Source organism: Saccharothrix sp. 6-C (assembly GCF_016695385.1).
In the GTDB taxonomy this organism is placed as follows: Bacteria; Actinomycetota; Actinomycetes; order Mycobacteriales; family Pseudonocardiaceae; genus Actinosynnema; species Actinosynnema texasense.
Genome location: NZ_CP064192.1, coordinates 3090788 through 3552160 on the forward strand (window position 1 = coordinate 3090788; position 461373 = coordinate 3552160).

The following is a 461373-nucleotide window of genomic DNA, read 5'->3' on the forward strand; positions in this document are numbered from 1 at the left end:
TGGCCGCGGACTCGTTTGCCCTGGTTGCGGGCGTGGTTGACGATGCGGTCGCCGTTGCTGTAGCTGAACTGGTTCTGGTTGGGTTCGGTGGCGTCCATCTTCATCTCGTTCTCGGCCGTGACCATGTCGAACTCACGGTTGAGGATGCCGACGTAGGTGGAGTCTCCGAGTTTGTTGGCGGCGACGGCGGTGCCGAAGTAGCGGCCGCTCTGCTGGGCGGCGGCGGCGAGGGTGGAGGCGGCGCCGTTGGCGGGGGAGGCGGCCAGCAGGGCGGCGCCCGCGGTCGCGGCGAGCAGGGTCGACACGAGGGCGGCCCGTGCGACTGACTTCGCTGTCAGCGTCATGTTCGGGGCTTTCTGGGGAGCACCCGCGCCACGCGGGTGGAGGAGGACGGATCGGGTTCGAGCGGCGGTCGGTGGTCCGCTCGGTGGGAGTGGCAGGGTCACTCGTAGCCACACACCGTTCGGATCGAAACGTTAAGCAGTATTAACCGAAACTGTTTGACCGATCAAGGCCTGTCCGAGCTGGGTCGCACCCCGAGGTTTACATGCGTGAACAAATCCCGAATCGGTTAAGCGTGATCTTGTGCGGTCATTGAACGGCCAGGTGGGAGGCATTTCCCACTGGGTGTTCCGGGTCGTGGCCGGCAGGGCTCGGACCGGGGTGGGGCGGAGTATGGCTGCGCAAAAATTCGAAACTACTTTCGCAAATTTCGAGGTGATGATCGCTCTGGCGCGGTCGAAGTGGTCGTCGGTGGCGCGGTCGACGGCGGGATCGCCGCCACAGGAGCAGCGCGAAAATTTCTCTCTTCATCGAGAACGTTGACCGGAACACTCCTGGTGGTTCACCATTCAGCCCGAAGGCGCTCTTCTGGGAGCGCTCCCGGTCCGCAACACTGTCGTTCTGGATCGAGAATCTTTCGGCCAGGGTGGCGGCATGGTCCAAGGAGGATCTGTCCGTGCGCACTCATCATCGATTCCGGCGCGAAGCGGCCTTGGCGGCGGCTCTCGCCCTCACCGCGGCCACCCTGGCGCCGGCCACCGCGACGGCGGCGCCCGACGCCGGTCCCGCGGTCAAGGTCAACCAGGTGGCCTACGTGCCCGGCCTGCCGAAGCAGGCCACGGTGGTCAACGGTTCGGGCTCGCCCGCCGCGTGGTCGCTGCGCGACGCGTCCGGGGTGACCGTGGCCTCGGGGCAGACCAGCGTGCGCGGCGCGGACGCGTTGTCGGGCGACAGCGTGCACACCGTCGACTTCTCGTCGTTCGACACGCCCGGCACGGGTTACGTGCTGTCGGTGGCCGGGGCGACCAGCAACCCGTTCGACATCTCGGCAGACCCGCTCAAGCGCCTGCGGTACGACGCCCTGGCGTTCTTCTACCACCAGCGCAGCGGCACGCCGATCCAGGCGGAGTACGTCGGCTCCCAGTACGCGCGGCCCGCGGGCCACCTCGACGTCGCGCCGAACCGGGGCGACAGCGGGGTGCCGTGCCGGGTGTCGTGCGGCTACACGTCCGACGTGCGCGGCGGCTGGTACGACGCGGGCGACCACGGCAAGTACGGCGTGGACACCGGGATCGCCGCCTGGCAGCTGATCAACGAGTACGAGCGCACCCGGTACGTGACCGGCGCGGACGGGGCGGCCCTCGGCGACGGGAAGCTCGCCATCCCGGAGCGCGGCAACGGCGTGCCCGACATCCTCGACGAGGCCCGGTGGGGCGTCGAGTTCCTGATGAAGATGCAGGTGCCGCAAGGGCGGACCGACGCGGGCATGGTGCGGCACAAGGTCAGCGACGAGAACTGGACGGCCCTGCCGCTGCGCCCGGACCAGGACCCCCAGCCGCGCCTGCTGTCGGCCGTCACGACCGCCGCCACGCTCAACCTCGCCGCCGTGGCCGCGCAGGCCGCACGGGTGTGGCGCGACCTCGACGCGGACTTCGCCTCCCGCGCCCTGGCCGCCGCCGAACGGGCCTACGCCGCGGCCAAGGCCAACCCGACGCGCTACGCCGATCCCGACGACGGCAACGGTGGCGGCACGTACGTCGACAACAACGTGACCGACGAGTTCTTCTGGGCCGCCGCCGAGCTGTTCACCACCACCGGCGCCAGTGGCTACCGGGCCGACGTGACCGGGTCGTCCTTCTTCCGGGGCAAGGGCTTCGACCAGGGCGGGTTCGACTGGTGGTGGACCGCGGGCCTGGGTGACACGACGTTGGCGCTGGTGCCCAACGGCCTGTCGGCGTCGGACGTGTCGGCCACCCGCGCCGCGTTCGCCTCCTACGGCGACCGCCTGCTCGGCCAGGCGTCGACCCAGGGCTACCCGGCGCCGGCGAGCGGCTACTACTGGGGTTCCAACGGCGTGGTGGCCAACGCGGCGAACGTGCTGGCGCTGGCGCACGACTTCACCGGCCAGGCCAAGTACCGCGCCGGGGTCTACCAGGCGTTGGACTACCTGTTCGGGCGCAACCCGTTCAACCACTCCTACGTGACCGGCTACGGCGAGCGCGCCACCCGCAACTCCCACCACCGGTTCTGGGCCGACCAGCTGGACTCGTCGCTGCCGAACCCGCCGGCCGGGTTGCTGGCGGGCGGGCCCAACACCGACCTCCAGGACCCGGTCGCGCAGCAGCAGTTGGCGGGCTGCAAGCCCCAGAAGTGCTACCTGGACGACATCAACGCCTGGTCGGTCAACGAGGTGGCGTTGAACTGGAACGCCGCGCTGGCGTGGTTGTCGGCGTGGGCGGCGGAGAAGGCGGGGTCCGGCTCACCCGCGGACACGACCGCCCCCGGCACGCCGGCGGGCCTGACCGCGTCGGCTTCCGGCGGCTCGGTGTCGCTGTCGTGGGGCGCGTCGACCGACGACGTCGGCGTGACCGGCTACGACGTCCTGCGCGCCACCGGCTCGTCCGGCACGTTCACCCGGGTCGCCACGGCGTCCGGCACGTCCTACACGGACAGCGGCCTGGCTCCGGGCGCCTACCGGTACCAGGTGCGGGCGCGGGACGCGGCGGGCAACACCTCCGCGGCGTCGTCGGCGGTCCAGGTGACCGTGCCGGGCGGCGGCGCCGGCTGCACGGTCGTGGCCACGACCCAGAGCCAGTGGGGCACCGGCTACGTCGTGCAACCCGTGCGGGTGACCAACACCGGGACGTCCACGATCACGTGGGCGGTGACGTTCACGCTGCCGGCCGGTGACGCGGTCGTCGGGTCGTGGAACGCGGCGGTGACGACGGGCGGCCAGGCCGTGACCGCGCGGGCCACCCGCTCGCTCGCGCCGGGGGCGACGGCCGAGTTCGGGTTCCAGGCCTCACGCCCCAACGGCAGCACCGCGCTGCCCTCGGGGTACGCCTGCACGGGCTGACCGGCGTCACGGCGGCGGCGCGGTGCTGCCCCGGACGACGAGCTTCGTCGGCAGCTCGACGCGGTCGTTGTCCGGCTCGCCGCCCGCCGCCAGGGTCAGCAGCATCCCGGCGGCCTCCGCGCCCATCCGCCGCAACGGCTGCCGTACCGTGGTCAGCGGCGGGTCGGACCACTGGGTGAACGCCAGGTCGTCGAAGCCGACCACGCTCAGGTCGTGCGGGACGCGCAGCCCCGCCTCCCGCGCGGCGTCGTACACGCCGAGGGCTTGCAGGTCGTTGGCGGCGAAGACGGCGGTGGGCGGGGTGGGCAGCCGCAGCAGCTCGCGCGCCGCGTCACGGCCGCCGTCGTGGTACAGGGGCGCGGTCCGCACGAGCTTGCGGTCCTGCGGCACGCCGGCCGCGTCGAGGGCCGCGCGGTAGCCGTCGAGCCGGGCGCGGCAGCACAGGAACTCCGAGGGGCCGTTGACCATGGCGATGCGGCGGTGGCCGAGCCCGATCAGGTGGCGGGTGGCGACCAGGCCGCCGTTCCAGTTCGTCGCGCCCACCGACGGGATCGAATGGGTCGGCTCACCGGTGGGGTCCAGCGCGACCAGCGGGATGGCCCGGCTGCCCAGCTGCGCCAGCTGGGCCTCGCTGAACTCGGCGGAGACCGCGATGACGCCGACCGGCCGGCGGGCCAGCATCTGCCGCGCCCAGGCGCTCTCCGGGGTGTGGCCGCCCTGCATCTCGGTCAGCGTCACGGCCAGGCCGTCCGGGCGGACCGCCTCCTCCACCCCGCGGATGATCTCCAGCGCCCACAGGCTGTCCAGGGACTGGAAGACCACCTCGACGATCGGGACCGCCTCGGTCTTCTCGTTCTTCTGGAAGCCGTGCTCGCGGATCAGCTCCTCGATGCGCCTGCGCGTCCCGTCGGACACCCCGGGCCGCCCGTGGATCACCTTCGACACGGTCGAGGCGGACACCCCGGCCAGGTCCGCGATCCGGGAAACCCGCACCTCACCGCCCGCGCGCCCATCCACAGCCACGCAGGGCAGCCTACGCGAGACATCCCGGTCCGCCGATCATGCGCCACCACCCCGGCGGACGCGCGGTCGCCGGTGACGAGGCGGGCGGAGACCTCGGCCGCCGCGAGTCCGACCCGCCGGCCGCCCGTTAGACCACAGAGGACGGTCCGCGTCGACGGTCCGGATGACCGCGCTCGCGGGCGCGGGCGATGATGTGGGGCATGAAGTGGACCACGGCGGTGCGGCATGTCGAGGAGTTGGCGGTCAAGTGCGAGGAGCTGGCGGGCGGGCCGAAGTCGTTCACCCCGTTGCGGGTCGTGCAGCTGTGGGCCGCGGGTGACCTGCTCGGCGCGCCGCGCGATCTCGACCGGGTGACCGTCGCGGTGGTGGTCGACCTGCCCGTCGAGGACGTGCCGTGGTTGAGCGAGCCGCACGGCGCCGAGCACTGGGCCAACGCGACCCGGGTGTCGCGCAACCCGATCAGGGCGTTGTGGCGTTCCGCGCACGCGCCGGTCTGGAACCACCACGTCGACCGGCCGGCCCTGGTGTGGGACGCGGCGGACGGGGTGGCGGGGGAGGCGCTCGCGGCGCTCGCCGAAGGGCGCGGCGAGCAGGTGCGGTTGCCCGCTCCCGGCGAGGACGAGTTCCGGGCACGGCTGCGCGCCGAGCTGGCGGTGGCTCTGCGGGCGCTGCGCCACCACACCCGCGCGTACGAGGAGAAGCGGTGGGCGCCCGGCAAGCTCACCGCGGTGTCGGACGCGCTGTGGCGGGCCGGCGAGGGCTACCTCGACCTGCTGGACGCCGTGGACCGCGACCGCCCCGCGTCCCCGCTTCGATGAGCCGATCGTCCCACGAAGAACGACTGGTGCGCGTCTCAAATACCCGCGCATTCGAGGATTGACGACAAAACGGACGCCCGCTCTTGTGGCCGGCGGCGCGCCGCAGCCATACTTCGAACGCCGAAGATCGGCGTCGTCGAATAAGCGTCGAAATGTCCGTCGAAATGCGCGTCGATCGACCCGAGGGATCCTGGGAATGCATCCGGCCACATCCAGAAGGGAAGTCCGCGCATGTCCCCGAAACACCCGACGTGGCGACGGCCGGCCACACCCGGCGCCCTCGGTGTCGTGACGGCGTCGACGATCGTGCCCGCGGCCGGCCCGGGGGCGGGCGCCTCGGCGGCATCCCCCGTCCACGTCTACGTCGCGGGAGACTCGACCGCGTCCACCTACGTGTCCTCGTCGGCGCCCCGGGCCGGTTGGGGTCAGGCGCTGCCGGTGTTCCTGACCCCGGACGCCGTGGTGGTGAACGTGGCCAAGTCGGGCGCCGGCTCCAAGAGCTTCGTCGACCTGGGACGACTCGACCACATCCTGGCCCGGATCAAGCCCGGCGACCGCCTGCTGATCTCCTTCGGGCACAACGACGAGAAGATCGAGGACCCGGCCCGCTACACCGAGCCGTCGACGACCTACAAGTCGTACCTCTCCCAGTACGTCGACAAGAGCCGCGCCAAGGGCGCCGTCCCGGTTCTCGTCACGTCCGCGGAACGCCGCCGCTTCACCGACGCGGGGGTGATCTCCCCGACCCACGGCGCGTACCCGGCGGCGATGCGCGAACTCGCGGCCGCCAAGCGCGTGCCGCTGGTCGACCTCACCGCGTCCAGCACGGCGCTGTGGAACCGCGCGGGCGTCGAGGGCACGAAGGAGCACTTCCTGCACCTCGCGGCCGGGCAGCACCCCGACTACCCCGACGGCGTCCAGGACAACACGCACTTCCAGGCGTTCGGCGCGATCGAGGTCGCCCGCCTGGTCGCCACCTCCCTGCGCGACCAGGGCGTGCTGCCGGCCGCCGCCTTCCGGCAGGTGACCGCCCCCGTGCCCACCGGCGCGATCACCTGGCCCACGACCCCGCCGTACTGAGCACCATCGCCGCCGCCGACGTCCCCGAGCATCGACGAAAGGCTGCACCATGCCCCTGCACGGCACACGCCGGACGGCGGTGGCCCGCACCGCCGCGGCCCTGGCCGTCCTTCCGCTGACCGTCACGCTGGCCACCCCGGCGAACGCCGCCACGGTCACCGTGGCGGCCGACGGCTCCGGCAACTACACCACCATCCAGGCCGCGCTCGCGGCCTCCGCGCCCGGCACCGTCATCAACATCAAGCCGGGCACCTACCGCGGCCAGGTGTCCATCCCGGCGAGCAAGCCCGGCATCACCCTCCAGGGCACGACCGGCACCTCCGGCGACATCGTGATCACCGGCAGCACCCCGGCGTCCACCGCCGGCACCGCGGGCAGCGCGACCGTGCTCAACCTGGCCAAGGACACCACGGTCAAGGGGCTGACCATCGCCAACACCTACGCCGCGCACGACAGCCAGGCGCTGGCCCTGTACGCGGGCGGCGACCGGCAGGTCTACCGCAACGTGCGCCTGCTCGGCTACCAGGACACGTTCCTGTCCTGGGGCGGCACCGGCGCCTCGCAGGTCCGCCAGTACGTCTACAAGAGCTACATCGAGGGCGCCGTCGACTTCATCTACGGCAACGGCGCGCTGGTCATCGACTCCACGACCATCCGCTCGCTGGACCGCGGCAGCACGAACAACGGCTACATCACCGCCGCGGCCACCCACTCCAGCAACCGCTACGGCATCCTGATCACCAGGTCGACGCTGACGGGCCCGTCGGCGGCGCGGACCGTCGCCCTGGGCCGCTGCTGGCACGCCGGCGGCGCGGCCGACGCGATCGGCCAGGTCCTGGTCCGCGACTCGGCGCTGGGCGGGCACATCCGCCAAGCCGGCGCGTGGCAGGACATGAGCGGCTTCTCCTGGAAGACGTGCCGGTTCACCGAGTACAACAACACCGGCGCGGGCGCGAGCACCGGCACCGCCGACCGCCCGCAGATGAGCGGCACGACCGCCGCGGGCTACACCGCGCAGAACTACCTCGCCGGCAGCGACGGCTGGAACCCGGTGCAGTGATCCGCGGGTCGTCCGCCGGGCCTCGCCGGCCGGCCACGACGTTATCGGGTCGTGGCCGGCCGGCGTCGCTCAATGCGCACTCCGGTCGAATGCATTCGACGGTCACCCCATACGAGATGCGACCGTTGACGGCGGCCCGAATTCATCGCAACTATTTCGCCGGGAAAGTCCTCTCGACCCGTCGGCCCGACCGTCGCGTCGACTCCAGGTGAAAGGCACGTACATGACATTGTCGTCATGCGGTGCGGTCGTGCGGTCGGCGGTGGCGCTGGTGGTCGGTGCGGTCGCGGTCCTCGCGCCGGTCGCGCCGTCGGCCCGGGCCGCGGTCGTGGACACGTCGGCCACGTATGTGGTGGTGGCTCGGCACAGCGGGAAGGTGATGCAGGTGCAGTCGGCGGTGGACGGTGGTGCCGTGGTGCAGGCGTCGCGGTCGGATTCGTCGGCTCAGCAGTTCCAGTTCGTGGATTCGGGTGGTGGGTTCTTCCGGTTGAGGTCGCGGTACAGCGGCAGGGTGGTGGACGTCGCGTCGGCGTCGACGGCGAACGGTGCGGACGTGGTGCAGTGGACCGATCGTGATGCGGCGAACCAGCAGTTCGGTGTGGTGGACACCGACGGCGGTTACGTCCGGTTGGTCAACCGCAACAGCGGCAAGGCGTTGGACGTGTGGGAGCGTTCGACGGCCGAGGGCGCGCGGATCTCGCAGTACGACGTGAACTCCGGCGCGAACCAGCAGTGGCAGCTCGTCCGGCTCGGCGTCGTCCCGGGCGACCCTGTCCCGGCCGGCTGCACCGGCACGGGCCCGATCACGTGCCGCTACGACGTCGCCCCCGGGCACTACGACGTGGCGGTGCGGCTGGGCAGTTCCTCCCGCGCGGCCCACACCGGCGTCACCGCCGAGGCCCGCCGCCGGGTGCTCTCCGCCGTGGACACCGGCGTGGGTCAGTTCGCCGACCGGGTGCTCACCGTCAACGTGCGCGAGCCCGAAGGGCAGCCGACGGGTCAGGGTGGCACGGGCACACCGGGGTTGACGCTGGTGTTCGACGGCCGCTCGCCCGCGGTCGTGGCGGTCACCGTCAAGCCGGTCAGGCCGGCGGCGCTGTTCCTGGTCGGTGACTCGACGGTGTGCGACCAACCGGTCGCCCCCTACACGGGCTGGGGCCAGGCGCTGCCCGCCCGGCTGCGCGAGGGCCTGTCGGTGGCGAACTACGCGGACTCGGGGGAGAGCTCCGGTTCGGTGCTGGCCAACGCCGTGCTGTTCCCGGCGGTGCGGTCGCAGACGCGTGCGGGCGACACGGTGATGATCCAGGTGGGCCACAACGACAAGCAGACCTCGGCCGCCGTGTTCCGCGACAACCTCACCCGCATGGTGCGCGACGTGCGCGCGGCGGGCGGCGCCCCGGTGCTGGTCACGCCGCCGGTCCGCCGGTTGTTCGACTCGGCCGGCCGCCTCACCGGCACCGCTCGGCACGTCAACGAGGTCGGGGTGGACCTGCCCGCGGAGGTGAAGGCCGTCGCCCGGGCGCAGGGCGCGCCGCTGATCGACCTGACCGCGTCGTCCGCGGCCCTGGTCGAGCAGCTCGGCGTCACCCCGTCGCAGGGCCTCTTCCTGACCGCGGAGAAGGGCGACAACACCCACTTCTCCGAGTACGGCGCGACCGCCGTGTCGAACCTGGTGCTGGACGAGGCGGTCCGGTTGGGCGTCCTCCGGTCGACGCAGGTCCGTTGACGCCGTGAAACCTGCCCGAGAACGACCTGGAGGATCGATGAGGACATCTTCGCGCAACCGGTGCACGGCGGTCGTGGCGGCCGTCTTCGCCGCGATGGCGGCCGTGGTGGTGCCGGCGCAGGCCGCACCGGCGCCCGCGCCGTGTGCCGCGCCGCAGGCCGCCGGTCCGGGTGCCGCCGTCGCGCCGTTCAAGGTGTGGTTGGCGGGCGACTCGACGATGGCCAACGGCGGCAGCTCGTGCCCGGTGGGGTGGGGTCGCGAGTTCGACCGGCTGTTCAACGACGACGTCACGGTCGTCAACAACGCCGTCGGCGGGCGGAGCATCCAGATCTGGCTGTACGAGTCGAACGTCAAGAGCACCAAGGACTCGGCGGGCGAGTGCGTGGTGAGCCCACGCACCTACGCCTCGCGCTGGGCGGACATGCTGTCGAGCAACGGGATGCAGGCCGGCGACTGGCTGATCGTCCAGTTCGGCATCAACGACGGCGACGCCAACTGCCCGCGCCACGTCGGCACCACGCGCTATCGCGAGCTGTTGGGCACGATGGGGCGTGAGGCGAAGGCGCGCGGGGTGAAGCCGATCTACGTCACGCCGGTGTCGGCGATCCGCTGCTCCGGCTCCACCGCCGTGGCGACCCGCGGGTTCCTGAACGAGACGGTGGCCCAGGCGCAGGCCGACCAGGTGCCGGTGATCGACCTGCACCAGCGCAGCATCGCGCTCTACAACACGCTGCGCCTGTGCCCCAACAACGGCGACTACACGCAGGGCGCGGTCGGCGCGTTCTTCTGCAACGACCACACCCACTTCGAAGCCGCCGGCGCCGCCCGCATCGCGGAGGTCGTCGCCGCGGCGCTGCGCGAGCAGGGCATCGGCCTCGCCTCCTCCCTGCGCTCGACGTCGGCCGCCTACAGCCTGGTCGCCCAGCACAGCGGCAAAGCGGCCGACGTCAACGAGGCCTCCGTCGCCGCCGGGGCCGGGCTCGTCCAGTGGACCGCCAACGGCCGGCCCAACCAGCAGTTCGAGTTCGTCGACACCGGTGACGGCCACGTCCGCGTCAAGGCCCGGCACAGCGGCCTGGTCCTCCAGGTCTCCGGCACCGGCAACGGCGCCGACATCACGCAGCAGCCCGACACCGGCGCCACGAGCCAGCAGTGGCGCGTCGTCGACCACGGCGGCGACGTGATCAGCCTGGTCAACCGGCAGTCCGGCCTGGCCATGGACGTGTGGGAGAAGTCGACCGCCGACGGCGCGCGGATCTCCCAGTACACCTACAGCGGCAGCCCGAACCAGCGCTTCACCCGCGTGCGCGGCTGACCCCCGGCGGCCGGGGACGCGTGGCGCGTTCCCGGCCGCCGGCGGCCGGGGTCAGGCCGGTCGGCCCGCGTGCAGCCGGGTGTAGACGCCTCCGCCGCGCAGCAGCTCGTCGTGCGAGCCGATCTCCGCGATCTCACCGTCCCGCAGGACGACGATGCGGTCGGCGTCGCGGATGGTGGACAGCCGGTGGGCGACGACGAAGGTGGTCCGGCCCCGCACCAGCCTGGCCAACGCCTCCTGGACCAGGGCCTCGGACCGGGTGTCCAGGGCGGAGGTGGCCTCGTCGAGGATCAGCAGGCGGGGGTCGCGCAGCAGGGCCCGGGCGATGACCAGGCGCTGCCGCTGGCCGCCGGACAGGTGGGCGCCCCGGTCGGCGACGGGGGTGTCGAGCCCGTCGGGCAGCCGGTCGACGAACTCCAGGGCGTTCGCGTCGCGCAACGCCGTCCTGATCGCGGTCTCGTCGGCGTCGGGCATGCCGAAGGCGACGTTCTCGCGGACCGTGCCGTCGAACAGGATCGGCTCCTGCGGCACCACCGAGATGAACCGCCGGTAGGTGCGCAGGTCGAGCTCCGCCATGTCGACGCCGTCGAGCAGGATCCGACCGGCCTGGGGGCGGATGAAGCCGATGAGCAGGTTGAGCACCGTGGACTTGCCCGCACCCGACGGGCCCACCAGCGCGATCGTCTCGCCGGGGGCGACGCGGAGGGTGAAGTCGCGCACCGCCGACCGGTCGGTCCCGTCGTAGGTGTGGCCGACGGCCCGGAAGTCCACGGCCCCGTGGACCCCGGTGACCGCGGCCTTGCCCTTGTTGTCCTCCAACGCGGGGGTGCGCAGCACCTCGCTCGCGGAGCGGACGGACTCCAGCCCCTTGGCGATGACCGGGGCCAGGGTCATCAGGGTGGCCAGGGACGTGGTGGAGGTGGTGAGGAAGGCGCTGAGCATGACCACGTCGCCCGCGCCGATGCCCCAGGCGCCGTGGTAGGCGACCAGCGCGGAGGCGGTCAGGAACAGCACGCCGAGGATGTTGAGGAACACCCACGACAGCGAGGCGACCCGGCCGTTGAGCAGGTCCAGCCGCAGCCCCGAGGTCAGGACCTGCCGCAGGGTGTCGTCCATGCGCCGCAGGGCGTGGCGCTCCAGGCCGTGCGCGCGGGTGACCGGGATCAGCTGCGCCATCTCGTTGACGCGGGCCGCCAGGTGCTCCACGTCGTGGCGGAAGACCTCGTTGTGGTCGCGCAGGCTGGTGCGCAGGCGCATCACCACCAGCGCCGCGAGCGGCACGATCACCAGCAGCAGCGGCAGGAAGTGCGGCGCCCGCACGCCGACGATCGTCAAGCCGCCGATCAGCACGGTGATCGCGCTCATCGCGGTGTCGGTGGTCTGCTGCGCCATCTGCTCGACGGTCTCCACGTCGCGGACGACCTTCGCCTGCAGCACGCCCGCGCTGGTCCGGTTGTGGTAGCCGATCGACAGCTCCTGCAACCGGGTGCACAGGGCCGACCGCAGCTCGGTGCCCGCCCGCCGCACGCTCCCGTGCAGGAGGCGGACGTAGAGCAGGTGCAGCGGGTAGTTGACCACGAGGATCAGCATGATCACGCCGGTGGCGACCCACATCCCGTCCAGGGGCAGGTGCAGCACCACGGTGTCGACGATGGTGGCCGTGACCAGGGGGAGCAGCCACACCGGGCTGTGCTTCACGACGAAGACGGCCAGCGCGCCGCCCAGGCGCCGCCGGTGCGGCCGGAACAGGCGGCCGAGCGCGCGCACGGCTCCTTCGCCCGGGTCGCGATGTTCTCGCGGGGTGTCGGACGAGGTCACCGAGGAGTGCTCCTTCATCGGCCGGAACGGGCGCCACCGGCGGCCGGACGACCGCTGGAAAGCGCTTTCCGCGATTCTCTGGAGTGAGGCGGGCACTGTCAAGGTCGGCCGGGGTGATGTCGGTGACGGGCACGGTGACGTCGTCCCCGGCCCCGGGCCGGGTGGACGTGTTCGTTGCGTGACCGCGGCTGCCCGGAGGGCTGATTCCCCCGACTCGTCCGAGTGCACGTCCCGAGCCGCGCACATGCCGGTTCCGCCGCCGGGTAGGACCGAGGTGGCGGAGCACGCCCGAGACGTGCGCCGGCGGTGTGCCCGTGCGGGGCGGCGCGAGCCGGCCCCGGAACGCGGCCGGATCGAGTAGGAGTCGACAATGGGAAACGCGATCGTGCAGCCGAGGTCGGGAGCGGGCGGCCGGTCCGCCCTCTACGCCGACGGCCCCTTCCCCGGCGACGCGGCGACCGCGACCGAGCTCGCGGAATCGGGCTTCGGCACGGTGATCCTCTGGAGCCTGCACGTCCACGAGAACGGCGACCTCTACTACAACGAGACGCCGATCGTGCAGGACGGGGGTTACTGCGTCGAGGACGACAGGTGGGCCGACTGGGTCAAGTCCTTGAAGACCGCGAAGGGGTCGAAGGTCGGCCGCGTCGAGATCTCGGTCGGTTCCTACGGCGCCGCGGACTGGGAGAACATCAAGAGCCTGATCGCGAAGCGCGGCGCCGACGGCGGGACCGGCCCCGACAGCATCCTGTGCCGCAACTTCAAGGCGCTGTTCGACAAGATCGGCGTCGACGCGCTCAACAGCGACGACGAATCGTGCTACGACGTGGACTCGACCGTGGAGTTCGCCAGGATGGCGAAGAGGATCGGGTACCGGAACTTCACCTTCGTGCCCTACGCGCGCATGGACTACTGGCGGGACGTCAGAGCGGAACTCGGCTCCCTGGTGGACCGGGTCTACTTGCAGTGCTACGCGGGCGGGACGGGCAACGACCCCGGGGAGTGGGCCGACGCCCTGGGCATGGCGGTGGACCCGGGGTTCTGGTGCAAGAACGGCGACGGCTGCGCCCAAGGCGACTCCCCGGCCGCGGTCGAGCAGAAGCTGACGGAGATGGGCCGGAAGACGCCGGTCCACGGCGGGTTCATGTGGTGCTACTCCGACATGCGGAAGTGCTCGACACCGGGGCAGACGGTCGCGGACTACGCGGCGGCGGTCAACTCCGCCACCGGCATCGGGAACATTGCGACCCCCGCCGCCACCGGCAAGCCCGGACGATGAGCGACGGCGGTCGCGCGGCGCCGTGAGCCGGGGGTCGAGCCCGCGGCGCCACGCCGGCCGTCGCAGACCAGGACCGCTGCCCGCCCTCGGCGCGAACGGTCGACCGGTGCCCGCGCGGCCCGCTCCTCGCCGGACACCGCCACCGAGGGCATCCACACCGCGGTCGTGCCGCCGCCCCCGGCCGCCGTCAGCGGCCGGGGGTTGCGGCGGTGAGGACGCGGGCCAGGCGCAGCGGCGCCCAGATCAGCAGGGCGAGGACGGCGACCAGCAGGTACTCGATGGCCGGGATGCGCACGACCTCGTCGAGCCGGTCCAGACCGCGCCACGTGTAGACGGCCGCGACCGCCACCGCGACCGTCCCGGCGGTCCACCAGCGGGCGGCCGCGGACAGCCCCACGCCGTGCACCTGGGTGATCAGGAAGATGCCGACGAAGCCGAACAGGAACATCGGCCAGACCCCGTCCGGTCCGGAGTTCATCACCGCGACCAGCGTGCCGTGCAGCGCCACCATCAGTTCCAGCGTGAGCGTCCACCACCGGTTGGTGTGGGCGGTGGTGAACACCAGGCTGCTCTGGAACAGCAGCAGGAACATGTAGAAGAACCCGATGAGGTGACCGCTGGTCGATTCCATCGGGTGGTACCAGAACGTGTAGATCGCGGCCCAGCTGAACAGGTAGCCGTGGTAGCGCCGCACGAAGTCCACGACGTCGGCCGGGATCGGGGCCCGCCTGCCGAAGAACAGCCCGCGCCGCTTGTTCTCCATCAGCAGCACGGCCACCAGCAGCAGCACGACGGAGCCCTGCGAGCTGAAGATCGACACGTCCTGGGCGGTGCCGTCGTAGAACACCTGGGTCTGGAGGGCGTGCAGGGCGATGAACGCGCCGTTGGCGGCGAGCGCGACGACGTTCACCCGGTGCAGGCCGCCGGTGTAGCGGCGGACCCTGGTCTGCGCGTAGTAGATGAGGCCCCAGGACACGACCTGGTGCGCCGCGTAGCCGGCCCACGCCGACGCGCGCGTCCAGAAGGTGGGCTCGGGCAGTTTCCAGTAGTACCAGGAGGCTCCCTGGTCGGGCAGCAGGGCGATCCCGTGCAGCCGCTGCCCGAGCAGCCACACCAGGCCGGTGAGCACGAGGCTCCCGACCACCCCGAGCACCAGCAGCCGACCACGACCACGCACAACGTTCAGCACGCTGAACATCATGACAAACGCTCAGCAGGCTGAACAACCGACCCCCGGGCTGCTCTGCGAAGATGGTGGCGTGGGCCAAGGGGACGAGCGGGAGGTGTCGCACCGGCCGGACCAGGTCCGCGCCGACGTCGACTCCTGGCCGACCGGGCGCCTGCTGTCGGTGGCCGCGCGCGTCGTGGAGAGCCGGTTCGACGAGGTGCTCAACGGCCTGGGCCTGACGCACGCGGGCCTGATCGCGCTGCACCACCTCGCCGACGGCCCGCTCGCCCAGCGCGAGCTGGCCACCCTGTGCAAGGTGACCGACCAGACGATGAGCCGCACCATCGAGCGCCTGGACCGCTCCGGCCACGTCACCCGCGCCGCCGACCCCCGCGACCGCCGCCGCACCCTGGTCGAGATCACCCCGACCGGCCGCGCCGTCCTGACCACCGCCCGCCGCGAGGAGCAGGAGTCGGAGTCGCTGCTCGGCGCGGTCGACGACTACGACCACTTCCGCCGCCAGCTGATCACCCTCATCACCGCCGCCACCGGACCACGCTGAACCCGCCCGGGACGGGCGGTCGGAGCCCGGCGCGGGGAGCAGTCGTGACCCGGCGGCGCTTCCTCGACGTCGCGGCGCCGGTCCGCGGTCAGTACCGTCGGGCGGTCGGTGTCGACCTCGGAGGGAAGTGCCATGCCGAAGTTCGTGACGATCGGGTACGGGGACCGGGAGGGGTACGACCGCACCGACGCGGCCGTGCGGGACGAGGCGCACGCGCACGACGCCCGCTTGCGCGCGATGGGGGTCGTCACGGGGATCGCGGGTTCGCCGATGCAGGTGCGCAACCCCGACGGCGCGGGCGTGACGGTGCGGAGCGGGGCGTTCCTGTCCTCGGACCTCCCGGTCGCCGGGTTCGCGATCATCGAAGCGGACACGGTGGAGGAGGCCGTCGAGCTCGCCTCGGCGACCCCCTGCGCGGTCGCGCACGGCGTGGTCGAGGTGTGGCCCTTGCAGGAGACGCCGTAGCGACCGGGCCGGCCGAAGGGTCAGGCGCGGCCGAGGAGGTGGCGGGCGGCCGGTAGGTCGCGGTGGCCCGTGAGGAAGTCCTGGACGGCGGTCTCGAACTCGTCGCTGTTCAGCGTGCCGTCACCGTTGTGGTCCAGGTCGCGCAGGGCGGCGATGACCTCGTGGCTGCGGGGGCTGCGGTCGAGCAGTCGGGTGTACTCGGCCGGCCGGACCTCGCCGTTGGCGTCGCGGTCGATCAGGCGCCGGATGGCGGCGGCCACGGCGCCGTAGCCGCGGTCCGGGTCGGGCGGGCCGGGGTAGCGGTCGCCGGCCTGGGCCGAGCGGTAGCCGTCGAGGGTGACGGCGCCGTCGGGTGGCGTGCCGGTGGCGGTGCACAGCTGCGCCCACCACGACCGGAAGGCGTCGTGGACGGCGGTCTCGTCGTCCTCGTCGAGGTCGAGGTGGGTGCTGAGCTCGCGGGCCATGGCCAGCAGGTCGCTCCACCGCAGCACGCCGTCGCCGCTCTGGTCCAGCACGGTGGTGAAGAACGACTCCGGGGTGGGCGCGACCCGGGACCGCGGCCGCACGTCGTCGGCCCTGATCGCCGCGGCGGCCAGCGGCAGGTAGCGCCACGGTTTGGGCAGCAGGTCGGAGGTCAGCCGGGCCGCCCGGTGCAGACCGGCCACGAGCAGGTCCGCGCCGGGCGCCACGGTCAGGCGCAGGCGTTCGCGGTACACCGCGGGCAGCGTGGCGACCGTGGCCTGGACGACGGCGGTGACCACGAGGTGCCGCAGCGGCGCCCAGACCAGCGCGGGGATCGGCAGGCCGGGCGGCGGCGGGACGCGGTGGATGCTGCCCGACAGCAGGTCGCGGACGGTCGCGTTGTCCTCCAGCACGTCGGCGACCATGCGGTCGAAGTAGTCGCGGAAGTCCTCGGGCGTGGCGGGCATGTCGTCCTCCGCCAGCCCGAACACCTGCCCCAGGCGTCGCCACTCGGCGTACAGGCGGGCGGTCTCCTCGGGGGACAGCGGATCGCCGCCCAACTGCTGCGCGGTGAGCACCGCGTCGTACAGGGTCAGGTGCACCCACGCCCGCGCCTGCACGTCAGCGGCGGTGAACGGCCTGCCGTGGTCGTCGGTGCCCTGCATCCGGCGGTGCAGGCGCTCCAGGCGGGCCAGCTCGCGACGCTGCTCCGAAGCGCTGCCGTAGACGTAGGTCTGCAGGCTCTCCAGCGTGCGGAACAGCCGCCGCCACGGGCGGGCGTTGTAGACGGAGAAGCGGCTCACGGCCGCGCCGATCGCCGGGTGGGCGGCCTGCAGCAGCAGCGACCGGTGGATCACCAGCAGCAGCCGCCACTGCCCGAGGCGGTCCCACGTGGCCGAGCCCGGTCCCGGCAGCACCTCGGCCGTCATCCGCCACCTCTCCGAACGGGTCCGCACCGCGGACCGGTCCCACGCTAGCGGCCCGCGCGCACGACGAGGACACGTTGCGTGACGAGTCCACCCGATGTGATGCCCCGCCCGGTCAGCCCGGCCCGGTCAGCCCCGCCCGGTCGGCCCGGCCCGGTCAGCCCAGCTCGGCCAGCCGGCCGGTGACCGGGGCGAGCACGCGTTCGACCCACTCGGCCTGGTCGCCGTCCGGTGACAGCACCATGACGGTGTCGACGCCCAGCTCCGCGTAGCCCGCCAGGGCCTTGGTGCACCCGTCGGCGTCTTCGGGCAGCGCCCCGAGGTGCACGACGGTCTTGCGGATCGCGTCGTAGTCGCGGTCGAGCGCGTCGCAGTGGCGGCGCAGCACGTCGAGCTTGTGGGGCACCTCGGCGGGGGAGGGGAGCAGGAAGTTGCAGGCGTCGGCGTAGCGGGCGACCAGCCGGAGGGTCTTCTGCTCGCCGTTGCCGCCGACCATGACCTCGGGGTGCGGCGCGCTCACCGGCGCGGGCGCGCACAGGGTCTCGGCCAGCCGGTAGTGCCTGCCCTCGAACGGGCCGTCGTCCGCCGGGTCCCACATCTGCAGGCAGATCCGCAGCGCTTCCTCCAGCCGCTCGAAGCGCTCGCCCAGCGGCGGGAACGGCACGCCCAGCCCCCGGTGCTCGCGCTCGTACCAGGCGGCGCCGATGCCCAGCGTGGCGCGACCGCCCGACAGCACGTCCAGCGTGGTGACGTTCTTCGCCAGCAGGCCCGGGTGGCGGTAGGTGACGCCGGTGACGAGCGCGCCGAGCCGGACGGTGGAGGTGTGCGCGGCGAGGAACCCCAGCGTCGTGTAGCTCTCCAGCATCGGGTCCTCGGGAGCGTCGTTCTGCTCCATCTGGAAGAAGTGGTCCATGACCGACAACCACGCCACGCCGGCCGCTTCGACCGCCGCGCCGGCGGCGGCCAGCTCGGGACCGAGCCGCGCCGCACCCTGGTTGAACCGGCTGATGTGCACACCCAGACGCACGTCGTGCTCCGTTCCTCGCCTGCTCCGCCGTCGACGGCCGCGACGCTAGCGGCTGGAGTGCGCTCCAGGTCAACTCGACGTGGCGCGCACGACCGCGTCCCTACGGGTGACCGATGGGCCGTCGCGGTGACGGCCCACCGGTGGTCACGCGCGGCGGCTCGGCGCGGCGCGCCCGCCACCTCGCGCACCGCCTTGGTCGGCTCCTGCACCAACCTGCGCGTCTGGTCGTCCGAATCGGGCCAGGTGGTCACCGACACGACGGGCACGGGTCCTCCCGCCGACCACCCCGCACGCAGTCGATGTCGTGGTGGCTGATCGAGAACTGCGTGGTGGTGATCTTGCACAGGCCGTCGGCGGCGCGGGCCGGGGAGACCGGCGCGATGGCCGGCGCCACGGTGATCCCCCTGGGGGCGATGGGGAATCGACCCGGCACGCCGTCCCGTTGGCCGCGCCGTAAAAACGTCCCCGGATACGTCACTCGATGGAGTATTCACTCGTTCGTGGTAATCCCATGCGGGGATGCCCAAGCTCGGTCCGGAGTTGGACGATGGGGCGGCCGAACGCGGCATTTTCCATTCTCGACCTGAACGCATTTCCGCCAGGGGGTAGATCATGACGGCAGCACACGTCGCCGTTTCCGTCGAGTCGGAGGCCACGGCGCGGTCCGGGGGAGGCCACGTCGCCGCCGGCTGGTTGGTCGAACCGACCCGGGTCGTCGTGCCCGACCCGCCGCCCGGCTTGCTGGACGGCAGCCTCGACGTCTCGGTCGTGCTCGCGGGGGCGGACGAAGGCCCGGTCGAGCGCATCCCGTCGACCGGGGTGAACGCCCTGCGGCTCGCCGGCGCCGAGTTCGCCGTGCTCGACCTCGCCTCCGCGTCCCGGCACGCGCCGAACGCGGTGATGCCCGAGCCGGTGGCGCTGGAGGCCGCGATCGCCGCCCACGGCGGTGACGTGCGCGCGGCGTTCGAAGCGGCCGGTTCCGTCGTGCCGGTGCCGCCGGGGTCCAAGGCGTGCGCGAAGCACAACATCGTCAACTGCGCTCGCTGCTCATGACGTGGAGGCGGTTCGCCCCGGCGGCCGCGGACGTCGCGCTCGCCCTGGGCGCGAGCGCGATGGACGTGGTGCTCTACTCGCACGTCCCGCTGCGGCCGGAGGAACCGGACTTCTGGTTCGCCCTGTGGTACCTGGGTCTGGTGTCCGCCGTGCTCGTGGCGCGGCGCCGGCACCCGATGGCGGTGTTCGTCGTGGTGCTGGCGGTGGCCGCGCTCGCCTCGCCCGTCAGCGGCTTCGCCTTCCGCCCCGAGATCGCGGTGTACCTCGCCCTGTTCACCGTCGCCGAGCGGTGCCGGGTGCGGGTCGCGGGCGTGGCGCTGGCCGGCGCGCTGCTCTACGCGTTCTCCACCTCCACGCCTGACCTGGACCCGGGCGGCCTGGAAGACGTCCTCGTGGACATCGCGGCGGCCGCGTACCTGACCTTGTTGCCGCTGTCGGTGTGGGCGACCGGCCGGTGGGTCCGGACCAGCCGGGAGCACGCGCGGGCGCTGGAGGAGAGGCGGCAGCTGGAGGCACGGCAGGCCGTCGCCGAGGAACGCGGCCGGATCGCGCGAGAGCTGCACGACGTGGTGTCCCACGCGGTCACCGTGATCGTGCTGCAAGCGGCGGGCGGGCGCCGGGTCCTCGACCGCGACCCGACCCGGGCCGCGCGCGCGTTCGACACGATCCAGCACCTGGGCGAGAACGCGATGGGGGAGCTGCGCCGGATGCTGGAGGTGCTGCGCGCCGAGGGCGAGCCGGCCGAGCCGCAGCCGGGAGCCGGCGACATCCCGGCCTTGCTGGACTCGTTCCGGGCGGCGGGCCTGCACGTCGAGTCGCGCGTCACCGGCGACCCGAGGCCGGTCGAGCCCGCGGTGGACCTCGCGGTGTACCGGGTGGTGCAGGAAGCCCTGACCAACGTCACCAAGCACGCGGGTCCGGGCGCGTCCGCCGAGGTGCTGCTGACCTGGACCGCGACCCAGGTCGAGATCCGGGTCGGCGACGCGGGCGGGCCCCGCGCCGCGCACCGCGGCCCGCTGTCCACCGGCCACGGCCTGATCGGCCTGCGCGAGCGGCTGGCCGCCCTCGGCGGCAGCCTGAGCACCGCGCGGACGCCCACCGGCGGGTTCCGGCTCGACGCCGTCCTGCCGCTCGACTCCGCCGGGCCGGCGGTGGACCAGCCGCCACCGGGGCCTGTCCGGCGTCCGGAGCCCGGCGTCCGCCCTCGTCGGGGACGTCTCGCCGAGAGCGGGCGGGTGGCGGTCGCCGGGGTGCGGACCCGTCCGGACGAGGAGGTCGAGACCCGGCGCCCGTGACGACCGGCGGGGCGGGTGACGTCGGCCGCACGCGCCGCCCGTCGGTCACCCGCCCGCCCGACGGGTCACCGACGAGGCCGGAAGTGGCGCTTTGTGATGTGGTTGCCGACGGCCGTGCCGAGCACGGCGCCGTCGACGTCCGCCGAGCGGAAGTGGATGCCCGCCCAGATGCGTGCGTCCACGACCTCGGCGGTCGCCTGCGAGAAGCGGTCGAAGTGCCGGGTGGTGCCGCTGTCGGGGCTGAACGCGCCGAAGGGGACGTCGTCGCGCCCGAAGAAGTGCGCGTACGCCGTCATCTGCGCGGCGGTGCGGCAGGTGTGGCCGGAGGGGTAGTCGGGGTTCGGCGGGGTGACGACCAGCGGCGTCCAGCCGGGGTCGCCCGCGGTGGCGGGGTTCCCGTCGGTGTCGGCGGACCGGATGGCGGTGATGGGCCGCCAGGAGTGCCAGAACTCCTTGTCGTTGGCGCAGGCGATCGCGCCGTCCGCGCCGGTGACGTCGGCCAGCGCGTAGAGGCGCGCGGTCTCCAACGGTCCGAGTCCCCGGGTGAGGGCGAGGTCCCGCTTCATCCCCCAGCTGACGGAACGCCGGTCGTGCCACCAGAGCGCCGCCTCGGTCTGGTCCGCCGTGCGGACGGCGCTCGTCGCCGAGCCCAGCCGCTTGACCTCGTCGACATCGCGGGCGTACGCGGGGCTCGTGACCGCCGGCGGCCCGGGGGTGCGGAACATCGTCGTGTCCGGGATGGCGAACGGCTTCAGGAAACCCACCCAGGCGCCCGTGTTCTCGAAACCCGGCGGGGTGGGGCGGTACCAGCCCGGCTCCGTGCCGACGGTCCACGGTCGGGGGTCGAAGGCGCCGTCGTCCTGCCGCGCCGCGACCATCGCGGTGGCGGCCTGGGCGCCGACCCGGACGCCGCCGTGCTTCGCCGGTCCCTCCGGGATGGCGGCGAGCCACTCGCGGTACTGCGCGCGCAGCCTTTCCCGCTGCGCGGGGAAGAGGGCGTCCAGCACCCGGTAGGCGGCGGTGCCGACCGCGGCGTCGGTCGACTCGCGTCCGTTGGCCCGCGGTGCGCCGAGGTAGGGCTCGTACGGCGTGCCGGCGATGGCGTTCACCGCGTCGTAGACCGCGACGCTGACCATCGCGAAACCGCGTCCGGCGACCTGCGGCGGCGACTGCTGCGCGACGTCCCAGATGGCGGTCTGCGCGTTGAGGTCCCAGACGACGACCGCGTTCGGCGCCGCGTCCGCGGCGGTGGCGACCTGCGGCACGAGTGTGAGCGGCACCGTCAGCGCGAGAGCCGCGAGAACCGTCATGACCATCGCCAACCCCGGTTGTAGGCGTAGCGCGTCGACACCGTCGCGGAAAGTATCGCCCCCCGTCCGGCAGGCGCAACACGAAGGCGCCGGACCCGGCCGGGCGGTCGCCGAGGAGGGGAACGCCCGCTCCGCACCGGCCGGGACGAAGAGCGTCTCGATTCCGCTCAGGTCGGCCGGCAGGGTCAGTCGCTCGGCGAGGGGGGAACCGGCCGGTCTTCTCCGGGTTGGTCAGGACGCACCCGACCAGTTCGCCGACCATGCCCGCCGCTCGCCATGCGGTGTGAAATGCCGAGAATCATCACCGGGCACGTCGAGCGGGCCGGCGGTCGTGGCGTGCTGTTCATGAATGTCCGGAGTGCTGTTCGCGCCGCGACGGCGTCGGGTGGTGAGTGGGGGTCGACGACGTGACCTGGTCGGCCCCGGAGGGCGAGCACCGGCCGGCCGGTCCGGACGGGTTGTCCGGAAGTGCGGCGACCCCGGCCGGGCGTATTTTCTTGGGGTAAATGATCTACCGGGCGGGTGGCGATTCCGTTATTGAGCGTTGAACGAATACCTCACGAAGTGGGATGCGCGGGTCGTGGGCGCGGTCCGGCACCTGCGGCAGGTCGTCCACAGTGGACTTCGGCGCGGCGGTTCCCGTTGGGCGCACGGCATCTGCGCCCGATTCGGCGGTACAGTGCCACCGGGCATGATTATCGGAATATGAACCGGGTCACACTCGGGAACTATTGTCGAGGCTTCGGGTTGGCGAAGTGCTTCGGGGGTTGCGAGCGGCGGAATCGATCTGGAATGTTGTGGGTCGGGGTGGCGTACGGGGGATGGGGCGAAATTAACCACGGTGTTACGTGCGCCGCGGCCACTCCTGGTTGATTAGCGACTCGCATCGGCAAAACGCGCACGGGGGTGCCTGGCTGATGGGCAATGGTGTTCACGCGGAGCCTGTGGCGGTTGTCGGACTGGCCTGCCGGTTACCCGGCGCACCCGATCCGGCCGCGTTCTGGCGACTGCTGCGGGAAGGGCGCAGCGCCATCACCGATGTGCCCGCCGGTCGTTGGCCGGAACACCGCCGCGGCGGCTTCCTGACCGATGTCGACCTGTTCGACGCGGAGTTCTTCGGTATTCCACCCCGCGAGGCGGCGGCGATGGACCCGCAGCAGCGGCTGGCGCTGGAACTGGCCTGGGAGGCGCTGGAGGACGCGCACGTCGTGCCCGCGTCCCTCGCCGGCACGGCCACCGGCGTCTTCGTCGGCGCGATCGCCGACGACTACGCCAAGCTGGGCGCCGACCCCGACCGCTACACCGTGCCGGGCAAGAACCGGGGCATGATCGCCAACCGCGTCTCGCACCTGCTCGACGCCCGCGGCCCGAGCCTGGTCGTGGACACCGGCCAGTCCTCCGCCCTGGTGGCCGTGCACCTGGCGTGCGAGAGCCTGTGGCGGGGCGAGACGACGCTCGCGCTGGCGGGCGGCGTGAACCTGACCCTGCTCTTCAGCGGCACGGTCGGGCTGGAGCGCTTCGGCGCGCTGTCCCCGGACGGCGTCTGCTACACGTTCGACGCCCGCGCCAACGGCTACGTGCGCGGCGAGGGCGGCGGGTTCGTCGTGCTCAAGCCGTTGTCCCGCGCGATGGCCGACGGTGACGACGTCGTCTGCGTCATCCGCGGCGGCGCGGTGAACCACGACGGCGGCGCCGGACCGCTGACCGTGCCGGACGCGGCCGCGCAGGAAGCCGTGCTGCGGCGCGCCTACGAGCAGGCGGGCGTGCCCGTCGAGGACGTGCGGTACGTGGAGCTCCACGGCACCGGCACGCCCGTCGGCGACCCGGTCGAGGCCGCCGCGCTGGGCGCGGCCCTGCGGGCGCCGCGCCCCCTGCTGGTGGGCTCGGCCAAGACGAACGTCGGGCACCTCGAGGGCGCGGCCGGCATCGTCGGCTTCCTCAAGACCGCGCTCGCCATCCGGCACCGCGAGCTGCCCGCCAGCCTGAACTTCGCCACGCCCAACCCGCGCATCCCGCTGGACGAGCTGAACCTGGTGGTGCAGACGGGTTTGACGCCGTGGCCCGACGAGGACCGGCCGCTCGTGGCCGGTGTCTCGTCGTTCGGCATGGGCGGCTCGAACTGCCACCTCGTGCTCGCCGAAGCCCCGGCCCCGGCCCCGGTTCCGGTCCCCGACCCGGTCGAGCCGCAGCGGCGGGACGGCTCGCCGTTGCTGTCGGTGTCGGCGCGCTCGGAGCCGGCCCTGCGTGCCCAGGCGTCGCTGCTGGCCGGAGTGGACGCCGACGAGGCCGACCTCGCGCACTCGCTCGCGTCCGGGCGCACGGCCTTCGAGCACCGCGCCGTCGTGTTCCCGGGCGGCTTGACGGCGCTGGCGGAGGGCCGTCGTTCGCCGGACGTGGTGCGGGACGCGGTCGTGCCGGACCGCCGGCTGGCGCTGATGTTCGCCGGACAGGGCAGCCAGCGACCCGGCATGGGCTTCGAGCTGGCCTCGGCGTTCCCGGTGTACGCGGCGGCCTTCGACGAGGTGCTGTCGCACTTCACCATCCCGTTGCGCGACGCGATGGCGTCGGACTCGGTGCACCGCACGGAGTTCACCCAACCGGCGTTGTTCGCGCTGGAGGTGGCGCTGTTCCGGTTGCTGGAGCACTGGGGCGTGCGGCCGGACTTCCTGGTGGGGCACTCGATCGGCGAGCTGAGCGCCGCGCACGTGGCCGGGGTGCTGTCGCTGGCCGACGCGGCGAAGCTCGTGCAGGCGCGCGGCGCGCTGATGCAGGCGCTGCCCGCCGGTGGCGCCATGGTCGCGGTGCAGGCGGCCGAGGCCGACCTGCTGGCCGCGATGGCGGGGCGTGCGGACCGGGTCGGCGTCGCCGCGGTCAACGGTCCGACCGAGACGGTGATCTCCGGTGACGAGGACGTGGTGCTGGAGATCGCGGCCGAGTTCGAGGCGCGCGGGCACAGCACCGCCCGGCTGAAGGTCGGCCACGCGTTCCACTCGCCGCGCATGGCGCCGGTGCTGGCCCGGTTCACCGAGGTGGCGCGGGGCCTGGCGGTCCACCCGCCGACCATCCCGATCGTCTCCACGGTCACCGGACGTCCGGTCACGGCGGCCGAACTGGCGTCGCCGGAGCACTGGGCGCGCAACGTGCGCGGCTCGGTGCGCTTCCTCGACGCGGTGCGGTCCCTGGCCGCGGCGGGCGTGACGACGTTCCTGGAGGCGGGGCCGGACGGCGTGCTCACCGGCATGGTCGAGGACTGCCTGGACCCGGCGCCGGACACCCGGCTGGTGCCGACGCTGCGCCGCGACCGCCCCGAGGAGCGGTCGGTCCTGGAGGCCGTCGCCCGGCTGCACGTCGCCGGCGTGCCGGTCGACTGGACCTCGATCGTGCCGCGCGGCAGGCGGGTCGCCCTGCCGACCTACGCCTTCCAGCGGTCGCGGCACTGGGTGAGCGAGGCCGTCGAGGCCGTCGCCGCACCGGCCGCCGACCTCCTCGGCCTGGTCGTGGCGCAGACCGCGGCCCTGCTCGGGTACGCCGAGGTCGCGCCGGACCGGACGTTCCAGCAGCTGGGCCTGGAGTCGCAGGGCGCGGTGGAGCTGGTGCAGCGGCTCTCGGCCGCGACCGGGCTGACCGTGCCGCCGTCCTCGGTGTTCGAGCACCCCACGCCGGCCGCGCTGGCCGCCCGGCTCGCGGTCGGGCGGCCCGTCGTGACCGAGCCGCCCGCACCGGACGCCGCGCCGGGACCGGTCCTGTCCGGGCAGGCCTCGTCCGGGCAGGTCTCATCCGGGCAGGTTTCATCTGGGCAGGTCCTGTCCGGACCGGTCCCGTCCGCGTCCGTCGTGGAACGCGTGCCGATGCCGCGGGCCGAACCGGACGAGCCCATCGCCATCGTCGCGATGGGGTGCCGCTACCCCGGCGGCGTGCGGTCGCCGGAAGACCTGTGGCGGCTGGTGGCGGACGGGGTCGACGCGGTCGGCGGCTTCCCGACCGACCGGGGCTGGGACGTCGACCTGCCGTTGGCGGAGGGCGGGTTCCTCTACGACGCGGACCGGTTCGACCCTGCCTTCTTCGGCATCTCGCCGCGCGAGGCGCTGGCCATGGACCCGCAGCAGCGGCTGCTGCTGGAGGTGTCCTGGGAGGTCTTCGAACGCGCGGGCATCCCGCCGGCGTCGCTGCGCGGCGACCGGGTGGGCGTGTTCGTCGGCGCGATGTCGCAGGAGTACGGGCCGCGGCTGCACGAGACCGCGGACGACCTCGCGGGCTACCGGCTCACCGGCAGCACGGCGAGCGTCGCGTCCGGCCGGCTGGCCTACACGTTCGGGTTCGACGGCCCGGCGATCACGGTGGACACGGCGTGCTCGTCGTCGCTGGTCGCGCTGCACCTCGCGGTCCAGTCGCTGCGCCGGGGCGAGTGCACGATCGCCCTGGCGGGCGGTGTGACCGTCATGGCCACACCGGGGCTGTTCACCGAGTTCTCCCGCCAGGACGGGCTCGCGCCGGACGGCCGCTGCAAGTCGTTCTCGGCCGCCGCGGACGGCACCGGGTGGGCCGAGGGCGTCGGCGTGCTGCTGGTGGAGCGGCTGTCCGACGCGCGCCGCAACGGGCACCAGGTGCTGGCGGTCGTGCGGGGCACGGCGGTGAACCAGGACGGCGCGTCCAACGGCCTCACCGCGCCCAACGGCAGGTCCCAGAAGTCGGTGATCCGGCAGGCGCTCGCCGACGCGGGCCTCGCCGCCGCCGACGTCGACGTGGTGGAGGCGCACGGCACCGGCACGCGGCTGGGTGACCCGATCGAGGCGCAGGCGCTGCTGGAGACCTACGGCCAGGACCGCTCGACGCCGTTGCTGCTGGGGTCGCTGAAGTCCAACATCGGGCACGCGCAGGCGGCGGCGGGCGTCGCCGGGGTGATCAAGGTGGTCGAGGCGATGCGCCACGACCTGGTGCCGCGCACCCTGCACGTGGACCGGCCCTCGCCGCACGTCGACTGGACCACCGGGCTGGTGGAGCTGGTGACGTCGCCGACGGCGTGGCCGCGCTCGGCACGGCCGCGGCGGGCGGGCGTGTCGTCGTTCGGCATCTCCGGGACGAACGCGCACGTCGTGCTCGAGGAGTTCGCCGCCGAACCGCCGCCGCCGCCGCCGGGCGGCCCGACCGTGCTGACGCTGTCGGCCCGGACACCGCGGGCCCTGCGCGCCCAAGCCCGTGCGCTGCACGACTACCTGACCTCGCGGGAGGTCGACCTGGCCTCGGTCGCCGCCGGCCTCGGCGGGCGGACGCGGTTCGAGCACCGGGCGGCGGTGCTCGACGCGGCGGCGTTGCCCGCGCTCGTGCGGGGCGAGCCGGCGGCGGGGCTGGTGACCGGGACCGCCGCGCCCGCGCGCACGGCGTTCGTGTTCCCCGGCCAGGGTTCTCAGTGGTCGGGCATGGCCACCGAGCTGCACCGCTCGTCACCGGTGTTCGCGGCGAAGCTGGACGAGTGCGCGCGGGCGCTGCGCGGGTTCGTGGACTGGGACCTGCTCGACGAGCTGTCCGGCCCGCTGGACCGGGTCGACGTCGTGCAGCCCGCGTTGTGGGCCGTGATGGTGTCGTTGGCCGAGCTGTGGCGGTCCCGCGGGGTCGAGCCGGCGGCGGTGGTCGGCCACTCCCAGGGGGAGATCGCGGCGGCGGCGTTCGCCGGTGCGCTGTCCGTCGTGGACGCCGCCCGGGTGGTCGCGTTGCGCAGCAAGGCGTTGGTGGCCTTGGCGGGTCAGGGCGGCATGGCCTCCCTCGCGCTGGGCCCGGACCGGGTGCGGGACCGCCTGGGGCCGTTCGGCGACCGGTTGTCGGTGGCGGCGGTGAACGGCCCGAACGCCGTCGTCGTGTCGGGCGAGGTCGAGGCGCTGGACGAGCTCGTGGCGTCGTGCCAGGCGGACGGCGTGCGGGCGCGGCGCATCCCGGTGGACTACGCGGCCCACTCGGCGCAGGTCGAGGTGATCGAGGCGGAGCTGCTGGCGGCGCTCGACGGCATCGCGCCGGTGTCCGTCGCGGTCCCGTTCTACTCGACCGTGACGGGCGGGCGGATCGACACCGGGACGCTGGACGCCGCCTACTGGTGCCGCAACCTGCGGGAGACGGTGGAGTTCGAGCGCGCCACGCGGACGCTGGTCGCGGACGGCTGCACGGTGTTCGTGGAGGCCAGCCCGCACCCGGTGCTCACGCCCGCCGTCCAGGACACCGTCAACGCGGCCGGTTCGGGTGCGGTCGCGCTCGGGTCGTTGCGGCGCGACGACGGTGGTCTCGCGCGGTTCCACGCTTCGCTCGCCGAGGCGTTCGTGCGCGGCGTCGACGTGGACTGGGGGTTCGGCGGGGGACGTGCCGACGTGCCGACGTACCCGTTCCAGCGGCAGCGGTTCTGGCTGGACGGCGCCCCCGCCGTCCGACCGAGGTCCGCCGTGGACCGGTACCGGGTGAGGTGGGAGCCGATCACGCCGCGCGGGACGGTCGCCGGCACCTGGGTCGTGCTCGCGCCGCCCGGTGAGGACCCGGCCCTGCCCGGCGCGCGGCCCGTCGTGGTCGACGGGCCGGTGGAGCGGGCGGAGCTGGTCGCGCGCATCAGCGAGGCCCTGGCGGGTGACCGGCCTGCGGGGCTGTTGTCGCTGCTGGCCTTCGCCGAGGAGCCGCACCACCGGCACCCGGCGGTGCCGGTGGGGTTGGCGAACACGCTGGCGGCGGCGCAGGCGTGGGGCGACCTCGGGTTCACCGCGCCGATGTGGTTCGGGACGCGGGACACGCCGGTGCAGGCACAGGTGTGGGGATTGGGCCGCGTGCTGGCCGCCGAGCACCCGGAGAGGTGGGGCGGCTTGGTGGAGCTGCCGGCGCCGCTCCACGCCGGCGAGGACGCGCCTGCCGCACCAGAGCCGGGCGGGGCCGGAGAGGGCGGGCCGGCGGCGGCAGAGCTGGGTGAGCGGCTCGCGGCGGTGTTGGCCGGTGGTGAGGACCAGGTGGCCCTGCGCGCCGGCGGCGCCTTCGCCCGCAGGGTGGTTCCCGCGCCGCTCGACGAGCCGGGGCAGTGGCGCGCCAGGGGCACGGCGCTGGTCACCGGCGGCACCGGCGCGTTGGGGTCCCACCTGGCCCGCTGGCTGCTCCGCGCCGGTGCGGAGCACGTCGTCCTGCTCAGCCGCAGCGGACCGGACGCGGCCGGCGCGGGCGGTCTGCGCGCCGAGCTGGGGGACCGGGTCACGATCGTCGCCTGCGACGCCGCCGACCGGGACGCGCTCGCGGACGTCCTCGGCGCCCACCCGGTGAACTCCGTGTTCCACGCGGCCGGCGTGCTGGACGACGCGTTGGTCGACTCGCTCACCCCGGCGCACCTCCAGAACGCTCTGCGCGCCAAGGCGGTGGCGGCGTGGAACCTGCACGAGCTGACCGGCGGGCTGGACGCGTTCGTGCTCTTCTCGTCGGTCGCCGCCACCTGGGGCGCCGCCGGGCAGGGCGGGTACGCGCCGGGCAACGCCTTCCTGGACGCCCTGGCCGGGCACCGCCGGGCCGCCGGGCTGCCCGCGACGTCGATCGCCTGGGGACCCTGGTCGGGCGGGGGCATGGCCGCCGGCGTCCGGTTCGACGACTACCGGCCGATGCCGCCGCACCGGGCGCTGGCCGCGCTGGGCCACGCGCTGGCCAACGGCGACACCTGCGTCACCGTCGCCGACCGCCGGGCCGAGGAGCCGGTGGCCACGACCCGGCCGGCCGACCCGTTGGCGCTCGTCCGCACCCTCGCGGCGGAGGTGCTCGGCCACGACTCGGCCGACGCGATCCCGCCCGACACGGCGTTCCGGGACCTGGGTTTCGACTCCCTGGGCGCGGTCCGGCTCAGGACGAAGCTGAACGCGGCGACGGGTCTCGGGCTGCCGAAGACGGTGGTGTTCGACTACCCGACCGCGCGGGCGCTGGCCGGGCACCTCGGCGGTGAGGCCGCCCCGACCGGGCCCGCCGCCACGACCACGACCGGCGGCGACGAGCCGATCGCCATCGTGGCGATGGCCTGCCGCTACCCGGGCGGCGTGACGACCCCGGAAGACCTGTGGCGGCTCACCCTCGACGGCGTCGACGCGATCACCGGCTTCCCGACCGACCGGGGCTGGGACCTCGACCGGCTGTTCCACCCCGACCCCGACCACCCCGGCGCGACCTACGCCCGCGCGGGCGGGTTCCTGCACGACGTGGCCGACTTCGACCCGGAGTTCTTCGGCATCAGCCCGCGCGAGGCGCTGGCGATGGACCCGCAGCAGCGGCTGCTGCTGGAGACCTCCTGGGAAGCCTTCGAACGGGCGGGCGTCAACCCGGAGTCGTTGCGCGGCAGCCGGACGGGCGTCTTCGTCGGCCTGACCTTCCAGGACTACGCCTCGCGCGTGACGAACCCGCCCCGGGAACTGGAGGGCTACCTGCTCACCGGCAGCACGGCGAGCGTCGCGTCCGGCCGGATCTCCTACACGTTCGGGCTGGAAGGCCCGGCGGTCACGGTCGACACCGCGTGCTCGTCCTCGTTGGTGGCGCTGCACCTCGCGGCCCAGGCGCTGCGCCGCGGCGAGTGCGAGCTGGCCCTGGCCGGCGGTGTCGCGGTGATGGCCGGCCCGCACGTGTTCCTGGAGCTGGGCCGCCAGCGCGGGCTCGCCGCGGACGGCCGCAGCAAGGCCTTCTCGGCCGCCGCGGACGGGTTCGGCGCCGCGGAGGGCGTCGGCGTCCTGCTGGTGGAGCGGTTGTCCGACGCGCGCCGCAACGGCCACCCGGTGCTCGCGATCGTCCGGGGCACCGCCGTGAACCAGGACGGCGCGTCGAACGGGCTCACCGCGCCGAACGGGCCGTCGCAGCAGCGGGTGATCCGCGAGGCGCTGGCCGGCGCGGGACTGTCCCCCTCGGACGTCGACGTGCTGGAGGCGCACGGCACCGGTACCAGGCTGGGCGACCCGATCGAGGTCCAAGCCCTCCAGGCGACCTACGGCCGGGACCGCGCGACGCCGTTGCTGCTGGGTTCGGTCAAGTCCAACATCGGGCACACCCAGGCGGCGGCCGGCGTGGCGAGCGTGGTCAAGCTCGTGCAGGCCATGCGGCACGGCGTGGTGCCGCGCACGCTGCACGCGGCCGAGCCGACCCCGGAGGTCGACTGGGACGCGGGGTCGATCGAGCTGCTGACCGAGCAGGGGGTGTGGCCGGACACCGGGCGACCGCGCCGCGCGGGCGTGTCGTCGTTCGGCATCAGCGGCACCAACGCGCACGTCGTGCTCGAAGAAGCGCCGCCGGCCGGCGACTCGGAAGCGGCGGACGGCCCGGTGAGCTGGGTGCTCTCGGCGAAGACCGCGACCGCCCTGCGGGAATCCGCCCGCAGGCTCGCCCGCCACGTCGAGGAGCACCCCGACCTGCGCCCGCGGGACGTGGCCGCCACCCTCGCCACGCGCGCGGCGTTCGAGCACCGCGCGGTGGTCGAAGGCCGCGACCTGGCCGAGCTCGTCGACGGCCTCGACGCGGTCGCGAGGGGTGGGGTGGCGCCGGATGAGCCGCCCGCGGCCGCGAGTGGCCCGGCGCGGGGCCGGATCGTCGACCTCCCGACGTACCCCTTCGAGCGACGGCGGTACTGGCTGGACCCGACGCCCGACCGGGACGGCGGGTTGGACCACCCGGTGCTCACCCGGGCCGTCCCGCTGGCCGGTTCCGACGAGTGGGTCTTCACCGGGCGGCTGGCGCCGGACACCCACCGCTGGCTGGCCGACCACACCGTGTGGGACGCGGTGGTCGTGCCGGGCACCGCGCTGGTCGACCTCGCCGCGCGGGCCGGCGCCGAACTGGGCCTGCCGGTCGTCGCGGACCTCACCCTGAGCACGCCGCTGGTGGTGTCGGAAGGCGTGGACGTGCAGGTGCGGGTCGACGCGGCGCACCGGATCACCCTCTCCGCCCGGCGCGCGGACGGCTCCTGGACCACGCACGCGACCGGTTCCCTCACCGCGGCGGCCGAGCTGCCGGACATGCCCGACGAGTGGCCGCCGGCCGGCGCGGAACCGGTCGCGGTCGACGAGCTGTACCCGCGGCTGGCCGAGCGCGGGTACCGCTACGGCCCCGCGTTCCGGGGCCTGCGCGCGGCGTGGCGGCGCGTGTCCCCGCAGACCACCGAGGTCTTCGCGGAGGTCGAGAGCGCCGTGTTCCCGGCGTTGCTGGACGCGGCCCTGCACACCGTCTTCCTGGCCCGTGCCGACGAGGGCACCGTGCTGCCGTTCCGGTTCCGGGGCGTGACGCTGAACCCGACGACCGCGACCCGGCTCCGGGTCCGCCTCGCCGGTGACGGCGTCGTGGCGACCGACGAGACCGGTGCGCCGGTGTTCGCGGTGGAGTTCCTCGAAGTCCGGCCGATCCCGCGCGACCGGCTGCGGGAACGCGGCGGCTCGCTGTGCGTGGTGCGCTGGGACCGGGTTCCCACGACCTCCGACGGCCGGCCCGCCGAGGTGTTCGTGGCGCCCCGGGGCGATGTCCGCGCGGTCACCGCCGCCGTGCTCGCGCGGCTCCAGCAGGACGCGGACCGGCTGGTCGTCGTCACGCACGACGCCGTGTTCACCGACGACCCCGACCCGGCCCAGGCCGCGGTGTGGGGCCTGGTGCGGTCGGCGCAGACCGAGCGCCCGGGGCGGTTCGCGCTGGTGGACGTGGACGACGACCGGGCCATCCCGATGGCGGTGGCGTCCGGCGAGCCGCAGGTGGCGGTGCGCGACGGCGTCCTCCACGCGCCCCGCCTGGTGCTCGCGCCACCGGCCGAGGGCACGCGCTGGTCGCCCGGCACGGTCCTGATCACCGGCGGCACGGGCGTGCTCGGCCGGCTCGTCGGCGCGCACCTGCGCGACCGGCACCGCGTGGTCCTGCTCAGCCGGTCCGGCGCCCCGGTCGAGGGGTTCGAGACCGTGGCGTGCGACGTGACCGACCGCGACGCGGTGGCCGCCGTGCTGGCGGGCATCCCCGACCTGACGGCCGTCGTGCACGCGGCGGGCGTGTCGGACGACGGCGTGGTCGACGGGCTCACACCGGAACGGCTCGATTACGTGCTGCGGCCCAAGGTCGACGGCGCGCTCGTCCTGCACGAGCTGACCCGGGTGCCGCTGGTGCTGTTCTCGTCGGCCGCCGGGTCGCTCGGCTCGGCCGGTCAGGCGGCCTACGCGGCGGCCAACGCCTACCTGGACGCGCTGGCCGGGCACCGCCGCGCGCGAGGGCTGCCGGGGGTCTCGCTCGCGTGGGGGCTGTGGGAGCAGCGCAGCGCGATGAGCGAGCACGCGGACGTCGACCGGTTGGCCGGGATCGGCGTCGGCGAGCTGTCCACGCGGGACGGACTCGCGCTGTTCGACGCCGCGATCGGCCGGGACGAGCCGGTGCTCGTGCCGCTGCGACCGGCACGGGACCTCACCAGGGGCCTGCCGCTGGCCCGGGCGGAGGCCAAGCCGGTGGTGGTGAAGGGCTCGCTGCTGGACGTGGTGCGCGGCGCGGCGGCGGCCGTGCTGTCCCAGGCGGTGGACCGCGTGCCCGCCGACCGGGCGTTCGCCGAGCTGGGCTTCGACTCGCTGGCCTCGGTGGAGCTGGGCAACCGGCTGAGCGCGGCGACCGGGCTGCGCCTGCCGTCCAGCCTGGTGTTCGACCACCCGACGCCCGCCGTGCTCGCCGCCCACCTCCAGCAGGAGCTGTCCGGGCGGCGGGCCGCCACCGCCGAGGTGGCGGCGACCCCGGTGGACGAGCCGATCGCGATCGTGGCGATGGCCTGCCGGTTCCCCGGTGGCGTCCGCACGCCGGAGGACCTGTGGGAGCTGCTGGCCGAGGGCCGCGACGCGGTCGGCGACCTGCCGACCGACCGCGGCTGGGACCTCGGCGCGCTGTACGACCCCGACCCGGGGCGGCGCGGCACCTCGTACACCCGGCAGGGAGCGTTCCTTGACGACGCGGCTGACTTCGACGCCGCGTTCTTCGGGATCTCCCCGCGCGAGGCGCTGGCGATGGACCCGCAGCAGCGGCTGCTGCTGGAAACGGCGTGGGAGGCGTTCGAGCGCGGCGGGATCGACCCGGCGACGGTGCGCGGCTCCCGCACCGGCGTGTTCGCGGGCGTCATGTACCACGACTACGGGGGACGCCTGCGGCACGTGCCCGAGGACGTCGAGGGCTACCTGATCAACGGCAGCGCGGGCAGTGTCGCGTCCGGCCGGGTCGCCTACGCGTTCGGGCTGGAGGGCCCGGCCGTCACGGTGGACACGGCGTGCTCGTCGTCGCTGGTGGCCCTGCACCTCGCGGCGCAGGCCCTGCGGCGCGGCGAGTGCTCCCTGGCCCTGGCCGGCGGGGTCACGGTGATGGCGACCCCGGCGCCGTTCGTCGAGTTCAGCAGGCAGCGCGGACTGGCGGTGGACGGGCGGTGCAAGTCGTTCGCCGACGCGGCCGACGGCGCCGGCTGGGGCGAGGGCGTCGGGATGCTGCTGGTCGAGCGGCTGTCCGACGCGCGCCGCAACGGCCACCCGGTGCTGGCGCTGCTGCGCGGCAGCGCGGTGAACTCCGACGGCGCGTCGAACGGGTTGACCGCGCCGAACGGTCCGTCGCAGCAGCGGGTGATCCGGGCCGCGCTGGCCGCGTCCGGTCTGTCCACTTCGGACGTGGACGTGGTGGAGGCGCACGGCACGGGCACCCGCCTCGGAGACCCGATCGAGGCGCAGGCGTTGCTGGCGACCTACGGCCAGGACCGCGCCACGCCGTTGCTGCTGGGTTCGGTGAAGTCGAACCTCGGCCACACCCAGGCCGCGTCCGGCGTCGCGGGCGTGATCAAGGTGGTGCAGGCGATGCGGCACGGCACGGTGCCCAAGACGCTGCACGTGGACGCGCCCTCCACGCACGTCGACTGGACGGCCGGCGCGGTGGAACTGGTGACCGAGCCGATGCCGTGGCCGGTGCTCGGCCGGGCTCGACGGGCCGGCGTGTCGTCATTCGGCATCTCGGGCACGAACGCGCACGTCATCCTCGAAGAGCCGCCGTTCACGCCCACGCCGCCCCCGGCGCCGGTGCCCGCCGTGCCGCTGGTGCTGTCCGCGAAGACGCCGGAAGCGCTGCGCGAGCAGGGTGAGCTCCTGCACCGGCACCTGACCCGCGTCCGGCCGGACCTCGCCGACGTGGGCGCGACGCTGGCGGCCCGGTCGAGGTTCGAGCACCGGGCGGCGGTCGTGGACGTCGACGACCTGCTGCGGCTGCCGGTCGAGCGGGCCGAGGACCGGCGGTTGGCGTTCCTGTTCTCCGGCCAGGGCAGTCAGCGGCCGGGCATGGGCCGCGAGCTGGCCGAGGCGTTCCCGGTGTTCGCCGAGGCGCTGGACGAGGTGTGCGCGCGGTTCGACTTCCCGCTGCGCGAGGCGATGGCGTCCGAGGACGTGCACCGGACGGAGTTCGCCCAGCCCGCGCTGTTCGCCTTCGAGGTCGCCCTGTTCCGGCTGCTGGAGCACTGGGGCGTGCGCCCGGACGTCCTGGTCGGGCACTCGGTCGGCGAGTTGGCCGCCGCGCACGTCGCCGGGGTGCTGTCGTTGGGCGACGCGGCCGCGCTGGTCGCCGCCCGGGGCGCGTTGATGCGCGAGGTGACCGGGCGCGGCGCGATGGTCGCCGTGCGGGCCGGTGCGGACGAGGTGCGCGACCGGCTCCGACCGGGGGTGGAGATCGCCGCGGTCAACGGGCCGAGGTCGGTGGTGCTGACCGGCGACGAGGACGCCGTCCTCGCGGTCGCGGCGGAGTTCGGCTCGGCCAAGCGGCTCCCGGTGAGCCACGCGTTCCACTCCGCGCACCTGGACGGGATGCTCGACCGGTTCCGCGCGGTCGCGTCGACCATGACCTTCCGCCCGCCCTCGATCCCGATCGTGTCCACGCTGACCGGGGAACCGGTCACCGAGGAGCTGTGCTCACCGGACTACTGGGCGCGGCACGTCCGGCACACCGTGCGGTTCGCCGACGCGGTGTCGCGGCTGGCCGGCGCGACCATGCTGGAGATCGGACCGGACGGCGCGCTCAGCGCGATCGTCGACGCCGTGCCCGCCCAGCGCCGCGACCGGCCCGAGCCGGTCGCGCTGGCCGGCGCCCTCGGCCTGCTGGACGCCCGCGGCGCGACCGTGGACTGGGCGGTGTACTTCCGCGGCGCCCGGCACGTCGACCTGCCCACGTACGCGTTCCGGCGGCAGCGGTTCTGGCTGGCGGAGAGCGCGCCGCTGATCGAGAACGCCGTGACGCTGCCCGACTCGGGGGCGGCGGTGCTGACCGGCACGCTGTCGGTGGGCCGGCAGCCGTGGCTGGCCGACCACCGGGTGCACGGCCAGGTCGTCGTGCCCGCCGCCGCGTTCGCCGACCTGGCGTTGCGGGCCGGCGAGCACGTCGGCTGCGCGCACGTGGCCGAGCTGACGGTGGAAGCGCCGCTGGTGCTGACCGAGGCGGTCGAGCTGCTCGTGTCGGTGGACGGGCCCGACGCGGTCGGTCGGCGCCCGCTGCGGGTGCACAGCCGCACCACCGGCGAGTGGACCAGGCACGCGACCGGTGTGCTGGACCACGGCGGCGGCGTCGCCGAGTCGTTCGACTGGCCCGACGGCACGGACGTGGACCCGCGGGAGGTCTACGCGGCGCTGCGCGCGAGCGGCCTGGAGTACGGGCCGGCGTTCCAAGGGCTCCGCGAGGTGCGGCGCGTGGGCGACGAGGTCTACGCCGCCGTGTCCGCGGACGAGTTCCCGGCGTTGCTCGACGCGGCCCTGCAGGGCCTGGGACTGGTGGCCGGCGAGGGCCTGCCGTTCGCCCTGACCGGGATCTCGCGGTTCGGCACGGCCACCTCCGCGCGGGCACGCCTGACCCCGCACGACGGCGGCGCGTCGGTCGTGCTGACCGACGAGCACGGCGGGCCCCTCGCGGTGATCGAGTCGGTGGTCGTCCGGCCGCAGCGGGGACGGCGGCACGCCGACCTGCACGTGCTGACCTGGGAACCGCTCGACGTGTCCGGGGTGGACACCGACCGCACGGTCGTCCGGATCGACGCCGACGACCCGCACACCGCCGCGCTGCGGGCGCTGACCGCGCTCCAGTCGGACGCGGAACGGCTCGTGCTGGTCACCGACGGCTCGCTCGCCACCGCCGCGGTGCGCGGTCTGGTGCGGTCGGCGCAGGTCGAGCAGCCCGGCCGGGTCGTGCTCGTGGAGACCGACGGCCAGGTGGTCGTGCCCGCGGGCGAACCCCACGTGGTCGTGCGAGGCGACCAGGTGCTCCGGCCGAAGCTCAAGCGCGCGCCGGCGTCCGAAGAGGACGTGCGGCTCACCGGGACGGTCCTGGTCACCGGCGGCACCGGGGCGCTCGGCCGGCAGGTCGCCCGGCACCTGCGCGACGCGCACGGCGCCCGGGTGCTGCTCGCCGGCCGGTCCGGCACGCCGGTGCCCGGGTTCGAGGTGGTGGCCTGCGACGTCGCCGACCGCGCGCAGCTGGTCCGGCTGCTCGCCGAGCACCCGGTGGACGCCGTCGTGCACTGCGCCGGCGTGCTGGACGACGGCGTGGTCGAGTCCCTGACCCCGCGCCGGCTGACGGACGTGCTGCGCCCCAAGGTGGACGCGGCCCGGCACCTGGACGAGCTGACCGACGTGCCGCTGGTGCTCTTCTCCTCGACGGCGGGCACGCTCGGCTCGCCCGGCCAGGCCAACTACGCCGCCGCCAACACCTACCTCGACGCGCTGGCCGAGGACCGCCGGGCGCGCGGCCTGCCCGCGGTGTCCATCGCGTGGGGCTGGTGGGACGACCCGGACGGCATGGTCGGCCGGCTGACCGACGTGGACCGGGAGCGGATCGCCAGGTCCGGCCTGCGCCCCCTGAGCCCGGCCGAGGCGATGGTGCTGTTCGACGCGGCACTCGGCCACGGGTCGCCCGCGGTGGTGGCGGCGAGGCTGAGGCGGCCAGAACCCGCGCCGAAACCCGTGGCAGGCCTCGCGGAACGGCTCGCCGCCGCGCCGCCGGAGCGACGGGCGCACCTGCTGCTGGACGTGGTGCGGGCCGAGGTGGCGGGCGTGCTCGGCCACGCGACCGCCGCGGAGATCGCCCCCGACCGGGGCTTCCTCGACCTCGGGTTCGACTCCTTGACGGCCGTCGAGCTGCGCAACCGGCTCGGCGCGCTGTCCGGCGTCCGGCTGCCCGCGACGGTCGTGTTCGACCACCCCACGCCCGCCGACCTGGCGGAGCGGCTGGGGCGGGAACTGCTGCCCGAGGAGCGACCGGCGGACGACCTGGCGTCGGCCACCGCCGAAGAGCTCTTCGCGTTCATCGACAACACGCTCAACGTGAAGCGAGGTCCCGGTGGCCGGTGACGAGAAACTGCTCGACTACCTCAAGCGGGTCACCGCCGAGCTGCAGGAGACCCGGCAGCGGTTGGCGGACGCGCAGGAGCCGATCGCGATCGTGGCGATGGCCTGCCGCTACCCCGGCGGCGTGCGGTCGCCGGAAGACCTGTGGCGGCTGGTGGCCTCGGGCGGCGACGCCATCACGGGGTTCCCGACCGACCGCGACTGGGAGGGCGAGGGACTCGGCGGGTTCCTGCACGACGCCGCGGACTTCGACGCCGGCTTCTTCGGCATCTCCCCGCGCGAGGCGCTGGCCACGGACCCGCAGCAGCGGCTGCTGCTGGAGGTGTCCTGGGAGGCGTTCGAACGCGCCGGCCTGACCGCGGACGCCGTGCGCGGCAGCCGGACCGGCGTGTTCGCGGGCGTCATGTACGACGACTACGCGTCCCGGTTCCGCACGCCGCCCGAGGAGGTCGCCGGCCACCTGGGCACCGGCAGCGCGGGCAGCGTCGCCTCCGGCCGGCTCGCCTACGCGTTCGGGCTGACCGGTCCCGCGGTCACCATCGACACCGCGTGCTCGTCCTCGCTGGTCGCGCTGCACCTGGCGGCGCGGTCGCTGCGCGCGGGCGAGTGCGACCTCGCGCTGGCCGGCGGTGTCGCGGTGATGGCGACCCAGCGGACGTTCACCGAGTTCGCCAAGCAGGGCGGGCTGGCCGCCGACGGCCGGTGCAAGGCGTTCTCGGCCGACGCCGACGGCACCGGCTGGTCGGAGGGCGCGGGGCTCCTGCTGCTGGAGCGCCTGTCCGACGCGCGCCGGCACGGCCACCCGGTGCTGGCGGTCGTCAGCGGCAGCGCGGTCAACCAGGACGGCGCGAGCAGCGGCCTGACCGCGCCCAACGGGCCGGCGCAGGAACGGGTGATCCGCGACGCCCTCACCGCCGCGGGCCTCACCCCGGCCGACGTGGACGTGGTGGAGGCGCACGGCACCGGCACCCGGCTCGGCGACCCGATCGAGGCGCAGGCGCTGCTGGCCACCTACGGGCGCGACCGGGACGCACCGGTGCTGCTCGGCTCGGTGAAGTCGAACCTCGGCCACACCCAGACGGCCGCCGGCGTCGCGGGCGTGATCAAGGTCGTGATGGCCATGCGCCACGGCATCGCGCCGAAGACCCTGCACGTCGGCGAGCCGTCGCCGCACGTGGACTGGTCGTCGGGGGAGCTGCGGCTGCTGACCGAGGCCACGCCGTGGCCGGCCGCCGACCGGCCGCGCCGGGCCGCGGTGTCGTCGTTCGGGATCAGCGGGACGAACGCGCACGTGATCGTGGAGCACGCCGCCGAACCCGCGGAACCCGCCGAGCAGGCCCCCCGGCTCGGCCGGGTGCCGTGGGCGCTGTCCGCGAAGAGCCCGGGAGCGCTGCGGGAGCAGGCGTCGCGGCTGCTGGACCTCGACGCCGACCCGGCCGACGTGGCGTGGTCGCTCGCGCACACCCGCACGCCGTTCCGCCACCGGGCCGTGGTGCTCGGCGACGTGCGCGCCGGCCTGGGCGCGTTGTCGCGCGACGAGCCGGCCGCGGACGTCGTCACCGGCGAGGCGACCGCGTCCGGCGGGGTGGCGTTGATCTTCCCCGGCCAGGGCGCGCAGTGGTCCGGGATGGGGGTGGAGCTGTACCGGTCCTCGCCGGTGTTCGCGGCGAAGCTGGACGAGTGCGCCGCCGCGCTGCGGTCCCACGTGGACTGGGACCTCGTCACCGAGCTGGCCGGCCCGCTGGACCGGCCGGACGTGGTGCAGCCCGCGCAGTGGGCGGTCATGGTGTCGCTGGCCGAGCTGTGGCGGCACCACGGCGTCGTGCCCGCGGCGGTCGTCGGCCACTCGCAGGGCGAGGTCGCGGCGGCGGCGGTCGCGGGCGCGCTGTCGCTCGACGATGCGGCCAGGGTGATCGCGCTGCGCGCCAAGGCGGTGTTGTCACCGGCGTTGCGCGGTGGCGTGGCGTCCGTGCCGCTGCCGGTCGACGAGGTGCGCGCCCTGCTGGAGGACGGGCTCGGCATCGCGGGCGTGAACGGCCCCCGCTCCACCCTCGTCTCCGGCGACACCGCCGCGTTGGACCGGCTGCTCGCGCGCGAGGAGCTGCGGGCCAAGCGAGTGCCCGTCGACTTCGCCGCGCACTCGCCGCGCGTGGACGCGATCCGCGACGAGCTGCTGGCCGCGTTCGCCCCGGTCCGCCCCAGGTCCTCGGCCATCCCGTTCTACTCGTCGGTGACCGGTGCGCTGGTCGACACCTCGACGCTCGACGCCGACTACTGGTACCGCAACGCGCGCGAACCGGTCGAGTTCCACCGCGCCACGCAGGCCGCGCTGGCCGACGGGATCGGCGTGCTGCTGGAGTCGAGCCCGCACCCCGTGCTCACGACCGCCCTGGCGGACGGTCCGGTGGTGCTGTCCACCCTGCGCCGCGACGACGGCGGGCCGGACCGGTTCGCGCACGCGGTGGCGCAGGCCCACGTCCGCGGTGTGGCGGTGGACTGGCGGCTGCCCGAGGCGCGGCGGACCGACCTGCCGACCTACCCGTTCCAGCGGGAGCGGTTCTGGCTGGCGAACGAGCTCGACTACGGCGCCGCGTCCGGCCACCCGCTGCTGACCTCCGCCGTGCGGCTGGCCGACGGCGACGGCGTGCTGCTGGCGGGCCGGTTGTCGCTCGACGCGCACCCGTGGCTGGCCGACCACGCCGTGCTCGGGGAGCCCGTCGTGCCCGGCGCCGCGCTCGTCGAGCTGGCCGTGCACGCGGGCGAGCGGGTCGGGTGCCCGGTGCTGGCCGAGCTGGTGCTGCACGCACCGCTGACGGTGCCGGCCGAGGTGCAGCTTGCGGTGCAGGCGCCGGACGACCGGGGCCACCGCCGCGTCACCGTCCACTCCCGGCTCGGCGACGACTGGACCGCGCACGCCACGGGCGTCCTCGCGCCCGCCGGCGCGCCGCTGCGGGGCTTCGACCGACCCGCCGACGCCGAGCCGGTCGACCTCGCGGGCCGGTACGAGCGGCTGGCCGACCAGGGCTACCACTACGGACCGGTGTTCCGGGGGCTGGCAGCGGCGTGGCGTGCCGGCGACGACCTCTACGCGGACGTGCGGCTGCCCGGCGACCCCGGCCGGTTCGACCCGCACCCGGCCCTGCTCGACGCCGTGCTGCACGTCCTGGACACCCCGGCGCACGAGGTGCGGGTGCCGTTCTCGTGGACCGGCGTGCGAATGCGCCGGTCGGCGACGACGAGGCTGCGCGTCCGGGTCCGCCCGAACGGCGACGGGCACGAGATCACGGCCGTGGACGAGGACGGCGTGCCGGTGTTCGCGGTCGAGTCGCTGATCCTGCGGACGGTGGGCGCCGGGCTCGCGCGGTCGCCGCTCTCCCGGGTCGAGTGGGTGCCGCTGGCCCTGCCGGAGGAGGGCGTCGAGGCGGACGTCCTGCACGTCACCGGCGCCGCCGACCCGGTCTCCGGCGCGCGGGACGCGCTGGCCCGGGTGCTCGGGGCCGTGCGGGAGCACCTGGCGGGCGACCGGCCGCACCTGGTGGTCGTCACCCGGAACGCGGTCGGCGACCACGTGTCGGACCTCGCCGCCGCCCCGGTCTGGGGCCTGGTCCGCTCGGTGATCGCCGAACACCCCGGCCGGGTGTCCATCGTGGACACCGACGAGGCGTCCGCCGACCTGGTCACCCGCGGGGTGGCCGCCGGCGAGCCGCAGGTGGTGCTGCGCGGTCGGGAGGCGTGGACGCCGAAGGTCGTGCCGCTGCACGTGCAGCGCACGCCCGACACCGACTGGCACTGGGACGTCACCGAGCGCGGGACGCTGGAGAACCTCGCGCCGGTGCCGTCGCCCCGCGAGCCGCTGGGGCCCGGCGAGGTGCGGATCGCGGTCCGGGCGGCGGGCCTGAACTTCCGGGACGTGCTGATCGGCCTGGACCTCTACCCCGGCGACGACGCGAAGATCGGCGGCGAGGCCGCGGGCGTGGTGCTGGAGGTCGGCGCGGACGTCACCGACTTCACCGCGGGCGACGAGGTGATGGGCCTGTTCGCGGGCGGCGCGATGGGTCCGGTCGCGGTCACCGACCACCGGATGCTGGCGCCGGTGCCGACCGGGTGGACGTTCGCCCAGGCCGCCTCCACGCCGGTCGTGTTCCTCACCGCGTTCTACGGCCTGGTGGACCTCGCGGGCGCGCGGGCGGGGCAGTCCCTGCTGGTGCACGCGGCCACCGGCGGCGTCGGCATGGCGGCGACCCAGCTCGCCCGCCACTGGGGCCTGGAGCTGCACGGCACGGCCAGCCCGCCGAAGTGGCCCGTGCTGCGGTCACTCGGCTACCCGGACGAGCGGATCGCGTCGTCGCGCACGCTGGAGTTCGAGCAGCGCTTCGCCGACGGCGTGGACATCGTCCTGGACTGCCTGGCCGACGAGTTCGTGGACGCCTCGCTGAGGCTGCTGCCGCGCGGCGGCGTGTTCCTGGAGATGGGCAAGGCCGACATCCGGGACGCGGACGAGGTCGCCCGGCGGCACCCCGGCGTCCTCTACCGGGCCTACGACCTGGTGGAAGCCGGGCCGGACCGCATCCGGGAGATGTTCGCCGAACTGGGTGCGCTGTTCGAGGCGGGCGCGCTGACGCCGTTGCCGGTCACCGCGTGGGACCTGCGGCAGGCGCCGGAGGCGTTCCGGTTCCTGGGGCAGGCCCGGCACACCGGAAAGCTCGTGCTCACCGCCCCCGTCGTCGAGCTGGGCGACACCGTGCTCATCACGGGCGGCACGGGCACCCTGGGCACGCTCCTCGCACGCCACCTGGCGACCGCGCACGGCGTGCGCACCCTCGTGCTCGTCAGCCGCGGCGGCGGCCCGAACCCGCTGCCCGACCTGGACGCGGACGTCCGCGTGGTGGCCTGCGACGTGGGCGACCGCGACGCGCTGGCGGCGCTGCTCGCCGACCTGCCCGGCCTGACCGCCGTCGTGCACGCGGCCGGCGTGCTGGACGACGGCACGGTCGAGTCGCTGACCCCCGAGCGGCTGGCCACCACCCTGCGCCCGAAGGTGGACGCCGCGTGGCACCTGCACGAGCTGACCGACGTGCCCCTGGTGCTCTTCTCGTCGCTGGCGGGGGTGCTCGGCGGCGCGGGGCAGGCGAACTACGCGGCGGGCAACGCGTTCCTCGACGCGCTCGCCCAGCACCGCCGCGCCCGCGGCCTGCCCGCGGTCTCCATCGCGTGGGGCCTGTGGGCCGAGGACAGCGGTCTGACCGGCGGGCTGGGCGAGGCGGACCGCGCCCGGCTGGCCCGCAGCGGGTACGCCCCGCTGTCCACCGCCGAGGCCCTGGCCATGTTCGACAGCGCGGTGACCGCGGACCGGCCGCTGGTCGTCGGCGCCCGCGCCACCGTCGTCACGCCGGCGGCGAAGACCGACCAGGGCACCGTGCTGGACCTGGTGCGCGCGCACGTCGCCACGGTCCTCGGCCACGGCAGCCCCGACTCGGTGGACGTGTCCCGGCCGTTCAAGGACCTCGGGTTCGACTCGCTCACCACCGTGGAGCTGCGCAACCGGCTGGCCGCCGCGACGGGCCGGTCGCTGCCGACGACGCTGGTGTTCGACCACCCGACGCCGGCCGCGCTCGCCGAGCACCTGGCGGGGGAGCGCCGGCCGGTCGTCACCACGCCGGTGGCCGCGCCGAGCCAGGAGCCGATCGCCATCATCGGCATGGCCTGCCGGTTCCCCGGCGGCGTGCGGTCGCCGGAGGACCTGTGGCGGCTGGTCGAGGCCGAGGCCGACGTGGTGGGGCCGTTCCCGACCGACCGCGGCTGGGACCTGGCGGGCATCTTCGACACCGACCCGGACCAGCCGGGCACCACTTACACCCGGGGCGGCGGGTTCCTCGACGTGGCCACCACGTTCGACGCCGCCTTCTTCGGCATCTCGCCGCGCGAGGCGCTGGCCATGGACCCGCAGCAGCGGCTGCTGCTGGAGGTGTCCTGGGAGGCGTTCGAACGCGCCGGCATCCACCCGGCGTCGGTGCGCGGCTCCACGGCGGGCGTCTTCGTGGGCACCAACGGCCAGGACTACTCCGACCTGTGGCGGGGCGACTGGGACGCCGTCGAGGGCTACATCGGCACCGGCAACTCCGCGAGCGTGCTGTCCGGGCGGGTCGCGTACGCCTTCGGGCTGGAGGGCCCGGCGATCACCGTGGACACGGCGTGCTCGGCGTCCCTGGTGTCGCTGCACTGGGCGGCGCAGGCGTTGCGGCGCGGCGAGTGCTCGCTCGCGCTCGCCGGCGGCGCGACGGTGATGGCGACACCGGGCACCTACACGGAGTTCAGCCGGCAGCGCGTGCTGTCCGAGGACGGCCGCTGCAAGTCGTTCTCGGCCGCCGCGGACGGCACCGGGTGGGCCGAGGGCGTCGGCGTGCTGCTGGTGGAGCGGCTGTCCGACGCGCGCCGCAACGGGCACCAGGTGCTGGCGGTCGTGCGCGGCACGGCGGTGAACCAGGACGGGGCGTCCAACGGCCTCACCGCGCCCAACGGTCTCGCGCAGCAGCGCGTCCTGCAACGCGCGCTCGACGACGCGGGACTCTCCCCGGCGGACGTCGACGCCGTCGAGGCGCACGGCACCGGCACCCGCCTGGGCGACCCGATCGAGGCGCGGGCGCTGCTCGCCACCTACGGCCGGGAGCGCACCGAGCCGCTGTGGGTCGGGTCGCTCAAGTCCAACCTCGGCCACTCGCAGGCCGCGTCCGGGGTCGCCGGCGTGATCAAGATGGTGCAGGCCGTGCGCCACGGCGTGCTGCCGCGCACCCTGCACGTCACCGAACCCACCCCGCACGCCGACTGGGGCGCCGACACCGTGCAGGTCCTGGCGCAGGCCAGGCCGTGGCCCGAGGCGGGCCGCCCGCGCCGGTTCGGCGTGTCGTCGTTCGGCATCAGCGGCACGAACGCCCACGTGATCGTCGAACAGGCCGAGGAGGAGACCGCCGACCCGACCGACGACGCCCGGCCGGTCGCGTGGGTGTTGTCCGCCAAGGACGACGCGGCCTTGCGCGAGCAGGCACAACGGCTGCTCGCGCACCTGGGGGCGACGCCGGAGCACCCGCTGGACGTGGCGTGGACGCTCGCCACCACGCGCGCGCACCTGGACCGCCGGATCGGCTTCGCCGGCAGCACGCGCCACGCCCTGATGGAGCGGCTCGCCGAGGTGACCGGCGGGCGTGACGACGCGGGCCGGGTGGCGTTCCTGTTCTCCGGCCAGGGCAGCCAGCACCCCGGCATGGCCGCCGGGCTGCGCGAGGCGTTCCCCGTGTTCGCGCGGGCGTTCGACGAGGTGTGCGCGCACCTGGGGCTGGGCGACGCGCTCGACACCGACGCCGTGCACGAGACCGGGGTCGCGCAGCCCGCGCTGTTCGCGTTCGAGGTGGCGTTGTTCCGGCTGCTGGAGCACTGGGGCGTGCGGCCCGACTTCGTGGCCGGGCACTCCGTCGGCGAGATCGCCGCCGCGCACGTCGCCGGCGTGCTGTCGCTGGCGGACGCGTGCACGCTGGTCACCGCGCGCGGCCGGCTGATGCAGGCGCTGCCCGCCGGCGGGGCGATGGCGGCGGTCGTCGCGTCCGAGCAGGAGGTGCTGCCCCTGCTGACCGACGGGGTGACCGTCGCCGCGGTCAACGGTCCGCGGTCGACGGTCGTCTCCGGTGACGAGGACGCGGTGCTCGCGGTCGCGGCGCGGTTCGAGCGCGGCACCCGGCTCAAGGTCAGCCACGCGTTCCACTCGCACCTGATGGACCCGATGCTGGCCGGGTTCCGCGCCGTGGTCGAGGGGTTGTCCTTCGGTCCGGCCGCCATCCCGGTGGTGTCGACGCTGACCGGCACGCCCGTCGAGTTCACCGCCGAGCACTGGGTCCGGCACGCGCGCGAGGCGGTGCGGTTCCACGACGCCGTGCGCCACCTGGAGTCCCTCGGTGCGCGGACGTTCCTGGAGGTCGGGCCGAGCGGCGCGCTCAGCGGCACGGGCGGGTTCACCCCCGCCCTGCGCCGCGACCGACCCGACGAGGAGGCGCTGCTCGACGCCGTCGCGGAGCTGCACGCGCGCGGCGTCGAGGTCGACTGGACGCGCGTGTACGAGGGGCGTCCGACGCGGCGGGCGCAGCTGCCGACCTACGCGTTCCAGCCCAAGCGCTTCTGGCCCGGCGCCGCGGCTCGGCGGCGGGCCGACGCCGAGCACCCGATGGTCGACGCGGTGGCGGAGCTCGCCGAGCACGGCGGGTTGCTGCTGCACGGGCGGCTGAGCACCGCGACCCACCCGTGGCTGGCCGAGCACCGGGTGTTCGACCAGGTCGTCGTGCCCGGCACGGCGTTGCTGGAACTCGCCGGGCACGCGGCGACGCGCGTCGGCGCCGGCCGGGTGGCGGAGCTGACGCTGCACAACCCGCTCGTGGTGCCCGACGGCACGGCGGTCGAGGTGCAGCTCGTGGTGTCCGACCACGACCTGACCATCCACGCGCGTCCCGAGGGCGGCGAGTGGGCCAAGCACGCCACCGGTGCGCTCGGCGACGACGCGGCGCCCGCCGTGCCGCTCACCGAGTGGCCGCCGCCGGGTGCGCACGAGATCGGGATCGACGAGCTGTACGACGACTTCGCGGCGGCCGGGCTCGACTACGGCCCCGTGTTCCGCGGCCTGCGCGCGGTGTGGCGCCGGGTGGCCCGGGACGCGGGCGGCGCGGAGGTCACCGAGGTCTTCGCGGAGGTGTCCGTCCCCGACGGCGGGGGCTACGGCCTGCACCCGGCGCTGCGGGACGTGGCGCAGCACGTCGTGGTGCCAGGCGACCTGGTGGTCGGCGCCGGGCACGCGTTCCTGCCGTTCGCGTGGACCGACGTGACGGTGCACAGCCGGGGCGCGTCGACGCTGCGGGTGCGCCTCACCCCGACCGGCCCCGACTCCGTCTCGCTCGTCCTCGCCGACGACGTCGGCGCGCCGGTGGCCACCGTGGGCAGCCTGGCCCTGCGCCCCGCCGCCGTGCCCCGACCGCTGCACCGCGTGACGTGGACGCGGGAGCCGGTGCCCGAAGGGGTGGTGCGGCACGTGGTCCCGTCGGTCGAGGGTGATCCGCCCACCGCCGCCCGGGCCGCGACCGCCGACGTGCTGGCGCAGCTGGGCGCCTGGCCGGCCGACCCGAGGTCGGCGGACTCCCGGTTGGCTATCGTCGTGTCGGACGACCTCGCGCACACCGCGGTCCACGGCCTGGTCCGGGCGGCGCAGGCCGAGTACCCGGACCGGTTCCTGCTGGTGCGGGGCGACCAGGTGGTGACACCCCGGTTCGTGCCGGCGCCACCGGCCCCGGACGGCGAGCTGCCCGCCGGCACGGTGCTGGTCACCGGCGGCACGGGCGCGCTGGGCCGGCTGATCGCCCGCCACCTCGGCGACCGGGCGGTGCTGGTCAGCCGGAGCGGCACCCCGGTGCCCGGGTTCCGGACCGTCGCCTGCGACGTGGCGGACCGGGACGCGCTGGCCGCGCTGCTGGCCACGATCCCGGACCTGGCCGCCGTCGTGCACGCGGCGGGCGTGCTGGACGACGGAGTGCTGTCCTCGCTGACGCCGGACCGCTTCGACGCGGTGTTCCGGCCCAAGGTGGACGCCGCGTGGCACCTGCACGAGCTGACCGACGTGCCGCTGGTCCTGTTCTCCTCGGCCGCCGGGCTGCTCGGCGGCGCGGGTCAGGGCAACTACGCGGCGGCCAACGCCTTCCTCGACGGGCTCGCCGAGCACCGGCGCGCCGGGGGTCTGCCCGCGGTCTCGCTCGCCTGGGGCCTGTGGGAGGTGGGCATGGGCGGGTCGCTGTCCGACGCGCACCGCGAGCGGCTGGGCCGGGACGGGGTCGCGCCGCTCACCGAAGCCGAAGGCCTCGCGCTGTTCGACGCCGCGCTCGGCCTCGACGACGCGGTGCTGCTGCCGGCCAGGGTGTCCGCCGCGACCCTGCGGCCACGCGCGGCCAAGGCCGTGGAGGTCTGGAAGGACGTCGACCCGCTGACGCTGGTGCGGTCGACGGTCGCGACCGTGCTCGGCCACGGCTCGGCGGAGGACGTCCCGCCCGGCCGGCCGTTCACCGACCTCGGGCTGGACTCGCTGGCGGCGGTGGAGATCCGGCGGCGGCTCGACGCGGCCACCGGCCTGCGGCTGCCCGCCACGGTCGTGTTCGACCACCCGAACCCGACGGCGCTGGCCGACCACCTGGCCGAGCGGCTGCGTCCCGACCACGCCGCCGCCGCGCTCGCCCAGGTGGACGTGCTCGCCCGGTCGCTGGCGGCGCTCGGCGAGGAGGACGGCGCGCGGGTGCGGCAGCGGTTGGAGGCGCTGCTGGCGGTGCGCCTCCCACAGGAGCCGGCCGACGCGCCGGAGACCGCCGACGACCTCGAACTGGACACCGCCGACCTCGACCAGATGCTCGACATCATCGACCAGGAACTCGGGGCGACGTGATGGCCGACGACCAGAAGGTGCTGGACTACCTCAAGCGGCTGACGGCCGACCTGCGGCAGACCAGGCAACGCCTCCGGGACACCGAGGAGGCGGCGCGCGAGCCGATCGCCGTCGTGGGCATGGCCTGCCGCTACCCCGGCGACGTGCGGTCGCCGGAGGACCTGTGGCGGCTGGTGGCCGAGGGCCGGGACGCGGTGACGCCGTTCCCGGTCGACCGGGGGTGGTCGGCCGCCGACGTCGCGGCCAGCCACACCCGGGAAGGCGGGTTCCTGCACGACGCGGGCCACTTCGACCCGGCCCCGTTCGACATCAGCCCCCGTGAGGCGCTGGTGGTCGACCCGCAGCAGCGGCTGCTGCTGGAGACCGCGTGGGAGGCGTTCGAGCACGGCCGGATCGACCACACGACGTTGCGCGGCAGCCGGACCGGCGTGTTCGTCGGCGTGATGTACCACGACTACGCGTCCCGGCTGCCGGAGATCCCCGAGCAGGCGCACGCGTTCCTCGGCACCGGCACGGCGGGCAGCGTCGCGTCCGGCCGCGTCTCCTACGTCTTCGGCCTGGAGGGGCCGGCGGTCACGATCGACACCGCGTGCTCGTCGTCGCTGGTCTCGGTGCACCTGGCCGCGCAGGCGCTGCGCCGGGGCGACTGCACCCTGGCCCTGGCGGGCGGCGCGACGGTGATGGCCTCACCCGGCCCGTTCCTGGACTTCAGCCGCCAGGACGGGCTGGCCCGCGACGGCCGGTGCAAGTCGTTCTCCGCCGACGCCGACGGCACCGGGTGGGCCGAGGGCGCCGGGATGCTGCTGCTCGAACGGCTCTCCGACGCCCGGCGCAACGGGCACCCCGTGCTGGCCGTGATCCGGGGCAGCGCCGTCAACCAGGACGGCGCGTCGAACGGCCTGACCGCGCCCAACGGCCCGTCGCAGCAACGCGTGATCCGGCAGGCGCTCGCCGACGCCGGGCTGTCCGCCTCGGACGTCGACGCGGTCGAGGCGCACGGCACCGGCACGGTGCTCGGCGACCCGATCGAGGCGCAGGCCGTGCTGGCGACCTACGGCCGGGACCGTGACACGCCGCTGTCGCTGGGCTCGCTGAAGTCCAACCTCGGCCACACCCAGGCCGCGGCGGGCGTCGGCGGCGTGATCAAGATGGTGCTGGCGCTGCGGCACGGGCTCCTGCCGCGCACCCTGCACGCCGAGCGGCCGAGCCCGCACGTCGACTGGTCGGCGGGCGCGGTGGAGCTGCTGACCACCGAGAAGCCCTGGCCCGCCGGGGAACGCCCGCGTCGGGCCGGTGTGTCGTCGTTCGGGTTCAGCGGCACCAACGCGCACGTGATCGTGGAGGAGCCGCCCGCGACGCCCGCCCCGCCGACCGGGCGCGGGCGGTCCGTGCCGTGGGTGCTGACCGCCCGCACCGAACCGGCGCTGCGGGAGCAGGCCCGGCGGCTGTCCGCCCACCTGGCGGCCGATCCCGGGGTCCGGCCGAGCGATGTCGCCTACTCGCTGCTCACCACCCGCGCGCCGCTGGAGCGCCGGGCCGCGTTGACCGACCTGGACGCGTTCACCGGAGTCGTGGACGAGCCCGTCGGCGGGAAGGTGGCGTTCCTGTTCTCCGGGCAGGGCAGCCAGCGGGCGCGGATGGGCGTCGCGCTGCACGCCGAGTTCCCCGTGTTCGCGGCGGCCTACGACGACGTGCTGACGCGGCTGGGCGTGCGCGACGCGGTGTTCGCCGGCGAGTCCCTCGACCGCACCGACCTCGCGCAGCCCGCGCTGTTCGCGCTCGAAGTGGCGCTGTTCCGGCTGGTGGAGTCGTGGGGCGTGCGACCGGACTTCCTGGCCGGGCACTCGGTCGGCGAGATCGCCGCCGCCCACGTGTCCGGCGCGCTGTCGCTGGACGACGCGTGCACGCTGGTGCGCGCCCGCGGCCGGTTGATGCACGCCCTGCCACCCGGTGGCGGGATGGTCGCGGTCGCCCTGTCGGAGGACGAGGTGCGGCCGCTGCTGTCCGACCGGGTGGGCATCGCGGCGGTCAACGGACCGCGCGCGGTGGTGGTGTCCGGCGACGAGACGGCGTTGGCGGCGTTCACCGGGCGGCGGCTGCGGGTCGGCCACGCGTTCCACTCGCCGCTGATGGACCCGGTGCTGGCCGAGTTCCGCGCCGTGGCCGACGGGCTGTCCTTCGGCGAGACCGCCATCCCGGTGGTGTCGACGCTGACCGGCGCGACCGCCGAGTTCTCCGCCGAGCACTGGGTGCGGCACGCCCGCGAAACCGTGCGGTTCCACGACGCCATGACCCGCCTGACCGCCGAAGGCGTGCGGACGTTCCTCGAACTCGGCCCGGACGGCACGCTCGCCGCGCTGGCCGATGACGTGATCCCGCTGCTGCGCGGTCGGCTCGCCGAACCGGAGGCCGTCGGCCAGGCCGCCGCGCGACTGCACCTGCGCGGCGTCGGCCCGGACTGGCACGCGTTCTTCGCCGACAGCGGCGCGCGGGCCGTGGACCTGCCGACGTACGCGTTCCAGCGGCGGCGGTTCTGGCTCGAAGCGCCCCCGACGCCGTGGCTGGACGACGGGATCGAGTCGGCCGGGTCCGACGACGTGCTGCACCTCGGCACGATCTCGACGGCCGACGCGCCGTGGCTGGCCGACCACGTCGTCGGCGACGCCGTGCTGCTGCCCGGCACCGCGTTCGTGGAGCTGGCGCGGCAGGTCGGGGCCGGGCGGCACGTGGCGGAGCTGACGCTGGAGGCGCCGCTCCCGCTCACCGGGCCGGTCCGGGTGCAGGTGGTCGTCGGCGCCGAGGGCCGGTTCACCGTGCACGCGAGGGCGGACGGCCCGTGGACCCGACACGCGTCCGGGACGTTCGGCGGCACGCCGGCCGCCCCCGCGCCGCTGGGCGAGTGGCCGCCGGAGGGCGACCCGATCGACGTCGCCGACGTGTACGAGCGGCTCGCCCACGGCCCGGCGTTCCAAGGGCTCCGGGCCGCCTGGCGGGTCGGCGAGGAGGTGTTCGCCGAGGTCGGGCTGCCGGTCGAGGCCGGGCCGTTCGGCGTGCACCCGGCGCTGCTGGACGCCGTGCTGCACGCGGCGGGCGGCTCCGACGAGCTGTTGGTGCCGTTCGCGTGGCACGGCGTGCGGTGGCACGCGACCGGTGCGACGACGCTGCGGGCACGGCTCACCCCGGTGGGCCGGCACGCCCTGTCGCTGGCCGCGTTCGACGAGTCCGGCGCGCCCGTGGTCACGGTCGACCAGGTGCGGCTCCGGCCGCTGGCCGGGATCCGTGACGCCGCCGCGCCGCTGTACCGGGTGACCTGGCGGGCGGGCCAGGCGGTCGAGCCGGACGCCACCATCGACGAGCCCACCGTGGACGCCGCCGTGCTCAGGGCGCTGGCACTGGCTCAGGCCGCCGGTGACCGCCTGGTCGTGGACACGCGGGACGACCTGGCGGGCGCGGCGGCGCGCGGGCTGCTCCGCTCGGCGCAGTCGGAGGACCCGGGCCGGATCGTCGTGCTCACCGACGGCCGCGAGCACACCCTCGAGCTGACCCGGGTCCGGGCCGCGGACGCGGTGTCGCCGTTCGGACCCGACAGCACGGTGCTCATCACGGGAGGCACGGGCGCGTTGGGCCTGCTGGTGGCCCGCCACCTCGTCACCGCGCACGGGGTGCGCAGGCTGGTGCTGGCCGGCCGGCGTGGCGGTCCGACACCGGACCTGGACGCCGACGTGACCGTGGTGGCCTGCGACGTGGCCGACCGCGACCAGCTCGCGCGCCTGCTCGACACCCACCCGGTGACCGCGGTCGTGCACTGCGCCGCCGTCCTGGACGACGGTGTGATCTCCTCCCTCACGCCCGACCGGGTCCGGGAGGTGCTGCGGCCCAAGGTGGACGCCGCCCGGCACCTGCACGAGCTGACCGACGTGCCCCTGGTGTTCTTCTCCTCGGTGGCGGGCGTCTTCGGCGGACCGGGCCAGGGCAACTACGCGGCGGCCAACGCCTACCTGGACGCGTTGGCCGAGCACCGCCGCGCGCAGGGGCTGCCGGCCGTCTCGCTCGCCTGGGGACCGTGGAGGAGCGGGCTCGCGGGCGAGGTCGACGAGACCGCGTCGCGCCGCATGGCCGCCGCGGGCCTGCGCCCGCTGTCCGACTCGATGGGGCTGGCCTCGTTCGACGCGGCGCTCACCGCGGACGCGCCGGTGCTCGCCCCCGTGCTGATGGACCGGCGGCCCGCACCGGCGACGGCCGCGCCGCGAACGGCCCGCGCTGTCACGGATCTCGCCGACCTCGTGCGGGCGGAGGTCGCGGCCGTGCTCGGGTACGACGAGGTGGAGGACACCAGGGCGTTCGCCGAGCTGGGCTTCGACTCGCTGACCGCCGTCGAGCTGCGCAACCGGCTCGCCGCCGCCACCGGTCGCAGCCTGCCCTCGACCCTGGTGTTCGACCACCCCACGCCGGCGGCGCTCGTCGAGCACCTGCGCGGGACCGGACGCGTCGAGGAGGCGCCGGTCGCCCGGGTGGCCGACGACCCGATCGCCATCGTCGGCATGGCCTGCCGCTACCCCGGCGGCGTCCGGTCGCCGGAGGACCTGTGGCGGCTGCTCGCGGAGGGCGGCGACGCGGTGTCCGCGTTCCCGACCGACCGGGGGTGGCACCTCACCGGCGAGGGCGGGTTCCTGCACGACGCGGCGGCGTTCGACCCGGCGTTCTTCGGCATCTCGCCCCGTGAGGCGCTGGCGATGGACCCCCAGCAGCGGCTGCTGCTGGAGACCACGTGGGAGCTGTTCGAACGGGCCGGGATCGTGCCGGAGTCGTTGCGCGGCAGCCGGACCGGGGTGTTCGCGGGTGTGATGTACCACGACTACGGCTCACGGGTGCGCAACGCGCCCGACGACCTCGCCGGGTACCTGGGCAGCGGCAGTTCGGGCAGCGTCGCGTCGGGCCGGGTGGCCTACGTCTTCGGGCTGGAGGGCCCGGCCGTCACGGTGGACACGGCGTGCTCGTCGTCGCTGGTGGCCCTGCACCTGGCGGCGCAGGCGGTCCGCGGCGGCGAGTGCTCGCTGGCCGTCGCGGGCGGCGTCACGGTGATGTCCACACCGGACACGTTCGTCGAGTTCCGCCGTCAGGGCGGTTTGGCGGCGGACGGGCGGTGCAAGTCGTTCGCCGACACCGCCGACGGCACCGGCTGGGCGGAGGGCGTCGGGTTGCTGCTGGTGGAGCGGCTGTCCGACGCGCGCCGCAACGGGCATCGCGTGCTGGCGCTGGTGCGGGGGAGCGCGGTGAACTCCGACGGCGCGTCGAACGGGTTGACCGCGCCGAACGGTCCGTCGCAGCAGCGGGTGATCCGGGCCGCGCTGGCCGCGTCCGGTCTGTCCACTTCGGACGTGGATGTGGTGGAGGCGCACGGCACGGGCACCCGGTTGGGTGACCCGATCGAGGCGCAGGCGTTGCTGGCGACCTACGGCCAGGACCGCTCGACGCCGTTGTTGCTGGGTTCGGTGAAGTCGAACCTCGGCCACACCCAGGCGGCGGCGGGTGTCGCGGGCGTGATCAAGGTGGTGCAGGCGATGCGGCACGGCACAGCGCCCAAGACGCTGCACCTCGACCGGCCCTCGGCCGAGGTGGACTGGTCGGCGGGCGCGGTGCAGCTGCTGACCGAGGCCAAGCCCTGGCCGGCGCACGGCCGGGCCCGGCGGGCGGCGGTGTCGTCGTTCGGGATCAGCGGCACGAACGCCCACGTGATCCTGGAGCAGTCCCCGGACCAACCGGAGCCGGCGACCCACGAGGCGGGGCGACCGGACCGGCGGCACCGGTCGGACCAGCCGGACCTGCCGGACCAGCCTGAGCCGGTCGGTGGCGGGCCGGTGGTGCCCTGGGTGTTGTCCGGTCGGACGCCGGAGGCGGTGCGCGAGCTGGCGCTGCGGGTGCGCGAGCACGCGGCCGACCTGTCGGCCGCGGCCGTCGGGCGCACGCTCGCCACCGCCCGCCAGGCGTTCCCGTTCCGGGCGGCCGTCGTCGGTGACCGGGCGGCGCTGCTCGAGTCGCTGGACGCGGTGAGCCCCGAACGCGTCGACTCCGGCCGGGTCGGGTTCCTGTTCGCCGGGCAGGGCGCCCAGCGCGTCGACATGGCCCGCGAGCTGCGCGCGGCGTTCCCGGCGTTCGCCGACGCCTTCGCCGCCGTCCGGGCCGAGCTGGACCGCCACCTGGCCCGTCCGCTGGACGACGTGCTCGGCACCGAGGCCGTGCACCGCACCGAGTTCGCCCAGCCCGCCTTGTTCGCGGTCGAGGTGGCGTTGTTCCGCCTCTACGAGTCGTGGGGCGTGCGACCCGACTTCCTGGTGGGCCACTCCGTCGGCGAGTTCGCCGCCGCGCACGTCGCCGGGGTGCTGACCCTGCCCGACGCGGCGAAGCTCGTCGCGGCACGCGGCCGGCTGATGCAGGGCGCGCCCGGCGGCGGGGCGATGGCCGTCCTCGCGGCGGCGGAGGACGAGGTCGTGCCGCTGCTCGCCGACGGCGTCGTCGTCGCCGCGGTCAACGGTCCGCTGGCGACGGTCGTCTCCGGTGACGCCGACGCGGTGCGGCGGCTGATCGCGGCACTGGGCCGCAAGGCCACCGGGCTGGAGGTCAGCCACGCCTTCCACTCACCGCACATGGACCCGGTCCTCGCGCCCTTCCGCGACGTCGTGGCCGGGGTCGACTTCCGGTCGCCCACGATCCCGTTCGTCTCCACCCTCACCGGCAAGCGCGCGAGCGACGAGCTGCGCACGGCCGAGTACTGGACCCGGCAGCTGCGGGAGCCGGTGCGCTTCGCGGACGCCTTGGCGCACCTGGAGAGCGAGGGCGCGACCCGGCTGGTGGACATCGGCCCGACCGACCCGCTGAAGGTCGTCACGGCGCTGGCGAAGCTGCACGTGCGCGGCGTCGAGGTGGACTGGGCGGCGTTCTTCCCGCCGACCCCGCTCGCGGACCTGCCGACCTACCCGTTCCGGCACGAGCGGTACTGGCTGGACGCCGACGAGGTCACCGCGTCCTTCGACGAGCCGTGGTGGGCCGACCACGCGGTGGACGGCACGCCGATCGTGCCCGGCGCCGCGTTCGTCGACCTCGCGCTGCGGGCCGGCCCGATCGGCGAGCTCACCATCGCCCGTCCGCTCGCCCTGCCCGCCGCGGTCCGCCTCGCGGTCCAGGGCGACACCGTCCGGTGCGTGGCGGGCGGACGACCGCACGCGGTCGGCACCCTCGCGGCGGCCGCGCCGAACGCGGCACCCGTCCCGCTGACCGAGTGGCCACCGGACGCCGACGAGGTCTCCCTGACCGGCTTCTACGACCGGCTGGCCGAACTGGGGCTGCGCTACGGCCCGGCGTTCCGCGGGCTCAAGCGCGTCTGGCGGCGCGACGGCGAGGTGTTCGCCGAGGTGGACGTGCCGGTCGACTCGTTCGCGGTCGGGCTCGACGCCGTCCTGCACGCCGGCGCGTTCCTGTTCGAGCCCGACCAGGCGCTGCTGCCGCACGTCTGGCGCGACGTCCGGCGGCACGGCGACGCGCGGATCACCCGCGCCCGCCTCACCCGGCTCGGCGACGCGGAGACGCGCATCGACCTGGCCGACGAGCACGGCCGCCCGGTGGCCGCGGTCGGGTCGCTCGGCTTCGCGCCCCTGCCGGTGGACCTGCCGCTGCACCGCGTCGAGTGGCGGGACGCCGCGCCGAAGGGCGTCGGCCGCGCGGCGATCGTCGAGCTGGACGACACCACGACGGTCGAGGACGTGCTGGTGCTCCTGCAATCCGCCGTGGAACCGCTCGCGGTGGTGATCAAGCCGACGCTCGCGCACGCCCCCGTGCGCGGCCTGGTGCGGTCGGCCGCCCTCGAACACCCCGGCCGGTTCACCCTGGTCGACACGGACGGCAGCGCGCCGCCGGACGAGGCGGCCGGCCTGGGGGAGCGGGAGGTCCGCATCCGGTCCGGTCGGCTGTCCACGCCCCACCTCGTGCCCGCCACCCCGACCGCGCCGGGCCGGCTCACCGGGACGGTCCTGGTCACCGGCGGTTCCGGTGCGCTCGCGGGCGCGCTCGCCGCGCACCTGCTGCGCGCCCACGACGTCACGGAGGTGGTGCTGGCCAGCCGCAGCGGCCACGCGCCCGCGTTGCCGGGAGCCGTCGGCGTCCGCTGCGACATCTCCGACCGCGACCAGGTCGCCGAGCTGCTGGCGTCCCTGCCGGACCTGAGCGCGGTGGTGCACAGCGCCGGGGTCCTGGACGACGGCACCCTGCACTCCCTGACCCCCGAACGACTCCGCCGCGTCCTGGCGCCGAAGGCCGACGGCGCGCGGCACCTGCACGAGCTGACCGACGTGCCGCTCATCCTGTTCTCCTCGGCGGCGGGCACGCTCGGCGCGCCCGGCCAGGCGAACTACGCCGCCGCCAACGCCTACCTCGACGCCCTCGCCGAGCACCGCCGGGCCGCCGGCCTGCCCGGCGTGTCGCTGGCCTGGGGGCCGTGGGACCTGGGCATGGCCGCCGACCGCAACCGGTTGGCCCGCAACGGCATCGCGCCGCTGTCCACCCGCGAAGGCCTGGCGTTGTTCGACCGCGCCCTCACCGCCGGCGAACCGGTGCTGGTGCCGCTGCGCCGGGTGCGCGTCGAGCAGGCCGTGGCGGACGAGGACGAGCTGACCACCGTGCGACGGGTGGTGGCCGAGGTGCTGGGCCACCGCGAGCCCGTGTCGCCCGACGCGTCGTTGGCCGACCTCGGGTTCGACTCCCTCACCTCGGTGGAGCTGCGCAACCGGCTCACCGCGGCCACCGGGGTCGAGCTGTCCGCGACCGTCGCGTTCGAGCACCCCACGGTCGCCGACCTCGCCCGGCGCCTGCGCCCGGAGCCCGTCGCCGACGACGGCCTGGCGGCGTTGTTCGACCAGGCGAAGGCGGCGGGCCGGCTCATGGTCGGCATGGAGCTGGTGCGGGTCGCGGCCCGGCTGCGCCCGACGTTCACCAGCGCCGAGCCGCCGCCGCCGATCCGCCTCGCGCAGGGTCCCCGCGTGCCCGCCCTGCTGTGCTTCCCGGCCGTGGTGGCGCTGTCCGGGGCGCACCAGTACGCCCGGTTCGCCGAGCACCTGCGCGGCCGGCGGGACGTGACCGTGCTGCCGCAGCCGGGTTTCCGCGCCGGGGAACCCCTGCCCGCCACCGTCGAGGCGGTCGTCGAGACGCACCTCAAGTCCGTCCCGGACGGTCCGGTGGCGCTGCTCGGGTACTCGTCCGGCGGCTGGATCGCGCACGAGGTCGCGCGTCGCCTGGAGGAGCTGGGCAGGCCGGCCGAGGCCGTGGTCCTGCTGGACACCTACGTGCAGCAGGAGATGACGCCCGAGCTGACCGACGAGTTCGTGGCGGGCCTGTTCGCCCGCCGCACGGACGCCGACGCCACCTCGCTCACCGCGATGGGCGGCTACTTCGAGGTGTTCCGGACCTGGGCGCCGCGCGCGCTCGCCACCCCGACCCTGTTCCTGCGCGCCGAGCGGGTGCTGGCCGGCCGGCCCGCCGCCTGGGCGCACGCGGACGAGTTCCGCACCGTCCCGGGCGACCACTTCACGATCGTCCAGGACCACGCCGACTCCACCGCCGACACCGTGCACGACTGGCTGTCCACCACCGAGGAGCAACGATGACCACCGTGACGCCCGAACTCGTCGCCGCGGCGTACGCCGCCCTGCTGACCGGCGACCGGGCCGAGATCGCCGAGTACTGGTCCGAGGACCTGCGCTTCCACGCGCCGGGACAGCACAGGTTCGCCGGGTGGCACGAAGGGCTCGACTCCTTCCTCGACTACCTCGCCGGCGTCCACGTGGCGTCGGGCGGCACGTGGCAGACCGACGTCCTGCACTCGGTCATCGGCGGCGACCACTCCGTGGAGCTGGTGCGGGTGCACGCCGTGCGCGCCGGCGCGAAGCCGGACAGCACGTCGCCGTTCGACGTCCTGGAGATCACCGGCGCGCAGATCAGCCGGTGGGAGGACGGGAAGGTCGTCGAGGGCACCGCCGGCTACTTCGGCGACGGCGCGACCAACGCCAACCAGTGGTGGTCGCCGATCGGCCCGAACGGCGAACGCCGCGACGTCTGACCGGCGTGCACCTGCCCGCCCGGGGACGGCGACCGGCCGCCGTCCCCGGGGCGGGCGCGTCGAGGGCCGGTCGAGGGATCGATGACGTCGTCGTCGAACGCGTCGAACGAATGGCCTGGTGAGACGGCCCGTCGGCTCCGGTCGGGTGAATCGCTGTCCGATTGCGGACAGGCGGGATTGACACGGGAATCGTCCCGAGCCGATGGTTCAGCGGGTCCTCTGGGAGCGTTCCCAGAACGCTGGAAGTCGAAGGGAACGAGATGTCCCGCAAACCTGCCCTGCACGCCCTCGTGGCGGCCCTCGTCGCGGCGCTGGCGTTCGCCGCGGCCCAGCCCGCATTCTCCTCCGCCGCGCCGGCCGCCGCGAGCCCGGTGCGGATCATGCCGCTCGGCGACTCGATCACCGCCGGTCCCGGCTGCTGGCGAGCCTACCTGTGGGACCGCCTGCAGAAGACCGGCCACACCGACATCGACTTCGTCGGCACCCAGCCGGGCGGCGGGTGCCCGGTGCCGTTCGACGGCGACCACGAGGGCCACGGCGGCTACGCGGCCACCGGCATCGCGGAGCAGGACCAGCTGCCGCCGTGGCTGGCCGCGGCCCGTCCCGACATCGTGCTCATGCACCTGGGCACCAACGACATGTGGGGCAACTTCCGCCCCATCGAGTCCGTCATCGCCGCGTACTCCAAGCTCGTGGACCAGATGCGGGCGAACAACCCGGACATGAAGATCCTCGTCGCGAAGATCATCCCGATGGCCTGCCCCGAGTGCACGCACGTCGTCGCCCTGAACAACGCCATCCCCGGGTGGGCGGCGGCCAAGACGACCGCGCGGTCGCCGATCACCGTGGTCGACCAGTGGACCGGCTTCGACACGACCACCGACACCGGTGACGGGGTGCACCCGAACGACGCGGGCTTCCGCAAGATGGCCGACCGCTGGTACCCGGCCCTCACCGCCGCTCTCGGCGGCACCTCACCGACCACCACCACGACGACCACGACGACCACGACCACGACGACGACGGTCCCGCCCGTTGGCGCCTGCGCCGCGACCTACCGCGTGGTCAGCCAGTGGAACGGTGGTTTCCAGGGCGAGGTGACCGTGCGCAACAACGCCACGACGACGACCGCGAGCTGGTCGGCCACGCTCACCTTCGCCGCCGGCCAGCAGCTCACCCAGGCGTGGAACGCCACCGTCGTGCAGAGCGGGACGACGGCGACCGCGCGGAACCTGGGCTGGAACGGCGCCCTGCCGCCGGCCGGGTCGGCCACCTTCGGCTTCCTCGCCAGCGGAACCGGCACGGCCGCGACGGTCGGTTGCACGACGGGCTGACCACCGAGGGCAGCCGACCGCGCTTCCGCGGACGACGCGCGCGGCGCAGTGGGCGGGGTCCGCGAACACCTCGATTCACTCGCAGCCAGAATTGTTCGCAGCACGACAGATCAGCTGCGAGCGGAATAGAGGATTCGCGCGCAAATGCCATGGAACTCCGTGCCGCGCAAGCATTTCGCGTGACCGCGTCCACGGTGCGAGACGGATGATCGAGGGAACCGCGTTTCTGTAAGTTCACCACCGGTTCCCCATTTCCGGTTCGGCACGGAGTTCTCCCATGGCGCAGAAAGAACCGCGGCGCGCCGCGTTGTCCGCCACGCACTCGGTCCTGGTGCGCGTGACGGCGGTGCTCGTGCTGCTCGCGACGTGGGAGGCGCTCGTCCTGGCGGGGTTCTGGCCGCCGGCCGTCCTGCCCGGACCGGTCCAGGTGTGGGACCAGTTGCTCGCCGCCTCGGACAGCGGCAACGGCCAGGGCGGGTACGCGGGCTCCACCGTGGTCGAACGGCTCGGCGTCAGCCTGCGGCGGGTCGGATACGGCTCCGCCTACGGCATCCTCGTCGGCGTGGGGCTCGGCCTGCTGATGGGCCTGGTCCCGCTGATCCGCGCGGTGGCCGAGCCGTTCGTGACGTTCCTGCGCGCCCTGCCGCCGCTGGCCTACCTGAGCCTGCTGGTCATCTGGTTCGGCATCGACGAGGAACCCAAGGTCTACCTGCTCGTCGTGGCCGCCTTCCCGCCGGTCGCGGTCGCCACCGCGGCCGCCGTGACCGGCGTGAACAGGCAGTACGTGGAGGCCGCCCACGCGCTCGGAGCCGGCCGGCTCGGCGTGGTCGGCACGGTGGTGCTGCCCGCGTCCGCGCCCGAGATCCTCACCGGCGTCCGGCTGGCCGTGGGCGTGGCCTACAGCTCCGTCGTGGCCGCCGAGACCGTCAACGGCGCGGACGGCATCGGGGGCATGGTCCTCAACGCCCAGCGCTACAACCAGACCGCGGTCGTCCTGCTCGGACTCGTCGTCATCGGCGTGACCGGGCTGCTCATCGACACCGCCATCCTCGCGCTGCAACGCGCCGTCTCGCCGTGGCGCGGACGGGCCTGAGCGCCGACACCGGGAGCACCACCATGTCCGTCACGCGCAGATCGGTCCTGTCCCTGCTCGCCGCCGCCCCGGTGCTGGCCGCGTGCGGGGTCGGCGGCTCGTCCCCGGCGAAGCCCGGTGAGCGGCAGGTCCGCATCGCCTACCAGAACTTCGCCGACAGCACGCTGCTGGTGAAGGACCAGGGCGTGCTGGAGAAGGCGCTGCCCGACCACCGGATCACCTGGACGTCCTTCGACTCCGGCGCGAGCATCAACACCGCGTTCCTGGGCGGCGCCATCGACCTCGCGGTCATCGGCAGCAGCCCCGCCGCGGCCGGGTTGTGCCCGCCGCTGAACATCCCGTACCAGGTGGTCGAGCTGCTCAACGTGATCGGCGACAGCGAAGCCCTGGTGGTGCGCGAGGCCAGTGGGATCACCGACATCAGGGGCCTGGTCGGCCGCAAGGTCGCCGCCCCGTTCGGCTCCACCGCGCACTACAGCCTCCTGGCCGCCTTCCAGCAGGCCGGCGTCGACCCGGCGTCGGTGACCTTGGTCGACCTGGAGCCGCAGAACGTCCAGGCCGCCTGGCAGCGCGGTGACATCGACGGCGCGTACGTGTGGACGCCCGTCCTCAGCGTGCTCCAGCAGGACGGCCTGACCCTCACCGACAGCGCCCGGCTGGCCGCCGCCGGCAAGCCGACGCTGACGTTCACCGTCGCGCGCACGGAGTTCGTCGAGCGCGACGGCGACGTGCTGGACCAGTGGCTGGCCGCCACCGACGCCGCCATCAAGAAGATCAAGGACGAGCCCCGCGTGGTCGCCGAGGCCGTGTCGCGGCAGATCGGCGCGAGCGTGGACGACGCGTTGTCCCAGCTGAAGCAGAACATCTACGTCGACCACGCCGAACAACGCGGTCCCGGGTACTTCGGCGTCGCCGACGCGCCGGGCGCGCTCGCCGAGCAGCTGCGGGCCACCGCCGAGTTCCTGCACGGCCAGCGGAAGGTGGACTCGGTGCCCGACGTGGCGGCGTTCCGCGCGGCCCTGCGGACGCCCCGTGCGTGAGCCGCTGGTGGAACTGGTCGACGTCGAGCACCGGTACCGGGCCGGGGGATCCGACGTCCCGGCGCTCGGGCCGCTGGACCTGTGCGTGGACCCGGGGGAGTTCCTGGTCGTGGTGGGCCCGTCCGGGTCGGGCAAGAGCACCCTGCTGCGACTGGCCGGCGGGTTCGAGCGGCCCACGACGGGCGCGGTCCGGGTGCTCGGCGGGACGCCGGTGGCGGGCCGGGACGTCGGCACGGTGTTCCAGCAGCCCCGGTTGTTCCCGTGGCAGACGGTGGGCCGCAACGTCGCCACCGCGCTGCGCTGGGCGGGCGTGCCGCGCGCCGACCGCCCGCGGCGGACCCGGGAGCTGCTCGACCAGCTCGGCCTGGCCGAGCTGGGACCGCGCCGCACGTGGGAGATCTCCGGCGGGCAGCAGCAGCGGGTGGCGATCGCGCGGGCGCTCGCCGCCCGGCCGCGCCTGCTGCTGATGGACGAGCCGTTCGCCGCGCTGGACGCGCTGACCCGCGAGCGGCTCCAGGAGGACGTCCGCTCCCTGACCGACGGCGATCGGGGCGTGGTGTTCGTGACGCACAGCGTGGACGAGGCCGTGTTCCTGGCCAGCCGCGTGGTCGTGCTGTCCGACCGGCCGGGTCGGGTGGCGCTGGACCTGCCCGTTCCGCTGCCCCGGTCCGGGGTGTCGGCCGACGAGCTGCGCGGGTCGGCGGACTTCGCCGCGCTGCGCGGCGAGGTGGCGGGCGCCGTCCGGGCCTCGGCGGTCTGACCGCGAAGGAGAGATCGTGACGCACATCGAACCGCTCACCCCGACCCTCGGCGCCCGGGTCACCGGCGTCGACCTCAACGACATCACGTCCGCCGAGGCGGCCTCGGCGCTGCGGGCGGCCCTGGTGGAGCACAAGGTGCTGGTGTTCCCGAACCAGTCGCTGACCCCGACGTCGCACCGGGCGTTCGCCGGCGCGCTGGGGGAGCTGACGCCGGCGCACCCCGTCGTGCCCGGTCTGGACGCCGACCACCCCGAGATCTACGTGCTCGACGCGAGCGACGGCGGCAAGGCGCCGGTGTGGCACACGGACGTCACCTTCATGGCCCGTCCGCCGCTGGGTTCGGTGCTGCGGGCGGTGACGCTGCCGCCGACCGGCGGCGACACCTGCTGGACCGACCTGGAGGCGGCGTACTCGTCCCTGTCGGCTCCGGTGCGCGCGCTGGCGGACAAGCTGACCGCGCTGCACGACGGTCGCAAGGACTTCGAGGAGTACCTGCACGAGCGGCTGGGCGGCGAGGGCGGCACGTGGGAGGGTCGGCGCGTCCGGTCGCTGGAACCGGTGGAGCACCCCGTGGTGCGCACGCACCCCGAGTCGGGACGGCGCAGCCTGTTCGTCAACCCGGGGTTCACCACGCGGCTGCTCGGCGTGACGGAAGCGGAGAGCAGGGCGCTGCTGGACGTCTTCTTCGCGGCGGTGGGCCGACCCGAGTTCACCGTGCGGCACCGGTGGGCCGAGGGGGACGTGGTGGTCTGGGACAACCGGAGCACGGCGCACTACGCGGTGGACGACTACGGGGACCGGCGGCGGGTGATGCACCGGATCACCCTGCGCGGCGACGTGCCGGTCGGGGTCTGACCCGGTCCCGGTGCCGGGCTGGTGCTCGGCACCGGGAGGCGCGAGAGTCGCGTCGGGACGGTTGTCAGACGGTCGTGCGCGACCACTGCTGGTTGGTGCCGGTGTTGCAGGTGTACTGCTTGAGGATCGCGCCGTCGGCGGTGGAGGCGGCGGGCACGTCGACGCACTTGCCGCTGTGCCGTGCCTTGAGCTGGAAGTAGCTGCCGTTGGCGACCAGCTGGAACTGCTGGTTGGTGCCGGTGCCGCAGGTGTACTGGACGATCTCGGCCCCGTCGGCGGTGGACGCGCTGACCACGTCGAGGCACTTGCCGCTGTGCCGGCTGACGATGCGCCAGTAGCCGCTGCCCGCGTCCTGGAACTGCCACTGCTGCCAGGCGTTCCCGCCGTAGGCGTACTGGCCGACGCGCGCGCCGTTGTCGGTGTTCGGTTGTTGGACGTCCATGGCCTTGCCGCTGTGGCGCACGTCGATCCGGTAGTACGTCGGCGGCGGGGTCGTGACGCTGTCGCCCCAGGCGTAGCGGAGCCGGTCGGCCCCGGAGGCGTTGCGGACGGTCAGCTGGAGGTTGGTGCCGCTGCCGCTCAGCGAGTACATCGAGTAGTAGTCGTAGCCGATGTCACCGGGCTTGCCGCCGATGGCGGGCCAGTAGGTGCCGCCCATCCGGTTGTCCCGCATGACCTGGGCCATGGCGCGGATGTGGCGCACGAAGTTGTCGGTGCTGTTCGCGTCGGCGTAGTTCAGGCCGGTGGACATGGGCGCGCCGAACTCGGTGGCGACCGCGCGGGAGGCGCAGTTGCCCAGCCGGGTCTGGATGTGGCTGCGGAACTGGTCGTAGGTCATGGCGCCGTAGAAGAACGCGTAGTGGTGGAAGGACAGCAACGTCGAGTTGAAGCGGCTGTCGTTGCACACGTCCCGCAGGTCCTGGCTGTAGCCGGTGCCGCCGATGAGCACTCGGCCGGGCACGGCGGAGGTGTGGTAGCTCAGCCAGTTCGCGGCGACGTTGCGCCAGTCCGCCGAGGAGTAGCCGTGCGGCTCGTTCATCGGCTCGAAGTACACGTTGCCGTTGGCCCCGTAGGTGTTGGTCACGCTGGACCACATCGTGTTCCACGCCGCCAGGTTCGTGATCCGACCACCCGAGGCCGCCCCGTCCTCCCAGTAGGCCAGGATCACCTTGAACCCGCGCTCGGTGGCCGCGTCGATCGCGCCGCGGTAGGCGTTCCACCACGTCGTGTTGGCCACCGTGTGCGTGTTGATCGGCAACCGCACGGTGTTCACGCCCAGCGTCGCGGCCATGTCGTCGTAGAGCGCGTTGGCCTTCGCCCGCACCGTCGCGTTGCTGTCGGACTGGCTCAGGCCCTGCACCACGAGCGTGCCGGTGCTGAAGTTGTCACCCAGCACCGCCCAGTTCACGCCGCGGAACTGGCTGGTGGCCGCACCGGCCGACGGCGCGGTGACCACCAGCCCGACCGCCGCGGTCACCGCGGTCACCGCGAGGGCGATCAGCAGCCGGCGCCACGACCCGCTGCTCCGGGACGGTCCTGGTGGGCGAGCACCGGACGCCATGATCGATGTCATCGGATGTCCAATCGCTAGATCTTCTGCGCACAGCGGTTCGGCGGGCGGGACGCCCCTGCTCCGGGACGTCCCGCCCGTGCCACGGGAGGTGTCACGAGTCGCCGGAGGGACCCGCGATCGACGTGCCGGTCCGGACGGGGACGCCGAGGTCGGGCGAGCCGTCCGGGTTCCAGGCGATCTTCTGCGCCCGCGTGGTGCGGGTGGTGCCGCAGCCTTGGCTGGTGGAGGAGTTCGCGTGGTAGACGACCCAGGTCTCGGCGTTGTCGGGAGACCTGACGAAGGACGCGTGCCCCGGGCCGTAGACGCCGTTGGCGTCACTGCGCTGGAAGATCGGCGTGGACTTCTTCGTCCACGAGCTCGCCGACATCGGGTCGCCGCCGGTCCAGGTCAGCACGCCGAGCTTGTAGTCGGGCGTCTGGCAGGAGCTGGCCGAGTAGGTCAGGAAGGTCTTCCCGGCGTTGTACACGGCGTAAGGGCCCTCGTTGACCGCGCCGCCCTGCCGCTCCCACGACAGCCCCGGCGACGAGATCCGGGCGCCATTGCGCGAGACCTGGGTCGGCGACGACATCGGGGCGATGAACAGCCCTTGTTCACCACCTCGGAACGCGGAGTAGACGAAGTGGTCGGGGTAGCCGTTGAACCGGACCACGCTGCCGTCGATCGCCCACCCGCCGTTGGGCTCCAGGTTCAGGATGCCGCGGTAGGTGTAGGGGCCCAGCGGGTCCGTGCCGTTGCTCTCCAGCACGCCGGTCCGGCGCTGGCCCTGGCCCGGCGACGGCTCCGCCGAGAAGTACAGGTACCACCGGTTGCCGATCCACTGCAGGTCCGGCGCCCACATCGTGCAGCAGCCGGGCCCGGCGGTCAGGGTGAACACCGTCTGCTCGGCCGCGGTCTTCAGCCCGGCCATGGTGGACGACCGGCGCATGACGATCTTCGACGACCACGTCGTGGCCACGTAGTACCAGTTGCCGCCGCTGTACACGATCGACGGGTCCGCGCTGTTCGGCGCGCCGACGAGGGGGTTGGTGAACGACGGGCCGGGCGCCGCGACCGCCGGTGCGGCGGGCACGGCCGCGGCCAGGGCGGACGCGAGCACGGCCGCGGCGGCGAGGGTGAGCGCCCGTCGTGCCGTTCTCAGACCTCTTCGCACTGACATCGGCGTTCCTCTCTGAGGGTCTGCGGGTGGCGGCGGAGGTCTGGTGCGTGCGGCGCTCAGGACTGGGTGCGGCTCCACTGCTGGTTGGCGCCGCTGCCGCAGGCGTACTGCTGGACGTCGGCGCCGTCACCGGTGCCGGAGGCGACGACGTCCAGGCACTTGCCGCTGTGCCGCGCGACGATCCGGTGGTAGCTGCCGGTGGCCTGCCACTGCCACTGCTGGTTGGCGCCGCCGCCGCAGGTGTACTGGATGACGTTGGCCCCGTCGGCGGTGGAGGCGTTCGCCACGTCCAGGCACTTGCCGCTGTTCTGGTTGACGATGCGGAAGTAGCCGCTGCCCGCGTCCTGGAACTGCCACTTCTGGTTGCCGCCGCCGTTCCAGGTCCACTGCTTGACCTCGGCGCTGTCCGCGGTCGAGGCGGACACGACGTCCATCACCTTGCCGCCGTTGCGGTTGGTCACGCGGTAGGCGGGCGCCGCGCCGGGCACGTCGGAGACCGGCAGGATCGTGCCGTGCCGGCAGCCCGGGCAGGTGATCTGGCTCAGGCCCGACCAGGAGCCCAGGTTCGAGCTGGTGGCCGTCCAGATGCCGCCGTTGGTGTACTTGTCGACCCAGATGCGCCAGGAGCCGTCGGCCATCCGCAGCACGGCCGGTCCCTCGTAGCCCGAGCTCCACAGCCGGCCCTGGTTGCTCCACCCGCCGGTGAGGCTGGTGCTGGTCCAGTGCTCGATGTACTTGGAGGTCTCGTCCTTGGTGAAGGCGTGGTAGGTGCTGTCCGACTTCACCACGTAGGTGTCGATGTGGTTGTAGCCGAGGCCGCCCATCTGCGCCGGCCCGCTCCACGAGGTCAGCGCGCTGTTCTGGGCGGTGAAGACGTAGGGGCGGAAGCAGTCGGAGCACGTCGTCTGGGCGATGCTCACGATGACCCGGACGGTGCCGTTCTCGACGTAGAACTCGGGCGCCCACGTGAACCGCGTGTCGGCGACGCCGGAGTCGACGCTGGTCACGTGCGTCCAGTTGACCAGGTCGGGGCTGGAGGCGATGTTGAAGTGTGTTGAGTTCGTCGTCCACGACTGGACGGTGTGGGCGACGTAGTAGAGCCCGTTGTGCTGGATGACGCTGGGGTCGCGCAGCACCCCGGACGAGCCGCGGTAGCCGGTGTCGGCCAGCACGGAGAAGTTCGTGCCGTTGGACGAGGAGTAGACCCAGAGCTCCTGGTCGGCGGCCGCGTCACCCTTGAACGTGGTGTAGACGTAGCCGGGTGCGGCCTGCGCGGGTGACGCGACGGCCACCGCGGTCGCGGCGACGGTGAGCGCCACGAGGCTGAGTCGGGCCGGCAGGCGCCGGGCCTTCGGCGGTCTGTTCACGGGTGGTCTCCTCGCGAGGTGGGCTGCCGGCGGAGGTCGACCCGGGAAGGGCCGACCTCCGGGCAGGGCGCGGTGTGGCGCGGTGGCGCGGAGCCGCCGGCGTCGGGAGTCGCACTGCTGCGGAGCGGCCGGGCGAGCTCGGGGGCACGAGGCTCGCCGCGGGCGCGGCACTGGGCGGTCGACATCGGCGTCTCCACTCGGGTGTCCGCCGACGCTGTCGGCGCAGGCGGCGGCCCGCCCGGCAGGCAGGGGCAGTGACCTGTCGCGAGGGCACTGGTGGGTGGGTGTGACGGGCGCCACCGTTCTGTGTGAACGCTAACAGCAGCCTGCCCAGTCACTCAAGAGTGAACTGGGGGTTGCAGGAATCAACACGCGAATGTGGTGTTCGAAGCGCTTCGTGATCTCTGTTATCGCTAACAGCGCGGAGCGGACGCCCGACCCGTCCAAGCGGATCAGCCGGTGGTGAACAGGTCCGCCGGCACGGCGTCCGCCAAGGCGCGGTAGCCGGCGGGGTTGAGGTGGAGGTGGTCGCCCGTGTCGTAGGCAGCGTTGAGGCGGCGCGGTTGGGCGGGGTCGCGCACGGTCTGGTCGAAGTCGATGACGGCGTCGAAGCGCCCGCTGGTGCGGATCCACGTGTTGACCGCCTGACGGGTCCGCTCCCGGTGACCGGTGGCGTCGTCGTAGCCGTTGCCGCCGAACGGGGTGATCGTGGCGCCGTGGACCCGGATGCCCTGGGCGTGGGCGCGGGTGATGATCTGGTCGTAGGCGTCGATCAGCTCCGTGCCGATCAGCTGTTGGTCGGCCTGGGTGGCCGGTGCGCCGCCGATGTCGTTGACGCCCTCGAACACCACGAGCCACTCGACCCCGCTCTGCGCGAGCACGTCGCGGTCCAGGCGGGACAGGGCGTTGGGGCCGAGGCCGTCGCGCAGCACGCGGTTGCCGCCGGCGGCTTGGTTGACCACGGCGGTGCCGGCGGTGTCCGGTCGGGTCTGGAGCCGGGCCAGGAGCAGGTCGGGCCACCGGTTGTTGGCGTTGGTGGTGGAGCCGCGGCCGTCGGTCAGGGAGTCGCCGAGCACCACGACGGCGGCCGTGTCCGGTTCGGACAGCACTTCGAGGCCGTGCAGGAAGTACCAGTGGTCGGTGGGCGTGGAGCCGTTCATGGTCTCGGTGTTCACGTGGTTGCCGGCCAGCAGGTGCGACGTGGTGCGCGAGCCGGGGTGGGAGGTGATGCTGGTGGATGCCTGGCCCTGGGCCAGGTACGTGGTGACGGTCAGGTTGGCCTGCGCCTGGACGGGGAACGTGATCGGGTCGGACACGACCTCCGCGCCCCGCTGCACGGTGGTGGAGCCGCGACCGCGGAAGGTGACCGGCCGGGAGGTGCCGGGCTCGATCGCGTTGACGCCGGCCGCCCCGCCCCGCGGTCGGGCGATCGTCACGGCGGTGATGGGCAGCGGCGCGCCGCCGAAGGCGTTGGAGAACCGCAACCTCAGCTGGTCGCCGCCCACGGAGACGTGGACGGTCTGGCGCAGGGTCGCGTTGGCCAGGACCACGCCGTTCTGGGTGAACGGCGCGGGCGGCATGTTGGACGACTCGGTCAGCTGGGGCATCGAGGCCCAGCTGTGCACCCAGTGCTCCTCGGCGGTGGAGGACGGGGTCGCGCCGATCGCCTGCGACGCGAGGACGAGGGCCGCCGCGGCGGCCAGGCGGACGAACGATGACGCCTTGCTCATGGTTCTCCTTCGCACAGCCCGATCGGCGGGAACCCGGGTGGGGGTTCCCGCCGATCGGGTGGGGGGATGATCAGCCGGTGGCGCAGGTCGGCGTGAGGCCGGTGCCGACCCCGGTGCCCTGGAAGCCGAACTCGGTGGACTGGCCCGCGGTGACGCGGCCGTTGTAGGTCTCGTTGGTCCACCGGATGGCGCCGGTGTCACCGCTGCGCCGGGCGTTCCAGGCGTTGGTGACGGTCGCGCCGGCCGGCAGCGTGAGCGCCACGGTCCAGCCGTCGATGGCCGACGACCCGGCGGTGACCTTCACGGTGGCGGTGAAACCACCCGTCCACTGGTTGACCGACACCGAGGCGGTGCACCCGGCCGGACCGGGTGTCGTGGTGGTAGTAGTCGTGGTGGTCGTTGTCGTGGTGCTGCCGGTGGTGGTGCTGGTGGTGGTCGTCGTCGGGTCGTCGGGGGAAGCCCGGCGGCTCTCCGGCGGGCCGAGGTGGCTGGGTTTGAGGCCACCGGTGTCGATCAGGAGCTTCTGCAGCACGACGGTGGGGTCGACGACCCAGAACTTCACCGTGTGCACACCGGGGGAGGAGACGGTGAACGTGGTGGAGGTGCGGTTCACCGCGTCGAGGGTGTTCATCTCCCAGCCCTTGTTCATGGCGGTGTCGTCGGAGCCGGTCGCGGCCGTGATGTCGACCGTCTTGGGCGCCTGGTCGTCGAGCGAGACGGCGTACTCGACCCCGCTGCCCGGTCGCACGTTGTTGCGCGGCGACAGGTGTGCCCAGACGGTGACCGGGCCGGTCGTGGTGAGGTTCACCCGGTACTCCAGGTGCGCGCCGGAGCCGCCCGGCGCCTGGTCGGCGGCGGTCACCGGGGAGGGCTGCACGCCGGCTCCGGTGAGGCCGATGCCGGGGAGCCGCTCCCACGTGACGCCGTTGCCGTCGACGGCCTCGGCGTAGTGGTCGGCGTCGACGGAGACGTAGCCGTTCGCCTCCACGAACCCGTCCACCGGGGCGGTGGCCGGGTTGTCCACCACCGCTTGCACGGTCACGGTGCGGCCCGCGCCGGTGACGGTGATCGGCACCGCGGTCCTCCCGGTCGGCGCCTTGGCCCAGTCGACCCGCAGGGTGGCGCGGGTCTGCTTGGTCACGGTGCCGCTCGCGGGAGTGGCGGTCAGCCACGGCGCCGACGGCGTGATCCGGTAGTCGAACGAGCTGCTGCCCCGGTTGAACACCTCGATGTGCTGGGCGGGTTGCGCCTGGTACGGGCTGAACACCGGCAGGACGGGTTGGCTGGTGGCGTCGGGCCACCAGTTCAGCGAACCGTCGATCGCCACGCCCATCGACGCCGCCGACGGCACGGTGATGCGTTGCAGCGCCGGGTAGATCTGGTCCGGGTCCGGTGGCTCCTGCCAACTGGCGTTGTTCCCGTAGCGGGCCTTGTCGCCGTAGCCGATCTTGGTCTGGGTCTGCCAACCGGTCCACTTGCCGCCGGCGAGGGTGTTGTTGTAGTGGTTGGACATCGCCACGTCGTCGGCGAGCCGGGCCTCGGCGGTCGCGGCGAGGTCGTTGGTCGCCGCCCGCCCCTGTGACGCGTACCAGCGGTTGAGGAACTGCGCCTTGCGCAGCGCGTACAGGTTGGCGGTCGCCTTCGCCGGGTAGAGCACGAGCTGGTGGTAGGCGTCCCGGTCGGCCGCCGGCAGACCTCGTCCGACCGCGTCGGCCTTCGCGGCGAGCTCCTGCCACTCGGCGGTCACCCGGTCCAGCTCGCCGTAGTTCTCGATGCTGTACGGGGTCATCGCGTCGTCGGTGGTGATCGCACCGGAGGCGCCGCGGGTGTAGCGCCGGTTGGTCGCCTCGGGCTTGCGGCGCGCCTGGAGCTGCCCGTAGGTGTGCAGCACCTCGGCGATCGCGGGCGCGGCCTGGTCGCCGAAGTTCTGGGCGGCGTACCCCCGGGTCCACTCCTCGACGCCGTCGGCGGGGATGGCGTCGGGGTTCCAGGCGTAGTCGAGGAAGAACTGGGTGGGCGCCTCCTCGTTCTTCAGGTCGCCGACGTTGACCACCCAGAGCCGGTCGATGCCGCTGCGGTAGGACAGGTTGAGCTGTTCGCGGGTGTTGGCCAGGTTGATGGTGTCGACCCACTTGTAGTTCCGGCCGCCGCCCACGTAGTCGAAGTGGTAGTACAGGCCGTAACCGCCCGAGCGGGGCGCCGACGCCGGGTCGGGGACCTTGCGCAGGTTGCCCCAGTTGTCGTCGGCGAAGACGACCGTGACGTCGTCCGGCGGGCGCAGGCCGCGGTCCCAGTAGCGCTGGACCTCCTTGTAGAGCGTGAAGACCTGCGGGATCCGGTCGAGCGGCGCGGTGCTCTCCCGGTCGAGGATCTGGCGTTGACTGGCGATGATGTCCCGCATCAGGTCGATGCCGTCGCCGTCGGGCAGGCTGGTGTCACCGTCACCCCGCATCCCCAGGGTCACGACGCCCTCGAACTTCTCCCGCTCCATGCGCTTGACGCCGTCGGCCCAGTAGTCCTGCACGGCGGTGCGGTTGCGCACGAAGCTCCACTCGCCGTTGCCGCCGTAACGGGTGGGGTTGCGCTTCCACTCCTCGATGCCGCGCATCATGGGCGCCTCGTGGGAGGAGCCCATCACCACGCCGTAGCGGGTGGCGGTGGCGTGGTTCTGCGGGTCGTCCTCGGCGAACGCCCGCCCCCACACCGCCGGCCACAGGTAGTTGGCCTTCAACCGGAGCATGGCCTCGAAGACCTTCTCGTAGTACAGGCGGTTCAACCCGGAGCCGTAGCCGGGCGCCAGGCCCGGTCCGAACGTCGCCCGCGCCCACCGACCGGTCGACGGGTTCTCGTCGTTGATGAACACGCCCCGGTACTTCACCGCCGGGGTGCCCTGCGTGTGGCTGCCCGGACGCACGTAGAGCGCGCTGTGCTTGCGGGCGGGCACGTCGTCGAAGTAGTGCCACGGCGACACCCCGATCCGCCGGGAGACGTCGTAGGCGCCGAAGATCGTGCCGCGCTGGTCGCTGCCCGCGATCACCAACGCCCGGCTGACCCCCGCCACCGGGTTCTCGACCACCTGCTGGAGCGAGGTCTCCCACTTGCCGCGGATGAGGCTGACGTCCAGCTTCCCGGCGGAGACCAGGCCGTCGATCAGCGGACTCCGCCCGAGGGTGCCGACCAGCACCACCTCGCCGGACGTCGGCGTGCCCGTGGAGACGGTCGGCCGTGCGCCGGTGACGCGCTCCACGTCGTCACGCAGGTCGCCCACCACCCGCACCACGCCCGGGAAGTCGCCGCCGCTGACGAACAGCGGGGCCGCCCGGCCGCTCGCGGCCAGCGTGAACCCGCCGTCGACCGGGCTGAACGAGAGGTAGTCGCCCTCGGCGGCGGCTGCGTCGGGCGCGCGGGCGGCCAGCACGAGCGCGGGCAGCAACGCCGCCAGGACGAGCAGGGCGAGGATCGCGGGCAGGCCCCGCCGCGACGCGGGGAACCGCCTTCGCCGGCGCGGCGCGTCGACGCCCGGCCTCGATGTCGTTGTCACTGGGACCTCCGGAGCGGTACGGCTGCGGCCGGCCGTGTGGTGGCGAACGGGCGTGGCGACTGCCGCAGGCGGCGGCGATCGCTGCCCGCGGTCGTTCGTGGCGGTGGTGGCGAACGCGGGTGCGGTGCCGTGCACCCCGTGTCCCGTTGCGGAAGTTAGAAGCCGGAAGCCGGCTCGGGCAAGGTTCGGCGTGGCTCGCGAAGGGCCGGCGCGAAGCGGGACTACGCAGGTAGAAAGCTTTCGAGGCAGCCAAGAAACGCTTCACTGAATCACTCGCTCGGTCTAACCGGTTCCGGCCTGCCGTCTCACTACGCGCGGCAGCACGATGCCGGTCATTGCCTATTCAGGCGTGTCCGGAGCGCCGACCGGTGCTTTCCGTGGAGCGGAAGCGTGCTGGATTCGGCTCCACCAAAAATTTAATTTAGCTCCACTTTTAGCTCCACGGACAGCGTCGTGCGGTCCCGCCGGTCAGCCGGTCAGGCGCTCCTCGGCGGCCCGCCACGCCCGGGCATCACCGCTCGGCTCGTACCGGACCACCCCGGTCGAGGACCGCACCAGCTCCCGCAGCTCCCGCAGCCCGCCGTCGAGCACGCCCAACGCCCGCGCCTGCACGAGCGCGTTGCCGTAGGCGGCGGCCTCGACCGGGCCCGCCACGACCGGCAACCCGCAGGCGTCCGCGGTGAGTTGGCACAGCAGGCGGTTGCGCGCGCCGCCGCCCACCACGTGCACGACCTCGACCCGCCGTCCCGACAGCTCGGCGGCCTGGCGGACCGCGCGGCGGTGCGCCAGCGCCAGGCTGTCCAGCACGCACCGGACGATCGCGGCGGGCGTCGAGGGCGGGGTCTGCCCCGTCCGCGCACAGGCCTGCGCGATGCGGGCGGGCATGTTCCCCGGTGCGATGAACGCCGGATCGCCCGCGTCCACCACCGCGGCCAACCCCGGCTCGGCGTCCGCCGCGTCGAGCAACCCGCCGAGGTCCGGATCGCCCCACTCGCGCGAGCACTCCTGCAACAACCACAGGCCCATCACGTTGCGCAGGTAGCGGACCGTGCCGTCGACGCCGAGCTCGTTGGAGAAGTTCGCCGCGCGACCGGCCTCGCTGAGCACCGGCCGGTCCAGCTCCACCCCGACCAGCGACCACGTCCCCGTGGCCACGTAGGCGAAGTCCCCCGTCCCGGCCGGCACCCCGACGACCGCCGACGCGGTGTCGTGCGACCCGACGGCCACCACCGGCACGGGCCCGGTCAGCCCGGTCTCCGCCAGGACGTGGTCGCGCAGCACGCCGACCTCGGTGCCCGGCTCGACCAACGGCGTGAACAGCCCGGCGGCGAGGTCCAGGCGCGCCACCAGCTCCGCCGACCACGTCCGCGTCCGCACGTCGAGCAGGCCGGTGGTGGAGGCGTTGGTGACCTCCGTGACGCGCGCGCCGGTGAGCCAGTGCGCGAGCAGGTCGGGGATGAGCAGCAACCGCCGCGCCGCCGCCAGCTGCGCCGTGCCGCGGGCCGCCGCCAACTGGTAGACGGTGTTGAACGGCAGCACCTGCAACCCGGTCACCCGGTACAGCTCGGCCGCCGGCACCCGGGCGTGCACGGCCTCGGGCACGCCGTCGGTGCGCCGGTCGCGGTAGTGGACCGGGTTGCCGAGCAGCGCCCCGTCGGCGTCCAGCAGGCCGTAATCCACCGCCCACGAGTCGATGCCGACCGCGTCCAGTCGCGGCCCGGCCGCCCGCAGGCCGTCGAGCACGCCCCGGTACAGGCCCGGCACGTCCCAGTGCAGCGTGTCGCCGAGCCGCACCGGTCCGTTGGGGAACCGGTGCGCCTCGACGAACGTCGCCCGACCGGGCGTGACGTCGAAGGCCATCACGCGTCCGCTGGACGCGCCGAGGTCGACCGCCGCGACCCGGACCGCACCGCCGGCCATCAGCGCAGGAACGCGGCGGCGACGCCGGAGTCGACCGGCACGTGCAGGCCGGTGGTCTGGGACAGGTCGCCTGCGGTGAGCGCGAAGACGGCGGCGGCGACGTGCTCCGGCAGCACCTCCCGGCCCAGCAGCGTGCGCTTGGCGTAGTAAGCGCCCAGGTCCTCCTCCTTGACCCCGTACACGGCGGCCCGCTGCGCACCCCAGCCGCCCGCGAAGATGCCCGACCCGCGCACCACGCCGTCGGGGTTGACGCCGTTGACCCGGATGCCGTGCGGCCCCAGCTCGGCGGCCAGCAGCCGCACCTGGTGCGCCTGGTCGGCCTTGGTCGCGCCGTAGGCGACGTTGTCGGGCCCGGCGAACACCCCGTTCTTGCTGGAGATGTAGACGATGTCGCCGCCGAAGCCCTGCTCGACCATCACCTTCGCGGCGGCCCTCGACACCAGGAACGACCCGCGCGCCATCACGTCGTGCTGGAGGTCCCAGTCGCGCACGGTGGTCTCCAGCAACGGCTTGGAGATCGACAGGCCGGCGTTGTTCACCACCAGGTCCACACCGCCGAACGCGAGCACCGCCTCGGCGAAGGCCCGCTCCACGGCCGCCTCGTCCGACACGTCCGCGGCCACGCCGATCGCCACGTCCGCGTCGCCGATGCCCTCTGCGACCGCCGCCGCGCGCTGCCCGTCGAGGTCGGACACGACGACGCACGCGCCCTCGGCCGCCAACCGCTCGGCGATGGCCTTCCCGATGCCCGACCCCGCGCCGGTCACCAGCGCCACCCGCGTGGCCAGCGGCTTCGGCTCCGGCATCCGGGCGAGCTTGGCCTCCTCCAAGGCCCAGTACTCGATGCGGAACTTCTCCGACTCCGGGATCGGCCGGTAGGTCGACACCGACTCGGCGCCGCGCATCACGTTGATCGCGTTGACGTAGAACTCGCCCGCCACCCGCGCGGTCTGCTTGGTGCGGCCGAACGAGAACATGCCGACACCGGGCACCAGCACGATCGCGGGGTCCGCGCCGCGCATGGCCGGCGAGTCCGGCGTCGCGTGCCGCTCGTAGTAGCCGCGGTAATCCTCCCGGTACGCGGCGTGCAGCTCCGCGAGCCGCGCGACGACCTCCTCCACACCCGCCGTGGCGGGCAGGTCCACCACCAGCGGCTTGACCTTGGTGCGCAGGAAGTGGTCCGGGCACGAGGTGCCGAGCCCGGCCAGCGCCGCGAGCTTCTCCCGGGACAGGAAGTCCAGCACCACGTCGGTGTCGGTGAAGTGCCCCACCTGCGGGTGGTCGGTCGACGCCAGGCCGCGGACCGCGGGGAAGATCGCCGCCGCCCGGGCCCGCCGCTCGGCCTCGGGCAGCGGTTCGCGGCCCGGGACCACCGCGCCGAACGGCTCGGGGGACCCGTGCCGCGCCAGGAACTCCTCCGCCGTCCGGATGATCTCCGAGGAGTGCGCCTCGCACTCCTCGGACGTGTCGCCCCACGCGGTGATCCCGTGCCCGCCCAGCACGCAGCCGATCGCCCGCGGGTTCGCCGCCTTGATCGCCGCGATGTCGAGTCCCAGCTGGAAACCGGGACGGCGCCAGCCCACCCACGCCACCCGGTCGCCGAAGCACCGCCGGGTCAGCTCCTCGCCGTCGGCCGCCGTCGCCAGCGCGATGCCCGAGTCGGGGTGCAGGTGGTCCACGTGCGGCGCGTCGACCAGCCCGTGCATGGCCGTGTCGATCGACGGCGCCGCGCCGCCCTTGCCGTGCAGGCAGTAGTCGAACGCCGCGACCATCTCGTCCTCCCGGTCCACGCCGGGGTAGACGTCCACGAGCGCCCGCAGCCGGTCCAGGCGCAGCACGGCCAGGCCGGCGGGGGTGAGGGTGCCCAGGTCGCCGCCCGAGCCCTTCACCCACAGCAGCTCGACCCGGTCACCGGTCACCGGGTCGGTGTCGCTGCCCTTCGCGGAGGTGTTGCCGCCCGCGTAGTTGGTGTTGCGCGGGTCGGCGCCCAGCCGGTTCGAGCGGGCGACCAGCGCGGCGGCGGTCGTGTTGTCGGTCATGTGCGGGAAGCTCCTCGTGGGGCGAGCGGTGCGAGGGGTGCCGAGGGGGTATCGGGGGGTGCCGAGGGGTCAGAGCCAGCCGGCCTGCGTGCCGCCGACGCGCGCGGCGGCGATCTCGGCGGCGTAACCGGAAGCGCGGTAGGCGGCCATCGGGTCGCGCGGCAGCCCCCTGGCCTCGCGGCGGTCGGCCAGCGGGCCGCGCACGTCGGTGTGGAAGGCGTCCATCAGCACGTCGTGCGCGCCGATCACGTCACCGGCGTCCTGGGCGGCGGTCAGCGCCTCGGTGTCGACGAGCAGCGCCTTGGCCAACGCCTGCTCGACGTTGAGGACCGACCGGACCTGGCCCGCGATCTTGTCCTCGATGTTGTGGCACTGGTCGAGCATGAAGTTCACCCCGGACCCGGGGCGGTGCGCGTCGACCGCGACGATCTCGACCATGATCCGGAACAGCTGGAACGGGTCGGCCGACCCCACGATCAGGTCGTCGTCGGCGTAGAAGCGGGAGTTGAAGTCGAACGCGCCCAGCCGGCCCGCCCGCAGCAGCTGCATCACGATGAACTCGATGTTGGTGCCCGGCGCGTGGTGGCCCGTGTCGAGCACGACCTGCGCGCGTTCGCCTAGCGCCTGGCAGTGCAGCAGCGCCGTGCCCCAGTCGGGGACGTCCATCGCGTAGAAGTACGGCTCGAAGAACTTGTACTCCAGCAGCAGCCGCTGGTCGGGGCCGAGGGCGGCGTAGATCTCGGTCAACGAGGCGGCCAGCCGGTCCTGCCGGGCGCGCAGCGAGTCCTGCCCCGCGTAGTTGGTGCCGTCGGGCAGCCACAGCTTCAGGTCGGTCGAGCCGGTCTCCGCCATCACCGCCACGCAGTCGAGGTGGTGCGCGACGGCCTTGGCCCGCACCGCCGGGTCCGCGTGCGTCAGCGAGCCGAGCTTATAGTCGTCGTCCTGGAAGAGGTTCGAGTTGATCGCGCCGATCCGCACGCCGTGCTCCTCGGCGTGGGCGGACAGCGCGCCGAAGTCCTCGACCCGGTCCCACGGGATGTGCAGCGACACCCGCGGCGCGAGCCCGGTCAGGGCGTGCACCCGCGCGGCGTCGGCGATCTTCTCGAACGGGTCGCGCGGCGTGCCCGGTGTGGTGAACACCTTGAACCTGGTGCCGGAGTTCCCGTACGCCCAGCTCGGCACCTCGACGGTGAACCCGTCGAGCTCCGACAGCACCTCCTGCAGGGACATCACACGCGTTCCTCTCGGCAGCGGGGTCAACCGGTGTGGCGCCGACGGTAGCCGACCTTGGAACGTTTCACAACGGACGGTGGCCGGGTGGAATCGGTCGTCCGGCGCACCTTCTTCTCCCTGCTACGCTTCGCCATGACGCAGTGCTTGGACGTTTCATCTCCGCGCCGCGTCGATCACGAAGGAGGGTGGGCGGTGTCCGCGCCGAGCATGAAGGATGTCGCCGCGCACGCGGGCGTGGCCGTGGGCACGGTGTCGAACGTGCTCAACCACCCCGAGCTCGTCGCGGAGAGCACCCGCAAACGGGTGCAGTCCGCGATCGCGGAGCTGGGCTTCGTGCGCAACGAGTCGGCGCGCCAACTGCGCGGCGGCACCAGCCGCACGCTCGCCTACGTCGTGCTCGACACCCGCAACCCGTTCTTCACCGACGTGGCGGCCGGCGCGCAGCGGGTGGCGGAGGACGCCGGGCTCGCGATGTTCCTGTGCGACGGCGGCGAAGACCCCACCCGCCAGGCGAGGTACCTCGACCTGCTCGAGCAGCAGCGGGTGGAGGGCATCCTCATCACGCCGGTCGACGCGGGCGACCCGCGCCTGGCCGCGCTCGCCCGGCGCGGCACGCCCGTGGTGGTCGTCGACCGCGGCGCGGGGCCGGACCGCTGCTCGGTGTCGGTGGACGACGTGCTCGGCGGGGACCTCGCCGCCTCGCACCTGCTCGACGCCGGGCACCGCCGGATCGCCTTCGTCGGCGGGCCGCGCTCGATCGGCCAGTTGACCGACCGCCTCGCGGGCGCCGAGCAGGCCCTCGCCCGCGCCGGCGCCGAACCGCTCACCGTCCTGGAGACGGCACGCCTCGACGTCGCCGAGGGCAGGCGCGCGGGCGAGCGGCTGGCCGGCCTGCCCGCGTCCCGGCGCCCCACCGCCGCGTTCTGCGCCAACGACATGCTCGCGCTCGGCCTGCTCCAGCAGGCGGTCCGGCTCGGCCTGCGCGTGCCGCACGACCTGGCGATCGTCGGCTACGACGACATCGAGTTCGCGGCCGCGGCGGCGGTGCCGCTGACCTCGGTCGCCCAGCCGCGCCAGCTCCTCGGCCGCACGGCCGCGGAGCTGCTGCTGGCCGAGGCCCGGCACCCGGAGGGGCACGTGCACGAGCAGCGGGTGTTCGAGCCCGAGCTGGTGGTGCGCGAGTCGACCAGCATGCGCCGGCTGGACGGCGTCGCCTGATCGTGTGACGGCACCGTCCGTGTGCCGTCCCGGTCCGTTCCCGGCGGCGTGATTTCCGGGAGCGATCCCAGAAAACAGTGGCTCCCCAGTCGGGCGGATCGACGTCGCGCAGTGTATTGAAACGTACCATCCGCAGTCGTCCGAAATGCGCTGCATGAATGGGCACGATGACGCAACGATGACCACGGCATGGCGAAGAAGCGGCTTGACCGCCGTTGACGATGGGTCTGAACTGCCCCTAGCCTCGCGCATCAGCACCGCATTGAAACATTTCAGTCAAGGAGGTGCCGGATGGGGCGAGAACACGCGACTCCACTGCTGGAGGTGCGCGGTGTCTCCAAGTCGTTCGGCGCCGTGGCGGCGGTCCGCGAGGTGTCGTTCCCGCTGCACGGCGGCGAGGCGCACGCGCTGGTGGGGGAGAACGGCGCGGGCAAGTCGACGATCGTGAAGGTGCTCGCCGGCGTGCACGAGCCCGACTCGGGCGTGCTCCTGCTGGACGGCGAGGAGCTGCGGTTGGCCGGACCCGCCGCCGCGCGGGCCGCCGGCATCGCGGTCATCTACCAGGAGCCGACGCTGTTCCCCGACCTGTCGGTCACGGAGAACATCTTCATGGGCCGCCAACCGTCGAGGCGGTTCGGGCGCATCGACCGGGCGGCGATGAGGTCCGAGGCGACGCGGCTGTTCGCCCGGCTCGGCGTGCGCCTGGACCCGGACCGCCTCGCGCGCGGCCTGTCGATCGCCGACCAGCAGCTGGTCGAGATCGCCAAGGCGCTGTCCCTGCGGGCGCGCGTGCTCGTCATGGACGAGCCGACCGCCGCGCTGTCCGGCGTCGAGGTGGAGCAGTTGTTCGCGGTGACGCGGGCGCTGTGCGAGGAGGGCGCCGCGGTCTTGTTCATCTCGCACCGCTTCGACGAGGTGTTCTCGCTGTGCCGACGGCTCACGGTGATGCGTGACGGCGCGTGGGTGTCCACCGACCCGGTCGCCGACCTGACCGTTGACCAGGTGGTGCGGCGCATGGTCGGGCGCGACGTCTCGACGCTGTTCCCCAAGGAGGACGTCGAACCCGGCGACGTCGTGCTGGAAGTCGAGGGGTTGACCAGGCGGGGCGTGTTCGCCGACATCACGTTCTCGGTGCGGGCGGGTGAGATCGTCGCCCTCGCCGGGCTGGTCGGCGCCGGCCGCAGCGAGGTGGTGCGCGCCGTCTTCGGGATCGACCGCTACGACGCGGGCGTGGTGCGGGTGGCGGGTGAGCGGCTGCCCGCCGGCAGGCCTGCCGCCGCCGTGGCCGCCGGGCTCGCGCTGGTGCCGGAGGACCGCCGCCAGCAGGGCCTGGTCATGGAGATGTCGGTCGAGCGCAACGCGACGCTCACCCGGTTGAAGCCGTTGGCCCGCTTCGGGCTGCTCGGCGGCGGGCGCGAACGCCGCTCGGCGCGCGAGTGGACGAAGCGGTTGCGGGTGAAGTACGGGCGGCTGGCGGACGCGGTCGGCACCCTGTCCGGTGGCAACCAGCAGAAGGTCGTGCTGGCCAAGTGGTTGGCGACGCGGCCGCGGGCGCTGATCGTCGACGAGCCGACGCGCGGCATCGACATCGGCACGAAGGCCGAGGTGCACCGGCTGCTCTCGCGGCTGGCCGCCGACGGCGTCGCGGTGGTCATGGTGTCCTCCGAACTGCCCGAGGTGCTGGGGATGGCCGATCGCGTGCTCGTCCTGCACGAAGGGCGGATCACCGCCGAGCTGGGCCGCGCCGACGCGACGGAGGAAGCGGTCATGTTCGCGGCCACCGGTCAGCGGGGGGTGACCGCGTGAGCGGGCGGCCGACCGCGCCCGCCGGGCCACCGGCGAGGGCCGACGAGAGCAGGACCCGGTTCGCCCACCGGCTGTGGCCGGCCCGGGAGTCCGGCATCGTCGTGGCGCTCGGGTTGCTCGTGCTCGTCACCGCGGTGGACAACCCCGCGTTCCTGTCACCCCAGAGCCTGCGCGACCTGGTGCTCGGCGCGGCGGTCCTGGTGGTCCTCGCGGTCGGGCAGACGGCGGTGATCATCTCCCGCAACATCGACCTGTCGGTCGGCGCGGTCCTGGGCCTGGCCGCGTTCGCGACCGGCAAGCTGCTCAGCTCGGCGCCGGGCACGCCGACCGCGGTCGTGGTGCTGGTCGGCACCGGCCTGGGCGCGGTGTGCGGTGCGGTCAACGGCGCGCTGGTGGCCGCGGCGCGGGTGCCCGCGCTGGTGATCACGCTCGGCACGCTCTACGCGTTCCGCGGCGTCGACCACTCCTGGGCACGCGGTCAGCAGGTCAACGCCTCCGACCTGCCGCGCTCGTTCCTCGCCCTGGGCACGCGGACCGTGCTCGGCGTGCCCGTGCTCGCCGTCATCGCCCTCGTGGTGACCCTCGTCGTGGGCTTCTACCTGCGGTCCTACCGCAGCGGGCGCGAGCTGTACGCGATCGGCTCGGAACCCGACGCCGCGCGGCTGTCCGGCATCGCGGTCGGGCGGCGGGTGTTCACCTCGTTCGTCCTCTGCGGCGCCCTGGCCGGCCTCGCCGGTGTGCTCTACGCGGCGCGCTTCGGCACCGTCGACGCCACCGCCGGCACGGGCATCGAGCTCCAGGTGGTCGCGGCGGCCGTGGTCGGCGGCGTGGCGATCTTCGGCGGCAGCGGCAGCGTCCACGGCGCCGCGCTCGGCGCGCTGCTGCTGACCACCATCGGCAGCTCCCTCGCGGTGCTGCGGATCAACCCGTTCTGGCAGCAGGCCGCGGTCGGCGGCCTCATCCTCGCCGCGATCGGACTGGACCGGCTGCTGGCCGTCCGGGCGGCGAACCGCTTGCGAGGGAGGTCGTCCCATGGCGCGTGACGCGGTGGCGGCGGACGTGCCGGAGGCGCCGGCCGAACCGGCCGCGGGCGTGCTGAGGTCCGCGTTGCTCCGGTGGGACACCGCGCTCCTCGTGGTGCTCGCCGCGGTGGTGGTGCTCGCCGGGGTGCTGGTCGAGGGGTTCGCGAGCGGGCGGAACCTCCAGTTCCTCCTGCTGGACGTGATCGCGATCGCGTTGATCGCGCTGCCGCTGACGCTGATCGTCATCACCGGCGAGATCGACCTGTCGGTGGCCAGCACGCTCGGGCTGTGCAGCGCGGTGATGGGGCAGCTGTGGGTGGCGGGCCTGCCGCTGGAGCTGGTGGTGGTGCTCGTCGTCGGCCTCGGCGCGCTGCTCGGCGCGGTGAACGCGGTGTTCGTGACCAGGTTCGCGCTGCCTTCGCTCGCCGTCACCATCGGCACCCTGGCCGCCTACCGGGGCCTGGCGTTCGTGGTGCTCGGCGACCAGGCCGTCGCCGACTTCCCGTTCCGCTGGACCGACGCCGCGAGCAGCACGGTCGCCGACGGCCCCGTGCCGTGGGCCGCCGTGGTCGCGATCGTCCTCGCGGTGGTGTTCGGCGTGGTGCTGCACGCGACCCCGTTCGGCCGGTCCCTCTACGCGATGGGCAACAACGCCGAGGCGGCGGCGTTCGCTGGCATCCGCGTCGCCCGCGCGAAGTCCTGGCTGTTCGTCGCCTCCGGCGCGGTGGCCGGCCTGGCCGGGGTGTACTGGACGCTGCGCTTCGCCAGCGCCCGGGCGGACAACGCCGCGGGCCTGGAACTGGCCGTGGTCGCCGCGGTGCTGCTCGGCGGTGTCTCGATCTTCGGCGGTCGCGGCACGTTGCCCGGGGTGCTGCTGGGCGTGCTGCTGCTCGGCGCCGTCCGCAACGCCCTCCAACTCGCCGACGTCGCCGCCGACACGCTCAACGTCGTCACCGGCGGACTGCTCATCGCCTCGGTCGTGGTGCCGAACGCGGTCGTCCTGGCCCGCGCCCGGTGGCGACGGCGGGGCCGCGCCGCCTGACCCCGCGCCGCCCGACTCCGCAGACCACTCGCGACAACGAAGTCACCGCCGAGAGAGGGAGAACGATGTCCACCCAGCCCAAGCGCACCCTGCGACTCGGCCTGATCGCCACCACCGTGGCGGTCGTGCTGGTCAGCGCCGCGTGCGGTGGCACCACCCGTGGTTCCGAGGACGGCGCGAACCCCGCGGGCGACCGGGCCACCGGCCAGGCCGACCCGGACGCGCCGCTGGTCGAGGGTCTCGACGTGGCGTTCCTGCCCAAGCAGGTCAACAACCCGTACTTCACCGTGGCCGACGCCGGCGGCAAGAGCGCCACCGAGGAGTTCAAGGGCAGGTACAAGGAGGTCGGCCCGTCCGAGGCCGGCGCCTCCTCCCAGGTCAGCTACATCAACACGTTGTCGCAGCAGCAGACCGACGTGATCGCGACCTCCGCCAACGACCCGAACGCGATCTGCGGCGCGCTCAACAGCGCGCGGCAGGCGGGCGCCAAGGTCGTCACCTTCGACTCCGACACCAAGCCCGAGTGCCGGGACGTGTTCGTCAACCAGGCGACCGCCGAGGGCATCGCGGCGAACCAGGTGGAGCTGATCGCCGGGCAGATCGGCGGTGAGGGCAAGATCGCGATCCTCTCGGCGACGCCGAACGCGACCAACCAGAACGCGTGGATCGAGCTGATGCGCGCGGAGCTGGCGAAGCCCGAGCACAGCAGGATCGAGCTGGTCGCGGTCGCCTACGGCAACGACGAGGACCAGAAGTCGTTCCAGGAGACCCAGGGCCTGCTGCGCTCCTACCCCGACCTGAAGGGCATCGTCTCGCCCACCACGGTCGGCGTCGCGGCGGCGGCGCGCTACCTGTCGGGCTCGGAGTACAAGGGCAAGGTGGCGCTGACCGGCCTCGGCACGCCGAACCAGATGCGCGAGTTCGTCAAGGACGGCACGGTCGAGGCGTTCGCCCTGTGGAACCCCGCCGACCTCGGCTACCTCGCCGCTTACGCCGGCGCCGCGCTCGCGTCCGGCCGGATCACCGGCGCGGAGGGCGAGAAGTTCATGGCGGGCAGGCTCGGCGAGTACACCATCGGCGCGGACGGCGTCATCGTGCTCGGCCCGCCCACCGTGTTCGACCAGGGCAACATCGACCAGTTCGACTTCTGAGCCGGCGGGCGTGCGGACCGGGTGCCCGGTCCGCGCGCCCACCGCGGGTCAGAGGGTCGGCACGATCGGGGCGATGGTGCCGTCGGCGTTGAACGTCATGCGGTCCACGGTGGTCTCGCGGTTGGTGCCGCTGCCGGCGGGCACGGCGAACCGGTGGTAGGCGACGTGCCAGGTGTCGCTGCCGGGATCCTTCACCACCGAGTGGTGGCCGGGTCCCTTGATACCCAGCTCCAAGCGCTTCTGCAGCACCACGCCGCGCTTGGTCCACGGTCCGAGCGGGGACGTGCCGGTGGCGTAGGCGACCCGGTAGTCCTCGCTGCGGGTGTCGTTCTCCGACCACATGAAGTAGTAGGTCCCGTTGCGCTTGAACACGAACGAGGCCTCGCGGTAACCGCTGGGGGTGATGTCGCGGACCTTGGCGGGGTCGAACGAGACCATGTCGGCGTTGAGCGGCACGACGTAGGCGGTGCCGTTGCCCCAGTACAGGTAGGACTGCCCGGTGTCGTCGGTGAACGCCATGGGGTCGATGGCCTGCCCGGAGTACGCGCCCGCGCGGATCAGCGGCCTGCCGAGGGCGTCGCGGAACGGCCCGGTGGGGGAGTCCGACACCGCCACGCCGAGGTGCTTGCCCGTGTCGCCGGACGCCGCTCCGCCGCTGAAGTACAGGTAGTAGCGGCCGTTCTTGGCGATCACGGCGGGCGCCCAGGCGGAGTTGTCGGCCCACGACACGTCCGGCCCGTGGTCGAGGATCACGCCGTGGTCGGTCCAGTTCACCAGGTCCGTCGAGGAGAACGCCTTGTAGTACGGCGAAGCCCAGCCCGCGTACCCGTCCGTGGTCGGGTAGAGGTAGTAGCGGCCGTTGAAGTTCGTGATGTGCGGATCGGCGTAGAGCCCGGGAATCACCGGGCCATTGTTCGTCTTCGGGCTCCACGGCGCGGTGAGGCGGAACGAGCTGTCCGCGCGGAACTGGGCCGTGTCCTGGTAGGTGTCCAGCCACAACTCGTAGGCGCGGTGCCGGATCCTGCGGTCGGGGTGGCTGAACGAGGTCAGCGACACCGACCCGGACGTCGACCCGGCCACCGCGCAGAACGTCGCGTCCTCGCGGAAGCGCGCGTCGCCGGTGTTCGCGTCGAGGCGCACCCGCCAGTCCAGGTGCCGCAGGAACGAGCCGTTCTTGGCCTGGAAGGAGTAGCACGACGGCGAGGCCAGGCCCGAGATCACGGTGAACGTCGCGTCCAGCCTGGTCTGCGCCGTGCTCGCCGACGTCACGGGGTCGACCCGGGCGAGGTAGTCCTGGTGCCGGACGTAGCGGCCGGGGAAGTTCACCGCTTCGAGCGACCGCGCCCCGGTCGGCAGCGCGTCCGCGAACGCCGGCGAGGGCACGGCGACCGTCGCGGCGATGAGACAGGACAGCACCACGCAGGTGCGCGTTCGACGACGCATGGTCGACTCCGAGTTCTGTTCTGCCAGGCGATGGCGTGGAGTGGAGGCCCGGGGCGCGGCGGTCGCTTCGAGGGGCGGACATGCTTGTGAGCGTTAACATGACACCGTGACCGGCCATGAGAATTCGGCACGGCGCAGTCGTGGACCGGGAGGAGCAGGCGGATGTTTGCGCTAACATCGCTGCCTGGTCCTAGTGTGTGAGCAAGACCATGTGGGTGTCAAGGGTGCGCGGAGCGTGAGCGATCGGGAGGCTTTTGGCGGATGGCGTCCAGAAGTCGTGGGGCGTAGGGTGCCCCGCCGGTCGGGCCCGGGGAGCCTCGATCAGTGGTCGCGACGCACGATCGCCCGGGCGAGACCGGCCAGCTCCGCCGCCGCGCGCGGTGCGGACGCGACCGAGTCGAGCAGGCGCAACGCCTGGTCCAGGAGCAGTTCGGCCTGCCGCTCACTCCACGCGCGCCCGCCGGCCGCCTCGACCAGGCGTGCCGCGCGGGCCGGGTCGTCGGCCACCTGCCGCCCGTCCCCCTCGTACAGCGCGGCCAGCTCCCGCCCGGCCGGTGTGCCCGAGGTCAGGGCGGCGACCACCGGCAGGGACTTCTTGCGGGCCCGCAGGTCGCCGTGCACCGGCTTGCCGGTCACGGCCTCGTCGCCCCAGATCCCCAGCAGGTCGTCCACGTGCTGGAACGCCACCCCGAGGCGCAGGCCGAAGTCGCGCAGGCCCGCGACCTCGTCGGGCCCGGCGCCGGCGAACACCGCGCCCAGGGCGCAGGCGCAGGCCAGCAGGCCACCGGTCTTGCGCTCCGCCATCGTCACGCACTCGGCCACCCCGATGTCGTGCCTGCCCTCGAACGCGAGGTCGGCGTGCTCGCCGTCGACGAGGTCGAGCACCGCCGCGTTGAGCACGCGCACGCCGGTCAGCGCGGCCGGGTGGCCGCTGGCGGCGAGCACGTCGAAGGCCAGCGCCAGCATCGCGTCCCCGGCGAGGACGGCGGCCGGCACGCCGAAGACGTGCCACGCGGCCGGCCGGTGCCGCCGGGTCCGGTCACCGTCGAGCACGTCGTCGTGCAGCAGCGTGAAGTCGTGCACCAGCTCGACCGCGGCGGCGGCCGGCACGGCGGTGGCCGCCGAGCCGCCGACCGCCTCGGCCGCCAGCTGGACCAGCACCGGGCGGATCGCCTTGCCCCCGCCGGCGTCGGTCGGGTGACCGTGCTCGTCCCACCACCCCAGGTGGTAGCCGGCGACGTGCCGCACCGAAGCGGGCAGTCCGTCGACGGCGGCGCGCAGGGCCGGCTGCACCATGCCGCGGCTCCACGCCACGACCTCGCGGACCGATCGGGTGGGGGCGGTGGCTTCGGGTGGCACGGGCACCTCCGGGTCGGTCGGGTCGGGGGGAGCCGCCGGGTCAGGCCAGTTGCCGGTCGACCACGTCCGGTGAGAGGACGTGCTGCACGACCATCGCCGCCGCGCCGAGGACGCCGGCGTCGTCACCGGCCTGCGAGGGGACGATCCGGAGGTTCCCGGTGGCCAGCGGCAGGGAGCGCCGGTAGATCGCCTCGCGCACACCGGCCAGCAGCATCTCGCCGGCCAGCGCCACGGTGCCGCCCACGACGATCAGCGACGGGTTGAACATGCTCACGCAGGCGGCGAGGACCTCGCCGATGTTGCGGCCCGCCTGCCGCACGGCCTGGCCGGCTTCGAGGTTGCCCGCCCGGACCAGCGCGACCACGTCGGCGCTCGTGTGCGCCTCGACGCCCTTGGCGCGCAGCGCCGCCGCGATGGCGGACCCGCTGGCGACCGCTTCGAGGCAGCCGGTGTTGCCGCAGCGGCACGGCACGTCGCCGGCGTGCGGGGCGAGGATGTGGCCGAGGTCGCCCGCCGCGCCCACCGCGCCGCGGTGCAGCATGCCGTTGCTGATGAACCCGGAACCTATGCCGGTGGCCACCTTGATCACGATGAGGTGCTCGGCCTCCGGGAAGCACTTCGTGTGCTCGCCCAGCGCCATGAGGTTGACCTCGTTGTCGACCAGCACCGGGACCCCGAACTCGGCGCCGATGCGGCCCGGCACGTCGTAGCCGTCCCACCCGGGCATGATCGGCGGGTTGTTCGGCCGGCCGGTGGAGTGCTCGACGGGGCCGGGCAGGCCGATGCCCACCCCCGCCACGCGCATCGACTCCAGGTCGGCGTCCTCCAGCAACGACCGCCAGGCGGCGACCAGCCGGGGCAGCACCACGTCCGGGCCCTCGGCGATGTCCTGCTCGAACCGGCCCTCCGCCAACGGCGTGCCGGCCAGGTCGGTCACCGCGATGGTGGCGTGGGTGGCGCCCACCTCGGCGGCGAGGACGACCCTCGCGCGGGCGTTGAACACGAACCGGCCGGCCGGGCGCCCGCCGGTCGAGGCCTCGCTGCCACCGTCGCTGACGAGTCCGGCGTCCAGCAGCGCGTCCAACCTGGCTCGCACGGTCGACCGGGCCAGGCCCGTCACCGCGGTGAGTTCGGAGCGGGTGCGGGGCACGCCGTCGCGGAGCAGGCGCAGCAGCTCCCCCGGAGACGCGGCGCCGACGGTGGAAACGTCTTCTTTCACGCCTCAATTGAACCAGAGCTGACGGTCATACGGCGTCAACCGTCGAAACATGTCCGACTTTTGGTTGACATCCGCCATTAGTCATCTTACGGTTCGCCGCATGACTGTGACCCACCTAACTCCTGCGGCCGACAGCGGTCGTGCCGGGCCCCGGACGCCGCGCGTGGCCGTGGTGGGTGCCGGGTTCATGGGCCGCGTGCACGCCGAGGCGGCGCGCCGGGCGGGTGCCGCGGTGGTCGCCGCGGTCGCGAGCACCCCGGGTGGCGCCGACCACGCCGCGGAGACCGTGGGCGCGGAACGCGGCTACCCCGACCTGGCCTCGCTGCTCGCCGAGGCCGGGGCCGACGTGGTGCACGTGTGCACGCCCAACGTCCGGCACGCGGAGGCGGTGGAGGCCGCGCTGGCCGCGGGCGCGCACGTCGTCTGCGAGAAGCCCCTGGCCGTCGGCGCCGCCCAGGCCGAAGGCCTGGTCGACGCGGCGGTGGCCGCCGGCCTGGTGGCCGCGGTGCCGTTCGTCTACCGGTTCCACCCGATGGTGCGCGAGCTGCGGGCCAGGCTGGCGAGCGGTCAGGCGGGCGTGGTGTCCACGGTCAGCGGCGGGTACCTCCAGGACTGGCTGTCCCGGCCGGGCGACGACGACTGGCGGGTGGACCCGGCGGTCGGCGGTCCGTCCCGGGCGTTCGCCGACATCGGCTCGCACTGGTGCGACCTGTTCGAGTTCGTCACCGGCGACCGGATCGACCGGCTGTCCGCCCAAACGGCGACGGTCCAGCCGCGCACCCGGTCGTCGGCCACGCCGACGGAGGACGCGGCGGTCGTCCAGTTCACCACCGGCTCCGGTGTCCTCGGCACGCTGGTGGTCTCGCAGGTCGCGGCCGGCCGGAAGAACCGGCTGCACCTGGAGGTCTCCGGCACCGAGTCCAGCTTCGCGTTCGACCAGGAGGACCCGGAGCGCCTGTGGGTGGGCAGGCGAGAGGGCAACCAGGTGCTGCTCCGCGACCCGGAGACGCTGTCGGCGGCGGCGGCGAAGTACGCGCGCCTGCCCGCCGGGCACGCGCAGGGCTACCAGGACTGCTTCGACGCCTTCGTCGCCGACACCTACCGCGCCGTGCTGGGGGAGGACCAGCCCGACGGCCTGCCGACGTTCGCCGACGGGCTGCGGGCGGCCCGGATCACCGACGCGGTCCTGGCGTCCGCCGCGTCCGCCGGGGCGTGGACTTCCGTGGGCGGAGCCGACGATCGGACCGGGGTGGGCCGGTGACCGCCGCCGGCGAGGTCGTGGTCCGGCTCACCGGGATCACCAAGAGCTTCCTCGGGGTGCCGGTGCTGCGCGGCGTCGACCTCGACCTGCGCGCGGGCGAGGTGCACGCGCTCATGGGCGAGAACGGCGCGGGCAAGTCGACGCTGCTCAAGGTGCTCGCGGGCGTGCACCGGCCGGACTCGGGCCAGGTCGAGGTCGACGGTGAGCCGGTCGTGTTCGGCACGCCGCGCGACGCCCAGGCGAGGGGCATCGCGATCATCCACCAGGAGTTCACCCTGCTGGAGCACCGCACCGTCGCGGAGAACGTGTACCTGGGCCGCGAACCGGTCCGCCGGGGCCAGGTGGACCGCCGGAAGATGGAGGCGGACACCAAGGGGCTGCTCGACTGGCTCGGCGAGGAGGGCATCGACCCGGCCGGGCAGGTCAGCCGGCTGTCGGTGGCCCGGAAGCAGGTCGTCGAGATCGTGAAAGCGCTGTCCACCGACGCCAGGGTGCTGGCGATGGACGAGCCGACCGCCGCGCTGGCCGACCACGAGGTGGAGCTGCTCTACGACCTGGTCGGGCGGCTGCGCGCGCGGGGGATCGCGATCCTCTACGTCTCGCACCGGATGCGCGAGGTGTTCGACCTCAGCCGGCGGATCACCGTGCTCAAGGACGGCGCGTTCGTCACCACCGCCCCGACCGCCGAGCTGACCTCCGACCAGCTCGTCCGGCACATGGTCGGGCGCTCCCTCGACGCGCTCCACCCCGACCGCGCGACCGCGTCCGACATCGGCGACGTCCGGTTGGCGCTGCGCGGCGCGGGCAACGGCCGGGTCCGCGGCGTGACGTTCGAGCTGCGGTCCGGGGAGGTCGTCGGCATCGCCGGGCTCCAGGGCTCCGGCCGGTCGGCCATCGCGCGGGCGATCTGGGGCGTCGAGCCGTTCACCACCGGCACGCTCGAACTCGACGGCGAGCCCCGGCGCGTCACCGACCCGCGCACCGCGGTCCGCCTGGGCATCGGCTACGTCACCGAGGACCGCAAGGGCGAGGGGCTGGCCCTGCGGCAGTCCATCCGGGACAACGCGCTGCTCGTGCGGCGGGCCGCGCTGCCCGGCGCCGGCGGGCGCAAGCGGTCCGACCTGGCCGCGCTGCTGAAGTCGGTGGCGGTCGTCGCGCGGGGCGAGCACCAGGAGGTGCGCTACCTGTCGGGCGGCAACCAGCAGAAGGTCGTGCTGGCCAAGTGGCTGGCCGTGGGGCCGCGCGTGCTCGTCGTGGACGAGCCGACGCGGGGCATCGACGTCGGCGCGAAGCAGGCCGTGCACCGACTGCTGCGCGACCTGGCGCGCACCGGGGTGGCGGTCCTGATGATCTCGTCGGAGCTGCCGGAGCTGATCGGCATGAGCGACCGGATCCTCGTCGTCCACGAAGGCTCGATCGCGGGCGAGCTGCCCGCCGGCGCCAGTGAGGAGGCCGTCATGGGGCTGGCCACCGGGCACGGCATCGGGGAGGTGGCGTGAGCGTCGTGCAGCGGAAGGCCGAGGCCACGCGCGGGGCGGCCCGCACCGCGTCCCGGCGGTTCACCCCCACGCCGACCGTCACCGTCTACCTGGCCCTGGCGGCGCTCCTCGTGGTCGGCAGCATCCTGGTCGGCCTGCAAGGCGGCGTGCTGCTCGACCAGGGCGGCATCCTCAACATCCTGACCCGCAGCACCGTGCTCGGGCTGGTCGCGGTCGGGCAGACCATCGTGATCATCTCCGGCTCGCTGGACCTGTCAGTGGCCTACCTGGTCGGGCTGTGCTCGCTGGTGGCGGCCGAGACGATGGCGGGCAGCGACGGGATGATGCTGCCCGGCGTGCTGCTGGCGCTCGCCGTCGCCGCCGTCGTCGGCCTGGTGAACGGCCTGGTCGTCACCGTCCTCAAGGTCAACGCGTTCATCGCGACCCTCGGCGTGGCGCTGATCCTGCGCGGCTACCTGGAGCAGAACTACACCGGACCGGCGGGCAGCGTGCCGCGCGCGTTCCAGCACCTCGGGTTCGACCGCATCGGGCCGGTCCCGATCGGCGTGCTGCTCATGCTGCTCGTCGCCGCGCTGGCGTGGTGGTACCTCAAGCGCACGCGGGGCGGCTACCACACCTACGCGGTCGGCGGTGACGTGGACGTGGCGCGGCTGTCCGGCGTGCGCACCGGCCGCACGATCGTCACCGCCCACGTGCTGTGCGCCGTGGCCGCCGGTCTCGCCGGGGTGTTCCTGGCCAGCCGGTTGGGGTCCGGCGCCCCCTACGTCGGCACGGACGCCGGGTACGACCTGGAGTCCATCGCGGCCGTCGTGCTCGGCGGCACGGCGCTCGCGGGCGGTCGCGGCGGTGTCGTCGGCACGATCGGCGGCGTCCTCATCCTGGCCACCCTCGACACCGTGTTCGACGACCTCGCGGTCGACCCCTTCTTCAAGGACGTCGTGCGCGGCATCGTCCTCATCGTCGCGGTGGCGCTCTACGCACGCCGCAAGCACTCCAGGAGGTCCGCGTGACCGCGCCGACCACGTGGCGTCCCCGACTGGCGGACGGCACCGCGCCCGTGCTCGCGGTGCTCGCGGTGCTGCTGGTGGCGCTGGCCTTCGCCGGACCCGCCTACTCCGAACCCGCCGGGTACCTGGCGCTGCTCAAGCGCGCCGCCCCCCTGGTGCTCCTCGCGATCGGCCAGTACTTCGTCATCGTCTCCGGCGGGTTCGACCTGTCGGTCGGCTCGCTGGTCACCGCCGAGGTGGTGATCGCGGCCCGGCTGATCGACGGGCAGGAGTCGGCGACCGGCTGGGTGATCGTGCTGCTGCTCGGCTTCGGCCTGCTGGTCGGCCTGGTCAACGGGCTGATCACGACCAAGCTGCTGGTGCCGTCGTTCATCGTGACCCTCGGGATGCTGCTCATCCTCGACGGCGCGGTGTTCCTGTGGACCGGTGGCGCGCCCCGCGGCGCGCTGTCGCCGTCGTTCCGCGTGTTCGGTCGCGGCGGGGTCGACCTGCCGGTCCTGGGCCACCTGCCGTGGTCGGTGGTGATCCTGCTCGCCGTGCTGGTCGCCGCCGTGCTGTTCATGCGCGGCGGCACCGGCCGCACGCTGGTCGCGGTGGGGGACAACGAGAACGCGGTGCGCCTGGCCGGTGGTCGGGTGGACCGGCTGAAGGTGCTGGCGTTCGTCCTGTCGGGGCTGCTCGCGGCGCTGGCCGCGATCCTGCTCGGCGGGTTCGCGGGCGTGTCGGCCCAGGTGGGCGAGGGACTGGAGTTCCGCGCCATCACCGCCGTCGTGCTCGGTGGCGTCGTGCTCGGCGGCGGGCGGGGTTCCGTCGTCGCCGCGGCCGCCGGCGCGCTGACCCTCGAAGCCCTCTTCTCTCTGCTCAACCTGCTCGGCGTCGCCGGCGCGCTGGAGTCCGCCGTCCAAGGCGTGATCATCATCGCCGCCGTCGCCTACGCCGCCCTCGGCGTGAACCCGCGCCTCGCCCTCCGGTCCCGCGCGAGCACGCCCGAGCCCGCCCGCCGCCAGTCACCGCCGCACAAGGAGAACCGATGAACAGGAAGTGGTCCGTCGTGGCCGTCGCGGGCCTGCTGGCCATGGCCGGCTGCAGCAGCGACCTGCCCGCCGACACCGGCACACCCGGCACGACGGGCGCGTCCAAGGACGCCGGCGCGAAGTCGGAGTTCTTCGACCAGGCGCTGTACGAGCGCCAGACGAAGTCCCGCTCGACGGCCGCCGAAGGTCCGGCCGACAAGCCGTGGGAGCAGATGATCTCGCCCGAGCTGGTCGACACGGCGAAGTTCGCCAAGCCCGGCGGCGACTACCACCTGTGCTTCTCCAACGCCGCGGTGAACAACCCGTGGCGGCAGGTCGGCTTCACCACCATGAAGGAGGAGGTGAAGCTGCACCCGGAGATCACCAAGTTCACCGTGCTCGACGCGGAGGCCAAGGACGACAAGCAGATCAGCGACATCCAGTCCTTCGCCTCCCAGGGGTGCAGCGCGCTGATCGTCTCGCCGAACACGACGGCGACCCTGACCCCGGCGATCGAGGCGGCGTGCAAGACGAACGTCCCGGTGATCGTGTTCGACCGCGGCGTCAACTCCACCTGCCCCGTCACGTTCATCCACCCGATCGGCGGGTTCGCGTTCGGGGCGGACGGCGCGGAGTTCCTGAAGGAGAAGGTGAAGGCCGGCGGCAAGGTCCTCGCCCTGCGCATCCTGCCGGGCGTGGACGTGCTGGAGCAGCGGTGGGCGGCGGCCAACGAGATCTTCTCCGGCAGCGAGCTGAAGGTCGTCGGCGTCGAGTTCACCGACGGTGACGCGGCCAAGACCAAGAGCATCGTCAACGACTACATCCAGCGCGAGGGCCAGATCGACGGCGTGTGGATGGACGCGGGCGCGACCGCCGTCGCCGCGGTCGAGGCGTTCCAGGACGCGGGTGTCCCGATCCCGGCGTTCGTCGGCGAGGACCAGCAGGACTTCCTGCGGATGTGGGCCGACCAGAAGATGACCGCGGTCGCCCCGACCTACCCGACCTACCAGTGGCGCACCCCCGTCATCGCCGCGTTGCAGGTCCTCAACGGCCGGCAGGTGCCCAAGGAGTGGGTGCTGCCGCAGCCGAAGGTCACCCAGGACACCCTCCAGAGCTTCCTCCGGCAGGACATGCCGCCGCTGCACTACGCCATGTGCGGGTGCGAGTCGATGGCCGGCTACCCGGCGCCCTGGAAGTAGTCCCGTCACCCGCCCGAACGGAGCAGCAGTGCACGCGATCGGTGTGAGCACCTGGGTCTGGACGTCGCCGCTGCGCGACGCGACGCTCGCCGAACTGGCCACCCGCGCGGCCGGCTGGGGGTTCGACGTGCTCGAACTCCCGGTGGAGGAGGTCGGCGACTGGGACCCGGCGCAGGCCGCGCGGGTGCTGGCGGACCACGGGCTCGCCGCCACCGTGTGCCTGGTGATGCCGCCGGGCCGGGAGCTGGTGGCGGCGGACCCCGCGACCGTCGCCACCACCCAGGACTACCTCCGGCGGGTCGTGGACATCGCGGTGGAGGTCGGTTCGCCGGTCATCGCCGGCCCGGCCTACGCCTCGGTCGGCCGCACGTGGCGCATGTCGCAGCGGCAGCGGCACGACGCGCTGGCCGAGCTGCGCGACAACCTGGCACCGGTGGTCGAGCACGCCCGCGCGGCGGGCGTCCGGGTCGCCGTCGAACCGCTCAACCGCTACGAGACCAGCCTGCTCAACACGATCGGGCAGACCCTCGCGGCGCTGGACGGCCTGCCCGCCGACGGGTGCGGCGTCGCGGTCGACGTCTACCACCAGAACATCGAGGAGAAGCACGTCGGCGACGCGATCCGGTCGGCCCGGGGCCGGATCGCGCACGTCCAGGTGTGCGGCAACGACCGCGGCACGCCCGGCGACGACCACCTCGACTGGCCCGACGTCCTCGCCGCGCTCGCCGAGGCCGGCTACACCGGCCCGCTGTGCATCGAGTCGTTCACCGGCGAGAACGCGAGCATCGCGACCGCCGCGTCCGTCTGGCGCCCGCTCGCGCGGACCCAGGACGCGCTCGCCGTGGACGGGCTGGCGTTCCTCAGGGAGGAGGTGATCGGCACCGGCTGACCGGCGTCACCCACCACTCACCGGCGCCGGCACGCCGGGCGGAACAGAAAGCGTGTGGAGGATCGTGAGAGCCCCTGTTGTCCGCTTGCGCACCGTCTTCGCCCTGGTGCTGGCATCCCTCGTCGTGGTCGGCTTGCTGCCGGCGACCGCGACGGCGCACCCCGGCCACGACGCGCCGGCCGAGTTCCGAGCCCTGCTGTTCACCAAGACCGCCGCGGGCGCCTACCGGCATGACTCGATCCCGGCCGGTGTCGCGATGGTCGAGAAGCTCGCCGCGGAGCACCACTTCGAGGTGGTGCACAGCGAGGACGCCACCCAGTTCACCGACGCGAACCTGGCCGGTTTCGACGTCGTCGTCATGCTCCAGAACGGCGGCATGGTCTGGGACACCGACGCCCAACGCGAGGCCGTGAAGAAGTTCGTCAACGACGGCGGCGGCATCGTCGCCATCCACAACGCGACGGACATGAACATCGAGTCGTCGTTCCCGTGGTGGGACGACTTCGTCAACGGCGGCGCGCACATGACCGCGCACTCCGCCAACGGCCTCACCGCCACCTCCTACCAGGTGGACGAGGTGCACGAGTCGACCAGGCACCTGCCGGACCGCTGGCGCAAGGCCGAGGAGTGGTACAACTTCAAGCCGAGCATGCGCGGCAAGGTGCACCCGCTGGTCGAGGTGGACGAGAAGACCTACGACCCGGGCTCCGAGGCCATGGGCCACGACCACCCGATCAGCTGGTGCCGTGACGCCGAGGGCGGCCGGGTGTGGGCGACCGGCATGGGCCACAACGCCGCCGACTACACCGAGCCGGACTTCGTCGCCCACGTGCTGGGCGGCATCCGCACCGCCGCCGGCGTCGTGTCCTCCGACTGCGGCGCGACCGTCGACGCCAGTTTCGAGAAGGTGACCCTGGACGACGCCACCCGCGCGCCGACCACGCTGGACATCGCGCCGGACGGCCGCGTGTTCTACACCGAGCTGCTCGGTGAGATCCGCGTGCACGACCCGGCCACCGGCGCCACCTCCACGGCGCTGTCCCTGCCCGTCTACAGCGGTGGCGAGGACGGCCTGGTGTCGCTGGCCCTGGCGCCGGACTTCGCCACCAGCAACCACCTGTACGCGTACTACTCGCCGTCGGGCACGGCCGAGGTCAACCGGGTCTCGCGGTTCACCGTCGAGGGCGACGTGATCCGGCCCGACAGCGAGAAGGTCCTGCTGGAGATCCCGGCGTCGCGCCGCGAGGAGCCCGGTCACACCGGCGGGTACCTCGAGTTCGGGCCGAACGGGAACCTGTACATCGGCGTCGGCGACGACACCAACCCGTTCCAGTCCAGCGGGTACGCCCCGGTGGACGAGCGGCCGGGCCGCGACCTGTTCGACGCGCAGAAGACCTCGGCGAACACGAACGACCTGCGCGGCAAGATCCTGCGCGTGCACCCGGAGGCGGACGGCACCTACACCGTCCCGGCGGGCAACCTGTTCGCGCCGGGCACGGCGAAGACCCGGCCCGAGATCTACGCCATGGGCTTCCGCAACCCGTTCCGCTTCAACGTCGCCTCCGACGGCACCCTCCACCTGGCGGACTACGGCCCGGACGCGGGCGGGGACAACCCGTCGCGCGGCCCCGGCGGCATCGTCGAGTGGAACGTGGTCAAGGAGCCCGGCAACTACGGCTGGCCCTACTGCGTGGGCGACAACACCCCGTTCAACGACTTCGACTTCGCCACCAACACGTCCAAGGCGAAGTTCGACTGCGGCAACCCGGTGAACGACTCGCCGAACAACACCGGCCTGACCGCGCTGCCCGCCGCCAAGCCGGCCGTCGTGTGGTACGGCAACGGCGCCGAGGGCGACGAGTTCCCCGAGATGGGCGCCGGCGGCGAGGCCCCGATGGCCGGGCCGCGCTACGAGTTCGACCCGGACCTGGCCTCGGACGTCAAGTTCCCCGAGTACTACGACGGCAAGCCGTTCTTCTACGACTGGGCGCGCAACAAGTTCTGGACGTTCTCGCAGGACGACCAGGGCGGGCTGCTCAAGATCAACGAGTGGTTCAAGGGCGCCGCGCCGCTGGCTCCGATGGATGTGAAGTTCGGTCCGGACGGCGCGATGTACGTGGTGGAGTGGGGCGGCGGCTACGGCCGGGACAACCCGGACTCCGGCATCTACCGGATCGACTACACCCGGGGCAACCGCCGGCCGACCGCGAAGGCGACGGCCACCCCGTCCTCGGGCCGGGCGCCGCTGCCGGTCGGGTTCTCCGGCGCCGGGTCGGCCGACCCCGAAGGCGCCGAGCTGACCTACGCGTGGACCTTCGGCGACGGCGGCTCGTCCACCGAGGCCGAGCCGACCCACACCTACCGGTCGAACGGCGTGTACAACGCGCAGCTCACCGTGACCGACCCCTCGGGCAAGAGCGGCGTGACCAACGTCCAGGTGACGGTGGGCAACACCGCGCCGTCGGTGACCATGGCGTCGCCGGTCGACGGCGGGTTCTTCGACTTCGGCGACGAGGTGGCGTTCGACCTCGACATCACCGACCCGGAGGACGGGCAGCCGGACTGCTCCAAGGCGGTCCTGCAACCCGCGCTCGGCCACGAGGCGCACGCGCACCCGATCGACCAGATCAACGCCTGCGAGGGCGAGTTCGCCACCCTGGTGGACGAGGGCCACGCCGACGCGGACATCTTCTACTCCGTCGACGCCTCCTACACCGACGGCGGCGCCGGCGACCTGCCGCCGCTGGTGGGCCGCGACCTCGCGGTGATCCAGCCCAAGCACAAGCAGGCCGAGTTCCACCAGGAGTCCTCGGGCGTGCTGGTCGCGTCGGACCCGGCCGCCGAGTCGGGCAAGCGGGTCGGCGACCTCGGTGACGGCGACTGGATCGCCTTCCACCCGGTGAACCTGCACCGCATCGACCGCGTCACCGCCCGGGTGGCCTCGACGGGCTCCGGCGGCTCGATCGAGCTGCGCGAGGACTCGCCGACCGGCGAGCTGGTCGCCACCATCGCGGTGCCCGACACCGGGGGGATCGACCGGTACGCGGCCGCACCCGAGGTCGCGGTCGCCGACCCCGGCGGCACGATGAAGCTGGTCGCGGTGTTCCGCGGCCCGGCCAACCGGTTCACGCTCGACTCGTTCACGTTCATCGGCAAGGGCGTGTCGGTCAACGCCGCGCCGCACGTGGTCGTCACGGCCGACCCGGCGACCGGCACCGCGCCGTTCACCACCAGGCTCACCGCGACGGCGACCGACGCGGAGGACGACGCGCCGTTCACCTACTCGTGGGACCTCGGTGACGGCACGTCGGCGTCGGGCGCCACGGTGGAGCACACCTACGCGGCGGACGGCACGTATTACGCCTCCGTGACGGTCACCGACGCGGCCGGTCGGACCAAGAAGGTGTCCACACCGGTGCTCGTGCGCGACCCGCCGATGCCGCCCGTCACCTGCGACACGCCCGACCCGGCCCTCCCGCCGAGCGACGAGTTCGACGGCGACCGGCTCGACGGGTGCCGCTGGAACGCCGTCGTGCGACCGGACCTGGCGTCGATGCGGATGGGTGACGGCGTGCTGAGCATCGACACCCTGCCGGGCGACATCAACGGCTCGGCGAACGACGACCCGCGCAACTTCGTCCTGCAGACCGCGCCCGCGGGTGACTGGACGGTGGAGACGAGGGTGGCCGCGCCGGTGGTCGAGCAGTGGCAGCTCGCCGGGTTCATGGTGTACGGCGGCGACGACGACTACGTGAAGTTCGACGTCGTCGCGCGCAACACGCCGGGGCAGGCCGTGACGCTGGGCGCGGAGCTCGTCTCCGAGAACGACGGCTCGTTCGGCAGCGGCGGCAACCGGGCCCTCGCCATCGGCACCCCCGAGAGCGGGTGGTGGCACCTCCGGCTGAAGAAGGAGGGCAACACCTACCGCGGCGAGATCAGCGACGGCGGCACCACCTGGACGTCGATGGGCGACCCGGTGACGAACGACGTGCCGAACGCGAGGTTCGGCCTGATGGCGATCGGCCCGAGCCAGACCATGGGCCCGGTGACGGTCGACTTCGACTGGTTCCGGGTGACCGGCGTGGACACCACCGCGCCGGAGGTCACGGCGACCGTCGACCCGGCCGGACCCACCGGCGCGGACGGCTGGTGGACCGCGGCGCCGACCGTGGCGCTCGACGCGGTGGACGCCGGCTCCGGTGTGGCGAGCACCGAGTACCGGATCGACGGCGGCGACTGGCGGCCCTACACCGCGCCGTTCCCGGTGACCGGTGACGGCGCCCACGCGGTGCAGTACCGGGCCACCGACGTGCGGGGCAACAGGTCCGAACCCGGCTCGGTGTCGGTCAAGGTCGACGCGAACGCGCCGGCGGTGAAGCTCACCGGGCTGCACGACGGCGTGAGCTACGGCCACGCCGAGGACAAGGCGGTCTCCTGGCAGGGCGAGGACGCCGCGTCCGGGATCGCTTCGGTCACCGCCGCGCTCGACGGCCGGCCGATCACCTCGGGCACGGGCGTCGCCATGCACACCCTCGCGCTCGGCGCCCACACCTTGGCGCTGACCGCGACCGACAAGGCGGGCAACAAGCGCGACCTGGTGGTGTCGTTCACCGTCACGACCTCGCTGCCCGACCTGCAGGCCCTGGTCGACCGGTTCGCGGCGGAACGGCGGATCACGTCGTCCGTCGCCCGCGGACTGGACCGCGACCTGGACGACGCCCGGCGGTTGCTGTTCGATGGCAAGCCCGCCAAGGCGATCGGGGAGTTGGAGGGCTTCCGCGACGCGGTCTCCCGCAAGGTGGGCGACCGGGCCGTGCGGGACCTGCTCGTCGCCGACGCCGGGGTGGTGATCGCGGCGCTGCGGAGCCAGGCGAGCGGTAGCTGAACGCGATGGCCGGAGCCGCCGCGCTCCGGCCACCCGCGCGTGGGGGCGGTTGCCGGACCGCGCCCCCGCCCGACCGGTGCCGGGACGTCCGCGTCCCGGCACCGGTCGGTGACCGGATCTTGAGTGAGCTGGTGAAGGAGGGTGGCCAATGACGGACGAACCCACCGGGCTGTGGCTGATCGGGGCACGCGGGTCGGTCGCGACGACGGCGATGGGCGGGCTGCTCGCGCTGCGCGCGGGCCTGGCGCCGCCGACGGGCTGCGTGACCGAACGACCGGAGCTGGCCGGCGTCCCGATGCCGGGGTGGTCGGACCTGGTCGTCGGCGGTCACGACGTCGTGGACACACCTCTGGTCAAACGCGCCGAGCAGCTCGTGGACAGCGGCGTGCTGCCGCACCGCCTGCTCGGCGCGATCGTGGACGGCCTGCACGCGGCCGACGCCGAGGTCCGGCCCGGCTACCACCCGGTCACGCACCGGGGCAGCCAGGCGGAGGCGGCCCGCCGGCTGGCCGCCGACATCACCGACTTCCGCGAGCGGCACGGCCTGGCGCGGGTCGTCGTGGTCAACGTGTCCTCGACCGAACCGCCCGTGCCCGCCGCGCCCGAGCACGACGACCTGGCCGCGTTGGAGGCGGCGCTGGCCGACCCGGGGCGCGCGGTGCTGCCGCCCAGCTCGGTAGCCGCCTACGCGGCGTTGCGCGCGGGCTGCCCCTTCGTGGACTTCACCCCGTCCACCGGCATCGCGCTGCCCGCGCTGGACGAGCTGGCCCACCGGGAACGGCTGCCCTACGCGGGACGCGACGGCAAGACGGGGGAGACCCTGCTCCGGACGGTGCTCGCGCCGATGTTCACCGCGCGGGCGCTGCGGGTGCGGTCGTGGGCGGGCACGAACCTGCTCGGCGGCGGCGACGGGGCGACCCTGGAGGACCCCGAGCACGCGAACAGCAAGCTGGAGTCGAAGGCGCGCGGGCTGGCGGCGTTGCTGGGCGAGGACGTCACCGCGCCGCTGCACATCGACAACGTGCCCGACCTGGGCGAGCAGAAGACGGCGTGGGACCACGTGTCGTTCGAGGGGTTCCTCGGCGTGCCCATGTCGCTGCAGCTGACCTGGACCGGGCTGGACTCGGCGCTGGCCGCGCCGCTCGTGCTGGACCTGACCCGACTGGTCGCGGCGGCCCACGCGGCCGGCGAGGTGGGCGCGCTGGGCGCGCTCGGGTTCTTCTTCAAGGACCCGCTGGGCAGCGACGAGCACCGGTTCGCCGAGCAGACCCGGGAGCTGCACCGGTGGGCGGGTGGTCTCGCGTGAGGGCCTACGTGGAGTTGGTCCGCGCGCCGGCCGCGTTGACCGTGCTCGGCGACACCCTCGCCGGCGCCGCGGCGGCCGGGGCGCCGTTGCGGGGCAGGCGCTGGTTGCTGCCGCTGTCGTCGGTGGCGCTGTACTGGTCCGGGATGGCGCTCAACGACTGGGCCGACCGCGAGCTGGACGCGGTGGAGCGCCCGGAGCGGCCCATCCCGTCCGGCCGGGTGAGCCCCCGTGCCGCGCTGTCCGTCGCGGTCGCCCTCAGCGCGACGGGGCTCGGCCTCGCCGCGGTGGCCGGCGGGCGTGACGCGCTGGCGGTCGCGGTGCCCGTGGCGGCGGCGGTGTGGTCCTACGACACCTTGCTGAAGGACACGGCCGCCGGACCGCTGGCGATGGCCGTGTGCCGGGGGCTGGACGTGGTCCTCGGCGCGGGCCGCGAACGGGCGGTGAGCGCGCTGCCCGCCGCCGCCGTCATGGCCGGGCACACGCTCGGTGTGACGGCGCTGTCCCGCGGCGAGGTGCGGGGCACGTCCGCCGGCGCGGCGAAGGCGGTGCTCGGCGGCACGGTGGCGACGACGGTGGCGACGATCGCCCGGCCGGGGCGGACCTGGCGGCACCGGCTGGGCGCGCTCGCCGGCGCGACCGCCTACGCGGCCACGGTCGGCCGTGCCCAGTGGGCGGCGGTGCGCGACCCCGGCGCGGGCCCGGTCCGGTCGGCCACGAAGACCGGCATCCACGGCATGGTGCCGCTGCAGTGCGCCCTCGTGGCGCGAGGCGGGTCGCCGGCCGTCGCCGCCGGTCTCGCGCTGCTGCTGCCGCTGGCCCGCCGGCTCGGCCGGAAGGTGGGACCGACATGACGTTCCACCTGGGCTACGGCACCAACGGGTTCGCCAACCACCGGCTGGACGACGCGCTCGCGGTGATCGCCGACCTCGGCTACACCGGGGTGGCGCTCACGCTCGACCACCACCACCTCGACCCGTTCGCCGCGGACCTGCCGCAGCAGGTCAAGAGGGTGGCCGCGCGGCTGGACCGGCTCGGGCTGGGCGTCGTGGTGGAGACCGGCGCCCGGTTCCTGCTCGACCCCCGGCGCAAGCACCACCCGACGCTGGTCAGCGACGACCAGGAGGTCCGGCTGGACTTCCTGCGGCGGGCCGTGGAGATCGCGGCCGACCTCGGCGCCGACTGCGTGTCGTTCTGGTCCGGCATCGTGCCCGCGGGCGTGGACGACGAGGAGGCGTGGCGGCGGATGCGGTCCGGCGTCACGGCGGCGCTGGACGCCGCGGTCCGGCACGGCGTGCCCCTCGCCCTGGAACCCGAACCCGGCATGCTCGTCGAACGGCTCGACCAGGCGCTGCGGCTGCGCGCCGACCTCGGCTCGCCCGAGCTGCTCGGGATCACCCTGGACGTGGGTCACTGCGTCGCGGTCGAACCCGAGGACGCCGCCGCCTGCGTCCGCCGCGCCGGCGACCTCCTGCTCAACGTGCAGCTGGACGACATGCTGCCCGGCGTGCACGAGCACCTGGAGTTCGGCGAGGGCGAGCTGGACCTGGCGGCGACCCTCGCCGCGCTGGACGAGATCGGCTACACCGGGCTGGCCGGGGTCGAGCTGCCCCGCCACAGCCACGCCGCGCCGGACGTGGCGCGCCGGGCGATGAGCGCCCTGCGCGAGGCGACGGCCGGACCGGGACCGGAGGCGGGGAGCGCGCCGCGCGAGGCGTCGCCCGCGCCGGCGGCGGAGCACCCGTGGTTGGCGGAGGCCGAGCGCGCGGTGCGGGCCGACCCCGCGGCGATCCGGTCGCTCTTCCCCGCGGTCGGCCGGGCCGTCGGCAGGCAGGCGCTGCGCGGCGAGGCCGACCCGCTCGGCGTCGTGCACGGGACCGTGGACGACGAGGCCCGCGCCGGGCTGCTCGCCGTGCTCGCGTCGGTGACCGGCCCGCGGGAGCTGGCGGCCGAGCTGACCGGGCTCTACCGCTTCGGTGACGACGCGGAACGCCGCGGCGTCCTGCGCGCGCTCGCCTCCGTCGGGGACAAGGCGGCGGAGGCCGGTGTCGACCTCGTCAAGGACGCGTTGCGCACCAACGACACCAGGCTCGTCGCGGCGGCGCTCGGTCCGTTCGCGGCCGACCACCTCGACGCGCACGCGTGGCGGCACGGCGTGCTCAAGTGCCTGTTCCTGGGCATCCCCCTCACCGCCGTGGCCGGGCTGGACCGGCGCGCGGACGCGGAACTGCGGCGCATGGTCGGCGCGTTCGCCGACGAACGCCGCGCCGCGGGCCGCGCCGTGCCCGACGACGCGCTCGAACTGCTGAGGAGCCAGACCTGATGCGCATCTTCGACCCGCACATCCACATGACCTCACGGACGACGGACGACTACGAGGCGATGCACGCGGCGGGCGTGCGGGCGTTGGTCGAGCCCGCGTTCTGGCTGGGCCAGCCGCGCACGAGCGTCGGCTCGTTCACCGACTACTTCGACGCCCTCATCGGCTGGGAGAGGTTCCGGGCCGCGCAGTTCGGCATCCGGCACCACTGCGCCATCGCGCTCAACCCCAAGGAGGCCAACGACCCGCGCTGCGCCGAGGTGCTCGACGTGCTGCCGCGCTACCTCGCCAAGGACGGCGTGGTCGCGGTCGGGGAGATCGGCTTCGACTCGATGACCCCGGAGGAGGACGAGGCGTTCGCGCGCCAGCTGGAGCTCGCCGTGCGGCACGACCTGCCCGCGCTGGTGCACACACCGCACCGGGACAAGGCCGCCGGCACGGCGCGCACGCTCGACCTCGTCCGCGAATCGGGTCTGCCCCCCGAACGGGTGGTCGTGGACCACCTGAACGAGATGACGGTGCGCGCGGTGGCCGAGTCGGGGTGCTGGATGGGCTTCTCGATCTACCCGGACACGAAGATGGACGAGGTCAGGATGGTCGCGCTGCTGACCGAGTACGGCACGGAGCGGGTCCTGGTGAACTCCGCCGCCGACTGGGGCCGGTCCGACCCGCTCAAGACGCACAAGACGGGGGTGGCGATGCTGGCGGCCGGGTTCGACGAGGACGACGTCGACCGGGTGCTGTGGCGCAACCCGGTCGAGTTCTACGGGCAGAGCGGCCGGCTGGCGCTGGACGAGCCGGAGGCGTCGCCCACGTTCGAGGGCAACTCGATCCTGCGCGGTGGCTCGTGATCCCGGCGTACTGCACCAACGTCCACCCGGCGGAGGACCTGGCCGGCGTCGTCGCCCAACTGGACCGCTACGCCGTCCCGGTGCGGGAGGCCCTCGGCGCCGACACCCTGGCGCTGGGGCTGTGGCTGGCCGAGCCGGTCGCGCGCGGGCTCGCCGAGGACGGCGCGGCCAGGCGTCGGCTGGCGGCGGACCTGCGGGCCAGGGGCCTGGAGGTGAGCACGCTCAACGCGTTCCCGTACGGCGGGTTCCACCACGAGGTCGTCAAGCACTCGGTCTACGAGCCGACGTGGACCGACCCGCGCCGCACCGCGTACACCCTCGCGTGCGCCACCGTGCTCGCGGACCTGCTGCCCGACTCGGCCGCCTACGGCAGCATCTCCACGCTGCCCCTGGCCTGGCGCGAGCCGTGGGACGGGGACGACGACGCGCGGGCGCAGGAGGCGCTGGACACCGTGGCCCGTGCCCTGCGCGAGGATGCGGCGCGGCACGGCAGGCCGATCAGGCTGGCCGTCGAGCCGGAGCCGGGCTGCGTGCTCGACACCGTGGCCGACGCCGTCGCGTGGCTGGCCGACCGCGTGGACCACGACCACGTCGGGATCTGCCTGGACACGTGCCACCTCGCCGTGTCCTTCGCCGACCCGGTCGACGCGGTGAAGGGCATCCGCGCGACCGGGCTCTCGGTGGTCAAGGTCCAGGCTTCGGCGGCGCTGGAGGTCGCCGAGCCGGGCGCCGAGGAGGGCAGGCGGGCCATCGCCGGCTTCGTCGAGCCGCGCTACCTGCACCAGGTCCGGGAGAACACGCCCGCCGGCGTGCTCGCGGCCGACGACCTGCCCGAGGCGTTGACCGACCTGCCCGCCGCGCACCCGTGGCGGGTGCACTTCCACGTGCCCCTGCACGACCGGCCGGCCGCGCCGCTCACGTCCACCACGGACGTGCTGCTGACGGCGGTCGAGGCGGTCCGGTCGACCTCGGACGCCATGCCGCACGTCGAGGTCGAGACCTACACGTGGACCGTCCTGCCCGGCGCGGGCGACGACCTCGCCGCCGGCATCGCCGCCGAACTGCGCTGGGCATCGGAGAACCTCGGAGGAGCGTCATGAAACCGCTGGTGGTCATCGACGTCGTCGGCCTGACGCCGGCGTTGCTGCCGCACATGCCGAACCTCGCCCGCCTCGGCGAGCGGGGCTGGCGGGCCGAGCTGGGCACCGTGCTGCCCGCCGTGACGTGCAGCGCCCAGTCCACGCTGCTGACCGGGCTCACCCCGGCCGAGCACGGCATCGTCGGCAACGGCTGGTACTTCCGCGACCTGGGCGAGGTCCACCTGTGGCGGCAGCACAACCGGCTCGTGCAGGGCGAGAAGGTGTGGGAGACCGCCCGCCGCGCCCACCCCGGCTACACGGCCGCGAACGTCTGCTGGTGGTACGCGATGGGCGCGTCCACCGACGTCACGGTGACCCCGCGGCCGATCTACCACGCCGACGGCCGCAAGTCGCCCGACGCCTACGTCCGGCCGCCCGCGCTGCACGACGAGCTGGTGGGCGAGCTGGGGGAGTTCCCGCTGTTCCAGTACTGGGGACCGACCGCGACCCTGAAGTCCAGCGAGTGGATCGTCGGGGCGGCCCGCCGCGTGCTGGCGTCCCGGCGACCCGACCTGCTGCTGGTCTACGTGCCCCACCTCGACTACGACCTGCAGCGGTTCGGGCCCGACGGTCCGCAGGCCGCACGGGCGGCGGCCGACGTGGACGCCGCGCTCGCACCGCTGCTCGCCGACGCCGAAGCCGCCGGTGCGACCGTCGTGGCGCTGTCGGAGTACGGCATCACGGCGGCGCGCCGGCCCGTCGACGTCAACCGGGCGCTGCGCCGGGCCGGGCTGCTGGAGGTCTACACGCAGGCCGGCATGGAGCTGCTGGACCCGTGGGCGTCCCGCGCGTTCGCGGTGGCCGACCACCAGATCGCCCACGTCTACGTCGCCGACCCGGCCGACGTGCCGCGCGTGCGGGCCGTGCTGGCGGAGCTGCCCGGCGTGGACTCGGTGCTCGACCGCGCGGCGCAGGCCGCCGTCCACCTCGACCACGAGCGGTCGGGCGAGCTGGTCGTCGTGGCCGAACCCGACGCCTGGTTCACCTACTACTACTGGACCGACGACGACCGGGCCCCGGACTTCGCGCGCGGGGTGGAGATCCACCGCAAACCCGGCTACGACCCGGCCGAGCTGTTCTTCGACCCCCGCGACCGGCTGGCCAAGGCCAAGGCCGGGCTGAACCTGGCGCGCAAGAAGCTGGGCCTGCGCTACGCGATGAACGTCGTGCCGCTCGACCCGACGTGCGTGCTCGGCACCCACGGCAGGCTGCCCGACCGCGCCGAGGACGGCCCGGTGCTGCTGTGCTCGGACCCGGTCGTGCCGGACGCGGTCGAGCGCACCGGCCGCCTCGCCGCCACCGACGTGCGCGACCTGCTGCTGACCCTGCAAGGCCTGTCCGCGCCGGTCGCCGGAACCGGCCGATGAGCCGACCCGGGTCAGGGCACCCACTCGTGACCGGAGGCGACGGTGCCGCCGACCCACCCGCTGCCGGTGTCGTACTCGGCGGACGCCACCGTCCGGTAGTAGCCCGGGCCGCACACCGAGCCGCCGTAGTCGAGCAGCTGCTGGGGGCCGTACGGTCCGCCGAACTCGCCGCTCGTCCAGCCGAACGGGCCGTACTTCCAGTCCGAGCCCCGGCAGAAGGCCCACGCGCTGCCGTTCCACACCTGCACGTCCAGCCGGGTGCGCCCGTTGCCGGTCGCGGTCAGCGTGCACGCCCCGGTGATGCCGCGGTTGGCCAGGTAGGCGTTGGCGTAGCCGATGTTCCCGGAGAAACCACCGGAGAAGTGGTCGATCGTGGCCGCGCCCTGCACGCAGTAGGCGACCGTCTGGTACACGGTCACCCGGCCCGTGCCGGTGTACGCGGACGCCGAGTGGCCGGTGACCACCAGCAGCGGCGCCAGCAGCAACCCGATCGCGGTCGATCGCAGTAGTCGTCGAAGTCCTGGCACGGGGGATTCCCTCCGGCTCGGCGCGGATCGCGGACGGCAGCCCGGACCCCGATTCGCCGCCGGCGACCCGAGCACGCGCGGCCCACCCGCCCCGAAGGGCGGGTGGCGCGCTATCCCCCCTGCGCGAGTGGACCGACTCCCCAACCGGCAACCACCCGACACCAGAGAAGAGCGGCGTGCGGGGCGCTGGATACACCAGGCCGGGAAGTCACCCGATCGGCTCTGCGGCACGCGCTCGCCGGCGGCCGGGCGTCCACCAGGTGAGGTCGCCGAGCACGGCCATCGTGGCCGGGACGAGGAGGCAGCGGACGACGGTCGCGTCCACCACGATCGCGACCGCCATGCCGACGCCGAACATCTTGATCGTCGGGTCGTCGTGGGGCACGAACGCGAGGAAGACCCCGACCATGATCGCCGCCGCCGCGGTGATCACCCCGCCGGTGCCGACCAGGCCCTCGCGGACCGACCGCACGGTGTCCCCGGTCCGGCGGAAGCGCCGCCGCACGTCGCTGAGCAGGAACACCTCGTAGTCCATCGACAGGCCGAACAGCAGGGCGAAGAGCATGAGCGGCACGAAGCTCGGGATGGGGGTCGGGCCGGAGAGCCCGATCCACGTCACGCCCCAGCCCCGGGTGAACACCGCGGTCAGGACGCCGTAGGCCGCCCCGATCGAGATCAAGTCCATCAGGGCGGCCTTGAGGGCGAGCAGCGGCGCCCGGAAGGCGAGCAGCAGGACCGCGACCGACATCAGCAGCACGACCCCGATGACGAGCGGCAGCTTGTCGGTGACCCGGTCGGCGAGGTCCGCGCGGGCGGCGGCGCCACCGCCGACGTGCACGGTCATCCCCGGCACGGCCAGGGCCCGCAGGCGGTGCACGAGGTCCGCCGTCGCCGGGTCGCCGCCCGAGGTCGACGGGATCAGCGCCACCGTGACGACCCGCCCGTCGGCGGAGGGCGTGGCCGGCCCGACGGAGGCCACCCCGGGCTGGGCCCGCACCGCGGCCACCAGTCGGGACGGGCGCGGGTCCCCGGTGTCGACGACCGGTGTCGACAACCGGCCCAGCACGGTGAGCGGCGTGCCCGCGCCCGGGCCGAAGGCCGCCGAGACGGCGTCGTTCGCCTGCCGGACGGCGGTGGACGTCGGCGAGGACCCCGCGTCCAGCTGGCCGAGCCGCAGGTCGGTCGCCGGTGCGGCGAGCAGCGCCAGCAGCACGAGCGCGGACCCGCCCGCCAGCCAGGGCCGGCGGGTCACCCGGTCCGCCTGACGCGCCCAGCGGCCACCGGAGCCGACCCGGCGGGTCAGCCGGCCGTGCAGCGTCCCGCCGCGGGCGAGCCGACGTCCGGCCAGCGACGTCAGCGCGGGGAGCAGGGTGAGCGCGGCGAGCACGGCGAACAGGACCGCGATCCCGCACGTCCAGGCGAGCGTCCGCAGCAGCGGCACGTCGGTCAGCACCAGCCCGGCGAGCGCGAGGGCGACCGTCACACCGGCGACGACCACCGCCGTGCCCGAGTCGGCGGCCGCGCGCTCGATGGCCTCCGGCGGCGCGAGGCCCGACCGCGTCAACGCGCGGAAGCGGCTGAGCAGGAACAACGAGTAGTCGATGCCGACGCCGAGGCCGACCATGAGTGCCAGGGTCGCCGCCACCGCCGGCATCGAGGTCAGGTTCCCGGCGAGCCCCACCACCTCCAGCGTCGCGAGCACCGAGAGCGCCGAGGTCAGCAGCGGCAGCACCGCGCCGACCACGCCGCCGAGCGCCAGGAAGAGGACGACGGCGGCCAGCAGCAGGCCGAAGTACTCGTCGCCGGTGCTGCCCGAGCCGTCGACGGCCTGGGCGAACGCCCCGCCGGGCAGCACCCGCAGGCCGGCGTCGGCGGCCGGTCGGGCGGCGTCGACGACGGCGCGCGCCACGTCCCCGGTGAGCTCGGCCCGGCGGACGTCCAGGCCCACCGTGAACCAGCCGGTCCGCCCGTCCTCGGACAACGACCCGTCCCGCGTCGAGGGCGGCTTCACCGCGGTCACGTGCACGGCCTCGCGCAGCGCCGCCTCCGCCTCCGCCAGCGCGCCGGAGCGGACCTCGTCGTCCAGCCGCCCGTCCTCGGCCACCAGGATCACGGTGCCGGAGGTGGGCGGGACCCCCGGCGACGCGGTCAGGTCCCGCACGAGCTGGGCGTCGGTGCCGGGCAGGCTCACGTCGTTGTCCGTCGGCGTGCCGACCACCCCCGCCGCGGTCACCAGCGCCAGCACCAGCACCACCCACGCGCCGATCACGGCGAACCGCCGCCGGACGCACACCCGGCTCACCAGCGCGACGGCTCGAACGGCCCGGCCGTCGGGTAACGCGGCACTCGTCGATCCCCCGGAGCTCACCGGTCCCTTTGTAGACCAGGCTCGCCACCGGGATCATCCGGCCCCGCGCCGCAGCCGGCGAAAAGCGGGTGCGACCGCGGGGCGGCACGGGTGTACTCCGCCCATGGTCGACCACCGCCAACGGCACACCGACGACTGGCTCGCGCACTTCACCCGTCGCGGCCACCGGGCGCCGCGCCCCCTCGCCGCCGGTGTCGAGGGCGCCGTCTACCGCCTCGGGGAGGGCCTCGTCGCCAAGGTGTGGAGCGGTCGGCCGCCGGCCGACCTGGAGCTCTCGCGCCGCGTCCACGCGGACATCGCCCGCCACCCGCTGCCCTTCGCCACGCCGGAGATCCTCGACAGCGAGGTGCACGACGGCGTGCTCGTGACCTACGAGCGCGAGCTGACCGGGTCGCCCTTCCGCGCCGAGCCGGCGACCACCTCCGCCGAACGCGACCTGCCCGCCGCCGAGACCGCAGCGCTCCTCACGGTCCTGCGCGCCCTCGCGACCGTCCCCGGCACCGAGGCCATGCGCGGCCTCACCGTCCAAGGCGACGACCGGCCCCTCTGGCGGGACCGCACGCGCTTCCCCGACGCGCTCGCCGCCCTGGTCCGGCGTGCCACGCGCCGCCACGGCGACGTGCTCGCCGCCCACGTCCCGGGCCTCGCCGAGACGGTGCGACGGGTCGTCGACTCCCTCACGGCCCTGCCCGACTCCCCGGTCACCGCCATCCACGGGGACCTCGTCCCGCCCAACCTCCACGTGGACGACACCGGCCGTCCCACCGCCGTCCTCGACTTCGGCTTCTTCACCACCGCCGGCGATCCCGCGTTCGAGGCCGCCGTCACCGCCGCCGTCTGGGACATGCACGGACCGCACGCCCGGCACCACACCGCCACCCTCACCCGCCTGTTCGCCCGCGAGCTGGGTCACCGGCCGGAGACCCTCGCGCTCTACCAGGCGGCGTACGCCCTCACCACCTACGACCTGTTCTCCTCCGACGGCGACGACGGCCACTTCCACTGGTGTGCCGCCCTGCTGGGCGGACAGCGGGCGACGTCGACCCGATGATCAGGCGTCGGGGTGGCGCTCCTGGTGATGCGGGCGCCACCGCGAGTCGGACGCCGGGTGCGTCGCGGCCCCGTCGGGTACGGTCGCCCAGCGTGACCGGGTAGGCCGGTTCGGGACCGGGTGATCTCCCGATCCGCCGGTCACGGGGTTGACCTTGACACGGTGACAAGGTGTCCACTGGGCGCAGGAGGTGGTCCCGATCCCCACGACAAGCGAAACCCCGCAGCACGCCCGAGTGGCCGACGCCCTCGGCGCCGAGGACTCCTCGGTCCGGCTCAAGGCGGCCCTGGCGGCCGGCACGAACCCGGACCCCGGTCTCCTGGAGGCGCTCGTCGAGCGGTGCGCGGTCGAGCCGGACTTCTTCGTGCGCGACATGCTGTCCTGGGCGCTGACCCGCCTGCCGCCGGAGCTCACCCTGCCCCGCCTCCGCCGTGAGCTCGACTCCGGGCGCGCCCGGAGTCGCAGCCAGGCGTTGCACACGCTCTCCAAGATCGGCGACCGGAGCGCGTGGGCCTGGATCACGCGCGACATGCTGCGCGACGCCGACGACGAGGTCGCGCGGACCGCGTGGCGCGTCGCGGTGGCCTTGGCCCCGGAGGACGGGCAGGCGGGGCTGGTCGACGAGCTGGTCGCGCAGTTCGCCCGCGGCGACCGCGAGGTGCGGCTGAGCCTGAGCCGGGCGCTGGTCGACCTCGGCGACGTGATCACGCCCGCCCTGGCGCGGGCGGCGGCCGACCCGGACCCGGAGGTGGCCGCGCACGCCCGGGCCACCGAGGTGCTCCTGCACGACCCGGACGCGGGCTTCGACCTGGCCATCGCCGAGGCGACGCGAGTCGTCACCCTCGGCCCGGAACGAGCCGCCGCCGTGCCGGGGAGCGCCGAGCCGGCGGTGGCGCCGGAGAGCACGGCTTGCTGATCGGTGACGTGGCCCGGCATTCCGGTGTGAGCACGCGGATGCTCCGGCACTACGACGCGCTCGGTCTGGTGCGACCGAGCGGTCGCACCGTCGGCGGCTACCGCGAGTACTCCGCCGAGGACGTCCGCCGGATCTTCCACGTGGAGGGCCTGCGGTCCCTCGGGCTCTCGCTCAAGCAGGTCGGGCGCGCGCTGGACGACCCGGCGTTCACACCGTCCGCCCTGGTCGGCGACCTCATCAGGTGGACGGAGGACCGGCTGGGGCGGGACCGGGAGCTGCTCGAACGGCTCCGCGCGATCGACGCGTCGGCGCCCACCGGCTGGCAGGGCGTCCTGCGCGTCGTCGAGCTCATGCAGGGGCTCGACTCGGCGAGCGCCGCGCGCAGGCAGCAGGCCGTCCTGTCCCGGCCGGAGGACGCGCCGATCGCCGCCGACCTGCTCGCCGGCGCGGTGCTGGCCGAGGCCGACCCCAACGTGGCGGGGGCGCTGCGCTGGGCGCTGGCCCGGTCAGGCGGCGACGGCATGGCGACGCTGGCCGCCGGCGCGCAATCGGCGGACGCCGAGGTTCGGCGGCGCGCCGTGCTGACGATCGCGGAGATGCCGCGGGCTCCGGGCACGAGCGCGGTGCTCGCTGAAGCGCTCGGCGACCGGGACCCGGCCGTGCGCGGGCCCGCCGCCCTGGCGTTGGGCAGGCGTGGCGTGATCGCGGCCGTGCCGACGCTCGTCGGCATGGTGGTCGAGGGCGTCAACGACGTCGACGCGGCGGAGGTGCTGGGCGCGTTGTCCCGCGACCCCGCGCACGCGGACCGGATCATGGCGGCGCTGGTCGACGAACTGGCCGAGCCCACCGCGGACTCCGCGATCAGGATCCGCCTGACGCAGGCGCTGGTCGAGCTGTCCGGGACCACCGCGCGGGAGGTGCTGCGCCGGCTGGCCCACGACGAGGACCGCTCCGTGGCGCTCGTCGCCACGGCCTTCGTCGGAGTTCTCGAAGAACGCTCCGCCGCAGGCCGCGGCCGACCCCCGGGACGGGACCCCGATCAGCGGAAGTAACCGTCGAACATGATCCGGCTGATCCCGGTCGTGGTTTCCATGCCCACGTCGTACCCGTTCTCGACCACCTGGGTGTTGTTCATGACGGCGAGGGTGTAGCGCTCGTCGGGTCCGACGAAGCCGACGGAGTTCATCAGCCACGAGCCGTCGTCGTTGTCGTCGGACCAGCCGTTCTTGTTGCCCGGACGAGCGGCGGCGCCGGCGCCCCAGACACCCCACTGCTGGTTGGCGTCGACCGAGCGCATCTCGGTGACGATGTAGTCGCGGTGGGCGGCCGGGAGTCGGGTCAGCACGTAGTTGATCAGCCGGTCGAGGTCGTCGGCGGTGGTGAGGATCCAGCCCCAGTGGTGCGGGTGCTCGTCGGTGAACCGCATGTCGGTCATGCCGTAGGACGGGAAGCGGGACGCGAACTCCCGCTCGCCGCCGTAGCGGGTCCACAGCGTGTGCGCCGCGTTGTCGTCGCTGGAGTTCAGCATGCGGTGCATCAGGTCGCGGTCTTCCGCCGTCAGGCTGACGGTGCCGGCGTCGTTGCGCAGCAGCAGGTCGACGACCATGGCGAGCTTGGGCGTGGAACAGGCCCAGACGAGCGCGTCCGAGTGGCCGTTGCGCCAGACCGCGCCGGTCTTCCGGTCCCGCACCACGATGCCGGCGAAACCGGGACGGCTTTCCGCGTAGGCGTTCGCCCGGCGGATCCTGGTCAGCAGCGTCCAGTCGAAGTGCGTCTTGGAGGCCACGGGGTTGGCCTGGTGCGTGCCGGGCGCGGCGGCGGGGGCGACCGGAGCGGCGGGAGCGGCGGGCGCCGCGGGGGCGACCGGAGCGGCGACCGGGGCCGCGGTGCTGACCGCCGGAGCCACCAGCGGGGTGAAGCCGGCGGCCACGACCAGCGCGGTCACGGTCATTCGTTTGTCGAGTGCCCTCATTCGAGGCAACGTAGCAGGGTCGGGGTTCGCCCAGAAGGGCACTCGGGTGACCATGGTCATCATAACGGGACAATCACGAGGGCAACCTGTGGTCGCCCGATCCGGTTATCAGCGGAAATGTCTGCCGGAGGGCGCGGTTATCGCGGGGAGTGGGTGTCGCGGGTCGGTCCCGCCGGCGGGAATTCAACTGATCGGGCACCGGGGGAAAAGGACAAATCCTCCCTGTCGCCGGTCAACGCGAAAGTCGGGCCGGCGCCCGGAATTCGGCGACGGCGGCGGTCAGGAACAGCGCGGTGACGGCGGCCAGCGCGAGCATCAGGCCGTCCGGCGGGAGCAGGTTCGCCGCGGCGCTGCCGATCAGCGGGCCGACGAGGCTGCCCAACGCCCACAGCACGGTGGCCCCGGCGTTGGCGTCGACCAGCTCGTCGTCGGTGAAGTCCTGGCCGATGCGCACCAGCCCGAGCGTGTAGACGCCGCCCGCCGCCGCGCCCAGCACCACCAGGGCGGGCCACGTCAGCACCGACACGCCCAGCAGCAGCGGCATGGCCAGCGCCAGCAGCAGCACGAGCACCGCGCACCCGACGTGCAGCCGACGGCGGTCGACGTGGTCGGCCCACCAACCCAGCGGCACCTGGAGCAGGGCGTCGCCGGCGAACACCGCCCCCACCATGAGGACGGCGACCGCCTCGGCGTGGCCGTGCGCCATGCCGTACAGCGGCAGCAGCGCCAGCACGGCGCTGTCGAAGAACGAGAACATCAGCACCGCGAGCGCGATGGTCGGCGCCGCCCGCGCGAACGTCCACGCCGCGGCGGGCTTGCCGGCCTTGAACGCGTCGATCCGGCACGAGACGGCGGCCAGCAGGGCGATGCCGGGCACGTGGGTGAGCACGGCGACCAGCAGCGACCACTGGGCGGTCGAGCCGAACAGGGCCAGCAGCCCCGGGCCGGACACCTGGCACAGCGTGAACACCGACGTGTAGAGGGCGATCCAACGTCCCCGCGTGGCCTCCGCCGTCACGGCGTTGATCCAGGTCTCGCCCAGCACGAGCAGCAGTCCGGCGAACACGCCGCCGGCGAACCGGAGCACCAGCCACACCGGGACGTCGTCGGTCACCGCGAGCAGCCCCGTGCTCACCGCCGAACCGAGCATCCCGGTGACCAGCAGCGGTTTGACCCGCCACCGCCACGTCAGCGGGCCGAGGCACATCACCGCGGCGAGGATGCCCACCGCGGGCAGCGCGGCGGCCGTCCCGATCAACGCGGACGACGCGCCGCCGCTGCTGAGCCGCAACGACACCAGCGGCACGGTCAGGCCGGTGACGAGCCCGACCACCGCGACGGTGCAGATCGCGGCGACGGGCTCCCAGCGCCCGCTCAGCACGCGCCGCCCCGCCGCGCGACCAGGTGCAGGGCGATGTCGCGCTGCGGCAGGGTCGCGCCCGGCACCCGGACCCCGTCCACGTACAGGCAGGACGCCGCCGGCCCGCGCCCGCCGTAGGGGAGGTAGCCCTTCTCCGCCAGGTGCAGGTCGGTGTCCCACAGGATCGAGTCCGCGTCGTGCGACGGCGAGCCGATCAGCGACTCCACGTACGGGCTGTCGCCGAACACCGAGACGTACATGGCGTTCGCGGCGTACCGCTGGTCCTCGAAGTACCGGCGCAGCTCCGCGTCGTCGTCGTAGGGCTGGAGGAAGAACACCGGGGCGAAGAACTCGCGGAAGTTGCCGCCCAGCGCCAGCTCCTTCTCGAACGCGGTGGGCCTGATCATCCCGCTGACCGGGTTGACCTCGCCGCCGTACACCCAGGACTCCCGCTCGTCGCGGAACCGGCGGCCCGTCCTCAGCGCGTGGTCGGGTTCGGTGTTCGGCCCCACCACGTTGTCCGGGTCCGAGTACGGGCCGACGCGGTGCTCCAGCTCCCGCAGCCGCGCCAACAGGGTCTCGCGGAACGCGGTCAGGCGCTCGCGGTGGACCAGGATCGCGTTCGGCCCGGCGCAGTCCTGCCCCTGGTTGTACAGCACGACCCGCAGCGCGCTGCCGACGGCGAGGTCCACGTCGGCGGTCTCGGTCACCACCAGCGGGTTGTGGCCGGAACCGTTGAGGATGAACAGGGTCCGCCGCGGGAACGAGCGGCGGACCTTCGCCGCGTTCTCCGGTGTGCCGGTGAACACGACCGCGTCCGTGCGGTGCGCCCGCCGCGCGACGAACTCCTCCTTGTCGTCGTAGGACACGTGCAGTTCCGGGAAGTGGGCGGGGAGGTCGAGCACGTCGGCCAACGCCCGGTAGTGCGGGTGCATGGCGGTCGGCGGGCGCAGCGCGGTGTCCTCGGCCATGAACGACGGCACGACGCCGAAGCACACCGTGGCGTAGAGGGGTTGGTTCAACGGCAGGAACGTGGTCACCGCGCCCACTTTCCCACCGAAGTGCTCCCGGTTGAGGTGCAGGTTGTCCAGCAGGTCGACGGACCGCTCGATCTCGTCGAGCGCGACGTTCGCGCACTGGTAGCCGGAGAGGCTGCGCACGACCTCCGCGGCGCGCTCCCGCAGGGACACGGCGAAGGCGCGCGCCCGGTCCTGCACGACGGTGAAGTCCACCGGGGCCGGGCGGACTGCGGATCGGGTCACGGCGAACCACCTTCGGAGCGGTCGGACGGGGGAACGGCGCGGGACAGCGCGTCGCGGACCAGGGCCAGCGAGCGGCGCGTGCCGGTGATCCGCAGCCAGGTGGCCAGTCGCGGGCCGTGCGGCCGGCCGAGCAGGGCCAGGTACAGCGGCCGGTAGGCGCCGGGGTGGCCGTCGAGCGCCTTGTGCAGCAGCACGCCGGGATCGGCGTGCGGCGCCGACGCCAACGCGTCCGCCAGCCGGCGGAGCACGGTGGTGGCGGTGGTGTCGGTGGTGTCGGGGACGGTCGGTCGTGGTGCGGGACGGGCGTGCAGGTGGAAGCGCCACGCCCGCGCCACCAGGTCGGGCTCCGGGCGGCGACCCGGTGGGAAGACCCGCTCGAAGAACGCCACCGCGGCGGCGTGGTCGACCGGCGCGCAAGCGGCCAGGACCCGCACCAGGGCGCCGAACCGCGGGCCGCCCGGCGGCGCCGTCGCGCCGATCCGGCGCAGCCGCAGCCGGGCGCCGGCCCCACGACGCGGGTCGCCCGCGAGCCGCGCTTCGTGGCGCACCGCGTCATCGGCCCGCGGCACGGACGCCAGGTCGAACCGGCGTGGTCGGCGTGGCTCGCGGTAGAGCAGCATCCGCAGGCCCTCGCGGGTGAGGCAGCCGAGCGCGTCGTCGAGGGCGAAGCCGTTGCCGACGGTCTTCGAGATCTTCCGGCCCCGCTCGTCGACGAACAGCCCGTACTCGAAGAGCACCGGCGGCTCGCGCCGCAGCCGCTCGAACACCTGCCGCACCACGCGGGCCGAGTCCGCCAGGTCCTGCCCGTGCATCTCGTAGGCGATGTCGCCGCTGAGCAGGCGCAGCGCCCAGTCGGCCTTCCACTGGAACTTGCCGCCGCCGCCGAGCGCGGACACGGTCACCGGCTCGCCGATCGGCTCGCCCGCGTAGTGCTCGTGCGGTTCGAGGCCGTGGTCCAGGCCGGGGCGCTGGATGACCACGTCCTCCGGGATCTCGTAGGTGATCGTGCCCCGGTGCGGGTCGACGTCGAGCACCCGCGTGTGCTCGACCACCCGGCCGGTGTGCGGGGACACCGGCATCACGATGCTGTACGACCTGCGCCTCAGGGCGCCCACGGAGGCGCCGACCAGGGCGTTGACCTCCGCGAAGTCCGCGAGGAAGGCGCGGATGGCCGAGTCGTGGCGGCCCGACCGGTAGAGGTCGGAGCTGCGGACGACCTCGCAGTCGACCTCCATCACGTCGAGCACCCGGCGCAGCCGGTCCACCATGCCCTCGGCGAGGCTGGGCGCCACGCCCCACGGGTCCGGCACACGGTGCAGCGGCATCCCGAGGTGGGGCGTCAACGCGGCCCGGTCGGGGACGGTGTCCGGCACCTTGCGCAGGGCGTCCATGTCGTCGGCGACCACGACCAACCGGGTGCTGCGCCCGGTCGCCTCCTCGAACGCCCGCCGGACGAAGGACGTGCGGACGACCTCGCTCACCGTGCCGACGTGCGGGAGGCCGGACGGGCCGAAACCGGCGCCGAACACCACCGGCCCGGCGACCTGCCCACGTCGTTCGAGCAGGGCGGCGATCCGGTCCGACTCGACCGCGCACCAGTCGCGTGGGACGTGGTCCAGCCGAGCTGACATGACTCTCCCCGGGGTGGATGACGGGCGGCGGCGAATCCTCCGCGCCCGGCCGGCACTTCTCGACGACGGAAGTCTCGACAACGCCTCTGGACGAGGTCTGGACGGTGAGTGGACGCGCCGCGCACAGGCCCCGGCCCGCCGGCGCTCATCGGGTGCTCATGCCTGGCTGCGGGTGCTGCCCAGGCCGGTCCGGGCGCGGTCCTGCTCGTCCTGGTCGCCGGTCTCGGTGGCGATCCGCAGCGCGTCGGTGTGCGCGGCGAGCGCCTCGTCCAGCCGGCCCCCCGCCCGCAGGTTCTCGCCGAGGCCGTTGAGGGCGCTCGCCTCCCCGTACCGGTGGCCGATGTCCCGGAACGTCTCGAGGGCGGAGGTGTAGCAGCGGTGGGCCCGGGACCGGTCACCGAGCCGGGTGTGCGCGTTGCCCAGGTTGCTCAGGGTCACCGCCACGCCGTAGCTGTGGCCCAGGCGCTGGAACAGCTCGCGGGCCGCGTCGAGGTGCCGGACGGCGTCCGGGTAGCGCCCCAGGCTCACGCACACGTCGCCGAGGTTGGCCAGCGCGCTGGCCTGCCCGCTCGTGTCGTCGAGCAGGCGGAACAGGTCGAGCGCCCGGTCCAGGCACTCGGCGGCGCGCAGGTGGTGACCGGGGCGGTTGTAGGCGTTGCCCAGGTTCAGCAGCGCCGCCGCCTCGCCGTGCCGGCTGCCCAGCCGCCGGTGCGCGGCCAGCGCCTCCCGGTGCAGCGACACGGCCTCCTCGTACTCGCCGAGCCGTTCCAGGACGATGCCGAGGTGCGACAGCGCACGTGGCCCGCCGCGTCGCCCGCCGGTCCGCCGGTGCAGCCCGATCGCTTCCCGCAGGTGCCGTGCCGCTCGGTCGTAGTCGCCGAGGAGCCGGCTCAGCGCGCCCAGGTTGGTCAGCGCGACGGCGAGCAGGCCGTCGTCCCCGGCCCGCCGGGCGGCGCGCGACGCGCACCCGTGGACGGTCGCCGCGTCCGCGTAGTGACCGCTCTCCAGGTACCGGTAGAGCGTGTTCGCCAGGTCGACCGCGTAGCCCGGCCGGTCGTCCCGTTCGGCGGCGCGGCACAGGGCGACGAGCGTGGGCCGCTCCGCGTCCAGCCAGGCGCGAGCGGCGTCGGCGGTGGCGAACGCGTGCGGTGCCACGGGAGCGTCGGGTCGGTGGGGGTGGTCGACCGGGTACAGCAGGGCCGTCGCCGCCGCCGCGGTGGCCAGGTGGTGGGCGAGCAGCCGGTCGACGGCGGCGAGCCGCTCGGGCGCCGGGTCGTGCTCGACCGCCAGCTCCTCGGCGTAGGCGCGCAGGAGGTCGTGGACGACGTACCGGCCACCTGGCACGGGCCGCACGAGGCTGTTGCGCGCCAACACGTCCAGGGACCGGCGTGCCTCGTCCCGGTCGGTCCCGGCGAGGGCGGCGAGGGCGGGCGGCGTCACGTCCGGGCCGGGGTGCAGGCCCAGCCGCCGGAACGCCCGCGCGACCTCGGGCCGCAGCTGCGGGTAGGACCAGGAGAACACGGTCCGCACCGCGGCGCGGGCGTCGTCACCCGTGTCGAGCACGCGCAGCCGGTGCCGTCGGTCGGCCAGCTCCCGGGTCAGCGCGGCCAGCGTGCTGCCCGGCCGGGACGCGACCAGCTCGGCGGCGATGCGCAGCGCGAGCGGCAGCCGGCCGCACCGCTCGGCCAGCTCGGCGGCGGCGTCGGGTTCCCGGCGCACCCGCTCGCCGATCAGCGCGCGCAGCAGGGCCACCGAGTCCGACGTCGGCAGCTGGTCCACGTCGAGCCGGTGCGCGCCGTGCAGCGCGACCAGACCCGCGAGGCTGTTGCGGCTGGTCACCAGGACGAGGCAGCTCGACGTGCCGGGCAGCAGCGCCCGCACCTGGTCGACCGCCGACGCGTTGTCGAGCACGACCAGCACGCGTCGGTCCGCGAGTTCGGCGCGGTACCGCGCGGCCCGCTGGTCGGGGTCGACCGGCACGTCCGCGCCGGTGACGCCGAGGCCGTCCAGCAGCCGGACCAGGGCGTCCTCCGCCGCCACCGGCGACCGCGGGTCGTAGCCGCGCAGGTCGACGTGCAGCTGCCCGTCGGGGAAGTGGGACCGGACCCGGTGGGCCCAGTGCAGCGCGAGCGCCGTCTTGCCCACCCCGGCGGTCCCGCACACGAGGACCACCGGCACCCCGGTCCGCTCGGTGGCGAGCACCCGGCCCAGTTCGGCCAGCTCCGCCTGCCGGCCGGTGAAGCCGGGCACGTCCCCGGGCAACTGGCTCACCCCCGCCGGCGCGGGCGCGGCCCCCGTCGGCGCGTCGTCGTCGGGCGTTTCCTCGAGCGCGTCGAGGTACGCGGCGGTCAGCTCGGGGCCGGGCCCGACGCCGAGCTCTTCCAGCAGACGACGCCGCATCACGTGGTAGGTGTCGAACGCCCGGTCCCGCTGCCCGGCGGCGGTGTACGCCCGGATGAGCAACGCGTGCATCGTCTCGTCGAGCCCGTGCGCCGCGACGTCCTCGACCAGCGCGGGCAGCACGTCGCGCGCCGCGCCGACAGCGGTCATCAGCTCGGCGTGCCGGGCCAGCGCCGCCCGGCGTTCCCCCGCCAGCGTGACCACGCCGGGATGCGCGGCGAGCAGCGGCACGTCGGCCAGCGGACGCCCGTGCCACAACCCCAGCGCCCCGGTGAGGAGGTCGGCGGCCTGCCGGGGCTCGTCGTGGGCCACGGAACCGGCGCGGGCGACCAGCGAGCGGAACCGGGCCGCGTCCACCGCCTCCGGTGGCAGGTCCAGCGCGTACCCGTCGCCCACGGTGGGGATGGTCGTGCTGGGGGAGCGGGGACCGCGGCCGGGTTCGAGCAGCCGTCGCAGGTGCTTGACGTGGGTGTGGATGACGTTGGCCGCGCTGGGCGGCGGGCGTTCGCCCCACAGCGCGTCGACCAGCTCGCCGCGGGTCACCGGTCTGCCGTGCGCGAGGGCCAGCAAGGCGAACACGGCCTTGCGGCCGGCCGGACCGAGGGGCAGCGCGGCGCCGTCGCGCCAGGCCCGGACGGGACCGAGCACCTGGACGGCGAGCACCCGTCGCTCCCCACCTGCCGACCGACACGACCCGTGACCCCATCGTGGCACGGCCCCCGAAGCGGCTCCACCGGCCATCCAGGCGATCCCGGCCGGGCGAGGAAGGCGGCAGCCCGCAGGGAATGGCCGCCCGGAGGCCTGCCGCACCGCAGCGTTCCCGTTGCGGGCACGGGTGTTCCGCGGTAGCCGCCTGTAGTCTGCGACGGTTGCGAACCGGTCCGCCCACTGCCACCGAACGACCGCGTGACCGGTTCAGCACCTGGTGCACGGACGAACAACGCGGCGCATGGGGGAACATTTGCGTGGGGTGACGTTACGGCGGAACGACGCGGTCTCATCGCGGGCCGGGCGGAGGACCGGGGCATGACGACCACGAGGACCGAGACGGAGTGGTCGCTGCTCGACGAGGTGCCCGAGCGGGTCGTGGCCGGGTGCCTGTACGACTCGCCCGGGTGGCTGCGCATGTGGGAGACGACCGGCATCGAGGGCCGGGCGCGGCACGGCTACGTGAGCGCCGAGGGGCAGGTGCTGCCGCTCTACGCGCTGAGCAGCTCGCCCTTCTGGCACGGGTACGTCACCCAGGCCGGTCAGCAGCAGCTCGGGAGCCGCCACGTCTTCGCGGGCTCCACGTACTCCATGTACACCAAGCGCGACGCGTTCCCGGCCGCCCTGGCCCGCGGCGCCCACGCCACGGCGATGGAGTGGATCGACGCCGGCGAGGCGGACCTGCTGATCGCGCCGAACCTCACCGACACCGCCGCCGCCACGTGGGTGGACGCGGTCGGGCCACCGGTCGGCCGGGTCCTGCTCGACCGGACGTACAGCTCGGACCTGTCCGGCGACTTCGACGACCACCTCGGCCGGTTGCCCCGGAAGCTCCGCATGGACGTGCAGAGGCGGCTGCGGCGCGCGGGCGAGCGCGGGCTGCGGATCGACGTGGTCGACGGGCCGGAGGCGCACGGGTTCGTGCCGGCGGCCCTGCCGCTGGTCGTCGGCACCACCGACGAGCACGGCTGGCCCGCGTTGTACGACGAGGACACCCTGCACGCCCTGCTGCGCACGCCGGGCGCGCTGCTCGTCGTCGCACGGGTGGAGGACCGGGTCGCCGGGGTGTTCTTCGGCTTCCGGCAGGACGCCGAGGTCACGTTCCTGTGCGGCGGCGTCGACTACTCGGGCCTCACCGAGCTGAGCACGTACGTGGCGATGATGTACCGCTGCACCGAATGGGCCTACGCCGGCGGGTTCCGGCGGATCGAGTGGGGCCGGGACAACTACCGGTTCAAGGAGCGGCACGGGCTCGTCGGCACCGACCTGTGGGCACTGGTGTACTCGCCGGACCCGACGCCCGCCCTGGCCGAGGCCCTGGCCGGGATGCACCGCGTGATCGCGGCCTACGTCGAGGGCAGTGGATGAGCCCCGGTCGGAGCCGCGCCGCGCTGCTGTTCGGCGCGCTGCTGAGCGTCAACGCCTCCTACACGCTGCTCATCCCGTTCGTACCGGACCTGGAGGAGCGGGCGGGCGCGAACCCGACCGTCGTCGCGTTGACCTTCGCGGTCTTCGCGGGCGCGAAGGCGGCGGCCCAGCCGTTCGGCGGCATGTGGGTGGACCGGTGGCGGCCCGGTGACGTCGGGTGCGTGGCGCTGCTCATCGCGGCGGCGGGCATCGTGGTCACGGCGATCGCCCGCGACCCCGCGACGCTGCTCGCCGGGCGCGCCCTCTGGGGCGTCGGCGAAGGCCTGGTGACACCGGCCCTGTACGCGGGCATGGCCGCGCTGTGCCGCCGTTACGACCTGCCGACCAGCCGGATGATGGGCAACTTCGGGACCTTCGCGGTGGCGGGCTTCCTGCTCGGCCCGCTGGCGGCCGGGATCGCGGCGCCGTTCGGCCTGGACGCGTTGTTCCTGTTCGGCGCGGCGGTGACCGCGGTGACCGCCTTCGGGCTGCGGTGGGCCGTGCCGCGCGACGTGCCGGCGCCGGTCGACGAGGAGCAGGCGGACGACACCGCGGCCGGCACGGCGGCGACCGGCGGCCGGTGGTGGACCTGGGTGCTGGCGCTCGGCGCGCTCGACCTGTTCACCAACCTCACCTACTCGGCGCTGGAACCCGTGCTGCCGCTGTACCTCAGCGCCGACGGCGCGGAGTCGGCGCGTGGCGCGATCTCGCTGGTGTTCGCCATCGGGCTGGCCGCGTTCGGGGTCGTGAGCTGGCTGCTCGGCCGCTACGCGAGCCGGCTCGGACTGGTGGCGATGGCCGTGGTCGGCCTGGCGTTCGCGGCCGTCGGCACGGCCGGGCTGTACGCGAGCGCCGAGGTGTGGCCGGTGGCGGCGTGCTTCGTCGTGCTGATGGTCGGCCAGGCCGCGCTGTACCTGACCGCGCGCCGGGGCGTCGTCGAGCTGCGGTCGGCCATGACCAGGCAGGGCAAGGCGTTCGGGTTGTTCGGCCTGGTGTCCGACATCGGCAACATCCTCGGACCGCTGCTGGGCGTGGCGCTGTACGAGCTGACCGGCCGGGTGTCGTTCCTGGTCATCGGCGCGCTCAGCGGGCTGCTGCTCGCCGCCCTGGTGGTGGGCGCGCGGAGGTCCCGCGCCGTGCCGCGCCCGCCCGTCGAGGACGGCCACGTGCGGACGGTGGTGCTGTTCGACCGGACCGACCCGCTGGAGCTGGAGTCGGGTCGGACGCTCGCACCCGTCACGGTGGCGTACGAGACCTACGGCGAGCTGAACGAGGACCGGTCGAACGCGATCTTCGTCTGCCACGCGCTGACCGGCGACTCGCACCCGGCCGCCCACCACCCGGACGACCGGCCCGGGTGGTGGCGGGACATGGTCGGGCCGGGCTGCCCGGTCGACACCGACCGGCACTTCGTGGTGTGCGCCAACGTGCTCGCCGGCTGCTCCGGCACCACCGGCCCGACCTCGCCGGGGCCGGACGGCGGGCCGTGGGGACCGGACTTCCCGCTGATCGGCATCACCGACATGGTCACGGTGCACCGCGCGCTCGTGGCCGAGCTCGGCCTCGGCCGGCTGCGCGCGGTGATCGGCGGTTCGCTGGGCGGCATGCAGGTCCTCGAATGGCTGCTGCGCGCCCCGGACGACGCCGACGACTTCCTGATCGTCGCCGGCACGGCCAGGCACACCGCGGAGAACCTCGCCTGGAACGCCGTCGCCAGGACCGCCATCCGGTCCGACCCGGAGTTCCGGGAGGGCCGGTACCCGCCGGGCGGCGGACCGGCGGCCGGCCTCGGCACGGCGCGCATGATCGGCCACCTCACGTACGTGTCCGAGGGCATGCTGGCCCGCAAGTTCGGCCGCGAGCCGCGCGCCGCGAACGGCACGAGCCCTTCGGTGACCACCGGGCCGTTCGCCGTCGAGGGCTACCTGGAGCACCAGGCGGCGAGCCTGGTCGGCCGGTTCGACGCGAACAGCTACCTGTGCCTGATGAACGCGATGGACAGCTTCGACGCGTTCGCCGACGACCGGCCGGTCGCGCCGTTCCGCCGCAGGCCCGGGGTGCACCTGTTCAGCTTCGACTCCGACCGCCTCTACGGGCCTGACCACGCCCGCTACATCCAGGCGAACCTCGCCGCCCGCGGCCTGCCCGCCGAGCACCACCAGGACCACACGACCGACCGCGGGCACGACGCGTTCCTGCTGCGCGTGCCGCCGTACCTGCGTCGGGTCGCGGAGGTCCTGGGCCAGGAGTCGGTCGTGCGCAGCGCGGACGACGCGGGCTGACGCGCCGTGGCGGGTTGGTGGGCGACGGCGTTCGACCGCGACCGCGGCCTGCGCCGACTGCACGAGCAGGCGGCGGGCGTCACGGACGGCCAGGTGGCGTTGATCGAGCGGGAGCTGGACCTGGCGGCCGGCTCCCGCGTCCTCGACGTCGCGTGCGGCACCGGGCGGCACGCCGTGTCCCTCGCGGCCCGGGGGCACCGGGTCACGTGCGTCGACCTGAGCGAGGACTACCTGGACGCCACCCGGCGGCGCGCGGCGGAGCGCGGCGTGACCGTGGACGCGGTGCGGGCCGACATGCGCGACCTCACCGACCTGCCGGCCGCGTCGTTCGACGCGGCCGTGAACATGTATACCAGCTTCGGCTACTTCGACCGCGACGAGGACAACGTCCGCTCGGTGGCCGCGGTCGCGCGCGTGCTGCGGCCCGGCGGGCGGCTGCTCGTCGACGTCGTCAACCGGGACTGGTTCGTCCGGAACTTCTTCCCGTCGGAGTTCGCGCCGGGCGACGGGTTCGTCATCCGGGACTACGAGGAGGTCGACGGCGAGGTCGTGCTGCACCAGAACGCGTTCGACCCGCGCACGAGCCGCCTGCGCTGGACGTGCCGGCCGGTCGGCGCGCGGCGGGAGCACGTGGTGGTCGACTACCGGATGTACAGCCTGCACGAACTGCTCGCCGTGCTGCGGGCAGGCGGGCTGACCCCGGTGCGCGCGCTGGGCGGTTACGACGGCACGCCGTACGAGCTGTTCTCACCGCGGCTGCTGTGCGTGGCCGAGGCCGGAGGCGGTCCGCCGGGGGCATGACGTCACCGGCCCCGGAACACGCGGGGCGCCGGCGGCCGTCAGATGACCGCGCGCCGCGCCGCACGGGCCGCGACGGCGGCGCCGAACCCGGTGAACAACGCCACCGACACCAGGTCCGTCGCCGCGTACCACTCGGGATGCCACTGCACGGCGAGGCAGAACGCCGCGCCCTCGGCCGACGCCGCCTCCACCACCCCGTCCGGCGCCACCGCCTCGACCCGCAAGCCGGGCGCGAGCCGGTCGATCGCCTGGTAGTGCAACGAGTTGACCTCGACGCTGGGCTCGCCGAGCAGCCGCCGCAGGACGCCGCCCTCGGTCAGGCGCACCGGGTGCGCGGGCAGGTACTGCTCGTCCCGGGGCAGCGAGAGGTCCTCGGTGTGCCCCGGGACGTTCCGCAGCGTCCCGCCCAGCGCGACGTTGAGCTCCTGCAGGCCCCGGCAGATGCCGAGGACCGGGACGTCGGCGCGCAACGCGGCGGGGATCACGCTCAGCGCCAGCTCGTCCCGGTCGGCGTCGGCCGGCCCCGAGCCCGGCTCGCCGCCGTACCACCGGGGCAGCACGTTGCTCTGGTGGCCGCCGAACACCACGCCGTCGAACCGGTCGACCAGGTGCGCCAGGTCGGGGGCGGGGCCGCCGACCACCACGACGTGGCAGCCGGACACCTGCTCCAGCGCCCGCACGTACACCTCGCGCACCGCCACGTGCGGCACGCCGTCCACCTGCTCCGCGGCCGCCGCGAGGGCGACCAGCGGTTTGCCGGTCACCCGGCCACCGCCAGCGCGCCCGCCAGGTCGGTGATCAGGTCGTCGATGTGCTCCAGGCCGATGGACAGCCGGATCGACCCCGGTGACACGCCGGCGGCGAGCCGGTCCGCCTCGGGCAGCTGGGCGTGCGTGGTGGACGCCGGGTGGGTGGCCATCGACCGCACGTCGCCGATGTTGGTCACGTGCGAGATCATCCGCAGCGCCTCGATGAACCGGGTGCCCGCGGTCAGCCCGCCCGCCAGCTCGAACTGCACCAGCGGACCGCCGTTGCCGCCGGTGTAGCGCCGCAGCCGCTCGACCTCCTCCGCGTCGCCGAGGCCCGGGTGCCGCACCGAGACCACCGACGGCTGGTCGGCCAGGTACCGCGCCACCGCCTCGGCGTTCTCGCCGTGCGCCCGCATCCGCAGCGGCAGCGTCTCGATGCCCTGGATCAGCAGGAACGCGTTGAACGGGCTGAGGCACGGCCCCAGGTCGCGCATCAGCGTCTCGCGGGCCTTGAGCAGGTACGGGCTGCGGCCGAGCGAGCTGTCCAGGTTCGCGCCCGCCTCGGTCCACACCACGTTGCCGTGCGCCGGGTCCGGCGCGGTGAGCAGCGGGTGCCGGTCGGCGTGCCGCGCCCAGTCGAACCGGTCGGAGTCGACGATCAGCCCGCCGAGCGCGCTGCCGTGGCCGCCGATGTACTTCGTCGCCGAGTAGACCAGGATGTGCGCGCCGAACTCCAGCGGGCGGCACACCAGCGGCAGCATGGTGTTGTCCAGCACCAGCGGCACGCCGACGTCCTCGGCGATGGCGGCGACCTCCTCGATCGGGAACAGCCGCAGCTTCGGGTTGGGCAGGGTCTCGCCGAAGTAGCACCGGGTCCGCGAGTCGGTGGCGTCGGCGAAGTTCTCCGGCTTGTCCGGGCTGACGAACCGGGTCTCGATGCCGAACCTGGCGAACGTGTTGGCCAGCAGGTTCCACGTGCCGCCGTACAGCTCGTTGGAGCTGACCAGGTTGTCGCCCGCCTGGCACAGGTTGAGCAGCGCCAGGGTGATCGCCGCCTGGCCGGAGGAGACGGCCAGGGCCGCCGGGGCGTCGTCCACCGCGGCGATCCTGGCCTCCAGCACGTCGCACGTCGGGTTGTTCAGCCGCGTGTAGGCGTGGCCGTCGACGCGCAGGTCGAAGATGTCGGCGGCGGTGGCCGCGTCGGGCAGCTCGTACGCGGCGGTCTGGAAGATGGGCGTCACCACCGGGTCGGTGATGCCCAGGCGCAGCTCGGCGCCGCCGTGCATGACGCCCGACTCCACCCGCCGGTAGACCTTCCCGGCCGACCTCGGCCGCTCAGGCGGCGACATGCGGCTGCTCCGGCTTGTAGGTCATGGACTCCACGATGGCGCTGATGGCGCTCTGCTGCCCTTCCGGTCCCTTGGTGAACAGCCCGCCCAACTGGCGGTCCACCTCCGCGTAGTTCGGGTCGGCCAGCCGCACTTGGCGTGCCTTGCCGAGGTTCCAGAACGGCGTGCGCGGGTCCAGGTGGTGCTCCAGGTGGTAGTTGTCGTTGTGGATGCCGGTGAGGAACTTCTCCCACGTGCGGCTCTTGCGGTTGCGCGTCATGTAGAGGTCCACGTTGGAGTCCCGCACCAGGGGGGTGTGCTCGGACAGCTCGATGTACCAGCCCAGGATCTGGAAGCTGGTCAGGTAGGGCACCACCCAGAACAGCAGCAGTTCGAGCCCCCAGCCCTGCGACACGCACACCGTCACCACGGTCGCCCAGAACGCCCAGAAACCGACGCGGTCGAGCACCCGCTTGCGCTTGCTGATCGGGGTCTGCGGCGCGTCCGCCGACCGCACGCGGCCCTGCTTGAGCAGCCGGTAGCGGTTGCGCACCAAGTACTTCAGGTAGGCCCACGTCTGCGTGCCGAACAACGGCATGATGACCGTGCGGAGCACGTACGCGCGCGGCGAGGACATCTCGTAGGCCCGCTGCTCGATGAAGAACCTCAGGTCCGGGTCGCCCTCGGGGTTGCCCAGCTTCGGGTGGTGCGTGAAGACGTGGGAGATCTTGTACGCGTAGTGCTGCTGGAAGATCGGGTAGGCGGTGAGCACCGTGCCGACGAACATCTGCACCTTGCGGTTCGACGCGCCGATGCCGTGCGCGCAGTCGTGCAGGATGGTCGACAGCCCCCGCTGGCGGGCGCCGATCACGAGCACCGCCAACGGGTAGAACCAGTAGGACACGCCGACGCAGAGCCAGGTGCAGAAGGCCATCCACACGAGGTCTTCCAACCAGGCCAGCATCGCGTGCCAGTTGTCGCTGCGGTTGAGCTCCTTGACGCCGCTCTCGACTTCCTTCGGGAAGCGGTACATCCGGTAGCGCTTCCCGTCGAACGCCCAGGTGTACTCGTCGGACATCAGCGGCTCCTCTCCAACGCGAGGCTCTCGCGGCGCACCGGTCTCAGTGGTCGGTGGCGCCGAAGCAGTGGCTGGGCAACGGCGGGAAGCCGTTGAACCCGACGGACGCGTACGGCGTGGTGTAGGCGCCGGTCGCGAGGATGTCGATGTGGTCGCCTGGTCGCAGGTCGACCGGCAAGGACACCGGTGTGCGCTCGTACAGGACGTCGGTGCTGTCGCACGTCGGCCCCGCGAGCACGGCGGGGGCCGCCTCGTCGGCGAACCCCCCGTCCGCGCGGACGGCGACGACGGGGAAGGCGATGGCCTCGTCGTCGGTCTCGACCAGGCCGTTGTAGCGGCCGACGTCGAGGTAGACCCAGCGCAGTCCGTTCTCCCGCTCGGTCACCAGCACGACCTCGGACCGGATCATCCCGGCGTCACCGGGCAGGTACCTGCCCGGCTCGACGATCAGCGCGGGCCGGGTCGGGAAGGACGCCGTGACGGCGCGGTCGATGGCCGCGAAGTAGGTCTGCAGCGAGGGCACGGTCTCCTCGTAGCGGACCGGCAGCCCGCCGCCGAGGTTGAGCAGGTCCAGCTCGACGCCCTCGGCGGCCAGCTTGGCCGCGACGCGCGCGGCGGTGGCGACACCGGTCGCCCAGCTGTCCGGCTCGCGCTGCTGGGAGCCGACGTGGAAGGTGGTGCCGCGCGGCGTGAGCCCGAGCGACACCGCGTCGCGCAGCAGCGCGACCGCGTCGTCCTCGGTGCAGCCGAACTTCCGGCTGATCGGCCACTGCGCGCCGGTCGTGTGCACGATGAAGCGGCAGCAGACCTCCGCGCCGGGCGCGGCCCGCGCGATCTTCGCCAGCTCCGCCGCCGAGTCGACCGAGAAGAGCCGGATGCCGCGCTCGTGCGCGTAGCGGATCGCCGACTCCTTCTTCACCGTGTTGCCGAACGAGATCGACGCCGGGTCGGCGCCCGCGGCGAGGCAGGCGTCGACCTCGCCGACGCTGGCGACGTCGAAGCCACAGCCGAGTTCCACCAGGTGCCGCAACAGGTCCGGGTCGGCGTTGGCCTTCACGGCGTAGTACACGGCGGCGTCCGGCAGGCCGGCGCGCAGTTCCCGGTACCGGGCGGAGACCACGTCGAGGTCGAGGAGCAGGCACGGCGTCTCGGGCCGGGTGGCGTCGAAGAAGTCGCGGTGCGCCGCGTAGAGCGCATGGTCCACCGGTCGGTCGTCGATCAATGTGAAGCCTTCCACCCCAGGCGGCGACGTGTGGTCCGACCTCGGCAACGTGGCTGCTGACACCGCCGTCGTGACTGGCGGTCATCATGCCGACGCGCCGGACGCGGTGTCAACGAATGCCGACGCCACGACTTCGGAATACCCGCCGGGGTGGAATTCCCCGGTGTCGACAAGGGGTGTCGGCCCGCGAGGCGGCGGGCCCGTGCGGACCGGCGGTCAGCTCCGGGGCAGCACCCCGCGCACGAAGGCGGCCTGGCCGACGTGCTGGAGGTCGTCCTCGATCACGCTGAGCAGCCTGACGGCGAGCGTCACGGGCGGGTCCCACGACTCGTCCACGACCCTGGTCAGGTCCTGGCCGGTCAAGCCCTTCAGGTAGGCCTCGGTGCGCTCGTGCACCGCCCGGTGGTAGTCGCGCAGCAGGTCGGCGGGCGCGTCGACGGCGGCGACCTGCTCGCGGCCGTGGCCGTAGCCGGTGTCACCGGCCGGCAGCGACAGGTCGAAGCGCTCCACCCAGCCCTCGGAGGTCCAGACCTGCTCGGCGCCCGCGACCTCGGCCACGTGGTCGTCCTGCACCCGGGTCAGGTGCCAGACCAGCCAGGCGATCGAGTTGGCGGAGCCGCCCACCCGGTGGGTCAGCTGAGGTCCGGTGAGGCCGTCCAGCACGCGCTCCACGGACTCCCGGACCCGCTCGAACCCGTCCGCCAACACGTCCACCGCGGTGACCTCGGCCATGAGCGCCGCCTCCCGTCCGTCGCTGTCCTGCACCGGAGCACGCTACCGCCCGGCCGCGATCCGCGCGGGCCGGGCGGTGGCGCCGGGGCACGACCGGGGTGCGGTCACTCGAAGAACTTCAAGCCCCAGCCGGTGTCCGAGGTGGCGCCCGGGACGTTGGCCCGCCGGTAGGTCGTGTTGCCCCACCAGGCGAACGTGCCGGTGTACCAGTACCGGTTGTCCCAGTGGTAGGGCGTCCCCTTGGGCACCGCGTGGTACATCAGCGGGAACCTCGGGCCGGCCGGCGGACTGGTCGCGATGTCGCCGTCGAGCAGGACGAACGAGTGGTGGCCGGGACCGTTGACGTACAGGGTGGGGTCCCAGCCGGTCATCATGGTCGCCCGGTTCGAGCCGAACAGGCACCCGTTGGACTTGTACCAGTCCCACACGTGGGTGGGGTCGCCGCCGACGCGCAATCGCAGGTCCGCCAGGCAGTACTGCTCGCTCCAGCTGCCGTTGGCCGAGTACACCACGTGCAACTGGCCGTTGGGGTCCTTGATGACCTCGGGCGCCTCGTTGATGAACGGGTTGCCGACCACCCGCTCCCACGGCTCGCGCGGCTGCGAGATGACGTAGCGGCCGCCGACCGGCGTGAGCGGGTCGGCCATGCGGGTGATGTAGAGGTTCTGCTCGACGTTGGTGGTGCACTCCCAGCCGGACCAGACGAAGTAGCGCAGGCCGTTGAACGTCACCGGCACCCCGTCGATGGCCCACCGGTCATCCGGCAGGGCGAGCCGGACCTCGCCGGTGTAGCCGGTGTCCGGCGAGGTGGAGCTGATCGCGTACATGCGGTGCGCCGCGTCGTTGCCCGCCGTGAAGTAGATGTAGTACCGGCCGCTGTCGCGGACGATCTCGGGCGCCCACACCGAGCCCAGGTTGCGCGCGTCGCGCCAGACGAGGCGTGCGGGCGCGGCGGCCAGCGCGTCCGGTGACGACGCCTGGCGGACCTGGATGCCGCCACCGCCCACCTGCGCCGAGACGTAGGTGCCGCCGACGCGGATCACGCTCGGGTCGGCGGCGCGCAGGCCGGTCCGCCCCAGCGTCGAGAACTGGCAGTCCTCGGCCGCGGCGGGTTCGCCGGCGGAGGCCGGCGGCCCGGCGAGGACGAGCGCGAGGGCGGTGACGAGGGAGGTCGCGGCGGCCGTGAGCCGCCGGGTCCGGGTCGGGGATGGTCCTCGGGTGCTGGAGGAGACGCGCATGGGGCTCCTTGGCGGTGCTTCGGACGCCGACTTCGGGCACGTGCGTGAGAGCGCTCTCGCAGATCGAGGCTAGTACGACGACCGTCCGCCGGGAAGGGACGTCGCGCGGACGGGCCGGGACGTGACGCGGGGGCGGCGCCGTGGCGCCGCCCCCGCTCCGTCGTCCCCGCTACGCCGGCCGTGACTCCAGGGCCTGGATGATCCGCGGCCGGAGCTCGACGGCCGGGACCACGGCGTCGACCGAACCGACCTCGACCGCGCGCCCGATGCTGTGGATGCGGTCGAACTCGCGCGCGATCTCGCCCTGCTTCTCCGTCCGGACCGCGGCCCGCAGCTCGTCCAGCTCGGCCGTCAGCGCGGCCCGGTCGGCGCCGGTCGCGGCCGCGCTGCGGGCCTCCAGGTCGCGGACCCGGGCGTCGGCCGAGGTGCGGGCCGCGACCTCCCGCGTGAACACCACGGCGGCGGCCGGCGCGCCACCGAGCACGGAGGCGAACGAGCCCTCCACCGCGAGCACGGTCATGTTCGGGTTGAGCGCCTTGGAGAACACCACGAACGCGCCGCCGTGGTACCGGGAGATCACGCAGAACACGATCGGACCGCGGAAGTTCACCACCGCCCGGCCGATCTCCGCGCCGTACTCCAGCTGGAGCTTGCGCATCGACTCGGGCGAGCCGTCGAACCCGGACAGGTTCGCCAGCACCACGACCGGCCGGTTGCCGCTGGCCGCGTTGATCGCCCGCGCCACCTTCTTGGACGACCTCGGGAACAACGTGCCCGCGGTGTAGGTGTCCGGGCCGTCGGTGGGCGGGAAACCGCGCCGCTCCACCGGGCGGGACTCGATCCCCACCAGGCTGACCGGGATGCCGCCCAGGTGCACGTCCTGCACGACCGCCGTCTCGGCGTCGGCCATGCCCGCCCACCGCTCCAGCACCGGCCGGTCCTGGTCGGACAGCGCGCGCATGACGACCCGGATGTCGAACGGCTTCTTGCGGTCCGGGTTGTCCTGCGCGGAGAAGATCTGCCCGACCGTGGTGAAGTCGCTGCCCGCCGCCTGGTGCGGGTAGCCGGTCACGTCGCGGTCGTGCGGGTCGGTCGTCGCCACCCGGCGCGGCCCGTCCTCGCCGGGCTCGACGTAGGTGTGGTCGTAGTAGGCCATCAGCAGGTCCCGGGCCGAGGGCAGGTCCGGCGCCCAGTACTGCGCCTGCCCGTTGGGGCCCATGACCCGGTCGTAGCCGCCGATGCCGAAGTTGTCCTCGGCGGACACGCCGCCGGAGTAGTCCAGCGACTGCTTGCCGGTGAGCACCATGGCCGAGTCGGGCGTCATGACCAGGACGCCCTTGGTGTGCATGAGCATGGTGGCCTCGGCGTTCCAGTACGGCTGGGCGCCGACGTTGATGCCCGCGACCACCACGTTGATCTCGCCGCCGCCCTGGGTGAACTCGACGATCCGCTTGAGCGCGGCCGCCACCCAGTCCATGTTCTCGGTGCCGGACTCCATGGAGATCCGGGCGCCGGCGGACAACGCGTACCACTCCACCGGCACCCGCAGCCGCTCGGCCAGGTCCAGCGCGGCGATCACCCGGCGGCACTCCGGCTCGGACAGCGCGCCGAGGGAGTCGGTCGGGTCGCCGAGCAGCACGACGCGCGTGACGCCCTGCGGGTGCCGCTCGGTCGGGGTGCGGACCACGCCCGCGACCATGGCCGCGGTGTTGCGCCCCTTGGGCCGGTCCACCGGCGCCAGCGCGTGGTTCTCGTCCAGGTCGTACTCGGTGAACTCGCCGATCATGCCGGTGATCTCGTACGGGTACGCGGTGTTGCGGCTGCTCGCGCGCAGCACCTTCTGCCGGTAGCCGTCCAGCGGCGGGATCGGCGCGTCGGAGGGCTCGCCGATGGTGAGCGCCGGGGTGCCGGTGGCGTCGAAGGAGATCCGCAGCGCGACCCGCGCCAGCTCGCCGGACTCGCGCCGCTGCCGCAGGATGAACTCGATCTCCTCGAGGCCCGCGCCCGCCGTGGTGGGCAGGATCCGCTTCGCCAGCATCTCCAGCTCGTCGCGGGTGATGTCGCTGGCGGGCCAGACGTAGACCACGATGCGGTTGGTGTTGAACCGCGCGGAGGACGGCCGCAGCGACTGGGCGCGCCGGATCGAGTCCAGGCAGGTGGCCAGCGTGTTCTCCGCGGTCGGCAGCGCCGCGAGGCGGCCGTCGTGGTCGCGCAGGGCCACCAGGTCCCGGATCTGGCTGAACGCCACGATCCGCTCGTCGGCGCGGTTGTCCCGGGCGACGCAGTGGAACAGGTACACGTCCTCGTCGGAGGACGGCTGCCGCGTGAGGTCGAACTCGCGCAGCCGCTCCAGCTGCATCCGCTGGGCGATGTAGGGGTGCAGGCCCCGGATCAGCCGGTCCTCGACCATCCCGGCGTCGGCCACCCCGGACTCGGCCGGGCGGAACGTGACGTGCTGGTGCACGACCGCGCCGCCGCGCCCCGCCACGGTGAGCGTGAGCCTGCGGACCTGCTCGGGCAGCGGGTGCGCGCCGACCACGGCGGCCAGCGCGGCGGCCAGTTCGGCGGCGTCCTCCGGCTGGTCGCGCCACGCCAGGTAGACGTCGGCCTCCGTGGTGCCGGTCCGGGCCGCCAGGGTGCCGAGGCTGCGCAGCGCGTCGCCGAGGTCGTCGTGGCCGGTCGCGGTGGACACCACGGTGAAGTCGGTGCGCTCGGCGATCACGAAGGTGCGGCCCGCGATCGTGTCGGTCCGGATGTCGACCAGGCGGTTGTTGCCGTAGTACCGGCGGGTCAGCACCTCCAGCATCAGCGCGTCGTCGAGCGGGCTGCGCTCCAGGTACTGGCTGAACAGCCGCACGAGCGGCTCGGTGGTCCGCACCATCCGGGCGACCCGCTCGTCGCGGTCCGCCGCGTCCGGGTGCTCGGTCAGGTACCGCACGTGCTTGCGGACCTCGGCGTAGGCGCGGGCCCGGTTGCGGCGCAGCAGCGGCTGGCCGAGCCAGGCGAACACGACGCCGCGCGCGAGGTCGGCGACCGCGGGGAACCGGACCTGGGTGGCCGAGACCACATGCTCCAGGGCGAGCCCGACGGTGTCGCGCAGCGCGTCGTCCGGCGGCGCCTCGTTCAGCCAGGACCGCAGGATCGCCGCCACGACCCCCGCGTCCGCGGTGGCCCGCTGCAAAGCGAGGAAGATCCGGAACACGGCGGCTTCCAGCTCCGGCGTGCGGTCCAGGCTGGTGACGCCGTAGTGGGCGAGGGCCTTGGCGAGCCTGCGCTGGAAGCGCTCCGGCAGGCCGGAGCGGTCCACGTCCAGGCTCTGCAGGTAGGTGTGGAAGAACTCGCGGGCGCTGTGCACGTGACCGCCGCCCGCGTCCTCGCCGGCGGGGCGGTTGCGGCTCAGCTCGGCCAGGTCGGCGAAGGCCGTGAGCAGGGCGACTTCCCCGGTCAACGGTCGCCGGCCCGCCTCGGTGGCCTCCCGTCGCGCGTCGAGGTAGTCCCGCAGCACCTTCGCGTCGTCGTGCGGGTCCACGTCGAAGCCGAGCAGCTGCCCGCGCAGCTCCTGCAGGCCGCGGTCGACGCGGTCGGTCAGGGAGGCGGCCGGGAGCGGGGCCAGGTCGAGCTCGACCGGCTGGTCGGCCGCGGCGTCGGCGACGTCGTCGTCACCGAGGGGTTCCAGCCGCAGCAGCGGGGCGCCACTGGCCACCTGGCTGTTGACGGCCACCGCGCATTCCTTCACGCGGGCGCGGAACGGCGCGCGCAGCACCGTCTCCATCTTCATGCTCTCCAGCACGAGCACCGGCGCGCCGGCCTCCACCTCGTCGCCGACCCCGACCGGGGTGGCCACGACGAGCGCGGGCGCGGGGGAGCGGAGCACGCCGCCCTCGTCCCGGCTGACCCGGTGCGCGACGCCGTCCACCTCGATCAGCACCACCGGCCCCGTGGTGCCGATGAGCAGGCGGTGCCGGGTCCCGTTGACCCGGATCTGCCCGGTGTGCAGGTCGATCCGGTCCAGCTCGACATCGGCGGTGCGGGCCTCGGCGCCGGCCTCGATGCCGACCCGGAACCGCTGCGCGCCGACCCGGGTCACCCGGACCCGGTAGGTGACGCCCCGCAGCTTGAAGTCCAGGCTGCGGCCGTACTCGTGCCGCACCTGCGGCCGGCCGCCGAACGCGGTGGACAGCAGCCGCTGCTGCTCGGCGCCCTCTTCCTCCTCGTAGGCCTGGATGGCCGCGGTGGCGACGGCCACGGCGGCGTGGCGCTGCGCGACGAGCCCGCCCTCGCCGCGGACCCGGTCGATCCAGCCGGTGTCCGCGCTGCCGTCGAGGACCTCGGGCTGGTCGAGCAGGTCGAGCACGAAGCTCTTGTTGGTCGCGCCGCCGTCGATGACCACCGTGGTGTCGGCCATGGCCCGGCGCAGCCTGCCCAGCGCCTCGGTCCGGTCGCGGCCGTGGGCGATGATCTTGGCGATCATGGAGTCGAAGTCGGCCGGGATGGTGTCGCCCTCCCTGACCCCGGTGTCGACCCGGATGCCGGGCCCGGAGGGCAGGGAGAGGCGGGCGATGCGCCCCGGCGACGGCGCGAAGTCCCGGTCGGGGTCCTCGGCGTTGAGCCGGGCCTCGACGGCGTGGCCGCGCTCGACCGGCGCCGCGCCCTCCAGCCGGTTGCCCGCCGCCACCCACAACTGGGCCTTGACCAGGTCGAACCCGGTGGTCGACTCGGTGATCGGGTGCTCGACCTGCAACCGGGTGTTGACCTCCAGGAAGGCGAACGCCCGGTCGCCGGGGTGGTAGAGGAACTCCACGGTGGCCGCGCCCCGGTAACCGACCGCGTTGGCCAGCCGCTCGGCGGAGGCCTTGAGGTCGGCGGCCTGGTCGGCGCCGAGCACCGGTGACGCCGACTCCTCGATGATCTTCTGGTTGCGCCGCTGGACGGAGCAGTCGCGCACACCCAGCGCCCACGCGGTGCCCTGGCCGTCCGCGATGACCTGCACCTCGACGTGCCGGGCGCCGGTGACCAGGCGTTCGAGGAAGACGACACCGCTGCCGAAGGCCCGCGCGGCCTCCTGGCTGGTGCGCTCGTAGGCGTCGGTCAGGTCGGCCCCGCTGGTGACCACCCGGATGCCGCGCCCGCCGCCGCCGGCCGTGGCCTTCAGCATCAGCGGGTAGCCGATCCCCTCGGCGGCGGCGAGGGCCGCGTCCAGCGACTCCACCGGGCCCCGGCTCCACGGCGCGACCGGGACGCCGACCTCCTCGGCGAGCAGCTTGGCGCCGATCTTGTCACCGAGCCTGCGCATGGCGTCGGCGCTCGGGCCGACGAAGGCGACCCCGATCTCGTCGCAGAGCGCGGCGAACGCCGGGTCCTCGGCGACGAAGCCCCAGCCCGGCCAGGCCGCGTCGGCGCCGGTCTCCACCAGGGCTGTCTTGAGCACCTTCAGGTCGAGGTAGGGGCGGTTGGACGCGGGCCCGAGGTCGTAGGCGACGTCGGCCTCGTGGACGAACGCCGCGCCGCGGTCCACGTCGGTGTGCAGGGCGATCGTCTCGATCGCCGTGCCTGTCTCCTCGGCCAATTCCCGGGCCGCGTGGATGAGCCGCATCGCGGCCTCTCCTCGGTTGACGATCGCGATACGGCGGAACATCCGACCGGTCATTCCCTTCTGTGCGTGCCTCGAGCCCGTGGTGCTGGTTCAGGTCGCGTCCATGCTCTCCTGAGCCGACCCGCGCTGTGCCGGGGTCGGCCTCGGAAGACTACGGCCAACAGGCCGGTCCGTCCGCGACGGGGGAAGGTCGCCGTCACGGTCACAGGTGCCTCTAGCAGCGCGTTCACCACGACCGCGGTTCGAATCCGCGCCGCGCCCACCGCGAAAACCATACCCCGGAGAAGATCCGGGGTTTCGCGGTCACCGGATGGTGAGCGGTGCTCGTCGAAGTCGCGGGCCAATGGAATTGGCGCGGGCCGGTGATGATCGCCAGTGTTTCTTTCCGGGAGATCACCCGATCGATTTCCGGCGAGGAACCGCGGCCGTCGACCCGAGGCCGCGCCGGCGCCCGGACTTCACCGCTCGAAGTCGAACCGCATGACGACCCGGCGCAGGGTCGGGTGGCTGACCTGCGTGAACCCGGCCTCCTCGAACACCTGGCGCGCGCCGACGCGCATCTCGCCCCAGATCACGTCCCGGCCCGGCTCGGTGATCATCGGGTAGGCCTCCAGCGCGCGGGCGCCGCGGTCACGGGCGAAGCCGACCGCCGCACGGGCCAGCAGGTAGGTCAGGCCGCGGCCCCGGAAGCCCTTGCGGACCACGAAGCAGGTCACCGCCCACGTCGTGCCGTCGTCCTTGTCCTCCTCGCGCCCCTTCCACGGGATGCGGGACGTGCGCAGCTTCGGGTAGGCCGTGCGCGGCTCCACCGCGACCCAGCCCGCCGGCTCGCCGTCGACGTAGGCCACCAGACCGCTGGTGACCCGCGCGTCCGGGGTGTCGCACCCGGTCTGCTCGCGCAGCATCGCGGTGCGCTCCTCCTGGGTGGTGTCGCGCCAGAACCAGCCGACGACCTTCAACCGCTGGCACCGGCACTGACCGGGTTCGGAGGCGCCGAAGACGTCCCGCAGGTCGTCCCACGACGCCTCGTTGGCGGGGACGACCCGGACCTGCTCCTCGGTGATCGGGCCCGCGGCGCCGGCCGCCGGCGCGCGCGGTGGGGTGTCGTCGGTCATGCGCGGCACGGTAACGGCGGTTGCGGACGTTCGGCTTCCGCAACCGGCCGAACCTGGGACCGGTAGGGCCCGCGACCGCCGCACGCTGTGCTCACCACGTCAGCGGCTCGGGAGGCAGGGCACCGTGTTCAAGAAGATTCGCGACAAGATCGACAACGCCACGCGGCAGGCGACCGCGCGGGCCGAGCAGGACTTCCAGGGCCACGCGGCGCAGTTCCAGCGGGAAGCCGCTGCGCAGGGCCACGACATCCGGCCGCAGCTGCCGACGCTCGGCATGGTGTCGCACGCGTTCGGGACCATGACCGACGACCCGGCGATGGCCGAGTTCATGGGACTGCCGGCCGAGGAGCAGCTGCGCCAGCAGCGCGAGGTCACCACGTACGGCCAGAACCTGCGGTGGCTGCACGAGTCCGGCGAGCCCGCCACCGCCGTCGTCCGCACCCTCGACCCGACCGGGAGGGCCGTCGCCGGCCAGCTCCAGTACACCTCGGCGCTCGACGTCACCCGCGCGGACGGCACGACCTACCGGACCACGATCACGCACCTGGTGCCGACCATGGCGTTCTCGCAGTACACCCCCGGCACCAGGCACGAAGCCCGGATCGACCCCGCCGACCCGGCCAACGTCGGGGTGTTCGGGCTCGTCGACTGACCCACCGGCCGTCCGCCGACCCCGCGCGAGGAGGTTCCGTGTTCCCCTACGGGAAGCTGTGGTGGGCCGTCCTGGGCCTGCCGGACGAGCCCGGGCGGGAGCGCGAGGCCCGCCGCAAGGTGTGGCTGCTCAGCGTGCCCGCCGCGCTGAGCTGGGCGGTCGTCGGGTGGTCCGGCGCGCTCGGCATCCTCGACGGGCTCCGGTCGATGTCGCTCAACCGGTCCGGCGCCTGGGAGCAGGGCCCCTCGGCGATCTCGCTGATCGTGGTCTTCAGCGTCTTCGTCACGATCGCGTCCGCGCTCGGCTTCGCCATGAGGTGGACCGACTGGAGCGCCCCCTGGTGGCCCGGCACGGGCGTCGGCGTCGGCGGTTTCGCCACGTGCCTCGGCCTGGCGATCGGCACGGCCCTCGCGGCGTCGTCCTGGACGGCCCCCGAGGCGGTCGGCGAGCGGCTGCCGTTCGCCGACGGAGGACCGGCGCAGCCGTGGACCTTCGTGGACTGGGTCGTCTACTACGAGCCGTACCTCCTGCCCGGCGTGTTCGCCGAGCTCGCGGTGGTGACCGGCGCGCTGCTGGCGCACCAGGCCCGCAAGGGCGCGAAGCGGCAGGACGCCCCGCCCGACCTCGATCAGGGGAGCTGGCGGGTCACCGGGCGGATCGAGCACGTCGAGTTCACCCACGACTGGGGGATGGGCAACCCGCGGTTCCGGGTGCACGTGTCCTACCAGGGCACCTCCGGTCCGCGCACGGCGGTGGCCACGATGGTCACCTCGATGTTCGCCGCGCCGGTGGTCGGCGCCGCGGTCGACGTCTTCTACGACCCGGACGACGACGAGGCGATCGTCGTGCGCGCCCGGACGGGCCGTCCGACATGATGTCCCGGGGTTCCGGTCGACCGCGGCGCCGCCGGACTGATCGGATCGGTTCGCCGCGGTCGGGCGCGGCCCACCGCCCCTCGGCCAGGGTTGACGTCGAAGGGAGGCCGCCATGATCTCGGCACTCAACCGGCTCGTCGACCTGGTCGAGGAGCACCTCGGCGAGGAAGCGGACGTCGACGCGCTGGCCAGGGCGCTCGGCACGACCGGGTACCACCTGCGCCGGATGTTCTCGTCGCTGGCGGGCATGCCGCTGTCGGAGTACGTGCGCCGGCGCCGCATGACCGTCGCCGCCGCCGACGTCGTCCGGGGCGAGGGCGACCTGCTGGGCATCGCGGTCCGGCACGGGTACGGCTCGACCGAGGCGTTCGGCCGGGCGTTCCGCGCCGTGCACGGCGCGAACCCCGGCGACGTCCGCCGCGACGGAGGCCCCCTTCGCGCACAACCGCAGCTCAGGTTCCGCCTGACCGTCGAAGGGAGCACCCCCATGGACACCCGCATCGTCGAGCGCCCCGCGTTCCGGCTCGTCGGGCACGCCACCCGCGTGCCGCTCATCCACCACGGCGTCAACCCGCACATCCAGGAGCACATCACCGCGTTGCCGCAGGAGGAGCACGCGCGGCTCAAGGCACTCGGCGACACCGAGCCCCGGGGTCTGCTGCAGGTCAGCGACGACCTCGACCCCGACGCCACCGAGGGCAGCGAGCTGACCTACCTGCACGGGGTCGCCGTCACCGGGGACACCCGGACCCCGGACGACCTGGACGGCATCGAGGTGCCGGCGGGCCGGTGGGCGGTCTTCCGCACCACCGGGGCCTACCCGCAGGCCTTGCAGACGACGTGGGCCGCCACCGCGACGGAGTGGTTCCCGTCCAACCCGTGGCGCCTGCGGCCGGGTCCCTCGATCGTCGCGGTCCTCGACCGCGCGGCCGACTTCAGCACCGCGACCTGCGAGCTGTGGCTGCCCGTCGAGCCGAACTGACCGCCGCGACCACCCACGCCGGAGGGCCGGTCGGGCATCCGCCCGGCCGGCCCTCCGGCCTGCGCGTGGACGGCCGGGCGGACCCTGCGGCGTCCGGCTGATCGGATAGCGCTTTCCGGCGGACGCGTCACGCCGGCCGGCGTTATCCGGGATACCGGCCCGACGACGGCCGGCCCGATTTCCGTGAGCGCGGGCGGCGGCGGTGCCGGAAAAGGGCGATGTGCCTCGTCCGTCGAATATTCGACGGGTCATCCCATACGAGATGCGACCATTGACGACGCCGCGAATTCGGCGCGACCATCGGACCGGAGAATGTCCTCCCTCCGGCGGCTCCGCCGCTGTGCCAACTACAGGTGAAAGGCACGTACATGACATTGTCGTCATGCGGTGCGGTCGTGCGGTCGGCGGTGGCGCTGGTGGTCGGTGCGGTCGCGGTCCTCGCGCCGGTCGCGCCGTCGGCCCGGGCCGCGGTCGTGGACACGTCGGCCACGTATGTGGTGGTGGCTCGGCACAGTGGGAAGGTGATGCAGGTGCAGTCGGCGGTGGACGGTGGTGCCGTGGTGCAGGCGTCGCGGTCGGATTCGTCGGCTCAGCAGTTCCAGTTCGTGGATTCGGGTGGTGGGTTCTTCCGGTTGAGGTCGCGGTACAGCGGCAGGGTGGTGGACGTCGCGTCGGCGTCGACGGCGAACGGTGCGGACGTGGTGCAGTGGACCGATCGTGATGCGGCGAACCAGCAGTTCGGTGTGGTGGACACCGACGGCGGTTACGTCCGGTTGGTCAACCGCAACAGCGGCAAGGCGTTGGACGTGTGGGAGCGTTCGACGGCCGAGGGCGCGCGGATCTCGCAGTACGACGTGAACTCCGGCGCGAACCAGCAGTGGCAGCTCGTCCGGCTCGGCACCACCACACCGGGCGGCAACGGCTCGCCGACCGACCCCAACGTCAAGTACTTCGGCCGGTGGAACACCTCCGACCCCACCGCGTACGTCTCCGAGTGGGCGGGCGCCTACGTGACCGTCGGGTTCACCGGGCGGACGGTGCAGCTCAAGCAGCGCAACGCGATCGACTTCTTCGTCAGCGTCGACGGCGGCCCGGACGTCTCCTACGTCAACCGCAGCGGCACGGTGAACCTCACCCCCACTCCGCTGGCGGCGGGCAACCACACGTTGCGCGTGTCCTACCGGCCGATCGCCGGCTCCTACAAGGGCGACGCGGTCTTCCGCGGCATCCAGCTGGAGGCCGGCGCGTCGACGTTCGCGCCGCCCGTGCCCGCGAAGCTGATCGAGTTCGTGGGCGACTCCATCACCGTGGGCCAGCAGTCGTCCAAGCAGGCGCTGACCGCCTACGGCTGGCTGGTCGGCGAGCGCCTCGGCACGGGCCACACCCAGATCGCGGTGGGCGGCGCGTGCCTGGTGTCGGCGGCCGACGGCTGCATCGGCATGAGCGACCGGTTCCTGCGCACCGGTCTGCAGGCCGACGCGGGGAACTGGGACTTCTCCCGCTACCGCGCCGACGCCGTGGTGATCAACCTGGGCACCAACGACGTCGGCCACAGCGTGACCAAGGAGCAGTTCCAGAGCGCCTACGTCACCCTGATCCAGCGGGCCCGGCAGAAGTACCCGAACGCCACGATCCTGGCCATGCAGACCTTCCGGAAGCGCTTCATCCCCGAGACGCAGGCCGCGGTGGCCGTCGTCAACGACCCGAAGGTGCGGTTCGTGGACACCACGGGCTGGATCGTGGAGGCCACCGACACCACGGACAACGTGCACCCGAACGACCAGGGTCACCGCAAGATCGCCGACCGGCTGGCGCCGATCCTGTCCTCGGCCCTCTCCACCGGCTGAGCCGGCACCACCCGGTCACCCCTGCCCGCCCCACGTCCGAGCCTGCCTCCTGGCCCGGACGTGGGGCGGCCACCGTCGCGCCCGCGCCCCCATCGCTCCCAGGGCATCATCGCCTTGTGAAAGCGTTTACTATCATCAAGCTGTTGACAGCAGATGTCCTTCCTCTAAGCTGGGTACCGCCAGTGTAAACGTTTCAACCGACGTCGCCTGGCCGGGACTTCGTGCAGTCGGCCATCGTTGTGCACGTTCACAGCCCCTGCGCTGATGGATAAGCGGAATGCTCCGGTCCGCCTAGTTGAACTGGGGATATTGCCATTACAGCGCTGTGCACGTGCACAGTCACCACTGCCTCGCTTCCGACCTGAACGGCACGGCCGCCACGCACAACTCCTGGATCCCCGGCGCGTTCGAACAGCGACGAACAGCGCCCACGCAGCGAGAGGCACCACCATGACCCGAACACCGCGCACGCGGATGAAGCGGCGGGCGATGCTCGTCGCGGCCCTGCTGTCCGTCTCCACGGTGCTGCCGCAGGCGGCGCAGGCCGCGCCCGGCGACACGGCGGCGGACCCGCACGGTCTCAAGACGACGGTCGCCGACTACCGGACCCGTGTCCCGGCCGAGTACACCGCCGACTCCTGGAAGCCCTTCGCCGAGGCGCTGACCGCGGCGGACGGCGTCGCGAAGAACGCCTCGGCGACCGAGCCGGAGGTCGCGGCGGCGAAGACGGCCCTGGTGACCGCCGCCGCCGACCTGGAGGCCGCGGACGAGGGCACGTTCCAGACCATCACCAACAACACGTTCTGGAACGACACCAGCGGCAACCCGATCTACTCGCAGGGCGGCGGTGTCTTCAAGTTCGGCGACACCTACTACTGGTACGGCGTGCACTACCTCGGCGCCGAGAGCTACCGCGCCAACCCGACGCGCAAGTACGACAACGAGGTCTCCTTCGTCTCGATCCCGGTCTACTCGTCCCGGGACCTGGTCAACTGGAAGTTCGAGAACCGGATCGCCACGCGCTCCACGGCCCTGCCCGACGGCGGCAACCTGGGCCAGGCCGGGTGGGTCGGCCGCCTCGGCGTGTCCTACAACGAGAACACCGGCAAGTACGTGCTGCTCGTGCAGGCGTACCTGCCGTCGCACGGCGGCGACGGCGTCCTGTTCCTGCAGGGCGGCACCCCGACCGGCGCCTTCACCTACGGCCACTTCCAGACCCAGATCACCAACTCGCCCACGACCGGCACCGGTGACCAGACGATCTTCACCGATGACGACGGCAAGGACTACCTGGTCTTCTCCAACCGCTCGGGCCGGGCACGCGCCTTCGTCGGCAAGCTCCGGGAGTCCGACTCGCTGCGGGTGGAACCGGCGGTGCAGATCGGGTACAGCGCCGACGGCCGCGAGGGCAACGCCATGTTCAAGCTCGACGGCAGGTACTACCACGCGGCCTCGGACCTGCACGGCTGGAACACCTCGGTCACGCACGTCCTGGAGTCGACCGGCGGCACGGTCCAGGGCTCCTACTCGGGGGAGTACACGCTGGCGGGCACCGAGCTGGACTACAGCCACGTGACCCAGACGGGGTTCTTCGTGACCGTGAAGGGGACCAAGCAGCACACGGTGGTCTTCGCCGGTGACCGCTGGGCCGACTTCGCCTGGAACGGCCTCGGCTACAACCAGTGGATGCCGGTGACCAAGGACGGCGCGCGGCCCCGGTTCCACTCGGTGAGCCAGTGGCAGCTCAACGCCACGACGGGGGAGTGGCGGGTCGGCCCGGACAACAACTTCGTGCTCAACCCCGATTTCCAGGCCGACCGCGTCACCGTGTCCACGCTGACGGGGTGGACCAACTTCCGCGACTCGGGGCCGAGCTCGCTCGTGACGAACGTCGCCGGCGCGAACGGGTCCCGCTTCGCGCTCCAGATCGGCGCGGGGCAGTCCTTCTCGGGCGGCGTGCGGCAGCAGGTCGCGGTCCCGGCGGGCGACTACAGGATGTTCCTGCACGCCAAGACCTCCGGAGCGCTCAGCGCCACGCAGATGACGGTCACCGACGCGGCCGGCGCCACGCGCACGCTCACCATCCCGGCCTCCGGCGGCTGGACCCGCCGCGAGCTCGCCGGCATCCCGCTGGCCGCCGGCACCGCCACCGTCACCATCCGGGCGGCGGGCGGCAACGGGTACCTCGCCGTCGACGGCCTGGGTCTCGTCAAGACCGGCGGCGGGACACCGGTGGGGCGGCGTTACGAGGCCGAGGCGGCGCCGGCCGTGTGCCGGGGCACGATCGACTCGAACCAGGCCGGCTTCTCCGGCACGGGCTTCTGCAACGGCGACGCGGCCGTCGGGGCGTACGCCGAGTTCACCGTCGACGCGGCGCAGGCGGGTCCGGCGGCACTGGCGTTCCGGTTCGCCAACGGTCAGAGCGGCGGCGCCGCACGACCGGCGAACCTGGTGGTGAACGGGGCGGTGGTCGGCACGGTGTCGTTCGAGTCCACCGGCGCCTGGACGACCTGGTCCGCCAAGTCCGTCACCGCCTCGCTGAACGCCGGCGGCAACACCGTCCGCCTGGACCCGACCACCGCCGTCGGCCTGGCCAACCTCGACCGCCTCGACGTCGCAGCCGCGGCGGCCTGAGGGCCGGCCGCGTCGCCGGTCGGGCAGCCCGTCGTGGTCCGCGACCACGGCCGCCCGCCTCGCTCGTGCGATGCTGGGAGGGGGAACGGATCCGGGGGTGTGCATGGCGTCGAAGCGCAGGGGTGGGATCGCTCCGTACGTGGCGCTGCTGGTGGCCGTGGTCATCTTCGTGCCCGCGGTCCGGGAGGTCGTCGTCGACCTCTTCGGGCCGCTGGTCGACCTGATCGAGGACGTCAACCCGTTCGGCGGGTGACCGGGGCACGCCGGCTGGTGGCGGTGGTGGCTTGCCGGGCCGAGTCAGGGCAGTATGGCTTCTTGACCGATACACCTGGCTTGAGGAGCGACATGACCGCGATTGTGCGCGTCGTCGGACGACAGGTCCTGGACAGCCGCGGCAACCCGACCGTCGAGGTCGACGTGGAGCTGGCGGACGGGTCGATCGGCCGCGCCGCCGTGCCCTCGGGCGCGTCGACCGGCACGAACGAGGCCGTCGAGCTGCGCGACGGCGACCAGTCCAGGTACCACGGCAAGGGCGTGCGCAAGGCCGTCGCCGCGGTGAACGGCGAGATCGCCGACGCGGTCACGGGCCTGGCGGCCGAGGAGCAGTCCGTCGTCGACCGGACGATGATCGAGCTGGACGGCACCCCGAACAAGGCCCGCCTCGGCGCCAACGCCACGCTCGGCGTGTCGCTCGCGGTCGCCAAGGCGGCCGCCGCCGCGCACCGCCAGCCGCTGTACCGCTACGTCGGCGGCACGTTCGCGCACGTGCTGCCGCTGCCGATGATGAACATCATCAACGGTGGCGCGCACGCCGACAACGCCATCGACTTCCAGGAGTTCATGATCGCGCCGGTCGGCGCGGAGAGCTTCGAGGAGGCCATCCGGGTGGGCTCGGAGGTGTTCCACACCCTGCGCGCGAGCCTGCGCAAGGCGGGCCACAACACCAACGTCGGCGACGAGGGCGGGTTCGCGCCGAACCTGGACTCCGCGGACGAGGCGCTGGAGTTCGTGGTCGGCGCGATCGAGAAGGCCGGCTACACCCCCGGCGAGGAGGTCGCGCTGCTGCTCGACCCCGCGGCGTCGGAGTTCTACGCCGACGGCGTGTACGACTACCGGGGCGAGGGTCGCAAGCGGTCGGTCGAGGAGCACGTCGCCTACCTGATCGAGCTGGTCGACAAGTTCCCGATCGTCTCGATCGAGGACGCGATGGCGCAGGACGACTTCGAGGGCTGGAAGCAGCTCACCGACGCCATCGGCGACCGCTGCCAGCTCGTCGGCGACGACCTGTACTGCACCAACGTCGACCTGCTGCGCAAGGGCATCGAGCTGGGCATCACCAACTCGATCCTGGTCAAGGTCAACCAGATCGGCACGCTCACCGAGACGCTGCTGACCTCGAACACGGCGTTGCGCGCCGGCTACTCGGTGGTCATGTCGCACCGCTCCGGCGAGACCGAGGACGCCACCATCGCCGACCTCGCGGTGGCGCTGAACTGCGGTCAGATCAAGACCGGCTCGCTGTCGCGCTCCGACCGCACCGCCAAGTACAACCAGCTGATCCGCATCGAGCAGGAGCTGGGCGCGCAGGCCGAGTACGCGGGCGGTCGCACGCTCAGCGGTCGTCGCTGACGGCCGATCCCGCACCGGCTCCGCAGGCGCGCAAGCCGCAATAATTCGGAAACCCGCGCGATGTGCGCGGCGCTCGCGAATGCGCCGACGGTGTGACCGGGCGATGCCATTCGGCCGGTACCGTACCGGTGGGTGTCCGCCCGGTCAGCCGTCGCTGGGCCGTTCGGTTTCGCCTGTCGGCGGTTCGGAGGCAGCCGGTTCACCTGCGGTTTCGATGCACCTCAAAGGTCGTGGGAACGGTTGGTAAAACACCTTTTGCTTCTATTGGCCGGTGGTGTAAAAATACCGTAAAAATTGACGTGAATGGCTCGACAGAAATATCCGGCGGCTCGACTATTCCGAGGCGGGGCATCGTTTCGAGGAGGCGCGATGGAGGCCAGTCGGATCGTCGTCGGATTGGACAACTCGGCGGCCAGTGCCGCGGCTCTGAGGTGGGCGATACGCCACACCAGGGCCGGCGGGGTGGTGGTCGCGGTGTCGGTGTGCGGCATGCGCACGCCCAAGGGCAGCACGGACCTCTTCCACACCGTCCGGCTGCGCCTGGTGGACGACGCCGTCACGCGGATGGGGCCCAACCCGAGCGTGCGGGTCGAGCAGTCGGTGCTCGACGGCGAACCCGGCCCCACGCTGGTGGAGCTGGCCGGGGAGGCGGACAGCCTGGTGCTCGGCCGCCACGGCTACAGCCGGGGCGGGATGACGATCTTCGGGTCGGTGATCAGGCACTGCCTGGAGCACGCGACGTGCCCGGTCGTCGTGGTGCCCGTCGAGGAGCACCAGGTGGCCTGACCGCGGTCCTCACGGGTGCGGGGACGTCCGGGAGTCCTCGTGCGCGTCCGCCGCCGCGCTCGCCGGGCGCCACCAGGGATGGGGGATGCCCGTCAGCCGGTTCCCGGCGACCGCCGCGGCGACCAGCAGGACCACCCCGACGAGGATCTCCACCAGCTGGAACGGTGTGTGCAGGACACCGAGCGCGATGATGAGGGTCGTGGCGCCGGCCGGCGGGTGCGGCATGCGCGCCCACGCCATGCCGCCGCACGTGAGGGTCAGCGCCAGGGTGGCGGCGCCCACCCGGGCCCAGGAGAGGTGCCCGAGGTCGACCGGGGCCTGCCAGAGGCCGAACGCGGCCAGGCCGCAGGCGCCCGAGGCGATGCCGACGAGGTGGCCCAGGACCGCGTTGCGCGGACTGGCCGCGGGGTGCGTCGGGGTGGCGAAGAGCAGGTAGGCGGTGGGCCCCAGGGAGGGGAACAGCAGCGGTTGGCCGGTGAGCGCGGCCAGCGCCCCGATGATCGCGGTGGTCACCAGGGCGCCGGTGGCGACGCGGAGGGTCACCGCTGCTCCCAGCCCCGGGGCGCACGACGGGCGGCGAGCCGGTCGTCACGGCTGCGGTAGACGATGTACGGGCGCACCAGGTAGCGCAGCGGGGCGCTGAAGGCGTGCACCAGGCGGCTGAACGGCCACAGGGCGAACAGGGCCATCGCGGCGAGCGCGTGCAACCGGTACGGCAGCGGCACGTCGTGCATCAGCGACGGGTCGGGGTGCAGCAGCAGCACACCCCGGACCCACGGCGACACGGTGGCGCGGTAGTCGTAGCCGCCGCCGACCCCGTTGGCCAGCACGGTGGCGGCCATGCCCAGCAGCAGGGTGGTGGCGAGCAGCGGGTAGGTGAGCCGGTCGCCGCGCGACGTCGCCGCCCGCACCGCCGGCGTCCGGAGCCGCCGCCACACCAGCACGGCCAGCCCGGCGACGGCGGCGACGCCCGCCGCCCCTCCCGCCACCAGGGAGACGAGGTGGTACAGCTCGTCGTGCACGCCCAGCCACCGCGTCACCGAGGCGGGCACGAGCAACCCGGCCACGTGCCCGCCCGCCACGAACAGCAGGCCGAGGTGGAACACCGGGCTGCCGACGCGCAGCAGGCGCGACTCGTGGAGCTGGGAGCTGCGGGTGGTCCAGCCGAACCGGTCGTGCCGGTAGCGCCACGCCGTGCCGCCGACGAGGACCACGGCGGTCACGTAGGGCAGCACCGCCCACAGCAGCAGGTCGAGGGTCATCGGGTTCGCTCCGGGAGGGTCGGGTAGCCGAGCAGCACGGGTTCGACGCCGACCTGCTCGACGGGGGCGCCGACGGTGACGGGGCGGACGTCGTCGCGCACCGGCACGGTGGCGAGCACGCTGCCCACCGCCGCGGCGTACGGGGTGCCCGCCGCCAGCAGGTTGCGGTGCAGCAGGCGGAGGGCGGGGCGGAACCCCGCCAGCAGCCGCTGCCCGGGTTCGCCGGTGAGGGCGGCGAACTCCAGCAGCACGGGCAGGTAGTCGGGCAGCTCGCCGTCGTCGAGGCGGAAGCCGTGCCGCCGGTACTCCAGCTTGAGCGCGGCCAGCGAGCCGCCACGTCGTCGGGTGTCCCCGTCGGTGAACCACGTCAGGTGCAGGCACCGGTCGGCTTCGGTGTCGAACACCTCCACGTAGTGCCGCGCCGCCGCCACGGCCGAGGACCGGGCCAAGTGGTCCAGCAGCGCGCTCAACCCGGCGTCGGGCACCTCCTCCAGGGCGCGCCGCAGCAACGGGAGCCGCACGTCGTCGGGGTAGTGCAGGCAGTGCGACGCGACCTGTTGGCGCACCCTGGTGTCGCGGCGGTTCACGGCTTGCCCTTCTCCCGCAGGGTGGGGAACATCCCGGCGGGTCGCTCGCCGTCCCGCCAGACGAACAGGTCGGTGCGTCCGTCGGGCGCCGGCTCGTCGCCCACGCTGCACGTGGTCGCGATGCCCTCCAGGTCGTGCGCCTGGCCCACGGCGGCGGTCGGGATGACGTACCGGTCCTCGTACTTCGCCACGGCCAGCAGCCGGTACATCGCCTCCAGGGAGCCGACGTCCATGCCGACCCCGGTGGACGCCGCCGGGTCGGGCGTCTCGCCCAGGTTGACCGCCCGCATGTGCGAGCGCATCGCGGCCAGGCGGCGCAGGGCCAGGCGGACCGGCTCCGGGTCGCCCGCCGTGAACATCCCGGCGAGGTAGTCCAGCGGGATGCGCAGCGCGTCGATCGCGCCGAACAGGTTGCCCGCCTCCTCGCCGTCGAACCCGGTGCCGGCCAGCGCGTCGACCACCGGCGACAGCGGCGGGATGTACCAGACCATCGGCATGGTGCGGTACTCCGGGTGCAGGGGCAGCGCCACCCGGTAGCGGGTGATCAGCGAGTGCACGGGGGAGCGCTGGGCGGCGGTGATCCAGTCGTGCGGCACGCCCGCCCGTTCGGCCGCGCGCACCACCTCGGGGTCGTGCGGGTCCAGGAAGACGCCCAGCTGGGCCTGGTAGAGCCGCTGCTCGTCCGGTTCGCTCGCCGCCTCGCCGACCCGGTCGGCGTCGTAGAGCAGCACCCCTATGTAGCGCAGCCGCCCGACGCACGTCTCCGCGCACACGGTCGGCAGCCCGACCTCCAGCCGGGGGTAGCAGAACGTGCACTTCTCGGCCTTGCCGGTGCGGTGGTTGAAGTACACCTTCTTGTACGGGCACCCCGACACGCACATCCGCCAGCCCCGGCAGCGGTCCTGGTCCACCAGCACGATGCCGTCCTCGGACCGCTTGTACATCGCGCCGGACGGGCACGAGGCCACGCACGACGGGTTGAGGCAGTGCTCGCAGATGCGCGGCAGGTAGAACATGAACGACTGCTCGAACTCCAGCCGGATCTCCCGGCCCAGGCGCTGCACCATCGGGTCGGCCCGCGCGTGCTCGGGCGCGCCGCCCAGGCTGTCCTCCCAGTTCGGGCCCCACCGCACGGAGGTCGGCTCGCCGGTGATCGCGGACACCGGCCGGGCCACGGGCGTGTCGTCGCCCAGCGGCGCGTCGGTGAGGGTGCGGTAGTCGTAGGTCCACGGCTCGTAGTAGTCCTCCAGCGCCGGCATCTCCGGGTTGGCGAACAGGTTCGCCAACCGCCGCAACCGCCCTCCGGCGGCCGGGACGAGCCTGCCCCGCCGCAGCTCCCACCCGCCGCGCCAGCGCTCCTGGTCCTCGTAGCGGCGGGGGTAGCCCTGGCCGGGCTTGGTCTCCACGTTGTTGAACCACGCGTACTCGACGCCGTCGCGGTTGGTCCACGTCTGCTTGCACGTGACCGAGCAGGTGTGGCACCCGATGCACTTGTCCAGGTTCATCACCATGGCCAGCTGCGCCATCACACGCATCAGTACCGCACCTCCTGCCCGCGTCGGCGCAGCACGGTCACCTCGTCGCGCTGGTTGCCGGTGGGGCCGTAGTAGTTCAGGGCGAAGCTGAGCTGGGCGTACCCGCCGATGAGGTGGGTCGGCTTGATCTGCAGGCGGGTCAGCGAGTTGTGGATGCCGCCGCGCTTGCCGGTGGTCTCGCTCTTGGGCACGTTCACCGTGCGTTCCTGCGCGTGGTAGAGGAAAACGGTGCCGGTGGGCATCCGGTGGGACACGATGGCGCGCCCGACGACCACGCCGTTGCGGTTGACCGCCTCCACCCAGTCGTTGTCCGACACGCCGATGGCGGCGGCGTCGGCGGGGCTGACCCAGAACGCGGGCCCGCCGCGCGAGAGCGTCTGCATGATCGGGTTGTCCTGGTACTCGGAGTGGATCGACCACTTGGAGTGCGGCGTCAGGTACCGGACGGTCACCTCGGGGCCGTTCGGGCCCAGGCGCGGTTCGCCGAAGAGCCGGTGCAGGTCCAGTGGCGGCCGGTAGACGGGCAGTTGCTCGCCGATCTCGGCGACCCAGTCGTGGTCGAGGAAGAAGTGCTGCCTGCCGGTGAGGGTGTGCCACGGCTTGAGCCGCTCGACGTTGATGGTGAACGGCGCGTAGCGGCGTCCACCGGACTCGTCGCCGGACCACTCCGGGCTGGTGACCACCGACGCGGGCCGGGAACGGGTGTCGGCGAACGTGACGCGGTGCGCGCGGTCGTGCTCCACCAGCGGCCGCAGCGGTTTGCCGACCCGTTCCTCCAGCCACCGGAACCCCTCGTCGGCGACGCGCCCGTTGGTGGTGCCCGACAGCGCGAGCACCGCGTCGGCGGCCTTGCGGTCGGTGTCCAGCGAGGGCCGCCCCGCCGCCGGACCGGACGCCACGACGCCGTTGGACTCGGCCAGCCACGCCACTTCCGGGGCCACGCGCGCGGTCCACCCCTTGGCCGTGACGCCGAGCTCGTCCACCAGCGGGCCCAGCGCCGCCAGCTTCGCCGCGATGGCCGTGTAGTCCCGCTCGACCACCGTGAGCACGGGGAAGGTGCGGCCGGGCACCGGGTCGCACTCGCCGTCGCGCCAGTCGCGCACGACACCGCCGGGCTGGGCCGTCTCGCCGGGCGTGTCGTGCTGCATCGCGGTCGCCACCAGGTCGCGGCGCACACCGAGGTGGTTGACCGCCAGCTCGCTCAGCTTGGCCGCGATGGCGTGGAAGGCGTCGAAGTCGGTGCGCGCCTGCCAGGGCGGGTCCACGGCGGCGTTGAACGAGTGCACGAACGGGTGCATGTCCGTGCTGGACAGGTCGTGCTTCTCGTACCAGGTGGCGGCCGGCAGCGTCACGTCGGCGAACAACGTCGTGCTCGTCATCCGGAAGTCCAGCGCCAGCAGCAGGTCCAGCTTCCCCTCCGGCGCGTCCTGCCGCCACCGCACCGCGCGCGGGCGTTCGTGCGCGGGCGTCTCCGCCGCCCGGGGGTTGCCGTCCGCGCCCAGCAGGTGCCGCAGGAAGTACTCGTTGCCCTTGGCCGAGGAACCCAGCAGGTTCGCCCGCCACACGGTCAGCACCCGCGGCCAGTTCCCCGGCGCGTCCGGGTCCTCGCAGGCGAAGCCCACCTCGCCCGACCGCACGCCGGCCACCACGTGCTCGACCGGGTCCGCGCCCGCCGCCTCCGCCTCGTCGACCAGGTCCAGCGGGTTGCGGTCGAACGTCGGGTACGACGGCATCCAGCCCAGCCGCGCCGACTGCGACAGGCAGTCGGCCACCGTGCGGTCCGCGAGCCGGCCCTTCGAGCCCGGCCACGTCAACGCCCCGGCGGTGAGCCGGTCGTAGCGCCACTGGTCGGTGTGCGTGTACCAGTAGGCGGTGCCGATCATCTGGCGCGGCGGGCGGTGCCAGTCCAGCGCGCCCGCCAGCGTCGACCAGCCGGTCAGCGGGCGGACCTTCTCCTGGCCGACGTAGTGCGCCCACCCGCCGCCGTTGCGGCCCTGGCAGCCGGTGAGCAGCAACAGCGTCAGGAACGAGCGGTAGACCAGGTCGGAGTGGAACCAGTGGTTCGTGCCCGCCCCCATCACGATCATGCACCGGCCGCCCGACCGGATGGCGGTGTCGGCGAACTCGCGGGCGATGCGCGCGATCCGGTCCGCCGGCACCCCCGTCAACCGCTGCGCCCACGCCGGGGTGCCCGGCTCGTCCTCGTCGTCGTACCCGGCGGGCCACCGACCGGGCAGGCCGGGCCTCGCCACGCCGTACTGCGCCAGCAGCAGGTCGTGGACCGTGGTGACGGTCCGGCCCGCGACCCGGCGCACCGGCACGCCCCGCACCACGGCGGCGCCGGAGCCGTCCGGCGCGTCGAACCGGGGCAGCAGCACCTCGACCGACTCGTGCGAGCCGGGGTGCAGGGACAGGGTGGGCGTCACGCCGTCCAGGTCCAGGTTCCACCGGCCCGGCTCGTCGGCCCACCGGAAGCCCAGCGAGCCGTTCGGCGTCACCGGCCGCCCCCGGTCGTCCAGCAGCACGGTCTTCCACTCCGCGCCCGGACCCGTCTCGCCCAGGTCCGCCGCCGTGAGGAACTTGCCCGGCGCCCAACCGCCGTCGCGCTCCTCCAGCGCGACCAGGAACGGCAGGTCGGTGAACCGCCGGGCGTAGTCGGCGAAGGACGGCGTCGCGGCGTCCACGAAGAACTCGCGCAGCACCACGTGGCCCATCGCGATCGCCAGCGCCGCGTCCGTGCCGGGGTGCGGCGCCAGCCACTCGTCGGCGAACTTCGTCGCGTCGGAGTAGTCCGGCGAGCACACCACGACCTTCTGCCCCCGGTACCGCGCCTCGGTCATGAAGTGCGCGTCCGGGGTGCGGGTCACCGGGACGTTCGAGCCCCACAGCATCAGGTACGCCGCGTCCCACCAGTCGGCCGACTCGGGCACGTCGGTCTGGTCGCCGAACACCTGCGGCGACGCGGGCGGCAGGTCGGCGTACCAGTCGTAGAACGACAGCATCGGCGCGCCGATGAGCGCCATGAACCGCGAGCCCGCCGCGTGCGAGACCATCGACATGGCCGGGATGGGGGAGAACCCGGCGATCCGGTCGGGGCCGTGGTGCTTGATCGTGTGCACGTGCGCGGCGGCGACCATCTCCACCGCCTCGTCCCAGGAGACCCGCACGAGGCCGCCCTTGCCGCGCGCCCGCTGGTAGGCGCGGCGCTTGAGCGGGTCGTCCACCACCGACCGCCACGCGGCCACCGGGTCGTCGTGCACGCGGCGCGCTTCGCGGTACATCTCCACCAGCACGCCCCGCGCATACGGGTAGCGCACCCGCAGCGGCGAGTAGGTGTACCAGGAGAACGACGCGCCTCGGGGACAGCCGCGCGGCTCGTACTCCGGGCGGTCCGGACCGGTCGACGGGTAGTCCACGTCCTGGGTCTCCCAGGTGATGATCCCGTCCTTGACGTAGACGTTCCACCGGCACGAGCCGGTGCAGTTCACGCCGTGCGTGGAGGGCACGACCTTGTCGTGGCTCCACCGGTCCCGGTAGAACGAATCGCCTTCACGACCGCCCCGGTGGAAAGCGGCCCGGTGGTCGTCGGACACCTCTGCCGAGGTCAGGAAGCGTCCACCGGACAGCAGGAGATCGGCTACGAGGTCGCCCGGCGAAGGCCTTTTCCGAGCGCGATGGAATGCCGCACACACGGCGTTGTTACCTCCGGAAGTGGCAGGTCAAAGGCGGGATTTGCCACTCACTTAACTCTCCGTCACAGGTTGATTACCACTGACTGTGATGTAAGTCACTACAGTTTTGGACGCCTTTACCGTCTCATTTGTCAGGATTTGCTACCACTTTCGCTTGCTTTTACGAAAAAATATCGCCTGATTCACTCAATTCGGTGAAGAATTCGTTCGGGGGCACCCCTATATTGGGTGGGCGCACGACCGCGACCGGGAGGTCCGACCATGACCGTCGACGCACGCCTGCACGTCCGGGCCGCCGTGTGGGGCCACGCGGACAACCGCATCGCGGTCCTGCTCCTGGAGGGCGGCTTCGCGCCCGCCGGCCTCACGTCGAGGGGGTTGACCCTGGTGTCCTCGGTGGACCGCGTGGCGCTGCCCGTCACCGCCGCGTGGCGCGTCCACCTCGACGCCGCCGGCGCCCTCACCGTCCACTGGCCCCACCGCCGGCCACTGCCGGACGCCGTGCCGGTCGAGCAGCCGGACGCGTGGCGGTGGGCGGCCCGCCGCCGGGGAGCGGTGCTGCTGCTGCTCGGCGACCACGTGGGCCTCACCGAACCGGACCCGGCCCACCGGCGAACCCTGCTGGCCGCCGCCGCCTCCCGAGGCGCACTCGCCGCCACCGCCGCGCCGTTCACCACCACACCGTTCACCGCCGCCTGATGAACGCCACCACCGGACTCGAACACCCCGCCACGGCCCACAACCAACCGTCCCCGCGCGGTGCGCCGGTGGCGGCAATGACATGGACGGAGTGGTCGAGCAGTTGTTGAGGGCGCTGGGCGACTGCCTCGCCGTCGGATGCGCGGTGAACGCCACCGTCGCCGGGATCCGGATCGACTCCACCGCCCCACGCGGGGGCATCGAGGCGCTGCACGCCAAGGTCGCCAGCTCCTCCCTGGTCGGCCACACACTCGGCGGCGCTGTCTTGGTGGCCGCCACGCCTGCCCGTCCACCGCGGACCGGACCAGGTGGCGGTGACGCAGCCCGGCCCGGCAGATCCCGCCGACAGGTGCCGCGTCAGGCCATGACCACGCGCCCGCTCGACGAAGACGGAGCAGGCCCGCTGTGTCGTGGGTGCCGAAGTGCCCGTGGGCAGGGCCGGTCGGAAGCCGGCCGGTTCCACGTCCGACCGCCGGCTCTCCGGCCGACCAGGAAGCCGCTTGGCGGACCGATGCGTTCTGGGGCGAGGCACCTACTCGATCCTGGACATGGTCGAGTTCGTGGGCCTCGACGGGCGGCCCGGCCCGGCCCGTGGTCCGACTCCTGGGCGACGACGAGGCACGCTCGATCTTCGGTGCCGACCGCCCGACGAGTGCCGACTTCGACAGGTTCCTCACCATCGACTGGTGGACGGAACGTTGCGAGGACAGCGCAACCGTGCTCTACCGCGACGGGGAATCGCATGGGCCGGCGTTCTGGGGGGGCTGAGGGCCGCGGCTGTCCCATCGCGCGCCGCACTGCGCCCATCGGTGCGCGCGTCCGCCGGCAGCCATGCCGTGTCATGCCGTGGCTTCGGGTGTTCGTCGGCGCAACAGCTCTGGCACCCGGAGGTGCGGTCAGCCCACGCCCGGGTTACTTCGCCGTCTCGTACTTGAACGCGGACAGCACGCCCGAGGGCGGTGTCGTGTTCGCGGTGTGCACGCCGAGGGTTATCGCCTCGCCGGACGGGTAGGCGTCGTCGGTGGCGGACAGCTCGATCGTCCTGCGGTTCGACGTGCTGAAGGCTGTCAGGGACAGGCGGGATCCGTCGACGCGTGCGGTCAGTTGCAGGTATGTGCTCCCGTGTTCGAACGCGTCCGCCGCGAGGATCACCGACGTCTGCTCGAAGCGCGTGATGTAGACGTCGCCGTGGGCGCAGGCGCCGAGGCCGTAGTTCTGCCGGACGCGGACCGACACGCACGTGGTGGGGTTCAGCTCGTCGGCCACGACATCGACCTTGTAGGTGTCGGGGAAGCGATAGCCGGGCCAACTCAGGGACACGGTCGAGTCACCGTCCGCCGATTCGAAGAGGGACCCGTTCGTCGTGCACGTGACCGTCCCCCGGAGAACGGCCCACCGGGCGGATCCGTGGTCGCAGTCGGGTCCGGGGGACTGGGCTAGGTACGAGTACGGCTCTTGGTGGTCGGTCGTGGTCGATGCCGTCGGTTCGGGCCGGGGCGACGGCGTAGTCGTTCGGCTTCGAGCTGCCCCGTCGTCCTGGACGGTGACCACGACGAGCGTCAGGGCGAGCACGGCGGAAATGACACCCGCCAGCCAACCGGCCCGCTCCACCCGGGTCCAGAACCTGTCCGGGCCGTGGCGTCCGGCACGCACTCTCAAGGCGCCGATGATGAGGGCGACGGCGAGGACGGTCGTCAGGACGACCGGTAAGGCGCCATCTTTCATGGGGCATGCTAACAACGGGGGAGCGTGCTCCGCTGCCGGTCCATGCGCGGACACTCCTGCCGGGGGCGGGGGAGTCGGGGACCGCGGCGGCAGTGGCGGCGGGCAGCCGGGACCGCGTCGCCCGTCGAAAGGCCCGCCACCGCAGCCGGTCTTCGTCCCGTTGCCTCCGTTGCCTCACAGGGCCAGCCGTGGCCAAAATTCCGTGTCGCGCAGCAGTTGCCGGTCGTGCGTGGCGATCACCACCGCGGCCGGCGTGGAGCCGAGTGCGGTGGTCAGCTCGTCGACCAGTGCCGCCGACAGGTGGTTGGTCGGCTCGTCCAGCAGCAACACGTGGGGTCGGGACGCCAGCACCAGCGCCAGGTCCAACCGCCTGCGCGCGCCGACCGACAGCTCGGCCACCGGTCGTCGGGAGTCGTAGCCGTCGAGCAGGCCCAGTTCGTCCAGGCCGGGCCCCGGCACGCCCGACCGGGCGAGCTGCTCGTCGTACAGCTCCGTCGCCGTGCGCCGGCCGTGCGGGTCGGACTCCTGGCCCAACCGCCCGACCCGCACCGCCCGACCGCGGGTGATCGTTCCCGCGGTCGGCTCCAGCCCTCCGCCCAGCACGGCGAGCAACGTCGACTTGCCCGCGCCGTTGGGCCCGGTGACCACCAGCCGTCCTCCCGAGCCCAACGCCAGGTCGACCGGGCGGGCGAGCCTGCCGGTCACGGTGACGCGGTCCGCCCGCAGCAGGAACGCGCCGTGGTGCTCGGGCAACTCGGGCATGGTGAACCGGGCCGGTGGCGGCGGAACCTCCACCACGTGCGCGGCCAACTCCTCCTGCCTTCGGTGCACGGCCCGCACGAGGCCGGGCGCGCGGGTCGCGCGGGCGTGTTTGCCGTGCCCCTTGGCGGGCCGCCAGCCGTCCTGCAGCCGGTTCTGCGCCGCGGACAGGTCGTCGGCCAGTCGCTGCCGCTCGGCGACCTGCTCGGCGTGCAGCGACTCCCACCGGGCCCGCTCGGCCCGGCGCGCCTCGAGGTAGGCCGGGTAGCCACCGCCGTACACCCGCGGCCGGCCGTCGCTCGACGGATCGAGGTCGACCACCGCGGTGGCCACGTCGGCGAGCAACGCCCGGTCGTGGCTGACCAGCACGACCGCACCCAGGTGGGCGCGCAGCCGTTCGGTGAGGTGGGCGAGCCCGCCCGCGTCGAGGTGGTTGGTCGGCTCGTCCAACAGCAGCACGGCGTGCCCGGCGCCGAGCAGGCACGCGAGCCGCACGCGGTGGCGCTGACCGACCGACAGCGTGCCGAGCGGTCGGGTCCGGTCGTCCACGGCGTGCAACGCGGCCAGCGAGACCTCGACCCTCCGGTCGGCGTCCCACGCGTCGAGGGCCTCGGCCTCGGCGAGCGCGGTGGCGTAGGCGTCGTCCGCGCCGGGGCGGCTGCCGGCGAGTGCGTCGGTGGCGCGCTCCAAGCGGGCCAGGACATCACGCACCGCGGCCAGTTCCAGGTCGATCAGGTCGCCGACGGTGTCGCCGGAGCCGAGCGGGATCTGCTGGTCGGCGACGCCGATCGAGCCCGCGCGACGCACTTCGCCGCGGTCGGCGGGGAGGTCGCCGGCGAGCACCCGGAGCAGGGAGGTCTTTCCGCGACCGTTCTCGCCGACCACGGCGACCCGATCGCCGGCCGCGGCGACGAGGTCGACCCCCGCGAGCACGGGCCGCCCGCCGAAGGACAGGTGCACGTCGGACGCGCGGACGTGCGCCGCGCGCATCGGCGCAGGCTGAAGCTGGGACCACATGGAAGAACTGCCTCCGGAAGAAGGTGATGAGCAGGAAGGGCGAATACCGGTAACGCGAACGCGGTACCCGGTGGAGGCGTCGCCCCTCAGAGGAAGAACAGGTGCTGCATCACGTCCACCAGGGTAGGACGAGTTCTGAACCTGCCGCACCGGATTTGTCGAAGTTCCGGCGGTTCTTCGGCCGCGCGAAGCCTCGGCCGCCGAGGTCCTCGACTCGGGTGCCGGCCTGCCGCCGGTAGAGCTTCACGTACTTGGTCCGAGCCCGTCGCACGCGTGTGTGGAGCTGGAGCAACTCGTCCTCGTGCAGTTCGGCCATCCGCTGGGGCTCTGTCTCGCGCAACAGATCCAGTTCGTCGTCACGCAGCGAACTCAGGGAAACGGTCATGACCGACCTTCCAGGGATCGGGGTGCGTCTCCGACCACGCCGGCGCCGTGGTGGCTGCCGGCGGCAGAGACGGGCATCGGGCGGAACGAGATCAGGCCACCTCAGCGAACACCTCGCGCACGGCACCCTCCTGGTTTGCACGCCGAGGTCTCGTCCTCTCGTCGTGTGCGGCGGCGCGACGGTTCCGACGGTGCCCTCGACCGAGGCTGGGCGTCCCCGTCCGGGGGAGATGAGAAATGGATTGGCCGCGCAAACGTCACCGGCCGGTCGTCGCACGCCGCCCGCCGGCCGGGGAACGTCGGCTCGACGAGAAGTCCCGGACCCTGGTCCGTACCGCAGGACACGCGTAGGTGCGATGTGGTGAGAGGCAGAGGTTGCGCGCCCCTGGTTGCCGTGTCCGCTTCGCAGGCCGGCGGCTCGCCGTGACAGACGGCAGGGGGTGCTCTGCCCTCGAGTCGTCGGAGCGGGTCGTAGCCGTCCGGATCCCCAGGGCGGGAGGAACTGGTGCGGGTACCGGCTGAAGGGCTGAGCCTGGCCACGTCACCGGATGAGTGCCCTCAGGCGATCGGCGTCCGCGGGCGTCCAGCCCGCCGGCCGCAACAGGAGCGCCCACGCGTCCACCGACTCCTGGCTGTAGCGGTGCCCGTGCCCCTCGGGGACGTCGACGGCGAACGGCATGTCGAGGGTGACCTGCCAGAAGGAGACGAACGGGATCCAGACCATCTCGTCGAGGACGTCACGGCCGGGATCCTCCTCGAGCCAGTCGGGGCGGCTGAGCAACAGAGACGGGCTCCACCAGGTGATCGGGTCCGACGGGTGCTGCAGGATCAGCACCCTCGGACCGGTCCACGGGACGCCGGCCGGGGGAGCGCCGACGCTGACCTCGTTGCTGAACCGCACCGTGCGGCCGTCCCGGTACACCGGTTCCACCTCGCGACTGCCGGGGTGACGGTCCTCGCGGAACTCGGTGTGCAGGGCGTTGAAGTTCGGCGGACCCACGAACAGCGCCCCGGCCACGCGGTTGCGCAGGTCGTGCTCGCCGCTGAACGCGGCCTCCGCACCGAACGAGCCGAGGCTCTCGCCGAAGACGTACAGCTCCGGCCGCCCCTCCGGCGGCAACGTGCTCCACCGCTCGTAGACCGCGTCGAACAGCCCTCGCCCCGCGGCCCGGGCCCGCGTCTGGTCGACGAGGTAGGACAGCCCCGACGGGACGTAGGAGTACTGCATCGCGACGATGGCCGAGTCGCCGCCGGCGATGTACTCGAAGGCGGCCATCGTCCCGGCGTCCAGCCAGCCCCGCCCCGTCGTCGTCGCCACCAGCAGCCGGGCGCGGGAGAAGCCGCCGGCCCGCTCCAGGTCGTCGACGGCGGCCCGGGCCCGGGTCTCGGCGTCGTCGGCCGCCGCCATGCCGGCGTAGGCCCGGATGGGCTCCTCGGCCACTGTGCCGCTGAACGCCCGGATCTCCGTGGCCGTCGGGCCCTCGGCCACGAAGGTCCGTCCCTCGCGGCCCAGGTCGTCCCACGCGACGAGCGAGCCGGGCCCGCCGGAGCGGAGGGCGCTGTCCGGGCGCTGGACGCCGTCGGCCGTCGTGTCGTCCTCCAGGGCGAAGGCACGGTCGGCGGCGGCGAGCAGTCCGTCGACCGCCGTCCCGGTGACCAGGAGCAGCGCCACCGCCGCGACGCCCAGCGCGCCGAGCGCGCGGGCCGCCGACGGCCCCACCCATCGGGACATCAGTCGGGACAGTGCTCGTGCGGCGGCGCGGACGGCGCGGGCGACGGCGAGGAGCGCCGCGAACACCACGACGGCGACCAGCGGCGCGAGCAGCGCGCGCCACAGCGGCTCCGCCGGCATGCCCATCAGCTCGCGGAGCAGCCCCTGCCACTGCCGGCCGAGGACGAAGAAGACCGCGCCGAGGACGGCAGCCGAGACGAGGAGCACGCGCCAGGCCCAGTGCCGGGGCGGGCGGGGCCCACGGTCGGCGAACGCCCGCCACACGGCCGCGAACAGGACACCGATGCCGTACCCGGTCGCGGCGCTGATCCCGCTCACCACCCCCTGGACGACCCCGCCACGCGGCAGCAGGGACGGGGTGAGCGACGCGCAGACGAGCAGCAGCGCGCCCCAGCAGCCCGGCAGCGAGAGGGGTGCCGGGCGACGCCACAACCGTCCCGGTCGCCTGTCGGTCTCCGAGAGGACGCTGCTCGAGGCCTGATCGGCGGTGGCCGGTACAGGCCCGACCGTGGATGCGGCGGGCGCGTCGACAGCCTGCCTCGCCCGGCCCGCGCTCGCCCCGTCGACGTCCACTCGCGCCACCTCCGTCCGGCTGACCTACGCGGCGAACGCCTCGCGCAGCGTGTACTCCTGCTCCTGCGCCAGATTGGTGGACAACAGCTCAGTCCGCGACCCGGCGGAACTTCTGCCGCATCCGGTCGACGACCGCGTCCGAGGAGAGGACGAACCATGCCGAAGCAGGCTTCTCCTGAAGGCGCCGCCCGGCGCTCCCCGCGCCGGTCAGGTCCTGGAGCTGACGGGTCTTCAGCTTCTTCCGGTCGGGGTGCCAGGACACCGCAGTGCCGTATGCGCTCGGCCCGAGCCTCTACCCGACTCTGCGCACCGGCCTCCTCCGCCGGGGTGAGAGGTCGGCGCTCCGGAAGGACGTCCCCGGTCGCACGAGCGACCCACCTTGAGCAGCGACCGGGACCGCGGACGGCACGTCTCACCCGCCGCGAACGAGGCCGGGCAGGCCCCGGTCCGCGCAGCCTGCTTGTTGCACTGACGGACTTCACCGCGAACGCCACGGTGGACCGCATCTGGTCCATCCGGGGCCGTTCCTTCCTGCTCGGATTCGTTCCGAGCACACCATGACTCGAGTCGCAAGGCACCAGAGGGCCATCGGCAGTGGATGAGCACGTGTGGTGCCTCAGCCGTCCGCTCGCTGGAGTTGCACTGCGGGGATCCGGAATGTGTCCTGGTCCGGTGGTCGACGTCTGATCTGCAGATACCGCCGTGAACATGACGAAGTGTCCCCAGTGATGTGCGCCTTACTTCGTTCTGTGGGTGCATTCAAGACGGCGCGCAACGCCCAGGGCGGTGGACTGGGCGGTCAGGTGCAGCTCGGGTCCACGGCGGTCGAGCGTGTGCCGTCGGTGATGACCGCTCCGGTCGCGCACAGCCGGTCGGTGGGATCGCTGCGCACGATCAGATGTGGTGAAGGCGGATTTGACGTCCGGTTCGAGGGCGACTTGGCGCGTGGTTCCGTCGGGATCGGAGCGGCGGTAGATGACCACCTCGACCTGGTTGCCGAGGGCCTTGTCGTCCTTCCGGGTATTGGTGCTGGTGGCCACCTTGGCGTCGGTGAGGCACGGTGTGTCCAGGGGATTGTCGCCGGTCTCCGCTTGGGCTGTGTCCTGTGGTGCCTGGGGGTCAGGTCCGGAGGGGCTGTGCACGACAACTCCGGTCACGACGTTCGTGACAAGTAGTGCGGCCATGACGGCTATCCACCGTCGCCAGCGGGATCGCGCCGGTAGTCGTGCGACTTCCTGGGAACCGGCGTCTTCGACGGGGTCCCCGATGTGGGCCGTCGCTCAAGGGGATCAACCTCCCCATCCGACAGTTCACCCGCCCCGCAACGCCCGTGCCGAACCGTGGATCTGGGCCGCCCGGCACACAACCCTCGCGGCGCCACTACCACCTCGGTCGCTGGTCCGGGATTCCGCGGTGCAGGCGGTTGGCCTCGTCCTTGGACAGGCGGTTGGTGACACCGCAGAACGTGCACTGCGTCGTGTACTTGGTCCTGACCGGGAACAACGGGATGAAGAAGAGCGTGAATTTCGTGGCCGACCTGTGCAGCGGGTGCGCAGCCTGGTTTCCACATCTGGGACACAGCAACGTCAGCACCGTCAGGACGAAGACCTTGGTCCGAAATCCGAAGATCACCACTTGTCCTGGCACTCCCGTCAACTCGTCCGACTCGTACAGCCGCAGGCTTCCCCCGCCGTCCGGTTCCCACACCGGTCCGGTCGGTGGCATAGACGTTCGTGCATGCGCCCAGTAGACGGTCTTGAGCGTGCTGACCGACACGGGCACCGGACAGGTGATCGGATCGTCCGACTCCGCAGCACGCCTCGGAGCCGATGGCCCGTGGATGGGCGAGTGAGGTAGACCATTCACGTGTCGAGTCAGTGCTCATACCTGGGTGAGCGACGGCGACCTTGCAGAAAGTCAACAGGGCCGGGTCAAGGGTCAGCTCGGCGAGCGTCTCGATCGCGCGTGCCTCTGTGGCCACCAGCGATAGATGCGACCGTGTACTCATGATCGTTGGTTCCAACATTACGTGGTATTATCTGACGTGGACGCCGTTGTTGCTCGTACTATTCTCGCATCACCAGGAATTCGGAAGCCTTCTCCGCCGATCGCTTCAGGGTTCCCGTCACCTGTTCCATATGAATACCAGTCCTGTTCTGTGGTCAGCCCTATTCCGGTTTCGGCGGTTATGGACAAGAGCGAATTCCTCGCCGAGTAACGGGCCTCTATCTTGACTTCGATGGATGGCCTGAATTCTCGAAAGCCTTGGCGGTAGGGGTTGGAAGCATGGCGGTCTTCGTGCTGATCTGCAAACTTGCCCCAGGAGGACGTCGCCCTGCCTGAACATGTTCGCTCGACGGGATCAACCGAAACGCGTAGGTAGTCCGTACGTTGCGGATCACCTTCGCCGCCCGCGACTACCGGATGCTCGTCACCCACGACGACGCCGGCGCACGGCAGGGTGGTCAGCCGACAGCGTTCGCTGTGGGAGGTCCGGGGTGACCAGCGCACCACCGGGACCCACCACCTGCGCGCCTACCTGGCGCGACCGCGCCGCGAACTCGGACCCGTGCCCTCACATCCCGGCACTTGCCGCCAGACCCGGCACGGGCTACCGCTTCCCATCCTGACGGGCCGAGGTCATCGGGATCCTCCGCCCCGACCCGTGAGCTCTGGTCTCCATTCGTGGCATCGCGCTTGTGCGCTCGGGTGAAGCCCAATGACCGCAGATGGTGAGGTCATGCCCTTCACGGCGTCGATCGGCATCAAGGACGCGTAAAAGCTTCAGGACTCCGAGCCGATTCGAACCGGGGATGTGTGAGTGTGGCCGGGTGCGTGTCCCGGACCCGGCGTCGCAGACGGAGGGTGGCCCCCGATCGAGGGCGGTGCCGGTGATCGGCCACGGCCGGACCGGTGCGGCGGCCACCGATGCCGCAGTGCTGCGCCGGGCGGGCGTGTCGCAGGCGCGGTGCGTGGTCGTGACCTGCATGGATGACGCGACGACCGCGATGGTCGTGACGCCGGTCCGTCGGGCGGGACCCCAGGCCAGGATCGTGGTGGCGGTGCGTCAACCGCAGCACGTGTCGGCGTTGCGGCAGGCCGGAGCGGACCTGGTGGTGCCCACCGAGCGGATCGGGGCGCACCTGGCGGCCATGACGCTGACCGGGCTGGGCACCGCCCAGGTCATGCCGGTCGGGAGAGTGCGGACGATCCGGCGGCGAACCGCCTGCGGGAAAGCGACGTGCTGATCGGCCGGACGCGGTGACACGCGAGAACACCGACGTGGGATGCGGGAGTGACCAGCGGCCCCGCTGTCGACCACCACATCACGGGTAGCGCCGGCTGTTTCATCCGCTTCGCCCGTCCGTTCGCCGCGGGCCACGGCTGGTCGCCCGCCGTCGTCGCACGCGACATCGGAAACCCCTGCACGCTTTCGCACAGCACGACACGATCACCACAAGGAGAGCTCGCATGACCGGCATGCCCGAACCCGCTGTTCCGGCACGTGTGGACAGTCCAGTCACGCCGCCCGCGCCGTCGACCGGGCTGGGGCGGTGGCTGTTGCGCCACCAGGTCGCGCCCGAGGGGCCGGCCAGCGCCGAGAGCCACGCCGAGCCGCACCCGTGGTGGAAGGTGATGTGCCTGACCGGTGTGGACTACTTCTCCACGCTGTCCTACCTGCCCGGCATCGCGGCGCTGGCGGCCGGGGCGATCTCGCCGTTGGCGACGTTGCTGATCGTGGCGTTGACCCTGTTGGGCATGTTGCCGATGTACCGGCGGGTGGCGAAGGAGAGCCCGCACGGCCAGGGTTCGGTGGCGATGCTGGAGAAGCTGCTGCCGTTCTGGCGGGGCAAGCTGTTCGTGCTGGTCCTGCTCGGGTTCGTGGCCACCTCCTGGATCATCACGATCACCCTGTCCTCGGCGGACGCCACGGTTCACCTGGTCGAGAACCCGGTCACCCCGCACTTCCTGCACGGCCACGAGGTGCTGATCACGGTCGTGCTGCTGCTGGTCCTGGGCGGGGTGTTCCTGCTCGGCTTCAGCGAGGCCGTCAGCGTGGCCATACCGCTCGTGGCGGTGTTCCTGCTGCTCAACGCCGTGGTCGTGGGCGCGGGCGTGGTCGAGCTGGTGGCCCAGCCCACCCTGCTGGGCCGTTGGGTGGACGCGCTGACCTCCGGCGGCGGCGGTTTCGCCGGGGTGGTCGGCCCGGCGGTCCTGGCGTTCCCGCTGCTGGTGCTGGGCCTGTCCGGGTTCGAGACCGGGGTGAGCATGATGCCCCTGGTCGCCGCCGACGGCCGCACCGACCAGGAGCGGCTGGACAGCCGCATCCGCAACACCCGCAAGCTGCTCACCACCGCCGCGCTGATCATGTCGGTCTACCTGATCGCCACCAGCTTCGTCACCACCGTCCTCGTCCCGGCCGAGGCGTTCCAACCCGGTGGTGAGGCCAACGGCCGCGCCTTGGCCTACCTGGCGCACGAGCTGCTCGGCGAGTGGGTCGGCACCGCCTACGACATCAGCAGCATCCTGATCCTCTGGTTCGCGGGCGCCTCCGCGATGGCCGGTCTGATCAACATCGTGCCGCGCTACCTGCCCGCCTACGGCATGGCCCCGGACTGGACCCGCGCGGTGCGGCCGGTGGTGCTCGTCTACACCGCCGTCTGCGTGCTGGTCACGATCGTCTTCAACGCCGACGTCAACGCGCAGGCCGGCGCCTACGCCACCGGCATCCTCGCGATGATGGTCTCCGCCTCCACCGCGGTCACCATCTCCGCGATGCGCCGCCGGCAGCGCCGCCAGGCGATCGGGTTCACCGCGCTGACGCTGCTCCTGCTCTACGCGCTGGTGGAGAACGTGATCGAGAAGCCCGACGGCATCACCATCTCGTTCTTCTTCATCCTCGGCATCGTCGCCGTTTCGTTGGTGTCCCGGGTCACCCGCACCACCGAGCTGCGGGTCGAGCACATCGAGTTCGACGACGCCGCCCGCCGGTTCGTCACCGAGTCCATCGCCCACGACGGCGCCCTGACGCTGATCGCCAACCGCCGCCAGAGCGGGAACGCCGCCGAGTACGCGGTGAAGGAGACCGAGCAGCGCGGCATGAACCCCGTGCCGGGCGCGGCCGACGTGCTGTTCCTGGAGATCGACGTGATCGACCCCTCCGACTTCAGCGACGTGCTGCGCGTGCGGGGCATCGACGTCGACGGCCACCGCGTGCTGCGCGCCGACAGCCCCGCCGCGCCCAACGCCATCGCCGCCATCCTGCTCACCCTGCGCGACACCACCGGCGTGCGCCCGCACTGCCACTTCGAGTGGAGCGAGGGCAACCCCCTCGGCCACCTGTTCCGCTACCTGCTGCTGGGCCGCGGCGACACCGCCCCGGTCGTCCGCGAGATCATCCGCACCAACGAACGCGACCGCGACCGCCGCCCCGGCATCCACGTCGGCGGCTGACCGCACGAACCGGGTGCACGTCCTGGGCACCGACGAGGGACCTGATCGGTCGGCCGGGACCGGCGGCCGGGCGGGGGTCAACGGGTGTCACCCGTCGTGCTGAAGTTGTCCACCCGGGGAGGTGACCCGGACCCGGTTTGCGGATGGTCTGGGCGTCGGCGTTCCTAGCGTCCTCCCGCACACCACCGCGCCGCCCGACGCGGGTCCGAGGAACGGGAGTCAGCGTGACCAGCTCGATGATGGACCGGAAGTTCGATTCGCTGTTCGACTGGTTCGACCAGAACCGGGACGGGCACCTCACCCACGACGACCTCGAGGCGACGGCCACGGTGTTCTCACAGGTCGCGCCACCGGAGGACCACGCCAACATCACGGCCATCCACGACGCCTTCGAACAGTGGTGGCAGCTGCTGCTCCGGCACAGCGACACCGACGGCGACGGCCGGGTGTCCCGCGACGAGTTCATCGCCGTCATGAAGACCGACGTCACCGCGCCCGAGCACTTCGAAAGCGCCGTCATGGCCATCGCCGACGCCATCCTCGACGCCTTCGACACCGACGGCGACGGCGTTCTCAGCCGCGCGGAGTACCTGCGCCTGTACGGCGCGCTCGGCGTCGCCCGACAGCACACGGAAGAAGCGTTCACCAGGCTGGACCGCGACGGCAGCGGAACCATCAGCTACGAGGAGTACCGGCAGGCCATCGTCGACTTCTACCTCAGCACCGACCCCGAGGCACCGGGCAACTACCTCCTGGGCCCCGTCGACCACCCCGCCTGACACCCTCCGAACCGACCGACGCCGACCGGCCCCGACCGGCCCTGGAGACCTCGAAGGCACACCTGCGACCAAACCTGTGCCGCTCACCGCGGCCCCGCCCGGTCACACCCACCCTCGTGGTCTCCGGAGCCGGACCCGAGCTACAACCGACCGTCGAGCAGCAGGCCCGCGCGGCGGTGCTGGTCGGCGACGCCTCGACGATCATCCGGACCCACGTGCCGGACCTGCCCGACCACCACGTCCGAGACGGTGGGCGGGCACTCGCGCCGCCGCGCGGCGCGTTCCCCACCTGGACAGCCTGATCCTTGCCGGACCCGCCACAGATGGCAGAACGCCGGCCCGCTGTGGCAGGTCCGGCGCTTCTCCTCCTCCATCGGCAGCCGTGCGCACCAACTTGAGCGATCCAGCCTCGTCTCACCTGATCGGAGCAGCCAATCGACTACGTCATCGCTTCCTCGGCGTCACTCCGGCACCGGTCACCGACGAGTACGACAACCCCACCCCAGGACTTGGACCACCGATCGAACGCGCCGCGTCACGTGATGTGGGCGTGCTCCAGCCGGACGCCTCGCCCGAACCCGACCTCCGGGAACCCGGATTCGACCACGTCCACCACGAGACACGATTGTGCTGGTCAACGGGTTCCAGTGCAGGTCGCGGCGGACGACATCCCCACTCCGGCATGTGCGCGAGGAGGACGTTGTCCGGTCTGGGATCCGGCTGCCGTGTGCGGTGGTCGTCAGTGGTGCTCCAGCTTGGCGCGCAGGTCGTCGGTGGCCGGGTTGCCCAGCGCCTCGAGGATGTCCAGTGCCTGACGCCACGCCTCGTGTGCCGCCCGCGGGTCGCCGGCCGCCGCGTGGATGTCGCCCAGTTGCGTCAGCGTCCTGGCCCGGTGCGACTCGTTGCCGGACTCCTGCCACAGCTCCAGCGCCCGGCGGTGGTGGGCGACGGCCTCGTCGTGCAGGCCCAGACCGGCTTTGGCGAAACCCATGCTGTTGAGGGTGTCCGCCTCGCCCTGCAGGTCGCCCAGGGCGTGGAGCAGCTCCAGCGCCCGACCGCACTGCTCCAGGGCGTGGTCGTAGTGGCCCAGGCGCGCCTCGAACCAGCCGACGGCGCTGAGCGTCCTCGCCTCCACGGTGCGGTTGCCGGTCCGCCGGTAGAGCCGCAGCGCCTCGTGGGCCCGGTCGATCGCCTCGGCGGGCATCCCGAAGCGGTCCAGGACGACGGCCGTGGAGTAGCGCGCGAAGGCCTCGCCCTCCACATCGTCGATCTCGTGGAACGCGGTCGCGGCCCGCGCCAACTCGGCCAGGGACTCGTCGCGTCGCCCGAGGTCTGAGTAGGCGTTGCCGAGCAGGCGGTGCGTCATCGCCCGCGCGGCCACGTCGCCGAGCCGCCGCGCGGCGGCCATCGCGGTGCCCAGGCACGCGACCAGGTCGTGCCAGTGGCCGTACCAGTACAGGTACGAGGCGAACGTCCACGGCAACTGCCAGGCGTGCACGTCCAGGCCGGTGGCCGCGGCGCGGTCGACCGCCGCCAGGATGCAGGCGTACTCGGCGGTGAACCACGCCGCCGCCCGCGTCCGCGACCCGATCGGGCGCACCACCGCCCCCCGCACCGGCGGCGAGAGCGCGACGGGGTGGCGGAAGGGCTCGATCGCCGCCGACGCGGCGAACCCGGTGTGCAGGTAGTGGTCCAGCACCCGGCGGACGGCGGCGTCCCGGTCGGCGGGATCCTCTTCGGCCAGTTCCGCCGCGTACGCGCGCAGCAGGTCGTGGCACCGGAACCGGCCGGGCGTGTGCTCCTCCAGCAGGTGCGCCCGGGTCAGCTCGGCCGCGGCCCGCCGGGTGGAGGACAGGTCCGCTCCGACCAGCGACGCCGCGGCGTGCAGGCCGGTGTCCGGCCCCGGCGCCCCGCCGAGCAGCCGGAACAGCCGTGCGGCCGGCGCCGGGAGCGTGCGGTAGGACCAGGAGAACACCGCGCGCAGGCTGGTCCGCGGGTCGCCGGCATCCAGCACGTCCAACCGGTCCTGCTCGTCGCCCAGCTCCTCCGCCAGGTCCCGCAGCGGCACGTGCGGCGCGGCGCCCGCCCGCGCCGCCGTCACGGCCAGCGCCAGCGGCAGCCGCGCGCACCGCTGAACCAGCAACCGGACCGCGTCCGGCTCGGCCGCGGCCCGCCGTCCGCCCAGCCGCAGCGCGAGCAGCGCCTCCGCCTCCTCGTCGTCGGGCACCGCCAGCGGCACCGCGTGCGCGCCTTCCTCCGTCACCAGGCTGGTGAGCCGGTCACGGCTGGTCACCACCACCCGACTGGGCGAGTCCCCACCGGGCAGCAGCGGCCGCACGTGCTCGGCGTCGGCCGCGTTGTCCAGCACGATCAGCATCCGCCGGGTCGCCACCCGGCTGCGGTACAGCGCCGCCTGGGCGTGCAGGTCCACCGGGATCGAGTCCGGCGGCACACCGAGGGCGTCGAGGAACCCGCGCACCGCCTCGGCGTTCAGCAGCGGCGCCGAGACCGGGTCGACCCCGCGCAGGTTCACGTAGAGCTGCCCGTCGGGGAAGCGCTCCGTGTTGAGGTGCGCCCAGTGCAGTGCCAGAGCGGTCTTGCCCACGCCCGCCATCCCGTCGATGACGACCGTCGACGTGTCGCCCAGCACCACGTCGAGCGTGTCCAGCTCGACGAGCCGCCCGCTGAACTGCGGGGTGTGCGCGGGCAGTTGGCGCGGCACCTCACCGTCGACCGGCGGGCGCGGCTCGCCCGGCACGCGCACCCAGGCCGTGCCGGTGGTCTCCTTGACCGTGAACCGGACCCGGCGGAACTCGTCCGGCCTGCTGGCCGGGCTGTGCCGCACGACCTCGTCCTGGAACCAGTCCGAGACGACCAGCACCAGCGGCGAAGCCGACCCGGTGAGCGCGGCCTTCACCGGAGGGGCGTCGAGCAACCGGAACGTGTGGTTCACCGCGGCCCCGACCACCCCGTGGTCGTCGAAGTGGACCTCTCCCGCGTGCACCGCGACCCGCAGCCGCATCCGCTCCGCCGCCGGACGCCCGGCGTTGTGCCCGTGCAACCCGGCGAGCAGCGCGTCCGGCAGCACTTCGGTGAACAGGCCCTTCGCCACGTCCGGCGGGGCCAGCAGGAGGACACCGTCGCCCCGGTCCTCGTGGTGGCACACCTCCCATGCGATGCCGCACACCCGGAACGCCGAGACCAGCGCCGCGTACAGCCCGTCGCGCACCGCGACCCGGTCCCGGTTGGAGCGGCCCTGATCGCTGAAGCCGGCGACGTCGACAGCCAGCACGGTGCGGTGGACGGCAGGCTTCACACCTACGCTATCGACCCACACCGGCACGGCGTTCCTTCCAACAGGACACTGTTCGGACGCCTGCCGGTCACGGTGCGGTAGCCGGGACCCGAACCCCTCCGAGCTTCCCCCGATAATCCAAGGCGGTTGTTACCTGGATCGGGTCGGTGATGCCGGGATGGTGGTCGGTTCGGCCTGGGTGGTGTGCCAGGAGGCTTCGGTCTCGGTCTCGGTCTCGGCCTCGGCCTCGTCGCGGGTGCGCCAGGACCGGCGGCAGACCAGCTCGATCTTCAACGTGGAGAAGAAGTTCTCCATCAGGGCGTTGTCACACGAGTCGCCGGTCCAGGTTCGCAACGCCCGTGATGCGCGCCTAGCTGCCCTCAACTCGTCGGGTACTTCTTCGGTGGTGCCACGGACGACTCCCGTCAGGCCCTGACGGACCCGTGCTCGGAAAGACTCCGGGCTGCCCCCTCTTGGTCAGACTGGTGCGAGACACCTCGTGTGATCGAGGTTCGTGATCAAGGGCGGGATCGGAGATTCTTGTGCTCGTGTCCACCCCATCCGACAAGCAGTCCCGGCGTTCCTCCGGCGCGACACCCACCGATCCGGCCGCGCGTCCGTCCCGGCGGACGTTCACCACCGAGTACAAGCTCGCTTTGGTCGCGGAGTACGAGAATGCCCCGAACGGGGAGAAGGGCGCGATCCTGCGCCGCGAGGGCCTGTACTCCTCGCACGTCATCGAGTGGACCCGGGCTCGAGACGCGGGCCGGTTGGGCGGTGCGGCGGCGGAATCGACGGCCTCGGCGACACCGGCGCGCAGGTCGGCCGAGCAGGTCGAGCTGGAGAAGCTGCGCCGGCAGAACGAGAAGTTGGCCTCCGACCTGGCCAGGACCCGGATGGCGCTGGACATCATGGGAAAAGCTCACGCGCTCTTGCGGGAACTCTCCGTGAGCACGGACGAGGGCAGGCCGCCCAGGACGTGACGGCGGCCGCGTTCGCCGAGCTGCGCGCCGCCGACGTCCCGGTAACCACGTCGTGCGCGCTGACCGGCAGGTCCCGGGCCACGCACTACCGCCACGCCGGGATGACGGGCCCGCCGTCCGGCCCCCGGCCGCGACGTCGTCCGCCGCCGCACGCCCTGGACGCAGCCGAACGCACCGAGGTGTTGGAGGTGTTGACCAGCCCTGTCTACCGGGACCTGGCGATCCCGCAGGTGTGGGCACGCGAGTTGGACGAGGGCCGTTACCGGTGCTCGATCTCCACGATGTACCGGATCGCCCGCGCCGCCGGGCAGGTCCGCGAACGCCGCCGCACCGCCACCCACCCGCCCCGGACACGCCCGGAACTGCTCGCCCGTGGTCCGAGCCAGGTGTGGTCGTGGGACATCACCGCGTTGAAAGGGCCGGTGAAAGGCATCTGGTACCGCTGTTACGTCGTGCTGGACATCTTCTCCCGGTACGTCACCGGGTGGCTGGTCGCCGCCGCGGAGGACGCGGTCGTGGCCAGGGACTTCCTCGCCGACGCCGTCGCCCGCAACGGCACCGCGCCACACACGGTCCACGCCGACCGCGGCGGCGCCATGGTCTCCAAACCGGTCTCCGCGCTCCTGGTCGACCTCGGCGTGCTCCGCTCGCATTCCCGTCCCCGCGTCTCGAACGACAACCCCTATTCCGAAGCCCAGTTCAAGACGATGAAGTACGTGCCCGACTTCCCCGAACGGTTCGGCTCCCTGGCCGACGCCCGCGCGTTCTGCGAGGAGTTCTTCCTCGCCTACAACCACGAACACCGTCACTCCGGCATCGGCATGCACACCCCCGCGTCCGTCCACTTCGGAACCGCAGAACAGATCCGCGACCAACGCCAGGCCACTCTCGACCGCGCCCACACCCGACACCCACAACGCTTCGCACACCGACCCCGACCACCCCGACTGCCCGAGACAGCCTGGATCAACCAGCCTGTCGAGCAACCGCAACCGACCCCGTAAACACAACCTGTCTCATCTGAATTGACAACTACCGGCCGGGGAAACCTCTCTGCGTTTCCGGGGACGTGGCGACATACCGCGTACGAGTGAACGGTCCCCGGCTTCCCGGTGGGCCGTGCCGAACTGCTTCGGTTGTGATCGTGGCGGGTCAGCAGGTGGCCGGAGACGGGGTCAGGTCGGAGCTGCGTCCGCTGTCGGCTGTCCCGTTCCTATCCGGCCTGACGGGGCCGACGTCGGTGCTCATCCGGGATCGCAGAATTCACGCGGTCGGGCGGGAGACCCGGCCGCAGCCCTCACCGGACGCGGTCGTCATCGATGGCGGCGGCCGGGTGCTCATGCCCGGGTTGACCGACGCTCACGTCCACCTCTTCGCGACCGGGACCTCCCTCGCGGGTCTGACCACGGGCGCCACGGGCGCGGGCTACTACACCGCGCCGGCCTCGGCCGAGCAGATGCTCATGCGCGGCTTCACCACCGTCCGGGACATGGCGGGCGACGTCGCCTCGCTGCGGCAGGTCCTGAACGCGGGGAACGTTCCCCGGCCCTCGCACCTACCCAGCCAGGCGGCGATCTCCCAGACCTCCGGGCACGGCGACTTCTCCCACGTCTTCGAGGACGTGAACACCTTCTCCTGCGGGCCGATCGAGCACGGCCACCTCGTCGCAGGCCCGCACCCAGCCCTTCCTGGAGAGCGACCACGAGTACCCCCAATGCGGAGACGCCGAGAAGAACAGGCAGGTCTGCGAAGGCGTCGCGAGCTTCTTCACGTGGGCGCGGGAGCGAGGCGCGCGCATCGCCTTCGGCACCGACCTGCTGATCGAGTCGGAGAAGCCCGGGTTGTAGGACGAGATGCTCACCCGGATGTCCATCGAGTTCGGCTTCACGCCCGTCGAGGCGTTGAGGGTGCCTGGGCCGACGTCCTGCTCGTCGAGGACGACCCCACGCAGGACCTGACCGTGCTGGGCGACCCGGACAAGAACTTCGCCGGCATCATCAAGGACGGCCGTGTCCACAAGAACATCCTCTGTCGACCGAGCCCGCGGACGGGCGGCGGCCTCATCTGCGGGCTGAGGCGTCGACCGCGCCGTGCGTGGGGCGGCGGATCGCCCGGCGGGGCGTGCGTCCGGGACCTCTTGCCGTCCTGGATGACAGGGGTGCCGTTCACGAGGACGTGCCGAAAGCGCGGAGCGGGCACCGGGGCGCCGGGTCCCGCCAGGTGTCGACACGACTCAGGTTCCTGCGGGGCCCGGTAGGTCTCCTGAACCGGCGGGGGTCGTTGCACCATCGCGAGGATCCGGGCTTGACGGTCGTCGGCCGGTGAGGTGGCGGTCGAGGACCCGGTCGACGAGTCGGGACGATGCGCCCAGGTAACCGGCCGGGTCGCACAGTGCCCGCCACCGCGCCGGGTCGCTGTCGTGCCCTCGGGCGTGGAGTTGCCGCACCAGGACTTCGGCGGTGTCACCGGTGGTGGCGGTGACTTCCGTCATGACCTTCTTCGCCGCGACCCTGCCGAGCAGCGGGGTCAGCGCGGCGCTGAGGCGTTCCGAGACGATGGCGCCGCCGGTGAGGGCGAGGTTCTCGGTCATCCGGTCGGGGAACACGGTCAGGCCGGAGGCGAGGTCCGAGGCGTTGCGCGCCGCGCCGGCGGCGAGGCGCAGTGCTTCGCGCAGCGGTTGCCACTCGGCGTGCCAGCCGCCCGCGGAGCGTTCGTCGGGCACCACCATGCACTGGTGCAGCACGGAAACCAGCGCCGGCACTTGACGGGCGGCGGTGAGGATGGCGGTGGTGTGGACGGGGTTGCGCTTCTGCGGCATGGTGGAGGAGGCGCCGCGGCCCGGTGCGGCCGGTTCGGCCAGCTCGCCGATCTCGGTGCGGCTGAGGACCTCGACGTCGGCGGCGAGCTTGCCAAGCGTGCCGGTGACCAGGCTGAGCGCGTTGGCCACGTCGACGACCGGCAGTCGGGCGCCGTGCCAGGGGATCAGCGGTGCGGTGAGTCCGAGGTCGGCGGCGAGGTGCTCGACGAGGTCGAGGCTGTCGGTGTCGGTGAACTCCTGGTAGGCGGCCAGGGTGCCGGCGGCGCCGCCCAGCGACACGGGCAGCCCGTGCGAGCGCAGGTGGTCGAGGCGGTCGACGACGTCGAGCACGGCGTTGAGCCAGCCCGCCGCCTTGAGGCCGAAGGTGATCGGGACGGCGTGCTGGGTCAGGGTGCGTCCGGCCATGGGGGTGTCGCGGTGTTCACGGGCCAGACCGGCCAGCGCGTCGGCGGTGCGCCGCAGGTCGTGGAGCACCCGGCCGAGGACAGTGTGGCAGATGAGCATGGTGGCGGTGTCGAGGATGTCCTGGCTCGTGCCGCCGCGGTGGACGAAGTCCGCGGCCCGCGGGTCGATCCCGGCGACGATGCCGGTCAGCTGCGCGACGAAGCCGACGGTCGGGTTGCCGGTCTCGCGGACCCCTTCGACGAGGTCGGGCCAGTCGAACGCGTCGGCGTCGACCTCGGCGAGCACCGAGGCCGTGGCGGGCGGGACCATGCCGATGCGGGCCTGCGCGCGGGCCAGCGCCTCCTCGACCCGGATCATGGCGGTCAGCCAGGCGCGGTCGTCGAGCAGGTCGTCGATCCCGGTGCCGGCCCACGCGGGTGAGAGCAGACCGCTGTCTGCGAACATGTCGGATCCCTTCAGGCGGTGGCTGGTTCGTCGACCGCGTGGGCGGTCAGGTCCAGGCATTCCCGGGCCAGCGCGTCGGCGTCGCCGAGGATGACCGAGTTCACGCCGGGTCGCACTCCCGCGGCGGTGGCCCAGTGCACGGTCTCGGTGGGCACGCCGAACGCGAACCGGCGGGGGTGAGGCCGCCGTTGCGCGTCGAGCAACGCGTAGGGGCGCGCGGTCACGGCGATGCCCCCGGTCTCGTACCACCCGGTCGTGCGGTTCGGTATGCGGTTGAGGGCACAGGCGCCGCGGGCGAGCAGGCGGGCCAGCAGGGGATCGGTGGTGCGGCGGGCGTCGACCTCGGGCAGCCGTGCCTCGACGAGCGTGCGAGCCCGGTACTCGGCCCCCGGCACGAGCGGGCTGCGGGCCAGGAAGCCCTGGCCGTCGTCGACGTGCTCCACGACCATTCCCGGCCCGACGACGGTGAGTAGGCCGGCCTCGATCAACGCCGCGGCCTGCTCTACGCGCTGCACGGGCGGGCCGATGGACAGGAAGGCGTTGAGCGGCGTGTACCAGCCGTCGAGGTCGTCGCGGTAGGAGGCGCCGGTGAGGCCGCCGTGGTCGACCAGGATCCGGATCTCGTTGCGCAGGTCGCGCAGGACGTCCAAGGCGGCCTTGAGCGGGCCGCGGACGTTGCCCAGGCGCGCTTCGCGGACATCGGCGTCGAGGTGGGACAACAACCAGTCGCGGAACGCGCCCGGTCCGGCGAACCGCGTGCGGCAGGGCGTGGCGACGGACTCCCAGTCCCAGCGCTGCGCCGGTCCGAACCCGAACCGGCGCAGCAGTCCGTCCTCCGCGCCCGCCGCGGGAGCCGACTCCGCCAGCTCACGGAACTCGCGCAGGAAGCGCGCTCCTTCGACCTCACCCGACCGGTTGACCACGGTGGTGGCGTAGTAGACGGCACGCACCTCCCGGTCGACCCAGGGCCAGATGTCGGCGCGGAAGTCCACCGGACCGGACGCGCGCAGCGTCGCGATGCGGCGCGGGGTCAGGAACAGCGGGACGTGCCGGCCCGACACGCCCTTCTGGTTCTCGCCTCGCGCGTGGTACGGCACCCCGCGTCGGGAACCGGCGATCAGGTGGGGTTCCCGGCCGGAAGGCTCGTAGCGCAACCGCCCGCCCCGGTTGAGGTGGAACACCCCGCCGCGGCCGGAGGTCAGCAGCGCCAAGTGGTCGAAGAAGTTCAGGCCCAGGCCTCGCAGGATGACCGGTTCACCGGCGCTGACGGCGCTCAGGTCGACGTCGGCCGGGTTGCTCGGGGGAACGTAGCGCAGTCCGTCGCGGGCGGCGAGGTCCCGCAACCGCTGCTGCGCGGGGGTCGGCGCGGTGTCGAGGTGGCCGAGGGCGAGCACGACGCGGTGCAGCCCCGTGAGCTGTTCGCCGTTGGACAGGACCGCAGCTTGCAGGCCGTCGTCCTGGTCGACGAGGTCGACCACTTGCTGAGGGTGCCGTGTGATGACCAGGTTGGCGGGGGCGTGCTCGACCAGGTGCCGCAGCGCCCAGTCCAGGTAGTGGCCGTAGAGGGCCCGGGTCGGGTACGCGTCGGGACCGAGGGTCAGCGCCTCGCGGCGCACCCAGGCCGGAAGGTCCGGGAACGGGTCGAGTCGGACGACGAGGTGTGCCCACTCGTGCAGGCTGGGGCCGGGCACCACGGGACCGGCGCAGTCGACGCTGTCGTCGACGAACACGGTGACCTGGGACGCGACGGTGTTCATCAGCAGGTGCCGGGACTGGTCGAAACGCCACACCTGGCCACCGACGCCCAACCGGGGATCGACCAAGCGCACGCGCACGGTGCGGTGCGCCATCTCGCGGGCGTTGGCGCAGAGCCGTTCGAGCACCGACAGACCGCGCGGGCCGACTCCCACGAGGCAGATGTCACGAGCGTCCCGGGGATCGCCGGGTTCGCTCCGACGCGTGACGGTGAAGTGACCGCTCATCGCAGAAGTGTCCAGGTCCGGTCGGGGACTGCGGAGCACGGAACCACGAAGCGACAGCCGACACTTGCCACGTCGACGGGAACACCCACCGGGTCCATCTGCGCCAGCCGGAAATGTCATCCGTGCGGGGCAGGTGATCGCTGTGCGGCGGTCTTCCGACGCTCGGTGACGGCGGTCGGGTCTGCTATCCGATGTGCGAGTTCTCCGGCTGCTCGTTCGTCCGAGCCTGATCGGCCTGTCGGCCGGGTGGCGGACGTGGACGGATGCGGCTCTCGATGTCGCGTCGACCGCGGCCCGGCGGACTCCGCGTCTGGACCAGCTGCGGTCGATCCTGCAGGTGTGGCGGCGGGTCCCATTGCTGAACCGCGAAAACCCGGAAGCGGCCTGTCGGCTGGTGGACACCACCGTCGAGGCCCGTCAGGGTGTCTCCCGGCCGGACAATGCGTCGTGGGACGAGTTGCCGGCGAAGTCGGGCCTGTAGTCGCCGCTGCCGGGCGGCCGTCGACGACGATCATGGCGTGCACCCTCGACATCGATCCTGGTGCGCAGGAGCAGATCCGTGCGCTTCCACCCGAGGTGTCCGTCGGTGAGGCGTTCGAAGTCCCGACTCTGGTGCCCGAGCGGGGCAGCCCGCTCAACCCGGATAACGGGCTGTTCCACCTCACGTTCGGCCGGGGGCGCGGTTTGATCAACCACCTGCTGTCGACTTCCGAAGACCGAGTGGGCGTGCTGGTGGCGGCGCTGGTGTACGTGCCGGCCGTGTGGACGGCGGCGGGTCAGGCGTTGGAGAACGCGCGTTGCGCGGCGGGACCAGTCGGCTCGGTCGAGGCCGGTGAGGCGTGGCGGGCGATGGACGAGATCGCTGTGTACTCGTCGGCGGTGGCCGTGGTGCTCATCGCGTTGGTGGGCGTGTTGCGGCGGCGGTGGGACCTCGCGGTCGCGGCGGTCGGCCACCCACTGGCTACGGCACACCACCCTCACCTGGGTCGAACGCGACTTCGCCCGCGCCTACGCCGGTCACGGCGCATCCAGCACCCGCCTCGGTGCGACCGCCACCTACGTACGCGCCGGAATCAGCGAAGTCGCCGAAGCCCTCGCCGCCCTGAGGCGGCGTCTAGTGGCGTGTCTCGGAGAGTTGACCCGGTAATCGGTCCTGTGAGCTGATCGGCCAGGCTTGCCCCGCATGTCGAGTGCGGGAGGTGGTTGTGGCTCGTCGTCCGAGCGTGTTCGTGAGGCCGTTATCGATGGAGGAAGGCCGGAAGCTTCAACGGGTCACCAGGACCGCGAAAGATCCGGTGCGGCTGCGGCGGGCGATCGTGGTGCTGATGTCCGGCCAGGGCCAGGCGGTCCGGGACATCACCTCGTTGATGCAGGTGAGCGAGGACTATGTCCGTGACGTGATCCACGCGTTCAACGAGCGGGGGTTCGCGGCGCTGGACCCAAAATGGAGCGGCGGGCGGAGTCGGACGATCGGTGAGGCGATCCGTGAACGGATTTGCCTGATCGCCCGCACTGCGCCCGCCGACTGGGGCATCACCGCGTTCTCGACCTGGTCGTTGTCCAAGCTGCGCGATCATCTGCTCGACCGCGGCACCGTCGCCGCGGTCAGCCGGGAGACGCTGCGGCGCATCCTGCGCGACGGCGGCGTCTCCTGGCAGGCCACCACCACCTGGAAGGCCTCCACCGACCCGGACTTCCTCGTGAAGATGCACCGGATCCTCGACCTCTACGACCACCCGCCCTCCGACGGACGCGTGATCTGCGTGGACGAGTTCGGTCCCCTGAACCTGATGCCGCGCAGGGGGAAAGCCTGGCGGCCCGTCACGTCGCCGCGCCGATTACGGGCCACCTACAACCGCCACCACGGCGTGATGCACATGCTGGCCGCGCTGGACCTGGCCACCGGGAGGATCCACTACCGGATCCGGCGCCGCAAACGGCACCGTGAGTTCCTCGACCTGCTCAAAGCCCTCCGCACACGCTGGCCCGGTCAGCGGCTCTACCTGGTCATGGACAACTTCTCCCCGCACCGACACCCCGACGTCCGGAACTGGGCCGCCGACAACGACGCCGAACTGGTGTTCCTGCCCACCTACTCCAGCTGGCTGAACTGGATCGAGGCCGAGTTCGCCGCCCTGCGCTACTTCGCCCTCAACGGCACCGACCACGTCACCCACGCCGAACAGAACGCCGCCATCGCGGCCTACATCCGCTGGCGCAACGTCCGTGCCCAGCCCAAGACCAGCTTCGCCACCGACTCACCCATCCGCACCTGGACCCATTACCCGGCCAAGGCTGCGTGACAAGCCACTAGGTCAACTGAGACGAACACTGAAGGCTCCGACGACCGCGGCGCGGTGCAGCCGATCGATGACATCCTCGCTGGCCGAGTACAGGAGCGTTATTCAGAAGGTCACCAGCCTTGGCGGTAGTACTCGAGGGTGGTGACGATGCGGATGAGGGTGGGGAGTTCGGTCAGGCGTGCGCGGTAGCCGGTGGCGAGGATCTTCCACTGCTCGATGTGGGCGATGGCGTGTTCGACGGCCCAGCGGATGCGGCTGACGCTGGAGTTCCAGGTCTTGTCGGCGGGTGTGTGGGTTGTGTGGCCTGGGCGTTCGCGGCGTGGTCGGATCGCGGGGGTGCCCTGGTAGCCCAGGTCGCCGACGACCTCGTGGTCGGCCAGAAGGTCGGTCAGGCCGGTGAGGGTGTAGGCGGTCTTGTCGTGGGTGCGGCCCTCGACCGGCTCCGACACGGCGAGCAAGGTGTCGTCCAGGGTGGCCAGGACCTGCACGTTCACGCCTGTGCGGCGGTGTTCGGCGTTGAAGTTGGGTTTGCCGTGGGGGGCGTGGTCGTCGGTGGGGATCAGCGCTCCGTCGACCAGCACCACCCGGCCGGTCGGCGCTTCGGGCAGTGGCGGGGTGTGCGGGCAGGTGACCTGGCCGATCAGCGGGGCGATGCGGCGGAAGATCCGGGAGACGGTGGGTTGGGAGACGCCGAACCAGTCCGCGGCCACGGTCTGGGCCAGGTTCTGGCGTAACAGCACGAGCGTGAGCAGCACCGACCGGTACAGGCCCAGTGCAGGCGGGCGTCCCGCCCGCCTGCTCGAGGATTCCAGGACCTGGTGGATACGGGCGACCAACTCCTGGATCTGACCATGGTCGAGCCCGGTCGTAGACTGGCTACCACCCCAAGATCAACCTTCTGAATAACGCTCCAGCACTCCCGTGACGGGCCGCCACGGCCTGTCACCGGTCGTGCACCGGTGTGCCGTGATCTTTTCCCAGTTGACCGAATAGTCTCTGCCAATAGAGACGAACTATTTCACGCGTGATGTGACGCCGGTTACTTGACCTCTCCGATGTCGAGCGGTTTAACTGCGGTCGCGATTCTCCTACCAGCCGGTAGGCGATCTTCGTGAGACCGATACGAGGGCGGGTGCGCCCATTCCCCGTTGTGTCCGGCATTATTGTCGTGATCGACATCGGGTGACGCCTGCCGCAATCCGGGGAGTTCGGCATGTCCCTGCCCGATCACCGTGACCGCGTCCGCCGCCGCCTTGCGCGCCGCCGCCGAGTCCGCATACTGCTACCGGTCGTGGCCTGCCTCTTGGCGGCGACCGCGATCGCACCGGCCGGCGCGACCAGCGCCGCCGACCGGTCCGCCGTGGACGGAGGTGGCACCGTGCAGTCCTTCTGGCTCCACATGAACAGCACGCCCGTCTCCGACGAGGTGCTGGCCACCGAGGCGCGGCGGCGCGCGTACATCGTGTTGAACGCGTGGGAAGGCGCGTTGGTCCCGAAGCTGAAGGCGGCGAACCCGGCCGTCCAGGTGTTCGTGTACAAGGATTTGTCGTCCACGCGGTCATATGCGTGCCGTGACGGGGTGGACGACGCGCAGTTGCCGACCGGGGTCGGTTACTGCCAGGCGGAAAAGGACCATCCCGAGTGGTTCCTGCTCGACCCGGACGGCCGCAGGTTCGAGTACAGCGGCTATTCCGGGCACTGGCAGATGGACGTCGGCGACACCGGCTACCAACAGGCGTGGGCGGCGAACGTGATCGACCGCAGCACCGAGTCGGGGTTCGACGGCGTGTTCATGGACAACGCCCTGTTCCCGTGCGACGCCTACCACAAGGGCGTGTGCCCGGCGAAGTACCCGACCGACGCGGCGATGCAGGACGCCTACCGGTCGATGCTCGCGAACACCCGTGACGACTTCGTCGCCGCCGGCCTGAAGACCGTCGCCAACCTGTCCAACGCCCGGCTGCACGCCGGCGCCTGGGACGCCTACACCGAGCACCTCGACGGCGGCTTCGACGAGTGGTGGCTGACCTTCGACGACACCGACCTGCTCTCCGAGTACCCCGAGGGCTGGAGCAGGCAGGTCGCCGAGATCACCGCGAACGAGGCCAAGGGCAAGATCACCTGGGTCCAGCCCCACCACACCCAGGGCGCGGACCGCCCCTACCGCTTCGCCCTGGCCAGCTACCTCCTCGCGGCCGGCGACCACGCCGCCATCGCGAGCATCGACCAGACCGACGGCTACGGCGACCCCACCCCCTGGCGCACCGAGTACGACTGGGACCTCGGCACCCCGACCGGCCCCCACAAAACCGTCGGCACCAACATCCACCTCCGCGAGTTCACCTGCGGCACCGTGGTCGTCAACGCCAACCGCACCGACACCAAATCCGTCACCGTCCCCCTGGACGAAGCACACCTCACCGAACGCGGCACCACCGTCGACCAGGTCTCCCTGGCCGGCACCACCGGCGCCATCCTCCGCAAACCCTGCTGACCCGAGACGACAAGACACCGGGCTCGAACACCCCGCAGGGCGACCGATTGCGAACCGCCGCGGAACCTCCGAGCCCGGTGTCCCTCACTCGTCGGGCAACACAGCCACGCCCGGCACCGTCACGAAGAAGACGTGAAATAGTTCGTCTCCATTGGCGGAGACCATTCGGTCAACTGGGAAAAAATCATGGCGCACCCGTGCGCGACCGGTGACGGTAGTGCCGCCCACCGCGGGCGGCCGGTCGACGAGGTGGTCAGAGTTCCGGCCGGCGGAAGGCGAACAGGGCGATGTCGTCCTTCTTGTCGCGGCCGAAGCGCTCCAGCAGGTCGTCGCACAGGGCGTCCATGTCGGCGTCGGGCCGCACGGCGTCCCGCAGCAGGTCCATGCCCTCGTCGAGGTCCGCGCCCGTGTGCTCCACCAGGCCGTCGGTGGTGAGCAGGACCAGCGCCCCCGGCGGCAGGACCAGGTGGGTCGACGGCGGGCGCGGCAGGCCGATGCCGAGCAGGGGGCCGTGGACCGGGAGGTAGTCGGTGCCGGCCCGGTGGGCGACCAGCGGCGGGACGTGGCCCGCGTTGGCCACGGCGGTGGACCCGTCCGCCGGGTCGACCAGCAGCAGGCACATGGTGGTCAAGCCCTTGGTGGAGTGGAAGCGGGACAGCATCGCGTCCAGCTTGCGCAGGATCCGCGCGGGGTCCTCCTCCTCCACGGCGTAGGCGCGCAGGGCGTGGCGGACCTCGCCCATGATGGTCGCCGCGGCGATGGAGTGGCCGCACACGTCACCGATGGCGATGAGCAGCCGGTCACCCAGGCGGGTGACCTCGTAGAAGTCGCCGCCGATCTCGGCGTGGGCGGAGGCGGGCTGGTAGCGGGCGGCCATCGGCAGCGACGGCACGACGGGCAGCTCGCGGGGCAGCAGGCTGCGCTGGAGCACGAGAGCGAGCTTGTGCTCCTCGACGTAGGCCCACAGCCCTTCGGCGGCCAGCGCGGTGGCCTGCGCGAGCTGCACCAGCAGGTTGCGGTCCTCGTCGGTGGCCACGGCCTCCGGGGCGACCGCGAGCAGCACGGCCGGGCGCGTCGGGGCGCCCCGGGCCACGACCACCGAGGCCGGGGTGCCCGGGTTCCACGGCGGGTCGGCCACGGCGGACAGTCCGCCGGGCGGCTCGTCGAACTCGGTGGCCCGCGCGAGGGCCACCGCGCCGTCGACGGTGGCGCGGGCGATCCACCGGCCGCCGTCCGCGGTCGGGCCGATGGCCGTGGCGGAGGCGGCGAGGACGGTGGCGGTGGCCCGGGCCGCCTCGGCCGCGAGGGCGTCGAACTCCGTGGCGGCGTTGATGGCCATCGTCCCGGCGGTGAGCTTCGCGAGCCGGTCGGCCAGGCGTTCGGCGAGCGTGCGTGCCCGGTAGTAGCGCAGGGCGGCCTCGACCGTGGCCATCAGCTCACCGGCGTCCACGGGCTCGGTGAGGTAGGCGTCCGCGCCGCGGTTGAGGCCGGTGATGCGGTCCTCGGCCTCGCGGAACGCCGCGGAGACGTGCACGACCGGGATCGCCGCGGTGCGCGGGTCGCCCTTGATGCGCTCGGCGACGTCGAAGCCGTTGATGTCGGGCAGGTCGACGTCGAGCACCACGATGTCGAACTCCTGCGCCGCCAGCAGGTCCAGCGCCTCGCCGCCGGTGACCGCCTCGGTCACCCGGTGCCCGCCGCGGCGCAGCCAGCTCGTCCGCACGTAGCGGCTGGCCTCGATGTCGTCCACGACCAGCACGTGCGCGCCGTCCGGCGTCATCGGGCCTCCTTGGTCCGCACGAGCCGGACCGCGTCGCGCAACGCCCGGCGCAGGACCGAGGGGGTGATCGTGGCCGCGTTGAGCAGCACCGCGGACAGGCCGGCCACGACGCGCTCCAGGTCCGGGTCGGCGTCGGCGGTCACGACGATCACGGGCACCGCCCGCAACGCCTCGTCGGCCCGCACGAACGACAGGATCTCCCGGCCTCCGACCCGCGGCACGTCCGCCGCCAGCACCAGCACGTCGGGCCGCCCGGCGCGCAGCCGCTCCAGCGCCTCCCGCCCGTCCTTCACCTGCAGCACGGTGTCGGCCAGGCCGTCGAGCGAGATCGCCACCCGCGCCCGCACCGCGTCGTCGGGCTCGACGACGAGCGTGGTGCCGGTGGTGAGGATGTCGGTCTCCGAGCGGGGCAGCCGCAGCGTCACCTCCGTGCCTTCGCCGAGGGCGCTGCGCAGCACGATGTCGCCGCCGAGCAGGCGCGCGAGGCGGCGCGCGTACGGCAGCCCGAGGCCGGTGCCGGCGACGCCGACCTGGAGCCGGCCGGGCACCTGGTAGAACTCCTCGAAGATGCGGTGCTGCTCCTGCGGCGCGATGCCGATGCCGGTGTCGGTCACGGTGAACCGGATCTCGTCGTCGTCAGCGGCGCCCACGGTCAGCCGGACGGCGCCGCGCTCGGTGAACTTCAGCGCGTTGGACAGCAGGTTGCGCAGCACCCGCAGCAGCATCACCTCGTCGGAGACCAGCTCCACCCCCGCCGGCGGCGGGTCGAAGACCAGGTCGACCCGGTCGGTGCGGATCATCGGGCGGGACGCGCCCTGCAGCTGCGCCAGCACCAGCGGCAGGTCGACCGGCGCGAACTTGGGCTTGAGGCTGCCCGACTCGGCTTTCGCGGTGTCCAGCAGCTCGTTGACCAGGGCGAGCAGGGTGGAGCCGGCGGCGCGGATCAGCTCGATCTGGCGGCGCTGCTCCTCGGTGAGCGGATCGCTGTCGGGCGCGGTCAGCAGCCGGGAGAGCCCGATCACCGAGTTCACCGGCGAACGCAGCTCGTGGCTGATGTTGGACCAGAAGCGGGTGCGCGCCTCGGCGGCCTCGCGGAGCTGGTTCGACTTCTCCTCCAGCTCGGTGTAGAACGCGACGACCCCCAGGTTGGTCTGCTCCAGCTCCTCGGACAGCTCCTTGTGCAGCGCCATCACGCCCTGGTTGGTCTCCTCCAGCTCCTCGTTGAGGCGCAGCAGCTCCCGGCGCCGCGCCTCCAGCGACTCCAGGGTCTCCATCAGGTCCTGGTTCTGCGCCCGCAGCTGCTCCAGCACGTCGGCCTCGGGCAGCGCCAACATGCCGCGCAGGTGGGCCAGCTGCTCGGGGTCGGGCCGGGCGCGGCGCGGCAGCGTCTTCACCAGCTCGACCTGCCCGCCGGACTCGGCGACCTCGTCCAGCAGCCGGCGGGCGGTGTCCCAGCCGGGGCCGGTCCCCGCCGCCGCGTCCACGGTGATGACCAGCACGGGCTCCGGGCGGTGCCGCAGCCCGAACACCAGCCGCGTGGACGGCCGGACCGCCAGCAGCTCCCGGCCCACGTCGCTGAGCGCGGTCGCCACCCGGATCTGGTCCTGCGGCTCCAGACCGACGGTCATCGCCACCTCGCGCCCGCACTGGCGCAGCAGGAACACGTCCGACTCGCGGGCCACGGTGAACCGGAGCAGCAGCTCGTCGTACGAGGTCACGGGATCGCCACCAGGACGCCGGCGTCGTCCCTGCGCACACCCGCGTCGCGCACCAGCGTGGCGGCCAGCAGCAGCGGCGAGGCGATGTCGGCGACGTCCTCGGACGACCAGCGCTCGGTCAGGCCGTCGGAGTGCAGGACGACCCGCGCGCCCGGCGGCAGCTCGTAGTCGAACGCCTTGATCGTCCGCGCCTGGAAGCCCGCGATGCCCGGCACCGACACCATCGAGCGCTTGTGGCCCTCCGTCAGCACCGCGCCCGCGATGTTGCCCAGCCCGGCGAAGCGGACCGCGCCGCGCGCCGGGTCGAGCACGGCCGCCGCGACCGCACCGCCGCGGGTGCCGCGCAGCGCGACGTGCAGCTTGGCGACGACCGCCTCGGGCGAGGTCGGCTCGTCCTCGGCGAACGTGCGGACCGCGGTGCGCGACGCCGTCGCGGCCAGCGGGCCGTGACCGGAGCCGTCGCACATCATCAGCCACAGCCGCCCGTCGGCGGTCCGGCGCACGGCGTAGGCGTCGCCGCAGGCCTGTTCGCCGGCGAGCGGTCGCGTCAGGCCGGTGACGGTGGGATCGGCGGCGAACGCGGGCACGCCCCGCGTCCCCGCGTGGAAGCGGGCGGTCAGGACGGTGCCCCGGCCGCGCCGGGACGACAGGTCGAAGTGGTCGGCGCTGCGGGCCACCACGCCGAGCCCGATGCCGAGGGTGCCCGCGGTCGACTGGCCGTCGAGCATCGCGAGCGCGGTGTCGGCGATTCCCGGGCCCGTGTCGAAGGCGACCACCTCGACCGCCGCCCGGTCGCCCGCGCGCAGCGCCCGCACCAGCACGTGGCCCTCGCCGGCGTGCTTGTGCAGGTTGGCGGCGATCTCGGTGACGGCCAGCCCGACCTCGGCGACGCGCGACTCGTCGAACACCAGCTGCTCGGCGAGCCCGGTCGCGGCCCGGCGGGCCCGGCCGACGTGGGCGGGGTCGTCCACGCGCAGCCAGGCGACGTCCTCCGCGACCGCCACGGGTGGTGTCACCCCCGCCACTTGACGACCGTCACCGTCGTGCCGCGGCCGACCTCGGTGTCCAGGTCGAACTCGTCGACCAGCCGCCGGGAGCCGCTCAGCCCCAGCCCCATGCCGCTGCCGCTGCTCCAGCCGTCGGCCAGCGCCAGGGTGAGGTCGGGGATGCCGGGCCCGTCGTCGTGGAAGACCACGCGCACCCCCTCCTTGCGGCCGTCGGTGACGACCTGGACGCGGGCCACGCCGCCACCGCCGTAGACCAGCGTGTTGCGGGCCAGCTCACTGGCCGCGGTGACCAGCTTGGTCTGGTTGACCAGGGACAGCTTCACCCGCTGCGCGTACCCGCGCACGAGCTGGCGCACCCGCACCACGTCGTCGTCGCCCGTGATGGGCAACTCCTCCGGTTCGCCGGCGGCGGTGGTCACCACGCGCCCCGGCGCTGTTCGCCGAGGATCTTCAAGCCGCGTTCCAGGTTCAGCGCCGTGCGAACGTCACCGAGGGTGAGCCCCAGCTCCACCAGCGTGATGGCCACCGCCGGGCGCATCCCGACCACGACCGTGGTCGCGTCGAACAGCCGGGACAGCGAGGCGATCGTGGCGAACATCCGGCCGATGAAGGAGTCGACGATCTCCACCCCGGAGATGTCGATCACCACGCCGTGCGCGCCCGAGTCGGAGATCCGCTGCGCCAGGTCCTCCTGCAGGGCCAGCACGGTCTGGTCCTGCAGGTCGATCTGGATGGAGACCAGCAGCACGCCGCCGATCTCCAGGATGGGAACGCGTTCCATCAGCGGACCCCGCCGGCGCTGACGACGTCGACGCCCTGGCTGTGCAGGGCGTGCCGCAGCGCGTCGGCCAGGGTCGCCTTCGTCGTGATGTCGCCGAACTCGATGCCCAGCGCCACGATGGTCTGGGCGATCTGCGGCCGGATGCCCGAGATCGTGCACTCCGCGCCCATCAGGCGGGCCGCGAACGCGGTCTTGAGCAGGTGCTGCGCCACCTGGGTGTCCACGGCCAGCACGCCGGTGATGTCGATGATCGCGTGCTCGGCGCCGGTGTCGACCAGGCTCTGCAGCAGCTTCTCCATCACCACCTGCGTGCGCTCGGAGTCGAGGGTGCCGATCAGCGGCACCGCGAGCACGCCCTCCCACAGCTTCACCACGGGGGTCGTCAGCTCGAGCAGCTGCTCCGCCTGCTCGGAGATGATCTCCTCGCGGGCGGCGGTGAAGGTCTCGAACGTGATCAGCCCCAGCGCGTCCATCAGCGAGGCGAAGTCCAGGACCTCCCGGAACAGGGCCGGGTCGTCGTCCTGCCCGACCAGCTCGAACACCACCCGCTTGAGCGCGAACACGCTGGAGGCGGTCTCCGACGGCGTGTACCCGCCGCGCGCCCGCGCCCGGGACATGTCGACCAGCAGCGACCGCACCTCGCCGAACCGCCGGTCGGCGAAGGCGGCGCCGCCCGAGCCGATGAGCGGCAGCAGCGCGACGTACAACTCCCGGAACTCCCGCTCCAACTCCGCGGCGGTCATCCTGCCCCGCACGGACTCCGCAACGGCCCGAACCCAGGACTCGACCACGCCGTCCTGCTGCTCGCGCAGCACGGCAGCGAGCCTGCCCTCGTTTTCCCCAACCACCCGCGAACCTCCTCGGAACCGCTGTCGTCCGAGACAGTAACCGCTCGAACCGCCACTTCGGGGTTCGGAGGTGGGGCAGGGGGAGCGTGATCGGCGGGGGTCGGCGGCAACCCCGACCCGGCCGTGGCGTTCGTCACCGATCAGGGGACGCACCCGGCCGGTGGCGCGTCGCCGTCGAAACTCGTCGCCACCGGACGAGGTCACCGCCCCGGGGAATCCTTCTCCGCTTTACGGCGGAATACCTCTATCGGCCCCGCTGCGGGACGACGAGTCCCCCTTCATTCGTTCCTCGGTGCGAATAAAATGGCCGGACTCCGGTCTCGGGGTCGACGGGGTCCGCCGGCGCCGTCGCCGTCCGGCAATTCGCTCGACCGCGCCCTCTCGTGATCCGACCCCCGACGCGGCCCACCCGCGGCCCGCCCCGGTCCGCGTCGAGCCCTGGCCGCGGCGTCGCGTGGCGCGGTCCGGGCCGCCGTACGACGATGGAGCCGGTCGCACCGCACGGTCCGGCCGCGCAGCCGGAACGGGAGGTGTGCAGGACGTGCCCGCGGCAACGCCTTCCTCCGCGCCCCGGCCGTTCGCCGTGATCGTCCGCCGCCACGACGACGCGGTGGTGGCGACGGTGTCCGGCGAGGTCGACCAGAGCACCGCGCCCCGGTTGCGCGAAGCGCTCGCCGACGTGCTGCGGGAGCGGCCCGCGGTGGTCGTGGTGGACCTCCGCGACGTCGACCTGCTGGCGTCGGCGGGGCTGGCGGCGCTGATCGCGGCTCACGACGAGGCCGTTCCCGAGGTTCGGCTGAGCGTCGTCGCGCCCGCCACCGCACCTGCCATGCGGTCGGTCAGGGTCACCGGTCTGGGCGACTTGCTGATGGTTCACTCGACGGTGGACGCCGCGCTGGCGGCCACCTGAGCCACGCGTCGGCCGGCGGTCACGCGCGGCCGGCGGACCGCGGCCCGAGTGCCGCCCGCGCCTCGGGTGCGATTTGTGCGGACAGGCCGTCCGGTGTTCGTCGCACTCCGGTTCGCTGGATGGTCGAACAGCGCTTGTCCGGTGGGTGCGGACTGAATGGCCGTCACTCGGTGGACGCATTTACAGCCGGATTGGCGCGCGGCTAGCTTGAGTGCCCCACGAACTGCTCGTGGATTTCTCCCGAAATCGAGGACCTGCATGAGACACAATGAGTGGCAGGTGCATTCGCGGCTGGGTCGGATCGCCGTCGCCGCGTTCGCGATCGCCGCGCTGGTGGTGGCCGGTCCGGTCGCGCACGCCGGCGCCGAGGCGTCCGGTCTCACCGCGCCGACGTTGTCCGCGACCGTGCCGGACGTCTCCTCGCGGACCACGTCGACCGTCTCCAACGGCGCTTGGTCCTGCACGTTGAGCGCGACGGTCCCCAACCGCTGGTACGGGGGCTCGGGCGGCGGCGAGCAAGCGTTCGGCAGCTTGACCTGCACCCACGTGATGCCCGAGATCTACATCGCGACGGGCCTCTACCGCAACGGCTACCTCGTGGCCTCCACCGACAGCGACCGGTTCTCCACGACGTTCGCCAACGCGCTGCCGTCCAAGTCGCCCCACGCGTCGGGGAGCTACGAGAGCGGCACCCTCGGCGCCGTCCTCTGGCCCGACAACACGGTGACCCAGATCCCGCAGATCTACAGCGCCGCCGTTTCCCTCTGACCGGGGCCCCGCCCGCTGGTGGCGGGTCCCTGGTCCCGGGCCGACCCGGACCACCCTCCGCGCCGGTGTCGGGCGCCGCGGAGGGTGGCTCCGCCGCGGCGGAGGCCGGTCAGGCCGACCGGTCCCCGTCGGCGGCCAGGCGGAACCGGAAGTCGCGGAACAGGGCGGTCTCCGGCGCGTCCGCGCCCCGCAGGCGGAGGGCGTAGCTGATCAGCGCGTGCGGGATCATGTACAGGCGCAGCCCTTCCTCCGTCGCGCCCTCGGACATGTTGTCGACGACCCAGTCGATCGCCGAGCTGCCGCGGTAGTGCTCGCGCGGCTCGAAGATCAGCTCGGGGGCGTCGATCTCGCCGAGCACGTTGAGCACGTAGCTGACCGGGAAGCCGCGGTTGGCGCGGTTGGCCGGGGTGCTGTCGAGGTCGGTGAAGGAGTCGACCATCTTGTGCAGCGCCTCCTCGGGGATGAGGTCCATCCGCCCGGTCTGCATGGCCACCTCGACGATGTAGGGGTAGGCGATGCCGTTGGGGAAGAAGTTGGCGCCCGGGTCGACCTGGTCCAGCACGGCCGCGATCTCCTCCACGTACCCGTCCAGGTCGGGGAGCTGGTCGTCCAGCCGGCCCAGGTTGTGCAGGCCGACGATGTAGTACTGGCTCATGTGGACGCGGTCGCTCCACGGCACCTGCGCCAACAGCTCCTTGGCCTCGGCCAGCCAGTCGACCGGGTCGGTCAGGTACTCGGCGCGGCCGCTCATGGCGATCGCGTTGAGCATGCACAGCAGGGGGTAGACCTTCGACCAGGCGACCGGCAGCTCCTCCGGGAACGACGGGAAGATCCCGATCTCGTCGGCGCGCGCCATGTAGCGCAGGGTCTCCCGCATGTAGTCGCGCTCGCCGTCGAAGATGTACTCGTCGTAGCCCAGCAGCGACAGCACGGACATGAACATCGAGCCGGACCGGCCGCGGAAGTAGGGCGCCGGGATGTTCTCCAGCAGGTCCAGCGCCTCCACGACGCGGTTGCGCTCGGGGGTGACCAGCCGCTCCCGCAAGCCGATCTGCCCGAGCGCGAGGAACACCGCCGAGCTGGCGGACAGCCGCTCGTAGTCGCCGTGCCGGCCGCGGTTCTCGTCGGGGATCTGGTCCGGCGCGATCGCGTCGAGCGTGTCGAGCACCTCGGCCGGGAAGTCACCCCGGTCGTCGACCAGCAAGGACACGTCGAGGCCCAGCTTGGCGAACGAGTCCATGACGAGGCAGCCCGCCAGCGCCCGGTAGTAGGGGTTGCGCTCGGCGCGGGCCGCGTCGAGCAGCGGTTCGACGGCTTGCTCGACCCACGTGCGGTCGCGCGCGGGGTCGTTGACCTTCAGCACGAAGTGGCCCAGGTCCCGGCAGAACAACGCGTAGGCGTTGGACGGCAGGACCTTCCCGGCCAGCCGGTCGAGCGCGTCGCCGATGTGCCCGGCGACCGCGGGGTCGTGGTCGACGGGGTACTGGCCGAGCCCCAGGGCGCGGATCATGCGGCTCCACGGCGCGGTGATCATGCGGGACTCGTTCGACAGGTCCGTCAGCCCGGAGACGGGGAGGGTGCGGGAAGCGGTGGTGGCCATGGTTCTCTCAGTCCTTGGTGGTCGGTCGATGTCGGGTCGCGGGTGGGCGGGGCTACGCGGCGGCGGTGCGGCCGGGCAGCGGCGGGACCGGCAGGCCGAGGAACTCGGTGCGGCGACCCTCCAGCATCTCCAGGGCCCAGTTGAGCCACTTGACGCCCTCGCAGTAGATGGCCACCGGCCGCCGCTGCGACTGGTGGTTGTCGACCAGGGTGCCGCCCAGCTCCGCCTGGAAGTGGAACGGCGGCATCGCGGTGAAGTGGGTGCCCATGACGAAGGCGAACCGGATCAGCCAGTACGGGTCGTCGCGCAGGTGCGGCGAGTCCGGGTCGTCCAGGCCGTACACCTCGGTCATGATCTGGGCGAAGTGGTCCTCCACGCCCCGGGGCGCGTCCGGGTGGACCGGTCCGCCGTCGACCGCCACGTCACGCACGCGGTACGCCCGCCGGTACGGGTTGTCCTCGGTGAACTCGACGTCGACGCGGGGCGTGCGCCCGGGACCGCACCGGACCCGCAGCGTGAAGTGCTCGTGGTGCAGCTCGTCGTAGTGGCCGATGGAGTTGTGCCAGGGCTTGTTGTCGTACATCGGGTCGTCGCTGGTGTCGGCGCCCGTGCTGCGGAAGCCGATCGCCCTCGGGTCGAGGAACCTGATGCCCAGCGACGCGGCGGTGACGCCGGCCAGCGCCGCGTCGACCTCGTCGGCCGGGGCGCCGGACTCGATCAGGCGTTGCGCCCGCAGCAGCGGGCCGGTGTCGGTGATCTTGATGTTCTCGGTGTTCGTGTCGCCCATGACCAGGGAGTGCACCCGCGGCTCCAGGACGTCGAGGAACGCCGGGTCGGCGCGGAAGCGCCTCAGCAGGGCCGAGGAGTTCAGGTAGGACACCCCGTCGACCACGATCCGCTCGGTGTCGAGCAGGTGCTCGTCGAACGTGTTCGGCGCGGTGCGGCGGCACAGGTCCAGCCGGTCCTCGATCTTGCGGAAGTAGGAGACCTCCAGCGTCCGGCCGGGCGCGGCGACGCGGTTGACCGAGTGCACCTCGTCGTTGAGGACCTTCAGGACCACCGTGTACAGGCGGGCGACCACGGCGGGCGGCGGGCAGTGCTCGGCCACGAACCGGCTGACCTCCTGGCCCGGCACGTAGCTCATCTCGTAGATGACCTCCTTGTGCGCGGTCCGCTCGTCCTGCCGGAGGTGCTCCGGGACGCCGATCTCCCGCTCCAGGCTCGCGAAGGCCTGGGGGAAGTACGGGCGCACCGACTCGGGCAGGGCCTTGAGGTACTCCGCCTGGTTGCGCGCCTTGGCGAACGGCGGCAGCATCACGCCTTCGCCGTCGCGGTTCCACCGGGCGGTGGTCAGGGCCTCGCTGAGGATCTTGCGGACGTGGATGCGCTCGTCGCCCTCCTTCCTGACGAAGATGGTCATGGACTCGCTGCCGCCCTTGCCGAAGCCGACGACCTCCTCGCCGCTGTCGACGTAGGCGTAGACCGCGCTGCTGAGCAGGTTGCGGCCACGCGCGTGGCGCAGCACCTCGAGGTACTCGGCGGTCAGCGACAGCGTCGACCGCGTCTCGAAGTCGTCCAGGGCGGGGTTGGCCCGCTTGCGCCAGATGTCGGCCGGCGACCGCACCGCGATGACGTCCGCCCGGAACGGGCCGGTGTCGAAGTGCGCGGCGTCGAGCGTCGAGCCCAGGGACAGGATCTGGCAGTTGCCGTTGAGCTGGATCCGGCGGGCGGGGGAGTCGAGGGTGCTAAGCGAAGACGACACGGGTCGTTGCCTCCAGATCGATCTTGGCCTGAAGTGGGGTGCCCGCCGACGAGAGGACCGGGACCTCGGGGGTCCGCAGCGAGGCCAGCACCCGGTCCAGGGCGGCCTCCGCTTCCTCGGTGCCCGTGCCGGAGCGCAGGTAGGCGGCGTAGAGCCGCACGACGTCCGGCAGCGCCGCCGCGCCGGACGCGGCCAGCGCGACCAGCCAGCCCATCGGGTCGCTGCCCGCGAGGTAGTGGTCGTGCAGGAACGCGGCGGGCCGGTGCAGGCGCAGCAGCCGGAACAGGGTGTACTGGTAGACCAGGTAGCCGAGGGCGAGCTGGTCGACGGTCGGGGTGGTGACGCCGGGCAGGGTCAGGAACCCGTCGTCGGCGACGCCGAGGCTGTCGAACACCTGGTCGTAGATCTGCCGTGCCAGCGGCTGCGTGTCGAGCAGCAGCCGGGTGTTGGCCGCCAGGTCGGCGTAGTCGAGGCCGGGCAGGTGGTCGAAGTGGACCACGACCACCTCGTGCTGCTCGACGCGGGTGAGGCTCCGGTTGCCGACGACCCCGGCCGCGTCGAGCACCTTCAGCTCGGCGTACACCTGGCCGAGGTCCTCGGCCGCGCCGACGATCCGCTTCCTCAGCCGGGCCTGGAGCACGAGCTCGCCCGCCTCGACGTCGACGTGATCGCGGTAGTTGCAGGTGTGCTGGAGCGTCTCCAGCAGCTCGTGGAAGGCGGGCGACGCGGACCGGTCGTGGCGGGCCGCGTCGTCGGTGACGACGCGACCGATGGTGCGGTACAGGTACCGCTCGCAGAACCGGTCCTCCCCGGCGGCGCGGAAGACGTCCCGCAGCGCGTCGTGGTGCCGGTCGGTGATCCGGCCGGCGCCGGTCCTCAGGTCCGCCAACTGCCCCAGCAGGGTGTCGGTCAGCCGCACCGCGCGCAGGAACGGGTCCGCGGCGCCCGCCGTCCCGGTGTAGGAGGTGACCGGCACGTCGAGGTCGTTGTCGACCAGCAGGCGCACCGACTTGCCGCCCAGACCGAGTTCGACGACCGCGTCCGGGCGCAGCGCGTCCAGCGTCTCCGCGGTCGCGCGCGACGCCATGACCTCGTCGACGATCGCCAGGACGCCGTTGCGCACCTCGGCCGCGGTGGTGAGCAAACCGGAGTTGTTGTTCGACACGACCGGTGCGTGCGGCTTGCGGAACACGACGCCCTGGTCGGTCATGAACCGCTCGAACGCGTGGCGCGCGGCGGTCATCCGCTCGGCGTGGGCGAGGAACGTGGTCGGCGGCTTCAGCTCCTCGACCGCGACGGCCGGGAAGCCCCCGGCGAACCGGTCGAAGGCGTCCTTGGCGCCGGCGCGGACGTAGACGTTGGTCTGGCGGTGGGAGTAGAGCTTGTGCACCTCGACGTCGGAGGTCGGGAACGCCCGGGCGACCGCCGCCAGGAGCGCGGCGAGGGCCGCGGGCTCGCCGCGCAGCCCGATCACGTGGTGCGGCTCGGTCACCAGGGGCCGACCGCGCAGCGACTCCGGCAGGTACGCGGCCAGTTCGGCGGCCGGCGAGTCGTCGCCCGCGCCGTCCGCGGCCGTCAGCATCAGCGGGGTGAACGCGTGCGCGAGCCTGGTCCCGTCGGCCACGGACAGTGCGCCGGCGGCCACCGCCGCCGTGATGATGCCGAAGCTCTCACCGGTGTAGCCGGCGATGCGCAACGGCACGCCGGCGTTGGCCGCCGTCACGCGCAGGTGGGTGTCGAGGGCGAGGCCGTGCGCGAGGAAGGCGGCGCCGATGAAGCCCTGCGCGGCGAGCCGGTCGCCCGGCACGTTCCCGGGGACCAGCAGCAGCGCTTCCGGGCCCGGCAGGCCCAGCGCCCGCGCGCCCTGCTCGTAGACGTCGACCACCTCGGGAATGCCCGAGTCGAGCAGGCCCCGGCCGAGGTCCCGGTAGAACGACCGGCTGCCGAGGCCGGGGAAGAAACCGACCACCTGCCGGCCGCGGTCGATTCCGATCAGGCCCTCGCGCGTCGTGCCGATCATCCGGCGGGACTGCTCGCGGGAGAACAGGAACGCGTTGGCCCGCGACAGGGAACGCACCAGGGTCGTGGTTTCGCGGAGGCTGCCCGGGGTGATCAGAATGGCCTCCGGGGCGTGGTCGACGCCGGCCGGCGACCTGGTGGCGCCGCCGTCGGGGGGCGCTATCCGGTCCATCAGGAAAATGGTGAAGAACTCGCATTCCCGGAGTTCGTCCACGAGCGCCAGCAGGTCGGCCGCGCTCGCGTTCGCGACGAAGGCGGGGTCCACCGGGTGGGCCGCCGCGAGCCGGCCGGACACCGCCGGGTCGGCGAAGGTCGCCCGCAGGGAGTCGACGTCGTCGGCGTCGAGCCCGCGCAGGACCGCCTGCCGCGACGTCCGGCGGATCGCCAGCACCGGCTGGACCCCGCGCCGCAGCCGGGTGGCGGTCCGCGCGGCGCCGTCCAGCGCCCGTTGCAGCTCGGGGTCGAGCCCGCTGCGGCGCAGTTCGACGGAGGCGCGGTGGAGGTTCTGCGCGAACTCCGCGCCGCCGGTCCCCGGCTCCCGGCTCATCGCGTCGGCCGCGGCGCGCACCCACGGGTGGATGGCGCGCACGTCCTCCCGACCCAGGACCCCGGCCAGGAGCTCGCCGATCCCGGGCACGCCGGGCAGCAGGGCGCAGCCGGGCTCGGCCGCGCCCTCGACCAGCCAGTAGCCGGGGCGCAGCAGGTCGAACAGGCGCTGCCGCCACGCCGGCGCCGCCACCCCGCGCTCGTCGCGGTCGCTGAACAGGAACACCGCCTGGCGGTCGTGGTCGAGCACGAAGTCGGCCACCCCGCCGTGCGGCGCGGCGCCGCTCACGTCGAACGGGACCTCCGCGACCACATCGCCCCGGTGGCAGCTCAGCCGCACCCGGTCCGCGTGGACCTCGACGTCCGCCACGTTCGGCAGGTCGGCCTCGGCAGACGAGTCGGCGATGGCTTTCTCCAGGCCCGCGTAACCGTGTGGATAAGCACGTCTCAGGGACGAGGCGGCCCATTCCGGAATTCCGGGTCTCGTCGGCGTCGTAATGTTCTGGGCGGCGCCGTCGGAATTGACCGCCGGGTGACCGCCCGTCGCCGCGGTCGTCGCCGTCACGAGAGTCGATGTCATCACAACCACATTCCTCGCCGTTCGAAGTTCCGCCCGTCCCCCAGGCCGGGCGGGTTCGAGTGCTACAGGTAGGAGTGCGGTGAGCGGGGTCGGATACGTGCCGGACCGGCAATCCAATTATCCGACCCATAGGCTTTGCTTTGAACATCAAGCGTTTCTCAAGTCGTCCGGCACGAGTCCGAACAGGGCACGTTGATACGTGCCCTGGGTCACACCGGCTCGGGTGCGGGCCGCCCCGGACGCGGACCGGCGCCCCGGTGGTTCCGGGGCGCCGGCGGGTGGGCCAGGGGTCAGGACCAGAGGGTCAGGGCCTGAGGAGCGGGGTCGGGGTCAGAGGGTCAGCGTCCACGAGTCGACGTAGCCGACGTCGTTGGCGGCGACGTCGCGCACCCGCAGCTTCCAGGTCCCGCTGCGGGCCTCGCCGGAGAGGTTCACGGTGGCGGTGCCGGTGACGTTGTCGGCGCTGTCGGTGCTGCTGGAGTTCTTGAGCCGGTACGCGCTGCCGTCCGGGGCGATCAGGTCGATCACCAGGTCGCCGCGGAAGGTGTGCTTGATGTCGAGCTGGACCGTGCTGGAGGCCGACGCGGCCCCGGAGCAGGACAGGCTGATGGGGCTCTCGACGGTGGTGAGGTCGCTGATCGTGACGTTGCCGGCGTTGGTGTCGGCGCAGTCCGTCGGGTCCGGGCCGGGCCCGGGGTCGCCGGTCATGAACCCGGTGTAGAGCAGGCGGTTCGGGGAGCCCGAGCCGATGCCGGTCAGCTTGTCGGGGGTGGCGTTGGTGACCAGGGCGTCGCGGGCCTGCGCCGGGGTGGCGGTGGGGTTCAGCGACAGGTAGACCGCCATCGCGCCGGCCACGTGGGGCGACGCCATCGAGGTGCCGGTCATCGTCGCGGTCCCGGTGGTGCTGGTGTGCGACGCCGAGACGATGTTCGTGCCGGGAGCCCAGACGTCCAGGCAGGAACCGTAGTTGCTGGTGCCGGACCGGGCGTCGGAGCTGGTGCTGTTGCCGACCGTCACGCCCGCGGTGACGTACTGCGGGCTGTAGCCGCACGCGTCGTCGGTGGAGTTGCCCGCCGCCATGACGAACTGCACGCCGCCGGTGATCAGCGCCTTCACCGCGTTGTCCAGCGACGGGTCCGAGCAGCGCTGGCGGCAGCCGATGCTGTAGTTGACCACGGCGGGCTTGACCGCGTTGTTCCGGACCCAGTTGATGCCCGCGATGATGTCGTCGTTGGCGCCCGAACCCTGGCAGTCCAGCACGCGCACCGCGTGGACCTTCGCCTTCTTGGCCACGCCGTAGCGGGTGCCGACGGCGGTGCCGGAGACGTGCGTGCCGTGACCGTGGCAGTCGGCCGGGTTCGCGTCGCCGTCGACGAAGTCGTAGCCGGCCGAGACGCGGCCGGTGAAGTCGGTGTGACCGGCGTTGATGCCGGTGTCGAGCACGTACACGTGCGCGCCCTGGCCGGCGTCGGCGGGATAGGTGTAGGCGTTGTTCAGCGGCAGGGCGCGTTGGTCGATGCGGTCGTCGCCCCAGTTGGGCGGGTTGCTCTGGGTGTCGGCGGTCGTCATCTGGTGCGCCTGCTGGACGTAGGCGACCTCGGGGTCGGCGGCGAGCCGGCGTGCCCGCTGCTCGGTCATGACGACCGAGAACCCGTTGATGAGGTCGAGGCGGTGGCGCAGCTCGCCGCCGTAGCGGCGGGCCTTGTCGGCCGAGGCCGCCTGCAGGGCGCCGGGGACGTCCTTGAGCTTGACGATGTAGCGGTCCTTGACCGCGCCCTGGGCGTTCGCGCCGAGGATCGCGTTCTCGGCGGACGCCGGGACGGACGCGGTGACGACGCCGGTGGCGGCGACCGCGAGCAGCACGACCGCTCTGACCGCCGCGCGCAGGGGGACGGACTTCGTGTTCCGTTGTCGCATACGAGCTTCTCCATTGTGCGTCACCGGCGGGACCACCAGCCGGAGGAGCGCCCGTCGGGCAGGGTTTGATCGTTGACGGCCGCTCGACGCCCACGATCAAGTGCCACACCGCGGTAAACAATCCGGGTGCCGCAAACTAGGGATACTTAAGATCAACCGCGACGGTCGACGACTGGGACGCGGGCATCGAGGCGGTGCGCCAGTCCTTGGCCGTCTCGCCGTCGCCGGACATCCGGCCGCCGGTCGCGGGTGCGGGACTGCGTCGCGCCCCCGACCGGCAGTGGGGCCCGCCGACCGCCTGACGGCAGCCGTGACGACCGAGCGCACCGGGTTGTGAGGCGCACCACCTCCGTGGGCGGCGAGTTTCCCGGGAAGTCCACTGTGGTGCTCAAATACGCGTGCAGGCACTGGAGCCCTCGCTTTCCCCCGAAGCGACGCGCGTGCCATCGTGCAGGTCACGCCCCCTCCCGGCCTTCGGGAGCCGAAGCCGCGGTCGCCCGGTCAGGCGAGGACGCGGGGCCACGCGGGCAGCGGGACCAGCACGGAGGAGACGGAGCGGGGCATGCGACAACGGGCGCTGCTGGGTCGCGAGGAGGAGCGCCGCGCGCTGGCCGCCCTGGTCGAGCAGGCCGCCTCCGGGTCGGGTGGCGCGGTGGTCGTCCTCGGCGCACCCGGGATCGGCAAGTCGACGCTGGTCGCCGAGGCGGCGGAGCGGGCGGCGTCCGGCGGGACCCGCGTCATCACGGCGGTGGGGGTGCAGTCGGAGGAGCACTTGCCGTACGCCGGCCTGCACCAGCTGGTCCACCAGTTGCGGGACGGCATCGACGACCTGCCCGGACCGCAGCGCGCGGCGCTGCGCGCGGCCGTCGGGCTCGACGACGAGGCCGTGCCCGACCTCTACCTCGTCGGCCTGGCCGCGCTGACCCTGCTGTCGGACGCGGCGGTGAAGGCGCCGCTGCTGGTCGTCGTCGAGGACGCCCACTGGATGGACCGGGCCAGCCTCGACGTGCTCGGGTTCGTCGCGCGGCGGATCGAGTCCGACCCCCTCGCCCTGGTCGCGGTCACGCGCGGCCTCGACGACCGGCTCGGCGGCGGGCTGCCCGTGCTGCGCCTGCACCCGCTGACCGACGAGGTGTCGGGGGAGCTGCTGGACGTGGTGGCGCCCGGCCTGGGGCAGCAGGTCAGGCGGCGGCTGCTGGAGGAGGCGGCCGGGAACCCGCTGGCGTTGACCGAGCTGCCCGTCGCGCTGCAAGCGGTCGGTGGGGCGTACGCGCTCACCCCGGGTCCGCTGCCGCTGACCGAACGGCTGGAGCGGACCTTCACCGCACGGGTGTCCCGTCTCCCGGTCGACACCCGGGCGGTCCTGCTCCTCGCGGCCCTCAACGGCGACGGGACGGTGGACGAGTGCCTCGCCGCCGCCTCCCGGATGCTCGGGACCGCGGTCGACGTCGCCGCCCTGGGGCCGGCGGTCGAGGCGGGCCTGGTGCAGGCGTGGGGGATGGTCTTCCGGCACCCGCTCGTCCGCTCGGCGATGCACCACGCCGCGACCGCCGCGGAACGACAGGCCGGGCACGCCGCGCTCGCCGCCGAGCTCCAGGGGCAGCCCGACCGGCAGGCCTGGCACCGCGCCGCCGCCACCGCCGGCCCCGACGAGCACGCGGCGCGGGACCTCGACTCCACCGCCGACAGGGCGCTGCGGCGCGGTGGCGTCGCCGCGGCCCTGGCCGCGCTGCGGCGAGCGGCGGAGCTGACCGCGGACCCGACCGCCCGCGCGGACCGGCTGTTGCGCGCGGCCGAGCTGGCCCTGGAATCGGGCCAGTGCGACGTCGCGGCGCACCTGCTGGCCCAGGCTCGCTCGCTCGACCTCTCGGCCCGCGACCAGGGCCGTGCGGCGTGGGTCGGCATCGCCCTGGTCGAGGGGGCGGCCCAGGGGGAGGGGGCCGCGACCGCCGAGCTGGCCGAGCTGGCCGTCGGCATCACCGCCGGTGGCGAGCCCGTGCTGGGGCTGCGCATGCTGTGGGGCGCGGTCCTGCACTGCTTCTGGGGCGAGCCGGGGCCGGCCGCCCGCCGACGGGTCGCCGCCGCCGTCGACCGGATGCCCGTGGACGCGGACAACGCCGACCTGGTGGCCTTGCGGGCGTACTGCGCGCCGGTCGAGCGCGGTCGAGCCGTCCTCGACGCCCTGACCGGTCAGCTGGAGCGTTCGTCCGAGGACGCCGAGGGCGATCAGCTCCTGGGCGGTGCCGCGGTGACCGTGGGCGCGCCGGCCCTGGCGGGCCGGCTGACCGCGAGGTCGCTGAACGCCCTGCGCGCCCAGGGCCGCCTGTCGATGCTGGCCCGCGCCCTCTGCGTCCAGGCGGGGAGCGCCGCCCGGCTCGGTGACGTGCGCGCCGGTCACCTCGCCGCCGAAGAGGCCGCCGAGCTGGCCCGTGAGACCGGCCAGCCTCTCGTGCACGCGATGGTGCACGCCATCCGAGCGCAGCTCGCCGCCGTCTGCGGAGACCCCCGGGCGTAGGCGTGGGCAGCGGAGGCGGAGCGCACCGCCCTCCCCAACGGCGCGCGCCCGGCGCTGGCCATCGTGCAGATGGCCCGCGGGCAGGCGGCCCTGTGCCAGGGGCGCTACGGCGACGCCTTCGGGCACCTGCGCCGCGTCTTCGACCCGGCCGACCCCGCGTTCCACCCCTGGCTGCGGTTCTACGGGGTCGCCGAGCTGGTCGAGGCGGCCGTGCGCAGCGAGTCCGCGGAGGCGGCGCGGGCCGTCCTGGAGGAGCTGGCCCCGCTCGAAGAGCCGACCCCGTCGCCCGCCCTGCTCTGCGGGCTGCGCCTGGGCCGCGCCCTGCTCAGCCCGCCGCACGCGGCCGAGCCGCTCTACCGGGCGGCCCTCGACGCCGTTCCCGTCGACTGGCCGTTCGAACGGGCGCGGGTGCACCTCGCCCTGGGCGAGTGGCTGCGGCGTCACCGGCGCCCCGCCGAGTCCCGCGTCGTCCTGCAGGCCGCGCGCGAGGTCTTCGACGCGCTCGGCGCATCGGCCTGGGCGGAACGGGCACGCCAAGAGCTGCGCGCGGCGGGCGCGTCCTCGCCTCGACGGGACCCGGCCGCCGTCGACCGGCTCACGTCGACCGAGCTGCACGTCGCCCAGCTCGCCGCGCAGGGGCTGACGAACCGGGAGATCGGCGAGCGGCTGTACGTCTCGCCCAGGACGGTGAGCACCCACCTCCAGCGGATGTTCCCCAAGCTGGGCGTGACGTCCCGCGGCGAGCTCGCGGCGGTGCTGCGCAGCACGATGACGTACGACGAAGACGTAGTCTGACGGACGCGATCAGCCCTGCTCACTCCCTAGGTTCGTGCCATACCCGGTCCGCGCACCGCGGACGGGAGGGAAGGCACACCATGGGAACCATCACCGTCGGCACCGAAGGCTCGACCGACGTCGAGCTGTACTACGAGGACCACGGCTCCGGTCAGCCGGTCGTCCTGATCCACGGCTACCCGCTGGACGGGCAGTCGTGGGAGAAGCAGACCGCCGCGCTGGTCGAGGCCGGGTACCGCGTCATCACCTACGACCGCCGGGGCTTCGGCCGGTCGAGCAAGACCATGACGGGCTACGACTACGACACCTTCGCCGGCGACCTGGACAAGGTCCTGACCCGTCTCGACCTGCGTGACGTGGTCCTCGTCGGCTTCTCGATGGGCTCGGGCGAGGTCGCCCGCTACCTCGGCTCCTACGGTTCGGAGCGGGTGGCGAAGGCGGCTTTCCTCGGCGCTCTCCAGCCGTTCCTGCTGCAGGCGGAGGACAACCCCGCGGGCGTGCCGCAGTCGGTGTTCGACGGCATCGCCGAGCAGGCCGAAGCCGACCGCTACGCCTGGTACGAGAACTTCTTCGTCGACTTCTTCAACACCGACGAGAACCTCGGGTCGCGGCTCAGCGACGCGGCGCTCCGGGCGAACTGGGCCACCGCCGTCGACTCGGCCCCCGTGGCGGCGTACGCGTGCGTCCCGACGTGGCTGACGGACTTCCGGGCCGACGTGGAGCGCATCGACGTGCCGGCGCTGATCCTGCACGGCACCGCCGACCGCATCCTGCCGATCGACGCCACCGCCCGCGAGTTCCGCCGCCGCCTGCCCGACGCGCGCTACGTCGAGATCGACGGCGCCCCGCACGGCCTGCTGCTCACCCACACGGCCGAGGTCAACGCCGCCCTGCTCGCCTTCCTCACCGACTGAGAAACCGGACATGCACACGCTCACACACCGCGTCACCGCACGCGTCACCGCTCTGCTGGCCGTGCTCGTCGCCGTCGTCGTCGCCGGTCTCGGCGCGTCGACCGCGGTGGCCGCCCACCCGACAGCCGGGCAGAAGCCCACGATCGTCCTCGTCCACGGCGCGTTCGCGGACGGCTCCAGCTGGACCCCCGTCATCGAGCGCCTGCAACGGCAGGGCTTCACCGCCGTCGCCGTCGCCAACCCGCTGCGCGGGGTCCGCGCCGACGCCGACGCCCTCGACGCGCGTCTCGCCGGCATCGACGGCCCCGTGGTGCTCGTCGGCCACTCCTACGGCGGCGCGGTCATCACCAACGTGAAGGCCCGCGCGCCGAAGGTGAAGGCGCTGGTGTACGTGGCCGCCTTCGCCCCCGCCGAAGGTGAAGCCGCGGCACAGCTCGCCGCGAAGTACCCCGGCAGCACCCTGGGCGAGACCCTGGCGCCGGTGCCGCTGCCCGACGGCTCGCAGGACCTCTACATCAAGCCGTCGCTCTTCCGGCAGCAGTTCGCCGCCGACGTCCCGGCGCGCGAGACCGCCGTCATGGCGAGCACCCAGCGCCCCGTCCGGGACGCCGCTCTGGGCGAGGCGTCCGGCGCCCCGTCGTGGACGAGCATCCCCTCGTGGTTCCTGCTGGCCGGCGCCGACAAGAACATCCCGCCGCGGGCCCAGGAGTTCATGGCCGACCGGGCCGGCTCACGCGCCACCGTGACCGTCGAGGGCGCTTCGCACGCCGTGGCGGTCTCCCGCCCGGACGCCGTCGTCAAGCTCATCGCCCGCGCCGCGGGCTGACACCCCCCACCCGGCCCTCCCCGGCCCCGCGACCCGCCGGTCGCGGGGCCGGGGCGGCGTCGTCGACCCCGACCATGACCGGGTCAGGTCCTCCTTCGCCCGAGGACTCCGCTCCGTGCCCGGCCGCGGCTCCGAGCGGCGCGGCCCGGCGGCGATCCGGGCGGAGTTCGCGCCGGCGAGCGCGCTCGGCGCGTGATCCCGCGTCTGCGGTGGTTCGCCCGGCTCCGCTACGGCGGCCGCGTGCAGCGGCACGGCTCGGAAGTCTTCCACTTCAACGACTCAGGGCAGATCACCGGCGAGTTCACCTGCGCGACGTTCCGCCTCCCCCTGTGGGAAGAAGCGCGCTGACACCCGTCGCATCTCGCCGGGAACAAGGACTGCCCTGGCGACGGTCTGCCACGAGGCCCGCCGACCGACGAGTCTCGTCAGCGCGGGCCCACCGCGTCGAGGTAGCCGACCAGCCGCTCGGCCAGCTCCACGGGGTGGCTGGTCGCGGCGCAGTGCGCGCCGTCCACCTCGTCCGGTTCGAGGCCGAGCCGGTCACGCGCCACGCGGCGCTGGAAGTCCGGCGGGAAGAACCGGTCTTCGCGGCACAGCAGCACGCGGGTCGGCACGTCCGGCAGCGCGTCGAGCGGCCACGGTTCGCCGGACTCGGCGCTGACCTGCGGACGACCGCACGACAGCGCGAGGGCCGCCACGTCGGCCGGGACGCCGGTGTAGAACGTCTCGGCGTCGTCGAGGCCCTCGGGCGCCTCGAAGCCGGTGTTGGCCCACCAGTCGCCCGGCTTCTCGCCCGGCGCCGGGATCATCCCGGCGAGGAACACCAACAGCCGCACCGGCAGCCGCGCGCACACCAGGGGAGCGGTGAAGCCGCCGTAGGAGTGGCCGACGACGACCAGGTCCCGCCGGTCGCCCACGGCGTCGACCACGGTCCGGGTGAACTCGGCGAACCCGGCGGCCGGGTCGTCGATCGGCAGGTCCGGCGCGACCACGTCGTGGCCGCGCCGACGCAGTTCCGGTTCGAGGAGGTCGAAGTCCCGGTGACTGCCGCCACCGCCGTGGATCAGGACGAAGGTGCTCATGCGCACAGCGTGCCAAACGGGTCCGACATCGTCCGTCGTGGACAGCCGCCCCGCACCCGCCACGACGGCGGGCGCCGCGATCGGCGACCGGGCACGCCGGGAACACCTGTAACGCCCGGTCTCCTCCTCGCGAAGGGCTCCTTGTCACCAGGCGCCTCCGAGGGGAATCCCATGAAAATCCAGACGGGTTGGTCGCTGTACGCGCAGGACCAGGACCGGCCGGAACTGCTGAGCCTGATCACCACCGGGCACCAGGAGGTCGAGAAGGACACCGGCCGGATGATCGAGCAGTACAAGATGTGGTCGTCCGACCTGACCGACGAAGAGCTGGGCAAGGTCATCACGCTGCTCGCCCGCGGCAACGTCTTCGCCCAGAACATCGCCAAGGACCTGCGACTGGAACTCGCCGAGCGGCCCGCGCGGGCCGAGCAGCGCCGGCTGACCTTACAGCTGCGCCGCGACGAGCTGGCCCGCACCGAGGAGCGCCTGCTCCGGCAAGGGCTGGACCAGCTCGGCGGCGCCGGCGACACCTGGGACGGTCGCCGCGACCGGATCACCGCCTGGTGGCGCGAGGTGAAGGTCGCCGAGCTCGCCGAGACGTGGGCGGCGGCGCTCGCCGGGGACCGGATGACCGCCCGGCAGGTCAACAACGAGAGCGTCCTGGGCGGCGACTTCGACGTCCGCAACAACCACCACCGCCTCGACCGGGCCTGGGACCGGAAGATCACCCTCGACCGCACGTTGAACGGGGTGCGCAAGCGGCTCGACCCGCGGCACTTCGACGACCCGGGCACCGGGCGGAACCGCAAGGGCGAACTGGGCCTGCACGACCTGAGCGGCTCGTTGCTGCACGGCACCCGCGTCCCGCTGTCGATCTACGCCCAGCTCAAGCCGTACGCGAACGCCACCGTGGTGTTCATGCCGGCGCCCACCGAACGCGACGCCCAGATCTTCAACGCCATCCAGTCGCTCAAGACGGTCACCGAGGGCGACGTGAAGCTGATGCGGGAGATGCGCAACCGCTTCACGCGCCTGCGGCTGGCGCAGGCCACCGACATGCACACCTACCTGCTCAACATCAACGAGGTCCGCGACGGCGAACCGGTGGTCCGCTACGGACACTCCGGCCTCATCCGGCGGGCGGGCCAGAAGACCGAGGTGAACGTGGACGACATCGACGTCGCCACCCGGCGGACGAACGCGCTGGAGCACCACGTCGTCCTCGCCCAGGACGGTGGCCAGGCGGTGAACGAGGTCGTCATCGTCTACCGGGAGCACGCGTCGGCGCTGTTCCCGGTGTTCGCCGAGTGGAACAAGGCGAAGTCCCACTTCACCGTGCTGAACCGGGACACCGGCGCGCCCACCAAGGCGCACATCACCGACGACGGGAAATGGGTCGGCTGACCTGCTGCCCCGGGCGGGGTGCCAGCCGCCCGGGTGCCTCCGTCGCGCACTGCGGCCGCCCGCCCGCGCGGCAACCGGAACTGGGCATTCTCGAAGAAGTGTGAAACATCGATCGTCGATCATTCTGTCCTGGTCGGCTGGAATGAACAGCTGTGTCGGGGGGCAGTCGAGTGACGCCGGAGACGTCCGGAGGGAAATGGAGCCGTAAGCACTTCAAGGGAGAGGTACTTGATCGTGCAACCGTTTCGCATCGAGATCCCTCAGGCAGACCTTGACGACCTCGACCGCAGGCTGGAGCACACCCGCTGGCCCGACGAGGGGCCCACGGACGGCTGGGCGCGCGGTGTCCCGCTGTCCTACGTGAAGGAGCTGGCCGAGTACTGGCGCACCGGCTTCGACTGGCGGGCCATGGAGGCCCGGCTGAACGAGCTGGACCAGTTCACCACCGAGATCGACGGCGCCAAGGTCCACTTCGTGCACGTCAGGTCGTCCGAGCCGGACGCCACCCCGTTGCTGATCACCTGCGGGTGGCCCAGTTCGTTCGTGGAGTACCTCGACGTGATCGGCCCGCTCACCGACCCGCGGGCGCACGGCGGCGACCCGGCGGACGCCTTCCACGTCGTCATCCCCGCCATCCCCGGCTTCGGGTTCTCCGGCCCCACCCGCGAGGCGCGCTGGGACCACTTCCGGGTCGCCCAGGCGTGGAAGGAGCTGATGGCCCGGCTGGGCTACGAGCGGTACGTGGCGCAGGGCGGCGACTGGGGCTTCATGGTGTCGCTGGAGCTGGCCGCCGCGGACCCCGAGCACGTGGCGGGTGTGCACCTCAACTCGTTGGTCACCTTCCCGCCGCAGGACACGGCGGAGCTGGCCGACCTCAGCGAGGAGGACACGCGCCGGCTCGGCAAGCTGGCGCACTTCGACCAGGAGCTGTCGGCGCACGTGAAGCTCCTGGCCACCCGCCCGCAGACGGTGAGCTACGCCCTCACCGACTCCCCGGTCGGGCAGCTCGCGTTCATCATGGAGAAGTACAAGGAGTGGACCGACTCCCGATCGGTGCCCGAAGAGGCGATCGACCGCGACCTGATGCTCGCGAACGTCGCGATCTACTGGCTGACCGGAACCGCGGCCTCGTCGGCCCGCCTGTTCTACGAGTCGCTGGACCGGACCGACCGCAACATCGCTTCCCGCTACGGCGGTCCGTGGGAGCTGACCACCCCGGTGGGCGTCGCGGTCTTCCAGCACGACGCCGCGATCCCGTTGCGCCGGTTCGCCGACCGGGTCCTGTCGACCATCCGGCACTGGTCGGAGTTCGAGCACGGCGGTCACTTCCCGGCGATGGAGCAACCGGAGCTCTTCGTGGCGGACATCCGGTCTTTCGTCCGGTCCCTGAACGCCGTCCCGAGCTGATCGCGGTCGGTCTCCGACGAGAAACGGAATCGGACGTGGTGAATCACCGCGGTGCCGGGGCTGCTCACCCCTGCCGAATTCGCTGTGGTTCGGCGTCGAAGTGCTGCCGCCCCGGATCACCACGGCTCGGATCACCACGGCTCGGATTGGTCAGGCATTCTGGGAGAACACCACCTCCATCAGGTCCTCCATTCTGTTTTGGAACCCTCGGTGCGAGGAGCGGCAGATGACTGGACACATACCCGCGCAACGGCGCGGGTCCGGCGACGAAGTCGTCCGAGCGGGAACACCTCTCGGACCACGCGCCAGTCGGGCTTCCGATCCCGGGGATGACGCCGCGCGGCGTTCCCCTCCACCACCGTCCTCGGTGACCGTGGACATCGCCATCCCGGTGCTCAACGAAGAGCACGCATTACCCGGTTGCATAGCCGTGCTGCACGAGTACCTCGCCGACCGGATGCCGTTCGCCTGGACCATCACCATCGTCGACAACGCCAGCACCGACGGCACCCGCCAGGCGGCGGAGAAGCTCGCCGAGCAGTGGCCGCGGGTCCGCCTCATGTCCCTGGGGCAGCGGGGCAAGGGCAACGCGGTGCGAGCCGCCTGGTCCAGCAGCGAGGCCAGCGTGGTCGCCTACATGGACGTCGACCTGTCCACCGGGCTGGACGCGTTGATCCCGTTGGTGGCCTCGGTGGCCGCCGGTCACTCCGACATCGCCATCGGGTCGCGGTTGGCGCCCGGCGCGCGCACGGTCCGGGACCCCAAGCGCGAGGTGATCTCGCGCGGCTACAACGCGCTCGTCCGGCTCACCCACGGCGCCCAGTTCCGGGACGCGCAGTGCGGTTTCAAGGCGGCCAGCGCCGAGGTGATCCGACCGCTGCTGCGACGGGTCGAGGACGACACGTGGTTCTTCGACACCGAACTGCTGCTGTTGGCCGAGCACAACGGGCTTCGGGTGCTCGAAGTCCCCGTGGATTGGGTGGAGGACGTGGACAGCAGGGTGAAGGTCGCCGGTGTGGCGGCGACGAACGTGCGCGGGCTGATCAGGATCGCGAGGGCGAAGCTGTCCGGCGCCGCGGACGTGGCGGAGCTGCCCCAGCGGCCGGAGCCGCAGCCGACCCACCCCGACGCCGTGTTGTCCGGGCGCGACATCTCCGGTCTGCGCCGGCTCGTGTCGTTCGGCCTCATCGGCTTCGTCGCCACGATGATCACGCTCGGCCTCTACACGATCTTCCGGACGTGGTGGCCGCCGCTGGTCGCCAACGTGGCCGCGGTGACCCTGAGCGTCTTGTTCAACACCGAGGCCAACAGACGCGCCACCTTCCGGGACCGCTCCCACCCCGCCGGACGGGTCCACGTGCAGTCGTTCGTGGTCTTCGGCCTGTACTGCGGGTTCACCTCCGGCGCGCTGCTGGCGCTGCACGCCGTCGCCGACCAGCCGTCCCGGTCCGTCGAGCTGCTCGTCCTCCTGGTCGCGTCCGCGATCGGCACCCTCGGCAGGTTCGTCCTGCTGAGCACCTGGGTCTTCCGGTCGCGACCGCGGACCGACGAGCGCGAGGACTCGCTGACCTGACCGGGAAGTCGGGAACCGCCTCTCGATTCGCCCAAGGAGCCCCTGCCCGACGATTGTGAGGATGCTGGCATGCCTGCTGCACAAGTTCCCGCGACACCGGCGACCGGATCGGGTCGCCTGCCGGCCGGCCTGGTGCTGGCCGGTCTCGCCATCGCGGCGGCCCTGGGGGTCGCCGTCGTCGCCAGCCTGCCCCTGCGCGACAAGCTGTGGCTGCTCGAAGTGGATTTCAAGGTCTACCACATGGCGGGTTCGGTGGTGCTGGACGGCATCTCGCCGTTCGACGTCGCCACCGATGACGGCTTCCTGTTCATCTACCCGCCGATCGCCGCGTTGTTCTTCGTCCCGCTCGGACTGCTGAACGTGCACGTCGCGTTCGGCATCTGGACGTTCCTCAACGTCATCGCGCTGGAGATCGCGGTCTGGTTGGGCCTCGGGCTGCTGGCGCCGCAGGCCCGGGTCGAGCGCGCGAAGTTCGCCGTGCTGGTCACCGCGGTCGCGCTGCCCACGGCCACGGTGATCATGAACTTGGGCGCGGGCCAGGTGAACATCGCGCTGCTGCTCCTGGTCCTCGCCGACCTCGCGCGCAAGCCCGGGCGGTTCCAGGGCGTCGCCCTCGGCATCGCGGCGGGGCTCAAGCTGACCCCGCTCATCTTCGTCGCCTACTTCGTCCTCACCGGTCGGATCCGCGCCGCCGTGGTGTCCATGGTGTCCTTCGTCGGGACCGTGGTCGTCGCCTTCATCCTGCTGCCCGGCCCGTCGGCCCGGTGGTGGGGCGAGCTGGTGCTGGCGACCGAGCGGATGACGCCGCCCGGCACGGGGCCCTACATCCAGTCCATGCGCGGTGTGCTCGCCCAGATGCCCGGGGTGCTGAGCGCGCCGTGGCTCTGGTTCGTGCTGGCGGGCATCGTCGGCGTGGCCGGGTTGGCGATCTCGTCGTGGTACAGCCGCCACGGGATGGAGGCGATCGGCATCTTCTCCTGCGCCGTCACCGGCCTGATCATCTCGCCGATCTCCTGGCCGCAGCACTGGGTGTGGCTGATCCCCGCCCTCGCCATGTGGCTGTGGTGGGCGCGGCAGCGGCGCAGCGCGGCGCACACCGCGGCGGTGGCGGTCTCGTGGCTGGTGATGGTCGTGATGACCGTGCTGATCTTCATGCTGGTGGGTGGCGCGCTGAGCATGCCCACGGCCGGCATCGTGGCCATGAGCAGCGTGCCCGTGCTGGCCGGACTCGCGTTCCTCGTCGTGCTCGCCGTCGCGCGACGCCGCCTGGTGAACTCGCCGACGGCGCAGATCTCGCAGGTGTGACGCGGGGAAGAGCCGATCGGCGCTTCCGCGTGCTGTCAGGTCGGGCCCGGCCGCACCGCCGGGCCCGACCTCTGCTTGTGCCGCGCGGACGTCGGGTCGCGTGGGCAGCCTGCCCCCGTCGTCACGTGCCTTCCGGGGCCGGCTCGTCCGCCCGCGCCACGGGCGGCTTCAGGAAGCTGGTGGCCCAGGCGACCGCGATGCCCAGCACCGCGACGACCAGGCCGGTGATCACCGGGGCCGCCGCGCCGCCCCGGCTGATCGCCACGCCGCCGAGGACCGGTCCCAGCGCGATGCCCACGTTGGCCGCCGAGGCGGGCAGCGAGGCCGCGAGCTGACCTCCCGGACCGGCCAGGCCCACCACGCGGACCTGGAGCGAGGGCACCATGCCGAAGGCGAACAGGCCCCAGGCCACCAGGGCCACCGCGACCAGGACCGGGCTCGACCCGACGAGGTAGAGCACGAGCAGCGCGACCGCGGTGCCCGCCGTGGCCACGATCAGCGCACGGCCCGCGTTCCGGTCGGCGAACCGCCCGCCGCCGAACGAGCCGACCGCCGTGGCGACGCCGTAGGCGAACAGGTAGGCGCTGAGCATCGCGCCGGTGATGCCCGTGACGTCTTGGAGGAACGGCACGATGTACGTCAGCGCCGCGTACAGCGAGGTGAACACCACGAAGTTCAGACCCAGCACGGCGAGCACCCGAGGGGCGAAGGCGTACCGGGCCTGGCCCGCCGCGCCGCCCGCGGGACTGGCCACCGGGGGCACCAGCACCAGCGTGGCGACGAGCGCGACCAGGGCGAACACGACGATCGCGACGAACGAGCCCTGCCAGCCGAGCGATTGGCCGACCAGCGTCCCCAGCGGCACGCCCAGCGCCGCCGACACCGCCACACCGGAGACGATCGTGCCGACCGCCCGGCCCGCCCGCTCCGGCGGGACGATCGACATGCCGGTCACGAACCCGACCGCGATGAACAGGCCCTGCAACGCCCCGGTCACCGCGCGCACCGCGAGGAACAGGCCGTACTCGGGTAACAGCACCGGGACGAGGTTGGCCGCGGCGTACAGCACGATCGCGCCGACCAGGATCGCCTTCCGGTTCAGCTTCACCGTCAGCGCGGTCAGCACCGGCCCGCCGACGGCGATGCCCAGCGCGTAGGCCGTCACCAGCCACCCGGCGGCGGGGATGGAGACGCCGAGATCGCCCGCGATCAGGTCCAGCACGCCGACCACGAGCAGTTCGGCGCTGCCCAGCACGAACATCCCGGTGAACAGCGCGGCCAGGGCGAGGTTGGTCCTGCTCCTGCTCAACGCGGCTTGCTGGGTGGTCACGTGCACCGTCCTTGTCGTGTGACGTCGGCGATGACCCGAGAATGGCCGAGACGCCCGGCCGGAAATCACCGCGGGCTTGAACTCGAATCCGATTCTATCGGCGTTTCCGCGCCGGGGGCAATTGTCGTGCGGATTCGCGGAACCCCTTCCCGGCGGCGGAGTGCCCCAGGATCCGGTCGGTGATGCGGAGGGGCCTCGATAGGCTGTCGGCCATGGTGGCGTACTACCGCGACGAGAAGGCGGCTCGCGCGTTGCCCGCCTTGGTCCCGACGCATTCCCAGCACGTCGACGAGGGATATCGGATCGTCGCCCCGGACGCGACCCTGACGGCGGTCGTGGCGCACGTGCAGTGGTTGGACAACCACCCCGGCGGGCCCGACACGCACGTGATGATCTCGTTCGAGGACGGCGCGAACGTCGAGTTCCCCTTCGACGTGCCGCTGACCGCGGTCTGGCACGACGAGCGCCGGGCCATCCCGTCGGCGGACCTGGCCGCCGCGGCGCCGGCCACCTGGGGGACGCCGGCCGGCCGCTGGAAGTGATCACGCGGAACGGGGGCGGTGGTGGCGTGGAGCCGTCAAGGTGAGTCCGCCGACCGAACTGTCCGGTTCCGGACAAGTCTGGTCGAGTTTTTGCGTCTGTGAGTCAAGTTCTTGCGTCAAGTTGTCGACTTTACTTATGGTCGTGTGACCCTCCTTACAACGACGCAAGGATGTGGGCGGACCACCATGCGCACCCTGCTCAGCATCGTGATCACGTTCTGCTCGGCCCTGGCCCTCGCCGTCCCCGCGACCGCAGGCACTCCGGCAGCGGGCGCCCCGACCGCGGGGACACCGACCGCGGGGACACCGACCGTCGCCACCGCGCCGAGCGCCCAGGCGGTGCCCTCGGACGTGCACCTCTTCTACTACCCCTGGTACGGCAGCCCCGACCTGTACGGCTCCTACCGGCACTGGCAGCAGGGCGGCCACACGCCACCCGACGACATCGGCGCCGACTTCTTCCCCACCCTCGGCGCCTACGACTCCGGCGACCTGACCCGCGTGGTCGACCAGCACATGCAGTGGGTCCGCCGCTCCGGCGCCGGGGTGATCGTGACCAGCTGGTGGGGTCAGGGCTCGTACGAGGACCGGCTCATGCCCGGCCTGCTCGACGCCGCCGCCCGGCACGGCGTGCGGGTCGCCTTCCACCTGGAGCCGTACGGCGGCCGCACGGCGCAGAGCACCGTCGCCGACGTCCGCTACCTCGACGACCGCTACGGGTCGAGCCCCGCCTTCTACCGCGACGCCCAGCGCGGCAACCGGGGCGCGTTCTACGTGTTCAACAGCCTGGACGTGGCCGACTGGACGCCGCTCGACGCCGTCCGCGACACCGGCATCGTGCTCGCCCAGACCACCGACATGAGCAAGGTCGCGCACTTCGGCGGCATCTACACCTACGACGTGATCGCGAGCAGCGCCGCGATCGGCTGGAAGGGCGTGGCCGACCACGCCCGCGCCAACGGCCTGGTCTGGGCGCCTTCCGTCGGCCCCGGCTACCTGGACGACCGCGCCGTGCCCGGCAACACCAGCCCCACCCTGGACCGCGCCGACGGGGCGACCTACGACCTGCAGTGGCGCAACGCCCTGAGCCCCGAGACCGGCGGCAAGCCGGACTGGGTGTCGATCACCTCGTTCAACGAGTGGCACGAGGGCTCGACCATCGAGCCCGCCGACTCCACCCCGCCGGCCGGCCACGGCTACCTGACCTACGAGGGCGCCTACGGCCGGACGGGCCAGGCCGCCGAGACCGCCTACCTCGACCGCACCCGGTACTGGGTCGAGCAGTTCACCGGGTCCGCGCCGCCCGTGCCGAACCCGGACCTCGCCGGTGGCCGCGTCTTCACCGCCCGGAGCAACGTCCCCGGCCACGCCGGTCCGAACGCCAACGACGGCGACGCGGGCACCTACTGGGAGAGCGCGCACAACCTGTTCCCCCAGCCGTTGACCGTGGACCTGGGCGCGACCGAGGAGGTGGGCCGCGTCGAGGTGGCCGTGCCGCCCGGGTGGGAGCCCCGCACCCAGCGGATCACCGTGCGCGGCAGCGCGGACGGCCGCACGTGGACGACCCTCGTGGCCAACCGCGGCCACCGGTTCGACCCGGCCACCGGCAACCGCGTGAGCATCACCGTCCCGCAGGCGTTCCAGCGCCACCTGCGCCTGGTCTTCACGGCCAACACCCGGTGGCCCGCCGGGCAGGCGGCCGAGGTCGGCGTGTTCCGGTTCTGACCGCGCCGCCGAGCGGACCGCGCGGGAGCGGTCCGGGCGGTCCCGGGACCGGCTCACCATCCGGATCGTCAACCGCACGCCGTCACCTCGACAACTCCGGCCGACACCGTCGCCACCCCAGGGAGAGCCCTGTCATGAGCACCCGAAGGCCGCACCCGGCGGTCGTCCTCGCCGTGGCGCTCGCCGCGTCCGCCGCGACCGCCGCCACACCCGCGCACGCCCAACCGCCACCGCTGGTCACCGACCCGACCAGCCTCGTCAACCACTTCATCGGCACCGGCAGCGGCGGGGAGCACGTCGGCTCCGTCAACACCTTCCCCGGCGCCGTCGCGCCGTTCGGCATGCTCAGCTGGAGCCCGGAGACCACCTCCCGGCCCGCCGGCGGCGGCTACGACCACCGCGACCAGGCCTCGCTCGGCCTGAGCGTCACGCACCTGTCCGGCGTCGGCTGCCCGGTGCAGGGCGACCTGCCGATCCTGCCGACCGTCGGCGCGGTCACCGGCTCGCCGGCGGGCGCCACGCTCCCGTTCAGCCACGCCGACGAGAAGGCGAGCCCCGGGCTGTTCGAGACGAAGCTGGGTGACGCGGGCACCGGCGGCGCGATCACCGCGCGCGTCGCCGCGACCACCCGCACCGGTGTCGGCCGGTTCACCTTCCCCGCCACCGAGCAGGCCAACCTGCTGTTCAAGGCGGGCTCCTCGCAGGTGGCCAACACGGCCGCGCAGGTCCGCGTCACCGGCCCGGACCAGCTCGCCGGCACCATCGCCGGCGGTCGGTTCTGCGAGCGGCCCAACACCTCCGCGGTGCACTTCGCCGCCGTGTTCGACCGGCCCTTCGCCGCCACCGGGACGTGGCACGACGACGTGCTCACCCCCGGCGGCACGGCCGTCGACCACCCGCGCGGCGGCGCGTGGGTCACCTTCGACACCCGCCGACAGCGCCAGGTCGGCGTGAAGGTCGCGATCAGCTACGTCAGCCCGGCCAACGCCCTGGCGAACCTGCGGGCGGAGGCGCCCGGCTGGGACGTCGACGGCGTGGCCGGGCAGACCCGCGCCGCCTGGCACCGGCTGCTGTCGAAGATCCAGGTCGGCGGCGGCACGCGGGACCGGCAGACCCAGTTCTACACCGCCCTCTACCACTCCCTGCTGCACCCGAACGTGTTCAGCGACGTCAACGGCCAGTACACCGGCTTCGACAACCGCGTGCACACCTCGGACCGGGTGCGGTACGCCAACTTCTCCGGCTGGGACACCTACCGCACCCTGGTGCAGCTGCAGGCCGTGCTGGCGCCGGCCGAGACCAGCGCGATGATGCAGTCGTTGGTGGACATGGCCGCCGAGGGCGGCTGGCTGCCGAAGTGGCCGGTCGCCAACGGCTACACCGGTGTGATGAACGGCGACGCGGCCGCCGGGCTCCTCTCCTCGGCCCACGCGTTCGGCGCCCGCGACTTCGACACCCGCGCCGCGCTGGCCGCGCTGGTGAAGGGCGCGACCCGGGTGCCCACCCCGGCCGAGCTGGGCCAGGGCTGGTACGAGCAGCGGCCCGGCCTGGCCGAGTACCTGCGTGACGGCTACGTGCACAACACCAAGGCCACCGACATCTCCCACGTGCCCAACGGCGCGTCGGCCACGCTCGAGTACGCCATGGCGGACTTCGGCATCTCGCGGTTCGCCGGCGCGCTCGGCGACCAGGCCACCGCCCGCGCGTTCCTGGTCCGCTCGCAGAACTGGACCACCCTGGTCAACCGCGGCTCGGGCTTCCTGCAACCGCGCGACGCGACCGGCGCGTTCCCGGCGGGCAACCCGGTCACCACCGGCATGGGCGTGTTCGGCCAGTCCGGGTTCCAGGAGGGCAACGCCGCCCAGTACCTGTGGCTGGTGCCGCACGACGTCCGCGGCCTGCTGGACGCGGTCGGCGGCGACGCGCGGGCGATCAGCCGGCTCGACCGGTTCTTCACCCGGGACAACGCCGGGCCGAACAACCCGTTCTACTGGGCGGGCAACGAGGTCAACATGCACGTGCCCTACCTCTACAACTACGCGGGCGCGCCGTGGCGCACCCAGGAGGTCGTCCGCCGCACCCTGGACACCCGCTACGCCAACACACCCGGCGGCGAACCCGGCAACGACGACCTCGGCGCGCTGAGCTCCTGGTACGTGTGGTCGGCGATGGGCCTGTACCCGGCGACCCCGGGCACGGACGTGCTGACCGTGACCACGCCGCTGTTCCCGCGCGTCCAGGTGGACCTGCCCGGTCACCGCACCACGATCACGTCCACCGGCAGCGGCGCCTACCTGCGCGGCCTGTCCGTGGACGGCACGGCGACGCAGCGCACCTGGCTGCCGGGGTCGGCGCTGCTCGGCGACGGTCCGGGCGGCCGCGCGGCGACCTCGCTGGCGTTCGGCCTGACCGGGCAGCCGGACCGCACGTGGGGCACGGGCGCCGACGCCCGCCCGCCGTCGTTCCCGGCGGGCGCACCGCGGTTCCCGCCCGGGGTGACGCCGGTGGAGCTGACCACCAGCCCCGCGCGGCCGACGGTCGCGGTCGGCTCTCCGTCCACCGCCGCGCTGTCGTTCGCGGTCGGCGCGGGCGCGGAACCGGCGACCCCGGTGTCCGCGTCGACCGTGTCGTGGCGGGCCACACCGCCCGCCGGCGTGACCGTGACCCCGGCGGAGGGCACGGCGAGGGTGGTCGACGGCGTGGCCACCGCGCAGGTGTCGTTGCAGGCGGCCGAGGGCGTGGTGCAGGGCTTCACGAGCATCCCCGTCGTGCTGACCTCGGAGGTGGCGTTGTCGCCGGTCTCGGTGCCGGTCGCCGTGGTCGGCTCGGGCGCCTCCGCCCGCGTGTGCGGCGTGCTCGGCGCCACGAACCGGGCCAAGGGCATCACGCACATCGAGAGCGGGGGCGACGGCGTCACCACCCCGGTCACGGTCGGCGGGCGTGAGGCGCGTCGGATGGTCGAACGGGTGCCCGGCGGCCTGCACATGTACTTCTCGGTGGACGAGCGGATCGCCGCCGACGGCCGGTTCCCGACCGCGTTCACCGTCGACTACTTCGACGAGGGCGCCCACTCGTGGAGCCTCCAGTACGACTCGCGCGACGGCAGTGCCTACCAGCACGCCGGCAGCGTCACCAACACCGGCACGAACACGTGGAAGACGGCCACGATCACCGTGCCGGACGCGGCCCTGGCGCACCGCCAGAACGAGCGGGCCGACTTCCGCCTCGCCTCGGGCTCACCGGTGGTCGTGCACCGGGTGACGGCCGTGGTCGACGGACCGGGCGTCCTCCCGATGGACCTCTGCGGCTGAGCCACCCCTGAACACCCGGCACGACCGCCACCCGGGCGGCTTCGCGGACGCCCGGCCGAGAAAGGAACCCTGCCATGGCCGAGTCCCCACCGCGGTGGGCGCGGGCGTTCGGCGCCTCCCTGCTGACCGCCTCCCTGCTGCTGCCCCTCACCCAGAGCACCGCCGCCGCGGCCATCCCGCCCGGTGACTACCAGCAGGTGCAGCTGGCCTCCGGCGCGGCCAAGCTCGGCGAGCCGATGTCGCTGACCGTGCTGCCCGACCGGTCCGTCGTGCACACCGCCCGCGACGGCACGGTCCGCGTCACCAACGCCGCGGGCAACACCACCACCGTGGCCGGGAAGCTCGACGTCTACACGCACGACGAGGAAGGGTTGCAGGGCGTCGCGGCCGACCCCGCCTTCGCCACCAACCGCTGGCTGTACCTGTACTACTCGCCTCGCCTGAGCACACCGGACGGCGACGCGCCGACCGAGGGCACCGAGGCGACGTTCGCGCCGTGGCGCGGCGAGCTGCACCTGTCGCGGTTCACCCTGAAGACCGACAACACCCTCGACCTGGCCAGCGAGAAGATCGTGCTGCGGGTGCCCAACGACCGCGGCCAGTGCTGCCACGTCGGCGGCGACCTCGACTTCGACGCCCAGGGCAACCTGTACCTGACCACCGGCGACGACACCAACCCGTTCGTCTCCGACGGGTACACCCCGACCGACCAGCGCGCCGACCGCAACCCGCAGTTCGACGCGCAGCGGTCGTCGGGCAACACCAACGACCTGCGCGGCAAGGTGCTGCGGATCAAGCCGCAGGCCGACGGCACCTACACGGTCCCGGCGGGCAACCTGTTCGCACCCGGCACCGCGCGCACCCGGCCCGAGATCTACGCCATGGGCTTCCGCAACCCGTTCCGGATGAGCGTGGACAAGGCCACCGGCATCGTCTACCTCGGCGACTACGGCCCGGACGCGGGCGTCACCAGCCCGACCCGCGGCCCGAGCGGCCAGGTCGAGTTCAACCGGATCACCCGGCCGGGCAACTTCGGCTGGCCCTACTGCACCGGCACGAACACCACCGACGAGACCTACGTCCGCTACACGTTCCCGAGCGGTCCCTCCGGGGCGCGCTACGAGTGCGGCACCGGCGTGAACAACACCTCGCCCCGCAACACCGGCCTGGCCACCCTGCCCGCCGCGCAGCCCGCCTGGATCAGGTACGCGGGCGACGCGGGCTCGCCGCCGGAGTTCGGCGGCGGCTCCGAGTCGCCCATGGGCGGCCCGGTCTACCGCTACGACCCCGCCCTGGACTCGGCGACGAAGTTCCCCCAGTCGCTGGACGGCCGCTACTTCGCGGGCGAGTACGGCCGCCAGTGGATCAAGGCGATCGGGGTGGGCGCGGACGGCTCGCCGGGCCCGATCGAGGCGTTCCCGTGGAGCGGCACGCAGGTCATGGACATGCAGTTCGGGCCGGACGGCTCGCTGTACGTGCTGGACTACGGCACCGGCGGCGGCAACCAGGCCATCTACCGCATCGACTACAAGGGCAACGCCCCGCGCGAGCCGGTCGCCCGGGCGGCGGCGGACCGCACGTCCGGACCGGTGCCGCTGACCGTGAGGTTCTCCTCGGCGGGCAGCACCGACCCGGAGGGCGGCGCGCTGTCCTACCGGTGGACCTTCGGCGACGGCGGCACCTCCACCGAGGCCAACCCCATGCACACCTACACCGCGGCGGGCAACTACTCGCCGACGTTGACCGTGACCGACCCGCAGGGGCTCACCGGCACGGCCAGCGTCCTGGTCACCGCGGGCAACACCGCGCCGACGGTCACGTTGCGGGCGCCCGGTGACGGCGCGCTGTTCGCGTTCGGCGACACGGTGCCGTTCCAGGTGTCCGTGAGCGACCCGGAGGACGGGGCGATCGACTGCTCCCGGGTCAAGGTGACCTACCTGCTCGGCCACGACAGCCACCGGCACCAGATCACCCAGGCCACCGGGTGCGGCGGGCAGATCACCGTGCCCGTGGACGGCGAGCACGACGCCGCGGCGAACATCTACGGCGTCTTCGACGCGGAGTACACCGACCGGGCGGGCCTGACCTCGCACGCGGTGAGCGTTCTGCAGCCGCGCCACCGCCAGGCCGAGCACCACACCGCCCAGCAGGGCGTCGAACCCGCGAACCACGGCGGCGCGGAAGGCGGCCGCACGATCGGGTTCACCGACAACGGCGACTGGATCTCGTTCCAGCCCTACCGCCTGGGCAACGCCCGGTCGGTGACGGCCCGCGTGTCCTCCGGCGGCCCCGGCGGCACGATCGAGGTGCGCGCCGGGTCCGCGACCGGCACGCTGCTCGGCACGCTCACCGTGCCCAACACGGGCGGCTGGGACACGTTCGCGGACGTCTCGGCGGACCTGGCGAACGCGCCGACCGGCACGACGGCGCTGTTCTTCGTGTTCAAGGGCGTGACGGGGCAGGGCAACCTGCTCGACCTGGACGCGTTCACCTTCACCACCGGCGCCGTCGGGCCGCCCGGACCCGAGGTGCTGGTGTTCAGCAAGACCGCCGGCTTCCGCCACGACGCCATCCCGGCGGGCACGCAGGCGATCCGCGACCTGGGCTCGGCCAACGGGTTCACCGTCACCGCCACCGAGGACGCCGCCGCGTTCACCACCGCGAACCTGGCGAGGTACGCGGTGGTGGTGTTCCTCAACACGACCGGCGACGTGCTCGACGCCGCGCAGCAGACCGCGTTCCAGTCCTACGTGGATGGCGGCGGTGGCTACGTCGGCGTGCACGCGGCGGCGGACACCGAGTACGACTGGCCCTACTACGGCCAGCTGGTGGGCGCGTACTTCCACTCGCACCCGCACATCCAGCAGGCCACCGTGCGGCCGGAGGACCGGTCCCACCCGGCGACCGCGCACCTGCCGGCGACGTGGAGCCGCACCGACGAGTGGTACAACTTCCGCACCAACCCGCGCGCGACGTCGAAGGTCCTGGCCAACGTGGACGAGTCCGGTTACACCGGCGGCACCATGGCGGGCGACCACCCCATCTCGTGGTGCCGCACGCAGGCGTCGGGCCGCTCGTTCTACACCGGGCTCGGCCACACGGTCGAGTCGTACGCGGACCCGGTGTTCCGGAACCACCTGCTCGGCGGCATCCGGTACGCGGCGGGCCTGGTGCAGGCGGACTGCCGCCCGCAGGGCCAGCCGTCGCAGCGGGTCGAGGGTGAGGCGTACACGTCCTCGGCCGGTGTGCAGATCGCCTCGCACGGCACGGCCGGCGGCGGTCAGACCGTCGGTTACATCGACGACGGGGACTGGGCCGGCTACGGCCAGACCACCGCGTCGGGCAAGACCCGCTTCACCGCGCGGGTGTCGTCGGGCAACGCGGGCGGGCGCATCGAGATCCGCGCGGGGTCGCAGACGGGCACGCTGCTCGGCTCGGTCGCGGTCACCGGAACCGGCGGCTTCGACCGGTTCGCGGAGGTGTCGACGACGTTGGCCGGCCCGGCGTCCGGCCCGGTGTTCCTGGTGTTCACCGGCACCGGCGCGGGCGGGTTGTTCGACGTCGACCACTTCACCCTGTCCTGACCGGGTGAGCGGTCCCCGAGCCCGATCAGCGCGGGCTCGGGGACCTCGTCGCGGGTCTCGCACCGTGCCGGGACCCGGGACGGGCGTCACGCCCGGAACCGTTGGGCACCAGGCGTTGGCGGCACTTCGACCGAACCCGCGGCACGCTGCGGCGAGAGGTGTAACCTCCGCAGGTGATCAGGAGGAACGGCGGCCCGAAAAGACGCCCACGCGCGACCCGCCCGTTGGGAATGCCGTTGCTGCTCCTGCAGATCGCGCTGGTCCTCCTGCTCGGGTTGACCATCACGGTCCTCGCCGCGGTCGCCGTGTGGTGGTGGCTCCTCGGTCGTCCGCCGGTGGTGCCCGGCGCCCCGGTCGACTTCACCGTCGAGAACCGCTACCGGCTCCTGACGATCGCGTTGACGGTCGCCGGGGGCGTCGGCGGGGTCACCGCGCTGGTCATCGCCTACCGCAAGCAGCTCCTCGGCGAGGCGGAACACGCGCGCGAGGACACCAAGCTGTTCACCGAGCGCTACGCCCGCGTCGCCGAGCAGCTGGGCTCCGACAAGGCCGCCGTGCGGCTCGCCGGCGTGTACGCGATGGCGGACCTGGCAGACGACTGGCAGAGCCGCCGCCAGGTCTGCATCGACGTGTTCTGCGGGTACCTCCGACTGCCCTACCGGCCGCCGGACGGCGCCGGGTCCGCCGAGGACGAGCGCGCGGCACTGGAGGAGCGGCAGGTGCGCCACACCGTCATCCGGCTGGTCCGCGACCACCTGCGGCCCGGGGCGGAGGTCGGCTGGAACGGGCACGACTTCGACTTCACGGCGGCGGTCTTCGACGGCGGGGACTTCGGCGGCGCGGTGTTCGACGGCGGCGCCGTGTCGTTCCGGTCCGCGCGGTTCGTCGGCGGTGACGTCTCCTTCCGCGACGTGGTGTTCGGCGAGGGCGCCGAGGTCTCCTTCGACGGCGCGGTGTTCGACGGCGCGGAGGTGTCCCTCGACGGGGCCGCGTTCGCCGGTGGGCAGGTGTCGTTGCGCGCGGCGGACTTCCTGTCCGGCACCGTGGACCTCTCGAAGGCGCTCCGGTGGCAGCCCCCGCCGGAGCTGGACCCGGAGCGGGCGGGACCGGTGCTGGTCCTGCCGCCGTTCGGTCGACTGCTGCGCGCGGTCCTCGACCGCCGACCCGTGGTCCGGGCCGGCGGGTCCAAGACGGCGCGGCGGGAGGCGGCCGTGCGCAAGGCGCACGCCCTGCCGGACCGGGAGGACCTGATCGGCTACCTGGAGAACGGGCACGTGCCGATCGCGTTCACCGAGCGGCGCGTCCACGTGACCCCGACGCTCAAGATCCCCTACTCGGAGGTCGCGGAGGTGACGTTCACGTGGCACAGCGAGACGGTGGGCGGCGGCACCGACCAAGGCCCCGCCCACGACACCATCACGTACATCCGGATCCACCACCGGGACGTCGAAGAGCGGCTCTACCAGCACGGCGACACCGTGGTGGAGCTGGTCCGGGCGATCCGCCGGCTCCCTCGGCCGTGAGCGCGCTCCTCCCCGCCGCCTTCCGCGTGGTGGACGGTCCGCCGGTCGGCACCGGGGGTCCGGTCTCAGCGGCGGTGACAGCTCAGTTGCTCCGGTAGAAGGTGGCGTCCGCCCTGGCCGTGGGGTCGCCCGCCGGCTCGAGGTAGAGCTTGAAGTCACGATGCCGCAGGTAGCGGTCGGGGAAGTTCTTCGACCGCAGCGAGACGCCTCCCGCGTCCGCGAGCCCGTCCACGAGGTGGAAGGTGGAGTCGTCGACCCAGGTCCGGTCGCCGGCCCCGGCCGGTCCCTGGAGCTTGATCCGGAAGTCCTGGTGGCGCAGGCACCGGTCCGGGTAGTTGACCGACTGCAGGGCCACCTGGTCGCCTCCGCGGTCGAGCAGGGTGAAGCGGAAGTCGTCCGCCGGCTGGTCCGGTGGGGTGAGCTCGCCCAGCCAGTTCCGGTGGCGGAGGTACCGGTCCCGGAAGTTGGCCGACCGGAACTTCCACGTCACCGGGGCCTGCCAGTGGATCTTGGTCCAGGCGGTGTAGTCGTGCGGGCCCTCGGACTGCAGAGCCTTGACCTGGAACACGTAGGCGTGGCTCGACGTGAGCCCGCCGACGTCGCGCCGGGTGGAGTTCCCGGGGAGGTCGGTCTGGGAGTCGTCCGGCGCGCCGACCCCCCAGCGCAGCAGGACCTTGTCGTACCTGGCGTTGTTGGTCCACGCCAGGGCCGCCGTCTCATTGGCGTACGTCGCCACGTGGAGGCCGGAAGGGGCGCGCGTCGCCGGCGGCGGCCCCAACGGACCGGTGGTCCGCGCCTGGAAGCTCGCTCCGCGGACGTCGCCGTCGGGGTAGACGCAGTCGACGGTGAAGGTGAGCAGCGTGCCGCTCGGCAGGTTGGACCACGTGTAGCCGTTGAGCACCGTGTCGGGGAGCGTCTCCGCGGAGGCACGGGGATTCGGGTGCACGCGGAACGCCGACGGAGTGTCTCCGTTCACGCCCCAACTGTTGAACACCTGGTGGTCGGAGACCACCGCGTTGCCGAACGCAGGTTCGACGTGTCCCATGGCATGTCCTTTCGTCAGGTCGGAGGAAGGCGCGGGCCGCCGCTGCCGCGTCAGGCGATGTCGGGGCGGGGCGGCCCGGGGACGAACCCGTCGGTGATGCGGAACGTCGCGTCGGCGCGGGCCAGGTCGTCGGCCGCGGGCTGCAGGTAGAGCCTGAAGTCGCGGTGGCGCAGGTAGCGGTCCGGGAAGTTCACCGACTGGAACGACGCCCACGACGGGTCGGCCAGGCCGGGGACGATGCGGAAGGACGTGTCGGCGAGGAACAGCTCCGACTCGGGCGTCAGGTAGGTCGGCGGCCGGTCGGGGTCGATGACGAGGTGGTCCTCGTGCAGCTTGATGACGAAGTCCTGGTGCCGCAGGCGGAACCGCGGCCAGTCGGACGCCCGGAACGCGACGCTCTCGCCGACGCCGGGGTTGTGGTCGCCGCGTCCGGAGAGGAACGTGGCGTCCCGCTTGTCGAGGTCGGTCGTGATGTCGGTCAGCTCGCCGAGGAAATCGCGGTGCCGGACGTACTTCGTGGGGTGGTTGAAGGACTGCAACGACATCGTCGGGTAGTTGCCGTGATGCGCCATCGGACTTCTCCCTTCACGCGCATGACGGCAAGAGTCCGCCGCGGTGGTGGGTGGGGGAACAGCGCGGTCCGCTCAGCGGACCGGCCTCAGCGGCTCGTCGACAGGCTCCGGGTGATGTCCAGGGAGGCCCGCCGCACGAGGTCGTCCAGCCCCGCGGGCACCCGCTCGGTCACCGAGATCGCGCCGACCGCGCCGATGAGGGAGCCGTCGTCGCGGCGGACCGGCACGGCGACGCAGCACAGGCCGGCGATCACCTCGTGCCGGTCGATGACCGCCGACCCGGCCCGGCGGAACTCCGCGAGCGCCCGCCGCCACTCGCCGGACGTGAACCCGGCCGGCGGGTCGCCCGCAGCCGGCGCGCCGGCCAGCCGGAGGACCTGCCCGGTGGCGGTGGTGACGGGGAACTCGTCGGCGGGGTGGAACCGCGGCAGTTCCGTCACCGGTCCGCGGGTGCCGAGGACCACCCGCACCCGGTTCTCGTGCAACACGGTCACCACGACGGCGGTCGAGGTGAGGACCGACAGCCGGCGCACCGGCTCGCGAGCGGCGTCCTGCAGGCCGGGGATCGGTTGCCAGGCGTTGCCCAGACGCGACATCAGGTGCCCGATGAAATAGCGCCCCCCGTAGCGCTGCACGGCGGCCAGCTCCACCAGCTGGTCCACCAGCCGGTGCGTGGTCGACTTGGGCAGCCCGGCTTCACGGGCCAGCCCGGACAGCCCCATGCCGCACTCGGCGCGGGAGAGGACGTCGAGCAGCCGGAAGCCGCCTTCGAGCACACCGCGGCCACCCACCGCCTCGTCGACCTCGTGCCGCACCGGATCGCGCACGCCCACCTCCCCCTCCACCTGCAAGCTCGTCACCCGGCCCACGTCCGTTACCGAAGCGCAGCCCTCGTCGACCGGCGCCCTCATGGGCCTCTGCCGGCGGAGGACCAGTGGGGCGAGGTCACCCAAGAGTCGGGGGTCGCGGGGTCGGAGGCACCACAACCCGATCACAAGCCTGCTGCTCTACAACATCGGAGAACCGGAAACCCGGGCACCACACGAGTGGGGGACAGGTATGAGGAGCAGCGCACGAGGAGGCGTGGTCGCCGTGGCGCTTGTCGCGGTCACGGTGGCCGCGGGGGCGATCACCGGTGCGAGTGCGGAGGGCGACGCCTACGGCGGGTGGGTGCGCCGGGAGGGGAACACCATCCACTTCGTCGCTTACGAGGGCTTCCAGAACCACGTGGACGCGCAGAAGGAGGGGGAGATGGTGATCGTGGACAAGAAGAACCCGATCGCCCTGCACGCAGGCAGCGGATGCTGGCAGAGCGGGTTCTCCGAGAACGCCGTGACGTGTGGCGACGGGGTCACGGCGGTCCACATCGACCTGGGCGACGAGAATGACGAGCTCTCCGTCCGAGAGCCGATGTCGACCATCCTGGGCGGCCCCGGGAGCGATGTGATCAAGATCGGGATGTCGGACGACACCGTGTCAGGAGGACCGGGCGACGACACGATCTTCACCTGGCAAGAGGGCAGTGGCAGCGACACGCTCAAGGGCGGCGACGGTGCCGACACGGTCGAGTACGGTTACGGGTCCGGTTCGCCCCCCGGGGACTTCGTCTACAACGACATCGAGAGCATCACCGGCGACCCGGGCCTGTACACGCTGCTCTGGATCGTCGAGGGGGCGGCCCACGTCGACGTCCACGACGCGGAGCTCCGGCACACCGCCGCGCCGGACAGGGCGAACTCCGCCGTGGTCTCGCCGCTGCCCGGCGGACGCCACCTCGTCCGCGACGCGGCGCCGATCGTCGCCGGCGTCGGCTGTCGGCACCTCGAACCGTCCGACCTGACCGCGGTCGCCTGCGACGGGGTCCGGCGCATCACCCTGGTCGGCGACGACGGGGACGATCGGCTCGCCAACGGCACCGACCTGCCCGCCACGCTGCTCGGCGGTTCGGGGGACGACGTCCTCGAAGGCGGTTCGGGCGAGGACGTCCTGGATGGCGGCACGGGCACGGACACGTGCGCCGGCGGCGAGCGCGTGAGGTCCTGCGAACGGTGACCGTTCACGACTCGTGATCGCGGCCGGGTCGCGACCCGGGGCCCGGACCGGGGCCGCCCGAAAGGCGGTGGCGCCCGGTCCGGGCCTCGTGGTCTGCTGGTCGTGAGATGACCGCGAAGGCCGACATCAGGGTGCTGGGCAACCTGGAGTTGATCGGGCCGGCGGGCCCGGTCGGGCTCGGCGGCCCGCGGCCCCGCACCATGTTCGGCCTGCTCGCCCTGCGGGCGCCACGCGTGGTGTCGCAGGAGGCGTTGCTCGACGCGATCTGGGGCGAGGACCCGCCGCCGTCGGGCACTCGGAACCTGCACGCCCACATGGCCCACCTGCGTCGTTCGCTCGCCCGCGCCGGCCTGGGCGACTTGATCGTCACCCGTCCACCCGGCTACGCCCTGGACGTGCGACCGGAGGCGGTCGACAGCAGGCGGTTCGAGGAGTTCGTCCGCCGCGCTCGCAGCGCCGGGACGCCCGGCGAGGTCGCCGCCCACCTGCGTGAGGGGTTGGCGCTGTGGCGCGGGGACGTGCTGGCCGACTGCCCCGTCCACGAATGGGGGCACGCCGAGGTGGCGAGGCTGCGCGAGGTCCGCCTCTCGGCGATGGAGGAGCTGCTGGAGGCCGACATCGCTCTCGGCCGCGGCGCGCACGTCGTCGCCGAGCTCGAAGGGCTGGTCGCCGACCACCCGCTGCGGGAGCGGTTCTGGGAGCTGTTGATGCTCGCGCTCGCCGAGGGCGGGCGTCGGAGCGACGCGCTGAATGCCTACCGACGGGCTCGGGCCACCTTGGTCGACCAGCTCGGCCTGGAACCGGGCGCCGGGCTGCGCCGGCTGGAGGCCACCGTGCTGGCCGCGGGCGTCGAAGAGGCACCGCGACCGGCGGAGCGCGACTTCCCCGCCCCGATGACGCCCCTGGTGGGCCGGGCCGAGGAGGTCGCCGAGCTGACCGCGTTGCTGGAGGACCACCGCCTGGTCACCCTGGTCGGCATGGGCGGGGCCGGCAAGACCAGGCTCGCCCTCGCGGTCTGCGAGAACCGGGCGGAGGCGGTCTTCGTCGACCTCGCGCCGCTGTCCGACCCGCACCGGCTGCCGCAGGTGCTGTGCGACGGGCTCGGCGTCCGCGAGGACCCGGGCGTCGACCCGGTCGACACGGCGGTCCGCCACCTGAGGGCACGGCCCGTCACGCTGGTGCTCGACAACTGCGAGCACGTGCTCGACTCCTGCGCGCCGGTGGTCGACCGCCTGCTGCGCTCCTGCCCCCGCCTGCGCGTGCTGGCGACCAGCAGGGAGGCCATCGGCCTGCTGGGTGAGGCGATCCGGCCCGTGGCGGGCCTGGCGACGCCGCCGGCCGAGGCGACCGGTCTCGACGAGGTGCGCGACTACGCCGCCGTCCGGCTGTTCCTCGCCCGCGCGGCGCAGCCCGCCGCCCGAGCCCTTACCGACGACGACGCCGGCGCGCTGGCCCGCCTCTGCCGGCGGCTGGACGGCTTGCCGTTGGCCCTCGAACTGGCCGCCGCACGCACGAACGTGCTCTCCATCCCCCAGATCGCCGACCGGGTGCACGATCCCGCGCTGCTGCACGCCCCCCAACCCGGCGGGCGGCCCCACCACCAAGCGCTGGACGTGACCATCTCCTGGAGCTACGACCTGCTCGACGACGCCGCCAAGACCAGGTTGCGCCGCTTGGGCGTGTTCCACGGCGGGTTCGACCTCGACGCCGCGCAAGCGGTGTGGGAGGAGGACGGGCCGAGCACCCTGGACGCCCTGGCCGGCCTGGTGGCGAAGTCGCTGGTCGTGGTCGACCACCGCCCGGCGGGCGCGCGGTACCGGCTGCTGGAGGTGATCCGGCACTTCGCGGTCGGCAAGCTGGCCGGTCGGCCCGCCGAGGCGGACCGGGCGCACGAGCTGCACGGCCGGTTCTACCTCGCCTCGGCCGAGGACGCGGACGCGGGCCTGCGCGGACCCCGGCAGGTCGAGTCGATGCGCCGGTTCGGGGCGGAGGCCGAGAACCTCTGGGCGGCCAAGGAGTGGTTCGCCGCTCGTGGCGAGGACGCGGCGGGGCTGCGCCTGGCCGTCGCCACGGCTCGGTACCACCGGCTCAGCGGCCACTACCGGCGCGGCCGGCGCTGGCTCGACGACGCGCTCGCAGGCAGGCGGGACGGTGCGCCGCCGCCCCTGGTGACCGCCGCCCTGATCGCCGCCGCGTTCCTCGCCTACTTCCAGTTGGCCTACGCCGATTCGGCGGCGCACGCGACCAGGGCGCTGGCCGGGTTCCGCGCGCTGGACGACCGGACGGGCGAGGCGAGGGCGCTGCGGCTGCTCGGCTCCATCGCCCGGGAACGGGGTCACTACGAGGAGGCCCGCGAGTACTACGACGAGGCCTTGGTCGCGCAGGCCGACGACCCGGCCGCCGTCGCGGACATCCGCCAGATGGCGGGCTTCACCGCGTGGGCGGCGGGGGAGCTGGACGAAGCCGAGGCGCTGCTGAGCGAGGCGCTGCGCCACTACCGGTTCGCGCGGGACGAAGAAGGCGTCGCGTCCACGCGCATCCAGCTCGCGCTCACCGCCGTCTACAAAGGACAGCTCAGGCGAGCCGGCAGGCTGGCCGAGGAGGCGCTGAGCACCTTCCGCGAGCTGGGGTTCAAGGAGGGGCTCGGCTACGCCTACGACGTGCTGGGGCTGGTGGACCTCCGGACGGGCAACCCCGTGGACGCCGTCGCGCGGCTGCGCGCGGGCCTGGAGGTCCACGGCGCGGTCGGCGACCGCTGGCGGCAGGCGAGCGTGGCCGACACCCTGGCCGCCGCCTACCTGGCCATCGGGCGGCCTTCCACCGGGGCACGGCTGCTCGGCTTCGCCGACTCCTTGCGCGAACCGCACGGCATCCCCGTCCCGGCGCAGGAACGCGACGACCGCGAGCGGACCGCCGCCCGCGCGCGCTCGATGCTCGGCGAGGACGCCTATCACGTGGCGTACGCCGAAGGTGCCGAGACGCCTGTGACGCTGGAGGACGGGCCTCGACCGCTGCGTGCCACCTGACGGCGCCGGCGCCGCTCCCGGGAGCCGACGCGGCGCGGTGGCCGACCGTCGTGGGCCGGCCACCGCGCCGCGCTGTCACAGGTTGACCTGCCAGTGGAGGTTCACCTTGTACTGGCCGTCGTGGCCGATGAAGGTCATCGTCGTGGGCGGCAGCCGGTGGTTGGTCCAGCCGAGGTTCTGCGGGTTGACGTAGAACGGCTGGAGCCGGTGCGGCAGCTTCACGAACGCCGTGCCGGCCTTGAACAGCTCGTCGTCGAGCAGGCCCATCAGCCAGGTCGCGAACTTGTCCGCCAACCAGCCCACGACCTGGCCGATCGCCTCGGCGATGGCGGCCCCGACGTAGGGCGCGGTGGCCGAGGCGACCGCCTTGGCGATCTCCGCCTGCACCTTGGCGGAGACCTTCGCCCAGGCTTGCTGGATCGCGGCGGCGAAATCGCCTTCGTCCTCCTCCGCCAGCATCACCGTGGCCACGAAGCTGCGCGGCCAGGCACCGGCGGCGGTGAGGTCGAACCGCCGGAACAGCTTGCCGGGGTCGGCGTAGTTGACCGAGTCGCCCTGGTCGAAGTCGCCGACGAACCACCGGTTGACCTTCGTGGCCTTGCCCATGTGGTCGACGGCGACGCCGCCCATGGCGATCTCGTCCTCGAACCACCAGTCCGAGGTCTCGTCCACGCACTTGACCTTGTCCACTCGCAGGTCGAGCGACGTCAGCTTGGGCAGGGCGGACCGCGCGGCGGCCTCGTCGTCCACCCAACCCTCGCGCTCCAGCTCCGCGGCACGGGCCAGGATCGTGCGGTTGAGCGACTCGCGGTCGTACCGCACGTCGGCGAAAGCGCCGTCGAAGCCCAGCCTGCGGAACTCCTCCACGGGCAGCCGGCCGTGCCTGCCGAACTGCTCGATCCTGGTCTCCACCGGCGAGGCGACCAGGGTTCGCGCCGTGTCGACGATCGGGCGGAGGCGGTCGGCGGGCAGGGACAGCAGACCGGTCCTCAGGTCCGCCTCGATGCTGCCCTCGGGGTAGGTCGCGGTCGGGTCGGAGGCGACGGCGCTGTAGGTGTAGCGCAGCGCCAGCTCGGCGTCCTGCGTGATGGTGAGGAGCGCCGGGTGGGTGTCGGCCAGCGGGGCGGGGCCGGGCGTCGGCGGGTACTCCGGCTCCTCGACAGCCGTGCGGGGCGGCCCGGCGACTGCCTGCGCGGGCACGGCCAGCACCGCCAGCGACGCCACGAGCAGCGGGATCGCGTAACGGCGCAGACCCGGAAGGCCGGTGCGCGGTGGTGTTCTCATCCGAGGACCTCTCTGTCGTGGACGACCGGGCGATCGTCTCCGGGGAAGGTCTACGGACGGCGGGTTGCGACCGGCCTGTGCTCCGGTTGTGGTAACCCGGGCAGGGGAGCCGGATCACCTCGAGCACCGCGCGGAGGCGTTGGTGTCCGGGCGCAGCCACGGTGACACGCCCACCGCGGGCTCATCTCCCGTAGCAGGCCACTCCACGCACGGTCTGGGCGAGTGGACCAGCGGATGTCGACGTATGGGCGTGCCGGGGTGCTGGGCGGACAGCGCAGCCACGGCGCGCCGGCTGACGCCGAGCTGGGCGCGGATCGGTCGGTCGAGGAGCTGCCTGGCCGTCGACGCCCTGATCACCGCGGTGGTCGTCCGGCGGCGCCGTCGGCGCCGCGTCGAGCGGACGACGCCGCCCTACCCGCCGGGTTCCCACTACCGGTCCTGACACCGCGGGGGCGGTTCCACTGCCGGTGGGACCGCCCCCGCGCACGACCTTCCGCCTCCTGGTCCCGAGGAACGTCGGCTCTCGGGCAACCTCCTGCCCGTCCTGCGCTCTCGTCCAGGTCGCGGCGTGGACGGCGAGCGCCGCGGTTCAGCGGTCCGACGCGGGGTTGCGACGCCCCGCCGGTGTCGCGGAGGCGTCCGCGCGGGCGAGGACTTCGTGGGCCGCGCGGAGGACGGCAGGGTCCACGAAACGGCCGGCGCGGTCCACCGCGGCGTGGTCGGTGAAGTCCCGGACGAGCGCGGCGGCTTCGGCGATCTCCGCCGGCGTGGGGGTGAAGACGGCGTTGATCGTCGCGACCTGGCGGGGGTGCAGGGCCGTGCGAGCGCGGAAACCCTGACGCAGCAGGAGGTTCGTGGTCTCCGCGAGCCGCTGCGTGTCGTGCACGTCGGTCTCGACCGGGCCCACCGGCGCGTTCAGGCCGGCCGCGGCGGAGGCCAGCACCACCTGGAGGCGGATGCCGTGCAGTTCGCTGCGCCGGTCGTCCGGGCGCAGGCGCAGCTCGCCGGCGAGGTCGGCCTCCCCGATGCCCAGCCGCGTGACGCGGGGTGCGGCGCACACCTGCTCGACCCGCAGCACGCCGAGGGCCGTCTCGATCAACGGCACGACCGCGATCGCGCCCGGGGCCAGGTGGTGGCGGCGTTCGACGGCGGTGAGCAGGTCGGCCACGCGGCGCAGCGGTCCGGGTTCCGCCTTCGGGACCCAGATGCCGGTCAGGGCGGGTGACGCGACGGCCGCGACGTCCTCCTCCACGAGGTCGGGCTCGCTGTTGACCCTGACCCAGACGGACCGGCCCGGTGGCAGGTCGGCGAGCAGGGCGCGGACGGCCCGGCGGGCGCGGTCCTTGTCCGCCGCGGGCACCGCGTCCTCCAGGTCGAGGATCACGGCGTCCGTGTCGCCGGCGACCGCTTTGCGCAGCCGGTCCTCGTGGTGCCCGGGGACGTAGAGGAAGCTCCTCGCGGGTGGTGTCACCAGCTACCCCTGAGCATCTCGGAGACCCGGCGGGCCGCGTCGACCACGGCCGGGCCGCAGCTGCGCATGACCTCGTCGCCGAGCCTGGCCGTGGGGCCGCAGACGCTGAAGCACGCGAACGCCCGCGCGTTGGGCCGGGCGGTGATGGGCGCGGCGACCGCGGCGGCGTAGGGGTCGCGCTCGCCCACGCTCTCGGTGTAGCCGCGGGCGCGGTCGGCGTCCAGGAGGTCCCGCAGCTGCCGGTCGTCGTGGACGGTCCGCTCGGTCAGCGGCGTCAGCTCCGTCTGCGACAGGTACCGGTCCAGCTCGGCGGCGCTGAAGGTCATCAGGATCGCCCGGCCCGACGCGCCCGCGTACAGCGGGGCCCGCCGGCCGACCTCGATCGTCATGCGCACGTCCTGGCGGCTCTGCACCTGGGCGACGTAGACGCGGTGGGAGCCGAGGACGAAGCTGAGCGTCACGGTCTCGCCGGTCAGGTCCCGCAGCTCCTCCATCACCGGCAGGGCGAGCGCCCGGACGTCGACCGACCCCAGGGCGGCGAGGCTCAGCTCGGTGGCGCGCGGGCCGAGTTGGTACTTGCCGCGCTCGTGCTCCTTGGCGACGAGGCCCCAGCTCGTCAGCGCCTCCAGCACCCGGTGCACGGCGCTCTTGGGCAGCGCGAGCCGCTCGGCGATGTCCGTGACCCCCAACTCCGCGTCCGCGCCGGTGAAGCTCAGCAGCACGGCGGCCACCCGGTCGACCGACTGCATCCCGCTCGACTGCATCCCACTCGTCCTCTCGACGTCCACGGCTCTCACAACCTCCCCCTCAGCGCGGCTGCCGCGGCGCGCACCCCGACCGCCCGCGCGGCGGCCAGCCCGGCCAAGCGCCCCTCGAACGCGGCTTCCAGGGCGGTGCGGGGCGCGTAGGCGTCGCCGACGGACGTCGTCGACACCCCGCTCGGCACGGGTGGGTGGGCGTTGGCCTCGCGCGGGCGCAGGAACACCACCGACGAGACCTGGTCCACCTGCTCGGCGCGACCCGACAGCGGATCGGTGAGGATCATAGAGTCGCCCGCCATCCCGGTCGGCGCGCGCAGCAGGACGGCGCTGAACCCCCTGCCTCGCAGGCGGTCCAGCAGCGCGGGCTTCGAGTAGACCGGCACGCGCCAGGACAGCGCGGCGCGGTCGGTGACGAGGGTGACGCGGCGGCCGTCGTGCAGCAGGTGGTCGGCCAGCGCGAGGGCCGTGGCGGTGCCGTCCTCGTCCACCAGCACCACGTGCCGACCGGTGCCGCCGGGCTCCTCGACGGCCCGGTCCACCGGGATCTCCGGGTAGGAGGAACCGGACGTCGCCCGGACCGGTTCGGCGGGCGCGGCGGCCCCGGTCGCGAACACCACGTGGTCCCAGCCCTCGGCGAGCAACGCCGCGTCGGCGCGAACGCCCAGCCGGACGTCGACGCCGAGGTGGCGCGTGGTGGCGGCGAGCTGTTCGACGAACAGGCCGAAGCGCCCGCGCATGGGCAGCTTCGCGGCGAGCCGGAGCGCGCCCCCGAGTTCGGGGGCGGCCTCCACCAGGGTGACCCGGTGCCCGGCGGACGCGGCGGCGCTCGCGGCCTCCATCCCGGCGGTGCCACCGCCCACGACGAGGACGCGCAGCTTCGGCGCGTGCCGCGCGGCTTCGCGCAGGGCCGCCCACTCGCGTTCCAGGCCGACCTCGGGGTTGACCACGCAGCTGATGCCCAGGCCCAGTTCGAGCCGGCCCGCGCACCCCTGGTTGCAGGCGATGCACTCGCGGGCCGGGGGCGCGGCCGGATCGGTGCGCGAGGCCACGAGGGTGGGCAGCGCGATGTGCGGTCGCGCCAGGGCGACGAGGTCCGCGCTGCCGTCGGCGACGAGCGCGGCGGCGTTGTCCAGGTCGTCCACGCGGCCGACCGCGAGCACGGCGAGGTCGGGGAACGCCGCCTTGAAGGCGCGGGGCAGGTGCCGGAACGGCAGGGCGGGGAAGCTCATGTCGGCGATCTGCGTCGCCACGCTCCCCGTGCCGACGTACGCGGAGTGGCTGACGTGCAGCACGTCGAAGCGGTAGTCGCGGACGAGCAGTCCGGTGACGACGAGCATCTGCTCCAGGTCGAGGCCGCCGTCGAGGAACTCGTCGGCGCTGACGCGCAGGATCACCGGCATGGTTCCCGGCAGCGCGCCGAGCACCGCTTCGACCACCTCCCGGGCCAGCCGCAGCCGGTTGGCCAGGCTGCCGCCGTAGGCGTCGTCGCGGTGGTTGGTGGCGGGGGAGAGGAACTGCTGCAGCAGGTGGCCGTGCCCGAGGTGGAGCTCGACGGCGTCCACGCCCGCCGCCGCCACCCGCACGGCCGCCGCGGCGAAGGCGTCGACCAGCTCGGCGATCTCGTCGGTGGTCATCGAGTGCGGGATGGCCGCGGTGCTCGACCACGGCAACGCCGACGCGCCCCACGCCGCGGTCAGCACGTTGTGCCCACCGGCCTGCCGCCCCACGTGCAGGAGCTGGGCCGCGAGCTTCGCGCCGCCGCCGTGCACCACGCGGACCAGCTCCGCCAGCGAGCCGACCACCCGGTCGTCGAACGCCGACACGGTGTTGGCCCGGCCCAGGCTCGTCGGGTGCACCCGCATGCCCTCGGTGATGATCAGGCCGACACCGCCCTCGGCCCTGGCCCGGTGGTAGGCGAGGTGGCGGTCGGAGAACAGGCCGTCCACCGCGAAGTTGGTCGTGTGAGCGGGCACGACGACGCGGTTGCGCAGTTCCAGCCTGCCGGCCCGGACCGGGGTGAGCAGCTCGTCGGGTGTCGTCACCGCACCTCCTCTTGACGTGAGCCGTCCAGGGCAGACCTCTGGACCGATCAGGCGACTGTGGTTACGTCCGGTTACGTCCTTGCATCGCCAAGCTAAGAACCTTGACATGATGTGCGCCACTCCTCAGAGTGGAACACAAGCGTACTGCCTTCCCACTGAGCGGAACAAGGTGAGGTTTCGGATGACGAAAAGATCACTGGACCGGGCGAAGCGGACATTCGGCACGTCATCTGGAATCACCCGAATGGGCGTCCTCGTCGCGGCGATTGCGCTCACCGCCACGGCCTGTGGCGGCGGAGGCGGCGGGGCCGCCGGCGGCCAGGCGGCCGGCTCCACGTTCACCTACGCGCTGTCCGGCCTCCCGACGAGCCTCGACCCCGCCGACTACCAGGGCGACCCCTCCCGCAACGTCGGGTTCGAGCTGGGCAGCTCGCTGTTCCGGTGGGGCACGGAGAAGCTGGACAAGGCCGGGTGCGACGTCCTGGCCAACGTCGACCAGCTCGAGGGGGAGCTGGCCGACACCCACGAGCGCTCGGAGGACGGCAAGTCCGTCAAGGTCACCCTCCGCGACGCCACCAGCGCCGCCGGCAACAAGCTCACCTCCGCCGACGTCAAGTGGACGATCGACCGGCTCGTCGCGCTGAAGGTCGGCACGCCCACCACGCTGATGCAGGACGTCGCCGACTACGCCGCCGACCCGATCAAGGTCGTGGACGACAAGACGTTCGAGATCGTCATGGACAACCCGTCCGCGATGGACACCGCGATCCTGACCTGGGCCCAGTTCCGCATCCTCGACAGCACCGAGGTCAAGAAGCACGTCACCGAAGCCGACCCGTGGGGCAAGGAGTACGTCGCCAAGAACAGCGCGACCTTCGGCCCGTGGACCCAGAAGCCGGAGGACTTCGTCGCCGGCGACCGGCTCACCCTGTCCCGCAACCCGAACTACCCGGGTGAGCGCGGCGACGTCGAGAAGCTGGTCTTCCTGTCCGTGCCCGACGCCTCCAGCCGCGCCCAGCTCGTCTCCACCGGCAACGCCAACTACGGCACGGGGCTCCAGTACGAGCAGTACGCCCAGCTGAAGTCCACGCCCGGCGTCGAGGTGCAGACCTGCGTGTCGGCCGACCGCATCCCCCTGGTGCTCAACGCGGCGGACCCGGTGCTCGGCAAGCCCGAGGTGCGGCAGGCGTTCTCGCTGGCCATCGACCGCAAGACGATCGTGGACGCGGTCTACCGCGGCTTCAACAAGCCGAGCCGGTACGGCCTGAGCCAGGCGTACGGCATCGAGCACACCGCCGAGGGCACCTACGCCCACGACGTCGACAAGGCCAAGGAGCTGCTGGCCGACGCGGGGGTCGGCGCCACGTCGATCACCCTGCACATCAGCCCGGCGCGACCGGGCCCGGAGGCCGAGCAGATCGCGATCCTGCTCAAGGACCAGCTGGCCAAGGTCGGCGTCGAGGTCAAGATCCAGACCGTCGCGAGCGCCACCGAGATCAACACCATCTTCCACGACGGCAACTTCCAGGCGCTGCTGTACCTGGAGCCGCCCGCCGTCGCCGACCCCTACTACTCGGTGTTCCTCTACAACTCCTCGTTCAGCAAGCTCAACACCTTCGGCTACGCCAACGCGGAGCTGGACGCCGTCGCGCGGCGGATCGGCGCCCTGAGCCCCGGCCCCGAGCGCGACGAGCTGGCCAAGGAGGCCTCCGAGCTCCAGGTCGCCTACCCCGGCCTCATCTACCTGGTGGACCGCGACTTCGTGCACGCCGTGCGCACCGGGTTCACCAACTACCAGCACGCGCCCAACGGCGAGATGTTCGTCCACACGCTCAAGCGGGGATGACCCAGATGACCGACTACCCGAACCTGTTCAGCCCGATGCGGATCGGCCCGAAGACGGCCAAGAACCGCATCTGGATGACCGCCCACAGCACCCAGCTGGTGAAGGACCACAACTTCAGCGACGCCCACGTGCACTACTACGCGGAGCGCGCCAAGGGCGGGGTCGGCGTCATCACCATGGAGGCGATGGCGGTCCACCCCACCACCCAGCCGTACAAGGGCAAGATCTTCGCCTTCGACAAGGCGGTCGTGCCGAACTACCGCAAGCTCGCCGCGGCCGTGCGCGAGTACGACTGCCTGCTGCTCGCCCAGCCGTGGCACCGCGGCCGGGAGACCAGCGGCCAGGTCAACCGCCTGCCGGTGTGGGCGCCGTCGTCGGTGCCCTGCGCCGTCTACCGCGAGATGCCGCACGTCCTCACCGCCGAGGAGATCGACGAGCTCGTCCAGGGCTACGTCCTGGCGGCGCGCTACGCCGTCGAGGGCGACCTGGACGGCGTGGAGGTGCACGGCCTGGCCCACGGCTACCTGCTGGGGCAGTTCCTCTCGCCCGCCACGAACCACCGCGACGACGAGTACGGCGGCGACTTCGACCGGCGGCTGAGCCTCGTCCTGGAGATCATCGAGAAGACCCGGGCGGAAACCGGCCGGGACAAGATCGTCGGCGTCCGCATCAACGGCAACGACGGCGACGTGCCGGGCGGGCTGACCAACGAGGACTGGACCCGCATCGCGCGGGCCATCGCCGACACCGGCCTCGTCGACTACATCTCGGTCACCCAGGGCACCTACCTGGAGCGGATGAACATCTACGGCGCCACGCCGAAGCCCGCCGGGTTCCAGGTCGAGGACACCGCGCGGATCAAGGCCGCGGTGCCGGAACTGCCGATCGTGGTGGCGGGCCGGATGAACACCCCGGAGCTGGCGGAGCAGGTGCTGGCGTCGGGCGGCGCGGACCTGATCGGCATGGCCCGGACGCTGATCGCCGACCCGGAGTGGCCGAACAAGGCGCGGGACGGCAAGGCGAACTCGATCCGGCCGTGCGTCGGCGCGAACTGGTGCCTGGCCTCGATCGTCAACTCGCCGCTGGCGTGCGTGCACAACCCCGCCGTGGCGCGGGAGGCGGAACTGGGCGTGGGCACGCTGCTCCCGGTCAGCGTCGCCAAGCGGGTGGCGGTGGTCGGCGGCGGCCCGGCCGGGCTGCGGACCGCGCTCACGGCGGCCCAGCGCGGCCACCACGTGACCCTGTTCGAGCAGGAGTCCGAGCTGGGCGGCCAGGTCCGGCTGATCGGCCGGTCCGAGACCTACGCCGAGTGGCAGGGCATCACCGACTGGCTCGTCTCCCAGCTCGGCGAGACCTCGGTCGACGTGAAGCTCGGGCACCGGGTCGAAGCGGCCGAACTGCTCTCCGGCTACGACGAGGTGGTGGTGGCGACCGGCTCCACCCCGCTCAAGCACGGCTGGAGCTCGTTGCGGCCGGCGTCGTGGGGCGACGGCACGACCGTGCCCGGCGTGGACCAGTGGAACGTCCACTCCATCAAGGAGGTCCTGGAGGGCAGGGCGGAGATCGGACCCCGGGTCATGATCTTCGACGACACCGGCGCGCGGCAGCCGCTGGTCGCCGCCGAGTACCTGGCCGACCGCCGGCACGCGGTCACCCTGGTCACCCGGCTGCCGCAGGTCTCGCCCGACCTGGAGGCCAGCCGCGACCTCCAGTCCACCTACCGCCGGGCCCGGAACAAGGGCATCCGGTTCATCACCGACCACGAGCTGGCCGAGGTCGTGGAGGACACCGTCGTCCTGCGCGACGTCTGGACCGGCGAACTCGTGCCGCACGAGGACGTCGACGCGGTCGTGCTCAGCACCGGCAACCGGGCCGACGACGCGCTGTTCCACGCGCTCAAGGGTTCCGTGCCGGTCCGCGCGGTGGGCGACTGCGTGTCGCCGCGCCGCGTCTTCAACGCCATCTGGGAAGGCGAACTCGCCGGAAGGGACATCTGACCGATGACCGACAACACCGCCGCCACCACCGAGATCACCGACGAGGAGGCCCTGGCCCGGGTCAAGGCCCGCCGCGGCTACCTGCTGCCGGTGCACGAGCTGATGGCCGAGGTCGACCCGCAGATCCTGCGCAAGTACGACGACCTGGCCTCGGACCTGCTGTTCTCCGACCAGCCACGCGCCCTGGACCTCAAGACGCGCTACCTGGTCCTGGTCGGCATCACCACCGCGGTCAAGGGCGACCCCGACGGCATCGTCTGGAGCGCCAAGCGGGCCGTGCGCGAGGGCGCCACCAGGCGGGAGGTGCTGGAGGCGATCCTGCTCTCGGCGCTGCCCGGCGGCGTGCCCACCGTCGAGGAGGCGACGCACGTGCTCGCCAAGGTCTTCGACGAGTCCTGATCCACGACGGTCGGCGAGGAGGCCGGAGGATGACCACGTTCACGCTGCGGGTGGCCCGGGCCGGGCAGGACGACGGCGAGCTGACCGCGTTGCCCGAACGCGTCTACAACCTGGGCTCGGCCACGGTGGACCCGGCGTCCGCCCTGGCGCACCAGGAGGAGGTCGCGGACGTCGGGGTGCGCATCGCGTTCGACCGGCCCGCACCGCGCGTCTACCCGATGTCGGTCAACTCGGTGACCACGGACGACACCATCGGCGTGCACAGCGGGCGCACCTCGGGCGAGGTGGAGCTGGTGCTGGTCGTGCAGGACGGCGAGGTGTACGTCGGCGTCGGGTCCGACCACACCGACCGGGAGCTGGAGCGGCACAGCATCATCTGGGCCAAGCAGTACTGCCCCAGCGTGCTGGGCCGCCGGGTCCGGCCCCTGGCCGACGTCGAGGCCGCCTGGGACCGCCTGGTGCTGGAGTCCGAAGTGGACGGCGAGCTGTACCAGCGCTCGCCCGCCTCCGTCTTCCTGCCGCCGAGGGACGTCATCGCGGCCCTCGGCGCGCGGGTCACCGACCTGCCGAAGTCCTACCTGGTGTACTGCGGCACCTACACCAGCCTGGACAAGCGCATCCGCTTCGGCACCAGGTGGACCGCGCGGCTGCGCGATCCCGAGGGCGACAGCCTCGAACTCGACTACGCGGTGGTCGACCTGCTCGCCGAGGTCGAACCGGACCACCGAGTCCCGCTCCGACCGACCGACCAGTAGCCGGGAGAACCCATGTACGGACGCAGGGCCCGTTTGGGCGTCATCGTCCCGTCGACCAACACCACGGTCGAGCCGGAGTTCGCCGCCCACGTCCCCCGGGACGTGGCGGTGCTGGCCACCCGGGTGCCGGTCGCGGAGGTGGCCGCCGAGCAGGACAAGGTCGCCAGCCTGCTGGCGATGCACGACCACGTCGAGCGGGCCGCGGCCGAGCTGGCCGGCGCGGGCGTCGCCGCCATCGCGTTCGCCTGCACCTCGGGCAGCTTCCTCGGGGGCCGCGACCCCGACCAGGTGATGTGCGACGAGCTGACCCGCCGGCACGGCCTTCCCGTGGTGACGACCAGCAGCGCGCTGGTCGCCGCCCTGGCCGCCCTGGCGGCGCGGCGGCTCGCCGTCGCCACCCCCTACGTCACGTCCGTCGCGGACGGTGCGCAGTCCTACCTGGTCCAGGCGGGGTTCGACGTGGTGTCCCGCCACGACCTGCGCATCCTGTCCAACCTGGACAAGGGCAGGCTCGAACCGACCGAGTCCTACCTGGCGGCCCGGGAACTGGACGTGACCGACGCCGACGCGGTCGTCATCAGCTGCACGAACTGGCGCACGCTGGACTCGCTGGCGGCGGTCGAGGCCGACACCGGGCGTCCGGCGGTGAGCAGCAACCTCGCCACCCTGTGGGCGTTGCTGCGGCTGGCGGGCGTCGAGGAGCCGTTCAGCCCCGGCACGGCGCTCACCCGCGCCGGGCTGCCCGACGCCGCCCGCGCGCAGTGGTCGGCGCGCACCGCGGCGGGGGTGGTGACCGGTGGCTGACGACGCGCACGACCCCGGCCGCGCGCTCGTCGCGCTGGTGACCGGGGCGACCGGCGGCATCGGCACGGCGCTGTGCGCCGAACTGGCCGCGCACGGCTACACCGTGGTCGCGGCCGACCTGGACGGCGGGCGACCGCCCGGCGCGCGGCACGCCGTGACCCTCGACCTGCGCTCCGGCGAGTCCTGCCGGGCCGCGGTCGAGGAGACCACCGAGCGGTGCGGCCGGCTGGACCTGCTGGTGAACAACGCCGGCATCAACGCCCGCGGGCGCACCGAGCACATGCCCGAGGACGTCTGGGGCGGCGTGGTGGACGTCAACCTCAACGGCACGTTCCGGATGTCGCAGGCCGCCTACCCGGCCATGGCCCAACGGGGCGGCTCGATCGTCAACCTCGCCTCCACCGGCGGCCTGGTCGCCATCGGCGGCTCGGCGGTGTACGGCGTGACGAAGGCGGCGATCGTCCACCTCACGAAGGTCCTGGCCGTCGAGTGGGCGGCGGTGGACATCCGCGTCAACGCCGTGGCGCCCACCATCGTGCCCTCGCCGATGACCGCCGACGTGCTGGACGACGCCGAGTACATGGCGGCCAAGATGGCGACCATCCCGCTCGGGCGGGTCGTCGCTCCCCACGAGGTCGCGGCGGCCGTGCGCTGGCTGGCGTCGACCGACGCGGCGATGGTCACCGGCCACACGATCGCCGTGGACGGCGGGGTGAGCGTGCTGTGAAGACCTCTCCCGACCCCATCGCCGGCGCCGTCGCGGTGACCGGCGCCGCGGGCCCCGGCGCCACCGGGCCGCGCCGCCCGCGCACCCGCCGCCCCGTGCTGCGCTACGTGCTCAAGCGCGTGGCCATCGTCCCCATCTCGCTGTTCGTCCTGGGCAGCGTGTCGTTCGTGCTGGTGTTCTTCATCCCCGGCGAGCCGGCGATCACCATCCTGGGCGACTTCGCCACCCCCGAGCAGGTGGCCCACGTCAACGCCCAGCTCGGGCTGGACAAGCCGCTGTGGGACCGCTACCTGTCCTTCTGGGGCCACCTGCTGCAGGGCGACCTGGGCCGGTCGTTCTTCACCAACGAGCCGGTGCTCGACGAGATCGGGCGGTTCCTGCCGAACACCGTCGAGCTGGTGGCGATGGCGCTGCTGGTCGCGATCTCGCTCGGCCTGGTGATCGGCGTGCTCGGCGCGTACTTCGCCCGCCGCTGGCCGGACCGCGCGATGAGCGGCGTCACGTCCGTCCTGCAGTCGGTGCCGGACTTCTTCCTGGCCCTGGTCGGGATCTACGTGTTCTTCTTCCTGCTCGGCTGGGCGCCGCCCCCGATCGGCCGGCTGCCGGTGGGCGCGAGCGGCGACCAGCCCTCGTTCCTGATCCTCGGCAGCCTGTTCAGCGGCGACTGGGTCACGCTCGGCACGGCGCTCCAGCACGCGGCGCTGCCCGTGCTGTCACTGGGGCTGGTGTACTCGTCCTACTTCGCCAAGACCGCCCGCGGCAGCATGGGCACGGCGCTGACCACGCCGCAGGTGGAGTTCGCCCGGGCGTGCGGCCTGCGGGAGCGGACGGTGGTCCGCTACGCCTTCCTCGCCTCGCGCACCACCGTGATCACCTACGTCGCGATCCTGTTCGGCTCCCTGCTGGGCGGCGCGGCCATCGTCGAGCGGGTGTTCAACTGGCGCGGCATGGGCCAGTGGGCGCTGGACGGCGTGCTCAAGGTCGACGTCCCGGTGATCCAGGGCTTCGTGGTCACCGCCGGCCTGATGACCCTGACCCTGTTCCTGCTGCTGGACCTCGTCGTCCTGTTCCTCGACCCGCGGGTGAGCTATGAGTGACCGACTCGAGACCCGGGCCGGCTCGACCGCCTGGACCTTCGTCCGCGCCAACCCCGGCATCGTGTTCGGCGGCGGTGTGCTGCTGGTCATGCTGCTGGCCGCGTTCTTCGCGCCGCTGCCGTACGGGCCGACCACCCCCGACCCGTCGAACGTGCTGCGGACGCCCTCGGCCGACCACGTCTTCGGCACCGACGCCAACGGCTTCGACGTGTTCTCCCGGGTCGTGGCCGCCGGCCGCAGCGATCTCCCGCTGGCCTTGTCGGGCACCCTGGCCTCGCTGGTGCTGGGTCTGCTGATCGGCCTACCGCTGAGCACGAAGAGCCGCTACAGCGAGGGGTTCATGCGGGCCCTGGACGCCTTCCAGTCGTTCCCGCTGATCGTGCTGTCGGTGACCATCGTGTCGCTGACCGGCAACAACATCCAGAACATCGTCTACGCCATCGTCATCATCAACGGGCCGCGCTTCATCCGCCTCATCCGCGGCGAGGCGCTGGCCATCCGCGACGGCAGGTTCATCGAGGCCGCCGTCGCGACGGGCGCGCGACCGCGGCGCATCGTGTTCCGGCACATCATGCCCAACGTGGTGGACGTGTGCCTGGTGCAGTGCTCGCTCACCGCGGCCAACGCGGTCATCGTGATCGCGGCGCTCAACTTCCTCGGCATCGGCGTGTCACCGCCCGACCCCACGTGGGGCTCGATGGTGCAGATCGGCGCGCAGGGCATCGCCACCGGCCAGTGGTGGGTGGCCATGTTCCCGGGGATCGCGATCTTCATCGCCATCGGCAGCCTCAACGTGCTGGCCAACGGCATCCAGCGCCGGGTGGAGGGGAGCTGACGTGCTCAAGGTTTCCGGACTCACGACGGAGTTCCGCGGCCGGGGCCGCACGGTCCGCGCCGTGCGGGACATCTCGCTCGAAGTGCCCGGCGGCACCGCGGTCGGTGTGGTCGGCGAGACCGGCTCGGGGAAGTCGGTGACGATCCGCTCGGTCCTGGGCCTGCTGCCCTCCTACGGCCGGGTCGTCGCGGGCCGGGCCGAGTTCGAGGGCCTCGACCTGATCACGGCGACGCGCAAGCAGCTGCGGCAGGTCCGGGGCGGGCGCATCGGGTTCGTCGCGCAGAACCCGTTCGGCTCGCTCAACCCGGTGCTGTCGATCGAGAAGCAGTTCGCCAACGTCGTCCGGGCGCACCGGAAGATGAGCCGCTCGGACATCCGGGACCTGGCCCTGGCGCGGCTGGAGTCGGTCCAGGTCCGCGGTTCCGAGCGGGTGCTGCGCGGCTACGCCCACGAGCTGTCCGGCGGCATGGCGCAGCGCGTGGTCATCGCGCTGGCCATGGTGCACGACCCGCCGCTGGTGATCGCGGACGAGCCGACCACGGCGCTGGACGTCACGGTGCAGCGCCAGATCCTGGACCTCATCCAGGCGCAGGTCTCGGCCGGGAACCGGTCGCTGCTGCTGGTCACGCACGACCTCGGGGTCGTGGCTCAGTACTGCCAGGAGGTCGTGGTGATGAAGTCGGGGCAGGTCGTGGAGAGCGGGCCGGTCGCCAGGGTGTTCGGCGAACCCGCCCACGACTACACGCGGCAGCTGCTGGCGGCGGTGCCGCCGGCCCCCTGGGAGTCGGCGCGGGCGGCGCGCGAGGAGGTGACGGGCGCATGAGCCTCATGGAACTGACCGACATCCGGCACGTGTTCCGCCGTGGCGGCAAGGAGGTGCACGCCGTCAACGGCGTCTCGCTCACCGTCGAGCCGGGCGAGACCGTCGCCGTGATCGGCGAGAGCGGTTCGGGCAAGTCGACGCTGGGCCGCATCGCCCTGGGCCTGATCACGCCGTCCGAGGGGCGGGTGAGCTTCGACGGCCGGGTGCTGAGCTCGCTGCGCAAGCCCGAGATGCGGGCGCTGCGCTCGAAGCTGCAGGTGGTGTTCCAGGAGCCCTACGAGTCGCTCAACCCGCGGATCAAGGTGGGTGACATCGTCGCCGAGCCGCTGATCGTGCACGCCGGCGGGCTGAACCGGAAGCAGCGGCGGGACAAGGTGGTGGCGATGCTGGAGCGGGTCGGCCTGACCGCGGAGCACGCCGAGCGCCTGCCCCGCAACCTCAGCGGCGGCCAGCAGCAGCGCATCGGCATCGCCCGCGCGATCATCACCGAGCCCAGGCTGGTGGTGCTCGACGAGCCGACGTCCTCGTTGGACGTCTCCGTCCGGGCCCGCGTGCTGGACCTGCTGCGCGACCTCCAGCGGGAGAAGGGCATCTCCTACGTGTTCATCTCCCACGACCTGGCCACGGTCGGCCTGATCAGCGACCGCGTCGCGGTGATGTACCTCGGCCAGGTGGTGGAGCAGGGCCGTACGGCCGACGTGCTGGGCAACCCGAAGCACCCCTACACCAAGGCGTTGATGTCGGCGACGCTGAGCACGGTGGTCGGCGAGATCCGCGAGCACGTGCCGCTGCGCGGCGAGATCCCCAACCCGTCGCAGGCGCCGACGACCTGCGTGCTCAGCGGCCGGTGCCCGATCGAGATCGCGGACTGCTCGAAGGGCGTCGTGCTGCCGAGGGCGGTGGCGCCGCTGCACGAGGTGGCGTGCCTGCGCGCCGAGCGCAGCGACGAGCTGATCCCCGCCGAGGGCGTGTGATGGGCGCCGGCTACCTGCGCGCGCCGTGGGGCCTGCTGCACTACCGGTGCGGGGGAGACGAGCCGCTCGCCGGGCAACTGGAGCGCGGCCTGCCGCTGCTGCTGATGTTCCACCAGAGCCCGCTGTCGTCCCGGCGCTACCGGCCCGCGCTCGACGGGCTGGCGCGGTCCTGCGTGCCGGTCGCCGTGGACACGCCCGGCTACGGCTCCTCCGAGGCGGGGCGCGGCGCCTGGGACGTCGACCGGTACGCGGACGTGGCCTGGTTCGTCGCCGACCACCTGGGGGTGCGCCGGCCCTGGCTGTTCGGACGTGCCACCGGCGCGGTGTTCGCCCTGCACGCGGCGGCGCGCCGACCCGGCCGCGCGGCCGGGGTGGTGCTGCACGGCGTCCCGGTCTACACCGAGCGGGAGAAGGCCGACCGGCTGGCGACGTTCGCCCCGCCGTGGGCCCCGGACGAGGACGGGGACCACCTGCGGTGGATCTGGGACCGGGTGCGGGGCGAGTACCCGTGGGCCGACGTCGGGCTGCTGACCGCGCTGGTGCGCGACTACCTCGACGCGGGCGCGGACTTCGCCCGGTCCTACCGGGCCGTCTGGCGGCACGACCTGCACGACTCCGCCCGCCGGGCCGGACCGGTCGACCTGCTGCTCTCGGGTTCCGCCGACCGGATCGCCGCCATGCACGAGCGGTCGGTCGCGGCGATCGGCCACCGGTGCGCGGTGGTCCTGCCCGGGGCCACCGACTTCCTCGCCGAGCAGGAGCCGGACAGGTTCCGCGCGGTGCTCGCCGACACGATCGACCAGAAGAGGGTGACCACCGGATGACCCGCGACCTGCCACCCCCGACACCGCCGTCCGGGCCGCTCACCGGCCTGCGGGTGATCGACGCCTCGACCATCCTGGCCGGCCCGCTGTGCTGCCGGCTGCTGGGCGACCACGGGGCCGACGTGATCAAGGTCGAGCACCCGGTGCGGGGCGACGGGATGCGCGGCCACGGGCCGGCCAAGGACGGCGAACCCCTGTGGTGGAAGGAGATCTCGCGCAACAAGAAGGCCGTCGCGGCATCGCTGTCCACCCGGGAGGGCGCGGAGGTCCTGCTCCGCCTCGTCGAGCGCTCCGACGTGCTGGTGGAGAACTTCCGCCCGGGCACCCTGGAACGCTGGGGCCTCGGCCCGGACGTGCTGTGGGAGCGCAACCCCCGGCTCGTCGTCGTCCGGGTCACCGGGTTCGGGCAGACCGGCCCGTACGCGCACCGGGCCGGGTTCGGCACGCTCGCCGAGGCCATGAGCGGCTTCGCGCACCTGACCGGGCCGGCCGACGCGCCGCCGACGCTGCCCGCGTTCGGCCTGGCCGACTCCATCTGCGGCATCGCCGCGGCGGCGGCCACCGCGATGGCGCTGTACGAGCGGGACGCGGGCGGCGGCGGCGTCGGCCAGGTGATCGACATGAACCTGCTGACCCCGCTGATGACCGCCGTCGGACCCGGTCCGACCGTCTACGACCAGCTCGGCGTCGTCGGCGCCCGGAACGGCAACCGCTCGGTGAACAACGCGCCGCGCAACACCTACCTGACCTCCGACGGCAAGTGGGTCGCGGTCTCCACCAGCGCGCAGAGCATCGCGGAACGGGTCCTGCGGCTCGTCGGCCACCCGGAGGTGATCGACGAGCCCTGGTTCGCCACCGGAGCCGGCCGCGTCCGGCACGTCGACCTGCTCGACGAGCACGTCGGGTCCTGGATCGCCGAGCACACCCGGGACGAGGTCCTGGCCCGGTTCGACGAGGCCGGCGCGGCGGTCGCGCCGATCTACGACGCCGCGGACGTCGTCGCCGACGAGCACGTGAGGAAGACGCGGATGCTGACCACCGTCAAGGACGACGAACTGGGGGACGTCCTCATGCACAACGTGATGTGGGGGATGTCCCGGACACCGGGCGCCATCCGGCACACCGGCCGGGCGAAGGGCGCGGACACCCGTGCCGTGCTGACCGACCTGGGCTACGCCCCCGACGAGATCGACCGGATGACCGAGCGGGGCGTGATCGCGTGACCGCCCTCGGCGCACCCGCCGTCGCCGGCTGGCTGACCGGCGCCCTCGGCGGCGGGGTCGAGGTCTTCGACCTCGGCCGACCCCTGTACCGGGGCATGCCGCAGTCGCCGAACCACCCGCCGTACTGGCACACCCTGCCCCGCAGGCACGGTGACGCGGTGCGCGCGGACGGCGGCTCGGCCGCGGCCGACCACATCTCGCTCGGCACCCACGTCGGCACGCACGTCGACGCGTTCTCCCACGTCTCGCACGACGGGCGGCTCTTCGGGGGCGTCGACGCGGCCGAGGCCCAGCGGGGCGGCTCGATGAGCGCGCACGGCGCGGAGACCATCGAGCCCATGTTCCGGCGGGGCGTGCTGCTCGACGTGCCCGGGGCGCTGGGGCTGCCGACGTGCGAACCCGGCTACGAGATCACCCCGGACGACCTCGACCTGACCGCCCGGCGCCAGGGCGTGGACGTGCGCGAGGGCGATGTGGTGCTGCTGCGCAGCGGCTGGGGCGCGCGCTTCGGCCAGGGCGGCCCGGCCGAGTACATCGGGCACGACTCGGGCGTGCCGGGCATCGGCGAGGCCGGTGCGCGCTGGCTGGCCGAACGCCGCGTGCACGCCGCGGGCGCGGACACCATCGCCTTCGAGTGCCTGCCGCCGGGCCGGGGGCACAGCCTGCTGCCCGCGCACCGCGTGCTGCTGGTGGAGCACGGCACCTACATCATCGAGACCCTCGACCTGGAGCGGATCGCCGCCGCCGCGGTCCACGAGTTCCTGTTCGTCCTGTCCCCGCTCAAGCTCGTGGGCGCCACGGGCTCCCCGGTCCGCCCACTGGCCGTGACCCCGAAGGCGGCGTCGTGACCGATCAGACCCTCAGCGCCGTCCTGGCCGAGTTCGCCGTCCGGCCGGGGCCGCTGCCCTCGGAGGTGACCGCGAGCGTCCGGGACCGGGTGCTCGACGTCCTCGGCCTGTGCGTCGGCGCGCGACAGCTCGACACGAGCGCGGCGGCCATCGCCTACGTCCTCGAACAGGGCGGGACGGGTCAGGCCCACGTCGTCGGAGAGGAGCAGCGGGTGCCGGCCGCGCTGGCGGCGCTGGCCAACGGCGTCCTGGCACACTCGCTGGACTACGACGACACCCACCTGCCCTCGGTGCTGCACCCGAGCGCCTCGGTGGTGCCGGCCGCGCTGGCCGCCGCGGAAGCGGTGCGCGCGGACGGCCCGGCGCTGCTCGCCGCCGTCGCGGTCGGGCTGGAGGTGTGCGTCCGGCTCGGCATGGCCGGCTACGACCACGCCACCAACAACTCGGTGTACTTCGAGCACGGGCAGCACGCCACCTCGATCTGCGGCGCGATCGGCAGCGCGGTGGCAGCCGCGGTCCTGTACGGGCTGGACGCCGCGGGGGTCGCGCACGCGATCGGCGTGTCCGCGTCGATGTCCTCCGGCGTGATCGAGGCCAACCGCACCGGCGGCACGGTCAAGCGGCTGCACTGCGGCTGGGCCGCCCACGCCGGGGTCAGCGCGGCGCAGCTGGTGCGCCACGGGTTCACCGGTCCGCCGACGGTGCTGGAGGGCAGGTTCGGGTTCTTCGAGGCGTTCCTGCACGGCCGGTTCGACGCCGACGCGCTCACCGACGGGCTGGGCGAGAAGTGGGAGGTGCCGAGGATCTTCTTCAAGCCCTACCCCGCCAACCACTTCACCCACACCATCGTGGACGCCGGGCGCGCGCTGCGGGAGCAGGGCGTGGACCCGGACGAGGTCGAGTCGCTGGTGATCGGCGTGCCCGAGCCGGTGGTGCGCACCGTCGGCGAGCCGATCGGCCGCAAGCGCGCGCCGAGCACCCCTTACGAGGCGCAGTTCAGCGGGCCGTACGCGGTGTCCATCGGCCTGCTCGGCGGCTCCGGCCTCGGCGCCTCGCTCGCCGACTACGCGCCCGACCGGCTGGACGAACCCCGCCGCAGGCGGCTGATGGCGTGCGCGGACGTGGTCGCCGACGAGGAGTGCACGGCGATCTTCCCGCACCAGTTCCCGGCCGTGGTGCGGGCGCGCACCCGCGACGGTCGCGAGTGGACGGCGAAGGTGCCGGCCAACCGGGGTGGCCCGGACAACCCGCTGACCGTCGAGGAGCTGCGCGCGAAGTTCCGGGACAACGCGCGGGAGCTGCTCGACGAGGACGCGGTGCGCGCGGTGGAGGAAGGCGTGGCGCGGCTGCCCGACGGCTTCCCGCCGCACGAGCTGCTCGCCCTCACCCGCGTCCGACCGGGCGCTTGATCAATGGTCGACACCGAGAAGGAGCACGCAATGGCGAACTACGACCTCATCCTGCACGACGTCGACCTCGTCCGGCCGGGCGTGGAAGGGGTCCGGCGCACCTCGATCGGCGTGCGGGACGGGAAGGTCGCCGCGATCTCGCCCGACCTGGACACCGCGGACGCCGACGAGGTCGTGGACGGCGGCGGCCGGCTCGCCTTCCCCGGCGTGGTCGACGCCCACCAGCACTGGGGCATCTACAACGAGCTGGGCGCGGACGCCGCGTCGGAGAGCCGCGCCTGCGCGCAGGGCGGGGTGACGACGGCCCTGACCTACATGAGGACCGGCCAGTACTACCTCAACAAGGGCGGCGACTACGCCACCTTCTTCCCCGAGGTGCTGGAGACCACGCGGGGCCGCGCGCACGTCGACTACGGGTTCCACCTGGCGCCGATGATGCGCGGGCACATCGACGAGATCCCCGAGCTGGTCGAGACGTTCGGCGTGTCGTCGTTCAAGGTGTTCATGTTCTACGGCTCGCACGGCCTGCACGGGAAGTCGGACGACCAGAGCTCGTTCCTGATGATCCCGGAAGGGGAGCGCTACGACTACGCGCACTTCGAGTTCGTGATGCGCGGCATCCAGGCCGCCCGCGAGCGGTTCCCGGAGCGCGCGGCCGAGATCTCGCTGTCGCTGCACTGCGAGACCGCGGAGATCATGACCGCCTACACCGAGCTGGTGGAGAAGGAGGGCGTGCTCACCGGGTTGGAGGCCTACTCGGCGTCGCGACCCCCGCACTCCGAGGGCCTGGCCATCTCGATCGCCTCCTACCTCGCGCACGAGACCGGGCTGACCAACATCAACCTGCTGCACCTGACCTCGCGCAAGGCGGTCGACGCCGCGTTGCGGATGGCGCGGGCGTTCCCGCACATCGACTTCCGGCGCGAGGTGACCATCGGGCACCTGCTGACGGACTTCCGCACGGCTCACGGCCTGGGCGGCAAGGTGAACCCGCCGCTGCGCGACCGCGACGACGTGGACGCGTTGTGGGAGTACGTGGCCGACGGCACGATCGACTGGGTGGTCAGCGACCACGCCTGCTGCCGGGACGAGACGAAGTTCGGCGACCCGCGCGACGACGTGTTCGTCGCCAAGTCCGGCTTCGGGGGCACGGAGTACCTGCTGGCGGGCCTGGTCACCGAGGGGTCGCGGCGCGGTCTGCCGCTGCACCGCGTGGCGGAGCTGGCGTCGGCCAACCCGGCCAGGCGCTACGGCCTGCGCGCCAAGGGCGACCTCGACATCGGCTACGACGCCGACATCGCCCTGGTCGACCCCGACCACCACTGGGTGGTGCGGGCGGAGGACTCGGAGTCGACCCAGGAGTACACGCCCTTCGAGGGCTTCGAACTGACCGCGAGGGTGACGGACACCTTCCTGCGCGGCCACCGGGTCCTGGAGGACGGCAAGGTGGTGGGCGACCCCGCGGGCCGCTACCTGTCCCGCCCGACCACCTGACGGCGAGACACCCCCGCATCAGGTGACAACAGCTCGTCGGAACCGGGGCGGCACGGGTTTCCCGGCCGCCCCGGCCACCGTTCTCAGGCGAGGTCGGCGTAGGCGATGACGTTGTCCCGGTAGTCGCCGGTGGCGGGGTCGAACGCCCCGCCGCAGGTGATCAGGCGCAGTTGCGGTGTGGTGGTCTCGCCGTAGACGGCGTCGGTGGGGAAGTGGTCCTTGGCGACGCGGTCGACCCGGCTGATGGTGAAGCTGACCGTGGTCCGGTCGTGGCGGGTGACCTCGACGCGGTCGCCGGGGCTCAGCGTCGCGAGGTCGTGGAAGATGCCGGGTCGGCCGTGGCCGTCGACGTGGCCGAGCAGGACGGCGGGGCCGGGGTCGCCGGGTGCGGGGCCGTGCTTGTACCAGCCGGCCTGGAGGGGCTGCTCCAGCGGCGGGACCTCGGCGGTGCCGTCGGCGTTGAGGCCGAGCGGGATGAGGCTGGAGCGGGTGCCGAGGGCTTGGATGCGCACCTCGACCGGTGCGGCGGCGGACACCTGCGGCGGTGCCGAGGTGGCGGGTTGCCCGGCAGCCTGCCCGGTGGGGCCGCCGTCGCCCGGTGACCGGAGCAGGGCCGTGGCGAGCAGGCCCGCGATCAGCAGCGCGGCCGCGGCCGCGGCGATGATCGCGCGGTTGCGGGCGGTCACGGCGCCACCGTCCCGTCACCGGTGTCCACGCCGCCGCGCGGGATGACGCTGACCTGGCGGTTGCCGGGCAGCGCCGCCGTCGGCGGCGGGCCGCCGGGGCTGGTCGGGGTGGTGCTCGTGGGCGGGCCGGTGGTCGGGGTGGCGCTGGGCGAGGGTTCGAGAATGATCACGTTGGTGCAGTCGGTGACCTTCCCCGCCCCGGCGTAGTCGGTGCCGTGGGCGGTGACGCACAAGGGGTGGTTGCCCACGTCCAGCGGCGGGGTCTCGACGGTGTAGCGGACCTGGCGGGGACCGGGCTGCGGCAGGGCCGGGGTGATGTCGGTGATCGGCAGCTCCGGGCCGCCGTCCACGGTCAGCGTCAGGCGTTGCAGCTCGGAGGGGAACAGCGTCCCCAACGCGGTCGGCAGGTCGCGGATGTCGGGCGCCTGGACGCAGGCGCCGCCGGTGGCGTCCGCCATGCGCTTGAGGCTGCGCGGGCCGCTGCTGCAGGTGGCGTCCGGGCCGAAGGCCACGGTGTGGATGTCGACCCGCTCGGGCACCGCGGCCAGCGCGCCCTCGAAGTTCTCCAGGGCGTGGTTGTCGCGCCCGTCGGACAGGAAGATCATGATCGACCGCGGTTCGGTCGTCGCGTTCGCGACCTCGGTGCCCACCCTGAGCCCTGCGGTGAAGTTGGTGCTGCCGTCCTGCCAGGGCAGGGCCGCCAGCACGTCGTGGAACCGCGGCCCCGCCGCGGGACCGGTCCAGGCGGCCTGCGCCGCGGTGGAGAACGCGACCAGGCCGGTGGCGCCCACCCCCAGGTACGGCTGCTGCGCCACCTGCCGGTGGAACTCGCCGACGGCCTGCTTCTCGGCGTCCCACCCCCTCTGGGTGAGGCTGCCGGAGCTGTCGAGCACGTACACCAGCGACGTCGTCGGCGTCGCCGCCTTCGTGCCGATCGACGCCGTGCCGACCACCGTGGTCGTGCCCTTGGGGATCACCGTGTCGGGTAACGGCGTCTCGATGTCCACCGCGATCCCGATCCCGCCGGGCAGGGTGCCGTCCACGGCACCCGCCGGCACACCGCCGGCCAGCACCAGCGCGGCGGCGACCAACCCGGCTCCGAGCCTTCTCATCCGTCATGTCCTCACGTCGTGGGAGTTGCCCTCCTCCAACGAGCGCTCGGAGTACGCGGATATCGTCCGAACGGGTTCGATCACCGGCGGTCGGCACTGGGCCGCCCGGCCGCGAACCGCGGGCCCGGTCGTCCGGGGCCCGCGGTTCGCGAGCGACGTCAGAGGAAGTCGCCGCCTCGGGTCACGGCGCCGTAGGCGTCCACGATGCCGTGCCCGTAGAAGCCGTTGAACGCGGTGTCGCCCACGCAGGTCGCGGTGAACTCGGCCGACCTGCCCACGTTCTCGTAGGACACGGTCCGCGGCTCGGGGCACGCCCGCGGGATGGCCGTGCCGTACAGCACCGCCTCGACCTGGTCCGGGGACATGGTCAGCGTGCCGGGGTGCGCCCGGTCCCGCTTGCCGAACTGGCTGACCACCAGCGCGGCCACGCCCGAGGCGTGGGGCGCGGCCATCGACGTGCCCTGCGAGTAGCGGTAGAAGCCGCAGGTGGTGGCGTCGCAGTACTTGGCCACCCCGGCCGCTTCGCCCTTGGCGGTGATGGTGCCGTCGGCGTCGATGTCACCCGCGGCCAGCGCCACGTTGCGCGGGTAGGCGGACCGGATCTGGTTCTCGTTCGTCCGGTACCAGTCCGTGCCGAACCCGTCGCGGAAGTAGCCGCCGGGCGCGGACAGGGCGGTCTGCTCGACGCCGTAGTTGGAGTAGTCGGCCTTGCCGGTCGACGGGCCGAGCGCGGAGATCGAGATGACGTGGTCGCCCTCGGTGGGGAGGTTGAGGCACGTGGTGTTGTCGATCGGGCGCGGGTAGGCGGCGCCCGGCGGGTAGTTCGGGCTGGCCGCGTCGGTGCGCGGGTTGCCCTGGTCCTCGTGGTTGTTGCCGCCCGCGCCGATCAGCGTCACGCCCTTGCCGTGGGCGTAGTTCAGCGCGCGTTGGACGGCGGCGATCGTGGTCCGCTGGGCGATCTGCGCCTCGGGGCTGTCGGCCGGGTTGGCCGTGCAGTTCATGTACCAGGGGTCGACGAAGAACGACATGTTGATCACGTCGAGGCCGATGTCGGCGCCGTAGGTCAGCGCGTCCACCACCGGCTGGAGGAAGAAGAAACCGGAGTCCTGGCCGCCGCGGATGTTGACCAGCGACACGTTCGGCGCGACACCGGACACGCCGAAGCCGTTGGCCGCCGCGCCGATGGTGCCCGCGACGTGCGTGCCGTGGCCGCCGTCGTCGTGGTCGGCGGGGTCGACGCAGCCGCGGAACTCGCACGGCCCGTCCAGCTCGTCGCCGTTGGTGTCGTTCGGGATGTCGATGGTGAAGTTGCGGGACAGCGCGCGGTTGAAGTTGGGCGCGATGTCGGGGTGCGTGCCGTCCACGCCGGTGTCCAGCACGCCGACGTAGACCCGCCGGTCACCGGCCTGCCGGACGCGGGCGATGTCGGAGCGCACCAGGCGCAGGCCCCACAGGGCGTCGTCGAGGGGGTCCAGGCCGGCCGCGGTCGTCCTGGGCGCGGTCGGGGCCTTGGGGTTGGCCGCGGCGCCGACGTGCTCGTTCTCGACGTCGTGCCACTCGCGGGTCTGCCTGCCGCCGGTCCCGGGCGCCTGCCCGATCGGCCGCACCGGTGCCGCGCCGAACACCGCGTCGGCGGCGGTGACGCGCTGGACGAACCCGGTGGCCGGCGCCTTCACGGTCAGCGTGCCGACCGCGTCGTTCTCGGCGGTGACCCGTCCGCCGGCGGCGCGGACGGCGGCACGTGCGGCCTGGGTCGACGCGCCGGCCTCCACCAGCACGGTGTAGTCGGTGTCCTGCGGCTGGGCTGTGGCGGGCTGGGTCATGGCCACGACCACGACCAGTGCCCCGGCCACGGAGAGTGCGCGCCGGGTTAATCGTCTAGGTCTCAAGGGGTGTCTCCTCCTACCGGACGGGTTGCGTCGCGACACCCTGTCACAGTGAACCCCCGGTAGACAGGAGTCATTCGTCGGAACCCGTCCGGCGCGGTGAGCACGTCGAGCGGGCACGCGCCCCGCGGAGGGGAGCCCTCGTCCCGCCGGCCGCACGGGAGATCCGGTCGATGCCGGTGGCGGCGACGGACGCCACGCTCCGGACCAGGCGTGACTGCGCGATCGTCGAGACGACCATGCCCGTCCTCGACGACTACGCGGACCTCGTCGACCGGGACCGGCGGCCGCGACCCGGCTGGTCGGTGACGACCTCGCCCTGGTCGGCTTCCTCGCCGCGGTGGACGCACTGGGACCTGTGGTTCAGCGTCGATCCGGCCGGTTCTGGCGCGACGTCCTCGAAACGTGACCGGCCGCTGCTGGAAGGGGTGGTCGACGACCTGCACGCGGCGTGCGTCACCGATCGGCTCGACTGGCCCGCGCGAAGTTCGACGTCGGCCGTCGATCACCCATCACGCGTAGGACGCCGCCTGCATGGAGTACAGCTCGGCGTACAGGCCGTTCGCGGCCATCAGTTCGTCGTGCGAACCCTGTTCCTTCACGCGTCCGTCGGCCACCACCACGATGAGGTCGGCCATGCGGACGGTGGAGAACCGGTGCGAGACGAGCAGGGTGATGGCGCCGGTCCGCCGGCCGACGTCGCGCGCGCCGGCCGCGTACCGCTCGAACAACCGGTGCTCGGCCTGCGCGTCGAGCGCCGCGGTCGGTTCGTCGAGGACGAGCAGCAGCGGCTCGCGGCGCATCATGGCCCGGCCCAGCGCGAGTTTCTGCCACTGCCCGCCGGACAGCTCCACGCCGTCGGCGTAGGTCTTGCCGAGCCGGGTCTCGACACCGTCCTCAAGGCGGTCCAGGACGTCCTCGGCGCGGGCGCGGCGCAGGGCGTCGTGCACCGCGTCGGCCGATTCGATCTCGGCCAGCTCGCCGACGCCGACGTTCTCGCGGGCGAGCAGCTCGAAGCGGGCGAAGTCCTGGAACCCGCCGGCGATGCGGGCGCGCCACCCCGTCACGGGGAAGCGGGTGAAGTCCGTGCCGTCCAGCGACACCGTGCCGGTGGTGACCGGGTAGAACCGGCACAGCAGCTTGATCAGGGTGGTCTTCCCGGCGCCGTTCTCCCCGACGAACGCGACCGTGCCGCCCGCGGGCAGGGTGAGGTCGACGTCGGCGATGACCGGCCGGTCGGTGCCCGGGTAGGCGAAGGACACGCCGCGCAGCTCGATGCCGTCCCGGATGCGTCGGGGCACGTCCCGGTCGGGCGGTGGCGGCGCCTGGCGCGCCACCAGCGCGCGGACCCAGCGCAGGTTGCCCATGACCCGCCCGGTGCGCTGCATCTCCTGCAACGTCGCCACGGACGAGGTCACCTGCTGGTTCACCTGGGACGCCAAGGTCAGCACGAGCAGCACGTCACCCACGCCCCGGCGGCCGGCCACCGCGTCGCGCAGCACCAGCAGCGTGCCCAGCACGTAGGCCGCGGCGAAGAACAGCTCACCGCCGGTGCGCAGCACCACCGCCCGTCGCTCACCGCGCCACAGCTCGGTCGACGCGTCGTCCCAGGCCCGGCGCTGGCGCGAGCGCAGCTCCGACGCCAGCCCGCCGACGCGCAGCTCCTTGGCCGACGCCGCGTTCGCCACGAGCCCGAACAGGTGCTTGGCGTGCCGGGACGGCGGCGCCGAACGCTCGCGCGCGTCGTTGACGATCGACTCGGCCCGGCGCCCGAGCAGCAGCGCCGGCACGGCGGCCAGGGGCAGCAGCAACAGCAGCGGGTTGAGCCGGGCCAGCAGGACCGCGGTGATCGAGATCGCCACCAGCAGGCCCAGGCTGTTCAGCAGGCCCTCCATCGAACCCCAGCCGGCCCGGTGCAGTTCCTGGCGCAGCACTTGGAGCTTGTCGGCGTACTCGGGCCGCTCGTGGTGCTCCAGCCCGGCCGAGCCGTTGGTCATCTCGATCAGCTCGCGCTCCAGGCGCGGCACCGCGCGGTCGCCGAGCTCGAAGTAGAAGATGTGGGCGAAGTGCCCGGCGGTCAGCGCGGCGATCACCGCGACCACGACCAGCACCGCCGCCGCGGTCGCGCCCCGCACGTCCCCGGCCACCGCCGAGTCGGTGAGCGCGCCCAGGGCGGGCGCGGCCAGCGGCATCGCCGACGCCTGGGCGATCATGAGCACGACGGCGAGCACCAAGCGGTACCGGCTCTCCTGCCAGGCGATGACGAGCAGCTCCCAGCCGCCGCGGACGACCTCGATCACCGGCTGACTCCCCCTACCGCCTTGTCCGCCGCGGCCCCGTCCGCCGCCGCGCCGTCGACCGCCGGACGCCCGGCGGCCGTGTCGCCGATCGGCGCGTCACCGTCCACGACGTCACCGTCTTCCACGTCGTCGCCGTCCAGCCCGTGGGCGAATCGCTTGGCCTGCAAGGTGAACAGGCGCGCGTAGTGGCCGCCCGCGACCATCAGCTCGTCGTGCGAGCCCCGTTCCACCACCTGCCCACCGTCCACCACCACGATGTGGTCGGCCCGCCGGACGCTGGAGAACCGGTGCGAGATCAGCAGCGAGGTCACCCCGCGGGTCAGCTCCACGAACCGGTCGAAGAACGCCACCTCGGCGCGGACGTCCAGCGCCGCGGTGGGCTCGTCCAGCACCAGCACCCTGGCGCCCGCCTCCAGCGCGTAGAGCGCCCGGGCGATGGCGATCCGCTGCCACTGCCCGCCGGACAGGTCCGTCCCGCCGGGGTAGGCCCGCGAGAGCGGCGTGTCCAGACCGCCGGGCAGGGCGGACAGCGCTTCGGCGATCCCGGCGCGTTCGGCGGCGCGCAGCACCACCGCGCGGTCGACCGGCACGTGCGCCGCGCCCAGCGCGATGTTCTCCGCCGCGGTCAGCTCGTAGCGCACGAAGTCCTGGAAGATCACGCCGACCTGGCGTCGCCAGAGCACCGGGTCGAACTCCGCGATGTCCACGCCGTCCGCGCGCACGGCGCCCGACGTGGGCTCGTACAGCCGCGCGAGCAGCTTCACCAGCGTGGTCTTGCCCGCGCCGTTGACCCCGACCACGGCCGTGCACCGCCCGGCCGGCAGGTCCAGCTCTATGCCGTCGAGCACGGTGCGGTCCGAACCGGGGTAGTGGAAGCCGACCCGGTCGAACGTGAGCGACGCGGCCGGCGTGCCCGGGGGCACCGCGGCCCGACCCGCCGGGGGCTGGTCCTCGTCCAGCTCGTCGAGCCGGTCGCGCAACCGTTGCAGGGCCGTCAACGACTGCATCGCGTACTGGGTGCTGGTGTCCGCCTCGGGGTAGTAGCCGCCGAGCGAGATCGCCAGCACGACCGCCTGCACGCCGAGCGCCAGCGCGGTCAGGCCCACCCGCCCGGTCGCGGCGAGCTGGGCGGCGTACACCATCGCGCCGCCCGCCAGCAGCAGGCCCAGCGCCGTCAGCAGCAGGTACGGGGTCAGGTAGACGCGGCGGCGCGCCCGTTCGAAGGTGTTGCGCACGGCTTCCCACACGGCCGCGTAGCGGTCCGCGAGCCAGCCGGTGAGGCCGAACACGCGGATCTCCTTCGCCGCGACGTCGGTCATCGTGAGCTCGTGCAGGTAGCCGATCTCGCGCATCCTGCCGATGAGGTCGCGCCCCACCCGCGAGTACTTGCGCAGACCGCCGCGCTGGCCGTAGCGGAACGCCAGCACCGCCGCGCCGACCCCGAGCGCCGCCGGCCACCCGATCGCCAACCCGATGGCCGTCACCAGGGCCACCAGGCGGGTGTAGCGGGCGACCAGCGCCACCAGGCCGAAGCACGCCTGCCCCGGTGTGCCCCAGTCGCGCTCGAAGGCGCGCACCGCCTCGTTCAGCTCGTCCAGCGTGCGCTGGTCCTCCAACGGCCCGATGCCGACCGGGCGCAGCATCAACGCCATCGCGTCGTCCCGCAGCGCGCTGTCCACCCGTCGCCGCAGCTGCTGGCCCAGGGCGTTGCCCACCGGGGTGAGGATCTGGGTGAGCAGGAACGCGGCGGCGGCGAGCAGGAAGATCGAGGTCAGCCGGTCCCAGGCCGCGCTGCCGACCCCGCCGCCGACCGCGGCGGGCACCTCGCCGACCAGCACGCTCGTCGCGAGCACGAAGGCCACCGGCAGCAGGCCGAGCAGGACGTTGAGCACGACCAGGGACACGACCAGGGCCTCACCGCCGGACGGCAGCAGCCGCGCGATCCGCAACCGCGGCCGCACCGCCTCGTCCACCCAGTTCGTCCACGTGGCACGCAACCCGGCCGTCGCGGACCCCGCCGCGGGAGGTGTTCCGGTCGTCATGGCGCTCCCGCGAGTCCTTCGGTGGTGCGGTTCGTCGACGGTCCTCAACCGGCCGGCCAGGCGCCCAGGGCATCCAAGCACGGGGGCGCGAGCACCGACAAGAAGCTGATTTCGTGTATCCGCACGGTTTTCTTGCGCAACTCGTCGACCGCTGCTCCGGTCGGTCCAGCGGCCCTGTGGACGGCGCACGCCGAGTGGAGAGCGCGCGGTACGACGCGCCGACAAGCCGTAGTGCCGGGACGAAGTCCCCTCCCCGGTGGCGTGGCGGAAAGCTAGGGTCGTCGCGCGACGGGCCGACGAGGGATGAGGTGGAGGGCGAATGACCACCGGTGGGTTCTCGTCCACAGGGCTGGCCCGGGTGCGGGAAGTGCTGGAGCGCCACGTCGAGTCCGGCTTCGCGCCCGGTGCGGTGGCCGTGCTCGGCCGCCGCGGCGAGGTGCGCGTCGAAGCATCGGGCACCCTCGCGTTCGAGGGCGCGGGCTCGGGAACGCCGTTCTCGGCCGACACGATCTGCCGCACGGCCTCGATGACGAAGCCGATGGTCGCCGCGTGCGCGATGACGCTCGTCGACGACGGCACCCTGCGCCTCGACGACCCGGTCGACGACCTCCTCCCGGAGCTGGCCGACATGACCGTGCTCGTCGACCCCAACGGGCCGCTGGACGACGTCGTCCCGGCGCAGCGCCCGATCACGGTGCGGCACCTGCTGACCAACACCTGCGGCATGGGCGTGCTCCCGACCAAGCCGGGGAAGGTCCCGATCGTCGACGCGGTGAACGGGCTCGACTACTCGTCGCCGGACGTGTGGGTGCGCGGGCTGGGTGAGCTCCCGCTCGTGTGCCAGCCCGGCGAGCGCTGGATGTACGACACCGCGTCCAACGTGACCGGGGTGCTCATCGCCAGGGCCACCGGGATGTCCTTCGGAGACGCCTTCCGGGAACGGATCTGCGATCCGCTCGGGATGCAGGACACCGCCTTCAGCGTGAGCGGCGAGGACATCGCCCGGTTCGCGACGGCGTACCAGCGCGACAGCACCGCCGGCGACGAGCCGGTCGTGGACGACGGCCCCGACGGCAAGTGGAGCCGGCCGCCGGTGTTCGAGTCGGGTGGGGGCGGGCTCGTCTCGACCGCCCAGGACTACTTCGCCTTCGCCGCGGCTCTGCTGGCCGGCGGCGCCCACCGCGGTCGGCAGGTGTTCCCCCGACCGTCGGTCACCCTGATGACCAGCGACCAGCTGACCCCGGCGCAGCGGGAGGTCTCCGGGTTCTGGCCGGGGTACTTCAACGAGATGGGCTGGGGTTTCGGGATGTCGGTCCTGTCCCGCCCCAGCCGGCTCGGCCTGTCGGTCGGCAGCTACGGGTGGTCCGGCTTCTACGGCACCGCTTGGTACAACGACCCCGTCGAGGACCTGACGGCGATCTTCTTCATGCAGCGGGGGCACTCGGGCGACCAGAGGTTGCCGATCTGGCGCGACTTCTGGACCGCCGTCTACCAGTCGTTCGACGGCTGACCGGGTCGGGTGGCCTCCCGGTCCGGTGGGTCACCCGCGGCAGATCCGCCCCGCCCCCGGCGCGTCGGAGGTCAACGCCCGGTGCCGGTGACGAGGGGCGCGGGCCACGCGGCGGGGTCCGTCGCGTCGGTCGGGGCGGTGGGGCACACCACGTAGTGGCGCGGAGCGAGGGCGTTGAGGCGGCCGGGCAGCGCGGCCAGGCAGCGGGCGTGGGCCTGTTCAGGTGTCCGCACGGCGTCGGTCGCAGTCAGGTAGGCGACCAGGTCGCGGCCGTCGACCGAGCCGAAGACGTGGGCCGCGGCAGGCGCCAGGGCTTCGTCCAGCAGCCGCTGCACCTCGCCGAGGTCGACCCAGCACGAGTCGACCAGCACCCAGTCGGGCGTGCGGGCGACGGGGGCCAGGCCGGTCACCTCGCGGATGCGCGGGGCGTCGAGGTCACCCGCCGCCGCAGCGACCAGCAGGCGCTCGACGGCCAGCAACAACGACTCCATCTCGGCCCGGGGCACCAGCCCGGTGTCCGCGCTCCACAGGTCGAGCCGGACCCGGCCGTCGACCTCCTCCAGGTTGAACCGCACCGGCGTCCCGTCGTGGGGCACCGGACGCCACCGCAGCTCCGTCCGCCGCAGGGCGGCGGTGATCTCTCCCGGCCGGTGCTTGACGCCCGCGGTGACCCCGGACCACGTCTCGGGCACGAGGCTGTTGAACAACGGGTCGTAGAGGAAGTGCGTGCCGCGGTCGTGCTGGATCCGCTCGTCCCACGCGCCGCGCTCGACGCCGTCGTACCTGCCGTGCCTGCTCGCCTCCAGCGCCGCGGCCCACGTGTGCTTGACCAGCGCGTCGAAGCTCCGGTCGCCGACGTCGACGGCGACGAGGGTGCCCTGCGCCAGGGAACCGACGAAGTCGACGAGGTGGCGTTCGAAGCGGTTGCTCGACAGCGACGGGAACACCAGCTCGCGGTAGCCGGTCCGCCGCGCCAGCACCGCGCACGTCGCGGCGAGCACGACGGAGGACCGGCTGGACCGGGTGCGTGCCGCCACCTGTCGCACCGCCATCGCGGCGGCCGGGGACGACAGCTCCACGGCCAGCGACTCGCCGGAGCGGGTGGCGCCCGGCAGCGCGAGCAGGCAGCGGGGTTGCCGCCGCGCCAGCTCCTGGATGTAGTCGTTCGCCGCCCGGGTCCGACGCCGCTCGGCGGGCGTCGCCTCCAGCTCGGCCTGGTCCAGCGGCTGGTGGCGCGGTTCGCCCACCTGTCGGCGCTCCGGGTGCGCGAGCATCTCGGCGAACTCGCGCTTGAGCACGTCGAGGGAGCCGAGGTCGACGCCCAGGTGCGAGAACCCCGCGACGCAGGCGATGACCGCGCCGAACTCGTCGGTGGCCACCGCCAACCGCAGCGCGGTGGCCGCCGTGTCGCGCCGCTCCCGCAACCACACGAGCAGCCTCCCGGCCACTGCCGAGCGGTCGGGAGGCCCCCACGGACCCTCGCCGAGGGCGCACACGTTGAGGGTGAAGGTGCCGGTCGCCGCGACCACCTGACGTGGGTCCCGGCCCCGGACGTAGGTGGTCCGCAGGGATTCGTGCCTCGCCACCAGCACGGCGGCCGCCTCGGCCACGTCGTCCACGGACTTCCCGTCGGGCACGGGCAGCTCCACGCGCAGGACCGCGCCGAGGTGGTCGTCGCTGTCCTGCAACCACTGGAGGGTGTTGAGCTGGCCGAGGGCGACGGGTCCCTCGGCCGCGCGCGCGCCGGTGGAGCTGATCTGGATGGCGTCGACGGGCGTGAGCCGCACGCGCCGCCTGCGCCGCGTGGTGCCGGTCGTGGTGCTCATCCCGGTCAGCCGACCAGCCCGCGCAGCGGACCGGCCACGTCCCCGTCCTGCGGGGTGTGCTCGCGCGTCACCGCCGACGGCCAGTCCGCGAACACCGGCCGGTCGCCCGAAGGGCTGAGGAAGACGTCGACCGGGCCGGGGTACGGCCGGGGTTCCCAGTCGCGGACTGCGTCCTCGTTCGCCTGCCACACGCGCGCCGAGCGCCTGGCGAACTCGGGGGTCGCGTCCGGCGGCACGAGGTCGAGCTCCTTCCACCGGTCCAGGACCGCGTCCAGGTCACCGGGCGGCTGGTCGAACCGGGGGCCGAGGTCCAGCAGCCCGGCGTCGACCAGGGCGAGCAGCCGCACCTCGGCGCCGTCCTCGGTGAGCCGCGCGGCCATCTCGTGGGCGATCGACGCGCCGGTGGCGCAGCCGCCGAGCAGGTAGGGGCCGGTCGGCCACGCCGCGCGGACGGCTTCGACGTAGGTGCGCGCCATGTCCCGCACCGACGCGACCGGGTCGACGTCGGCGTAGAGCCCGACGGCCTGGAGCCCGAACACGGTGAAGTCCTCGCCCAGCTCCTGGGCGAGCCCGGCGTACGGGCCGACCTGCCCGTTGGCCGGGTGGACCAGGAACAGCGGGGGAGCGGCGCCGTCACCGCGCTGGATCAGGACCAGCGGGTCGGACAGCCGGGCGTTGTGCTCGCGCAGCCGGGCGGCGAGGCTCTCCACGGTGGGGTGCTCGGTCATCACGTTCAGGGGCAGCTGGACGCCCAGCTCCTCGAGGACGGCGTTGACGACCCTGGCCGCGTCCAGGGAGTTGCCGCCCAGCTCGAAGAAGTTCTCCCGGATGCCGACGGCGAACCCGATGACCTCCTGCCACTGCCGCGCCAGCCACAGCTCCACCGGGTCGCGGGGGTGCCGGTAGCCGGTGTCGAGCACGTCGTCCACGGTCGGGTTCATGGTGTGGGTGCACCGCCTTCGTGATCGGCGGCGAGCCGCCAGCGTTGGATCTTCCCGGCCGCGGAGCGGGGGAGTCGGTCGACGAACGCGAAGTGCTTCGGGATCTTGTAGCCGGCCAGTCGCCGGCCGCAGTGCGCGGCGAGGTCGGCCTTGCGGACGCTCACCTCGGGCCGCAGCACCACCTGCACGCCGACCACCGACCCGAGGGTCTGGTGCGGCACGGCCAGCGCCACGGCGTCGACCACCGCCGGGTGGGCCAGCAACGCGGCCTCGACCTCGGTCGGGTCGACCTTCTCGCCGCCCACGTTGATCGTGCCGTGGTCGCGGGGTTCGAGGTAGAGGTAGCCGTCGCGGTCGAGCCTGCCGCGGTCGCCCACCGTGGCGAACCCGTCGGGGGTGGTGCGGACGACCTGGTCGTTGAGGTAGTCCGACCGGCCCACCCGCTGGGGAGTGCGCATGAACACGGTGCCGGCCTCGCCCGGCGCGACCGGCGCGCCGTCGTCGTCCAGGACGCGGAGCTGGGTCAGGACGCCTCGCCCGACGGTGCCCGGCCGGGCCAGCCACTCGTCGCCCCGGGCCAGGGTCACGCCGATGCCCTCGGTCGCGCCGTACAGCTCGAAGACCCGCTCGGGGCCGAGGAGGTCGATCCACCCGCGCTTGGTGTCCGCGTCGCAGGAGGCCGCGGTGTGCAGGAGGGCGCGCAGGCTGTCGAAGGCCGCCGGGTCCGCGTCGGCGAGCATCAGGATCTCGCGCATGTGCGTCGGGGTCAGCTGCACCCACTCGATGCGCTGCCGCCGCACCAGGTCGACGGTCCACTGCGCGGCGAAGAACGGTTGCAGCACCACGGTGTTCTGGTCCAGCAGCGCGTCCACGAACGCGGTGAACGGCGCCGCGTGGTACAGCGGACCCACGATGAGCTGCCGCTGGCCGGTCCGCCAACCGGTCTGCCTGATCACCAGCGACGGCGTCCGCGCGGGGTCGTAGCGCAGCGGCCCCGGCCGCGCCGAGACCTTCGGCACGCCCGTGCTGGCGCCGGTCGCCAGCAGGTAGGCCGCCGCGCCGCCCGGGCCCGACGGCGGCGCGGCCGACGCGATCGCGGGCCCCGGCCGGTTCCCGGCGTCCATCAGGCGCACGTGCCCGTACCGGCGGCCGAGCAGTCCGAACAGGACGTCCCGCTCGGCCGCGGGGGTGGCCGGGTTCAGCGGGAAGACGGGCACCTCGGCCGCGAGCGCCGCGGCGATGCCGGTCGCCGCGGCCAGGGTGTTGGTCGCCTCCACGACGACGCACGACGGCACGTCCGGGTCGAGCGCGGCCCGCAGCGCGGCCACCGCGCCGTCCACCGACTCGGCGAGCTCCCCCCACGACAGGGTCTGCTCGGCCAGGTCGGCGTCGAACCCGATCAGGGCGGTCCGACCTGGTTCGGCGCGGGCGATGTCGGCGATGCGCCGGTGCACGGTGAGGGGCATCGCTACCGCAGGATCTCGGCCAGCCGCCGGACGCTGGACGCGCTCATGAACTCGAAGACGTCCAGTGGCCGGTCGAACTCCGCTTCGAGCGCGGCGATGATGCCGAGCGCGGACAGCGAGTCGCCGCCCAGCTCCAGGAAGTCGTCGGTCGCGCCGACCGGCCGGACGTCCATCTGCGCCGACCAGATCTCCGCCACCCGGCGCTCGACGTCGTCGCGCGGGTCCTCGAAGAGGGTGCACCTGCCGTCGGCGACGGCCGCCGCCAGCTGCTCGGCGTCCACCTCGCCGTCCGCCACCGGGAGCCGGTCCACGACGAGCACGCCGTTGAGCCCGCAGTCCTCGCCGAGCTGCTGCCGCACGTGGTTGCGCAGCACCGGCCCGCTCAGGTACTCGGTCAGCTCGACGGCCGCGACGGTGACCTCACGCCCGTCGTGGCGCACGACGGCGGCGCCGGCGCGGCTCACCCCGGGGTGCGCGGACAGGACGGCGGCTATCTCGGCCACGGTCACCATGGACGTTCTCCTCTCAGCAGTTCGGCGACGAGGTCGTGCACCGCGGACTCGCGCAGCAGGTCGGCGTGGTCGAAGTCGAGCACCAGGCGCCGGACGTCGTCCACGGGCGGCTCGTGGTCCTTCGAGGACACGAACAAGGGCGTCCCGGAGCGCGTGTCGAACCGGCCCTGGGCCGCCAGCAGCATGTAGTCCGCGTAGGCGGTGAACCCGGCGGTGAGCTGCTGCCGGAAGAACTGGTTGAGCGACAGCCGGGCGGCGACCTCGCCCATCAGCGCGTCGTACCGGTCGACCAGGGCCGAGGCGATGCGGGGCAGGTCGTCCGGGTGCGCCTCGACCAGCCCGTCGGCCAGGGCGCGCGCGTCGTCGAGCTCCTCGGCGGTCAGGTGGTCCGAGGAGGTCTCGAGGGTGGACGTGAACTGGTGGCCCAGCGAACCGGCCGTGGTCGCCGCGGCGTCGAAGAGCACGGTCACCGGCGCGGGTGCGGACTCGGCGACGGCGTCGGCGACGCACGTGGCGAGCGACGCCCCGGCGCAGTACCCCAGCACCGCGCGCACCGGGCGGCCGGTCGCCGCCGCGTCGGCCACCCACCGGTCGACGCACGCGTCGAGCGGCCCCGGACCCGGTTCGGCCAGGTGCAGGAAGCAGGCGTCCGCCGGGACGCCGGACGCCAGGTCCCCGAACCCCGCCGCGGCCCGCCCACCGGGGAAGTCGAGGCACAACACGAGGTCCGGTCCGCGATCGGACAGCTGCCGCCAGTGCGTCAGTTCCACGGCCGGACCTCCTGGGTGTCCACGGCCGCCGCCAGCGCCCGGTAGTCGACCTTGCCGCCGGGCGTCTGGGGCAGGCGGTCGACGTGGCGGACCGCCACGTGCCGGCTCGGCACCCCCAGCAACTCTGCCACCCGCCGCCGCTGCTGCTCGTGCACGTCCGGGTCGCCCGCCCCGAACAGGTACACCACGTCGTCGTCGCCGCGGACCACGGCGGACGGGTGGTCGGACCGCTCGACCACGCGCTCCAGGTCGTCCAGGCTCGTGCGGACGCCGAGCACCTTCACGATCCGCTTGGTGCGCCCGGTCAGGTAGAGGTAGCCGTCGCGCAGGTAGCCGAGGTCGCCCGTGTCCAGGACGTCCACCTCGGGGCCTCGGGCGAGGTCGTCGCGACCGGTCGCGTAGCCGAGCATCACCCCGGGACCGCGGTAGTGCACGGCGCCCTCGCCGGGTGCGGCCCGGTCGTGCGCCTCGGCCGGCGCGATGGTGATGACGCCGCCGGCCACGGCCTTCCCGACCGAGCCGAGGCGGTCCGGCAGGGCCGCCGGGTCCAGGCACGTGATCCGCGAGGTGGCCTCGGTCTGCCCGTACATGGGGAAGAACCGGCCCTGCCGCCGCTGCATCATCCGCACCAGCCGCATCGTCAGTTCGTCGCCGAGCCGTGCGCCCGACTGGGTCATCGTGCGGATCTCCGAGCGTTCCAACAGGTTCAGGTGCGCTGGGCCGAACGCCGCGTAGGTCGTCGGCACGGCGGCGAACGACGTGGCCCCCGCCCTGGTCAGGTGGTCCCACATGGCCAGCGAGAGCGGCGTCCGGTCGCTCAGCACGATGCCGGCGCCGGACCGCAGGTGGCTGTTGAGCACCGATAAGCCATAGGCATGCGTGATGGGAAGGGTGGTCGGCGCGCGTTCCGCGGCGGTGATGTGCAATGCGCGGGCGATGGCATCGGAGTTGTCGGCCACGCCGTCGTACGACAGCCGCACCGCTTTGGGGCTCCCCGTCGTCCCGGACGTCGACAGCAGCAGTGCGGTGTCCGGGAAGATGTCACCCGCCGGTCCCGTCGAACGCCTGCGGAAGACGTGCGAAGGTCCCACCTGTTCGTCGGGCAGGTAGCCGAGATCGGCCGGCTCCGCTCCGCCGGCCGGCCCCGGCACGACGAACTCCGGTTGGTACGCCGCGAGGATCCCGGCCGAGGCGGGCAGGAACGCGACCGCGTGGCCGAGCCGCAGCGCGGCCAGGTAGGCGAGCAGGGTGGGCAGGTCGCGGTCTCCCGCGCACAGCACCAACGCCTTGGTGTCGTGGCGCAGGGACCGCTCGACCTCGCGGACCAGCTCGGCCAGCTCGCCGTAGGACAACGTCCGCCCGCCGAGGAGGTGGACGGCAGGGGACCGCGGCGGCGCCTCTTCGTGCGTCACGAGGTCGAGCATCGCCGAGGGCATGGCGCACATTCTGCGGCCGTTGCGGACCGCGGTCCATAGTCCGTATTCGGTACGGGATCGCGCTTGACGGCCTCGACCCCGGTGGTGCAGATTCCCGTTGACCTCCCGGAGAGCGGAAGTGCCGTCATGAATTCTGAGATCCGCCAGTTCCTTTTCGACTCGTTGACGGTCATGAAGTACAGCACCGCCGACATGGACGACGACACGGTGCTGGGCCCGGCGGGCGCCGACCTCGAATCGCTCGCCCTGGCCGAGCTCTCCCTGCGAGTGGAGGACCACTTCGGCGTCCGGTTCGACGAGGACGAGGCCGAGCGGTTCGCCGCCATGACGGTCGGCGAGTTCTGCGCCGAGGTGGCCCGACGCGCGCAGACCGCAACGGCGACGTGAGCACGAGCGCTGCCGTGACCGGGATCGGGCTGGTCAGCCCGGTCGGCACCGCGGTCGACGAGGTCTTCGCCGCGGTCTGCGCCGGTCGGTCCGGGATCGTGCGCCCCCCGGAGGACCACCCGCTGCACGGCGTGCTCGACGCGGCCGCGATCGGGCCGTTCATCGACCCGGAAAGCGTTGTTCCACCCAAAGACGCCCGAGTGGTCGACCGCTCGATCGTGATGGCCGTGCGGGCCGCGGGCGACGCCCTGGCCGACGCCGGGATCGAGGTCGGCCGGGACGTCGACCCCTACCGCGTCGCCGTCGTGCTCTCCGGGGTCGGTGGCCTCGGCACGCTCGCGGACCAGGCGGTCGAGCGGTCACGGCGCGGGCGCCTGGGCGTGAGCCCGTTCCTGCTGCCCGGCGTGCTGCCGAACATGGCGGCGGCCCGGGTCTCCATCAAGTTCGGCATCCGCGGCTACACGTCCTCCTCCGGCACGGCGTGCGCCGCCGGCGGCCAGTCCATCGGCGAGGCCATGCGCCTCCTCCGGTCGGGCGAAGCGGACGTGGTGGTGTGCGGGTGCACCGAGGCGCCGCTGTTCCCGACGTTCGCCGACGCGTTCGGCAACGCCCTCGCCCTCGCCCGCGGCCGGTCCGACCCGACCACCGCGAGCCGCCCGTTCGACCGTGGCCGCAACGGTTTCGTGCTCGGCGAGGGCGCCGGCGTGCTCGTGCTGGAGCGACCCGACTTCGCGCGGGCCCGCGGCGCGGCGGTGCGCGCCGAGGTGCTCGGCTGGGGTGCGACGAGCGACGCGCACCACCCGACCACGCCCCGGCCCGACGGCTCCAGCGCGGCGCAGAGCATGCGGATCGCACTTCGGGATGCCGGACTGTCCACAGGCGACATCGACTACCTCAACGCGCACGGCACCGGCACGAAGGCGGGCGACGCGGCCGAGACGGCGGCGATCCGCGGCGTGTACGGCGACGCCATGCCACCGGTCAGCTCGACCAAGGGCGTCACCGGGCACATGCTCGGCGCGTCCGGTGTGGTCGAGGCGGCGATCGGCATCGCGGCCATGCGCGAGGGCCTGATCCCACCGACCCGCAACCTGGACGACCCCGACCCGGCCTGCGACCTCAACCACGTCCTCGGCGAGCCGCTGTCGGCCCGGGTCGACGTGGTCATGTCCAACTCGTTCGGCTTCGGCGGTCACAACGTGAGCGTGATCTTCGGGAGTGCCGATGGGTGAGCGGATCGTCCAAGACCGGGTCACCGTGCCGTTCTCCGGTCCCGGAGCGGGGACCGCACCGCTGAGCTGGGGGCAGAAGACCATCCTCCAGGACATGCGCAACAGCGACTGGAGCTACAACATCAGCGGCGCGCACCACCTGCCGGCCGGCCTCACCGTCGCCGACGTCGCCGAACGCCTGAGCAGGCTCATGGGCAAGCACCCCGCGTTGAGGACGCGGCTGGGCACCGACGACGACGGCAAGCCGTGCCAGGTCGTGCACGGGTCCGGGGAGATCGACCTGGAGGTCATGACCTTCGCCGACCACCTCGACCGAACCGACGCCGTCGACCACGGCAACAGGCTGTGGCTCAAGTGGATGGCGGCTCCGCTGGCGGAGCACACCCCGTGGCCCCTGCGCATGGGCGTGATGCAGTACCGGGGCGAAGCCGTGTACCTGGTGCTCACCCTCGGCCACCTGGTCGTCGACGGTGTGGGCGGGCTGCTGCTCATGACCGACCTCGACCTCGGCGAGCTGGTCGGCCGCCCGGTGGACCCGGACGCGGTGCGGCTCGCCGACCTCGCCCGTCGGGAGGCGACGCCGGAGCTGCGGCGGGTCAGCGACCGGGCCATGCGCTACTGGGAGGGGCACCTCCGCTCCCTGCCGCCGCTGACGTTCGGCGAGTCGGGCGCGCCGGACTACGAAGCGGGACGGCGGTGCCGGAACGTGCGGTTCGAGTCGCGGGCCGCCTACCTGGCCGTGGTCGAGATCGCCCGGCGGACCCGCACGGACACCGGACGGGTGCTGCTCGCGGTGATCGCCGCGGCGATCGCCCGGACCACCGGCGTCAACCCGCTGACCCTGCACGTGGCCGCGGGCAACCGGTACCGCCCCGGGCTGGCCGACGTCATCGGCTCGGTGGTGCAGAACGCCGTGCTCACCCTCGACCTCGACGGCACGGTCGACGACGTGATCGCGCAGGCGCGCCGGGCCACGACCGCGGCCCTGATGAACTCCTACTACGACCCCGACCAGTTGGCGGAGCTGGCCGCGCGCCTGGACGCCGAACGCGGCTACCCGGCCCGGATCACGTGCCGGATCAACGACCGGCGGTTCAGCACCAGGACCCGTGCCGACGCGGTGGCGGACGCCGCGCCCCTCACCGAGGACGAGATCAGGGCCAGGCTGCCCGAGACGTACCTCAAGTGGCACAAGTTCGTCTACCGGTGGACCGACCAGCTGTTCGTCAACATCGAGGACCACTCGGACACCGTGTACCTCCAGGTGGTCAGCGACACCGAGATCTTCCCGGCCGAGCAGGTGGAAGCGATGCTGCGCCTGGTGGAGGAGCTGGCCATCGAGGCCGCGTTCCGCGCGGACGTGCCGACCGGGACGCGGCGCGAGCCGGCCGAGACCACCGCCGGGCCCCGGTGACGCCGGAGCCGGGCCCGCTCCCACCCGTCCACTGAGGACTACCCGGCCGTCACCGCGGCGAAGCAGAGGTAGCGCAGCTCCCGGTCGTAGTCGCCGACCAGCACCGTGCCCCCGCCCGCACCGGCCAGGTGCCACCACACCCCCGTGGTGGGCTGCCCGCCCGGCGCCCGGGTGTGGTCGGGACCGTCCGGCCACACCGCGGCGAGCGAGTCGCTGAGCACGACCCGCGCGCCGGGGTGACCGGCCGACAGCTCGGCCACCCCGCGGCGGGCCAGCTCGGGCACGGCGTCGGGCTCCACGCCGGGGTGCTGGCGGACCTCGGTCACCCGGGTGCCGGGTCCCCGCTCGTAGAGCATGGCCACGCCCTGGTGCGCCGACGGTGTCGCCGCCGCCGACTCGTAGGGCAGCGCGGCCTGTTCGACCACGACCAGCAACGCCCGCCGCACGCCGTAGTCGCCGATGACGCGCAGACCGGTGAACGGCGACGCGCTGCCCTGGTCGCAGACGGCGAACGACATCGGCGTGCCGGGGCAGACGTGGCTGAGGTAGGTCGCGGTCGCCCGGCCCGGCCACACGTCGTGGATCGAGAACGCCAGCACCAGCAGGTCGACCGGCTCCGCCGCGGGCACGACCTCCGCCACCAACGCCTTCGCCATCTCGCCGTAGGACTGGCCGGACAGGCCGGTGACGGGTCCGGCGCCGAAGGGCCGGACCAGGTCCGCGAAGTAGTCGGTCACCTGCGCGCGGTGGTCGTCGTCGGCGAGGACGGCGGCGTCACCGGTGAAGCGCCTGCGCCCGGCGCGGACCAGGCGCATCACCAGGGCCGGCTGTGGCCGGCGATGAACGTGGCCAGCTCGCCGACGGTCAGCAGCTCGTCCGGGCGCATCCGCTCCACGTCGATCTGGATGCCGAGCTGCTCCTCCACCTCCAGCAGCAGCTCCAGCCCCAGCGACGAGCTGACCCCCAGCTCGTCGGCCATGTGCATGTCCTCGGTGATCGGTTCCTCGCGCTCGACCAGCCGCTTGAGCACGGTCGTCATGGCCTGGACCACGCGGTCTCGCAAGGCGACGTCGAGCTGGGCGTCGGGTGCGGTCATGTCGGCCTCCTGGGTGGGACGGGGTGTCAGTGCTGGAACACCATCGCGGAGAACGTCGCCCCGGCTCCGGCGCCGACGGTCGCGACGAGGTAGTGGTCGCCCTCGCGGAGCAGGTCGCGCTCCCGGGCGGTCCGGTAGTTGGCGAACGCGTCGGTGCAGAACAGGTGACCGTTGTCGGGCACGTTCGACAGCAGCACGCGCCGCACCGGGAAGTCCATCAGCGTGCACAGGCGCTGCCAGGTCACGACGTTCACGTTGTGCGGCAGGACCAGCCGGATGTCGTCCAGGACGAGCCCGGCGTCGGCGACCGCCCGGTTGATCACCTCGGCCAGCGACGGGCGGTACTGGCGCTGGAACTCGTCCTCCCGGTCGCCGAACTCGCCGTCGAACTCGCCGCGTTGCGCGCACACGAACGACAGCATCCGGTCGCGCCGCCCGTTGGCGCTCACCAGGCACGCGGACGCGCCCTCGCCGAACAGCGACGTGCCCGGCAGCAGCCGCGCGTGCCGGGTGAACGCCTTCTCACCGGTCAGCACCAGCGCCAGCGCGTCGTCGTCCGGGTCGCCGGCGAGCAGCCGGCCCGCCAGGTCGACCGCGAGCAGCCCGCTCGCGCAACTCTGCTGCGTGACGGTGAAAGCCAGCGCGTGACCGAGCCCCAGCCGGCGGCAGACGTCGTGCAGCGGGTTGTGCGGGTACGGCACGACGACCGGCATCGCCCGGCCGTGGACGACGTACCGGACCCGGTGCTCCTGACCGCGCAGCTCGGCGAGCCCCTCGGCGGCGGCGCGCAACAGCTCGGCGGACGACCGGTCCGGGTCGAACCGGACCTGGTCGAGCCCGTGGAACCGCCGGAAGAGCCTGACCTGGATGTCGGTCAGGCCGAGCGGTTCGGCCAAGTCCTCGATGGGGACGCGAAAAGCCGGTGTGTACACCGACACCGCGTCGAGAGCGGTCACACTTCGGGATCCCACCACGTCGTTCCGGGGAACGTCAATGTGTGCCACGATGTTGCGGTGTCGCGGTTTCTGCTGGTCGTGCTGCCGCTGCAAGGCCACCTCTACCCCATGCTCGCGATCGGGCAGGAACTCGCCCGCGCGGGTCACGAAGTCGTCTGGTGCGGCCCGGAGGACGTGCTGCGCCCGCTGGTCGGTCCGGATGCGACGGTGCACGCCACCGGCGCTCGCGCCTACCGCCGCTACGACGAGACGGGCATGGCCGGTGTGCGGGCGATGTGGGACGGCTACCTGATCCCGTTCACCCGCTTCACCCTCGGCCCCGTCGACGAGGCGGTGCTGGAGCACCGGCCGGACGTCGTGGTCACCGAGCAGTACGCGCTGGCCGGCGCGTTGGTGGCGCACCGGCACGGCGTGCCGTGGGCGACCCTGTGCACCGGCACGCTGGAGCTGACCCCGCCGCCCGACCTCGTCGGGTTCGAGGACTACCTGGCGGACAAGATGGCGCAGGCGGTGGCGATGGCGGGCCTGTCCGACGAACCGATCGACCCCCGGTTCTCGCCGCACCTGGTGATCGCCCTGATGACGCCCGGGCTGGTGGGCGACGCCGCGCTGCCGGACCGCTGCGTGCTCACCGGCGCGGCGCTGGGTGCCAGGCCGAACGCGCCCGACTTCCCCTGGCACCTCTGGGATCCGGACCGCAGGCACGTGCTGGTCACGGTCGGCACGCTGGTCGGCCACATGATCGGCGACTTCTACGACCGGGCGGCGGCGGTGCTCGCACCCATGGCGGACGACGTGCAGGCGATCTTCGTGACCTCCGGCGTGGCCGCGGAGTCCTTCCCGGCCAACGCCATCACCGCCGAGCTGGTGCCGATGCTCGACCTGATGCCGAAGCTGGACGCCGTGGTGTGCCACGCCGGCGGCGCCGTCAACGAAGCGCTCACCTTCGGGGTCCCGATGGTCGTCGCGCCGGTGCGGGCCGAGCAGGTGGCGCTGGCGCGGCAGGTCGCCCGGTCGGGCGCGGGCATCGAGGTGTCGGTCCTCGACGTCACGGTGGCCGAGCTGGACGCCGCGCTGCGGGCGGTGCTCGACGGGCCGGACCACCGGCGCCACGCCCGGCGGATCGGCGCGGAGTTCGCCGCCGCCGGGGGAGCGGCGACGGCCGCCGCCCACCTGGTCGAGTTGGCGTCCGGCACGTGACCACACGCGAGCGGGAGGACGGTCCGGTGGACGGGTCCGGGGTGAAGGCGCTGCCGGCGGCCGAGGAGTTCGCGTGGGCCAGGCAGCGGCGGGCCGACATCCGCCGCGCGGGTGGCGTCCTGGACCTGGTGCTGCCGCTGCGCGAGGGCGGCGCCGGCCCCGCGCTGTTCTGCGCGCCGCCGCTGGTCGGCGCGAGCTGGTGCTACCTGGCGCTGCTGCCGCACCTCGCGCCCGAGCACCCGGTGCACGGCCTCCAGCTGCGCGGGCTGCGCAGGCCCGAACCGCTGCCGGTCGACCTGGCCGAGGCGGCTCGGGACTTCGCCGACCAGATCAGGCTCACCCAGCCGCACGGCCCGTACCACCTGTTCGGCTGGTCGATCGGTGGCAACACGGCGCACGCGATCGCCGAGGAGCTGGAGCGGCGCGGCCACGAAGTGGGCCTGCTCGTCATCGGCGACACGGTGCCCGGCCTGCCGAACAGCCTCAGCGTGGCCGACGACAACCTGTGGCTGGTGTGCGACTTCGTGCTCCGCGAGCTCGGCTACCAGCCGGTGGTCGAGCCGGACGACCCCGACCCGGTGCGCCGGATGCTGGAGGTCGTCCGCGGCCGGCCGGGGTTGGGCCTGCACGAGTGGCCGGACCGGCAACTGCTCGCCCTGCCGCACGTGATCAGGAACAACCTCGCGGCGGCACAACGCCACGTCCCCGGTCGGGTGCGCGGCCCGGTGCTGTTCCTCTCCGCCACCGAGGACGAGCGGAGCACCGAGTCGAAGGTGGCCTCATGGGACGATCACGTGAGCACACCGGTGGACGTGGTGGAGGTGGACTGCCTGCACGAGCACATGTTGCTGCCCGCGCCGGTCGCCCGGATCGGGGCCGCGATCTCCGCCCGCCTGGGCGGCCCGCGCGTGCCCGGGACGAACCCGAAGTCGCCCGAACCGACCGCAGGCGCACTCGAAAGCTTCATTGCCACCGGGGAACCGCGAACCTAGTCTCTGCGTAGGAGTCCGCGTCCGCCCTTCGTCCGGTTCACGAGACCTGCGGTCGGCGTAGCAGTCGACGGGACACCGCACGCCGCCCGAACCCGCACTGCCGCCGATGCGCGAACCCGCCCCGGTGGCGACAGTTCGGCGGTCCACCGTTCTCCGCAACCGGGAGGTCTCATGAGCGGGGCGAACCTGCGCACCGCGTTGGCGCAGGACATGCGGGTCGGCGCGGGCAACGTGCTGCCCATGCTGGTGGAGCACGGCGCGGACCCGGACACGCCGCGGATGACCTTCGACGTCGACGTGGACGGCATCCCCGCGTGGACCCCGCTGTCGCTGCGCGACCTGACCGAACGGGTCGCGGCACGGGCGGACTGGTTCGCCCGCAAGGGGATCGGCCGGCGCGACCCCGTCGCCGTGTTCGTCACCTCGGCGGCCGACGTGTTCCTCAACTTCTTCGCGCTCAACCACCTCGGCGCGATCCCGGCGCTGATGAACGGCGCCATGCCGATCGAGGTCGCCGCGGAGTTCGTCCGCCGGCTGCGCGGCGTCGGCGTGCTGCTCGACGCGGACCACGCGGCGTTGCGGGACCACGAACTCGGCGTGCCCGTCCTCGGTGACGCGGCGGAGACCGGCACCGGCGACGCCGACCAGGCGCCGCCGCCCTACCGCCACCACGACGACGACCCGGTGGCGATCACGCACTCTTCGGGCACGACCCGGATGCCGACGCCGGTCGTCCACTCGCACCACAGCCTGTTCGCCGCCGTGCGCGCGGTGCGGCTCACCGAGGCCAGGCCGCACGGTCGGGTGCGCGAGCTGTCCGTGCTGCCCGCCGCGCACGCGGCCGGGATCATCGTGGTGAACCAGGCGCTGTGCAACGGCTACGAGCTGCTGTGCCTGTCCGCGCAGGGCGGCCCGTTCGAGCGCAGCGGCGAGGTGGTGCTGGACGCCATCGAGCGGTGGCGGCCGACCGGCGTGTTCGGCTTCGCCGTCACGTGGGCCGAGCTGGCCCGGTTCGACCTGTCGAAGCGCGACCTGGGCTCGGTGCGCAACTGGTCGAGCACCGGTGACTGCGCGCACGAGGCGCACATCCGGCGGTTGGTCGCGGTCGGCAGCCACCCGGTCTGGACGCCGGACGGCGTGGTGGACGAGCCGGGCTCGAAGTTCATCGACACGCTCGGCTCGACCGAGATGGGCCACAGCGCGTTCGCCATCAGCCACCGGCCCGGCAGCGACCGCTACGACCGGTGCGTCGGCAAGCCGTACCCGTTCGCCGAGGTGGCGTTGCTGGACGTGACGACGGGCGAGGAGGTGCCGGTCGGCCAGGTCGGGCAGTGCGGGCTCAAGTCGCCGACGCTCGCGCCCGGCTACTGGAACGACTCGACCGCCACCTACCGCAACCGCCTCAACGGCTACTACCTCACCGGCGACCTGATGTACCGGGACGAGGAGGGCTACTACTACCACCTCGACCGGGCCAACGACGCGGTCGACCTCGGCGGCGGCGAGTGGCTCTACACCGCGTTGTCCGAGGAGCGCGTCCTGGCCCGGTGCCCGGACGTGCGCGACTGCACGGTGCTCGCGTCGAAGCAGGACGACGGCGCCCCGGTGACCGACGTGCTGCTGGTGCTGCACGAAGGGGCCGATCCGGGGCTGGACCGGGGCGAGGCGGTGCGGGCCGCGCTCGGCGAGGCGGTGGCGCGCACGGTGCGGCGGGTCGACGTGGTGCCCGACGAGCAGCTGACCGTCGGGCCGACCGGGAAGGTCCGCAAGTTCCTCATGCGGCAACGGGTCCTGGCGGACGCGCCACACGGGAGGTAGCTCGTGCGGTACCCGCTGTCGTTCGAGCAGGAGTGGGCGCTGTCCCGGCCCGCGGTCCTGTCCCACGCGACCTGGCTGGACGGTCCGGTCGACCCCGCCGCGCTGCGGCGGGCGGTGGACGTCGTGGTCGCGCGGCACCCGGTGCTCCGGACGCACGTCACCGCCTCGGGGGAGCAGGTCGTCTCGGAGACGGGTCGTGTGGTGCTGGAGCACGTCGTGCTGCCCGGCGACGTGGCGCGCGCCGAGTCGGTCGCCGCGGAGCTGGCCGAGCGGCCGTTCGACCTGTCGCGCGAGCCCCTGACGAGGGCCGCGGTGATCGAGGTCGGTGCGGGCCGGTGGTTGTTCGCGCTGGTGGCGCACCGGGTCGTGGCCGACGGCTCCACGTTGGCGATGCTGCTCGCCGATCTGTCCACTGTGTACCGCGAAGGCCTGTCCGAGCTTCCGTCGTCGTGGATGGACTACGGGGACTACGCCGTGTGGCAGCGCGAGCGGTTGCGCGGTGAGGAGCTGGCACGTCAGCTGGCGCACTGGCGCGAGGTGCTGCGCGACGCGCCCGCGCCGGTGCGGCTCCCGGCCGGGCGTCGGGCCGCGTCGCTGACCGCGGTGGTCGACCCGACCGCGGTCCGGCGGCTGGCGGCCGTGGCGGAGGGGGCCGGCGCGACCCTGCCCGCGGCGTTCCTCGCCGCGTACGCCGTGGTGCTGTCCCGGTACGCGGGTCGGCCCGATGTCGTGGTCGGGGCGCCGGTGAGCGGCCGCACCCGGGTGGAGCTGGAGCCGATCGCGGGTCCGTTCGCCGACGTGGTCCCGGTCCGGGTTCCGCTGGCGGGCGAGCCGTCCTTCGCCGAGCTGCTCGTCCGGGTGCGGGACGCCGCGGCACAGGCGGTGTCGCACGACGAGGTTCCGCTCGGGGTGCTCGTGGAGGAACTGGGGGTCGGCCTGTCCGACGCGGTGCGGTTCACCTTCCCGCCGCCTGCCGCGCCCGCGCTGGACCTTCCCGGTGTGACCGTGCGGAGCCGGGTCGCCCTGAGCGACGCGGCCACCGCCGATCTCGACTTGCGGGTGGACGAGCACGGCGCCCTGACCCTGGAGCACCGCACCGACCAGGGGTTCGCCGACTGGGTGCTGCGGTCGGTGGTGGCGGTGCTGGAGCACGCGACCGCGGACAGCGCGGTGTCGGAGCTGCCGGTGCCGGTTCCCGAGGACACGTGGTCCGCGGTGGCCGAGCCATCGCCGGCCGAGCCGTCGCCCAACGGCGCGGTGCGGTCCGCTGCCGCGGGGGCCGCGGAGCCCGAGGTGGACGTGAGTCCGGTGCCGGCGCGGGGTGAGATCGAGCAGGCCATGGCCAAGACCTGGGCCGACCTGCTCCGCCGGCCCGGCCGGGTCGGTGTGCGCGACAACCTGTTCGGCCTGGGCGGGGGATCGCTCGCGGCGGTCCGGTTCGCCTCGCTCGTCGCCGACACCTACGGCGTCACCCTGCCCCTCCCGCTCATCTTCGCCTCGCCGACCGTCGCGGCGCTCGCGGAGTTCGTGTCGGCGGAGTTGGAGGCCGCCCGGACGGCCCGGGAGGCCGAAGCCGACCAGGCGGCCCGGTTGGCGACGTTGTCCGACGACGAGCTGGACGACCTGCTGCGCGCCGTCGTGGCCACCCGCGAGCGCCGCCGCTCCACCGGGGGTGACGGAAGGTGAGCACCACGCCCGCCACCGCCGGGGACCTCGCCGACCTGGACACCGGCACGCTGTTCGGCGCGCTGGAGGATCCCGCCCTGAACTCGATGAACTTCCTCAACGAGGTGGCGATCCACTATCCGGACGCGATACCGCTGGCCGCCGGGAGGCCGAGCGAGGAGTTCTTCGAACTGGAGGACGTGCACCGATATCTGCGCATCTTCTCCGAGCACCTCGGCCGGCGCCTGACCGAGGCCCAGGTGCGGCGCACCGTATTGCAGTACGGCCGGACCAAGGGAATCATCCACGAACTGGTCGCGGAAAACCTCCGACTGGACGAGGACATCTCGGTCGACCCGGAATCGGTCGTGGTCACCGCCGGGTGTCAGGAAGCGATGTTCCTCGTCTTGCGCGCGTTGCGCGCCGACGACCGCGACGTGCTGCTCGCGGTGTCGCCGACGTACGTCGGGCTGACCGGCGCGGCCCGGTTGGTCGACCTGCCCGTGCGCCCGGTCCGCACCGGGGAGCACGGGATCGACCTGGCGGACCTGGTCGCGGTGATCCGCCGGGAGCGCGCCGCCGGCCGCCGGCCGCGAGCCTGCTACGTCGTCCCGGACTTCGCCAACCCGTCCGGCCTGAGCCTGGACCTGGCGACCCGGCGGCGGCTGCTGGAGGTCGCGGCGGCCGAGGACGTCCTGCTGATCGAGGACAACCCCTACGGGCTGTTCCACGGCGACGCGGACCGGGTGCCGACGCTCAAGGCCCTGGACGCGGCGCGGCGCGTCGTCTACCTGGGTTCGTTCGCCAAGTCCGTGCTGCCCGGCGCACGCGTCGGCTACGTGGTCGCCGACCAGCGGGTATCCGGCGCCGACGGCACGACCGGCCTGTTCGCCGACCAGCTTTCGAAGATCAAGAGCATGCTGACGGTGAACACGTCGCCGATCGCGCAGGCCGTCGTCGGCGGCAAGCTGCTGGCGCACGGCTGCCGCCTCGCCGGCGCGACCGCACCCGAACGGCGGCTCTACGACCGGAACCTGCGGCGCCTCGTGACCGGGCTGGCGGAGCGCTTCCCACCCGGCTCGGACGTCACCTGGACCGTGCCGACCGGCGGGTTCTTCGTCGTGGTCACGGTCCCGTTCGCGGTCGACGACCGGCTGCTGGAACGCTCCGCCCGCGACTACGGCGTGCTGTGGACGCCGATGGGGCACTTCTACGACGGCGTCACGGCCGTTCGGGCGCTGCGCCTGTCGTGCAGCGCCGTTTCCGTCGACCAGATCGATCGCGGCCTCGACCGGCTGGCCGCATTGATCAATGACCGGTCGGGCCGGTCGGCGGGCACGATCGACCACGGCCACTTGGCCGATAGTGCTCGCGGTGAACCGTGACGTACTATTCCATGCGCTCGTCGGCGGACGTGACGGAAAACTCCTGCGTAAATATTTCGAGAATTGCGCGACCAGGCGGGGAGACCTGATGACAAAAGGCCTGGCGTCGTCCGGGTTCGAACTCGTGACGAGTCCGGAATGGGTGGACGAGATCCTGCTCCGCGGCGCGGACGACGATATCTGCCTGTATTCGGGCGGACCGGTCGACCGGGGTGCGCTGCGCCGGATGGTCGCGGACGCGCAGGCACGTCTCGCGGCGGCCGGACTGGGCCCGGGCGGTTCGCTCGCGCTGCGGCTGCCGCCGTCGACGGCGTACGTGGCGAACCTGCTCGCCGGCTGGCGCCTCGGCGCCCAGGTGAGCCTCCTCGACCACCGCCTCACCGCCTACGAGGTCGAGCTGGCGCTCGGCAGGCTCGCACCGCAGGTGGTGGTCGAGCCGGGACGCGTCACGAGCAGCCCGCTCAGCGCGTTCGCCGAGGTGGAGGAGACCGTCACGGCCCGCTCCGGCCGGCCCGCCGGGACACCGCACGCGGTGATCCAGTTCAGCTCCGGGTCCACCGGTCCGTCCAAGGTGATCGGCCGCACGGCCGCCGACCTGGTCGCCGAGATCGAGCGGTACACCCGGATCGACGGCGTGCCGCTGCCGGGCGAGCGGATCGTGGTGCTGGCCTCCATGGTGCACGTGCTGGGCCTGGTCGGCGCCCTGCTGTACGGCCTGCACGCCGGCGTGCAGATCAGGCCGCCCGACCGGCTCACCGGCGACAGCGTGCTGGACGCGGTCGCGGCCGAACCGACCCCGGCCACGGTGCTGGGCGTCCCGTTCCACATCGGACTGCTCGCGTCCGTGGTGGAGCCGCCGTCGCTGCCGCAGCTGAAGCGGATGACCACCGGCGGCGAACCGGTGCCCGCCGCGACCGCCGCCGCGTTCACCGGGAAGTACGGCGTGCCGCTGGGCAACATGTGGGGCATGACCGAGGTCGGTGTGATCGCCACCGACCTGTTCGGCGAGCACCGGCCCGCTCTCACCCCGGCGCCCGGCCTGTCGGTCGTCGAGCGCGACGGCGAGCTGCTGGTGAGCCGGCCGGAGTCGCCGTACGTCGGCCTGTCCGACCCGGACCGGTGGGCGGACGGCTGGCTGCGCACCAGGGACGCGGGCGCGGTCGACCCGGACACCGGCCTCGTCACCGTCAAGGGACGGCTGGACTCTCAGGTGTCGGTCGGCGGCCTGAAGGTCGACCTGACCGAGGTGGAGGCCACGGTGGCCGGACTGCCGGGCGTGGTGGCGGCCGTCGTGCTGCACGACGACGTCATCACCGCCTACGCGCAGCTCGACGCGCCCGCCACGGCGGCGTCCGTCCAGGCGGGCCTGGCCGAGCGGCTCGCCGCCTACAAGAGACCACGCCGGCTGCACGTGCTCGACGCGATGCCGCGCACCATCACGGGAAAGCTGGTCCGCGACCGGTCGGTGCTCCGCCAGGCCGCGTCCGGAGGGATGTGATCCGATGAGAACACGAACCGTCGCCGCACCCGGGAGCGGGGTGCCGCGGTGAGCCAGGAAGAGACACCCGGCCGGGACGACGTCCTGCGGATGCTGGCGAGCCTCGACGGCAGGCCGTCCGAGGACGTCCCCGAGCTGATCGAATCGATGGAACTGGCCTGGCTGGTGCACCAGGTGGAACAGCGCTACGGCGTGCGCATGGAACTCGACAGCGGCCAGTACAGCCGCATGACCACCGTCTCCGGAGCCGCTGACGTGCTCCGGGAAGTGATCGGGATGCCTGATGAACATATCCGGGATTGACCACATCGAGTTATACGTCGGCGACGCGAAGCAGACGGCGTTCTACCTGTGCAGCGCCTTCGGGTTCGAGGTCTGCGGCCAGGGCGGCCCCGAGACGGGGCTGGCCGGCCAGCGCTCGCTGCTGCTGCGGCAGGGTGACATCCAGGTCGTGCTGACGACCGGCCTGGTGCCCGACCACCCCGCGACCGAGTACGTGCGACGGCACGGCGACGGCGTGGCCGTGGTCGGGATCGGGGTGGACGACGTCGCGGCCGCCTACCGCACCCTCACCGAGCGGGGCGCCGAACCGGTGTCACCGCCCCGTGAGTACGCGTCCGCGGCTGCCGGGGGCGACGACCGGCGGGTCGTCGTCGCCGAGGTCTCCGGCTTCTCCGACGTGACGCACCGGCTGGTCGAGCGGCACGGCTCGCCGCGCGAGTTCCTGCCCGGCGCGATCGAGGTGGCCGAACCCCACCCGGACACCGACGTCAAGCTGCTGCGCGCGATCGACCACCTGGCGATCTGCGTGCCGGCCGGCGGCCTCGCCTCGACCGCGCGCTACTACGTGGACGTCTTCGGGTTCGAGCAGATCTTCGAGGAGTACGTCGAGGTGGGCGGGCAGGGCATGGACTCCAGGGTCGTGCAGAGCCCGTCCGGTCACGTCACCTTCACGCTGATCGAGCCGGACCCGGAACGCCAGCCGGGGCAGATCGACAACTTCCTGACGTGGCACGCCGGCGCGGGCGTGCAGCACGTCGCGTTCGGCACCGACGACATCGTCAAGGCGGTGGGCACCCTCGGCGACAAGGGCGTGCGGTTCCTCGGCACGCCGGGTTCCTACTACGACACGCTCGAGGAGCGGGTCGGTCACCTGGACGCGCCGCTGGACGAGCTGCGCCGCCTCGGCGTCCTGGTCGACCGGGACCACTGGGGCCAGTTGCTGCAGATCTTCACCGAGTCGATGCACGTGCGCCGGACGCTCTTCCTGGAGATCATCGAGCGGCGGGGCGCGTTGACCTTCGGCAGCGGGAACATCAAGGCGCTGTACGAGGCGAAGCAGGGCGAGCTGTCCGGCACGACGGCCCCGTGAAGGGAACCACGGTGAACGAGTTCACGCTGACCGACCACGAACGCGCGCTGCTCCCGTCCGACGACGACGTCCGGTTCTTCGCCGAGCACGGCTGGTACCTGTCGAAGAAGCTGTTCTCCGACGACGAGGTGGACGAGCTGACCGCGGCCGTCGGCCGCTACTACTCCGGTGAGCGGAGCAGGCGGCTGCCGACGCGCCCGCCCCGGCTGGCCTACTGGACGCCCGAGCACGGCGATGTCCAGCGCCACAACGACTACGTGCACTACGAGAGCGACGGCATCGCCAAGGCGCTGCTCAAGCCGCTGATCGGCGCGGTGGCCGCGCGGCTGGCGGAGGCCGACGAGATCCGGGTGTTCCAGTCGACCCTGATCTACAAGCCGCCGATCGCCGAGGAGCCGTCGAACGTCGTGCCCTGGCACTTCGACAAGCACTACTGGTCGTCGTCCTCGTCGGACCGGATGCTCACCGCGTTCATCCCGTTCCACGACTGCGACGAGGAGCTGGGCACGATCACCATGGTCGACGGCAGCCACCTCTGGGAGGAGGTCGGCTCGGACGACAGCGCCACGAAGCACTTCGCCGAGCGCGACGCCGACCACCTGGAGAACCTGCTCACCGCCAACGCCGAGCACAACGGCACCACGGTCCGGAAGATCCCGATGATCATCCCCAAGGGGCACATGAGCTTCCACCACTGCCGGACCTACCACGGCAGCGGGCCCAACCGCTCCACCCGGCCGCGCCAGGCCATCTCGCTGCACCTGCAGGACGGCGACAACGCCTACCGCGAGTTCCCCCTGTCGGACGGCAACCTGGCCTTCTACAACCACGACTCCCTCGTGCGGCGCACCGCGGACGGCAGGCCGGACTACGCCGACCCGGAGTTCTGCCCGCCCGTGTGGCGCTCCTGACCGCCGTGGCGGCACACGCGCCGGACTCCGACGTCGGCCTGTACCGCACGGTGCGGCTGATCCGCCGGTTCGAGGAGCGGGCGGTCGAACTCGTGCGCTCCGGCGACATCATCGGCGGCATCCACCCCTACACGGGCCAGGAGGCCGTCGCCGCCGGCGTGTGCGCGGCGCTGCGCGTGGACGACATGATCACCAGCACCCACCGCGGGCACGGGCACGTGCTCGCCAAGGGCGCCGACCCGGCCCGGACGCTCGCCGAGCTGGCCGGCCGCGCCACCGGGCTGAACCGGGGGCGCGGCGGGTCGATGCACGCGGCGGACTTCGGGTCGGGCATCCTCGGCGCGAACGCGATCGTCGGTGCGAACGGCGCGATCACCGCCGGGGCGGCCTGGGCGGCCCGGCAGGACGGCGGCGACCAGGTCGCGGTGAGCTTCTTCGGCGACGGCGCGGTCAACCAGGGCGTGCTGCTGGAGGCCATGAACCTGGCCGCCCTGTGGCGGCTGCCGACGCTGTTCGTCTGCGAGAACAACGGCTACGCCACCACCCTGACCGTGGCGGACGCCGTCGCGGGCACGATCACCGGGCGTGGCGAGGCGTTCGGGATGCCGTCGGTGACGGTGGACGGGATGGACCCGCGCGCGGTGCTCGACGCGGCGCGCGAAGCGGTGGACCGCGCCCGCGCGGGCGGCGGGCCGTCGCTGGTCGAGTGCCTGACCTACCGGTTCGACGCGCACCACACCTGGGAGCACAAGGCCCGGGTCCGCTACCGCGACGACGACGAGGTCCGGAGTGGACGGGAGAGGGATCCGGTGGAAATCCAGGGCGCGCGGCTGACCGGCGACGAGCGGACGAGCGTCGACGCGGAAGTCGAGGCCGTCGTGGACGCGGCCGTCGCGTTCGCGCTCGACAGCCCCCACCCCGACCCCGTCGGCGCGCTCGACCACCTGTACGCCACCGGGATGCGGGCGCGTCCGGGCGGTGGTGGGTGATGCCGTGGCTGTCCTACCGGAAGGCGCTCAACCGGGCGCTCGTCGACGAGCTGGCCCGTGATCCGGCGGTGTTCGTGCTGGGCGAGGACGTCCGGGTCGCGGTCTCCAACGTGACCGCGGGCCTGCTCAAGCGGTTCGGGCCCGACCGGGTGCTGGACACGCCGCTGTCGGAGCAGGCGTTCACGAGCTTCGCCACCGGGGCGGCGTTGCGCGGGCGGCGACCGGTGATCGAGTTCCAGATCCCGGCGCTGCTGTACCTGGCGTTCGAGCAGATCGTCAACCAGGCGCACAAGTTCTCGCTGATGACCGGTGGCCAGACCCGCGTGCCGGTGACGTACCTGGTGCCCGGCTCCGGGTCGAGGACGGGCTGGGCCGGGCAGCACTCCGACCACCCGTACGCCCTGTTCGCCCACGCCGGGGTGAAGACGGTGGTGCCGGCCACGCCCGAGGACGCCTACGGCCTGCTGGCGACCGCGATCCGGGACGACGACCCGGTGGTGGTGTTCGCACCGGCGGCGGCGCTCGACGTCCGCGTGGACGTCGACCACGACGGGCTGGCCCCGGTGCCGCTCGGTGTCGGCCGGGTCCACCGCGAGGGCGAGGACGTCACGGTCGTCGCGGTCGGCCACCTCGTGCACGACGCGGTGGCGGTCGCCGAGGAGCTGGCCGGTGACGTCTCGGTCGAGGTGTTCGACCCGCGCACGGTGTACCCCTTCGACTGGGACGGGCTGGCCGCTTCGCTGGCCAAGACCGGGCGGCTGGTCGTGGTCGACGACTCCAACCGCATGTGCGGCATCGCGGCCGAGGTCCTCGCCACCGCGGCCGAGGGGTGCGACCTGGTCGTGCCGCCCGTCCGGGTGACCAGGCCGGACGGCGCCGTGGTGCCGTTCGCCCGCGGGCTCGACCTCGCCGTGCAACCCGATCGCGCCCAGCTGACCGCCGCGATCCGGAAGGTGCTCAAGCAGTGACGACGGAGGCCCGCATGCCACTGGACCCGCAGCTCACGACGGCGCCCGGGAACACGGCCTCCCCGCCGCTCTACACCCTTTCGGTCGAGGAGGCGCGGGCGGCCGACCTCGCCGCCATCCGGGCGGCGGCGGGCGCGGGCGAGCCGGTGCGCCACGTCACCGACCGGCGCCTCCCCGGACCGGGCGGCGACCTGCCGATCCGGGTCTACCGCCCGGTGGACGCGGCCGGGCCCCTGCCCACCGTGGTCTACTTCTTCGGCGGCGGGTGGGCGCTGGGCAGCATCGACACCTCCGACGAGATCTGCCGCGCCCTGGCCAACGCGGTGCCGTGCCAGGTGATCACCGTCGGCTACCGGCTCGCGCCCGAGCACAAGTTCCCCGCCGCCGTGGACGACTGCCGCACGGCCGTCGCCTGGATCGCCGCGAACGCGGCCGAGCTCGGCGTCGACCCCGACCGCCTCGCCGTGGCGGGCGACAGCGCCGGCGGCAACCTCGCGGCCGTGGTGACCCTGGACCGCGACGGGCCCCCGTTGGCCGCTCAGGTGCTGGTCTACCCCAACACCGACCACCGCGGCGACACCGGGTCCATGCGCGAGAACGACGATCCCGCCGCGTTCAACCGCCGATCCGTCGCCTGGTACTGGGGCCACTACCTGGCGAACCCGGACGACGGCCGCGACCCGCGGGCCTCGCCCCTGCTCGCCGAGGACCTGACCGGGCTGCCGCCGGCACTGGTCATCACCGCCGAGCACGACCCGCTGCGCGACGAGGGCGAGCAGTACGCCGACCGGCTGCGCGAGGCCGGCGTGCCCGTGGTCGCCACGCGGTACCTCGGGACGGCGCACGGCTTCTTCGCCATGTCGGGCGTGGTGGACGCGGCCCGTGAGGCGCGGGCCGAGGTCGCGGCGTTCCTGCGCGCGCACCTCGGTCCGTGACGCCCACGTCGCCGACACGGCGTCCGGGAATCCCTGCCAGGGCCGGTTCGGCACCGTGCCAAGTGGAATGACTGCCAGCGGGAACGCGCATAGGCGTCGGGTGCGGCGGAGTCTAGGCTCGCCACCGTGAGGATCCTCTTCTCCAGCCTCGGCTTGTACGGGCACACGTTCCCCCTGCTGCCGCTCGCGGTCGCCGCGCGGGAGCTCGGCCACGACGTCGACTACTTCACCGGCAAGGGCTTCGCGGACGTCCTGGCCTCACAAGGAATCGAGCACGTCGAGGGCGGCCTGTCGCCGCGCAAGGCGTTCGAGCAGGCGATGGCGGGGACCAGGCCCGGGACGCCGGGCGACGTCGACGTCGAGCGGGTCGCGTTCACGTTCGCCTCGGTGCTGCCGCGCAGCTTCGCCACCGGGCTGGCGCCGGTCCTCGCCGAGCGCAAGCCCGACCTGGTCGTGCACGAGTTCGGCAACCCCGGCGCGGGCCTGGCCGCGAAGGCCGCGGGCGTGCCCGCGCTGTGCCACTCGTACGGCCGGATGTGGCAGGAGCCCGACTTCGCCGCGCCCGCGCGCGACTACCTCACCGCCCTCGGCGCGGAGCTGGGAGTCGAGGTGCCCCGGACCGACTCGATGGCGCTGGGCCACCCGTACCTCGACATCTGCCCGCCTTCGGTGCAGAACCCGGAGTTCCTGGCCTCGTCGGCCCACCGGATCCCGTTGCGGCCGGTGGCGTTCGCCGCAGCGGGGGAGTTGCCGTCGTGGGTCGAGGAGCACCGGGAGCCCCTGGTGTACCTGACGTTGGGCACGGCGTTCAGCCAGGCGACGTTGTTGCGCACCGCCGTCGACGGCCTGGCGGTGCTGGGCGCGCGGGTGCTGGTGGCCGCCGGCCCGAAGGTCGATCCGGGGACGTTGGGCGAACTGCCCGACAACGTCGTGGTGCTGCCGTGGGTGCCCCAGGCCGACTTGCTGCCCCACGCGGACCTCGTGGTCCACCACGGCGGCGCGGGCACCACCCTGGGCACGTTCGGCGCGGGCGTGCCGCAGCTCGTCCTGCCCCAGGCGGCCGACCAGTTCAACAACGGCGTGGTGGTGACCGAGGCCGGGCTGGGCGACCACCTGCGGCCCGAGGACGCCACCGCCGAGGCGATCACCACCAAGGCCCGCCACCTGCTCACCGACGAGGCCGTACGCGCCGCAGCCCACGCGATGGCCGCCGAGGTGGCCGGCATGCCGTCACCTCACGACGTCGCCCGCACCCTGCCCGACTACGCCTGAGCAGAACCCGCCGGCCGCCGGGTCGGTGGTCGTCGCGGTCCGGGTGGTCATCGACGGCGTCGTCGTCGGGCGGGGCCGGTGCGTCGCGGGCGGCGCGCGGCGCGTCGAGGTGTCGGGCTCGACGTCACCGTGTTCAGGAGCAGCCGGCACAGTCGGATCATCGGGTGGTCCAGGCCCAGCGTCGGCGATCCGAGCATCACGACCTGCCACAGCAGTGCCTCGGCGGACGGTGTGTCGCCGTTGAGCGCCATGAGGGAGGCGAGGTCCAGTCGCGTCTGCAGCGTGGCGGGATGGGCCAGGCCGTGCACGCAACACTGGATCTCCAGCACGTCGCGGAGCTCGGTCTCGGCAGAGGCGGTGTCGCCCAGTTCCGCCCGGAGCGCGGCGAGGTTGGCCCGGCAGGTCAGGATGCCGGGGTGCTCGTCGCCCAACGTCGGCCGCCCGAGGTCGAGCACGGCTTCGTACTCGGCCTTGGCCTCGGTGTTCCGGCCGAGTCGGCGCAGGGAGTGCCCGAGGCCGTGGCGTGCGCTCAGCGCGGGTTCCGAGTGCTCGCCGGACTTGCGCGCCTGGATTCGCAGGATCGACCGGAACTCCGCCGCCGCGGCCGCCGGTTTCTCCAGGTCGGCCAGCACGGTCGCGTAGCCGTGCCAGGTGGCCAGCGTGTTGGCGTGCTCCTCGCCGAAGACGCGGCGATGGGCTTCCAGCGCCGCGTGGAACTCCGTCTCGGCTTCGGCTGACCGCCCCAGCGAGTAGAGGGCCTGGGCGAGGGCGTGCCGGCCGGCCAGCGTGGCCTCGTGATCCGGTCCCAGTTCCCGCTGCGCGATCTCCGTCGTCCGCCGGTGTGCCTGCTCGGCGGCGGGCCAGTCACCCCGCTCGGCCAGCCTGCCGGCGAGCGCGTGCCGGGTGCGCAGCGTGTCGGGGTGGTGGTCGCCGAGCACGCGTCGTTGCACGTCGAGCACTTCCGTCAGCTCCGCCTCGGCCTGGTCCGGCTGCCCCGGCAGTGCGGGCGTGCCGCGGACGACGGCGAGGTCCGTCCTGGTCGCGAGCGTGTCGGGGTGGTGCTCGCCCAAGGTCTGCCGCCGGCAGTCGAGGATCACCTGGAAGTCGACCGCCGCCTGGTCGAGGTCGTGAACGTGCCGGCGGAAGAAGGCCGCCTCGCGAGCGGCGGTGATCGCCTGTTCGACCAGGTCCGGCGGGACGTGGTCGAGGTGTGCCCGGCACAGCTCCAGCGCCGCCTCGGCGTGGGAGGCCAGCGCGTGCCGGCGGGACCACGCCTCCTGCGTGATGAGTGGTGTGCGAGTGGCCGCGTGCACCAGCTTGACGAGAGCGATGGCGTGCTGGTGGACGTCCGGCTCGGCGGCGGCGTGATGGCGGTTGGTGTCGCGGATGAGGCGGTGCAGCGTCAGCGCCTGTCGGTCGGGGAGGTCGGCGCGGTCGACGAGGCCGAGGTCGAGGAGGACGCGCAGCAGCCGGGACACGGTCTCCGGGGTGGTTGCCGCCCACGTCGGCACGGTGGCCAGCAGGGCCGCGTCGAGCACGTCCACCGGGATGGGCGCCTGGCCGAAGAAGGACAGCAACCGCAGCAGCGGCCGGGCCCGGGGGTGACCGCGGCGGGCCAGCAGGTCGAGGGACAGCTCCCAGGTGCGGGAGATCAGCTCCCGTTCGTCGCGTTCCTCGTCGTGATCGGCCGGTGGGGCGTCCAGCACGTCCACGCGGGCGTCGAGCGCCGCCTGGTAGTCGGCGAACGTCCGGGGGAGCTCGGCGCCCGGGACGAGGAGCGCGTCGGCGCCGGCGGCGAGGTAGCTGCCGGCCAGCCGCAACGCCAACGGCAGGCCGCCGAGCCGGTCGCCGAGGCGCTGGGCCTCCGGGAGGCTGCCCGCCCGCGGTCCCGCCAGGTCCGTCAGCACGAGGCCGGCGTCCGCGGCGTCGATACCGGTCAGGAGGCGTTGGTCCGTGTGCCGCGGCCAGGCCCGCGGGTTGCCCTGCCGGCTGGTGACGACCACCAGGCCGTGGCCCGGCTCGGGGGGACGCAGCCAACCCGTGCCCTCCGACAACCGACCTCCGCCCGACAACACGTCGGGGTCGTCGGCGTTGTCGACCACCAGCACCCACCGGCCGTCGACGGCGTCGAGGGCGCGCCACAACAGGTCGGGCGCACTGGCCCGGCCCGACCACGCCAGCTCCACCGAGACGGGATTCGCCCCGGCCTGCAGCGCCACCTCTCGAAGACCGTCGGCCAGCGTCTGCGCGTTGTCGGCCGACACCCACCACACCGGCACCTGTCGATCGGCGGCGTGCCGCGCCAACCACAGTGCGAGCGTGCTCTTCCCGTACCCGCCCGCGCCGTGCAGCACCACCAGGCGGCCCGGCGGATCGGCCACCAGGCCCGCCAAGTCGGCCGAGATGTCGTCCCGGCCGCGCAGGTGCTCGGGCAGGCGTCCCCACGGAGCTTCCACCGAGACCAGACCCGGCCCGTGCCCCGGAGACAGGCGCACGTCGTAGGTGTCGTTGCGGATGTCGCGTCCGGCCTGCTGAACGCTGCTCCCCGACTGCGCCCACGCCCACTGCGACGGCCGCCGAACGTCGTCCACGCACGCCACCCCCTCGGGATCGACATCCGCATCCATCCAACCACCGCCATCCACGCGGCGGACGAGCCGCACGGGCCGGTGCGGGTCCGACATCGATGACGTGCGCAGGGCTCACCGATCAGAAATCCTCCGCCACGTCGTCAGTTCTGACGACCCGTCACACCGGTGGAAGGATCGACGACCATGACCGACGAGAGCCTGCCGAGCGACGACGCCACGGTCGTCGCGGCGGTCCGCTCGGGCGATACGGCGCGGTTCGCGCTGCTCACGGAGCGCTACCGGCGTGAGTTGCAGGTGCACTGCTACCGGATGCTCGCGAACTACGAGGACGCCCAGGACCTCACGCAGGAGACGTTCCTGCGGGCGTGGCACAAGCGGGAGTCTTTCAGGGGCCACGCCGCGCTGCGGACCTGGCTGTACCGGATCGCGACGAACGCCTGCCTGGACTTCCTGGAGAAGCGCGACGACCGGACACCCGTGCCGTCCGAGCTGCCGGACTCCGAGGTGCCGCACCTGCAGCCCTACCCCGACCGGATGCTCCCCGAAGACCCGCAGGAGTCGGTGGTGGCGCGGGAGACGATCGAGCTGGCGTTCATCGTCGCCGTCCAGCACCTGCCGCCGCGGCAGCGGGCGGTGTTCATCCTGCGCGACGTCCTGGGCTGGCCGGCGTCGAACGCCGCCGACGCCCTGGAGCTGACCGTCGCATCGGTGACCAGCGCACTGCAACGGGCGCGCGTGACGATGCGCGCGCAGCTGCCCGACCGCCGCCTCGACTGGCGCGGCACCGCCACCCACGAGCTGTCGAGCGACGAGCGCGACGTGGTGAGGTCCTACATCGACGCCCACGAGCGCAACGACCTCGACGGGCTGATGGGACTGCTGCGCGACGACCTGCGCTTCGCGATGCTGCCCGATCCGGGCACCGTGACCAGGACGGCGAAGGACGCGGTGGACGGCTGGGTCTCCGGTGGGCTCTTCGGGCCCGGCCACGACGACTGGCGCGGTGTCGCCACGGCGGTCAACCGCATGCCCGCCGCCGTGCTGTACCTCCGCACCCCCGACGACCCGCGGCACCGGCTGTTCGCCGTCGCGGTCCTGCACGTCGTGGACGGGAAGATCGCCCGGCTCACCGGGTTCGACGCCGCCGACAAGCCGTGGCTGGACCTGCCCCCGACGCTGTGATCGGACACATCACCACCGGGACGGGTCCAGTGCCCCGGGCGCGGTCGCCGAAGTCACCGCGTGACGCGAACCCCGCTGCCCCGCCGGCACCGCCGGCGGGGCAGCCCGTGCTCATCGCCTCGTCTCGTACCGGGTCAGCACCACACCGCCGGGGAACGTCCGGGTCTGCACCAGGGTGAGGTTCACCCAGTTGTCCAGGGCCGTGAAGAACGGCGTGCCGCCGCCGACCAGGACCGGCGCGGTGACCAGGACGTACTCGTCGATCAGACCGGCCCGCATCGCCGCCGCGGCGAGCGTGGCGCCACCGATGTCCATGGGGCCGCCGTCGTCGGCCTTGAGCCGGGTGATCTCGGCGACCGCGTCGCCGGTGACCAGGCGGGTGTTCCAGTCGACCGTGCTGATCGTGGAGGAGAACACGACCTTCGGCATGTCCCGCCAGCGGCGGGCGAACTCGATCTCCGCCGGCGTGGCCCCCGGCCGCTGGTCGGCGGTCGGCCAGTGGGGACTCATCGCCTCCCACAGCTTGCGCCCGTACAGCGCCAGGCCCGTCGCCCCGACCCGGTCGGACCACCACTGGAACAGCTCGTCGCCCGGTGACGAGTCCGGTCCGTCCCCGCCGCTCCAGCCGATGTCGTCGCCGGTCGCGGCGATGTAGCCGTCCAGGGTCACGTTCATGGCGAAGATCAGTTTCCGCATCGTGCCAACCTCCCGTGAATCGATCTCACCCATACAGACGGGCGGGGCGCGGAAAGCTGATCGGTGCCCGATCCGCGTCCACGGGCAGCCCTCGCGTACCCGACTCGGCACGCGTCGGATTCGGGCCTCACCAGCGGGCACGGTATGTCCCGGAGGTGGGATGTCCCGGGTCGTCACGTGGTCGGGCAACACGTCGTCGGCCGACGCGGCGGCGGCGTTCGAGCGGTGCGTCGAGCACGCCGGCGGCGGGACGTTCGTCATGGGGCACGCTCACCTGCGCGATGACGGCCGGCTGGTGGTCGGGGCGATCTCGGGCGACACCATCATGAAGTGCGGCGTCGACGAGTTCGGCGTCAGGACCAGCACCACGGATCCCGCCCGCCACCCGGTCCGCGAGACGGGGTTCGGCCTTCCCCTGTCCACCGGCTACGACGACCGGCTCGCCGCGACCGTGGTCGGGTACGCGGGCGACGACGTGGTGGCGGTGAACTTCCGCATCCCGGACGGCCGGGTGATCCCGGCGCGGGTGCGGCAAGGCGTCTACCTCCTGGGACTGCCCGCCGAGACGAATCACGACTACGGCGACCTCACCCACGAGGCCTTCGACGCGACCGGAGCGGTGATCCCCGGCCGTTGAGCCGCGCAATTCGGTGAACGTGTCGGTCAGGACTTCGTCGGCGGCCTGCGTCCTCCGCATTCCCGGGCAGTTCCGCCAAGGGCGCGCGTTTCGGTCCGACCAAGAGCGCATTGCGCAAGTGGCGCGGTGTCGAATTGTCGAGTGACCGGGCGGCCGGTCGGATGGCGACTTGCCGCTCGCGATGAGGAAGCGCTACCTGCGGCCCTGTCGTCGTCATCCGATCAGGGAATGGCCGACGCGCTCTCGAGGCGGCAGAATCGGCGCCTGCAAGGCGGTGGTGGGCGCGGCCGTTTTGCTTCGCCTTTGATCCGCCCGGAGGGCCGCAGGGTGATCCGTGCTCCTGGCACACGCGTCGACGCCGGGCATGGCGGCAGCGTTCGACGGCGTCGCCCGGGAGCCTGTCCGCGCGGCCTGCGTCTGCGCTGCGCCTGCGGCCGAGTTCTCCCTCGACGATCCCCTGCGGGAGCGATATCCCGACATCTCGAGGAATTCAGTCGGACGTGATTCGGCGCGGGTGCTCGTCGTGCGGATTCGGCGCCGCGGATTCCCTGTGCGGGGCACGTGACGGCGGTTACCGGGTGCGCTTGTCCTTCGTGTCGAGTCGCTGACGAGTCATACCCGTCCGAGTGGCTGCCGCCCCGCGACCGCACCAGGTCGGTCCTGTCTTGAAAGCCACCGATACATGGAGAACAGCGCATGAGTCCGAACTGTCCGACGGATGCCGTGGCGATCGTCGGCGCGGCGTGCCGGCTACCCGGCGGCATCGCCGACCTCGACCAGTTGTGGACCGCCCTGTCCGAGGGGCGTGACCTGATCGGGGAGGTCCCCGAGGGCAGGTTCGACCCCGACCGGTTCTTCGACCCGGACCCGCTGCGCCCGGGCAAGAGCTACTCGTTCGCCGGCGGCTTCCTGTCCGACGTCAGGGGGTTCGACGCCGAGTACTTCGGCATCTCCCCGCGCGAGGCGGCGGCGATGGACCCGCAGCAGCGGATGCTGCTGGAGATGGGCACCGAGGCCCTGGACGACGCGGGCCTGGACCGGCGGGAGTTGGCGGGGTCCGACACGGCCGTGTTCCTCGGTGTGTCGGGCGCCGGTTACGGTCTCCTCCAGCTGAACGACCTGCGCACCGCCGACGTGCACTCGATGATCGGCGGCACGGCCTCGATCATCCCCAACCGGCTCTCCTACGCCCTCGACCTGCGCGGTCCCAGCATGGTGGTGGACACCGCCTGCTCGTCGGCGATGGTCGCGCTGCACCAGGCGTGCGAGGCGGTGCGCAGCGGGCGCAGCGCGCTCGCGCTCGCCGGCGGCATCAACCTCCTGCTCGACCCCATGACCTTCGTGGGGTTCTCCAAGGCGATGATGCTCTCGCCGACCTTCCGCTGCCGGTCCTTCTCCGCCGACGCCGACGGGTACGTGCGGGCCGAGGGCGGCGGCCTCGTGGTGCTCAAGCGCCTGTCCGACGCCCTGGCCGACGGCGACCGGGTGCACGCCGTCCTGCTGGCGACCGGCACCAACACCGACGGGCGCACCAACGGCCTGGCCATGCCCAGCGCGCACGCCCAGGCCGACCTGCTGCGCGGGATCTACGACGGGCTCGGGGTCGACGCGGACGACCTGGTGTACCTGGAGGCGCACGGCACCGGCACGCCCGTCGGCGACCCGGTCGAGTGCACCGCCCTCGGCGAGGCGCTGGGCCGCCGTCGCCAGGCGGGTCCGCTGCCGATCGGCTCCGTCAAGACCAACCTGGGGCACCTGGAGAGCGCGTCCGGGATGCCGGGCCTGTTCAAGGCGATGCTCGTGCTCCGCCACGGGGTGGTGCCGCCGTCGCTGCACGGCGAACAGCCCAACCCGGAGATCGACTTCGCCGGGCTCGGACTGCACCCGGTGTCACAGCCGCTGCCGGTCGGCCCGGGGGTCGTCGGGGTCAACAGCTTCGGGTTCGGCGGCACCAACGCGCACGCCGTCCTCGCGCCCGCGCCCGTGGCCGGCGACCCGCCCCGGACCCCGGGCGGCGCGCTGCCGGTAATGGTCTCGGCCCGTTCCGGCGAGGCGCTGGTGGCGGCGGTGGGCCGGGTGCGGGACCGGTTCGCCGCGGCTTCGGCGGAGGAGTTCTACGACCTCGCCTACACGACCTGCCTGCGCCGCACCCCCGACGCCCACCGGGTCGTCGTGGTGGCCGCCGATCCGGCGGAGGCGGCCGACCGGCTCGACGCGGCGCTGCGCGGTGACCACGAGGTCGCCGCCGCGCTCGACGTGGCGACCACCCGCGACGGGGTGGCGTTCGCCTTCTCCGGCAACGGCTCGCAGTGGTACGGCATGGGGCGTGACCTGCTGGCGACCGAACCGGCCTTCCGCGCGGCCGTGACGGCGGTGGACGCGGCGCTGGCACCCCACCTGGGGTGGTCGGTGGTCGAGGAGCTGGCCGCGGCCGAGGACCGGCTGCACGACACCGCCGTCGCCCAACCGCTGTTGTTCGCCGTCCAATGGGGACTGGTCGCGCTGCTGCGCGAGCGGGGAGTCGTGCCGTCCGTTGTCCTGGGCCACAGTGTCGGCGAGGTGGCCGCCGCCTGCGTGGCCGGCGCGCTGGACCTGGACACCGCCGCGAAGGTGGTGGCCGAGCGCAGCCTCGCCCAGGCCCGGACCGCCGGCGCCGGTCGCATGGCGGCGGTCGGCCTGTCCCACGAGCGGGCCGAGGAGGTGCTTGCCGAGTTCCCCGGCCAACTGGTGCCGGCGGCGGTCAACAGCGCCCAGGACGTCACGGTCGCCGGCGACGCGGGCGCGGTGACCCGGTTGGTGGAGAAGCTGATCGCGAACGACGTGTTCGCCCGGGAGCTGGACCTGGACTACGCGTTCCACAGCCCCGCGATGGACCCCGTCGAGGACCGGGTGCGCACCGGCCTGGCCGGTGTGCGCTCCGCCGAGCCCGAGATCCCGATGCTGTCCACCGTGACCGGGATGCCGGTGCGGGCGGGGGAGCTGGACGCCGACTACTGGTGGCGCAACGTCCGGCAGCCGGTGCTGTTCCACCAGGCCGCGTCGGCGCTCGCGGAACAGGGCATCGGCGTGGTGGTGGAGATCGGCCCGCACCCGGTGCTCACCGGCTACCTGCGCCGCACCGGCGGTGAACCGCTCAAGACGGTGGCGACCCTCAACCGGGGTGGCACCGGGCGGGCGTTGGCGGAGCGGGTGGTCGCCGGTGTGTCGGCCGCGGGCGGCGCCCTGCGGTGGAGCCGGTACTTCCCCGACCGCGGCCGGGTCTGCGACCTCCCCACCTACCCGTGGCAGCGCGAGGAGCACTGGAAGGGCGTGCCCGAGGCGTGGGTGCGCACCAGCGGCACCGGGCGTCTCGACCACCCGCTGCTGGGGGAGCGGATGCCCGCGTTGGAGCCGATCTGGTTCGCCGCCGTAGAGCCCGCCCGCACGCCGTGGATGGCCGACCACCGCGTCGGCGGGTCGGTCGTGGTGCCCGCGACCGGGTACGTCGAGATGGCGCTGGCCGCCGGCCGCCGGGTGCTGGGCGACCGGGTGGAGGTGACCGGCCTGGACATCACCCGCGCGCTGGCGCTGTCGTGGCTGCCGACCATGGACGTCCGGACCCAGGTGTCGCTGTCCGACGAGGACGGCCTGTTTCGGGTGGCCTCCCGCCAGGGTGACGACGGTGACTGGACTCTGCACGCCCGGGGCCGCGTCCGCCGCCTGGTCGCCGACGCCCCGGTGGCGCCCCGGGAGCCCGCCGAACCCGCCGACCACGTGCCCGCCGCCGAGCACTACACCGCCTGCGACCGGGCCGGCATCAGCTACGGCCCGGCGTTCCGGGGGCTGCGCGAGATCCGCGTCCGACCCGGCGAGGCGTGGGCGGACTACGAGTTCCCGCTCTCCTGCGACGACCACGAGGTCCACCCGGCGCTGCTGGACCTGGCTCTTCAGGCGGGCATCCCGCTGCTGCGGCTCGACACGCCCGACAGCCGGGCATACCTACCGTCCTCTGTGGACCGTGTCCGACGGTGGCGGCAACCCACCGCGCACGGGCGCATCCGGGTCCAGGTCCGCTCCCACACCGCGCGCGAGGCGTGCTGGGACATCAGCGTGCTCGACGCCGACGGCGAGGTGGCCGTCGAGCTGACCGGGTGCCGGCTCCAGTCGTTCGGCGCGGTGCTGCGAGCAGGCGTCCAGCGACTGGAAACCGTGCTGCGCGCCGCCCCGCGCCCGGGCGAGCAGGTCGGGCCGTGGCCGGTGCCGGCACTGCCCCCGGTCACCGTGACCCCTGCCCCCTGCCACGCCGCCGTGCGCGGCATGGCGACCGAGGCCGGGGCCCGGTTCGCGGTGGCGGCCGTCGAGTCGCTGCTGCCCGGCCGGGTCGCCTTCACCACCGACGACCTGCTGGCCGCCGGCGTGCTGCCCGAGTACCGGCGGCTGGTCGACGTGCTGCTGCGCTCGGCTTCGGCACACGGCCGGGTCCGCGCCGACGGTCCGGTCTGGCACCTGATCGGGTCCCCCGACCTGGAGGGGTTCGCCCGCCGGCACGCCGAGTTCCCCGAGGCCGCGGCGCTCCTGGCCCTGCACCTCGGGTGCGGCCTGAACCTCGTGGACGTCCTGTGCGGCCGGGTGGACCTGGAGGACCTCGTGCTCGGCGACACCGAGGCCACCGCCTACTTCCACGACCTCAACCCCGTCGCCGCGAGCTACAACGAAGCGGTCCGGGAGTCGGTGCGCGCCATCGTGCAACGCTGGCCCGCCGACCGTCCGCTGCGCGTCCTGGAGGTCGGCGCGGGCACCGGCGGCACCACGGGGTTCGTGCTCCCGGTGCTGCCCGCCGACCGCACGCGGTACGTGTTCAGCGACGTGTCCGCCGGTTGCCTCACCGGGGCCCGGACCAGGTTCGGCTCCTGGGACTTCGTGGAGTACCGGACGTTCGACCTGGACACGGACCCGGACCCGCGGGAGTTCCCCGACGGCGGGTTCGACCTGGTGATCGCGGCCAACGCGCTGCACGCGGCGACCGACTTGCGCGCCGCCGTGGGCCGTGTCGCGCGGCTGCTGTGCCCCGGCGGACGCCTGATCGCCGTGGAGTCGCACGACGTGGCGATGCTGGCGCTGACCTCGGGGCTTTCGCGCGGTTTCTGGTCCTACAGCGACGTCTCGTCGCGGCCGGACTCGCCGTTGGTCCCTGTGGCCGAGTGGCCGGAGTTGCTGCGCACCGGCGGGTTCGACCGGGTCGACGTGGCCGAGGACGGCGAACGGACCGGGTTCTCCGTCCTGACCGCCGCCGTCGGCGACACCGCCGCCACCCCCACCGTGCCGACGACGACGGCGCGGTGGGTCGTCGTGCTCGACGACCCGGAGGACCGGGAACGCGCGGACGCCGTCGTGGCGGCCCTGCGCGGGGCAGGAGCCGACACCACGGCGGTGACCGCCGACGTCCCCGACTGGGAGGCGGTCCTGGTCGACGCCGACGGTGTCGCCGTCGTGCTCGGGGGCGCGGCCGGTGATGCCGCGGACCGTGCCGTGCGCGCCGCGGCGGTCCTGCGGGGGATCGGCGCCGCCGCCACCCGTCGCGACGACGCCGAGCCGTTGCCGCTGTGGGTGGTGGCGCGGCCCTCGGGAGCCCTGCCCGCCCCCGAGTCGCCCGACGACCCGGTGGACGCCGCCACCTGGGGGACCGCCCGGACCTTGGGCAACGAGAACCGCTCCGTGGCCGTGCGGCGCGTCTCCTGGGACCACGGCGACGACCCCGCCGCCTCCGCCGGGCGGCTCGTCGCCGAACTGCTCGACCCCTCCGACGAGGACGAGGTCGTGCTCACCGCGTCGGGCCGCTTCGTCCCCAGGACGGTGCCCGCCCGCACCCCGACCCGCGCGGACGCGGCGTCCGCGCGCCTGGTCGTCCGCGAACCGAGCCTGTTCTACCGGCTGACGTGGGTCGAGCAGGAGGTCCCGGAACCCGGTGCCGGGCAGGTGGTGGTGCGGGTGGCGGCGGCGGCCCTGAACTACCGCGACATCATGGTGGCCACGGGGCTGCTGCCCCCGGCCGCGGAGGCGGGGGCGGGCATCGACTCGGCGTCGACGCTGGGGTTGGAGTTCGCGGGCGTGGTCACCGCCGTCGGGCCGGACGTGTCCGCCGTGCGGCCCGGCGACCGGGTCTTCGGCATGGCGCCCGGGGCGTTCGCCTCGCACGTGCTCACGCGGGTGGAGCAGCTCGCCCCGGTGCCCGACGGCATGTCCTGCACCGAGGCCGCCACGATGCCGGTCGCCTGGATCACCGTGCACCACGGCCTGCGCGCGCTGGCGCGACTGCGGGCGGGGGAGACGGTGCTGGTGCACGGCGCGGCGGGCGGCGTCGGGATCGCCGCGGTCGGGCTGGCCCGCCGGACCGGGGCCACGGTGATCGCCACCGCCGGCTCGGAGCTCAAGCGCGACTACCTGCGCGCGATCGGGGTCGACCACGTCGTGGACTCCCGCAGCGTGAAGTTCGCCGACGACGTCCTGCGGATTACCGGCGGGCGCGGCGTGGACATCGTGCTCAACTCCCTCAGCGGCGAGGCACTGGTCCGCGGCTTGGAGGTGCTGGCGCCGTGCGGCAGGTTCGTCGAGATCGGCAAGCGGGACATCTACCAGGACTCCCGGCTGGCCATGCGACCGCTGGCCGACAACATCAGCCTGTTCGCCGTCGACATCGCCAACCTGGCCTCCCACGACCGCGACTGGGCCGTGCGGTGCGCCGAGGAGGTGTTCGCCGCCGTCACCGCGGGGGAGTACACGCCCCTGCCGCACCGGGTCTACCCGGTGACGCGCATCGACGAAGCCTTCAAGCTGATGCAGCACTCCCGCCACATCGGCAAGGTCGTCGTGTCGTTCGACGAGGCCGTGCCCGTCGAGCGGACGCCCGGCCGGCTCGCGCTCGACCCTGGGGCGACCTACCTGGTCGTCGGGGGGTTGAGCGGGTTCGGCGCGGCGACCGCGCGCCGGCTGGTCGACCGGGGCGCCCGGCGGCTGGTGCTGGTCGGCCGGCGCGGCCCGGCGACGGAGGAAGCCCGGGACCTGGTCGAGGAGCTCACCGCCCGGGGCGTCCGGGTGGACGCCCACGCGGCCGACGTGACCGACCGCTCGGCCATGGCGGCGGTGCTCGGCTCGATCCCCCCGGACCACCCGTTGCGCGGTGTCGTGCACGCCGCGATGGTGCTGGACGACCGGCCGCTGGAAGACTTGGACGACAACGCGTTCCACACCGCGTTGGACCCCAAGCTGCGCGGCGCGCTCGTCCTGGACGACCTGACCGACGGGCTGGAGCTGGACTTCTTCGTCCTGTACTCCTCCGGCGCCGCGCTGGTCGGCAACTTCAAGCAGGCCAACTACGTCGCCGGCAACCTGTTCCTGGAGGCGCTGACCAGGGCGCGCCGGCGGCGCGGGCGGCCCGCGCTGGCCGTGCAGTGGGGAGCGATCGCCGACACCGGGTACGTGGCGCGCGAGGCGATGGGCGAGCAGTTGGCCAAGCTCGGCCTCGCACCGTGCCACTCCGACCAGGCGTTGGACGTCCTGGAAGACCTGCTGTGCGTGCCGGAAGCCGACGTCGTGGCCGTGGGCGACTTCCGGTTCGAGCAGGCCGCCGCGGTGCTGTCGGCGTCCGCCACGCCGCGGCTGGCGGGGCTGCTGCCCGAGGACGGCGGTGAGAGCGGGCAGGAGCTGCGCGACCTCCTGCGCCGCATCGACGACTTCCCCCGCGCCGAGGCGTTGCAGCTGATCGAGGACGTGCTGGTCACCGAGTTGGCCGCGATCATGCAGACCACGCCCGACCGCGTCGACCGAACCAAGACGCTCAGCGAACTGGGCGTGGACTCGTTGATGGGCATGGAACTGCTGGTGGTGCTGCGCCACCGGTTCCAGTACCAGGTGTCACCCATGGAACTGATGCAGACCGGCGGTCGGATCTCGGCGATGGCCGAGCCGGCCCTGGACCACCTGATCCGGATGGCCGCGGCGGAACGCGCGCTCTGACCCTGACGCGGAAGCGCCCGGCGGTGTGGCCGCCGGGCGCTTCCCGTCTTCGACTTCCCGGTTCCTCAGTCGAGCGCTTCCTCCGGCTCCCGGTCGGTCCCGACGACGTCGAGTTCGTCCAGTTCCTGCACAGCCGGTTCCCACAGCCGGCACAACGCGTCCCCGCCGGGCAGCGCCGGGTCGACGGCGAACCCGATGCAAGCCTGGCCGGAGTACGACACCAGGAACGCCCCGAGGGGGTGCCCGCGCGGGATGAAGCCCAGCGGCACCATCCCCGTCATGGGCGTGCCCTCGTAGGCCAACGCCCGCCGCGACCCGCGCACGTTGCTGGCGAGCAGGTCGATGTGCCACCGCGAGAACGTGAGCCGCAGGATGGCGCTGACCAACCAGACCGGCAGCGCCCGGGACCCGGCCGCCCCCGTGGCGATGTGGCCGCTGCGCTTGCTGATCGCCGTCGCGCGGGCCACCGCCCGCAACCGGCGGCGGGCATCGGGTTCGTGGCACGGCAGCGCCACCCTCAGGTTGACCACCTTGGCCGCCGGCTCGTCGTCGCCGTCGCGCTCGTGCAGGTCGGCGGGGACCAGCGTCCAGACCGGTCGCGGACCGCGGCGCCACGGCGTGTGCGGCCACTCGCGCAGGACGGTGGTCAGCGCGGCCAGGAACACGTCGTTCACCGTGCACCCGTGGCGGTCGGCCACCCCGCGCAACGTCGCCAGGGGGACCGTGGTCCACTCGAAGCGCCGCGCACCGGTGCCCTCGAAGGCGAACGCACCGGTCGCGACCGGCAGGAACCGCAGCACGTAGCGCAGCAGGCCGCGAGCGACGCGGACGAGGTCGCCCGCCCGCCCGCGCCGCCGAGGTCGGTGTCGGCGCTCCTCCGCCGACGTGCCCCCCAGCACCCGGCAGGCGAGCTGGACCAGCGAGGCGCCGTCGAGCAGGGCGTGGTGGGCCTTCACCAGCACGGCCCACTCACCCTCGGCGTACCCCCGGATGAGCCAGCACTGCCACGGCGGGATGTCCGGCGGCGGCTCCTCGGCCATGAGGGAGTCCACCGCGGCCCGCAACCCGCCCGGCGGGGCCTCCCACACCCCGCCCTGCCGATCGGGGTCGAGCTCCGGGCGGACCAGCCACCGCGACCGCCGCCCCTCGAAGTGCGGCACCAGCCCCAACGCGGGCACGGCGTCGGGCCAGGCCAGCACGAAGCGCCGACCTTCGTCGACGCCGGGCGGCGTTCCGGTGAACAGGACCAGCCCCCCGATCTGCAGGTTGATCGGCGTCGGGCGCGAGCCGTAGGCGAAGAAGCCGGCCTCCAGACCGGTGAGCGGCCTGCCCGGGGGCGTCATCGGGCGACCCCGGCAGGCCGGGAGCCGTCGCGCAGACCGGACAACAGGTAGCCGGCGCCGATCGGCGTGGTGCTTGCGGACGTGCCGAGCACCTTGCGCACGTGGGTGTCGTCGTAGCGGCGCCGGTGCGCCAGGTAGGGCAGGAACCCCGACGTCACGGACGGCATGGCCGCGTGCAACTTGGCTTCCAGCTTGGTCATGCGGACGGGTTTCTCCTGGACGAGGGTGAAACGGGTGCGGGAGAGGTCGCGCAGCGCGTGCTGGACGTCGGCCACCGTGACGTCGCGGTGGTGGACCACGTGGTAGGTGTCCACACCGCGGTCGCGTCGGGCCTGAGCCAGCTCGACCATGGCCGCCGCCGCGTCGTCGACCGGGATGAGGTTCAGGTGGGCGGAGGGCGCGCCGGGCAGGCGGATCGGGCCCTTGGCCGAGGCCAGGAGCACCTTGTCGAGCGGGGTGGCCTGCTTCAGGATCGCCTCGATGGCGCGGGTGACCGCCTGGAGCGGGTGGGCGGGCAGCTCCGGTCGGGGCGGACGGTCGTCGACCAGGATGCTGGGCCGCAGCACGACGGCCGGGCGGCGGTGGGCGGTGGCCCAGGAGTGCACGAGCAGCTCGGCTTCGTACTTGGACTGCTCGTAGGCGTTCTCGAAGCCCCAGGAGCCGTCGAGGTCGTCCTCGTACACCACCCCGGTGCGGCGCCCACCGGCCACGAAGGCGGTGCTGATGTAGCAGAACAAGGGGTCGCGGCGGCCGGCGGCGGCCAGGGCGAGCACGTTCCGGGTGCCTTCGACGTTGACCGCGCGAACCCGGGAGAGGTTCGCTTCCAGGTCGATGTCGCCCGCGCAGTGCCACACGGCGTCGAGGCCGTCGGCCAGCTCCCGGAAGGCGGCGGCGGACAGTCCCAGGTCGGGCCGGGAAAGCTCGATCCCGACGACCCGCAGGCGCTCCGCGAGGCGCGGTTCGGGTGTGCCGACGGCGTGCAGCGCACGTGCTATCCGGTCGACCGGGTCGGCGCCCCCCGCGCGGGTGAGGATCGTGATCGCCTCGTGCCGGGACAGCAGCTCGCGCACGAGCCGGGTACCGAGGAAACCCGTGGCACCGGTGAGCGCAACGCGCATGGGACAGCCTCTCGTGACCTTCGGTTGACCGACTGCGGACTTAGAACTCCTAACGCAATGAGTGGTGGCGTTGGAGGCGTCGCCAGCAGATGATCGAGCAGGCGATGCTGAGGAAGGCCTCGTGGATGTCGTCGCGGATCTCCCAGCGGACGCGCAGGCGGCGGAACCAGTGCAGCAGCGCGAGGGTCTGTTCGACCACCCAGCGGTGGACGCCCAGACCCGAGCCGTGTTCGACGCCGCGGCGGGCGATGACCGGCCGGATGCCCTGGGCGCGGAGTTGGCGGCGGTACTTGTCGTGGGCGTAGGCCCGGTCGGCGAACAACCGGCCGGGCCTACGCCGCGGTCGTCCCACCCGTCCACGCACGGGCGGGACGGCGTGGATCAGCGGCATCAACTGGGTGATGTCGTTACGGTTCGCGCCGGTCAACGTCACCGCCAAGGGCACGCCGCCGCCGTCGGTGATCACGTGGTGCTTGGAGCCCGCCCGGGCACGGTCGACCGGGCTCGGCCCGGTTTTGGGCCGCCCTTCACCGCCCTGATCGACGAGGAGTCCACCACCGCCCGAGACCAGTCCAACGCCCCCGCGGCCTGCAACCTCGCCAACAGCAGCTCGTGCAGCCGGGACCACACCCCTGCGGCGTTCCAGTCCCGCAACCGCCGCCAACACGTCATGCCCGACCCGTAGCCCAGCTCCTGGGGCAGGAACTCCCACTGGATGCCCGTGTAGAGCACGAACAGGATGCCGCACAACGCCTTGCGATCGTCCAACCGCCTACGACCGGGATACCGGAACCGCCGCTCGACCTTCGGCAACAGCGGTTCGATCAACTCCCACAGCTCGTCCTCGACCTCCCAAGGCCGACGCCGGGCCACACCAACCTCCCACCGGACCAACACCACATCCGACAAGATCACAGCATACCCAAGATCATTCTGTTAGGAGTTCTAAATCAGGACGATCAAGCACCGGCAAGCTGCGCGCCACCTTCGAGTGACACGCCAAAGGGTTACGGTGCAGTACTCCTCGGGCTCCACGCCCAGTTCCAGCGTGATCGCCGAGCCCGACAGTGGACGCGGATGCCTGTGAGGCAGGGATGTCACGTCACCCCGTGTGTGCACAGTGGACAGCTCCACGACTGGGTGTCCCGCTGACTCGTGCCTGCGCACCGCGGTCACCGCAAGTGGTTGTCCTTCATGCCAACGGGGAATGGCACGTCATCCTCCCCGCCCGTTAGGTTCGGTGCCGGCCCGCGGCACCCGGGGCCGTTGTCCCGTGCTCGATTACCTGAGGGGTCTGATCCGGTGGATCGCGGTCGTAGCCGAGGGCGCACGAGCTGGAAGCGTTTCGTGGCGGTGCTGGTGCCGGCCGGGTTGGTGTCGGGGGCGGTGCTGACCGGTGTCGCCCAGGGAGCGATCGGGGTGTCGCTGGCCACCGCCGGCCAGATCACCCTGACGGTCGACCGGGTCGAGTCGGAAGGCTTCGAGATCATGCCCTCGGTGTCCACCTCCGGGACGGCGGCGTTGGTGGTGCGCCTGCCCTCGGCGGAGGTGTCGGGGTTGTGCCAGACCTCGACGGTCGACCTGCCGGTGATCGGCGCGATGACCACGGAGCTGCGGGCGCGGCAGGTGCACGTGACCGACCTGGTGCTGGAGGTGCACGACCTCGGCGGCGCGCTCAGCCTCGACGAGTTGCTGGTCGGGCGGGGCGCGGATCCGGACGGCGGCCGGGTCGGCCACCGCGCGGGGAAGGCGGTCCTGGGCCGCATGACCATCAAGGCCGAGTCGGTGACGGCACGCTCGTTCGCCGCCGAAGGGTTGCAGCTGGGCCACCGCGACGGCACGCAGGGGTGCTCGGGCTCACCGAGCGGCGACGGGCGGTGAGCCGCTTCGGCCACTGGCGGCGCTCCTGCCCCTTCACCGCCGGGGTGCTCGCCGTCGCGGCGGCGGTGGAACTGGTCGTCGCCGTGGGCCTCTCCGCCGGGGTGGTGGTGCTCTCCGGCTCGGGCGCGGCGATGGCCTGGCTGTTCGCGGCCCTGCTGCTGGTCGCGGGAGTCACGCTGCTGGTCAACCCGGCCCTGCGCCACTTCGCGGGCGTCGTGGCCCTCGTGGTCGGCGTGGCGAGCCTGGTGCACGCCAACCTGGGCGGCTTCCTCCTGGGCTTCGCTGCAGCCGTGGTGAGCGGAGCGCTGGCACTGTCGTGGGTCCCGGTCGACGACCCGACCTGCGAGCCGGAGGAGCCGAGCTCCGCCGTACTTCCGGTCGAGCACTGACACGCCGATCCCTTGGCTCCGGCGCATTTCGGGTGGCGGCTCGTCCGTTGTGGTGATCGCGGCCGGCCTGGACGACGGTGGCGCCCTGGAACAGTCCGTCCACCCACGGGCTGGTCAGGATCAGGACGGTGGTGCCGCCGGTGACCACCTCCGCGCAGCGCACCTGGGCCGCCACCGCCACCGCCACCGATGCCCGGTCCCGGCGGTGCCCGCCGGCCTCGTGCCGCAGCACCGGAAACTCCCATCCCGGGTGCAGCAGTCGTAACCCCCAAGCTTCGCACCACGACGACGAACACCCTCGTCCGCACCGCACCGCACCGCACCGCACCGATCGCGTGGAGCGCTCGGGCGTTGACCGCCGCGCCGGCCACCCTCGTTCACGCACCGGTGGAACTCTCCGCCGTTGAGGGTGTCCTGGCGAGATCGGCGCCGGTGGTGGCGTCGTTGCCGTAGATCGTCTTGCCGGGGTTGGCGCTGGTGCAGTCAATCGTGTCGTTCCCGCAGTGCGCACGGCGAGGTTCGACGGCCTGTGGGGGTGCCCGGACGCTGCGCCGAACCGTCGAACCGCGGTGGTGGTGCGCCGTGCCCGACAGGCATGAACGTGGCGTCTGCGCGCGACCGGCGTCCGGCCGTCGGCTGGACGGCTCTGCTCGGGCGGTCGTCGGGCCGACGACCTCGAACCGCCGGTACTGCGTCGAAGCACTCCACAGCCCGCGATCGGGCCGGGCCGCTGGAGCCGGTCGTGGCCAACGGCTCGGAGGACGGGATCGCGACACCGGGGCGCCGGGGTCAGCCCACCGGCTCGGCCCCGGTTGAACGGCCGACCAGCTCGGCCCACACGGTCTTGCCCGTCGGGTGGACATCGACACCCCATCGGTGCGCCAAGCCCTCGACGAGGGCCAGGCCGAAGCCGCGCCTCCCGCCCCAGCGGGACGATCCTGGGCCGGGCGCCTCGCGGCCCGCGTCCTCGACCTCGATCCGCACCGCCGACGAGGCCGTCGACCCCCAGACCCTGACCACGGCCGGGGACCGCCCGTGGTCGTGGGCGTTGGCCGTCAGCTCCGCGAGGACCAACCAGGCCTTCTCCGCGCAGTCCTCGTCCTCCTGGTACAACGCCGCCCGCACCCACCGTCGCAGCTCTCGTGACGGCGTCCGCGAGACCGGCAGGTCCATGCTCAACACCAGCCGACCCTGTTCGCCCCCGTGTCCGTCACCCTGCGCCTTGGGACCAACCTGCCCGATCGCACTCATTGCCTCGACCTACCCGGGCAGCCCCATCTCCACACCGACCCCGGCGGCTCGTGTCGTCGTGGTGACGACCGGTCCGTCGGAGCGGGTATAGGGTGTCGTATCTGTGCCTTGTGAGGCCACAGGCATCGAGGGCGTGCAGTGAACACTGTCGATCTTCTCCGAAAGAGCGTCGATCTCGACCTGCCCGACAGTCGCCCAGCCACAGCAGCCCTGATGGGTTTGGTCGCCGGCCTGGTGGGCGGGGTCGGTGACGATCGGCTCGTGGACGTCCAGGTCGTCGCCGCGCAGTTGGTCGGCAACGCCTACCGTCATGCCCGAGCACCGCGGCGGTTGCGGATGTACCGGTTGCCCGACCGTGATCTGGTGCGGATCGAGGTGGGCGACGGCAGCTCGAGCCTGCTGCCGGTTCTGGGCCGGCTGGACGCACCCGAGCACGGCCGCGGCCTGCTCATGGTCAACCGGCTGTCGGTCAACTGGGGACATCGGCGTGACGGTGACCGGAAAGCGGTCTGGGCCGAGGTCAGCTTGGTCTGAGCCGTTCGGCCGCCTGTCTTCAGGCCGAGCGCGGTCCGTCGTCGTGGCACGAGGTCGTGGCGGCGTGTGCTTGACGACGTCGACCACCGGTGTCCACGTCGACGGGCATGGGTGGAGCCGGTGGACGGATGGGGAGTGAGTCGACTTCCCCAGGCCGGCTCGCCCGCGCACGGCCGCGATGTGGCCGCCGCTCGCCGGGCGATGTGCACCACGCCCGGCGCGAATCTCGCCGGCTCGGGGCCAAATCGCCGGTCAAGGCGTTGACCAGGCGCTCGCCGAGGTGCCGGAGATGCCCAGGCAGCACGGGCGCTGTTTGCTCAACGTCTCCGTGCTGCCTGGGCCCGGACCACTGGAAGCGGCCCTACCGCCGTGCGATCGCTCGTTCGGCACTACGCCAATTACCCGGCTTGCGCGGACGTACACCGCAGGTGCGGGGGTTTGTCCGGTGACCACGGCGACCGCTCCGCCAGCACTGCCCGCCGTTGCACGGCGGGTGAAGCAGGCAGGGCCGGGACGTCGACCGCCGGTCGAGCAACCTCCGGCAGGGCAACGGGCGAATCTCGCTGGCCGCCCCTCGGCGCGCCGAATCCCTCCGCCGGCACCCAGCCACCGGGGCATCGCGTTCGACTCCGGGCGATCTGCGACGATGCTGGCCCGGACGTCGAGGAATGGGTATTCGCGCAGGTCGCGTGCCTGCACTCGAACACCTGCTCCGTGGTGATCAGCACCTGGTTCGCGAGCAGTGGCCGGTCGGATGGCCGTCCTGGGCGGAGAGGTGGACGTGTCCTGCTCCGCCCCGCGTGCTCCGCGGCCGACCGGTGAGGATGCGCCGGTACGGACAGCGCGTGCGCACCGCCGGCCGGCACGATCGCCGGCCACCTGCGTCGATCCGGTCACATCGGCACGCCGTCAGGTCCGGGGATGCGGTGGCGGGCCAGTACCTCGTCGAAATCGCCGCACTCGTGAGCGGTCACGAGGTCGTGGGCGATGTCGCGCAGCTTGCGGTTGGTGTGCTGCGAAGCCCTCCGCAGCAGCGTGAAGCTCTGCTCGGTGTCGTGGGCGAAGTGCCTCATCAGCAGACCTTGCGCCAGGCCGATGGTGTGGCGGGTGTCGAGCGCCGTGGTCAGGTGCCGCACCATCTGCTTGCTGTGGTGCAGCACCTCGACGTTGTCCAAGGCGACGCCGGCGTGCAGGGCGATCAGCAGGATGATGTCGTAGGAGTGGTCGTTGAACCGGTGGGGTTCGCGCGACACCAGCATCGCGGCGGCGGTGGGGGAGTGCAGGGTGGGCAGGGGCAGCACCAGGCAGCTCCGGTGGCCGTGCACGGCCAGACGTGCGGCGAACAACGGCCAGCGGCGGTCCTGCGTGGTGTCGCCCAGCCGGCGCGGTTCGCGGTAGCGCAGTGCCTCGCGAACCGGGTCACCCTGGTCCGCGGCGAGGTCGAGCGGCGGGTGACCGGTGGCCGCGGCCACGTCGACCTCGCCCCCGCGGTCGACCGCGAGGAGCGCCAGATCACAGTCCGGGACGGCGTGGACCAGGTGTTCGACGAAGCGGCGTGCGACCTCCTCGTGCTCCTCGTCCTCCACCAACCTGCCCATCCGGGCCAGCTCGGAAGCCAATGTGCGGACGGAGACGTCCTGGTCACGTGTCATCGGTGCACCCCTCGACAGGCCGCGCTCCGCGCGACGGCCGCGAGACCGGGCGGAGCTGGTAACCGGGATGCTGCACTGCTGAACACCCTCCAGGCGGTCAAGATAACGCAATGCCCCGGCCACACGTTCCCCCGACCTGCCGCGGCGGATGGGCAGGGCACGCGCCGACCGGGAGCGCGGACGCCGTGCCACCTCGTGTCGTTCTCGTAGCCGTACGTGCGCGGACGTGACTCACGGTGGTCTCGTCGTGTTCGGGCATGTGGGCGGTGTGGTTGGGAGGAGCCCCGAGTGGTCGGAGGTCGCTGCGGAGCGCGTCGACTTGCGGGGCAGCGCTTACGAAGAGGTGCTGCGCACCCAGCGGCCGTGGCAGGAGCAGGACGGTGACGGCGCGCGGGTCGTGCTGCCGGTGACCAACCGCGGCGACCGCGTCGGCGAGCAGCGAGGTGAGGATCACCGACTTCGTGCAACCAGGGGAGGATCGATCCGTAGGCGGTCTGCCATGAGTCGTCACCTCACCTGTTAAACACGCGCCCTGCGACGGTCGTGAAGCTCGTCAACCAGCTTCTCGGCCGCTTCGGGGCCGGGTTCGTCCTCCGATGCGGCCCGGTACCTCGCAGGAGAGACGCGCTGGTGAACGCTTCAGGCTCGTCTCCGAACATCGACGCCACCACGGCGTGACGCGGTCGTGCCAGGTCATCGGCGGCCGCCGGTGTCAGTGGCCTGCGGCCGTTGGTCTCGGGGATGCGGTGGAGTTGCGCACGACGAGTCGGACGTCGAGGACCAGCGGTGCGGTGTGGTGGCCTCCGCCTCGGGCGAGGTCGAGGAGGCGGTCGACGGCGTGGGTCGCCTTCCCGACGATGTCCTGGGCGACGGTGGTGAGCGTGGGGGTGATGTAGGCGCTGATGTCCAGGTCGTCGAACCCGACGACCGAGACCCGTTGCGGCACGGGAACGCCGGTGTCGCGCATGCCCTCGATGATGCCGATCGCGAGGATGTCCGCGGTGGCGAACACCGCGGTCGCCTCGGGGTGGCTCGTGAGCAGGCGCCTGCCCAGTTCCACACCGTCGTCGTGCGTGGTGTCGACGGTCTCGATCGGACAGTTCTCCGGGGAGGCCCCGGCGTCCCGCAGGGCCGCGCGGAAGCCGAGGAAGCGTTCGTGGACGACACCGACTTCGGTGAACGACGGCGCGGCGAACACGATCCGACGATGCCCCAGGGACAGCAGGTGCGAGGTGGCCAGGTGTGCGCCGGTGAAGTCGTCCGTCCGCACCCCGGTGGTCAACGGGTTGTCGGAGTAGCTGTCGATGGCCAGCACCGGTGTCGCTCCGGTGACCCGGCGGTCCAGGCGGTCGACCTCCTCGTCGAGGAAGCCGAGCAGCACGGCTCCGTCCAGGCTCCAGGACCGCAGGGCCTCGCCGATCTCGTCGGTGTCGGACACCCCGCGCAGCAGCAGGTGGTAGCCGCTCTTGCGCAGTCGGCGCTCGATGTGACCGACGATGGCGATGTTGTGCGGGGAGATGGCGAGGCTGGCCTCGCTCGCGGCGGGCACGAGCAGCCCGACGAGGCGCGAGCTGTTGGCGGCCAGGCTGCGTGCGGAACCGTTGGGCACGTAGCCGAGCTCGGCGACGATCCGGCGCACCCGCTCGACGGTGTCGGTCGACACGCGAGCGTGCTTGCCGTTGATCACGTTCGACACCGTCATGATGCTCACGCCCGCCGCCCTGGCGATGTCCTTCAGGGTCACCCGCACCGGTCTGATCTCTCCTCTCGCCTCCGCAGAACACGGACTGGTCGTTGACACCTGCGCTGCGGCGCGGTTAGTGTCCCACACCACTTGATATAGCGCTAAACCGACTCTGACCGGCGACGTTCGGTTCATTTGGGGTGCGCCGTGAGCGGCAATGAGGGGGAGAGATCGTGACGATGGGCAGCCCGGCGGGGCACCGGCAGTGGTGGCGGGACGCGGTGATCTACCAGATCTACCCGCGCAGCTTCGCCGACTCCGACGGCAACGGCACCGGCGACCTCAACGGCGTCCGCGGCAGGCTGGCGTACCTGCGCGACCTGGGTGTGGACGCGATCTGGTTCACCCCGTGGTACGCCTCGCCGCTGGCCGACGGCGGTTACGACGTGGCCGACTACCGGGCCATCGACCCGGCGTTCGGCACGCTGGCCGACGCCGAGGCGCTGATCGCCGAGGCCGCCGGGATGGGCATCCGCACGATCGTCGACGTCGTCCCGAACCACGTTTCCAGTGAGCACGAGTGGTTCAAGGCGGCGCTGGCGGCCGGACCCGGTTCTCCGGAGCGGGAGCGCTTCTGGTTCCGCGAGGGCCGCGGCGCGGACGGCGGGCTGCCGCCGACGGACTGGGTGTCGAGCTTCGCGGGCGGCACGTGGACGCGGGTGCCGGACGGCCAGTGGTACCTGCACCTGTTCGCCCCCGAGCAGCCCGACCTGAACTGGAACCACCCGGACGTGCGGCGCGAGCACGAGGACGTGCTGCGGTTCTGGTTCGACCGAGGCGTGGCGGGCATCCGGGTCGACTCGGCGTCGATGCCGGTCAAGGACCCGGCGCTGCCCGAGGTGCGGCAGACCTACGAACCGGGCGGGCACCCGTTCATCGACCGCGACGAGCTGCACGACATCTACCGGGGCTGGCGCGCGGTGGCCGACTCCTACGACGAGCCGCGCGTCCTGGTGGGGGAGATATGGCTGGACGACCAGCAGCGCTTCGCCCGCTACCTGCGTCCCGACGAGATGCACTCGGCGTTCAACTTCGACTTCATGGGACGCCCGTGGGAGGCCAAGCAGCTGCGCGAGTCGATCCAGTCCACCTTGGACGCCCACGCCCCGGTCGGCGCGCCGCCCACGTGGGTGCTGTCCAACCACGACGTCACCCGCCCGGTCACCCGGTACGGCCGTGAGGACAGCTCGTTCTCCTTCGCCACCAAGCGGTTCGGCACACCGACCGACCTGGAGCTGGGAGAGCGGCGAGCTCGCGCGGCGGCGCTGCTGACCGCGGCGCTGCCCGGCGCGCTGTACGTCTACCAGGGTGACGAGCTGGGTCTGCCCGAGGTGGAGGACCTACCACTGGAGGCGTTGCAGGACCCCATGCACTTCCGCTCCGGAGGCACCGACCCGGGGCGCGACGGGTGCCGCGTGCCGTTGCCGTGGACCCGCTCAGGTCACTCGTTCGGGTTCAGCCCGGACGGGTCGGGCGCCCCTGCCTGGCTGCCGCAGCCGGCCTTCGGGTGGGGCGAGCGCTCGGTGGAGGCGCAGGACCGGGACCCGCGTTCCACGCTGGCGCTCTACCGGGCCGCCCTGGCCCTGCGCCGGTCCGAACCCGGGTTGCGCGGGGAGCGCTTCTCCTGGTCGGACAGCACCGAGGACGTGCTGGCCTTCACCCGCGACGACGTCGTGTGCGTCGTCAACCTCGGCACCGCGCCGGTGCCGCTGCCCGACCACCACGAGGTGCTGCTGACCAGCGTCGACCTCGACGGTGACCACCTGCCCGCTGACGCCGCCGCCTGGCTGCGCGCCTGATCGACACGAAGGAAAGACGATGAAGTCCTCCGCCGCAAGGCCACTGCTGACCAGACTCGCGACCGCGGCGATCGTGCTGCCCTTGGTCCTGACCGCGTGCGGCTCCGATCCCGACGACCAGGTGGGCGCCGACGGCAAGGTCGTCATCACCGTCGCGATGGACTCGGGCCTGGAGAAGGCCGCGATCGACGCGTTCACCAAGCGCGCCGAGCAGTTCGAGGCCGCGAACGCCGATGTCGACGTCCGCACCCAGGAGTACACCTGGACCGCCGCGTCGTTCACCGCCCAGCTCGCCGGCGGCACCATCCCCGACGTGTTCACCGTGCCGTTCACCGATGGCCGCGGCCTGATCGAGCGCAAGCAGATCGCCGATGTCAGCGAGCAGGTCGCCAAGCTGCCCTACTCCTCCTCGCTGAACCCGAACATCGCCAAGGCCGGGCAGGCGGCGGACGGCAGGCAGTGGGCGGTGCCGATCGCCGCCTACGGACAGGCGCTGCACTACAACCGCACGTTGTTCACCCAGGCCGGGCTGGACCCGGACAAGCCGCCCACGACGTGGGCCGAGGTGCGTTCCGCGGCCAAGCAGATCACCGAGCGCACCGGCCAGACCGGCTACGCCCAGATGACCTCGGGCAACACCGGCGGCTGGATCCTGACCACGCTCGACTACGCCTTCGGCGGCCGCATCGAGAAGATCACCGGCGACCAGGCCGAGGCCACCGTGGACACCCCGGAGATGACCGAGGTGCTCGACACCGTGCGAGCCATGCGCTGGGAGGACAACAGCATGGGCGCGAACTTCCTCTACGACTGGGCCGGCATCAACCAGGACTTCGCCGCGGGCCGCATCGGCATGTACGTCTCCGGCGGCGGCAACTACGGCAACCTCGTCACCCAGAACGGCCTCAAGGCCGCCGACTACGGGGTCGCCGCCCTGCCGCTGGCGGACGAGCCGGACGCGGGCGTGCTCGGCGGCGGCACGCTGGCCGTGGTGAGCCCGAAGATCGGCGAGCGCAGCAAGGAAGCCGCCGTCAAGTGGATCGACTTCTACTACATGGGCAAGCTGACCGACCAGGAGGCGGCCGTCGCCGACGCCAAGACGCTGGCCGAGACCAACCAGCCCGTCGGCGTGCCGGCTCTGCCCGTGGTGGACCGTGCGACCTACGACAAGCAACAGGAGTGGACCAAGCAGTACGTCAACGTGCCGTTGGACCAGATGACGCCGTACACGGCGAAGATGTTCGACCAGCCGCTGGTCACCGAGCCGACCCGGTCCACCCAGGACGTCTACAAGATCCTGGACCGGACGGTGCAGGCACTGCTCACCGACCAGGCCGCAGACGTGCCCGCCCTGCTGGCCGAGGCCGACGCCGAGGTGCAGGCCCAGATCGGCCGGGGCTGACGTGGCCGTCCGATCCCACTCCCGCGTGGCGGCGGTCCCCCCGCCGCCACGCGGGCCCCGCCCGCCGCGACGGCGGCGCACGCCCGCCACGTGGGTGCGCCGCGGTGGGTTGAGCACCCTGGTCTTCCTGCTGCCGCTGCTGCTGGTGTTCGGGGTCTTCTCCTGGGCGCCGATCGTGCAGTCGGTGGTGATGAGCTTCCAGCGCACCAACCTCGTGGGGCCCGTCGAGTTCGTCGGCTTGGACAACTTCGCCCAGGTGCTGTCGGACCCGCTGCTGTGGACCGCGTTGCGCAACACGGTGTGGTTCGCGGTGCTGGCGCTGCTGTTCGGCTACCCGCTGCCGCTGCTGGCCGCGGTGCTGATCAGCGAGGTCCGCCACCGCAAGGGGCTGTTCAGCGCGTTGGCCTACCTGCCGGTGGTGATCCCGCCGGTGGTCGCGGTGCTGCTGTGGAAGTTCTTCTACGACGCCGGCCCGACCGGGGTGTTCAACACGGTGCTGGGCTGGGTCGGGCTCGGGCCGTGGCAGTGGCTGCAGAACCCGGGCAGCGCGATGCCCGCGCTGGTGCTGGAGGCCACGTGGGCCGCCGCCGGCGGCACGGTGATCATCTACCTGGCCGCGCTGGCCGGGGTGCCCGCCGACCTGTACGAGGCCGCCGAGATCGACGGCTCGGGGATCTGGCGCAAGGTCTGGCACGTCACGCTGCCGCGGCTGCGGGGCGTGCTGCTGGTGACGTTCATCCTCCAGATCATCGGCACCGCGCAGGTGTTCCTGGAACCGTTCCTGTTCACCGGCGGCGGTCCCGCGAACTCGACCACCACCCTGCTGCTGCTGATCTACGACTACGCGTTCGCGAACAGCCTCGGCGGCGACTACGGCGCGGCCACCGCGCTGAGCATCATGCTCGCGGCCGTCCTGGCGCTGTTCTCCACCGCGTACTTCCGGTTGACGAGATCCTGGAGCGCGTCGTGAACCGAGGTCTGGTCTCGCCCACCGAGTGGGCGACCACCCGCACCCGGCTGGTGCTGCGCACCCTTCAAGGGTTGTTGCTCGGCACTCTGCTGCTCGTCGGACTGGGACCCGTGCTGTGGCTGGCCAAGGCCGCCGTCACGCCCACCCAGGACACACTGCGGGCACCCCTGTCGGTGTTCCCCCACGGCTTCGACCTGTCCAACCTGGTCACCGCGTGGACCCGAGTGGAGATCGACAAGTACTTCCTCAACACCGTCTGGCTCGCCGCCGGCTCGTGGGCCGTGCAGCTGGTGGTGGCCACCACCGCCGGGTACGCGCTGGCCGTGCTGCGGCCCCGCTACGGAGCCCTGATCACCGGCGTGGTGCTGGGCACGCTGTTCGTCCCCTCGATCGTGCTGCTGGTGCCCCTGTACTTGACCGTGGTCGACACCGGCATGATCAACACGTTCTGGGCGGTGTGGCTTCCGGCCGGCGCGAGCGCGTTCAACGTCGTCCTCGTGCAGCGGTTCTTCGCGAGCCTGCCGCGCGAGGTGTTCGAGGCGGCCCGGGTCGACGGCGCCGGGCCGTTCCGGATCTTCTGGTCGGTGGTGCTGCCGCTGTCGCGGCCCGTCATCGGCGTGGTGTCGGTGTTCGCCGTGGTGGCCAGCTGGAAGGACTTCCTCTGGCCCATGCTGGTGCTGCCCGACCCCGCGGTGCAGCCGCTGTCCGTGCGCCTGCCCGCCCTGCAGCGCTACGTGGAGCTCGACGTCTTCCTCGCCGCCCTGGCGATCTCGTCGATCATCCCCATCGCGCTGTTCTTGGTGTTCCAACGACTGTTCCTGAGCGGCGGCGCGCTGGAGGGCGCGGTCAAGGGATGAGCCAGGGCCCGACGTCGGGCCTCTACCCTGCGGAAAGAGACAACAACGATGTTGAGCAACCTCTCCAGGAGAGGACTCGCGGCACTCACCACGACGGTGGTGGTCGCCGGTCTGATCACCCTGTGGAGCACGGCCGCCCCCGCGGCGCCGGCCGTGCTCGAAGCCGAGTCGGCCGCGCTCTCCGGCGGCGCCCGCGTCGAGTCCGAGCACACCGGCTACTCCGGCGCCGGCTACGCCGGCGGGTTCACCGACGCCAACCGCGGCAACGCCAAGGCGACCTTCACCACCAACGCCACGGCCGGGCAGAACACCCTGACCCTGCGCTACGCCAACGGCACCGGCTCGACGCGCACCGTGACCCTGTCGGTCAACGGCAGCGTCCGCCAGGTCTCCCTGCCCGCCACCCCCGGCTGGGCCTCGTGGGGCACCGTGCGCCAGAGCGTGCCGCTCAACGCCGCCGGCAACTCCATCGCCGTGTCCTACGGCGCCGGTGACAACGGCAACGTCAACCTGGACAACATCACCGTCGAGCCGGCCCCCGTCTCCGCCGGTGATCTCGAGGCGGAGTCGGCCCAGCTGTCGGGCGGCGCCCGCGTCGAGTCCGAGCACGCCGGTTACACCGGCAGCGGTTACGTGGGCGGCTTCACCGACGTCAACCGGGGCGCGGCGACGGCGACGTTCACCACTGCCGGCGGCAGCGCCGGGAGCAGCGAGCTGACGCTGCGCTACGCCAACGGCACCGGCTCGACGCGCTCCCTGTCCGTGTCGGTCAACGGCGCCGTCCGGCAGGTGTCGCTTCCCGCCACCTCTTCCTGGGCCGCGTGGGGAACCGCGACCGCCGCGGTGACCCTCAACGCCGGTGCGAACACGATCGCGATCTCCTACGGCGCCGGTGACAGCGGCAACGTCAACCTGGACAACATCAGGCTGTCCACCGCCGTGCCGACCACCACGACCACGACGACGACCAACCCGCCGGGACCCGCCGGCACCTACGAACTGGAGACAGGGTTCCTGTCCGGTGGCGCGGTGGTGGCCACCAGCCCGTCCGGCGCCACGGGAACCGGATCGGTGAACCTGCCCGGCAACGGCGCGCGCGTCATCCGCAGCATCAACCAGACCAGGGCGGGCAACGCCACCGTCACCCTGCGCCACACCAACTCCTCCACGCGCACGGTGACCCTGTACGTCAACGGCGTCAAGGGTGCGCAGCTGACCCTGCCCGGCGGCACCGGCTGGCGCACCACGACCCACAGCGCGGCACTGCGCTCAGGGTTGAACCTCATCGGCTACCACGTCACCAGCGGTGACACCGGCGGCGTCCAGCTCGACAACATCGCGGTCACCAACACCGCGGGCCTGGCCGTGCGCGGCGCGACCGTGCCCTACACCACCTACGAGACCGAGAGCGGCACCGGAACCCGCATCGCCGGCCGCGCCTACACGACCGAGGCCGCCGAGGCGTCGGGGCGCAGCGCCATGAAGCTCACCGGCACCGGTCAGTACGTGCAGGTCACGTTGACCAAGCCCGCCAACGCCATCACCGTGCGCGCCGGCCTGCCCGACGACGCCTCGGGCAACGGCACCACCGCACCGCTGGCGGTGTACGTGGGCGGAACCAAGGTCCGCGACCTCGCGCTGACCTCCAAGTACAGCTGGATGTACGGCGACTACCCCTTCACCGCCGGCCCCGGCGGCGCGCGTCCGCACCGCTACTTCGACGACGCCCGCGTCCTGCTGCCCCAGACCTACCCGGCCGGCACGGTGCTGCGCCTGGCCAAGGACACCAACGCGACCAGCTACATCACCGTGGACCTGGTCGAGGCCGAGGTCGTCGACGGCCCGACCACGGCCCCGGCCGGTTACCTCAGCATCACCGACCACGGAGCACGGGCCGACGACGGCGTCGACGACAGCGCCGCCCTCCGCTCGGCCGTGTCCGCCGCCCGGGGCAACGCGGCCCGCGGCGTCTGGATCCCGGCCGGTCGGTTCACCCTCTCCAGCCTGGTCCAGGTCAACGGCGTCGACGTGCGCGGCGCCGGGATCTGGCACACGGTGCTCCTGGGCGCCAACCGACGCGGCGGGTTCTACGTCAACGGCGCCGACACCACGCTGGCCGACTTCACCTTCGACGGCGACGTCACCACCCGCGACCCCGACGGGGCGCCCAACTCGGACGCCTTCATCGAGGGCGAGTTCGGCACCGGGTCGCTGATCTTCAACGTGGCGGCCAACCACGCCAAGGTCGGTCTGTGGATCAAGCAGGCCGACGGCCTGCTCGCCTCGGGCATGCGCATCCGCAACACGATGGCAGACGGTCTGAACATCAACGGCAACACCGCCAACGTCCGCGTCGAGCAGAGCGACTTCCGCAACACCGGCGACGACGCGCTGACCATGTGGTCCTGGGAGTCCGCGGGCACCGTCAGTCGCAGCGTGTTCGCCTTCAACACGGTCGCGCTGCCCATCCTGGCCAACGGCGTGGCCATCTACGGCGGCACCGACAACCGCGCCGAGGACAACCTGATCACCGACACCGTGTTCAACGGCTCCGGCGTCATGCTCTCCACCTGGCACGCGTCCATGCCGTTCAACGGCACGACGACCGTGCAGCGCAACACCCTCACCCGCACCGGCACCCGCAACTGGGACTGGCACACCCACACCGGCGCGGTCTGGCTGTTCGCCGAACGCTCCGACATCACCGGCGCGGTCGTGCTGCGCGACCTGGAGATCAACGACAGCAACTACCACGGCCTGCTGCTGAGCTGGAACAAGGCCGTGCGCGACCTGACCGTCGCCAACGTCAGGATCAACGGCACCGGCGGCGCCACCGAGTCCTTCGACGACGGCGCCGGGACCGTCACCAACGCCAACTCCCACGGCACCTACTTCTACCTCATGTCCGGCACCGGCCGGTTCGACGGCGTGACCGTCTCCGGGCTCAAGGGCACGGGCAGCCGCGGGATGGTCAACGACGAGAACCGGTACACCGTCCAGCGCGGCAGCGGCAACTCCGGCTGGTGAACCACCGGTGCGACCCCGCGCGTGACTTCAGCGGGGTCGCACCGGTGCCCGGATCGACGCAGGAACACCACCCGGCACAGACCAGGAAGCACCACGAATGACCCCTTGGTGGCAGGACGCCGTGTTCTACCAGGTCTACCCCCGCAGCTTCGCCGACTCCGACGGCGACGGCGTGGGCGACCTGCCCGGAGTCCGATCCCGACTGGCCTACCTGCGTGCGCTCGGCGTGGACGCGGTGTGGCTGTCACCGTTCTACCTCAGCCCGCAGGCCGACGGCGGCTACGACGTCGAGGACTACCGGGCGGTCGACCCGCTGTTCGGGACCACGGACGACGCACGGGCGCTGCTCGCCGACGCCCACGCACTCGGCCTGCGCGTCATCGTGGACGTGGTGCCCAACCACTCCTCGTCGCGCCACCCGTGGTTCCGGGAGGCCCTGGCCGCACCGGGCTCCGACCACCGTGCCCGCTACCACTTCCGCCCCGGACGCGACGGCGGGCCGCCCAACGACTGGCAGTCGCTGTTCGGCGGCCCGGCGTGGACCCGCACCACCAACCCCGACGGCACGCCCGGCGACTGGTACCTGCACCTGTTCTCGCCCGAACAACCCGACTTCGACTGGACCCACCCGGCCGTCGCCGAGGAGTTCCGGTCCGTGCTGCGGCACTGGCTCGACCTGGGCGTGGACGGCTTTCGCGTCGACGTGGCCCACGGCCTGGTCAAAGCACCCGGGCTGCCCGACCACGGCATGCCGACCCACCTGCTGGACCTCACCGCCACCCCGTTCTGGGACCAGGACGGGGTCCACGCCATCTACCGCGAGTGGCGGCGGCTGCTGGACGCCTACCCGGGCGAGCGCGTAGCGGTGGCCGAGGCGTGGGGCCCGACGCTGACGCGCACCGCCCGCTACGTGCGGCCCGACGAGCTGCACCAGGCGTTCAACTTCCACCACCTGACCTGCCCGTGGGACCCGGTCGCACTGCGCGCGGTCATCGACGACTCGCTGAGCGCCATGTCCGCCGTGGGCGCACCCGCGACCTGGGTGCTGTCCAACCACGACGTGGTCCGCCACGCGACCAGGCTCGCACCCGACGCCGACGCGGGGACGGGGCTGCGCCGGGCCCGCGCGGCGACACTGCTGATGTTGGCGCTGCCCGGCTCGGCCTACCTCTACCAGGGCGAGGAGTTGGGCCTGCCCGAAGTGCGCGACCTGCCGCCACACGCACGTCGTGACCCCGCGTTCGCCCGCACCCGCGGCCGTGACGGGTTCCGCGACGGCTGCCGGATCCCGCTGCCCTGGTGGGGAACGCAACCGCCTTACGGCTTCAGCCCGTCCGATACCCGGACGTGGCTGCCCCAACCCTCGCACTGGGGCGACTACACGGTGGCCGCCCAGACCGGCGACCCGGCTTCGACCCTGGAGATGTACCGCGCCGCGCTGACGGCTCGCAAGACCGTGCGCGGCGAACTGGTCTGGCTGCCCACCGCGTCGCACGTGCTCGCGTTCGAACGCGGCACCGCGCGCTGCGCGGTCAACCTGGGCGACCGGACCTGCACCATCGACACCGGCGGCGTCGACCACATCCTCACTGCCAGTGGCCCCGTGCGCCATGACGGCCATCTCACGAGCGTGCCACCCGACACGACGATCTGGTGGCGGACCGGCACCGCGGGTTCCGGGTCGCTCTGACGCCCGGCAGGACCGACCACGAGCAGCCGGGCTCGTGCGGACCGCGGCTGTGCCCGACAACCCGGGGCGGCGCATGACCGCGAAGCCGTGCGCCATGAAGCCGAGCCGATGCCGTGGGAACCCTCCTCACACAAAGGGGCGTCGTGGTCTATTGGACCTGGAGAATGGGGCTGTGCAGCTCCACGTGGTAGCTCGCTTCCCAGACTTGGCCGACGGAGACGTACTCCGCACTTCTGCGCGGGATGGCGCAGGTGGCGGTGGGAGTGGATTTGACGGAGTGCGCAGGGACGAGGAAGTTGCTCCAGACGCCGCCGGCGCAGGTGATCGACGTTCCGCTGCGGGTGTAGTCCACCCAGATCGTGTCGACGGACCAGGCGGCATCGCCGGCGTTGCCGAGGTTGACCGTGAAGTACACCTCGTTGTTGTCGGCCCAGGCGCAGGTCTGCCAGTACCAGTCGGAGTGGCCGGTGATGTAGCTGTAGCCGCTGCAGGCGCTGCCTGCCGCACCCGGCGGCACCACGACTGCCGCCGACGCCGGTGAGGAGAACGCGAGGAGCCCTGCGCTCAGCAGCACCCCGGTCACGATGAGCCTGAACATGTGCCTCGCCCCTGTTCCTCTGCTGTCCGAACCCACTCGATTCGCCGCTGGTCGTGTCATCGACGTGCCGTCTGCCCGGTGTACGCGAGCGAAGCGGTGTCGGCCTGCCGAGTGGTGGTGGAGATGAACACGGTGCGGATCGAGCCGTCCGGCGAGCGCCAGGTGAAGATCGGGCTGCCGGTGGACAGGAGCAGGCCGGTGGGGTCGGTGGCGGCGTCTTCGAAGTAGTGCACGGTCCACGGGCCGAAGCCGCCGGCCGGTGCGACCTGGCTGGACTGGTGGATGAGGTTGTCGGCGCCGCGCACCGCCAGCTCGACCAGGCCTCCGGCGCGCAGCACGGCGGCGGGTGGGCCCGCCGCGGTCAGGTCGCCGAGGGTCTGCCAGGTGCCGGGGAACACGCCGGCGGTCTCGCGTTGGGTGCGCACCGTTCCGTCGGCGGCGCGGGTGAACACCTGGAGGTCGCCGTTGGCGTGTGCGACGGCCGCGGGTTTGCCGGTCGCGTCGGCGCCGATGGTGCGCCACGCGCCGAGTGCGCTGCCCGAGTACCGGGCGGTCCGCAGCACGCCGTCGCCGAAGCGGGCCACGATGTCCAGCGCGGTTCCGTTGCGCACGAGGGTGAAGTCCGGGGTGAGGCCGCTTCCTCCGAGCTTGCGCCAGGCGGTGTAGGTGTCGTTGGGTGCGAGCTGGGCGCGTCGCCACAGTGCGCCCGAGTCGTCGACCGCGTGGATGGTCAACGTTCCGTTGGCTTCGCCGACCACCGTCGGGTCGCCGGCCATCCACCCGTGGTGCGCCGTGATGTCGGTGACCGCGCCCCAGGACCCGTTCGCGGTGGTCTGCACCTTGCCGCGGTAGTCGGCGTCGTCGTGGCTGTTGGCCAGCGCCTCGATCCTGCCGTCCGCGCGGATGCCGACACCCGGTGCGCCGGTGAACTGGTGGTAGTCGGCGATCACCTGGTACTCGATGATCTCGTAGTCGCCGGCGTTGCGCTGCTTGCCGGCGGTGAGGCCGCCGGCGGAGTTGACGTAGAAGAAGGTGACCAGTCCGTCGGTGCCTTGCACCGGTGTCGTGGGCGCGTCGAACCGCTGGGGTACCGCGGGTCGTGACGGCACGGGGTACCCGGAGAGCCGGCAGTTGTCGGTCGCGGCGACGACGTCCAGGTCGCCGTACCAGCCGGAACCGACGATCTTTCCCTTGCCGCTGTTCGCCCAGGTGGCGGTGTCCTCGTGGTATCGGTACCAGAGCAGTTCGCCGCCGTTGTCCGCCCGCGAGCCGTAGAGGATGTCGCCGCCGGGGGAGAAGATCCGGTTGAACGTGTTCCAGCCCCACCCGACCTGGGTCCGGTACTGGGTGAACCGCTCGGACGCGGCGTTCCAGCGGAACCGGAACAACCCGCCGTCCGGTGTGCGCGCGTACAGCACGCCGTCGTCGGTGGCGACGATGAGGTTGTACTGGTTCCAGCCGGTGTCCAGGACCTTCGCGGGAGCGAACGCGCCGGTGGCGTGGTCACCCGTCCAGGCGAGGACCTGGAGCTGCCCTTGCGCGTTGACCGAGTACAGCCTGTCCCGTCCGTCGACGGTGACGTGGTTGCGGTACGCGGCCTGCGAGTAGCGGCTCCACCCGTTGCCGACGTCCCTGGACTGCTGCCCGTTCCAGTGGTCCCAGTCGGTGCCGTTCCAGCGGTACCGGAAGAGGTCGCCGGTCGGGCCGTCCAGCCGGTAGATCACCCCGTTCGGGCCCGCCAGCGTGCGGTCGCCGTTCCAGCCCCCCGCGCCGATGGTGCGCCTCGCCCCCCAGCTGGCGACACCGGTTTCCGGTTCGTTGTGCGAGTAGAGGTACATGGTGCCCGCCTGGGTCACGACGTGCACGTTCACCGCGGAATTGCACACGAGCGTGGCAGCGGCCTGCGCCGCGGTCGGCGGGATGAACGATCCGGCCGATATGGCAGTGCACGACAAAACGATGGCGGACATTCTTTTGCGCAGGCCGGCGCCGAGCACTGCCATCTGATCTCCCCCTGGGTCGTGCTCGTCCCTGTGGACGACCATCGACTGTAACCACACGTGCAGGGGCTGTCAGCGTTTTCGGGTGACGCCCGCCGAGTGGCCCTGCCCGTGGTTGCGCTGAGCACGCGTGATCGGCCATACGGCTGACGCGGGAACGGCTAGTTGCGCCTTTCGGGTTGGTTCCTTGCCTTGTCGGACGGCGTGTGCGAGTTTCGGGCGATGTGGCCACGGGGGTGGACCGCAGGCCGCTCAGGTCGATCCGGGGGGAATTCGGCGATGGTGCTCAGGCGTGTTCCGCGTGCCCGGTTGTTCCCGGCCGTGCCGGTGGGTGCGCGCTTGGTGATCGCGCTCGGCGCGGTGCTGGCGCTGCTCCTCGGCACGGTCCCGCCGGGTGTGGTCGACGTGCTGCCGTGGTTCGGCGCGGCGGGTCGCAGCGGTGACGACGCCGGCGCGTCGGCTCCCGACCAGTCCTGGGGATCCGCCGCGGCGCAGGCCGGGGAGGTCGAGGGCGACACGGTCAACCGGGCGATGCCGGAGTCCGAATCGGCCAAGTACCCGCAGCCGCGGTTCCCCTCCGGGGAGCCGCCGCCCAACGCGGTCCGCGAACTCGGCGCGCCCTCGGGCCTGGCCGGCTTCGACGCCACCACGAGCCACGAGGACGTCGAGCTGCGCCGAGCCGACTCGCGCACGTTCCGCAACGCGGACGGCACGCGGACCACCGAGTTCAGCCAGGCGGCGGTGAACTACCAGCGCGCCGACGGTTCCTGGCACCCGATCGACACCACGCTCGTGGCGGACGGCGCCGGCTGGCGCAACGCCGCCGACCAGGTCGACACCCGGTTCGGCGCGACGGCGTCCGAATCGCCGTTCGTGCGCCTGTCGTTGTCCGACCGGCACGAGCTGTCGTTCGGGCTGGCGGGCGCGTCCGCCGCACCCGCGCGGGTCGAGGGCAGCCGGGTCACCTACCCGGGCGTGGCCACCGGCGTGGACCTGCGCTTGGACGTCTTACCCGGCGGGGTCAAGGAAACGCTCGTGCTGGCCTCGCCGGACACACCGCACGACTGGGTGTTCCCGTTGCGCCTCAAGGACCTCACCGCTCGCATCGTGGAGGGCGAGGTGTCCTTCGTGGACGGCTCCGGTCGGGAGCGGTCGCGGATCCCCGCGGGCTTCATGACCGACAGCCACCCGGAGAACCCGTCGACCTCTCACGGCGTGCGCTACGAACTCGTCGACCACGACGGTGGCCAGGCGTTGAAGATGTCGTTGGACCAGGCGTGGCTGCGAGAGGCCGGCCGCGCCTACCCGGTGCTGGTGGACCCGTCGGTGCAGGCCACGGCGGCCAACGCCGCCGTGGTCACCTCCGGTGGCGCCCGCACCGGCGGGTCGGAGCTGCTGGTCGGTGACGGCGCCGCGATGTACCTGAAGTTCGACGGGGTGAACCCGGTGCTGACCGACCACCGGATCTTCGGCGCCCAGCTCTACCTGACCAGCTTCAGCGCGCCGTCCTGCCGGCCGGAGCCGGTCACCGTGCACCCGGTGACCGGCGCCTGGTCCCCGTCGGGATCGGGCCACCCGCCGACCGGCGGCTCGATCGCCGGGGCGTCGTTCGCGCACGGCTACCTGGCGCTCGGCCAGTCGCACTCGGCCTGCCCGGTGGCGCCGGACATGATCGACCTCGGCGCCGCGGGCCGCGACCTGGTGCAGGGCTGGGTGCGCGGCGGGGCCAACAACGGCCTGGCGGTGAAGGCCACCCGGAGCTGGAAGAAGTTCGCCGGCGCGGGCACCGCGAACCCGCCGCGGCTGTTCGTCACCCACACCCCGTACGACGCCTCCTACCGGATCGAACGCGGTGTGCCGCAACCGCCGGTGCACCGGCAGCAGGACGGCAAGGTGCGCATCGCGGTGACCAACCGCGGCTCGCAGACGTGGACGCCCGCCGCGTACAAGCTGGCCTACCGCGCCTTCACCGCCCAGGGGCGCGCGGTCGACTCACGCGTGTCGGCGGTGCTGCCGCGTGACGTGCCGCCCGGTGACACGGTGACGTTGGACGCGACGGTCTACCGCTTCGCCAACGCCGGCGACTACCTGCTCGACTTCAGCATGGTGCACGGCGGCACCTACTTCACCGACGAGCAGATACCGCCGGCACGGCTGTCGCTGACGATGTTCGAGCTGCCGCCGATCGTGAAGGCCCAGTACCCGCCCGCCGGGCACTCCGCGCCGACGCTGACCCCCCAGTTGTGGGCGGACGCGGTCGACGTCGACGCGCCCGCGGGCACCGGGGTCCGCTACGAGTTCGAGGTGTGCGGCAGCAACGCCGACGGCACCCCGGCGCCGGGCAGCTGCACGCTCGGACCGCGGGTGGCGAGCAAGACGTGGACCGTCCCGAAGGGACGGTTGCAGTGGAGCGAGACCTACCACTGGCGGGCGTTCGCGATCGACCCGAGCGGCGCCCGCAGCGAGGCGCTGCCGTTCAGCGCGCTGCTGACCGCGGTGCCGCAGCCGGAGATCACCTCGCACCTGGGCGGCGCGCCCTACAGCACGGGCGACCTCGACTTCGACCCGCAGGTGGGCAACTACACCACCGCCGCGATCGACGCCGCGCTCGGCGTCACCGGGCCGGAGCTGACCGTCGCGCGGACCTACAACAGCCTGGACCCGCGCAAGGCGAACCTGTTCGGCGCCGGGTGGTCCACCCGCTACGACATGCGCGTGGTGCCCGACCAGGACGGCTCGGGCAACGTCGTGGTCACCTACCCCGACGGCCAGCAGGTCCGGTTCGGCCGCAACACCGACGGCACGTTCGACCCGCCGCCGGGCCGGTTCGCCACCTTCTACCAGGACACCACGACCACCGCGCGGAACTACGTGCTGGTGGACAAGGCCAACACCGCCTACACGTTCCGCGAGTTCGACGGCCGGCTCATCACGATCCACGACAACGCCGGTCGCCTGCTGGAACTGGACTACGGCCTCAACGGTCAGGTCAAGCGCGCCATCAGCCGCACGAGCGCGAACCGGACGTTGTACTTCACGTGGACCGGCAACCACGTCACCGAGGTCCGCACCGACCCCGCGTCGACCGGCGGCACGCCGTTCAAGTGGACCTACAAGTACGTCGGCGACCGGCTGACGGAGGTCTGCGACCCCAAGGGCGGCTGCACCGAGTACGACTACGACAATGGGTCGCACTACCGCACCGCCGTGCTGGACTCGCGCCCTGACTCCTACTGGCGGCTCGGCGAGCCCGCCGGTTCGGCCGACGCGGTCAGCCAGGTCGCCACCAACCTCGCCAAGGACTGGGCCGCGCACCGCGGCACCACCCCCGGCGCGCCCGGCCCGCTGGACGGCAGCCCGGACACCGCGACCACGTTCAACGGCAGCAGCTCCTACGTCGCCCTGCCCGACGGCGCGATCAAGAAGTCCCGTGACCTGTCGGTGGAGCTCTGGTTCAAGACCACCGCCGGCGGACCGCTGATCGGGTTCCAGACCGCGCCGTTCGACCGCGCCCAGACCGGCGCCGTCCCCGCGCTGTACGTCGACCGCGACGGCAAGCTGCGCGGCCAGTTCTGGCACGGCCGCGTCGCCCCGATCACCACCACGGGCACGGTCAACGACGGCCAGTGGCACCACGTCGTGCTGTCCGGCTCGCTGGCCACCCAGACCCTGTACCTGGACGGCGCCAAGGTCGGCACCACCGACGGCGAGATCGACAACAGCATTCTCAACTCCGGGCAGATCGGCGCGGCGCACGCGGTCGGCCCGGCGGCCTGGGAGCCGTACGGCTGGTGGGCCGGCGCGGGCCGGAAGCACTTCGCCGGGGAGATCGACGAGGTCGCGGTCTACCAGCACCCGCTGGGGGAGGAGGCCGCCCGGGCCCACTTCCTCGCCCGGGAGCACTCCGACCAGCTGACGAAGGTCACCATGCCCAGCGGCCGGGTGGCCGCCGAGCTGGCCTACGACACCACCAACGACCGCGTCCGCGACTACACCGACGCCGACGGCGGGCACTGGGGGCTCGGCGTGCCGCAGGTCAGCGGCACCGAGAAGCAGGACGCCCAGGGCCGCGCGGTCCGCAACCTGGTGCGCTCGGTCCAGGTCACCGACCCGGGCGACCGATCGCACTTCTTCGACTACGACCCGGTCAAGGGACGGTTGATCCGCTTCGTCGCGCCGCTGGGCACCGGTGTGCGACTGGAAGACCGACCCGACCCGTCGGTGGTGCCCACCACCCCGTCCACCGCCCCACCCTGCACCGCCACCACGACCAACCCGGACGGCACACCCGCCTACTGCGGCGGCACGGGTGTGAGCAACCCCGACTGGCAGGGCGGTCCGGTGCAGGGCGTCGGCGTGCGCACCTTCGACTACGACGCGGCCGGGTTCCAGCAGACCATCACCGATGAGAACGGCCACCAGGTCGAGCTGCGCAACGACGCCCGCGGCAACGTGATCTCCCGCAAGACGTGCCGCGAGCCGGGCGTGTGCGACACCGAGCACTTCACCTACCACCAGCCCGCGCCGGGCAAGGTCAACGACACCGACCCGCGCATCGACAAGCAGCTCACCGTCCGCGACGGCCGTTCGAGCGGCCCCACCGACAACCGCTACCTGACGTCGATGGAGTACGACGCGCGCGGCGAGCTGGTCAAGCAGACGATGCCCGACGGCACCACCGTCACCCACGGCTACACCGACGGCACCACCGCCGCGGAGGGCGGCGGCAACGAACCCGCCGGCCTGCTGAAGTGGACCAAGGACGCGCGCGGCAAGCAGACCACCTACCGGTACTCCGCCAACGGCGACCTCGCCTCCACCACCGAGCCCGGCCGCACCGACGCCGAGGCCGAGGGCCTGGTCACCAAGTACCGCTACGACCTGCTGGGCCGCAAGGTCGCCGAGGTCGAGCTCTCCGACACCCACCCCCAAGGCCTGGAGACGAAGTACGGCTACGACGAGCTGAACAGGCTCGTGGACGTCACCGACGCCCCGGTCACCGACGCCGTCGACGCGATCCGGCACACCAAGTCCACCAAGACCACCTACAACGCGGACAGCCTGCCGGAGAAGGTCGAGGTCTCCGACCTCGCCGGTGGCGACTCGGCGCGCACCGTCACCTACACCTACGACGACCGCGGCCGCCAGGACTCCGTCACCGACGCCGAGGGCGCGAAGACCAGCTACGCCTACGACGTGTTCGGCAACCGCACCCAGGTGGTCGACCCGCTGGGCACCCGCATCGAGTACGCCTACACCGCCCGCAACATGCTCGCCGAGGTGCGACTGCGCGGCTGGCACGGCAAACCGGTCTCCGGCGGCCGGGGCGCCGGCGAGCAGCCCGACCCCGGCTCGCTGCTCGTGCTGGAGGCCAACACCTACGACCTCGGCGGCAGGCTCGTCCGGCACGTCGACGCCATGGGCCGCGGAACCCTCTACGAGTACACGCCCAACGGCTCGGTGTTCCGCGTGCACGCCGAGGTGCCGGTGCCGGGCGGCACGGCCCGCAAGGTGCTGCTGGAGCAGAACGCCTACGACGGCGCGGGGAACCTGGTCAAGCACACCGGGCCCGGCGGCAGGATCACCCAGTACGCGCACGACGCGGTCGGCCGCATCACCGAAGAGCTCGCCGACCCGACCGGCCTGGCCCGCCGCACCGCCTACCGCTACGACGCCAACGGCAACGTCACCCAGATCGCCCGCTCCGGCAACGGCTCCAACACACCCGGCCTGCAGACCACGGCGAGCTCGGTCGTCGACTACGCCTACGACAACGTCGGCAACCAGACCAGCGAGACCATCCAGCTCGGCACCACGCCGCTGACCACCACCCGCCGTTACGACCAGCGCGGCCTGCTCGTCGCCGAGACCGACCCGCGCGGCAACGTCACCGGCGCCGACCCCGCGGCGTTCACCACCGAGTACCGCTACGACGAGAGCGAACGGCAGGTCGCCGTGACGCTGCCCGCCGTGTCGGTCGAGACCGGCGGCGGCACACCGACCACGGCCCGCCCCCAGACGCTGCTCGGGTTCGACACCTTCGGCGACCAGACCGCCGTGAAGGACGAGAACGGCCAGGTCACCCGGACGTCCTACGACAAGGTCGGCCGCCCGGTCCGCACCGAGAGCCCCGACTACACCCCGCCGGGCGCCTCCCAGGCCATCAAGGGCGCCACCACGACCACGTACGACGCGGCCGGCAACGCCGTCGAGACGACCGACGAACGCGGCGCGATCACCCGGTTGCGCTACGACCAGCTCGGCAGGCTCGTCGAACAGCAGGACCCCAGGGCGGACAACCCGACCGAGGCCGGCGGCGTGTGGCGCTACACCTACACCCACACCGGTGAACAGCTCTCGATCACCGACCCGACCGGAGCGCGCACCGAGGCGACCTACGACGCGCTCGGCCGCCAAGCCACCAGCACGGTGTTGGAGCGCCGACCCACCGCCGCGGCCCACACCACGACACTGGAGCACGACGACGCGGGCGAACTGGTCAAGACCACCTCGCCGGCGGGCGACGTGACCACGTTCGGCTACGACGCGCTGGGGCAGCGCACCAGCGCGACCGACCCGGCGGGCGTGGTCGTGCAGCACGGCTACGACGGCCTGGGACGCCCGGTGTGGCAGCGCGACCCGCTGGGCCGCACCGACTACCTCCGCCTGGACGCCGCGGGACGGCTCACCGGCGCGTTCGACCTGAACGGGCAGAACGCCATCCAGCGCCGCACCACCTTCACCCACGACGCGGCGGGCAACGTGCTCACCGCCACCGACCCGCTCAACCACACCACCCGCTACACCTACGACGCGCTGAGCAGGCTCACCCAGCAGGTGGAACCGGTGACCGACACCGAGTCGATCACCACCTCGTCCGGCTACGACGCCCAAGGCAACCGCACCCGCTACACCGACGGCCGCGGCAACAAGTTCATCACCACCTTCAACACCTGGTCGCTGCCGGAGTCCGTGGTCGAGCCGCCCACCGCGGCACACCCGGACGCCACCGACCGCACCTGGACCGCGGTGTACGACACCGCCGGCAACACCACGAAGCTGACCGCCCCCGGCGGGGTGGTGCGCGACCGCGAGTACGACGCGCTGAACCGGTTGACGAAGGAGACCGGCGCCGGCGCGGAGGCCCCGACCGCCGAACGCCTGCACGTCTACGACGAGGTCGGCCGCGTCAAGGAGATCGACGCGCCGGGAGGGCGCGACGCCTACGAGTACAACGACCGCGGCGGCCTGCTGTCGGCCACCGGCCCGTCCGGCGGAGCTTCCTACTCCTACGACGCGGACGGCCGCGTCACCAGCCGCACCGACGCCGCCGGCACCACCGCGTTCGGCTACGACAAGGGCAGGCTCAAGACCGTCGTCGACGGGATCACCGGGATCGGCCTGACCTACGACTACAACGAAGCCGGTCAACCGCGGAGCCTCCAGTACGGCACCGGCCGGACCCGCACGTTCGACTACGACCCGCTGGGCCGCGAGAAGACCGACGTGATCAAGGACGCCGGTGGGGCGACGCTGTCGTCGCTGGCCTACGAGTACGACAACAACGACCGCCTGACCCGCAAGACCACCACCGGGCTCGCGGGCGCGGGCGACCACACCTACACCTACGACCACGCCAACCGCCTCAAGTCCTGGACGGTCGACGGGCGGACCACCGACTACGCGTGGGACGCCTCCGGCAACCGCACCCGCAACGGCGCGAAGACCGCCACCTACGACGAGCGCAACCGGCTGCTGTCCGACGGCGACTACACCTACAAGCACACGCCACGCGGTTCGATGGCCTCGCGCACCTCGTCGGGGTTCGAGGAGAAGTTCTCCTTCGACGCCTTCGACCGGCTGATCCAAGTCGGAGCCACCACCTACGCGTACGACGGCGCCGACCGACTCGTGTCACGGGGCAAGAGGTCGTTCACCTACGCCGGTTTCGACATCGACCCGACGTCCGACGGCGACAGCACCTACGGCCGTGACGCCTCCGGCGAGCTGATCTCCATCGCCTCCGGCGGCGTCAAGCGGCTGACGGTGTCGGACAAGCACGGCGACGTCGTCGGCGGCCTGGACCCGACGACCACGACCGGCATGGCCGACTCCGCCGCGTTCGACCCGTTCGGCGCCGTCACCGCCACCACCGGGACCAGCCGCCAGGTCGGGTTCCAGGGCGACTGGACCGACCCGGACACCGAACAGGTCAACATGGGCGCCCGCTGGTACCAACCGGGCACCGGCGGCTTCGCCTCGCGCGACACCGTCTCAGCCTCCTCCGGCACCGCCACCCTGTTCAACCGCTACACCTACGGCGCGGGCCGTCCGCTCGACCTCATCGACCCCGACGGCCACTGGCCCAACTGGAAGAAGATCGGCTCGGTCGCGCTGTCGGTCGTCAAGGAGGTCTCCGGCTACAACGACGTCGCCAACTTCGTCCGCAACCCCAGCTGGGGCAACGCGTTGTGGGCCGCGTCCAACTTCATCCCCGGCGGCAAGCTCCTCAAGGGCGCCAAGTACCTCTACAAGGGCGTCAAACGGCTCTCCAAGTACGGCGACGACGTCGCCGGCGCGGCCCGCAAGGCCGGTAGGCGTGGCAGCTCGGCCGCGCGACGCTCCGGTGACGACGTGGCCTCCAGCGGCCGCCGGGGGAGCAGGGCCGGGTCCAGCGCCCGCCGCTACGGCGACGAAGCCGCCTCCGGAGGACGCCGTTACGGCGACGACGCGGCGGGTTGGTCGCGACGCAACGTGAGCGGCTACGCCTCCACCGCGTCCCGTGAAGCCGCCCAGGCCGCCGCGAAACGAGCCGCTGCCGCCGCTGCCGCCGCCGCAGCCGCCGCCCGCCGTGCCGCGATGGAAGCGGTGACCAGACGCGCCCAGGCCGCGATCGCCGACGCCGCCAAGACCAACCCGATGCCGGTGCTGCAGGCGGCGTTGAAGCCGAAGATCGCCGCGAAGGACCTGGTGTCGTCAGCGGCCAACCTGCCTGCCCGTGCCGCGTCCGCCGTCGCCGCGAACGTGCAGGACGTCAACAAGGTCTGGGAAACCGTCAAGGCCACCGTCGTCAAACCCGGCGCCAACATCGTCCAGTCCGTCGGCGAACAGGCCGTCTCCGACTTCGCCAACAGCCAGGTACCCGGCCTCGGCGACGCCCTCTCGCTACTCGGCCCAGGCCGTAAACGCGGCAACGGCGCCGCGAAGAGCTCCGGTTCCGAAGGCCGTGCCCAACTGGCCGACGGCTCCAGCGGTCTCAAACCGCCGGGTTCGGGAGGGAACAGGTCCGAAACTGGTAGCGATGACAGGGTTCCCGGCGACTACCTGGTCGACAAAGCCTTCAAGGCTCCCAAGCAGATCGCACCCGGGACCCGTATCCTGGAAGGCGAGTACATCAACCATCGTGGCCCCGGTGGCATCCGCATCGAGCCTTGGAAAGCCTACTATGACGAGTACGGGCGACTAATTGCACGCAACGACTACAACGCAGCTATGTCGGAGCGGAATATTCCCGGCACACACCACCACGTATACAAGTACGGTCCTGGACGTGGAGGCGGACAAGAGATCGTCAAGCACGCGCCCGGAGAGTACACGGAATGATGAACGCGCATCTGAACATCTACTTTGAGTACTTGCGTCGTGCCTCGTGGTCGATGACCCGCGTGGTCGTCGAGAACGACGGGGATGGCGTATCCCTGTCCGTGGAGGCGGCCTCACCGGGTGAGGGTGTCGTGCTGCGTCTTCGATTCAGTGGTGTCACGGGCCTGCGGCTCCAGCAGTCGGAGGGCTTCTCGCTCGACCTCCAGATCATCGACATGACCTCGGACGGGTGGGAAGGCCTGCGCTACAAGGTGACCGACCCGGAGCATGACATCCTGGCATTCTGGTGCGAGGACGTCCAGATTGACGCGCTGTGACGGGCGCGCGATCTGCAGCGCTCCGACAGTGAGCCTCTACAACCTCATCCGGCGTTGAGGTGGAGTGTGAGGACGGCTCGGTCAGACCAGTGATGCGGGTGGAGCCGCCCGCACCCAGCTTCGCCACCCAGTGCAGGTTGTCCTTTCACCCGCTTCCACAACCGGTCATAACGACGCGCGGTCAGCGGTGGGGGCGGCCAATACCCGGGTGATCGGTTGCCGGCGCTCGGTGCCGAACTTCCCGCGCAGCCGTACCGCACACGGCTCGGTGTTTAGATCATCAACCGCAGCCCCAGCGCCCCGGATCGACGGCAGGCGGCTCGGCTACCTAGACCTGGTCGACGGCGTCGCGTCGCTGACCACAGCTGGGCGTGGGCTCGTCCACGAACGCGGCTACTTCACCTGGGGCGTCGGCGGGCACGGGTCGCTGCTGCACGACCTGACCGGGTTGGCGACCGGACGCGTCGCCTTCGGCAGCGGGGTGCGGCGGGACGAAGGGCGCATCGCGACCGGAGCGGGACAGGTCGACCGCTCGGTCATGCGGCCGATCGAGGACGCCGTGCCGGCCGGGATCGACTTCACCAGCGTCGCCGACCTCGGCTGCGGTGACGCCACTCGGCTGATCCGGCTGTGTGGTCGGGACGAGTCGTTGCGCGGCATCGGCATCGACATCAGCGCCGCGGCGTGCGACCTGGCCGCGGGCAAGGTCGCCGACGCGGGACTCGCCGATCGCGTCGAGATCGTGCGCACGGACGTGCTCGACCGGGTCGACCACCGCGTGTTCCCGGGCGTCGACCTGGTGGCGAGTTTCCTGATCGCTGTTCGCTTTCCTGGCCGTCGCCGTCTGGTTCGCGCTGCACAAGAGGCCGCCCGGCGGCGGTGGCAACACCCCCGACGGCACGCCCGGCAAGCCGTCCACCACGCACGGCAAGGTCAACGCGTCCGAAGGGGTGTCCAGTGCGCAGGACACCACCGCCGAAATCGCCCAGCGGGGCCGTCCCGGCGACAGCCCGACGACTACGCCGCCGAGCGACGCCACGCAACCCTCGAACCCGCCTGACCCGAACCGGCCGCCGGGCGGCAGGCGCACCACGATCGACCCGAACCACGACGCCGACACCAAGCGCGCGTTGCAGCGGGAGAACGAGTCCGCCGACACCCTGGCCCAGCAGGGCTACGACATCGAGCAGAACCCCACCGTGCCCGGCCCGAAGAACCCGGACTACAAGATCGAGGGCGAGGTCTTCGACAACCTCGCCCCGATCACCGGCAACCCGCGCAACATCCACAGCCGCATCGAGGAGAAGGTGCTCGACGGCCAGACCGAGCGCGTCGTGGTCAACCTGCGCGACAGCTCGGTGGACGTGGACCGGCTGCGCACCCAGATGCACGACTGGCCGATCCCCGGGCTCAAGGAGGTCATCGCCATCGACAAGAGCGGCAACGTGGTTCACTTGTACCCGTAAGGCACCTGTTGAAGGACGGTCAGTGTCCATTTCGTACAGTCTCGCGCTCGCCACGCCCCTGCCCGCGGAGCAGGTGGCCGACGCGCTGCGCGAGGTCGGCGCCACCACGGGCCTGCTCGACGCCACGGCGCAGCCGCTCGGGGACGACACCACCACGACCGACGGCACGTGGGTGAGGATCGTGCCCGAACACCCACGCCCGTGGAACCCGGTGCTGGAGGTCCTTGGCGTCGCGCCGACCGTGCGCGTGTCGTTCCGGCTGGACAAGGCGGGCGACATCACCCGTCAGCAGGACGGCGTCGTGCGGCTCGCACTGGGCCTGCTCGCCCGGGTTCGCTCGGACGCGGTGCTGCACAGCGACTTCGAGGTCATCTGGCTGCTCCTGCGCCACGGCGAACTGCTGCTCAACGAACGCGACGACCTGTGGCCGCCGAACCGCCTCGCCCTGGTCGCGTACCCCTACCGGCGCGAGACCCGCACGTTCCCGGAGTAGTCCGGCTCCCGGTGCGCGTTTGTGGTTGACGTGGTGTCCGGTGTCGTGCAGTTCGGCGGTGGTGCGCGGGACGCCGTAGGTGCCGGTGGACTCGCGGTGGATCACCCGGATGCGGGCGGCCAGGTCCGCGTCCTGCGCGGTGCGGTCCGCGCGATCGGGTGCGGTGGCCTTCCAGTGGTGACCACGGGATGCGCGGGTTCGGCCAGGTCTACGTGCGCTGCGCCGCCCAGGACGACTTCGATGACGACGAGCTCGCGCTGGTCACGAGGCCGACCCTCCCTGCCGGCCCTCGTCGGAACAGCTGATCCACATCCGGTCGTTCCTCCGGGACCTGATCGAACGCGCGGTGCGGTCGCCCGAGCACGCGGCCGTGGTGCTGTCGGACCTGAAGAGCAGGTGGTACGCCGAGCGCGCGTTGCCACTGCTCCGGACACTGCTGTCGACCCGTTCGACCTGACCCGGTTCCTGGTCGAGCGGCCCTGGGCCCGTTGATGCCGCGCGGTCGGGCCGGAACGTGCGCCGGCGCCGGTGACCGACATCACCAACGGTCCTGCCAGTCGCGGGCCCGCAGTCGGTCGGTACGGCCGTCGAGGTCGAAGTCGAACGACAGCGTGCCGAGCACCTGGTCCACGATCGTCAGCATCTGCTCCGTGGTCCGTCGCCGCACCGCACACCAGGTCGAGCGAGCGAGTCATCGGGCCTCCCCCGATCCGGCTGGCCACCTCTTAACCGATCACCACCGCCCCGACCCGGCGCGCGATCTCCACCAGTGCGTTGACGTCGGCCGGGAAACCCAGGTGGTGCACGACGATGATGGCTTTCGTCCGCTCGGCGACTTCCGCCACCGACGCCGAGGCCACGAACGACAACGACGCCACCACGACCTCGTCACCCGGCCCGACGTCCGCCGCGAGCAGGGACGTGTAGAGCGCCGCCGTGCCGGAGTCCACGGCTACCGCGTCCGGAGAACCGAACCGGGCCGCGAACTCCTCCTCGAAGGCGTGACGGGAGCACCACGACCTGGGCGGTGAGGCTGGGGCAGCGGGAAGGGCAAGCTCGGCGCCGGGCGCTGCGCGCCGCCGATGCTCGGCCGGCCGGTGCGAACCACGTCGATCGGCGTGGAGATCCGTCGCAACCGCACCGCCGTCCGGCGTGGCGTGACCGCTCGACCTCGCCAGGCCCGATCAGCGGTGATCCGACGGCCGGCCTTCGGGCTGGAGCGCCGCGGTCGTCGGGAGGCTGATGGACCTTTCGCCGTGTGGTGCCGGCACCACGACCGAGCCGGGGATGGCGAGCAGCACGGTGTCACCGCTGCTGGTCAAGCGGCTTCCTGTGCTCGTGACGAGTCCGCCGAGGATGTGTCTGCGGCCCAGTCCGCGGGTGTCGAGGTCGTGGACCTCGGTGGGGTGCTGTCGAGCTCCGGTGAGAATCCGGTCCGGCGAGCCGGGCACGCATGAGACCGTTCGACCGCGCCGGGCGAGTGCGGAGGATGATGAACGGACCGTTGGACCGCTACCCGGAACATCCGGCGTGAGCACCTGGAATGGCCACCGCGTGATCGTGCCGCCGGACCGGCGTGCCGCTCACCGGTGCCCGTCGCGCCTGGTCTAGCCGATCGGGTATGCCAACGTGCGTGATGTCGGCGCACGTCGTGAATCGGCATCATCCGGGGCATGAGCACTCCGGTGGTGTTGCTGCACGCCTTGCCGTTGTCGTCCGCGATGTGGTCGGCTCAGGTCGGTGCACTGCGCGATCGCGCCCTCGCGCTCGACTCACGCGGATTCGGGGGCGCTCCGCTGGGGCGCCAGGAGCCGTCGCTGAGCCTGCTGGCCGACGACGTGGCCCGCGCGCTCGACGAACGGGGCGTGCGGGGCGCGGTGATCGTGGGAGCCTCGATGGGCGGGTACGTGGCGATGGAGTTCCTCCGCCGTCACCCGGGGCGGGTGCTCGGGTTGGGGTTGATCGGCACGAGGGCGGACGCCGACTCCGACGGGACGCGATCGACGCGGTTGCGGATGGCTGCGGACCTCCTCGACGCGGAACGGAGATCGACGGTGATCGCCGCGACGACGCCCGCGCTGCTCGGGCGCACGACTCGGGACACACGGCCCGATTTGCTGAGCCGGCTGCGGGCCTGGGTGGACGACGCCGCGCCGGAAGCGGTCGCCTGGGCCCAGGCGGCGGTGGCCGCACGACCCGACTCCGTCGACGTGCTCCGCCGGGTGCGAGTCCCGACCGTGGTGATCGCCGGAGCGGAGGACGAACTCGTCCCGCCCGACCGCACGGCGGACCTCGTCGCCGCGCTGCCGCGCTCCCGGGTGGTGAGCCTGCCGGGAGTCGGGCACCTGCCCCCTCTCGAAGCGCCGGGAGCGGTGAGCGCGGCGCTGCTCGCGCTGGTGGAAGAGGTGACCGGCTGATGTCCGTGCCGAGCGGTGCGGACTGGGGATTCCGGTCGTCGGTTGACCTCGGCTTCACCGAGCAGTCCATCGTGGACGAGCACTTCCAGGCTTGCCGCGCCGAATACCTCGGGCTGCTCGCCCGGGTGCCGGTGACGGAGGGCGCGCACATGCTCGACGCGGGCTGTGGCGCCGGGGCGTTCCTGCCCGCGCTGGCGGACCTCGTCGGCGCGGGTGGGCGCATCACGGCGGTCGACCTCGCACCCGAGCACGTGAAGGCGGTCGGCGACCTCACGCTGCCGTGCCCGTTGGACGTCCGGGTCGCCGACCTGCGCGCCCTGCCGCTGGCCGACGACTCGGTGGACGTCGCGTGGTGTTCGAACGTCGTGCAGTACCTCGACGATGACGCGCTCGACCGCGCGTTGGCCGAACTGCGCCGCGTCGTGCGGCCCGGCGGCACGGTGGCGATCAAGGAGCTCGACGCGTCGTCGATCACCGTGCGTCCGGCCGACCCGTTCCTGGTCGTCGACTTCTTCCGGTCGGCCGCGGTGCGCGACGGGTATGCCCGGCAGTTGCTGCGGTCCCGCGACCTGCACCACCACCTGGCCGATGCCGGGTTCGAGGCGGTGGCGCAGCGCACCGTGCTGATCGAGCGGTACGGGCCGCTGGACCCGGCGTCCCGCCGCTACTTCGGCCGGGCGTGCGCGGACCTGGCCCGCCAGGCGGGTGGTCGGGGCGACTGGGCCCGGTTCCTGTCCGCCGACGACCACCCGCTCGACTCGCCGCGCGCCTACGCCTGCGAGGGCGCCGTGCTCGCGGTCGGCACCGTGCCGGCCTGACCCGCCGCGTCGGCCGCGAACGCCAACGCCTCGGCGGGTGTCCCGGTCGCGCGCCAGGCCAGCGCGACCGGAGCGGGGGAGAGGTCGGACACCGGGACGACCGCCACCTCCGGTGGGGCCAAGTCGGCCAGGGACACCACCGACAGGTGCACCGCCGACGACCCGGCGACCAGCCGCATCATCTCCGCGACCGTCAGGACCCGGTGCACCCGGCGCAGCGGGCGACCCGACGGGGTGACCGGGGGCACCACCTGGTCCCACACGTACCCCGGCAGCCTGCCCGGCGCCGCGAACAGCTCTTCGTCCACCAGGTCCTCGACGGACAACGACGGGCGCGCGGCGAGCGGGTGACCGGCGGCGAGCACGGCGGCCCTCCCGTCGGAGACGAGCGTCGGCCCGAGGACCAGGTCCGGCTCGTCGATGCGGAACTTCACCACCATCAGGTCGACCTCGCCCGCCCGCAGTGCGGCGAACGGGTCGGCGATGTCGTACACGACGAGGTCGACCTCGTCCGGGGACCGGCCCGCGGCCCGCACCACCCGTTCAGTCGGTGTGCGCGAACCGTGGTAACCCAACCGCACCACGGATCACCTCCTCCTCACTCAGGCAGGCGAACGCCCGCAGCCTGTGCGGCACCTCGGGGTCCGGCCCGACGCGCAGCGCCGCGTAGGGCGGGCGCAGACCGGTCAGGCGGGGTGCGAACCGGGGCAGGAGCAGGTCTCCCGCGCCTACCGCGCCGTCGAAGACCGCCTCGACCAACAGGTGGTTGAGGTGGACCAGGCCGGTGCTCACCGTGATCCCGACCGTCGCGACGTGCAGGCCCAGCACCCGCCCCGAGGGCGGGCCCGGCACCGCCACGGCTGCCGGGCCCGGTGCGACGTCGCCGAACGGACGAGGAGCGGTGTAGAGCTTGAGCAGCCTCCGCAGCGCCGCCGACTCCGCCTCCGGGCGTGGCCCGAGCCAAGCGGCGGACCCGTCGTCGGCGACGTGGTCGAACCGGTAGCGGGCGGCGAGGTTCGCCGGGTTGCCGGCCAGGAAGACGGTCCTGGTGAACGCCCGCTGCCACCGGGCCGCCCGTTCCGGCGGAACGGTGAGTGCGAAGGCGACGGTGGCGCGGATCCAGGGTTGGACGGCGAAGTTGCGCATGACCACCGCGGTGAGCGGGGCGTCGGCGGGTCGCGCGCCGCCCGGTGGGGTCTCGTCGGACGGGCGGGGGCCGCGGTGGGCGAGCCGGACGCGGCGGTCGAACTCGCCGCGCAAGAAGCGCTGGGAGAGGGTCACGTGAACACCTCTGTCAGCAGTCGGGTGCTCGGCCGCGGTCCGTGCCGGTTCAGCAGGCCCGACGTCAGCGGGTACGGGTCGACGTGCAGCCGGTCGTCTCGGTGCGCGGTGAGCAGCGCGCGGGGATCCGACCCGCGGTCGTCGCTGTCGGCCAGCAGGCGTTCGGCCTTCGCCAGGTGGCGGCGCAGCAGGTCCGGGCGGAACGACTGCCGCTGGCCCGGGCCGAGCACGGCGATGAAGTACAACCGCATGCCCAGGCGCAGAGCGGACTTCTCGTGCTCGGCCGTCGCGTCCAGCAGCTTCCCCACCGTGCTGCCCTCCCAACCGCCGTGCCGCGCGGAGCGAACGACGCCGTCGAGCGGGACCCGACCGAGGACCGTGCGCCGGACCGCCGGGCCGAGCCGTGCGAGCACCCGTTGCAGCGCGGCGTAGTCGTTCTCCAGCTCCCGGTCGCACAACAGCACGACCTCGTCGTACGCCGGCGCCAGTGGCACCAGGTCGCGCAGCGCGCAGCCCAGGTAGTTGGGCCTGCCGTCGGCGTCGGCGATCCTGCGCAGCGGCATGCCCTCGCGCGTCAGGTCCAGGTACACCGGGCCGTTCTCGGCGCGGTGGTCCAGGCAGAGGTCCCCGAGGGCGTCGACCACCTCGGCGAACGACATTCCCGGCGGTTGCCGACGGGTCAAGCCGGGGTCGCGCATCCCGAGTCGGCGGTACTGGTCGGCCCACAGCTCCAGCACCCGCAGGCTCGCCGGGTGCACCCAGCCGGAGTGCTCGACCGCCTCCACGTACGGCCTCAGCGCCTCGGACCGCGCCGGGGAGCCCGCGCGGTAACGCACGTACAGCGCGCCGATCTCCTCCTCCGGGGCGTCCGAGTAGTCCGTGTCACCGATCGTGCGGTCCAGGAACTCCCAGAACCCCGTCTCCTGCTCGGTGACGTGGTAGGTCGTGGTGCTGTAGCGGTAGTGCACGTCCGCGACCAGTTCCGTCGCCCGCACCAGCACGTCCGTCCACAGCAGGCCCTTCAGGTGGCTCGGTGTCAGGGGCTTGGTCGGTGTCACCGTCACCGGCGCGACCAGCACCCGCGAGGCGGTCACGTCCGGACCTCCTCGACCCGGTGGACCGCGCGCACGAGATCGCCGCGGGTCGGTCCGTCGTACGGCGCGGGCGGTGCGTCGCGGGCCCTGGCCACCAACCACTCCTCGTCCAGCGACTCGGGGGAGTCGGTGCCCATGAGCACACGTGCGAGCACCCGCCGCACCTTCGGGTCCGTGCGCGCCGCGGAGTCGACCCGCCACAGCGGGGACAGCGGGACCGACCGGCCGTTGAGGACGGCCGTCCATCGAGCCACCCGCTCCCGGTCCCACCGCACGGCGTGCCGGTACCAGGGCTCGCTGAACTCGTGGGCCGTGTCGTCGGGCAGGGAGGCGGCCAGCCGGAACGCGTGCGCGATCGCCATGGAGATCCCCCGGCCCAGCAACGCGTTCGTCGTGCACGCCGCGTCGCCGACGAGGTGCAAGCCGTGCACCGGGACCGGTGAGCGCAGCACGTTGGGCGGTGACGACATGGCGCGCACCGGTGAGATCGGCGTGATGGGGCCCGAGAGCCAGTCCCGGACCCACGGTGTGGCTCGCGCGGCCGCGGTGAAGGCCGGTTCGTGTCGCAGCGCGCCCAGCACCGGGTCGGTCGGCAGCACCCCGAGGGAGACGGAGAACGAGTCGCCGTCGCCTGGGTGCACCACCCCGGCGAAGTGGTCCCACACCCCTCCCGCGCCGTGCCCGCGGTTGAGCGGTCCGGAGGGTCCTCGGTAGAAGCGGGTGAAGCCGAGCAGGTCGGACGGACGGGTCCAGTCGGTCGGCGTCGGGGCGCCGGCGGCGGAGAGCCAGGCCACCGACCGCGCGCGCGTGCCGGTCGCGTCGACCACGGCACCGGCTGCCGCGGGCCCGTCGTCGGACACCACACCGGTGACCCGTCGGCGGGTCGGGTCGAGAGTCAGCCCGCGCACCGCGGTGCCGTGGCGGACTTCGACACCCGGCACCTCCCGCACGATCCCGCGCAGCACCCGGTCGAAGGTGGTGCGGCGGCACGCCAGGGCCGGTAGCCCGTCATCGGCGTGCGCGGTGAGCACGTGCGCGCCGGCGGCGGACAACGCGTCCAGCACCACCGGGGCGTGCTGTCGCAGCAGTGTGACGCCGGCCGACGTCACGGTGTGCGCGTGCCCGGCCTGCGGCACGAACGGCTCTCCGACTCCCGCGCGACCGCCGGGATCGGCCGACCGTTCGAGCACCAGCACCCGCGCGCCCGAGGTGGCCAGGGCGAACGCGGTCAGCAGACCCGCGGCGCTGCCACCGGCGACGACGACGTCGGCAGCGCCGGCCATACCGCTCATCCCTCCCGCCGCCGGCCGCTGACCAGGAAGACCCGCTCGACGTCCGGCTGCGCGCGCGGGACCACCGGGTCGGGCCACCGGCCGCGACCGGCGCCCTCCTCGCCGGGTTGCGCGGCGTCGACGGCGAACCCGTGCCGGTCGAACAGGGCCTCGGGGTCGTCGGCGCCGAACAGCCACGGGCATCCCCAGCGCGCGAACACGCGGAGCAGCGCGGCGGTCCGCGGTGAGGACAGCGACACAGCGTTGACTATGTCGCCCGCGACGAGGCTGCCGGGCGCGGTCAACGAGCGGACGTGGTCCAGGACGCGGTGCACGGCGGCTTCCGGGATGTAGTAGAGCAGGCCCTCCAGCAGCCACACCGATGGCGCGGCCGGGTCGTAGCCCGCGGCGAGCAGGGGGCCCGCCCAGTCGTCCTCGACCATGTCCAGCTCCACCGGCCTGCGGTCGACGAGCGGGAGGGCGTCGCCCAAGCGGTGGTGCTTCACCGCCAGCACCGCCGGGCGGTCCACCTCGAACACCCGCACCCGCGGCGGCCAACCGAGCCGGTAAGCGCGCGCGTCCATGCCGACCGGCGCGAGCACCACCTGGGTCAGCGCCGGGTCGGCCACCGCCGAGAGCAGGAAGTCGTCGAAGAAGCGGGTGCGTATCGCGTTGTAGTCGATCGTGCTCGGCACCCGGCGCGGCGTGCCGTCGGCCGGGTGGGTCAGCTCCGTGATCTCGGCCAGCAGGTCCGCGCCCTCACCGCCCGCGAGGCGTTCGGCGAACGGGTCCTCGTACAGCCGGTCGGCACGCCGGGTCTCGGCGGCGCGCAGCGCGGCGGTCAACAGGCACGTCTTCTCCACCGCGTCCAGGTCGGTGGTCATGGTTGTCCTCCATCGGGGTCCACCAGGCGCCGCCAGGACTCCTCGTCCCGGCGGAACACCCGGTCCTTGGCCTGGCTCGGCCGGACCCCGGAGGCCACGGTCGCGAGCCAGTCGGTGGTGAAGGCGTGCGGTGCGAGGCGGACGACCCGGGCGCCGCCGAGCCGCCCCGTCCGCCGCGCGGTCCGGTAGCCGGTGGCGGCGCGGGCCAGTGAGGCGTCCAGGTCCGCGGCGAACCGCCGGGTCTCGGCCTCGCTCCACGGGGTCAGCGGCTCGACCGCGAACTCGTAGTGCGGCACCTCGTCCGGGGCCACCCGGCACGTGGCGTTGCGCACCTCCAGGCCCGCCGTGCCGAGCGCCGTGCCCAGCGCCGAGACGACGTGCGACTCGCGCAGTCCCTCACCGACCGCGTCCGACGTGCCGGAGCGCCCTGCGTAGGCCACGCGGGGGACGCCGCGCACCCGGTCGACGACGCGCACCACATCGCCGACCGCGTACCGGTAGAGCCCGCCGACGTGGCTGAGGACCACGTGGTACTCGCGGCCCGGCTCCAGGTCGTGGTGGTCGAGCGTCGGCGTGTCCGCGCCCAGTGCCGAGTCGGCGTCGGCGAACTCGTAGCGCGCCGCGTTCACCACCAGCGGGCCTGCGGTCGGGTGCCGGTCCAAGGGCACCGCGACCGGTCCCTCGGACGCCGCCACCGGCGCGGCCAGCGCGGTGACGCCGACGCCGTACTCCTCGCGCAGCCTGGGCAGGTACAACCCGGCCAGTCCGCTGGTCCAGCAGAACAGCACCTTGAGGTTCGGCCACAGGTGCGCCGGGCGCACCGTGCCGAACCGGTCGGCCAGCCGGGTGAGCTCGGTGGCGCGACGACGGTTGGGTGCCGCGCCGTGCGCGCCGTCGTGGACGTCCCGCACCAGGCGGGGCAACCACAGCGCCAACTGGCGCGGCAGCGCGGCCACCATCGCCGGGTTGATCCCGATGACGCACCGCACGTCGTGCTCGACCGCGAACCGCAGTCGCAGGTACGCCTTCTCCAGGTGCTCGCCGTCGCCGACCGCGACCGGCAGCCGCGCCCACGGTGCGGCGGTGCCCGGTTCGGCGGACAACGGCTCGCCGAACGCCGTGCCGAAGTCGACCTGGCTCGCGCCCACGTGCGGCTTGCCGGACGCCGTCGTCGGCGGGGCGGACACCGGGTCGTGCTTGAGGTTGAGCACCGCGTCCGGCCGCGCGAGCACGTCCGGGAAGTGCTCGACCAGCGGCGCCCACGCGGCGTAGAAGAACGGGAAGAACACGGTCCGCATGAACGTGGGCGTCACCGGGATCTTCTTGTGCGCGCCGGTGCTCCCGCTGCTGGTGAAGAACACGGCGGGGTCGTCGGCGGTGAGCACGCGGCGCTCACCCGCCGCGGCGCGGTCGATCCACGGCTCCAGCCCGGCGTAGGTCCGGATCGGTACCGCGCGCCGGTACTCGTCGAACGAGCGGATGCGGTGGAAGCCGTGCGCGCGGCCGAAGTGCGTGTCGGCGTTGGCGGCGAGCAGGTGGTCGAGGACCTCGCGCTGGTGGGTGTCGACGTCCGGCAGCGCGTCGAGCAGGCCGGCCCGCTCGGCGAACACGCGGTCGCGGTAGCGGTCCGGCCACCCCGCGTCCGCCCAGGACTCAGGCGGCATCGTCGAGGACCTCCCGCACCGCGAGGAGCGCGCCGTCGGCGCCCCGCTGCTCGGGGACCACGGTCACCGGCAGGTGGGCGAGCCGTCCCAGCAGCTCTTCGGCCAGGTCCTGCTGGTAGGCCAGGAACGCGGCGCGGTCCGGCGTGTCGCCGTAGTGCTCCATCCTGTTGACCCGCGCGCCTCGGCCGCTGCGCTCCCACGCCGTCTCCGGCGACACGTCGAGGTAGAGCACCCGGCGGGGCTGGGGGAACGACCACCACCACGAGTAGAGGGGGTGGTCGCGGGGCCCGAGCAGCCGGCACTTCGCGAGGATCTTGTAGTAGTAGGAGTCGACCAGCACCGGCAGGTCCGGCGGCAGCGCGAGCACCCGGTCGCGCAAGTGCACGACGGCGGTCTGCAACACGCTCATCGCGAACTCGAACGAGTGCGTCCGCCCGACGTTCGGCAGCACGTCCGAGACGAGTGTCCGGCGCAGCACGGGTATCGCGGTCTGGTTCGCCGGGAGCAGTTCGCTGTCGACCGAAACCAGGTGGACACCGGTGTCCTCGGCGAGCGCGCGCATGACGGTGGATTTACCGGCGTAGTCGGCGCCGGACAGCACGATGAATTCACGACGGCGTGCGAGCATGGTGACGTTCCCCGTGGTGTGTGTGAAAATCGGAGACCGGCGCGTCGGAGGTCAACGCGGAGGCGCGGCGGAAATGGCGACCTGCGCGCACAGCTCGTCCCGGATGGCCTTCACGACCGCCTGTGTCCGGTTCGTGCAGTTCAACTTCGCCAGAATGCTGGCGACGAGCCTCTTGACGCCGTGCTCGGAGATCCCGAGGCGGCGGGCGATCTGCTTGTTGCTCAGCCCTTCGACGAGCAGGCCCAGCACTTGGTGCTCGCGCGGGGTTATCTGCTTGGAATACCCGGTGCGATCCGCTTCCGAGCTGTCCCGCACCTTCGCGAGCAGGTCGTGGGCGAGTTGGGCCGGCATCGGCACCTCACCGCAGCGCACGCGGTTCAGGGCGTCACCGAGCGTCCTGCCGTTCAACTGCCGCACGTCGAGGAACCCGTTGCCACCTGCGGTGGCCGCGTCGACGACGTGGTGTGGGTTGGAGCTGTCCATCAGGAACAGGATTTTCGTGCCAGGGCTCTGGAGTGGCACCCGACCGGCGTCGGGCACTTCCCACAGGGCGAGGATGAGCACCCGCAGACCGGCGGCTCCGCCGGTCGTCGTCGCCTCGTTCGCCGAGGTGAGCAGCCTGATTCGCCCGACAGTGTCCAGTGAATGAAGTATCCGCTCAATTCCGAACCGTTGTAGATCGTTTTTCAGGGCGACCGACACGTCGATGCGGTCAGTCCTCTCCCCCGAATAGTTATGTGCCATCACGAGCCCCCCCGGGACGTGGTGCGGAAGTCGCCACGCGACGCTCGAGGATATATCCCCCTGGCATCCCGGCCGATGCTACCTCGAAGGGGCGGGACTTGTCTCGGACGAGGGCCTGTTCACGCTATCGGGCTAACGCAATTCGCGCCATCTTGTCGCGGTTCGTACAAGGTGTGGCGTGATCCAGGTAAGCCGAACGGGTTACACCGGGTGTCCGCTCGTCCGGGGCGGCCGACGGTGCGCACCGAATGGCTAGGTCACCGGGCGAATGGGCTCTCACCGAAGAGCAGGTGTGAGAGGCCTTTTGCAATCCACCCGCTTCGCACAGGCTGGCCACCTCGATGTCCCGCAGTCGTGCCGATGCCCGGGACACCGCCGAGGAGGAGACCGAGTGACCGCAACCGATTCTTCGCACGGCAAGGCGCTGCGCTTGGGCCGCCTCTCGCGCCGCGGCGACGGCCGTTACCTGTTCATCCCGCTCGACCACTCCGTGTCCGAGGGACCGGTCACGACGAGCCCGGCGTTCACCGGGCTCGTCGCGGACGTGACCGCGGCCGGCGCCGATGCCGTCGTGGTCCACCGGGGTCGAGCCCGCCTGATCGACACCTCGGCGCTCAACGGCGCCGGACTGGTGGTGCACCTCAGCGCGAGCACCAGCCACGCGCCCGACTCGGACGCGAAAGTCCTCGTCGCAAGCGTGGAGGACGCCGTCCGGCTCGGCGCGGACGGCGTCAGCGTGCACGTCAACATCGGCTCCGACACCGAGGAGCGCCAACTGGGCGACCTCGGCGCGGTCGCCTCCGAGTGCGACCGGATGGGGATGCCGCTGCTGGCGATGGTCTACCTGCGCGGTCCTCGCGTCGTGGACCCGCACGACGCGCGGACACTGGCGCACGTCGTCAGCATCGCGGCCGACCTGGGTGCCGACCTGGTCAAGACGAGCTGGACGAACCCCGTCGAGCGCCTGCGGGACGTGGTCACCGCGAGCCCGATCCCGGTCCTGGTCGCGGGCGGGCCGTCGGTCGCGGGCGACCTCGCCGGCTACGCGCGCGACGTGATCACCGCGGGGTGCGCCGGCCTCGCCGTCGGCAGGCGGGTGTTCGAGCACCCATCCCCGGGTGACGCCGTCCGCTCGCTCACCGCGGCCGTGCACCGGCGCGGCACGCCACCCGTTCCCACGTCCACCCGAACCCTGGCAGGTACACCGTGAAGTTCGCCTGGATCGACCTCCGCACCGTTCCCGCCGAGCAGAAGCAGGCCGTCCTGGACGCGGCCGTGCACGCGCGCCTGGACGGCGTCGTCGACGACGACGACTCCGTGCTCGCCACGCTCCCCCCGACCATGCGCAGGATCTCGACCTCACCGGACTCCGAGGTCGCCGACGTGCGCCTGGTGTCCGTCGAGACCCCGGCGGACCTCGACGCGCTGCGCTCGCTGCCGGTGGAGGAGCAGCGGGCCCTGGCCGCGAGCGTCCACGTGGTCGACGACGGCACGCTGCGGCTGGCGTGCGACGCCGCGATCGCGCTGCCCTGCACGATCGTGAGGTTCCGCGACCCCACCAAGATCCCGTTGGAGATCGTGATCGCCGCGGCCGACCGCAGCGACGGCAGGCTGATCTGCGAGGCCTCCACCGTCGAGGAGGCCGGTGTGATCGTCGACGTCCTGGAGAAGGGCTCGGACGGCGTCCTGTTCGCCCCCGCCCGGGTGACCGAGGTGTTCGACCTGGTGTCCCTGCTCAGTCCCGGCACGCCGGAGCTGGTGCTCACCAAGCTCACCGTCGAGAACATCGCGCACACCGGCCTCGGCGACCGCGTCTGCGTCGACACCACCACGCACTTCGAGAAGGACGAGGGCATGCTCGTCGGCTCGTTCGCGCACGGGTTCGTGCTGTGCGCGAGCGAGACGCACCCGTTGCCCTACATGCCCACCCGCCCGTTCCGGGTCAACGCGGGCGCGCTGCACTCCTACGTGGTCGGGTTGGAGAACCGGACCAACTACCTCAGCGAGCTGCACACCGGCAGCGCGGTCCTCGCGGTCGCCGCCGACGGCCGCACCCGCCGGGTCGCGGTCGGCCGGGTGAAGCTGGAGTCCCGCCCCCTGCTGACGATCAACACCGTCGCCGAGGACGGGACGCCGGTGAGCCTGACCGTGCAGGACGACTGGCACGTCAGGGTCCTCGGTCCGGGCGGCACAGTCCACAACGTCACCGAGCTGAAGGCGGGGGACCAGCTGCTCGGCTACCTGGCGACCGACAAGCGGCACGTCGGGTGGCCGGTCGGCGAGTTCTGCATCGAGAAGTAGGCGGGAACGGCGATCCGCGAGGGGGGAGCGGGTGCACTCGGCAACGTGGTGGGGTTCGACGCTGCTCGACGGTCCGGGAGAGGACGTGGTGTGGATCGGCCGGCACTCCCGCGTCACCAGGGCGCAGGTCCGTGAACGGGTGGACGAGCTGGTGCGGCTGCTCGACGGGCACGGCATCAGGCCCGGTCAGCGGGTGTCGGTCCGGGCGCAGCCCAGCTTCACCCAGCTGTGGGTGCTGCTGGCGCTGTGGTCGCGGGACGTTCAGGTCGTGCTGGTGGACCCGTGGCTGACCGGCGCGGAGGCCGACGAACTGCTGCAGCTGTGCGCGCCGGGCCACCAGATCAGGTTCGGCGGTCCCGGGCGCACGACCACGCCGTTCCGGCCCGAGTCCGAGGTGATCGTCCGACCCTCGACCGGGGGCAGGCCCGCCGACACGGCGCACTGCCTGGTGCAGTTCAGCTCGGGCGTCGCCGGCGTGCCCAAGGTGATCGGCAGGATCGGGGACTCGCTGATGGCCGAGGTGCTCAGGTTCGCCGCGCTCGACGGCATGCCCACGCGCGGTGATCGCGTCTTGCTGCTGCACTCCATGTCCCACTCCCTGGGACTCGTCGGCGGGATCCTGCACGCCCTGCACGCCGGGGCGACCGTCGTGTTCACCGACCGGCTCGGACCGGACGAGCTGCTCAGGACCGTCGAGGCGGAGGGGATCACCGCGATCTTCGGCCTGCCGCGCCAGTTCGAGGGCATGGCCCAGGCCGCGACGGCGACCCTGCTGCCCGCCGTGCGGCTCGCGGTGTCCGGCGGCGAGGCGCTGCGCCCCGCGGTCCGCGACCGCTTCGCCGCGCGGTGCGGTGTCCTGATCGGACAGGCGTACGGCATGACCGAGGTCGGCCTGATCGCCGCCGACCTGCCCGGGGTGCACCCGCCGCCCGCCATCGGCACGCCGGCGCCGGGCATGGGCGTGCGCGTCGTCGACGGCGAGCTGCACGTCCGGCAGGCCGCCTCGCCCTACCTCCACGGCGGGTCGTGGCACGGCGACGGCTGGCTGCGCACCGGGGACCTGGTCGACCGGGACGCGGCCGGCGTGCTGTGGCTGCGCGGCCGCGTCGGTTCCGCCCCGCGGGTCCCGGGCGGCGGGGTCGACCTCATGGAAGTGGAAGCGGTGCTGCGTGCGCACGACCGGGTGACCGAGGCCGTCGTGGTCTTCGGCGACGTGCTGGAGGCGCACGTGGCGGTCACCGAAGCGGTCGGCTCCGCGGACCTGATCGGCTGGTGCCGCACCCACCTGGGCAACTCCGGCGTGCCGGAGCGCGTACACGTGGTCGCCGCCATCCCGCGCACCGCGAACGGCAAGTTGATCCGGGACGCCGATCGGTTGCGCGCCGCGTACTCCGCGGCCGCACGGGCGCCCCGGTCGGGCAAGCGCCTCGCCTGAGGCCGCCTCCCATCCGCGTCAGCTCCACACCGGGGGAACGAATGGCTAAGTACCTGGCCCTGACCAACGACCGGGTCACCGAGGAACACCTGCACGACCTGATCACCAGCATCGGCGGGCTCGGCGGTGACGTCGAGGTCCGGCAGAGCGGGGCGCGGCTGCTGCTGATCGCCGAAGCACTGGCGGCGGAGGGCCTGGAGGCCGCGCTGACGGCGTGCGAGCACGTGCGCACGGTGGTCGACGCCGACCTGCCGCACCCGCTCGCCGGGCCCGTCGCGGACGGCGGGCGCACCGTGGTGCGGGTCGCGGGCGTCGCGTTCGGCGCCGGCCGCCCGGTCCTGATCGCCGGGCCGTGCTCGGCGGAGAACCCGCAGGTCCTGCTGGAGACCGCGAAGTCCGTCCGCGACGCGGGCGCGGCGATGCTGCGGGTGGGCATGTTCAAACCGCGCACGTCGCCCTACAGCTTCCACGGCCTCGGTCGGGAGGGCATCGCCCTGCTGTCCGGGGTGCGCGACGAGATCGGCCTCCCGGTGGTCACCGAGGTGATGAGCGTGCGCGACATCGACCTGGTCGCGGGGGTGGCGGACATGGTCCAGGTCGGCGCGCGCAACATGCAGAACTACTCGCTGCTGGTCGAGCTCGGCCGCGCGGGCGTGCCCGTGCTGCTCAAGCGCGGCCTCGCGGCGACCGTGTCCGAGTGGCTCAACGCGGCCGAGTACCTCCTCGCGAACGGCGCGTCCGACGTCGTGCTGTGCGAGCGCGGCATCCGCACGTTCGACCGGACCACCAGGTTCACGCTCGACCTCAACGCCGTCCCCGTGGTCAAGGAGCGCTCGCACCTGCCGGTCATCGTCGACCCGAGTCACGGGACCGGTGTCGCGCGCTACGTGGGGCCGATGTCGGCGGCCGCCCTCGCCGCCGGCTCCGACGGGTTGATCATCGAGGTCCACCCCGACCCGGCGGTCGCGCTGTCCGACGGTGACCAGTCGCTGGACTTCGACGAGTTCGCCGCGCTCGCCACCCGGCTGCGCCGCATCTGCTCGGCGCTGGGCACCGGGCTGGAACCCGCGCCCGGCCTCGCGCCGGCCCGACCGTGACCACCACCGACAGGAAGACCGGGACATGACCGAGTCGCTCACCACCGAGTCGCCGGCGACCGGCGCCGGCGTCGTGCTCGACGGCTCCGACCTCACCGTCGACCGGATCGCCGCCGTCGCCCGGCTGCGGGTCCCCGTCGGGCTGGCGCCCCGGGCCGAGGACCGGATGCTCGCGTCGGCCCGCTTCAAGGACGAGCTGGTGGACAGCGGGATCCCGCTGTACGGCGTCACCACGGGCTTCGGCGACAGCGTCACCCGTCAGGTCTCGCCCGCCAAAGCGGCGGAGCTTCAGCGCAACCTCGTGCTCTACCACCTCAACGGCACGGGACCGACCACCGCGCCCGACGTCACCCGGGCGACGATGGTGATCCGGGCGAACTGCCTGGCGCGCGGGCCGTCGGCGGTGCGCCCGGTGGTCGTGCGCACGCTGCTGGCGCTGCTGCGCCACGACATCCTGCCGATGATCCCCGAACGCGGCTCACTGGGTGCCAGCGGCGACCTGGTCCCGCTGTGCTACCTCGCCGCGACCCTCCTCGGCGAGGGGGATGTGCTGCACGACGGCGTGGTGCGGCCCGCGCGGGAGGCGCTGGCCGAAGTCGGCGTCGAACCCGTCGTGCTGGCGGCCAAGGAAGGGCTCGCCCTGGTCAACGGCACGGCGTTCACCGCGGCGTTCGCGGCCTTGGCCCTGCACGACGCCCGCGAGCTGGCGTTCGTCGCGGACCTGGCGACCGCGATGGCGTGCGAAGCGCTGCGCGGCAACGCCTCGCACTTCCACCCGTACCTGCACGCGGCCAAGCCGCACCCCGGCCAGTCCGCGAGCGCGGCCGTGATCCGCGGCCTGGTGCACGGGTCCCGGCTCACCACCGACTACGAGGACCTGCTGGTCCGGCGGGAACCGCTGGGGGACAGGCACTTCACCGTGCTGGAGCACAGCATCCAGGATCGGTACTCGATCCGCTGCGCGCCCCACGTGAACGGCGTGCTGAGGGACACCCTGGAGTGGGCCGCGCGGTGGGTCGAGGTCGAGGTGAACTCCTCGACCGACAACCCGCTGTTCGCCGCGGAGGAGGGGCAGGTCCACCACGGGGGGAACTTCTACGCGGGCCACGTCGGCCAGGCGGCGGACAGCCTGAAGGTGGCCGTGGCCAACGTCGCCGACCTGCTCGACCGGCAGTTGGCGTTGGTGGTGGACGAGAAGTTCAACGCCGGCCTGACCCCGAACCTGATCAGCCGGCGGCCGGACGGCGACGGAGGACTGGGCCTGCACCACGGTTTCAAGGGCATGCAGATCGCGTGCTCGGCGATCACCGCGGAGGCGCTGGGCAACGCCGCGCCGTCCTCGGTGTTCTCCCGTTCCACCGAGGCCCACAACCAGGACAAGGTCAGCATGGCCACGATCGCCGCCCGCGGGGCGCGCACCGCCGTCGCCCTGTGCCGCGAGGTCGCGGCCATCCACCTGCTCGCCCTCGCCCAGGCCGTCGACCTGCGCGGTGCGGAGTCGGCGTCACCCGCGGTCCGCGCCGCGCACGCCCTGCTGCGCGACCACGTGCCGTTCGCGGACGTCGACCGCCGGATGGACCACGACGTGCGCGTGGTGGTCGACCTCATCCGGGACGGTTCCCTGCGCCGGGCGACCGGGATCGCGGACGACGGCACCGCGCCGGGTGACGGGCGGTGAGCCGGGGCACCCGCCCGTCCCGCCGAACACCTGACCGAGGACCGCTTTCCGACTCGAGGAGCACCGATGTTGTTGTTGCGTGATGAAACCGAACTCGCGCGGACCCGCGGGCTGCAGGTCGAGCACACCGAGCTGGTGCGCGAGGTCTTCGCGGGTCGCGCCGACCTGCGCGAGGTGTACGCGCGCAAGTTCGTCGCGGCGTTGGGGGCGGCGTTGGAGTCGCCCATGTACGACGACGCGATCCCCGGCGACGTGCGCCGCCTGCTCCTCGGCGGTGCGGCGCTCGACCCGGCGTTCGTGCTGGACGACGTGTTCGGGCGGCTTCCGTTCCTGGGCAAGCGCGAACTCAGCGGGCACGGTCAGGCCGCGTTCACCCGGAAGCTGTCGGACTTCCTGCACTACTACGAGTCCTCCGGCACCACCGGCCATCCCGCGGCGGCGCCGAAGGCGCTGGACGACCTGATCGTGAACACCATCAACATCGGCGAGATGTGGGGGCGGCTGCTACAGCCCTCGGACATCGCGCTGATCCTGATCAACGCGCCGTTCGCGCCTGCCGCCTACCAGTTCGAGAAGATCATGGAGTACCTGGGGGTGATGTCGTTCAGGCCGTGGGTCGACAACATCACCGGCGACTACACGCGCGTGCTCAGGCTGGTCGAGGAGCTCGGTGCGACGGTGTTCGTCGGCCCGCCGTCCCGGCTGCTGGAGATGATCCAGTTCGCGCATCGCGCCGGTCTGCCCGCCCCGAAGTTCGAGCGGTTGCTGCTCATGGCCGAGCAGACCGGGCCCAGCCTGCTGGCCCACCTCGAACGCCTGACCGGCGGGCGGGCGTACGTCGGTTCCTACGGCTCGTCGGAGACCGGGACGCCCGCGGTCACCTGCGAGCACCACAACCTGCACCTCCAGCCCCAGAGCTTCCTGCTGGAGCTGGTCGACGAGCGCGGCGCGCGACTGGTCACGGGCGCGCCCGACCGCGGCGAACTGGTGGTCACCACCCTGGACATCCCGGCTCGGCCCCTGATCCGGTACCGCACCGGCGACCTGGTGGAGATCGACGGCACGCCGTGCCCCTGCGGGCTGGCCCTGCCGGTGCTGCGCACGCTCGGCCGCGGCCAGGACCTCCTCGTGCTGGAGGAGAGCGGGATTCGCCAGAACGACGTCGAGAACGCGCTGTGGGCCGAGGAGCTGCCCGGCGCCAAGGTGTTCAACTACATGGTCGTCCTGCGCGGCAGCCAGGTCGTGTTCCTCGTGACGGCGGACGCCGAGCCCGACGGCGCGTGGGCCGGGGTGCTCGCGGACCGGCTCGCGGCGCTGTTCCCGAAGCACGAGGTCGTCGTGCGCGCGGTGGACACCCTGCCACCGCTGGCCTCACTGGGCCAGTACCTGGGCTGGAAGCTGTCCCGGGTGCTCGACCTGGGCGACGAGCGCAACTGGGAGCGCCTGCCCGCGCCGATCCTGTCGATCGTCCGGCAGAGCCTCGACCAGGTCGGCTGAACCGCGGCGGCCCCCGTCCCCGTGTCGGGGACGCCCGTGGCGCACTGATCGACGACCACGCCCCCGACATGATCGGATGATCATGTCGGGGGCGTTGTCGTGCGGAGGTCGTCGGTCCCGCCGGACCAGCCTGCGCTGCGACCACGACCCCGCACGAAGTGCTCCGCACCCTCCGCCGCGCACGGGGACCGCCAGACCGGCCACGTCGCCACGGCACCGGTTCCCCGGGCGTCCGCTCGCCCCACGCCGCACCGCGCCCCGCCGGCCGTAGCCGACGGGGCGCGTCCGCCCACGGCATCCCCGAAGCGGGAGTGGGGTCGTGATCGCTGTCACAGCACGACGTCGACCCGGTACTCCCGCAGCCACGCGTCCAGCAGCAGTGCCCGCGGCAGCCACGGCGGCGGGGTGAAGGACCCCTTCGACCACTGGTCGCCGTCGATCAGCCGGCGCATCGCGTGCTCGTCCAGCAGCGGGCGGGCCGGGGACGACGGGTCACCGAGCACCTCGCGCACCGCGTCGCGCACCGCGCCCACGTACTCGGGGCTCTGGCTCACCGGGAAGCCGCTCTTGGGCCGGTAGAGCACCTTGTCCGGCAGCAGCCCGGTCATCGCCGCCCGCAGCAGGCCCTTCTCCTGCCCGCCCGCGCGGTGCAGCGACCAGGGGATGTTCCACGCGTACTCCACCAGCCGGTGGTCGCAGAACGGCACGCGCACCTCCAGGCCCGCCGCCATGCCCATCCGGTCCTTGCGCTCGAGCAGGAACGGCAGGAACCGGGTGATCTGCAGGTGGAAGACCTCCCTCATCCGCCGGTCGACACCGCGTTCGCCGGGCAGCACGGGCACCTCGGCCAGCGCCGCCGCGTAGCGCTGCGCCACCGCGGCGTCCAGGTCCAGGTGCGCCCGCAGGTCGGCGGACAGCATCGCGTTGCGGTCGGTCACGCCCGCCGACCACGGGAAGTTCGCCGTCGGCCGCTGCGCCTCGGCGAGGAACCACGGGTACCCGCCGAACAGGTCGTCCGCGCCCTCGCCGGACAGCACGACCGCCACGTTGCGGCGCACCTCGCGGAACAGCAGGTGCAGCGACACGTCCAGGTCACCCACACCGGGCACGTCCCGTGCCCGCAGCGTGGTGCTCAGCTCGTCCAGCAGCGACGGCGCGTCGAGCACGATGTCCTCGTGCCGCGTGCCGAGGTGCTCGACCACCGCCGCGATGTAGGGCGCGTCGCGGCTCACGTGCAGCGCGTCGGCCCGGAAGTCGGTGTCCCCGCCCGCGAAGTCGACCGAGTAGCTGGTCAGCGGTCCGTCGTGGTGCCGCGCGGCGAGCGCGGCGAGCGCGCTGGAGTCCAACCCGCCCGAGACGAGCACACCCGAAGGCACGTCGGCGACGACCTGGTCGCGGACGATGCCGTCCAGCAGTTCCCGGACCGTGCGCGCCGTCGTGGCCAGGTCGTCGTGGTGCGGGGCGCTCTCCAAGGCCCAGTACCGGCGGTGGTGCAGCCCGTTGCGGTCGACGCGCACCGTCCACCCCGGCACGACCTCCCTGAGGCCGACGTAGACCGCCTCACCAGGGCGCCGCGCGCCGACGAGGAACACGTCCGCGAGGCCCTCCGCGTCCACCTTCGCGGAGAATCCCGGGTGCGCCAGCAGCGCCTTCGGCTCGGAGCCGAACAGCAGGCCACCGGGCAGCTCCGCGTAGAACAGCGGTTGCACGCCCAAGTGGTCGCGGGCCAGCAGCAGCGACTGCTCGCGGTCGTCCCACACCGCGAAGGCGAACATGCCCTCCAGGTGCTCGACGACCCGCTCGCCCCACTCCAGGTAGCCGCGCAGCAGCACCTCGGTGTCGGAACGGGTGCGGAACTCGTGGCCCTTGGCGACCAGGTGCGCGCGGAGTCGCGCGTGGTTGTAGACCTCGCCGCTGAACACGATCACGGCCGCCGGGTCGTGCGCGTGGGACACCATCGGCTGCCCGCCGCCGCCCGGGTCGAGCACGGCCAGTCGGCGGTGGCCCAGCAGGCAGTGCGGCGACGACCACACGTCACCCCCGTCCGGGCCCCGCCTGGCCAGCGTGTCCGCCATCGCGGTGATCGTGGGCACGTGCGCGCCGAGGTCGCGTTCCCAGTCGACCCACCCGGTGATGCCGCTCACCGGGTCACCACGCCACGGGTAGCGCTCGGGGGCGGACGGTGAGGAGCCCGCCGATCCACTCGACGTCCGCGGCCGGCACCGCGAGGCGCAGCGACGGCAGCCGTCGCGTCAGCGTCGCCAGCGCGACCCGCAGCTCCATGCGAGCCACCCCCGCGCCGGGGCAGTAGTGCGTGCCCTGGCCGAACGCCAGGTGCTTGGCGTCGGTCCGGGTGATGTCCAGGACGTCGGGGTCGGAGACGTGCCTGCGGTCGCGGCCGACGGCGTGCATCACGGGGATCACGCCCTCGCCCTTGGCCACGGCGGTACCGGCCAGGTCGAGGTCCTCGGTGGCGATCCGCAGGAAACCGATCTCCGACGGCGGCGCGTAGCGCAGCAGCTCCTCGACCGCCTGGTCGGTCAACTCGGGCCGGGTGCGCAGCAGCTCCCACTGCTCCGGGTGGCGCAGCAGGGCGAACAGGCCGCGCGACAGCGCGCTGACCGTGGTGTCGTGCCCCGCGACCAGCAGGTTGATGCCCAGCCACACGAGCTCCCGCTCGGAGAGGCGGTCCTGGTCGTCGCGCGCCGTGATCAGGGCGCTGAGCAGGTCGCCGCCGGGGTTCGCGCGCCGCTGGGCAACCAGCGCGGCGACGTAGGCGGCGGACTCCTCGCGCGCCGCGAGCCGCTCCTCCACCGTGCCCGCCGTGATGCTGACCAACCGCTCGGTCCAGACCTGGAGCCGCGGCCAGTCCTCGTACGGCGCGCCGACCATCTCGCAGATGACCCGGATCGGGTACAGGGCGGCGAAGGACCCGTGCAGGTCCGCCGGGCGGGGACCCGCGACGAGGTCGTCGACGAGTTCGTCGGCGATCTGCTCCACCCGCTCGCGCCACTGGCGCGCCCGGTGCGGGGTGAACGCCGGCGCGATGAGCCTGCGCAACCGCGCGTGGTCCGGGCCCTCCTGGCTGAGCAGGTTGTAGGGGTTGTCGCCGAAGTCGGGACCGGGGATCACCCGGGGCGCGCCGGGATCGCGCAGCGCGGCACGCGACAGGCGGCTGTCGGTCATCGCCGCCACCACCTCGTCGAAGCCGGTGACCAACCAGGCGTGGTCCCCGCTCGGCATCCGGACGGGGACGACGGGGCACTTGTCGCGCAGTTCGGCGTACCGCGCGGGTGGTTCGGCGAGGTCGTCCAGCGCTAGCGGGTACTGGTCGGTCGCCTGGTCCAGAGAATGGTAGGCGTGTTTTTCGCTCACGTGCTCTCCTCGCTCGACCCGAAGAGGTGGGTGGTTTCCATCCAATGAATTCCCGACACCGGCCGCAAGCCCACTTTCGGCCGCGCGATCAGGCCCGCCGACGGCTCATCAGCCCTGTTCGGATGGGGTGCGGGCGTGCACCGTCCGGGTAGGGCCGTTCGTCGTGCCCCGGTGGGTATTACGTCTTTCCGGTCATGCCGCGAGGCTGGGATCAGGTGTGCACCCGTGCGGGGGAGGAAATTCGTGGCAGAGATCAAGGTCGAGGCGGATCCGGTCGAGTTCGGGTTCTCGCCCGAACGGCTCTCGCGGTTCGACGACTACTTCGACGGCTACGTCGCCGACGGCAGGCTCCCGGGCTGGGCGGCCCTCGTCAGCCGGGACGACAAGGTGGTGCACGTCGCGCACCGCGGATTCCGCCACGTCGAGGACGCCCTCCCGGTCGACGCGGACACGATCTGGCGGCTCGCCTCGCTGACCAAGCCCATCGTCTCGGTCGCGGCGATGATGCTCTACGAGCGGGGCGCGTTCGACCTGCACGACCCGGTCGCCAAGTTCATCCCGGCGTTCGGGGAGAGCCGGGTCTACCGCAACGGCCCGATCCACGCGCCCAACACCGACCCGTTGACCGACCCGATGCGGATCTGGCACCTGCTCACCCACACGTCCGGCCTCACGGTCGGCTTCTGGCAGGCGCACCCCGTGGAGGTCATGTACGCGCAGTCCGGGTACGTCTGGGACGCGCCGCCGGGGGTGGACCTGGCGGGCGCGTGCGAGGCGTGGGCCGGGTTCCCCCTGCTGTTCCAGCCCGGCACGGCCTGGAACTACGGCGTGTCGGTCGACGTCCTGGGCCGGGTGCTGGAGGTGATCACCGGCAAGACGATCGACCGGGTGCTCGCCGACCTCGTCCTCGACCCGCTCGGCATGACCGAGACCGGGTTCTGGGTGGACGAGGCGGACACGCACCGGGTCGTCCCGTTGTACGCGCCGAACCCGGAAGGCGGTCGCGCGGTGCGCAACGACCAGCTGAGCGTGCTGCCGACGAGCAGGCCGACGTTCCTGTCGGCGGGCGGCGGCCTGTTCACCACGCTGTCCGACTACCACCGCTTCACCCGGATGCTGGTCAACGGCGGCGAGCTGGACGGCACCCGGCTGATCGGCTCGCGCACGCTGCGCTTCATGGGCCGCAACCACCTGCCCGGCAACGCCGACCTGGCCGCCGTGGGCAGGCGGGTGATGTTCGGCCAGCCGACGTACGACGGCCTCGGGTTCGGCCTGGGTTTCCAGACGGTCGTGGACCAGGCCAGGACGAAGCTGCTGATCAGCCCGGACGAGATCTCGTGGTACTCCGGCTACACGACCGTGTTCTCGGTCGACCCGGTCGAGCGCACCAGCGCCATCTTCTTCTCGTCGTTCGCGCCGGTGAAGACCTACCCGATCTACTCGCGCTTCCGGCAGCTGGTGAACCAGGCCCTGGTCGACTGAGGGCGGTCCCGCCACCGACTCCCGCGGGCCGGTACCCGATCGGGTACCGGCCCGCGGGAGTCGGTGGCGGGTGGTCAGAGCGGCGGGAGCTCGTGCTCGGCCTGGAAGCCGTAGAGCCACGCCTGGTCGCGCAGGTTGGCCTGTCCGCGCAGCACCAGGTCGCGCTCACGCTGCTCGGCGCCGTCCTCGAGGTGCAGCACCCGGCTGTTGGCGCGCGACCGGCGCTGGATGAGGGCCGTCCGCTCGCGCCGCGCGGTCTCGTAACGGCGCAGCGCGGCGTCCGGGGCGTCCGGGTCCGCGCTCAGACACGCGGCCAGCGCGGCGGCGTCCTCGATCGCCTGGTTCGCGCCCTGCGCCATGAACGGCAGCATCGGGTGCGCGGCGTCACCCACGATGGTGATCCGGTCCGTGCTCCAGTGCTCGATCGCGTCCCGGTCGTGCAGCGCCCACTGGCTGACCTCCTCGGCCGCCGCAGCGATCGCGCGCACCTCCTCGTGCCACCCCGCGTAGGCGGCGACGACCTCGGACACGTCCCCCTTGGCCGACCACGACTCCGCCTTGCCGGTCGGAGAGGGAACGGTGAAGCCGACGCTGAGCGACGCGCCGCGCGACACCGGGTAGCAGACCGCGTGCTGGCCCGGACCCAGCCAGAGCACGACCTTGGGCACGGCGGGGAGGAACGGCAGCCGGTCCGACGGGATCAGGGCGCGGTATATCACCTGGCCGGAGAAGCGCGGCTCGTCGACCGCGAGCGAGTTGCGCACCACCGAGTGGATGCCGTCCGCCCCGACGACCAGGTCCGCGGTGTGCGTCGTGCCGTCCTCGAACCGCAGTTCGACGGAGTCGCGGCGCTCGGTCACTGCGACGCACCGCGACCCGAGGTGCACCGTGCCCTCGGGCACCGACTCCAGGAATCCCCGGTGCAGGTCGGCGCGGTGCACCGTGAGGTACGGCGCGCCGTAGAGGTCGACGCACTCCTCGCCGAGGGTGGTGCGGCCGATCACCCGGTTGTCGTTCCAGCCTCGCATCTCCAGCGCTTCCGGGTGAACCGACACCTTGTCCAGGTGGCCGCCGAGTCCCCACCCGCGCAACAGCCGCACGGCTTGGGGCGCGAGTTGCACACCGGCACCGACCTCGCGCAGGTGGCGCGTCTGCTCGAACACCTCGGCGCGCAGACCGACCCGGCGCAACGCCACCGCGGTTGCCAGGCCCGCGATGCCCCCGCCGACGACCGCGATGGTTCGTTCGCTCATGAGCCGAGTGTTCTGCCGATCCGCTGGATGTACATCACCGGAACACGGGATAGTTGACGGACGATTCGACCGGGACCGCGGTGTCGGACCCGGACAGCAGGGCAGGGGGTGGGACTTGCGCTCGTTCATCACTCCGCTGGTGGAACGCGAAGCGGTGTTGACCGCGGTGGACAACGCACTGGCCGCCGTCGTGCGGGGGTACGGCGGATGCCTGGTGGTGGAGGGGCCGTCGGGCATCGGCAAGACCCGTGTGGTGGAGGCGGCCTTGGCTCGCGCGCGGGAGGCGGGCGTCGACGTCGCGCTGGGGCGCGCGGCCGAGTACGACAGCGCGCTGCCGCTGGCGCCGCTGCTCGGCGCGCTGCGCTCCGGCGACCCGCCCGTCCTCGACGCGGCCGGCGCCGCCGCGCTGGTCGACCTCGGGGTCGAGCACAACCGCTACTGGCTGGTCGAGCGCCTGACCGACGTCGTGGAGGACCACGTGCGCGACCGGCCGCTGATGGTCGTGCTCGACGACGCGCAGTGGGCTGACGAGCTGACCCTGGTGGCCCTGCGGATCATGGTGCCCGCGTTGCGCACCGCGCCGGTGGTGTGGCTGATCGCCCAGCGGTCGCCGCTGGCGGGGGCCGCGGTCGGCGAGACCGCCGACCGGCTGATCGCCGACGGCGCGCGGCGGATCGTGCTGGAACCGCTGTCCGACGCGGCGGTCGCCGAGGTCGCGGAGGCGGTGCTGGGCGCGAAACCGGACCAGGGTGTGCTCGACGTGGCCGCCCGCGCGGGCAACAACCCGTTCCTGCTCGAAGAACTGCTGAGGACCCTGCGCGACGACGGCGGTCTGCGGGTCGTCGACGGCGTGGCCACGGTGGTCGGGGGACCGCTGCCCACGGGCCTGTTGACCGCGGTCGCGCAGCGGATGCGTTGGCACTCCGAGTCCTACCGCAGGCTCTTGGAGGTCGGCGCCGTGCTCGGCAGGCCGTTCACCGTGCACGAGGCCGCGGACGTGTCCGGCCGGTCGGCGGGCGACCTCATCGACGCGGTGGAGGAGGCCGTGGGCGGCGGGATGCTCGTCGACAGCGGCGCCCGCCTCGCGTTCCGGCACGACATCCTCCGCGAGGCGGTCTACAAGGGGTTGGGCGACGCGATCCGCGGCGCCCTGCACCGCGAGGCGTCACGGGTGCTGCGGGCGAGCGGGGCGATCGTGGAGGCCGCGTGCCACCTGGTGCGCAGCGGCACCACGGACGCACACGCGGTGCCCGTGCTGCTGGAGGCGGCGCGGTCGGCGGCGCACGCCGCGCCCGGCGTGGCGGCCGACATGGTGCTCCAAGCCGTCGACCTGATGGTGGAGACCGATCTCGACCGGCCCTCGGTCATCGCCGAGGCCGTTCGCCTGCTGGCCGCCGCGGGTCGCGTGGTGCAGGCTCGTGCGCTCGGGGAGGAGGCGTTGCGCGGCACGCTGCCCGTCGACGTCGAGGCGGAGGTGCTGCTCGGCCTCGCCGAAGCGGTCAAGCACGCGGGGCACGAGGGCGTCGTCCTCGACCACACCCGCCGCGCACTCGCCCGCCCGGGGGTGCCCGACCGGGCGAGGGCCCACCTGCTCGCGATCCAGGCGCACGCGTACCTCCAAGCCGACGACGTCGTGGGCGCGGACCGGGTGGGTGGTGAGGCCGTCGACGTGGGCGAGGCGACCGGTGAGCCTGCGGCCGTGGTGTTCGGCCTGGTCGCTCGCAGTGTCGGCGCGCAGGCGCGCGGGGAGGTCGAACCGGCCATCGAGGTGGCGACCAGGGCCGTCGACATCGCCGAGCGCGTCGGCGGCGATGTCCGGCACCGGCACCCCCGGTTGTGGCTGGGGTCGGCGCTCGCCGCGGCCGACCGGTTCACCGAGGCATCGGCGGTGTTCGAGATCGGCAGGCGCGAGGCCGAACGCCTCGGCACCGACTGGTCGTTGCCGCTTTGGCACTACTACCTGGCCGAACTGCACGTCGCCGAAGGGCGCACACCGGACGCCGAGGCCGAGGCGGAAGCCGGGCTGCGGGTCGCCGGGCAGCTGGACATCCGGGCGATGGCGTCGTCGCTGGAGACGACGCTGGCCCGCGCGGCGGTGCGCCGCGACGCGCTCACCGAGGCCCGTGACCACCTGACCCGCGTGCGCGGGCTCGTGGAGGACGGCATCGGCGTGTGGTCGGAGAACCTCAAATGGACCCAGTCGCTGGTGCTCGACGCGCTGGGCAAGCGAACCGAGGCGTGGCTCGCGGTGCGCGGGGTCGTCGAGTCGCTCGACGAGCGGGTGCTCCTGCTGGTGAAGGACCCGCTGTCGGGACCGCACCTGGTGCGCCTGGCGCTGCACGCGGGTGCCCGGTCGCACGCGGACGCCGTCGTTCGCGCGGTCGGTTCCCTGGCCGCGGCGAACGCGGGCGTCGCGTCCCTGGTCGGTGCGGCGGCGCACGCGGAAGGACTGCTGACCGGTGACCCGGCCGCGCACCACCGCGCCGTGCGGGCCTACCGCGACAGCCCGAGGGCGATCGGGCTGGCTTCGGCCCTGGAGGACGCCGCGCGCGTCGAGCCGAACCGGGAGGTGGCGGTGGACCTGCTCGGTGAGGCCCTCACCCGCTACACGGCGGCGGGGGCGCGCCGCGACGGCGGGCGGGTGCGACGTCGGTTGCGCGGGTTGGGCGTGCGGCAGCGGTCCACGGGGTCGGGCGCCAGGGGTGCGACCGGCTGGGCCAGCCTCACCCGGTCCGAGCTGCGCGTGGTGCGGTTGGTGGCCGAGGGCCTGACCAACCGCGAGGCCGCGCGCCAGCTGTTCCTCTCCCCGCACACCGTGGACAGCCACCTGCGGCACGCGTTCGCGAAGTTGGGACTGTCGAGCCGGGTCGAGCTGACACGCCGGGTGCTGGAGCACGACACGGCGGGCTGACCCCGGCTCCACGACCCCCGTCGGGCGACCGAGGTCGTGGAGCCGGGATCAGCGCCGCGGGCGCTGCCGGTAGCCGGGTGTCACCGCGGCGATGACGGCGGCGTCACGCCGTCACGCCGCCGTCCACCACCAGGTCCTGCCCGACGACGTAGGAGGACTCGTCGGAGGCGAGCCACAGTACGGTGGTCGCGATCTCCTCCGGCGACCCGATCCGACCGCGCGGGATCATGGGCGCGTAGGCCTCGTCCCGCTCGTCGTCGGTCTGACCGGGCGCCTTGGAGAGTTCCGTCGCGGTCGGCCCGGGGCTGATGGCGTTGATGCGGATGCCGTCCACGATGTGCTGCCGCGCCGCGGCCTTGGTCAGCACGGTCGCCGCCGCCTTGGCCGCGCCGTACACCCCGATCATCGGCATGCTCATGTGCAGGCCGACGTTCGAGGCGTTGTTCACGATCACGCCGCCGCCGTGCTCGCGCATGTACGCGACCTCGTGCTTCATCGACCGCCACACGCCCGTGAAGTTGGTGTCGACGATCCGGGCCCAACCCTCCTCGTCCAGGTCGAGCAGGCCCATGCCGCTGACACCGGCGTTGTTGAAGGCGACGTCGAGCGCGCCGAAGTGCGCCGTGGTCGCCTCGACCAGGTGGGCGATGTCGGCGTCGACGCGGACGTCGGCGCGCACCGCGAGCCCTTTGGCCCCTAGCGCCTCCAACTCGGCGACGACGCCGCCGAGCTTCACCTCGTCGCGCCCCGCCACCACGACGGCCGCCGCCTCGCGGCCGAACGCCAGGGCGGTCGCCCTTCCGATACCGGAGCCACCTCCGGTGACGAGGACGACTTTTCCGGCGAATCGATCGGACATGTGCGTGTTCTCCTCGTGGTCAGTGCTGGGCGGGGGACCCGGTCGCGGTGCGACCGAGCTGCACGACGGTCGTCGCCGCGGTCTCGCGGATCACGTCCTCGAACTTGTCGATGAACTCGCTCTCCGCGCGGAGCTTCGCCCCCCGCCCCTCGGACAGGACGTAGGTGAGCGTGAAGCTGTACCGGCCGGTGGCGTCCTCGGTCAGCTCGTTGGTGATCATCACCATCTCCGGGTGGTCGATCACCTCGAACAGGATCCGTCCGCGCTCCCGCTCGGGCGTGACCCGCTCGAGCACGCGGTCGACCCCCCAGAAGACGACCTCGCGCACGAAGCCGTCGTCGTACCGCTCGACGACCCTGCACTCGGTGATGGACGGCACGAACTCCACCGGGTTCTCGGCCTTGTGCAGCATGGACCGCCAGATCTCGTCGAAGTCGGGACGAGGGCCGGCCGGGTCCAGGGGTATCGGCACCGTGTGGGTGATCGTGACGGTCACGTCCGGTTCCTTTCGCGTCACAGTGGGTTCCGGACCAGGGTGCGCGATCCGCCGTGCGCCGCCATCGCTTGTTCACGGGATCTTCGGTGGCGTGCCCGGGGTTCAGCCGATCAGCATCCCGTGAATACGTGATGTGTGACTGCGCGTGATCGGAAATGCTCCGAATCGCCCGGAAGCACCACGGGGAGCCGGGCGAGTTCGACGGGATGACTTCGGAGAGTGGGGGGTTCCATGGAACGCACGGAGCTGCGCGAGGTCGGACTCGGGCGTCCGGTGCCCGATCCGGTCAGGGTGAGGCCGGACCAGGCGCGCTACCCGGACCTCGTGTCGGGCAACAACCGCCGGTGGCGCGCGCACCCGCGGTACGTCGAGGTGGTGGGCGACACCCGGCAGGTCGTGCGCGCGGTCGAGCACGCGGTGAGGACCGGGCGGCGGATCTCGGTGCGCAGCGGGGGGCACTGCTACGAGGACTTCGTCTACCACGCCGACGCCGAGGTGGTGATCGACCTGTCGGAGATGCGCGGCGTGCACTTCGACGCGGCCATGGGCGCCTTCGCGATCGAGCCCGGCGCGACGCTCCTGCAGGTCTACGAACGCCTCTACCGCACCTGGGGCGTGACGATCCCCGGCGGGTCGTGCTACTCGGTCGGCGCGGGCGGCCACATCGTCGGCGGCGGCTACGGCACCCTGTCGCGCAAGCTCGGTCTGACCGTCGACCACCTCTACGCCGTCGAGGTGGTCGTGGTCGACGCCCGCGGGTCCGCCGAAGCGGTCATCGCCACGCGCGAGCCGGACGACCCCAACCGCGGGCTGTGGTGGGCGCACACCGGTGGCGGGGGCGGCAACTTCGGCATCGTCACCAAGTACTGGATGCGCTCGCCCGACGTCGACACCGACGACCCCACCGGGCTGCTGCCCGCGCCGCCCGCCGAACTGCTGCTCAACGCCGTCGCGCTGCCCTACGACGCGCTCAGCGAGGCGGAGTTCGCGGTCCTGGTCAAGAACTTCGGCGCGTGGCACGAGGCCAACAGCGACCCGGACGGCCCGTACGCCGGTCTGTGCGCGTTCCTCGTGCTGCCGCACCGCACGGCCGGGGCCGCGCTCGTCATCGCCCAGATGGACGGCACCCGGCCGGACTCCGAGGACCTGCTGCGCCGGTTCCTGGAGGACGTCACGGCGGGCGTCGACGTGCGGCCCACACCGGTCGACTTCGGGATCGGCGAGTTCGGCCCCATGGTGGAGATCGCGACGCCGCAGCGCTTCCCCTGGTTGAACGGCGTGCGCTTCCTGGCCACCAACACACCCGTGCTCACCAGCCCGACGCTGCGTGCCGAGCACAAGTCGGCCTACCACCGGCGCTCGCTCACCGACGAGCAGATCGCGGCCCTGCGCCGGCACCTGACCAACGACGACACCACCAACCCGAACGCGATGGCGATGCTGATCTCGTTCGGCGGCAAGGCCAACGTCCCTGGACCCGACGACACGGCGGTGGCGCAGCGGGACTCCGTCTTCAAGGCGTTGTACCAGGTCTTCTGGGACCGCGAGGAGGATGACGCGGCCAACCTGGCGTGGATCCGCGCGCTGTACGCCGACGTCTACGCGCGTACCGGAGGGGTGCCGGTGCCCGACGAACTCACGGACGGCTGCTACGTCAACTACCCGGACACCGACCTCGGCGACTCGACGCACAACAAGTCCGGCGTGCCCTGGCACGCGTTGTACTACAAGGACCACTACGCGCGCCTCCAGCAGGTCAAGGGGCGCTGGGACCCGCTCGACGTCTTCCGCCACGCGCAGTCCGTCGAGCTCCCGGAGGTTGATCACGCGAACACGTGATGCCGCGCGCCGGTCCCGCGAGGACGCTGGCACCGTCGAGAACGGTCCGCACGAGCATGGGGTTTGGGCACAGCGATGGACACAAGCACGCGGCGTGGTCCCTGGCAGGTCTTCTGGCTGCTGGCGGCGATCCAGTTCATGGTCATCCTCGACACTGGCATCGTGGCGATCGCGCTGCCGTCCATCCGCGAGGACCTCGGCTTCTCCTTGGAGGGCCTGGCCTGGGTGATGGACGGCTACATGCTCGTCCTCGGTGGCCTGGTGCTCCTCGGCGGTCGTGGGGCCGACCTGGTCGGCAGGCGGCGGATGCTGCTGTGGGGGGTCACGTTCTTCACCGCGGCATCCGCCTTGTGCACCGTGGCCACCGAGCCGTGGATGCTGGTCAGCGGCAGGATCGTCCAAGGCGTCGGCGCGGCCATGGCGAGCCCGGCGGCGCTGGCGATGGTGACGGACCTGTTCGAGGAGGGGACGGACAGGACCAAGGCGATGGGGATCTTCGGCGGCATCGGCGGTGTCGCCGGTCCGGTCGGCGTGCTGCTCGGCGGGCTGTTGTCCGGGGTGAGCTGGCGACTGGTGTTCCTGATCAACCTGCCGATCTGCCTGGTGATCGTCGTGATCGGGCTGCGGCTGCTGCCGGCGGCCCGCCCGGTGGTGACCGGCGGCTTGGACGTGGTCGGGGCGCTCACCGGGACGGTCGGCCTGTCGCTCGTGGTGTACGCGGCGATCCGGGGTGGCACGTCGGGCTGGGGCGGGACGGGTGTGCTGGTGTCCCTGGCCGCCGCCGCGGTGCTGCTCGCGGCGTTCGTCGTGCGGCAGCGCACGGCCAAGGCGCCCCTGCTGCCGCGCGCGTTGTTCCGCGCTCCCACGCTGGTGCTCGCCGTGGTCGCCTGCGGGTTGGTCGGGTTCGCGCTCTACGGCGTGTTCGTGACCAACGCCGTGCACCTCCAGGACGCGCGGGGATTCGGCCCGGTGGCCGCCGCGCTGGTGATGATCCCGCTCGACCTGTGCCTGTTCCTGGGCACGAACCTGGCGGGCCGGGTGCTCGGCCGCATCGGCGGACCGGTCAACCTGCTCATCACCGGCCTGCTGGTGCAGGCCGCCGGCCTGGTGTGGTGGGCGCTGGCGCTCGACGTGCACGGAGACCTGTTCCTCACCCTGATCCTGCCCGCGGCCGTCGCGAGCGTCGGGCTCGGGCTGGCGATCGTGGCGGTGTTCGTGATCGCGACGATCGGCACGACCGACGACGTGGCGGGCGCGACCTCCGGCCTGCTGGTGATGAGCAACCAGGTGATCGGCGCCATCGGCATCGCGGTGCTCACGACCGTCGTCGCGCTGCGGTCCCGCGACCTGGTGGAGGGGGGCGTCGCCCGGGCCGACGCGTTGGGCGCGGGGCAGTCCGCCGCCCTGTACGCGGCGGTCGGCGCGGTGGTCGCCGGGATCGTCGTGGGGGTCGCGCTGAAGCGGGTCGGGCGGACGCGGGCGGAGACCGCGGTGCGGGAGGACCCCGTAGTGGGGTGAGACGGCAAGACGACAAGGGGGGATGGGCAGATGGGGGACGGGATGTCCCGGCGCGGGTTCCTCGCCGGGACGGCGGTGGTCGCCGGTGCGGCGACCTTGGCCGGGAAGTCGGGGGTGGCGACCGCGGGACCGGACGCCGGTGGGGCACCGCGTGGTGGACCGGCGGTGGTGACCAGGGGTGATCTCCGGTACGGCGACCTGGTGCGGGGCATGAACCACCGCTGGGTCGCCTCACCGGACCGCGTCGTGGTGGTCGAGACGGCCGACCAGGTCGTCGCCGCCGTGCGCGGTGCGCTGCGGGACGGGTTGCGCATCTCGGTGCGCAGCGGAGGGCACTGCTACGAGGCGTTCGCCGCCGAGCCCGGGGTCGGCGTGGTGGTCGACATGTCGGAGATGACCGACATCCGCTACGACCCGGCGCTGCGCGCCGTGGAGGTCCAGGCGGGGGCCACCATGGGCGAGGTCTACTACACGCTGTTCAAGCGCTGGGGTGTCACGGTCCCCGGCGGGTCGTGCTACTCGGTCGGCGCGGGCGGGCACGTCGCCGGCGGCGGGTACGGTCCGCTGTCGCGGCTGCACGGCTTGGTCGTGGACCACCTCCACGCGGTCGAGGTCGTCGTCGCCGACCGGGCGCACGGGGTGCGCAAGGTCGTGGCGACCCGGGAACCCGACGACCCGAACCGCGAACTCTGGTGGGCGCACACCGGCGGTGGCGGCGGCAGCTTCGGCATCGTGACGCGGTACTGGTTCCGCACGCCCGGTGCCGGCGGGACCGACCCGGCGGGCCTGCTGCCGCGCCCACCGGCGTCGGTGTGGGTCGGCCGGATCGAGTGGCCGTGGGACGCGCTGGACGAGGGCGGCTTCCACCGGCTGCTGGCCAACTACGCGGCCTGGTGCGCCGCCAACGCCGCGCCGGGCACCCCGCACGAGGGCGTGTTCGCCCGGTTCAACCTGGTGCCGCGGCGAACCGGTCCGTGCACGCTCGCCGTGCAGGTCGACGGCGGGCTCGCCGAGCCGGAGAAGGTGATCGACGAGATGGTCGCCGCCGTCGGCGACGGGGTCGGCGCCCCGCCGAGGGTCGTCGAGCGCCGGTCGCTGCCGTGGCTGCACGGCACCGGTTGGCAGGGGCTGTGGGCCAGCGACACCACCGGGCGCAGCGACTTCAAGTCGAGCTACCTGCGCTCGTGGTACGCCGAGGAGCAGGTCTCGGTGCTGCACCGGCACTTCGCGCGCACCGACTACGGCCATCCCACAGCCAGGGTGTCCATCGCCTCCTACGGAGGGGCGGTCAACGCCGTCGCGTCGGGGGACACGGCGGTCGCGCAGCGCGATTCGGTGATGAAGCTGTTGTGGGGCGTCGCGTGGATCGACCCGGCGGAGGACGACCGGCACATCGGCTGGCTGCGCGAGCTGTACGCGGGCGTGCACGCCGACACCGGAGGAGTCCCGGTGCCGAACGACGTCACCGACGGCTGCTTCGTGAACTACCCGGACATCGACCTGGGCGACCCGGCGCACAACCGGTCGGCGGTGCCGTGGCACGACCTCTACTTCAAGGACAACTACCCGCGGTTGCAGCGGGTCAAGGCCCGGTGGGACGCCGACGACGTCTTCCACCACGCGCAATCCATCCGACTGCCGCGTTGAGGCGGTCGCGTCACGTCACTTGGGGGAAACGGTGGGGGAGATCCGGTTCGACCGACGATTACCGACGTTGACCGGCATGCGGTTCATCGCCGCGCTGATGGTGTTCGCCTTCCACGTGTCGCTGGAGGGCGTGTTCGCCGACAGGCCGGTCGGTGACGGGTACTACGCGGCGGTCAACAAGTTCGGGTTCGCCGGTGTGTCGTTCTTCTTCATCCTCAGCGGGTTCGTGCTGACCTGGTCGGCACGCGAAACCGACACCGCGCGCGGGTTCTGGCGCCGGAGGCTGGTCAAGATCTACCCGAACCACGTGGTCACCTGGGCCGCCGCCGTGGTGCTCATGCTCGCGTTCGGCCCCGCCTTCGGGTGGCACCAGGCCGTGCCCAACCTGCTGCTGGTGCACACCTGGGTGCCCGTGCGCGACGTGTTCTCCAGCATGAACAACGTCAGTTGGTCGCTGGCGTGCGAGGTGCTGTTCTACCTGTCGTTCCCGGTGCTGTTGCCGCTGGTCAAGCGCATCCGCCCCGAGCGGTTGCGGGGCGCGGCCGTCGCCGTCGCGGTGGCGGTCCTGCTGGTCGTCCCGGTCGCGGGGGCGTTGCTGCCGTCGAGCCCGAGCGTGCCGTGGGACCCGGGCACGTCGATGGCGTCCTTCTGGTTCCTGTACGTCTTCCCGCCCGTGCGGGCCCTGGAGTTCGTGCTCGGCATGCTCGTCGCCCGCCTCGTCTTGACGAGGCGCTGGGTCGACATCGGGCTGGGGCCGGCGACCGCGCTGGTCGCGGCGGGGTACGTCGTCGCGCTCGTCGCGCCGACGCCCTACCAGTTCGCGGCGGCGACGGCCGTGCCGCTCGCGCTGCTGATCGGCACCGGCGCGTCGGCCGACATCTCGGGCCGGAGGTCGCCGCTGCGGGGTCGGGTCGCGCAGTGGCTGGGGGAGACGTCCTTCGCGTTCTACATGGTGCACTGGCTGGTGCTGTCCTACGGGCACCGGCTGCTCGGCGGCGGCTCGTGGAGCACACCCGTGGCGGTCCTGGTCGTGCTCGGGCTGCTCGCGGTGTCGCTGGCGCTCGCCGGCGCGCTGCACGCCATCGTGGAGAGACCTGCCATGCGGCGGTTCGGCCGCTCCCGCGCGGCAGCGGTGGGTGGTGGTCGCGATGCGCCGTGAGGTCCTCACCGCCGCGCTGGCCCTGACCCTGCTGGTGCTGCCGAACGCCGACGTCGTCGGTGCGGTCGACGGCCCGTCGACCGTCCGGTTGCCCGCGGAGTCGGTGTTCCCGGAGGGCGTCGCGGTCGACGAGCGGACCGGCTGGTTCTACGTGACCAGCAACCACAACGGGTCCGTGGTGCGGGGCGACGTGCGCACGGGCGCCGTGCGGCCGTTCCTGCCCGCGGGCGGCGACGGTCGGACGTCGGCGCTGGGCGCGGAGGTCGACTGGACGGGCACGCTGTGGGTCGCCGGTGGCGCGACGGAGAAGGTGTTCGCCCACGACGCCCGCACCGGCGCGCTGAAGGCCGTGTACACCACCCGCGCGGGCTCCCTGCCCAACGACGTGGTGGTCACACCCGGCGGCGAGGTGTTCGTGACCGACTCGTTCCAGCCGGTGCTGTGGCGCATCCCGGCGGGAGCCGCCTCCGGACCGGCGCAGCCGTGGCTGGACCTGACCGGCTCACCGATCAGGTACGTCCCGGGGTACAACCTCAACGGCATCGTGCTCGCGCCCGACGGCGACAGCCTGCTGGTCGACCAGACCGAGACCGGCGACCTGTGGCGGATCGGCTTGGCCGACCGGCGGGTGACACGCGTCGACCTCGGCGGCTTCCGACTGCCCGGGGGCGACGGCATGGTGCTGCGCGACCGGACGCTCTTCGTCGCCCAGCCGCTCGGCGACCTGGTCGCCGAGGTGCGCTTGGCGCGGGACGGCACGCGGGGCTCCATCACCGGCCGCCTGGCCGATCCGGGGGTGCGGTTCCCCACGACCGTCGCGCCGGCGGGCGATCGGCTGCTGGTGGTCAACAGCCAGTTCGACCGGCGGAACCAGGGGCTGCCGCCCGACACGCCGTTCACCGTCTCGGTGATCGCCCTCCGATGAAGGTCCCGTCACCCGTCCAGCGCCGCCGCGAGCACGGGTCCCAGGCGGGAGGCGATCACCGCGTCGCCGCGCGCGTCGGGGTGCAGGCCGTCGGGCGCGAGGTGGGCGTCGACGGCGCCGAACAGGTCGGCGCCGTCGACGAGGGTGATCCGCTCGTCGTCCCGGCGGACGAACTCGACCGCCTCGTGCACCCGTTCCCTGACCTGCGCCAGGGTCAGGTCGTGCACGTTGGGCACGTCCTCGCGGCTCGCCCACACCAAGGGCGAGAACGCGACGACCGGCACGTGCGGGTTGGCCGCGCGGATGGTCCGCAGGAACCCGGTGACCGCCGAGCCGAGCGTGCGGCGGTCGAACGGGCCCCGGATGTAGAGGTTCACGCCGAGCTCGACCACGACCACGTCCGCGGGGGTGTCGGCGACGGCGACCGCGAGCGCGTGGTCGAGGTAGGCCTGGCCCGCGTACCCGAGGTTGCGCAGCCGCCACCCGCGTTCGCGCGCGACGAGCGCCGGCCAGGTTTCGCTGGGCCCCGGGGTGATGACGCACTGGGTGATCGAGCTGCCGTAGGCGACCAGGCGCGGCCCGGTCCTGCGGAGGGGTTCCACCGCGGTCCCGGAGAACCGCAGCGGGCCCACGCCGACCGTGGCGCACCAGTGCGGCAGCCACAGCTCCACGTCGACCGGGGAGCCGGGGAGGGCGACCACGACGGTCCGGACGCCCGGTGACAGCTCCAGGCGGTGCGCGAGGACGCCGTCCACCAGGACGTCGAGCGGTTTGGGCAGCGGCCCCCACAGCTCGGTCTTCAGGTCCACGCGGACCTCGTAAGCGTCGGTGCGGAACCCGAACCGCACACCGGCCGCCGTCCGGGTGTTGGACAGCACCTCGGGCGACAGCGTCCCGGCGACCTGGTCGGCGGTCAGTCGCCACGGTTGCCACCAGTCCGCTCGTTCGTCGAGCCGGGCGACGCCGTCCCAGGTGACGCGCTCGTCGTCGGGACGCAGTTCGAGTGGGTGCACGGTCGACCTCGTGATCATGACGGGAGCTTGGAATGGACAGGACCGACTTGACGAGGCTGCCGACGCTGACCGGGTTCCGGTTCGTCGCAGCGCTGCTGGTGTTCGCCTCCCACTCGACGTTCGAGGGGTTCTTCACCGACGCCCCGGTCAACCGCTGGTACGCCTCGACCTTCGGCCTCGCCGGTTGGCCGGGGGTGGGGTTCTTCTTCGTGCTCAGCGGTTTCGTGCTGACGTGGTCGGCGCGAGCCGGTGACACGAAGCTGCGCTTCTGGCGGCGCAGGCTCGTGAAGATATACCCGAACCACGTCGTCGGCTGGGTCGTGGCCGGTGCGCTGCTCCTCGGCATCGGCGTGGTGCCGGCGCTCGACGTCGCGTTGCCGAACTTGTTCCTCGTGCACGCCTGGATCCCCCTGATGCGCAACTTCGCGAGCATGAACGGGGTCAGCTGGTCGCTGTGCTGCGAACTGCTCTTCTACCTGCTCTTCCCGCTGCTGCACCGGTGGATCCGTCCCCTGGACACCCGGCGGCTGTGGGTGCTCGGGGGTGTGGTCGTGCTCCTGGTCGCTTCGGTGCCGCTGGTGGCTCACCTGCTCCCCGGCGACCCCAAGGTGCCGTTCAACCCGGACCTGCCCGCCTCGCACTTCTGGTTCGTGTACCTGTTCCCCCCGGTGCGCGTGCTGGACTTCGTGCTGGGCATCGTGGCCGCGCGCGTCCTGATGACCGGCGGGCGCGCGCCGGTCGGGCTGCCGGTCGCCCTGGTGCTCGCGGTCGTCGGCTACGTGCTGATGCTCTCCGTGCCGCTCGACTTCGGGATGGTGGCGGCGAACATCGTGCCGCTCACCCTGGTGATCATGGCGGGGGCGCAGGCCGATCAGCGCGGGACGTGGTCACCGGTGCGCGGCCGGTTCGGCGTCTGGCTCGGTGAGATATCCTTCGCGTTCTACGTGCTGCACCAGATGATCCTGGAGTACGGACATCGCCTGATCGGGCGGGATTCCTCGTGGAGCACGGTGCCGGCGATCGGCGTCGTGCTGGTGTTCCTGGTGCTGTGCGTCCTCGCGTCTTGGGCGCTGTACCGGAGCGTGGAGCTGCCGATCGTGCGCAGGTGGAGTTCACCGCGTGGGATCACCAGGAGTCCCAGTGCACCACCTCGCTGAGCGGCGCGCGGGGACCTGGGCGGAAGGTCGTGCCAATGGTGTGTGCTACCGGGATCAGCGCGACCTGCATGACCGACTCGTACGGGATGCCGAGCACCTCGGCGACCTCTCGCTCGTAGTGCAGGTGCGGAGTGGTCCACACGGTGCCGAGCCCGCGCGAGCGCGCGGCGAGCATGAAGCTCCAGACGGCGGGCAGGATGGATCCCCAGGTGTTGGCCTGGGCGACCGTGGAGGGACGCTCGGACCGCACGACGTGCACCGCCGGGATCAGCAACACCGGCACCTCGTGCAACCGCTCGTACAGGGCGGCGCCGCTGGCCCGTTCCCTGGGCTGGGTGCCGACCGGTTGCGCGTTGCGGTCGACCCCGTCGTGCGGAACGTGCTGGGTCGGGTCGCTCAGCCCTTTGCGCCACCACTCGGCCACCGCACGTCTTTTGTCCGCGTCCGTGACCACCACGAACTCCCACCGCTGCCGGTTGCGCCCGGTGGGCGCCTGCACCGCCAGCTCCAGGCACTCCTCCAACAGCGAGCGCTCGACCGGTCGAGAGGTGTCCAACCTCCGTCGGACGGCACGCGTGGTGCTGAGCAGCTCGTCGGGCGACAGGTCGATCAGGGCCATCGTCGGGGCACTCCCGGGTGGACGGGTCGAGGAACGGCGTCCGGGGACGCGGCGAAGGTGTCGCCGTGCGGACCGCGACCGCCGCCGCGATCCTCGCGACCCCGCCCTGCGTCAGGATCGGCTCCGGTCGGGCGGTGACCGTCCCGTCGAACCGCGGTGATCGCGTGCCACGAACCGCCGGGGCATGATCGAGGAGCCGTCGTTCGCGGCGTCGGGCTGGAGGTGGGGGGAGGCCTCATGAGCAGGTGGGTTCTCGGTCGGGAGCGGGTTCGTCACGGCGTCGCAGCAGGTGTGCGTGCGGGTGGGGCTCATCGTCCACAGCGCGGTGGGCGGCCAGTACCTTATCGCGCCGCTGTCCTCGGTGCCGAACATCGGGGCGCGTCGCGGGGGCGCCGCGCCGGCGGAGTCCTGCTGCGCTGCACCACGATGGGACGGTGAACAGCACGCCGAGCACGTCGCGCGCTCGCGACCGCATGGGCCGCCCTCCGATCGGCGCTGACCGGTCCCGGCCGGGTCCGTGCTGCTGACCGCGATGGGGCTCGACCCGGTGGCCGTGCCGGCCGCTGCCCTGCTCCACCGCCTGGTCACGACCTGGTCGTGGATACCGGCAGGATGAGTGGCGATCTCGTGGACGCGGCGTCAGGAACAGCTTCGATCCTCACCGTCGAAGGTGAAGTTCCGAAACCCAGGCGGTCGGCCGCAAGGTGAGCAGGTCCGCGCCCGGCTCGGGGCATCGGTCGGGCTGCCCGCGAGAGCGCGCTCACCCGGTTCCACGGCGGTTTCCACGTCGTTGACCTCGCCCGAGACGCGATACCGGTCGAGGTGCGTGACCGCCCCCGGTGCGCGGCAGCGAGCCGGGCCTCCCTCGTGGCGAGGGCGACGTCGTCGTCCGCGGTCGCGGAGACCGCCCGTTCACCGAGGTCGACGGCGTAGTCCAGGTCGGCGGAGTCAGCGGTGAGCAGGTTCCGGCGTTGGTGGGCGTGACCGATCCACCCCGATGTCTGGCTGTGAACGAGACTCCGACGGCGCACTGGCGCGGGGAACTCGCGGGCGGGACACGCCACGACGAGTCGGTGAGGGACCCTTCCCGCTCCCACGGAAAGACAACGGCGCGTTGGCCCGCTCGGCGACCTGCGCCGGACCATCCCCGCTCGTGCGGGAAGACGGGACACCGTGGCGGTGGGCAGGCGGCAGGACCGCCTCTGCTCGTGTGGGTAAGACGACTGGTACGGCCAGGGCGTGGCGTGCCGACTGGGGCCGCCCCGCTCGCGGGCAGGACAGAGATCGGTGTCCGCGGTCAGCGGCTTGAGCCGGCGGATGGGAAGCGGTCGGCGAGGGCGTCGAGCTGAGCCGGATCGCTTCCGGTGCGGTGGCTCAGTTCCAGTCCGCCGAGCCAGTCGCGCACGTAATGGATCAGGCCGGGCAGTCGGACAGCCGTCGCCTGCGTGAGCATGCCCGTGACCCTCGCCGTGCCGGTCGGCTCCGTGCGGGTCACCGCAGGGGGACCGGCGGAATCCCGGTCCAGCACGACGTCCAAGGCGGTGTAGTCGCTGTCGGCGAGCTCTCCGTGCACACTGCGCACAGCCGTGCGGAGAACGTCCACCTCATCGCGCCGCACGCTCAGAGCGGAGAGTTGGTCGTCGCTGAGTTCGCGGATCTCTCGCACGACCTGCCGCAGCAGTTCGAACTCGTCCGTCCGCAGCCGGATGACACCTTCACCGGAAAGCTCCTGACCCTCAGAGGTCATCGAAGTAGTCCCTTCCGCTCTTCGGCGTGAACACCGTTCCCCGGTCACCATCCTCGATGACCAGGGCCTCCTTGTCCCGGTCCCAGTGGGCGACTCGGCCGCCGCCCGGGTACCTGGTTTCCACGTTCGGCACCTGCCGGTCGAGCACACCGTCGACGTAGTAGACGAGGTCCTCGTTGCGGACGCCGCGGACGTAGTGGTCGCCGTCGCCCTTGAGCACTCGCTGGTCCGCGTGCTGGACGATCTCCTTGGCCGCGGGTTCCACCACGACCTTGTCGCGCGTGTCGGTCTCCAGCACCCGCTCCTCGCGCAGCGAGCGCCTGGCGGTTCCCTCGGGTAACTCCTCCAACCCGGTCTCCCGACCGGTGGCCTCCGCCTCGTCGAACTCGACGGGCCGATCGGGCGGCTTCGGCTCTTCGGCGGGGATGTTCCTGTCCGCACTCATCGGTCACCCCGTGTCTGATCAGCGAGGTTCAGCGTGGTCAACGGCCACGTGGTCCGAAGACCCAGGAAGCCGGTGACTGCGAGGAACCTCCGGCCCAGGGGGCGCACGCGGCTCAGCTTCGCCAACGCCTGCTCGTAGACCGGCGGTACGCCGTCGCCGGTGATCACCGTGTCGTCGGGCAACCAGCTGTCGGGGTGTGCTTCCAGGTCCGTGAGCTGCTCCGCCACCGTATCGCCGGTCAGGTGCAGGCCGCGCTCGGCCCAGCTCGCCGTGTCGGGATGGCGGCCGGCGTCGGGTTCGGCCTCCACCAGCGCTCTCACCACGTCGAACCACCGGTACTTGCCGGCCTGCCACCGCACCTCTGTCCCGTCGCACGACGTGACCCCTCCGCCCGCTGTGGACAGCGCGGATGCCGCGACGTGCTCGGCCAGCGCCTCGGGCTGGTAGTGCGCCGCCAGCCCGACATAGCGGAGGTCCACCGCCGTCTGCACCCGGTGCGCGATGGCGCACTCGAGTGTGCGCGCGTCGAACCTCGTGGCGAGCTTCGCCAGCCATGTCCGCTCCGGTTCAGGTGCGGGTCTGCCGACCAGGTGCGCCACCACGAGCAGTTCGATCCACAACACCAGCCGGGGGTCGTCCGCGGCCGTCGCGGCCGCGTCGACCTCGCGCAGCAGGCACGCCCGCGCGCGACACGTCGGACCGCATGCGACGCTCCGGGTGCCCCGGATTGCCGGGGCGGCTCCCGGCAGGTGCTTCTCCCGGTCCTCACCCAGTGGCACGGTCAGCCGAACGGGACGGTCCATACCGTCGGTGAACACCACCGCGCGGCCGGGCGGGAGCGAGACGACGTGTCGGGACTGCGCCTCGTCCAGGTTCATCGTCGCGCCGACGACGTCCCGGTCGTCCGCCGCCGGCAACCGGTGCACGATTTTGAGCGCGGTGTTCTTGACGACGTCGGGCACGATCTTCGACGGAATCTGCTCGGCCACCACGATGCCCTCGCCGTACGCGCGGATCTCGGCCAGCAGGGAGGTGAACAGGTCCACGGCGTGCGCGGTCGGTGAACCCGGTTCGGCGCGCTTGAGCAGCCGGTGCGCCTCCTCGAGCACCGTGACGTGGCGCAACCGGCCGGTCGAACCCTCGGACCTGCGGGACCGCAGGTGCTCGTGCAGCCGGATCAGCACCGCACCGATGAAGAATGCCTTATCCTGGTCGTTGCCGACATCCTCGATCTCGAGCACTACGTTGCGCCGCAACAGATCCGCTACGTCCAGCGGGTGGCCGCCCTCGAAGAACCTGCCGGGAGTGCCCAGGCGCAGGGCTCCCAGCCGCACGTCGATGAAACCCCGGACGTTGTCGGTCACCTCCTTGCCGTAGCCGATGCCGTCGACCACTTCCAGGGCCATCCGCCGCAGGTCGGCCAGTGTCGGGTACTTCGGCACCACTCCCGGCAGGCGTGACTCGCCCAACACGGTGTTCCAACCCAACTCGGTGTAGCAGCGGTTCAACGCGAGGCTGAGCACCTGCGGGAACGGCTCATCGGCGTCGAACGCGGCCAGGAACAGCGCCCGCACCAGGTCGATGTGGGTCTGGAGCGGGAAACCGGGTTCCGGTTCGAGCGGATTCAGGCCGACCGGAACGGCATCGGGGGTGCCCGGTCTGATCACGGTCACCAGGCCCTCGCCGATGCGGCCCGCCATCGCGGCATACTCAGCCTTGGCAGGCTCCACCACCAACCACGGCACGCCTGCGTGGTGCAACCGCTCCAGCAGGTGCCGCACGGTTTGCGACTTGCCCGCGCCCGTCGCACCCGCGACGAACGTGTGGCGGTTCAAGGTGCCCTCCGCGACCGTGAACGGCCCCGCTGCCTGGTCCGCGTCGTCCAGCACCGTGCCCAGCGCGAGGAAACCCCCTGTTTCCGGGGTGAGGTCGAACGCGGCGGGCTCGGTCAACCGGATGCCCGGCAGTTCACGCTTCGGAGGCCGTACGAGGGCGGCCAGCAGCTCGCCCCCCGCGGCGAACGGCGAATCCGGGACCGACGCAGCCACCGTGCGCTCGAAGGAACCGGATTCGCCCGCCGCCACGAGTGAGTAGGGCAGGCCGTCCAGGTCACTCGCACCGCACAACAGCGCTGCCGCCCGCCGCGCCGCCGCTTCGTCCTGGCCCGCGACCAGGACGTGCACGTCCCACAAACCTGTCGTCAGCGCACGGGACAGTTCCCGGTAGCGGCCCTCCGCGCGGTGCAGCGCGATCCGACTGGACTCAAGCCTCGTCTCCCGGCGCAGCGGCGGAATCGCCACCTCCAGTGTGGACAGTTCATCGTCGGCGTACCCGGTCGCGAGGGGTTGTGCGACGGTCAACCAGACGAACGCCTCGCCGAGGTGCGCGACGTAGTCGTCGAACCCGCCCCGGCCCGGTGAACGCGGGCCGCCGTCCACCGGTTGCCACAGCGCGTCGAACCGGCCTGCGCAACGCACCCAGACCGGGAAGTCGCGCCAGCCGCCGATGATCTCGTCGGCGTCGACGACCTCCGCGGTGCTGCCCGGCGGGTACAACAGCGGAAGCACGTCGCCCGGCCCGCCGGTCCCGGCCGCGGCCGGGAAACCAGGGACTCCGCCGAACAGCACTTGCACGCGTGGATCGCCTGCTACCCGTTGCCACGCCGCGAAAACCAGTCCGCGGCCTTCGAGCCCGGTATGCGCGGCGGTCAACGCGGCGAACAGTTGGGCCGGCACCGGGTCGGGGTCCGCCCGGCGCGGCGCGGAGCGCAGCCGGAGAATCCGTGCACTGGCGAACAGGGCCGGCTCAAGCACGTCGGACTCCTTCCGCCCACCCGTAGCCGCCGACCGCGCTGGGCAGGAGGGTGATCCCGGGGTTGCAGTCGGCCAGGACGACCCTGCGATGTCCGCCGCCACCGTGTTCGACGAGGATGAAGGCTGTCGGCGGCAGGCCCTGCAGCTGCGTCGGTTCAACGGTGAACTCGTAGACGCGGGACTCTGTGGTGCCGGTGCTCTCCGAATCGGCGAGCGAGTAGTTCACGGTGTGCTGCCAGGTGTCCGACCGCGACGACGTCGTGCCGGCCGAACTCCCGCTGCTGCCCGCCTTGCGGTCGAACCACCGCGCCCGGTCCGGCCGGCTGTGGTGCGTTCCCTCGTTGCGCGAGGTGCTGCTCTGGGTTCCCGTCGCTTCGCCGTAACCCTCGGTGAAGTTCTGCCCGACCTGACGGGTGATTTGACTGACCTTGAAGGTGTGTTCACGGCCGATGAACTCCGCCGCGATCTTGGCCTCCTCGTGGTTGCCCAGCCGCATCAGCAAAGTCGTGCTGTCAGCACCGCCGAGCAACCGCGTGAGGTCGTCGCGCAGGTGCTCCAGCATCAGCACCAGTCGCACGCCGCAACGCCGCGCCTGACGGGCCAAGTCCTCCACGGCGGCCGGCCCGATCCGGTCGGCACCAGCCACGAACACCACGTCACTGCCGTTCTGCTGCGGGCGCACCCGCATCGCGTGCAGCACTCGCTCGAACAACACCCGGTCGAGGAAGTCCTTGCGGCGAGCGTGTGACCCTTCGGTGGCAAGCACGGTCAGGCCCGGTCCGGACCACTTCACCGGCTCGCCCAACGGCTCGTCGGTGGCGATCAGTTCGACGAGGTTCGTCAGGGACTGCAACGCGTTGACGACCCGGTCCGTGTTGCCGACGGCGTCGATGTGGCCGGTGAGCCGACGCGTTTCAGCCTGGGTCAACGGCCCTTCGGAGTCGTAGTGACCCCGCACGATCCGTAGACCGGCTGCGAGCCGCGCGGCCGTCACCGGACTGTTCAGGCAGCCGGCAACGGCGGTGAGGATGGAGGCGTCGACCACCCGCAGGTCGGCGGCTTCGGTGCCGGTTCGCATGGTGGCCACCGCACCGGCGATCACCTCGGCGACCTCGTCGGCGTCCAATCCACGCAACAGGGTGCCATCGTCGCGCGCCAACGCGAAGGCCGACACCGGCAGGCCCGCCGCGTCGGCGAGGACGGCCAGGTCGTCCCCGACCCGCCGCTCGCTCAAGTCCAGGACCAACACCGAGCTGCCGGCCCGCAACAGAGCACTCCCGACCGTCGTGACCAGGCTCGCCCAGCCGTCACCGGTGCCGCCGAACACCTCCACGCGCGCCGCCGACCCCGTCGGTCGCAGCGGAAGCCACTCCTTGGCCACCGCGCGGACCCGCAGCACTTCGTCCCGGGCCGACATCCGGGCACGCCACTCGCCGACCCGATGGCGGAACAGGTCGAAGCGGAAATCGCGCTCCCGCCCGGCGGCCCGCACCCGTGACCGCGGCACCGCGACCTGCCGGACCAAGACCACCGCGAGGCCCGCGACCAGCCACACCGACATCGCCACGTCCACGACGACCGCGCCGGCGAACGGCAGCGCCCACCCGCCCCACGCCACCGCGCCGACACCGGCCGACATCCACGGCACCTGCCGCAACCGCTGCCTGCGCAACCGCCACGCGGCCACGACCTCGGCGGGTTCACGCCACTCGGGCGCGGGCTCCAGCGTCAGGGAGAACCGGGGCAGCGGCGCGAACTCCCACCCCCAACGCTCGACACCGTCGAACAGCCCCCGCACCAGCGGCGCCATAGCGGAAGCCCGAGCTAACGGCACGATCGGGAGTCGGACCGTATCGGCATCGTCAAGATCCCCGGCAACACCTTCCTCCGACGGCACACCGATCATCGCGGATGACCTCCCCTCGTCCGCCTTCGAGCGACCCTAGCGGTGAATCACCGCAAGTCATGGTGCTGTCGCTTTGAGTCACCGGATCGGACGACAATCGACCCGCGGAGCTGTTGCGAGAACGCAGCGCACCCGAACCGCAGTTCGAACCGACGAGCCACCGGGAATACGACTGATCTGATCAACTTTTACGTCCGCTCCGTTGCGGACGCAAAGTGGCTTTTGCACGTCGAGTTCGACGTTGTGCGGTTCGGCGGACGCCGGTGGAACGGTTGATTCCCCACCTGGCTGTACGGACTCGGATAACTGGATGATCACGCGTCTCAACAGGCTCGCCGAGGACCGCGCACGACGATGTCCGCCCTGCCACGCCCGACCACCTCACCGGTGGGATCGCCGTGATCATCCCACCGGGCATCCCAGCCCCGAACACCGCTCCGGTCGGGAGCCTGCGGTTTCTGTTGCACGGTCGCGCTTCCACGCATGAGCACCAGGACCCCCGCACGTCGCGGGCGTGGCAGTCGGATGTCGGATGTCGGATGTCGGATGTCGCGTGAGGCTCACCGGAGGGCGCGGCTCGATCGTGGGGGGAGTACTTCGAGGTCGGGTGTTCCCGTCAGGTGCTGGGCGTCGGTGACATCCGCGGGATACCGAGTCGTCCGCACGCTGGGTTGGTGGGATGCCGCCAGACGGCGGCAGAGGGCACCCGCGGTGGAACCGCGTCCGATCTGCCAGGAATTCCTCGTCTGCGCGCCAAGGGGCCCTCACCTGCTCAAGCTCAGAAACGGCACTGGGGGTAGCTCCTGTCTGCGGGGACGTGCGGGCAGACCTGCCGTCCCGCCCGGCTGCCCGCCCACCCGTTGAGGACGCCCCGCGCGGCGGTCGAAGCTTCGGGGATGCACACCTGGGAAGAACACCCCAAGCCCGCCGGTCACCTTCGTCACGGCGCGCAACCGTCCGATCACGTGATGCTGCGGTGGCAGCTGACCGCGGGCAACCGGGCCGTCACCACGGTCGTGCAGCGGCTGACCGAACGACGGGAGGGCGAGGAAGCGACCACCGACAGAGCGCGCCGGGCGGGCGGTCACGGCTTCGACGTCAACCTCGCCGCGGTGTACGTGGCCGAGCGCGAAACCGACGGGTCCTTCACCGCACCGCACGTCCTGGGGAACGAGCACGCCAGTACCAGCGGCGGCACGGACGCCGACCAGCACGCCGAGCGCAATGCCCTCCGCGCGGCGGGAGCCGCCGGCTACCAGTGGTCCCGGAGGGAGCAGCTCACGGGCACGCCGATCGGCCGGGTCGTGCGGGTGCACACCGAACTGTTCCCGTGCGAGCGGTGCTTCCACTGGCTCGACTACTACCTGAGCCGCGACATCACCGTGACCTGGACGGCCCCCTACGACAAGCAGGATGCCGCGGCCTGGTCGTGGCGGGTCCCCAACCGGCTGTTCAAGTTCCGGATCTCCGTCTCCGAGAGGCTGCGGGCGTTGTCGGACGCGGCGGTCAACCTGCGGGACCCCGACCTGACCGCGCGCGTCGACCGGGTGTGGCGCGAGCTGGTGACCATGGATTACAGCCCCATCACGTGGAGCGGGTGGTTCGCCGCCTTCGGCCGCGACGCATCGGTTCGCGAGCAGCGGGCCACGACGTACGCACAGGAGGTCGAACAGGTGTGGCGGGACAATGTCGAAGGGCTGGAGGCGGAGGTGCGGACGCGCCGCCGCTCAACCGCCGCGGTGCCGCCCGCGTCGTTCACCCCGACTCCCGCGCCGCCGACCGCCGCCACGACAGTCGCCACCCGCATCCTCGGCCCGACGCATCCCTCTCGCCCCGGCACGCCCGGGGCGGTGGCGCCGAACCGCAAACAGTGGCCGGTCCGGAGGGGTAAGTGAGCCCACAGCCTCACCGGCACGCGGTGAAAGAGCTGAAGGGCTCCCGGACGAGGTGGTCGGCCGCGCCCGCAATCCAGCCCGCGCCCCCGTGCCGGCGCTTGCGAGCCGCGCGCAGGCTCGCCCCAGTAGCTCGGAAACAGCTACTCGGGCCTGGCCGGGCACAGCGCTGCGGGCACGGACCCGGAACGTGACGGGCGTGGGGTAGATCCCGGTTGGTCGCTGCGTGCGGTGGTGGAGATCCTGGGCAATCGCCGTCACACCGGCCACCAGGTGTGGAACCGCGCCGGCGCCGACCGCTCGCCGAGCGGGCGACGGACCGGTGTCCGCACCGAGCAGCACGTGTGGGCGATCTCGACCCGCATCGCCCACACGTCGTTGGTGCCCGGCGGGAGTCCTCATAGCCGGTCCCACCCCGGCGCGACGATCACGTCAGTGGCCGAGGATCTCGGGGTCGACCACGAGTCGCTGCGCACTTGGATCCGGATCGAGGACGCACGGCGCACCGGTGTCCGACATCCAGGGTGAAGTCCCAAGTCCCGCTTGAGGATCGGGCGGCGCTCACGGACTGGTTGCGGCGGCCGTGTGTGTTCGTGCCAGCCGGCAGTCGACAACAGGCCGCGGTGTGTCGTGCGACTGATGGCGCGACCCAGACAGTGTCCGAGCCGCACACCGCTTGCACCATGCCTTGAGTAACCCTTCACGCGACCCGGCATGAAACTCCCTGCCCGTCGGCAGGACCGCTGGCTTCGGATCGGTTGAGGCACAGTCATGTGCGTTGGGGCTGTGGTCTTTCCGCGGTTGTCGCTTCGTCCGGCCGGGGCCGCAGCGAGGGAACGAGCATCGCGATGACCTCGTTCAGGCTGTCGGCGAGGTACTCGGTGATCGGGCGTGATGCGTGGAACGCCCACCAGGTCAACGCTCCTTGCCAGTGCGAAGCCAGGGCGTGGCCGATCCGCTCGGGCGCGTCCGGTGTCGAGGCGAAGCACTCGTCCAGAGCGGCTGTGAGTGCCTCTTCCCAGGCAGTACCCCGTTGGCGGAGCACGGGGTCCCGGAGGTCTTCGTGCAGGACCAGCAGGCCACTCCGGTACGGCTCCATCCCCTCGTACTGTTTCGACAGTCCGAGCAGGAACGCCACAGCGCCCTCGGCGGACCTCGGCACCGTCCGCGCGAGCTCGGCCGTGAGCGCGTCGAGCTGGTCCCAAGCCTGTAGCAGCGCGCGGTGGGTGAGATCGGCCTTCGTGCCGAAACGCTGCACGAGGGTGGCCGGCGAGAGTCCGCAGCGATCCGCGAGTGCCGCGAACGTGAGGCGTTCGATGCCGCCCTCGTGCACGAGGGCGAGCGCCGCGTCGAGCACGTGCTCGTCTGATCGGGTCTTCGGGCGTGGCATGCTGCTACTATAACCAAACGATCGTTTATGTACGTGGTGATCGGAGTCAGAGGACGTGTCGCTCACCGGCAAGGGCGCCCTCGTCGCTGGTGCAACGCGGAGTGCATTCCTCCCCGCCCGCGCCAGCTCCGCAGCGGGCGGGCGCTTCCCCGCCACCGCGCTTCGACCGGAAATCGGCTGCGACCGCGACCACGGCACGAAGCCGCACGATGTGGCTCTCGTAACGCGAAAAGTATGGTTCGACTGCTCAGAGGGGGACGACGGTGGTGGCACGCGACGCTTCGGAGATCGAGGTGCACGGGGCCCGGACGAACAACCTGGCGAACGTCTCGGTGACGATTCCCAAAGGGCGGGTCGTCGCGTTCACGGGGGTGAGCGGGAGCGGGAAGACGTCGCTGGCGATCGACACTGTTCACAGTGAGGCGCAACTTCGTTACCTGGAAGGGCTTTCGCCGTTCGTTCGGCAGTACATCCCGCAGCGCAACCGGCCGAAGGTCGACCGGATCCTCGGGCTGGGGCCGACGCTGGCGGTCGACCAGCGGCGGCTCAACCGCAATCCCCGGTCGACGGTCGCGACGGTCACCGGCATCGACGGGCATCTCGGGTTGCTGTACTCGCGGCTGCCGGGGCTCGCGGCCGACCACGTGCACCTGAGCACGGCGCACTTCGACCGCGACTCGCCCGAGGGGCACTGCGCGCAGTGCCACGGGGTCGGTGGCCGCTGGCAGGCCCAAGAGGACCTGATCGTCGTGGACCCGACGCTGCCGCTGTTCGGCGGTGCGTCTCCCTGGTACGGCAAGTGGCGGTCCGGCGAGCACGTGTTCGTGCCCGCACTGGCCGAGAAACGCGGCGTCGACCTCGGCAGGCCGTGGCAGGACCTGCCGGAGGAGTTCCGGCACGAGGTCTTGCACGGCACGGGCGACGAGGCGATCGAGGCGACGATCGACATGCCCAACAAGAACGAGAGCGCGACCTGGAGCTACACCAGCACCGAGCCGTTGCGTGGCGCACTGGCCGAGGTGGAGCGGGTGTTCGCGAACGCGAGCACGCCGAGCGCGAAGGAGCGCTACCTGCCCTACATGCGCAAGGCGCCGTGCGGCAGCTGCGGTGGGACCGGGTACGGCGACGCGGCCCGCACCGTCACCGTCGGCGGCGTGACCTACCCGGTGCTGGTCGAGCGCGACATCAGCGAGGTCCGCGCGTGGGTGGACGCGGTCCTCGCTGAGCTCGACGCCGCGCAGCGCGAGGTCGGGGGGCCGTTGCTGGCCGACCTCAAGCGCAAGCTCACCCTCCTCGACCGGCTCGGGCTCGCGCACATCCAGCTCTCGCGCCCGGCGACGTCGCTGTCCGGCGGCGAGTTGCAGCGCACCCGCCTGGCGGCGCAGCTGACCACGGAACTCAGCGGGATCACCTTCGTCCTCGACGAGCCGGGTACCGGACTGCACCCGGCGGACAAGGTGCACCTGCTCGACATCGCGCTCGAACTGCGTGAGGCCGGGAACACGGTCCTCCTGGTCGAGCACGACCCGGAGCTGATCGCCCGCGCCGACTGGGTGGTCGACATGGGGCCGGGTGCCGGCCGCGCGGGCGGCCACGTGGTCGTCACCGGCACGCCCGCCGACGTCGCCGCGCACCCGGACTCCCTCACCGGCAGGTACCTGGCCGGCCGCGGTCCCCGGGTCGACCGGGCCCGCCGTCCCGTCGGTGAGCGGTGGCTCACCTTGCGCGGTGTGCGCGCCCACAACGTGACCGCGTCGCAGGTGCGGTTCCCGGTCGGGCGGTTGACCACCATCACCGGCGTGAGCGGCAGCGGCAAGAGCAGCCTGCTCGGCGCACTCGGCGCCGGCGTGGCGGCGGCGCTCGCCGGCGAGCCCGCGGACCAGGTCGAGCACGTCGGGGGAGCCGCCGCCATCAGCTGGGTCTCGGTGGTCGACCAGGAGCCGATCGGACGGACACCGCGGTCCAACCCGGCGACCTACAGCAAGGCGTTCGACCTCATCCGAGGGCTGTTCGCCGGCACGGAAGGCGCCCGCGAACGCCGCCTGTCCGCGTCCTGGTTCTCGTTCAACACGGCGGGCGGGCGCTGCGAGGAGTGCGGCGGACACGGCCGCAAGCTCGTCGACATGCACTTCATGCCGGACGTGTGGGTGGTCTGCGACCAGTGCGACGGCCGCCGGTACAAGCCGGAGGTCCTCGACATCACCTACCAGGGCCTGTCCATCGACCAGGTGCTCGGGCTGACCGTCGCCGAGGCCGTCGAACGCTTCGCCGAGCCCCGGCAGCTGGCGGCGACACTCGCCGCGCTCGACCGCGTGGGGCTGGGGTACCTGCAGCTGGGGCAGAGCGCGACCGAGCTGTCCGGCGGTGAGGCGCAGCGGCTCAAGCTCGCGGCCGCGATCCAGCGCGGCACCGGCAGCGGCAAGGCCGGACTGGTGGTGCTCGACGAACCGGTTTCCGGCCTGCACCCGTCAGACATCCAGCGGATGGTGGACGCGTTCGACGTGCTGCTCGACTCGGGCAACACCGTCGTGCTCGCCGAGCACGACATCCCGGTCGCGGCGTCCGCGGACTGGGTCGTCGACCTCGGACCGGGCGCGGGCCGCGATGGTGGCTCCGTGGTGGCGGAAGGGACACCCGACGACATCAAGGCGGCCGACACCCCGACCGCCAGGTTCTTTCGCAGGTACGTCGCGGGTGAGCCGTTGCTCGGCGCCCCAGCCGACGGCTGAGCGGGATCGCGGACACGGACGCCGGCCTGGGCGAACGACGAGAGGTACGCCGATGCGCGCAGCTCAGGTCGGCGCGACGTGCCGGTATCCGCTGCTCCTCGGCGCGCCGGGGTCGGCTGTCCACGCCGGGTCCACCACCCTGTCCACCTCGGCGACATGGTGCGACGCGCTTCTCGCATCCTGGCCGGCTCCAGGCAGGAGAAATGGGTCTGTGTGACTAGTCGGTCACTTCTTCGAAAGGGTGCCGGCGGCTTCTTCTGAAGAATGTGCCAGTGGGCCGCACGATGGGCAGGGTCCGCGCGGACACGCCCAGCGAAACGGATCGCAAGGACCGAACCTCAGGGCGGTCGTCGGGCTCGGGCGTCCGTCGTCCTCCACGCCGAGGTGGCTGAGCAGCTCCCGGCGGTGGAGGTCGAACGCGTCGCGCACCTAGTGGCCGCGGGCCTCCATGACCAGCAGCATCAGCGAGAGCAGCAGTTGCAGGACGGCGACGGACGTGCCCGTGACGGCGGTCCAGTCCAGCCGGTACTCGGTCTTGGTGGCCATCGACAGCACGCCGCAGGCCACCGCGCCGACCGCCAGGGCCGTGCCGCCGGCCGGCAGCGGCCAGCTGAGCAGGGCGAGGCACAGCGAGATCGGCCCGAGCCAGGCGTCCTTGCCCGGTCGGTCTTTCGCGGGGAGCTGCCGCATCATGCCGTCCATGGTGCCGTGGACCGGATCTCCGGAGCGCACCGCCACCGCCTTCCCACGTCGGTCACAGCCACCGGTTGCGCTTGAACAGCCGGTACAGGACCAGGCACACGCCCAGCGTCACCGACAGCACCAGCGGGTAGCCGTAGTGCCAGCGCAGTTCCGGCATGTGGTCGAAGTTCATCCCGTACACGCCCACCACCAGGGTCGGCACGGCGATGATCGCGACCCACGCGGAGATCCGCCGCATGTCGTTGTTCTGCTGCAACGACACCTTGGCCAAGGTCGCGTCGACCAGGGTGGTCAGCAGCTCGTCGAAGGCGACGACCCGTTCCGCGGCGGCCGTGAGGTGGTCGTCGACGTTGCGGAAGTAGGACCGCACCTCGTCCGGCACGAGCGGGCCGCACGCGCCCTCGCTGAGCTTGCGCAGCGGGGCAGCCAACGGCATGACCGCCCTGCGCAGCTCCATGATCTCCCGCTTGACCAGGTACATCTGCTCGACGCCGATCTCGCTGCGCGGCGCGAACACCGCGGTCTCGACCAGGTCGACGTCGCCGCCGAACGCCTCGACCACCTCGCGGTAGCCGTCGACCACGCGGTCGGCGATCTCGTGCAGCACCATCGCCGGGCCCGCCGCGAGCAGGTGCGGCGCGGCCTCCAGCTGGCGGCGCACGTCACCCAGCTCCGAGTGGTGGCCGTGGCGGACCGTGACCACGTAGTCGCGCCCGAGGAACACCATGATCTCCCCGGACTCCACGATCTCGTTCGCCGTCGTCGGCGACTCGTGCTCCACGAACCGCAAGGTCTTGAGCACCATGAACAGGTTGTCGTCGTAGCGGTCGAGCTTGGGCCGCTGGTGCGCGTGCACGGCGTCCTCGACGGCGAGCTCGTGCAGCCCGAACGCGTCGGCGACGTCGCGGATGCGGTCCTCGTCCGGCTGGAACATGCCGACCCAGACGAACCCGTCCCCGCGCGCCCGGACCTCGGCGACCGCGTCGGCGGGCGACCAGTCGCCGGGCAGCCGCACGCCGTCGACGTAGATCGCGCACGCCACCACGGCGTCCCGCTTCCCCTCCGGTACCTCGCCGCCGGCGACAGGGCTCACCATGCCGGTGATCCTGCCGCACCCGGTGTCCGGACGGGTGACGGGTGGGAATGCGCGTTCGACTCGCGTCGACGGCGGGTTCGGTGGATCGGTGCGGGTGTCCGCAACCTGAACGAGTGATTTGCGGGCTCCGAGACCGCCTGGGGGCGTTAAGTTCCCCCGTGTGAAGCGATCCGTTTGGGTAGTCGTGCTCGCGCTGGTGGCCGGGCTGGTCGCGCCGGTGCCGGCGCTGGCGGAGGTGCGGACGCCGGGGCAGTGCGCGGCGTCGCTGGACTGCACGGCCGCCGAGATCGACCGGATGGCCATGGCGGACCGGCTGGAGTTCCTGCGGTTGGTGCAGAGCGGTCCCGCCGCGGGACTGGGCGCGGCGGACCGCTGGCGCAACATCGAGGGCGTGCTGTCGTTCTTCCTCGACCACGGGCTCGGCGCGCCCGGCACGTGGATCTCGCACGTCGACGCGGGGATCCTGGAAGGCATCGAACGCGGCGTGGCGCTCGCGCTCGGCCGGTCGGCCGACGACTTCGGCAACCCCGGCTCGGCGCGGTGGGCCGACTACCTGACCCGCCTGCACCGGGGTGAGCTGACCGTCCGCAACGTCCACGACCGGGCGTGGAGCGAAGCCGAGCAGGCCTCGACCGAGCACGGCGCGGCGGTGGCCGAGCAGGTGCACGGGATCGCGCCGACCGCGGTGGAGCGCCGGTTCTTCCTGTTCTCGGAGTTCTACCGGTGGACCCTGCGCAACCGCCCCGTGGCGCTGGACCTGCTGCTGGTCTACGCGGCGCTGCTCAACCCCGTGCTGGTCGTGCGCAGGGTGCCGTTCCTGGACTGGCTGACCGACGTGCGCGAGTCGGCGCCGTCGCGCAAGGGGTGCGAGATCGCCTACGCCTACGCGCGGCTCGACCCGGTCAACGGGGCGTTCGGCACCCTGGACCTCCTGCTCGCCTACATCCCGGAGCTGTACGAGGAGTTCGAGGCGACCCGGTAGCGGGCTACCGGGCGGTGAGCGCCGCGTCGACGACCTCACGGCTGTCCACCAGCAGCGCTTGCGCCGCGGTGCGACCGGTCGCGGCCAGGTAGGCGTCCACCAGACGGTTGCCGACGGCGTAACCGGCGCCGGTGGGCAGCCCGACCGGGGTCGCGCCGTAGCGGACGGCGGTCTCGTCGCCGTGCACCCACGCGGTGAAGTTCCGCATCCCGGTGACGTCGAGGCCGGAGACGACCTTGGCGAACACCGCGTCGTCACGCAGGTGGGGCACGCCGATGCGGGTGTGGCCCAGCTCGTCGCCGTACAGCTGGCGGGCGAACGCGTCGGCGAGACCTTCGGACACCACGTGCTCACCCACGGTGACGGTCGCCGGGTCCCACACGACGCCGCCGGGCCCGTAGCGGAGGTTGTGGTTGAGCTCGTGGACCGCGGTCGCCTCCAGGCGCGCCAGGTTCTCCGGGAAGGGCCAGAAGTTCAGGAACACGTGGCCGGGCACGCTGCCGTTCGCCGTCATGCCCAGGTTCGGGCCCATGAAGTGCGCGTCACCGGGATCGCCGAGGACGATGAGCACGGTGATGTCCGGCACGGTGAGGTCGGGGGTCGCGGCGAGCTGCACGGCCAGGGCGTCGTTCAGGGCGCGTTCGACCCGGTGCCACGCGTCGGCGTCGTGCAACGCCTCCAGCGCCTCCCGGCACCGCTGCTCGTCGCGGTCGAGCGGGAAACCGGAACCCATGCGGTGCATCGCGACGAGGTCGACCTCGCCGGGGAAGTGCCGGTACATGCCCGCCGCCGGTTCGAGCACCGCCTTCAGCAGCGCGGGCCGGTCCGCCTGCGGCGACCGGAGGATCTCGCGCATCGCGGGGTAGGTGTCCAGGACCGTGATCGTCATGTCCGGGACGCTAGACGTTCCAGCGACTGGAACTTCAAGCCGACGACACGATCCGGCCCGCCGGCCGTGCGCGCACGTCCGGCGGGCCGGGGTCAGGCCGGCTTGGCGCCCACCCGGTCCGGTTCGCCGGCGGCCGGCCCGGTCTCGTCCAGGAAGCCGCCGGACTGGTGGCGCCACAGCTTCGCGTACGAGCCGTCGGCGTCGAGCAGCTCGGCGTGCGTGCCCTGTTCCACGATCCCGCCCCGGTCGAGCACGATCAGCCGGTCCATCCGCACGACCGTGCTCAGCCGGTGCGCGACGACGAGCGCGGTGCGATCTTCCATGAGCCGCCACAGCGCCTCCTGGACCAGCACCTCGCTCTCCGAGTCCAACGCGCTGGTCGCCTCGTCCAGCAGCAGGATCGGCGCGTCGCGCAGGATCGCCCTGGCCAGCGCGACCCGCTGCCGCTGCCCGCCGGACAGCTTGATGCCGCGTTCGCCGACCATGGTGTCGAACCCGTCGGGCAGCGCGTCCGCGAACTCCGTCACGTGCGCGGCGTGCGCGGCGCGTCGGATCTCGACGTCGGTCGCGCCCGGCCGGGCGAAGGCGATGTTCTCCCGCAGCGTCCGGTGGAACATCGCCGGGTCCTGCGGCACGTACGCGATCAGGCTGCGCAGGTCGGCCTGGCGCAGGCGCGCGATGTCCTGGCCGCCGATGAGGATGCGGCCCTCGTCGACGTCCATCAGCCGCAGCAGCAGGCGGGTGAGCGTGGTCTTGCCGCCGCCGGAGCGGCCGACCAACCCGATCCGCGTGCCCGCCGGGATGTCCAGGTCCAGGCCGGTGAACAGCGGCTTGCCGCCGTCGTGCGCGAACGCCACGTGGTCGAACCGCACCCCGGCGTCCTGCGCGCGCAACGGCTCCGGGTCCTCCGGGTCGAGCACCGTCGGGTCGTCGAGCAGCAGTTCGGTGAACTGCGCGGCCTCGGTGAGCGCGCTCTCGAACCGCCGGTAGATCTGGTTGAACTCGAACATGATCCGCGTCGCGTTGGTGAAGTACGCGAACGTCACCACGATCGCCTCCACGCCGAGCCCGCCGCTGACCCCGACCGCGACCGCGAGGCCGAGCGCGTTGGTCAGCACGGACAGCGGCGCGACCACGGTGTCGATGCGCAGGTTGCCGTAGTCCCACGACCGCAGCGCCAGCACCCGGGTCTCGGCGGCGCGGTCGCGGTGCTCCGCGCTCTCGCGCTCCTCGGCGGCGAACGCCCGCACCGTGTCCATGTTCATCAGCGCGTCGGCGACGTGGCCCGACAGCCGGGCGTAAGCGGCCTCGCGCTCGGCGACCAGGCGTTGGCGGCGGCGGATGAGCGGCGCGACCACGAAGCCCGTCACCAGGATCAGACCGAGCAGCACCACGACGAGCAGCGGGTGGTAGCCCCACAGCACGACGCACGCGAAGCCGAGGGGGATGAGGTTCGCGACGATCTTGAACGCCACGGTGTCGACGAACTCCTCGAACCGCGACGCGAAGCTGAGCACGCGCTTGGTGAGCGACCCGGCGAAGTTGTCGTGGAAGAACGTGGCGTCCTTGCCGAGCAGCGCGTCCATGCCGAAGGTGGACAGGTGCTCGATCCCGCGCCCGTCGGTGCGGTTGAGGCAGTGCACGCCGATGCGCCACAGCAGTTCCGCGAGGAGCATCAGGCCGGCGAAGACCAGCACGTACGGCAGCACGGTGGCGAGACCGGTGTCGCCGCCCTCGGCGAGGCGACCGGCGAGCGCGCCGACCGCCAGCGGCGTCAGGTAGAGCAGGCAGGTGTTGCCCAGCGCGGGCAGCACGAGCGCGCCCGCACCGAGCAGCCGGTGTCGGCGCAACTCCCGCCAGTACAGGCGCAGGGCGAGCAGCACCGCTGTTCTGCGTTTGTCGACGGGTTTTTCGGACCTTGGCGCGGCCATCCGACTCCCTCCGGGGGCACCTTGGCGTTGTCGATGTTGCCCCACCGGGCCGGGTGACGGCGATCGAATAACGACCGGCCACCCCGTTGCGCGTCGAGAATTCCGGCCGTGCCAACGTTTTCCAGGCCGTGGCGAAAGTTCGGAGACCACCGCCCGCGCCGGTGTCGGCGCGAGCAGCGCGGAGCAGCTCGGCGCGTCGGTGGCGGCGCTGGACTTCGAGCTGCCCGCGCACCTGCGCGCCGAGCTGGACCGGGCCAGTGCCGAACCGCCGGCGTCGGTCTACCGGATGTTCACCCCCGACTACCAGGAGTGGCTGGTCAGCCCCCAGGTCAAGGTCGGTGACAAGCCGCCCGGCTACCGCCCCGTCGTGCGCAACTGGGTTCAGCGGTAGTCGCGCAGGTGGTCCAGGCACAGGTCCAGGGCGGCTTCCAGGTGTTCGGCGGAGCCCGTCGACAGCAGGATCGTCACCCCGCCCTGGATCGCCGCGATCACGGCGCCCGCCGTGCGCCGCGGGTCGACGCGCGGGCTGATCCGGCCGCTGTCCCGCATCTGCTCGATGCCGACCTGGACCTGGTGCTGCCACTGGGCGAGCAGCTGCCGGGTGACCGCCTGCGCGGCCGGGGTGCGCCTGCCGACCTCGGTGATCAGCACGCCGAGCGGGCAGTGCACGCCCTGCTCGCGGTAGCGGTCGACCACCACGTCCCGCCACCGCTGCCACGCCGCCCACGACGTGAGCTGCCCGAGGTGCGGCTGCTGGTCCTCGATCACCCGGTCGGCCTCCCACCGGGCGACCGCCGGCAGGAGCTCTTCCCTGCCTTCGGGGAAGTAGTGGAACAGCTGGCCCTTGCCGGTGCCGCTGCGCCGTCCGACGTCCTCCAGGGTGACCGCGTCGATGCCGCGCTCGCGGATCTCCCCGGCCATCGCCTCGACGATCCGCTGCCGGGTCGCGGCGCCCTTCCTGGTGAGCACGGGTCCTCCCGGGACTGCGCTGGTCGGTCCAGTACGGCCGCCGAACCGTGACGTCGGCCCGTCACCGGAGCAGTCGGCGCGCGTGCTCGCGGAAGGCGTCGGTGGCCGGGTGGGTCGCGCTCCGGGGCCAGACGAGCCGCACCGCCACGGGCTCGGTGTCGGTGATCGGCACGTAGCGCACGCCGGGGTGCGGTTGGCTGTGCGCGGTCGCCTCGGTGGTGACCCCGATGGCGTCGCCGGTGGCGATCGCGGTGAGCCACTCGTCGGCGTTGGCGACGTCGAGCGCGTCGGGGCGGCGCGTGGTCGGCCACAGCTCGACGCTGGTGCTGGAGGCGGTGGCGCAGATCGCGACGGGCCGGTCGGCGAGGTCGCCCAACCGGACGGTGAGGGCTCGCGCGAACGGGTGATCTTCGGGAACGGCGGCCACGCGCTGCTCGAGGTAGAGGTCGGCGGACGCCAGCTCACGGTCGGGTGTCGACGGCGAGCGCACGAACGCCACGTCGATCTCGCCGCGCCGAAGCGCGCCCTCGGGGTCGTCCGGCCGGAACACCCGCAGCTCCGCGTCGGGCCGTGCGTGCCGCCACCCGCGCAGCAACGGCACGGTGTGCCTGCCGAGCGCCGCCCAGGCGAACCCGACGCGCAGCGCCCGCTGCCCGGCCGTGACCTCGGCCAGCGCGTCATCCACCTGGGTGAGGATGCGGGTGGCGTGCGCCAGCAGCCGCGTGCCGGCCTCGGTCAGGGCCAGGCTGCGGGTGGTGCGCTCGACCAGCCGGGTGCCGAGCCTGCTCTCCAGCTGCTCCAACGTGCGGGACAGGGCGGGCTGGCTGACGTGCAGCACGGCCGCCGCGCCGGTGATCGTGCCCTCGGCGCCGATCGCCGCGAACGCCCGCAGGTGCCGCAACTCCACATTCATGACCTAGGAGCATAAGTGCTGCGCAAGCGGTATTTCACGAAAGGCGCCGATCGGCTCTAGCGTGATCGTCATGAAGATCCTCCTCATCGGCGCCGGCGGCACGCTCGGCACGTCCGTCCACTCGACCCTGGCCGAACGCGGCCACGACGTCCTCACCGTCGGGCGCTCCGGCGGAGACCTGCGCCACGACTTCACCGACCCGGCGCAGATCACCGAGCTGTACGAGCGGGCGGGCCGGGTCGACGCGGTGGTGAGCGCGGCGGGCGACGTGCCGTGGAAGCCGATCACCGAGATGACCGCGCAGGACTACCTGGACGCGTTCCGGGGGAAGGTGCTGAGCCAGCTCGAACTCGTCCGGCAGGGGGTGGGCCGGATCGCGGAGCGCGGCTCGTTCACGCTCATCACCGGTGTCCTGGCTCGTGAGCCCGTGCCGACCGGCAGCGCGGCGTCCATGGCGAACGGCGCGGTGGAGGCGTTCGTGCGGGCGGCGGCGATCGAGATCGCGCCGCAGCGGGTCAACGCCGTGAGCCCGACCGTGTTCACCGAGAGCCTCGACGACTACGGCGCCTTCTTCCCCGGCATGGAGGCGGTCGACCTGGCGAAGGTCGCGCGGGCCTTCGTCCGGTCGGTCGAAGGTGCGCAGACGGGTCAGGTCTACGTGCTGTAGGAGCGTTCGGAGCAACGGGCGTGCGATCATGTGCCCGGGATGAACGACCGCGACGCCGCCGGAGAAGTCGACAGCGTGCTCACCGCGCTGGTCGATCCGACGCGCCGTCAGCTGCTCGACCTGCTCGCGGCGCAGGGGGAGACGACCGCGACGAAGCTGGCCGAGCAGCTGCCCGTGTCGCGGCAGGCGGTGGTCAAGCACCTCGCCGTGCTGGACGCCGCCGGGCTCGTCTCCGGTGGCCGGGTGGGGCGTGAGGTGCGCTACTCGGTGCGGCCGGCGGCGCTCGACGCGACGGCGCGGTGGATGGCCTCGCTGGCCGCCGACTGGGACCGGCGGCTGGCGACCATCAAGCGCATCGCCGAGGCCGCTGAACGGGACGCGCGCGACAACTCCGGGCGGGCGGGCGGGGCGGAGCCGCGCGAGCGGTCGTGAGGTGGCCGGGCGGTGCGTCCCGCAGGTGCTGGTCGGGGGCCCGGCGACCGCCGCGCCGCCGGTCGCGCACGGTCGGCGGACGCACGCGTGACGCGGAGAGCCCGAACGGTCCGGTGCCGGCGCGGTGGCGGGCCGGTCCCGGTGCCGCCGTCGCAGCGGTCCCGTCAGCTCCGCCCGATCCCGCGCAGCGTGGCGACCACCCCGTCCTGGTCGATCCGCCGCACCGCGTCGGCCAGCAGCGCGCGGAACACGCGTGACCCGCGCAGCGGCAGCGGCAGGGTGAGCACCGGGAAGTCCTGCTGGTGCAGGAACCCGGCGACGGCCACGCCGATCAGGCGCGGCTCGACGCCCAGGGCCAGCAGGTCGACGGCCGGGTCGAGCAGGCGTGGGGGCAGCTTGCGCAGCGCGTCGCCGGCGATCTGGTCCAGCCGGTGGGTGAGCCGCGGGTTGGCCAGCCGGGTGAGCAGCGCCTCGACCTCCCGCTCGTCCGGGCACCGGCCGAACCGGCGCAGCGACGGGCCGGTCTCGGCGCTGATCAGCCGTTCGGCGAAGCGCGCGAACTCGGGCCGGCCCAGGGCGTCGGCGGTGCTCGTGCAGCCGGCCAGCAGGCCGAGGTGGGCCAGCGCCGAGTGCGTGCCGTTGACCAGCCGCAGCTTCGCCGCCTGGTGCGGCGCGATGTCCGGCACCAGTTCCGCGCCGACCGCGTCCCAGGCCGGTCGCCCGGCGGCGAAGTCGTCCTCCACCACCCACCGGCGGTGCGGTTCGCCCACCACCGCGGCCCGGTCCGCCAGACCGAGGACCTCGGCCACGCGGGCGAAGTCGGCGTCCGTGGTGGCGGGCACGACCTGGTCCACCACGCTGGACGGGAACCGCACGTGCTCGCCGGCCCACTCGGCGAGGTCGCCCTCGCCGCGCCGGGCGCAGAACTCGCCCACCAGGCGCGCGACCAGGCGGCCGTTGTCGGGCAGGTTGTCGCAGGAGACGACGGTGAGCCCGCCGCCACCTCGGTCCCGGCGGCGGCGGAGACCGGCGACCAGCTGCCCGACCGGCGTGCGCGGCGGCCCGCCCGCGAGGTCGGCCGCCACGTCCGGGTCGTCGGCGCGCAACCGGCCGGTGATCGGGTCGTGCCGGTAGCCGGCCTCGGTGACGGTCAACGTGACCACGCGGGTGTCCGGTTCGGACAGCACCGTCGCCAGCCGGTCCGGCTGCTCCGACGCCAGCAGCACCTCGCGCACGCTCCCGACCACGCGCAGCCGGTCGTCCGAGGCGCCGCGCTCGGTCACGGTGAACAGGTGGTCCTGCTCGACCAGCGCGTCGACCAGCCGCCCGTTGCGCTGCGCCACGGCGCAGATGCCCCACGGCCCGGGCGCCACGCGCATCGCCTCCTGGGTCAGCACCGCCTGGTGGGCCCGGTGGAACGCGCCCAGTCCGATGTGGACGATGCCGGTCGGCGCGCTCGGCAGGTCGGCCGCCAGCCACCCGGGCAGCCGGGCCGCCGACAGGCGGGGCCGGGTCACCGCCGCGCCACCCCCGAGGTGTCGGCGGCGGCGATGTCGACGTCCTTGCCCTCCGCCGACAGCAGGAACGCCACGAACGACACGGCCGCCGTGCCGATCATCCACCACGCCACCGGCCAGCCCCGCCCGCCCGCCTGCGCGACCAGCGCGGCGGCCACCAGCGGCGAGAACCCGGCCAGGGCCGCGCCGATCTCGCGGGACGCGGCGAAGCCGGTGTAGCGGACTCGCGCGCCGAACAGCTCGGCGTAGAACGCGGGCTGCACCGCGATCATCGGCGCCAGCCCGAACGCCGTCGCCACCACCAGCGCCAGCCAGATCAGCACCGGCTCGCGCGTGTCGAGCAGCAGGAAGAACGGGAACGCGAACGCCGCCGTGAACACCACGCCGACCAGGTTGAGCGGTCGTCGCCCGATCCGGTCGGACAACGCGCCGTACACGGGTTGCAGCACGATCACGACCACCCCGAACGCCACCACTCCGGTCAGCCCGACCCAGCGCGGCAGCGCCAACGACTTGGTGAGGTAGGCCAGGCTGTACGTGGCGTAGATGTAGACGACCGCGGTGTCGCAGACGTGCGCGCCGATGCCGATCAGGAAGTTGCGCGGGTAGCGGCGCAGCGCGTCGGACACGGGCAGCGCCACCTCGGTCCGCTGCCGGGCCAGGCGCTGGAACACCGGCGACTCGGCGACCCGCAGCCGCACGTACAGCGCGACCGCGATCAGCGCGAAGCTGAACAGGAACGGGACGCGCCACGCCCAGTCCAGCACGCTCTGCCGGGGCAGCGTCTCGACCAGCAGGAACACCAGCGTGCCCGACAGCAGGCCGAGCTGCACGCCGGTCTGGGCGAACGACGTGAAGAACCCGCGCCGGTGCGCCGGCGCGTGCTCGGCCAGCAGCGTGGACGCGCCGCCGAACTCCGCGCCCGCGCCGAGGCCCTGGCACATCCGCAGCACGGTCAGCAGGATCGGCGCGGCGACGCCGATCGAGTCGTAGGTGGGCAGCAGGCCGATCAACCCGGTCGAGACGCCCATGACCAGGGTCGTGATCACCAGGGTCGAACGGCGGCCGATGCGGTCGCCGAGGTGGCCGAACACGAAGCCGCCCAGCGGCCGGACCGCGAAGCCGACGCCGAACGTCGCGAACCCCACGATCACACCGGTCGCCGGGTCGTCGGTGACGAAGAACAGCTCGTTGAACACCAGCGTCACGGCGAAGCCGTAGATGAAGAAGTCGTACCACTCCAACGCGGTGCCGATCACGGACGCGCCGACGACCCGGCGCAACTGCCCGCCACCGGCAGGGTCGTCGCGCGCCACGTCGTGCCCGGCCACGTCGTGCCCGGCCGCGTCGTGCCCGATCGAGTCGTGCTCGCCCGCGTCCTGCCCGATCGCGTGGTGCCCGATCGCGTCCTGCCCGATCGCGTCGTGCCCGGTCGCGGTGCGATCGGTGGCGGTGTGGTCGGCGGCTCCGGTCACGGCGTTCCCTCCTTCGCCTTCAGCAGGCCGTGCAGTTCGCGCCAGGTCTCCTCGGCCATCGGGATCCCGTCGCGCGACCGGGCGCGGCGGGCGCGGGCCTCCGGTTCGCCCGGCACCAGCACCTCGCCGCTGTCCTGGGCGGGCGGGGTGCCGGCCAGCTCGCGGCAGAACAGCTCCGCCTGCTCGCGGAACCGCTCGACGGGGGTGAGCGAGCCGATGTCGACGGCCACCAGCACGGTGCCGAACCCGCCCCGGTACCCGGGGAGGCTGCCGATGCCCATGCCGGTGAGCAGACCACCCACCACCTCGATCAGCACGCTCAGGCCGTAGCCCTTGTGCCCGCCGAACGGCAGCAGCGCCCCGCCCGCGTAGAAGTCGCCCGGGTCGGTGGTCGGTCGGCCGTCCGGGTCGAGCACCAACCCCTCGGACACGCGTTCGCCGCGGTCGCGGGCCACCGCGAGCTTGCCCTCGGCCACGCCGGAGGTGGCCCAGTCGACCACGATCGGCGGGCGGTCCGCCGCCCGCGGCGCGGCCCAGGCCAGCGGGTTGGTGCCGAGCCGCCGTTCCCGGCCGCCGTAGGGCGCGACGGTGGCGTCGGCGTTGCCGAACGCGAGCGCGACCAGGTCGTGCTCGGCGAGGAAGCCGACGTACTCGCCGAGCCGGCCGACGTGGTTGCAGTCCTGGATCACCGCGACCCCGCTGCCGTGCGTGCGGGTCAGGGCGCGCAGCTCGCGGGTGGCGACGCCGGCCGCGATCCGGCCGAGCGCCCGGTTGCCGCGGACCACGACCGTGCCGGGCCGCGGGTGGTCCACGTCGGGCCGGGCGCGTGGGTCGATCCGGCCGTCGCGGATGCGGGCCACGTAGTCGACGAGCCGGCGCACGCCGTGCGAGTCGTGGCCGGTCAGGTTCGACTCCACCAGCGAGCCGGCGACCGCCTTGGCGTCGACGAGGTTCGTCCCGGCGTCGAGCAGGATGCGGACCGCGAGCTTCCCGAGCTCGCTCGACGTGACCTTCATGCGTTCCGTCTGACGGAATGGGGTTCCATCGACATGGCACCACCATGACATGGCACGGCCACCTTGTGAAGCGGGTCACAGGGTGATTCGGTTCAGTCAGCGCCCAGCGCGTGCGAGACCGCGGCGGCGGCGCGCACCACCAACTGCGGCAGGTCCGCGGGCGCCTCGGCCAGGTCGACCAGGGACGCCGCCGACAACCCGCCGACCACCTCGCCGGTGTGGTCGACCACGGCCGCGCCGACCGCCCGAACGCCGGCCTCGTTCTCCTCGTGGTCCTCGGCGTAACCGCGTCCGCGGACCGCGGCCAGCTCGGCGAGCAGGGCCTGTTCGTCGGTGATGGTGCGGCGGGTGCGGGCGGGCAGGCCGGTGCGCCGGGCCAGCGCCCGCACCTCGTCGTCGGGCAGGGAGGCCAGGATCGCCTTGCCGATGGACGTGCAGTGCAGGCGCAGGCTCATGCCGACCCGGGAGGCCAGGTGGTAGGGCCGCGCGCCCTCCACCTTGGCCACGTACACGGCCTCGTCGCCGGACAGCAGCGCGAAGTGGACCGTCCACCCGGTCCGCTCCTGGAGGTCGCGCAGCGTCGGCCGGACGTGCTCGGCGACGTCGAGGCGTTGCAGGAACCGGCCGGCGAGGCTGAGGATGCGCGGGCCGCCGAGGTAGCCGCCGCGCCCGTCGGCCCGCGCGAAACCGCGCCGGACGAGGGTCTGCAGGATGCGGTGCACGGTGGGTTTGGGCAGGCCGGAGGCGTCGGCGATGTCGGCGATGCGCGAGTGGTCGGCGAGCGCTTCCAGGACGCTCAGCGTCTTCTCGGCCGCGGACAGCGGTGCGTCGCCACTCATGGGCCCAATGTAGGACAGGTCCGATCACCGCGACCCGGTCCGGCGGGGCGGCGGCGGGTCAGCGGTGGATCTTGCGCGGCGTGAGGACCGCGGTCAGGCCGTCGAGGAGGCGTTCGAGGCCGAAGTCGAACAACGACTCGAGGTCGACGTCCGCGCCTGGTTCCGCGACCCGCGCGATGTGCGCGATCAGCGGGCCGTCGACGGCGAGCCGGGCCGTCATCCACTGCCTGCTGGTCATCCCGGTGTCCAGCTCCGCGCCGGCCTCGCTCTCGATGTTCAGCGCCGTGCCGCGCACGTGGTTGACCAGCGCGGCGTAGACGTGCAGGCGGGTGCGCTGGTCCAACCCGAGGTCGTCGAGCGCCCGCAACGTCCACTCGGCGTACGCGAGCAGGCCCGGCAGCGTGGCCGGCCGGACGATCGACACCAGCCGCGGCAGCCAGGGGTGGCGTTGGTAAGCCGCCCACTGGAGCCGGGCGGCGACCCGCAGGTGGGACCGCCAGCCCGGCGGCGGCTGCGGGTACTCGATCTCCGCGAACGCGGCGTCGGCGATGAGCTGGGGGAGGTCGGCGTCGAGGTGCTCGCGCAGGGCCACGGTGGCGACGCCGAGCTTGGCCGCGACCGCCCGGGCGGACAGCGCGGCCAAGCCGTCGGCGTCGGCGATGCCCATGGCCACCCGGACGACGCGGTCGTGGTCGAGACCGCCGGTCGACCGCGACGGCAGCCTGCGCCGGGCCACGACGGCGCCGACGCGGGACGTCGACTCGATGGCGCCCGCCTGCTTGAGCGCGGCCAACGCCTTCGTCGCGGTGGCCATGGCGACGCCCCACTCGCGCATGATCGCCCTGGTCGTGGGCACCGGGTCGCCGGGCCGCAGCTCGCCGTCGGCGATGCGGCGCTCGACGTCGGCGACGATCCGGAGGTACGGCGGCTGCGGGTCGGTCACGGTGTCATCGTGCCAGGGCTCAGCGGGCCGGCAGCCAGTTCCCGTGCAGGCCGAGCGGGACCCGGACCGGCAGGTGCACGCGGGCGACGGGGTCGCCGGTGAAGTCCTGGGCCGAGAGGATCACGAGGTCGCTCGCCCCGCGCGCGGGGTTGTGGACGTAGGTGAGCAGGTACCCGTCGTCCTCGCCGGGGCCCGCGGCGGCGAACACCGCCTCACCGACCGCCTCGTGCCTGCCGAACCCGCGCACCTCGGACGTGCCGCGGACGAAGTCGTGCTTCACGAGGGCGTTGGTGAAGGCGTCGTCGGACGGCGTGCCGTCGGGCGTGAACGGGATGCCGTACAGGGCGGTCGCGGCGGAGTAGCCGAACCGGTGCGGGCGGGTGGCGCGTGCTTCGTTGACGCGCGGGAAGTCCTGCGGCCGGTCGTCGAGGCGGCGCTGGTCGACCTGGCCGGCGGTGATCGTCCAGCGGTCCAGCGCCGGTCGGATCGCGCCGGGGTCGGCCGGGTCGAACGGACCTTCGGCCGTGACCACGTCGACCACGACCGAGTCGCCGTCGTCGTAGGCGTTGAGCGTGTGGCTGACGTGGACCGGGTCGACGTCGAGCCAGCGCACGTCGCCGCCGGCCCGCGGCAGGACGCCGACCCGGGTCGGGTGCTCCGGGAGCCAGCGGCACTCGAACCCGTCGAAGCCGATCGGCGTGTCCCACAGGACCACGTGGTTCTCGGTGAGCGCGAAGTCGTGCATGAAGGGCGTCCGGGCGAGGGGCACGGTGGTGGTCCGGACGACGCTCTCGCCGGCGTCGACCACGATGTGCTGGACGAACTCGCGGCCCGGCATGTACGACAGCGAGTGCAGTTCACCGGTGAGCGGGTCGTGCTTCGAGTGCGCGCCCGCCGTGAAGCCCTCCGCGGTCGCGCCGAGGTCGCACGCGCCGACGGTGTCCAGCTCCTCGTCGAGCTCGGCGGGCGGCAGTCCGCCCTCCGCCAGGGCGAACGTCCGCCGGGCGTGCTCGATCACGTGCACCATGGGCGCGAACCCCGGCGTGCGCACGAACCGGTTGCGGTACCACTCGGCCCGGCCGTCGCGCAGCCGCACGCCGTGGACCATGCCCTGGCCCATGCCCCACAGGTGCACGGCGGGGTCTTCGACGCCCAGCGGGTTGGGCCCGTTGCGCAGGTAGCGGCCGTCGAGCTCGACCGGGATCCGCCCGGTGACGGGGAGGTCGTGCGCGGTGATCTCTTCGGTGACCGGGGCGAAAGGCCCCGCCAAGTACTTCATGCCGGAACCGTATGGCGGAGATCCGCGAATTCACGGCGGTGCGGGCGATCGCCCCGCTGTGCACTAGTGCAATGGCCGGAGCGGACCGGAGCGCGCCGCCCCCGCTGCCGGTGGCCGGCCCGTCCTCCCGGCCGAACGGCAGCGGGGCAGCGTCCACCCCGCCCGGACGCGTGCTGAGCTGCCGGAAGGGCTACCGGGACTGGAGGGCGTCCACGGCGACGGCCTGCGCGATCACGGCGCGGCGGTCGACGTAGGGGTCGGCGATCTGGATCAGGTAGTGGTCGCGGACCCACGTCTTCTTGTCCACGCTGAACACCGGCTGACCGTCGCGGGCGAAGTCGAAGTGGTAGCGGAACGGGAACGGGATGTTGTTGACCAGGGGCAGGAAGCCCCAGATGCGGCGCAGGATGGCGATGCCCGGGTTGCGCTCGCGGCCCGTGGTGGTCGGCGCGTTCGGCTGGTCGAGGTGCCAGGTCGAGTTGGTCAGCGACTTGCCGAAGTCCTTGCGGAACAGGGCGATCGGCTGCCCGGCGCCGTCGACCACGTCGTAGCCGCTGCCGAGGTCGATCACCTTGCGCGCCCGGAAACCCGCGAGCACCTGGCTCTTGGTCGAGTCGGTGTAGATGGTCACCTGCTCCTTGAAGGCCATCCGCTTCTGCTCGACGAACGCCACGAGCGGGCCGGGCTCCCCGCCGTTGTCGGCGAAGACCTCGTAGCGGTTCACCATCAAGGTGACCTTCTGGTGCATGTGCAGCACGTTCGTCGCCTGCGAGAGCATGGACGTCCCCCTGGGGTCGGTGAAACCGGAGTTTGTCACCCGACCGGATGAAGATCACCACAGGGGCCGGTGACGGGCCGGGCGCGTGGCCCGGCCCGCCGACCCCGGGTCAGGCGGCCTGCGCCTGGTTGTAGAGGTTCTGGGCGTCGGCGCCGAAGTACGGGCCGAACATCCAGTTCGGGAACAGGTTGATCTTGTAGCTGTTCACCGAGTTGACCGTCCCGGTCCCGGTCGCCTCGGAGAACGCGCGGAACCAGGGGCCACCGCTCGCGCCACCGGTCATGTTGCAGGTCATGCCGATGCCGTCGCTGATGAAGGCGTTGAACGTCCGGCCGCTGCAGTAGACGAGCTTCGTGCCGTCGTACGGCGCGGCGGCGGGGTAGCCGAAGGCGTAGGTGTTGTCGGCGCGCGGCAGGTTGAACGCGATGCCCTGAGCGCCGACGACGTCGGTGAGGGACTGCCCGTTCAGCTGCCCGACGACGATGGCGCCGATGTCGTAGTTGATGTCCTCGCTCGCGTGCCACTGGGGCGTGGCGAAGGTGGCCCGTGCGGCCCACGTGCCGTACGGGGCGTTCCCGTTGTCGTAGGCCGGGACGAACGCGACGTTGGTGTGGTAGGCGCCGTCCAGCTTCACGCAGTGCCCGGCCGTGACGACCGTGCTCTTGTTCGCGCTGGTGACGGCGTTGCCGCTGCACGAGGCGTTGCGGCCCTGGTAGGTGAAGAACACCCGGCCCGCGGTCCGCACGACGGCGCCGCCGCCGGTCCACGCGCTGCCGCCGTTGGGGAAGGCCAGCGGTGCGACGGTGGCGGGCTCGCCGGTCGGGACGGTGGAGCGCAGGGCGGAGGGGGTCGTGGTGCGGAGGTCGAGCGGGACGGCGGAGCGCATCCGTTCCGGCGTCCAGTAGTCGCCGGGCGCGGCGGCGGACTGCGCCGCCGGGACGGTGACCGCCGACAGGGCCAGCGCGCTCACCAGGGTGACCAGTCGTTTCACGGCACGGTTCATGATCTTCCACCTTTCGTGGGTCGATCAACGGCAGGGACCGTGAGGTGAAAGTTACTCAGCGCAACGCCCCGGCGTTTCCGGCGAACGGGTGAGAACCGGGAGCGGACCTCGGGTTGCGGCGGGCGCGGACCGCGAAGTCCGTGTGTTTGTGGTCCGCGGGGACGGGGCACCTGATGGTGTCCTGTGTCCCCCTGCAGAAGGTGGTAGTGGTGTCGCTTCCCCGCAGTGGCGAGCTCCTGGCCGGTAGGTACGAGATGGCCGGGACGCTGGGGATCGGCGGCATGGCCGAGGTGCGCCGGGGATGGGACACGGTGCTGCGGCGGGCCGTGGCGGTGAAGCTGTTCGACGCCACCGGGGACCCCGACGCGGCGCGGCGGTTCGACAACGAGGCGCGGACCCTCGCCCGGCTGTCGCACCCCGGGCTGGTCTCCGTGTACGACGCCGGCCACAGCGACGGCACCGCGTTCGTCGTGTTGCGGCTGGTCGAGGGCCGCACGCTGCGCGACCGGATGGCCGAGGGGCCGCTGTCGGTGCCCGAGGTGCGGGACCTGGGCGCCCGGCTGGCCGAGGCGCTGGCCTACGTGCACGAGCAGGGCGTGGTGCACCGGGACGTCAAGCCGTCGAACATCCTGCTCGACGACGACGGCACGCCCTACCTGGCCGACTTCGGGCTGGCGCACCTGGCCGACAGCACCCGGTTCACCCGCACCAACCAGATGGTGGGCACGGCCGCCTACCTCGCGCCGGAGCAGGTGCGCGGCAGCGAGGTGGGCCCGGCCGCCGACGTGTACTCGTTCGGGCTGGTGCTGCTGGAGTGCCTGACCGGTCGCCGCGAGTACCCGGGCGGTGACGTCGAGTCGGCCGTGGCCCGGCTGCACCGGCCGGCGGTGGTGCCCGCCGACCTGCCCGACGACCTGGTGCGCCTGCTGTCGTTGACGACCTCGTTGTCGGTCCGCCGCCGACCGACCGCCCACCGCTGCGCGCACGTGCTGCGGGACCTGCCCGACGACGACCCGACCGTAGTGGCAGCCGTGCCGCGCTCACGTCGGCAGTTGACGGCCCTCGCCGCGTCGGCGGCCGGGCTGGTCGGCGCGCTCGGCATCGCCTGGGCGGTGTCGCCCGGCTCGTCCCCGGCCACGTCCGCGCCCGTGGAGTCCCCGGCGCGAGCGGTCGTCCAGGACACCGGCACGACGACGACGAACCAGCCGGTGGTCGACCTGGGCACGACGACGCCGGCCGCCGGGCAGCCTGTCGTCGAGCAACCGGTCGTCGAGGAGCGGCCGGTCGCCGGTGAGCAGCCCGCCGGTCCGCAGGCGAGACCCGTCGCGCCCGGTCAGGTGAAGGACGGGAAGGGAAAGCCGGCCGGCAAGGCCGGCAAGGGCAAGCCCTGAGCCCGCGTACCCCGCGGAACCAGGTCCGAGCACGTTCGTGGAACCCTTCGGCGTTGATCCGCGTCGGTCCTGCAGTGGCGGCGTGGCGGACCCGGGGGAGTCATGGCGGAGGAGTTCGGGCCTTATCGGGTCGGCGAGCTGTTGGGGCGCGGCGGCATGGGCGAGGTGCACCGGGCCCACGACACCGCGCACGACCGCGTGGTGGCGTTGAAGCGGCTCTCCGCCGTGCACAACGACGACGAGGACTTCCGCGCCCGGTTCCGGCGGGAGTCGCGGATCGCGGCCCGGCTGCGCGAGCCGCACGTCATCCCGATCCACGCCTACGGCGAGATCGACGGCCGGCTCTACCTGGACATGCGCCTGGTGGAGGGTCGTGACCTGGCGGAACTCGTCGCGGACGGCCCGCTCGACCCCGCGCGGTCCGTGCGGCTGGTCGCCCAGGTCGCGGGCGCGCTCGACGCCGCGCACGCGGACGGCCTGGTGCACCGCGACGTCAAGCCGTCGAACATCCTCGTCACGCCGGACGACTTCGTGTACCTGGTCGACTTCGGCATCGCCCGCAGCGTCCTGCCGGCCGGCACGCACCTGACCGCGTCCGGCGCGGTGATCGGGACCCTGGACTACCTGGCGCCCGAGCGGTTCGGCGACGGACAGGTGGACGGGCGCGCGGACGTCTACGCGCTGGCCTGCGTGCTGCACGCGTGCGTCACCGGCAACCGGCCGTTCGAGGTCGACAGCGCCGCCGCCCTGCTCTGGGCCCACCTGCAACAACCGCCGCCCGCCGCCTCGGCCACCAACCCGGCCGTGCCCCGCGCGCTGGACGACGTGATCCGGCGCGGCATGGCCAAGGACCCGGCCGACCGCTACCCGACCGCGGGCGCGCTGGCAGCGGCCGCCGCCGAAGCCCTCACCACCCCGGCCGGGGCACCCACCGCCGGCCGGGTCACACCCGTGCCACCCGCCGCCGGCCCCGTGCTCGGGCCACCCGCCGCCAACCGGGTCACGCGGGTGCCCTTCGCTGCCGGCCCGGCGTCGCCGCCCGCATCGCCCGCCCGAGCCGCGTCACCGCCCCGGACCCCGGCCCAGGGCAACCGCGTGCCGCTCACCGCACCGCCTCGCGGCGCGGTGCCGCCCAGCTCTTCCCCGGTGGTGGTCCCGGTCCAGCGGCCGACTGGGCGCAAGGTGCCGGTCGCCCCGATCGTCGCCGGCGCGGTGGCGCTGGTGCTCGTGGCGGCGGTCGTGGCCTGGTCCCGGGACTGGACCGGCGGTGGCCGGCTCGCGGGTTCCGCCACCGTGACCACGACGTCCACCACGCTGCCCACCACGTCCAAGGCGGGCACACCGACGTCGTCCGCCACCCGGACCACGTCCACCACGTCCACCACCGCCGACCACCAGGCGGTCGCCCTGCTGGGCCGGCTCCCCTCCGCCTACCGGGACAACCCGACGTGCGCGCCCACCCCGTCGAGCGGGGGAGTCGCGGCGACCGTCACCTGCACCAAGGCGAACTCGGTGCACTTCCGCTTCCCGCCACCGGACCAGGCGGTGTTCCACCTGTTCACCGACCGCGCCGCGCAGGACGCCCACTTCAAGGCCGTGGTGGACGCCAACGGCATCCCGCGCGACGACAGCCAGGGCGGTTGCCGCCCCCTCACCCAGCCCGTGCACTACGCCCTGTACTACCGGTCCGAGAGCGGTCCCGTGCCCGGCGAGTACACGACCTGCTTCGTGGCCGACGGCGTCGGCCAGGTGTGGTGGGTCGACACCCGGACCTCGGTCACCGGCCAGCTGCGGTCCTCGACGGCGCTCGACCCGGACTCGCTCGACCAGCTCGGCTACTGGTGGAACTCGATGATCCTCACCCAGATGTCGTGAGGTCGTCGAGCTTGCGCTCCAAGACCGCCCGCTCCCGCTCGTTGCCGCACAACTCCACGGCCCGCGCCAGCTCGACCCGCGCCTCGTCCGCGCGCCCCAGCCTGCTGAGCAGCTCACCCCGCACGCTGGGCAGCAGGTAGGAGTTCGCCAGCGCGTCCGAGTCCGCCAACCCGTCCACGATCGGCAGCGCCGCGGCCGGTCCGCCGGCCATGGACACCGCCACCGCCCGGTTCAGGTCCACCACCGGTGACGGCGCCAGCCGGCCGAGCGCCTCGTACAGCAGCACGATCCGCTCCCAGTTCGTCTTCTCCACCGAGGGCGCGACGGTGTGGCACTCGGCGATGGCCGCTTGCAGGCCGTAAGCGCCGAAGCCCCGGCCGACCTTCTCGGCACGGGCCAGCGCGGCCCGCCCGCGCCGGATCGCGGCCCGGTCCCAGCGTCGGCGGTCCTGCTGGTCCAGCAGCACGGGCTCGCCGTCCGGCCGGGTGCGGGCGGGGAAGCGGGCCGCCGTCAGCTCCAGCAACGCCAGCAGGCCGAACACCTCGGGCTGGTCGGGCACCAACCGGCTCAGCACGCGGGCGAGCCGCTGCGCCTCGCCCGCGAGGTCGAACCGGATCAGGTCGTCGCCGGAGCTGGCCGTGGAGCCCTCGGTGAAGATCAGGTAGATCACGTTGAGCACCGAGTTGAGCCGCGCGGCCCGCTCCTCGGCCGTCGGCACCTCGAACGGCACGCCGGCCGCACCGAGGGTCTTCTTCGCCCTGGTGATCCTGGCCTGCGCGGTCGCGGTCGGCACGAGGCACGCCTTCGCGATCTCGTCGCTGGTCAGCCCGCCGACCACGCGCAACGTCAACGCCACCCGAGCCTCCCGCGACAGCACGGGGTGGCACGAGATGAACATCAGCGCCAGCACGTCGTCGTCGATCTGGTCCGGGTCCCACGGCACGTCGTCGGCCTCGGCGGGGCCGCCGCCCGACGTCGCGCCACCCTCGCCGAGGCCGTGCGCGAGGGTGGCGTACTTGGCGTCGAGGGCGGACCGGCGGCGGAACGCGTCGATCGCGCGCCGCCTGCCGACGGTGAGCAACCACCCCGCCGGGTTGTCCGGCACGCCGTCACGCGGCCACGTCACGAGCGCCTCGGCCAGCGCCTCTTGGGCGAGGTCCTCGGCCAGCGCGAAATCGCCGGTGTAGCGCGCGAGCGCGCCGACGATCCGCGCCGACTCGATCCGCCAGACGGCGGCGACGGCCGCGCGACCCGTCGGATCGCCGGCCGTCGACGCGCTCAGAGCTGACCGGTGGCTTCCCGCCACGCCCGCTCCTTCTTGATCCACTCGTTGTCCTGCGGGAACTCGTCGATCGAGGTGACCCGGCGGATCTCGGTCTTGAAGCCCGCCCCGGAGACCGGGGACCGCTTGGCCCACTCGACGGCCTCCTCCTTCGACGCCACGTTGAGGATGTAGAAGCCGTTGAACAGCTCCTTCGTCTCGCCGTACGGGCCGTCGGTGACCACGGGCGGCTCTGACGAGTAGTCGACCACCACGCCCTCTTCGGCCTCGGCGAGCCCTTCCGCGGCGACGAGCACGCCCGCCCGGATCAGCTCGTCGTTGAACTTGCCCATCGTCTCCAAGATCTCGTCGAAGTCGAACGCGCCCATCCGGGCGTAGGCCTCGTCGGTCGCGCGCATGATCAGCATGTACTTCATGGTTCCGTCTCCCTGGCCGTCGCACGGGCCCTCTCCCGGGCCCCGTCCCCCTGAGGTCGAACGGGCGCCGCCGTGGATCGACACACCCGCCGAACTTTTTTCCGAGAGAGCGCGGGCAGCCTACTTCGGCCACCGATCCACGCGCTCGCGCGACGCGCCCACGTGGCGAACAGGACCAGCGTGACCAGCGGGAACACCACCACGACCGCCATGAGCGCGGAGCCGGCGAGCGCGAACGAGGCGAGCGGCCAGTGCCGCACCCGCTCCTCGCCGCACGCGGGCGAGCAGCACCGGGCCGCCGAAGACCAGGGCGTAGGCGGTGATCACCCAGGTGGGCCCGGTGGGGGAGAAGCCGACCTCGGCCCCGATCCCGGGCAACGCGCCGACGACGACTGGACCGACCTCGGGTCGCGGGTCGCCGGAGTGGCAAACAATCTTGCCGGTTTGGCAAGCTGCGGGGATGGACGACGACCTGGACCGCGTGCTGACCGCCGTGGGGCCGAGGCTGCGGGCGCTGCGCCGGGCCCGCGGTGTCACCCTCGCCGACCTGGCCGAGGCCACCGGCATCTCGGCGAGCACCCTGTCACGGCTGGAGAGCGGCCGGCGGCGGCCGAACCTGGAGCTGCTGCTGCCGCTGGCGCGGGCGCACGGCGTGCCGCTCGACGAGCTGGTCGGCGCACCGCCCACCGGCGATCCGCGCGTCCACTTCCGACCGGTCCGCCGGCACGGCATGACGTTCCTGGCGTTGAGCCGCCGACCGGGCGGCACGCAGGCGTTCAAGATGATCATCCCGGGCGCCCTGCACGACGCCGTGCCCGAGCCGAAGACCCACGAGGGCCACGAGTGGCTCTACGTCCTCGACGGACGGCTGCGACTCGTGCTGGGGAGCAGGACATCGTGCTCACGCCCGGCGAAGCGGCCGAGTTCGACACCCGGGTCCCGCACTGGCTCGGCACCGCCGACCCCGGCACCGTCGAGGTGCTGATCCTGTTCGGCCCGCAAGGCGAACGCGCCCACGTGAAGGCCCGGACCTGACTCCTCGGAGGAAGCACGCCGGTGTGCCCCCCACCTCGCTGTGAGGGGCACACCGGCGAGCGTCACGGGGTCCGGCAGCTGACCGTCGGCGCGGCCCACTGGCCGTTCGTCATCACGGTGAAGCCGAACGTGGTGCTCGCGCCCGCGGCGAGGTTGCCGTTGCCGTTGGGCTTCATGGTCATCACGTTGCCGCTGGAGTCCCAGCTGGGCGTGCCGCTCCAGGTGGCCGAGACCTTCTGCGGGGAGGTGACGGTGACGGTGGCGGTCCAGCTGGTGATCGCCGAGGAACCGGCCCGGATCGTCACCTCGCCGTTGAAGCGGTCACCCCACTGCTGGCTCGTGCGGTAGGTCGCGGTGCAGGAGCCGTCGCCCGGCTGGGGCGTGGTGGTGGTGGTCGGCGTGGTGGTGGTGCCGGGCGGGGTGTCCGTCGGCGCGACGGCCCGACCGGTCGAGGGCGAGATCATGCCGGCGCACAGGCCGCGGCTCGCCAGGTTCGACGCGATCTGCGGGACGGCGTTGATCGTCGTCTGGTAGCCGTCGTGCATCAGGATCACACCGCCGTTCTGCAGCGTGGACGCGGCCTGCACGATCTGGGCGGTGCTGGCGTTGTTCCAGTCCTGCGAGTCGACGCTCCACAGCACCTCGGTCAGGCCGAACTGGGCCTCGACCGCCTTGAGGGTGCTGTTGGTCTCGCCGTACGGCGGGCGGAACAGCTTCGGCGCGACACCCGTCGCCGACTGGATCACCTGCTGCGTCTGGGAGATCTCCGACGTCATCTGCGCCTGGCTGAGCTGCGTCATGTGCGGGTGGGACCAGCTGTGGTTCTCCACCCACATGCCGGCGTCGCGCTGGCTGCGGGCGAGGGCCTGGTTGGACTGGACGTTGTTGCCCTGGTTGAAGAACGTGGCCCGCAGCCCGGCCGACCGCAGCGCGTTGAGCAGCGCGGTGGTGGTGGCCGCCTTGGGCCCGTCGTCGTAGGTCAGGGCGACGTAACCGTTGGCGCAGTTGGCGTTGTTCGGCGGCGTCGTGGTCGTGGTGGTCGGCCCGGTCGTCCCGGCTGCGTTGAGGGTGTTGAGGACGGAGGTGTAGGCGGCTTTCTTGTTGCCGGAGCCGTCGAAGAGCAGGGGGGTGCCGGAGGCGCGCCAGGAGTCGCTGTCGCGGATGCCCCAGACGGTGATGCCGGTGCAGCGGGTGACGGCGAGGCAGGCTTGGACGACGCCTTGGTATTGCTGGGCCTGGCTGCTGCCGGAGCCTTCGATGTCGAGTTCGGTGATCTGGACGTCGACGCCGAGGGCGGCGAAGTTCTGCAGGGTGGTGTGGTAGTTGGAGGGGACGGGGTTGCCGCTGTTGAAGTGGGCCTGGAAGCCGACGCAGTCGATGGGGACGCCGCGGGACTTGAAGTCCTGGACCATGCGGTAGACGCCCTGGGTCTTGGCGTGTGACCAGTTGTCGGTGTTGTAGTCGTTGTAGCAGAGCTTGGCGTTCGGGTCGGCGGCTCGGGCGGCGCGGAAGGCGGCTTCGATCCAGTCGTTGCCGGTGCGCTGCAGGTTGGAGTCGCGTCGGCCGCCGCCGGAACCGTCGGCGAACGCCTCGTTCACCACGTCCCAGGCGTAGATCTTGCCGCGGTAGTAGGTGGCGACCTGGGTGACGTGGTTGAGCATCGCGTTGCGCAGCGCGGTGCCGGACATGTTCTGCATCCAGCCCGGCTGCTGCGAGTGCCACGCCAACGCGTGACCGCGCACCCGCATGCCCTGGGCACGGGCGTGGTTGACGATCCGGTCGCCGTTGCCGTAGCTGAACTGGTTCTGGTTCGGCTCCGTGGCGTCCATCTTCATCTCGTTCTCAGCCGTGACCATGTTGAACTCACGGTTGAGGATCCCGACGTACGTCGAGTCACCCAGCTTGTTGGCCGCGACCGCGGTGCCGAAGTACCGGCCGCTCTCCGCGGCGGACGCGCCCAACGTGGTGCCGGCGCTGGCCACGCTCGGCAGGACGACGGCCAACGCGCCGATCAGCCCGACCGCACCGGCCAGGGCCGCGACGCGTCGCGACCCTCCTCGTGCCACCGGCCTGCCGGCAGCGGTGACAGCAGTTCTGGACATCACTTCCTCCAAGGGGTCGACCGGACCGGTATCGGACCGAAAGTTGCGATACCACTGGGTGACGCTTTCGAAAACTAAAGCGAATGATCGTCCGAGTCAAGAAGTGAGATCCACCTATAGAGACGCAAGAGTGCAGGTAGAGCTGGAAGAAAGGCTGACGCCACTAGCTTCTGCGGCTTACGAAAGTATCGGTCCCGGCACCGGTAGGGCCGTTCGGCCGTGTGGTGTCGGGAGAGTGGGCGAAACGCGCCCGGTGTGGTCGCGCCACACCGGCGTGGGGCGAAGAGTGGCGCGGCCCACCAGCGACGAACGGTCGACGGGGCTCCTAGCGTCGGGACATCGCCCGTGACCGCCATCACTCAACGTGGAGGATGCGCCATGTCGGATCGTCGCCCTGTCCCGGCCGTTCGCGGTCCCGCCGCGGCCCTCGTCGCGGTGGTGGCCGTGGTGCTGGCCACCGCGGTCTCCCTAGTCTCCTCGCCACGACCCGCCGCCGCCGCGACCCTGCAGGAGGTCACGGGTTTCGGGACGAACCCGGGAAACCTGCAGATGTTCCGCTACGTGCCCGCCGGGCTGCCCGCGGGCCGCCCGGTCGTCGTCGCCCTGCACGGCTGCACGCAGAACGCCACGGGCTACGGCACGGCCACCGGCTGGACGCAGCTGGCCGACCGCTGGAAGTTCACCGTCGTGGCGCCGCAGCAGAAGTCGCAGAACAACGCCAACTCCTGCTTCAACTGGTTCGAGCCGGGCGACACCCGCCGGGGTTCGGGCGAGGCGCTGTCGATCAAGCAGATGGTGGACAAGGCCAAGCAGGACAACGGCGCCACGTCGGCGTACGTCAGCGGGTTGTCCGGGGGCGGCGCGATGACCGCGGTCATGCTCGCCACCTACCCGGACGTGTTCGCCGGCGGCGGCATCGTGGCCGGACTGCCCTACCAGTGCGCCACCTCGGTGCTGACGGCGTACAGCTGCATGAGCCCCGGCACGAACCTCACCCCCGCGCAGTGGGGCGACAAGGTCCGCGCGGCGTACGCCCACTCCGGTCCGCGACCGAAGGTGTCCATCTGGCACGGCGCCGCGGACACCACCGTGCGACCGCTCAACGGCACGGAGCTGGTCGAGCAGTGGACCGACGTCAACGGCACCGACCAGACCCCGGACGTGAGCGACACCGTGGCCGGCTACCCGCACCGGGTCTACGGCGGCACGGTCGAGTACTACTCGATCACGGGCATGAACCACGGCCAGCCCGTCGACCCCGGCGCCGGCGCCACCCAGTGCGGCGGCACCGCCGCGTACATGCTCGACGTCAACGTGTGCGCCGCGTACCACCTGGCGCGCTTCTGGGGCATCGACGGCGGCGGCACCGGTCCGACCAACCCCACCACCACCACCGTCCGCCCGCCGTACACCGAAGCGATCACCGCCACCGCGACGGACCACTACGTGGCACAGCGGATCGACGTCGGCGAGTACACCACCCTGGGCGCCCGGTACGGCTACACCACGCCCTTCGCGCTCTACCGGTGCGACGCGGACTGGACCGACAAGGCCGACTGCTCCGCGATCTGAGTCCGGTACGTCGAGGAGGGCCACGGGTTCGCGGTGCCGGAGGACGCGCTCGCCGAGCCTGCGGCCGACCGCGATCGGGGACCGCGGCACGGGTCCCCGATCGCGGTGCTCGATCCCGGATGGCCGCCGTCACCAGCGGTCGGAGGTGGCGATCTGCACCAACTGCTCGACGGTCAGCGGCGGGTGCCCGCCGAGCAGGGGGCCAAGGCCCTTCGGCGACTGCCGGTTGCTGACGTGCATGATGAACACGAGACCGTCGGGGCGGGTGAGCTTGACCTCGTTGGTCAGGCCCGAGCCCTCCAACGCGAACTGGCTGGTGGCCAGCGCCGAGCCGTCGGGCAGCTCGCGCAAGGTGCAGCCGGGCTCGTCCGGTCCGCACTGGGCCTTCTCGCCCGCGGTGCCCGGGTACATCAGCAGGTCGAAGCCGCCGGTCACGCCGGCCGCGGTGAGCGTGCCGCCGATCGACGAACCGATCTGCGTGGTCGGCTTGGGCGTGAGGGTGCTCGATGCACCCGTGGGCGGGCCGTCGGGCAGGGTCCACCTCGACGCGCCGGGCCCGGTCTCGGTCACCACGAACGTCGCCAGGTCGCCGAGCACGGCCCGGAACCGCTCGGCCAGCACCTCCGGCGTCTCGTGGGCGGGAGGCGGCGCGGACGTGGTGGTGACGGGCTGCGCGGTCGAGGACGTGCTGGGCTGGGCGACCTGCGTCACGGGGCCGTTGTCGGGCACGAGCAGCACCGCCCCGGTCGCCACACCGGCCACCACGGCCGCCGCGAGGGCGACCGGCGCGAACCGGACGCCCGACCGGGACGCGGTGGCCCGCGTGCGCGGCGAGGTGTCGAGCGCCATGCGGGCGGTCGCGGCGTCGGCCCGTCGTTCCAGCTCCTCGAAGGCGTCGTGGAGCGCGCGCAGGTCGGTCATCTCGTCTCCTGGTAGGCGTGGGGGTCGGCGGTCAGGTCGAGGCGGAGGGTCGCGAGCGCCCGGGAGATCTGGCTGCGCACCGTCGTCACCCGGCAGCCCAGCTCGACGGCGATCTCGGCGTCGGGCAGGCCGGCGTAGTAGCGCAGCACCACCGCCGCCCGCTGCCGCCGGGGCAGGCGGGCCAGCCTGCGGATCATCGCGTCCCGCTGCGCCCGGTCGTCGGCGCCGTCGCCGACCGGCACGTCCGGGTGGACCTCGGCCCTCGGCGAGGTGCGGGCCAGCCGCCGTCGCCAGGACAGGTACTCGTTGACGACCATCCGCCGCACGTAGGCGTGCGGCTCGGCCATCACCGAGATCCGGTCCCACCGCTCGAAGGCACGGCCGAGCACGTCGCTGACGATGTCCTCGGCCAGCCAGGTCTGACAGGTCAGCACCGTGGCGAACCGCATCAGCGCCGGACGCCGCCCGACCACGTACTCACCGAACTCCATCGGCTCTCTCCCGATCGGCCACTTGGCTTGTGATCACGCCCCTCAACGGGGCACGGCGCCGATCCGTTGCACGCCGCGGCGAAGAACTCCCCGGCGCGACAAGATCACTTCTCGTGATGTCTCGGCAGTGCGGGGAGGCGGCGTGACGCCCTGGCACGAACGGCGAGCCACCACGACTGCTGTTGCGAGCGACCGCGGCCGACGTCCTGCGCTTCCCCGGCCGTCGTCCCGTTCGGCCTGATCGCGCCGCCCACGCCCGCCGCGGACCTCGGCGCCGGCCGGGGCCCGCGGTGGTTGGACGAGTGGCTCGACGCGAACCTGGCGACGGTGATGTCGTGGCGGCGCACGCTGCACGCGAACCCGGAGCTGATGCGCAGGGAGTTCCGCACCACGGCGACGATCGTGGCGATCCTGCGCTCGTCCGGCCTCCGGCCCCGCGTGCTGCCGATCGACACCGGCGTGATCTGCGAGGTCGGCACCGGGCCCCGCTGCGTCGCCCTGCGCGCCGACATCGACGCGCCGGCCGTGGCGGAGACCTCCGGCGAGTCGTGGGCGTCGACCGTGCCGGGCGTCTCGCACGCGTGCGGCCACGACGTGCACACCGCGATCCTGCTCGGCGCGGCGGCGGCGGCGTTGGCGTCCGCGCCCGTGCTGCCGGGCCGGGTGCGGCTGCTGTTCCAGCCGGCGGAGGAGGAGCCGGGCGGGTTGCACGACGTGATCGAGGCGGGCGGGGTCGAGGGCGTCGAGCGGATCTTCGGCCTGCACTGCGACCCGAAGGTGCCGGTCGGGCGGGTCGGCATCAGGGTCGGCCCGGTCACGTCGGCGTGCGACATGCTCGACCTGCGGGTCGGCGCGTGCGGGGGTGGACCGGCGCAACGAACTGGACTGCGACGTGGTGCACGCGCTCGGCGTGGTGGCGACCGGGCTGCCCGCGCTGCCGGCGCGCCGCGTCGACCCCCGGTCCGGGACGGTGCCGGCGTGGGGCCTGGTGGACGCGCCGGAGACACCTCGCGGCACGCCGCGCGAAGGCCTGCTGCGCGGCACGCTGCGCACCGGCGACCCGGCGGTCGACGAGCGCCTGCCCGCGTTGGTCGAGGAGATCGTCGGCTCGCCGGTGCGGCCGGCGGGCGTGCGGTTCGAGCTCGACCACGTCCGCGCCGTGCCCGTGGTGGACAACGACGCGGAGAGCACCGCGATGCTCCAGCGGGCGATCACCGCCGCGCCCGGGCCGCAGGCGGTCACCTCGACCACCCAGTCCACCGGCGGCGAGGACTTCGGCTGGTACCTGGACCACGTGCCCGGCTCGTACGCGCGGCTGGGGACCTGGCCGGGCGAGGGGCCGCAGGGCGACCTGCACCAGCCGAGCTTCCACGCGGACGAACGCGCCCTGGCGGTCGGCGTGCGGACCATGGTCCACGCCGCGCTCGCCGCCCTGGCGCCACCGGGCTGAGCCCGCGCCGGACGCGAGCCGGCCACGACCCGCGCCCGGCTCCGTCCGGGCCGGGCGATCACCATTCGAACCTGAACCTGTACCAGGGACCTTCGATCGGGTCGTACCGGTAACCGTCCCCCTCGGCGTTCACCGGCACGTGGTCGGGGCAGTGGGCCCAGCCCGCGGAGTGGTAGTCCACCGAGGTGAGCATCGTGCAGCCGTCAAGCCCTTCCCCCGTGACGTCCACGGTGAACAACCCGACCCGGCGGCCCTCGATCCGCCCGCCCGGCGCGGCCTCCGCGACCAGCGCTTCGAACCCCGACCGGTGCGCGTCGAACGCGGCGCGCGGCACCACGCCGGTGCCGGCCACCACCAGCGCCGCCGCCAGCAGTGCCGGCACCAGCAGGAACGGCCACAGCCGCACGGCGTGCCGCAGTCGTGGCCGGGGCAGCACGACCACCGCGACGCCGGCCACCGTCAGCCACGCCGCGCCCACCGCGAGCGCGGACAGACCCGCCCCCACCAACGCCCCGAAGGAGCCGCCGGGTGGGATGACCGCCCAGAACAGCAGCGCCACCGGCACCGGAGAGGCGATCACGGTCCACCACGGCGACCACCACCACGACGTGCGTCCGACCATCGAACCCCCTTCACCGCTCAGGGGGACGTTCGGCCAAGACCTCCGGTTCCGCCGTCGAGGTAATCCTTGAACTGCACGGTCACCGCGTGCGCGTCCGACGGCCAGTTCGGCACCGCGATCGTCCGCGTCGCGCCGTCGCCGCCGCGCGCGGTCTGGGTGACGCGGATCGTGCCGCCGCCGTCGGCCCGCGCGGGCAGGTAGGCGTCGACACCCGTCAGGAACGGCAGCGTGGCGAACGGCGGCAGCGCGACGCCCGGCGTGGACGTCAGGTCGCAGCCGTCGTCGAACGCGAACGCGGCGAGGACCTGCCGCAGCCGGGGCGAGACGGCCGGTTCGAGGACGTTCACGCCGTTCAGCTCGAGCCGGTCGTGGTCGGGCTGGTCGGACCACCACTCGCGGTTGCGGATGACGGTGAGGGCGCTGTGCGTCGGGCACCGGTCGACGTGGTCGGTGATGCCGCCCGGGCGGGACACCTGGAGCCGCAGGAACCGGTCGCTGCGCTCGAACGGCTCGAAGTAGTTGTGGTGCGGCGGTTGGCCGTCGCGCAGGACCACCAGCTCGTAGTGCTCGCGGCCGTTGACGGGCAGCGGGCCGAACGAGCCGTCCGCGCCGGTCCGGACGGTGTGCCGGGGCACGCCGACCCGCGCGCCGGTGCGGCTGTCCAGCTCCCAGACCTGCACCACGCCCTCGACGCCTTCGTTCTGCGGGTAGTACGTCGCCCGGCCCGCGATCCGGACCAGCGCGGGCAGTTCGGGCACCACCCGCGTGGTGAACGCGGGCCTGCCGCGCAGGAACCGGTGCATGTGGGCGAAACCGTCGGCCGACGTGGTGGTCTCGGTGTGGCCCAGGGTGGTCAGGTAGACGTTCGTCGCGCCGCCGATGGAGCCGTTGGGCTGCAGGCTGCCCCACAGCGCCAGCGTCGGCACGCCGCCGGGCGGCGTGGCGCTGGACCGGCCGTCCACGTTGACGTACTTCCGCACCGCCGCGGCCCGTTCGGGGACGGACAGGTAGGCGTGCATGACCGTCGTGCCGCGCGAGTGCGCGATCACGTCCACCTTGGTCGCGCCGGTCCGGGCCAGGACACGGGCGATGAAGGCTTCCAGGCCGGCGACGGCGTGGTCGTTGGTCGGGATGCTCGTGTCGTACTCGAAGGCGTGGAGCGCCGCGTCCGGGTAGCCGTTGCCGGAGAACCTCTTGGCGTTGGACTGCCACTGCTGCGCCGAGCCCTGCTGGCCGTGGACGAACACGATCGGGGCGAGCGCGTCGGCCTGGGCGGGCGCCGCCGCCACGGTCGACACCAGGGCGACGACCAGCGCCATCAGCGGGATCTTCATCGCGTGCCTCCCAGGGCGTCGGTCAGGTTCTGCCGCGCGTCGGCGGGCTGGAGGTAGCCGGCGCGCACGGCCGCGGCGTCGACCGCCACCACCTGCCGCACGTAATCGCCGCGTTCGGGGTAGAGCCGGGCCAACGTCGCCGCGTCGAACGGCACGTGCGTGCCGAACAGCCGGCAGAACGTCTCGCCGGAGTTGTCGCCCGTGTTCAGCGCGCGGGGCGCGGCCAGCTGCGACAACCGGATGCCGCCGAGGGCCAGGCCGAGCGCGTCGCGCTTCTTGGTGACGCCGTCCGGTTCGAACTCCAACGGCCGGGCGGTCGGCGGCGGGGTGCCCCGTTCGACCCAGCGGCGCAGGTGGTCGTAGGCGGCGGCGGTGACGTGGTGCATCGGGATCCGGCTGAACGGCGGCCGGTCGCACTCGTACCGGGTCGCGCCGCCGAGGTCGCGTTCGGAGATCGGCTCGCGGTAGGCCTGACCCTGGTACCCGGAGTGCGCCGCGCCCGCGACCTCCCACCGGCGGAAGCGGTCGGTGTCGGCCGGGCGTTGCGCGGTCCGCACGTCGGTCTCCGACAGCACCTGGAAGACGGGTTCCGCGCCGACGCGGGTCGGGGCCGTGCCGACGATGAGGCCGTAGCCGTCGAACACCGGCTGCTGCTGCGGCAGGACCCGGTCGTACAGCACGGTCATCCGGCCGGCGGACTGCGAGGCGCCGATGGCCAGCAGCGTCCTCGTCCGCAGCCCGCCCATGACCGCACCGGACTCGACCGCGCGGCCGGCCTGGGTGAACACGTCGTAGGACAGCTCGTCGGCGGTGAACCGGCCGCCGCCGGTGACGTCCAGCGAGCCGTACCGGGCCGGGCTCCAGGTCTTGAGCTGGTCGACGCCGACCCGTTGGGCGGACACGCCGACCCACGCGTGGCCCGCGCGGACGACGGACTCGGCGTTCCACAGGGCGTCGAGGTCGTACCCGGCGGTGACGTTCTGCCACTCGACCAGCGTCGTGCCGGTGAACTGCCGGGCGTGCGCGGGCCGGCGCACGACGACCCGGGTCGTGTACGGCACGCCGGTGGCGACCTTCGTGCCGTCGACGGACCAGCCGTCGGCCGTGCCGGAGACGTGGAACTCCTCTTCGACGTACCCGGCGGCGGCGAGGTCGTCGGGCGTGGCGAAGAAGGGGTAGGTGTCCTCGATCCGGTCGGCCAGCCGGTCACCCGGCACGGTCCCGGGCAGCGGGCCGACGACGCGCGGCGGGGAACCGGGCGCGGCGGAGGCCGGGAGGGACGTCGGGAGGAGCAGACCGAGCGCGGCCGCGGCCAGACCGAGGCGGCGCCAGGGGGAAGGTGACATACCGGCTCCCACAGCGATGGGGGATGGGGTCATCGCCGACCGTAGCCGGCCGCGCACAGCCCGCACCAGGACGCGGCCCCATCGTGAGACCGCTGTCGCAGCGCGGTCAGCGGTCGGGCCGGTGGTCGCGGAGCGGGGGCGGCGGTCCCGTCAGCGGTGGCGCAGGAGGATCGTGCGGGCGGCCGTCTCGGCCAGGTCGGGGTCCAGCGGCGCGCCGCCGAGCAGCTCGGCGTAGAGGGTCGACTCCACGATCCGCACGTAGAGGAACGCCACCTGGTCCAGGGCGGCCGTCGACCACGGCCCGCCGTCCACTTCGAGGAGGATCTCCTTCTGCGCCGTCACCGCCCGCCGGTGCACGCCGCCGGCCGCGTTGAACAGCACCCGCGCCGCCGTCTCCGGCTCACCGCGCAGGAACGCCCGGAACGGCCCGTCCGCGCGCAGGTCCGCCACGAACCGCCGGGTGACCTCCAGGACGCCTTCCACGCCGCCGTTCGTGCGCTCCTGCCGGGCCCGGACCAGCAACCGGTCGGCCAGCGCCCACAGCACGTCGGCCAGCAGCCCGTCCCGGCTGTGCACGACCCGGTAGAGCGTGGCGCGGCTGATGGCGAGGCTCGTCGCCAGCGCGTCCATGTCGACCCGACCGTGCCGCAGGAAGAAACGACAAGCGCCGCGCAGCACCTGGTCCCGGCTCACCACCCGCCGGACGCCGGTCGACCCCACGGCCCGCCCTCGCTTCCGCCGGCCCGCCCGTCCGGCCCACCCGCATCATCGCGCCCACCCCGCTCGTCCCGCGAGGCCCGCACCGGTGTGCGTCACGTCACTTCGGCCACGTCACGTCCGCCGTCGTCCGGCTCGGCCGGGGGCGCCTACTTCGCGGACGAGGCCGGTTCCTGGAACAGCACGGGCGGCGCGTCGCCGGCCGGACGCGGCGAGGTCGGCTCGGGCCGGGGCGCCCACTCCTGCAGGACGACCGGCTCCAGCTCGGGCGTGACGTCCTCGACCACGGGCTCCACGACCGGCGCGGCGGCCTGCACGGCGAGCTGCTGCTGGGCCTGGCCGATCCACATCAGCCACATGGCCTCGTCGCGGTGACCGCGGTACTCGGCCTTCAGGCCCGCCAGCGCGCCACGCACGCGTGCGGCGACCACGTTGTCCTCGCGCACGGCCGACCAGACGGCGCGGGCGCCGGCGTCGCGGGCCTTGACCAGGAGGCGGACCTGGTCGGTCAACTCGGGCGCGGGCAGGTCCGCCCACGCCGCTACGATTCTCTGTGCCTTGGTCACGGTGCCATCCTTGTCGAGCGGACGGCTCGCGATGGCCGTGACACGATGTTATCAAGGTCTCGTTTTTCGAGGTCAGCGCTAGGGCATCTGATGACGTTCCGGTACCGCTCGCACACCGGCAGCACTCCCGCCGGTGGGCCGCCGACGCGGAACCGCTCGGCGATCGCAAGGCAGTCGTCAGGTGCGGTCGGGCGGTGCCGTGGCACGCTCGTCGGCGTGACGGCCGGCAACGACACGGTTGTCCTGGTCGTCCAGGACGAGGACACGACCTCGCCCGACGAGGTTGCCAGGTGGCTGCGCGAGCACCTCGCGGGCTGGCCCGCGCACGACGTGCTGCTGATCGGCGTGGTGGTCGGCGAGCTGTACGACAACGCCCGCCGGCACGGCTCGCCGCCGTTCGTGCTGGAGCTCGTGCTGGACCGGTGGCGCGAGGCGTTGGTGGTCAGCGTGCGCGACCGCGCCCTGCGCCGGACCGCGCCGTGGCGACCGGCGGCGGGGTTGCTCCTGGTCGACGCGCTGTCCACCCGGTGGGGCGTGCTGACGCAGGCCGCGTTCACCACGGTGTGGGCCGAGCTGGTCTTCGACGACTGACCGCACCCGGCTACCGCCCGATCGTGGTGCTTGGATGGCCGCTTCGTCGGGAAAACAGGCACGGTGGAACTCCTCGGCATCGATCCCGTGCGCGTCGCCGGCGGCCTCGCCCGAGGGCTGGTGGGCCTCGCCCTCGCCCCGCTGGAGCAGACCACCGTGCTGCGCCGTGACCGTCGCAAGGTCTGGTCGTGCCCGGGACGCCTGCACATCGAGGCGCACGGCGTGCACGGGCCGCGTGGCAAGCAGGTGGCTGAGCGGATCGAACGGGCCTTGGAAGGGCGTCCGGGTGTGCTGTGGGCGCGGGTCAACGCGCCGTCCGCCCGGGTGGTCGTCGCCGTCGAGGAGCCCGCGCCGGCGACGGACGACCTGGTCGCGCTAGTGCGCCGGGCCGAGGCCGACCCCGCCACCGAGGACGAGCTGGACCACCCGGCGGACGGGCTCAGGGGAACCCGCCTGCTGCCCACCCTCGCCGCCGACGCCGCGGGTCTGGCGCTGGCCGCCATCACGAGGATAGCGCCGTGGGCCCCGCTCCCCCGGTGAGCTGGGCGCGTTGATCGCCGCCGTCGACCTGCACCCCGGTCTGCGCGAGCTGGCCGCCGGGCGGTTGCAGGGCCGGGAGCGCGCCGACACCGCCACGTCGGTGGCCGCGGCCCTCGTGCACGGCCTGGCCTCGCGCGGCGAAGGCACGCTGCTCGACATCGCCCAACGCGTGCAGCAGTGGCGTGAGGTGCGGGCGCACGAGCGGGCGTGGTGCGCCGCCGAGGCGGACCTGATCGACGGGCCGGACACCGCCGAGGCCGAGCCGGTCGTGGTCGAACGGCCGCGCCCGTTCCCCGAGGGGCCCGCCGACCGCTACGCGCGGCGGGCGCTGGCGGCGGGTGCGGCGGCGGTGGTGGGCGCGACCCCGTTCACCGGTCCGCGCCGGGCCGCCGCGCTGGGCGTGGCGAGCCTGCCGAAGGCGCCGTCGGTCGGCCGGTCCGCGTTCGCCGCGCAACTCGGCCGCGTGCTGGCCACCAGGAACGCGCTGGTGATGGAGCGGTCCGTGCTGCGTCGCCTGGACGCGGTGGACGTGCTGGTGCTCGACGAGACCGCGTTCGGCTCGGGCCGGTGGGTGCTCAGCGACCTCGTGCCGCTGCCGGACGCCGGGCCGGTGGACTCCGGGGCGCGGGGCTCCGACCCGGCCGCCGCGGCCGAGCGGGCGTTCGCCCTGTTCGACCCCGAGGACCCGACGGCGGTGCGCGAGGACGGCGACTGGGCCATCGGCCCGATCGACCGCCTGGGACCGCGAGGACGCAAGGGGGTGCGGGAACAGCGCCGGCCGGCCGGGCACGCCGCGGTACTCGGGCTGACCGAGGGCCGCCGGCTGCGGGCCGTGCCGGCGGTCGACGTGGAGACCCCGCCCGCGGTGGACGCCCTCGCGTCGGCGGCGCGGGAGGCCGGGCTGCGGGTGGTCTTGGCCACCGACCGCGACCACCCGCCGGTCCGGTTCGCCGACCACGTCGTCCCGTCCGGCCACGGCCTGGTCGGCGCGGTGCGCGAGCTGCAGGGCGACGGACACGTGGTGCTGCTGGTGTCCGACCACCGCCGCGCGCTCGGCTCGGCGGACTGCGGTGTCGGCGTGCACCGGGACGGCGCCCCGCCACCGTGGGGCGCGCACGTCGTCGTCCGGGACCTGGACGCGGCCATCCTGCTGGTGGAGGCGGTCCCGGCGGCACGCCGGGTCGACCGGGACGCGATCGTGCTGGCCCAGACCGCGAGCGGCATCGGCGCGGTCGGCGCGTTGAGCACGCGTGGTCCCGCCCCCGCCCGGAACGCGGCGAGAGCGGTCGACGGCGCGTCCGCCCTCGCGTTCGTGGACGGGGTGTGGCGGGCGGCACGGCTGCCCGGCAGCCGTGCGGTGATCGCCCCGGCCACCTCGCAGCCGTGGCACCTGATGCCGGTGGCGACCGTGCTGGACCGGCTCGGCTCGGGCCGCGAGGGGTTGTCCGAACGCGTGGCGCGGGGCAGGCGGCGCACGCCCGCCGGGCGGCGGGCCGTCGGCACGAGCCTCGGCAGCGCGTTCCTGGCCGAGCTGGCCAACCCGCTGACGCCGGTGCTCGCGGGTGGCGCGGCGGTGTCGGCGGCGGTGGGCTCGCCGGTCGACGCGGCGCTGGTGGCCGGTGTGATCGGCGTGTCGGCGCTGATCGGCAGCGCGCAGCAGGTCGTCACGGACCGGGCGCTGGCCACCCTGCTCGGTCGGTCGGCGGTGCGCGCCACCGTCCTGCGCGACGGCCGGGACCGCGAGGTGACGGCGGACGAGCTGGTGCGGGGCGACGTGGTGCGGCTGGCCGCCGGCGACGTGGTGCCCGCCGACTGCCGCCTGCTCGACGCCGACGGGCTGGAGGCCGACGAGTCGTCGGTCACCGGCGAGTCCCTGCCGGTGACCAAGGACCCCGCCCCGGTGGTGGCCGCCGACCTGGCCGACCGGGCCTCCATGCTCTACGAGGGCACCACGATCGCCGCCGGCGAGGCGCTGGCCGTGGTCGTCGCGACCGGTGACGCGACGGAGGTCGGCCGGAGCATGGCGGCGGCCCGCCGCACCACGCCGACCACGGGCGTCGAGGCGCGGCTGGCCGAGCTGACCCGCAAGACGCTGCCCGTCGCGCTCGGCTCGGCGGCGGCCGTCACCGGCGCGGGGCTGCTGCGGGGCGTGCCGCTGCGGCAGAGCATGGGCGCGGCGGTGAACCTCGCCGTAGCCTCGGTGCCCGAAGGGCTGCCGTTCCTGGTCAACGCCGCCCAGCTGGCCGCGGCCCGGCGGCTGGCGGAGCACGGCGCGCTGGTCCGCAACCCGCGCACCATCGAGGCGCTGGGCCGGGTGGACGTGCTGTGCTTCGACAAGACCGGCACGCTGACCGAGGGCACGCTGACCGTCAGCCGCGTCGACGACGGCCGGCGCGGCGCCGACCTCGACCAGCTGGACGACGAGCTGCGCCGGGTCGTGGCCGCCGCCGTCCGCGCCACCCCGGCGGCCGACGACCCGGACGACCTGGCGCACCAGACCGACCGGGCGGTGCTGACGGGCGCGCGGCGGGCCCGCGTCGGTCCCAGGACCGGCGCCCGCGGCTGGACCCCGGTCGACGCGCTGCCGTTCGAACCGTCCCGCGGCTACCACGCGACCGTGGGCCGGGTCGGGAGACGGCTGGTGCTGAGCGTGAAGGGCGCGCCGGAGACCGTGCTGCCGCGCTGTGCCGCCGACCCGGGCGAGCTGCGCCGGCTCGGCGAGCGGGTGGAGCGCCTCGCCGGTCGCGGCCACCGGGTGCTGGCCGTCGCCGAACGCGTCGGCGTCGACCACGACACGGTGACCGACGACGACGTCCGAGGGCTGACCCTGCTGGGTTTCGTCGCGCTGGCGGACCCCGTGCGCGACGGCGCGCCACCGGCCGCCGCGAAGCTGCACGAGGCCGGCGTGCGGATCGTGATGATCACCGGCGACCACCCGGCCACCGGCGAGGCGATCGCCGGCGAGGTCAGCGGCGACGACGACATGACCGTGGTGACCGGGGCGCGGCTCGACGAGCTGACCGACGACGAACTGGACGCCCTGCTGCCGACCGCGGACGTGATCGCCCGCTGCACGCCGGCGCAGAAGGTGCGCATCATCGAGGCCTACCAGCGGCTCGGCCGGGTGGTCGCGATGACCGGCGACGGCGCGAACGACGCGCCCGCGATCCGGCTCGCCGACGTCGGCATCGCGCTGGGCAGGCGCGGCACGCCGGCCGCACGCGCCGCCGCGGACCTGGTGGTCACCGACGACCGGTTGGAGACGATCGTCGCGGCGCTGGTGGAGGGCCGCGCGATGTGGGCGTCGGTGCGCGAGGCGCTGGCGATCCTGCTCGGCGGCAACCTCGGTGAGATCGCGTTCAGCGTGCTCGGCTCGGCGCTGACCGGCCGGTCGCCGTTGACCGCGCGGCAGTTGCTGCTGGTGAACCTGCTGACCGACCTCGCGCCCGCGCTGGCCATCGCGTTGAGCCGGCCGGCCCGCGAGTCCGTGCCCGAGCTGCTGCGCGAAGGGCCGACGTCGTCGCTGGGCCAGGCGTTGACCGAGGACATCACCGCCCGGGCGATCACCACCACGTTCGGCGCCACGGCGGCGTGGACGGCGGCCCGGCTCACCGGCCGCTCCCGCCGGGCGGGCACCGTGGCGCTGGCCGCGCTGGTCGGCACCCAGCTCGGCCAGACCCTGATGACGGGCGGCCTGGACCGGTCGGTGCTCGCCGCGAGCCTCGGCTCGGCCGTCGCGCTCGGCGCGGTGATCCAGACACCCGGCGTCAGCCGGTTCTTCGGCTGCACGCCGCTCGGCCCGGTCGGCTGGGGCATCGCCCTGGCCGGCGCCACCACCGCGAACGTGCTCGGCCTGGCGCTGACCCCGCTGCTCACTCGACGTGCTGGGTGACGGTGCCGCGCACGAAGTGCCGCTGCGCCACCAGGAACAGCAGGACCATCGGCACGGTCGCGACGACGCTCGCGGCCAGCACCAGCTCCCACTGCTCCTCACCGCCCTCGCCGAACCGGTCCAGCACCGCCTTCAACCCGCGCGGCAGCGTGTAGAGCTGCGGCTCCCGCAGGTAGATCAGCGGCTTGACCAGGTCCGTCCACGCGGCCTTCAGCTCGAACACGAACACCACGATCAGCCCGGGTTTGGCCAGCGGCAGCGCCATCGACGTGAACAGCCGCCACGCGCTCGCGCCGTCGACCTTCGCCGCGTCGAACACCTCGCGCGGCAGGCCGAGGAAGAACTGGCGCAGCAGGAAGATGTAGAACGCCGAGCCGAACAGGTTCTGCGCCCACAGCGGCACCTGCGTGGTGGCCAGGCCGAGCGCGTGCCACTCCAGGTACACCGGCACCATGGTCACCGCGGCGGGCAGCATCATGGTCGCCAGCACCACGCCGAACAGCAGGTCACGGCCCGGGAAGCGGAACATCGCGAAGCCGAACGCCACCAGCGCGCTGGACACCGTGGCCGCCGCCGCGGCCGCCAACCCCACCGCGACGCTGTTGCCGATCCACGTCAGCAGCGGCACGGCCTGCCACACCTCGACGTAGTTGCCCGGCGAGAACGGCCGGGGCAGCAGCGCGTTGTCGAACACGTGCGCCCGGTCCTTCAACGACGCGCTGACCAGCCACCAGAACGGGTAGCCGAACGCGAGCGTGACGACCAGCAGCCCCGCCCACACCCCGACGCGCTTCACGACCGGTCACCCTCGTAGTGCACGTACCGGCGCGACAACCGCACCTGCACGACCGTGATGACGGCGATCACCGCGAACAGTCCCCACGCCAGCGCCGACGCGTACCCCATCCGCAGCGACCCGAACGCCTCCTGGAACAGGTGGATCACGTAGAACAGCGCCGCGTCGCCCTCGGCGGAGGCCTTCGCCCGCGCGCCGAAGAACATCGCGTACGCCTCGGTGAACACCTGCAACGACGCGATCGTGTTGACCACGACGGTGAAGTACACCGTGCCGCTGATGCCCGGCAGCGTCACGTGCCGGAACTGCCGCCACGGGCTCGCGCCGTCCAGCCGCGCCGCCTCGTACCGCTCCAGCGGCACGCGGGTCAGCGCCGCCAGGTACAGCACCGCCGTGCTGCCGACGGTCCACAGGCTCATCACCACCAGCCCCGGCTTGATCCACGCGGGGTCGGTGGTCCAGTTCGGCCCCTGGAACCCGAACCAGCCGAGGAACGCGTTCACCGCGCCGTTCTGCCCGTTGAGCAGCAACAGGAACATCGCCGCCAACGCCACCGGCGGCGTCATCACCGGCAGGTACAGGACGGTGCGGAAGAAGCCGCTCCCGCGCCCCGCCCGGCGCAGCAGGCCCGCCAGGCCCAGCGCCAGCACGATCTGCGAGGGCACGTGCAGCGCGGTGAAGAACACCGTGTTCCACAGCGCCGTGCCGACGCGGTCGTCGGTCAACGCCTCGCGGTAGTTCTCCAGGCCCACGAACGCGGGCGGCTTGAGCATGTCGTAGTGGGTCAGCGACAACCAGAGGCTGAACAGCATGGGCCCCGCGGTGAACGCCAGGAACCCGACCACCCACGGCAGCAGGAACAACAACCCCGCCCGCGACTCGCGTCCGCTCACCGTCACGGCCCTACCTCCCGCCCACCCGCTTGAGCGCCCGCTCGGCCTCGCGCTGCGCCTGCGCCATCGCCTCGCCGGGGTCCTGCTGCCCGACCAGCACCCGGTTCACCGCGCCCTCCCAGGCGCGCACCAGCTCGCTCGCGGCGGGACTCGGCGGCAGCGCGAACGCCTGGTCCTGCAACGACAGCGCCACCGGCACGCCCTCGGCCAGGATCGGGTTGCCCAGCGGGGCGAACACCTCGCGGAAGATCCGCTCGTCGGCGGCCCGGTTGGCGGTGAACGTGCCGCCGTAGGGTCGCCCGGCCTCGGCCAACGCGTCACGCCGCGCCGTCGCCGCGGTGACCCAGGTCTGCGTGTCGGTCATCGTGACCAGGAAGCGGCACGCCACCTCGGGGTGCCGGGCGCCCTTGGGGATCGCCCACGCCTGCCCACCGGACTCGGTCAGCACCTGCCCGTTCCGGTCGGTGAACGGCGCGATCGTCACGTCGGCGTCGGGTGAGTTGGTCGCCAGCGTGTTGAGGTACCAGGAGTCCATCGGCATCGCGGCGAGCTGCCCGGTCACGTACTGGTTGTTCGCGCCGAACTGGTCGAACGTGTCGCGGAAGGCCTTGAACGACGCCCAGCCGCCCTGCCTGGCCACCAGATCGGTGGTGTGGCGGACCGCCTCCACGACCCGCGGGTCGTCGAGGCGGGCGCCGGGCCCGATCAGCTCGGCGCCGTTCGCCTTGGCCCACAGGGGCAGGAACTCGGGCACCTTCGGGTCGAAGCCGATGCGCTCCACCCGCCCGCCGCCGACGCGGGCCAGCCGGTCGGCCACCTCGCCCATCCCGGCCCAGTCGGAGGTGGACAGCGCGGCCGGGTCCAGGCCGGCGGCACGCACCACCGGGTTGTTGACGATCATCAGCCGGACGCTGGAGAACTCCGGCAGCCCGTACACCTCGCCCTGGTAGGTGACCTGGCGCAGCGCGGCCTCCCGGAACAGACCGAGGTCGACGCCGTGCTCGCGCACGCACTCGTCCAGGCTCTGGACCGCGCCGCGCGCCGCGTACCCGCCGAGCTTGCGGCGCTCGGCGTAGACCAGGTCCGGCGGGTCTCCCGCGGCCACGGCGGACAGGAACTGCTGCTCGTCCAGCGCGCCCTCGCTGATCCGCAGGTCGACGCCGGGGTTGGCCTCCCGGAACACCGCCACGCGTGCCGTGGCGTGCTCGTCCGGGAGGCCGAACCCCATGGTGACCAGCGCGTCGGAGTGGTCCGACCCCAGCCCGCCGCACCCGGCGGCGAGCAGCGCGGACACAGCCGACACCGCCATGAGCCGGAGCCCGCGCATGCCGCCTCCCGAGACCGGACGTCACCGACGACGTCACCGGGACGGTTCCCGCGCGGGCGCCCCGTCACACCAGGGTCGCCCGGTCGGCGCAAGCGGTCAGCCGCGGAACTCCGGCAGCACCCCGTAGGTGCTGTCGTGCCACGTCTCGGTCGGGAACCCGCCGCCGTCGCCGTAGTGGTAGACGCCCGCGCTCGGCGGCACGACGAACGGCGCCCGCACCAGCGTGCCGACGAAGAAGTCCTCCGAGGTGGCGTAGCCGCCCTGCGGCGTGTAGTAGGAGACCACGTAGTCGTGGCCGGGCTCGACCGGGACGGGCGTCGGGAAGTCGATCTCGGCCATCAGGCCGGGGTGGTCCCAGGGCGCCTCGGCGAGCAGCGCGCCCGTCTCCGACCACAGCCGCAGGGTGATCGGCCCCCGGTACGAGCCGCGGCCGAGTGACGCGCCCAGCAGCTGCCCGGGCCGGTCGACCCGGAACCGCGTGCCCACCTCCACCGGCGACTGGTCGGGGTCGTCGACCGCCTCCTTGTAGTAGGTGCCGAGCTCGCACCGGGTCGCGCAGTCCACCGGCTGCGTGACGGCCGCGCCGCCGACGTGGATGACGGCGGGCGCACCGGTCGGACCGGCGCCGGAGGCGGTGACGACCCGACCCGCGACCACGACGTCACCGACCTGCTCCGGCGTGTGGACGTACCGCCAGTCGACCCGGGACGGGTCGTGGTCGCGCAGGACCTCGGCCGTCACCCAGGTGGCCCCGCCGTCGAACGTCAGCTCGGTGGCGGTGATCGCGACCGTCGTCGGGGTGATCGAGAGGCCGGTGACCAGGACCGGCACGCCGACCTCGGCCGCGGCGCCGGTGGTCGGGGTGCCGATGATCACCCGGCGGTCGTCCTGCGCGTGAGCCGTGCCGGACAGGACCAGGGTCACGGCGGCGGTCGCCACCAACAACCTGGACAAGCGGGGCATGTGCCCTCCTTCGGGCATTGTGCGGACCTACCGCCCGGAAGATCGTCCTCGACCGGGGGTTTCGCTACGCCCGCGCTTCGGGTTCCTTCGGTACCCGAGCCGCGCGCTCCCAGTTGAGACCCGGATCCGCCCGCGGCGCGCCCGCTGCACCAGAATCGGTCGCATGAGCCGCAACGCGCCCTCCGGCGACCCCCGTCCGCCCGGTCGTTGGGTCCACGCGTGGGCGTCCGCGCCGCAGCCGACCGCGCCGGACAACATGCCGCCCGCGCCGTTCACCAGGGCGGGCCTGGTGCTGGCCGACGCCACGCTGCGGCAGACCGTGCGCCCGTCGACCGGCGGCGACCGGATCCGGCTGCGGTTCTCCAACGCCTTCGGCGGCGCGCCGCTGCCCCTCACCGCGGTGACCGCGGCGCTCCCGGCGGGCGGACGGGCCGGGGTGGCGGCGGTGGAGCCGGGTTCGGTCCGGCCGGTCACCTTCCGCGGTCGCTCGTCGGTGGTCGTGCCGGTCGGGGCGCAGGTCGTCTCGGACCCGCTGGACCTCCCGGTGGCGGCGGGCGCGGACCTGACCGTGACGGTGTTCCTGGCCGACGGGCAGGCGTCGGACTCGATCACCTCGCACCCCGGCTCCCGCACCACCTCCCACCTGCTGGCGGGCGACCACGCGGGGGCCGACGACCTGCCGGGCGCGACGAGCACCGACCACTGGTACTTCCTCAGCGGCGTCGAGGTGTGGTCGGAGCGCGCCGCCTCGGCCGTGGTCACGCTCGGCGACTCCCTGACCGACGGCCGGGGCTCCACCACCAACGGCAACGACCGCTGGCCCGACCGCCTGTCCGCCCGGCTCCGCTCGCACCCCGCCACGGCGGACGTCGCCGTGCTCAACCAGGGCATCGGCGGCAACGGCGTGGTCAGCGAGGGGATCGGGCCGACCGCGCTGGCCCGGCTGGACCGCGACGTGCTCGCGCAGACCGGCGTGGCGTGGCTGGTGGTGTTCGAGGGCGTCAACGACATCTGCACCACCGCTGCGACGGCCGAGGCGCAGGAGCGGGTCGTGGAGGACCTGTGCGCGGCTTACGAGCAGATCGTGGTGCGGGCGCACGCCCACGGCATCGCGGTGTACGGGGCGACGCTGGCGCCGTTGGGCGGCAACGAGGCCTACGACGACCCGGACGGCCACCGCGAGGCGTCACGGCAGGCGGTCAACGGGTGGATCCGGGCCGGGGGCGTGTTCGACGCGGTGCTCGACTTCGACGCGGCGGCCCGTGACCCGCGGGACCACCGCCGGCTGCTCCCGGCCTACGACGACGGCGACCACCTGCACCTGACCCCGGCGGGCTACCGGGCGCTGGCGGACGCCGTGCCGCTGGAGCTGTTCGAGCGGCGCTCGTAGCCGCGTCCAGTCGAGACGGACCGACGGGAACCGTTGCCACGCAAAAGTTTCGTGACGGTTCACCCACGTGAAAGTCGACAGTGGACGGGTGCGTTTCCTTGCCCGGGAAGCGAAGTCGTCATAGTTTGACGAGGTCACCGATCCCGGACCAGGAGGGCTTCTCCATGCTCGACGTGCACCCCGCGTGGCTCCCGGCGTCCGCGTTCCGGTCGGTCGGCTCACGGCGGGTCCGCGTCGTCGGGGACGGCCCGGTGGTCGCCACGGTGCGCGCCGAGGTCGCCGCGGCGACGGCCGAGCACGGCGGCGCGCTGGTCGACGACGGTCCGGCGGACCTGGAGCTGGTCTGCGCGCCGGAGGACGGCGAGACGGACCCCGAGGCGTTCGTGGTGGGTCGCGCCGGCCGCACCGCGGTGGTCCGCGCGATCGGCGGACCCGGCCTGCTCTACGGCTTCCACCACCTGGTGCGGCAGGGCGAAGCGGCGTTCACGGGCGAGGCGGGGCCACAGCGGCACGCGCCCCGCCAGCCGGTGCGCATGCTCGACCACTGGGACAACGTCGCCGTGCACCCGGTGATGGGCCAGGTCGAGCGCGGGTACTCGGGCGGCTCGATCTTCTACGCCGACGGCGTGGTCCGCGCCGACCTCTCCCGGGTCCGGTCCTACGCGCGGCTGCTCGGCTCGATCGGCGTCAACCGGGTGGGGCTCAACAACGTCAACGTGGGTCCCGCGGAGGCCGGGCTGCTGACCGACCTGCTGCCGGACGTGGTGCGGCTGGCCGAGGTGTTCCGCCCGCACGGGATCAGGGTGCACCTGTCGGTGAGCTTCGCCGCGCCGGTCACCCTCGGCGGCCTGCCCACGGCCGACCCGCTCGACCCGGCGGTGCGCGACTGGTGGGCGCGCACGACGGCCGACGTGTACGCGGCGATCCCCGACTTCGGCGGTTACGTGATCAAAGCCGACTCCGAGGGGCAGCCCGGCCCGTTCGCCTACGGGCGCGACCACGCCGACGGCGCGAACGTGCTGGCCCGCGCCCTCGCCCCGTTCGGCGGCACGGTGTTCTGGCGCGCGTTCGTCTACGACCACCACCAGGACTGGCGCGACCGCTCGACCGACCGCGCCCGCGCCGCCCACGACCACTTCGCCCCGCTGGACGGCGCGTTCGACCCGAACGTCGTGGTGCAGGTCAAGGCCGGCCCGATGGACTTCCAGGCGCGCGAGCCGCTGTCGCCGGTGGTCGCGGCGATGCCGCGCACCCGGCTCGCGGTCGAGTTCCAGGTGACCCAGGAGTACACCGGGCACCAGAAGCACGTGTGCCACCTCGTGCCGCAGTGGCGCGAGATGCTCGGCTTCCGGCCGTGGGGCGAGGGCGAGCCGACGGTCGCCGACGTCGCCGCGGGCCGGGCCGCCGCACCGGCCGGTGGCGTGGTCGCGGTGTCCAACGTCGGCGACGACCCGTTCTGGACCGGGCACCCGTTGGCGCAGGCCAACCTGTTCGGCTTCGGCCGCCTCGCGTGGGACGAGCGGCTCGCGCCGGAGGCGGTGCTGGACGAGTGGATCGGCCTTACGTACCCAGGAGACCCTGCCGTCTGCCAGGCGTTGCACGAGATCATGGACGGCTCGTGGCTGACCTACGAGCGCTACACCGCGCCGTTGGGCGTCGGCTTCATGGTGCGGCCGGGCCTGCACTACGGGCCCGCCGTGGACGGCTACGAGTACTCCAGGTGGGGCACCTACCACTTCGCCGACCGGGACGGCGTCGGCGTCGACCGCACGCGCGCCACCGGCACGGGCTTCACCGGCCAGTACCCCGCGCCGTGGCGCGACCGGTACGAGTCGACCGACACGTGCCCGGACGAGCTGCTGCTGTTCTTCCACCACGTGCCCTACGGCCACGTCCTGCACTCGGGGACGACCGTGATCCAGCACATCTACGACACGCACTTCGCCGGTCACGACGAGGTGCGGCGGATGGCCGCGACGTGGGCCGGGCTGGAGGGCCGGGTGCCGGCGGAGGTGTTCGACCGCGTCACCGGGCTGCTGGCGGAGCAGCTGCGGTGCGCGACCGAGTGGCGCGACCAGGTGAACACGTACTTCTGGCGCAAGTCGGGCGTGCCCGATGCCCGCGGTCGCACGATCCACTGACCCCGCCGGCGCACGGCCGGCCCGCTACGCGCAGCGGAGCACCAGGACCGCGGTCGGGGCGAGGTCCAGCTCGTCCCCGGCACCGAACCCCCGCCCGCTCAGCAGGTCCGTACCCGCCACCGGCGCGGGCACGGTCCGGGCCTCGCCGTGGTTGAGCACGAACAGGTACCGCGTGCCGTCCGGCGTGACGCGCTCGGTGACCTCGACGTCCGGCACGTCGCCGAGCGGCCCGATCAACCCGTGCTCCGCCAACGCCGCGCGCACGACGGCCGCCACACCGTCGTCGTCCAGCAGCGTCGCCACGTACCAGGCGTGGCCGCGCCCCCGTGCCGCGCGGGTCACGGCGGGCGTGCCCGCGTAGAAGTCCGCCCCGTAGGCGCCGAGCACCTCCGCGTCGTCCGGCACGACGACCTCGAACACGTGCCGCGCGTCGTACTCGACGCCGAACAGGGTCACCGGGTTCGCCACGTCGGGCTGCTGGGCGTCGGTCTCCTCGACCCGCAGCCCCAGCAGGGACGCGAACGGCCCCGGCACGTCGGCCGGGAACGCGTTGTCGTCCTCGTCCACCCGACCCGACAGCGCCGTGGTCACGAACGCGCCGCCCCGCTCGACCAGCGCCGTCACCCGGTCGGCGAGGTCGCCCTTCACCATGTGCAGCAACGGCGCGACGACCACGTCGTAGCCGGAGAGGTCGGCCGTCACCGGCACCACGTCCAGCGGGACGTTCGCCTGCCAGAGCGCCCGGTGGTAGGCGGTCAGCACGTCCAGGTAGCGGACGTTGCGGTTGGGCCCGTCGGACATCTCGACCGCCCACCAGCTGTCCCAGTCGACCAGCAGCGCGGCCCGCGCGGGCGTGCGACCGCCGAGCAGCGCGTCGCCGACGCGGGCGAACTCGTCGCCCAGCTCGGCGACCTCCCGGAACAGCCGCGTGTCCGTGCGGCCCGCGTGGTCGAGCACCGCGCCGTGGTACTTCTCGCACGCGCCGCGCGACTGCCGCAGCTGGAAGTACAGCACCGCGTCCGCGCCGTTGGCGACCGACTGCCACGACCACAGCCGCAGCACCCCGGGCCGCTTGACGGGGTTCACGTCGCGCGAGGCGGTCACCGACGGCGTCTGCTCCATGACCCAGAACGGCTCGCCGTCGCGCAGCCCGCGCATCAGCCGGTGCGCCAACGCCATCCGCGCGGCCGTGCGCGTCGACGACCGGTCCTCCGGCGGGTAGTTGTCCCACGACGCGAAGTCCAGGTGCGGCGCCCACCGGTGGTAGTCGACCGGCTGGTACAGGCCCATCATGTTCGTCGTGACCGGAACGTCCGGCGAGTGCTCGCGGACGGCCGCCTTCTCCGCCAGGAAGCCCTGGAGCAGCTGGTCGGACATGAACCGCTTGTAGTCCAGCGTGATGCCCTGGAACGCGGTGTGGTCGGGCCCCCGCCAGTGCTCGGACAGCGCGTTCGGCGGCTCGATCTGCGTCCACTCGGTGAACGTGTGCGACCAGAACGTGGTGTTCCACGCGTCGTTGAGCCGGTCGAGCGAGCCGTAGCGCTCGCGCAGCCACCCGCGGAACGCGTCGGCGCAGTTCGAGCACCAGCACGCGCCGCCGAACTCGTTGCCGATGTGCCACGCCACGACCGACGGGTTGTCCCCGTACCGCCGGGCCAGCCGCTTCGCCAGCGCCACGGCCGCCCGGCGGAAGTCCGACGACGACGGGCAGGCGTTGTGCCGCTGCCCGTACACGTGCCGCCGCCCCTCGAAGTCGACCCGGCACGCGTCCGGGTACTTCCGCGCCAGCCACGGCGGCATCGCGCCGCTCGGCGTGGCCAGCACGATCCGCATGCCCTCGTCCGCCGCCCGCGCCACGATCGCGTCCAACGTCGAGAAGTCGTAAGCGTGCTCGGCCGGTTCGAGGTGGGCCCACGCGAACACGCCCACGGTGACCGTGTCGATGCCGGCGAGCTTGAACGCCGCGTAGTCGTCGTCCCAGATCTCGCGGGGCCACTGCTCGGGGTTGTAGTCCCCGCCGTAACCGATCCTCGTGGGCACGATCCGTGGCGTCACGCGGTGAACCTCTCGGTGGCGTCGCGCAGCACCGGGTCGGCGTTGCGCAGCAGGAGCAGGGTGAACGGGGAGGCGAGCAGCGCGAGCACCCAGTCGGACGTGAGCGTGACGAGCCCGCCGGCCGCGATGAGCAGCGACAGCGCGCCGAGCGCGCTCGCCGGCCGGGCGGCGAGGTAGTAGGAGGCCAGGCGCGCGGTGTCGCGGGTGCGCAGCGACAGCGTGGACGACAGCACCAGCGCCTGGGTCGACCACACCAGCACCGCCACCGCGACCACCACCAGCACCAGGCCGTACCCGGCGGGCACGCCGGCCAGCTCCAGGTTCGCCAGGCTGAAACCGATCACGGTGAGCACCGCCAGCGCGGGCAGCCACCAGCGCAGCACGTCGAGCCAGTTGAGCCGGTAGCCGCGGCGGAAGTGCCGGGCGGGGGAGAGGTCCCGGTCGTTCAGGAACACCCGCCAGGCGTAGACGGCGGCCGACAGCGCCGGGCCGGCGGGGGCGAAGCACAGCCCGATCAGGGGCGCGTTGCCCGCGCTGCGGTCCAGGAACAGCAGCGCGAGGAACCCGGGCGCGGTCGTCAGCAGGAGCATGGCCTCGATGACGAGGAACCAGTACACGACGGACGCGATGCGCGACAGGACGCCCGCCCCGATCTCGGCGGCGGGATCACCCCGTCGTCCGGCCGTCACGGTCAACGCCTCTCGTGCGGCGCCACGAGCCGGTCGTCGGAGGCGCCGAGCAGCCGCCGGTCGTCCAGGCCCTCGTGCTCCTCGGCGTGCACGGGCGTCAGCTCGACGAACGTGACCTCGTGGCGTGCCAGCGCCAGGTCGAGCGGGACCCGGCCGTCCACGACCGCCGCCGACCGGTGCTCCAGGGCGGGACGGGCGCAGTCGCGCAGCACGTCGAGCGTCCGCAGGTCGGGCGACCGCGGCCGGCCCAGCTCGCGCCACGCGCCGAACGCGTTGCCGTCGTGCTCGTTGACCCGTTCCCGGCGGACGAACGCGCGCGGACCCGCCACCGGCACCGACAGCCGCACCTCGTGCCGCTCGGCCGCGTCCGGGCCGTCGGTGCCGCCGACCGGCTGCCAGGCCAGCACGGTGGTCCGGCCGTCGTCGGTCGCGCACACCAGGTGGTCCTCGCCGCGCGCCAGCACGTGGGCGCCCATCCGGGCCATGAACGCGTAGAGGTGGTAGGTCGGCTTCGGCACCTGCCGGTGGGTGAGCAGGCCGAACCCGCCGTGGAACAGCGAGGTGGGCACGTTCTCCTCCTCGAAGACGTCGCAGAACGTCCAGTAGGAGTACGAGTCCACCAGGTCCGTGCCGCCGGCGAGCACCGGGGCCAGGTACGCGGCGTGGTAGGCCGTGTCGTGGATCGGGTTGTCCGGCCGGTAGGAGCTGTTGAACTCGGTGATGTGCACCGGCAGCCCGGCCAGCGCGGTGCCCGCCAGGTGCTTGCGCGGCGCGTCGAACTGGTCCAGCAGCGCGCCGGGCGCGGCGAGCGTCTGGTAGGTGCCGAACGGGACGTGCTGCGCCGGGCCGGACGTGTAGGCGTGCCTGCTGACGAAGTCGATCGGCACGTCGCGGCGGGTGACGAAGTCGGCGAACGGCTCCCACCACTCGTCCGCGCCGGGTGAGATCGCCGGGCCGCCCACCCGGAGCCCGGCGTCGACGTCCTTGACGGTCCGCGCGGTCAGCTCGTACAGCCGGAAGTAGGCCTCCTGGTCGGCGTCCTTCCAGAAGTTGACCAGGTTCGGCTCGTTCCACACCTCGATCGGCCAGGTGCGCACCTCGGCCGGGCCGTAGCGGTCGACCAGGTGCCGGACGACGGCGCGGACCAGCGCGGCCCACTCGTCCCAGTCGTTCGGCGGGGTGATGTTGCCCTTCCACCAGAACACCGCGTCCTCGCCCGAGGCGAGCGCGGTCGGCATGAACCCCAGCTCGACGAACGGCCGGATGCCCAGCTCCAGGAACCGGTCGAACACCTGGTCCACGTAGGTGAACGAGTAGCGGGTCACCCCGTCGCCGGACCGGCGGTGCACGCCCATGTCGTCGGACAGCAGCCCGTGGCCCCGGATGTGCCGGAAACCGATGTCACGCTGCACGAGGGCCAGGGACTCCTGGTAGTCGGCGCGCAGCGCGAGGTTGAGCCGGCCGGTGCCGACGCAGTGGCGCCACGACTCGGACAGGCGGCCGATCGGCTCGCCGGGGACGGTGACGCGGTGCAAAACCCCTCCAGACCGAACGGCCCGCCGCCCGTGGCGCGGCGGTCGGACACCGGTGGTCCGGTCACGGCGTCGTGCCGTGACCGGACCGCTGAGCCGACTCAGCCGTTCTTCTCCTTGTAGCGCTTGTGGGCGCCGTTGACCAGCTCGACGAGGTCGTTCGAGCCCTTGGCCTCGAGCTCCTTCACGTAGGCGTCCCACGTGGACATGTCGCGCTGGCCGAGGATGAACTGCAGCGTCGACTGCGTGACGAAGTCCTTGAGCGGGCTCTCCAACAGGGCGGCGCGCTCGCGCTCCTCCTCGTTCAGCGGCGCGGGCGGCGGCAGCGCCTCCACCTTCTTGTTTGCCATCGTCTTCTGGAAGGCGACCTCTTCCTCGGTGAACATCGACTGGAGCAGCTCGGTGGCGCCGCCGTAGTAGAAGACACCGCCCTGGAAGCCGAAGTCGCGCTGGAGGTTCTTCGGCGCGCCGACGTTCATGCCGCCGAACGCCACCTCGGGCTTGAGCGTGCGCTTACCGGACGCGTCCTTGTCGTAGGTCGTGCCCTTCACGCCCCACTTGGTGAACTCCTGCGCCTCGTCGGAGTACCACAGCCAGTCGATGAACTGCATCGTCGCGACGAACTTGTCGCTCTCGACGGCCTTCGCCGACACCATCAGGCCGCTCTCCAGGCGCGTGCCGCGGATGACGTCGCCCTTGGGCCCGGCGGGCAGCGGGATCTTCGCCACGGTCGCGCCGGGGATCTTGGAGACGTTCGGGCGGTAGTCGTTGACGATGTTCTGCGCGTTGCTGCTGATCGCGAACGACTTGCCGCTGGCGAACTTCTGGATCGCCGCGTCGTCCTTCTGGGTGAAGCTCTCCGGGTCCATCAGGCCTTCCGCGACGAGCTTGCGGAAGTACTCGACGAGCTGCTTGTACTCCGGGGTCGCGCCGGTCAGCTCGTACTTCTGGGCGGACTCGTTCCAGATCGTGTTCTTGACGTAGCCCCAGCCGGCCTGCGTGCCGAAGGTCTGGCCCGCGTAGTTGAGGATCGACTTGCCCTCGAAGCGGTCCGACAGCGGGTAGCTGTCCGGGTTGGCGGCCTTGATGGCCTTGAGGACGGTGTAGACCTCGTCCCAGTTCTTCGGCGCCTGGAGGTTGAGCCGCTTCAGCTCGTCGGTGCGGAACGCGAGCGTGTAGTCCTGCCAGATCTTCTCGTGCATGCCGGGCAGCACGTAGAACTTGCCGTCCTCCTGGCGCAGCGTGTTCAGCTCCGGCTGGAGCTTCCACTTCTCGACCTTGTCCTTGAAGTTCGGCATCAGGTCGATGTAGTCGCTGACCGGCAGGATCGCGCCGGAGGAGACGAACTGCTCCTCCTGGCCCGGGTAGGTCTTGGAGATGATCGTGGGCGCGTCACCCGAGCTGATCAGCAGACCGCGCTTCTGGTCGTAGTCGCTGTAGGGCACGACCGTCGGCTTGATGGTGATGTTGGTCCGCTGGGTGATCTCCTTCCACAGCAGCCAGTCGTCCTTGATCGGGTAGTGCGACTGGTCGAGGTAGAGGAGGCTGACGTCCAGCGGCTCGCTCGCCTTGAACTGCGCGCCCGCCTTGTAGTCGGCCATCGAGGCGGTCTTCTTGCCGTCGAGGTTGACGCCACCGCCGGCGTCCCCGCCCTCCTCGCTGCACGCGGCCAGGCTGACCACGAGGCTGCCGGCGACGGCAGTCAGAAGCGTTCGCTTCCATTTGGTTCGCATCGAGCTGTCTCCTCAGGTGATTGACGCCGTCGTCAACTGGAGCGGATGCGCTACTGCTTGACCGCGCCGAGCATCACGCCCGACACGAAATAGCGCTGGATGAACGGGTAAACGGCGATGATGGGCAGCACGGTGAGCACCATCGTCACGGCCTTGATGTTCGCGGAGATGGCGACCGCGTTGGTCTCGACGGCGCCGACCGACGTGGCCGAGGTGGCCCCGGCGATCATGTTCCGCAGGTACACCGTGACCGGGAACAGGTCCGACCGGTCGAGGTAGAGGAACGCCTGGAACCACGAGTTCCAGTTCGCCACCGCGTAGAACAGGATCATGGTGGCGAGCACGGCCTTCGACAGCGGCAGCACGATGCGCAGCAGGATGCCGTAGGTGTTCAGGCCGTCGATCGCGGCGGCCTCCTCCAGCTCCGTCGGCAGGCTCTCGAAGAACGCCTTCATCACCAGCAGGTTGAACACGCTGATCGCGTTGGGCAGCACGATCGCCCAGATCGTGTTGGTCATCCCGAGCCCGTTGACCAGCACGTAGTTCGGGATCAGGCCGCCGTTGAAGAACATGGTGAACACCGCGATGCCGACCAGCAGGCCGCGGCCCTTGAGCCGGTGCTTCGACAGCACGTACGCGTAGACCGTGGTGAGCACGATCGAGATCGCGGTGGCCGTCACGGTGTAGATCACGGTGTTCAGGTAGCTGTTCCAGAACGCGGGGTCGGACGCGACCAGCTTGTAGGTGTCGAGGTTGAACCCGCGCGGCACCAGGTTGACCTGGCCGGTGCGGATGTAGACCTCGCTGCTGAACGACTGGGCCACGATGTTGACGAACGGGTACAGCGTCACCGCGACCACGCCGAGCAGCACGACCGCGTTGACCACCCGGAAGACCCGGTAGCCGGGGGAGTCGTCCAGGGAGGTGCGGCGGGGCCTGGCGGGCTGGTCCAGCCGCTCCGCGAGGCGCGTCGGGTCGGTGGTCACCACAGGCTCGTCCCCACTGTGCGGCGCGAGATCGCGTTGGCGGACAGGATCAGCGTCAGGCCGATGATCGACTCGAACAGGCCGATCGCGGCGGCGTAGCTGAAGTTGTTGGACACCAGGCCGACCCGGTAGAGGTAGGTCGACACGACGTCCGCGGTGGGATAGGTCAGCGGGTTGTACAGCAGCAGGACCTTCTCGAACCCGACCGCCATGAACGTGCCGATGTTGAGGATCAGCAGCGTGATCATCGTCGGGCGGATGCCGGGCAGCGTCACGTGCCACGTCTGCTGCCGGCGGTTCGCGCCGTCGATCCGGGCCGCCTCGTAGAGCTGCGAGTCGATCGTGGTCAGCGCGGCCAGGTAGAGGATCGTGCCCCAGCCGACGGTCTGCCAGACCTCGGAGGAGACGTAGATCGTGCGGAACCAGCTCGGGTCCTGGATGAACGAGACCGCGTCGCCGCCGAGGGCGCGCACGATCTGGTTGACCGTGCCCTCCAGCGACACCAGCTGCATGACCATGCCGGCCACGATCACGATCGACAGGAAGTGCGGCAGGTAGGACACCGTCTGCACGAACCGCTTGAAGTAGCGCGAGCGGACCTCGTTGAGCAGCAGCGCGAGCACGATCGGCAACGGGAAGGTGAAGATCAGCGACAGCGCGCCGAGCGCCATCGTGTTCCCGAAGACCTCCCAGAAGTTCGGGTCGTTGATGAACATCTTGACGTAGCGCAGGCCGACCCACGTCTCGCCGTAGATGCTGCCGCCGGGCACGAACTTGCGGAACGCGATCACGTTGCCGAGCATCGGCGCGTAGCGGAAGACCAGGAAGAACAGCAGCGGGACGATGACGAGCGTGTAGAGCTGCCAGTCCCGCTTCCACGCCTTGCGCCAGGTGTTCCCGTACCGGGGCGTCTTCGGCGGTTTCCCGGGTCTGCCCGGCGCCGCCTCGGCCGCCGGCTCGCTGATCTGGGTGGTCATGACCGGTCCACCTCCTCGTGGGTGACCGACACGGCGGTGAGCCACCTCCGCGTGTGGTCGACTTCGCGCAGCGGGCCGACCAGCCTCAGGTCCACCGCTTCGTGCACGTCCGCGCTCGACCGGGACACGCGCAGCTGCACCGCGCCCGGTTCCACCACGCGCCCGCCGTCCCGGCCGGTGAACGACGTGGCGTCGGCCGGCACCCGGAACGCGACGCGGGCCGACGCGCCGGCGGCCAGCTCGACCCGCGCGTAGCCGACGAGCCGCACGACCGGCCGGGTCACCTGCGCGACGGGGTCGTGCAGGTACAGCTGCACCACGTCCGCGCCGGCGCGCGGGCCGGGGTTGCGCACGTCCAGCTCCACCTCGACCTCGCCGTCGGTGGCCCACGGCCCGTCGCCGGACGTGAGGCGCACGGGCGACCAGGTGAACGTGTCGTAGCCCAGGCCGTGGCCGAACGGGAAGGCGTGCGTCGGGTCGACGTTGGACACCTCGGTGCGCCGGCCGAGCGGCGCGGACAGGTAGGTGCCCGGCTGGCCGGACGGGTCGTCCGGGATGCCGAGGGGCAGCCGGCCGGACGGGGAGACCGCGCCGGTCAGGACGTCCGCGAGGGCCCGGCCGCCGAGCTGCCCGGGGAAGAAGGACTGCACGACCGCCGCCGCGCCCTCGGCCAGGTCGCCGATCGCGTAGGGCCGGCCGGTGATGAGCAGCAGCACGACGGGCGTGCCGGTGTCGAGGACCGCGCGGACCAGGTCGGCCTGCGCGCCGGGCAGCCGCAGGTCGGTCGCGTCGCACCCCTCGCCCGACGTGCCGCGCCCGAACAGGCCCGCCCGGTCCCCGACGGCGACGACGCACACGTCCGCGTCCCGCGCCACCGCCACCGCGGCCGCGATGTCGTCGGCGTCGGGCTCGGCGGTGACCTCGCAGCCCTTCGCGTGGGCGATGTCGCCGCCCACCGCGTCGCGCAGGCAGGAGAGCACGGTCGGGATCTCGAGGCCGAGCCCGGCGTCGGGGTGGTGCACGCCGATGTGCGCGGGGAACGAGTAGCAGCCCAGCATCGCCATCGGGTCGTCGGCGAGCGGGCCGACCACGGCGAGCCGGACGTCCGGGCGCAGCGGCAGGACGCCGTCGTTGGCCAGCAGCACCACGGACTCGCGGGCGAGGCGGAGCGCGACGTCCCGCGCCCGCGGTGAGTCCAGCCGCAGCTCGTCGACGTCGTCGGGCAGCGGCGACCAGTCCGGGTCGAGCAGGCCGAGTTCGACCTTCTGGCGCAGCACCCGGCGCAGCGCCCGGTCGACCAGGCCCTCGTCCACGTCGCCGCGCTCGACCGCCTCGCGCAACGGCGTGCCGTAGCAGCGCACGGTCGGCAGCTCCACGTCCACCCCGGCGGCGAGGGCCAGCGCGGCGGCGTGCGCCTCGTCCTCGGCCACGCCGTGCAGGGTCTGGAGGAACTTGACCGCGAAGTAGTCGGCGACCACCGTGCCGTCGAAGCCCCAGGTGTCGCGCAGCAGGGTGGTGAGCAGCCCGGCGTCGGCCGCGGACGGCAGGCCGTCGATCTCGGTGTAGGACTGCATGACCGACCGGACGCCGCCGTCGCGCACGGCCATCTCGAACGGCGGCAGGATCACGTCGGCGAACTCGCGCGGGCCGACGGCCACCGGCGCGAGGTTGCGACCCGCGCGGGAGGCGGAGTACCCGGCGAAGTGCTTGAGCGTGGCGACGACCCCGGACTCTTCCAGGCCGCGCACGTACGCGGTGGCGACCGTGCCGACGAGGTACGGGTCTTCGCCGATGGTCTCTTCGGTGCGGCCCCAGCGGTAGTCGCGGGTGACGTCCAGGACCGGCGCCAACCCCTGGTGCACGCCCGCCGCGCGCATCGAGTCGCCGATCAGGCCCGACATCTCGGCGACCAGGTCCGGGTCGAACGACGCGCCCCACGCCGGCGGGGCGGGGTAGGCGGTCGCCCGCCAGGCGGCGAAACCGGTGAGGCACTCCTCGTGGACCAGCGCCGGGATGCCGAACCGGTTGGCTTCGGCCACCTCCCGCTGCGAGGCGGCGAGCGAGCGGGCGCCCGCCACCGGTTCCACCGGCCGGGTGCCGAACGGGCGGGTGAGCTGGCCGAGGCCGTGCGCGATGACGTCGGCCCACACCACCGGGTCGCCGGTGAGGTCGTGCTGGTGCGGTGCGACACCGGCGCCGGAGGGGTCCGCGCCGACCCAGACACCGACGAGCTGGGCCAGCTTCTCCTCGAGGGTCATCGCCTCGACGAGCGCGTCGACCCGTTCGGCGACAGTCCGGGAGGTGTCCCGCCACGCCCCGCTCGGCCGGTCGGCGGCAGTCGGGACGGCGTCGCCTGCCGGCGTCGTCGCGACCTCCGTCGTCCTGTTCATCATCGACCAGGTACCCCCGCTCACGTCTTCGTGAAGACCGAAACTATCGAACTACTTTCCGACATGCCGATCTGGTGGGGTGACCGTAGGAGGATCTCCGCACGACGTCAACAGTCCGTGTCCTTCCTGTGTCTTCGCAGTTCACAGGTATGAACCGCCGCAGATTTGCACCTGGTTACTGGACCGATTACGTCAATGATCCACGTGTGGAGCTGTCATGCTGGTGGTCGGAAGGTCGAACCTTTACGCTCGGCCGTCGAAACTTTAGAGCCGGTGTGCGGTGCGCGGACCGCGACGCGGACAGGGGGCAGCATGAGTTCGTCGACCGAGCGGGACCCCGCCGGCGCCGTGCCGGAGAAGACGGTGAAGGGCGCGGCGTCGATCTCGTCGATCGCGGCCGAGGCGGGGGTGTCGATCCCGACGGTCTCGAAGGTCCTCAACGGACGGCCGGACGTCGCCCCGGACACGCGCGCCCGCGTGGAGAGCATCATCGAGCAGCACCGGTACCGGCGACGACGGGCACGCCAGTCGTCCCGGCCGGCGCTCATCGACCTGGTGTTCCACGAGATGCACTCGGCGTGGTCGACCGAGATCATCCGGGGTGTCGAGCTGGCCGCCGCGAACGAGCGCGCCGCCGTGGTGCTGTCCGAGCTCGGCGGCGAGCACCGGCCGCGCCGCGAGTGGTTCGACGACCTGCTGGCCCGCCGGCCGCTGGGCGTGATCCTCGTGCTGGCGGGGTTGGACGACGAGCAGCGCCGTCAGCTCGCCACGCGCAACATCCCGTTCGTGTTCGTGGACACCGCCGGCGAGCCGCCACCCGGCGTGCCCACCGTGGGATCGGCGAACTGGGCGGGCGGCCTGGCCGCGACCCGGCACCTGCTGGGCCTGGGCCACCGCCGCATCGCGGTCATCTCCGGGCCGACGACCATGCTGTGCAGCCGGGCCAGGGTCGACGGGTACCGCAGCGCGTTGGAGGACGCGGACGTCGTCGTGGACCAGGACTTCGTGCGGTACGGCGACTTCTACGTCCAGGGCGGGTACGGGCACGGCATGGAGCTGCTGAGCAGGCCCGACCGGCCGACCGCGATCTTCGCGGGCTCCGACTTCCAGGCGCTGGGCGTGATGCGGGCGGCGCGGGAGCTCGGCCTGTCCGTGCCGGACGACCTGTCGATCGTCGGCTACGACGACCTCTCGGTGACCGAGTGGATAGGGCCTCCGCTGACCACCGTGCGGCAGCCGCTGCGCGAGATGGCGACCACCGCCGCGCACATGGTGTTCAGCCTGGCGCGCGGCGAGCGGCCGCCGAACGAGCGCATAGACCTCGCCACCGAGCTGGTGGTGCGGGAGAGCACCTGCCCGCCGCGGGCTCGCTGACCGCTAGTTGTACTGATTCGTGACGTTGTTGACGTCTAGGGGGTCAGTCGGGTGATGGGTGGCTGGCCGCCGAGGGCGCTGTGGGCGCGGTGGTGGTTGTAGTCGTGGACCCAGTCGGGCAGGGCGGTCAGGCGGTGGTCGTTGCCGGTCCAGGCTTGGGCGTAGGCGAACTCGGTCCGCAGGGTGCGGTTGAAGCGTTCGGCTTTGCCGTTGGTCCAGGGGCAGCCGGGTTTGGTGAAGCGTCGGCGGATGCCCGGGGCGACGCAGACCGCCCGCCAGTTGCCGCCGACGCGGTAGGTCTTGGCGTTGTCGGTGAGCACCCGCAGCACCACGACGCCCCGGTCGCGGAACCAGGCCACGGCGCGGTGCAGGAAGGCGGCGCAGGTCGCGTCGCGCTCGTCGGGCAGTGCCTCGACGTAGGCCAGGCGGGTGCGGTCGTCCACGGCGACGTGCAGGTAGTCGTAGCCGATGCCCCGGCCGCGGACCTTCTCGCTGCGGCCGTGCGCCCGCCAGCCGCCGCCGTCGGGGACGCGGCCGAGTTTCTTGACGTCGACGTGCAGCAGGTCGCCGGGGTGGGGGCGTTCGTAGCGGATGCCGGTGTGCCGGCGCCGCACCGGCAGGCCGGTGATCGCATCGGTCGCGGCCAGGGCGGGCTCGGCGCGGCGGCGCAGGACCCGGCCGATCGTGGAGGCCGGCAGTCCGAGCAGTCCGGACAGGTGCACCGGCCCGCGTCGCACCGACCGTCGGACGGCGAGGATGCGGTCCTCGATCTCGGTCGGGGTGCGCCGGGGGCTGTGGTGCGGTCGTGAGCTGCGGTCGGCCGGCCCGGCGTCTCCTTCACCGCGGTGCCGGGCCAGCCACTTGTGCACGGTGGCCCGGGAGATACCGAGCTGCTCGGCGATGCTCGCGGGCGACCACCCGGCCGCGCGACGGGTCACGATCAGCCTGCGGGCATGGACCGTGGTGCGGGCGTTACTGTGCACGCGAGGACCTCCGTGTGCCGATGGGATGCGTCAGACACATCCACTCCGCCCGGAGGTCCTCCCTGCGTTCAACCCGACACGCCGTCAACAACCTGATTAGTCACTACAGCTAGCGCAGCGGCGTGTGCGCCGGGTCGACCCGTTCGCCGTCGCGGACGGGCCCCGGCGGCGTGCCGTCGCCGAAGGGCCGCCCGCCCAGCGCCTCCCGGCCGTGCGGCGTGACCCAGCCGGACAGGTCGGGCCCGTCGGGCACGATCCCGCTCGGGTTGATGTCCTTGTGCACGACGTAGTAGTGCCGCTTGATCTGGGCGAAGTCGACCGTGTCGCCGAAGCCGGGCGTCTGGAACAGGTCGCGGGCGTAGGCCCACAGCGCGGGCATCTCGGCCAGCTTCGCCCGGTTGCACTTGAAGTGGCCGTGGTAGACGGGGTCGAAGCGCACCAGCGTGGTGAACAGCCGCACGTCGGCCTCGGTGATCGTGTCGCCGACGAGGTACCGCCGGTCGCCCAGCCGGTCCTCCAGCCAGTCCAGCGCGGTCCACAGCCGGCCGTACGCCTCGTCGTAGGCCTCCTGGGTGCCCGCGAACCCGCACCGGTAGACGCCGTTGTTGACCTCGGTGAAGACGCGCCGGTTGACGGCCTCGATCTCGTCGAGGTGCTGCCGCGGCAGCAGGTCCGGCGCGCCGTCGCGGTGGTGCTCGCGCCACTCGGTGGACAGGTCGAGCGTGATCTGCGCGAAGTCGTTGGTCACCACCGCGCCCGTCGTCGTGTCCACGACGGCCGGCACCGTGATCCCGCGCGGGTAGTCGGGGTCGCGCTTGAAGTACGCCTCCTGCAACCGCTCGATCCCCAGCACGGGGTCACGCCCGCCGGGGTCGAGGTCGAACGTCCACGACCGCTCGTCGTGCGTGGGGCCGGGCAACCCGAGCGAGAGCGCGTCCTCCAACCCCAGCAACCGCCGCACGATGATGGACCGGTTCGCCCAAGGACAGGCCCGCGCCGCCACCAACCGGTACCGCCCCGGGACCACCGGGAACCCGTCCCGCCCGTCGGCGGTGACCCGCGTCGTGATGTACCGCGTGTCGCGGGTGTACTCCTTCCCCTTGACGGAATACGTCCCACCCCGCTGGTGCTCGGGCTTCCCACCGGCCGCCGCAGTCTCGCTCACGGTCCCGAGCCTACGTCGCCGTCCCGTCCCCGGCCTCTCACGCGGGGTGTGCGGTGAGGCTGGTGAGGGAGGCTTGGCCCGGTTGCCAGGTGGGGGTGGCGACGGCGAGGTACCTGGCCGTCGTGTCGAGGGGCAGGTCGGCGTGGCGGTGGCGGGGGACCGGGGTCGGTCGGCTGTAGGTCCGGCCGTCGGTGCTGGTGCTGACGGTGCAGTCGGGGACCCGGCCGGCGGTCCAGGTCAGGTCCACCCGGGCGATGTGGTGGGACGCGCCGAGGTCGACCACCATCCGGCCCGCCGGTCCCGGGGTCCAGGCGGTGTCCGGGTCGTCGTCGACGGCGGCGGAGGGGGTGGACATGCCCGGCGGCAGGGGAGAGGTGGGGTAGGTGGTCCGGCCCAGGGCCAGGTCGGCGAGGGGGTGGGGGCGGGCGTGCGGGATCGTGACGTCGCGACGCACGCCCGGTGGCAGGGTGACCGGGACGCGGTGGCCGTCGGCGGACACCAGGGTCAGCCGGGCGACCCGGCCGGCGCCGGTCAGGGTGACCCGCGCGCCGTTGTGCACGACCGCGGTCACCCCGACCGGCACGTCGCCTTCCAGGGTGAACCGGGGCGGTTCGACGCGGGCGGTCGCCGGGGGCATCCGCAGGCCGTGGTCGGTGCCGGTCGGCGTCACGACCTGGTGGCCCGGGTAGAGGCGCAGCGCGCGGCGGTCCTGGCGCAGCGACACGGTGCCGTCGGCCGCGGTGTCGGAGAGGTTGAACAGGCTGAGGAACCCGTCGGCGGCACTGGCGCGGACGGTGGCGGGCGAGCAGCTCGGCGCGCCCGCCGCGGCCAGGGCAGGCAGGTCGACCGGCCGCGCGTAGCCCTCGACCACGAACCCGGCGGCCGGCCCGTCGGACAGCACCACGGTGTCGCCGGTGACCGTGATCGGGTTCGGCGACCCGTGCACGACGAACCCCGCGCGCCCGTCCACGTCCAACCAGCCGCCCGTGCTGCGCAGGTCCGGCCTCGGGTACTCGGCCGCCGTCGACCACGTCACGCCGTCCGGTGACGTCTCGACCCGGTAGGCCCGCCCGGCCGCCGCTTCCCAGTACAGCCGCACCCGGTCCACCGCGACCGGGCCGCCGAGGTCCACCGCGAGCCAGCTGTCGGCCCGGCCCCGGTCCGCCCGCGACACCGCCCACCGCGTGGTGTGGCTGCCGTCCGTGGCCGACCCGGGCTCGCGGCCGGTGTCCCACGACGACGCCGTCGTGACCCGGCCGCGCGCCAGGTCCGGCCCGTCCGACGCGCGCACCTCCACCGTGAACAGCGAGTACCCGTAGGTCTGGTGCGGCGAGACGCCGACCACGCGCACGTGCCGCGCCGTCACCGCGCCGAACACCAGGTCGTCCACCCGCGCGACACCCGGCGGCAGGACGCGCGAATCCGCGGAGGCCACGGTGACGGCGCCTTCGGCCGCGGTGTACGCGCGGGAACCGTCGAGCCCCGGCACGCCCGGCATGGTCAGGTTGTGCACGTCGACCCGGCCCTCGCCGGCCGCCAACCCCGACGTCGCGTAGACGACCGTGCCGGTGGGCAGGGTCGCCGTGCCGACGTGGCCGCCGTCGAACGCCAGCAGGCTCGCCGCGCCGTCGAACCCGTCGCGAACCCCCTGGCACACCACCGCGGAACGCCCGCGAACGGCCAGTGACGTCGAGGGCACGAGCATGGGTGTGCCGCCGCCGACCACGAACAGCCAGTCGTCGTGCCCCGGCTGCCAGGCGAACTTCACGTACCCCGCCTTGGTCACGGTCCCCGCCCACGCCCGCGCCGACTGGTGCGCGACCAGTCCGGGTTCGACGCCGTAGTCGGTGACGCCGGCCGCCGAGGCGAAGAACTCCTCCTCCGACACCGGCTCCACCACCGGCCCGGTGCGGTTGCGCCACTCGTGCAGCAGGTAGCTGATCGCGAGCTCCGCCCGCGCTTCCGGCTCGTACTTCGCCTCACCGGAGAACTTCGCCAGCCGGTGCACGGGCGGGTAGGCCTGGTAGGCGGTGAGCCGCGCCGCCAGCGCCGCCTCCGCACGGGCCGCCAGCCGGTCGCCCAGCACCTGGGAGCGGAACGCCAGCGGGATCACGTCACGGCCGTAGAGGTGCTCCCGGTCGTCCACCATCGGCATCAGCGGCTCGCCCGCGTCGCTCATCGTGGCGAGGATCGTGCGCCACAGCCGCTCGCCGTTGGGCTGCGCGGTCAGCACCTCCGGCAGCGGTGTGCCGGCCAGCAGGAAGTGCGCCGCGTTGCGGCCGGACGTGCGCCACAGCTCTTCCTGGTAGTGCGGCCCGTACGAGCCGTGGTTCTCCACGATGAACGTGTCGTGCGCGTTCGCGGCGGTGTTCGCCGAGACCGGCACGCCGTCCACCACGGCCGGGTTGGCCAGGTCGGCGGCCGGCAACCCGGCCTCGTTGCGGCTCCACCGGCCGAACGCCTCGCGCCACGCGTGCGCGTCCGGGTCGTCGGCGGCCCACGCCAGCCCCGGCGCGAGGGCCTGCGTGTAGACGCCCATCTCCTCCAGCTTCGTGTCGCCCCGGTACCCGCCCGCGGGCCCGTTGGGCGTCCACCCGCCGGAACGCGGGTCGTCCCCCGTGCCGAGCGCGGCCGTGTACGCGGCCTGACCGCGGGCGATCGCGTCGACGGCGGCCCGCGTCGACGGGTCGAGGTCGGCCCACAGCAGGCGGGCGGCGAGCACGAAGTACGACTGGAACGTGGTGTCCCAGAACAACGTCTTGCCCCACTCCGACCCGCCTGCCAGCACGTTGCTCGCGGCGAAGTGCCGGATCGTGTCCACGGTGTGCGCGTGCAGCGCCGACTTGGCCACGCCGGTGAGGTCGGCGTCGTAGTCGCCCCTGGTCAGCAGCACGGCGTTGCCGAGGACGACGGCGAACCCGAAGTCCGTCCGCCGGTACCGGCCCGCCACCGGGTCGTACTGCTGCTCGGCCCACCTCGTGTGGCGCGACAACACCTCGTAGTACACCCGCGCCACGGGGTCCGCGCCGGCCGGGGGCTCGGCGAACGCGAACCGGGGCGCGAGCGCCAACCCGCTGCCCACGCCCACCGCCCACAGCAGCTGACGACGGTTGATCCGCATGTCCGGCACCTTTCTCACGCGCAGGCCAACCGGGCTTCGGCCCAGTCGGCGTGGTCGAAGTTGCGGCCGTCGCCGCCGTCGGTCACGCGGAGGCCGACCATCCGCACACCGGTGGTGTCCACGGTGATCGGCCGGGCCGGGTCACCGCCGCGCAGCACGCCGCTGTCGTAGAGCAGCCGGTCGTCGCCGAAGACCTGGAACACCACCGAGCCCGGTTCCGCCGTCTCGTCGTCCAAGCCGATCACCGCGGTCAGCTCCCGGCACCCGCCGCCCAGGTAGACCGACAGGTCGGACGGCGCGTGCACGCCCACGCCCTTCCTGTAGACGACACCGCCGATGGTCAGCGGGTTGCCGTCGCCGCCGGCGTTCTCGCCGTTGGACCGGTCCCGCTCGACCGGCCCCCACCCGTTGCCCGCGCTCATGAACGGCAGGTCGCTCACGTACGGCTCGCCGGTGGGCACGGGTGGCGGCACGAACGCGCGCACGGCCTGCTCCACGTGCACCCGGGCGTGGCCCGGCGCGCGGAACTCGGCGGACACCGGCACGTCGACCGCGCCCACCGGGCTGTCCTCGCCCACCCGCACGGTCCACCGGCCGGTCAGCGCCTCACCGGGCCGCAGGGCGCGTCGCGTGACCGGCGCGCCGGTCACCGTCCACCCCTCGGGCGCCGCCGCCGTCAGCACGACGTCCTCGATCGCGGCTTCGGCCGTGAAGCTCCCCGTGACCTCGAACGTCGACCCCTTCGCCGCGTCGACCACTCCCGACGGCGCGACCGCGAGCATGGTGGCGGGCACCGGCACGACCGGCCGGTCGCACGTCAGCGTCCCCGGCCGGTAGGGGCAGATCACCGCCGCGAACCCGCCGTCGCGCGGCGCCGCGACCTCCAGCGCCGCCGACGACCGCGCGATCCGGGCGTCCCGCCGCACGTCACCGCGCCCCTCGCCGTCCCGCACCACCTCGACCAGCCACTGCCCGCCGCCCAGGAACCCCAGCGGGGCCCGCAGCGTGCGGGGGTCGCCGGCCGCCACCGCGCCGACGAACCAGCGGTCGCCGGACCGCCGCGCCACCACCGCGTGATCGGACGGGTCACCGCCCAGCACGCGGGTCTCGTCCCACGCGGTCGGCACCTGGTCCAGGTACCGCAACGCCTCCGGGAACCGCTCGTAGGCCTCCGGCTTGTCCGCGAAGTGCGTCCACCCCGACTCGTAGAGCACCGGCAGCGCGACCTCGTGCGCGACCGACGCCTCCTTCGGCCCGACCTCCAACGACACCGGCGTGTAGTCCATCGACCCGACCGCGTTGCGGGTGAAGGACTGCACCGGGTTGTTCGCCGCCGGCGGCGAGTTCTCCGCGCCGCGCACGGCCTCCATCGTCATCACGTGCGGCCACGTCCGGGCCAGGCCGTGCGGGATGGTCGAGCCGTGGAAGTTCACCATCAGCCGCAGCTCGGCGGTCTTCGCCAGCACCGCGTCGTACCACTGGTAGCGGGCCCGGGAGTCGGACTCCATGAAGTCGAGCTTCACGCCCCGCACACCCCACCGGCGCACCTCGGGCAGCACGGTGTCGCGCTCGGCCTGCGTGTCCAGCGCGGTCCAGTGGAACCACAGCAGCACCTCGACGCCCTTGGCGCGGGCGTAGCGGACCAGCTCCGGCACCCACGTGTCGCGCCAGCCCTCGTCCACCAGCACGTACTCCCAGCCGTGGCGGGCGGCGAAGTCCACGTACCGCTTCTGCCGCTCGAAGTCGCCGGGGCTGGCGTGCTCGCTCAGCCACGACCACGCGACCTTGCCCGGCCGCACCCACGACGTGTCGGCGACCTTGGACGGGGAGGCGAGGTCGTCCACCAGGGTCGACTCGCCGACGGTCGCGAGGGAGCCCACGATCGCGACGCGCCACGGCGTGCGCGTGACGCCCGCGACCTGCTCGTCCGCGAGCACCACCCGGTAGTCGCCCGACCCGGCGGCGTGCCGCAGCCTGCCGCCCGGGTACCGGCCGTCCACATCGGACTCGGTGATCAGCGCGTAGTCCTCGCCCACCCGGAACAAGGAGGGGTGGCCGTACTCGCCCTCCGCCGCGCCCGCGGCCGTCGTGCGCACCCGGTTCGCCTCGTACCAGGCGTTGTAGGGCAGCAGCCAGGCCGGGGCGTCGGCCGGGAGCCGGAACGACGACGCCTCGCCGGTCACCGTGACGGGGTCCGGCACGGCGTACCGGTAGGCCACGCCGTCCGGCGCGACCCGCACCACCAGGTCCAGCCGAGCACCGCCCGCGCCGGCGAACGCCAGCGTGGTCTCGGTCATCCGGGTCTGCCGCCGCAGCCGCTTGCCGGTGGTCATCGCGTACCGCTCGGTCACGAGCCGATCGGTGCGGCCGACCGCCCGCAGGCCGCCGGTCAGGTCGACCTCGGCGGCGCGCAACCCGATCGGCGACGGCGCGAGCACCGTGCGGCCCTGTCGGGAGACGGCGAGCGCCAGGCCGCCGGTGCCGGGGTCGAGGGTCACGCGCGCGGCCACGGCGGAGCCGGGCGTGGTGATCACCCACTCGCCGGGCGCGGCCGACGCGGGCGCGACGGGAACCAGGAGCGAACCGAAGACGGCGAACAGGGCCACGAGCCGTGCCGCGACGACGCGGCGAAGCGATGACATCGTTGTCAACTCCCAGTGCTGGTCCCGTCGGGCGACAGTGGACGCCATCGTCAGCGCCCGGCCCGAACCGGGTCAAGGTCATCGACCGGACAGGTTCTGTCCTGGTGCGGGCCTTGACACGGGGTGGGCGGCACGCTTCGCGCGCCCGGCTCTGGCAGGCTGCCGCACAGGCGCCGCTGGGCGCGCCGCGGTGGAGGGATGGGGAGACGTGAGCGCTGAGGACCGCCGCTGGACCGATCGCGGTCAGGCCGTCGGGCACGGGGTGACCTGGCTGGCGCGGTGGAGCGCCCGCCTGGCGCTGGTCGCGATCGGCTTCTGGCTGCTGTGGACGCTGATCGGCAAGCTGTGGGTCGTGGTGATGCCGGTCCTGCTGGGCCTGCTGATCACGACCGTGCTCTGGCCGCCCGCCCGGTGGCTGCGCTCGCGCGGTGTGCCCGCCGCGCTGGCCGCGACGATCGTGCTGCTCGGCGGGCTGATCGTGCTCGGCGGCGTGGTGGCGCTGATCACCACGTCCATCGCGTCCGGCGTGCCCGAGATCGCCGACAGCGCGACCCGCGCCCTGCAACAAGCCCTCGACTGGGCGGCCGGTCCGCCGCTCAACATCGGCGAGAGCCAGCTCGACCAGTTGCTGCAACAGGGCATCGACCAGTTGCGCTCCAGCGTCGGGTCGATCGCGAACAGCCTGCTCACCGGCGTCGGCACGGTGACCTCCGGCCTCGTCACCGGCCTCGTCGCGCTGCTGCTGGCGTTCCTGTTCGTCAAGGACGGGCCGCGGTTCACGCCGTGGCTGCGCGGCGTGATCGGCGAGCGCGCCGGCGGGCACGTGACCGTCGTGCTGGACCGGGTCTGGACGACGCTGGGCGACTTCATCCGCACCCAGGCGATCGTGAGCCTGGTGGACGCGGTGCTGATCGGCCTCGGCCTGGTCGTGCTCGGCGTGCCGCTGGCCGTGCCGCTGGCGGCGTTGACGTTCCTCGGCGGGTTCGTGCCGATCGTCGGCGCGTTCATCGCGGGCGCCCTGGCCGTGCTCGTCGCCCTGGTCAGCAACGGGCCGACCACCGCGCTGATCATGCTGGTGATCGTGGTGGTGGTGCAGCAGGTGGAGGGCAACGTCCTGCAGCCGGTGCTCCAGTCGCGCAGCCTGCGCCTGCACGCCGCCGTCGTCCTGCTCGCGGTGACGGCGGGCAGCACCCTCTACGGCATCGCGGGCGCGTTCCTCGCCGTGCCGGTGGTGGCCGCGGTGGCGGTCGTGCTGCGCTACCTGGGCGAGGTCATCGACCGGCGCACCGCGGAGCAGCCGGCCGTTCCCGACCGGCCGGACGACCCGGACCGCGTGCCGGACGCGGAGCCGCCGCGCGCCTGACCACCCGGGCGGCCGGACAGCGGGCCCTGCGGCCGGGAACCCGGCCGCGCGACCGGGTACCGGCTCTGCTGCCGAAGGCCCGGCTCGCGGCGGCATCGGCAAGCCGCAGCGAGCCGCCTTCGGCGGTCCGCCACCGCGTCCCAGGCCGGTGAGAGCGTTCCCAGGACGGTGACGTCAGGGTTCGCCGCGTCGCCGATCGCGATCACGCGATGACGGCCCGCGATGGGCCCGCAGACGATCGGATCCGGCCCCGACCTGCGCGGTTATCATGCGCGGATGCTCCGACGCACATACGACGACCAGGTCTGCTCCATCGCGCGCGCCCTCGAAGTCGTCGGCGAGCGCTGGACGCTGTTGATCGTGCGGGACGCGCTCTCGGGGGTCACCCGGTTCGACGGTTTCCTCCACCGACTGCCCATCGCGCGCAACGTGCTCAGCGACCGGCTCAACAGCCTGGTCGAGTTCGGCGTGCTGGACCGCGTGCTCTACCAGGACCGGCCGCCGCGCCACGAGTACCGGCTCACCGCCAAGGGGCGCGAGCTGCTGCCGGTGGTGCTGTCGCTCATGGCGTGGGGCGACGAGCACATGCCCGCGCAGGACGGACCGCCCGCCGTGGCCGAGCACGCGGCCTGCGGCGGTGTCGTCCGCACGCGGATGATCTGCGACTGCTGCGAGCGGGAGGTCGCGCCCGGCGTGGTGTTCAGGCGGCCGAGCGACGCCGCCACCCCACCGGGAACGGCGGCGGGATAGGTCGACCGCCGGCAGGACCCGCGCCGGCTCGCCGGCCGTGCGGCGCCGGCGACAGCGGCACGCTTCAGCCCCGACCCGGCCGCACCCCGCGCGTGAGCACTCCGCCGACGAGCCGTGCGGCCGATGAGTCCCGGCCTCGACGATCGAGCCCCGGCGTGCCCGTACCACCGGGTAACTTGAAGAGCCGGTCGTGTCGATCAGGTGGCGCGCAGTGACGATCCGGTGCCACCACCGGACGTGGCCGTGGCTAGGATTCGGTCCACCGACGCGTGGACCGACGGTGTCCGGTCGACGACGGGCGTGCGCGCGGCGTGCGTGACGGTGGGGGTTGGGTGTGACGAGCCGGTTCGGCGCTCTGCTGCGGCGCTGGCGGCAGCGGGCCGGGTTGAGCCAGGACGACCTGGCCGAACGCGCCGGGCTCGGTGTCCGCACCGTGCGCGGGCTGGAGACCGGGCAGCGCGGCAACCCCCAGGTGCGCACCGTGCGGCTGCTGGCCGACGCGCTGGGCCTGGACGGCGCGGAGCGCGCCGAGCTGTTCACCGCCGCCGGCCACGCCGAGCCCGCCGACCCGGACGAGGACCTGCCCGCGCGGGTCGGGCCCGTCGGCGGGCCGCGGCGGACGCCCGCGCCGGCCCTCGGCGCCGACCCGCTGGTCGAGGCGACGGACGCGCTCGCCTACGCGGTGCACGCCCGGTGGCGGCGGGAAGAAGAGCAGCAGCAGGTGCACGACCCGGTGCCGCTGCCGGTCCGCTGGCGCCCCGCGCCCGACGCGTTGCGCGACAGCTGGGCCAACACGCGGCTGGCCCAGCCGGGCCGGACCGCGCGGCCCCTCGACCTCACCGGGCGGCTCGACCAGGTGGTGGAGGTCTACCGGCGGGTGCCGTCGTCCCGGCTGATCGTGCTCGGCCGGGCCGGCGCGGGCAAGACGATCCTCACCACGCGGTTCGTGCTGGACCTGCTGGCCGCCCGCGCGCCGGCCGACCCGGTGCCGGTGATCTTCGGCCTCGGCTCGTGGAACCCGGTCCGCGCCGAGCTGCGGGACTGGCTCGCCGAGCAGCTGGTGCGCGACCACCCCGGTCTCGCCGCCCCCGGCCCCGGCGGGTCGACGCTGGCCGCCGCGCTGGTCGACGCCCACCGCGTGCTGCCCGTGCTGGACGGGTTCGACGAGGTGGCGGGCGGCCTGCACCGGGCGGCGCTGGCCGCGTTGAACGCCACCACCCTGCCGCTGCTGCTGACCAGCCGGGTCGACGAGTACCGGGCCGCGGTGCGGGCCACCGGCGTGCTCCGGGCGGCCGGCGCGGTGGAGCTGGTCGACCTCGACGCGGCCGACGTCGCCGACTACCTGCCGCGCACCACCGGGCAGCGCGCGACCGGACACTCGGGCACCGTCTGGCAACCCGTGCTGGACCACGTGCGGGACCACCCGGACAGCCCGCTCGCGGCCGTGCTGACCACCCCGCTGATGGTGGCGCTCGCGCGCCGGATCTACAGCGACACCCCCGGCCACGACCCGGCGGAGCTGGTCGACGCGGACCGGTTCGGCGACCGCGACGCGATCGAACGGCACCTGCTCGGCGGGTTCGTGCCCGCCGCGTACCAGGAGCGGCGCGGCGGCCGGGCCCACGACGCCGACCAGGTCCGCCGCTGGCTCGGCCACCTCGCCGACCACCTGACCCGGCTCGGCACGCACGACCTGGCCTGGTGGCAGCTCGGCACCTCGATGAGCAGGCGGGCCAGGACCCTGGTGGTGGCGCTGGTCGTGTTCGCCGGGGTCTGGCTGGGCGACGTGGTGGTCGAGGGCAGCCTGCTGCCCGGGGTGGCCCCCGCGGAGCTGGTGGGCCTCGGCGCCGTGGTCGCGCTGCTCGCCGGTGTGTCGTTCGGGTTGGTGCACGGGCACCTGGCACGGGTCCAGCCGCTCGAACCGGTCCGGTTCCGGCTGCGGCTGCGGGCCCGTTCGGGGGTGGCGTGGCGGCGGGTGCGGGTCAGCGCCCGGATGGGGTTGCTGTTCGGCGCGCTGGTCGGCTGCTCCTACGGGTTGGTGATGATCCTGACGAAGTGGCTGATCTCCGACCTGCCCGTGACGCCGGCGATGGTCTTCGTCGACGCCGGGGTGTTCACCGCGGTGTTCGCGTCCGGCGCGGCGCTCGCCTTCGGGCTGATCGCCGCGGGCGAGTCGCCGCAGGACATCCGCTCGGCGGCGAGCCCGGCCGGGCTGCTCGAGTCGAACCGGAAGACCGTGCTCCTCCAGCTCGCCCTGTTCGGGCCGCTGTTCGCGGTGTTCTTCTCGGCCATGACGTGGCTCATCGCGACGGCGTTGATGTCGCTGCCGGGCGGCGGCCCGTTCGGCGTGGTGATCGCCTGGCCCGGGTTGGCCGGACTGCTGCTGGGTCTCGTCGGCGGGTTCGGCGGCGGCTTCGGCTACCTGATCAGCATGACCGCGTGGGGCCAGTGGGTGGTGTTCGCCCGCTTCTGGCTGCCGCTGACCGGCCGGTTGCCCTGGGCCGTGCACGCGTTCCTCGACGACGCCTGTCGGCGGGGTGTGCTGCGCCGTGCGGGCGCGGTCTACCAGTTCCGCCACGCCCGTCTTCAAGATCACCTGGCCGAGGCGCACCGCGACCGGTCTTGACCCTTTCGACGCCCGTTCTCCCAGGTCAGGCACACCGGCCATAGATGGCCGCCCCACGGCCTGTCCATGGCCGCCCCCTCGTCGTGAGCATTGGCGGCGTCGGCGAGGCCGGCTTGGGGAGGGGGACGGCGGATGTCCGGAGGGGAACCCGCGCCGACGACTGGCGCGGTTAACTGGGACGCGTACAGCCACGAGGAGCTGTACCGGATGCTGTGGCAGGACGCGGACGTCGCGGACGTCAGCGTGGTCGCCACCGAGTGGGCGCAGCACCGCGTCGCGCTCGACACGCACGCCGGAGTGTTGCGGGAGCAGCGGGTCGCGCTGCTCGACGGCTGGCACGGCCCGGCGGCGGAGGAAGCGGCCGACCGGCTGGCCGCGCTGGCCGCCCGGGTGGAGAAGATCAGCGAACTGGCGCACGCGGGTCACCGCGCGGCGCAGGAGGCGGCCGACGCGCTGGCCAGGGCACGGGCCATGATGCCGCCACCACCGGCCGCGCCCGCCGACCCGGCCGCCGGTGACCGGGCCGATGACCGGGGGAGCACCACGCGGTCCGCGTTCGCCACGGCGTTCCCGCCGGTCGCGCCGCCGACCATGCCGACCGCGCCGGCGATCCCGGTCCCACCACCTCCGCCGGCCTTCCCGTCCGCGCCGACGTTCCCGGCCCCACCACCTCCGCTGACGTTCCCGTCCGCGCCGGCCGCGCTCGCGTTCCCGACGGCACCGGGGTTGCCGGCGATCCCGACCTCCACCCCGGCCTCCTTCTCGTCCGTGCCGGACTTCGCCTCGATGTTCGCCCCGACCGGGACCACCACGGCCTCCGGCACGGGCGCCGCGTTCGGCGCGGTGGGCGGGGCCGGGTTCAGCTTCTACTTCGGCGCGTCCACCCTGGACCAGCAGAAGGCCGACGCGGTGCGGGCCATGCAGACCTACGAGTCGAGCCTCGTGGGCGGGAGCAAGCTGATCGACGGGGCGCGGGGCGCGATCCCGCCCGCCTCGCAGACGACGAGCGCGAACGGGCCGGCGGCCGGAGGGGTGCCGGGCGGCCCGACGACGGGAACGCGCGGCGGCGGCGTGCCGTGGACCCGCCTGCTCGGAGGCGGCGGCTCGGGCATCGCGCCGGGCACGGGCTCGGCCATCGGCGGTTCCGCACCGCCCTCCGGCCACGGCGTGCCGCTCGGCCCCGGATCGAGGGTCGGCGTGCCGGCGGGCGCGGGCGGTGCGTTCGGCCTGCCGGTCGGACCGCTCACCGGCGACGCCGCCGCCCGTGGCACGACGCAGGCCGCGATGGCGCCGCCGGTCGGCGCCCGCGCGACCGGTGACGACGACGAGCCGCACGAGAACCGGATGCCGACCATCGACCACGGCCTGTTCACCGTGGACGAGCCGGTCAGCCCGGCGGTCATCGGCCAGACGACGGGAGCGCAGCAGTGAACGCGGGGTACCGGGTCGAGCTCGACCTGATCGAGGACCGGATCGCCACGCTCACCAGGCTGGGCGACCTGACCGGTGAGCTGGTCACGGCCGTGAGCAGGCTCGCCGAACGGCAACCGATGCTCGGCACCGCGCCGCCCGCCGTGGAGCTGGCGTCCCGGCTGCGCGCGGCGGCGGGGGAGTCCGGGCTGGCGGGCGAGGTGAGCGCGGCGCAACGCGAGGTGGTGGCGTTCCGGCAGGTGCTGGCCGACGCCAAGGCCTCCTACGCCGACGTGGACGACGACGCGGGAACGGCCGTGCGTGCCGCGGGCGAGCGGCCGGACGGGGCCGCGAGGTGACCGCCGCGATCGAGCACCGGGCCGTCTTCGACCCCGTCGAACTGGACCTGCTCGCCACGCACGCCGGCGTCGCCTTCCCGTTCCCGCTGCGGGTGCCGTCCGCCGGCCGGTTCACCCGCGAGCGCGACGAACTGCTCGCCGCCGCCGCGCACGCCTTGTGCGACCGCGGCCTGGCCACCGCGACCGGACCGGTCGGCGTCGCGGAAGAGCTGGTCTCCGCGTTGCGCGAGTACCGGGGCGCGGTCGACCTGGTCGTCATCGGCACCGAGGAGGCCACCGGCGCGGTGGCCATGGTCCACCGGGACCGGGCGGTGGTGTGCCGCCAGTCGCCGCTCGACGGGCGGGGCGCCGCGGTCCGCGTCACGGCGGTGCCGGCCACGGAGCTGGCCGACGAGCTCGCCGGCCTGGTCCCCGAGATGCGGGCGGCCCCGACCATGCCGATCACGTTGCCGCCCGGCGTGGTCGAGGACGCGGTGCGGATGGTCCGAGACCCGGAGGGAGACCTGCTCGTCCGGCGGCACGTGCGCGAGCTGGTCCGCGCCCGCGGCGGCGACGGAACCGCCGTCGACCGGCTGGTCGACCTGTTCCCGGCGGTGGCGGGCCGGGGCCAGCT

The 461373-nt window shown here is 73.0% G+C and carries 321 protein-coding genes and 5 pseudogenes (2 of these 326 only partly in view); 170 read left to right on the forward strand and 156 right to left on the reverse strand.

What is annotated here, in order from left to right; all coding sequences use genetic code 11:
- On the reverse strand, positions 1-344 hold the 5' end (the start) of the coding sequence (locus tag IOD16_RS13560; protein ID WP_201440337.1) for an endo-1,4-beta-xylanase. The gene continues 1021 nt to the left of window position 1, outside the view; only the first 344 of its 1365 coding nucleotides appear in the window; the start codon lies at positions 342-344; its stop codon lies beyond the left edge, outside the window.
- A gap of 650 nt (positions 345-994) precedes the next feature.
- On the opposite strand from IOD16_RS13560, the gene IOD16_RS13565 reads away from it, so the two are divergent.
- The gene (locus IOD16_RS13565; protein ID WP_236594953.1) at positions 995-3358 is read left to right on the forward strand and encodes a glycoside hydrolase family 9 protein; all 2364 of its coding nucleotides are present in this window, start codon (positions 995-997) and stop codon (positions 3356-3358) included.
- Positions 3359-3364: 6 nt separating this feature from the next.
- Here the strand turns inward: IOD16_RS13565 and IOD16_RS13570 are convergent, their stop codons facing one another.
- Positions 3365-4381 (reverse strand): LacI family DNA-binding transcriptional regulator, encoded by a 1017-nt coding sequence (locus tag IOD16_RS13570; RefSeq protein ID WP_236594954.1) that lies wholly within the window; start codon positions 4379-4381, stop codon positions 3365-3367.
- Between the two features lie 200 nt (positions 4382-4581).
- Between IOD16_RS13570 and IOD16_RS13575 the strand changes: the two genes are divergently transcribed.
- The 5 genes from IOD16_RS13575 to IOD16_RS13595 all read left to right on the forward strand — a co-directional run bounded on the left by IOD16_RS13575 (position 4582) and on the right by IOD16_RS13595 (position 10380).
- A complete protein-coding gene (locus tag IOD16_RS13575) occupies positions 4582-5199 on the forward strand; it encodes a DUF7711 family protein (RefSeq protein WP_201440338.1) in 618 nt (205 codons plus the stop codon).
- Between the two features lie 231 nt (positions 5200-5430).
- Positions 5431-6279, forward strand: coding sequence for a rhamnogalacturonan acetylesterase (locus tag IOD16_RS13580; RefSeq protein ID WP_201440339.1), 849 nt, complete (start codon positions 5431-5433; stop codon positions 6277-6279).
- A 49-nt stretch (positions 6280-6328) separates the two neighbouring features.
- Positions 6329-7339: a pectinesterase family protein gene (locus IOD16_RS13585; protein ID WP_201440340.1), complete on the forward strand. Its 1011-nt coding sequence runs from the start codon at positions 6329-6331 to the stop codon at positions 7337-7339.
- Between the two features lie 223 nt (positions 7340-7562).
- Positions 7563-9065 carry an RICIN domain-containing protein gene (locus IOD16_RS13590; protein ID WP_236594955.1) on the forward strand — a complete coding sequence of 501 codons (1503 nt, stop codon included), beginning with the start codon at positions 7563-7565 and terminating at the stop codon, positions 9063-9065.
- 37 nt (positions 9066-9102) lie between these two features.
- A complete protein-coding gene (locus tag IOD16_RS13595) occupies positions 9103-10380 on the forward strand; it encodes an RICIN domain-containing protein (protein WP_201440341.1) in 1278 nt (425 codons plus the stop codon).
- A gap of 51 nt (positions 10381-10431) precedes the next feature.
- Here IOD16_RS13595 and IOD16_RS13600 read toward each other — a convergent pair whose 3' ends face one another.
- A complete protein-coding gene (locus IOD16_RS13600; RefSeq protein WP_236594956.1) occupies positions 10432-12147 on the reverse strand; it encodes an ABC transporter ATP-binding protein in 1716 nt (571 codons plus the stop codon).
- 421 nt (positions 12148-12568) lie between these two features.
- Here IOD16_RS13600 and IOD16_RS13605 point away from each other — a divergent pair, with 421 nt between their 5' ends.
- Positions 12569-13477 (forward strand): lysyl endopeptidase, encoded by a 909-nt coding sequence (locus IOD16_RS13605; RefSeq protein ID WP_201440343.1) that lies wholly within the window; start codon positions 12569-12571, stop codon positions 13475-13477.
- Positions 13478-13664: 187 nt separating this feature from the next.
- Here the strand turns inward: IOD16_RS13605 and IOD16_RS13610 are convergent, their stop codons facing one another.
- Positions 13665-14666, reverse strand: coding sequence for a hypothetical protein (locus IOD16_RS13610; protein WP_201440344.1), 1002 nt, complete (start codon positions 14664-14666; stop codon positions 13665-13667).
- Positions 14667-14736: 70 nt separating this feature from the next.
- On the opposite strand from IOD16_RS13610, the gene IOD16_RS13615 reads away from it, so the two are divergent.
- Positions 14737-15207, forward strand: coding sequence for a MarR family winged helix-turn-helix transcriptional regulator (locus IOD16_RS13615; RefSeq protein WP_236594957.1), 471 nt, complete (start codon positions 14737-14739; stop codon positions 15205-15207).
- 132 nt (positions 15208-15339) lie between these two features.
- Complete coding sequence (locus IOD16_RS13620; protein ID WP_201440346.1) at positions 15340-15672, forward strand: YciI family protein; 333 nt, start codon at positions 15340-15342, stop codon at positions 15670-15672.
- A 20-nt stretch (positions 15673-15692) separates the two neighbouring features.
- Here the strand turns inward: IOD16_RS13620 and IOD16_RS13625 are convergent, their stop codons facing one another.
- The 3 genes from IOD16_RS13625 to IOD16_RS13635 form a co-directional block, all read right to left on the reverse strand.
- Positions 15693-17063 (reverse strand): oxygenase MpaB family protein, encoded by a 1371-nt coding sequence (locus tag IOD16_RS13625; protein ID WP_201440347.1) that lies wholly within the window; start codon positions 17061-17063, stop codon positions 15693-15695.
- Between the two features lie 154 nt (positions 17064-17217).
- On the reverse strand, positions 17218-18087 hold the full coding sequence (locus IOD16_RS13630; RefSeq protein ID WP_442978102.1) for an LLM class F420-dependent oxidoreductase: 870 nt from the start codon (positions 18085-18087) through the stop codon (positions 17218-17220).
- 247 nt (positions 18088-18334) lie between these two features.
- Entirely contained in the window at positions 18335-18481 is a 147-nt protein-coding gene (locus IOD16_RS13635) for a hypothetical protein (RefSeq protein ID WP_201440348.1), read from the reverse strand.
- A gap of 218 nt (positions 18482-18699) precedes the next feature.
- Between IOD16_RS13635 and IOD16_RS13640 the strand changes: the two genes are divergently transcribed.
- On the forward strand, positions 18700-19140 hold the full coding sequence (locus IOD16_RS13640) for a hypothetical protein (RefSeq protein WP_201440349.1): 441 nt from the start codon (positions 18700-18702) through the stop codon (positions 19138-19140).
- The gene (locus tag IOD16_RS13645; RefSeq protein ID WP_201440350.1) at positions 19137-20435 is read left to right on the forward strand and encodes a sensor histidine kinase; all 1299 of its coding nucleotides are present in this window, start codon (positions 19137-19139) and stop codon (positions 20433-20435) included. The genes IOD16_RS13640 and IOD16_RS13645 overlap by 4 nt, the downstream gene beginning before the upstream one ends.
- A gap of 65 nt (positions 20436-20500) precedes the next feature.
- On the opposite strand, the gene IOD16_RS13650 is transcribed toward IOD16_RS13645, so the two are convergent.
- Positions 20501-21745, reverse strand: a complete 1245-nt coding sequence (locus IOD16_RS13650) for a vanadium-dependent haloperoxidase (RefSeq protein ID WP_201440351.1) — start codon at positions 21743-21745, stop codon at positions 20501-20503.
- 917 nt (positions 21746-22662) lie between these two features.
- On the opposite strand from IOD16_RS13650, the gene IOD16_RS40195 reads away from it, so the two are divergent.
- The 9 genes from IOD16_RS40195 to IOD16_RS13735 all read left to right on the forward strand — a co-directional run bounded on the left by IOD16_RS40195 (position 22663) and on the right by IOD16_RS13735 (position 63729).
- The gene (locus IOD16_RS40195; protein WP_236594958.1) at positions 22663-38085 is read left to right on the forward strand and encodes a type I polyketide synthase; all 15423 of its coding nucleotides are present in this window, start codon (positions 22663-22665) and stop codon (positions 38083-38085) included.
- A complete protein-coding gene (locus tag IOD16_RS13680) occupies positions 38075-48541 on the forward strand; it encodes a type I polyketide synthase (protein WP_201440352.1) in 10467 nt (3488 codons plus the stop codon). The genes IOD16_RS40195 and IOD16_RS13680 overlap by 11 nt, the downstream gene beginning before the upstream one ends.
- Positions 48541-58194, forward strand: a complete 9654-nt coding sequence (locus tag IOD16_RS40200; RefSeq protein WP_236594959.1) for a type I polyketide synthase — start codon at positions 48541-48543, stop codon at positions 58192-58194. The genes IOD16_RS13680 and IOD16_RS40200 overlap by 1 nt, the downstream gene beginning before the upstream one ends.
- The gene (locus tag IOD16_RS13710; protein WP_201440353.1) at positions 58191-58646 is read left to right on the forward strand and encodes a nuclear transport factor 2 family protein; all 456 of its coding nucleotides are present in this window, start codon (positions 58191-58193) and stop codon (positions 58644-58646) included. The genes IOD16_RS40200 and IOD16_RS13710 overlap by 4 nt, the downstream gene beginning before the upstream one ends.
- Before the next feature lie 260 nt (positions 58647-58906).
- Entirely contained in the window at positions 58907-59980 is a 1074-nt protein-coding gene (locus tag IOD16_RS13715) for a cellulose binding domain-containing protein (RefSeq protein ID WP_201440354.1), read from the forward strand.
- Positions 59981-60257: 277 nt separating this feature from the next.
- Positions 60258-61073: an ABC transporter permease gene (locus IOD16_RS13720; protein WP_201440355.1), complete on the forward strand. Its 816-nt coding sequence runs from the start codon at positions 60258-60260 to the stop codon at positions 61071-61073.
- 23 nt (positions 61074-61096) lie between these two features.
- Positions 61097-62113, forward strand: coding sequence for a taurine ABC transporter substrate-binding protein (locus IOD16_RS13725; protein WP_201440356.1), 1017 nt, complete (start codon positions 61097-61099; stop codon positions 62111-62113).
- A complete protein-coding gene (locus tag IOD16_RS13730; protein WP_201440357.1) occupies positions 62106-62873 on the forward strand; it encodes an ABC transporter ATP-binding protein in 768 nt (255 codons plus the stop codon). The genes IOD16_RS13725 and IOD16_RS13730 overlap by 8 nt, the downstream gene beginning before the upstream one ends.
- Before the next feature lie 16 nt (positions 62874-62889).
- Positions 62890-63729 carry a TauD/TfdA dioxygenase family protein gene (locus IOD16_RS13735; RefSeq protein WP_123741891.1) on the forward strand — a complete coding sequence of 280 codons (840 nt, stop codon included), beginning with the start codon at positions 62890-62892 and terminating at the stop codon, positions 63727-63729.
- 64 nt (positions 63730-63793) lie between these two features.
- On the opposite strand, the gene IOD16_RS13740 is transcribed toward IOD16_RS13735, so the two are convergent.
- From IOD16_RS13740 to rhaI, 8 genes are all read right to left on the reverse strand, one after another.
- A complete protein-coding gene (locus IOD16_RS13740; protein WP_236594960.1) occupies positions 63794-65302 on the reverse strand; it encodes an RICIN domain-containing protein in 1509 nt (502 codons plus the stop codon).
- Between the two features lie 91 nt (positions 65303-65393).
- Entirely contained in the window at positions 65394-66458 is a 1065-nt protein-coding gene (locus IOD16_RS13745; RefSeq protein ID WP_201440358.1) for a glycoside hydrolase family 43 protein, read from the reverse strand.
- A 56-nt stretch (positions 66459-66514) separates the two neighbouring features.
- Positions 66515-67825: an RICIN domain-containing protein gene (locus tag IOD16_RS13750; protein WP_201440359.1), complete on the reverse strand. Its 1311-nt coding sequence runs from the start codon at positions 67823-67825 to the stop codon at positions 66515-66517.
- A gap of 452 nt (positions 67826-68277) precedes the next feature.
- Positions 68278-69555 (reverse strand): SGNH/GDSL hydrolase family protein, encoded by a 1278-nt coding sequence (locus tag IOD16_RS13755; RefSeq protein ID WP_201440360.1) that lies wholly within the window; start codon positions 69553-69555, stop codon positions 68278-68280.
- A gap of 70 nt (positions 69556-69625) precedes the next feature.
- Complete coding sequence (locus tag IOD16_RS13760; RefSeq protein ID WP_201440361.1) at positions 69626-73096, reverse strand: glycosyl hydrolase 115 family protein; 3471 nt, start codon at positions 73094-73096, stop codon at positions 69626-69628.
- A gap of 468 nt (positions 73097-73564) precedes the next feature.
- Positions 73565-75016 carry a rhamnulokinase gene (locus tag IOD16_RS13765; RefSeq protein WP_201440362.1) on the reverse strand — a complete coding sequence of 484 codons (1452 nt, stop codon included), beginning with the start codon at positions 75014-75016 and terminating at the stop codon, positions 73565-73567.
- A complete protein-coding gene (locus IOD16_RS13770; RefSeq protein ID WP_201440363.1) occupies positions 75016-77055 on the reverse strand; it encodes a bifunctional aldolase/short-chain dehydrogenase in 2040 nt (679 codons plus the stop codon). Before IOD16_RS13770 ends, IOD16_RS13765 begins: the two co-directional genes overlap by 1 nt.
- A 69-nt stretch (positions 77056-77124) precedes the next feature.
- A complete protein-coding gene (gene rhaI, locus IOD16_RS13775) occupies positions 77125-78285 on the reverse strand; it encodes an L-rhamnose isomerase (protein ID WP_201440364.1) in 1161 nt (386 codons plus the stop codon).
- Positions 78286-78495: 210 nt separating this feature from the next.
- Between rhaI and IOD16_RS13780 the strand changes: the two genes are divergently transcribed.
- From IOD16_RS13780 to rhaS, 5 genes are all read left to right on the forward strand, one after another.
- Positions 78496-79506 carry a LacI family DNA-binding transcriptional regulator gene (locus tag IOD16_RS13780; protein ID WP_201441350.1) on the forward strand — a complete coding sequence of 337 codons (1011 nt, stop codon included), beginning with the start codon at positions 78496-78498 and terminating at the stop codon, positions 79504-79506.
- A gap of 291 nt (positions 79507-79797) precedes the next feature.
- Positions 79798-81312 carry a sugar ABC transporter ATP-binding protein gene (locus tag IOD16_RS13785; RefSeq protein WP_201440365.1) on the forward strand — a complete coding sequence of 505 codons (1515 nt, stop codon included), beginning with the start codon at positions 79798-79800 and terminating at the stop codon, positions 81310-81312.
- Complete coding sequence (locus IOD16_RS13790; RefSeq protein ID WP_201440366.1) at positions 81309-82355, forward strand: ABC transporter permease; 1047 nt, start codon at positions 81309-81311, stop codon at positions 82353-82355. The genes IOD16_RS13785 and IOD16_RS13790 overlap by 4 nt, the downstream gene beginning before the upstream one ends.
- Positions 82345-83376, forward strand: a complete 1032-nt coding sequence (locus IOD16_RS13795; protein ID WP_201440367.1) for an ABC transporter permease — start codon at positions 82345-82347, stop codon at positions 83374-83376. The genes IOD16_RS13790 and IOD16_RS13795 overlap by 11 nt, the downstream gene beginning before the upstream one ends.
- A 65-nt stretch (positions 83377-83441) precedes the next feature.
- A complete protein-coding gene (gene rhaS / locus IOD16_RS13800) occupies positions 83442-84527 on the forward strand; it encodes a rhamnose ABC transporter substrate-binding protein (protein ID WP_201440368.1) in 1086 nt (361 codons plus the stop codon).
- 48 nt (positions 84528-84575) lie between these two features.
- Here rhaS and IOD16_RS13805 read toward each other — a convergent pair whose 3' ends face one another.
- The 3 genes from IOD16_RS13805 to IOD16_RS13815 all read right to left on the reverse strand — a co-directional run bounded on the left by IOD16_RS13805 (position 84576) and on the right by IOD16_RS13815 (position 88548).
- Positions 84576-85970, reverse strand: a complete 1395-nt coding sequence (locus tag IOD16_RS13805) for a family 43 glycosylhydrolase (protein ID WP_201440369.1) — start codon at positions 85968-85970, stop codon at positions 84576-84578.
- Between the two features lie 321 nt (positions 85971-86291).
- Positions 86292-87329 (reverse strand): family 2 encapsulin nanocompartment cargo protein polyprenyl transferase, encoded by a 1038-nt coding sequence (locus IOD16_RS13810; protein ID WP_268957709.1) that lies wholly within the window; start codon positions 87327-87329, stop codon positions 86292-86294.
- A gap of 40 nt (positions 87330-87369) precedes the next feature.
- A complete protein-coding gene (locus IOD16_RS13815) occupies positions 87370-88548 on the reverse strand; it encodes an ROK family transcriptional regulator (RefSeq protein WP_201440370.1) in 1179 nt (392 codons plus the stop codon).
- Positions 88549-88711: 163 nt separating this feature from the next.
- Between IOD16_RS13815 and IOD16_RS13820 the strand changes: the two genes are divergently transcribed.
- From IOD16_RS13820 to IOD16_RS13880, 13 genes are all read left to right on the forward strand, one after another.
- Positions 88712-89809, forward strand: a complete 1098-nt coding sequence (locus IOD16_RS13820; RefSeq protein ID WP_236594961.1) for a Gfo/Idh/MocA family oxidoreductase — start codon at positions 88712-88714, stop codon at positions 89807-89809.
- Entirely contained in the window at positions 89806-91308 is a 1503-nt protein-coding gene (locus tag IOD16_RS13825; protein ID WP_236594962.1) for a sugar ABC transporter ATP-binding protein, read from the forward strand. Before IOD16_RS13820 ends, IOD16_RS13825 begins: the two co-directional genes overlap by 4 nt.
- Before the next feature lie 122 nt (positions 91309-91430).
- Positions 91431-92318: an ABC transporter permease gene (locus IOD16_RS13830; protein ID WP_442978121.1), complete on the forward strand. Its 888-nt coding sequence runs from the start codon at positions 91431-91433 to the stop codon at positions 92316-92318.
- Complete coding sequence (locus tag IOD16_RS13835; protein ID WP_201440372.1) at positions 92315-93349, forward strand: ABC transporter permease; 1035 nt, start codon at positions 92315-92317, stop codon at positions 93347-93349. Before IOD16_RS13830 ends, IOD16_RS13835 begins: the two co-directional genes overlap by 4 nt.
- Complete coding sequence (locus IOD16_RS13840; RefSeq protein WP_123741875.1) at positions 93346-94527, forward strand: substrate-binding domain-containing protein; 1182 nt, start codon at positions 93346-93348, stop codon at positions 94525-94527. Before IOD16_RS13835 ends, IOD16_RS13840 begins: the two co-directional genes overlap by 4 nt.
- A gap of 28 nt (positions 94528-94555) precedes the next feature.
- The gene (locus IOD16_RS13845; protein WP_201440373.1) at positions 94556-95416 is read left to right on the forward strand and encodes a sugar phosphate isomerase/epimerase family protein; all 861 of its coding nucleotides are present in this window, start codon (positions 94556-94558) and stop codon (positions 95414-95416) included.
- Between the two features lie 64 nt (positions 95417-95480).
- Entirely contained in the window at positions 95481-100301 is a 4821-nt protein-coding gene (locus IOD16_RS13850) for a ThuA domain-containing protein (protein WP_201440374.1), read from the forward strand.
- 148 nt (positions 100302-100449) lie between these two features.
- Positions 100450-101607, forward strand: a complete 1158-nt coding sequence (locus IOD16_RS13855; protein WP_201440375.1) for an inositol-3-phosphate synthase — start codon at positions 100450-100452, stop codon at positions 101605-101607.
- Positions 101604-102458 carry an SCO3242 family prenyltransferase gene (locus IOD16_RS13860; protein ID WP_201440376.1) on the forward strand — a complete coding sequence of 285 codons (855 nt, stop codon included), beginning with the start codon at positions 101604-101606 and terminating at the stop codon, positions 102456-102458. Before IOD16_RS13855 ends, IOD16_RS13860 begins: the two co-directional genes overlap by 4 nt.
- A complete protein-coding gene (locus IOD16_RS13865) occupies positions 102455-103927 on the forward strand; it encodes an EboA domain-containing protein (RefSeq protein WP_201440377.1) in 1473 nt (490 codons plus the stop codon). Before IOD16_RS13860 ends, IOD16_RS13865 begins: the two co-directional genes overlap by 4 nt.
- A complete protein-coding gene (locus IOD16_RS13870) occupies positions 103927-104775 on the forward strand; it encodes a TatD family hydrolase (protein ID WP_123741869.1) in 849 nt (282 codons plus the stop codon). Before IOD16_RS13865 ends, IOD16_RS13870 begins: the two co-directional genes overlap by 1 nt.
- Complete coding sequence (gene eboE / locus IOD16_RS13875; RefSeq protein ID WP_201441354.1) at positions 104775-105875, forward strand: metabolite traffic protein EboE; 1101 nt, start codon at positions 104775-104777, stop codon at positions 105873-105875. The genes IOD16_RS13870 and eboE overlap by 1 nt, the downstream gene beginning before the upstream one ends.
- Positions 105872-107281, forward strand: coding sequence for an alkaline phosphatase family protein (locus IOD16_RS13880; protein WP_201440378.1), 1410 nt, complete (start codon positions 105872-105874; stop codon positions 107279-107281). Before eboE ends, IOD16_RS13880 begins: the two co-directional genes overlap by 4 nt.
- Positions 107282-107292: 11 nt before the next feature.
- Here the strand turns inward: IOD16_RS13880 and IOD16_RS13885 are convergent, their stop codons facing one another.
- A complete protein-coding gene (locus IOD16_RS13885; protein ID WP_201440379.1) occupies positions 107293-107808 on the reverse strand; it encodes a hypothetical protein in 516 nt (171 codons plus the stop codon).
- A gap of 208 nt (positions 107809-108016) precedes the next feature.
- The gene (locus IOD16_RS13890; RefSeq protein WP_201440380.1) at positions 108017-110176 is read right to left on the reverse strand and encodes an MMPL family transporter; all 2160 of its coding nucleotides are present in this window, start codon (positions 110174-110176) and stop codon (positions 108017-108019) included.
- Between the two features lie 103 nt (positions 110177-110279).
- On the opposite strand from IOD16_RS13890, the gene IOD16_RS13895 reads away from it, so the two are divergent.
- The 3 genes from IOD16_RS13895 to IOD16_RS13905 all read left to right on the forward strand — a co-directional run bounded on the left by IOD16_RS13895 (position 110280) and on the right by IOD16_RS13905 (position 113195).
- Complete coding sequence (locus IOD16_RS13895; protein WP_201440381.1) at positions 110280-111227, forward strand: phosphotransferase family protein; 948 nt, start codon at positions 110280-110282, stop codon at positions 111225-111227.
- A gap of 190 nt (positions 111228-111417) precedes the next feature.
- Positions 111418-112143, forward strand: a complete 726-nt coding sequence (locus IOD16_RS13900; protein WP_442978103.1) for a HEAT repeat domain-containing protein — start codon at positions 111418-111420, stop codon at positions 112141-112143.
- The gene (locus tag IOD16_RS13905; RefSeq protein ID WP_201440382.1) at positions 112137-113195 is read left to right on the forward strand and encodes a MerR family transcriptional regulator; all 1059 of its coding nucleotides are present in this window, start codon (positions 112137-112139) and stop codon (positions 113193-113195) included. Before IOD16_RS13900 ends, IOD16_RS13905 begins: the two co-directional genes overlap by 7 nt.
- Here IOD16_RS13905 and IOD16_RS13910 read toward each other — a convergent pair.
- From IOD16_RS13910 to IOD16_RS13930, 5 genes are all read right to left on the reverse strand, one after another.
- Complete coding sequence (locus IOD16_RS13910) at positions 113183-114115, reverse strand: serine hydrolase (RefSeq protein ID WP_236594964.1); 933 nt, start codon at positions 114113-114115, stop codon at positions 113183-113185. The genes IOD16_RS13905 and IOD16_RS13910 overlap by 13 nt on opposite strands.
- A gap of 232 nt (positions 114116-114347) precedes the next feature.
- Positions 114348-115496 (reverse strand): MFS transporter, encoded by a 1149-nt coding sequence (locus tag IOD16_RS13915; protein WP_201440383.1) that lies wholly within the window; start codon positions 115494-115496, stop codon positions 114348-114350.
- Positions 115490-116737, reverse strand: a complete 1248-nt coding sequence (locus IOD16_RS13920; protein WP_201440384.1) for an aldehyde dehydrogenase family protein — start codon at positions 116735-116737, stop codon at positions 115490-115492. Before IOD16_RS13920 ends, IOD16_RS13915 begins: the two co-directional genes overlap by 7 nt.
- Positions 116734-118368: a hypothetical protein gene (locus IOD16_RS13925; protein ID WP_201440385.1), complete on the reverse strand. Its 1635-nt coding sequence runs from the start codon at positions 118366-118368 to the stop codon at positions 116734-116736. The genes IOD16_RS13920 and IOD16_RS13925 overlap by 4 nt, the downstream gene beginning before the upstream one ends.
- Positions 118369-118524: 156 nt before the next feature.
- The gene (locus IOD16_RS13930) at positions 118525-121431 is read right to left on the reverse strand and encodes an AfsR/SARP family transcriptional regulator (protein WP_201440386.1); all 2907 of its coding nucleotides are present in this window, start codon (positions 121429-121431) and stop codon (positions 118525-118527) included.
- Positions 121432-121794: 363 nt separating this feature from the next.
- Between IOD16_RS13930 and IOD16_RS13935 the strand changes: the two genes are divergently transcribed.
- From IOD16_RS13935 to IOD16_RS13945, 3 genes are read left to right on the forward strand one after another with little or no spacing between them, the layout of a single operon-like run.
- Complete coding sequence (locus IOD16_RS13935) at positions 121795-122844, forward strand: GNAT family N-acetyltransferase (RefSeq protein ID WP_201440387.1); 1050 nt, start codon at positions 121795-121797, stop codon at positions 122842-122844.
- Positions 122841-125165 carry a homoserine O-acetyltransferase MetX gene (metX, locus tag IOD16_RS13940; protein WP_201440388.1) on the forward strand — a complete coding sequence of 775 codons (2325 nt, stop codon included), beginning with the start codon at positions 122841-122843 and terminating at the stop codon, positions 125163-125165. Before IOD16_RS13935 ends, metX begins: the two co-directional genes overlap by 4 nt.
- A 6-nt stretch (positions 125166-125171) precedes the next feature.
- Positions 125172-125966: a class I SAM-dependent methyltransferase gene (locus tag IOD16_RS13945; protein ID WP_201440389.1), complete on the forward strand. Its 795-nt coding sequence runs from the start codon at positions 125172-125174 to the stop codon at positions 125964-125966.
- Between the two features lie 38 nt (positions 125967-126004).
- On the opposite strand, the gene IOD16_RS13950 is transcribed toward IOD16_RS13945, so the two are convergent.
- The 8 genes from IOD16_RS13950 to IOD16_RS13985 form a co-directional block, all read right to left on the reverse strand.
- Positions 126005-126730 carry a gamma-glutamyl-gamma-aminobutyrate hydrolase family protein gene (locus tag IOD16_RS13950; protein WP_201440390.1) on the reverse strand — a complete coding sequence of 242 codons (726 nt, stop codon included), beginning with the start codon at positions 126728-126730 and terminating at the stop codon, positions 126005-126007.
- Positions 126727-128064 carry an O-acetylhomoserine aminocarboxypropyltransferase/cysteine synthase family protein gene (locus IOD16_RS13955; RefSeq protein WP_123741855.1) on the reverse strand — a complete coding sequence of 446 codons (1338 nt, stop codon included), beginning with the start codon at positions 128062-128064 and terminating at the stop codon, positions 126727-126729. Before IOD16_RS13955 ends, IOD16_RS13950 begins: the two co-directional genes overlap by 4 nt.
- Positions 128051-129121: a fatty acid desaturase family protein gene (locus IOD16_RS13960; protein ID WP_123741854.1), complete on the reverse strand. Its 1071-nt coding sequence runs from the start codon at positions 129119-129121 to the stop codon at positions 128051-128053. The genes IOD16_RS13955 and IOD16_RS13960 overlap by 14 nt, the downstream gene beginning before the upstream one ends.
- A 43-nt stretch (positions 129122-129164) precedes the next feature.
- On the reverse strand, positions 129165-130325 hold the full coding sequence (locus tag IOD16_RS13965; RefSeq protein ID WP_201440391.1) for a type III PLP-dependent enzyme: 1161 nt from the start codon (positions 130323-130325) through the stop codon (positions 129165-129167).
- Between the two features lie 234 nt (positions 130326-130559).
- Positions 130560-131075, reverse strand: coding sequence for a mycothiol transferase (locus IOD16_RS13970; protein WP_201441357.1), 516 nt, complete (start codon positions 131073-131075; stop codon positions 130560-130562).
- 104 nt (positions 131076-131179) lie between these two features.
- Positions 131180-132313: a glycoside hydrolase family 43 protein gene (locus IOD16_RS13975; RefSeq protein WP_201440392.1), complete on the reverse strand. Its 1134-nt coding sequence runs from the start codon at positions 132311-132313 to the stop codon at positions 131180-131182.
- A gap of 169 nt (positions 132314-132482) precedes the next feature.
- The gene (locus IOD16_RS13980) at positions 132483-137948 is read right to left on the reverse strand and encodes an ATP-binding protein (RefSeq protein WP_201440393.1); all 5466 of its coding nucleotides are present in this window, start codon (positions 137946-137948) and stop codon (positions 132483-132485) included.
- A 416-nt stretch (positions 137949-138364) separates the two neighbouring features.
- Complete coding sequence (locus tag IOD16_RS13985) at positions 138365-139021, reverse strand: GNAT family N-acetyltransferase (protein ID WP_201440394.1); 657 nt, start codon at positions 139019-139021, stop codon at positions 138365-138367.
- A 124-nt stretch (positions 139022-139145) separates the two neighbouring features.
- Between IOD16_RS13985 and IOD16_RS13990 the strand changes: the two genes are divergently transcribed.
- From IOD16_RS13990 to IOD16_RS14025, 8 genes are all read left to right on the forward strand, one after another.
- Entirely contained in the window at positions 139146-139673 is a 528-nt protein-coding gene (locus IOD16_RS13990; RefSeq protein WP_201440395.1) for a hypothetical protein, read from the forward strand.
- A 38-nt stretch (positions 139674-139711) separates the two neighbouring features.
- Positions 139712-140548, forward strand: coding sequence for a DUF3592 domain-containing protein (locus IOD16_RS13995; RefSeq protein WP_201440396.1), 837 nt, complete (start codon positions 139712-139714; stop codon positions 140546-140548).
- 112 nt (positions 140549-140660) lie between these two features.
- A complete protein-coding gene (locus IOD16_RS14000) occupies positions 140661-141530 on the forward strand; it encodes an AraC family transcriptional regulator (protein WP_201440397.1) in 870 nt (289 codons plus the stop codon).
- 368 nt (positions 141531-141898) lie between these two features.
- Positions 141899-143377: an RICIN domain-containing protein gene (locus tag IOD16_RS14005; protein ID WP_201440398.1), complete on the forward strand. Its 1479-nt coding sequence runs from the start codon at positions 141899-141901 to the stop codon at positions 143375-143377.
- A gap of 450 nt (positions 143378-143827) precedes the next feature.
- A complete protein-coding gene (locus tag IOD16_RS40205) occupies positions 143828-146011 on the forward strand; it encodes a family 43 glycosylhydrolase (protein WP_236594965.1) in 2184 nt (727 codons plus the stop codon).
- Positions 146012-146114: 103 nt separating this feature from the next.
- The gene (locus tag IOD16_RS14015) at positions 146115-146264 is read left to right on the forward strand and encodes a hypothetical protein (RefSeq protein ID WP_201440399.1); all 150 of its coding nucleotides are present in this window, start codon (positions 146115-146117) and stop codon (positions 146262-146264) included.
- A gap of 92 nt (positions 146265-146356) precedes the next feature.
- Complete coding sequence (gene eno, locus IOD16_RS14020; protein WP_201440400.1) at positions 146357-147640, forward strand: phosphopyruvate hydratase; 1284 nt, start codon at positions 146357-146359, stop codon at positions 147638-147640.
- 369 nt (positions 147641-148009) lie between these two features.
- On the forward strand, positions 148010-148426 hold the full coding sequence (locus IOD16_RS14025) for a universal stress protein (protein WP_170184951.1): 417 nt from the start codon (positions 148010-148012) through the stop codon (positions 148424-148426).
- Positions 148427-148435: 9 nt separating this feature from the next.
- Here IOD16_RS14025 and IOD16_RS14030 read toward each other — a convergent pair whose 3' ends face one another.
- The 5 genes from IOD16_RS14030 to IOD16_RS14050 are packed head-to-tail and all read right to left on the reverse strand — an operon-like array spanning position 148436 to position 155403.
- The gene (locus IOD16_RS14030; protein ID WP_236594966.1) at positions 148436-148969 is read right to left on the reverse strand and encodes an HPP family protein; all 534 of its coding nucleotides are present in this window, start codon (positions 148967-148969) and stop codon (positions 148436-148438) included.
- Positions 148966-149688, reverse strand: a complete 723-nt coding sequence (narI, locus tag IOD16_RS14035; RefSeq protein WP_201440401.1) for a respiratory nitrate reductase subunit gamma — start codon at positions 149686-149688, stop codon at positions 148966-148968. The genes IOD16_RS14030 and narI overlap by 4 nt, the downstream gene beginning before the upstream one ends.
- Positions 149685-150275: a nitrate reductase molybdenum cofactor assembly chaperone gene (gene narJ, locus IOD16_RS14040; protein ID WP_123741842.1), complete on the reverse strand. Its 591-nt coding sequence runs from the start codon at positions 150273-150275 to the stop codon at positions 149685-149687. Before narJ ends, narI begins: the two co-directional genes overlap by 4 nt.
- On the reverse strand, positions 150272-151810 hold the full coding sequence (narH, locus tag IOD16_RS14045; protein ID WP_201440402.1) for a nitrate reductase subunit beta: 1539 nt from the start codon (positions 151808-151810) through the stop codon (positions 150272-150274). The genes narJ and narH overlap by 4 nt, the downstream gene beginning before the upstream one ends.
- A complete protein-coding gene (locus IOD16_RS14050; RefSeq protein WP_236594967.1) occupies positions 151810-155403 on the reverse strand; it encodes a nitrate reductase subunit alpha in 3594 nt (1197 codons plus the stop codon). The genes narH and IOD16_RS14050 overlap by 1 nt, the downstream gene beginning before the upstream one ends.
- Positions 155404-155763: 360 nt before the next feature.
- On the opposite strand from IOD16_RS14050, the gene IOD16_RS14055 reads away from it, so the two are divergent.
- The gene (locus tag IOD16_RS14055; RefSeq protein WP_201440404.1) at positions 155764-156201 is read left to right on the forward strand and encodes a hypothetical protein; all 438 of its coding nucleotides are present in this window, start codon (positions 155764-155766) and stop codon (positions 156199-156201) included.
- A 912-nt stretch (positions 156202-157113) separates the two neighbouring features.
- Here the strand turns inward: IOD16_RS14055 and IOD16_RS14060 are convergent.
- The 7 genes from IOD16_RS14060 to IOD16_RS40210 form a co-directional block, all read right to left on the reverse strand.
- Complete coding sequence (locus tag IOD16_RS14060; RefSeq protein WP_201440405.1) at positions 157114-157521, reverse strand: hypothetical protein; 408 nt, start codon at positions 157519-157521, stop codon at positions 157114-157116.
- A gap of 579 nt (positions 157522-158100) precedes the next feature.
- Positions 158101-159702: an ABC-F family ATP-binding cassette domain-containing protein gene (locus IOD16_RS14065; RefSeq protein ID WP_201440406.1), complete on the reverse strand. Its 1602-nt coding sequence runs from the start codon at positions 159700-159702 to the stop codon at positions 158101-158103.
- A gap of 109 nt (positions 159703-159811) precedes the next feature.
- Entirely contained in the window at positions 159812-160087 is a 276-nt protein-coding gene (locus tag IOD16_RS14070; protein ID WP_201440407.1) for a hypothetical protein, read from the reverse strand.
- Between the two features lie 540 nt (positions 160088-160627).
- Entirely contained in the window at positions 160628-162250 is a 1623-nt protein-coding gene (locus tag IOD16_RS14075; RefSeq protein WP_201440408.1) for an alpha/beta hydrolase, read from the reverse strand.
- Between the two features lie 229 nt (positions 162251-162479).
- Positions 162480-162653: a hypothetical protein gene (locus IOD16_RS14080; RefSeq protein ID WP_201440409.1), complete on the reverse strand. Its 174-nt coding sequence runs from the start codon at positions 162651-162653 to the stop codon at positions 162480-162482.
- A 475-nt stretch (positions 162654-163128) separates the two neighbouring features.
- Positions 163129-163431: a hypothetical protein gene (locus IOD16_RS14085; protein ID WP_201440410.1), complete on the reverse strand. Its 303-nt coding sequence runs from the start codon at positions 163429-163431 to the stop codon at positions 163129-163131.
- A gap of 340 nt (positions 163432-163771) precedes the next feature.
- Positions 163772-164173 carry a zinc-ribbon domain-containing protein gene (locus IOD16_RS40210; protein ID WP_236594969.1) on the reverse strand — a complete coding sequence of 134 codons (402 nt, stop codon included), beginning with the start codon at positions 164171-164173 and terminating at the stop codon, positions 163772-163774.
- Positions 164174-165276: 1103 nt separating this feature from the next.
- On the opposite strand from IOD16_RS40210, the gene IOD16_RS14095 reads away from it, so the two are divergent.
- From IOD16_RS14095 to IOD16_RS14110, 4 genes are all read left to right on the forward strand, one after another.
- Positions 165277-165639, forward strand: coding sequence for an NAD-binding protein (locus IOD16_RS14095; protein ID WP_201440411.1), 363 nt, complete (start codon positions 165277-165279; stop codon positions 165637-165639).
- A gap of 223 nt (positions 165640-165862) precedes the next feature.
- Positions 165863-167845 carry an amino acid transporter gene (locus tag IOD16_RS14100; protein WP_201440412.1) on the forward strand — a complete coding sequence of 661 codons (1983 nt, stop codon included), beginning with the start codon at positions 165863-165865 and terminating at the stop codon, positions 167843-167845.
- Between the two features lie 224 nt (positions 167846-168069).
- Complete coding sequence (locus IOD16_RS14105) at positions 168070-168624, forward strand: EF-hand domain-containing protein (RefSeq protein ID WP_201440413.1); 555 nt, start codon at positions 168070-168072, stop codon at positions 168622-168624.
- Between the two features lie 116 nt (positions 168625-168740).
- Complete coding sequence (locus IOD16_RS14110) at positions 168741-168926, forward strand: hypothetical protein (protein ID WP_201440414.1); 186 nt, start codon at positions 168741-168743, stop codon at positions 168924-168926.
- 437 nt (positions 168927-169363) lie between these two features.
- Here the strand turns inward: IOD16_RS14110 and IOD16_RS14115 are convergent, their stop codons facing one another.
- The gene (locus IOD16_RS14115) at positions 169364-171940 is read right to left on the reverse strand and encodes an ATP-binding protein (protein ID WP_201440415.1); all 2577 of its coding nucleotides are present in this window, start codon (positions 171938-171940) and stop codon (positions 169364-169366) included.
- Positions 171941-172069: 129 nt separating this feature from the next.
- Complete coding sequence (locus IOD16_RS14120) at positions 172070-172234, reverse strand: hypothetical protein (RefSeq protein WP_201440416.1); 165 nt, start codon at positions 172232-172234, stop codon at positions 172070-172072.
- 233 nt (positions 172235-172467) lie between these two features.
- On the opposite strand from IOD16_RS14120, the pseudogene IOD16_RS14130 reads away from it, so the two are divergent.
- Positions 172468-173906 (forward strand): annotated as a pseudogene (locus tag IOD16_RS14130) (IS3 family transposase).
- 335 nt (positions 173907-174241) lie between these two features.
- A pseudogene (locus tag IOD16_RS41455) lies at positions 174242-174409 on the forward strand (amidohydrolase family protein); the annotation flags it as partial.
- 48 nt (positions 174410-174457) lie between these two features.
- Here IOD16_RS41455 and IOD16_RS40215 read toward each other — a convergent pair.
- The 3 genes from IOD16_RS40215 to IOD16_RS14145 all read right to left on the reverse strand — a co-directional run bounded on the left by IOD16_RS40215 (position 174458) and on the right by IOD16_RS14145 (position 178479).
- Positions 174458-174919: a hypothetical protein gene (locus IOD16_RS40215; protein ID WP_236594970.1), complete on the reverse strand. Its 462-nt coding sequence runs from the start codon at positions 174917-174919 to the stop codon at positions 174458-174460.
- A gap of 216 nt (positions 174920-175135) precedes the next feature.
- On the reverse strand, positions 175136-176569 hold the full coding sequence (gene pcaB, locus IOD16_RS14140) for a 3-carboxy-cis,cis-muconate cycloisomerase (protein ID WP_201440419.1): 1434 nt from the start codon (positions 176567-176569) through the stop codon (positions 175136-175138).
- A gap of 11 nt (positions 176570-176580) precedes the next feature.
- Positions 176581-178479 carry an FAD/NAD(P)-binding protein gene (locus IOD16_RS14145; RefSeq protein WP_236594971.1) on the reverse strand — a complete coding sequence of 633 codons (1899 nt, stop codon included), beginning with the start codon at positions 178477-178479 and terminating at the stop codon, positions 176581-176583.
- A 265-nt stretch (positions 178480-178744) separates the two neighbouring features.
- Between IOD16_RS14145 and IOD16_RS14150 the strand changes: the two genes are divergently transcribed.
- Together IOD16_RS14150 and IOD16_RS14155 are read left to right on the forward strand one after the other, a co-directional pair.
- Positions 178745-179032, forward strand: coding sequence for a DUF6247 family protein (locus IOD16_RS14150; protein WP_201440421.1), 288 nt, complete (start codon positions 178745-178747; stop codon positions 179030-179032).
- A 763-nt stretch (positions 179033-179795) separates the two neighbouring features.
- A complete protein-coding gene (locus IOD16_RS14155) occupies positions 179796-180854 on the forward strand; it encodes an IS630 family transposase (RefSeq protein ID WP_201440422.1) in 1059 nt (352 codons plus the stop codon).
- A 110-nt stretch (positions 180855-180964) separates the two neighbouring features.
- Here IOD16_RS14155 and IOD16_RS14160 read toward each other — a convergent pair whose 3' ends face one another.
- Entirely contained in the window at positions 180965-181690 is a 726-nt protein-coding gene (locus IOD16_RS14160; RefSeq protein WP_236594972.1) for a transposase family protein, read from the reverse strand.
- A 455-nt stretch (positions 181691-182145) separates the two neighbouring features.
- Here IOD16_RS14160 and IOD16_RS14165 point away from each other — a divergent pair, with 455 nt between their 5' ends.
- Complete coding sequence (locus IOD16_RS14165) at positions 182146-183348, forward strand: putative glycoside hydrolase family 15 protein (RefSeq protein WP_201440423.1); 1203 nt, start codon at positions 182146-182148, stop codon at positions 183346-183348.
- 253 nt (positions 183349-183601) lie between these two features.
- Here IOD16_RS14165 and IOD16_RS14170 read toward each other — a convergent pair whose 3' ends face one another.
- From IOD16_RS14170 to IOD16_RS14195, 6 genes are read right to left on the reverse strand one after another with little or no spacing between them, the layout of a single operon-like run.
- Positions 183602-185128, reverse strand: a complete 1527-nt coding sequence (locus IOD16_RS14170; protein WP_201440424.1) for a fused response regulator/phosphatase — start codon at positions 185126-185128, stop codon at positions 183602-183604.
- The gene (locus tag IOD16_RS14175; RefSeq protein ID WP_236594973.1) at positions 185125-186846 is read right to left on the reverse strand and encodes a hybrid sensor histidine kinase/response regulator; all 1722 of its coding nucleotides are present in this window, start codon (positions 186844-186846) and stop codon (positions 185125-185127) included. The genes IOD16_RS14170 and IOD16_RS14175 overlap by 4 nt, the downstream gene beginning before the upstream one ends.
- Positions 186843-187862, reverse strand: a complete 1020-nt coding sequence (locus IOD16_RS14180) for an ATP-binding SpoIIE family protein phosphatase (RefSeq protein WP_236594974.1) — start codon at positions 187860-187862, stop codon at positions 186843-186845. The genes IOD16_RS14175 and IOD16_RS14180 overlap by 4 nt, the downstream gene beginning before the upstream one ends.
- Positions 187859-188272 (reverse strand): ATP-binding protein, encoded by a 414-nt coding sequence (locus IOD16_RS14185; RefSeq protein WP_201440426.1) that lies wholly within the window; start codon positions 188270-188272, stop codon positions 187859-187861. The genes IOD16_RS14180 and IOD16_RS14185 overlap by 4 nt, the downstream gene beginning before the upstream one ends.
- On the reverse strand, positions 188269-188634 hold the full coding sequence (locus IOD16_RS14190; protein WP_201440427.1) for an STAS domain-containing protein: 366 nt from the start codon (positions 188632-188634) through the stop codon (positions 188269-188271). The genes IOD16_RS14185 and IOD16_RS14190 overlap by 4 nt, the downstream gene beginning before the upstream one ends.
- Positions 188634-189482, reverse strand: a complete 849-nt coding sequence (locus IOD16_RS14195) for an STAS domain-containing protein (protein WP_201440428.1) — start codon at positions 189480-189482, stop codon at positions 188634-188636. Before IOD16_RS14195 ends, IOD16_RS14190 begins: the two co-directional genes overlap by 1 nt.
- 541 nt (positions 189483-190023) lie before the next feature.
- On the opposite strand from IOD16_RS14195, the gene IOD16_RS14200 reads away from it, so the two are divergent.
- Both IOD16_RS14200 and IOD16_RS14205 read left to right on the forward strand, forming a co-directional pair.
- The gene (locus tag IOD16_RS14200; RefSeq protein WP_201440429.1) at positions 190024-190392 is read left to right on the forward strand and encodes an anti-sigma factor antagonist; all 369 of its coding nucleotides are present in this window, start codon (positions 190024-190026) and stop codon (positions 190390-190392) included.
- A 258-nt stretch (positions 190393-190650) separates the two neighbouring features.
- Positions 190651-191160, forward strand: coding sequence for a hypothetical protein (locus IOD16_RS14205; RefSeq protein ID WP_148088641.1), 510 nt, complete (start codon positions 190651-190653; stop codon positions 191158-191160).
- A gap of 109 nt (positions 191161-191269) precedes the next feature.
- Here IOD16_RS14205 and IOD16_RS14210 read toward each other — a convergent pair whose 3' ends face one another.
- From IOD16_RS14210 to IOD16_RS14225, 4 genes are all read right to left on the reverse strand, one after another.
- Positions 191270-192760, reverse strand: a complete 1491-nt coding sequence (locus IOD16_RS14210; RefSeq protein ID WP_201440430.1) for a hypothetical protein — start codon at positions 192758-192760, stop codon at positions 191270-191272.
- Between the two features lie 52 nt (positions 192761-192812).
- Complete coding sequence (locus IOD16_RS14215; RefSeq protein ID WP_201440431.1) at positions 192813-194522, reverse strand: hypothetical protein; 1710 nt, start codon at positions 194520-194522, stop codon at positions 192813-192815.
- Positions 194506-197667 carry a hypothetical protein gene (locus IOD16_RS14220; RefSeq protein WP_201440432.1) on the reverse strand — a complete coding sequence of 1054 codons (3162 nt, stop codon included), beginning with the start codon at positions 197665-197667 and terminating at the stop codon, positions 194506-194508. Before IOD16_RS14220 ends, IOD16_RS14215 begins: the two co-directional genes overlap by 17 nt.
- 330 nt (positions 197668-197997) lie before the next feature.
- Positions 197998-199584 (reverse strand): S8 family serine peptidase, encoded by a 1587-nt coding sequence (locus IOD16_RS14225; RefSeq protein ID WP_201440433.1) that lies wholly within the window; start codon positions 199582-199584, stop codon positions 197998-198000.
- 562 nt (positions 199585-200146) lie between these two features.
- Here IOD16_RS14225 and IOD16_RS14230 point away from each other — a divergent pair.
- The 5 genes from IOD16_RS14230 to IOD16_RS14245 all read left to right on the forward strand — a co-directional run bounded on the left by IOD16_RS14230 (position 200147) and on the right by IOD16_RS14245 (position 204982).
- Positions 200147-202099 carry an ATP-binding protein gene (locus IOD16_RS14230; protein ID WP_328809452.1) on the forward strand — a complete coding sequence of 651 codons (1953 nt, stop codon included), beginning with the start codon at positions 200147-200149 and terminating at the stop codon, positions 202097-202099.
- 69 nt (positions 202100-202168) lie between these two features.
- Positions 202169-202894: a LuxR C-terminal-related transcriptional regulator gene (locus tag IOD16_RS41230; protein WP_328809453.1), complete on the forward strand. Its 726-nt coding sequence runs from the start codon at positions 202169-202171 to the stop codon at positions 202892-202894.
- Positions 202895-202974: 80 nt separating this feature from the next.
- Entirely contained in the window at positions 202975-203808 is an 834-nt protein-coding gene (locus IOD16_RS14235) for an alpha/beta fold hydrolase (protein ID WP_201440434.1), read from the forward strand.
- Positions 203809-203818: 10 nt separating this feature from the next.
- Positions 203819-204634, forward strand: coding sequence for an alpha/beta fold hydrolase (locus IOD16_RS14240; RefSeq protein ID WP_201440435.1), 816 nt, complete (start codon positions 203819-203821; stop codon positions 204632-204634).
- A gap of 192 nt (positions 204635-204826) precedes the next feature.
- Positions 204827-204982 (forward strand): hypothetical protein, encoded by a 156-nt coding sequence (locus tag IOD16_RS14245; protein ID WP_201440436.1) that lies wholly within the window; start codon positions 204827-204829, stop codon positions 204980-204982.
- A 77-nt stretch (positions 204983-205059) separates the two neighbouring features.
- Here IOD16_RS14245 and IOD16_RS14250 read toward each other — a convergent pair whose 3' ends face one another.
- Positions 205060-205716 carry an alpha/beta fold hydrolase gene (locus IOD16_RS14250; protein WP_201440437.1) on the reverse strand — a complete coding sequence of 219 codons (657 nt, stop codon included), beginning with the start codon at positions 205714-205716 and terminating at the stop codon, positions 205060-205062.
- Positions 205717-205887: 171 nt separating this feature from the next.
- Between IOD16_RS14250 and IOD16_RS14255 the strand changes: the two genes are divergently transcribed.
- The 4 genes from IOD16_RS14255 to IOD16_RS14270 all read left to right on the forward strand — a co-directional run bounded on the left by IOD16_RS14255 (position 205888) and on the right by IOD16_RS14270 (position 211405).
- Positions 205888-207120: a hypothetical protein gene (locus tag IOD16_RS14255; RefSeq protein WP_201440438.1), complete on the forward strand. Its 1233-nt coding sequence runs from the start codon at positions 205888-205890 to the stop codon at positions 207118-207120.
- A gap of 234 nt (positions 207121-207354) precedes the next feature.
- A complete protein-coding gene (locus IOD16_RS14260; RefSeq protein WP_201440439.1) occupies positions 207355-208527 on the forward strand; it encodes an epoxide hydrolase family protein in 1173 nt (390 codons plus the stop codon).
- Between the two features lie 373 nt (positions 208528-208900).
- Positions 208901-210100, forward strand: coding sequence for a bifunctional glycosyltransferase family 2/GtrA family protein (locus IOD16_RS14265; RefSeq protein ID WP_236595165.1), 1200 nt, complete (start codon positions 208901-208903; stop codon positions 210098-210100).
- Between the two features lie 69 nt (positions 210101-210169).
- On the forward strand, positions 210170-211405 hold the full coding sequence (locus IOD16_RS14270) for a glycosyltransferase 87 family protein (RefSeq protein WP_201440441.1): 1236 nt from the start codon (positions 210170-210172) through the stop codon (positions 211403-211405).
- A 121-nt stretch (positions 211406-211526) separates the two neighbouring features.
- Here the strand turns inward: IOD16_RS14270 and IOD16_RS14275 are convergent, their stop codons facing one another.
- A complete protein-coding gene (locus tag IOD16_RS14275) occupies positions 211527-212735 on the reverse strand; it encodes an MFS transporter (protein WP_236594975.1) in 1209 nt (402 codons plus the stop codon).
- A gap of 212 nt (positions 212736-212947) precedes the next feature.
- Between IOD16_RS14275 and IOD16_RS14280 the strand changes: the two genes are divergently transcribed.
- From IOD16_RS14280 to IOD16_RS14300, 5 genes are all read left to right on the forward strand, one after another.
- Complete coding sequence (locus IOD16_RS14280; RefSeq protein WP_201440442.1) at positions 212948-213277, forward strand: hypothetical protein; 330 nt, start codon at positions 212948-212950, stop codon at positions 213275-213277.
- A gap of 186 nt (positions 213278-213463) precedes the next feature.
- Positions 213464-215002 (forward strand): discoidin domain-containing protein, encoded by a 1539-nt coding sequence (locus tag IOD16_RS14285; protein WP_201440443.1) that lies wholly within the window; start codon positions 213464-213466, stop codon positions 215000-215002.
- Positions 215003-215136: 134 nt separating this feature from the next.
- Positions 215137-218313, forward strand: coding sequence for a GH92 family glycosyl hydrolase (locus IOD16_RS14290; protein ID WP_201440444.1), 3177 nt, complete (start codon positions 215137-215139; stop codon positions 218311-218313).
- A 74-nt stretch (positions 218314-218387) separates the two neighbouring features.
- Positions 218388-221897, forward strand: a complete 3510-nt coding sequence (locus IOD16_RS14295) for a ThuA domain-containing protein (RefSeq protein WP_201440445.1) — start codon at positions 218388-218390, stop codon at positions 221895-221897.
- Between the two features lie 236 nt (positions 221898-222133).
- Positions 222134-223420, forward strand: coding sequence for a pentapeptide repeat-containing protein (locus IOD16_RS14300; protein WP_201440446.1), 1287 nt, complete (start codon positions 222134-222136; stop codon positions 223418-223420).
- Positions 223421-223502: 82 nt separating this feature from the next.
- Here the strand turns inward: IOD16_RS14300 and IOD16_RS14305 are convergent, their stop codons facing one another.
- The 3 genes from IOD16_RS14305 to IOD16_RS14315 all read right to left on the reverse strand — a co-directional run bounded on the left by IOD16_RS14305 (position 223503) and on the right by IOD16_RS14315 (position 225897).
- The gene (locus IOD16_RS14305; RefSeq protein ID WP_201440447.1) at positions 223503-224465 is read right to left on the reverse strand and encodes an AbfB domain-containing protein; all 963 of its coding nucleotides are present in this window, start codon (positions 224463-224465) and stop codon (positions 223503-223505) included.
- Between the two features lie 50 nt (positions 224466-224515).
- Positions 224516-225037 (reverse strand): AbfB domain-containing protein, encoded by a 522-nt coding sequence (locus tag IOD16_RS14310; RefSeq protein ID WP_201440448.1) that lies wholly within the window; start codon positions 225035-225037, stop codon positions 224516-224518.
- Positions 225038-225123: 86 nt separating this feature from the next.
- Complete coding sequence (locus tag IOD16_RS14315) at positions 225124-225897, reverse strand: IclR family transcriptional regulator (RefSeq protein ID WP_201440449.1); 774 nt, start codon at positions 225895-225897, stop codon at positions 225124-225126.
- A 232-nt stretch (positions 225898-226129) separates the two neighbouring features.
- On the opposite strand from IOD16_RS14315, the gene IOD16_RS14320 reads away from it, so the two are divergent.
- A complete protein-coding gene (locus IOD16_RS14320) occupies positions 226130-227089 on the forward strand; it encodes a hypothetical protein (protein WP_201440450.1) in 960 nt (319 codons plus the stop codon).
- Between the two features lie 107 nt (positions 227090-227196).
- Positions 227197-230115, forward strand: a complete 2919-nt coding sequence (locus tag IOD16_RS40965) for a BTAD domain-containing putative transcriptional regulator (RefSeq protein ID WP_201440451.1) — start codon at positions 227197-227199, stop codon at positions 230113-230115.
- A gap of 75 nt (positions 230116-230190) precedes the next feature.
- On the opposite strand, the gene IOD16_RS14330 is transcribed toward IOD16_RS40965, so the two are convergent.
- The 4 genes from IOD16_RS14330 to IOD16_RS14345 form a co-directional block, all read right to left on the reverse strand.
- Positions 230191-231399, reverse strand: coding sequence for a hypothetical protein (locus IOD16_RS14330; RefSeq protein WP_201440452.1), 1209 nt, complete (start codon positions 231397-231399; stop codon positions 230191-230193).
- 589 nt (positions 231400-231988) lie between these two features.
- Positions 231989-232870, reverse strand: a complete 882-nt coding sequence (locus IOD16_RS14335; protein ID WP_201440453.1) for an HpcH/HpaI aldolase/citrate lyase family protein — start codon at positions 232868-232870, stop codon at positions 231989-231991.
- Positions 232867-233634 carry an IclR family transcriptional regulator gene (locus IOD16_RS14340; RefSeq protein WP_123741205.1) on the reverse strand — a complete coding sequence of 256 codons (768 nt, stop codon included), beginning with the start codon at positions 233632-233634 and terminating at the stop codon, positions 232867-232869. Before IOD16_RS14340 ends, IOD16_RS14335 begins: the two co-directional genes overlap by 4 nt.
- A 29-nt stretch (positions 233635-233663) precedes the next feature.
- Entirely contained in the window at positions 233664-235673 is a 2010-nt protein-coding gene (locus tag IOD16_RS14345) for an oxidoreductase (protein ID WP_236594976.1), read from the reverse strand.
- A gap of 244 nt (positions 235674-235917) precedes the next feature.
- Between IOD16_RS14345 and IOD16_RS14350 the strand changes: the two genes are divergently transcribed.
- Genes IOD16_RS14350 through IOD16_RS14420 form a run of 15 tightly spaced genes read left to right on the forward strand, consistent with a single transcriptional unit; the run spans position 235918 to position 251728 of the window.
- Positions 235918-237519, forward strand: a complete 1602-nt coding sequence (locus tag IOD16_RS14350) for an ABC transporter substrate-binding protein (RefSeq protein ID WP_201440455.1) — start codon at positions 235918-235920, stop codon at positions 237517-237519.
- Positions 237516-239516: an FAD-dependent oxidoreductase gene (locus tag IOD16_RS14355; protein ID WP_236594977.1), complete on the forward strand. Its 2001-nt coding sequence runs from the start codon at positions 237516-237518 to the stop codon at positions 239514-239516. The genes IOD16_RS14350 and IOD16_RS14355 overlap by 4 nt, the downstream gene beginning before the upstream one ends.
- Positions 239517-239519: 3 nt before the next feature.
- Positions 239520-239915, forward strand: coding sequence for a carboxymuconolactone decarboxylase family protein (locus IOD16_RS14360; protein ID WP_201440457.1), 396 nt, complete (start codon positions 239520-239522; stop codon positions 239913-239915).
- 29 nt (positions 239916-239944) lie between these two features.
- Positions 239945-240670 carry a DUF2848 family protein gene (locus IOD16_RS14365; protein WP_201440458.1) on the forward strand — a complete coding sequence of 242 codons (726 nt, stop codon included), beginning with the start codon at positions 239945-239947 and terminating at the stop codon, positions 240668-240670.
- 12 nt (positions 240671-240682) lie between these two features.
- A complete protein-coding gene (locus tag IOD16_RS14370) occupies positions 240683-241474 on the forward strand; it encodes a maleate cis-trans isomerase family protein (RefSeq protein WP_201440459.1) in 792 nt (263 codons plus the stop codon).
- A complete protein-coding gene (locus tag IOD16_RS14375) occupies positions 241467-242201 on the forward strand; it encodes an SDR family NAD(P)-dependent oxidoreductase (RefSeq protein ID WP_123741212.1) in 735 nt (244 codons plus the stop codon). The genes IOD16_RS14370 and IOD16_RS14375 overlap by 8 nt, the downstream gene beginning before the upstream one ends.
- Complete coding sequence (locus IOD16_RS14380; protein WP_123741213.1) at positions 242198-243298, forward strand: ABC transporter permease; 1101 nt, start codon at positions 242198-242200, stop codon at positions 243296-243298. Before IOD16_RS14375 ends, IOD16_RS14380 begins: the two co-directional genes overlap by 4 nt.
- Positions 243291-244133: an ABC transporter permease gene (locus tag IOD16_RS14385; RefSeq protein ID WP_201440460.1), complete on the forward strand. Its 843-nt coding sequence runs from the start codon at positions 243291-243293 to the stop codon at positions 244131-244133. Before IOD16_RS14380 ends, IOD16_RS14385 begins: the two co-directional genes overlap by 8 nt.
- Before the next feature lies 1 nt (position 244134).
- Complete coding sequence (locus IOD16_RS14390) at positions 244135-244956, forward strand: ABC transporter ATP-binding protein (RefSeq protein WP_123741215.1); 822 nt, start codon at positions 244135-244137, stop codon at positions 244954-244956.
- Positions 244953-245930: an oligopeptide/dipeptide ABC transporter ATP-binding protein gene (locus IOD16_RS14395; protein ID WP_201440461.1), complete on the forward strand. Its 978-nt coding sequence runs from the start codon at positions 244953-244955 to the stop codon at positions 245928-245930. The genes IOD16_RS14390 and IOD16_RS14395 overlap by 4 nt, the downstream gene beginning before the upstream one ends.
- The gene (locus tag IOD16_RS14400) at positions 245930-246754 is read left to right on the forward strand and encodes an alpha/beta fold hydrolase (protein WP_201440462.1); all 825 of its coding nucleotides are present in this window, start codon (positions 245930-245932) and stop codon (positions 246752-246754) included. The genes IOD16_RS14395 and IOD16_RS14400 overlap by 1 nt, the downstream gene beginning before the upstream one ends.
- Positions 246751-247977, forward strand: coding sequence for a CaiB/BaiF CoA transferase family protein (locus IOD16_RS14405; protein WP_201440463.1), 1227 nt, complete (start codon positions 246751-246753; stop codon positions 247975-247977). Before IOD16_RS14400 ends, IOD16_RS14405 begins: the two co-directional genes overlap by 4 nt.
- A complete protein-coding gene (locus IOD16_RS14410; protein WP_236594978.1) occupies positions 247974-248825 on the forward strand; it encodes a cyclase family protein in 852 nt (283 codons plus the stop codon). Before IOD16_RS14405 ends, IOD16_RS14410 begins: the two co-directional genes overlap by 4 nt.
- Entirely contained in the window at positions 248822-250234 is a 1413-nt protein-coding gene (locus IOD16_RS14415) for an MmgE/PrpD family protein (protein ID WP_123741219.1), read from the forward strand. The genes IOD16_RS14410 and IOD16_RS14415 overlap by 4 nt, the downstream gene beginning before the upstream one ends.
- Before the next feature lie 30 nt (positions 250235-250264).
- Positions 250265-251728 (forward strand): dihydroorotase, encoded by a 1464-nt coding sequence (locus IOD16_RS14420; RefSeq protein ID WP_201440464.1) that lies wholly within the window; start codon positions 250265-250267, stop codon positions 251726-251728.
- A gap of 83 nt (positions 251729-251811) precedes the next feature.
- Here the strand turns inward: IOD16_RS14420 and IOD16_RS14425 are convergent, their stop codons facing one another.
- The 5 genes from IOD16_RS14425 to IOD16_RS14445 form a co-directional block, all read right to left on the reverse strand.
- The gene (locus IOD16_RS14425; protein WP_236594979.1) at positions 251812-252414 is read right to left on the reverse strand and encodes a class F sortase; all 603 of its coding nucleotides are present in this window, start codon (positions 252412-252414) and stop codon (positions 251812-251814) included.
- Positions 252411-253526, reverse strand: a complete 1116-nt coding sequence (locus tag IOD16_RS14430) for a vWA domain-containing protein (RefSeq protein ID WP_201440465.1) — start codon at positions 253524-253526, stop codon at positions 252411-252413. The genes IOD16_RS14425 and IOD16_RS14430 overlap by 4 nt, the downstream gene beginning before the upstream one ends.
- A gap of 158 nt (positions 253527-253684) precedes the next feature.
- Complete coding sequence (locus IOD16_RS14435; RefSeq protein WP_201441365.1) at positions 253685-255349, reverse strand: S8 family serine peptidase; 1665 nt, start codon at positions 255347-255349, stop codon at positions 253685-253687.
- Between the two features lie 575 nt (positions 255350-255924).
- Positions 255925-257712, reverse strand: coding sequence for an ABC transporter ATP-binding protein (locus tag IOD16_RS14440; RefSeq protein WP_201440466.1), 1788 nt, complete (start codon positions 257710-257712; stop codon positions 255925-255927).
- Positions 257709-259754, reverse strand: coding sequence for an ABC transporter ATP-binding protein (locus tag IOD16_RS14445; RefSeq protein ID WP_201440467.1), 2046 nt, complete (start codon positions 259752-259754; stop codon positions 257709-257711). The genes IOD16_RS14440 and IOD16_RS14445 overlap by 4 nt, the downstream gene beginning before the upstream one ends.
- Positions 259755-260073: 319 nt before the next feature.
- Between IOD16_RS14445 and IOD16_RS14450 the strand changes: the two genes are divergently transcribed.
- Positions 260074-261264: a serine hydrolase domain-containing protein gene (locus tag IOD16_RS14450; RefSeq protein ID WP_201440468.1), complete on the forward strand. Its 1191-nt coding sequence runs from the start codon at positions 260074-260076 to the stop codon at positions 261262-261264.
- A 71-nt stretch (positions 261265-261335) separates the two neighbouring features.
- On the opposite strand, the gene IOD16_RS14455 is transcribed toward IOD16_RS14450, so the two are convergent.
- From IOD16_RS14455 to IOD16_RS14480, 6 genes are read right to left on the reverse strand one after another with little or no spacing between them, the layout of a single operon-like run.
- Positions 261336-263090 (reverse strand): condensation domain-containing protein, encoded by a 1755-nt coding sequence (locus IOD16_RS14455; protein WP_201440469.1) that lies wholly within the window; start codon positions 263088-263090, stop codon positions 261336-261338.
- Positions 263091-263095: 5 nt separating this feature from the next.
- A complete protein-coding gene (locus IOD16_RS14460; RefSeq protein WP_201440470.1) occupies positions 263096-264031 on the reverse strand; it encodes a thioesterase domain-containing protein in 936 nt (311 codons plus the stop codon).
- Positions 264028-265497 carry an AMP-binding protein gene (locus IOD16_RS14465; RefSeq protein ID WP_201440471.1) on the reverse strand — a complete coding sequence of 490 codons (1470 nt, stop codon included), beginning with the start codon at positions 265495-265497 and terminating at the stop codon, positions 264028-264030. The genes IOD16_RS14460 and IOD16_RS14465 overlap by 4 nt, the downstream gene beginning before the upstream one ends.
- A gap of 2 nt (positions 265498-265499) precedes the next feature.
- Positions 265500-266009, reverse strand: coding sequence for a phosphopantetheine-binding protein (locus IOD16_RS14470; RefSeq protein ID WP_123741232.1), 510 nt, complete (start codon positions 266007-266009; stop codon positions 265500-265502).
- Positions 266003-266779 (reverse strand): hypothetical protein, encoded by a 777-nt coding sequence (locus IOD16_RS14475; RefSeq protein WP_201440472.1) that lies wholly within the window; start codon positions 266777-266779, stop codon positions 266003-266005. Before IOD16_RS14475 ends, IOD16_RS14470 begins: the two co-directional genes overlap by 7 nt.
- Positions 266770-268215 (reverse strand): AMP-binding protein, encoded by a 1446-nt coding sequence (locus IOD16_RS14480; protein WP_201440473.1) that lies wholly within the window; start codon positions 268213-268215, stop codon positions 266770-266772. The genes IOD16_RS14475 and IOD16_RS14480 overlap by 10 nt, the downstream gene beginning before the upstream one ends.
- A gap of 126 nt (positions 268216-268341) precedes the next feature.
- Here IOD16_RS14480 and IOD16_RS14485 point away from each other — a divergent pair, with 126 nt between their 5' ends.
- Genes IOD16_RS14485 through IOD16_RS14495 form a run of 3 tightly spaced genes read left to right on the forward strand, consistent with a single transcriptional unit; the run spans position 268342 to position 271248 of the window.
- Entirely contained in the window at positions 268342-268602 is a 261-nt protein-coding gene (locus IOD16_RS14485) for an acyl carrier protein (protein WP_123747657.1), read from the forward strand.
- Positions 268599-269834, forward strand: coding sequence for a beta-ketoacyl-[acyl-carrier-protein] synthase family protein (locus tag IOD16_RS14490; RefSeq protein WP_201440474.1), 1236 nt, complete (start codon positions 268599-268601; stop codon positions 269832-269834). The genes IOD16_RS14485 and IOD16_RS14490 overlap by 4 nt, the downstream gene beginning before the upstream one ends.
- Entirely contained in the window at positions 269827-271248 is a 1422-nt protein-coding gene (locus tag IOD16_RS14495; RefSeq protein ID WP_201440475.1) for a condensation domain-containing protein, read from the forward strand. Before IOD16_RS14490 ends, IOD16_RS14495 begins: the two co-directional genes overlap by 8 nt.
- 38 nt (positions 271249-271286) lie before the next feature.
- Here IOD16_RS14495 and IOD16_RS14500 read toward each other — a convergent pair whose 3' ends face one another.
- The 3 genes from IOD16_RS14500 to IOD16_RS14510 are packed head-to-tail and all read right to left on the reverse strand — an operon-like array spanning position 271287 to position 273240.
- Positions 271287-272066, reverse strand: a complete 780-nt coding sequence (locus IOD16_RS14500; protein WP_201440476.1) for a hypothetical protein — start codon at positions 272064-272066, stop codon at positions 271287-271289.
- On the reverse strand, positions 272063-272344 hold the full coding sequence (locus tag IOD16_RS14505) for a phosphopantetheine-binding protein (RefSeq protein WP_201440477.1): 282 nt from the start codon (positions 272342-272344) through the stop codon (positions 272063-272065). Before IOD16_RS14505 ends, IOD16_RS14500 begins: the two co-directional genes overlap by 4 nt.
- Before the next feature lie 26 nt (positions 272345-272370).
- The gene (locus IOD16_RS14510) at positions 272371-273240 is read right to left on the reverse strand and encodes a 3-oxoacyl-[acyl-carrier-protein] synthase III C-terminal domain-containing protein (RefSeq protein ID WP_236594980.1); all 870 of its coding nucleotides are present in this window, start codon (positions 273238-273240) and stop codon (positions 272371-272373) included.
- A gap of 117 nt (positions 273241-273357) precedes the next feature.
- On the opposite strand from IOD16_RS14510, the gene IOD16_RS14515 reads away from it, so the two are divergent.
- The 13 genes from IOD16_RS14515 (at position 273358) to IOD16_RS14575 (ending at position 288305) form a co-directional block, all read left to right on the forward strand.
- The gene (locus IOD16_RS14515) at positions 273358-274500 is read left to right on the forward strand and encodes a glycosyltransferase (RefSeq protein ID WP_201440478.1); all 1143 of its coding nucleotides are present in this window, start codon (positions 273358-273360) and stop codon (positions 274498-274500) included.
- Positions 274497-275492: a thioesterase domain-containing protein gene (locus IOD16_RS14520; protein ID WP_123741240.1), complete on the forward strand. Its 996-nt coding sequence runs from the start codon at positions 274497-274499 to the stop codon at positions 275490-275492. Before IOD16_RS14515 ends, IOD16_RS14520 begins: the two co-directional genes overlap by 4 nt.
- A gap of 171 nt (positions 275493-275663) precedes the next feature.
- Positions 275664-277310 carry a class I adenylate-forming enzyme family protein gene (locus IOD16_RS14525; protein ID WP_201440479.1) on the forward strand — a complete coding sequence of 549 codons (1647 nt, stop codon included), beginning with the start codon at positions 275664-275666 and terminating at the stop codon, positions 277308-277310.
- Positions 277311-277313: 3 nt separating this feature from the next.
- Positions 277314-278996: a condensation domain-containing protein gene (locus IOD16_RS14530; protein ID WP_201440480.1), complete on the forward strand. Its 1683-nt coding sequence runs from the start codon at positions 277314-277316 to the stop codon at positions 278994-278996.
- Complete coding sequence (locus tag IOD16_RS14535; RefSeq protein ID WP_328809456.1) at positions 278993-280360, forward strand: aminotransferase-like domain-containing protein; 1368 nt, start codon at positions 278993-278995, stop codon at positions 280358-280360. The genes IOD16_RS14530 and IOD16_RS14535 overlap by 4 nt, the downstream gene beginning before the upstream one ends.
- Before the next feature lie 88 nt (positions 280361-280448).
- Complete coding sequence (locus IOD16_RS14540; protein WP_201440481.1) at positions 280449-281858, forward strand: class I adenylate-forming enzyme family protein; 1410 nt, start codon at positions 280449-280451, stop codon at positions 281856-281858.
- Positions 281859-281906: 48 nt separating this feature from the next.
- Positions 281907-282161 (forward strand): hypothetical protein, encoded by a 255-nt coding sequence (locus IOD16_RS14545; RefSeq protein ID WP_236594981.1) that lies wholly within the window; start codon positions 281907-281909, stop codon positions 282159-282161.
- Positions 282142-283230 (forward strand): 4-hydroxyphenylpyruvate dioxygenase, encoded by a 1089-nt coding sequence (gene hppD / locus IOD16_RS14550; protein WP_201440482.1) that lies wholly within the window; start codon positions 282142-282144, stop codon positions 283228-283230. Before IOD16_RS14545 ends, hppD begins: the two co-directional genes overlap by 20 nt.
- 11 nt (positions 283231-283241) lie before the next feature.
- Positions 283242-284141: a phytanoyl-CoA dioxygenase family protein gene (locus IOD16_RS14555; RefSeq protein ID WP_201440483.1), complete on the forward strand. Its 900-nt coding sequence runs from the start codon at positions 283242-283244 to the stop codon at positions 284139-284141.
- Positions 284129-285130: a thiamine pyrophosphate-dependent dehydrogenase E1 component subunit alpha gene (locus IOD16_RS14560; RefSeq protein WP_236594982.1), complete on the forward strand. Its 1002-nt coding sequence runs from the start codon at positions 284129-284131 to the stop codon at positions 285128-285130. The genes IOD16_RS14555 and IOD16_RS14560 overlap by 13 nt, the downstream gene beginning before the upstream one ends.
- The gene (locus IOD16_RS14565) at positions 285130-286098 is read left to right on the forward strand and encodes an alpha-ketoacid dehydrogenase subunit beta (protein WP_201440484.1); all 969 of its coding nucleotides are present in this window, start codon (positions 285130-285132) and stop codon (positions 286096-286098) included. The genes IOD16_RS14560 and IOD16_RS14565 overlap by 1 nt, the downstream gene beginning before the upstream one ends.
- Positions 286099-286112: 14 nt before the next feature.
- Positions 286113-287033 (forward strand): alpha/beta hydrolase, encoded by a 921-nt coding sequence (locus IOD16_RS14570; RefSeq protein ID WP_201440485.1) that lies wholly within the window; start codon positions 286113-286115, stop codon positions 287031-287033.
- 126 nt (positions 287034-287159) lie between these two features.
- The gene (locus IOD16_RS14575; protein ID WP_201440486.1) at positions 287160-288305 is read left to right on the forward strand and encodes a glycosyltransferase; all 1146 of its coding nucleotides are present in this window, start codon (positions 287160-287162) and stop codon (positions 288303-288305) included.
- Between the two features lie 47 nt (positions 288306-288352).
- Here the strand turns inward: IOD16_RS14575 and IOD16_RS14580 are convergent, their stop codons facing one another.
- On the reverse strand, positions 288353-290896 hold the full coding sequence (locus tag IOD16_RS14580; protein ID WP_201440487.1) for a tetratricopeptide repeat protein: 2544 nt from the start codon (positions 290894-290896) through the stop codon (positions 288353-288355).
- A 183-nt stretch (positions 290897-291079) separates the two neighbouring features.
- On the opposite strand from IOD16_RS14580, the gene IOD16_RS14585 reads away from it, so the two are divergent.
- Entirely contained in the window at positions 291080-292078 is a 999-nt protein-coding gene (locus tag IOD16_RS14585) for an RNA polymerase subunit sigma-70 (RefSeq protein ID WP_201440488.1), read from the forward strand.
- Between the two features lie 111 nt (positions 292079-292189).
- Here the strand turns inward: IOD16_RS14585 and IOD16_RS14590 are convergent, their stop codons facing one another.
- Positions 292190-292774 (reverse strand): dihydrofolate reductase family protein, encoded by a 585-nt coding sequence (locus IOD16_RS14590; RefSeq protein WP_201440489.1) that lies wholly within the window; start codon positions 292772-292774, stop codon positions 292190-292192.
- Between the two features lie 160 nt (positions 292775-292934).
- Between IOD16_RS14590 and IOD16_RS14595 the strand changes: the two genes are divergently transcribed.
- Together IOD16_RS14595 and IOD16_RS14600 are read left to right on the forward strand one after the other, a co-directional pair.
- Complete coding sequence (locus IOD16_RS14595; RefSeq protein WP_201440490.1) at positions 292935-293411, forward strand: hypothetical protein; 477 nt, start codon at positions 292935-292937, stop codon at positions 293409-293411.
- Between the two features lie 696 nt (positions 293412-294107).
- A complete protein-coding gene (locus IOD16_RS14600; RefSeq protein ID WP_201440491.1) occupies positions 294108-301403 on the forward strand; it encodes a type I polyketide synthase in 7296 nt (2431 codons plus the stop codon).
- A gap of 65 nt (positions 301404-301468) precedes the next feature.
- Here the strand turns inward: IOD16_RS14600 and IOD16_RS14605 are convergent, their stop codons facing one another.
- The 3 genes from IOD16_RS14605 to IOD16_RS14615 form a co-directional block, all read right to left on the reverse strand.
- Complete coding sequence (locus IOD16_RS14605) at positions 301469-302746, reverse strand: wax ester/triacylglycerol synthase domain-containing protein (RefSeq protein ID WP_201440492.1); 1278 nt, start codon at positions 302744-302746, stop codon at positions 301469-301471.
- Complete coding sequence (locus IOD16_RS14610; RefSeq protein ID WP_201440493.1) at positions 302743-303864, reverse strand: SDR family oxidoreductase; 1122 nt, start codon at positions 303862-303864, stop codon at positions 302743-302745. Before IOD16_RS14610 ends, IOD16_RS14605 begins: the two co-directional genes overlap by 4 nt.
- A 49-nt stretch (positions 303865-303913) precedes the next feature.
- A protein-coding gene (locus IOD16_RS14615; RefSeq protein WP_201441368.1) for an IS5 family transposase occupies positions 303914-304737 on the reverse strand; the annotation gives its coding sequence in 2 pieces (ribosomal slippage) (positions 303914-304383 and positions 304383-304737; 825 coding nt in all).
- A 474-nt stretch (positions 304738-305211) separates the two neighbouring features.
- On the opposite strand from IOD16_RS14615, the gene IOD16_RS14620 reads away from it, so the two are divergent.
- Together IOD16_RS14620 and IOD16_RS14625 are read left to right on the forward strand one after the other, a co-directional pair.
- Complete coding sequence (locus IOD16_RS14620; RefSeq protein WP_123741254.1) at positions 305212-305745, forward strand: DUF6230 family protein; 534 nt, start codon at positions 305212-305214, stop codon at positions 305743-305745.
- Positions 305742-306134 carry a DUF6114 domain-containing protein gene (locus tag IOD16_RS14625; RefSeq protein ID WP_201440494.1) on the forward strand — a complete coding sequence of 131 codons (393 nt, stop codon included), beginning with the start codon at positions 305742-305744 and terminating at the stop codon, positions 306132-306134. Before IOD16_RS14620 ends, IOD16_RS14625 begins: the two co-directional genes overlap by 4 nt.
- Positions 306135-306923: 789 nt before the next feature.
- Here IOD16_RS14625 and IOD16_RS14630 read toward each other — a convergent pair.
- The gene (locus IOD16_RS14630; RefSeq protein WP_201440495.1) at positions 306924-307307 is read right to left on the reverse strand and encodes an ATP-binding protein; all 384 of its coding nucleotides are present in this window, start codon (positions 307305-307307) and stop codon (positions 306924-306926) included.
- 216 nt (positions 307308-307523) lie between these two features.
- Between IOD16_RS14630 and IOD16_RS14635 the strand changes: the two genes are divergently transcribed.
- On the forward strand, positions 307524-307919 hold the full coding sequence (locus tag IOD16_RS14635) for an ATP-binding protein (RefSeq protein WP_201440496.1): 396 nt from the start codon (positions 307524-307526) through the stop codon (positions 307917-307919).
- Between the two features lie 893 nt (positions 307920-308812).
- Here IOD16_RS14635 and IOD16_RS14640 read toward each other — a convergent pair.
- Together IOD16_RS14640 and IOD16_RS14645 are read right to left on the reverse strand one after the other, a co-directional pair.
- Positions 308813-309571, reverse strand: coding sequence for a GAF and ANTAR domain-containing protein (locus tag IOD16_RS14640; RefSeq protein ID WP_201440497.1), 759 nt, complete (start codon positions 309569-309571; stop codon positions 308813-308815).
- A gap of 712 nt (positions 309572-310283) precedes the next feature.
- Positions 310284-311321, reverse strand: a complete 1038-nt coding sequence (locus tag IOD16_RS14645; RefSeq protein WP_201440498.1) for a LacI family DNA-binding transcriptional regulator — start codon at positions 311319-311321, stop codon at positions 310284-310286.
- Positions 311322-311494: 173 nt separating this feature from the next.
- Between IOD16_RS14645 and IOD16_RS14650 the strand changes: the two genes are divergently transcribed.
- The 6 genes from IOD16_RS14650 to IOD16_RS14675 all read left to right on the forward strand — a co-directional run bounded on the left by IOD16_RS14650 (position 311495) and on the right by IOD16_RS14675 (position 321060).
- Positions 311495-313114, forward strand: coding sequence for a glycoside hydrolase family 13 protein (locus IOD16_RS14650; RefSeq protein ID WP_201441369.1), 1620 nt, complete (start codon positions 311495-311497; stop codon positions 313112-313114).
- A gap of 19 nt (positions 313115-313133) precedes the next feature.
- Positions 313134-314516: an ABC transporter substrate-binding protein gene (locus IOD16_RS14655; protein WP_201440499.1), complete on the forward strand. Its 1383-nt coding sequence runs from the start codon at positions 313134-313136 to the stop codon at positions 314514-314516.
- Between the two features lie 109 nt (positions 314517-314625).
- On the forward strand, positions 314626-315486 hold the full coding sequence (locus IOD16_RS14660; RefSeq protein WP_236594983.1) for a carbohydrate ABC transporter permease: 861 nt from the start codon (positions 314626-314628) through the stop codon (positions 315484-315486).
- Entirely contained in the window at positions 315483-316343 is an 861-nt protein-coding gene (locus tag IOD16_RS14665) for a carbohydrate ABC transporter permease (protein WP_201440500.1), read from the forward strand. Before IOD16_RS14660 ends, IOD16_RS14665 begins: the two co-directional genes overlap by 4 nt.
- 48 nt (positions 316344-316391) lie before the next feature.
- Positions 316392-319370 carry a CBM35 domain-containing protein gene (locus IOD16_RS14670; RefSeq protein WP_201440501.1) on the forward strand — a complete coding sequence of 993 codons (2979 nt, stop codon included), beginning with the start codon at positions 316392-316394 and terminating at the stop codon, positions 319368-319370.
- 97 nt (positions 319371-319467) lie between these two features.
- Positions 319468-321060 carry a glycoside hydrolase family 13 protein gene (locus tag IOD16_RS14675; protein ID WP_201440502.1) on the forward strand — a complete coding sequence of 531 codons (1593 nt, stop codon included), beginning with the start codon at positions 319468-319470 and terminating at the stop codon, positions 321058-321060.
- 148 nt (positions 321061-321208) lie between these two features.
- Here IOD16_RS14675 and IOD16_RS14680 read toward each other — a convergent pair whose 3' ends face one another.
- Entirely contained in the window at positions 321209-321658 is a 450-nt protein-coding gene (locus IOD16_RS14680) for a hypothetical protein (protein ID WP_201440503.1), read from the reverse strand.
- A 56-nt stretch (positions 321659-321714) separates the two neighbouring features.
- On the reverse strand, positions 321715-323529 hold the full coding sequence (locus IOD16_RS14685; protein ID WP_201440504.1) for a tachylectin-related carbohydrate-binding protein: 1815 nt from the start codon (positions 323527-323529) through the stop codon (positions 321715-321717).
- A gap of 408 nt (positions 323530-323937) precedes the next feature.
- Between IOD16_RS14685 and IOD16_RS14690 the strand changes: the two genes are divergently transcribed.
- From IOD16_RS14690 to IOD16_RS40225, 5 genes are all read left to right on the forward strand, one after another.
- Positions 323938-333261 (forward strand): LamG-like jellyroll fold domain-containing protein, encoded by a 9324-nt coding sequence (locus IOD16_RS14690; RefSeq protein ID WP_201440505.1) that lies wholly within the window; start codon positions 323938-323940, stop codon positions 333259-333261.
- Complete coding sequence (locus IOD16_RS14695) at positions 333258-333578, forward strand: hypothetical protein (protein WP_201440506.1); 321 nt, start codon at positions 333258-333260, stop codon at positions 333576-333578. Before IOD16_RS14690 ends, IOD16_RS14695 begins: the two co-directional genes overlap by 4 nt.
- Positions 333579-334116: 538 nt before the next feature.
- On the forward strand, positions 334117-334638 hold the full coding sequence (locus tag IOD16_RS41460) for an SAM-dependent methyltransferase (RefSeq protein ID WP_442978122.1): 522 nt from the start codon (positions 334117-334119) through the stop codon (positions 334636-334638).
- Positions 334529-335044 carry a hypothetical protein gene (locus IOD16_RS14705; protein ID WP_201440508.1) on the forward strand — a complete coding sequence of 172 codons (516 nt, stop codon included), beginning with the start codon at positions 334529-334531 and terminating at the stop codon, positions 335042-335044. Before IOD16_RS41460 ends, IOD16_RS14705 begins: the two co-directional genes overlap by 110 nt.
- 22 nt (positions 335045-335066) lie before the next feature.
- Complete coding sequence (locus IOD16_RS40225) at positions 335067-335537, forward strand: SitI3 family protein (protein ID WP_236594984.1); 471 nt, start codon at positions 335067-335069, stop codon at positions 335535-335537.
- 27 nt (positions 335538-335564) lie between these two features.
- Here IOD16_RS40225 and IOD16_RS41465 read toward each other — a convergent pair.
- A pseudogene (locus tag IOD16_RS41465) lies at positions 335565-335660 on the reverse strand (IS3 family transposase); the annotation flags it as partial.
- A gap of 602 nt (positions 335661-336262) precedes the next feature.
- Complete coding sequence (locus tag IOD16_RS40970) at positions 336263-336715, reverse strand: DegT/DnrJ/EryC1/StrS family aminotransferase (RefSeq protein WP_268957734.1); 453 nt, start codon at positions 336713-336715, stop codon at positions 336263-336265.
- Positions 336716-337210: 495 nt separating this feature from the next.
- Between IOD16_RS40970 and IOD16_RS14720 the strand changes: the two genes are divergently transcribed.
- Both IOD16_RS14720 and IOD16_RS14725 read left to right on the forward strand, forming a co-directional pair.
- Complete coding sequence (locus IOD16_RS14720; RefSeq protein ID WP_201440510.1) at positions 337211-337954, forward strand: alpha/beta fold hydrolase; 744 nt, start codon at positions 337211-337213, stop codon at positions 337952-337954.
- A complete protein-coding gene (locus IOD16_RS14725) occupies positions 337954-338772 on the forward strand; it encodes a class I SAM-dependent methyltransferase (RefSeq protein WP_201440511.1) in 819 nt (272 codons plus the stop codon). Before IOD16_RS14720 ends, IOD16_RS14725 begins: the two co-directional genes overlap by 1 nt.
- Here IOD16_RS14725 and IOD16_RS14730 read toward each other — a convergent pair.
- From IOD16_RS14730 to IOD16_RS14765, 8 genes are read right to left on the reverse strand one after another with little or no spacing between them, the layout of a single operon-like run.
- The gene (locus tag IOD16_RS14730; RefSeq protein ID WP_201440512.1) at positions 338724-339356 is read right to left on the reverse strand and encodes a LysR substrate-binding domain-containing protein; all 633 of its coding nucleotides are present in this window, start codon (positions 339354-339356) and stop codon (positions 338724-338726) included. The genes IOD16_RS14725 and IOD16_RS14730 overlap by 49 nt on opposite strands.
- Complete coding sequence (locus IOD16_RS14735) at positions 339316-340053, reverse strand: DUF6182 family protein (protein ID WP_201440513.1); 738 nt, start codon at positions 340051-340053, stop codon at positions 339316-339318. Before IOD16_RS14735 ends, IOD16_RS14730 begins: the two co-directional genes overlap by 41 nt.
- Positions 340050-341147: a hypothetical protein gene (locus IOD16_RS14740; protein ID WP_201440514.1), complete on the reverse strand. Its 1098-nt coding sequence runs from the start codon at positions 341145-341147 to the stop codon at positions 340050-340052. Before IOD16_RS14740 ends, IOD16_RS14735 begins: the two co-directional genes overlap by 4 nt.
- Positions 341144-342430 carry an NAD(P)/FAD-dependent oxidoreductase gene (locus IOD16_RS14745; protein WP_201440515.1) on the reverse strand — a complete coding sequence of 429 codons (1287 nt, stop codon included), beginning with the start codon at positions 342428-342430 and terminating at the stop codon, positions 341144-341146. Before IOD16_RS14745 ends, IOD16_RS14740 begins: the two co-directional genes overlap by 4 nt.
- A 5-nt stretch (positions 342431-342435) precedes the next feature.
- Positions 342436-343302: an SAM-dependent methyltransferase gene (locus IOD16_RS14750; protein ID WP_201440516.1), complete on the reverse strand. Its 867-nt coding sequence runs from the start codon at positions 343300-343302 to the stop codon at positions 342436-342438.
- Positions 343299-344966: a GH3 family domain-containing protein gene (locus IOD16_RS14755; protein WP_201440517.1), complete on the reverse strand. Its 1668-nt coding sequence runs from the start codon at positions 344964-344966 to the stop codon at positions 343299-343301. The genes IOD16_RS14750 and IOD16_RS14755 overlap by 4 nt, the downstream gene beginning before the upstream one ends.
- Positions 344956-345594, reverse strand: a complete 639-nt coding sequence (locus IOD16_RS14760) for a hypothetical protein (protein WP_201440518.1) — start codon at positions 345592-345594, stop codon at positions 344956-344958. The genes IOD16_RS14755 and IOD16_RS14760 overlap by 11 nt, the downstream gene beginning before the upstream one ends.
- Positions 345595-345645: 51 nt before the next feature.
- Positions 345646-346296: a response regulator transcription factor gene (locus IOD16_RS14765; protein WP_201440519.1), complete on the reverse strand. Its 651-nt coding sequence runs from the start codon at positions 346294-346296 to the stop codon at positions 345646-345648.
- A gap of 433 nt (positions 346297-346729) precedes the next feature.
- Here IOD16_RS14765 and IOD16_RS14770 point away from each other — a divergent pair, with 433 nt between their 5' ends.
- The 6 genes from IOD16_RS14770 to IOD16_RS14795 all read left to right on the forward strand — a co-directional run bounded on the left by IOD16_RS14770 (position 346730) and on the right by IOD16_RS14795 (position 354346).
- Positions 346730-347548 carry a 2-amino-3,7-dideoxy-D-threo-hept-6-ulosonate synthase gene (locus tag IOD16_RS14770; protein ID WP_236594986.1) on the forward strand — a complete coding sequence of 273 codons (819 nt, stop codon included), beginning with the start codon at positions 346730-346732 and terminating at the stop codon, positions 347546-347548.
- Positions 347545-348639 carry a 3-dehydroquinate synthase II family protein gene (locus IOD16_RS14775; RefSeq protein WP_201440521.1) on the forward strand — a complete coding sequence of 365 codons (1095 nt, stop codon included), beginning with the start codon at positions 347545-347547 and terminating at the stop codon, positions 348637-348639. Before IOD16_RS14770 ends, IOD16_RS14775 begins: the two co-directional genes overlap by 4 nt.
- A gap of 31 nt (positions 348640-348670) precedes the next feature.
- Entirely contained in the window at positions 348671-350074 is a 1404-nt protein-coding gene (locus IOD16_RS14780; protein ID WP_201440522.1) for a class I adenylate-forming enzyme family protein, read from the forward strand.
- 41 nt (positions 350075-350115) lie between these two features.
- On the forward strand, positions 350116-351171 hold the full coding sequence (gene aroF / locus IOD16_RS14785) for a 3-deoxy-7-phosphoheptulonate synthase (protein WP_201440523.1): 1056 nt from the start codon (positions 350116-350118) through the stop codon (positions 351169-351171).
- A 25-nt stretch (positions 351172-351196) separates the two neighbouring features.
- The gene (locus IOD16_RS14790) at positions 351197-352849 is read left to right on the forward strand and encodes an HAL/PAL/TAL family ammonia-lyase (protein WP_201440524.1); all 1653 of its coding nucleotides are present in this window, start codon (positions 351197-351199) and stop codon (positions 352847-352849) included.
- Between the two features lie 66 nt (positions 352850-352915).
- A complete protein-coding gene (locus IOD16_RS14795) occupies positions 352916-354346 on the forward strand; it encodes a phenylacetate--CoA ligase family protein (RefSeq protein WP_201440525.1) in 1431 nt (476 codons plus the stop codon).
- A 329-nt stretch (positions 354347-354675) separates the two neighbouring features.
- Here the strand turns inward: IOD16_RS14795 and asnB are convergent, their stop codons facing one another.
- Together asnB and IOD16_RS14805 are read right to left on the reverse strand one after the other, a co-directional pair.
- Complete coding sequence (asnB, locus tag IOD16_RS14800; RefSeq protein WP_201440526.1) at positions 354676-356490, reverse strand: asparagine synthase (glutamine-hydrolyzing); 1815 nt, start codon at positions 356488-356490, stop codon at positions 354676-354678.
- Positions 356491-356494: 4 nt separating this feature from the next.
- A complete protein-coding gene (locus IOD16_RS14805) occupies positions 356495-357721 on the reverse strand; it encodes a cytochrome P450 (RefSeq protein WP_201440527.1) in 1227 nt (408 codons plus the stop codon).
- Between the two features lie 243 nt (positions 357722-357964).
- On the opposite strand from IOD16_RS14805, the gene IOD16_RS14810 reads away from it, so the two are divergent.
- A complete protein-coding gene (locus IOD16_RS14810) occupies positions 357965-359203 on the forward strand; it encodes a serine hydrolase domain-containing protein (protein ID WP_201440528.1) in 1239 nt (412 codons plus the stop codon).
- Between the two features lie 74 nt (positions 359204-359277).
- On the opposite strand, the gene IOD16_RS14815 is transcribed toward IOD16_RS14810, so the two are convergent.
- Positions 359278-360456 carry an FAD-dependent monooxygenase gene (locus IOD16_RS14815; protein ID WP_201440529.1) on the reverse strand — a complete coding sequence of 393 codons (1179 nt, stop codon included), beginning with the start codon at positions 360454-360456 and terminating at the stop codon, positions 359278-359280.
- A gap of 115 nt (positions 360457-360571) precedes the next feature.
- Here IOD16_RS14815 and IOD16_RS14820 point away from each other — a divergent pair, with 115 nt between their 5' ends.
- Positions 360572-363367: an AAA family ATPase gene (locus tag IOD16_RS14820; protein WP_201440530.1), complete on the forward strand. Its 2796-nt coding sequence runs from the start codon at positions 360572-360574 to the stop codon at positions 363365-363367.
- A 103-nt stretch (positions 363368-363470) separates the two neighbouring features.
- On the opposite strand, the gene IOD16_RS14825 is transcribed toward IOD16_RS14820, so the two are convergent.
- Together IOD16_RS14825 and IOD16_RS14830 are read right to left on the reverse strand one after the other, a co-directional pair.
- Positions 363471-364226: an SDR family NAD(P)-dependent oxidoreductase gene (locus IOD16_RS14825; RefSeq protein WP_201440531.1), complete on the reverse strand. Its 756-nt coding sequence runs from the start codon at positions 364224-364226 to the stop codon at positions 363471-363473.
- Between the two features lie 19 nt (positions 364227-364245).
- Complete coding sequence (locus IOD16_RS14830) at positions 364246-364722, reverse strand: AtaL-like protein (RefSeq protein WP_201440532.1); 477 nt, start codon at positions 364720-364722, stop codon at positions 364246-364248.
- Positions 364723-364953: 231 nt separating this feature from the next.
- Here IOD16_RS14830 and IOD16_RS14835 point away from each other — a divergent pair, with 231 nt between their 5' ends.
- The 5 genes from IOD16_RS14835 to IOD16_RS14855 all read left to right on the forward strand — a co-directional run bounded on the left by IOD16_RS14835 (position 364954) and on the right by IOD16_RS14855 (position 371810).
- Positions 364954-366561, forward strand: coding sequence for an FAD-binding oxidoreductase (locus IOD16_RS14835; protein ID WP_201440533.1), 1608 nt, complete (start codon positions 364954-364956; stop codon positions 366559-366561).
- Positions 366562-366636: 75 nt separating this feature from the next.
- Positions 366637-368079, forward strand: a complete 1443-nt coding sequence (locus IOD16_RS14840) for an MFS transporter (RefSeq protein ID WP_201440534.1) — start codon at positions 366637-366639, stop codon at positions 368077-368079.
- Between the two features lie 30 nt (positions 368080-368109).
- The gene (locus tag IOD16_RS14845; RefSeq protein WP_201440535.1) at positions 368110-369726 is read left to right on the forward strand and encodes an FAD-binding oxidoreductase; all 1617 of its coding nucleotides are present in this window, start codon (positions 368110-368112) and stop codon (positions 369724-369726) included.
- A 31-nt stretch (positions 369727-369757) separates the two neighbouring features.
- A complete protein-coding gene (locus IOD16_RS14850; RefSeq protein ID WP_201440536.1) occupies positions 369758-370885 on the forward strand; it encodes an acyltransferase family protein in 1128 nt (375 codons plus the stop codon).
- Complete coding sequence (locus IOD16_RS14855; RefSeq protein WP_201440537.1) at positions 370875-371810, forward strand: SMP-30/gluconolactonase/LRE family protein; 936 nt, start codon at positions 370875-370877, stop codon at positions 371808-371810. The genes IOD16_RS14850 and IOD16_RS14855 overlap by 11 nt, the downstream gene beginning before the upstream one ends.
- Before the next feature lie 8 nt (positions 371811-371818).
- Here the strand turns inward: IOD16_RS14855 and IOD16_RS14860 are convergent, their stop codons facing one another.
- A complete protein-coding gene (locus tag IOD16_RS14860) occupies positions 371819-372841 on the reverse strand; it encodes a GDSL-type esterase/lipase family protein (protein WP_201440538.1) in 1023 nt (340 codons plus the stop codon).
- Between the two features lie 14 nt (positions 372842-372855).
- Here IOD16_RS14860 and IOD16_RS14865 point away from each other — a divergent pair, with 14 nt between their 5' ends.
- A complete protein-coding gene (locus IOD16_RS14865) occupies positions 372856-373980 on the forward strand; it encodes an acyltransferase family protein (protein ID WP_201440539.1) in 1125 nt (374 codons plus the stop codon).
- Here IOD16_RS14865 and IOD16_RS14870 read toward each other — a convergent pair.
- From IOD16_RS14870 to IOD16_RS14890, 5 genes are all read right to left on the reverse strand, one after another.
- Positions 373949-374599 carry a nitroreductase family protein gene (locus tag IOD16_RS14870; RefSeq protein ID WP_236594987.1) on the reverse strand — a complete coding sequence of 217 codons (651 nt, stop codon included), beginning with the start codon at positions 374597-374599 and terminating at the stop codon, positions 373949-373951. The two genes, IOD16_RS14865 and IOD16_RS14870, sit on opposite strands and share 32 nt — an antisense overlap.
- Before the next feature lie 1297 nt (positions 374600-375896).
- Complete coding sequence (locus IOD16_RS14875; RefSeq protein WP_201440540.1) at positions 375897-376346, reverse strand: hypothetical protein; 450 nt, start codon at positions 376344-376346, stop codon at positions 375897-375899.
- A complete protein-coding gene (locus tag IOD16_RS14880; RefSeq protein ID WP_201440541.1) occupies positions 376336-376791 on the reverse strand; it encodes a hypothetical protein in 456 nt (151 codons plus the stop codon). Before IOD16_RS14880 ends, IOD16_RS14875 begins: the two co-directional genes overlap by 11 nt.
- Positions 376788-379358 carry an ATP-binding protein gene (locus IOD16_RS14885; RefSeq protein ID WP_236594988.1) on the reverse strand — a complete coding sequence of 857 codons (2571 nt, stop codon included), beginning with the start codon at positions 379356-379358 and terminating at the stop codon, positions 376788-376790. Before IOD16_RS14885 ends, IOD16_RS14880 begins: the two co-directional genes overlap by 4 nt.
- 238 nt (positions 379359-379596) lie before the next feature.
- Positions 379597-381510 (reverse strand): hypothetical protein, encoded by a 1914-nt coding sequence (locus IOD16_RS14890; protein WP_201440542.1) that lies wholly within the window; start codon positions 381508-381510, stop codon positions 379597-379599.
- A gap of 968 nt (positions 381511-382478) precedes the next feature.
- On the opposite strand from IOD16_RS14890, the gene IOD16_RS14895 reads away from it, so the two are divergent.
- Positions 382479-383405 (forward strand): hypothetical protein, encoded by a 927-nt coding sequence (locus IOD16_RS14895; protein WP_201440543.1) that lies wholly within the window; start codon positions 382479-382481, stop codon positions 383403-383405.
- Between the two features lie 228 nt (positions 383406-383633).
- Positions 383634-383930, forward strand: coding sequence for a hypothetical protein (locus IOD16_RS14900; protein ID WP_201440544.1), 297 nt, complete (start codon positions 383634-383636; stop codon positions 383928-383930).
- Between the two features lie 241 nt (positions 383931-384171).
- Here the strand turns inward: IOD16_RS14900 and IOD16_RS14905 are convergent, their stop codons facing one another.
- Positions 384172-384792 carry a TetR/AcrR family transcriptional regulator gene (locus tag IOD16_RS14905; RefSeq protein ID WP_201440545.1) on the reverse strand — a complete coding sequence of 207 codons (621 nt, stop codon included), beginning with the start codon at positions 384790-384792 and terminating at the stop codon, positions 384172-384174.
- A gap of 266 nt (positions 384793-385058) precedes the next feature.
- On the opposite strand from IOD16_RS14905, the gene IOD16_RS14910 reads away from it, so the two are divergent.
- A complete protein-coding gene (locus IOD16_RS14910) occupies positions 385059-387521 on the forward strand; it encodes an excinuclease ABC subunit UvrA (RefSeq protein ID WP_236594989.1) in 2463 nt (820 codons plus the stop codon).
- A gap of 429 nt (positions 387522-387950) precedes the next feature.
- On the opposite strand, the gene IOD16_RS14915 is transcribed toward IOD16_RS14910, so the two are convergent.
- A complete protein-coding gene (locus IOD16_RS14915; protein ID WP_148088656.1) occupies positions 387951-388214 on the reverse strand; it encodes a hypothetical protein in 264 nt (87 codons plus the stop codon).
- 61 nt (positions 388215-388275) lie between these two features.
- A complete protein-coding gene (locus tag IOD16_RS14920; RefSeq protein WP_201440546.1) occupies positions 388276-389319 on the reverse strand; it encodes a magnesium and cobalt transport protein CorA in 1044 nt (347 codons plus the stop codon).
- 160 nt (positions 389320-389479) lie between these two features.
- On the opposite strand from IOD16_RS14920, the gene IOD16_RS14925 reads away from it, so the two are divergent.
- Entirely contained in the window at positions 389480-390301 is an 822-nt protein-coding gene (locus IOD16_RS14925) for a hypothetical protein (RefSeq protein ID WP_201440547.1), read from the forward strand.
- Between the two features lie 4 nt (positions 390302-390305).
- Here the strand turns inward: IOD16_RS14925 and IOD16_RS14930 are convergent, their stop codons facing one another.
- Together IOD16_RS14930 and IOD16_RS14935 are read right to left on the reverse strand one after the other, a co-directional pair.
- The gene (locus IOD16_RS14930) at positions 390306-391190 is read right to left on the reverse strand and encodes a DUF2268 domain-containing protein (protein WP_201440548.1); all 885 of its coding nucleotides are present in this window, start codon (positions 391188-391190) and stop codon (positions 390306-390308) included.
- Positions 391191-391282: 92 nt separating this feature from the next.
- On the reverse strand, positions 391283-393073 hold the full coding sequence (locus IOD16_RS14935) for an ABC transporter ATP-binding protein (protein WP_236594990.1): 1791 nt from the start codon (positions 393071-393073) through the stop codon (positions 391283-391285).
- A 247-nt stretch (positions 393074-393320) separates the two neighbouring features.
- Here IOD16_RS14935 and IOD16_RS14940 point away from each other — a divergent pair, with 247 nt between their 5' ends.
- On the forward strand, positions 393321-393512 hold the full coding sequence (locus tag IOD16_RS14940; protein ID WP_236594991.1) for a hypothetical protein: 192 nt from the start codon (positions 393321-393323) through the stop codon (positions 393510-393512).
- Here IOD16_RS14940 and IOD16_RS14945 read toward each other — a convergent pair.
- Together IOD16_RS14945 and IOD16_RS14950 are read right to left on the reverse strand one after the other, a co-directional pair.
- Entirely contained in the window at positions 393503-394090 is a 588-nt protein-coding gene (locus tag IOD16_RS14945) for a TetR/AcrR family transcriptional regulator (RefSeq protein ID WP_201440550.1), read from the reverse strand. The two genes, IOD16_RS14940 and IOD16_RS14945, sit on opposite strands and share 10 nt — an antisense overlap.
- A gap of 61 nt (positions 394091-394151) precedes the next feature.
- Positions 394152-395003 (reverse strand): LysR family transcriptional regulator, encoded by an 852-nt coding sequence (locus IOD16_RS14950; RefSeq protein WP_201440551.1) that lies wholly within the window; start codon positions 395001-395003, stop codon positions 394152-394154.
- Between the two features lie 70 nt (positions 395004-395073).
- On the opposite strand from IOD16_RS14950, the gene IOD16_RS14955 reads away from it, so the two are divergent.
- Together IOD16_RS14955 and IOD16_RS14960 are read left to right on the forward strand one after the other, a co-directional pair.
- Positions 395074-395670 (forward strand): short chain dehydrogenase, encoded by a 597-nt coding sequence (locus IOD16_RS14955; protein WP_201440552.1) that lies wholly within the window; start codon positions 395074-395076, stop codon positions 395668-395670.
- A gap of 39 nt (positions 395671-395709) precedes the next feature.
- The gene (locus IOD16_RS14960; protein ID WP_123741320.1) at positions 395710-396102 is read left to right on the forward strand and encodes an ArsR/SmtB family transcription factor; all 393 of its coding nucleotides are present in this window, start codon (positions 395710-395712) and stop codon (positions 396100-396102) included.
- Positions 396103-396266: 164 nt separating this feature from the next.
- Here IOD16_RS14960 and IOD16_RS14965 read toward each other — a convergent pair whose 3' ends face one another.
- From IOD16_RS14965 to IOD16_RS15000, 8 genes are all read right to left on the reverse strand, one after another.
- Positions 396267-397619 (reverse strand): mannitol dehydrogenase family protein, encoded by a 1353-nt coding sequence (locus tag IOD16_RS14965; RefSeq protein WP_201440553.1) that lies wholly within the window; start codon positions 397617-397619, stop codon positions 396267-396269.
- The gene (locus IOD16_RS14970; protein WP_201440554.1) at positions 397616-399094 is read right to left on the reverse strand and encodes an MFS transporter; all 1479 of its coding nucleotides are present in this window, start codon (positions 399092-399094) and stop codon (positions 397616-397618) included. The genes IOD16_RS14965 and IOD16_RS14970 overlap by 4 nt, the downstream gene beginning before the upstream one ends.
- Positions 399091-400110, reverse strand: a complete 1020-nt coding sequence (locus IOD16_RS14975; RefSeq protein WP_201440555.1) for an Ldh family oxidoreductase — start codon at positions 400108-400110, stop codon at positions 399091-399093. The genes IOD16_RS14970 and IOD16_RS14975 overlap by 4 nt, the downstream gene beginning before the upstream one ends.
- Positions 400111-400202: 92 nt before the next feature.
- Positions 400203-400949 carry an IclR family transcriptional regulator gene (locus IOD16_RS14980; protein ID WP_201440556.1) on the reverse strand — a complete coding sequence of 249 codons (747 nt, stop codon included), beginning with the start codon at positions 400947-400949 and terminating at the stop codon, positions 400203-400205.
- A 58-nt stretch (positions 400950-401007) separates the two neighbouring features.
- Positions 401008-401892 carry a TetR/AcrR family transcriptional regulator C-terminal domain-containing protein gene (locus IOD16_RS14985; protein ID WP_201440557.1) on the reverse strand — a complete coding sequence of 295 codons (885 nt, stop codon included), beginning with the start codon at positions 401890-401892 and terminating at the stop codon, positions 401008-401010.
- Positions 401893-401911: 19 nt separating this feature from the next.
- Entirely contained in the window at positions 401912-403171 is a 1260-nt protein-coding gene (locus tag IOD16_RS14990; RefSeq protein ID WP_201440558.1) for a carotenoid oxygenase family protein, read from the reverse strand.
- Between the two features lie 190 nt (positions 403172-403361).
- Positions 403362-403988, reverse strand: coding sequence for a hypothetical protein (locus tag IOD16_RS14995; RefSeq protein WP_236594992.1), 627 nt, complete (start codon positions 403986-403988; stop codon positions 403362-403364).
- A 70-nt stretch (positions 403989-404058) separates the two neighbouring features.
- Positions 404059-404952, reverse strand: coding sequence for a trypsin-like serine peptidase (locus IOD16_RS15000; RefSeq protein ID WP_201440560.1), 894 nt, complete (start codon positions 404950-404952; stop codon positions 404059-404061).
- A 254-nt stretch (positions 404953-405206) separates the two neighbouring features.
- Here IOD16_RS15000 and IOD16_RS15005 point away from each other — a divergent pair, with 254 nt between their 5' ends.
- Together IOD16_RS15005 and IOD16_RS40975 are read left to right on the forward strand one after the other, a co-directional pair.
- Positions 405207-406343, forward strand: a complete 1137-nt coding sequence (locus tag IOD16_RS15005) for a serine/threonine-protein kinase (RefSeq protein WP_201440561.1) — start codon at positions 405207-405209, stop codon at positions 406341-406343.
- A 102-nt stretch (positions 406344-406445) separates the two neighbouring features.
- Entirely contained in the window at positions 406446-408218 is a 1773-nt protein-coding gene (locus IOD16_RS40975; protein WP_201440562.1) for a serine/threonine-protein kinase, read from the forward strand.
- On the opposite strand, the gene IOD16_RS15015 is transcribed toward IOD16_RS40975, so the two are convergent.
- The gene (locus tag IOD16_RS15015) at positions 408202-409500 is read right to left on the reverse strand and encodes an RNA polymerase sigma factor (protein WP_201441374.1); all 1299 of its coding nucleotides are present in this window, start codon (positions 409498-409500) and stop codon (positions 408202-408204) included. The genes IOD16_RS40975 and IOD16_RS15015 overlap by 17 nt on opposite strands.
- A complete protein-coding gene (locus IOD16_RS15020) occupies positions 409497-409916 on the reverse strand; it encodes a YciI family protein (protein ID WP_201440563.1) in 420 nt (139 codons plus the stop codon). Before IOD16_RS15020 ends, IOD16_RS15015 begins: the two co-directional genes overlap by 4 nt.
- Positions 409917-410376: 460 nt before the next feature.
- Here IOD16_RS15020 and IOD16_RS15025 point away from each other — a divergent pair.
- Positions 410377-410951, forward strand: a pseudogene (locus tag IOD16_RS15025) (helix-turn-helix domain-containing protein).
- A gap of 62 nt (positions 410952-411013) precedes the next feature.
- On the opposite strand, the gene IOD16_RS41470 reads toward IOD16_RS15025, so the two are convergent.
- Positions 411014-413053 carry an endo-1,4-beta-xylanase gene (locus tag IOD16_RS41470; RefSeq protein ID WP_442978104.1) on the reverse strand — a complete coding sequence of 680 codons (2040 nt, stop codon included), beginning with the start codon at positions 413051-413053 and terminating at the stop codon, positions 411014-411016.
- A 378-nt stretch (positions 413054-413431) separates the two neighbouring features.
- On the opposite strand from IOD16_RS41470, the gene IOD16_RS15040 reads away from it, so the two are divergent.
- Positions 413432-414625, forward strand: a complete 1194-nt coding sequence (locus IOD16_RS15040; protein WP_201440564.1) for an extracellular catalytic domain type 1 short-chain-length polyhydroxyalkanoate depolymerase — start codon at positions 413432-413434, stop codon at positions 414623-414625.
- A 129-nt stretch (positions 414626-414754) separates the two neighbouring features.
- Here IOD16_RS15040 and IOD16_RS15045 read toward each other — a convergent pair whose 3' ends face one another.
- Complete coding sequence (locus tag IOD16_RS15045) at positions 414755-415546, reverse strand: hypothetical protein (protein WP_201440565.1); 792 nt, start codon at positions 415544-415546, stop codon at positions 414755-414757.
- Entirely contained in the window at positions 415543-416037 is a 495-nt protein-coding gene (locus IOD16_RS15050; RefSeq protein WP_201440566.1) for a SigE family RNA polymerase sigma factor, read from the reverse strand. Before IOD16_RS15050 ends, IOD16_RS15045 begins: the two co-directional genes overlap by 4 nt.
- Positions 416038-416406: 369 nt before the next feature.
- Between IOD16_RS15050 and IOD16_RS41240 the strand changes: the two are divergent.
- Both IOD16_RS41240 and IOD16_RS41475 read left to right on the forward strand, forming a co-directional pair.
- A pseudogene (locus tag IOD16_RS41240) lies at positions 416407-416940 on the forward strand (M20/M25/M40 family metallo-hydrolase); the annotation flags it as partial.
- A 226-nt stretch (positions 416941-417166) separates the two neighbouring features.
- On the forward strand, positions 417167-417487 hold the full coding sequence (locus tag IOD16_RS41475; RefSeq protein ID WP_442978123.1) for a M20/M25/M40 family metallo-hydrolase: 321 nt from the start codon (positions 417167-417169) through the stop codon (positions 417485-417487).
- Between the two features lie 58 nt (positions 417488-417545).
- Here IOD16_RS41475 and IOD16_RS15060 read toward each other — a convergent pair whose 3' ends face one another.
- From IOD16_RS15060 to IOD16_RS15080, 5 genes are all read right to left on the reverse strand, one after another.
- Positions 417546-418109, reverse strand: coding sequence for a hypothetical protein (locus IOD16_RS15060; protein ID WP_201440567.1), 564 nt, complete (start codon positions 418107-418109; stop codon positions 417546-417548).
- 17 nt (positions 418110-418126) lie between these two features.
- Positions 418127-419443, reverse strand: a complete 1317-nt coding sequence (locus IOD16_RS15065) for an alpha/beta fold hydrolase (protein ID WP_201440568.1) — start codon at positions 419441-419443, stop codon at positions 418127-418129.
- Complete coding sequence (locus IOD16_RS15070; protein WP_236594993.1) at positions 419440-420789, reverse strand: alpha/beta hydrolase domain-containing protein; 1350 nt, start codon at positions 420787-420789, stop codon at positions 419440-419442. The genes IOD16_RS15065 and IOD16_RS15070 overlap by 4 nt, the downstream gene beginning before the upstream one ends.
- Before the next feature lie 150 nt (positions 420790-420939).
- Positions 420940-421509 (reverse strand): QsdR family transcriptional regulator, encoded by a 570-nt coding sequence (locus IOD16_RS15075; RefSeq protein WP_236594994.1) that lies wholly within the window; start codon positions 421507-421509, stop codon positions 420940-420942.
- A 146-nt stretch (positions 421510-421655) separates the two neighbouring features.
- Positions 421656-422072 carry a hypothetical protein gene (locus tag IOD16_RS15080; RefSeq protein ID WP_123741339.1) on the reverse strand — a complete coding sequence of 139 codons (417 nt, stop codon included), beginning with the start codon at positions 422070-422072 and terminating at the stop codon, positions 421656-421658.
- Between the two features lie 216 nt (positions 422073-422288).
- On the opposite strand from IOD16_RS15080, the gene IOD16_RS15085 reads away from it, so the two are divergent.
- From IOD16_RS15085 to IOD16_RS15090, 3 genes are all read left to right on the forward strand, one after another.
- A complete protein-coding gene (locus tag IOD16_RS15085) occupies positions 422289-422663 on the forward strand; it encodes an ATP-binding protein (protein ID WP_201440569.1) in 375 nt (124 codons plus the stop codon).
- A 63-nt stretch (positions 422664-422726) separates the two neighbouring features.
- On the forward strand, positions 422727-423203 hold the full coding sequence (locus tag IOD16_RS41250) for a heavy-metal-associated domain-containing protein (RefSeq protein ID WP_328809458.1): 477 nt from the start codon (positions 422727-422729) through the stop codon (positions 423201-423203).
- A gap of 10 nt (positions 423204-423213) precedes the next feature.
- Positions 423214-427095, forward strand: coding sequence for a cation-translocating P-type ATPase (locus IOD16_RS15090; RefSeq protein ID WP_328809459.1), 3882 nt, complete (start codon positions 423214-423216; stop codon positions 427093-427095).
- On the opposite strand, the gene IOD16_RS15095 is transcribed toward IOD16_RS15090, so the two are convergent.
- The 4 genes from IOD16_RS15095 to IOD16_RS15110 form a co-directional block, all read right to left on the reverse strand.
- A complete protein-coding gene (locus IOD16_RS15095; RefSeq protein ID WP_201440570.1) occupies positions 427076-427891 on the reverse strand; it encodes a carbohydrate ABC transporter permease in 816 nt (271 codons plus the stop codon). The genes IOD16_RS15090 and IOD16_RS15095 overlap by 20 nt on opposite strands.
- Positions 427888-428790 (reverse strand): carbohydrate ABC transporter permease, encoded by a 903-nt coding sequence (locus IOD16_RS15100; RefSeq protein WP_201440571.1) that lies wholly within the window; start codon positions 428788-428790, stop codon positions 427888-427890. The genes IOD16_RS15095 and IOD16_RS15100 overlap by 4 nt, the downstream gene beginning before the upstream one ends.
- A gap of 4 nt (positions 428791-428794) precedes the next feature.
- Entirely contained in the window at positions 428795-430111 is a 1317-nt protein-coding gene (locus IOD16_RS15105) for an ABC transporter substrate-binding protein (RefSeq protein ID WP_201440572.1), read from the reverse strand.
- Positions 430112-430207: 96 nt separating this feature from the next.
- Positions 430208-431074: a DUF4082 domain-containing protein gene (locus tag IOD16_RS15110; RefSeq protein WP_201440573.1), complete on the reverse strand. Its 867-nt coding sequence runs from the start codon at positions 431072-431074 to the stop codon at positions 430208-430210.
- Positions 431075-431237: 163 nt separating this feature from the next.
- Between IOD16_RS15110 and IOD16_RS15115 the strand changes: the two genes are divergently transcribed.
- Entirely contained in the window at positions 431238-432464 is a 1227-nt protein-coding gene (locus IOD16_RS15115) for an SGNH/GDSL hydrolase family protein (protein ID WP_201440574.1), read from the forward strand.
- 125 nt (positions 432465-432589) lie between these two features.
- The gene (locus tag IOD16_RS15120) at positions 432590-434605 is read left to right on the forward strand and encodes an alpha-glucuronidase (protein WP_236594995.1); all 2016 of its coding nucleotides are present in this window, start codon (positions 432590-432592) and stop codon (positions 434603-434605) included.
- A gap of 24 nt (positions 434606-434629) precedes the next feature.
- Here the strand turns inward: IOD16_RS15120 and IOD16_RS15125 are convergent, their stop codons facing one another.
- The 7 genes from IOD16_RS15125 to IOD16_RS15155 form a co-directional block, all read right to left on the reverse strand.
- A complete protein-coding gene (locus IOD16_RS15125; RefSeq protein WP_236594996.1) occupies positions 434630-436660 on the reverse strand; it encodes a beta-galactosidase in 2031 nt (676 codons plus the stop codon).
- Positions 436657-437349 (reverse strand): DUF624 domain-containing protein, encoded by a 693-nt coding sequence (locus IOD16_RS15130; protein ID WP_201440575.1) that lies wholly within the window; start codon positions 437347-437349, stop codon positions 436657-436659. Before IOD16_RS15130 ends, IOD16_RS15125 begins: the two co-directional genes overlap by 4 nt.
- 2 nt (positions 437350-437351) lie before the next feature.
- Complete coding sequence (locus IOD16_RS15135; RefSeq protein ID WP_201440576.1) at positions 437352-438884, reverse strand: GH39 family glycosyl hydrolase; 1533 nt, start codon at positions 438882-438884, stop codon at positions 437352-437354.
- 98 nt (positions 438885-438982) lie between these two features.
- A complete protein-coding gene (locus tag IOD16_RS15140; protein WP_201440577.1) occupies positions 438983-440614 on the reverse strand; it encodes an ABC transporter substrate-binding protein in 1632 nt (543 codons plus the stop codon).
- Between the two features lie 50 nt (positions 440615-440664).
- A complete protein-coding gene (locus IOD16_RS15145; RefSeq protein ID WP_123747675.1) occupies positions 440665-441600 on the reverse strand; it encodes a carbohydrate ABC transporter permease in 936 nt (311 codons plus the stop codon).
- A complete protein-coding gene (locus IOD16_RS15150) occupies positions 441597-442577 on the reverse strand; it encodes an ABC transporter permease (RefSeq protein WP_201440578.1) in 981 nt (326 codons plus the stop codon). The genes IOD16_RS15145 and IOD16_RS15150 overlap by 4 nt, the downstream gene beginning before the upstream one ends.
- A complete protein-coding gene (locus IOD16_RS15155) occupies positions 442574-444967 on the reverse strand; it encodes a glycoside hydrolase family 3 N-terminal domain-containing protein (protein ID WP_201440579.1) in 2394 nt (797 codons plus the stop codon). Before IOD16_RS15155 ends, IOD16_RS15150 begins: the two co-directional genes overlap by 4 nt.
- Before the next feature lie 312 nt (positions 444968-445279).
- Between IOD16_RS15155 and IOD16_RS15160 the strand changes: the two genes are divergently transcribed.
- The gene (locus IOD16_RS15160) at positions 445280-446341 is read left to right on the forward strand and encodes a LacI family DNA-binding transcriptional regulator (RefSeq protein WP_201440580.1); all 1062 of its coding nucleotides are present in this window, start codon (positions 445280-445282) and stop codon (positions 446339-446341) included.
- Positions 446342-446376: 35 nt separating this feature from the next.
- Here IOD16_RS15160 and IOD16_RS15165 read toward each other — a convergent pair whose 3' ends face one another.
- From IOD16_RS15165 to IOD16_RS15180, 4 genes are all read right to left on the reverse strand, one after another.
- On the reverse strand, positions 446377-447324 hold the full coding sequence (locus IOD16_RS15165) for an IS481 family transposase (RefSeq protein WP_201440581.1): 948 nt from the start codon (positions 447322-447324) through the stop codon (positions 446377-446379).
- A 109-nt stretch (positions 447325-447433) separates the two neighbouring features.
- Positions 447434-448393, reverse strand: a complete 960-nt coding sequence (locus IOD16_RS15170) for a glutathione S-transferase family protein (protein WP_236595166.1) — start codon at positions 448391-448393, stop codon at positions 447434-447436.
- Positions 448394-448526: 133 nt separating this feature from the next.
- Positions 448527-451610, reverse strand: coding sequence for a discoidin domain-containing protein (locus IOD16_RS40980; protein ID WP_201440583.1), 3084 nt, complete (start codon positions 451608-451610; stop codon positions 448527-448529).
- Between the two features lie 14 nt (positions 451611-451624).
- Positions 451625-454252, reverse strand: coding sequence for a glycoside hydrolase family 97 catalytic domain-containing protein (locus IOD16_RS15180; RefSeq protein ID WP_201440584.1), 2628 nt, complete (start codon positions 454250-454252; stop codon positions 451625-451627).
- Positions 454253-454460: 208 nt separating this feature from the next.
- Here IOD16_RS15180 and IOD16_RS15185 point away from each other — a divergent pair, with 208 nt between their 5' ends.
- The 6 genes from IOD16_RS15185 to IOD16_RS15210 form a co-directional block, all read left to right on the forward strand.
- The gene (locus IOD16_RS15185) at positions 454461-455615 is read left to right on the forward strand and encodes an AI-2E family transporter (RefSeq protein ID WP_201440585.1); all 1155 of its coding nucleotides are present in this window, start codon (positions 454461-454463) and stop codon (positions 455613-455615) included.
- Between the two features lie 276 nt (positions 455616-455891).
- Positions 455892-456365 (forward strand): winged helix-turn-helix transcriptional regulator, encoded by a 474-nt coding sequence (locus IOD16_RS15190; protein WP_201440586.1) that lies wholly within the window; start codon positions 455892-455894, stop codon positions 456363-456365.
- Between the two features lie 334 nt (positions 456366-456699).
- The gene (locus IOD16_RS15195) at positions 456700-458991 is read left to right on the forward strand and encodes a helix-turn-helix domain-containing protein (protein ID WP_201440587.1); all 2292 of its coding nucleotides are present in this window, start codon (positions 456700-456702) and stop codon (positions 458989-458991) included.
- Positions 458992-459123: 132 nt separating this feature from the next.
- Positions 459124-460422 carry a hypothetical protein gene (locus IOD16_RS15200; protein ID WP_201440588.1) on the forward strand — a complete coding sequence of 433 codons (1299 nt, stop codon included), beginning with the start codon at positions 459124-459126 and terminating at the stop codon, positions 460420-460422.
- Positions 460419-460760, forward strand: a complete 342-nt coding sequence (locus IOD16_RS15205; protein ID WP_201440589.1) for a hypothetical protein — start codon at positions 460419-460421, stop codon at positions 460758-460760. Before IOD16_RS15200 ends, IOD16_RS15205 begins: the two co-directional genes overlap by 4 nt.
- Positions 460757-461373 carry the 5' portion of an ESX secretion-associated protein EspG gene (locus IOD16_RS15210; RefSeq protein WP_201440590.1) on the forward strand. Its footprint extends 181 nt past the window's final position, so 617 of the gene's 798 nt are visible here — the first part of the coding sequence; it begins with the start codon at positions 460757-460759; the stop codon falls past the right edge of the window. The genes IOD16_RS15205 and IOD16_RS15210 overlap by 4 nt, the downstream gene beginning before the upstream one ends.

Coding starts and splice junctions, on each gene's coding strand:
- IOD16_RS13575 (WP_201440338.1), top strand. CDS start 4,582: ATGAAGTGGACCACGGCGGTGCGGCATGTCGAGGAGTTGGCGGTCAAG.
- IOD16_RS13580 (WP_201440339.1), top strand. CDS start 5,431: ATGTCCCCGAAACACCCGACGTGGCGACGGCCGGCCACACCCGGCGCC.
- IOD16_RS13585 (WP_201440340.1), top strand. CDS start 6,329: ATGCCCCTGCACGGCACACGCCGGACGGCGGTGGCCCGCACCGCCGCG.
- IOD16_RS13590 (WP_236594955.1), top strand. CDS start 7,563: ATGACATTGTCGTCATGCGGTGCGGTCGTGCGGTCGGCGGTGGCGCTG.
- IOD16_RS13595 (WP_201440341.1), top strand. CDS start 9,103: ATGAGGACATCTTCGCGCAACCGGTGCACGGCGGTCGTGGCGGCCGTC.
- IOD16_RS13605 (WP_201440343.1), top strand. CDS start 12,569: ATGGGAAACGCGATCGTGCAGCCGAGGTCGGGAGCGGGCGGCCGGTCC.
- IOD16_RS13620 (WP_201440346.1), top strand. CDS start 15,340: ATGCCGAAGTTCGTGACGATCGGGTACGGGGACCGGGAGGGGTACGAC.
- IOD16_RS13625 (WP_201440347.1), bottom strand. CDS start 17,063: ATGACGGCCGAGGTGCTGCCGGGACCGGGCTCGGCCACGTGGGACCGC.
- IOD16_RS13640 (WP_201440349.1), top strand. CDS start 18,700: ATGACGGCAGCACACGTCGCCGTTTCCGTCGAGTCGGAGGCCACGGCG.
- IOD16_RS13645 (WP_201440350.1), top strand. CDS start 19,137: ATGACGTGGAGGCGGTTCGCCCCGGCGGCCGCGGACGTCGCGCTCGCC.
- IOD16_RS13650 (WP_201440351.1), bottom strand. CDS start 21,745: ATGACGGTTCTCGCGGCTCTCGCGCTGACGGTGCCGCTCACACTCGTG.
- IOD16_RS40195 (WP_236594958.1), top strand. CDS start 22,663: ATGGGCAATGGTGTTCACGCGGAGCCTGTGGCGGTTGTCGGACTGGCC.
- IOD16_RS40200 (WP_236594959.1), top strand. CDS start 48,541: ATGGCCGACGACCAGAAGGTGCTGGACTACCTCAAGCGGCTGACGGCC.
- IOD16_RS13710 (WP_201440353.1), top strand. CDS start 58,191: ATGACCACCGTGACGCCCGAACTCGTCGCCGCGGCGTACGCCGCCCTG.
- IOD16_RS13715 (WP_201440354.1), top strand. CDS start 58,907: ATGTCCCGCAAACCTGCCCTGCACGCCCTCGTGGCGGCCCTCGTCGCG.
- IOD16_RS13720 (WP_201440355.1), top strand. CDS start 60,258: ATGGCGCAGAAAGAACCGCGGCGCGCCGCGTTGTCCGCCACGCACTCG.
- IOD16_RS13725 (WP_201440356.1), top strand. CDS start 61,097: ATGTCCGTCACGCGCAGATCGGTCCTGTCCCTGCTCGCCGCCGCCCCG.
- IOD16_RS13740 (WP_236594960.1), bottom strand. CDS start 65,302: ATGACATCGATCATGGCGTCCGGTGCTCGCCCACCAGGACCGTCCCGG.
- IOD16_RS13745 (WP_201440358.1), bottom strand. CDS start 66,458: ATGTCAGTGCGAAGAGGTCTGAGAACGGCACGACGGGCGCTCACCCTC.
- IOD16_RS13755 (WP_201440360.1), bottom strand. CDS start 69,555: ATGAGCAAGGCGTCATCGTTCGTCCGCCTGGCCGCCGCGGCGGCCCTC.
- IOD16_RS13765 (WP_201440362.1), bottom strand. CDS start 75,016: ATGGCCGGCGGTGCGGTCCGGGTCGCGGCGGTCGACCTCGGCGCGTCC.
- IOD16_RS13770 (WP_201440363.1), bottom strand. CDS start 77,055: ATGACCGACAACACGACCGCCGCCGCGCTGGTCGCCCGCTCGAACCGG.
- rhaI (WP_201440364.1), bottom strand. CDS start 78,285: ATGTCCCTGCAGGAGGTGCTGTCGGAGCTCGACGGGTTCACCGTCGAG.
- IOD16_RS13780 (WP_201441350.1), top strand. CDS start 78,496: ATGAAGGATGTCGCCGCGCACGCGGGCGTGGCCGTGGGCACGGTGTCG.
- IOD16_RS13785 (WP_201440365.1), top strand. CDS start 79,798: ATGGGGCGAGAACACGCGACTCCACTGCTGGAGGTGCGCGGTGTCTCC.
- IOD16_RS13795 (WP_201440367.1), top strand. CDS start 82,345: ATGGCGCGTGACGCGGTGGCGGCGGACGTGCCGGAGGCGCCGGCCGAA.
- rhaS (WP_201440368.1), top strand. CDS start 83,442: ATGTCCACCCAGCCCAAGCGCACCCTGCGACTCGGCCTGATCGCCACC.
- IOD16_RS13805 (WP_201440369.1), bottom strand. CDS start 85,970: ATGCGTCGTCGAACGCGCACCTGCGTGGTGCTGTCCTGTCTCATCGCC.
- IOD16_RS13840 (WP_123741875.1), top strand. CDS start 93,346: ATGAACAGGAAGTGGTCCGTCGTGGCCGTCGCGGGCCTGCTGGCCATG.
- IOD16_RS13855 (WP_201440375.1), top strand. CDS start 100,450: ATGACGGACGAACCCACCGGGCTGTGGCTGATCGGGGCACGCGGGTCG.
- IOD16_RS13865 (WP_201440377.1), top strand. CDS start 102,455: ATGACGTTCCACCTGGGCTACGGCACCAACGGGTTCGCCAACCACCGG.
- IOD16_RS13870 (WP_123741869.1), top strand. CDS start 103,927: ATGCGCATCTTCGACCCGCACATCCACATGACCTCACGGACGACGGAC.
- IOD16_RS13880 (WP_201440378.1), top strand. CDS start 105,872: ATGAAACCGCTGGTGGTCATCGACGTCGTCGGCCTGACGCCGGCGTTG.
- IOD16_RS13895 (WP_201440381.1), top strand. CDS start 110,280: ATGGTCGACCACCGCCAACGGCACACCGACGACTGGCTCGCGCACTTC.
- IOD16_RS13910 (WP_236594964.1), bottom strand. CDS start 114,115: ATGAGGGCACTCGACAAACGAATGACCGTGACCGCGCTGGTCGTGGCC.
- IOD16_RS13925 (WP_201440385.1), bottom strand. CDS start 118,368: ATGTCAGCTCGGCTGGACCACGTCCCACGCGACTGGTGCGCGGTCGAG.
- IOD16_RS13935 (WP_201440387.1), top strand. CDS start 121,795: ATGACGACCACGAGGACCGAGACGGAGTGGTCGCTGCTCGACGAGGTG.
- metX (WP_201440388.1), top strand. CDS start 122,841: ATGAGCCCCGGTCGGAGCCGCGCCGCGCTGCTGTTCGGCGCGCTGCTG.
- IOD16_RS13955 (WP_123741855.1), bottom strand. CDS start 128,064: ATGTCGCCGCCTGAGCGGCCGAGGTCGGCCGGGAAGGTCTACCGGCGG.
- IOD16_RS13960 (WP_123741854.1), bottom strand. CDS start 129,121: ATGTCCGACGAGTACACCTGGGCGTTCGACGGGAAGCGCTACCGGATG.
- IOD16_RS13970 (WP_201441357.1), bottom strand. CDS start 131,075: ATGGCCGAGGTCACCGCGGTGGACGTGTTGGCGGACGGGTTCGAGCGG.
- IOD16_RS13975 (WP_201440392.1), bottom strand. CDS start 132,313: ATGCGCGTCTCCTCCAGCACCCGAGGACCATCCCCGACCCGGACCCGG.
- IOD16_RS13980 (WP_201440393.1), bottom strand. CDS start 137,948: ATGTTCCGCCGTATCGCGATCGTCAACCGAGGAGAGGCCGCGATGCGG.
- IOD16_RS13985 (WP_201440394.1), bottom strand. CDS start 139,021: ATGACCGACGACACCCCACCGCGCGCGCCGGCGGCCGGCGCCGCGGGC.
- IOD16_RS14000 (WP_201440397.1), top strand. CDS start 140,661: ATGATCTCGGCACTCAACCGGCTCGTCGACCTGGTCGAGGAGCACCTC.
- IOD16_RS14005 (WP_201440398.1), top strand. CDS start 141,899: ATGACATTGTCGTCATGCGGTGCGGTCGTGCGGTCGGCGGTGGCGCTG.
- IOD16_RS40205 (WP_236594965.1), top strand. CDS start 143,828: ATGACCCGAACACCGCGCACGCGGATGAAGCGGCGGGCGATGCTCGTC.
- IOD16_RS14015 (WP_201440399.1), top strand. CDS start 146,115: ATGGCGTCGAAGCGCAGGGGTGGGATCGCTCCGTACGTGGCGCTGCTG.
- eno (WP_201440400.1), top strand. CDS start 146,357: ATGACCGCGATTGTGCGCGTCGTCGGACGACAGGTCCTGGACAGCCGC.
- IOD16_RS14025 (WP_170184951.1), top strand. CDS start 148,010: ATGGAGGCCAGTCGGATCGTCGTCGGATTGGACAACTCGGCGGCCAGT.
- narI (WP_201440401.1), bottom strand. CDS start 149,688: ATGACCCTCGACCTGCTGCTGTGGGCGGTGCTGCCCTACGTGACCGCC.
- narH (WP_201440402.1), bottom strand. CDS start 151,810: ATGCGTGTGATGGCGCAGCTGGCCATGGTGATGAACCTGGACAAGTGC.
- IOD16_RS14055 (WP_201440404.1), top strand. CDS start 155,764: ATGACCGTCGACGCACGCCTGCACGTCCGGGCCGCCGTGTGGGGCCAC.
- IOD16_RS14065 (WP_201440406.1), bottom strand. CDS start 159,702: ATGTGGTCCCAGCTTCAGCCTGCGCCGATGCGCGCGGCGCACGTCCGC.
- IOD16_RS14070 (WP_201440407.1), bottom strand. CDS start 160,087: ATGACCGTTTCCCTGAGTTCGCTGCGTGACGACGAACTGGATCTGTTG.
- IOD16_RS14100 (WP_201440412.1), top strand. CDS start 165,863: ATGACCGGCATGCCCGAACCCGCTGTTCCGGCACGTGTGGACAGTCCA.
- IOD16_RS14120 (WP_201440416.1), bottom strand. CDS start 172,234: ATGGAGAACTTCTTCTCCACGTTGAAGATCGAGCTGGTCTGCCGCCGG.
- pcaB (WP_201440419.1), bottom strand. CDS start 176,569: ATGTTCGCAGACAGCGGTCTGCTCTCACCCGCGTGGGCCGGCACCGGG.
- IOD16_RS14155 (WP_201440422.1), top strand. CDS start 179,796: ATGGAGGAAGGCCGGAAGCTTCAACGGGTCACCAGGACCGCGAAAGAT.
- IOD16_RS14170 (WP_201440424.1), bottom strand. CDS start 185,128: ATGACGCCGGACGGCGCGCACGTGCTGGTCGTGGACGACATCGAGGCC.
- IOD16_RS14190 (WP_201440427.1), bottom strand. CDS start 188,634: ATGGAACGCGTTCCCATCCTGGAGATCGGCGGCGTGCTGCTGGTCTCC.
- IOD16_RS14205 (WP_148088641.1), top strand. CDS start 190,651: ATGAGACACAATGAGTGGCAGGTGCATTCGCGGCTGGGTCGGATCGCC.
- IOD16_RS14210 (WP_201440430.1), bottom strand. CDS start 192,760: ATGGCCACCACCGCTTCCCGCACCCTCCCCGTCTCCGGGCTGACGGAC.
- IOD16_RS14220 (WP_201440432.1), bottom strand. CDS start 197,667: ATGACATCGACTCTCGTGACGGCGACGACCGCGGCGACGGGCGGTCAC.
- IOD16_RS14225 (WP_201440433.1), bottom strand. CDS start 199,584: ATGCGACAACGGAACACGAAGTCCGTCCCCCTGCGCGCGGCGGTCAGA.
- IOD16_RS14230 (WP_328809452.1), top strand. CDS start 200,147: ATGCGACAACGGGCGCTGCTGGGTCGCGAGGAGGAGCGCCGCGCGCTG.
- IOD16_RS41230 (WP_328809453.1), top strand. CDS start 202,169: ATGGCCCGCGGGCAGGCGGCCCTGTGCCAGGGGCGCTACGGCGACGCC.
- IOD16_RS14235 (WP_201440434.1), top strand. CDS start 202,975: ATGGGAACCATCACCGTCGGCACCGAAGGCTCGACCGACGTCGAGCTG.
- IOD16_RS14240 (WP_201440435.1), top strand. CDS start 203,819: ATGCACACGCTCACACACCGCGTCACCGCACGCGTCACCGCTCTGCTG.
- IOD16_RS14250 (WP_201440437.1), bottom strand. CDS start 205,716: ATGAGCACCTTCGTCCTGATCCACGGCGGTGGCGGCAGTCACCGGGAC.
- IOD16_RS14255 (WP_201440438.1), top strand. CDS start 205,888: ATGAAAATCCAGACGGGTTGGTCGCTGTACGCGCAGGACCAGGACCGG.
- IOD16_RS14270 (WP_201440441.1), top strand. CDS start 210,170: ATGCCTGCTGCACAAGTTCCCGCGACACCGGCGACCGGATCGGGTCGC.
- IOD16_RS14280 (WP_201440442.1), top strand. CDS start 212,948: ATGGTGGCGTACTACCGCGACGAGAAGGCGGCTCGCGCGTTGCCCGCC.
- IOD16_RS14285 (WP_201440443.1), top strand. CDS start 213,464: ATGCGCACCCTGCTCAGCATCGTGATCACGTTCTGCTCGGCCCTGGCC.
- IOD16_RS14290 (WP_201440444.1), top strand. CDS start 215,137: ATGAGCACCCGAAGGCCGCACCCGGCGGTCGTCCTCGCCGTGGCGCTC.
- IOD16_RS14295 (WP_201440445.1), top strand. CDS start 218,388: ATGGCCGAGTCCCCACCGCGGTGGGCGCGGGCGTTCGGCGCCTCCCTG.
- IOD16_RS14305 (WP_201440447.1), bottom strand. CDS start 224,465: ATGGGACACGTCGAACCTGCGTTCGGCAACGCGGTGGTCTCCGACCAC.
- IOD16_RS14310 (WP_201440448.1), bottom strand. CDS start 225,037: ATGGCGCATCACGGCAACTACCCGACGATGTCGTTGCAGTCCTTCAAC.
- IOD16_RS40965 (WP_201440451.1), top strand. CDS start 227,197: ATGACCGCGAAGGCCGACATCAGGGTGCTGGGCAACCTGGAGTTGATC.
- IOD16_RS14330 (WP_201440452.1), bottom strand. CDS start 231,399: ATGAGAACACCACCGCGCACCGGCCTTCCGGGTCTGCGCCGTTACGCG.
- IOD16_RS14340 (WP_123741205.1), bottom strand. CDS start 233,634: ATGCAGTCGAGCGGGATGCAGTCGGTCGACCGGGTGGCCGCCGTGCTG.
- IOD16_RS14350 (WP_201440455.1), top strand. CDS start 235,918: ATGGGCGTCCTCGTCGCGGCGATTGCGCTCACCGCCACGGCCTGTGGC.
- IOD16_RS14355 (WP_236594977.1), top strand. CDS start 237,516: ATGACCCAGATGACCGACTACCCGAACCTGTTCAGCCCGATGCGGATC.
- IOD16_RS14360 (WP_201440457.1), top strand. CDS start 239,520: ATGACCGACAACACCGCCGCCACCACCGAGATCACCGACGAGGAGGCC.
- IOD16_RS14365 (WP_201440458.1), top strand. CDS start 239,945: ATGACCACGTTCACGCTGCGGGTGGCCCGGGCCGGGCAGGACGACGGC.
- IOD16_RS14370 (WP_201440459.1), top strand. CDS start 240,683: ATGTACGGACGCAGGGCCCGTTTGGGCGTCATCGTCCCGTCGACCAAC.
- IOD16_RS14385 (WP_201440460.1), top strand. CDS start 243,291: ATGAGTGACCGACTCGAGACCCGGGCCGGCTCGACCGCCTGGACCTTC.
- IOD16_RS14395 (WP_201440461.1), top strand. CDS start 244,953: ATGAGCCTCATGGAACTGACCGACATCCGGCACGTGTTCCGCCGTGGC.
- IOD16_RS14400 (WP_201440462.1), top strand. CDS start 245,930: ATGGGCGCCGGCTACCTGCGCGCGCCGTGGGGCCTGCTGCACTACCGG.
- IOD16_RS14405 (WP_201440463.1), top strand. CDS start 246,751: ATGACCCGCGACCTGCCACCCCCGACACCGCCGTCCGGGCCGCTCACC.
- IOD16_RS14420 (WP_201440464.1), top strand. CDS start 250,265: ATGGCGAACTACGACCTCATCCTGCACGACGTCGACCTCGTCCGGCCG.
- IOD16_RS14430 (WP_201440465.1), bottom strand. CDS start 253,526: ATGAGAAGGCTCGGAGCCGGGTTGGTCGCCGCCGCGCTGGTGCTGGCC.
- IOD16_RS14435 (WP_201441365.1), bottom strand. CDS start 255,349: ATGACCCAGCCCGCCACAGCCCAGCCGCAGGACACCGACTACACCGTG.
- IOD16_RS14445 (WP_201440467.1), bottom strand. CDS start 259,754: ATGACGACCGGAACACCTCCCGCGGCGGGGTCCGCGACGGCCGGGTTG.
- IOD16_RS14450 (WP_201440468.1), top strand. CDS start 260,074: ATGACCACCGGTGGGTTCTCGTCCACAGGGCTGGCCCGGGTGCGGGAA.
- IOD16_RS14455 (WP_201440469.1), bottom strand. CDS start 263,090: ATGAGCACCACGACCGGCACCACGCGGCGCAGGCGGCGCGTGCGGCTC.
- IOD16_RS14460 (WP_201440470.1), bottom strand. CDS start 264,031: ATGAACCCGACCGTGGACGACGTGCTCGACACCGGCTACCGGCACCCC.
- IOD16_RS14465 (WP_201440471.1), bottom strand. CDS start 265,497: ATGCCCCTCACCGTGCACCGGCGCATCGCCGACATCGCCCGCGCCGAA.
- IOD16_RS14470 (WP_123741232.1), bottom strand. CDS start 266,009: ATGGTGACCGTGGCCGAGATAGCCGCCGTCCTGTCCGCGCACCCCGGG.
- IOD16_RS14480 (WP_201440473.1), bottom strand. CDS start 268,215: ATGCCCTCGGCGATGCTCGACCTCGTGACGCACGAAGAGGCGCCGCCG.
- IOD16_RS14485 (WP_123747657.1), top strand. CDS start 268,342: ATGAATTCTGAGATCCGCCAGTTCCTTTTCGACTCGTTGACGGTCATG.
- IOD16_RS14495 (WP_201440475.1), top strand. CDS start 269,827: ATGGGTGAGCGGATCGTCCAAGACCGGGTCACCGTGCCGTTCTCCGGT.
- IOD16_RS14505 (WP_201440477.1), bottom strand. CDS start 272,344: ATGACCGCACCCGACGCCCAGCTCGACGTCGCCTTGCGAGACCGCGTG.
- IOD16_RS14525 (WP_201440479.1), top strand. CDS start 275,664: ATGAGCGGGGCGAACCTGCGCACCGCGTTGGCGCAGGACATGCGGGTC.
- IOD16_RS14540 (WP_201440481.1), top strand. CDS start 280,449: ATGACAAAAGGCCTGGCGTCGTCCGGGTTCGAACTCGTGACGAGTCCG.
- hppD (WP_201440482.1), top strand. CDS start 282,142: ATGAACATATCCGGGATTGACCACATCGAGTTATACGTCGGCGACGCG.
- IOD16_RS14565 (WP_201440484.1), top strand. CDS start 285,130: ATGCCGTGGCTGTCCTACCGGAAGGCGCTCAACCGGGCGCTCGTCGAC.
- IOD16_RS14570 (WP_201440485.1), top strand. CDS start 286,113: ATGCCACTGGACCCGCAGCTCACGACGGCGCCCGGGAACACGGCCTCC.
- IOD16_RS14585 (WP_201440488.1), top strand. CDS start 291,080: ATGACCGACGAGAGCCTGCCGAGCGACGACGCCACGGTCGTCGCGGCG.
- IOD16_RS14590 (WP_201440489.1), bottom strand. CDS start 292,774: ATGCGGAAACTGATCTTCGCCATGAACGTGACCCTGGACGGCTACATC.
- IOD16_RS14595 (WP_201440490.1), top strand. CDS start 292,935: ATGTCCCGGGTCGTCACGTGGTCGGGCAACACGTCGTCGGCCGACGCG.
- IOD16_RS14600 (WP_201440491.1), top strand. CDS start 294,108: ATGAGTCCGAACTGTCCGACGGATGCCGTGGCGATCGTCGGCGCGGCG.
- IOD16_RS14605 (WP_201440492.1), bottom strand. CDS start 302,746: ATGACGCCCCCGGGCAGGCCGCTCACCGGTCTGGAGGCCGGCTTCTTC.
- IOD16_RS14610 (WP_201440493.1), bottom strand. CDS start 303,864: ATGCGCGTTGCGCTCACCGGTGCCACGGGTTTCCTCGGTACCCGGCTC.
- IOD16_RS14630 (WP_201440495.1), bottom strand. CDS start 307,307: ATGGACCTGCCGGTCTCGCGGACGCCGTCACGAGAGCTGCGACGGTGG.
- IOD16_RS14640 (WP_201440497.1), bottom strand. CDS start 309,571: ATGACACGTGACCAGGACGTCTCCGTCCGCACATTGGCTTCCGAGCTG.
- IOD16_RS14650 (WP_201441369.1), top strand. CDS start 311,495: ATGGGCAGCCCGGCGGGGCACCGGCAGTGGTGGCGGGACGCGGTGATC.
- IOD16_RS14655 (WP_201440499.1), top strand. CDS start 313,134: ATGAAGTCCTCCGCCGCAAGGCCACTGCTGACCAGACTCGCGACCGCG.
- IOD16_RS14670 (WP_201440501.1), top strand. CDS start 316,392: ATGTTGAGCAACCTCTCCAGGAGAGGACTCGCGGCACTCACCACGACG.
- IOD16_RS14675 (WP_201440502.1), top strand. CDS start 319,468: ATGACCCCTTGGTGGCAGGACGCCGTGTTCTACCAGGTCTACCCCCGC.
- IOD16_RS14680 (WP_201440503.1), bottom strand. CDS start 321,658: ATGTTCAGGCTCATCGTGACCGGGGTGCTGCTGAGCGCAGGGCTCCTC.
- IOD16_RS14690 (WP_201440505.1), top strand. CDS start 323,938: ATGGTGCTCAGGCGTGTTCCGCGTGCCCGGTTGTTCCCGGCCGTGCCG.
- IOD16_RS14695 (WP_201440506.1), top strand. CDS start 333,258: ATGATGAACGCGCATCTGAACATCTACTTTGAGTACTTGCGTCGTGCC.
- IOD16_RS41460 (WP_442978122.1), top strand. CDS start 334,117: ATGCGGCCGATCGAGGACGCCGTGCCGGCCGGGATCGACTTCACCAGC.
- IOD16_RS14720 (WP_201440510.1), top strand. CDS start 337,211: ATGAGCACTCCGGTGGTGTTGCTGCACGCCTTGCCGTTGTCGTCCGCG.
- IOD16_RS14725 (WP_201440511.1), top strand. CDS start 337,954: ATGTCCGTGCCGAGCGGTGCGGACTGGGGATTCCGGTCGTCGGTTGAC.
- IOD16_RS14745 (WP_201440515.1), bottom strand. CDS start 342,430: ATGGCCGGCGCTGCCGACGTCGTCGTCGCCGGTGGCAGCGCCGCGGGT.
- IOD16_RS14750 (WP_201440516.1), bottom strand. CDS start 343,302: ATGACCACCGACCTGGACGCGGTGGAGAAGACGTGCCTGTTGACCGCC.
- IOD16_RS14755 (WP_201440517.1), bottom strand. CDS start 344,966: ATGCCGCCTGAGTCCTGGGCGGACGCGGGGTGGCCGGACCGCTACCGC.
- IOD16_RS14760 (WP_201440518.1), bottom strand. CDS start 345,594: ATGCTCGCACGCCGTCGTGAATTCATCGTGCTGTCCGGCGCCGACTAC.
- aroF (WP_201440523.1), top strand. CDS start 350,116: ATGGCTAAGTACCTGGCCCTGACCAACGACCGGGTCACCGAGGAACAC.
- IOD16_RS14790 (WP_201440524.1), top strand. CDS start 351,197: ATGACCGAGTCGCTCACCACCGAGTCGCCGGCGACCGGCGCCGGCGTC.
- IOD16_RS14795 (WP_201440525.1), top strand. CDS start 352,916: ATGTTGTTGTTGCGTGATGAAACCGAACTCGCGCGGACCCGCGGGCTG.
- IOD16_RS14815 (WP_201440529.1), bottom strand. CDS start 360,456: ATGAGCGAACGAACCATCGCGGTCGTCGGCGGGGGCATCGCGGGCCTG.
- IOD16_RS14825 (WP_201440531.1), bottom strand. CDS start 364,226: ATGTCCGATCGATTCGCCGGAAAAGTCGTCCTCGTCACCGGAGGTGGC.
- IOD16_RS14835 (WP_201440533.1), top strand. CDS start 364,954: ATGGAACGCACGGAGCTGCGCGAGGTCGGACTCGGGCGTCCGGTGCCC.
- IOD16_RS14840 (WP_201440534.1), top strand. CDS start 366,637: ATGGACACAAGCACGCGGCGTGGTCCCTGGCAGGTCTTCTGGCTGCTG.
- IOD16_RS14845 (WP_201440535.1), top strand. CDS start 368,110: ATGGGGGACGGGATGTCCCGGCGCGGGTTCCTCGCCGGGACGGCGGTG.
- IOD16_RS14855 (WP_201440537.1), top strand. CDS start 370,875: ATGCGCCGTGAGGTCCTCACCGCCGCGCTGGCCCTGACCCTGCTGGTG.
- IOD16_RS14860 (WP_201440538.1), bottom strand. CDS start 372,841: ATGATCACGAGGTCGACCGTGCACCCACTCGAACTGCGTCCCGACGAC.
- IOD16_RS14865 (WP_201440539.1), top strand. CDS start 372,856: ATGGACAGGACCGACTTGACGAGGCTGCCGACGCTGACCGGGTTCCGG.
- IOD16_RS14870 (WP_236594987.1), bottom strand. CDS start 374,599: ATGGCCCTGATCGACCTGTCGCCCGACGAGCTGCTCAGCACCACGCGT.
- IOD16_RS14875 (WP_201440540.1), bottom strand. CDS start 376,346: ATGACCTCTGAGGGTCAGGAGCTTTCCGGTGAAGGTGTCATCCGGCTG.
- IOD16_RS14880 (WP_201440541.1), bottom strand. CDS start 376,791: ATGAGTGCGGACAGGAACATCCCCGCCGAAGAGCCGAAGCCGCCCGAT.
- IOD16_RS14890 (WP_201440542.1), bottom strand. CDS start 381,510: ATGATCGGTGTGCCGTCGGAGGAAGGTGTTGCCGGGGATCTTGACGAT.
- IOD16_RS14895 (WP_201440543.1), top strand. CDS start 382,479: ATGCTGCGGTGGCAGCTGACCGCGGGCAACCGGGCCGTCACCACGGTC.
- IOD16_RS14905 (WP_201440545.1), bottom strand. CDS start 384,792: ATGCCACGCCCGAAGACCCGATCAGACGAGCACGTGCTCGACGCGGCG.
- IOD16_RS14915 (WP_148088656.1), bottom strand. CDS start 388,214: ATGATGCGGCAGCTCCCCGCGAAAGACCGACCGGGCAAGGACGCCTGG.
- IOD16_RS14920 (WP_201440546.1), bottom strand. CDS start 389,319: ATGGTGAGCCCTGTCGCCGGCGGCGAGGTACCGGAGGGGAAGCGGGAC.
- IOD16_RS14930 (WP_201440548.1), bottom strand. CDS start 391,190: ATGACGATCACGGTCCTGGACACCTACCCCGCGATGCGCGAGATCCTC.
- IOD16_RS14950 (WP_201440551.1), bottom strand. CDS start 395,003: ATGAATGTGGAGTTGCGGCACCTGCGGGCGTTCGCGGCGATCGGCGCC.
- IOD16_RS14955 (WP_201440552.1), top strand. CDS start 395,074: ATGAAGATCCTCCTCATCGGCGCCGGCGGCACGCTCGGCACGTCCGTC.
- IOD16_RS14960 (WP_123741320.1), top strand. CDS start 395,710: ATGAACGACCGCGACGCCGCCGGAGAAGTCGACAGCGTGCTCACCGCG.
- IOD16_RS14975 (WP_201440555.1), bottom strand. CDS start 400,110: ATGAAGGTCACGTCGAGCGAGCTCGGGAAGCTCGCGGTCCGCATCCTG.
- IOD16_RS14980 (WP_201440556.1), bottom strand. CDS start 400,949: ATGAGTGGCGACGCACCGCTGTCCGCGGCCGAGAAGACGCTGAGCGTC.
- IOD16_RS14990 (WP_201440558.1), bottom strand. CDS start 403,171: ATGAAGTACTTGGCGGGGCCTTTCGCCCCGGTCACCGAAGAGATCACC.
- IOD16_RS15000 (WP_201440560.1), bottom strand. CDS start 404,952: ATGAACCGTGCCGTGAAACGACTGGTCACCCTGGTGAGCGCGCTGGCC.
- IOD16_RS15005 (WP_201440561.1), top strand. CDS start 405,207: ATGGCCGGGACGCTGGGGATCGGCGGCATGGCCGAGGTGCGCCGGGGA.
- IOD16_RS40975 (WP_201440562.1), top strand. CDS start 406,446: ATGGCGGAGGAGTTCGGGCCTTATCGGGTCGGCGAGCTGTTGGGGCGC.
- IOD16_RS15020 (WP_201440563.1), bottom strand. CDS start 409,916: ATGAAGTACATGCTGATCATGCGCGCGACCGACGAGGCCTACGCCCGG.
- IOD16_RS41470 (WP_442978104.1), bottom strand. CDS start 413,053: ATGTCCAGAACTGCTGTCACCGCTGCCGGCAGGCCGGTGGCACGAGGA.
- IOD16_RS15040 (WP_201440564.1), top strand. CDS start 413,432: ATGTCGGATCGTCGCCCTGTCCCGGCCGTTCGCGGTCCCGCCGCGGCC.
- IOD16_RS15045 (WP_201440565.1), bottom strand. CDS start 415,546: ATGACCGACCTGCGCGCGCTCCACGACGCCTTCGAGGAGCTGGAACGA.
- IOD16_RS15050 (WP_201440566.1), bottom strand. CDS start 416,037: ATGGAGTTCGGTGAGTACGTGGTCGGGCGGCGTCCGGCGCTGATGCGG.
- IOD16_RS15060 (WP_201440567.1), bottom strand. CDS start 418,109: ATGGTCGGACGCACGTCGTGGTGGTGGTCGCCGTGGTGGACCGTGATC.
- IOD16_RS15065 (WP_201440568.1), bottom strand. CDS start 419,443: ATGAAGATCCCGCTGATGGCGCTGGTCGTCGCCCTGGTGTCGACCGTG.
- IOD16_RS15070 (WP_236594993.1), bottom strand. CDS start 420,789: ATGTCACCTTCCCCCTGGCGCCGCCTCGGTCTGGCCGCGGCCGCGCTC.
- IOD16_RS15105 (WP_201440572.1), bottom strand. CDS start 430,111: ATGCGCGGGCTCCGGCTCATGGCGGTGTCGGCTGTGTCCGCGCTGCTC.
- IOD16_RS15110 (WP_201440573.1), bottom strand. CDS start 431,074: ATGCCCCGCTTGTCCAGGTTGTTGGTGGCGACCGCCGCCGTGACCCTG.
- IOD16_RS15115 (WP_201440574.1), top strand. CDS start 431,238: ATGAGCCGCAACGCGCCCTCCGGCGACCCCCGTCCGCCCGGTCGTTGG.
- IOD16_RS15140 (WP_201440577.1), bottom strand. CDS start 440,614: ATGCGAACCAAATGGAAGCGAACGCTTCTGACTGCCGTCGCCGGCAGC.
- IOD16_RS15150 (WP_201440578.1), bottom strand. CDS start 442,577: ATGACCACCCAGATCAGCGAGCCGGCGGCCGAGGCGGCGCCGGGCAGA.
- IOD16_RS15155 (WP_201440579.1), bottom strand. CDS start 444,967: ATGAACAGGACGACGGAGGTCGCGACGACGCCGGCAGGCGACGCCGTC.
- IOD16_RS15160 (WP_201440580.1), top strand. CDS start 445,280: ATGAGTTCGTCGACCGAGCGGGACCCCGCCGGCGCCGTGCCGGAGAAG.
- IOD16_RS40980 (WP_201440583.1), bottom strand. CDS start 451,610: ATGCGGATCAACCGTCGTCAGCTGCTGTGGGCGGTGGGCGTGGGCAGC.
- IOD16_RS15180 (WP_201440584.1), bottom strand. CDS start 454,252: ATGTCATCGCTTCGCCGCGTCGTCGCGGCACGGCTCGTGGCCCTGTTC.
- IOD16_RS15190 (WP_201440586.1), top strand. CDS start 455,892: ATGCTCCGACGCACATACGACGACCAGGTCTGCTCCATCGCGCGCGCC.
- IOD16_RS15200 (WP_201440588.1), top strand. CDS start 459,124: ATGTCCGGAGGGGAACCCGCGCCGACGACTGGCGCGGTTAACTGGGAC.